Annotated in this window: 353 protein-coding genes, 5 tRNA genes and 1 pseudogene (1 of these 359 cut by a window edge); 186 read left to right on the forward strand and 173 right to left on the reverse strand. The window is 59.6% G+C overall.

The genetic code is table 11. The annotated features are described in order from the left end of the window. Together SE16_RS13155 and SE16_RS13160 are read left to right on the forward strand one after the other, a co-directional pair. Window positions 1–159, forward strand: the 3' end of a protein-coding gene (locus SE16_RS13155) for an antibiotic biosynthesis monooxygenase family protein (RefSeq protein WP_054492878.1). It extends 162 nt beyond the left edge of the window; only the last 159 of its 321 coding nucleotides appear in the window; the start codon falls outside the window, past its left edge; it ends in the stop codon at window positions 157–159. Window positions 160–165: 6 nt separating this feature from the next. Next, on the forward strand, window positions 166–1,554 hold the full coding sequence (locus tag SE16_RS13160; protein ID WP_054492879.1) for a cytochrome-c peroxidase: 1,389 nt from the start codon (window positions 166–168) through the stop codon (window positions 1,552–1,554). A 72-nt stretch (window positions 1,555–1,626) separates the two neighbouring features. On the opposite strand, the gene rpsT is transcribed toward SE16_RS13160, so the two are convergent. Together rpsT and SE16_RS13170 are read right to left on the reverse strand one after the other, a co-directional pair. Beyond that, window positions 1,627–1,899 (reverse strand): 30S ribosomal protein S20, encoded by a 273-nt coding sequence (rpsT, locus tag SE16_RS13165; protein ID WP_054492880.1) that lies wholly within the window; start codon window positions 1,897–1,899, stop codon window positions 1,627–1,629. 120 nt (window positions 1,900–2,019) lie between these two features. Continuing rightward, complete coding sequence (locus tag SE16_RS13170; protein ID WP_161804552.1) at window positions 2,020–2,727, reverse strand: response regulator transcription factor; 708 nt, start codon at window positions 2,725–2,727, stop codon at window positions 2,020–2,022. Window positions 2,728–2,958: 231 nt separating this feature from the next. On the opposite strand from SE16_RS13170, the gene SE16_RS13175 reads away from it, so the two are divergent. The 10 genes from SE16_RS13175 to SE16_RS13220 all read left to right on the forward strand — a co-directional run bounded on the left by SE16_RS13175 (window position 2,959) and on the right by SE16_RS13220 (window position 17,491). Further along, entirely contained in the window at window positions 2,959–3,735 is a 777-nt protein-coding gene (locus tag SE16_RS13175) for a polyprenol monophosphomannose synthase (protein WP_082374213.1), read from the forward strand. Beyond that, window positions 3,732–7,838, forward strand: a complete 4,107-nt coding sequence (locus tag SE16_RS13180) for a flippase (protein ID WP_082374214.1) — start codon at window positions 3,732–3,734, stop codon at window positions 7,836–7,838. Before SE16_RS13175 ends, SE16_RS13180 begins: the two co-directional genes overlap by 4 nt. A 59-nt stretch (window positions 7,839–7,897) precedes the next feature. Beyond that, the gene (locus SE16_RS13185) at window positions 7,898–8,134 is read left to right on the forward strand and encodes a hypothetical protein (RefSeq protein WP_054492884.1); all 237 of its coding nucleotides are present in this window, start codon (window positions 7,898–7,900) and stop codon (window positions 8,132–8,134) included. Continuing rightward, window positions 8,115–8,570: a hypothetical protein gene (locus tag SE16_RS13190; RefSeq protein ID WP_054492885.1), complete on the forward strand. Its 456-nt coding sequence runs from the start codon at window positions 8,115–8,117 to the stop codon at window positions 8,568–8,570. Before SE16_RS13185 ends, SE16_RS13190 begins: the two co-directional genes overlap by 20 nt. A 3-nt stretch (window positions 8,571–8,573) precedes the next feature. After that, window positions 8,574–9,380 (forward strand): HAD-IIA family hydrolase, encoded by an 807-nt coding sequence (locus tag SE16_RS13195; RefSeq protein ID WP_054492886.1) that lies wholly within the window; start codon window positions 8,574–8,576, stop codon window positions 9,378–9,380. A gap of 258 nt (window positions 9,381–9,638) precedes the next feature. Further along, window positions 9,639–11,690 (forward strand): hypothetical protein, encoded by a 2,052-nt coding sequence (locus SE16_RS13200; RefSeq protein WP_152918091.1) that lies wholly within the window; start codon window positions 9,639–9,641, stop codon window positions 11,688–11,690. Window positions 11,691–11,828: 138 nt separating this feature from the next. Further along, entirely contained in the window at window positions 11,829–12,329 is a 501-nt protein-coding gene (locus SE16_RS13205) for a MarR family winged helix-turn-helix transcriptional regulator (protein ID WP_054492888.1), read from the forward strand. Window positions 12,330–12,332: 3 nt separating this feature from the next. Further along, the gene (locus SE16_RS13210) at window positions 12,333–14,576 is read left to right on the forward strand and encodes an ABC transporter ATP-binding protein (RefSeq protein WP_054492889.1); all 2,244 of its coding nucleotides are present in this window, start codon (window positions 12,333–12,335) and stop codon (window positions 14,574–14,576) included. Next, window positions 14,573–16,441: an ABC transporter ATP-binding protein gene (locus SE16_RS13215; RefSeq protein WP_054492890.1), complete on the forward strand. Its 1,869-nt coding sequence runs from the start codon at window positions 14,573–14,575 to the stop codon at window positions 16,439–16,441. Before SE16_RS13210 ends, SE16_RS13215 begins: the two co-directional genes overlap by 4 nt. A gap of 147 nt (window positions 16,442–16,588) precedes the next feature. After that, complete coding sequence (locus tag SE16_RS13220) at window positions 16,589–17,491, forward strand: DUF1295 domain-containing protein (RefSeq protein WP_054492891.1); 903 nt, start codon at window positions 16,589–16,591, stop codon at window positions 17,489–17,491. Window positions 17,492–17,542: 51 nt separating this feature from the next. Here the strand turns inward: SE16_RS13220 and SE16_RS13225 are convergent. The 6 genes from SE16_RS13225 to SE16_RS13245 all read right to left on the reverse strand — a co-directional run bounded on the left by SE16_RS13225 (window position 17,543) and on the right by SE16_RS13245 (window position 24,094). Next, window positions 17,543–17,615, reverse strand: a tRNA-Arg gene (locus tag SE16_RS13225). A 56-nt stretch (window positions 17,616–17,671) separates the two neighbouring features. Beyond that, window positions 17,672–21,817 carry a carboxypeptidase regulatory-like domain-containing protein gene (locus tag SE16_RS13230; RefSeq protein ID WP_054492892.1) on the reverse strand — a complete coding sequence of 1,382 codons (4,146 nt, stop codon included), beginning with the start codon at window positions 21,815–21,817 and terminating at the stop codon, window positions 17,672–17,674. Window positions 21,818–21,986: 169 nt separating this feature from the next. Next, window positions 21,987–22,151 carry an SCP2 sterol-binding domain-containing protein gene (locus tag SE16_RS16060; protein WP_161804553.1) on the reverse strand — a complete coding sequence of 55 codons (165 nt, stop codon included), beginning with the start codon at window positions 22,149–22,151 and terminating at the stop codon, window positions 21,987–21,989. Window positions 22,152–22,168: 17 nt separating this feature from the next. Then, window positions 22,169–22,312 carry a hypothetical protein gene (locus SE16_RS16065; protein WP_160316979.1) on the reverse strand — a complete coding sequence of 48 codons (144 nt, stop codon included), beginning with the start codon at window positions 22,310–22,312 and terminating at the stop codon, window positions 22,169–22,171. A 96-nt stretch (window positions 22,313–22,408) separates the two neighbouring features. Then, entirely contained in the window at window positions 22,409–23,413 is a 1,005-nt protein-coding gene (locus SE16_RS13240) for a PrsW family intramembrane metalloprotease (protein ID WP_054492894.1), read from the reverse strand. 18 nt (window positions 23,414–23,431) lie between these two features. Beyond that, the gene (locus tag SE16_RS13245; protein WP_054492895.1) at window positions 23,432–24,094 is read right to left on the reverse strand and encodes a PHP domain-containing protein; all 663 of its coding nucleotides are present in this window, start codon (window positions 24,092–24,094) and stop codon (window positions 23,432–23,434) included. Window positions 24,095–24,309: 215 nt separating this feature from the next. Between SE16_RS13245 and SE16_RS13250 the strand changes: the two genes are divergently transcribed. The 3 genes from SE16_RS13250 to SE16_RS13260 all read left to right on the forward strand — a co-directional run bounded on the left by SE16_RS13250 (window position 24,310) and on the right by SE16_RS13260 (window position 26,318). Continuing rightward, window positions 24,310–25,392, forward strand: coding sequence for a glycosyltransferase family 2 protein (locus SE16_RS13250; protein WP_082374216.1), 1,083 nt, complete (start codon window positions 24,310–24,312; stop codon window positions 25,390–25,392). Then, window positions 25,334–25,867: a GNAT family N-acetyltransferase gene (locus tag SE16_RS13255; RefSeq protein ID WP_152918092.1), complete on the forward strand. Its 534-nt coding sequence runs from the start codon at window positions 25,334–25,336 to the stop codon at window positions 25,865–25,867. Before SE16_RS13250 ends, SE16_RS13255 begins: the two co-directional genes overlap by 59 nt. Window positions 25,868–26,054: 187 nt before the next feature. Further along, window positions 26,055–26,318: a stage V sporulation protein S gene (locus SE16_RS13260; RefSeq protein ID WP_054492897.1), complete on the forward strand. Its 264-nt coding sequence runs from the start codon at window positions 26,055–26,057 to the stop codon at window positions 26,316–26,318. A gap of 74 nt (window positions 26,319–26,392) precedes the next feature. On the opposite strand, the gene mgtE is transcribed toward SE16_RS13260, so the two are convergent. Both mgtE and SE16_RS15850 read right to left on the reverse strand, forming a co-directional pair. Further along, the gene (mgtE, locus tag SE16_RS13265) at window positions 26,393–27,748 is read right to left on the reverse strand and encodes a magnesium transporter (protein WP_054492898.1); all 1,356 of its coding nucleotides are present in this window, start codon (window positions 27,746–27,748) and stop codon (window positions 26,393–26,395) included. Between the two features lie 130 nt (window positions 27,749–27,878). Further along, window positions 27,879–28,706 (reverse strand): hypothetical protein, encoded by an 828-nt coding sequence (locus SE16_RS15850; protein ID WP_152918093.1) that lies wholly within the window; start codon window positions 28,704–28,706, stop codon window positions 27,879–27,881. Between the two features lie 36 nt (window positions 28,707–28,742). Between SE16_RS15850 and SE16_RS13270 the strand changes: the two genes are divergently transcribed. The 6 genes from SE16_RS13270 (at window position 28,743) to SE16_RS13295 (ending at window position 35,597) form a co-directional block, all read left to right on the forward strand. Further along, window positions 28,743–29,459 (forward strand): HAD family hydrolase, encoded by a 717-nt coding sequence (locus SE16_RS13270; RefSeq protein WP_054492899.1) that lies wholly within the window; start codon window positions 28,743–28,745, stop codon window positions 29,457–29,459. Window positions 29,460–29,466: 7 nt separating this feature from the next. Then, window positions 29,467–30,225, forward strand: coding sequence for an energy-coupling factor transporter transmembrane component T family protein (locus SE16_RS13275; RefSeq protein ID WP_054492900.1), 759 nt, complete (start codon window positions 29,467–29,469; stop codon window positions 30,223–30,225). A gap of 94 nt (window positions 30,226–30,319) precedes the next feature. Beyond that, window positions 30,320–31,837 carry a DUF4139 domain-containing protein gene (locus tag SE16_RS13280; RefSeq protein ID WP_054492901.1) on the forward strand — a complete coding sequence of 506 codons (1,518 nt, stop codon included), beginning with the start codon at window positions 30,320–30,322 and terminating at the stop codon, window positions 31,835–31,837. Between the two features lie 137 nt (window positions 31,838–31,974). After that, window positions 31,975–32,907 carry a DUF1385 domain-containing protein gene (locus SE16_RS13285; RefSeq protein ID WP_054492911.1) on the forward strand — a complete coding sequence of 311 codons (933 nt, stop codon included), beginning with the start codon at window positions 31,975–31,977 and terminating at the stop codon, window positions 32,905–32,907. A 23-nt stretch (window positions 32,908–32,930) separates the two neighbouring features. Next, window positions 32,931–34,178, forward strand: a complete 1,248-nt coding sequence (gene icd / locus SE16_RS13290) for an isocitrate dehydrogenase (NADP(+)) (protein ID WP_054492902.1) — start codon at window positions 32,931–32,933, stop codon at window positions 34,176–34,178. A gap of 135 nt (window positions 34,179–34,313) precedes the next feature. Beyond that, window positions 34,314–35,597, forward strand: a complete 1,284-nt coding sequence (locus SE16_RS13295; RefSeq protein WP_407922992.1) for an MFS transporter — start codon at window positions 34,314–34,316, stop codon at window positions 35,595–35,597. 62 nt (window positions 35,598–35,659) lie between these two features. Here the strand turns inward: SE16_RS13295 and SE16_RS13300 are convergent, their stop codons facing one another. From SE16_RS13300 to SE16_RS13310, 3 genes are all read right to left on the reverse strand, one after another. Continuing rightward, window positions 35,660–37,042: a cytochrome P450 gene (locus tag SE16_RS13300; RefSeq protein WP_054492904.1), complete on the reverse strand. Its 1,383-nt coding sequence runs from the start codon at window positions 37,040–37,042 to the stop codon at window positions 35,660–35,662. Window positions 37,043–37,331: 289 nt separating this feature from the next. After that, window positions 37,332–38,696, reverse strand: coding sequence for a cytochrome P450 (locus SE16_RS13305; protein ID WP_054492905.1), 1,365 nt, complete (start codon window positions 38,694–38,696; stop codon window positions 37,332–37,334). Then, the gene (locus SE16_RS13310) at window positions 38,693–39,787 is read right to left on the reverse strand and encodes a sulfotransferase family protein (RefSeq protein ID WP_054492906.1); all 1,095 of its coding nucleotides are present in this window, start codon (window positions 39,785–39,787) and stop codon (window positions 38,693–38,695) included. Before SE16_RS13310 ends, SE16_RS13305 begins: the two co-directional genes overlap by 4 nt. 138 nt (window positions 39,788–39,925) lie before the next feature. Here SE16_RS13310 and SE16_RS13315 point away from each other — a divergent pair, with 138 nt between their 5' ends. From SE16_RS13315 to paaD, 5 genes are read left to right on the forward strand one after another with little or no spacing between them, the layout of a single operon-like run. Then, the gene (locus SE16_RS13315) at window positions 39,926–40,525 is read left to right on the forward strand and encodes a TetR/AcrR family transcriptional regulator (protein ID WP_054492907.1); all 600 of its coding nucleotides are present in this window, start codon (window positions 39,926–39,928) and stop codon (window positions 40,523–40,525) included. Window positions 40,526–40,546: 21 nt separating this feature from the next. Continuing rightward, window positions 40,547–41,536, forward strand: a complete 990-nt coding sequence (paaA, locus tag SE16_RS13320) for a 1,2-phenylacetyl-CoA epoxidase subunit PaaA (RefSeq protein WP_054492908.1) — start codon at window positions 40,547–40,549, stop codon at window positions 41,534–41,536. A gap of 14 nt (window positions 41,537–41,550) precedes the next feature. After that, a complete protein-coding gene (gene paaB / locus SE16_RS13325) occupies window positions 41,551–41,934 on the forward strand; it encodes a 1,2-phenylacetyl-CoA epoxidase subunit B (protein ID WP_235472358.1) in 384 nt (127 codons plus the stop codon). After that, the gene (gene paaC, locus SE16_RS13330) at window positions 41,927–42,721 is read left to right on the forward strand and encodes a 1,2-phenylacetyl-CoA epoxidase subunit PaaC (RefSeq protein ID WP_200907257.1); all 795 of its coding nucleotides are present in this window, start codon (window positions 41,927–41,929) and stop codon (window positions 42,719–42,721) included. The genes paaB and paaC overlap by 8 nt, the downstream gene beginning before the upstream one ends. A gap of 39 nt (window positions 42,722–42,760) precedes the next feature. Continuing rightward, complete coding sequence (gene paaD, locus SE16_RS13335) at window positions 42,761–43,237, forward strand: 1,2-phenylacetyl-CoA epoxidase subunit PaaD (protein ID WP_054492910.1); 477 nt, start codon at window positions 42,761–42,763, stop codon at window positions 43,235–43,237. Window positions 43,238–43,423: 186 nt separating this feature from the next. On the opposite strand, the gene SE16_RS13340 is transcribed toward paaD, so the two are convergent. From SE16_RS13340 to SE16_RS13385, 10 genes are all read right to left on the reverse strand, one after another. Then, window positions 43,424–44,257: a class I SAM-dependent methyltransferase gene (locus SE16_RS13340; protein WP_060687723.1), complete on the reverse strand. Its 834-nt coding sequence runs from the start codon at window positions 44,255–44,257 to the stop codon at window positions 43,424–43,426. A 101-nt stretch (window positions 44,258–44,358) separates the two neighbouring features. Continuing rightward, window positions 44,359–44,811 carry a hypothetical protein gene (locus SE16_RS13345; RefSeq protein ID WP_054492079.1) on the reverse strand — a complete coding sequence of 151 codons (453 nt, stop codon included), beginning with the start codon at window positions 44,809–44,811 and terminating at the stop codon, window positions 44,359–44,361. Between the two features lie 19 nt (window positions 44,812–44,830). Continuing rightward, window positions 44,831–45,361: a pantetheine-phosphate adenylyltransferase gene (gene coaD / locus SE16_RS13350; RefSeq protein ID WP_054492080.1), complete on the reverse strand. Its 531-nt coding sequence runs from the start codon at window positions 45,359–45,361 to the stop codon at window positions 44,831–44,833. Beyond that, window positions 45,358–45,963 carry a 16S rRNA (guanine(966)-N(2))-methyltransferase RsmD gene (gene rsmD, locus SE16_RS13355; protein WP_054492081.1) on the reverse strand — a complete coding sequence of 202 codons (606 nt, stop codon included), beginning with the start codon at window positions 45,961–45,963 and terminating at the stop codon, window positions 45,358–45,360. The genes coaD and rsmD overlap by 4 nt, the downstream gene beginning before the upstream one ends. A gap of 11 nt (window positions 45,964–45,974) precedes the next feature. After that, window positions 45,975–48,524 (reverse strand): ATP-dependent DNA helicase RecG, encoded by a 2,550-nt coding sequence (gene recG, locus SE16_RS13360; protein WP_082373992.1) that lies wholly within the window; start codon window positions 48,522–48,524, stop codon window positions 45,975–45,977. Window positions 48,525–48,545: 21 nt separating this feature from the next. Then, complete coding sequence (locus SE16_RS13365) at window positions 48,546–49,400, reverse strand: DegV family protein (protein ID WP_054492083.1); 855 nt, start codon at window positions 49,398–49,400, stop codon at window positions 48,546–48,548. Window positions 49,401–49,405: 5 nt separating this feature from the next. Then, window positions 49,406–50,248: a DegV family protein gene (locus SE16_RS13370; protein ID WP_054492084.1), complete on the reverse strand. Its 843-nt coding sequence runs from the start codon at window positions 50,246–50,248 to the stop codon at window positions 49,406–49,408. Window positions 50,249–50,275: 27 nt separating this feature from the next. After that, window positions 50,276–51,166, reverse strand: a complete 891-nt coding sequence (locus SE16_RS13375) for a DegV family protein (protein WP_054492085.1) — start codon at window positions 51,164–51,166, stop codon at window positions 50,276–50,278. Window positions 51,167–51,254: 88 nt separating this feature from the next. Next, the gene (locus SE16_RS13380; RefSeq protein ID WP_054492086.1) at window positions 51,255–52,952 is read right to left on the reverse strand and encodes a DAK2 domain-containing protein; all 1,698 of its coding nucleotides are present in this window, start codon (window positions 52,950–52,952) and stop codon (window positions 51,255–51,257) included. A 19-nt stretch (window positions 52,953–52,971) separates the two neighbouring features. Continuing rightward, on the reverse strand, window positions 52,972–53,352 hold the full coding sequence (locus SE16_RS13385) for an Asp23/Gls24 family envelope stress response protein (RefSeq protein WP_054492087.1): 381 nt from the start codon (window positions 53,350–53,352) through the stop codon (window positions 52,972–52,974). Window positions 53,353–53,472: 120 nt separating this feature from the next. On the opposite strand from SE16_RS13385, the gene rpmB reads away from it, so the two are divergent. Continuing rightward, window positions 53,473–53,667: a 50S ribosomal protein L28 gene (gene rpmB, locus SE16_RS16640; RefSeq protein ID WP_054492088.1), complete on the forward strand. Its 195-nt coding sequence runs from the start codon at window positions 53,473–53,475 to the stop codon at window positions 53,665–53,667. An 86-nt stretch (window positions 53,668–53,753) separates the two neighbouring features. On the opposite strand, the gene rpe is transcribed toward rpmB, so the two are convergent. Together rpe and rlmN are read right to left on the reverse strand one after the other, a co-directional pair. After that, the gene (rpe, locus tag SE16_RS13395) at window positions 53,754–54,437 is read right to left on the reverse strand and encodes a ribulose-phosphate 3-epimerase (protein WP_054492089.1); all 684 of its coding nucleotides are present in this window, start codon (window positions 54,435–54,437) and stop codon (window positions 53,754–53,756) included. Window positions 54,438–54,463: 26 nt separating this feature from the next. Further along, window positions 54,464–55,609 (reverse strand): 23S rRNA (adenine(2503)-C(2))-methyltransferase RlmN, encoded by a 1,146-nt coding sequence (gene rlmN, locus SE16_RS13400; RefSeq protein WP_054492090.1) that lies wholly within the window; start codon window positions 55,607–55,609, stop codon window positions 54,464–54,466. 267 nt (window positions 55,610–55,876) lie between these two features. On the opposite strand from rlmN, the gene SE16_RS13405 reads away from it, so the two are divergent. From SE16_RS13405 to SE16_RS13425, 5 genes are all read left to right on the forward strand, one after another. After that, window positions 55,877–57,016, forward strand: a complete 1,140-nt coding sequence (locus tag SE16_RS13405; RefSeq protein ID WP_054492091.1) for a glycosyltransferase family 4 protein — start codon at window positions 55,877–55,879, stop codon at window positions 57,014–57,016. Between the two features lie 6 nt (window positions 57,017–57,022). Beyond that, window positions 57,023–58,264, forward strand: coding sequence for a glycosyltransferase (locus tag SE16_RS13410; RefSeq protein ID WP_054492092.1), 1,242 nt, complete (start codon window positions 57,023–57,025; stop codon window positions 58,262–58,264). Beyond that, complete coding sequence (locus SE16_RS13415; RefSeq protein ID WP_054492093.1) at window positions 58,261–59,421, forward strand: glycosyltransferase family 9 protein; 1,161 nt, start codon at window positions 58,261–58,263, stop codon at window positions 59,419–59,421. The genes SE16_RS13410 and SE16_RS13415 overlap by 4 nt, the downstream gene beginning before the upstream one ends. Before the next feature lie 59 nt (window positions 59,422–59,480). After that, window positions 59,481–60,995: a gluconokinase gene (locus SE16_RS13420; RefSeq protein WP_060687725.1), complete on the forward strand. Its 1,515-nt coding sequence runs from the start codon at window positions 59,481–59,483 to the stop codon at window positions 60,993–60,995. A 61-nt stretch (window positions 60,996–61,056) separates the two neighbouring features. Further along, window positions 61,057–61,542, forward strand: coding sequence for a MarR family winged helix-turn-helix transcriptional regulator (locus SE16_RS13425; RefSeq protein WP_054494431.1), 486 nt, complete (start codon window positions 61,057–61,059; stop codon window positions 61,540–61,542). A gap of 47 nt (window positions 61,543–61,589) precedes the next feature. On the opposite strand, the gene pth is transcribed toward SE16_RS13425, so the two are convergent. Further along, a complete protein-coding gene (pth, locus tag SE16_RS13430) occupies window positions 61,590–62,159 on the reverse strand; it encodes an aminoacyl-tRNA hydrolase (RefSeq protein ID WP_054494430.1) in 570 nt (189 codons plus the stop codon). After that, complete coding sequence (locus SE16_RS13435) at window positions 62,159–62,908, reverse strand: hypothetical protein (RefSeq protein WP_060687727.1); 750 nt, start codon at window positions 62,906–62,908, stop codon at window positions 62,159–62,161. Before SE16_RS13435 ends, pth begins: the two co-directional genes overlap by 1 nt. A gap of 228 nt (window positions 62,909–63,136) precedes the next feature. Here SE16_RS13435 and SE16_RS13440 point away from each other — a divergent pair, with 228 nt between their 5' ends. From SE16_RS13440 to SE16_RS13450, 3 genes are read left to right on the forward strand one after another with little or no spacing between them, the layout of a single operon-like run. Next, complete coding sequence (locus SE16_RS13440; protein WP_152918246.1) at window positions 63,137–64,420, forward strand: hypothetical protein; 1,284 nt, start codon at window positions 63,137–63,139, stop codon at window positions 64,418–64,420. Further along, window positions 64,417–65,079 carry an NUDIX hydrolase gene (locus tag SE16_RS13445; RefSeq protein WP_054494427.1) on the forward strand — a complete coding sequence of 221 codons (663 nt, stop codon included), beginning with the start codon at window positions 64,417–64,419 and terminating at the stop codon, window positions 65,077–65,079. Before SE16_RS13440 ends, SE16_RS13445 begins: the two co-directional genes overlap by 4 nt. 14 nt (window positions 65,080–65,093) lie before the next feature. Further along, entirely contained in the window at window positions 65,094–65,720 is a 627-nt protein-coding gene (locus SE16_RS13450; protein WP_054494426.1) for a hypothetical protein, read from the forward strand. A gap of 27 nt (window positions 65,721–65,747) precedes the next feature. Here SE16_RS13450 and SE16_RS13455 read toward each other — a convergent pair whose 3' ends face one another. Both SE16_RS13455 and SE16_RS13460 read right to left on the reverse strand, forming a co-directional pair. After that, window positions 65,748–67,298 carry a M1 family metallopeptidase gene (locus SE16_RS13455; protein WP_054494425.1) on the reverse strand — a complete coding sequence of 517 codons (1,551 nt, stop codon included), beginning with the start codon at window positions 67,296–67,298 and terminating at the stop codon, window positions 65,748–65,750. A 71-nt stretch (window positions 67,299–67,369) separates the two neighbouring features. Next, window positions 67,370–67,441, reverse strand: a tRNA-Arg gene (locus SE16_RS13460). A 146-nt stretch (window positions 67,442–67,587) separates the two neighbouring features. On the opposite strand from SE16_RS13460, the gene SE16_RS13465 reads away from it, so the two are divergent. The 4 genes from SE16_RS13465 to SE16_RS13480 all read left to right on the forward strand — a co-directional run bounded on the left by SE16_RS13465 (window position 67,588) and on the right by SE16_RS13480 (window position 70,585). Continuing rightward, window positions 67,588–68,244 (forward strand): RNA polymerase sigma factor, encoded by a 657-nt coding sequence (locus SE16_RS13465; RefSeq protein ID WP_054494424.1) that lies wholly within the window; start codon window positions 67,588–67,590, stop codon window positions 68,242–68,244. 72 nt (window positions 68,245–68,316) lie between these two features. Further along, on the forward strand, window positions 68,317–68,844 hold the full coding sequence (locus SE16_RS13470; RefSeq protein ID WP_054494423.1) for an anti-sigma factor family protein: 528 nt from the start codon (window positions 68,317–68,319) through the stop codon (window positions 68,842–68,844). Window positions 68,845–68,861: 17 nt separating this feature from the next. After that, window positions 68,862–70,085: a bactofilin family protein gene (locus SE16_RS13475; RefSeq protein ID WP_054494422.1), complete on the forward strand. Its 1,224-nt coding sequence runs from the start codon at window positions 68,862–68,864 to the stop codon at window positions 70,083–70,085. 200 nt (window positions 70,086–70,285) lie between these two features. Further along, window positions 70,286–70,585, forward strand: a complete 300-nt coding sequence (locus SE16_RS13480) for a type II toxin-antitoxin system Phd/YefM family antitoxin (RefSeq protein WP_054494421.1) — start codon at window positions 70,286–70,288, stop codon at window positions 70,583–70,585. A gap of 68 nt (window positions 70,586–70,653) precedes the next feature. On the opposite strand, the gene SE16_RS13485 is transcribed toward SE16_RS13480, so the two are convergent. Continuing rightward, window positions 70,654–72,798: a Tex family protein gene (locus SE16_RS13485; protein ID WP_054494420.1), complete on the reverse strand. Its 2,145-nt coding sequence runs from the start codon at window positions 72,796–72,798 to the stop codon at window positions 70,654–70,656. Window positions 72,799–73,048: 250 nt separating this feature from the next. Between SE16_RS13485 and SE16_RS13490 the strand changes: the two genes are divergently transcribed. Next, on the forward strand, window positions 73,049–74,254 hold the full coding sequence (locus SE16_RS13490) for a response regulator (protein WP_054494419.1): 1,206 nt from the start codon (window positions 73,049–73,051) through the stop codon (window positions 74,252–74,254). 71 nt (window positions 74,255–74,325) lie between these two features. Here SE16_RS13490 and SE16_RS13495 read toward each other — a convergent pair whose 3' ends face one another. From SE16_RS13495 to SE16_RS13515, 5 genes are all read right to left on the reverse strand, one after another. Beyond that, a complete protein-coding gene (locus SE16_RS13495) occupies window positions 74,326–74,733 on the reverse strand; it encodes a DUF4332 domain-containing protein (protein ID WP_054494418.1) in 408 nt (135 codons plus the stop codon). 3 nt (window positions 74,734–74,736) lie between these two features. Further along, complete coding sequence (locus tag SE16_RS13500) at window positions 74,737–74,979, reverse strand: hypothetical protein (protein WP_054494417.1); 243 nt, start codon at window positions 74,977–74,979, stop codon at window positions 74,737–74,739. 131 nt (window positions 74,980–75,110) lie between these two features. Continuing rightward, window positions 75,111–76,817, reverse strand: a complete 1,707-nt coding sequence (locus tag SE16_RS13505; RefSeq protein ID WP_054494416.1) for an Rqc2 family fibronectin-binding protein — start codon at window positions 76,815–76,817, stop codon at window positions 75,111–75,113. 10 nt (window positions 76,818–76,827) lie between these two features. Beyond that, window positions 76,828–77,406, reverse strand: coding sequence for a hypothetical protein (locus SE16_RS16070; RefSeq protein WP_054494414.1), 579 nt, complete (start codon window positions 77,404–77,406; stop codon window positions 76,828–76,830). Beyond that, entirely contained in the window at window positions 77,403–79,661 is a 2,259-nt protein-coding gene (locus SE16_RS13515) for a xanthine dehydrogenase family protein molybdopterin-binding subunit (RefSeq protein ID WP_060687729.1), read from the reverse strand. The genes SE16_RS16070 and SE16_RS13515 overlap by 4 nt, the downstream gene beginning before the upstream one ends. Window positions 79,662–79,838: 177 nt before the next feature. On the opposite strand from SE16_RS13515, the gene SE16_RS15525 reads away from it, so the two are divergent. The 12 genes from SE16_RS15525 (at window position 79,839) to SE16_RS13575 (ending at window position 96,087) form a co-directional block, all read left to right on the forward strand. Further along, the gene (locus tag SE16_RS15525; protein WP_054494412.1) at window positions 79,839–80,447 is read left to right on the forward strand and encodes a DUF1405 domain-containing protein; all 609 of its coding nucleotides are present in this window, start codon (window positions 79,839–79,841) and stop codon (window positions 80,445–80,447) included. Window positions 80,448–80,583: 136 nt separating this feature from the next. Then, the gene (plsY, locus tag SE16_RS13525) at window positions 80,584–81,186 is read left to right on the forward strand and encodes a glycerol-3-phosphate 1-O-acyltransferase PlsY (protein WP_160317071.1); all 603 of its coding nucleotides are present in this window, start codon (window positions 80,584–80,586) and stop codon (window positions 81,184–81,186) included. A gap of 40 nt (window positions 81,187–81,226) precedes the next feature. After that, complete coding sequence (dhaR, locus tag SE16_RS13530; protein WP_054494408.1) at window positions 81,227–83,209, forward strand: dihydroxyacetone kinase operon transcriptional regulator DhaR; 1,983 nt, start codon at window positions 81,227–81,229, stop codon at window positions 83,207–83,209. A gap of 280 nt (window positions 83,210–83,489) precedes the next feature. Further along, window positions 83,490–84,203 (forward strand): MIP/aquaporin family protein, encoded by a 714-nt coding sequence (locus SE16_RS13535; RefSeq protein ID WP_054494406.1) that lies wholly within the window; start codon window positions 83,490–83,492, stop codon window positions 84,201–84,203. Window positions 84,204–84,274: 71 nt separating this feature from the next. Then, on the forward strand, window positions 84,275–85,381 hold the full coding sequence (dhaK, locus tag SE16_RS13540; protein WP_054494404.1) for a dihydroxyacetone kinase subunit DhaK: 1,107 nt from the start codon (window positions 84,275–84,277) through the stop codon (window positions 85,379–85,381). A 14-nt stretch (window positions 85,382–85,395) separates the two neighbouring features. Further along, window positions 85,396–86,034: a dihydroxyacetone kinase subunit DhaL gene (dhaL, locus tag SE16_RS13545; RefSeq protein ID WP_054494402.1), complete on the forward strand. Its 639-nt coding sequence runs from the start codon at window positions 85,396–85,398 to the stop codon at window positions 86,032–86,034. A gap of 44 nt (window positions 86,035–86,078) precedes the next feature. Beyond that, a complete protein-coding gene (gene glpK / locus SE16_RS13550) occupies window positions 86,079–87,596 on the forward strand; it encodes a glycerol kinase GlpK (RefSeq protein WP_060687731.1) in 1,518 nt (505 codons plus the stop codon). 133 nt (window positions 87,597–87,729) lie between these two features. Further along, entirely contained in the window at window positions 87,730–89,349 is a 1,620-nt protein-coding gene (glpA, locus tag SE16_RS13555; protein WP_054494432.1) for an anaerobic glycerol-3-phosphate dehydrogenase subunit GlpA, read from the forward strand. After that, the gene (glpB, locus tag SE16_RS13560) at window positions 89,342–90,673 is read left to right on the forward strand and encodes a glycerol-3-phosphate dehydrogenase subunit GlpB (protein WP_082374512.1); all 1,332 of its coding nucleotides are present in this window, start codon (window positions 89,342–89,344) and stop codon (window positions 90,671–90,673) included. Before glpA ends, glpB begins: the two co-directional genes overlap by 8 nt. A 7-nt stretch (window positions 90,674–90,680) precedes the next feature. Next, window positions 90,681–91,928, forward strand: coding sequence for an anaerobic glycerol-3-phosphate dehydrogenase subunit C (locus SE16_RS13565; RefSeq protein ID WP_054494396.1), 1,248 nt, complete (start codon window positions 90,681–90,683; stop codon window positions 91,926–91,928). Window positions 91,929–91,937: 9 nt separating this feature from the next. Continuing rightward, complete coding sequence (gene ptsP / locus SE16_RS13570) at window positions 91,938–94,436, forward strand: phosphoenolpyruvate--protein phosphotransferase (RefSeq protein ID WP_054494395.1); 2,499 nt, start codon at window positions 91,938–91,940, stop codon at window positions 94,434–94,436. A 91-nt stretch (window positions 94,437–94,527) separates the two neighbouring features. Beyond that, window positions 94,528–96,087: a 4-coumarate--CoA ligase family protein gene (locus tag SE16_RS13575; protein ID WP_200907524.1), complete on the forward strand. Its 1,560-nt coding sequence runs from the start codon at window positions 94,528–94,530 to the stop codon at window positions 96,085–96,087. 62 nt (window positions 96,088–96,149) lie between these two features. Here SE16_RS13575 and SE16_RS13580 read toward each other — a convergent pair whose 3' ends face one another. The 6 genes from SE16_RS13580 to SE16_RS13605 all read right to left on the reverse strand — a co-directional run bounded on the left by SE16_RS13580 (window position 96,150) and on the right by SE16_RS13605 (window position 102,116). Continuing rightward, window positions 96,150–97,361, reverse strand: a complete 1,212-nt coding sequence (locus tag SE16_RS13580) for an extracellular solute-binding protein (protein WP_082374509.1) — start codon at window positions 97,359–97,361, stop codon at window positions 96,150–96,152. A 178-nt stretch (window positions 97,362–97,539) separates the two neighbouring features. Continuing rightward, on the reverse strand, window positions 97,540–98,943 hold the full coding sequence (locus SE16_RS13585) for a ferredoxin--NADP reductase domain-containing protein (RefSeq protein WP_054494390.1): 1,404 nt from the start codon (window positions 98,941–98,943) through the stop codon (window positions 97,540–97,542). Between the two features lie 41 nt (window positions 98,944–98,984). Continuing rightward, window positions 98,985–99,446: a CBS domain-containing protein gene (locus SE16_RS13590; RefSeq protein WP_054494388.1), complete on the reverse strand. Its 462-nt coding sequence runs from the start codon at window positions 99,444–99,446 to the stop codon at window positions 98,985–98,987. A gap of 56 nt (window positions 99,447–99,502) precedes the next feature. Then, a complete protein-coding gene (locus SE16_RS13595; RefSeq protein ID WP_054494386.1) occupies window positions 99,503–99,949 on the reverse strand; it encodes a CBS domain-containing protein in 447 nt (148 codons plus the stop codon). A 9-nt stretch (window positions 99,950–99,958) separates the two neighbouring features. Further along, window positions 99,959–101,836 carry a bifunctional homocysteine S-methyltransferase/methylenetetrahydrofolate reductase gene (locus tag SE16_RS13600; RefSeq protein ID WP_054494384.1) on the reverse strand — a complete coding sequence of 626 codons (1,878 nt, stop codon included), beginning with the start codon at window positions 101,834–101,836 and terminating at the stop codon, window positions 99,959–99,961. Window positions 101,837–102,032: 196 nt separating this feature from the next. Further along, window positions 102,033–102,116, reverse strand: a tRNA-Leu gene (locus SE16_RS13605). A 112-nt stretch (window positions 102,117–102,228) separates the two neighbouring features. Between SE16_RS13605 and SE16_RS16745 the strand changes: the two genes are divergently transcribed. Both SE16_RS16745 and SE16_RS13615 read left to right on the forward strand, forming a co-directional pair. Then, the gene (locus tag SE16_RS16745; RefSeq protein WP_082374506.1) at window positions 102,229–102,522 is read left to right on the forward strand and encodes a CsbD family protein; all 294 of its coding nucleotides are present in this window, start codon (window positions 102,229–102,231) and stop codon (window positions 102,520–102,522) included. 157 nt (window positions 102,523–102,679) lie between these two features. After that, window positions 102,680–105,451, forward strand: a complete 2,772-nt coding sequence (locus tag SE16_RS13615; protein WP_054494382.1) for an EAL domain-containing protein — start codon at window positions 102,680–102,682, stop codon at window positions 105,449–105,451. A gap of 54 nt (window positions 105,452–105,505) precedes the next feature. On the opposite strand, the gene SE16_RS13620 is transcribed toward SE16_RS13615, so the two are convergent. From SE16_RS13620 to miaB, 11 genes are all read right to left on the reverse strand, one after another. Beyond that, complete coding sequence (locus tag SE16_RS13620; protein WP_060687733.1) at window positions 105,506–106,528, reverse strand: branched-chain amino acid ABC transporter permease; 1,023 nt, start codon at window positions 106,526–106,528, stop codon at window positions 105,506–105,508. 31 nt (window positions 106,529–106,559) lie between these two features. Further along, window positions 106,560–108,038, reverse strand: a complete 1,479-nt coding sequence (locus tag SE16_RS13625) for a branched-chain amino acid ABC transporter permease (RefSeq protein WP_060687735.1) — start codon at window positions 108,036–108,038, stop codon at window positions 106,560–106,562. Between the two features lie 22 nt (window positions 108,039–108,060). Continuing rightward, a complete protein-coding gene (locus SE16_RS13630) occupies window positions 108,061–108,756 on the reverse strand; it encodes an ABC transporter ATP-binding protein (RefSeq protein ID WP_054493649.1) in 696 nt (231 codons plus the stop codon). Between the two features lie 23 nt (window positions 108,757–108,779). After that, on the reverse strand, window positions 108,780–109,544 hold the full coding sequence (locus tag SE16_RS13635; protein ID WP_054493648.1) for an ABC transporter ATP-binding protein: 765 nt from the start codon (window positions 109,542–109,544) through the stop codon (window positions 108,780–108,782). Window positions 109,545–109,594: 50 nt separating this feature from the next. Further along, window positions 109,595–110,944, reverse strand: a complete 1,350-nt coding sequence (locus SE16_RS13640) for a substrate-binding domain-containing protein (RefSeq protein ID WP_060687737.1) — start codon at window positions 110,942–110,944, stop codon at window positions 109,595–109,597. An 86-nt stretch (window positions 110,945–111,030) separates the two neighbouring features. Next, window positions 111,031–112,089, reverse strand: coding sequence for an alpha/beta hydrolase (locus tag SE16_RS13645; RefSeq protein WP_054492734.1), 1,059 nt, complete (start codon window positions 112,087–112,089; stop codon window positions 111,031–111,033). A gap of 21 nt (window positions 112,090–112,110) precedes the next feature. Next, window positions 112,111–112,872 carry a 3-hydroxybutyrate dehydrogenase gene (locus SE16_RS13650; protein ID WP_054492733.1) on the reverse strand — a complete coding sequence of 254 codons (762 nt, stop codon included), beginning with the start codon at window positions 112,870–112,872 and terminating at the stop codon, window positions 112,111–112,113. 59 nt (window positions 112,873–112,931) lie between these two features. Beyond that, window positions 112,932–114,473: an acyl-CoA synthetase gene (locus SE16_RS13655; RefSeq protein WP_054492732.1), complete on the reverse strand. Its 1,542-nt coding sequence runs from the start codon at window positions 114,471–114,473 to the stop codon at window positions 112,932–112,934. A 48-nt stretch (window positions 114,474–114,521) separates the two neighbouring features. Continuing rightward, window positions 114,522–115,262, reverse strand: coding sequence for a beta-ketoacyl-ACP reductase (locus tag SE16_RS13660; RefSeq protein ID WP_054492731.1), 741 nt, complete (start codon window positions 115,260–115,262; stop codon window positions 114,522–114,524). Window positions 115,263–115,285: 23 nt separating this feature from the next. After that, the gene (locus tag SE16_RS13665) at window positions 115,286–116,293 is read right to left on the reverse strand and encodes a 3-oxoacyl-ACP synthase (protein WP_200907242.1); all 1,008 of its coding nucleotides are present in this window, start codon (window positions 116,291–116,293) and stop codon (window positions 115,286–115,288) included. 180 nt (window positions 116,294–116,473) lie between these two features. Next, the gene (gene miaB, locus SE16_RS13670; RefSeq protein WP_060687739.1) at window positions 116,474–117,856 is read right to left on the reverse strand and encodes a tRNA (N6-isopentenyl adenosine(37)-C2)-methylthiotransferase MiaB; all 1,383 of its coding nucleotides are present in this window, start codon (window positions 117,854–117,856) and stop codon (window positions 116,474–116,476) included. 217 nt (window positions 117,857–118,073) lie between these two features. Here miaB and SE16_RS13675 point away from each other — a divergent pair, with 217 nt between their 5' ends. Together SE16_RS13675 and SE16_RS13680 are read left to right on the forward strand one after the other, a co-directional pair. Beyond that, the gene (locus SE16_RS13675; protein WP_054492729.1) at window positions 118,074–118,934 is read left to right on the forward strand and encodes a bifunctional 5,10-methylenetetrahydrofolate dehydrogenase/5,10-methenyltetrahydrofolate cyclohydrolase; all 861 of its coding nucleotides are present in this window, start codon (window positions 118,074–118,076) and stop codon (window positions 118,932–118,934) included. 7 nt (window positions 118,935–118,941) lie between these two features. After that, on the forward strand, window positions 118,942–119,583 hold the full coding sequence (locus tag SE16_RS13680) for a lysophospholipid acyltransferase family protein (protein ID WP_054492728.1): 642 nt from the start codon (window positions 118,942–118,944) through the stop codon (window positions 119,581–119,583). Window positions 119,584–119,621: 38 nt separating this feature from the next. Here SE16_RS13680 and SE16_RS13685 read toward each other — a convergent pair whose 3' ends face one another. Continuing rightward, window positions 119,622–120,827: an MFS transporter gene (locus SE16_RS13685; protein ID WP_054492727.1), complete on the reverse strand. Its 1,206-nt coding sequence runs from the start codon at window positions 120,825–120,827 to the stop codon at window positions 119,622–119,624. Window positions 120,828–120,980: 153 nt separating this feature from the next. On the opposite strand from SE16_RS13685, the gene SE16_RS13690 reads away from it, so the two are divergent. The 7 genes from SE16_RS13690 to SE16_RS13720 all read left to right on the forward strand — a co-directional run bounded on the left by SE16_RS13690 (window position 120,981) and on the right by SE16_RS13720 (window position 127,636). Continuing rightward, entirely contained in the window at window positions 120,981–121,838 is an 858-nt protein-coding gene (locus SE16_RS13690) for a phosphatase PAP2 family protein (RefSeq protein WP_054492726.1), read from the forward strand. A gap of 155 nt (window positions 121,839–121,993) precedes the next feature. Next, entirely contained in the window at window positions 121,994–123,160 is a 1,167-nt protein-coding gene (locus tag SE16_RS13695; RefSeq protein ID WP_054492725.1) for a COG1470 family protein, read from the forward strand. 18 nt (window positions 123,161–123,178) lie between these two features. After that, complete coding sequence (locus SE16_RS13700) at window positions 123,179–124,138, forward strand: ABC transporter ATP-binding protein (protein ID WP_054492724.1); 960 nt, start codon at window positions 123,179–123,181, stop codon at window positions 124,136–124,138. Further along, window positions 124,122–125,102, forward strand: coding sequence for an ABC transporter permease (locus tag SE16_RS13705; protein ID WP_054492723.1), 981 nt, complete (start codon window positions 124,122–124,124; stop codon window positions 125,100–125,102). Before SE16_RS13700 ends, SE16_RS13705 begins: the two co-directional genes overlap by 17 nt. 130 nt (window positions 125,103–125,232) lie before the next feature. Next, a complete protein-coding gene (locus SE16_RS13710) occupies window positions 125,233–126,288 on the forward strand; it encodes a M42 family metallopeptidase (protein ID WP_054492722.1) in 1,056 nt (351 codons plus the stop codon). 95 nt (window positions 126,289–126,383) lie between these two features. Beyond that, on the forward strand, window positions 126,384–127,082 hold the full coding sequence (locus SE16_RS13715; RefSeq protein WP_054492721.1) for a YqjF family protein: 699 nt from the start codon (window positions 126,384–126,386) through the stop codon (window positions 127,080–127,082). Between the two features lie 62 nt (window positions 127,083–127,144). Next, window positions 127,145–127,636 carry a TspO/MBR family protein gene (locus tag SE16_RS13720; RefSeq protein ID WP_054492720.1) on the forward strand — a complete coding sequence of 164 codons (492 nt, stop codon included), beginning with the start codon at window positions 127,145–127,147 and terminating at the stop codon, window positions 127,634–127,636. 164 nt (window positions 127,637–127,800) lie between these two features. Here the strand turns inward: SE16_RS13720 and SE16_RS13725 are convergent, their stop codons facing one another. The 16 genes from SE16_RS13725 to pgmB all read right to left on the reverse strand — a co-directional run bounded on the left by SE16_RS13725 (window position 127,801) and on the right by pgmB (window position 147,106). Next, on the reverse strand, window positions 127,801–128,355 hold the full coding sequence (locus tag SE16_RS13725) for a restriction endonuclease (protein WP_060687741.1): 555 nt from the start codon (window positions 128,353–128,355) through the stop codon (window positions 127,801–127,803). Beyond that, window positions 128,352–129,023, reverse strand: a complete 672-nt coding sequence (locus tag SE16_RS13730; protein ID WP_054491696.1) for a pseudouridine synthase — start codon at window positions 129,021–129,023, stop codon at window positions 128,352–128,354. Before SE16_RS13730 ends, SE16_RS13725 begins: the two co-directional genes overlap by 4 nt. Before the next feature lie 3 nt (window positions 129,024–129,026). Then, complete coding sequence (locus tag SE16_RS13735; protein WP_054491697.1) at window positions 129,027–130,004, reverse strand: SDR family NAD(P)-dependent oxidoreductase; 978 nt, start codon at window positions 130,002–130,004, stop codon at window positions 129,027–129,029. Between the two features lie 80 nt (window positions 130,005–130,084). After that, window positions 130,085–132,064, reverse strand: a complete 1,980-nt coding sequence (gene cysN, locus SE16_RS13740) for a sulfate adenylyltransferase subunit CysN (RefSeq protein ID WP_082373806.1) — start codon at window positions 132,062–132,064, stop codon at window positions 130,085–130,087. A 50-nt stretch (window positions 132,065–132,114) separates the two neighbouring features. Then, on the reverse strand, window positions 132,115–133,026 hold the full coding sequence (gene cysD / locus SE16_RS13745) for a sulfate adenylyltransferase subunit CysD (RefSeq protein ID WP_054491698.1): 912 nt from the start codon (window positions 133,024–133,026) through the stop codon (window positions 132,115–132,117). A gap of 84 nt (window positions 133,027–133,110) precedes the next feature. Then, entirely contained in the window at window positions 133,111–134,433 is a 1,323-nt protein-coding gene (locus SE16_RS13750) for a nucleotide sugar dehydrogenase (protein ID WP_054491699.1), read from the reverse strand. Beyond that, entirely contained in the window at window positions 134,430–134,900 is a 471-nt protein-coding gene (locus SE16_RS13755) for a low molecular weight protein arginine phosphatase (protein WP_054491700.1), read from the reverse strand. Before SE16_RS13755 ends, SE16_RS13750 begins: the two co-directional genes overlap by 4 nt. A gap of 1 nt (window position 134,901) precedes the next feature. Then, window positions 134,902–136,974, reverse strand: a complete 2,073-nt coding sequence (locus SE16_RS13760; RefSeq protein ID WP_161804554.1) for a C25 family cysteine peptidase — start codon at window positions 136,972–136,974, stop codon at window positions 134,902–134,904. Window positions 136,975–137,082: 108 nt separating this feature from the next. After that, on the reverse strand, window positions 137,083–138,228 hold the full coding sequence (locus SE16_RS16420; protein WP_060687743.1) for a hypothetical protein: 1,146 nt from the start codon (window positions 138,226–138,228) through the stop codon (window positions 137,083–137,085). A 13-nt stretch (window positions 138,229–138,241) separates the two neighbouring features. Further along, complete coding sequence (locus tag SE16_RS16075; protein WP_054492713.1) at window positions 138,242–138,517, reverse strand: PqqD family protein; 276 nt, start codon at window positions 138,515–138,517, stop codon at window positions 138,242–138,244. A 37-nt stretch (window positions 138,518–138,554) separates the two neighbouring features. Next, entirely contained in the window at window positions 138,555–139,052 is a 498-nt protein-coding gene (locus tag SE16_RS13775; RefSeq protein ID WP_054492714.1) for a S24/S26 family peptidase, read from the reverse strand. Continuing rightward, window positions 139,049–142,327, reverse strand: coding sequence for a C25 family cysteine peptidase (locus SE16_RS13780; protein WP_054492715.1), 3,279 nt, complete (start codon window positions 142,325–142,327; stop codon window positions 139,049–139,051). The genes SE16_RS13775 and SE16_RS13780 overlap by 4 nt, the downstream gene beginning before the upstream one ends. A 120-nt stretch (window positions 142,328–142,447) precedes the next feature. Then, on the reverse strand, window positions 142,448–142,594 hold the full coding sequence (locus SE16_RS16080) for a hypothetical protein (protein ID WP_160316964.1): 147 nt from the start codon (window positions 142,592–142,594) through the stop codon (window positions 142,448–142,450). Between the two features lie 148 nt (window positions 142,595–142,742). After that, entirely contained in the window at window positions 142,743–144,569 is a 1,827-nt protein-coding gene (locus tag SE16_RS13785) for an ABC transporter ATP-binding protein (protein ID WP_060687745.1), read from the reverse strand. Window positions 144,570–144,607: 38 nt separating this feature from the next. Beyond that, on the reverse strand, window positions 144,608–146,386 hold the full coding sequence (locus SE16_RS13790) for an ABC transporter ATP-binding protein (RefSeq protein ID WP_060687748.1): 1,779 nt from the start codon (window positions 146,384–146,386) through the stop codon (window positions 144,608–144,610). A 57-nt stretch (window positions 146,387–146,443) separates the two neighbouring features. After that, window positions 146,444–147,106: a beta-phosphoglucomutase gene (gene pgmB, locus SE16_RS13795; protein WP_060687750.1), complete on the reverse strand. Its 663-nt coding sequence runs from the start codon at window positions 147,104–147,106 to the stop codon at window positions 146,444–146,446. A gap of 137 nt (window positions 147,107–147,243) precedes the next feature. Here pgmB and recA point away from each other — a divergent pair, with 137 nt between their 5' ends. From recA to rny, 3 genes are all read left to right on the forward strand, one after another. Next, window positions 147,244–148,302 carry a recombinase RecA gene (gene recA / locus SE16_RS13800; protein ID WP_054492719.1) on the forward strand — a complete coding sequence of 353 codons (1,059 nt, stop codon included), beginning with the start codon at window positions 147,244–147,246 and terminating at the stop codon, window positions 148,300–148,302. A gap of 91 nt (window positions 148,303–148,393) precedes the next feature. Beyond that, entirely contained in the window at window positions 148,394–149,071 is a 678-nt protein-coding gene (locus SE16_RS13805) for a regulatory protein RecX (protein ID WP_054492718.1), read from the forward strand. Between the two features lie 5 nt (window positions 149,072–149,076). Then, window positions 149,077–150,642: a ribonuclease Y gene (gene rny / locus SE16_RS13810; RefSeq protein ID WP_054492717.1), complete on the forward strand. Its 1,566-nt coding sequence runs from the start codon at window positions 149,077–149,079 to the stop codon at window positions 150,640–150,642. Between the two features lie 67 nt (window positions 150,643–150,709). Here rny and fusA read toward each other — a convergent pair whose 3' ends face one another. Beyond that, window positions 150,710–152,785: an elongation factor G gene (gene fusA, locus SE16_RS13815; RefSeq protein WP_054492716.1), complete on the reverse strand. Its 2,076-nt coding sequence runs from the start codon at window positions 152,783–152,785 to the stop codon at window positions 150,710–150,712. A gap of 284 nt (window positions 152,786–153,069) precedes the next feature. Between fusA and SE16_RS13820 the strand changes: the two genes are divergently transcribed. Next, window positions 153,070–155,349, forward strand: coding sequence for a transglutaminase TgpA family protein (locus tag SE16_RS13820; protein WP_060687752.1), 2,280 nt, complete (start codon window positions 153,070–153,072; stop codon window positions 155,347–155,349). 14 nt (window positions 155,350–155,363) lie between these two features. On the opposite strand, the gene SE16_RS13825 is transcribed toward SE16_RS13820, so the two are convergent. After that, the gene (locus SE16_RS13825; RefSeq protein WP_060687754.1) at window positions 155,364–155,864 is read right to left on the reverse strand and encodes a tetratricopeptide repeat protein; all 501 of its coding nucleotides are present in this window, start codon (window positions 155,862–155,864) and stop codon (window positions 155,364–155,366) included. Window positions 155,865–155,931: 67 nt separating this feature from the next. Next, window positions 155,932–157,185 (reverse strand): Glu/Leu/Phe/Val family dehydrogenase, encoded by a 1,254-nt coding sequence (locus tag SE16_RS13830; protein ID WP_054493807.1) that lies wholly within the window; start codon window positions 157,183–157,185, stop codon window positions 155,932–155,934. Between the two features lie 191 nt (window positions 157,186–157,376). Here SE16_RS13830 and deoC point away from each other — a divergent pair, with 191 nt between their 5' ends. The 8 genes from deoC to SE16_RS13870 all read left to right on the forward strand — a co-directional run bounded on the left by deoC (window position 157,377) and on the right by SE16_RS13870 (window position 164,435). Continuing rightward, entirely contained in the window at window positions 157,377–158,204 is an 828-nt protein-coding gene (gene deoC, locus SE16_RS13835) for a deoxyribose-phosphate aldolase (RefSeq protein ID WP_236693750.1), read from the forward strand. A gap of 32 nt (window positions 158,205–158,236) precedes the next feature. Further along, window positions 158,237–159,541: a peptidase MA family metallohydrolase gene (locus SE16_RS13840; RefSeq protein WP_054493808.1), complete on the forward strand. Its 1,305-nt coding sequence runs from the start codon at window positions 158,237–158,239 to the stop codon at window positions 159,539–159,541. Window positions 159,542–159,556: 15 nt separating this feature from the next. After that, window positions 159,557–160,249 carry an MBL fold metallo-hydrolase gene (locus SE16_RS13845; protein WP_054493809.1) on the forward strand — a complete coding sequence of 231 codons (693 nt, stop codon included), beginning with the start codon at window positions 159,557–159,559 and terminating at the stop codon, window positions 160,247–160,249. 21 nt (window positions 160,250–160,270) lie between these two features. Further along, a complete protein-coding gene (locus SE16_RS13850; protein WP_054493810.1) occupies window positions 160,271–160,720 on the forward strand; it encodes a hypothetical protein in 450 nt (149 codons plus the stop codon). A 101-nt stretch (window positions 160,721–160,821) separates the two neighbouring features. Then, window positions 160,822–160,894: transfer RNA gene (locus SE16_RS13855), tRNA-Glu, on the forward strand. Between the two features lie 185 nt (window positions 160,895–161,079). Beyond that, window positions 161,080–161,928: an LPXTG cell wall anchor domain-containing protein gene (locus SE16_RS13860; protein ID WP_054493811.1), complete on the forward strand. Its 849-nt coding sequence runs from the start codon at window positions 161,080–161,082 to the stop codon at window positions 161,926–161,928. A 123-nt stretch (window positions 161,929–162,051) separates the two neighbouring features. Then, window positions 162,052–163,335: a tRNA (N(6)-L-threonylcarbamoyladenosine(37)-C(2))-methylthiotransferase MtaB gene (gene mtaB / locus SE16_RS13865; RefSeq protein WP_054493812.1), complete on the forward strand. Its 1,284-nt coding sequence runs from the start codon at window positions 162,052–162,054 to the stop codon at window positions 163,333–163,335. Between the two features lie 173 nt (window positions 163,336–163,508). Continuing rightward, window positions 163,509–164,435, forward strand: a complete 927-nt coding sequence (locus tag SE16_RS13870) for an MBL fold metallo-hydrolase (RefSeq protein ID WP_054493813.1) — start codon at window positions 163,509–163,511, stop codon at window positions 164,433–164,435. A 63-nt stretch (window positions 164,436–164,498) separates the two neighbouring features. Here SE16_RS13870 and SE16_RS13875 read toward each other — a convergent pair whose 3' ends face one another. The 7 genes from SE16_RS13875 to SE16_RS13905 all read right to left on the reverse strand — a co-directional run bounded on the left by SE16_RS13875 (window position 164,499) and on the right by SE16_RS13905 (window position 172,427). Beyond that, a complete protein-coding gene (locus SE16_RS13875) occupies window positions 164,499–165,932 on the reverse strand; it encodes a B12-binding domain-containing radical SAM protein (RefSeq protein ID WP_054493814.1) in 1,434 nt (477 codons plus the stop codon). A gap of 176 nt (window positions 165,933–166,108) precedes the next feature. Further along, complete coding sequence (gene erpA / locus SE16_RS13880) at window positions 166,109–166,543, reverse strand: iron-sulfur cluster insertion protein ErpA (protein ID WP_054493815.1); 435 nt, start codon at window positions 166,541–166,543, stop codon at window positions 166,109–166,111. Window positions 166,544–166,672: 129 nt separating this feature from the next. Further along, window positions 166,673–167,692, reverse strand: a complete 1,020-nt coding sequence (gene moaA / locus SE16_RS13885; protein WP_054493816.1) for a GTP 3',8-cyclase MoaA — start codon at window positions 167,690–167,692, stop codon at window positions 166,673–166,675. A gap of 63 nt (window positions 167,693–167,755) precedes the next feature. Further along, window positions 167,756–168,661 (reverse strand): PSP1 domain-containing protein, encoded by a 906-nt coding sequence (locus SE16_RS13890; RefSeq protein WP_161804555.1) that lies wholly within the window; start codon window positions 168,659–168,661, stop codon window positions 167,756–167,758. A 289-nt stretch (window positions 168,662–168,950) separates the two neighbouring features. Then, a complete protein-coding gene (locus SE16_RS13895) occupies window positions 168,951–171,041 on the reverse strand; it encodes a (Fe-S)-binding protein (RefSeq protein WP_054493818.1) in 2,091 nt (696 codons plus the stop codon). 110 nt (window positions 171,042–171,151) lie between these two features. Further along, complete coding sequence (locus SE16_RS13900) at window positions 171,152–171,841, reverse strand: site-2 protease family protein (RefSeq protein ID WP_054493819.1); 690 nt, start codon at window positions 171,839–171,841, stop codon at window positions 171,152–171,154. A 1-nt stretch (window position 171,842) separates the two neighbouring features. Further along, complete coding sequence (locus SE16_RS13905; RefSeq protein ID WP_160317027.1) at window positions 171,843–172,427, reverse strand: NUDIX domain-containing protein; 585 nt, start codon at window positions 172,425–172,427, stop codon at window positions 171,843–171,845. Between the two features lie 110 nt (window positions 172,428–172,537). Here SE16_RS13905 and SE16_RS13910 point away from each other — a divergent pair, with 110 nt between their 5' ends. After that, window positions 172,538–173,527, forward strand: coding sequence for a DUF368 domain-containing protein (locus SE16_RS13910; RefSeq protein WP_054493821.1), 990 nt, complete (start codon window positions 172,538–172,540; stop codon window positions 173,525–173,527). Here SE16_RS13910 and SE16_RS13915 read toward each other — a convergent pair. The 8 genes from SE16_RS13915 to SE16_RS13950 form a co-directional block, all read right to left on the reverse strand. After that, window positions 173,507–174,037 carry a hypothetical protein gene (locus tag SE16_RS13915; RefSeq protein WP_054493822.1) on the reverse strand — a complete coding sequence of 177 codons (531 nt, stop codon included), beginning with the start codon at window positions 174,035–174,037 and terminating at the stop codon, window positions 173,507–173,509. The genes SE16_RS13910 and SE16_RS13915 overlap by 21 nt on opposite strands. Beyond that, entirely contained in the window at window positions 174,034–174,450 is a 417-nt protein-coding gene (locus tag SE16_RS13920; protein ID WP_054493823.1) for a secondary thiamine-phosphate synthase enzyme YjbQ, read from the reverse strand. The genes SE16_RS13915 and SE16_RS13920 overlap by 4 nt, the downstream gene beginning before the upstream one ends. After that, window positions 174,447–175,115, reverse strand: a complete 669-nt coding sequence (locus tag SE16_RS13925; RefSeq protein WP_054493824.1) for a lysophospholipid acyltransferase family protein — start codon at window positions 175,113–175,115, stop codon at window positions 174,447–174,449. Before SE16_RS13925 ends, SE16_RS13920 begins: the two co-directional genes overlap by 4 nt. Then, a complete protein-coding gene (locus SE16_RS13930; protein WP_054493825.1) occupies window positions 175,112–175,591 on the reverse strand; it encodes a helix-turn-helix domain-containing protein in 480 nt (159 codons plus the stop codon). Before SE16_RS13930 ends, SE16_RS13925 begins: the two co-directional genes overlap by 4 nt. Before the next feature lie 8 nt (window positions 175,592–175,599). Next, window positions 175,600–177,084, reverse strand: a complete 1,485-nt coding sequence (locus tag SE16_RS13935) for an O-antigen ligase family protein (protein WP_054493826.1) — start codon at window positions 177,082–177,084, stop codon at window positions 175,600–175,602. A gap of 2 nt (window positions 177,085–177,086) precedes the next feature. After that, the gene (locus tag SE16_RS13940; protein WP_054493827.1) at window positions 177,087–178,298 is read right to left on the reverse strand and encodes an MFS transporter; all 1,212 of its coding nucleotides are present in this window, start codon (window positions 178,296–178,298) and stop codon (window positions 177,087–177,089) included. Further along, window positions 178,298–178,762 carry a GNAT family N-acetyltransferase gene (locus SE16_RS13945; RefSeq protein ID WP_082374401.1) on the reverse strand — a complete coding sequence of 155 codons (465 nt, stop codon included), beginning with the start codon at window positions 178,760–178,762 and terminating at the stop codon, window positions 178,298–178,300. Before SE16_RS13945 ends, SE16_RS13940 begins: the two co-directional genes overlap by 1 nt. A 105-nt stretch (window positions 178,763–178,867) precedes the next feature. Next, window positions 178,868–180,829 (reverse strand): tRNA uridine-5-carboxymethylaminomethyl modification enzyme MnmG/GidA, encoded by a 1,962-nt coding sequence (locus SE16_RS13950; RefSeq protein WP_054493829.1) that lies wholly within the window; start codon window positions 180,827–180,829, stop codon window positions 178,868–178,870. A 247-nt stretch (window positions 180,830–181,076) separates the two neighbouring features. Between SE16_RS13950 and SE16_RS13955 the strand changes: the two genes are divergently transcribed. From SE16_RS13955 to SE16_RS14030, 16 genes are all read left to right on the forward strand, one after another. Further along, window positions 181,077–182,312, forward strand: coding sequence for a phosphatase PAP2 family protein (locus SE16_RS13955; protein ID WP_054493830.1), 1,236 nt, complete (start codon window positions 181,077–181,079; stop codon window positions 182,310–182,312). Window positions 182,313–182,415: 103 nt separating this feature from the next. Continuing rightward, window positions 182,416–182,586 carry a twin-arginine translocase TatA/TatE family subunit gene (gene tatA, locus SE16_RS13960; protein ID WP_060687757.1) on the forward strand — a complete coding sequence of 57 codons (171 nt, stop codon included), beginning with the start codon at window positions 182,416–182,418 and terminating at the stop codon, window positions 182,584–182,586. Window positions 182,587–182,841: 255 nt separating this feature from the next. Further along, complete coding sequence (tig, locus tag SE16_RS13965) at window positions 182,842–184,365, forward strand: trigger factor (protein WP_054493831.1); 1,524 nt, start codon at window positions 182,842–182,844, stop codon at window positions 184,363–184,365. A 162-nt stretch (window positions 184,366–184,527) separates the two neighbouring features. Then, window positions 184,528–185,172, forward strand: coding sequence for an ATP-dependent Clp protease proteolytic subunit (locus tag SE16_RS13970; RefSeq protein WP_054493832.1), 645 nt, complete (start codon window positions 184,528–184,530; stop codon window positions 185,170–185,172). Continuing rightward, a complete protein-coding gene (gene clpX, locus SE16_RS13975; protein ID WP_054493833.1) occupies window positions 185,156–186,454 on the forward strand; it encodes an ATP-dependent Clp protease ATP-binding subunit ClpX in 1,299 nt (432 codons plus the stop codon). The genes SE16_RS13970 and clpX overlap by 17 nt, the downstream gene beginning before the upstream one ends. 188 nt (window positions 186,455–186,642) lie before the next feature. Continuing rightward, complete coding sequence (locus tag SE16_RS13980) at window positions 186,643–187,587, forward strand: substrate-binding domain-containing protein (RefSeq protein ID WP_054493834.1); 945 nt, start codon at window positions 186,643–186,645, stop codon at window positions 187,585–187,587. Then, a complete protein-coding gene (locus SE16_RS13985) occupies window positions 187,584–189,569 on the forward strand; it encodes an ATP-binding protein (protein WP_060687759.1) in 1,986 nt (661 codons plus the stop codon). Before SE16_RS13980 ends, SE16_RS13985 begins: the two co-directional genes overlap by 4 nt. Further along, window positions 189,544–190,197, forward strand: a complete 654-nt coding sequence (locus SE16_RS13990) for a response regulator (RefSeq protein WP_054493835.1) — start codon at window positions 189,544–189,546, stop codon at window positions 190,195–190,197. Before SE16_RS13985 ends, SE16_RS13990 begins: the two co-directional genes overlap by 26 nt. 199 nt (window positions 190,198–190,396) lie before the next feature. Next, complete coding sequence (locus SE16_RS13995) at window positions 190,397–191,359, forward strand: 4Fe-4S dicluster domain-containing protein (RefSeq protein WP_200907416.1); 963 nt, start codon at window positions 190,397–190,399, stop codon at window positions 191,357–191,359. Window positions 191,360–191,387: 28 nt separating this feature from the next. Next, the gene (nrfD, locus tag SE16_RS14000) at window positions 191,388–192,950 is read left to right on the forward strand and encodes an NrfD/PsrC family molybdoenzyme membrane anchor subunit (RefSeq protein ID WP_054493836.1); all 1,563 of its coding nucleotides are present in this window, start codon (window positions 191,388–191,390) and stop codon (window positions 192,948–192,950) included. 44 nt (window positions 192,951–192,994) lie between these two features. Then, entirely contained in the window at window positions 192,995–196,102 is a 3,108-nt protein-coding gene (locus SE16_RS14005; RefSeq protein WP_200907417.1) for a molybdopterin-dependent oxidoreductase, read from the forward strand. Window positions 196,103–196,181: 79 nt separating this feature from the next. Further along, window positions 196,182–196,562, forward strand: coding sequence for a c-type cytochrome (locus SE16_RS14010; RefSeq protein ID WP_054493838.1), 381 nt, complete (start codon window positions 196,182–196,184; stop codon window positions 196,560–196,562). Between the two features lie 128 nt (window positions 196,563–196,690). Further along, a complete protein-coding gene (locus SE16_RS14015) occupies window positions 196,691–198,058 on the forward strand; it encodes an alpha/beta hydrolase family protein (protein ID WP_054493839.1) in 1,368 nt (455 codons plus the stop codon). A 35-nt stretch (window positions 198,059–198,093) separates the two neighbouring features. Continuing rightward, on the forward strand, window positions 198,094–199,083 hold the full coding sequence (locus tag SE16_RS14020) for a metal ABC transporter substrate-binding protein (RefSeq protein WP_054493840.1): 990 nt from the start codon (window positions 198,094–198,096) through the stop codon (window positions 199,081–199,083). 5 nt (window positions 199,084–199,088) lie between these two features. Continuing rightward, window positions 199,089–199,907 carry a metal ABC transporter ATP-binding protein gene (locus SE16_RS14025; RefSeq protein ID WP_054493841.1) on the forward strand — a complete coding sequence of 273 codons (819 nt, stop codon included), beginning with the start codon at window positions 199,089–199,091 and terminating at the stop codon, window positions 199,905–199,907. A gap of 2 nt (window positions 199,908–199,909) precedes the next feature. Next, window positions 199,910–200,755 (forward strand): metal ABC transporter permease, encoded by an 846-nt coding sequence (locus SE16_RS14030; RefSeq protein WP_200907418.1) that lies wholly within the window; start codon window positions 199,910–199,912, stop codon window positions 200,753–200,755. A gap of 8 nt (window positions 200,756–200,763) precedes the next feature. On the opposite strand, the gene SE16_RS14035 is transcribed toward SE16_RS14030, so the two are convergent. The 9 genes from SE16_RS14035 to metG form a co-directional block, all read right to left on the reverse strand. Beyond that, window positions 200,764–201,903 carry a hypothetical protein gene (locus tag SE16_RS14035; RefSeq protein WP_054493842.1) on the reverse strand — a complete coding sequence of 380 codons (1,140 nt, stop codon included), beginning with the start codon at window positions 201,901–201,903 and terminating at the stop codon, window positions 200,764–200,766. 74 nt (window positions 201,904–201,977) lie between these two features. Further along, a complete protein-coding gene (gene jag, locus SE16_RS14040) occupies window positions 201,978–202,823 on the reverse strand; it encodes an RNA-binding cell elongation regulator Jag/EloR (protein ID WP_054493843.1) in 846 nt (281 codons plus the stop codon). Then, window positions 202,786–203,664, reverse strand: a complete 879-nt coding sequence (locus tag SE16_RS14045) for a YidC/Oxa1 family membrane protein insertase (RefSeq protein ID WP_054493844.1) — start codon at window positions 203,662–203,664, stop codon at window positions 202,786–202,788. The genes jag and SE16_RS14045 overlap by 38 nt, the downstream gene beginning before the upstream one ends. A 30-nt stretch (window positions 203,665–203,694) precedes the next feature. Then, complete coding sequence (yidD, locus tag SE16_RS15555) at window positions 203,695–203,904, reverse strand: membrane protein insertion efficiency factor YidD (protein WP_082374396.1); 210 nt, start codon at window positions 203,902–203,904, stop codon at window positions 203,695–203,697. After that, window positions 203,901–204,251 (reverse strand): ribonuclease P protein component, encoded by a 351-nt coding sequence (gene rnpA, locus SE16_RS14050; RefSeq protein WP_160317029.1) that lies wholly within the window; start codon window positions 204,249–204,251, stop codon window positions 203,901–203,903. Before rnpA ends, yidD begins: the two co-directional genes overlap by 4 nt. 61 nt (window positions 204,252–204,312) lie before the next feature. Continuing rightward, window positions 204,313–204,471, reverse strand: a complete 159-nt coding sequence (gene rpmH, locus SE16_RS14055) for a 50S ribosomal protein L34 (protein ID WP_054493846.1) — start codon at window positions 204,469–204,471, stop codon at window positions 204,313–204,315. A 171-nt stretch (window positions 204,472–204,642) separates the two neighbouring features. Then, entirely contained in the window at window positions 204,643–204,942 is a 300-nt protein-coding gene (locus tag SE16_RS14060) for a hypothetical protein (protein WP_054493847.1), read from the reverse strand. 20 nt (window positions 204,943–204,962) lie between these two features. Beyond that, the gene (locus SE16_RS14065; RefSeq protein ID WP_054493848.1) at window positions 204,963–206,273 is read right to left on the reverse strand and encodes a DUF2142 domain-containing protein; all 1,311 of its coding nucleotides are present in this window, start codon (window positions 206,271–206,273) and stop codon (window positions 204,963–204,965) included. Window positions 206,274–206,301: 28 nt separating this feature from the next. Further along, window positions 206,302–208,041: a methionine--tRNA ligase gene (gene metG / locus SE16_RS14070; protein WP_054493849.1), complete on the reverse strand. Its 1,740-nt coding sequence runs from the start codon at window positions 208,039–208,041 to the stop codon at window positions 206,302–206,304. 263 nt (window positions 208,042–208,304) lie between these two features. On the opposite strand from metG, the gene SE16_RS14075 reads away from it, so the two are divergent. Genes SE16_RS14075 through SE16_RS14085 form a run of 3 tightly spaced genes read left to right on the forward strand, consistent with a single transcriptional unit; the run spans window position 208,305 to window position 210,476 of the window. After that, window positions 208,305–209,204 (forward strand): DUF4388 domain-containing protein, encoded by a 900-nt coding sequence (locus tag SE16_RS14075; protein ID WP_054493850.1) that lies wholly within the window; start codon window positions 208,305–208,307, stop codon window positions 209,202–209,204. Window positions 209,205–209,258: 54 nt separating this feature from the next. Further along, on the forward strand, window positions 209,259–209,828 hold the full coding sequence (locus tag SE16_RS14080; RefSeq protein WP_054493851.1) for a GTP-binding protein: 570 nt from the start codon (window positions 209,259–209,261) through the stop codon (window positions 209,826–209,828). 18 nt (window positions 209,829–209,846) lie between these two features. Then, the gene (locus tag SE16_RS14085) at window positions 209,847–210,476 is read left to right on the forward strand and encodes a V4R domain-containing protein (protein WP_054493852.1); all 630 of its coding nucleotides are present in this window, start codon (window positions 209,847–209,849) and stop codon (window positions 210,474–210,476) included. 65 nt (window positions 210,477–210,541) lie between these two features. Here the strand turns inward: SE16_RS14085 and dsrP are convergent, their stop codons facing one another. From dsrP to SE16_RS14115, 6 genes are all read right to left on the reverse strand, one after another. Then, entirely contained in the window at window positions 210,542–211,753 is a 1,212-nt protein-coding gene (gene dsrP / locus SE16_RS14090) for a sulfate reduction electron transfer complex DsrMKJOP subunit DsrP (protein ID WP_054493853.1), read from the reverse strand. 74 nt (window positions 211,754–211,827) lie between these two features. After that, complete coding sequence (locus SE16_RS14095) at window positions 211,828–213,060, reverse strand: 4Fe-4S dicluster domain-containing protein (protein ID WP_200907419.1); 1,233 nt, start codon at window positions 213,058–213,060, stop codon at window positions 211,828–211,830. Beyond that, window positions 213,057–213,710 carry a hypothetical protein gene (locus SE16_RS14100; protein WP_054493854.1) on the reverse strand — a complete coding sequence of 218 codons (654 nt, stop codon included), beginning with the start codon at window positions 213,708–213,710 and terminating at the stop codon, window positions 213,057–213,059. Before SE16_RS14100 ends, SE16_RS14095 begins: the two co-directional genes overlap by 4 nt. Then, entirely contained in the window at window positions 213,707–214,444 is a 738-nt protein-coding gene (locus SE16_RS14105) for a nitrate reductase cytochrome c-type subunit (RefSeq protein WP_054493855.1), read from the reverse strand. Before SE16_RS14105 ends, SE16_RS14100 begins: the two co-directional genes overlap by 4 nt. Further along, a complete protein-coding gene (locus SE16_RS14110; RefSeq protein WP_082374405.1) occupies window positions 214,441–216,777 on the reverse strand; it encodes a molybdopterin-dependent oxidoreductase in 2,337 nt (778 codons plus the stop codon). Before SE16_RS14110 ends, SE16_RS14105 begins: the two co-directional genes overlap by 4 nt. Window positions 216,778–216,790: 13 nt before the next feature. Next, complete coding sequence (locus SE16_RS14115) at window positions 216,791–217,024, reverse strand: hypothetical protein (protein WP_054493857.1); 234 nt, start codon at window positions 217,022–217,024, stop codon at window positions 216,791–216,793. 468 nt (window positions 217,025–217,492) lie between these two features. On the opposite strand from SE16_RS14115, the gene ppdK reads away from it, so the two are divergent. The 3 genes from ppdK (at window position 217,493) to SE16_RS14130 (ending at window position 224,976) form a co-directional block, all read left to right on the forward strand. Then, window positions 217,493–220,228, forward strand: coding sequence for a pyruvate, phosphate dikinase (ppdK, locus tag SE16_RS14120; RefSeq protein ID WP_082374399.1), 2,736 nt, complete (start codon window positions 217,493–217,495; stop codon window positions 220,226–220,228). Window positions 220,229–220,323: 95 nt separating this feature from the next. Further along, window positions 220,324–223,899: a pyruvate:ferredoxin (flavodoxin) oxidoreductase gene (nifJ, locus tag SE16_RS14125; protein ID WP_054493858.1), complete on the forward strand. Its 3,576-nt coding sequence runs from the start codon at window positions 220,324–220,326 to the stop codon at window positions 223,897–223,899. 60 nt (window positions 223,900–223,959) lie between these two features. Further along, window positions 223,960–224,976 carry a dihydroorotate dehydrogenase-like protein gene (locus tag SE16_RS14130; protein WP_054493859.1) on the forward strand — a complete coding sequence of 339 codons (1,017 nt, stop codon included), beginning with the start codon at window positions 223,960–223,962 and terminating at the stop codon, window positions 224,974–224,976. Window positions 224,977–224,987: 11 nt separating this feature from the next. Here SE16_RS14130 and SE16_RS14135 read toward each other — a convergent pair whose 3' ends face one another. Both SE16_RS14135 and SE16_RS14140 read right to left on the reverse strand, forming a co-directional pair. Beyond that, entirely contained in the window at window positions 224,988–225,338 is a 351-nt protein-coding gene (locus SE16_RS14135) for a nucleotide pyrophosphohydrolase (RefSeq protein WP_054493860.1), read from the reverse strand. Window positions 225,339–225,350: 12 nt separating this feature from the next. Then, window positions 225,351–226,070 carry a CBS domain-containing protein gene (locus SE16_RS14140; RefSeq protein ID WP_054493861.1) on the reverse strand — a complete coding sequence of 240 codons (720 nt, stop codon included), beginning with the start codon at window positions 226,068–226,070 and terminating at the stop codon, window positions 225,351–225,353. Between the two features lie 88 nt (window positions 226,071–226,158). On the opposite strand from SE16_RS14140, the gene SE16_RS14145 reads away from it, so the two are divergent. From SE16_RS14145 to SE16_RS15560, 3 genes are all read left to right on the forward strand, one after another. Continuing rightward, window positions 226,159–226,680 carry a hypothetical protein gene (locus tag SE16_RS14145; protein ID WP_060687760.1) on the forward strand — a complete coding sequence of 174 codons (522 nt, stop codon included), beginning with the start codon at window positions 226,159–226,161 and terminating at the stop codon, window positions 226,678–226,680. Between the two features lie 107 nt (window positions 226,681–226,787). Beyond that, window positions 226,788–229,805, forward strand: coding sequence for a molybdopterin-dependent oxidoreductase (locus SE16_RS14150; protein WP_060687762.1), 3,018 nt, complete (start codon window positions 226,788–226,790; stop codon window positions 229,803–229,805). A gap of 42 nt (window positions 229,806–229,847) precedes the next feature. Further along, the gene (locus SE16_RS15560) at window positions 229,848–231,293 is read left to right on the forward strand and encodes an FAD binding domain-containing protein (RefSeq protein WP_082374379.1); all 1,446 of its coding nucleotides are present in this window, start codon (window positions 229,848–229,850) and stop codon (window positions 231,291–231,293) included. 62 nt (window positions 231,294–231,355) lie between these two features. Here SE16_RS15560 and yqeB read toward each other — a convergent pair whose 3' ends face one another. From yqeB to aroH, 14 genes are all read right to left on the reverse strand, one after another. Continuing rightward, window positions 231,356–232,183, reverse strand: a complete 828-nt coding sequence (gene yqeB / locus SE16_RS14160; RefSeq protein WP_060687765.1) for a selenium-dependent molybdenum cofactor biosynthesis protein YqeB — start codon at window positions 232,181–232,183, stop codon at window positions 231,356–231,358. Between the two features lie 3 nt (window positions 232,184–232,186). Then, window positions 232,187–232,567 carry a VanZ family protein gene (locus SE16_RS14165; protein ID WP_054492221.1) on the reverse strand — a complete coding sequence of 127 codons (381 nt, stop codon included), beginning with the start codon at window positions 232,565–232,567 and terminating at the stop codon, window positions 232,187–232,189. After that, the gene (locus SE16_RS14170; protein WP_054492220.1) at window positions 232,564–233,835 is read right to left on the reverse strand and encodes a GlmU family protein; all 1,272 of its coding nucleotides are present in this window, start codon (window positions 233,833–233,835) and stop codon (window positions 232,564–232,566) included. The genes SE16_RS14165 and SE16_RS14170 overlap by 4 nt, the downstream gene beginning before the upstream one ends. Before the next feature lie 29 nt (window positions 233,836–233,864). Then, a complete protein-coding gene (locus tag SE16_RS14175) occupies window positions 233,865–235,364 on the reverse strand; it encodes a phosphohexomutase domain-containing protein (protein ID WP_054492219.1) in 1,500 nt (499 codons plus the stop codon). A gap of 28 nt (window positions 235,365–235,392) precedes the next feature. Further along, window positions 235,393–236,664, reverse strand: a complete 1,272-nt coding sequence (locus SE16_RS14180) for a gluconeogenesis factor YvcK family protein (RefSeq protein WP_054492218.1) — start codon at window positions 236,662–236,664, stop codon at window positions 235,393–235,395. A gap of 3 nt (window positions 236,665–236,667) precedes the next feature. Then, complete coding sequence (gene glmS / locus SE16_RS14185; RefSeq protein ID WP_054492217.1) at window positions 236,668–238,530, reverse strand: glutamine--fructose-6-phosphate transaminase (isomerizing); 1,863 nt, start codon at window positions 238,528–238,530, stop codon at window positions 236,668–236,670. A 161-nt stretch (window positions 238,531–238,691) separates the two neighbouring features. Beyond that, window positions 238,692–239,393 (reverse strand): lysophospholipid acyltransferase family protein, encoded by a 702-nt coding sequence (locus SE16_RS14190; RefSeq protein WP_054492215.1) that lies wholly within the window; start codon window positions 239,391–239,393, stop codon window positions 238,692–238,694. An 18-nt stretch (window positions 239,394–239,411) separates the two neighbouring features. After that, entirely contained in the window at window positions 239,412–240,209 is a 798-nt protein-coding gene (locus SE16_RS14195; RefSeq protein ID WP_054492213.1) for a lamin tail domain-containing protein, read from the reverse strand. Window positions 240,210–240,217: 8 nt separating this feature from the next. Continuing rightward, window positions 240,218–241,414, reverse strand: a complete 1,197-nt coding sequence (gene cysS / locus SE16_RS14200; RefSeq protein ID WP_054492212.1) for a cysteine--tRNA ligase — start codon at window positions 241,412–241,414, stop codon at window positions 240,218–240,220. Between the two features lie 93 nt (window positions 241,415–241,507). Continuing rightward, window positions 241,508–242,368 carry a shikimate dehydrogenase gene (locus SE16_RS14205; RefSeq protein WP_054492210.1) on the reverse strand — a complete coding sequence of 287 codons (861 nt, stop codon included), beginning with the start codon at window positions 242,366–242,368 and terminating at the stop codon, window positions 241,508–241,510. After that, window positions 242,365–243,696 carry a 3-phosphoshikimate 1-carboxyvinyltransferase gene (gene aroA / locus SE16_RS14210; protein WP_054492223.1) on the reverse strand — a complete coding sequence of 444 codons (1,332 nt, stop codon included), beginning with the start codon at window positions 243,694–243,696 and terminating at the stop codon, window positions 242,365–242,367. Before aroA ends, SE16_RS14205 begins: the two co-directional genes overlap by 4 nt. A gap of 23 nt (window positions 243,697–243,719) precedes the next feature. Beyond that, complete coding sequence (locus SE16_RS14215; protein ID WP_054492209.1) at window positions 243,720–244,586, reverse strand: prephenate dehydrogenase; 867 nt, start codon at window positions 244,584–244,586, stop codon at window positions 243,720–243,722. A 60-nt stretch (window positions 244,587–244,646) separates the two neighbouring features. Beyond that, window positions 244,647–245,696 carry a 3-deoxy-7-phosphoheptulonate synthase gene (aroF, locus tag SE16_RS14220; protein ID WP_054492207.1) on the reverse strand — a complete coding sequence of 350 codons (1,050 nt, stop codon included), beginning with the start codon at window positions 245,694–245,696 and terminating at the stop codon, window positions 244,647–244,649. After that, on the reverse strand, window positions 245,693–247,063 hold the full coding sequence (gene aroH / locus SE16_RS15565; protein WP_082374042.1) for a chorismate mutase: 1,371 nt from the start codon (window positions 247,061–247,063) through the stop codon (window positions 245,693–245,695). The genes aroF and aroH overlap by 4 nt, the downstream gene beginning before the upstream one ends. Before the next feature lie 769 nt (window positions 247,064–247,832). On the opposite strand from aroH, the gene SE16_RS14230 reads away from it, so the two are divergent. The 4 genes from SE16_RS14230 to SE16_RS14245 all read left to right on the forward strand — a co-directional run bounded on the left by SE16_RS14230 (window position 247,833) and on the right by SE16_RS14245 (window position 251,080). Next, window positions 247,833–248,999 (forward strand): DEAD/DEAH box helicase, encoded by a 1,167-nt coding sequence (locus SE16_RS14230; protein ID WP_054492205.1) that lies wholly within the window; start codon window positions 247,833–247,835, stop codon window positions 248,997–248,999. 105 nt (window positions 249,000–249,104) lie between these two features. Then, entirely contained in the window at window positions 249,105–250,115 is a 1,011-nt protein-coding gene (locus tag SE16_RS14235; protein ID WP_054492203.1) for an AIR synthase related protein, read from the forward strand. Between the two features lie 7 nt (window positions 250,116–250,122). Then, window positions 250,123–250,479: a ribosomal protein L7/L12 gene (locus tag SE16_RS14240; RefSeq protein WP_054492201.1), complete on the forward strand. Its 357-nt coding sequence runs from the start codon at window positions 250,123–250,125 to the stop codon at window positions 250,477–250,479. 10 nt (window positions 250,480–250,489) lie between these two features. Beyond that, window positions 250,490–251,080, forward strand: coding sequence for a sulfite oxidase-like oxidoreductase (locus SE16_RS14245; protein ID WP_054492200.1), 591 nt, complete (start codon window positions 250,490–250,492; stop codon window positions 251,078–251,080). A gap of 37 nt (window positions 251,081–251,117) precedes the next feature. Here SE16_RS14245 and rlmB read toward each other — a convergent pair whose 3' ends face one another. From rlmB to SE16_RS14265, 4 genes are all read right to left on the reverse strand, one after another. After that, a complete protein-coding gene (rlmB, locus tag SE16_RS14250; protein WP_054492198.1) occupies window positions 251,118–251,858 on the reverse strand; it encodes a 23S rRNA (guanosine(2251)-2'-O)-methyltransferase RlmB in 741 nt (246 codons plus the stop codon). Window positions 251,859–251,942: 84 nt separating this feature from the next. Continuing rightward, window positions 251,943–253,370, reverse strand: a complete 1,428-nt coding sequence (cysS, locus tag SE16_RS14255; protein ID WP_054492197.1) for a cysteine--tRNA ligase — start codon at window positions 253,368–253,370, stop codon at window positions 251,943–251,945. A gap of 3 nt (window positions 253,371–253,373) precedes the next feature. After that, window positions 253,374–254,066, reverse strand: coding sequence for a cytidylate kinase-like family protein (locus SE16_RS14260; protein ID WP_054492195.1), 693 nt, complete (start codon window positions 254,064–254,066; stop codon window positions 253,374–253,376). 12 nt (window positions 254,067–254,078) lie between these two features. After that, window positions 254,079–255,125 carry a PIN/TRAM domain-containing protein gene (locus tag SE16_RS14265; protein ID WP_054492193.1) on the reverse strand — a complete coding sequence of 349 codons (1,047 nt, stop codon included), beginning with the start codon at window positions 255,123–255,125 and terminating at the stop codon, window positions 254,079–254,081. 724 nt (window positions 255,126–255,849) lie between these two features. On the opposite strand from SE16_RS14265, the gene rho reads away from it, so the two are divergent. The 5 genes from rho (at window position 255,850) to SE16_RS14290 (ending at window position 260,346) form a co-directional block, all read left to right on the forward strand. Then, window positions 255,850–257,073, forward strand: coding sequence for a transcription termination factor Rho (rho, locus tag SE16_RS14270; RefSeq protein ID WP_054492222.1), 1,224 nt, complete (start codon window positions 255,850–255,852; stop codon window positions 257,071–257,073). A gap of 147 nt (window positions 257,074–257,220) precedes the next feature. Beyond that, window positions 257,221–258,390, forward strand: a complete 1,170-nt coding sequence (locus SE16_RS14275) for a peptidoglycan DD-metalloendopeptidase family protein (RefSeq protein ID WP_054492191.1) — start codon at window positions 257,221–257,223, stop codon at window positions 258,388–258,390. 72 nt (window positions 258,391–258,462) lie between these two features. Beyond that, a complete protein-coding gene (xseA, locus tag SE16_RS14280; protein ID WP_054492189.1) occupies window positions 258,463–259,695 on the forward strand; it encodes an exodeoxyribonuclease VII large subunit in 1,233 nt (410 codons plus the stop codon). Next, on the forward strand, window positions 259,670–259,894 hold the full coding sequence (xseB, locus tag SE16_RS14285; protein ID WP_054492188.1) for an exodeoxyribonuclease VII small subunit: 225 nt from the start codon (window positions 259,670–259,672) through the stop codon (window positions 259,892–259,894). The genes xseA and xseB overlap by 26 nt, the downstream gene beginning before the upstream one ends. A gap of 5 nt (window positions 259,895–259,899) precedes the next feature. Then, window positions 259,900–260,346 (forward strand): divergent PAP2 family protein, encoded by a 447-nt coding sequence (locus SE16_RS14290; protein WP_054492185.1) that lies wholly within the window; start codon window positions 259,900–259,902, stop codon window positions 260,344–260,346. Window positions 260,347–260,413: 67 nt separating this feature from the next. Here the strand turns inward: SE16_RS14290 and SE16_RS14295 are convergent, their stop codons facing one another. The 4 genes from SE16_RS14295 to SE16_RS16085 all read right to left on the reverse strand — a co-directional run bounded on the left by SE16_RS14295 (window position 260,414) and on the right by SE16_RS16085 (window position 262,398). After that, window positions 260,414–260,608: a hypothetical protein gene (locus tag SE16_RS14295; protein ID WP_054492183.1), complete on the reverse strand. Its 195-nt coding sequence runs from the start codon at window positions 260,606–260,608 to the stop codon at window positions 260,414–260,416. A 39-nt stretch (window positions 260,609–260,647) separates the two neighbouring features. Next, on the reverse strand, window positions 260,648–261,370 hold the full coding sequence (locus SE16_RS14300; protein WP_054492181.1) for an SPFH domain-containing protein: 723 nt from the start codon (window positions 261,368–261,370) through the stop codon (window positions 260,648–260,650). Window positions 261,371–261,731: 361 nt separating this feature from the next. After that, window positions 261,732–262,199, reverse strand: coding sequence for a PaaI family thioesterase (locus tag SE16_RS14305; protein WP_054492179.1), 468 nt, complete (start codon window positions 262,197–262,199; stop codon window positions 261,732–261,734). Continuing rightward, entirely contained in the window at window positions 262,192–262,398 is a 207-nt protein-coding gene (locus SE16_RS16085) for a hypothetical protein (RefSeq protein WP_161804558.1), read from the reverse strand. Before SE16_RS16085 ends, SE16_RS14305 begins: the two co-directional genes overlap by 8 nt. Between SE16_RS16085 and SE16_RS14310 the strand changes: the two genes are divergently transcribed. From SE16_RS14310 to SE16_RS14320, 3 genes are all read left to right on the forward strand, one after another. Then, a complete protein-coding gene (locus SE16_RS14310; RefSeq protein WP_054492178.1) occupies window positions 262,397–263,794 on the forward strand; it encodes a class II fumarate hydratase in 1,398 nt (465 codons plus the stop codon). The genes SE16_RS16085 and SE16_RS14310 overlap by 2 nt on opposite strands. A 139-nt stretch (window positions 263,795–263,933) precedes the next feature. Then, on the forward strand, window positions 263,934–264,872 hold the full coding sequence (locus SE16_RS14315) for a homoserine kinase (protein ID WP_060687767.1): 939 nt from the start codon (window positions 263,934–263,936) through the stop codon (window positions 264,870–264,872). A gap of 85 nt (window positions 264,873–264,957) precedes the next feature. Then, on the forward strand, window positions 264,958–265,614 hold the full coding sequence (locus SE16_RS14320) for a YdcF family protein (protein ID WP_054492176.1): 657 nt from the start codon (window positions 264,958–264,960) through the stop codon (window positions 265,612–265,614). 53 nt (window positions 265,615–265,667) lie between these two features. On the opposite strand, the gene ftsH is transcribed toward SE16_RS14320, so the two are convergent. Next, window positions 265,668–267,563 carry an ATP-dependent zinc metalloprotease FtsH gene (gene ftsH / locus SE16_RS14325; protein ID WP_082374033.1) on the reverse strand — a complete coding sequence of 632 codons (1,896 nt, stop codon included), beginning with the start codon at window positions 267,561–267,563 and terminating at the stop codon, window positions 265,668–265,670. A gap of 371 nt (window positions 267,564–267,934) precedes the next feature. Here ftsH and SE16_RS14330 point away from each other — a divergent pair, with 371 nt between their 5' ends. The 8 genes and pseudogenes from SE16_RS14330 to SE16_RS16535 all read left to right on the forward strand — a co-directional run. Further along, complete coding sequence (locus tag SE16_RS14330; RefSeq protein ID WP_054492174.1) at window positions 267,935–268,612, forward strand: HD domain-containing protein; 678 nt, start codon at window positions 267,935–267,937, stop codon at window positions 268,610–268,612. A 57-nt stretch (window positions 268,613–268,669) separates the two neighbouring features. After that, complete coding sequence (gene pckA, locus SE16_RS14335; RefSeq protein ID WP_054492172.1) at window positions 268,670–270,286, forward strand: phosphoenolpyruvate carboxykinase (ATP); 1,617 nt, start codon at window positions 268,670–268,672, stop codon at window positions 270,284–270,286. Window positions 270,287–270,385: 99 nt separating this feature from the next. Further along, complete coding sequence (locus tag SE16_RS14340) at window positions 270,386–271,687, forward strand: MgtC/SapB family protein (protein ID WP_054492170.1); 1,302 nt, start codon at window positions 270,386–270,388, stop codon at window positions 271,685–271,687. An 89-nt stretch (window positions 271,688–271,776) separates the two neighbouring features. Further along, window positions 271,777–272,532: a fumarylacetoacetate hydrolase family protein gene (locus SE16_RS14345; RefSeq protein ID WP_054492168.1), complete on the forward strand. Its 756-nt coding sequence runs from the start codon at window positions 271,777–271,779 to the stop codon at window positions 272,530–272,532. Window positions 272,533–272,613: 81 nt separating this feature from the next. Next, window positions 272,614–273,534 (forward strand): ornithine carbamoyltransferase, encoded by a 921-nt coding sequence (argF, locus tag SE16_RS14350; RefSeq protein WP_054492166.1) that lies wholly within the window; start codon window positions 272,614–272,616, stop codon window positions 273,532–273,534. 77 nt (window positions 273,535–273,611) lie between these two features. Next, entirely contained in the window at window positions 273,612–275,807 is a 2,196-nt protein-coding gene (locus SE16_RS14355; protein WP_054492165.1) for a tetratricopeptide repeat protein, read from the forward strand. Between the two features lie 20 nt (window positions 275,808–275,827). Beyond that, complete coding sequence (gene cdaA, locus SE16_RS14360; protein ID WP_082374029.1) at window positions 275,828–276,721, forward strand: diadenylate cyclase CdaA; 894 nt, start codon at window positions 275,828–275,830, stop codon at window positions 276,719–276,721. Between the two features lie 93 nt (window positions 276,722–276,814). Then, window positions 276,815–277,993: pseudogene (locus SE16_RS16535) on the forward strand (CdaR family protein); the annotation flags it as partial. Window positions 277,994–278,329: 336 nt separating this feature from the next. On the opposite strand, the gene SE16_RS16540 reads toward SE16_RS16535, so the two are convergent. Next, window positions 278,330–279,241 carry a sigma-70 family RNA polymerase sigma factor gene (locus SE16_RS16540; protein WP_082374027.1) on the reverse strand — a complete coding sequence of 304 codons (912 nt, stop codon included), beginning with the start codon at window positions 279,239–279,241 and terminating at the stop codon, window positions 278,330–278,332. Window positions 279,242–279,510: 269 nt separating this feature from the next. Here SE16_RS16540 and SE16_RS14375 point away from each other — a divergent pair, with 269 nt between their 5' ends. Beyond that, on the forward strand, window positions 279,511–280,062 hold the full coding sequence (locus SE16_RS14375; RefSeq protein ID WP_054492160.1) for a DUF3592 domain-containing protein: 552 nt from the start codon (window positions 279,511–279,513) through the stop codon (window positions 280,060–280,062). Between the two features lie 169 nt (window positions 280,063–280,231). Continuing rightward, window positions 280,232–280,987 carry a DUF2726 domain-containing protein gene (locus SE16_RS14380; protein WP_054492158.1) on the forward strand — a complete coding sequence of 252 codons (756 nt, stop codon included), beginning with the start codon at window positions 280,232–280,234 and terminating at the stop codon, window positions 280,985–280,987. A 90-nt stretch (window positions 280,988–281,077) separates the two neighbouring features. Here the strand turns inward: SE16_RS14380 and SE16_RS14385 are convergent, their stop codons facing one another. Next, on the reverse strand, window positions 281,078–282,280 hold the full coding sequence (locus tag SE16_RS14385; RefSeq protein ID WP_054492156.1) for an acetyl-CoA C-acetyltransferase: 1,203 nt from the start codon (window positions 282,278–282,280) through the stop codon (window positions 281,078–281,080). Window positions 282,281–282,449: 169 nt separating this feature from the next. Here SE16_RS14385 and SE16_RS14390 point away from each other — a divergent pair, with 169 nt between their 5' ends. Continuing rightward, window positions 282,450–285,818: an NB-ARC domain-containing protein gene (locus SE16_RS14390; RefSeq protein ID WP_082382025.1), complete on the forward strand. Its 3,369-nt coding sequence runs from the start codon at window positions 282,450–282,452 to the stop codon at window positions 285,816–285,818. 8 nt (window positions 285,819–285,826) lie between these two features. Here SE16_RS14390 and SE16_RS14395 read toward each other — a convergent pair whose 3' ends face one another. The 4 genes from SE16_RS14395 to SE16_RS14410 are packed head-to-tail and all read right to left on the reverse strand — an operon-like array spanning window position 285,827 to window position 289,803. After that, window positions 285,827–286,930 carry a metal ABC transporter permease gene (locus tag SE16_RS14395; RefSeq protein ID WP_054493146.1) on the reverse strand — a complete coding sequence of 368 codons (1,104 nt, stop codon included), beginning with the start codon at window positions 286,928–286,930 and terminating at the stop codon, window positions 285,827–285,829. Next, a complete protein-coding gene (locus SE16_RS14400) occupies window positions 286,927–288,057 on the reverse strand; it encodes a metal ABC transporter permease (RefSeq protein ID WP_060687768.1) in 1,131 nt (376 codons plus the stop codon). The genes SE16_RS14395 and SE16_RS14400 overlap by 4 nt, the downstream gene beginning before the upstream one ends. Then, window positions 288,054–288,842: a metal ABC transporter ATP-binding protein gene (locus tag SE16_RS14405; RefSeq protein WP_054493939.1), complete on the reverse strand. Its 789-nt coding sequence runs from the start codon at window positions 288,840–288,842 to the stop codon at window positions 288,054–288,056. The genes SE16_RS14400 and SE16_RS14405 overlap by 4 nt, the downstream gene beginning before the upstream one ends. Beyond that, window positions 288,820–289,803 (reverse strand): metal ABC transporter solute-binding protein, Zn/Mn family, encoded by a 984-nt coding sequence (locus SE16_RS14410; RefSeq protein ID WP_054493938.1) that lies wholly within the window; start codon window positions 289,801–289,803, stop codon window positions 288,820–288,822. Before SE16_RS14410 ends, SE16_RS14405 begins: the two co-directional genes overlap by 23 nt. 223 nt (window positions 289,804–290,026) lie before the next feature. Here SE16_RS14410 and SE16_RS14415 point away from each other — a divergent pair, with 223 nt between their 5' ends. The 5 genes from SE16_RS14415 (at window position 290,027) to SE16_RS14435 (ending at window position 297,168) form a co-directional block, all read left to right on the forward strand. Then, the gene (locus SE16_RS14415) at window positions 290,027–290,284 is read left to right on the forward strand and encodes a DUF2442 domain-containing protein (RefSeq protein ID WP_054493937.1); all 258 of its coding nucleotides are present in this window, start codon (window positions 290,027–290,029) and stop codon (window positions 290,282–290,284) included. Between the two features lie 90 nt (window positions 290,285–290,374). After that, complete coding sequence (locus SE16_RS14420) at window positions 290,375–291,556, forward strand: M24 family metallopeptidase (RefSeq protein ID WP_054493936.1); 1,182 nt, start codon at window positions 290,375–290,377, stop codon at window positions 291,554–291,556. Between the two features lie 142 nt (window positions 291,557–291,698). Further along, window positions 291,699–293,486, forward strand: a complete 1,788-nt coding sequence (locus SE16_RS14425; protein ID WP_200907437.1) for a S9 family peptidase — start codon at window positions 291,699–291,701, stop codon at window positions 293,484–293,486. 38 nt (window positions 293,487–293,524) lie between these two features. Further along, entirely contained in the window at window positions 293,525–294,415 is an 891-nt protein-coding gene (locus SE16_RS14430) for a dimethylarginine dimethylaminohydrolase family protein (protein ID WP_054493934.1), read from the forward strand. 107 nt (window positions 294,416–294,522) lie between these two features. Continuing rightward, the gene (locus SE16_RS14435; protein WP_054493933.1) at window positions 294,523–297,168 is read left to right on the forward strand and encodes an N-acetylmuramoyl-L-alanine amidase; all 2,646 of its coding nucleotides are present in this window, start codon (window positions 294,523–294,525) and stop codon (window positions 297,166–297,168) included. A gap of 88 nt (window positions 297,169–297,256) precedes the next feature. Here the strand turns inward: SE16_RS14435 and SE16_RS14440 are convergent, their stop codons facing one another. Next, the gene (locus SE16_RS14440) at window positions 297,257–298,780 is read right to left on the reverse strand and encodes a YifB family Mg chelatase-like AAA ATPase (protein WP_060687770.1); all 1,524 of its coding nucleotides are present in this window, start codon (window positions 298,778–298,780) and stop codon (window positions 297,257–297,259) included. Window positions 298,781–298,905: 125 nt separating this feature from the next. On the opposite strand from SE16_RS14440, the gene SE16_RS14445 reads away from it, so the two are divergent. After that, window positions 298,906–299,274 carry a hypothetical protein gene (locus tag SE16_RS14445; RefSeq protein ID WP_152918202.1) on the forward strand — a complete coding sequence of 123 codons (369 nt, stop codon included), beginning with the start codon at window positions 298,906–298,908 and terminating at the stop codon, window positions 299,272–299,274. 72 nt (window positions 299,275–299,346) lie between these two features. On the opposite strand, the gene SE16_RS14450 is transcribed toward SE16_RS14445, so the two are convergent. Further along, window positions 299,347–300,075: a metal-dependent hydrolase gene (locus tag SE16_RS14450; protein ID WP_054493931.1), complete on the reverse strand. Its 729-nt coding sequence runs from the start codon at window positions 300,073–300,075 to the stop codon at window positions 299,347–299,349. Window positions 300,076–300,158: 83 nt separating this feature from the next. After that, window positions 300,159–300,929, reverse strand: a complete 771-nt coding sequence (lexA, locus tag SE16_RS14455; RefSeq protein WP_060687772.1) for a transcriptional repressor LexA — start codon at window positions 300,927–300,929, stop codon at window positions 300,159–300,161. A 173-nt stretch (window positions 300,930–301,102) separates the two neighbouring features. On the opposite strand from lexA, the gene SE16_RS14460 reads away from it, so the two are divergent. From SE16_RS14460 to SE16_RS14490, 7 genes are all read left to right on the forward strand, one after another. Further along, window positions 301,103–301,885, forward strand: coding sequence for an enoyl-CoA hydratase/isomerase family protein (locus SE16_RS14460; protein ID WP_054493681.1), 783 nt, complete (start codon window positions 301,103–301,105; stop codon window positions 301,883–301,885). Between the two features lie 49 nt (window positions 301,886–301,934). Next, window positions 301,935–303,527: a murein biosynthesis integral membrane protein MurJ gene (gene murJ, locus SE16_RS14465; RefSeq protein ID WP_054493680.1), complete on the forward strand. Its 1,593-nt coding sequence runs from the start codon at window positions 301,935–301,937 to the stop codon at window positions 303,525–303,527. 86 nt (window positions 303,528–303,613) lie between these two features. Next, complete coding sequence (locus tag SE16_RS14470) at window positions 303,614–304,942, forward strand: extracellular solute-binding protein (RefSeq protein WP_161804559.1); 1,329 nt, start codon at window positions 303,614–303,616, stop codon at window positions 304,940–304,942. A gap of 31 nt (window positions 304,943–304,973) precedes the next feature. Further along, on the forward strand, window positions 304,974–305,801 hold the full coding sequence (locus SE16_RS14475) for an inositol monophosphatase family protein (protein WP_054493678.1): 828 nt from the start codon (window positions 304,974–304,976) through the stop codon (window positions 305,799–305,801). Continuing rightward, window positions 305,798–307,591 (forward strand): alkaline phosphatase family protein, encoded by a 1,794-nt coding sequence (locus tag SE16_RS14480; protein ID WP_060687774.1) that lies wholly within the window; start codon window positions 305,798–305,800, stop codon window positions 307,589–307,591. The genes SE16_RS14475 and SE16_RS14480 overlap by 4 nt, the downstream gene beginning before the upstream one ends. 75 nt (window positions 307,592–307,666) lie before the next feature. Then, window positions 307,667–309,364, forward strand: a complete 1,698-nt coding sequence (locus SE16_RS14485; protein ID WP_060687776.1) for a patatin-like phospholipase family protein — start codon at window positions 307,667–307,669, stop codon at window positions 309,362–309,364. A 48-nt stretch (window positions 309,365–309,412) separates the two neighbouring features. Beyond that, window positions 309,413–310,768, forward strand: a complete 1,356-nt coding sequence (locus SE16_RS14490) for a glycerate kinase type-2 family protein (RefSeq protein ID WP_060687779.1) — start codon at window positions 309,413–309,415, stop codon at window positions 310,766–310,768. A 29-nt stretch (window positions 310,769–310,797) separates the two neighbouring features. On the opposite strand, the gene SE16_RS14495 is transcribed toward SE16_RS14490, so the two are convergent. Continuing rightward, a complete protein-coding gene (locus SE16_RS14495; RefSeq protein WP_060687781.1) occupies window positions 310,798–312,120 on the reverse strand; it encodes a hypothetical protein in 1,323 nt (440 codons plus the stop codon). Between the two features lie 305 nt (window positions 312,121–312,425). After that, entirely contained in the window at window positions 312,426–313,748 is a 1,323-nt protein-coding gene (locus tag SE16_RS14500; protein WP_152968836.1) for a hypothetical protein, read from the reverse strand. Between the two features lie 392 nt (window positions 313,749–314,140). Here SE16_RS14500 and SE16_RS16090 point away from each other — a divergent pair, with 392 nt between their 5' ends. The 9 genes from SE16_RS16090 to SE16_RS14545 all read left to right on the forward strand — a co-directional run bounded on the left by SE16_RS16090 (window position 314,141) and on the right by SE16_RS14545 (window position 322,267). Then, window positions 314,141–314,740, forward strand: a complete 600-nt coding sequence (locus tag SE16_RS16090) for a helix-turn-helix transcriptional regulator (RefSeq protein WP_161804560.1) — start codon at window positions 314,141–314,143, stop codon at window positions 314,738–314,740. Window positions 314,741–314,804: 64 nt separating this feature from the next. Further along, window positions 314,805–317,528: a P-loop NTPase fold protein gene (locus tag SE16_RS15580; protein ID WP_161804561.1), complete on the forward strand. Its 2,724-nt coding sequence runs from the start codon at window positions 314,805–314,807 to the stop codon at window positions 317,526–317,528. Beyond that, entirely contained in the window at window positions 317,525–317,992 is a 468-nt protein-coding gene (locus SE16_RS14515) for a V4R domain-containing protein (RefSeq protein ID WP_054492847.1), read from the forward strand. Before SE16_RS15580 ends, SE16_RS14515 begins: the two co-directional genes overlap by 4 nt. Window positions 317,993–318,094: 102 nt before the next feature. Beyond that, the gene (gene npdG / locus SE16_RS14520; protein ID WP_054492848.1) at window positions 318,095–318,778 is read left to right on the forward strand and encodes an NADPH-dependent F420 reductase; all 684 of its coding nucleotides are present in this window, start codon (window positions 318,095–318,097) and stop codon (window positions 318,776–318,778) included. A gap of 3 nt (window positions 318,779–318,781) precedes the next feature. Further along, window positions 318,782–319,555, forward strand: coding sequence for a coenzyme F420-0:L-glutamate ligase (gene cofE / locus SE16_RS14525; RefSeq protein WP_054492849.1), 774 nt, complete (start codon window positions 318,782–318,784; stop codon window positions 319,553–319,555). Between the two features lie 35 nt (window positions 319,556–319,590). Then, window positions 319,591–320,214 carry a nitroreductase family protein gene (locus SE16_RS14530; protein ID WP_160316975.1) on the forward strand — a complete coding sequence of 208 codons (624 nt, stop codon included), beginning with the start codon at window positions 319,591–319,593 and terminating at the stop codon, window positions 320,212–320,214. 33 nt (window positions 320,215–320,247) lie between these two features. After that, a complete protein-coding gene (gene cofD / locus SE16_RS14535) occupies window positions 320,248–321,192 on the forward strand; it encodes a 2-phospho-L-lactate transferase (protein WP_054492851.1) in 945 nt (314 codons plus the stop codon). Continuing rightward, window positions 321,185–321,799: a 2-phospho-L-lactate guanylyltransferase gene (cofC, locus tag SE16_RS14540; protein ID WP_054492852.1), complete on the forward strand. Its 615-nt coding sequence runs from the start codon at window positions 321,185–321,187 to the stop codon at window positions 321,797–321,799. Before cofD ends, cofC begins: the two co-directional genes overlap by 8 nt. A gap of 48 nt (window positions 321,800–321,847) precedes the next feature. Further along, the gene (locus tag SE16_RS14545) at window positions 321,848–322,267 is read left to right on the forward strand and encodes an OsmC family protein (protein WP_054492853.1); all 420 of its coding nucleotides are present in this window, start codon (window positions 321,848–321,850) and stop codon (window positions 322,265–322,267) included. A gap of 66 nt (window positions 322,268–322,333) precedes the next feature. Here SE16_RS14545 and SE16_RS14550 read toward each other — a convergent pair whose 3' ends face one another. From SE16_RS14550 to SE16_RS14575, 6 genes are all read right to left on the reverse strand, one after another. Further along, window positions 322,334–323,281 (reverse strand): ABC transporter permease, encoded by a 948-nt coding sequence (locus SE16_RS14550; protein WP_054492855.1) that lies wholly within the window; start codon window positions 323,279–323,281, stop codon window positions 322,334–322,336. 3 nt (window positions 323,282–323,284) lie between these two features. After that, the gene (locus SE16_RS14555) at window positions 323,285–324,358 is read right to left on the reverse strand and encodes an ABC transporter permease (RefSeq protein ID WP_060687787.1); all 1,074 of its coding nucleotides are present in this window, start codon (window positions 324,356–324,358) and stop codon (window positions 323,285–323,287) included. A gap of 45 nt (window positions 324,359–324,403) precedes the next feature. Beyond that, entirely contained in the window at window positions 324,404–325,960 is a 1,557-nt protein-coding gene (locus SE16_RS14560) for an ABC transporter ATP-binding protein (RefSeq protein WP_054493108.1), read from the reverse strand. Continuing rightward, window positions 325,947–326,519 carry an RNA 2'-phosphotransferase gene (locus tag SE16_RS14565; RefSeq protein WP_054493107.1) on the reverse strand — a complete coding sequence of 191 codons (573 nt, stop codon included), beginning with the start codon at window positions 326,517–326,519 and terminating at the stop codon, window positions 325,947–325,949. Before SE16_RS14565 ends, SE16_RS14560 begins: the two co-directional genes overlap by 14 nt. Window positions 326,520–326,585: 66 nt before the next feature. Continuing rightward, the gene (locus SE16_RS14570; RefSeq protein WP_082374251.1) at window positions 326,586–327,884 is read right to left on the reverse strand and encodes a BMP family ABC transporter substrate-binding protein; all 1,299 of its coding nucleotides are present in this window, start codon (window positions 327,882–327,884) and stop codon (window positions 326,586–326,588) included. 66 nt (window positions 327,885–327,950) lie between these two features. Continuing rightward, window positions 327,951–329,321, reverse strand: a complete 1,371-nt coding sequence (locus SE16_RS14575; RefSeq protein ID WP_054493106.1) for an 8-oxoguanine deaminase — start codon at window positions 329,319–329,321, stop codon at window positions 327,951–327,953. 182 nt (window positions 329,322–329,503) lie between these two features. On the opposite strand from SE16_RS14575, the gene SE16_RS14580 reads away from it, so the two are divergent. From SE16_RS14580 to SE16_RS14615, 8 genes are read left to right on the forward strand one after another with little or no spacing between them, the layout of a single operon-like run. Beyond that, window positions 329,504–330,394, forward strand: a complete 891-nt coding sequence (locus SE16_RS14580; RefSeq protein ID WP_082374250.1) for a deoxynucleoside kinase — start codon at window positions 329,504–329,506, stop codon at window positions 330,392–330,394. A gap of 3 nt (window positions 330,395–330,397) precedes the next feature. Next, on the forward strand, window positions 330,398–331,054 hold the full coding sequence (locus tag SE16_RS14585; protein WP_054493105.1) for a deoxynucleoside kinase: 657 nt from the start codon (window positions 330,398–330,400) through the stop codon (window positions 331,052–331,054). Between the two features lie 27 nt (window positions 331,055–331,081). Then, window positions 331,082–331,801 (forward strand): esterase family protein, encoded by a 720-nt coding sequence (locus SE16_RS14590; RefSeq protein ID WP_054493104.1) that lies wholly within the window; start codon window positions 331,082–331,084, stop codon window positions 331,799–331,801. Continuing rightward, on the forward strand, window positions 331,794–332,645 hold the full coding sequence (locus tag SE16_RS14595) for an aminotransferase class IV (protein WP_054493103.1): 852 nt from the start codon (window positions 331,794–331,796) through the stop codon (window positions 332,643–332,645). Before SE16_RS14590 ends, SE16_RS14595 begins: the two co-directional genes overlap by 8 nt. Before the next feature lie 33 nt (window positions 332,646–332,678). After that, window positions 332,679–333,626 carry an ATP-grasp domain-containing protein gene (locus tag SE16_RS14600; RefSeq protein ID WP_054493102.1) on the forward strand — a complete coding sequence of 316 codons (948 nt, stop codon included), beginning with the start codon at window positions 332,679–332,681 and terminating at the stop codon, window positions 333,624–333,626. 9 nt (window positions 333,627–333,635) lie between these two features. Continuing rightward, window positions 333,636–334,997, forward strand: a complete 1,362-nt coding sequence (locus SE16_RS14605) for a circularly permuted type 2 ATP-grasp protein (RefSeq protein ID WP_054493101.1) — start codon at window positions 333,636–333,638, stop codon at window positions 334,995–334,997. A 27-nt stretch (window positions 334,998–335,024) separates the two neighbouring features. Further along, window positions 335,025–336,167, forward strand: a complete 1,143-nt coding sequence (locus tag SE16_RS14610; RefSeq protein WP_054493100.1) for a carboxylate-amine ligase — start codon at window positions 335,025–335,027, stop codon at window positions 336,165–336,167. A gap of 43 nt (window positions 336,168–336,210) precedes the next feature. Then, window positions 336,211–338,139: an AAA family ATPase gene (locus tag SE16_RS14615; protein WP_060687789.1), complete on the forward strand. Its 1,929-nt coding sequence runs from the start codon at window positions 336,211–336,213 to the stop codon at window positions 338,137–338,139. 69 nt (window positions 338,140–338,208) lie between these two features. Here SE16_RS14615 and mreB read toward each other — a convergent pair whose 3' ends face one another. The 10 genes from mreB to SE16_RS14665 all read right to left on the reverse strand — a co-directional run bounded on the left by mreB (window position 338,209) and on the right by SE16_RS14665 (window position 347,867). Continuing rightward, complete coding sequence (gene mreB / locus SE16_RS14620; RefSeq protein ID WP_054493778.1) at window positions 338,209–339,204, reverse strand: rod shape-determining protein; 996 nt, start codon at window positions 339,202–339,204, stop codon at window positions 338,209–338,211. 126 nt (window positions 339,205–339,330) lie between these two features. Continuing rightward, window positions 339,331–339,780 (reverse strand): ATP synthase F1 subunit epsilon, encoded by a 450-nt coding sequence (gene atpC, locus SE16_RS14625; RefSeq protein WP_200907406.1) that lies wholly within the window; start codon window positions 339,778–339,780, stop codon window positions 339,331–339,333. 14 nt (window positions 339,781–339,794) lie between these two features. Further along, window positions 339,795–341,198 carry a F0F1 ATP synthase subunit beta gene (gene atpD, locus SE16_RS14630; protein WP_054493779.1) on the reverse strand — a complete coding sequence of 468 codons (1,404 nt, stop codon included), beginning with the start codon at window positions 341,196–341,198 and terminating at the stop codon, window positions 339,795–339,797. Window positions 341,199–341,272: 74 nt separating this feature from the next. Further along, entirely contained in the window at window positions 341,273–342,148 is an 876-nt protein-coding gene (gene atpG / locus SE16_RS14635; protein WP_054493780.1) for an ATP synthase F1 subunit gamma, read from the reverse strand. 131 nt (window positions 342,149–342,279) lie between these two features. After that, window positions 342,280–343,833, reverse strand: coding sequence for a F0F1 ATP synthase subunit alpha (gene atpA / locus SE16_RS14640; RefSeq protein ID WP_054493781.1), 1,554 nt, complete (start codon window positions 343,831–343,833; stop codon window positions 342,280–342,282). Between the two features lie 52 nt (window positions 343,834–343,885). Next, window positions 343,886–344,410, reverse strand: a complete 525-nt coding sequence (gene atpH, locus SE16_RS14645) for an ATP synthase F1 subunit delta (protein ID WP_054493782.1) — start codon at window positions 344,408–344,410, stop codon at window positions 343,886–343,888. Further along, window positions 344,407–344,901 carry a F0F1 ATP synthase subunit B gene (gene atpF / locus SE16_RS14650; RefSeq protein WP_054493783.1) on the reverse strand — a complete coding sequence of 165 codons (495 nt, stop codon included), beginning with the start codon at window positions 344,899–344,901 and terminating at the stop codon, window positions 344,407–344,409. The genes atpH and atpF overlap by 4 nt, the downstream gene beginning before the upstream one ends. 106 nt (window positions 344,902–345,007) lie before the next feature. Then, a complete protein-coding gene (atpE, locus tag SE16_RS14655) occupies window positions 345,008–345,226 on the reverse strand; it encodes an ATP synthase F0 subunit C (protein WP_054493784.1) in 219 nt (72 codons plus the stop codon). A 93-nt stretch (window positions 345,227–345,319) separates the two neighbouring features. Further along, on the reverse strand, window positions 345,320–346,315 hold the full coding sequence (gene atpB / locus SE16_RS14660) for a F0F1 ATP synthase subunit A (protein ID WP_152918190.1): 996 nt from the start codon (window positions 346,313–346,315) through the stop codon (window positions 345,320–345,322). Between the two features lie 175 nt (window positions 346,316–346,490). Further along, window positions 346,491–347,867, reverse strand: coding sequence for an RsmB/NOP family class I SAM-dependent RNA methyltransferase (locus SE16_RS14665; protein ID WP_054493786.1), 1,377 nt, complete (start codon window positions 347,865–347,867; stop codon window positions 346,491–346,493). A gap of 631 nt (window positions 347,868–348,498) precedes the next feature. Here SE16_RS14665 and lysW point away from each other — a divergent pair. Genes lysW through SE16_RS14710 form a run of 9 tightly spaced genes read left to right on the forward strand, consistent with a single transcriptional unit; the run spans window position 348,499 to window position 356,790 of the window. Next, window positions 348,499–348,681, forward strand: coding sequence for a lysine biosynthesis protein LysW (gene lysW / locus SE16_RS14670; protein WP_054493787.1), 183 nt, complete (start codon window positions 348,499–348,501; stop codon window positions 348,679–348,681). Window positions 348,682–348,731: 50 nt separating this feature from the next. After that, window positions 348,732–349,622: a lysine biosynthesis protein LysX gene (gene lysX / locus SE16_RS14675; protein WP_054493788.1), complete on the forward strand. Its 891-nt coding sequence runs from the start codon at window positions 348,732–348,734 to the stop codon at window positions 349,620–349,622. Continuing rightward, on the forward strand, window positions 349,619–350,650 hold the full coding sequence (gene argC, locus SE16_RS14680; protein ID WP_054493789.1) for an N-acetyl-gamma-glutamyl-phosphate reductase: 1,032 nt from the start codon (window positions 349,619–349,621) through the stop codon (window positions 350,648–350,650). Before lysX ends, argC begins: the two co-directional genes overlap by 4 nt. Window positions 350,651–350,675: 25 nt before the next feature. Then, complete coding sequence (locus SE16_RS14685; RefSeq protein ID WP_082374384.1) at window positions 350,676–351,560, forward strand: [LysW]-aminoadipate kinase; 885 nt, start codon at window positions 350,676–350,678, stop codon at window positions 351,558–351,560. After that, the gene (locus SE16_RS14690; protein ID WP_054493790.1) at window positions 351,523–352,704 is read left to right on the forward strand and encodes an aspartate aminotransferase family protein; all 1,182 of its coding nucleotides are present in this window, start codon (window positions 351,523–351,525) and stop codon (window positions 352,702–352,704) included. The genes SE16_RS14685 and SE16_RS14690 overlap by 38 nt, the downstream gene beginning before the upstream one ends. Beyond that, entirely contained in the window at window positions 352,701–353,744 is a 1,044-nt protein-coding gene (locus SE16_RS14695) for a [LysW]-lysine hydrolase (RefSeq protein ID WP_054493791.1), read from the forward strand. Before SE16_RS14690 ends, SE16_RS14695 begins: the two co-directional genes overlap by 4 nt. A gap of 21 nt (window positions 353,745–353,765) precedes the next feature. Further along, window positions 353,766–354,950: a homocitrate synthase gene (gene lysS, locus SE16_RS14700; RefSeq protein WP_054493792.1), complete on the forward strand. Its 1,185-nt coding sequence runs from the start codon at window positions 353,766–353,768 to the stop codon at window positions 354,948–354,950. A gap of 1 nt (window position 354,951) precedes the next feature. After that, entirely contained in the window at window positions 354,952–356,283 is a 1,332-nt protein-coding gene (locus tag SE16_RS14705; RefSeq protein WP_054493793.1) for a 3-isopropylmalate dehydratase large subunit, read from the forward strand. 12 nt (window positions 356,284–356,295) lie between these two features. Next, the gene (locus SE16_RS14710; RefSeq protein WP_054493794.1) at window positions 356,296–356,790 is read left to right on the forward strand and encodes a LeuD/DmdB family oxidoreductase small subunit; all 495 of its coding nucleotides are present in this window, start codon (window positions 356,296–356,298) and stop codon (window positions 356,788–356,790) included. 52 nt (window positions 356,791–356,842) lie between these two features. On the opposite strand, the gene SE16_RS14715 is transcribed toward SE16_RS14710, so the two are convergent. Beyond that, window positions 356,843–357,511, reverse strand: coding sequence for a redox-sensing transcriptional repressor Rex (locus SE16_RS14715; protein WP_054493795.1), 669 nt, complete (start codon window positions 357,509–357,511; stop codon window positions 356,843–356,845). A gap of 632 nt (window positions 357,512–358,143) precedes the next feature. On the opposite strand from SE16_RS14715, the gene SE16_RS14720 reads away from it, so the two are divergent. Next, the gene (locus tag SE16_RS14720) at window positions 358,144–360,405 is read left to right on the forward strand and encodes a putative bifunctional diguanylate cyclase/phosphodiesterase (protein WP_082382032.1); all 2,262 of its coding nucleotides are present in this window, start codon (window positions 358,144–358,146) and stop codon (window positions 360,403–360,405) included. A 135-nt stretch (window positions 360,406–360,540) separates the two neighbouring features. Beyond that, a tRNA-Cys gene (locus SE16_RS14725) sits at window positions 360,541–360,611 on the forward strand. A 54-nt stretch (window positions 360,612–360,665) separates the two neighbouring features. Here the strand turns inward: SE16_RS14725 and SE16_RS14730 are convergent. After that, the gene (locus tag SE16_RS14730; RefSeq protein WP_054493797.1) at window positions 360,666–362,129 is read right to left on the reverse strand and encodes a glycoside hydrolase family 13 protein; all 1,464 of its coding nucleotides are present in this window, start codon (window positions 362,127–362,129) and stop codon (window positions 360,666–360,668) included. A gap of 255 nt (window positions 362,130–362,384) precedes the next feature. Between SE16_RS14730 and SE16_RS14735 the strand changes: the two genes are divergently transcribed. From SE16_RS14735 to SE16_RS15860, 5 genes are all read left to right on the forward strand, one after another. After that, window positions 362,385–362,699, forward strand: a complete 315-nt coding sequence (locus SE16_RS14735) for an ArsR/SmtB family transcription factor (protein ID WP_200907409.1) — start codon at window positions 362,385–362,387, stop codon at window positions 362,697–362,699. Window positions 362,700–362,710: 11 nt separating this feature from the next. Then, window positions 362,711–365,029, forward strand: a complete 2,319-nt coding sequence (locus tag SE16_RS14740) for a heavy metal translocating P-type ATPase (RefSeq protein ID WP_152918191.1) — start codon at window positions 362,711–362,713, stop codon at window positions 365,027–365,029. 134 nt (window positions 365,030–365,163) lie between these two features. Continuing rightward, window positions 365,164–366,240, forward strand: coding sequence for a histidinol-phosphate transaminase (gene hisC / locus SE16_RS14745; protein WP_054493798.1), 1,077 nt, complete (start codon window positions 365,164–365,166; stop codon window positions 366,238–366,240). Window positions 366,241–366,356: 116 nt separating this feature from the next. Beyond that, window positions 366,357–366,707, forward strand: coding sequence for a hypothetical protein (locus tag SE16_RS14750; RefSeq protein ID WP_054493799.1), 351 nt, complete (start codon window positions 366,357–366,359; stop codon window positions 366,705–366,707). Window positions 366,708–366,796: 89 nt separating this feature from the next. Beyond that, window positions 366,797–367,009 (forward strand): hypothetical protein, encoded by a 213-nt coding sequence (locus tag SE16_RS15860; RefSeq protein ID WP_152918192.1) that lies wholly within the window; start codon window positions 366,797–366,799, stop codon window positions 367,007–367,009. Window positions 367,010–367,075: 66 nt separating this feature from the next. Here SE16_RS15860 and SE16_RS14755 read toward each other — a convergent pair whose 3' ends face one another. From SE16_RS14755 to SE16_RS16095, 12 genes are all read right to left on the reverse strand, one after another. After that, complete coding sequence (locus SE16_RS14755; RefSeq protein WP_054493800.1) at window positions 367,076–367,663, reverse strand: class I SAM-dependent methyltransferase; 588 nt, start codon at window positions 367,661–367,663, stop codon at window positions 367,076–367,078. Then, window positions 367,663–368,448: a thioredoxin gene (gene trxA, locus SE16_RS16650; RefSeq protein ID WP_082374383.1), complete on the reverse strand. Its 786-nt coding sequence runs from the start codon at window positions 368,446–368,448 to the stop codon at window positions 367,663–367,665. The genes SE16_RS14755 and trxA overlap by 1 nt, the downstream gene beginning before the upstream one ends. 75 nt (window positions 368,449–368,523) lie before the next feature. Further along, window positions 368,524–369,066, reverse strand: a complete 543-nt coding sequence (locus tag SE16_RS14765) for a TlpA family protein disulfide reductase (RefSeq protein ID WP_054493801.1) — start codon at window positions 369,064–369,066, stop codon at window positions 368,524–368,526. 52 nt (window positions 369,067–369,118) lie between these two features. Continuing rightward, on the reverse strand, window positions 369,119–369,739 hold the full coding sequence (locus SE16_RS14770; RefSeq protein WP_060687792.1) for an RNA methyltransferase: 621 nt from the start codon (window positions 369,737–369,739) through the stop codon (window positions 369,119–369,121). A 103-nt stretch (window positions 369,740–369,842) separates the two neighbouring features. Continuing rightward, the gene (locus SE16_RS14775) at window positions 369,843–370,133 is read right to left on the reverse strand and encodes an isoamylase early set domain-containing protein (RefSeq protein WP_054493392.1); all 291 of its coding nucleotides are present in this window, start codon (window positions 370,131–370,133) and stop codon (window positions 369,843–369,845) included. A gap of 116 nt (window positions 370,134–370,249) precedes the next feature. Next, complete coding sequence (locus SE16_RS14780; RefSeq protein WP_054493394.1) at window positions 370,250–370,957, reverse strand: ABC transporter ATP-binding protein; 708 nt, start codon at window positions 370,955–370,957, stop codon at window positions 370,250–370,252. A gap of 36 nt (window positions 370,958–370,993) precedes the next feature. Then, the gene (locus SE16_RS14785; RefSeq protein ID WP_054493391.1) at window positions 370,994–371,803 is read right to left on the reverse strand and encodes an ABC transporter ATP-binding protein; all 810 of its coding nucleotides are present in this window, start codon (window positions 371,801–371,803) and stop codon (window positions 370,994–370,996) included. A gap of 36 nt (window positions 371,804–371,839) precedes the next feature. Beyond that, window positions 371,840–372,979: a branched-chain amino acid ABC transporter permease gene (locus SE16_RS14790; protein ID WP_060687794.1), complete on the reverse strand. Its 1,140-nt coding sequence runs from the start codon at window positions 372,977–372,979 to the stop codon at window positions 371,840–371,842. Window positions 372,980–373,021: 42 nt separating this feature from the next. Continuing rightward, a complete protein-coding gene (locus SE16_RS14795) occupies window positions 373,022–373,957 on the reverse strand; it encodes a branched-chain amino acid ABC transporter permease (RefSeq protein WP_054493389.1) in 936 nt (311 codons plus the stop codon). Window positions 373,958–374,045: 88 nt separating this feature from the next. Beyond that, window positions 374,046–375,359, reverse strand: coding sequence for a branched-chain amino acid ABC transporter substrate-binding protein (locus tag SE16_RS14800; protein ID WP_054493388.1), 1,314 nt, complete (start codon window positions 375,357–375,359; stop codon window positions 374,046–374,048). 254 nt (window positions 375,360–375,613) lie between these two features. Next, window positions 375,614–376,594, reverse strand: coding sequence for a uroporphyrinogen decarboxylase family protein (locus SE16_RS14805; protein ID WP_082374306.1), 981 nt, complete (start codon window positions 376,592–376,594; stop codon window positions 375,614–375,616). A gap of 3 nt (window positions 376,595–376,597) precedes the next feature. Next, the gene (locus tag SE16_RS16095) at window positions 376,598–376,822 is read right to left on the reverse strand and encodes a ferredoxin (RefSeq protein WP_054493386.1); all 225 of its coding nucleotides are present in this window, start codon (window positions 376,820–376,822) and stop codon (window positions 376,598–376,600) included. A gap of 142 nt (window positions 376,823–376,964) precedes the next feature. Between SE16_RS16095 and SE16_RS14815 the strand changes: the two genes are divergently transcribed. The 7 genes from SE16_RS14815 to metH all read left to right on the forward strand — a co-directional run bounded on the left by SE16_RS14815 (window position 376,965) and on the right by metH (window position 383,725). Continuing rightward, window positions 376,965–377,357, forward strand: a complete 393-nt coding sequence (locus tag SE16_RS14815) for a DUF1648 domain-containing protein (protein ID WP_054493385.1) — start codon at window positions 376,965–376,967, stop codon at window positions 377,355–377,357. A gap of 19 nt (window positions 377,358–377,376) precedes the next feature. Further along, entirely contained in the window at window positions 377,377–377,811 is a 435-nt protein-coding gene (locus SE16_RS14820; RefSeq protein WP_082374304.1) for an acyl-CoA thioesterase, read from the forward strand. Then, window positions 377,798–378,775: a uroporphyrinogen decarboxylase family protein gene (locus SE16_RS14825; RefSeq protein ID WP_054493384.1), complete on the forward strand. Its 978-nt coding sequence runs from the start codon at window positions 377,798–377,800 to the stop codon at window positions 378,773–378,775. Before SE16_RS14820 ends, SE16_RS14825 begins: the two co-directional genes overlap by 14 nt. A 144-nt stretch (window positions 378,776–378,919) precedes the next feature. Then, entirely contained in the window at window positions 378,920–379,231 is a 312-nt protein-coding gene (gene rpsP, locus SE16_RS14830) for a 30S ribosomal protein S16 (RefSeq protein ID WP_054493383.1), read from the forward strand. 13 nt (window positions 379,232–379,244) lie between these two features. Continuing rightward, a complete protein-coding gene (locus tag SE16_RS14835) occupies window positions 379,245–379,472 on the forward strand; it encodes a KH domain-containing protein (protein ID WP_054493393.1) in 228 nt (75 codons plus the stop codon). A 3-nt stretch (window positions 379,473–379,475) separates the two neighbouring features. Further along, complete coding sequence (gene rimM, locus SE16_RS14840) at window positions 379,476–379,988, forward strand: ribosome maturation factor RimM (protein ID WP_054493382.1); 513 nt, start codon at window positions 379,476–379,478, stop codon at window positions 379,986–379,988. Between the two features lie 206 nt (window positions 379,989–380,194). Next, window positions 380,195–383,725: a methionine synthase gene (gene metH, locus SE16_RS14845; protein ID WP_060687796.1), complete on the forward strand. Its 3,531-nt coding sequence runs from the start codon at window positions 380,195–380,197 to the stop codon at window positions 383,723–383,725. 68 nt (window positions 383,726–383,793) lie between these two features. Here metH and SE16_RS14850 read toward each other — a convergent pair whose 3' ends face one another. Together SE16_RS14850 and SE16_RS14855 are read right to left on the reverse strand one after the other, a co-directional pair. Beyond that, window positions 383,794–385,230, reverse strand: coding sequence for an MFS transporter (locus SE16_RS14850; RefSeq protein ID WP_054493381.1), 1,437 nt, complete (start codon window positions 385,228–385,230; stop codon window positions 383,794–383,796). A 135-nt stretch (window positions 385,231–385,365) separates the two neighbouring features. Then, on the reverse strand, window positions 385,366–385,851 hold the full coding sequence (locus tag SE16_RS14855) for a molybdopterin-dependent oxidoreductase (protein WP_054493380.1): 486 nt from the start codon (window positions 385,849–385,851) through the stop codon (window positions 385,366–385,368). Between the two features lie 109 nt (window positions 385,852–385,960). Between SE16_RS14855 and SE16_RS14860 the strand changes: the two genes are divergently transcribed. The 3 genes from SE16_RS14860 to SE16_RS16100 all read left to right on the forward strand — a co-directional run bounded on the left by SE16_RS14860 (window position 385,961) and on the right by SE16_RS16100 (window position 390,058). Beyond that, on the forward strand, window positions 385,961–387,220 hold the full coding sequence (locus SE16_RS14860) for a DUF190 domain-containing protein (RefSeq protein ID WP_054493379.1): 1,260 nt from the start codon (window positions 385,961–385,963) through the stop codon (window positions 387,218–387,220). A gap of 203 nt (window positions 387,221–387,423) precedes the next feature. Next, window positions 387,424–389,880, forward strand: a complete 2,457-nt coding sequence (locus SE16_RS14865) for a polysaccharide deacetylase family protein (RefSeq protein WP_054493378.1) — start codon at window positions 387,424–387,426, stop codon at window positions 389,878–389,880. Window positions 389,881–389,920: 40 nt separating this feature from the next. Then, the gene (locus SE16_RS16100; RefSeq protein ID WP_160317004.1) at window positions 389,921–390,058 is read left to right on the forward strand and encodes a hypothetical protein; all 138 of its coding nucleotides are present in this window, start codon (window positions 389,921–389,923) and stop codon (window positions 390,056–390,058) included. Between the two features lie 162 nt (window positions 390,059–390,220). Here the strand turns inward: SE16_RS16100 and SE16_RS14870 are convergent, their stop codons facing one another. The 3 genes from SE16_RS14870 to SE16_RS14880 all read right to left on the reverse strand — a co-directional run bounded on the left by SE16_RS14870 (window position 390,221) and on the right by SE16_RS14880 (window position 396,433). Then, window positions 390,221–391,996: a Rossmann-fold NAD(P)-binding domain-containing protein gene (locus tag SE16_RS14870; protein ID WP_054493377.1), complete on the reverse strand. Its 1,776-nt coding sequence runs from the start codon at window positions 391,994–391,996 to the stop codon at window positions 390,221–390,223. A gap of 91 nt (window positions 391,997–392,087) precedes the next feature. Beyond that, window positions 392,088–395,276: a clostripain-related cysteine peptidase gene (locus SE16_RS14875; RefSeq protein WP_054493376.1), complete on the reverse strand. Its 3,189-nt coding sequence runs from the start codon at window positions 395,274–395,276 to the stop codon at window positions 392,088–392,090. Window positions 395,277–395,308: 32 nt separating this feature from the next. Beyond that, the gene (locus tag SE16_RS14880) at window positions 395,309–396,433 is read right to left on the reverse strand and encodes an aminopeptidase (protein WP_054493375.1); all 1,125 of its coding nucleotides are present in this window, start codon (window positions 396,431–396,433) and stop codon (window positions 395,309–395,311) included. 122 nt (window positions 396,434–396,555) lie between these two features. Between SE16_RS14880 and SE16_RS14885 the strand changes: the two genes are divergently transcribed. The 6 genes from SE16_RS14885 to SE16_RS14910 all read left to right on the forward strand — a co-directional run. Further along, complete coding sequence (locus SE16_RS14885; protein ID WP_054493374.1) at window positions 396,556–396,903, forward strand: winged helix-turn-helix domain-containing protein; 348 nt, start codon at window positions 396,556–396,558, stop codon at window positions 396,901–396,903. Continuing rightward, entirely contained in the window at window positions 396,900–397,262 is a 363-nt protein-coding gene (locus SE16_RS14890) for an ASCH domain-containing protein (RefSeq protein WP_054493373.1), read from the forward strand. Before SE16_RS14885 ends, SE16_RS14890 begins: the two co-directional genes overlap by 4 nt. Further along, window positions 397,259–398,101: a metallophosphoesterase family protein gene (locus SE16_RS14895; RefSeq protein ID WP_054493372.1), complete on the forward strand. Its 843-nt coding sequence runs from the start codon at window positions 397,259–397,261 to the stop codon at window positions 398,099–398,101. Before SE16_RS14890 ends, SE16_RS14895 begins: the two co-directional genes overlap by 4 nt. A gap of 10 nt (window positions 398,102–398,111) precedes the next feature. After that, window positions 398,112–398,600 carry a hypothetical protein gene (locus tag SE16_RS14900; protein WP_054493371.1) on the forward strand — a complete coding sequence of 163 codons (489 nt, stop codon included), beginning with the start codon at window positions 398,112–398,114 and terminating at the stop codon, window positions 398,598–398,600. A gap of 10 nt (window positions 398,601–398,610) precedes the next feature. Then, window positions 398,611–398,985 carry a fluoride efflux transporter CrcB gene (crcB, locus tag SE16_RS14905; protein WP_054493370.1) on the forward strand — a complete coding sequence of 125 codons (375 nt, stop codon included), beginning with the start codon at window positions 398,611–398,613 and terminating at the stop codon, window positions 398,983–398,985. 175 nt (window positions 398,986–399,160) lie between these two features. Continuing rightward, window positions 399,161–399,366 (forward strand): hypothetical protein (locus SE16_RS14910; RefSeq protein ID WP_152968838.1); only part of this gene is annotated, 206 nt, incomplete at its 3' end.

Below are 399,366 nucleotides of genomic sequence, written 5' to 3' on the forward strand. Positions count from 1 at the left end.
TTTTGGGAATCGCTGGACGCTTTCAAAGCCTGGACCGAATCAGAAGCGTTTCAGAAGGGGCACGCCCGTTCCGGTACGTTGCCCAAAGAGGCGTTCACTGCTCCAAGCAAGTTGGAAATTCACGAAGTCTTTCTGGACACGGAAAGCGAGGAGGGCTAAGCATTCATGCTGGTGCGCCACAAAGCCTGGTTGGCCGGGAGCCTCTTCCTCCTTGCGCTGGTGGGGCTCATCTCCGTCGGGTTTCAACCCGCCCAAGCGAGCGACCCGCTCGACCGCCTCTTGCGGAGCCGCCTGCTCGAACACAATATCACTGTGCCAGAGCCAGGCGCACCCGCTTCACCCGCGCAAGTTGAATTGGGGCGTATGCTCTACTTCGACAAACTGTTGAGCGGCAATCGGGATACTTCGTGCGCTACCTGCCACCACCCCGCGCTGGCCACAAGCGACGCTCGCCCGCTCTCGGTGGGGACAGCCGGCGTGGGGCTGGGACCCGACCGCCAACGTGGACAAGAACGCCCCCACATTCCGCGCAACGCTCCCGATGTTTTCAACCGTGGCTCAGCACTCTGGACGACGATGTTTTGGGATATGCGCATCGAGCAAATGCCTGACGGGCGTCTTCTCACCCCAGCCGGCGCTTTTCTCCCCGAAGGTATTGATGATGTGCTCGCCGCACAAGCCCTCTTCCCGCCCACAGCCGAACATGAAATGCGTGGCATGCCCGGCGATCGTGACCTGTTCGGACACCCCAACGAACTCGCCGAGATTCCCGCGCAAGACTTCCCGGCTATCTGGAACGCGATTGTGGCACGCTTGCAACGCACACCGCCCTACCGCCCCTTGTTTGAAGACGCGTATCCCGGCACACGCTTCGAGGAGATAACGATTGCCCATGTCGCCAACGCCATCGCCGCTTTTGAACGCGAGGCGTTTACCTTGCTGAACAGCCCATGGGACCGCTATCTGCGCGGCGACGATAGCGCCCTTTCACCCGCCGCCAAACGCGGCGCCCTGCTCTTTTACGGCGAACTGGGGTGCAGTGCATGCCATAGCGGCCCGCTGATGACCGACCAGCAAGCCCACAATATCGCCGTGCCGCAATTGGGACCCGGCAAAGGGGCAAGCGCGCCCTTTGATTTTGGGCGCGAACTGGTGAGCGGTTCCCCCACTGACCGCTACGCCTTCCGCACGCCCCCTTTGCGCAACGTCGCCGTCACCGGTCCATACATGCACAACGGGGCTTTCCGCACGCTGGAAGCCGCCGTGCGCCACCACCTCAATCCGGCTGAATCACTGCGCACCTACACGCCTTCGGCGCACCTTCCTGCAGACCTGGTCGCCACGTATCAGGACGACCCCGCTGTACAAGAAGCGCTCCTCGACACACTCGACCGCAACCTGCACCCCACCACCATCAGCGATGACGAATTCGCCGACCTGCTCGCGTTCTTGCACGCGCTCACCGACCCCGCTGTGTACACCCTTGCGCAAGAAATACCGACGTGGGTTCCAAGCGGGCTACCGGTTGCCGAGATAGAAGCCCGCACCCCGTGAAGAAAAAGCCGCCCAAAGCAAAAACGCCCCGCATCATGCGAGGCGTTTTTGCTTTCCGGCTGCGGCAATCGCTTAGGAAGCCGAGCGAGCGCGGTTGAGCATGTTCATCAAGCGCGACTTGCGGCGTGCCGCGTTGTTGGGATGAATAACCCCCTTGCTCGCGGCTTTATCCAGCGCCTTGTAGGCCTTCCGCACCCACATTTCGGCTTCTTCCAAGTTCCCTTCTTGAATCGCCAGGCGCGCACGTTTGATGAACGAACGTGCATTCCCTTTGAAAAAGCGATTGCGCAAGCGGCGCTTTTCGTTCTGGCGAATGCGCTTCTTCGCCGATTTCGTATTAGCCACGCGCCTTCCCTCCTTAACTGTCGTCTCTCTCTTGAACCCTTACAGGGTGAATTGGCATGAATGGCGGCTGCTTATAATACGCATTCTGGTATGTTTGTCCAATTCGCTTTTGGAAGAACGCTACATTGCGCCGCGGTCTTCAAAAACATACCCCTTGCCACGCACGGTGTGCAGGTAGCGCGGTCGGTTTGGGTTTGCTTCCAGTTTTTTGCGTAACCAGCGAATGTGCACATAGAGCGTGCCGTATTTTTTCTTGCGCAATGCGGGGTCTTCATCATCGGGGTCAATGTTCACGTAATCTTCATCCCACTCCCATACACGGTGCGCCAACTCCCCTAGCGTAAAGAGGCGCCCCGGATGTCGCATAAGCAATTCAAGCAGCAAGAACTCTTTTGGGCGCAAATGGAAGGCGCCTCGCGGGGTTTCCAGCACCGCCAACCGGCGATCCAAGCGCACATCTCCAATTTCAAGCCAGCGGGTCTCATCAAAAGCCTTCTCAATCGCATCCAGAAGGCGCTCATTTTCAAATGGGCGAATCACTTCGTCAGCCACATGGAACGCTTCGCGAAAAGAGTCCATTTGGGGAATGTCGGATTCGCTGCCAATCAGGACCAGCGGCACACGGATTCTCCGCTGGATGGCGTGGCATGTTTCGAGCATTTCTGTGTTGGTATGCGCCAAATCCACCAGCAAGACATCGGGCGACATATACCGCGCCTGCCGCACCAGGCGCCGCCGATTGCGTTCGGCGACCACCTCATAGCCGACATCACGCAACAAGGCCGCCAGTGTGTCTAAAATGGTTTTGCGAGTCGCGAGAATAAACACACAACGCGGTTGCGTTTGCTTGCGCTTCGATTTGTCCATGTCAACCCCTTTGAGCATAACCCTTCTTTGCACGCGGGACGAGTTGCCCTTCATTTTCCTGCTGGTGTAAACATCTAAACGTTTTTTAGTGAATGATTTGCTGACATATCCAGATGATGGCAATTGACCAGCCTTGCACACCTGCTATAATCGCGCGCCGGAAAAATCCCGTGCAATGGGAGGTTTTTTATTTTGCGAGTTTGTATCGTTGTACCAACATATAATGAAAGCGACAACATCAAGCAACTCATCGAAGCGTTGTTCGCGCTTCCGCTAGATGACCTGCACATCGTCATCGTGGACGATAACTCGCCAGACGGGACAGCCGAGATTGCACGTGCCCTTGCGAACCAACACGAAGGGCGCATCCACGTCATTGTCCGCAATGGCAAGCAAGGCTTGGGCAGCGCCTACAAAATGGGCTTTGCCTACGCCCTTTCGCTCGGCGCTGACGCCGTCGTGCAGATGGACGCCGATTTTTCCCACTCTCCCGAATACATCCCGCAGATGATTGCGCTGCTCGACACCTACGACGTTGTTGTTGGGTCGCGCTATGTGGAAGGCGGGCGCGTGGATGAGCGTTGGTCCTGGTGGCGGTATTTTCTTTCGTGGTGGGCGAACCAAATCTACACGCGGGCGATTTTGCGTTTGCGCGTGAAAGATATGACGGCGGGCTTCAAAGCATTCCGACGCCACGTCCTCGAACAGATTGATTTCTCGCGCGTGGTCAGCAACGGCTACATCTTTCAGGTGGAAGTCGCCTACTTGTGTGAAAAGATGGGCTTCCGCGTTCACGAGATTCCCATCTACTTTGAAGACCGCCGCATTGGGAAAAGCAAACTGAGCGTACCCGTCAAAATCGAAGCCGCTTTGCGTGTCTGGCAAATCCGCTGGCGGCATCGCCATGTTCGCCCCATCGCGCACTCACACCCGCCGATTTACTCCACCGCATCACAACAAGAACCATGAGGTGGCAAGCCGTGTTCGATCGCCGTTGGCGTCATCTGGTTCGCCGGTTTGCTCCGGCGTTGTTTTTCTTTTTACTCCCCATGGCGCTCTTCTGGCAGGTGACACTGGGCGGGAAAAGCCTGGTTCCCTTTGACAATCTGTATCAGTTTGCCCCGTGGCATGCCTACGCCGACCAAATGGGCGTGGGATTGCCGCACAACGAATTGCTGAGCGACCTTCTGCTGGAAAATTACGCCTGGAAGCGCTATTTCCGCACCTCGTTCGAGACGCGCCAGTTGCCGCTCTGGAACCCACACATTTTCAGCGGCATGCCCTTCCTCGCCGATGGGCAGCATAGCATGCTCTACCCGCTTTCGGTGCTCTTCCTCATCATGCCGGTGTGGGCGGCATATGGCTGGTTTACGGTCATCACGCTGGCGCTCGCCGGGCTGAACATGTACATCTTCTTGCGTGTGCTTGGGTTGCGTCGAAGCGCCGCACTGCTGGGCGGGCTGGTCTTTCAAGGAAGCGCTTTTCTCACCATCAGCGTGGTCTTCCAGATGATTATCGCCGCGGCCACGTGGCTCCCGCTGCTGCTGGCGATGATTCACAAACTGTTTGAAAAAGCCCGCCAGGGCATTACCGACCCCACAGCCTACATTCCCTGGGTGTTCATTGGCAGCGTCGCGGTGGGGCTTTCGGCGCTCGCCGGGCATCCCGAAATGTTCTACTACAACGTGCTGGTGGGCGCCCTCTACGGCGTCTGGCATCTGGTCGGGTTGTGGCGCGACCAACGCAGCGCGCATCCATGGCGCATGGTGAACCTTGTGGCGTTCTGGGGCGTCGCGCTGGCATGTGTGGGGGCGCTGTTAGGAGCGGCGCAACTTGTCCCCCTGTATGAATTGGTACGCGCCAACTTCCGCGAAGGCAGCGCCACACTTGCCGAAGTGCGCAGTTGGGCATACCCACCCCGCCAATTGATGGCGTTCCTCATCCCCGATTTCTGGGGCAACCCTGCACGCCACCAGGTGTTCGATATTGTGGCGCGCACATGGCGCCCCATCATCACCCAAAACGTCATGGGGCAAACGCTCAACTACGTCGCCTGGACGCAAGGCTTGCCCACGTGGAAGAACTACGTCGAAGGGGCGGCGTATCTCGGCGTTTTCCCACTCCTGCTGGCAAGCCTGGGGGCGTGGTGGGGACGCCGTCGGCGCACGCCGCTTTTCTTTACCGTGCTGATTGTGGTCAGCATGCTCTTCATCTTTGGCACGCCTTTCTACGCCGTGCTCTACTACGGCTTGCCCGGCTGGAAGCAACTGCACACCCCCTTCCGCTGGGTGTACCCGTACACGGTTGCCGTCAGCGTGCTCGCGGCGTATGGCTGGCACGCTCTCTGCACCGAAAGCCAGCACTTGCACACCGCGGCGCGCTGGCTGGGGCGGCTGGCGCTCGCGGGGGCGCTTGGCGGGCTGGCGCTGTTGGGGCTCATGCTCATGGTGCCCACGCCTTTCGTGCGGCTTGCCGAGCGCGTCATGCAGGCGAGCGAATTGACACGCGTGGCGTTCGGCGGGGACCCGGCGCTGTTGGTGAGTTATCAATGGCGCAATTTTGCCTGGTTCGGCGTCTTCCTGGCGGGAAGTGGGCTGGCGTTGCTGGCGCTGCTGCGTCGTCATCGTTTTGCTCCCCATCTCGCGCTGGCGGTGGTTTTTGCCGACCTCTTCATTGCTGCCTGGGGGTTCAATCCCGCCACCTCACCCGATTTGATTCACTTCACCCCACCTGAGATTGCCTGGCTGACCGAGCAATTCGACCCTACAACGCCCTGGCGTCTCACCTCGCTGGATGGCGAGGGACCACCCGTTTTCATCGCCAACACGCCCTGGTTCTACGGCTTGCACGACGTTCGCGGCTACGATTCCATCATCATCAAGCATTATGTCGAGTTCATGGAGCAAGTCGAAGGGCAAGGTCAACTGCTCTACAACCGCATCTCGCCGCTCTTTTGGGAAGGCTCATTGGATAGCGCCTTGCTCGACCTGCTGAATGTGCGCTATGTGCTCACCCTGCAATCGGTGGAGCGCCCCGGTTGGCGGCTAGCCTACGAAGGCGCGGTACGCATTTACGAGAACGAAGACGTGTTGCCGCGTGCGTTCATCTTGCCGGCGGCGCAAGCCGAAGTGCGCACACATGAAGAGATCATCGCCAACTTAAAATCGCTTGACCCGCGCCGCGAGGTGTGGCTGGAAGCGACCGACGACGCCCGCCCTGCGCTCGCTGAAACGAACGCTACGCGCATGGACGCCGTCCCCGCGTCCATCCTGCGCTACACCGAAAACGAAATCGAAATGGCAGTTGAAACCGAAGCGCCGGCGGTGCTGGTGCTCGCCGACGTGTGGTTTCCCGGCTGGCGGGCGTTCGTGCGCCCCGCGGAAGGCGGCGAAGAGCGCGAAATCCCCATCTGGCGCGCCAACGGGGCGCTGCGGGCGGTGGAAGTGCCCGCCGGGGCATGGGTGGTGCGCTGGAAATACAGCCCCAACTCGGTGAAAGTGGGCTTTTTCGGCAGTTTCCTGGGCACCGTTTTGCTGGTGCTTGCCGCAGCCTACTGGTTGTGGGGGCGCATCTACCAGGAACAACCCGACGAGCACGCCGTGCGGCGCGTCGCCAAGAACAGCCTGGCGCCCATGGCGCTCCAACTCCTCAATAAAGTCGTAGATACTGTTTTCGCCGCCTTCACCGCGCGCATCCTGGGACCGGCGGGCTTGGGGGCGTATGCCTTCGCCATCGCCATCATCTGGTACTTTATCATCTTCTCGAACTTCGGGCTGGGTACGCTGCTCACGCGCGAAGTGGCAAAAGACCGTGAAGCCGCCGACCGCTATCTGGCAAGCACTATTTGGGCGCGTTTGGGGCTGTTCGCGCTCTCCGCCCCTGTGCTCTTCGCCATCATCTGGGTGTGGGAAACGCAATTTGGCTTGAGCCGCACCACCAGTTGGGCGATTGTCCTGCTGGCGATTGGATTGATTCCCAGCAACCTCGCCGACGCACTCACAGCGGTTTTTCGCGCCTTTGAGAAGTTTGAAATTCCGGCGCTCATCTCCACCATCACCACCATTTTGAAAGTGAGCATCGGAGCGGGCGCACTGCTGGCGGGCTACGGTGTCATCGGGTTGGCGGCGACTTCCATCATCACCAACATCATCACGCTGGGCTTGCTGGCGTTCTTGCTCATTCGCCAGGGGCTGGTCTCGCGCCCGCGGCTGACGTTTGATTGGTCGTTCCAGCGCACAATGCTGAGCACAGCCTTCCCACTCATGTTGAACGACTTTCTGAGCACGGCATTTTTCCGCATGGACGTGGCAATTCTCCAACCGATGAAGGGCGACACGGTTGTAGGGTGGTATAACGTCGGCTACAAATTCATTGACGGGCTGAACATCATCCCCAGTTCGTTCACCCTCGCCATCTTTCCCGTCATGGCGCGCTACGCCGAAGGCGCGCGCGACGCCCTTTTGCGTACAACGGTGCTTTCCCTGCGCTGGCTGGTCATGCTGGCATTGCCTATCTGCATCCTGACAGTGCGCTACGCGGACGGCATCATCCTCGCCTTCGGTGGTCCCGAATACCTGCCCCACTCAGCGACCGCCTTGCGCCTGCTCATCTGGTTCTTGCCATTCAGTTTCATCAACTCGGTTGTGCACTACGTCTTGATTGCCGTGAACCAACAGCGCTATCTCACGCGCGCGTTCGTCATAGGGGTTGGCTTCAACCTCGTGGCGAACCTTGCCCTTATTCCGCGCTTCTCCTATCAAGCCGCCGCCGTCAACACTGTGTTGAGCGAAATCGCTTTGCTGCTCCCCTTCTACTACCTGTTGCGTCAACACGTGGGCGCAATTCCGTGGCGGCATATTTTCGGCGCGCCGCTGCTGGCGTCGGCGCTCATGGCGTTGCCGCTCTGGGTGGGGGGCTTGCCGTTTTACGCCGCCATTCCACTCGCAGGCGTTGTGTACCTGGTGGGGTTGTTCAGCCTCAAAGCCTTCACCCCCGACGATTGGGGGGTGCTCATGCGCTTGTTGCCCGCACGCTTCACGCCTTACGTGGAACGGCTGCAAGCCCTTTCGTAAGCGGCTTGCTTCATTCAAAGGGCGTTCTATAATCGCCCCAGGAAGGAAAGGAGACGTCTATGCGTGCCTGGTCGCAATTGGACTTACCCACCAAAATCGGGATTGCAACGGCGCTTGCCGCTATGGCGCTGAGCCTTCTGGGCATTGCGCGCAACCCCGAGATTGACTTCAATGTGCGCACCTTTTTTGTGGCAACGGTCATCGCCGGTAGCACGTGGGGCTTTATCGCCTGGGGGATTGCGGTTGCCATCATGGACATTGAAGAAGAGGAGACCAATGAACACGACGCCGCCTAGGACGTCCCAGCGCGCCCGCCGCACGTTTGTGTGGTATGGCGTCGGGGGACTGGTGCTCGGCACGCTCTTCTGCCTGCTGACATGGCTCCTCAGCGCGCCAACATCGTGGCTGGCGTTCTTGTCTCCGGAGCGTCTTGGTTCGCCCTGGCCTACGCGCATTTTGCTGTTTGGCTTGGGGCTGATTGTGGTCAGCGAAATCCCCATGATGCTCTGGGTACTCATCCGCATGGCAAAGGAACGTCAGGTGCGCTTCCTCACCAACCTGACTCACGCCACGTACACGGCTTTCCCCGGCGTGTACGCCTTGATGGGCGGCCTGTTGACCGGGCAACGCTGGTGGGCATGGCCGATGCTCTTCATCTGTGTGTTTCGTTTCACCGTCAGCACATTAGCCGTTCCTCAACATCTGCACATTCAGACCAACATCGAGGCATAACACATGGGACATCTTGGCGCTGTCAAAGGGTATCTGCTGGACATGGACGGCGTGCTCTATCGGGGCAACACAGTGCGCCCCGGCGCACGCGAATGGATTGCATACTTGCATGAGCACAACATCCCCTACTTGTGTGTGACGAACAACGCCACACGCACCTCCGCCGAATACGAAGCCAAACTGGCGCGGCTTGGGATTCCCATCACCGCGGAGCGTATTTTGGGCTCGGCGGAAACCACCGCCGCCTGGTTGCAACGCCAGGCGCCCGGTGCAACTGTGTATGCTATCGGTACCGAAGGGTTGCGCTCAGAACTTCGGCGGCACGCCTTGCAGGTGGTGGACGGCGTTCCCCCCTCTGAGGTGAATGCCGTTGTGGTTGGGCTTGACCCAACACTCACGTATGAGAAGTTGAAAATCGCCACGCTTGCCATCAACGCGGGCGCGACATTCATCGGCACCAACCCGGACGCCACCTACCCCAGCGAAGAAGGGCTTGCCCCAGGATGCGGCGCAATTTTGGCGGCGGTGGAACGCGCGACCGGGCAACGCCCCATCATCATCGGCAAACCCGAGCCAATCATCTTCCGCGAAGCCCTGCGCCGATTGGGGCTACAAGCCGAAGAGGTGGCTATGGTCGGCGACCGCCTTGACACCGACATCGAAGGCGGCCACCGCATGGGCATGACCACGATTCTCATTCTGGGGGGCGTGACCAGTGAAGAGGAGTTGGAAATCACTCCCATCTTGCCCGATTACGTCTTCGCCGATTTAGGCGAGTTGCTGCGTGCTGTGCAAGAAGGGCGCGCGTAAGCACCAAAACGTCGGCATAGCAGACCGCCCCCGCCATGTGCGGGGGCGGTTTTGCGTCGAAGGGACTTTTGTTTGAGAAGCATGTGCTTTTGAGCATACCGCCAGCCTCGCTTTAATTTGCACATTCTTACAAACTTCCCTGTACACCTCCGTCCAACGCCAGAAAAGCACTGTTGGATGCCGTTTAGAGTTGTGCAGTGTTGGAATGGCGCCACAACCTGCTCGTCCCCCAATCAGATGTGTTGAAAGGAGTCTCGTATGGCTGCAAAGAAATCCCGCCGACGGAAGCAGACATCCCCCGCAACTGAGATGAAAATGTTGCCCATTGGCAATATCCGCGCCAAACGGCTTGCGATGGCGTACCCTATCGACCACAAAGAGGTTTTGGACAAACAAGTGGAAGACCTGTCCAAGATCTTGCCCCCCTTCGTTGACTGGCGCTGGAAACAAGTATGCGGGCAAGTCGTCAAACGCGATCCGGCCACGGGTGAACTTCATCCTGTTCCATTCGCCACTGTTCATGTCTACGATACCGACTGCTCATTCTACTTGTACGCCCCTTCGGGGTGGCCTTGGGTATGGCTCTACCCCTTCAACTGTCACCAGGAAGAAATTGCAACTGTGCAAACGGATGCTTGTGGCAACTTCTGCGTCTGGATTCCTCGTTGGGAAATTGACACCATCCTGCGCTGGCGGCGTGAACGTTTTTGCGTCCCTTGGCTTGTTCGCCCCACCATCAAAGACTTGTTGCCCAATTTCGAACAGCCCATCCCTCGCCGTCCGCCCTTCCCACCAACACCTAGACCCCTTCCCGACCCACTCCCCATCCTCGAAGAAGCCAAAGCATCGCTGGAACGCCTTGGTGCAACCGAAGCCATTCAACGCTTGGAAAAGGTGGCCGCCAATATGGGAGCAGGCGCGCCAACGCATTTGTACCAGCAAACGCTCAACGCGCCATTGTTCCCCGAGCCACTCGCTCCACCAATGCCCGCTGCCATTCCTGAGGAAGCCTATCGGTACATGAAAAAGGGCGGCACCGTTTCCCTCACCCACGCCGAAAACGCCGACCGGCCAGACGACCTTCTTGCACTACGTGCAAATTTCATCGGACCGTTCATGCGCTGCTACGACATCTTTTTACCAGAATGGACCAAGATTGTTGATGTGCCCGACATCACCTTCAAAGTGACGCAAGACGTTGATAACGATGGCGATGAAGAGGTGATTTACAGCGAAACCCTCTTCGATGTACGCTGGGACAGTAGCGATCTGGATGCTCCTGTGACGTTAGAAGCCAACGCTATGGCAATTGCGGCGGATATTTGCGACGCCCCTGAGATTGAATGTACAGATATTGGCATTCTCATGGTAGGGCTGATGAGCCTGCACACAGATTACCATGACCCAAACACGGGCTACGCCAAGCGCCCCAATCGCCCCCATCCCACAGGAACATGGGCAAGCCTGCCTCCCGGTGCTACGGAAATTGCCACTGCACCCTACCAGGGGACTTTGCAACTGTATGGATGCAACCATCACAAAGGTGCCGATTTCTACCGACTCCTCTACTCCATTGATAACGGAGCCACCTGGGTACCTTTCACCGGACATACGTGGAAAGTGTGGCGTTGGAGTGGCGGACTTGTCCACCTTACCGTTGCCCCTGATACGGCCGGATGGTACGACATTCTTTCCGATACCGATGGGTGGATGCCCGCCCATTTACTCCTCAATTGGCCTACAACGGCATACGCCAACGGGCGCTACCTCGTCAAAATGGAATTTGGGAATGCAAGCAAAAACGTCATTCACACCACCCAGCCTATTGCATTCCGCATTGACAACAGCAAGCCCGCGGTCAGCGTGCAGGTTGAATATAAGCGCGCCAGTGATACTTCCTGGCATTCTCTGCCTACAATCTGCCCCGTCATTTATCGCACAGGCATGGAGCAGGTGGACTTCCGCGTCACGTTCACGACCACCGCGCAACACCTGCTCAAAGCACGTATCGGTGCGGGTGGTTGTGGGGCTGGTGGCATTACATTGACTTCGCCAACTCCCGCCGGATGGGAAGTTGAAAGCAACACCATCTTGCGCCATTGGCACCAACACAGCGCCGATAATGCCTTCTCGTTTACATTGGAATATCAACTTGCGGCTGGTAGCGCAGCAGGAACCTACCAATTCTTCAGCACAGCATGGGAACGCTCATTCAATCCCGCCGGTGGTGACAGTGGGTTGGCCAACGATTGGCTCTATGACACCAGTCATATCTGGACGCATGTACCCATTCATTTTTCCGTCTTCTAGCAGCAGAAGACGGCTCCCCCGCCGCCCCCGCCATGTGCGGGGGCGGTTTTGCATGTGCCCCGCTTTCACACACACGATTTGCCTGATTGCCACATTTGGATATAACTAGCACACCTAACTATTGCGGGGTGCTAATAAATGTCAGCAAACAACTTTTTGCCACACGATGAACCGTCGGCTGAAGAACTCGCCGCCCACCTCATCAACATCGTGCCGCCCATTATGCATGCCGTCAGCATCGAAATGCGGCGCGAAGCCACGGTGGGCTTCCAAATGGCGCACTACCGCCTGTTGCGGCTCATTGCACAAGCGCCGCGCACCGTGAGCGAACTGGCAGCCAGCCAATCCGTCTCGGTGCCCACCATGTCGCGCTCCGTCTCCGTGTTGGTGGAGCGTGGTCTGGTGCGTCGTGTCGAAGACCCGCACGACCGCCGCCGCACGCTGCTCGAAATCACTGACGAAGGCGAAGCGCTTTTTGAGCGACTGCGTCGGCAGTTGCAACAACGCCTGGCGGAACAATTGGAAACACTCACGCCCCAAGAACGTCGGCTCGCCCTTGCGGGGCTTGAAGTGCTGGAAAAAGCCTTGCTCCTCTCCACAGAAAACAAATCTCCAACTACTGCAACAAAGGAAGCGTGAACCATGCGACGTCTCTTGCGCTACTTTCGCCCGTTTGTCTGGTCAATCGTTGCCGCTATCGTTCTGCTCTTCATCCAGGCCAACGCCGACCTCGCCCTGCCCGACTACATGTCGCGCATCGTCAACGTTGGGCTGCAACAAGGCGGCATTGAACGCGCACTTCCCGAAGCCATGCGCGCCACGACATGGCAACACCTGGCGCTCTTCATGCCCCAAGAGAGCCAAAACACCGTTCTGGCGCACTACACACGCCTGGAACCCACCTCGCCGGACGCCGCCGCCTACGTGGAACGCTACCCGGCGCTCGCCGAAGAAGCCATCTACATCTTGAACCCTGTTGACGATGCGACACGCGACGAACTTGAAGCGCTGTTGAGCCGCCCCCTGCTCATGGTGGCGGGTTTGCAGATGCTGGCCGAAAACCCCGAGCAAGCCGCGGCGCTCTTCCCCAGCAGTGGCGGCTTCGACCTGAGCAAGTTACCGCCGGGCACAGACATTTTCGCGCTGGTGGCGCGCATGCCCGAAGACCAGCGGCTGGCGCTGCTGGATGCGATTGACACGCGCTTTGAGACGCTCGGCGGAGAACGGGGTATTGTGCAAGCAGCCACCCGCGCTGTTCGCGCCGAATATGAAGCGCTCGGTATGGACGTCGGCGCCATTCAGAACCGTTACATCATTCGCGTCGGCGGCTTGATGCTGCTCGTCGCGGCGATTTCGGCAATTGCCACCATCGTTGTGGGCTTGCTCGCCGCTCGCGTCGCCGCCGGGCTGGCGCGCGATTTACGCCACTACCTCTACGAGCGCGTGATGCGCTTCTCCGGCGCGGAATTCAACCAATTCTCAACTGCTTCGCTGATTACGCGCGCCACCAACGATATCACTCAAATTCAAACCGCCGTCGCCATTCTGATTCGGCTGGTCTTCTACGCGCCGCTCATCGGTATCGGCGGCATTATCCGCGCGCTGGATAAAAGCCCATCCATGTGGTGGACGATTGCGCTGGCGGTCTTGCTTCTGCTGGGGTTGATTGGCACGGTCTTCGCCATCGCTATCCCCAAATTCAAACTCATGCAGGAGTTGATTGACCGGCTGAACCTGGTCGCGCGCGAAAACCTGGTGGGGATGATGGTGGTGCGCGCGTTCAACCGTGAAGCGTTTGAAGAAGAACGCTTCGACCGCGCCAACCGCGACCTGACGCAAACTACGCTCTTCATCAACCGCGTGTTTGTGGTCGTCTTCCCCGCGATGATGCTCCTGCTCAATGGCTCGATGATTCTGATTCTCTGGGTGGGCGCTCATCAGGTGGCGCAAGCCAGCATGCAAGTGGGCGATATGATGGCGTTCATGCAGTACGCCATGCAAATTGTGTTCGCCTTCATGATGCTCTCAATGGTCTTCATCCTCTTCCCACGCGCCGATGTTTCGGCGAACCGTGTGGCGGACGTGCTGGAAACGCCCATCACCATTCTCGACCCGCCCAATCCCAAACCGTTCCCCGAACCGTTTGAGCCAAGTATCGAATTCGACCATGTGTCGTTCCGCTATCCGGGCGCTGAGGAAGACGTGCTGCACGAGATTTCATTCCGTATCGAGCCGGGGCAAACAGTGGGCATTATGGGCACCACCGGTTCGGGCAAATCCACCGTGGTCAACCTCATTCCGCGCTTTTTTGACGTGACGGATGGCGCGATTCGCGTCAGTGGCGTGGACATTCGCGAAGTCTCGCTCCGCGAGTTGCGCGACAAAATTGGCTACGTGCCGCAAAAGAGCAACCTGTTCAAGGGAACGATCGAGAGCAACTTACGCTTTGCCGATGAGAACGCCGACGAAGAGACGCTCATCAAAGCCCTGCGCATTGCCCAAGCCGACTTTGTCTTTGAATTGCCGAACGGGTTGCAAACAGAGGTGGCGCAGGGTGGCGTGAACTTCTCCGGCGGGCAACGGCAGCGCCTGACGATTGCGCGCGCGCTGGTGAAACGCGCCCCTATCTACATTTTCGACGACAGCTTCTCGGCGCTTGACTACAAAACCGATGCCCGTTTGCGTGCCGCATTGCTCCGCGAACTGAGCGACAGCACAGTCATCATCGTCTCGCAGCGCGTCGCCACTGTGAAAAACGCCGACCAAATTCTGGTCTTCGACGCCGGGCGCTTGATTGGACGCGGCACGCATGAGGAACTGATGCAAACGTGTGACGTCTATCGCGAAATTGCCGAATCGCAGTTGAAACAGGAGGCGCTGCAATGAGCCAGGTTCGCAAAGAAGAGACCCGCACCGCACCACCCGCGCCGCGCGGTCCGATGGGGCACATGGCCGGTATGGCGCCTGTCGCCAAACCGCGCGATTTTGGCGGCACCCTGCGCAAGCTTGCCACCTACCTGACGCCCTACCGCTGGAAAATCATGGTGGTGTTTGTGCTCGCCATCGGCTCCACCGCATTCGCGATTGTTGGGCCCAAAATTCTAGGGCGCGCCACCACTGAGCTCTTTGAAGGCATTCTAGCGCAACTGGCGGGTACAGGCACCGTTCCCTTCGACACGATTGGGCGCATTCTGCTCATCGCGTTGGGGCTTTACATCTTCTCAGCCATTCTGAGTTATCTGCAAGGCTGGCTCATGACCGACGTCGCCGTCAAGGTGACGTACCAGCTGCGTCGCGAGCTGATGGAAAAAATCAATCGCCTGCCCTTCCGCTATTTTGACGGCACGACCCACGGCGAAACGCTTTCACTGCTCACCAACGACGTTGACACCATCAACCAGACGCTCAACCAAAGCCTGACGCAAATCATCACATCGTTCGTGACCGTTGTAGGCGTGCTGGGCATGATGCTTTCGATTTCATGGCAAATGACGATTGTGGCGCTGCTCATCGTGCCGCTTTCGATGGTGGTGGTGATGCTCATCATTCGCCAGTCGCAAAAATTCTTCCGCCAGCAGCAGGATTATTTGGGGCATGTCAATGGGCAGGTGGAAGAGACGTTCAGCGGGCATGTCATCGTCAAAGCGTTCAATGGAGAAGAAAAGAGCATTCGCGCGTTCGATACGTATAACGAAACGCTTTATGGCGCGGCGTGGAAAGCGCAATTTTTCTCCAGCATTATGATGCCGGTGATGCGCCTCATCAGCAATCTGGGATACGTGGGTGTGGTGGTGCTGGGGGGCTGGCTCGCTATTCGCCGCACCATCACCGTGGGTGATATTCAGGCATTCATCCAGTACGTGCAATCGTTCACGCAACCCATTACCCAGCTGGCCAACGCCTCGAATGTTCTGCAAGGAACTATCGCCGCTGCCGAGCGTGTCTTTGAGTTTCTCGAATTGGAAGAAGAAGAGCCGGACACGGAGTCGCCGGTGCAGATCGAAACGGTTCGCGGCGAAGTGGAATTCCGCAATGTGGTCTTTGGGTATGAACCTGGGAAGCCGGTCATCAAGGGCTTTTCGGCGCATATCCAGCCGGGGCAAAAAGTGGCGATTGTGGGACCAACCGGTGCGGGGAAAACCACGCTGGTGAAGCTGCTGATGCGCTTCTACGACGTGGACGAAGGCGCTATTTTGATTGACGGGCATGACATTCGCACCTTCCGCCGCGCCGATTTGCGCCGCCTGTTCGGGATGGTGTTGCAAGACACATGGTTGTTCAGCGGCACCATCATGGAAAACATCCGCTACGGGCGCCCGGATGCCACCGATGAGGAAGTCATCGCCGCCGCGCAAGCCGCCCACGCCGACCATTTCATCCGCACGCTACCGGGGGGGTATCACTTCGAGCTGAACGAGGAAGTGACAAATATCTCGCAAGGGCAAAAGCAGTTGATTACGATTGCGCGCGCCATTCTTGCCGACCCACCGATGCTCATCCTTGACGAGGCGACCAGTTCGGTGGATACGCACACTGAGCTGCTCATTCAGCAAGCAATGGACCGTCTGATGGAAGGACGCACCAGTTTTGTGATTGCGCACCGCCTGTCAACCATTCGCAACGCCGATTTGATTCTGGTGATGCGCGATGGGAACATTGTGGAACAAGGGACGCACGAGGAATTGCTCCGCCAAGGCGGTTTTTATGCCGAGTTGTACAACAGCCAGTTTGAATCCGTGGCGGCAGCGTAAGCCGCCGGTGCGCTGTTTTCCGCCTGCGTTCATCTTTTCGGCAAGCCCGCTGGTGACGATCAACAGCCAGCGGGCTTGTTGATGGAGACAATTCGGCTATTGTGGTGTACGTGCAAAGAGATGCTTGTTCACAATGAGGTTTGTTGAATGAATCAAGAAAATGCAATGCAAACATGGGGGGCTTTTGCCCTTGTTTTGTTGGCCGCGAGTGGGCTGGCATGGGCAGGAAGCCAGGGCGGCGCGTTGGTGTATGGCATGACGCTATTTGCGCTGGCCGTTGCGTTTGCGTTTGTCATCAATTGGCTGGCATTCATCCCCGCCTGGCGGCAGCGCACCGAAAAATTTTTCGACTTGATGGGGGGAATCACCTTCATCAGCACGATCGCTCTCGCCCTGCTTCTCACACCCCAGCGCGACGCACGCGCCTGGCTTCTCGCCGCGATGGTCAGTGTGTGGGCGCTCCGCTTGAGCCTGTTTCTTTTCTGGCGTATCCGCAAAACGGGTGAAGATGCCCGTTTTCGCGAGTTGAAGGCATCCTTTGCACGCTTTTTACTCACGTGGACGCTTCAGGGGCTGTGGGCGGCGGTCACACTTGCGCCGGCGCTCGCGGCTATCACCGCACCACGCGGCAACGGGTTGGACGGTTGGGCGTGGTGCGGCCTGGTGGTGTGGGGAGTGGGGTTTTTGATCGAAGCGGTGGCGGATTGGCAAAAGAGCCGCTTCAAAGCCAACCCCGCACATGCGGACGCCTTCATTCAAGAAGGGCTTTGGGCGTGGTCGCGCCATCCGAACTACTTTGGCGAAATCGTTCTGTGGATTGGCGTTACGTTGGTGACACTGCCCACACTGGACGGTTGGCGCTGGCTCACGCTTGTTTCACCGCTGTTTGTCATCCTTCTGCTCACACGGGTCAGCGGCATTCCCCTGCTCGAAGCCCGCGCCGATGCAAAATGGGGTGGGCAAGCCGACTACGAAGCCTATAAAGCTCGCACTCCCGTGCTGATACCACGTCCCCCAAAGTCAAAACCACGCAACAATTCACATTCATAACCGCCAATAAAAAGCCGCAGGCCACTCTTGCAGCCTGCGGTGCGGTTGAAACGCGCCCGGAGGGATTCGAACCCCCGACCTACGGATTCGAAGTCCGTTGCTCTCTCCTCTGAGCTACGGGCGCATAGCGGGGCGGATTGTAGCATAAGAGCCTATTTGTTTCAAAGTACGCTCCGCAGATTAACGCGCAACCAGCGGGAGATAAACGTTGTGCGATGCAACGGTCAACGTCACGGGCACCGGAGCAATCGCATATGGCGACGTGTTGTCCAGCCGCAGATACGCCGAGTATGTCGTAAAATCCAACCCCGTGGTGTCGAAGGTGAGCCACATGGTCACTTCTTCGTGCGGCGGCACAACAACCTGATTGGCGGAAAGCGTCAACCACGGTACCGCGTTCCACTCACAGGGCGACAATTCGCCCGACGTCACAATCAAGACCTCGTTATCATGCTGGTCGGCAATCGCCAGCGTGCCATCGCACAAGAGCGCCATCCCCGCCTGCCCAAAATCATCAAGCCCGGGCACATCAAAGCCGCCTAAAAGCGCGAAATCACGCGCAGCGTCGAGCACGTACACGTCAAAGCCCTCATCATCGTTCGCCAGCACAAACAGGTGTTGCGTGGTGGGGTTGATCGCCATCCCCGCCAGCGGTATGCCCACCGCCACCGAGCGCAACCGCCGCCCGGTCTCGTCGAATTGGTGAATCACACCATCGTTCCACGAGCCGCTGTAAAAAGTCGCTGTGCGCGGGTCATACGCCAGCCCACGCTGGCTTAGCCCCCACCCAGGACAAACACCTTCACCAACCTGCCCGGTCCGGGCATCAAGCGCCACGACACAATCATCGCCTTCAACCGCAACCTGCCACAAACGCCCCTCGAAGGGGTGCCACACCGCACCCGCCCGAAACCGTGCCGGCGCATGCGGCACACGCACTGTTGCTGTCAGTGGTTCTCCTGCCGCCGTGAACGCCTGCCATGTTGTACGCCCATCCTCGCTTGCAGAAACCCAGAGCGTCCCGCCAGGTTCTGCGGCCAGCCCCCATACACCATTCAAGCCGGTTGCCCACCGTTGGAGCACCTTGCCGCCACCAGACCACACAGGCGCATCCGGCGGGGGTGGAGCATACACATGCTCAGCCGTGCGATCCCCCAGATGTTTGGGAGAAATGCGCCGCATGGGGGGGGCGAATGTGTCGGCGGGTTCATTCAACGGTAAAGGCGCATTGATGCTGTTGATGGAGACTGTCAGCGTCAGCGCCCCCGTGTTGCCAATGGTGAGCGGGACAGCAACCTGCCTATCGCGGTCAAACACTAATGAAAATGCGGTTGGAGTGATGACCGGCCGTGGAGCGGGTAGCGCAAAATCCTGCCAAAGTGGAACGGCGTCCTGAATGGTGAGCGTGGTCTGTTGCGCGCCATAGCCGTTGTCACCCGTTGCCTGCACGGTATGCGTACCTTCCGGCAAAAAAAGCATGTAGAACCCATCCGCCAGCGCGGGGTCGGTTGTGGCTTCTGTTTGTACCGTCATGCTCACACCAGCCGAAACCTGGGCATCCACAATCGGCTCGCCGGTGTTAGCATCGTACACATGTCCCATGAGGAACGCCCCCGCTACAGGCTCGCACTTAGGCACACTGCCAATTTGCACCGCATCCACCTGCCACCACCACTCAAAATCCGCGTCGAAGTAGTGGAAACGGGCTTGCAAAGTGGTTGCGCCTGCCGTCCGGTCGCTCAGGTCCAGACTAACACGCCCGTTGACATTGCTACTACCGCTCTTATTCTCCCAGACGGTTTGCCACGCGCCGCCGTCCACACGAACATCCACACGCATGACTTCACTACTGTTCCGCTGGACATCCGTATTGAACGCCAGCATCACCCCATCCAGCCCCGCAATGTTGAGGACAGGCGTTCGTAATTCAGTGTCCTGGAAACTATTACGACCGTAAAAGTCGCTATCCACGATGGCAAACCCGCCAACGCTTCCCGTCAGGTTGCCGCGTCCACCTGGGTCATCGAAACGCCATACCGCCCCACCGCCGCGGTTATCGAGCACCTGCCAGCCCGTCGGCGTGGTCCCCGTCTCAAAGTGTTCATCCAGCACCAGCGTTTGCACCCGATGATAGCCCGGCGCGTTGCACGTTGTTTCATTCACCAGCAAGGCAAAATCTTCCTGCTGGGGGGCTGTCAGCGGTCCAACGGCGCGCCGTTCTGTGTTGTAGCCATCCACCCACGCATGGACTTCAAAAGTGTAGGCGATTTGTGCGGCTAAGGTCACGCTGTAAAAGCCGGTAGTGGGATTGGTCCACACAGCCCCCACAGGGGCTTGGGGAATGAGAATTTGGGCGTACAGCGGTTGCCCGGTGCGTGCATCGCGCACGGTGCCGCTCACCACGTAGGTGGGGGCGCTTGTGAGCGTGAAGGCAAGCGTGGTTGTGATACCATCGCTGACCACGACGTTGGTTTGCGTCACCGGCACGTACCCATACGCCGAAACCGTCACGGTATACGTGCCCGTGGGGACATTCTCCAACCGAAAGTGCCCATCGCTCTGCGATTCGGCCGAGAAGAACCCAATCTGAACGCGCGCCCCCACAACAGGCGTCCCATCTGCTTCACGCACAGTACCCGCCACGGAGCCCGTAGGTCCGGTTGTGCAGGTTGGAAAGCGAAACGCCCCAATGCGTGTACGCCAGTTGGACGTTCCCGGCGCTGCGTAGTACTCCTGCGTGTACCAGAACGTGCAATCATCCTGTGGGTCGAGCGTGAGCATGCTGTAATCCCCAAAACGCCCCGAGGACGACATTTGATAGCCGCCACCTTCGACCAACGAGGCTTCAGCAAGCGTCATCTCCCCCAGCGGGTCGCCCGCAAAACGCCCCGTGTAGCGCACCGAGGGGGATGTCGTCGGGCTGCTGACAGCGTACCCTAAAGCGATGTTCCCCTGCTTGTCCATGGCGATACTGCCCATCCAGCGGTGGGCGCTATCAGGTGCGAACGTACCTTGTTGGTAAATGTTCCACGTCCCGGCGACGTGCCGCAATTCATACCATCGAATCCCCGCATGGTCGCTTCCGTCGGCGTCCACCGTATGGTTGAGCACCATTGCGCCATAGGAACCGAACCAGCGATACGCCGCGCGATACATCAGACGGTCGGCAATCGCATCAAGCGGCACCCCGCCTGGTTGCGGAATGCAATTGCGGCTCCCGCCACATATGCTGGCGTCAAATGGCTGCGTATCCAGAATTTGATTGGGCGCTCCATCTACGCCAAAAGTGGCACTTTCAGGGGCGTTCCAGTCCACTGAGAGATGCCAGAGACTCAAACGATCGGTTGCCCATCCCCAGGCATCATCATCCATTTCGACAAAGACGGCGGGCGTGCCAGACGGCGGCGGGGGACCATCCAGATCAGCGGGCAACATGCCGCCAAAGTTGGGGTTGACATCGTACAAATCGAAGAAGACCATGCGCGCATTTTGCCCCTCAAGCATGCGCGCACGCTCCAAAGCCGCTACACCTTGCCCACGCCATGCCAGCGTCGAACCGTCAAACTGGTTCACGGTGAGCAAGTACGCATTAGGCCAAACCGCCAGTTTGGGGTAATCATTCATGGCATCGCCCATGTCGAAATCGTAGCGATACCATGCGCCGGTGGGGTCGGCTGTTTGTGAGACCGCCAGGCACTGGTGGAAGTTCGAGGGAAAATCGAGCGCAAATTGCCCCACAAGCCAGCGCTGCGCCAGATGGTCGAACAAGACAATCGGGTCGCCGTCGTTGTTGGTTTCACACAACCCGCCAAACCCCGCCCACAGGGTATTGCCCGCCACCGGTCCAATCAACAAAGTGGGGGTGAGCGTGCTCACATCCCAAATCGCGAACGCCGTGTTCACCCACTGCATGAAGAACTTGCGCCCCGTCGCAGCGTCATACCCAATCGCCCCGCTGGGGTCAGGCGGGAGAATGGTGGTGAGGTTGGCAATGCCATCGAAACTCATGAGCGGTTCCGGCATGGTGATGTCGGGCATAACCGTCTGGACAACGGGGTCGCGTTGTCGGGCGAAGGGCGTTGGTGCAGTGGCGCTTGGCTTCCGCAAGTGCAGGCGTTCCCACGTTGATGGGGCGATCATCGGCGCATCTTGCGCCAACGTGCCGAGAGGCGGCGACGTATCAAAACGCTCCGCATAGCGGACAACAGGCGCCAAGGTCGTGGATTGGGCATGCAAGGCGAGCGGGCGTTGCCACACGAACGGAATCAACACGCCCAGAAAACCAATCAGCACCACCAGGCTACGCTGCACTGCGGAACGAGGCATAAGCACACGCTTCCTCAATCTTGTGTCAGGTTTGGGATAGGCTTCATTGTATTGTCAGCCCAACAAGGCGCAAACTATTCTCCCATCCCACGGCGCGCGTCTCTTCAAAAAGAAGAAAAAAGGGCACCGCCGCAGCGGTGCCCTTGCTGAAAAGCCCAGTTCAGCTGGCTTAGCCGGGGAAATTGAACCATGATTGCGACGCCATCAGTGTCTGCAAATCACCCTCGGCTTTCAGTTTGCCGGTCATGAACGCCACGGCACCGTTGACATTTCCGCTCAAAATGCCTTTCCACGTTTCGCTATCCACCGTGACTTTCACATCGGCGTTGTCCACGGTGCCTTCTTCAACGGTCAACTCACCGTCTGAACACGCACCACATAATCGCCGGCTTCGTCCCCGGTAATGTGGAACTGCACGACCTTGTTGACACCTTGAATCTTGTCCTTGTTGACGTACTGGGGCATGGATTCAAAAATTTCCTTGATTGTGGGCATGGGGTTCCTCCCTTATTGTGTGTCAGTTGCCGGACGACGTGTTCATTATACCGTGCCTCACGCCCACTGCCAAATCATAACCAAACGTTTGTTTGGCTAGGCGGATTCGCTGTACAACGCTTCCTGGATATTCGCAATTTCCTGGCGCAACGCGGCAATCATCTCAGCATTGCCATTTTCATTCCCCAAAAGCCGAAACTGCCGCTTTTTGAACGCCAATTCTGCCGCGAGCAAGCAAATTTTATCAAGCAACCGCGCACGCTGGCGTTGCCCGTTGCGCATCAAATGATTGCGGGCTTGCATGCGGGCACGATAACTCGCCGCCGCTTCCACTTGCCGGGGCGTGAGCAAGCCGCTTTCCACTTCGTCTTGCAATTCTTGCCGAATGAGCCGTGCTTCCTCTCGCAACGCCCACCACACAAGCGCCAACCAGCCCAACACACCGCCCCACGCCACAAACAACGACCCCAAACAAATCAAAGACCCCGTGCTGTTGAGGAAGTTATGCAACATGTGAATGAAAATTGCGAGCGCCAACCCGCCCAGCGGCGCCAATGCGCGCGTTGCTTGTGAGGTGGCGTACCGCGCTAGCGCCAGCCCAAGCCCAAACATGGAACTATACAGGGCATGGTTCAGCCCAAAGACGAAGGCTCGCAGCACAATGGTGCCCAGAAAAGCCGCCCCACCTTGTGATGAGCTTCCCAAGAAGTAAAAGAAGTTCTCGGTCATCGCAAAGCCAAAGCCCACCAGAGCGCCATACAGCAACCCATCCATCAACCCATCAAATTCATGGCGGAAGAAGATGAAGATGAACACCAGGGGGATGGCTTTGAAGATTTCTTCTACAATTGGAGCAATCAGCGCCACGCTCAAGAAACCCGCATTGGGGGAAGAAAAGGCAAGCCGCAAAGGGACGTCAAACAACAATTCGGCAAACAAGGACAAAACAACTGCGGGGACCGCCCCCCACAAAAAAGTGACCGCCAACAACCATAACGGTTCTTTTTCGTGGTGATCAAGCGACCACGCCACATAGGCATAGAAAAGCATGGGGATCACCGCCGCCACAAATGAAACCAACGCAACGATCAGCAGCATCATAGATGGGGCCTCCTACGGTCAGGTTTGGCGTGGGGGGCGCACTTTGCGCAGAATTTTGGGCCATGTCGAGTACCATTTGACATGCCATCCACTTGGCCGCCCACCCCAACGCCCCCGACGCAGCGCATCAAGAAACGTTTGCGGTGAGGTGAAGGGGGGAATATCCACGTATCCGTTACCAATTTCACTGGGGTGATGGGCATCGCTCCCTGCGCTCAGCGGTTTGCCATACTCGGCTGCAATCGTCCGCGCCTGTGCGTTGTCATCCTGCCGCAGGCACCGCGCATTGAACCCTTCAATAATATCCACCTGGTCAATCACCCGCAACAACGCTTCACGCCCTATGGAAGATGAACCCCGCAACGTGTCGAGTGGGTGCGGTATCGCCACCAGCCCCCCCTGAGCGTGAATGCGCTCAATCGTCTCTTCCACAGACAAGCCGCGAGGGATTTCTTCCTCAATGAAGTACCCGATGACATCTCCCTCAGCAGTCGCGACTTCCTCACCGACAATCACCGGAAAAGGTGCGCGCTCCCGCATTTCAAGCGCCCCCCGGATGGTATTGTGGTCGGTAATCGCGATCCCATCCAGACCACGCCGTTGTACAGCGGCAATAATGGCCTCGTAGGTGCTCAGGCAATCCGGCGAGTGAAAGGTGTGCATGTGCAGGTCGAATTTCATGGTTCCTCGTGCGTGAGTTTGTCCTTGCTGACCGGTATGATATCGCAGTGTATCATATTCGCTTTTTGATGCCAACGCGGTGACCAATGGTCAAACATGGTTTCACACAAGCGTTTGCCGCAACATTGCAAGTACGAGTACAATGTGCGCCACACATGGCAGAACAAGCCGTCCGCGTGCGTCTGAGAAGACGAGCGCGTGAAGGAGGAAACCGAATGAAAGAAGAAAGCCCTACTCTCTCGGTTATTGTTCCAATTTATAATGAAGAGGTGGTGATTCCCGAGCTCTACCGCCGACTTACGAGCGTTTTAGAGCGCATTGGCGAATCATTTGAAGTTATCTGCGTGAATGACGGGAGTCGCGATAACTCATTAGCCCTTTTACACGACATTCACCGCCGTGATGCACGTTGGAAAGTCATTAGCTTTGCACGCAACTTTGGACACCAGGCCGCCATCACCGCCGGCCTTGATTATGCACGGGGACAAGCGGTTGTCATCATTGACGCCGACCTGCAAGACCCCCCCGAATTGATCGCTGACCTGCTCGCCAAATGGCGCGAAGGGTACGAGGTCGTGTACGCTGTGCGCACCGAGCGCGAAGGTGAAACGTGGTTCAAAGAGTTTACCGCCAAACTCTTCTACCGACTCATGCACGCTATTACCAATGTCGAAATTCCCATTGATACGGGCGATTTTCGCTTGATGGACCGCACCGTTGTGGAAACATTGCGCGCCATGCGCGAACGCCACCGCTTCATGCGCGGCATGGCGGCCTGGGTGGGTTTCCGCCAAATTGGCGTGCCGTACCGCCGCCATGCACGCTACGCCGGCGAAACCAAATACCCCCTTCGTAAAATGCTGCGCTTCGCGCTGGACGGCATCACCAGCTTTAGTTACTTTCCACTGCAACTTGCCACCTATTTTGGCTTTGCCATCGCCCTGCTCAGCGTCATCTTCATTGTTGTTGTGGTCGCAATGCGCCTCTCCGGCTTACATGCTTTTGAAGGGCAAGCCACAACGCTTATCGCCGTCCTCTTCCTGGGGAGCATTCAACTCATCTCGCTGGGGATTTTAGGCGAATATATCGGGCGCATCTACGAAGAAAGCAAAGGTCGGCCGCTCTACGTGGTCGCCCAAGCATGGGGGCTCGACCGGCCGATGATTTCGCTCATGCCGCCCCACTCGCACATCACGGACGTGAGCGCCTGGCACGATCAGACGCGCCACAGCACACCAGATGAAACTGACAAAATACCCGAACAGAATGTTCTTCCTAATTCGCGAAGCAACAGCTGAGGACATCCCAGCCATTCAACACGTGCATCGGTGCGCCTTCGCTCCCAGCACTACAGAAGCGAAGTTGGTGGCCGCGCTCTACGATGCTGGCGCTTGGGACGTATCGCTCGTAGCATTCGTGCAGGAACAGGTTGTCGGACACATTCTTTTTTCGCCTGTCACACTTACTCCACCTGCGCCCCATCGTGTGGGCGTTGGGCTTGCACCACTTGGCGTTCTGCCAGCGTGGCAAAAACGCGGTATTGGGAGCGCACTTGTTCGCGCGGGGTTGCAAGCAGTGCAACGCAACGGAGCAACCTTTGTCGTCGTTTTGGGCGCTCCGCAGTATTACACACGGTTCGGATTTGAATGCGCTTTATCCCATGGAGTACAGAATGAATTCGGGGCTGATGATGCATTCATGGTGATGTGGTTTGACGCCACCACACGAGGCACAGGCACCGTACACTATCACCCCGAGTTTGCCAAGATGTAAGAAAACAAATATTTTTGTGAGCACATTGGCACGATTCGGCGACACGCTCCCATTGACCTGTGCCTTGAAAGTCTGTACAATAGTACCACTGGCCTATCTGGCTGAGGGATGCGCAGCAGACCGGGTAAGGTACATGCCTGACCACCCGACGCCTCAATCGAACATCGCACAACGGAGGAGGATTCACATGGAAGTTTTGAAGGTCTCTGCTCGTTCGCGCTCAACAGCAGTCGCTGGTGCGATTGCGGGCGTCATCCGCGAAGGGAACGTGGCCGAAGTGCAAGCGATTGGCGCAGGTGCAGTCAATCAAGCCGTCAAAGCCGTCGCCATTGCGCGGACGTATCTTGAAGAAGATGGCATTGACATTGTCTGCATCCCCTCGTTTGTCGAAATTGATATTGATGGTCAGGAACGTACCGCCGTCAAACTCACGGTCCGCCGCGCTTCCTAACAGAAGAAATGCAACGCAGCATTGCAAACAAAAAGGCCCATCATTGCATGGAGATGGGCCTTTTGTGTATGTTCCTACATCAAAATCAAACGCGCAATGGTGAAATAAATCGCCAGCCCCGTCGCATCCACCGAGGTGCTAATAAACGGGCCTGAAATCACTGTGGGGTCAATTCCCAATCGGTCGGCCACTAACGGAATCATCGCCCCGATGATGGCCGCCCACACTGTAATGAAGGGCAACGATAACGCCACGACCCAGGCGATTTCATACCCTGTGTGCCACAATAACGCCCGTACAAATGCAATCCCCCCCAAAATCAACCCTATTGTAGAAGCGGTTGTCGCCTCGCGCAGAACCACATGAAAAATCTCGTGGAACTCCACTTCCCCCAACGCCAACGCCCGAATAACCGTCGCCACGGTTTGCGAACCAGCATTGCCCCCTGTCCCAATCAGCAGCGGAATGAAAATCGTCAGCGCAGTAAATTGCGTTGTAATGTCCTCGAACAAACGAATAACACTGCCAGTCAACGTGCCCCCCACAAAAAGCAGCATGAGCCACCCAATCCGCTTGCGAATCATGGTACGAATGGGTGTGGCAAAATAGGCGGTCCCCAGCGGCTCCGACCCACCCAAACGTTGAATATCCTCCGTCGCTTCCTCTTCCAACACGTCCACCAGGTCGTCAATCGTAATGACACCCACAAGGCGCTCTTCACTATCCACCACCGGCAAGGCAACAAAGTTGTACTTGGCTGCCAGGTCGGCGACAATTTCCTGGTCATCAAAAACATTCACACGCACCACATTGGGTGTCATGATTTCGCGAATCGTCTTCTCCGGCGCCGCCGTCACCAACGCCCGCAGCGGCACCACCCCCACAAGATGGTCGTCCTCGTCAACAACATAGAGATAGTAAACGGAGCCTAGCGTTTGCGCGGCATGGCGCAAATAATCCAGTGTTTCGGCGACAGTCCAGCGGCGGCGCAAACGCACAACATCCGCCGTCATCAAGCGCCCTGCACTGTTTTCGGGGTATGAAAGCCGCTCACGCACATCTTCGGCTTCTTCGGCTTCCATCAGGGCGATGACTTCTTCACGCAAGGCATCGGGCACATCTTCCAGCAAAGCCGCTGCATCATCATCCTGAATATCTTCGAGAATATCCGCCAGGCGCTCCGGCGAGATGTCATCCAGGATTTCACGCGCGCTGCTCTCTTCCATTTCCGCCAGCACTTCGCCGGCCACTTCGTCGGGGAGCAAGCGCAAAGCAAGCAAACGCTCCGACGGCTCAAGGTCTTCGAGCACTTCCGCAATATCGGCGGGGTGCCAGCGAAGCAAGTCAACCGATAAGGTGCGATATTTGCGTTCACGGAGTAATTGACGCACATGCGTCACGCGGGATGTTTCCATGCGCATCTCGGGCATATGACCCTCCTCAGGGGAACATTCACTGGGCGCAACGAAAGCATATCCTAAACGCTATGATGACAAAATAAAAGCCACGGCAACAAAAAAGGCGGGGATTGCTCCCCGCCGCTCACCGGCTTTGCACGCCTTACGGTTTTTGCACAGCCGGCAAAAACGCGCCAAACAGTGGCGGTGGTGTGTAAAACACGCGCATCCCACACAACTGCATAGTGCTTCCACTCACAACGGGGCGCCAGTTCAACACATAACTAAAACTTTCATAATCCACCGTGTCAGTGAAATAGGTAGTGGTGAACCCGAATCCAGACTCACCATTACTCGACACCGACCATTCCTGTTCGATATTCCCATACAAATCATACTTGGTCACCCACGCTGTTGAGTTGGATAGAGACGTGTCATTGTAGTACAATCGCACGCCCTGAATGGTAGAACCATAGGGAAGGTTCAAATTCGCATTGAAAACTTCAGCGGTAGAACCAGATGAGTGGTAAATGCATCCACCGCTCCGTGAATATCCGACACTACTCACGCGAGGGCGAAACACCAAGCCCGCGACACGATACGAACGCCATGTTACGCCCAGTAGACTATTGGGGTCATTGGTGTTATCTTCAAGCCCAACATGGGCTGTCTCGGGGCTATCAGGTGGGCTTGCCATTTCAGTCGTCACTGTCGTCGGGTCGGCATCACTGGCAGGCACACCTTTTTGATCAACCGTGGGGGCTGGTCCTTGCGCCACAACATGTGAATGCAACGCCAGCACGTACCCACCGCTCAAAAGAGCAACTGCCAATACGAAGGGGAATAACATCTTCTGAAAATCATGGGAGGGCTCCTTTCGCACACTGTGCATAGAACAAACCGCCGCAAGCAGACATCCATGGCTAAAAAGGGGAGATTTGTTGGATGCCATTCCACTAAATGCAAAAAGGCGTTGTTTTGTTTCTTTCAAAAAAACATGCGCTTGATTTACTAGAATTAAAAACCAATGAAACTGATTTTATTTGACATTGATAAAACTATCCTCGACGCCCACGGTGCAGGACGACGGGCGTTGGAACGCACCTTGCTCCACATTCTGGGGCATACTGCGGGGCTCGATCAGGTCGCGTTTGGTGGCAAAACCGACCCCATGATTGTGCGCGAAGCGTTGGCATTGGGGGGGCTTCCATCCGCTGACGTGCCCCACCTCTCACGCCAAATCCTGCGCCACTATCCGGGCGAACTCGCCCGCGAATTTGCCGCCACACCCGCCAACAGGCGCATCACGGTGCTGCCGGGAGCCCGCACACTGATTGAGACGCTTTCAAAGCGCGATGATGTGCTCCTGGGTTTGCTGACCGGAAATCTCGAAGCCTGTGCATGGCTCAAACTCCAGGTAGCCCATCTGCATACTTTCTTCACGTTTGGTGCATTTGGCGACGATGGCGAAACGCGCGACGATTTGCCCACGGTGGCCTTACAACGCGCCTGGGAAGAAAGCGAACACCATTTCAAAGCAGCCGATGTTATCCTCATTGGCGATACGCCGCGCGATGTGCGTTGCGCACACATCATTGGCGGGCGGAGCCTCGCCGTCGCCACAGGGCCGTTCAACGCCGAAGCGTTGCGCGCCGCGGGCGCGGACATTGTGCTGCCTTCACTTGCCGACACAGAACAGGTCATGCAAGCCCTCGGGCTTGCTGAGCCCCCCCAAGCGGAGTAAGGCGCCCATGTTCTTCGACCTGTACTGCCCCCAGCGCGGCTGGCTTCACAGACTCGACCCACGCACCAAATTTGGGGTCGCCCTGTTTGGCGCGACCCTCTACATCACCCAAAACGATGTGCGCCTGCTTGTCGCGTTGCTGGCGCTCCAGCATCTGCTCTTCCTCAGCGGCCGTATTCCCATGGCGCGCCTGCTCTGGGTTTGGCGGCAACTCGTGCGCTTGCTCCTCTTCATCATGCTCGTGTGGCCCTGGTTCGCCGGACGCGGTGGGCACGTTTGGGTAGAAATCGGCCCCTTGGCGCTGACATCCGCCGGCGTGGCGGACGCCGCCGCCATTGCCATCCGCATTGTCGGCATGTCATTGTGGGTCTTCTTCATTCTCTTCACCACGCGCCAATCGCACCTTGTCCAAGGGCTTGTACAACTCGGCCTGCCCTTTGAGTGGGGGCTCATTCTGGCGATTGCCCTGCGCTACATTCCCACCTTCTTCTTCACCATCCAACACATTCGCGACGCCCAAGCGGCGCGCGCCTGGGAGCCACGCGGTAATATCGTGGAACGCTTGCGCGGGATGATTCCGCTTCTGGTCGCCTTTATCGTCAACGTGGTACGCACAGGCGACACACTCGCCATGGCGCTCGCCACACGCGGCGTTGGGCGCGGCACACCGCGCACCAGCCGCATCCAACTGCGTATGCACCCACTCGATTGGAGCATGCTCAGCGTGAGCCTCATCCTCGCCATCACACTCACCCTTTTGGCCTGAAGATCGCCGCCGCGGGAACACTTCACCCACCTTTGACGTTCCATTGGCGCAATCGCTTGCCTGTCAACAAATACCCAGCAAGAAGGAGTGTTTTATGTCAACAAAAATCGTTTCACGTCTGGTCAGGCAATTGTTCCTGGTTGTGTTGGTCTTTGTCGGCGCATGCAGCCTCGTCAAAGAGACATCCCAACCCACGCCAACGACCACCACCAGCTCGCGCCGCGCACCGGAGACAGATTCCGCCGGCTTGATCCCCAGCGCTCAAGCCCAAAACGAAAACATGGCGCTCACCGTCTACAATCAGGATTTGGCGCTCGTGCGTGATGTGCGCTCGCTTTCGCTCAGCGCCGGCGTCAACGAAGTGCGGTTCGCCGATGTGGCCGAGCGAATTGACCCCACAAGTGTGCATGTGCGCTCCCTCACCGACCCCACGGGCACACGCATTCTGGAACAGAACTTCGATTATGACCTCGTCGGGAGCCAAAAGGTGCTCGAAAAATACATTGACCGCGCCATTGGACTGGTCACCGACGACGGGACAACCTACGAAGGCACGCTCTTGTCGGCGCAAAACGATATCGTCTTGCAAACGGAAACAGGCATCGTCGTGGTACGCCGCGACGCTATTCGCCAATTTGATTTTCCTGAACTCCCCGAAGGGCTGATTACACGCCCTTCGCTCGTCTGGCTGGTTGAGACCGAGCAAACGGGCGAACAGGACATCGAAGTCACGTACATGACCGGCGGCATTTCCTGGCGCGCCGATTATGTGGTGCAACTCAACGAAGACGACACCCAAGCCGACCTGAACGGCTGGGTGACGGTTGAAAACCAGAGCGGCGCCACGTATGAAAACGCCAAATTGAAACTGGTGGCGGGAGATGTGAACGTCGTCCAAGAGAAGTTAGGCGTCATGCGCGACGTCATGGCTGAAGAAATGGCCGTCGCAACGCCCCAGGTCGAAGAACGCCAACTCTTTGAGTACCATCTCTACGATGTCCAGCGCCCGGTCACCGTCCGCAACAACCAGACCAAGCAAATTGAATTTACCAGCGCCTCAGGCATCAACGTCGAAAAAATCTTCGTGTATGACGGCGCGCCCGGCTTTGGCTTCTACGGCTACGCCATCACCGACCCATCCTATGGGGCATCCTCAACCCCCGATGTGAACATCTACCTGGACATGGCAAATTCCGAAGAGAACGGGTTGGGCATTCCGCTTCCCGCAGGGCGCGTCCGTGTGTACAAAGCCGACGTGGACGGCACGTTGCAATTCATCGGTGAAGACGAAATTGACCACACGCCGCGCGATGAACAAGTGCGCCTGCGCTTGGGCAACGCATTCGACATCGTTGGCGAACGCCGCCAAACCAACTTCCGCAAACTGGGCGATGATGTGATTGAAGAATCGTTCGAGATTACCATTCGCAACCACAAGGACGAAGCCGTGGAAGTGCGGGTTGTTGAACACATGTTCCGCTGGAGCGAGTGGGAAATTACACGCGAAAGCGCCGAGCACACCAAACTCGACCAGGGGACGGTTGAATGGCGTGTGAATGTGCCGGCGAACGGCGAAGCAACCGTCACGTACACCGTGCGCTACGAATTCTAACCACACACGCGCGCAAAAAGGAGGGGCAACGCTGCGTGCCCCTCTTTTTGCTTTTTCAGCATGCTTTGACACCCACCTACCCATACAGTACAATCGGGCGCGCTTTGAAGAATCAACATACAGAAACCGAGTTCTCGATGTCATCAGAATTCAACTACGGCGGACAAGCGGTCATCGAAGGGGTCATGATGCGTGGCGCGCGCCATATGGCGGTAGCGGTGCGCGCACCCAACGGCCGCATTGAAATCCTGAGCGAACCGCTTACGTCCCCGATTTACACCAGCCGCTGGGGCAAACTGCCCTTTGTGCGCGGTGTCGCCCTTTTGTGGGACGCGCTCGGTCTGGGTACACGCGCGCTCATCTGGTCGGCGAATATCGCGCTTGAGGAGGAAGAAGAGGCACAGCAACTTGAAGGGGCCAGCGCCTGGGGAATGGTAGCGGTTTCACTCTTGTTGGGGATTGGCCTTTTCTTCGTCGTGCCCTTGCTCATCACCCATTGGCTGGACCAATTCATCACCTCGCCACTGGTCAGCAACCTTGTGGAGGGGCTGATTCGGCTTGCCATGCTGATTGGCTACATCGCCGCTATTGGGCGCATGGAAGATGTGCAACGTGTATTCGCCTATCACGGCGCAGAGCACAAAACCATCAACGCCTTTGAAGACGGCGCACCTCTGACACCCCAACATGTGCGCCCGTACAGCCTGCTCCACCCCCGTTGTGGAACCGGCTTCTTGCTGGTGGTAGTGGTTGTCAGCATTCTCGTGTTTGCCCTGCTGGGACGCCCTGCCTTGCCGGCGCGCCTTGCCTCGCGCATTGGACTGATTCCACTGATTGCCGGCATCAGCTACGAATTCATCCGTTGGAGCGCCCGGCACAGCACAAACCGCTGGGTGCGCCTGCTCATCTGGCCCAGCCTGATGCTGCAAAAACTCACAACCCGCGAGCCGGACGACAGCATGCTGGAAGTTGCGATTGCCGCGCTGCAAGACGTCCTCGCGCACGAAGGTGTGCACGAGGACGAAAGCCGTGACGCCGTATCGCCGCAAACCGTTCTGACCCAATCATAACATCACAGCAAAGAGGAGGCGCTATGGACTTCAAAACATTCACCGTTCCAAGTGAAGGCGAACGTATTACGTGGGAAGGCGACCGCCTGGTCGTCCCTGACAAACCCATCATCCCCTTCATCATGGGCGACGGCATCGGCACAGACGTGACGCCCGCCATGCAACGCATTCTGGATGCCGCCGTCGAAAAAGCCTACAACGGCGCGCGCAAAATCGTCTGGGTGGAAGTCTATGCCGGTGAACGCGCCCGCGACAAAACGGGCGAATGGCTGCCCGACGAAACGCTGAAAGCCTTTGAATACTTCTACGTCGGTATCAAGGGGCCGCTCACCACGCCCGTCGGCGGCGGTATTCGCAGCCTGAATGTCGCCATTCGCCAGCGGCTCGACCTGTACGCCAACGTGCGCCCGGTTTACTACATCCCCGGTTTGCCCAGCCCGGTGAAGCACCCCGAAAAGATGAACATGGTGCTCTTCCGCGAAGCCACCGAAGACGTGTACGCCGGGATTGAATGGCAAGCCGGCACGCCCGAAGCCGTGAAATTCCTCACGTTCTTGCGCGATGAAATGGGCGTGAACCTTGACAACATCGAAGCCACCGGCGTGGGCGTCAAGCCCATCAGCGAATTCAAGACCAAGCGGCTGGTGCGCCAAGCCATTCGCTACGCCCTGCAACGCAACCGCTCCAGCGTGACCCTGGTGCACAAAGGCAACATCATGAAATTCACTGAAGGCGCCTTCCGCGACTGGGGCTACGAACTGGCGCGCGAAGAATTTGGCGACCAGACCATCACCGAAGATGAGTTGTGGGAAAAATACAACGGGGAACGCCCGGCAGGCAAAGTTGTCATGAAAGACCGCATCGCCGACAACATGCTCCAACAGTTGCTCACCCGCACCGACGAATACGACGTGCTGGCGCTTCCCAACCTCAACGGTGACTACCTGAGCGACGCCGCCGCTGCACAAGTCGGCGGTTTGGGGATTGCCCACGGCGCTAACATTGGCGACCGCGTGGCGGTCTTTGAAGCCGTCCACGGGACAGCCCCCAAGTATGCCGGGCAAAACAAGGTCAACCCCACAGCGCTCACGCTCAGCGGCGTAATGATGCTGGAACACATGGGCTGGGACGAAGCCGCGCAATTGGTGCGCAAGGGGATTGCCGCCGCCATTCAAGACAAGGTGGTGACGTATGACCTCGCGCGCCAAATGGAAGGCGCGACCAAAGTCGGCACTGCCGAATTTGCCGACGCGGTCATCGAACGCATGTAAAAACCGCCGCACAGCAGAACGGGCACCCTGACAGGGTGCCCGTTTTTATTTTTGCGCAACATGGGTGGGAGCAGCCGCCCGACATTCATCTTCAATTTGGCGCATTTGCCACTCTTCATATGCTCTCGACGGTACATGCACCGAGCCCAGGAGTCATCTATGACCACACACGACCATACGGAGCCTATCGGCTATCTGGAACTTATTCGCGAAAACCGTAACTTTCGCGCCCTTTGGCTGGGGCAAATTGTCAGCCTGCTGGGGGATTGGTTCAACCTGATTGGTTCCGCCTCGCTCGTTGCCACGCTCACCCAATCGGGGTTTGCCGTAGGCGGTCTCTTCATCGTGCGCATGCTGGCGCCCTTCATCGTGAGCCCGGTGGCGGGGGTGGTCGCCGACCGCTATAACCGCAAGCAGGTGCTCATCATCACCGACCTGGCGCGCGCTGTGATCGTGCTGGGGTTCTTGCTGGTGCGCCGCCCTGAACATGTGTGGTTGCTGTACGCCCTCACCGCCCTGCAACTCAGCGTCAGCGGCTTTTTCTTTCCCACCCGCTCCGCCATTCTGCCGGACATCGTCCCACGCAACGGGCTGGGCGCCGCCAACGCCATCAGCTCCGCCACCTGGTCGGTCATGTTGTCGCTTGGCGCGGCGTTAGGGGGGCTGGTCGCCGGGCAATTTGGTATTTACACCGCCTTTGTGGTGGACGCGCTCACCTTTCTTCTGTCGGCGTTCTTCATTATGCAAGTGCGCTATACCAGCGTCCCCACGCTTGACGGCACCATGACGCTTGCCACCGCCATACGCGATTACATCGAAGGGCTGGCGTATCTGCGGCACCATTTCGATATTTTGATGATTGCCCTGCAAAAAACCTTCGTCGCGCTGGCTGTTTCAGGCGGGTTTCAAGTTGTGCAGGTTGTGATGGCGGAGCAGATTTACCCCATCGGCGAAGGCGGCAGCACCAGCTTGGGGCTCATGTACGCCGTCGTGGGGGTCGGCACGGGCGTTGGGCCCATTTTGGCACGCGCATTCACGGGCGACCGCGAATGGCCCTTGCGGTGGGCTATCCTCGTCTCCTACTTCCTCTCGGCGGTTGGATTGCTCCTCATTGCGCCGCTGGGCGCGTTTTGGGTGGTGCTTCTGGGCATGTTGTTGCGCGGCGTGGGGGGCGGCATTGGGTGGGTCTTCTCCACCCAGCTCCTGCTCGACCTGTTACCCGACCGTGTGCGCGGGCGTGTCTTTTCCACCGAGTTTGCCATGTTCACCCTCGCCAACGCCGTCGGCGCGGCTGTGGTGGGGCGTGCGCTAGACCTTTCGATCTCGCTCAGTCTGCTCATGCTGGCGATGGCGGGGCTTTCGATTGTGTCGGCGCTGGTCTGGGGCGCGTGGTTGTTGATGATGCGCCGCCGAGCATAAAAAAAGACCTGTCAGGCGCATACGGCTCGACCTGACAGGTCGCCATGTTGCGAGCAAAAGCGTTATCCATCGCGAAGACGCAACACCCGCAAGCGAAAATCTTTGCCTGGGTTGGGCAACGGTAGCGGCTTCACGCTGGCGGTAAAATCCGGTGGGTCCAGTGCCAGCTCAGCCGTGTGCAGAATGGTCGCGAACGTCATCATCAGCTGCAATTCCGCAAACCCCGCCCCCAGGCAGGTGTGCGTCCCCAGTGAGAACGGTGTAAACACCCCAGGACGGCGGTGCTCGGCGCGCTCCGGCGTATAGCGGTCAATGTCGAACACCTCAGGGTTGGGGAAAAATTCGGGGAGCATGTGCGTGACGCCCGTCGCAAACATCACTTCAACGCCGGCGGGAATGTCAACGCCTTCGATTTCAAACGGTTCAACCACAATGCGCGGCGTCACCGGCACCACGGGATACATGCGCATCGTTTCCAAGGCGAGCCCATACAGCGCCGAGCATGCTTTGAGCGTATGGCGGTCAATCGCGTCCAGCGGCATCGCAAACAATTTCTCGACATCTTCGCGGACACGTTCCAGAATGTGCGGATGCTTGAACGCGGCATACAACATAAAACTGAGCGTGCTCGCCAAAGTGTCGAGGCTGGAAAAGAAGACCCCCGCAAATGATTTCGCCAACGCCGACTCTGGAATAGGACGCCCATTCTCATCACGAAAAGCCAGCACATGCGCTGCAAAGCGTGATGGCAACGGCTCGCCACGCGCCAATCGCTCGCGTTCAACCGCTATCAAGCGGCGCATGTAAGCCCAGACGCGCCGCTTGGCTCGCACATACGGCGGCCATTTGGTGAAAATGGAGGGCACCAACGGGATAGAAGAGGTGCGAATTGCCATAGCGAAGACCAGACGCACATCTTCAAAAATTTCTTTGGAAGAATGCCCCAGCACAGCGTGCCCAACCTGCTCACACGCAATCCGTTGCACCTCATCCACCACGGGGATACTCGTTCCAGGTAGCCACCGCTCGCGAATATGCGCCTGCGTGAGCGCCACCATCTGCGGAATTTGTCTTTCGTACACCTCGCGCTTGTACCCCGGTGCATGGGCTTTCCGCAATTGCCGATGCCATGCCCCATCTTGCGCCAGCAAAAAGTATTCCGGCGCGCCCAATTCAGCCCCCATCTTCCATAAACTGCGACTGCTCAAACACCGGTCGCCGTCACGCGCCAAAAACTGATTGGCTTCCAACCCAGCCAACACCCAATACTCCCGATTCAACAACCGAATGCGATACACGGGACCATAGGTCTGGTAGTGCTGCACACAGAACCCCAGCACATCGCGTGCGAATGCCGGCAAATTCCCCAAGAGGGGCACCCCAGGGACAAGCGGGGGACGTGTACGTGCCACAGCCCGCGCAGGACGAACCGCCAAACGTGACATGGCATTGCTCCTTTCTCAGTTGATTGCACAGGTACGGGAAAAGTCGCCCATCCTTGGGCGCAAGAAGAGAGGGAACGTCTTTCAATCTATGCGCTATCAGAGTTGTACAAGAGCAAGAAAAGCGTAGAACAACAGAGGAGAGTGCCAAGCATTTTTATTTTAAAACCCTCAAAAACTATATTCCATTTCTTGAAATGTTCAAATAGGAACAAACGCCAATACCCGGCAGACTTTTGACACCACACAGCAAGCGGGGCGACGCACGGTTGCGGTACGTCGCCCTTGCGGCTTACGCCTTGATATCCAGCACACGCATTTTGAAATCGAAGCCGGGGGTTGGAAGCGGCGAAAACTTCATGCGCACCGTGGTATCGGGTGGGTCGAGCGCCAGTTGCGCCGTATGCAAAATGGTGGCAACAGTAATCATCAGCTGCGCTTCGGCAATGCCCGCCCCCAAACAGGTGTGCGGTCCCAGTGTGAAGGGGGCGAAAACGCCCGGTTGGCGATGCTCAGCGCGTTCAGGCGTGTAGCGGTCAATGTCGAACGTGTCCGGGTTCGGGAAGTATTCTTCCAGCATGTGCGGCAACGCATTCGCCACCAGAATATCCACCCCTTTGGGAATTTCGTAGCCGGCAAATTCAAATGTTTGCGCCACCACACGTGGCGTAATGGGCGCAACGGGAAACATGCGCAAGACTTCCAGCACAAAGCCGTAAAGCGCTTGTGCGTTTTTGAGCGTCTGGCGGTCAATCGTCTCCGGCGGCTGAGCCAATAAGGCTTCCGCATCCGCCAGCACTCGCTCCAACACCCCCGGAAACTTGTGCGCCGCGTAGAGCGCAAATGTCATCGTGCCGGCTACGGTGTCCATCCCCGCAAAATAGACGCTCACAATCGAAGCCTGCAACGCTTCTTCAGGCACGGGGTTGCCATGCTCATCACGAAACGCAAGCAAATCCGCCACCAAACGGCTCGAAGGCGCTTCTCCCCGCGCCACACGCGCCCGCTCCAATTCCAGCAATTTCGCCCCCAGACGCTGCACACGTTGTTTGGCGAAGAGATACCGCGGCCATTTCGTCAAAAACGACGGCGCCAGCGGAATAGTCGAGGTGCGAATCGCCATGTTGAGGTAATACCGGATATCCTCGAAAAATTCGGGGGGCGGTGGATACCCCAGGATGATTTCGCCCAACTGCGCCGTGATAATGCGTTGCATCTCGTGCATGACGGTGATACGACTACCGGGCTGCCATTCACGCACAAAGCGGCGTGTGATTTCAATCGCGCGCGGTATCTCCTGCTCATACACCCGCCGATTGTAGCCGGGGCTCAACAAGCGGCGCAGGGTGCGGTGCCATTCGCCATCCTGCGCAATCAAGAAGTAATCAGCATGCCCCAACTGTTCCCCCAAGGGGTAGAGGTTGCGACTACTCAAAACGGTGCCATCGGCACGCGCCAGAAACTGATTGGCTTCAACACCTGCTAAAACCCAGTATTCTTTTGTGAACAATTTCACTCGAAAAACAGGCCCGAATGCACGATACTGTGTGCGCAGAAAACCAAGCACATCGCCCAAGAAGGCAAAGGCGTTGCCCGCCACAGGAACGCCCGGCACACGTGGAACATCACGCGCAGCAGGAGTAGTTGTTGTATTCATGCGCTCACTCCTTCTGCTTGATAGCCCCAGCGGTCGAGCAAAAAGCCAAGGTGGCTTTCAACCAGGGTGCGGTCGCGCTCGCTGGGGGTGAATTGATTGGTTCGGTAATCGCCCAATTGGCGCAAGTAGGCTTCCCACTTCGGCACAACCGGTGTGGGGTCAAGTCCCAGGTGTGTGTAGATGGCGCGCAATGTTGGGATTGGTTCCGCCACCAGCCGCTCATACGGTACTTCGATGACGCGCGCGGGGTCAATCATGGGCATATCGCGATACCAGCGCTGCATCACCTGGGCGTAGGATTCCAGAATATGGCGTTCTATATCTTCATCGCTCACACGGTGCCACCAGGCCGGCGGCATGATTTTGCGGAACATGTGCCGCATCGAGCGAAACACGCGGTGCGGATTACGGTAAATGTGAATGAAGCGCGCCTGCGGGAACAGACGGAGCAAGTGCCCCGCACGCCCGGTATGCGTGGGTGCTTTCAACACGAGCGGTTTGCCGCCGTGCAGGTATGTGGCGGTTTTGAGCACGTACAACCAGGCTTCGCGCCATTCGTTGTACTCATGCAATGGTATCTCATCCAGCAATGTGTATTTGCGGAACAGACGCCCACTCCACCGTGGCACAACAAGCTGGTAAATGACGCTATGCACACTCACATTCGCCAACGCCACTTCATCTTCCTGCGGCGCATCCAGCCGCACGGCGACGTTGTCCATGGGGCGCGTTGCCGGCAACAGGCGCGGCAACAAGCGCTCAAAAGCGGGTCCCGCGGTGTTGATGAAGGTGGGAATGAGGGCTTGCAAGGTCGAAACGTAGCCGTAGCGTGGGTCGAGCGCCAGCAAGTTGTGCAGGTGGGTGGTGCCACTCCGCGCCTGCCCCACAATGAAAATCGGTTCGGGGTGAATGTCCGTGGCAAGGATGCGCGGCGCGTAACGCTGGCGTTCCCAAAGACGCAAAGGTTCGGTCAGCGCCGAAACGGCGAGCGATTGGGCGACACGCGGCCAATACCGTTTTTCGATGGTTGGCGATTGCTGCAAAAGCCGCACCCAATTTGCCAGGCGATTGAAGATGAGTGGCGAAGTCATATACACGCCTCAACCGGTTGATGGATTTGAGCAAGTTGTTGCTTCTGGATATACTGTTTCCTAACAAGTGTTTGTTAGGAAATGAGGAAGTATGAGCAGAAAACTTTTTTAAGAAACAGCAACGCAGGAGAGTATACAATGCCTTACGGAGAACGCAAAACCCAAATTATTGAGACAGCCGCACAATTATTCAGCGAACGAGGCTATCATGCCACCTCGGTTCGGGATATTGCCGCGGCGCTGGATTTGCAAGGCGGGAGTCTCTACGCGCACATTCAAAGCAAAGAAGAAGTGCTCTGGTTGATTGTGGAGCGTGCCGCGGAGCAGTTTTTTGAGGCGGTGCGCCCCTTAGCCGAAAGCGACCTGCCCCCCGATGAAAAATTGCGCCGCGCCGTACACGCCCATATCCGCGTCATCACCGACGACCTCGCCGCCGCCACGGTCTATTTCCACGAATGGCGCTTTCTGGAAGAAGAGCACCGCAACACGTTCCTGGAACAACGCCGCGAATATGAGCACCTCTGGCGGGAGATGGTGCGCGAAGGGATGGAGAAGGGCGTTCTGCGCAATGACGAAGACCCCAAGTACATGGCGATTCTGATTCTGTCCGCGATGAACTGGCTCTACCACTGGTATCGCCCGGACGGTCCGCTGTCCCCGGACGAAATCGCCGAGCGGTTCTGGCGTATGCTTCTCGAAGGCTTGCAAGCGCCTGTGTTTGAAGTCCCAACAGCATAAATGCGAAGGAGGGAGAGTGCCATGAGTAGCCCGCAAACCGACCCGCGCTATGAAGAAAAGTTAGCCGAATTTGAAGCCCGTATCGCCCGTGGCGAGAAAATCGAGCCGGACGACTGGATGCCCGATGAGTATCGCCGCCAGCTGATTCGCCTCATTCAGCAACACGCCAACAGTGAAGTGATTGGCGCCCTGCCTGAAGGGACGTGGATTCCATACGCCCCCACGTTCAAGCGCAAGAAGGCGCTGGTGGCGAAGGTGCAGGACGAAGTGGGGCATGGGCTGATGCTCTACCGCGCCGCTGAAACGCTGGGCAAGCCGCGCGAAGAGATGATCGAGGAGATGCTCTCAGGCAAGTCCAAGTGGTCGCTGGTGTTTGCCTATCCCGCCGAAACGTGGGCGGACGTGGCGATCATCGCCTGGTTGATTGACGGCGGGGCGATTGTCAATCAGACCATCATGGCAACGGGCTCATATGCGCCCTACTGCCGCGCCCTGAAACGCATCATCTACGAAGAATCATTCCACCTGAAACATGGGTTCGACATGGTGGTGACGCTCGCCGAGGGCACGAAACGCCAGCGCGATATGCTCCAAGACGCGCTCAACCGCTGGTGGGAACCCATCATCATGTTCTTCGGGCCGCCCGATACGCTCTCGAAGCATACACCCGTGTTGAAACGCTGGGGCGTCAAGCCGAAGACGAACGACGAGCAACGCCAGATCTTCTTGCGCAAGTTTGTGCCCCAAATCCTCGACCTGGGGCTCACCATTCCCGACCCCAATCTGCGCTACGATGAAGAAAACGACCGCTGGCTCTACACCGAACCGGACTGGGACAAGTTCTTTGACATCATCCGCGGCAATGGGCCGATGAGCAAGGAACGCCTGGCGGTACGCCGCCTGGCGCACGAAGAGGGGCGCTGGGTGCGCGAGGCGCTGGAAGCAACAGGCATCGCCCGCCAATTGCGCGAGGCGGCTGTTGCCGCGCCTTCATCGAGTGTGGTGGCGTAAGAAAGGAGTGAACCATGTCGCCCAAAACCTGGCACTTCAACCCATACCATCAACGCATTGACGAAGCCATGCAGTTGATGGACAAACCGCCCCACGCCGATACGGAGTGGATTTTGTTCGAGGTATTTGTGCGTGAAAAACGGGGCGAGCACCCCGTCCATGTGGGTGCACTCCACGCCCCCGACCCCGAAATGGCGATTATCCTCGCCAAAGAGCAGTATCTGCGCCGTGGTGAAGCCGTGCAGTTGTGGGTTGTGCCTTCAGCCTGCATCACCGCAACGCCCATCGAAGAAGCGGACATTTTCACGCACACGACCGACAAGAGCTACCGCGAAGCCTACGGCTACCGCGTCGCCGAACGTGTGCGCCAATTGCGCGGGGAGGAGAAAGATGAATGAGATGACACCGGCTTACAAAGCCGCACTCATCGAGTATCTCTACATGCTGGCAGATGATGAGCTCTTGCTGGGGCATCGCGCCTCAGAATGGACGGGCATTGGTCCCATTTTGGAAGCTGATATTGCCCTGTCGAGTATCGCCCAGGATGAGATGGGGCACGCCGAGGTGCTCTACGGGTTGCTGGAAGCGTTGGGCGAAGGTCATCCCGATGAGCTGGCGTTTGCGCGCGACCTGCCGTATTGGCGCAACGCCATTTTCAGCGAACTTCCCCGCGGCGATTGGGGGTTCACCATTGTGCGCCACTACTTGCACGACGTTGCCGAACAGGTGCGCTGGCAAGCGCTCGCCGCGTCGTCATACGCGCCGCTGGCGCAGGTGGCGCGCAAGTTGCTGGTGGAAGAAAAGTACCACCTGGTGCACAGCCAAACGTGGGTGCGGAAACTGGGGAACGCCACAGAGGAAAGCCATCGCCGCATGCAAGCCGCACTCGACCGCGCCTTTCCCTACGCGCTGGGGCTGTTTGAACCGACCGAACTGGAAGCGGTGCGCGTGAGCGAGGGGATTGCCCCCGCCGAAGCAGACCTGCAACAACAATGGTTGAACGAAGTCGTGCCTTTCCTGCAACAAGCGGGGTTGCACGTGCCCGCCGAAGAGACCGCCGAGGGCTGGCGTCCCACTGTCGAACCAGTGTACGGGGGGCGGCAAGGCACGCACACGGAATACATGGAACAGCTGCTGGACGCGATGCAGTTTGTCTATCGGCTGGAACCGGGGGCGAAATGGTAAGCCCCCATGCACGGTTGAGCCGCTCAAAAGGAGTTGCGCATGATCAATGAAGAGATGGTGTGGCAAGCCCTGAATGAGGTCAAAGACCCCGAAATTCCCGTGGTCTCCGTGGTGGAAATGGGACTTATCAACAGCGTGGAAATAGAGGGCAACCATGTGGTGGTCAATATGACGCCCACGTTTGCCGGGTGTCCGGCACTGCACATCATGCGTGACGAGATTTGCGCACGCCTGGCGGAACTGGGCGCGGAAGCCACCGTCAACTTTGTGTTTGATCCGCCATGGACATCGGACCGCATTCAGGAGAGTGCGCGCGAAAAGATGAAGACGATTGGACTGGCGCCGCCGGCGCGCCATGGCGGGCTGATAGAGGTGGACATGCTTGGGGTTGTTGCCTGCCCCTACTGCGGCTCGGACAACACCAATATGGAAAGCCCCTTCGGGACGACCATTTGCCGCGCCATTTACTACTGCCACAATTGCAAGCAATCGTTCGAGAAGTTCAAGGCGTTATAACGCTATCGCCAGCACCACGCCGCAAACAAAAAGCCCCCTATGGGGGCTTTTGCTTTTCTCCTGCTCTTCAATGCCACACCCGTATCCCCTGCGGATCGAATACGGCTGAAAGCATTCATGCCAAGCGCTATAAGCAAGTAATGTATAATGGTTTGAGTATCCCCCCGCACGGTGGCGCTCATGCGCCTATGGCTTGCACGCCCAGCCAATCACCGCATCCATCGGCAACACCAGCGTCCCATCACGGGCGCAATAGGTGCGCGCCTTTGCGCAGGCACACGCGCGCACTGCCGCATATTCGCGCGGCGTCAGTTGGTTCAGCAAGAGCGCCAGCCGCCCACTGTACGCGGTTTGCGTTTCCCAAAACGCTTCCACCGACGCAAACCGTCGCGGCAAGGGGATGTGCTCTTCCCCCAACGGCACAAACCCCGCCCGCCGAAACGCACCTGCCAACGCCCCCGGCGCACCAAACGAAAACCAAAGCGGTCCCTCATCGCGCAGCAGGTGTGGGGCTATCTGCTCGATACATTCCACGATGATACCCAACGGGCGCACACGTTCACGCGCCCCCCACACACTGACAACCACCCGCCCGCCGGGGCGCAGCAGGTCATACCAGGCGCGCAAAGCGCGGTCGGGGTGGGGGAAGTGGATCAGTCCAAAGCGGCACAAGAGCGCGTCGGCAGAGGCGGGGGGCAAGGCGGGTGCTTCGGCATCCATGACAGCGCAGGCGATGTTGTCAAGCGCGTGGTGGTCGGCTTGCTCGGCGGCGACCTGCACCATACCTTCGGCAATATCCGCGGCAATCACCAGCCCATCGGGACGCACGCGGCGCGCCATTTCAAGCGCCGTCCAGCCCGGACCGCACGCCATATCCACCACTACCTGTCCGGGGCGCACGTGCAAATGGGGAAACATGCGCTCGCTGACGGGGCGCAAGCCATCGCCCCGTGCCAGCCAAATGCGCGCACGTTCCGAATAGGCGGCGGCTTCATCTTGCTTGAATGTGGACGCTCCCATACGGCTTCCCTCTCGTTCTGAACGGTTTTCGCAGACAAAAACAAAAACTGTCAGGCTCGGCGAACCTGACAGTTGGGCACGCAATACTCACAAAGGACAATTCAGTGGTGTTTTTCTTGCAATTGCGCCAAACCGTTCTGCACCTGGCGGGAAAAACGTTGCAGATAAGCATCCAAATCCTGCAACACACTAACGGCGTACTCGTCCGCTCCCCGTTTGATGTCTTCGGCTTCGGCGCGCGCCGCCGCCAAAATCTGCTCGGCTTGCGCCTGCGCCTGGCGCACAATCTCTTCCTCCGCGACCAGTTGTTGTGCTTTCAAGCGGGCTTCGGCAATAATGCGCTCCGCCTCTTTGCGGGCTTCTTCCAAAACGCGGTCGCGTTCTTGCATCAGCCGCTGGGCTTCGTGCAGTTCGCGGGGAATCGAAACGCGCATTTTGTCGAGAATGTTGAGAAACTCATCCTCGTCAATTACCGCGTTCGTGGTAAACGGCACACGGTAGCCCCGCTCCAACAATGCTTCCAACTGGTCAACCAGGTACATGATGTCCGCCATGGCGGCTTCCTCCCCAACCTCAGGTGTTGCGAATCGAAACGACTTCGACGGAGTCATCGCCGTTATCCCCCAGCTCGCGAATGCGCGCATACAAACGCTCGGCAACATGGGGCGGCACAAACTCGCTCACATCGCCACCCAGCAACGCCACTTCTTTGACAATGCCACTGCTCAGGTAGGTGTGTTCGATATTGGTCATCAGACACACAAAATCAATGTCCGGTGCAAGTTGGCGGTTCATGAGCGCCATTTGAAACTCATGTTCAAAGTCGCTCACCACGCGCAAGCCCCGCACAATCGCATGTGCGCCAATCTGGCGCGCAAACTCCACCGTGAGGCCATCATACGCCACGACGGTGATGTTCGCAACATTTTTGAACGTTTGCTGCGCCATATCCACCCGCTCTTCGGCGCTGAACAACACCTTGCGGTTGGGGCGCGCATAGACGCCAACCACCACCTCGTCAAAGAGTTTGGCGGCGCGCATGGCAATGTCAATCTGCCCGTTGGTGATGGGGTCGAACGCCCCCGGATAGAAAACTTTGGTCACGGCTCGTGTTCCTCCTCTTCCGCACGCTGATCGTTCTCATCACGGGCTTCATAAATGGCAACCCGCGTGCGCCCATACTGGCGGTCGCGTAGCATGTGCAGGCGCCCCACGTGTTCGGGCAAATGCCCCAACTCACGCGGGTATTCCACCAGCACAATGGTACCCGGCTTGACAAACGGCGACACCGCCACCGCCGGCACCAGCCAGTTGTAATCCACTTCCTGGTAAGGGGGGGTGACGCTGATGAGGTCGAAAGGCTCGCTCGTTCCGAGTAAATGCGGTTTGGTGAGCACGTCCTCCACATTGCGGCGGTGCACCTGCGCCTGCTTGTCGAACCCCAGCGCCCGCAAATTCTGCCAGATAACCGCCACAGCGCGCGGGTCGCGTTCCACGAAATGGGCTTCCTCCATGCCGCGGCTCAGCGCTTCCATGCCCACAGCGCCCGTCCCCGAATAGAGGTCCAGCACGCGCCCATGCAAGGCGTCGAGATGCGTCAACATGCTGAAAACGGCTTCGCGCACGCGGTCCATCATGGGGCGCACATCCAACCCTTTGGGTGAAACCAGTTTGCGCCCTTTGGCGGTGCCTCCGATAATGCGCATGGTTCGCCCCCTCAACTCAGGTCGCCCTGAGCGTTCGCCCAGAAGCGTTCCATGTGTTTGCGCAACAAGGCGTGTTGCGGCGCGTCCAACGTGGGGTCGCGTTCGAGGATGGCTTGCGCCGCACGGCGCGCCAGGTCCAACGTGCGCGAATCGCCCAGGCGCGCCACGCGCAAATCGGGTAAGCCGCTCTGGCGTGTGCCGAAAAACTCACCGGGACCGCGCATTTTCAGGTCTTCCTCCGCCAGGCGGAAGCCGTCGTTCGTTTCAGCCATAATGCGCAACCGCGCTTCACCTTCAGCGGAGAGGTTTTCTTCGGCAACCAGGATACAATAACTCTGGTACTGCCCACGCCCGACACGCCCGCGGAATTGGTGCAACTGCGCCAGCCCAAAACGGTTGGCGCTTTCAATGAGCATGACGGTCGCGTTGGGCACGTCAATCCCCACTTCCACAACAGCCGTAGAAACGAGAATGTGAATCTCGCCGGCGTAGAACGCCCGCATGACCGCATCTTTTTCTTCGGCGCTCATGCGTCCGTGCAACAATCCCAACCGAAACTCAGGGAACACCTCGCGGCTAAGGCGGGCATGTTCTTCCACCGCCGCACGGGCTTCGATTTTCTCGCTTTCTTCCACCAGCGGGCAAATGATGAACGCCTGGCGGCCTTCGTTCACCTGTTTGCGGATAAACGTGTACGCCCGCTCGCGCTCGCTGGCACGAATAACGTAGGTTTTGATGGGCTGGCGTCCCTTGGGCAATTCATCAATGATGCTCAAATCAAGATCGCCGTAGATGGTCAACGCGAGACTGCGCGGAATGGGCGTGGCGCTCATCACAAGCATGTGCGGGTTATATCCTTTTTCGCGCAAGGTTGCCCGCTGGCGCACGCCAAAGCGGTGCTGTTCGTCCACAATCGCCAAGCCCAGGCGGTGAAAGTGCACATCGTCCTGAATGAGCGCATGCGTCCCCACAACGACATCCACCGCGCCGCTCGCCAGGTCTTCCAACACAGCGGCGCGTTCACCCGCCGAAAGGCTGCCGGTGAGCAACGCTACACGAATGGGACGCCCATCAGCCAGCAAAGGCGTTTCGGGGTTGAGCAATTTTTCAAGCGAGCGTGCATGTTGTTCGGCAAGGATTTCGGTCGGCGCCATAAGCGCCCCTTGAAACCCGTTCGCCACAGCGTTGAGGAGCGCCGCAGCCGCCACAACCGTTTTGCCGGCGCCGACATCACCTTGCAACAGGCGGCTCATTGCCGACGGTTGCGCCATATCGTCCAGAATTTCGCGCAAAGCGCGCTGCTGCGCCCCCGTCATCTCGAACGGGAGCGACGCCTGAAAACGCGCCAGCGCGGCTTCATCGGTGGGAATGGGAACACCCTGCACACTCTTCCATGCTGCGCGCTGTTGCAACACCCCCAATTGGATGATGAGGAGTTCATCGAACGCCAGGCGGCGGCGGCCTTCTTCAATGTCGCTCTGCGTCTTGGGGGCGTGTACCTGGCGCAAGGCTTTGTGGAGCGTCGGCAGGTTGAACTGCTGACGCACCCACGCCGGCACGGGGTCGGGCAGGTGCGGCAGGAAAGCGTCCAACGTTTGGCGAATCGTCGCACGCAGCCATTTGATGGGCACGCCCTGCGTGAGCGGATAGACGGGCACAATGCCGCCCGTGTGCAGTTGCTCGCTGTCCAGCGGCTCCCATTCGGGGCTTTCCATGACAAGGCGTCCCATGTATTGCCCCACACGTCCACTCAGGCGCACCGCACGGCCGGCGCGCAATTGGCGCGCCAGGTGGGGTTGGTTGAACCACGTCGCCTGAATGACGCCGGTGCCATCGCTAATCAGCGAGGTGATGATGAGCGTCCCGCGCCGTTTGCCTTGGCGCGTTTGGGTCTGTTCCACCGTGCCGGTGATGGTCGCTACATCGCCGTACATGAGTTCGCTGATGGTTTTGAGGCGGCTGAAATCATCGTAGCGGTGTGGCAAATGGTAGAGCAGGTCGCGCACGGTGTGGATGCCCAAACGCTGCAAATGTTTCGCCCATTTTGCCCCCACACGTGGCGCAGCGGTCACCGGTTCGTCAAAGCGGGCATCCGCCGCAAGTAAAGCGTCCGCGTCCACGGCGGTGGTTGCGGGCGCAGGCGCGGGTTTGGCTTTGGGGGCTGCCGAGGCAGCCGGCTTGGGCGCTTTCTGTTCAGGCGAAGGCGCAGACGGCGGCGGAGACGGCTCGGCAGGAGTTGGTTTGGTATGCGTTTCTTCGGTACGCGGTTGAGGTGGAGCGTCTTTCCGAGTGGAAGGCACCGGCGGCGCGGGGTATCCCAAACGGGTCAACACATCAGCGACCACGCGCGCCCGGTCCTCAGGAGAGAGCGCGCTGTAACTCCGAAGCGCCGTCACAATCTCATCCACACGCAACACGTCCTCGCCGCGCGCCGTTGCATGCGCTTCCTGAAACCAAAACGTCAAGAAACTATCAATGCCACCAATCACGGCGCTATTGGTATAGCCCCGCTGGACTTCCAATTGGAGAATTTTCACCAATTTGTCGTAAAGGTTTTTCATAGGTGTCGTCATCGTTTTCCGTCACTTCTCATCATCGTCTGATGGCATGGGCAGAAAAGCAACCCCCACCGCACCAGGGCCCGCATGAGCCCCAAGCACCGCCCCCGCTGTGGTCTGTACATATTCAGTATCGGGCGAGATGTGCGATTGCACGCACTGCGCCAGTTGGTCCGCCAAATCGGGGGCGTCGGTATGCAAAACCGCCACGCCAAAGTGGGGGCTTGATTCCGCCACCGCGGCGCACAGCCATTCTACAGCCTTGCGGCGGCTGCGCGTCCGCGCCATGAGTGTGACTTCGTTTTGCGCCACGCGCAAGATGGGTTTGATATTGAGCACACCCGCTACAAACTCGGCCAAGCGCCCCACGCGCCCACCACGCCGGGCAAATTCGAGCGTATCCAGCATGGCGAGGAGGGCGGCGCGGTCGGCCAGCGCTTGCACCTCTTGCGCCAGCGCATCCAGCGCGACGCCCTGACGGGCGCGGCGAGCGGCGTAAATCGCCAGCCAGCCCAGCGCCATCGAAGCGGTGCCGCTATCCACAAAGGCGGTGGGAATGGGGAGTTCGCGGGCATACAATTGGGAGGCGCTCAACAGCCCACTGAACCCGCTCCCGATATGCACAGCCAGAATGCCGTCTGCGCCGCGTGCAAGGGCTTCTTGATACACAGCCGCAAAATCATCACCGCGCGGGAGCGATGTCTTCGGGAGAAATGCACCTTCCCGTAAGATACGAAAGAGGTGGTCACTTGTCAGTTCCACCCCTTCCCGATACGACTGCTCGCCGACAATCACCTGTGCCGGAACAACCAGCAATCCCTCACGGTCGGCAATCTCCGGCGGAATATCGGCTGTGCTGTCTGTGAGCACCTGAATCATGGGCGTTATTTCGCCACCACAGCGCAGATACCGACGGCGCCCGGACCAACGTGGCCACCCATTGCCACGCCGGTTTGCGCAATCAAAATGTTCTGGCGCGGGTGGACGTCGGCCAGCATATCAGCCAGTTTTTCAGCCATTTCAGGCGCATGCGTATGCATCACGGCAATATCCTCAAAGGGCGCCAGCTCGCGCGCCATCGCGGCGAGACGTTCCAGAGCACGCCCACGTGTGCGCACTTTTTCCAGCGGCACCACCTTGCCGTCTTCAATCGCGAGAATAGGCTTCACATCCAGCACCGTTCCCAAAAACGCTTCGGCGGAACCAATACGCCCACCGTAGCGCACGTATTCCAGCGTTTCCAGGAAGCTGGGAATGCGCAAGCGCGGCAACATATCCAGGATAATTTCAACGATTTCATCGCGGTCGTCACCACGCATGGCGGCTTCGGCTGCGGCGATACACACCCACCCCAAGCACATCGACACGTTGCGCGAGTCAATCACCGTAATGCGGTCGGGCGCCAGTTCCTGCGCCGCCAACCGCGCGTTGTTGTAGGTGGTGCTAAACGCCGCCGAGACGTGAATGGAGATGATGTCGTCACCTTCATCAAGGATTTCCTGGTACACTTTCATGAAGTCGGCGGGAGAAGGCGCCGACGTTTTCGGCAGGTTGGGGGCTTCGGCTTCCATGCGCCGATAAAATTCCTCATGCGTAATGTCAATACCTTCGCGATAGGTATCTTCCCCGAAATGAATGTAGAGCGGTACAACCGTGATATCGAGTGCATCGGCGACGGGTTGCGGCAAATCCGCCGAGCTGTCGGTGACGATACGAATGTTGCTCATCCTTTAATCCCCCTTGACTCAAATTGATTACACATCCCACGGGTTGTCGGTCAACCCTTCGGAAACCATCACGCCCAGCGCGTCTGGCCCCACATGCACAGCCAAAACCGGCCCGTACTCGCGCACATCAAGCGAGACATCCGGGCGCTGATTGCGAATCAGCGTAATCAGGTGTTCGATTTCGTTTGGGTCGCCATGGTGGTGCAGGATGGTAATGTGTTCGATATACCCAAACTCGGCGACAAACTCCGCCAACTTTTCAATGGCTTTCTCGCGCGTGCGCACTTTTTCAAGCGGCTCAATTTGCCCTTCTTCAATCATCAGGATGGGCTTGATGTTGAGCATCGTCCCCAACAAGACCTGCGCAGGCCCGATTTGTCCACCACGTTGCAGAAAGTCCAGCGTTTCGACGAAAAAGACAATGTACACGTGATTGACAAGCCCGCGCAGCATGCGCACGGCCTCTTCAATCGAATAGCCGGCTTGGATCGCCTTGGCGGCCTCTTTCGCAAGCAACCCAAGCCCCACGCTGGTCAACCGCGAGTCCACAATGTGCACATTGGCACGCCCCACCATCTGCAACGCCGCTTGCTGAGCGACTTCGATGGTTTTACTCATCTCGCGCGAAATGTGAAGCGAGATGATATCCACCACCTCGTTCGGGTCGTCGGTCAAAGCATCAACCGCCTGTGTGTACACATCCACAAACTGCTGTACCGTCGGCGGCGACGTGTAGGGCGTCGGCATGGACGGGTCGCGCAGCATGTGAAAGAACGACTCGCGGTCTAAATCAACGCCATCCTGATACACCTTGTCGCCAATGTGAATATTCAACGGGACAACGTGAATCCCAAACTCCGCTTGTTCAGCAGGTGTCAAATCGGCTGTGCTGTCGGTGATAATCGCTATTTTGCTCATAAACCTTCAATCTTCCTTACATCCCTGCAATACTTGCATGATTTTGTCTTCATTGTGTGCTAAACGGCAAAATTGCCAAACGGCTGGCTTATTCCAGCGAGAAAAAGAAGTGGTAATTGGGTTGTCCACCATAGACCACTTCCATCTCCAACTCGGGGAACTCCGCCCGCAATGTTTCAATCACGCGGTGCGCTTCCTCTTCGGACAAATCCGCTCCATAGTAGAAGGTGGCAATCTCAAAGCGTGCAGGGTCGGCGGTTTTGAGCATCGAACGCACCACTTCCGTCAAATCTTTGGCGGCAACCACCAAACGCCCATCCAGAATGCCGATGAAGTCCCCTTCCTGCACTTCAACACCATCAATTTGCGTGGTGCGCACCGCGCGGGTCACTTCCCCACTGACGACATGTTCCGCCGCTTCCTGCATATTTTGCACGTTGCTTTCAACATCGCTCTTGAAATTGAACGCCATCATCGCGGCGATACCTTGCGGCACTGTGCGGGTTGGCACGACATACACCGTTTTCTCGCTCAATTCCGCCGCCTGCTGCGCCGCAAGGATGATATTCTTGTTGTTGGGCAACACAATGACTGTATCGCTTTCCACAGCATTGATGGCTTCCAGCAAATCCTGCGTGCTGGGGTTCATGGTTTGCCCACCAGGAACAATGGCGCTCACATTGAGGCTCTCAAAAACCTCGCGCAAACCATCCCCCGGCACAACCGCCACCGTCGCGATACCGGTTGCCGCTTCCGTACTCACGCGCTTGGTGGGCATAGGGGGCGTAGTCGGCGCATGCTCGGCTTGCTGTTTGAATTGTTCATACTGTAAGTCCATGTTTTCGACCACAATATCATCGAGCATGCCAAGGTTTGCCCCGTATTCCAACGCCGGACCGGGGTTGAGACAGTGCACATGCACCTTGACAACGTTGCTATCGCCGACCACCAGCGCACAATCCCCCATGCTGGTAATCACTTCACGGATGGCATCGACATCCAGGTTCTCACCCCGAATGAGGAACTGGATATCGTAGCCGTAGCGCCCGTCTGCCAGCGGTTCAGGCGGCGCATCCAATTCAGGCAAATGGTCGGGAATAGCGCTCGTTTCAGATGGTTGTTCCACAGGTTCTCCTTTCAAATAGCGCACCATCCCTTCAAAAAGGAAGACCAGCCCTTGCCCACCGCTATCCACAACACCGGCGTCTTTGAGCACTTGCAGCATCTCCGGTGTGCGGCGCAAGGCCTCTTGGGCAGCGTTCAATACATTTTCAAGCAACTGCACAATATCATCGGTCGCTGCGGCGCTCCGTTCGGCTTCCTCAGCCGCTTCACGCGCCACGGTGAGGATCGTCCCTTCGACGGGCTTCATCACGGCGCTGTACGCAGCCTTGCTCGCCATTTGGAAGGCAACGGCAATGTCCGCTGTGGTTGCTGTTTCCTTGCCTTCAAGCCCACGTGCAAACCCGCGCAGCAACTGCGAAAGAATCACCCCAGAATTGCCGCGCGCTCCCAGCAACGCCCCTTGCGCCACCACCTTCGCTACTTCATCCAGGCGCGTCGCCGGGCTCGCTTCCAGTTCCTTGAGCGCACTGCGCATGGTCAGGTTCATATTCGTTCCTGTATCCCCATCGGGAACAGGGAACACATTCAGCGCGTTGACTTTTTCCTTATTGCGGTTGAGCCACGCCGCCGCGGCTTTGACCAATTCACGCAACAAGCCGCCATCCAACACGGTCAAAGATTCATGCACACGCAGGCTCGAAGGAGTTTTGTTGTCAGCCACCGTTTCCGATCCTCCTCAATTATTCAGTCGCCTCAACCGGCCGCACTGATTGAATATGGACATTGATTTGTTTGACCGGTATCCCCACGGTATTTTCAACCGCAAAGCGCACGTTTTCCTTGATATTATTCGCTACTTCGGACAAGCGGAGACCATACGCAAGAACGACGTAAACGTCAACTATCACCCCGTCATCAAGGCTGTGGACAATCACGCCGCGCTTGGAATGATCGCGGCTCAGCATCTCCACCAATCCATCGCGCAGGCTGGGAAGCGCCATGCCCACCACGCCATAGGTTTGCAACACAGCCCGCGACGCCACACCGGCAATAGCAGTTGGCGAGATCGTGATGGTTCCCAGGTCGGTCTGGATTTGGATGGTATTCGCTTCTTTTGTCATTTGCCGCCACATGTCCTTTATGATATAGTTTGTTGGCAGCCCCGTGGTCTTGCCTCGGGGCGTTTGTCTGTCATCGGCGAGCCGTCTGGCTCAAAACTAAGTAGCAAAGAGGTGATACCAATGGCCAAATGCGAAGTTTGTGGAAAGGGTCCGGCGACTGGCCACAACGTCAGTCACGCGCACAATCGCACCAAGCGTCTGTTTGCTCCGAACATTCAGCAGAAGCGCGTGTTCATCAACGGGAAGTTTCAACGTGTGAAAATTTGCACGCGCTGCTTGCGCACGCTGACGCGCAAAGGTTCGATTTCGGCGTAAGTCGCCCGAACGCTGAGAACGGCTCCCGCACGGGGGCCGTTTTTCTTTGCTCCACTTCCGGCTTGTCAAGGTACATCCCCAATTCGTCATGAGACGCGCGCCAAGGCGTCTTCAGCACGTTGGCGCAGATGCTGAATGGCACCGGCGACGCCAAGCGGCGACGCATACACCGCCGAACCGGCAACAAGCCAGCGCGCGCCGGCTTCCACCACGCGCGGCGCAGTTTCGGCGTTGATGCCGCCGTCCACTTCAATGGGCACATCCGAGCGCCCCAGCGCGTCCAGCATGGTACGCAATCGGCGAATTTTTGGCAACATCGTTTCGATAAAGGCTTGCCCGCCAAACCCCGGATTGACGGTCATCACCAGCACCAGGTCCACATCAGGCAAAATGTATTCGACGGCTTCGGGGGGCGTTGCCGGATTGAGCGCCACGCCCGCCTTGATGCCCCGTTGGCGAATGTGCTGGATTGTCCGATGCAGATGCCGGTCGGCTTCGACGTGGACGGTGAGGATATCAGCCCCCGCCTCAATGAAAGCGTCCACATAGCGCGCCGGCTCTTCAATCATCAGGTGCACATCCAAAGGCAAGCGGATGCGCTGACGCAACGCTGCCACAACCGGAATGCCGACTGTGATATTGGGCACGAAATGCCCATCCATCACATCAATCTGGATAGCATCCGCACCGCCGCTTTCGGCGGCTTGGGCGGCTTCTCCCAACGCTGTGAAATCAGCGCTCAAGATTGAGGGAACAATCCAAATGCTCATGCGCCATCCTTTCGGTCTCGTCCGCCTCATGTATGCCGTCGGGCGGCGGCGCGCGCCGCTTCGGCATGGGTGGGATAGGCGTCAAGCGGTACGATACTGCGACCGCGACGTTCCACCTGGGCATAGAGTTGCCCACACCCGGCGGCAATATCAATGCCACGCCGCACCCGCACGGTCACGGGGACGTTATACGACGCTTGAAGCACGTCTGCAAATGCACGAACCCGCTCACGCGGGGAGCCTTGCCACGGCGAACCCGGTACCGCATTGAGCGGAATGAGGTTGACATGCGCCAGCATACCTTTCAGCAAACGCCCCAATTCGTGCGCCAGCGCCACATCGTCATTGATGCCGTCAATCATGGCATACTCGAACGTTACACGGCGGTTGGTTTTGCGAATGTACTCGCGCACGGCTTCCATAAGTTCGGCGATGGGATATTGCGCGTTGATGGGGAGCAACGCCGCGCGCAAATCATCACGGGGCGCATGCAACGAAATCGCCAGGTTGACCTGGAGCGGTTCTTCCGCCAGGCGGCGAATGGCGGGCACCAGCCCAACGGTGCTCAGGGTCATGCGACGCGCCCCAAACGCCATGCCTTCGCGATGATTGAGGATGCGAATGGCTTTCAGCGTCTCACGATAGTTGCTCAGCGGTTCGCCCATGCCCATGAAGACGATATTCGTCAACGCATGACCCTCAGTGGGGCGTTCCCCCGCGTCGCGCAAAACGCGCTCGATATGCACAATTTGCGCCACAATCTCGCCGGCGGCAAGGTTGCGTATCAACCCCATCTGCCCCGTGGCGCAAAACGCGCACGCATACGCGCATCCTACCTGCACGGAGATGCAGGCGGTGTTGCGCGTATCATATTCCATCAAAACCGCCTCAATATGTTCGCCATCGGGTAAACGCAACAACCACTTGCGCGTATGCCCATCTGTGGATTGCAACTGCGTGACCGGCGTCAAAATGTCGAAGTCAAACGTCTCCGCCAGTCGGCGGCGCAACGCCTTGGGGAGATTGGTCATGGCGTCTGCATCACGCGCCAAATGGCGATAGAGCCACTGCCATATCTGGCGAGCACGATACGCCGGCTCACCCCATTCAGCCAATACGTCGCGCCATTCTTCAAGTGTGAGAGTGTACGGGTTACGCAAAATGGTCTCCATGCTCCCTACTCATACAAAAAGCGCACCACTCAACGATGCGCTTGTGATACGTTCATTGTAGCACGGGCGACGGGCTTGGGTCAATTTGGCACAGGCGCCTGCCATTTGCATCACCCAAACAGTCCCCCTCTTGCTCACCCAAACGGACCATGCCTTTGAGCATGCGCATTAGACAAACACTCTGCTCTCGATATAATCTGCTCTTGTGAATGCACTCGCACTTCAACAAACTGGAAACTTTTTCGCCAAGAGGACAGCGTAGCACGCATGCGAATTGGAATTGATGCACGCATCCTGGCCTATCGGCGTGCGGGGATTGGGCAATACACCCTACGCCTCGTCGAACATCTTGCCAGGATTGACCGCAACAACGAGTACATCCTCTTGCAAAGTCGCAAGGACCCTTCCATCTACGTCTCTCAGCCGAATTTCAAACGCGCAACACTCTGGACACCCAGCCACCACCGTTTGGAACCATGGGCGCTTTCCCTTGAAACTGCGCGGCTGGGACTCGATTTGCTTCATTCACCGGATTTTATTCCGCCGTTTTGGCGTACCTACAAGTCGGTCATCACCATTCACGATTTGGGCTTCCTCATCTTTCCCCACTTTGTTCAGGAAGACGCCGCCCGCCACTATGGCAAAATTGACCGTGCGGCACGCCACGCCGACCATATCATCGCCGTCTCGCACAGCACCAAGCAAGACATCATGAAGTTGCTGGGGGTCCCGTCCGACCGTATCACGGTGATTCACGAAGCCGCCAACCCCATCTACCGCCCGATTCAGGACCGCGAGCAACTGGACGCCGTTCGCCGCAAGTACAATTTGCCCGAAACCTTTGTGCTCTTCGTCAGCACCATTGAACCACGCAAGAACCTGCCCACGCTCTTGAAAGCCCTGCACCGCCTGAAAAACGAGTATCGTACCGAACTGGTGCTGGCGGTTGCCGGCGAAAAAGGCTGGCTCTATGAAGACGTGTTCCAACTGGTGCATCGTCTCAAATTGGGCAAACAAGTGCGCTTTCTTGGGCGCGTCCCGCTGGAAGACCTGCCACTGCTCTACAATGCGGCGACCGTTCATGTGCACCCCAGTTATTACGAAGGCTTTGGGCTCACGCCGCTGGAAGCCATGGCATGCGGCACGCCCACCATCGTGAGCAACGTCTCCAGCCTGCCCGAAGTGGTGGGCGACGCCGGGTTGCGTGTGAACCCCGAAGATGATGAGGAACTTGCCGTTGCGATCTGGCGCGTGCTGAACGATTCCGCCCTGCGCGATATGTTGCGTGAAAAAGGCTTGAAACGCGCCCGCATGTTCTCATGGGAAAAAGCCGCCCGCGAGCATCTGCGTGTGTACATGCAGGTACTCGGCAAACCCTTGCCCGACACGCTTTCCACTGAGGAGTAGGCGTCTATGCGTCTGCTCTTCATGACGCCGCAACTGCCGTATCCCCCGCATCAAGGCGCAAGCCTGCGGAATTGGGCGTTCATCCGTGAATTGGCGCGCCGCCACGAAGTCCATCTGTTCACACTGCTTGCACCGGGGCAATCCATCGCCGACCACGCCACGCAAACCGTGCGCGACCATGTGGCGTCGCTGACGGCGTTGCCCCAGCCCACCCGCTCAACCGCACGGCGGCTCTGGCAACTGCTGGCATCCCCGCGCCCCGACCTGGCGCTACGGCTCTGGCATCCGCAGATTGCTTCCGCTTTGGCGCAGACGTTGAGCGAAGGCGCGTTCGACATCGTGCAAGTGGAAGGGCTGGAACTCATGGCGCTCTGTGAACCCTGGTTGGGGCAAGCCCGTGGTCCCCGCTGGGTGTACGACGCCCACAACGCCGAAGCCGACCTACAAGCCAGCGCCTGGCACGCCGACCGGCGCAATCCTCGCCGCTGGCACGCCGCCGCCTACTCGTTCATTCAGTGGCACAAATTGCGCCGCTACGAAGCCACCATGTTGCCCCGCTTCGACGGGCTTACCTGTGTGAGCAACGCCGACGCCGAGAGCCTCGCCGCGTTGAGTGGACGCCAGCCCCTCGTCGTTCCCAATGGTGTGGACACTGCGCGCTTTGCGCCGGGGCGCGTGGCGCCTCACGCCAGACTGCGCGACCACCCCGCCGTGGTGTTCACCGGCAAAATGGATTTTCGCCCGAACGTGGACGCTGTGCTCTGGTTCGCCCATGAGATTTGGCCACGCATTCGCGCGGCTGTTCCGCAAGCCCGTTTCTGGATTGTGGGGCAACGCCCCACGGCGGCGGTACAGGCGCTGGGCGAGATAGAGGGCATCCACGTCACGGGGGCTGTGCCCGATATTGAGCCGTACCTTGAAGGGGCGTCCGTCGTCATCGCGCCTTTGCGCATGGGGAGCGGCACACGGCTGAAGGTGTTGCAGGCGCTCAGCATGGCGCGCCCCATGGTGAGCACCACGCTCGGCTGCGCCGGGCTGGGTGTGCGGCACAATGAGCACCTTGCCATCGCCGATACCCCCGAGACCTTTGCGGCGCACACGATAGACCTGCTCACCAATCCCAACGCCGCCCGTGCCATGGCCGCCCGTGGGCGTGAATATGTGCGCGCGCATTACGATTGGCGCGTGCTGGTGCCCCGTTTGGAAACGCTCTACGAAACACTGCTCGAACACGCCCGCGCACCATGATACCCCTGCGCCCCCCCAACCTGCGCGCCACTGCGCGCCTGCTCCTGTTGCACGCCGCTGCACGTCTGGCGGCTCGCCGCCCCACACCACCACCGCCCGACACGCCGCGCCGACTCGTGCTCATCCGTCCCGACCATCTGGGCGACATTCTGTTCCTGACACCCGTTTTGCCGCTGTTGCGCGAAGCGTTGCCGCACACGCACATCACCGCGCTGGTGGGGCGTTGGGCGGCTCCACTGCTCACCGGTCATCCCGCGCTTGACGCTGTGGAAACGCTCGATTTTCCCTGGTTCGACCGCCAACCACGGCGCTCATTGTGGGACCCCTACGCGCGCCTCTTTCGCGCGGCACAGACGCTCGCCGGGCGCTTCGACACCGCCGTCATTCTGCGTTTCGACCATTGGTGGGGCGGCTGGTTGGCGGCACAAGCGGGTATCCCGCGCCGCATCGGCTACGCCACACCGGCGCTCGCACCGTTTCTGACCGACGCCGTTCCCTACACCGAGGGGCTTCACGAAGTGGTGCAGAACGCCCGCCTGCTGAACCGGTTTGGCGTTCCCGCCACGCTTTCGCCGCACATAGCCCCACTCTTCTTCCCGCTCGACGACGCCGCCCGTGCACGGGCGCGCACCCTTCCAACACCCCCCGGCAGTGGTCCACTGGTCGCCATTCACCCAGGCAGTGGCGCGCCCGTCAAGCGCTGGCGTCCGGAAAAATGGGGGGCGCTCGCCACCATGCTCCACACCCGCTACGGGGCGCGGTTCGTGCTGACGGGGGGACCCGCCGAGCGCGACCTTGCCGCGGCTGTAGCCGCACACACAGACGCCCCGCTCGTCAACCTTGCCGGGCAAACCGACCTGCCCACACTGGCGGCGCTCTTTGAACGCTGCGCCCTCGTGATTGGACCAGACAGCGGTCCATTGCACATTGCGGTTGCCGTGGGAACGCCCACCGTGCATCTCTACGGTCCCGTCAGCCCCGCCACCTTTGGTCCCTGGGGACCACCTGAGCGGCATCGCGTCGTCACACGCGCCCTCGCCTGCCAGTACTGCCACCGTCTCGATTGGCCTGAAGAGGTGCTTGCTGACCATCCCTGCGTCCACGGTATCTCCGTTGAAGCGGTGTTGGCGGCGGCGGAAACGTTATTGCGGGGCTAACAGCACGCCCCGCTTTTGCGTTATGTCAACAAAATCGACAAATGGGTGAGAAGCAGAGCATGGCAGAATCATTTTCCAGCACCATTTCCACCACAGCCGCCGAAGCCCCCTTCATCCTGAGCCTGGACATCGGCACATCTTCCGTGCGCGCCCTGCTCTTCGACCGCCACGCACGCCACATCGAAGGCACACTCGTGCGCGCCACCTACCCTCTTCGCACCGCCACAGACGGCACCGCCGAAACCGACGCCGACGCCGTTTTGAACGCTCTATGCCACTGCCTCGACACGCTCACCGCCCAACACGCCCACCTGCTAAAACATGTCGCCGCGGTCGGCGCATGCACACTTGCCGCCACCATCGTCGGGCTGGATGAGCACCAACGCCCCCTCACACCTCTCTTCATCTACGCCGACACACGCCCCGCTGCGGACGTTGAAACCCTGCGCCAGACCCTTCCGGAGCAAGAAACGTTCCAGCGCACCGGCTGCCCCTTCCACACCGCCTACTTTCCCGCGCGCTTGCTCTGGTTGCGCCGAACAGCCCCCCATCTCGCGGCACGGGTGCGCACCTGGGCGACGATTGACGCGTACCTGATGGCGCGTTTTTTTGGCGAACTGCGCGTTTCACTTTCCAACGCGTCATGGCTGGGGATACTCAACCGCCACACGCTCACATGGGACACCCCGCTCCTCGCCGCGCTCGACCTCGCGCCACATGCCTTGCCCACGCTGACTGACGCCGACAACCCGCTCCACGGCTTGCGCGAGCCGTGGGCGCAACGCTGGCCGCACCTGCGCAGTGTGCCCTGGCTGCCTCCCATAGGCGACGGCGCAGCGGCGAATATCGGCAGTGGTTGTACCTCGCCCGCCCATGTTGCGCTTACCGTAGGCACATCCTCCGCCCTGCGTTTCATGACCACCACCCCGCCCGAAACCCTGCCCTGGGGGCTCTGGTGCTACCGCGTCACGCGCCGCCATGCGCTGATTGGCGGGGCATTGAGCGAAGGCGGCAATATCCTTGATTGGGCGCGCCGCACGTTCGCCCTGAACAGCGCCGATGTGCAAAGCATCCTCGAAACCCGTCCCGCCGATGGCCACGGGCTCACCATCCTGCCGTTTTGGGCGGGGGAACGCAGCCCCGGCTGGCGCGCCGACGCCCGCGCCACCATCCACGGGCTAACCCTTGCCCACACCCCCGCCGACATCGTGCAAGCCATTCTCGAAGCCATCGCCTACCGCTGGGCGGCCATCTTCGACCGCTGCGCCCCCTTCCTTGCGCACAACGCCAGCGTGATTGGCAGCGGTGGCGCGCTTCAGCATCTGCCTGCATGGGCGGCAATAGCGGCAGACGTTCTCGAACGCCCCGTTGGGCTTCCACACCCCATCGAAACCTCGGCGCGCGGCGTCGCCCTGCTTGCGCTCGATACGCTGGGCGCGCTCACACTCGACGCAGCGCCTCCTCTCCCCCTCGCAAGGCGCTATCATCCGCGCCCAGAGCAGAGCGAACGCTACCGCCAAGCCCGCCAACGTCAATATCGGCTGGATGAGCAATTGCACGCCAGGGTTGTTTGACAGACCTTCGCCTTGCTTCTACATTTAGGCAGACAAACTATTTCACAGGGGGGAATCAACCGTGAACGAGTTAGAATTAGCCGCGAAGGTCATTGAAGTGGTGCCCTACCTTTCACGCAGCCTGAACGCCGCCGCACGTGAAGAGTTGGGCAACACGTTGACTTTACAGCAACTCCGTGTGCTGGCGTTTCTGCGCCGCCATCCAGGGTCGTCGTTGGGCGACCTTGCCCGCTGGCGTGATGTTTCCATGCCCACGATGAGCAAGATGATTCAAAGTTTGGTCGCCAGTGGGTATGTCAACCGCGAAACCAACGCCCAAAATCGGCGCACCCTCGTTCTGACGCTCACGCCCAAAGGTGAAGAAGTCTACCTCGCCATTTTGACGCGGCTCCAAAAGCGGCTTGCCGCCATGCTGGCTGATATTCCCCCCGAAACACGCGAACGCATCGCCGATAGCCTTGAAGTGCTAGCCGACGCCGTCGCCGATGTCGGCGAAGTGCGCCAACATTTGCCGCTCATGACGCGTCATGCCCCCTCGCAGGAATGAAAAAAGCGCCCCGCACATGGGGCGCTTTTCCATGTCGCACAGGCGCTTCAGGTGTTGAAGCGGTTCATGGCGGCTTGCAACCCTTCGCGCAGCCATGTTTCGATGGCGTCCGCCGCCCGTTCGCGCACTTCTTCCATGATGGTTTCTTCGTCAGGCGAAAAGTTTTGCAAGACATACGCCGCCGCATCCATGCGGCCGGGTGGGCGTCCAATCCCCACACGCAACCGCGGGAACACTTCCGTCCCCAAATGGTGGATGATGGACTGCATGCCGCGCTGCCCACCTGAGCCCCCTTTGGGGCGCAAACGCAAAGCCCCCTGCGGCAAATCCATGTCGTCGTACACCACCAACACCTGCTCAATCGGGATGTTGAAATAGCGCACCAACGCCCCTACGGCTTCGCCGCTGTTGTTCATGTAGGTGAGCGGCTTCGCCAGAATGACACGCCGCCCATCAATGCGCCCTTCGGCCACCAAAGCGCGGTGCATGGTGCGTGAAAATGAAAGCCCATGCCGCGCCGCCAGCCGGTCAAGCACCTGAAACCCAACGTTATGCCGATTGCGTGCATACTGCGGGCCGGGGTTCCCCAACCCAACAATCAGATACGGCGCCGCCATCAGAGCATTTGCCTCAACACGCGGCGAATCAGGAGCAGCGCGCCGACGAAGAGGAAAATGGTCAACGTCAATCCCGCCCCAAAGAGGCACGCCGAGCGAATTGCCGCAAGGCTAAACGCCGAGGTGACTTCGTCAATGTCCACGGGGGCGTTGGGCAAGGGCGCCGACGTGGGCGCAACCGCCACGGCTTCACGGGTGGCTTGCGGTGTGGCTGTGGGCGGTGCCTGAATGGTTGGCTGGCTGATGATGGGCGTTTGCGGGACAGGCGTCAACGTGGCCACCACGCCCGCCGGCACAGTCAACGTTGGTGGCGGTGTGGGCGTGCCTTCGGGGGTGGGTGTCGGCTCAGGGCCGCTGTTCTGCACGCTCACCGGTCGCACGATGATTTCCTCGTAGTTGCCATCGCGCCGCACCACGCGCAGACGCAAACTGTAAGTGCCGTCGGGCACCGTCGCCGTGTTCCACACCGCCAACTGCCCATTCACCACCGGCTGCTCACTCACCAGCAAAACCGACCAGGCTTCGTTGGGTGGATTGAGCCCCGGCGCGAAATGGACTTCGTACTTCCAAAAATCGGGATGGGTGGCGGTGCCTTGAATGCTCACCGTGCCGCGCAAAACAGCGTTGGGGCGCGGCGATGTCACTTCGATATTGGCTTGCAAGTTGGGTGCGGCGGTTGTGACACGGGTTGAAACGGCAAACACCGCCACCACCAACAGGCTCAAAAGCAAAAGTAGTCGCTTGTTCATAAGCGTCATCCTCATTCAACAGGTTGCCATCTCATGCACTCGTGTTCATCAAACGCGGTACGGCTCGTGTTTGGTGCACCGAGTATCAGGCAAAAGCGGGCGCAAGTGTAGCATGGGAGCGTAGAGCAAGCAAGGTTTTCAATCTTCATCGCATTCAACCATGTTCGCAAATCCCAATCTCGTGCTATACTTCGCGCTGGCAATTCAAGCAAGAGGTGGCTGTGTGCAATGAGAATTCACAAGAGACCGTGGCATGTCTTCGTTGTCAGTCTATTGGCGATTTGGATGTCGGTGTGGGGCACGGCATGCGCCTTCACGCGCCCGGTGTTGTACGATGTGACCGTCGCCCCTGCTGAAATCACGCCCAACGCCGATGGCGACAACGATGTGACCGTCATCACGTATCATATCGGCAAAACCGCGCTGGTGACGATTACGTTTGAGCGCACAGACGGCGAGAGCGCCGGGGAACGTTATGTCTGGCGTGAAAACGCCCTGCGCTCGCCGGGGCGCTACGAAGGGTGGTTTTCGGGCGTCGTCAACGACCGCATGATTCCCAACGGCACGTACCGCGTCATCATCGAAGCCACACCCGTTGACCGCGACGGGCGCCCGACCGGCGATACGGTGCGCGCCGAAGCATCGCTCGTCATTCGCGACGCCGACACGCAAATGCCCGAAATTCTCAATCTCGATGTGTCGCCGCGCGTTTTCACTCCCAACCGCGACGGGATTGATGACCGCGTGACCATTTCGTACTGGCTTGCCAAAGATGTGGACCGCCTCGAAGTCTATCTGCTTGGGCCGGACGGCGAGACCTATCCAGTTCCTGAGGACAAAATTCACGAACCCAAAGCGGCGGGTCCACACATTCACGATTATGACGGCGGGGTTGATTTGGGGGCTGAACCACCGCCAGACGGCGAGTATACCGTTGTTGTGGAAGCGCAAGACCGCGTGGGCAACCGCGTTGTGGCGACGGATACGCTGCGCATCGAGCAAGGCGGGGTGCCGCGTGTCGCCATCACACGCCACGATGTCATTTTCAACACCGACGCGGTGGTATTGGGCGAAACGATTTTCTTCACCACCACCGTCACCAATATCGGCAACGTCCCCGTGCGCACCCATGGTCCCGAACCAGGCACTATTTACACCACGCGCGAAAACTACAACAACAAAAACGAACCCATCAGCGATGGCTCCTTCCGCCTGGGGCTTGATTTTGAAGGCAATCTCACGCACAACGGGCGCGCCTACCCGTTCCGCTGGCAACTTGGGCGCGATGATGAACTCTACATTGACCCCATCACCGGCGAAAAATACCTCATGCCAGGGCAAACGGTCACGGTGTGGGGCGGGCTCACCATTCTGGACCTGCCGCCACGCGAAGAACCGGCGTTCTGGATTGGGCTTATTCATGAAAATGTAGAAGTCGTCGAGAACCGTATTGGCAACACGTACATTCGTATCAGCGCCCCCATCACCGAGACAGAGAGCCAAACACCATGACACCAACACTCGATTGGCAACTGATCGAACAACTGCAAGAGCGCCTGCGCCACCCACTGCCCGGTTTGCAAGCGCATCTGACCATGGCGCCCTCATCACGGGCGACACCTGAAAGCCTGCTGGTACAGGGGAAGCCCTGCCGTGAAGCAGCGGTGTTAGTGCTTCTTTTTCCTGTGGACGGTGCGCCGCATACACTGCTCACCGTGCGGCGCGCCCACCTCTCGCATCATGCGGGGCAAGTTTCATTTCCGGGTGGTCGGTGTGAAGAAGGCGAAACCTTTGCGCAAACTGCGCTGCGCGAAGCCCATGAGGAAATCGGCTTATCCGCCGAGAGCGTCAACCTGATTGGCACGCTCTCGCCGATTTACGTGCCACCTTCCAATTTTTGCGTTTATCCACAAGTGGCGCTCGCCGACACACCACCGCGCGTGCTCTCGGAAAGCGACGAAGTGCAATGTGTGCTGTTTGTGCCGCTGGCGCACTTTCTCACGCCTCGCCACATTGGCATCGAGCGCTGGAACTTGCGCGACGCGCCTGTGCATGTGCCGGTTTACTACGTTGAACCGTACAAAGTGTGGGGCGCAACCGCCATGATTTTGGCGGAACTCTTGACCATTCTCCGCGAACTCAGTTTGAAAACCAACCCAACGAATACGTAAGGAGCACGTCAGGCATGTTATTGGGGGCAGTATTCGGCCGTTTTTTACGCGACCTGTGGGATGAAGCCTTTTTGATTTTGCTGATGGGGATTGTCGGCGGTCTGCTTGGGATGACGGTGGTGCTCATTCCGCTGGTGCTCATGGCGCACGCCACACTGGCATGGCGCATCGTCAACGGTTATGCCGTCTCGTGGCGCGATTGGGTGAAGGGCGCACGCCAACACTGGATTTTTGGCTACACATGGGCGTTTATCGTGCTCGCCGTCACCATGGTGTTGCTCGTCAACTGGCAATTTTACGCCATCCGCGACGCCGCGTGGGCGCGCCTCATGCAAGGCATCATCGTTGGGGCGTTTTTCGTGGCGCTCGCCGTGCTCCCCATGGCGCCGCTCTTCTACGTCATCAACCAAACGCACCGCCTGGCGTGGCGCAATAGCGTGCTGTTGGGCATTCGCGCAATGGGGTCTATGCTTCTGCTTTGGCTGTTCGTGGGGCTCGTCTCACTGGTGGTGTATCTGTTCGTGCCCCCCTTCATCGCCATTGCCCCGCTGCTCTTCTTCCTCGCAGGCGGGCACATGATTCGCGCCGTGCTCGACGCGCAAGAAAACGCCTCGGCAACCGACACCACCCGGACGCCATAAGCACGCCCCGGTGGTGTCGGTCTCGCTCTATTGACGCACGCCCCATTCGCGGTAGAACGCATCCAGCGAACACGCGCACGCTTCTTCAAACGCATTCAACAATGCGTCGGGCGGCGCCAGGCGATATTGCCACTCGCGATAGTAGGTTTGCAACGCGGCGAAAAAGTGTTCATCGCCCAAACGCTCCCGCAACGCCTGGAAAAAGAGCGCCCCTTTGAGATAGACCACGACGCCATACGCTTCACCGCGCCCCTCAAACGCCGCCAAGGGCTGGGCAATCGGTTCCGCCCCTCGCGCTTCAAACTCTTCTACACGCTGTCGGTAAACGTCAAGCAGTTGCGTGTAAAAAGACGGGTCATGCACCTCGAAGTAGAGGAAGGATGAAAACGTGGTCAGCGCTTCATCTTGCCAGGGCGCCGCCAGCACATCGCTCCCCACCACAGCGTACCACCACTGATGAGCAACCTCGTGCGCCAGCGCCACCGGCAAAAAGCGCCGCCCGCCTTCCGTTTCGTACAGGTTCTGTGCGGCAATCGCCAAGCCCGGATATTCAACACCCGCCGCGGCTTGCATGGGCATTGCCGCGGCATCCAATTCGGCGTAGGGATAGGCGCCAAAACGCTCATCGAACAAGCGCAACGCGTCCACCGCCACACGCAACGCGCTTTCAGCCAGTTGCGTATCATCGGTGAAGCCCCAATGGTGAACGCGCACGCCATCTACCACTTGCTCGTGGTGCCGATACGCCGGCGACGCCAAAATCGTAAAATCGCGCGCAGGGCCACTCACCAGCACCTTCTTTGTTGGGGTTTCATCCAAAGCCACGCCTGTGCTCACAATCTGCCACTCCGGCGGGTGCTCAACCTGAACACGGTAGAGCGACGTCAGGCTGACAACGGCGTCCCCTTCGGCGTAAACCGGGCGCACATCCCACGCGCCATTGCGCCAGGCGGCAAGCATGGGATACCAGTTTGCAAGGGCGGCTATTGGTTCGCGGCGGCTCAGGTGGAAAATGCCGTAAATGTCGTCGGCGGGAAAATCAACAGGAAGCGTGCCGCGAAACGTCACATGCAACGTGTGCAGGGAGTCGGGCGCCAGCGGGGTATCAAGGGGAATACGCCACGCTGTTCCATCGTCCAATATCGCTTCTCCTGAACGGTTCACGCCATCCACCGCAACCGAGAGCAATTCCAGCGCGCCGCCGTAAATCACATCAGCGTTGGGATAGAGCCGCAACACAATATCCGCGAGCGGTGCGCCACTCCCGTTGAGAAACGTGATGACGCCTTTGCCCTCATAAGTCCCCTCTTCAATCGAGCGCAAATCCAGCCAGAGGTCATAGCAGGCTTGCAAAGGCAACTGCTCCCACGCAAGCGCCACACCTTCACGCATGGCGTGCTGCTGCTCGTCCACAGGACAGGCTGCCAGCAGCCCTGTCTGAGCGTGGGAGGTAGGTGTCGGCGTGGGTGTGTTGGTGGCAGTTGGCGTCGCTGTGGGTGTCGGCGTGGGTGGTGTTTGGCGGCAGGCTACGCTCAACCAGAGCAGCAGAAGCAGAGATGTAGCCACTGTTTTGCGCATGAGCATACTCCATGTGAGGTTTACGGGTTGGGGCGAACAAAAAAAGCCACCCAGCACGGTGGCTTCAACAGTACCCCCGGCAGGACTCGAACCTGCGCACCCGGCTCCGGAGGCCGGTGCTCTATCCACTGAGCTACGGGGGCGTATCCGCTGCTTAGTATATTCAAAAGCAGGGCTTGTTCAAATTTTCAGCCGTAGAGATTTGTCTTTCACGGCATTCGCGCGCAACCTACACATGCAGCGTTGCGTATGGCAAGCATGCAAACACAAGAGGAAAACAGGTGGGGCAATGTCCACACGTGAAACCATTGAGCAGGAACTGGCGTGGGTACAAGCCGCGTTGAATGGAGACGAAGCCGCATTTACGGCGCTCGTCGAAGCCTACGCGACGCCAGTGTACAACCTCTGCTATCGGATGCTGGGCGATGCGGCGGAAGCCGAAGACGCCGCTCAGGAAACGTTTGTTCGCCTCTACCGCCGACTGCACACATACGACCAAAGCCGCAAATTTTCTTCATGGGTGCTGGCTATTGCCTCGCACCACTGCATTGACCGCCTGCGCCGTCGGCGCTTGAAACAGGTTTCGATTGAGGAACTTCCACCCTGGCAACCACTGGTCTCGCGCCGGGCGCGCCCGGAAGAGGTTGTTGCCGAGCGCGACCGCGACGAACGCCTGCAAGCGCTGTTGATGGAGTTGCCGGAGGATTATCGGCTCCCGCTGGTGTTGCACTACTGGTACGGCTACTCCTACGAAGAAATTTGCGAGATAACCGGTTTGAGCCTGAGCGCGTTGAAAAGCCGCTTGCATCGCGCCCGCCATCGCCTGGCGAAACTGATGCGCGAAAAAAGCCCAGACCTGCTCCCGCCGCATGCTCGTACAAACGGCAAAGACCGCTCATCACAGCCGGTCAATTCGACGAAACGACAAAATGAAACGTATTCCTAAGATGATTGCGTTGGGGGAACGATGATGAGTGAGTTTACAACCAACACCATATCTTGTGATGAGGTGCAAATCATGATGTCGCACGCACTCGACCATGAATTGGGGGATGAACAATGGCAATTGTTGCGCGCGCACATTCGCGCTTGCCAGGAATGCATGGAGACGTGGCAGGCGTTGCGCCACCTGGATACGGTGCTGCGCGCGGCTCCGATAGCCACACCACCGCCCGGCTTTGCACAACGCGCCGCTGCGCATGCGTTCAACGCACAGCGACGCCGTGAACGCTTGTGGCTGTTGCTTGCCTTGATGGGCGGCACATTTGCGCTGGGCAGTTTCTTGTTGGCGATGGTTTTGCTCTCGTCGGGGACATGGCTGGGGCTGCTCACCATGCCCGATGTCTTTGTCGAAAGTGGACGCACGTTGATGGAAGGTGCGCAATTGCTGGGTGAAGGAATTCTCACCTTCCTCGTCCAGCTCAACCAAGTGATGTTTGACCAGTTCTTGTGGCTTACAACCAGCCTGAGCATTCTGGCATGTTTGACTTGGCTCATGCTTCTACGCATTGTGCAACGCACTTCCCCTGTTCTGGTCGAGGCGTAAAAGAAAGGAGGCTTGCAATGAAGCGCACATTTTGGATGTTGCTCGGGCTTTTGGCGATTGTCGCCACTCTAGCCGCCACCCCAGTCTGGGCGGATACGTGCGACCGCACAGAGGATGTTGCCCTGTTGGGGCAAAACATGACGATTGAAAGCGGTGAGACCTTCTGCGGCGATATCGCCATTATGGGCGGGTCGCTTGTCGTGGAACAAGACGCCAAAGTGCGCGGCGATATTGCCATTGCCGGCGGGTCGGCAACAGTGGATGGGACTGTAGACGGCGATATCGCCGTCTTTGGCGGGCAAGTGACGTTGGGCGAAACGGCGCTTGTCACGGGTGATGTCGCACTGGCAGGCGGCACGCTCAATCGTGAAGCCGGCGCACGGGTCGAAGGGCGGGTTGCCGAAGCAGGCGATTTCCCCGATTTGGGCTTCAACTTCACGCCCGGCACGTTCAACTTCCTGGAAGGTGGGGCTGTTCGGGCGCGTGGTCCCATGGAGATGGTGCTTGCCGCGATGTGGTGGGGTTTTCGCACCGTCATGAAGATTTTCATCCTGGGTGCCCTGGCGTTCTTGCTAGCGTTGCTTGCCCCCAACGCCCTGCGCAACGCCACACGCACCGCCGAACAAAGCCCGATTGAAAGTTTTGCAGTCGGCTGTCTGGGCATCCTCGCCATGGTTCTGCTCATCATTTTGTCAGCCATCACCATTATCGGCATCCCCGTGGCGCTCGTGCTGGTTGTGATTCTTGTCGCCGGCTTGCTCTACGGCCTCATCGTGACTGGAACCTTGCTCGGCGAGCGCTTGCTGAAAGGGTTGAACGTGACGGCTGTGCGCCTCACGACGGCGGCGGTTGTCGGGGTCGTGCTTATCGAGATTTTGCGCGCCCTGACAGACGTTGTGCCGCTCATGGGCGGGTTGCTCAGTTTCACCGTCTCGGTGCTCGTCATCAGCCTGGGGGCAGGCGCAGTGGTTTTGAGCCGCGGGGGGCAACAGGTGTATGGCGGCAAAGGCATCTCGGCTTTTTTGCCGGGCGATAGCGGCAACACGCCACCACCGCCAGCGACGCCGACGCCGACACCGCCAGCGCCACCAGCGCCACCAGCACCAACCGGTCCCGACCCTCTGGATGAACTCTTCGCAGACCTGGAAACAGAGGCAACAGACGAAGAGGCGGAAGAAGACAAACCGACTGACGACGAAGCGACAGACGACGATACCCCAACCTCACCTTCCGCTTCGTAAAGCGGTTCCCCTCTTATGGAAAGGCGGCCACATGGCCGCCTTTTTTGCTGGGCGCAAGTTTTCAATTTTTTGACGGGTAGAACAAAAATTGTACCAAAAAATGAGCAAAATTTTGCTTGACATTGTTCAAAGGCGCATGATACAATTTTGACACACGACCGACATGAAGGTTGCGCAGGCTCTGGACGAAAGGATGGGCAATGGCAACACGTATTGATTTAGTCGAAGATGTGCTTCCCATTTCAGAGTTGCGGCTGCGTGCCGCAGAAGTCATCAAAAAAATTCGCGAAACGCAACGCCCCCTCGTGATTACCCAGTACGGACGGGCGGTTGCCGTTTTGCTGGATGTGAACCAGTTTCAGACGCTGCAAGATACGCTGACCGAGATGGAAAACCAAATCGAAGCCCTGCATGCTCGCCTGGCTGAGCTGCAAAACGAGGCGAACGACGAAACAGATGATGAAGCCGCGGCAACCGACGTTGAAGCGGCTGCTTCCTGAGAAGTGGGAACAGATGAAAAAAGTGGCGACACATGTCGCCACTTTTTTGTTGCCCGACCGGCGCGTGTTCACAGCCGCATGCTCAACGCAATGCGCCCCCGCTCTTTATCCACGCTGAGCACGCGCACTTTCACCACATCGCCCACACGCACCACCTCATGGGGGTCGCGCACAAAACGGTCGGCCATTTCGGAAATGTGCACCAACCCATCCTGCTTGACGCCGATATCCACAAAAGCGCCAAACGCCACCACGTTGCGCACCGTGCCTTGCAACACCATGCCTTCGCGCAAATCGTCCATGCTCAGCACATCGCGGCGCAGAATAGGCGGCGGCAAATCGTCGCGCGGGTCGCGCCCTGGTTTGGCGAGCGCATCCAGAATGTCATGCAACGTCGGCTCGCCAACACCCAGTTGCGCAGCCAATTCAGGCACACGCGCTTTCAAATCAGCCAGCGGCAAGCGGCGCAATGTCTCGGATGTGATGCGTGTTTCACCAAAGGCGGCGAGCAATTGTTCCACCACCGCATAACTTTCGGGGTGAATGGCGGTGTTGTCGAGCGGATTGTCGCCGTCGGGAATGCGCAAGAAACCGGCGGCTTGCTCGAAGGCTTTGGGGCCCAGCCCTTTCACATCCAGCAACGCCTGGCGCGTGCGGAATGGTCCATGCGCATCGCGATGGGCGACGATGTTCGCCGCGGTGCGCTTCGTCAAACCGGCTACCCGTTCCAGCAGGGCGGGCGAGGCGGTATTCACATTCACGCCCACACTGTTGACGACAGATTCCACCACAGCGTCGAGCGCCTCGGCCAGCGCTTTCTGGTCCACATCATGCTGGTACAAGCCGACGCCAATGCTTTTGGGGTCAATCTTCACCAATTCGGCCAGGGGGTCTTGCAGGCGGCGTGCAATCGAGACCGCGCCGCGCAGGGAAACGTCCAGGTCGGGGAGTTCCTGGCGCGCCAATGGTGAAGCCGAATACACACTTGCGCCCGCTTCATTGACAATGGCATACGCCGTTTCGCCGCCCAGTTCCCCTAGCAGTTCGGCAACCAACGCTTCTGTTTCGCGGCTTGCTGTGCCGTTGCCAATCGCGATCGCACGCACCTGATACGTCTCAATCCACTGACGCAGCATCGCCTTGGCTTCTTCCCACTGCTTTTGCGGCTCATGCGGGTAGATCGTCCCCGTGGCCAGCACTTTGCCCGTCGGGTCACATACGGCGACTTTGCACCCAGTGCGGTAGCCTGGGTCTATGCCGAGGACCGTAGCGCCTTTGAGCGGCGGCTGTAAGAGCAGGTTGCGCAAATTTTCTTTGAACGTTGCGATTGCCACCGTGTCGGCGCTTTCGGTTAGCAAACGCCGCACTTCCCGTTCGACCGAGGGGGCAATCAGGCGGTAGAACCCATCTTCAACCGCCGCCTGAAATTCCGCCGCAAAAGGTGACGCCGCCCGTATGCCACTGAGCGCCGCAATCTCTTCCACCAGGCGGTCTGTATCCAACTCAAACGCCACACGCAAGACGCCCTCTTTTTCCCCTCGGTTGATGGCCAGCACCTGATAGGCTTGTAGCTCACGCACGGGGGCGCGAAAATCGTAGTAGAGCGCGTATTTGCGCTGGGGGTCAGCGGTTTCGTCGGCGCATTCGACGCGCAAGACGGCTTCTTTCTGCAAGCGTTCACGCACCAATTGGCGCACCGCCGCTGTTTCAGCCACCACTTCGGCGACGATATCGCGCGCCCCCGCCAAAGCGGCTTCAACGTCGGGCACTTCCTCGGAAAGGTACGCCATGGCGACTGTCTCCGGGTCGCCCGTGTCAGGTTGCGCCAAAATCACGTCGGCGAGCGGCTCCAAACCACGCTCGCGGGCGATAGTGGCGCGTGTGCGGCGTTTCGGCTTATACGGCAAATAGAGGTCTTCAACTTCCTGGAGCGTTTCGGCAGCTTCAATTGCGGCTCGCAAGTCTTCGGTCAACTTCCCCTGCTCGGCGATCGAAGCCAGCACAGTCTGTTTGCGGGCTTCGAGATTGCGCAGATAGTCAAGGCGCGCGGCAACAGCACGCAACTGCTCTTCATCGAGCAAGCCGGTCATCTCTTTTCGATAGCGCGCAATGAACGGAATGGTATTGCCTTCATCCAGCAAACGCACAGCGCCGGCAACCTGGGTTTCTCGTAAGCCGAGGTCGGTAGCGATACGTTGAATCAGCGTCTCCATACCCCTCAATTCCCATCTTGATTGGTTGGTGCAGAGTCAGCGCGCGGATTATACGCAGGCACACTATTTGCCCAAACGCATTTCCCCGAAAATGGAACATGGTTTCGTTTATTGGAGCAGAGAGCCCCATTCCACGTTTTTTATTTTGTTATATAAATTGTAAGATTTTACATTTAAAATGAGAGCATCCTATTCAAGCGAGCCCACTAGCCTGTAATCGCGCCAAATTGCAAAGACAGGAGTTGTTGTCATGACAGCTGAGCGAACAGTCCCCCTCATCCTTATTGTTGAAGACGACCCAGCGTCAGCGAAGTTGATTCGCTGGACATTGGTGCAAGAAGGCTACAACGTCATCATGAGCGAAAGTGGGCCTGACGCCCACGAAAAAGCGATCCAGTACGAACCCGACCTGGTCATCATTGACGTCATGCTGAAAGGCATTGATGGGCTTACATTGACACGCCAAATCCGGTCTACGCCCTCGATTATGCGCGTGCCTATCCTCATCGTCAGCGCCAAAGCGGACATCAGCGATAAAGTGGCCGGTTTTGAAGCCGGCGCAGACGATTACCTCGCCAAACCTTTCAGCCCCGAGGAACTGTTATTGCGTGTCAAGGCGCTGCTTGCCCGCGTGTATGGCACACGCATGGTCGAGCCGGACAAGCAACCTGAGAAAGAAGGGCGTGTTATCTGCTTCTTTGGTCCCAAGGGCGGCGTAGGCAAAACCACTTTGCTGGTCAACCTTGCCATCGCCCTACGCGAGCAATCGGGGCAAAGTGTTGTGGTGATGGACGCTGATTTCTACTTCGGGACCGTTGGGGTGCATTTGAACATTCCACCGACTGTTTCGATTATTGACATCATCCAAAGCCCCACCTTCACCCCTGAAACGATTGAATCAGCACTGATTACGCACAAGCAAAGTGGTGTGCGCGTGTTGCTCAATCCCTTTTTCCCCGAACAAGCCGAATTGGTACGTCCCGACCATGTGCAAGCCATCATCACGTATCTGACAACGGCGTATGATTACGTGCTGATTGATTGCCAATCGAGCTATGATGAACGCACACTAGTTGCGCTTGAAAACGCCCACGATATCATGCTTGTCATCACCCCCGAAGTTGGCACCATCAAAAACGCAAGCCGCTTCCTGGAACTTGTGGACAAGCTGGAAATGCCGCTTGAAAGCGTTCATCTGTTGCTCAATCGCGCCGACTCCAACGTGGGGGTCCAACCCCGAGAAATCGAGCGCTCGCTAGGGAAACCCATCGCCTTCCAGTTTGGGAGCGGCGGGCGGCCAGTGGCGTTGTCAGTCAATCGGGGGGTGCCGATTGTGTTGGACCGCCCCAAGCATCCATTTGCGCAACAAATTCGCCGCATGGCTGAAAAAATCATCACCCAAACGGTTGAACAAGCCACCGAGGGCGGGGGGCTGCGCCGTCTGTTGTGGCGGTAAGCCTATGCAGCAGGCATGCGAAAAACAAAGAGCGGCTCGTGTGAGCCGCTCTTTTGCTTGCCCCGTGGTGTTCAGTATTCCAGAACAGGCGCAAGCGACTTGGCTTGTTCAACCCACTTCTGCACCATATTGAGCGAGGGCACACGCCCGGCAAGACGCATTTCGGCGTTGAGTTTGACAATCGCCTCATGCAAGTTTTCGGGATTGCGGCGGGCGAGTTCTTTCACCGTATCCACGCCAGCGGCTTCCAGCAAATCGGAATAGACGCCCCCAATGCCACGCACACGCGCCAAATCGGCACGATTGGCCAATTCCAACACGATACTCGGGTCAACCCCCAGTTTCGCCGCCAAATCACGCCGTGCGGCCGGCGTTTTGACATGTTCCAACAAGTCGTCGCTGTTCTTGATGCCCAGCGCTTTCAGTTTCGTTTCGAGTTGCGGGTTCATGCCACGCAATTCACGCAGAGTGACGCCCATACCTTACTCCTTCGTCGTCTCTTCGTTACCGCCAAACAGGTTGCCCAGCCCCTTCATGAGAGACTGTGCATCACCCATATCAAAACCGCCACTTCCGCCGCCGCTGCCCAACAAAGCCTGCACCTGCCCGCGGAACGGTTCAGGCACACGCTCTTCCAGGTATTCCCAGACAACAGCGACAACTTTTTCAGCCACATCTTCGCTGAGGCCCGTTCGTTCGGCAATGAGTTTGCTCAATTCGTCCATGCAATACGCCTCCTTTCATACACATTCAGGTACACCTTTACCATACGCAATGAATATTACAGAAAAAATTACGAAACGGCGCGGTATGATGCCCGCGCCGTTTTTTTCAGCACACACGCACACCTTTCCACCTACATGTCCACCACCTCATCCGGCGGACGCGGCGCCGCCCAGACGGTTTGCTCGTTGCGATAGGTGACCAACCCCGGATGAGCCCCCGGCACACGGCGCACATAGCGCCGCTCGGTGTAATCCACCAATACCTCACTGCCCCCCTTGCGCGCCGGCGAATACCAGGCCGCCAGGCTTGCCACTCGTTCAATCACATCCTGCGGTACGGGACGCCCCGCATTTTTGAGAATGACATGCGCGCCAGGCATACCACGCACGTGAAACCACAAATCATCCCCTGAGGCACGCTTGAACGTCACTTCATCGTTCTGCCGCGCGTTGCGCCCCACATAGACGGGAAACCCGCCCACTTCAAAGCGCAGTGGTCGCCCGACCGGCGCACCTTTGCGCCGCCTGGAAGTTGTTTCAAAACCCGCTTCAATCAGCGCATCACGCACGGCGTCAATTTCCATGCGGTCTTCGGCCAATTCCAGGTCGGCCAAGAGTTGCTGCAAAAACGCCCGCTCGGTTTCAAATTGCGCAATGCGTTTTGGCACTTCTTCCGCCGCACGGCGCAGTTTTTCGTAGCGCTCAAAGTAGGCTTGCGCATTTTCAACCGGCGTTTTGGTGGGGTCGAGTGTGATGGTGCGCGGCTGGCCTTCGTAATCGGGCAGGGTTGCCTCGCGTGCGCCGCGCGGCACTTGCCACTGGTACGCCAGCAGCAGTTCGCCCGCTTCGCGCAGGCGGGTTATCTCTTCTTCGGGGACGATTTGCTCGCGCAATTGGTCAAGCGAGCGTTCCACACGCGCCAATGCGTCCTCAATGCGTGCGCGCACCTGCTGACGCGCGGCGGCGTAGGGGTCGGTATCCAGGCGGGCGCTGAAATAGCGCCACATGGCGGTGCTGATATCGTCCACCGGTTCACGGCGGGGCTGATGCCGCAGTTCGTAGGGGGCAAACGCCACCACCGTTCCCTCTTCATCCAATGCAACATGCGGCGCCCACGCCCCTGTTTCAGGCAAGCGGTACAACGCAGCCAGGGCGTCGAGAAGCGCCGCGGGTTCAACGTCATGCGGGGTTGCGTCGGCGGAACCGGTTGCGCGATAGACCGCTTCGCGTGCGGCTGTGGGGCTGACGCCCAAGAGCCAGCGCGGCAAGAGGCGCGCCACTTCTTCATCAGCGGGGGCGTTGGCGAGCAAGCGCGCCAAGGTATCCGGTGTGAGGTCGAGCGGCGCGATTTTGTCAGCGGGCGGGGGCGGCGGGACGTAGGGTTTGCCGGGCAATGTGACGCGGTAGCGGTTCATGTCAGGCCCAATGCGTTTGAGGGCGTCCAGCACGCGCCCGTCATGTACCAGCACAAGATTGCTGTACCGCCCCATGATTTCAGCAATCAGAACGCACGCCCCGGCCTCACCTTCAAAATGCAATTCCAGCACGCGCTCCCATTCGGGTTGGCGCACGTCAACCAGCCGCGCGCCACGCACCCACTTGCGCAACAACAAGAGCAGCGGGGTCTCCGTATCCAGCCCACGCCGCAATTTTTGCGGCACAAACAACATGCGGGCGTACTGTGGATGCGCCGAAAGCAAGAGATACGCGCGTCGCCCAGCGTACAATTCGAGTTCGATGCTCCATTCATCAGGGAACACCACTTGTTGCACACGCGCCCCTAAAAACGTATCGAGGTCGTCGCGCAAACAGGCGAGTGTGAGATAATCAACATGCATGGTCGCGCTCCTACGGCTTGATGAACCAGAGAACGGCGGCGGGAATGAGCACGCCGGCCAGCGCACCGGCGACCAGTTGGGCGGGCGTATGTTTGCGCCGTTCAAGGCGCGCCCAAGCCACCGGCACCAGGGCAAGGTAGCCCCACGCCCAGCCCAACCCAAACACATAGACCAAAACGGTCATGAAGCCGGCCACGCTCACCATGTGCAGGCTAATTTTCCAGACACTGGAAATGAGCAACATGCTCACGCCCAGACAGGCGTAAATCAGGGCGAACGCCCAGACCAGGCGGGGCGCCCCACCCATGCCGAGGAGAACGAGCGCCAGCAGGTCGCTGGCGAGGCTCACCGCAATGAAGCGTGGACGTTCGCGGCGGTCGCTCAGTTCCCAATCCGAAACCCAGCCGCGCCGACGCCCGATGATGAGATACGCGAGCGGTACGCCGTTCAAAAGAAGCATGGCGATGAGCGCCCACACGAGACCACGCGCCCCGCCCGCATGCCAGCCCACCAGTGGAAAAACCCAGAGCGAGAGCACGGAACTATCCGAGAGGATGGAGATGAGACGCGCCAGCGCTGCACGGTTCATGCGTCGCCCCCCTGCAACGCCCGCCAGACGCGTTGCGGTGTCATGGGCAAGTCGGAGAGGCGCACACCGGTCGCATGCGCTATGGCGTTCGCCACCGCCGCCGCCGTCGCCACCACGGGCGGCTCGCCGACACCACGCGCGCCAAATGGACCATGCTCCGAGGGGACTTCGACCAGAATGCACTCGATTGCTTCGGCAACATGGGGTGCACGCGGCACGCTGTAATCCATCCATGAGGCGGTCAGCACCTGCCCGTTTTCATCATAGGCAATCTGCTCGTGCAACGCCCAGCCAAGGCCTTGCACCGCGCCCCCCATCATCTGCCCTTCAATCAGCAAGGGGTTGATGGCACGCCCCACGTCTTGCGCGAGCACAAGCCGATGCACCCGCACCACGCCGGTGTCGGGGTCTACGCTCACCTCGGCAAGTTGGGCGCAGAAACCGGGCGCTTGTTCTGTGATGGCGGTACGCCCATGCCCCAACACGGGCGCATACCGCCCACCAAAACGCATGGTTTTGCCCGCAATCTCCGCCAGCGAGAGCGAACGCCCCGGCACGCCCCGCACATGCACCGCCCCGTCGCGCAATTCCAGGTCGCCGGGATCGGCTTCGAGTTCTTCGGCGGCAATGGCAAGCACCTGTTGTTTGGCTTCTTCCACCGCTTGCAACACGGCTGCGCCGACCGTGTAGGTGATTTTGCTTCCGCCGGTCGCCCCGGCATAGGGCGCAGTGAGCGTATCGCCCGTGACGATGCGGATTTTTTCAGGCGGCACGTCAAAAACTTCGGCGGCAATCAACGCAAAGGCGGTTGTCGAACCGGTCAGGTCCACTGAGCCGACGTTGATGGTGAGCGTACCATCACGCTGCAAAAGGCAGGTCGCCGCCGCCGGCTCTATGCCGCCGGGCCATCCGCCAACCGCCACGCCCACACCACGCCCTTCGGCGCGCGCCTGTTCGCGGTTCTGCCAGAGCGGATGCTCGCGGATGGCTTCCAGCACGTTGCGCAACCCAATGCGCGGCCAGGGACGCCCGCGAATGGTGGGGTCGCCTGTGGCGGATGCGTGGCGCAAGCGAAGTTCGATCGCGTCCACGCCCAGGCGTTGGGCGAGTTCGTCCATAGCGCTTTCGATGGCAAACGTGGCTTGGGGCGCACCCGGCGCGCGGTAGGCGTCGTTGGATGCCTTGAAGGTCAGCACTTCCACGCCTTCAATCTCGACGTTGGGGATTTGGTAATAACTGCCGAGCAAGAAAGCGGCAACCCCCACAGGTGTGCCGGGATAACAGCCACTATCAAACAGAAGATGCGCGCGCAATACGGTAATCGTACCGTCGCGGCGCGCCCCCAGTTGCACGTGGATGCGTGCCGCGGGCGCGGGCTTGGTTGCCAACAATTCTTCCATGCGCGTCAGTTTGAGCCGCACAGGGCGGCGCAATTTCTGCGCGGCAAACGCCACCAGCGGCTCGAACAGCAAGAATTTGCCGCCAAAACCGCCCCCCACTGGTGTTGGAATGACGCGCACGTCGCTTTCGGTCATGCCGAGAAGGTCGGCGACTTCGCTTTGCACAAAGAACGGCGCTTGCGTGCTCGTCCAAATGGTGATGCCTTCCGGTTCAGGACGCGCCACAACGGTTTGGGGTTCCAGGTAGTTTTGGTGCACGCGCGATGTGGTGTAGGTGCGTTCCACCACAACCTCAGCCTCGGCGAGCGCCTGTGCGGCGTCGCCCCGCGCAAAATGCACCCGGTTGGAGATGTTGCTCCGCGTCGGTTGCACGTCTTCCCCGCCGACGTCGGCGCCGTGCGCGGCGGCGGTTTCATCATCGCTTCCGGGGATACCCTCAGGCCAGACCAGCGGCGCATCGGGCGCCATGGCGGCTTCGGGGTCCACCACCGCCGGCAAGGGGTCGTAGTCCACAAAAACCAGGTCGGCGGCGTCTTGCGCTGTGGCTTCATCCTCGGCAACGACCAGCGCCACCGGCTGCCCCGCAAAAATCACCCGGTCGCGCGCCAGCAGCAAGCGGTGGCGAGACGTGGGCACGATGTCGGGCAAATCCTCCGCCGTCAAAACAGCCACCACGCCGGGCACGGCCCGCGCCTGGCTTGTGTCAATCGCCCGTATCGCGGCGTGCGGATAGGGGCTCAACACCAGGCGCGCATGCAACAAACCGGGCAACGCCACATCGCCCGCGTAGTTGACACGCCCGGCGGCTTTGCTTGCACCATCACGCAGGGGAACACGTTTGCCAATTGCCGTCATCGGTTGCCTCCATGCAACGTTCTCGGCTTCTTCACACAGTTAGCGAGGCTCATTATAAAAGAAAGCAGGGTTTGCAGAAAAACCGCTTTCCTCAGGCTCTCGTCCGGAACGGCGGTCTTGTCCAAATGGCAAGGCGTGCTATCTTTGCGCCATCAGACCAAAGGCGAGGGAGACACAATGCTGCCAACACTTTTGGGGAGTGTACGGCGTCTGCTGAGCGATAAACGCATTGAAACCGCGCTCATCGTCATCAACGTGCTGGGGTTTTTGATTGGCGCGATTTACTGGTACGGGCCGCAAATGCGTATCGTGCCGCCCTATTTGTGGCCCTGGCTGGTGGATTCGCCGCTCTCGGTTTTGGGCTTTGCCATCGCCCTACCCTGGATTCGACGCCGCCCGCATGACTGGGGCGCACAAATGGCTGCCACGTGGGCGGTGTTCAGCAATGTGAAATATGGGCTGTGGACGGTCTTGTTCTGGATTTTGTGGTGGCGTGGTCCCGGCTGGTTCACGCTGGAAAGCATTACCATGACCTTCACCCACAGCGCGATGGTGCTCATGGGGTTGAGTTTGCTGCTTTTCTACCGCCCCAAGCCCCTGCACGTCTTTTTGGCGGCGGGCTGGTTTGGGCTGAACGACTACCTGGACTATTGGCGCGGTATTGCGCCCACCGTGCCCGCCGGTGTGGATTTGCGCATTTTGCAGTGGGAACAAGTGCTGATGACCACCCTGCTCACCGTGGGGATGCTCTGGCTGGCGCGTTCAGCAAAGCCAAACGAGCGTTGACATGTCATCGGGCGAATTGTACAATCGCGCTGAGTACGCCCACACACCTTCAACTTCCTATCGTAACCCAAACACCAAGAGCGGGTTTTTGTCAATGGCAGACGGTATCACAATGTTGTGAAGGGGGGATTTGCTTGTGACGCTCATCATCGCCATTCTCATCGGCTATCTTGTTGGCTCTATTCCGAACGGTGTGCTGATTGGTCGCTACCTTTTTGGGGTTGACCCCCGCACAGTCGGCAGTGGCCGCACCGGCGGGACCAACGTCTATCGCGCCGCCGGTCCCAAAGCGGGCATTCTCACCGCGATTACGGACGCTTTCAAAGGCATTTTGGCGGTTTTGCTGGTGCGTATGCTCATCACCGACAATGAAATGGCCGCCCAACTGGCCGGCTTGTTCGCCGTGGTGGGGCACAACTGGTCTATCTTCCTCAAATTCAAAGGCGGCGCCGGCACCATGCCCAACCTAGGCGCAATGGCGACCCTTTCGGCGACGATGTTTGTCCCGGCGGGGTTGTTGGGGCTGATTTCGCTCTACGTCTGGCGCATGGCCTCGCTGGCGTCGCTGGTGGTCGCGTGGACGGGCTTGCTGGCGGCGCTTTTGTTCGCCCGCGAATACTGGTTGTACGCCATCGGGCAAGCGCTGGTCGTCACATGGGCGCTTCGTCCCAATATCAAACGCATTTTGAACGGAACAGAACGCCGCATCGGTGAACGCAACAAAACGCCCGTGAATTGATTCACGGGCGTTTTGCCATACCAACAGAAGGACGCACGCCATGCCCCCTCACCTCAGTCGCTTGAAAACATGTTGGCAACACTTTATCACCACCGGTACACTTGACGAAGCAGAGATTGCCGCGCTTTCGCACCCCATTTACCGCTCGTGGCAACGGTGCGCCCTGCGCCTCTCCCCCACGCGCCCGCCCCGCTTGCCGCAGGCGCGTACCGACGTGTTGGAACAGGTGCGGCTCGCGCTGTTTGAGATGCTGGCAACCGCCCGCCCCTGTCTGGAAGATGTGCTCCAATTCAGTGAAGGTTCGGGCTTTGTGCTGGTGTTGACCGACGGCACCGGTTGCGTGCTGGATGTCCTGGGCGAACCCGATGCGGTACGCGCCATGTCCACCTACCATCTCCGCCCCGGCGCGTATTGGAGCGAAGGCGCGGCGGGGACGAACGCCATCGCGCTGGCACTGCTCGATGCAATGCCCATCGAAGTGGTTGGACCGGCGCACTATCTGCAAGCCTTCCACACGCTGACAAGCGCCGCCGCGCCGATTCACGATGTGCGCGGGCATATCATCGGCACGGTTGCCATGGTGGGACCAGTAGACCGCTACAACGCTCATACGCTTGCCACCGTCATGGCAACCACCAAAGCCATCCACAACCAACTCCATACCGACTACTACCTGGCCACCGCGAACCGCCACCTGACGGAGTTGCAAAGCGTCTTCCGCGCCATTTCGGATGGTGTGATTTCGTGGAATCCCGATGGGCGCATCATGCACATCAACGAACGCGCCGGCGACCTTTTAGGCATTGCACCAGAACAAGCACGCGGGCGTTTTCTGCATGACGTGGTGCAACTCCCCCCGCTGGTGCAACAGGCGCAGCAGGAAGAACGCACCCTGCTGGACGCCGAAGTGACGCTTTGGGTTGGGCGTCGCAGTTTCGACGTCATGCTCTGCTTCCACCCCATTCGCCACGGGGCGCACTGCCTTGGCTATCTGGCAACCATTCGCCCCGCCCAGCGTGTACGCAACATGGTGCAACGCATCGTCAGCATGCCCACGACGCTCACCCTCGACGATATTCCCGCCCATGCGCCCGCCTCGCGCCGCCTGGTGCGCCTGGCACGCCAAGCCGCCCGCGGGCGCGCCCCCGTTCTGCTCTACGGGGAAAGCGGTGTCGGCAAAAGCCCACTCGCCGCCGCCATTCACAACAGCAGCCCGCGCGCCGATCACCCCTTCATCACAGTGCATTGCCGCGCCATCCCACACGAGTTGATGATTGCCGAATTTCTGGGCATTGACCAAAGCGCCGACCAGAGCCGCCCCAGCAAGTTTGAACTGGCGGACGGCGGCACGCTCCACCTGACGGATATCGAATACCTCTCGCTGGAAATGCAAAGCGCGCTCCTGCATGTCATTGACAGCGGCATGGTCATGCGGCTGGCGGGAACGCGCGCCATCCCTGTGGACGTGCGCATCATCGCCACCACCACCGCCGACCTCGACGCACTGGTCGGCGCAGGGCACTTTCACGCCGACTTGCTCTATCGCTTCAACGCATTCCGCATCTTTGTGCCCCCCCTGCGCGAACGCACAGAAGACCTGGAAACGCTCATCGAACGCACCGCCGCCCGTATCGGCCGCCAAGCCCAACGGCGTGTGCACATTACCCCCGAAGCGATGGAACTGCTTCGCCGCTACACGTGGCACGGCAACATCCGCGAACTCGAATCGGTCATGGAGCGCATCATCCTGACGAACGACCGCTCGGTCATACGCCCCGAAGACCTGCCGTCGAATATTCGCTTTGCCACGGCGCGGACATCGGCAAATGCCGCTTCCCCCGCTTTGCCGGTGCGCTCTCTCGACGACCTGGAACGTGAAGCCATTGAACGCGCCGGCTGGGCATGTCGCGGCAATGTCTCACGCATGGCGGCGCAACTCGGTATCAGCCGCACTACACTCTGGCGGCGCTTGAAACAGTACGGCATTGACCCCAACCGCTTCCGCGCACCTTCACGCTCATAACATCCGTTTCAATTTGAAACACCATCGCATCGAAAGCGTTTCAATCTGAAACACTTTTAGCAAAACGCTCGCATTTCTGCGCCACATTTCGTACACTGGAAAACGTGCCGGTTGTCTTGCCGTCCTCTTGTTCTCTCATGTGCCGCACACAATCCACCAGCCGCTCAAACGCGAAAGGGGGTGATGCCGCCCTGCCAACAACGGAGTTGTGAGTTGCACACACGCGTTGTGCCGCTTGTCCTTCTACTCGATCAACTGCGAAAAATGGAGGAGGGTTCTCATGAACGTCTATTTGGCCGAACTGATCGGCACCATGATTCTCATCATCCTCGGTGACGGCGTCGTGGCGAACGTGGTGCTCAACAAATCCAAAGGGCAAAATTCAGGCTGGATTGTCATTACCACAGGCTGGGGTTTGGCGGTCGCCGTCGCCGTCTATGCTGTGGGGTGGATTAGTGGTGCGCACATCAACCCCGCTGTGACGGTGGGGCTGGCCGCCATCGGGCAGTTTGATTGGGGCATGGTGCCCGGCTACATCATCGCGCAGATTGTGGGCGCGTTCCTCGGCGCGGTCATCGTCTGGCTGGCGTATTTGCCCCACTGGGAAGCGACCGAAGACCCCGGCGCGAAACTGGCTGTCTTCTCAACCGGTCCCGCCATCCGCAACACAGCCGCGAACTTCATCACAGAAGTCATCGGCACGGCGGTGCTGGTGGGCGGCGTGCTCTGGATTGGCAACGCCAACAACGGCATCGGCAACGGGCTCGGTCCGCTGTTGGTCGGTTTCCTCGTGTGGAGCATCGGTCTCTCGCTTGGTGGTCCCACCGGCTACGCCATCAACCCCGCCCGCGACCTTGGCCCACGCATTGCCCACCAACTGCTCCCCATTCCAGGCAAAGGCGATTCGGATTGGGCGTATGGCTGGATTCCGGTCGTCGCGCCCATTGTTGGCGGGGTGATTGGTGCGCTGTTCTACAACATTTTCTGGCCGTAATCGTGCGTCCATCCGCGCGCCTCTTCCCCCTATGAAGGGACGCGCCCCCAATCAACATCAGGAGGCCCCCCATGAAAAAACTCATCAACAAGGTCGAAAATGTGGTGCGTGAAAGCCTTGAAGGCATGGCGCTGGCGCACAGCGACCTGATTCGCGTCCACTTCGACCCCACCTTTGTGTATCGCGCGGACGCCCCCGTCGCCAACAAAGTCGCCGTCATCTCCGGCGGTGGGAGTGGGCACGAACCCATGCATGGCGGTTTCGTGGGCGTCGGCATGCTCGACGCGGCATGCCCCGGCGAAGTCTTCACATCCCCCACCCCCGACCAAATGCTGGAAGCCGCCCGCACGGTCAACAGCGGCGCAGGGGTGCTCTACATCGTCAAAAACTACACGGGCGACGTGATGAACTTTGAAATGGCGGCGGAGTTGGCCGCATCCGAGGGCATCCCTGTGCAAAATATCCTCATTGACGACGACGTTGCCGTGAAAGACAGCCTCTACACCGCCGGGCGGCGTGGTGTCGGCACAACGGTGCTTGCCGAAAAAATTGTGGGCGCCGCCGCAGAAGAAGGGCGCGACCTGAAAGCCCTCGCCGACCTCTGTCGGCGCGTCAACATCAATGGGCGCAGTATGGGCATGGCGCTCACATCCTGCACCGTGCCTGCCAAAGGCTCGCCCACGTTTGAACTGGGCGACGACGAAATGGAAATCGGTATCGGCATTCACGGCGAACCGGGGCGCGAGCGCATGAAGCTGAAAAGCGCCGATGAAATCACCGAAATGCTGGCGCTCGCCATCATCGAAGACGACGCCTACACCCGCACCGTCCGCGAATTCGACCTGGACAAGGGGACGTGGGTTGACGTCGAACTCACTGACCCGCCCTTCCAGCCGGGCGACAATGTGCTGGCGTTTGTCAACAGCATGGGCGGCACCCCTGTTTCTGAACTCTACATCGTGTACCGCAAGTTGCACGAAATCTGCGAGAAGAAGGGGCTGCGCATCGTCCGCAACCTTGTCGGCGCTTACATCACCTCGCTCGAAATGCAAGGCGTCTCCATCACGCTCTTGCGTATGGACGATGAGATGATTCGCCTGTGGGACGCCCCCGTCAACACCCCCGCCCTGCGCTGGGGTCCCGGAAGCACCGCCGCCCTGAGCAAACCGCTGGCGTAGAGAAGGAGCACACTATGACGTTGACCAAAACCGACGTACTCGCCTGGCTGAAACGTGTCGCCGAGGTCATTGCCGAAAACAAGGAGTACCTGACCCAACTCGACGCCGCCATTGGCGACGCCGACCACGGCATCAACATGGATCGCGGCTTCCAGCGGGTTATGAGCCAACTCCCCACGGTGGAAGACAAAGACATCGGCACCATCCTGAAAACCACCGGCATGGCGCTCCTCTCCAGCGTTGGGGGGGCTGGGGGACCACTCTACGGCACGTTCTTCATGCGCATGGGCATGGCTGTTGCCGGCAAAGAAGAACTTTCACCCGAAGAAGTCCTGACCATGCTCAAAGCCGGCCTGGATGGCGTTGTGCAACGCGGCAAAGCCGAAGTGGGCGACAAAACCATGGTTGACACGCTGACGCCCGCCATCCGCACGCTGGAAGACGCCCTCGCCGCCGGACACCAATTCGACGACGCGCTCGACCGCATGGTCGCCGCCGCCGAAGAAGGCATGAAAGCCACCATTCCGCTGGTGGCACGCAAAGGGCGCGCCAGCTATCTCGGTCAACGGAGCGCCGGGCATCAAGACCCTGGGGCAACATCGTCCTATCTCATCCTGGCGACGCTGCGCGACACGTTCAAATCACGCGAGTAAGCGGCAAATCCTACCAACCAGCACCATGACCAAAGGAGGTCAACATGAGTAAGTATGTCGGGGCAATTGACCAGGGCACAACCAGCACCCGCTTCATGGTCTTCGACCACAGCGGGCTGGAAGTTGCCAAGCACCAGCTCGAACACGAGCAAATCTACCCGCAGGCGGGCTGGGTTGAACACGACCCGCTGGAAATCTGGGCACGCACGCAGGACGTCATCAAGGGCGCCATGCAAAAAGCCGGCCTGGACGCCTCGCAACTGGTCGCTATCGGCGTGACCAACCAGCGCGAGACAACCGTTGTCTGGAACAAGCAGACCGGCAAGCCCTACTACAACGCCATCGTCTGGCAAGATACGCGCACCGACCGCATCTGCAACCAGCTGGAACGCGACGGGCTCGCCGACCTCTTCCGCCGCAAAACCGGCTTGCCCATCGCCACCTACTTCTCCGGTCCCAAAATCAAGTGGATTTTGGACAATGTGGAAGGCGTGCGCGAAGCCGCCGAACGTGGCGACGCCCTCTTTGGCAACATTGACACCTGGATTATCTGGAACCTCACCGGCGGTCCCAACGGCGGCAAACACATCACCGACGTGACCAACGCCAGCCGCACCATGCTCATGAACCTGGAAACACTCGACTGGGACGATGAACTTCTGCGCATTCTGGGTATCCCGCGCCAAATGCTGCCCGAAATCCGCCCATCGAGCGACCCCAGCATCTACGGCATGACTGCCGCGAATGGTCCGTTCGGCGCTGAAATCCCCGTTTGTGGCGACCTCGGCGACCAGCAAGCCGCCACGGTGGGGCAAACCTGCTTCGACGTGGGCGAAGCCAAGAACACCTACGGCACCGGCTGTTTCATGCTGCTCAACACCGGCACCGAAATTGTGCCCAGCAAGAGCGGCTTGCTCACCACCGTCTGCTACAAATTCGGCGACGAACCCGCCGTGTACGCGCTGGAAGGCTCCATCGCCATCACCGGCGCGCTCGTGCAATGGCTGCGCGACAACCTGGACTTCTTCGACTTCTCGCACCACATTGAAGACTACGCCCGCACTGTCGAGGATAACGGCGGCGTCTACTTCGTGCCCGCCTTCTCCGGCTTGTTCGCCCCCTACTGGCGCAGTGACGCCCGCGGCGTCATCGTCGGGCTGACCCGCTACGCCAACAAGGGGCACATCTGCCGCGCCGCGCTCGAAGCCACCGCCTACCAGACGCGCGAAGTGCTGGACGCCATGAAAGCCGACTCCGGCGTAGACCTGGCCGCGCTGAAAGTGGACGGGGGCATGGTTTACAACGAACTGCTCATGCAATTCCAGGCCGACATCCTCAACGTGCCGGTCGTGCGCCCGCAAGTCGCCGAAACCACCTCACTGGGGGCGGCGTATGCCGCCGGTCTGGCGGTTGGCTTCTGGTCGAACCTGGACGACTTGCGCCAAAACTGGCAAGTGGATAAAACCTGGACTCCCGCCATGGACGCCGAGAAACGCGAAAAACTCTATCGCGATTGGAAACGCGCCGTCGAGCGCACATTCGGGTGGGTTGAACAGGACTGAGCGGCGCAACTGTGGGGGAGCGCGCACCGTCGCTCCCCCACTCTCCACGACCCGACACCTGCGCCAAAAGGTCTTGGCTCGTGGAGAGTGAAGAGTGGCAATCAACCAACCAAAGGGACATGCCGAGGAAACCATGCGGACAGTTCAAACCGAAGTGCTTGTCATTGGGGGTGGCGCAACCGGCGCCGGCATCATTCGCGACCTCGCCATGCGCGGCTTCGACGCCATCCTTGTCGAAAAGCGCGACCTGACGCACGGCACTACCGGACGCTACCACGGGCTTTTGCACAGCGGCGGGCGCTACGCCGTCAAAGACCCCAAAGCGGCGGTCGAATGCATCGAAGAAAACCGCATTTTGCGGCGCATCATGCCCCACTGCCTGGAAGACACCGGCGGCTTTTTCGTCGTCACCCCGTGGGACGACCCCGACTTCGGCGACACCTTCATGGAAGGGTGCCGCAAGGCGGGCATTCCTGTGGAAGAAATCAGCGTCGCCCAAATGCTGCGCGAAGAACCGCTCCTCAACCCCAACATCTCGCGCTGTTTCCGCGTGCCCGACGCCGCCGCCGACTCATTCCTGGCAACGCGCCTCAACGCCGAATCGGCGCGCGAATACGGCGCACACATCTGGACGTACCACGAAGTGCGCGACCTGATGATGGACGGGCAACGCGTCATCGGCGCCGTCTGCCACGACCTGGTGCGCGATGAAGAAGTGCGCATCTACGCCGACATGGTGGTCAACGCCGCCGGGGCGTGGGCGGGCAAAATCGCCGCCATGGCGGGGCTGGACGTCCACATCACCCCCGGCAAAGGCGTCATGGTCGCCATCAACCACCGCGTGCTCAATACCGTCGTCAACCGGTGCAAAATGCCGTCCGACGGGGACATCATCGTCCCCATCCACACGGTCGCCGTCATTGGTACCACCGACGTCAAAGTCAGCGACCCCGAACACTTCGCCATCGAACCCTGGGAAATCGAACTCATGCTGGACGAGGGCGAAAAATTGGTGCCCGGCGTCAAAAACATGCGCATTTTGCGCGCCTGGGCGGGCGTGCGCCCACTCTACCAGGAAACCAAAGCGGTGGATACGCGCGACATCACTCGCGCCTACACCCTGCTGGACCACGAAACGCGCGACGGCGTCAGCGGCATCATCACCATGACCGGCGGGAAATGGACCACCTACCGCCAAATGGCGCAAGTGACCGTTGACCGTGTCTGCGAAAAATTCGGCGTCCAACGCGAATGCCGCACCCACCTTGAACCGCTGCCCGGTGCGGAAAAGCACGGCGGCTACCACTGGCTGGGCGCACGTTTCGCCGACGTGGAACGCCGCCAAGCCTACGGCGACCTCATCTGCGAATGCGAACTCGCCACCCGTGAAGACGTGGAACGCGCCATCGTCCAAGGCGACGCCAAAACCATTGACGATATTCGGCGCATGGTGCGGCTCGGTATGGGACCCTGCCAGGGCGGCTTCTGCACGTTCCGCGCCGTGGGGTTGCTGCACCGCCTGCGCCACCCCGACGTGGAAGACGCCAACGCCGCCCTGCGCGATTTTCTGCAAGAACGCTGGAAAGGGCTGTTGCCCATTCTCTGGGGGCAACAACTGCGCCAGGAGCGCCTGGATGAACTCATCTACCTGAGCGTGCTCAACGTTGACCACTTGCCGGGTCCCAAAGCCACACCTCTGGCGCCCGTCATGTACGACCCGCCAACCGGCGAAGAACCGCAAGCACGTGTCTGAAGAACCAATCAAACTGGATGAACGAAGCATGCCTATGAACAGCAACCCGGACGTGATTGTCATCGGAGCAGGTCTCAGTGGGCTTACCGCCGCCTGGCAACTGGCGCAACGCGGGCATCGCGTGCGCGTCGTCACCAAAGGCTGGGGCGCAACCCACTGGCACAGCGGCTGCATTGACGTGCTCGGCTACCATCCCATCGAATCCGATACACCCGTCGCAACACCACGCGACGCCGTCGCCGACCTCATCGCCGCCCAACCACACCACCCCTACGCACTGGTAGGGCTGGATGGGCTCGCCGCGGCACTCGACGCCTTCGCCACCCTCTGCCGTGACGCCGGTTACCCGCTCCACGGCACGCTTGACCGACAATGGCTTCTGCCCTCGGCGGTGGGGGCTTTTCGTCCTACCTGCCTCGCGCCTGAGACCATGATTGCCGGCGACCTGACGCGCCATGACACCGAACCAATGCTCATTGTCGGCTTCGAGCGCCTGAACGACTTTTACCCTGAATTGATTGCCGACAACCTCATCAAACAAGGGCACCTGGCGCGGGGCACACTTGTTGACACCCCCACCTTGCGCCGCCAAAAAATCGTCAACACGCTGGTACTCGCGCGGCTCTTCGAGCAAGCCGCCTTTCGCGCGGAATTCATCGCCGCCGTCAAGCCCAAACTGGGCAAGGCGCAACGCATCGGTGTTCCTGCTGTGCTGGGCTTTGAGAACGCCATCGCCATCAAAAACGAACTGGAAGCCGCCTTCGAGCGCCCCATTTTTGAGATTCCCACCGTGCCGCCCTCTGTGCCCGGCATGCGGTTGCACCGCATTCTGACGCGCGCGATTGAACGCGCAGGGGGCGACATTCGCACCGGCATGCAGGTCGTCGCCGCCGACGCCGAAGGCGACCGCGCCACCACCATTTGGAGCGAAGCCGCCGCGCGCCGAGTGCCGCACCACGCCGAGGTGTTCGTGCTGGCAACGGGGGGCATTCTGGGCGGGGGCATCACCACCACCTACACGGGCGACGTGCGCGAAGTGGTGTTTGGATTGCCCGTGAACGCGCCCACCGACCGCATGGCGTGGCTGCACCGCGATTTTCTGGACGCGCGCGGGCATCCCATCTTCCGCGCCGGTTTGCAGGTGGATACAGCCTTCCGCCCGCTTGCGGACGGCGCGCCGCGCTACGCCAACGTCCACGCCATCGGCACCACACTCGACGCCTGCGAACCCCTGCGCGAACGCTCGTTTGAAGGCATCGCCCTGGCAACCGGCTTTGCCGTTGCCCACCACGTCCAACTTGCCAACCATTCAACATCCGCCTGAGGCTGCTATGTTCGTCGAACAAACGCTCGACAACTGTATCAAGTGCAACATCTGTGTAACCGAATGCCCGGTGGCGGCGGTCACCGACAAATTCCCCGGTCCCAAGTACGAAGGACCGCAAGCCGCCCGCTTCCGCCAACCGAACCAACCGCTCACCGACGCATCGGTGGACTATTGCAGCGGCTGCCGCGTCTGCAACATGGTCTGCCCCACGGGCGTGCGCATCGCCGAAATCAACGCCCGCGCCCGCGCCGACATGGTGCGCAAAGGGGCGTTCGGCTGGCGCGCACGGCTGCGCAACAACTTGCTGGCGCGCTCCGAATTGCTGGGCAAAATCGGGCAACCGATTGCCCCGCTGGCAAACGCCCTTCTGCAAAATCCGTTGGGGCGCTTGGCGGCGGAACTCACGCTTGGCATCGCCCGCCATGCCCCCCTGCCCGCGTTCAGCCGCGAACGCTTTACCGCCTGGTATCGCGCGCATCAGGCGACAAGCGCCCCCAAGGGCAAGGTCGTGTACTTCCACGGCTGTTCAACAGAGTACTACGAGCCGCGTGTGGGACGCGCCGCTGTGCGTGTGCTGGAAGCCAACGGCTTTGAAGTCATCATCCCGCCCCAAAACTGTTGCGGCTTGCCACTCCTTTCCAACGGCGAATTCGACGCCGCCCGCGGCTACCACCGCCGCAACGTCAACTCGCTGGTCGAATACGCCCGCCAGGGCATTCCCATCGTGGGGACATCCACCAGTTGCACGCTGACGCTCAAAGAAGAAGCACCCGAACTGCTGGACGCCTTTGATGAAGAGAGCCGCCTGGTGGCGGAGCAGACGTTCGACCTGAGCGAATTTTTGCTGAACCTGCACGCACGCGGTGAACTCAACACCGAATTTCGCCCCATCACCTTGCGGGCGGTCTATCACCCACCATGCCAGTATCGCGCCCACCGCGTGGGACGCCCTTCACTCGAACTCCTGCGCCTCATTCCGGGGCTGGACATTGTGGAAAGCCAGGCCGCTTGTTGCGGCATCGCCGGCACATACGGCTTCAAAGCCGAAAAATACGAGATTGCCATGCAGGTAGGGCAACCACTGTTCGACCTGGTGCGTGCCACCGGCGGCCCCATCGCCATTTGCGACAGCGAAACGTGCCGCTGGCAAATCACGCACGGGAGCGGCGTGCCTTCTGTGCATCCCATCGAACTGCTGGCGCTGGCGTACGGCTACGAACCCGAAGGCGTGCTCAGTCAACTCAACTTGTGAGAAAACATCATGGTTGGCATTGTCATCGTTTCCCACAGTCCCACACTCGCCGAAGGTGTGCGCGAACTGGCGCAACAAATGAGCCCAACACCGGTGCCTATCGCTCTGGCTGCCGGCACGGGCGACCCGCAGCACCCTATCGGTACGAACCCCGAGGCGATTCTCAACGCTATCCGCGCCGTCTGGTCGCCGGACGGGGTTGTGGTGCTCATGGACCTGGGAAGCGCCATTCTCAGCGCCGAAAGTGCGCTCGATTTTCTCACTGAGGAAGAGCGGGCGCGTGTGCGGCTGGTTGCCGCGCCGTTGGTGGAAGGGGCGCTAAGCGCCGTCGCCACCGCCGGCACAGGTGCGCCGCTTGAACAGGTCGTTGCGGAAGCACGCCAGGCGCTTGCCCCCAAGCAAGCCCACCTGGGTGAAGAACCACCCGCCCAATCCGCCGAGGTCGGCGCTCCAGAAGCCGGCGATGAATTGCGCCTGGTCGTGCACAATCCGGCGGGGCTGCACGCCCGCCCGGCGGCGCGCCTTGTGGCGGAAGTCGCACGCTACGACGCCGACGTGCATGTGCGCAACATCACCCGCCAAAAAGGACCCGTCAGCGCCCGGAGCATCAACCAACTCGCCCTGCTTGACGTGCGCCAGGGCGATGAAATCGGCGTCCGCGCCACCGGTCCCGACGCACCGCGCGCGCTCAGCGCCGTGCGCGACCTGGTGGAACGCGCCTTCGATGAGCCGCTCACGCCGCTTTCTGAACCCGCCGCCGCCATCGAAAGCGCCCCGCGTGAAGTCGAAGCGGGCGCGGTCCTGCAAGGCATTCCCATCTCGCCCGGCATTGCCATCGGGAACGTGGCGCATTTTCACCGCGCGCCACTCCCCACCACCCCGCCGGATACACCCGCCGAAGCCCCCGATGCGGAGTGGGCGCGCCTGCAACAAGCCATCGCAGAGACACGCCACGCGCTGGATGAACTGGAAGCCCAAACCGCGGCGCAAGCCGGCGCTGAGGAAGCGGCGATTTTCGAGGCGCATAAACTCTTCCTGGACGACCCGGCGTTGCTGGAACGCGCGCGCGCGCTTGTCTTCGATGAACACCGTTCCGCCGAATATGCGTGGCATCGCGCGGTGAGTGAAGTCGCCGCCCAATATGCCGCGCTGGAAACGCCCTACCTGCAAGCCCGCCGCGCCGATGTGGAAGACGTAGGCGCGCAAGTCTTCGCCCATTTGACGAACGAGCCCGTCCACACAGACCTGCCGGCGGGGAGCATCCTGGTCGCCGCCGACCTGCTCCCGTCCGACGTGGCGCGTCTCTCGCCGGAACAGGTGCAAGGTGTTTGCCTGGCGCTTGGGGGGGCAACCGCCCACGCCGCCATTTTGATTCGGGGGTTGGGTATTCCAGCGGTGGCGGGGGTTGGCGCCGCCATCCTCAACGTGCCCGAAGGCACGCGCATCGCGCTGGACGGCTCACGCGGCACTGTCTGGATTGACCCCGATGAAGCCACCTTGCGCGACTTGGAAGCCCGCCGCGCCGCCTGGCTGGCGGAAGAAGCCGAAGCCCGCCGCGCCGCCGAACAAGAGGGCGCCACCCGCGACGGGGTGCGTATTGAAGTCGCCGCCAACGTGCGCCGCCTTGCCGACGCGGAAAGCGCCGTGCGATTTGGCGCAGAAGGGGTTGGGCTGCTGCGCACAGAGTTTCTGTTCATGGCGCGCCGCGAAGCCCCAAGCGAAGCGTTGCAAGTGCAAATGTACCAGGCGGTTGCCGAAGCGTTGCAGGGGCGTCCCGTCATCATCCGCACGCTGGATGTGGGAGGCGACAAGCCGCTGCCGTTTGTGGAAATGCCGCGCGAAGCCAACCCGTTTTTGGGACAGCGGGGCATCCGTTTTTCGCTTGCGCACCCCGATTTGTTCAAAACGCAATTGCGAGCCATTCTCCGCGCCGCCGCCACGCATCCCATCCACCTGATGTTCCCCATGGTCAGCACAGTGGACGAAGTGCGCCAGGCGCGGGCGCTGCTCGACGCCGCCCGCCGCGAAGCCATGGAAGCGGGGCACGACGTGGGCACGCCGCAGGTTGGCATCATGGTCGAAACGCCCTCTGCGGTCTGGCTCGCCGACCATCTGGCAACGCTGGTGGATTTTTTCAGCATCGGCACAAACGACCTGACGCAATATCTCTTCGCCGCCGACCGCACCAATCCACACGTTGCCGAACTGGCAGACCCCTTCCACCCTGCGGTTTTGCGTGCGATTACCCACACGGCGCGCGTTGCGGGCGAGCATGGTGTGTGGGTGGGGGTATGCGGCGAACTCGCCGGCGACCCGCTGGGCGCGGTTCTGCTGGTGGGGCTGGGTGTACGCGAGTTGAGCATGAACCCGCCCGCCATTCCGCGCGTCAAGCGGGCGCTGGGGCGCTTCACGCTTGCCGAAGCGCAACACCTGGCGCAACAGGCGCTCACCCTGGAAGACGGCAAGGCTGTGCGGGCGTGGGGGGCTGAACAGATGCGCAATTCGTGAACGTTGCACAGCCCCCATTCCACCTTGTCAGCACATTCAGCCTATCGTACAATGCCCCTTGCCCACATCAACCAAGCAAGGAGGCTTGTTCATGTTTCGCAGCCCGCTTCCAGATGTCACCATCCCCGTCGTCCCTCTGACCGATTTTGTGCTGGGTGATGCCGCTCGCTTTGGCGACAAACCCGCCCTCATTGATGGCCCCACCGGACGCACCATCACCTACACGCAACTGGCACAGGCTGTTGAACGGGTTGCCGCAGGGCTGGCGGCGCGAGGTTTGCGTAAAGGCGATGTGGTTGCCGTTTACAGCCCCAACCTGCCGGAATACGCGATTGCGTTTCATGGCACATTGCGCGCTGGTGGCATTGTCACCACGGCAAACCCGCTTTACACCGTGGAAGAACTGACGCACCAGCTCAACGATGCCGGCGCGACTTTTCTCATCACCATTCCCCCTTTGCTGGAAACAGCATTAGCCGCCGCCCAACAAAGCAACGTGCGCGAAGTCTTTGTGTTTGGCGAAGCCGAAGGCGCAACGCCCTTTGCAGCGCTCTTGCAAAGTGAAGGCGCCGCGCCCAACGTGGAGATTGACCCGCGCGAAGACGTGGCGGTGCTGCCCTATTCCAGCGGGACCACGGGGTTGCCCAAAGGCGTCATGCTGACGCACTACAACCTTGTTTCAAACTTATGTCAAATTGCTGCCCTGGAACCGCTGACGCCCGACGATGTGCTCATCGGCATTCTGCCCTTCTTCCACATCTACGGCATGATTGTGATTTTGAACAGCGCCCTCAACAACGGCGCAACGGTCGTCTCCATGCCACGCTTCGACCTTGTGCAATTCCTAGAACTGATGCAGAAGCACCGTGTCACCCGCGCCCATCTTGTGCCCCCTGTGGTGCTCGCCCTTGCCAAACACCCCATCGTTGACCAATACGACCTCTCCGCCCTGCGCATGATTATGAGCGGCGCGGCGCCGCTGGGTGAAGAACTCGCTGTAGCTGTCAGCGAACGGCTGGGCTGCAAAGTCAAACAAGCCTATGGCATGACGGAAGCCAGCCCCGCAACGCACATCACCCCCGACGACCGTATCAAACCCGCGGCGGTCGGTGTGCTAGTGCCCAACACCGAAGCGCGCATTGTTGACCCTGCCACCGGGCAAGATGTTGGCGTAGGAGAACGGGGCGAAATTTGGATTCGGGGACCGCAGGTCATGAAGGGGTATCTCAACCGCCCCGACGCGACCGCCGCGACTGTGGACGCCGAGGGGTGGCTCCACACGGGCGATGTGGGGTACGCCGATGAAGATGGGTACTTCTACATTGTTGACCGCGTGAAAGAACTCATCAAATACAAAGGGTATCAGGTTGCGCCGGCGGAACTGGAAGCCGTCTTGCTTTCACATCCAGCCGTTGCCGACGCCGCCGTTATCCCCGTGCCGGATGAAGAAGCCGGCGAAATTCCCAAAGCGTTTGTGGTGAAAAAAGCCGACGTGGATGCCGATGAATTGATGGCTTATGTGGCCGAGCATGTCGCACCGTACAAAAAAGTGCGCGAAATCGAGTTCGTCGAGAGCATTCCCAAATCAGCGTCGGGAAAGATTTTGCGGCGTGTGTTGGTGGAACAAGAACGCGCCCGTCGTGCACGCTGACGCCACGCACCACTAAAAAAACGGGGCGGCTCAACACCGCCCCGTTTTTGCTGCACAGCGTTTTACTTCGCCAACATCTCGTTCAGCCGCGCCACCGTCGGTTCGAGATGGCGCTTGATGAAGGGTTCGGGATCAGCTGTAGGGTGATTGAGGACATCATGCCAAACACGCATCAGCGCATCGGTAATGCGATCTTCGACAATGCCCAAAAGCGGCACTGTTGGGTATCCTCGCCCTACACGCACGGCGTCCGCCAAGCGTTGCAAGTAAGGGTCTTCGGTGAATGGTGCGCGTTCCAGCGATTCAGTCCGCACAGGTAAAACCAGCAACGTATCCGCCATGGCGGTCTGCACATCTGGGTTGGTGGCGGCACGCAAAAACTTCAACACCTCACTGCGCCGCAAACTATGCCGCCAAATCACCAGCAACGAACCACCCAGGAAAGGCCGCGCCGGCGGGTGCAGAATATCCAATTTGCCTTCCCATTCCTCCCGAGGCAGGTTTTGCAACGCGCCCCACATCCACATACCCGCAATCGTTGCAGCAATACGACGCTGGGTGAACAGTTCGGCATTCACCGCTACATCCGTCAATATCTGCCCCTTCACAGGCATAAACCGCGCCAAGCGATAAAAGGCTTTCAAACCTTCCAGAGCTGGGCCGTCGAGCAACGCCACACGTGAATAATCCGGCGAGAACAAATCGCCGCCGGCAGCCCACACCCATGAAATGGCCATCTGCAAATGCAAGAAGCGCGCATTCGACCCCATGGGGATAGCAAACGGTGTTGCCACGCCGTGCGCTTGCAAGGCGGTGAACGTCGCCTCCACCGATTCAAGAGAGGTAAATGCCTGTTCGGGGTCCACGCCCGCGGCTTCGAGCATATCACGCCACACAAACACAACGCGCACATCAGCAAAAAGCGGAACCGCCCACACATCAGCGGTGCCGGGCATTTGCGTCACTTCCCACATCCCCGGCACAAAAGTGCGCCCATACTGCAATGCGGTTGCCTCTTCCGGTTCCAGTGGGCGGATCGCATCCATAGCCACCAGCGCACTCAGCCAGGTTGAGCCAATTTCAGAGACATCTGGGCCACGGTTGTATGCCGCGTATTGCACCAGGCGGTTCCATCCTCGCTCCCAATCCAAAATTTCGATGTTCAAGCCATCGAGAACGGAGCGATCGCCATACATCGCCAATGCTTTGCGAAAATCCTCTTCCAAGGTTGAGGGATTCGCACCATGGAACATGAATGAGACTTCTAGAGGCATATCTCCCCCCAAACAGGCATCGTTGTCTCGAACAACATATTTGGGATGGCTTGCGCAAGTAGTATATCCCTTCTCACACTCTTTCACAATCAGACCAGAGGATTATGAAAGCGTTTTCAACATATCTCAAAAACCCTGGCAGGTCAAGTCAAACCTGCCAGGGTGTGCTGATAGCGGCTCATCCCGCCGTCATCTTTTCACGGCGGATGGCTTCAAGCATCTCTTCGACGCTGGTAAACTTCACGCGTGGGCGCCCCTGCGCCTTGCCACGCTCCACTTCCAGGCGGTCCAGAATCAACCAATCCTCCCACGAAACGAAGTCGGGCTGGCGCTCGCGCACAAATTGCTCGATGACATCCGGGTCTGTTGTTTCGGGCGCAAGCAACCGCCCTGCACGCGCATCTTCGATGATGTGTTCGCTCGTCGCGACTGCATCGGGTTTGTTGGTGCCAATGACACCTTGCGCCCCACGTTTGATCCAGCCTGTGCAGTACAGCCCGTACAGAGGCTGGTTGGTCTCGGGGTCGAGCACGCGGCCATCGGCGTTGAGGATCACGCCCCAGCGTTCATGGAAAGGCACATCGGGCAACGGCACGCCCCGATACCCAATCGCGCGGTACACCTCGGTCACAGGCAACTCTTCGTAGCGGTCGGTTGGGCGTGGGCGCAGCGTGCCGGCTTCGGTCGCGTACAGTTCGTTATGGACGAGTTTCATGGATTGGACGCCTGTTTCCTCATCGCCCAACAGTTCTGTGGGGGAAACCAGGAAGCGCAAAATCAGGCGGCGCGGTTTTCCTTCGGGTTGTTTGTGCGCCAATTCCTGAATCAATTCAACTTTGGCTTCCACATCCTTGTCGGGGTTCTCTTCCAATTCCTTGCGGCTCAATGGGTCCAGTTCGGCTTCTTCGGGCGGCACAATCACATCAATGTTGGGCAACGAAGTCAATTCGCGAATTTCAGGGTATGTGAATTTGGCTTGCGCGGGACCACGCCGCCCCAGCAAATAGACTTCGCGCACCTTGCTTTTACGCAACGCTTCGAGCGCATAATCGGCGATATCGGTTTTGGCGAGTTCATCGGGGTCTTTCAACAAAATGCGAGTCACGTCCACAGCCACGTTCCCGACGCCGACCACAGCAATACGCTCTTGTTCCAAATCAAAAGTCAGGTGGGCGTAGTCAGGATGACCATTGTACCAGGCGACAAATTCAGTAGCGGGATAACTCCGCGGCAAATCTTCACCAGGAATACCCATTTTGCGATCAACAGAAGCGCCTGTGGCGAAGAGAATGGCATGATAGAAGCGCTTCAAATCTGCAAGCATGATGTCTTTGCCATACGTCACATTTCCAAAGAAGCGAAAACGCGGATGGCTGGCGGTTTTACTAAAAACCTTGGTCACATTCTTGATTTTTTGGTGGTCGGGCGCCACGCCGTAGCGCACCAAGCCAAAAGGTGTGGGCAGATGTTCGTACATGTCCACCCAGACTTCCGGGTCGCTTTGAAGCAGCAAATGCCCAGCCGCATAAAACGCCGATGGACCCGAACCAATGATAGCCACACGGATGCTGTTTGTGCTCATGACGCTTCCTCCATGAAAAGGTGTTTTCCTTTGCGCTTTGTTCAGGATTCAGATTCATGCCGACGCCATTCAAAACGCTCCATAAGGCGCGTTTGCAATGTATCAATCTCGCCCAGGTATTGGTCGCGTTGGGCTTTCAAAACATCGCGAATGGAGAGAATACCAATGAGTTGACCATCTTCGACCACAGGGATATGCCGAAAATGTTTTTCGACCATCACATGCGCAATAATGCGCAAATCATCTTGTGGCAAAGCGGTAATGGGGTCAGGGGTCATCACTTCGCGGACAGGCAAATGCAATACCTCCGCGCCCTGCGTGGCGCAATGGCGCACCAGGTCGCGCTCGGTGAAAATGCCCACCACACGGTCGTCATCATCCACGACGACAACCGCACCAATGTTGTGCTCCGCCAGTATGCGTACAGCATCCAGCACACTGGTGTCGGGGTGAACCGTGATGGTTCCAAAACCTTTGGTTGATAAAAGATTGCGTACTGTCATTTCAAGCCTCCTTTGCTTGATTGGGCATCATTGCCCTTACTTGACGTTTTTGGCCTTCACTCACTCGTTTCAACCGGTTCCAGCAAGCGAATCAAATGGTCAATGAGGTCGGAACGCGTGAGAATGCCCACCAAAGCGCCGTCACGTTCCACCACAGGAAGCCCGCCGACACGCGCCACACGCATGAGTTTGGCGGCTTCAACAATCGGCTCATCTGCTTCGATGGTGATGAGCACCGTGCGCATGATTTCGCTCACGCGGTGCTCTTCAAAATGGCGTCGCACATCTTCGGGCATCACCTGCAAGAGCGGGGAATCAGCCGCCAGCCGCAAATCGCGGTCGCTGATAATCCCCACCAACTCGCCGCGCTCGGTTACGACAGGCAAGCGGCGGATGCCATGTTCAATCATCAATTGCAGGGCTGCGGCTAATGTGGCGTCAGGCGTGACGGTGATTGGGTCGGGCGTCATAATCTCGCGAACAGTCTGCGGCACCTTGCTCATCGCTCCCTCCTATTCTTCTTGCATGGCATTGGCATGGTTTCCACGATAGACGGCGCGGATAATCTGGGCGGCGATGTCATATTTGCGGAACGGCGGCATAATGTAGATACCATCCACCAAATCGCGCACGGCGTCAATCAATTCGAGTGCGATACGCACCCCCTCCTGGGGCTTGTTCTCGGCGGTTGCCATGCGTTCGAGCACATGTTCGGGAATGGTAATACCAGGCACTTCGTTATGCAGGAAGGCGGCATGCCGTTCGTTGTAGAGGGGTAATACGCCCATCAACACAGGAATTTCCACGGGACCGCCATAGGCTTCGATAAAGCGACGCGGTACGTCCGGGTCGTAGAAAGGCATGGTCAAGCAAAAATCCGCGCCGCTGGCTATTTTCTTGCGGAGCAGTTTCACCTCGCGTTCGAGGTTGGCGGCGCCAAAGTTCAACGCACAGCCAACAAGAAAGTGCGTCGGCGCTCCCAGGTCGTTGCCGCCAAAATCCCGCCCCTGGTTGAAGCCTTCTTTGATGAGTTTCATCAAGCCGGTGGGAACAATGTCGTAACTATCGGTAGCGTCCGGATAATCGCCAATCGCGGTGGGGTCGCCCATGACAACGAAGATGTTGCGCACACCCAGCGCATGCGCCGCCAGGAGATCGCCTTGCACGCGGAGCAAGTTGCGCCCCCGTGTTGGGAAGTGGAGCACGGTTTCAATACCCACACGGCTCTGGATGAGGCTGGCAACCGCCCAGGGGCTCATGCGCATACGCGCCAGCGGGCTATCGGCGACATTGAGGACTGTCGCGCCAGCGCCTTTGAGCATGGCGGCGGTGTTGAGCAAGTCGGTCAGGTCAACACCGCGCGGCGGTTCCAGTTCAACCGTGGTGACAAAATGTCCGCTGGCGAAGGCGCGCGCCAATGCCGTCGGGGCGGGGTTTTCGGCAATGTGGCGCACATGCACAGCCACCGGCTCACGCGGGCGCGCCGGGATGGGTTCGCCAGCCTGCCATGAATCGAGTGCGGCACGCATGGCGCGGATGTGGTCGGGTGTGGTGCCGCAGCAGCCCCCGATGAGGCGCACGCCCATTTCGGCGGCTTCGCGGGCGAAGTTGGCAAAGTATTCCGGTGTGGCGGGGTAGAGGATGCGCCCATCCATCTGCTCCGGCCACCCCGCGTTGGGGATAGCAGAGTAGGTGGCATGGGGATATTGCGCCTGCATGGTGCGAATAGCGGCGAGCACGCTCCGCGGTCCAATACCGCAATTCGCGCCCACGACGTCCGCGCCGTTGGCGAGCAATGCCGCCGCAACGTCCACAGGCGCATGCCCCAATTTGGTCACACCGTCGCGTCCAAACGTCATTTGGGCGATGACGGGGATGTCGGGGGCAATCTCCTTGGCGGCACGCAGGGCTTCCTGAATTTCGGCGAGACTGCTGAATGTTTCCAGGATAATACCATCCACGCCGGCTTCAATCAGCGCCTGGATTTGCTCGCGGAAGATAGCGCGGGCTTCCTGCGGCGAAAGGGCACCAAGGGGGGCAAGCATACGCCCAAGCGGTCCTACCGCCCCAAGGATGAAGGCGGGTTGGCGCAAGGCTTCACGGGCGGCTTGCGCAATCTGCACCGCCGCCCGGTTGATCTCCGCGACACGGTCTTGCAAGCCGTGTTCGGCCAGTTTGACGCGATTGGCGCCAAAGGTGTTGGTTTCCAGGACGTCAGCGCCAGCCAGCAGGTAGGCTTCGTGAATATCGCGCACCACCTGCGGGCGCTCGATGTTGGCGCTATCGAACCCTTGTTTGAACGAATAGCCGCGGCTGTAAAGTTGTGTTCCCATTGCCCCATCGGTCAACAAGGGACCCTGGGCAAGCCGCATCAACAAAGGATGTGTCATCGTTCCCTCCGTGTGGCCTCGCTGCCCACGGAATACCCCTAAGGAAGGAGTGTAGTCCGTGGGCGGGTTGTTGTGTAGTGACAATTGTCAAGTGGGGTGGCATCGTTGCGCATATTTTGGGTGATTATAGGAGAGGGAGGGAACACGGGCAACGTACGAGAGGGTACAGAGGAACCAAGACACGTTGAACGAAAGATGGGCCGGGTGGGATTCGAACCCACACGGGCAAAATGCCCAGGGGATTTTAAGTCCCCTGCGTCTACCGTTCCGCCACCGGCCCGTGGCGGGCTGCATTCTACACAAGTTGCCTTCTCTTGTCCAGACAATTATGGTTGTTGAATGAAAATGAGTATCATCTTTTATCCTCAATCAATATGGAAAGGAGGTGCGTGATGAACCGCACACAATTGCAAGGACGTTGGCGGCAAATTCGCGGGCGTGTACGCGAACGCTGGGGACACCTGACCAACGACGACCTGGATGTTATCGCAGGTCGCTGGGACCGCCTGGTAGGGACTGTACAAGAACGTTACGGGCTCACGCGTGAGCAAGCCGAACGCCAGGTGGACGAATTTCTGGCGAGTCTCGAAGATGCCAAAAGCCCCAGTGTGTGGGCACTCGTCGGCATTGCTCTTGTCGCTTTGCTTATCCTGGCCTTTGTGCTCTCTCGACGTGATGAGTGGTAAAGACGCCGGCGGAACACAAAAGCCGCCTGTCCAGGCGGCTTTTGTCAATCCATCCAATGATACCCTGTACTTTTGGATTATTGCTTTTCCACGCATTCTCCCATACTATGGAAACACGTGAGCCCGTCAGAAACTGAATTTACCCATGATGAGAAATATGACGTATCAACAAATGCCCTTCACCCCATTCCTCATCGCAGTCATTCTTCTTGACTTGACAGCGGTCATTTGGTTGTGGGTGCGCTACCGCAACCGTTGGAATGGCCGCATGAGTGCCATTCTCCTGCTTGAAGTCGCATTGTGGATGTTCGGCAATCTGTTGTTGATAAGCATTCCTGATGTACAGTCGCAATTATTGGCGCTCAAAATCATATACACAGCAGTCGTCTTTGTTCCCGCCACATGGCTTCTGTGGACCTATTCGTTCATCAGCCTTGAAGACGATTGGTCGCCCACAACGTATCTTTTTTTCTTTGGCAGTAGTCTTTTCTTTCTGGTGATGGCATGGACAAACGATGTGCACAATCTCTTCTGGCGCTCCCCACGGTTGGAGTCGTTCGATACCTATCTGATTCTCGTCATTGAGCGCGGTCCGCTCTTTTGGGTGTTCATTCTGTATGCCTTCGCATGCGTTTTCTACAGCCTCTACCTGTTAGGGCGATATTTCTACAAAACACGCTCGTTTTACAACTGGCAGATTACGTCGCTTATGGCGGCCATGTTTTTTCCCGCCCTGCTTGCCTTTGCAGATGCTGTGTACATCAAGAAACCCATTGATTTGTCCCCCATTTTCTTGGGCACCTTTACGCTTGGTTTGTTTGCCCTTTCTCTTTCAACGCGCGGTCGGCGCCTGGCGCCTATCGTGTATAACCGCATTCTCGAATACATGCCTGACGCCCTCATCGTTCTTGACGCCCAGCACTGCATTCGAGAACTGAGCAAAAGCGCCGAAAAACTTCTGCAAGGCGACCGGTCAACACTTCTCGGGCTTCCACTCTCCAGCGTCTGGACAGTCGAAACGCACTACCTGGAACGCCTGCTTGCCGATGAAGAAGTCTCTTTTGAACTCCAACTCCCAATTGATGAGCAGGTATGCACTTTCCACGTTCAAACCGGCCTCATTTACGCGCCGGAAGGCAATCTCTTCGCACGTCTCATCTTGTTTCGGGATATGACCGAGCACCATCAAATTCTTGAGCGGCTCCGCGAGAGCGAAGAGCGGTATGTGCTGGCGGCACGCGGCGCGTCCGCCGGCTTGTTCGATTGGGATTTGCGCACGAACACCATTTTCTACGCCCCCCGTTGGAAAACGATGCTCGGGTACACAGAAAGCGAAATCAGCGACTCGCCGAACGAGTGGTTTTGGCGCGTACACCCCGATGACCGCCCAGCATTGAAAACCGCTATCACCGAGCACCTGGCTGGTAAAACGGACTACATGGAAAGTGAATACCGTATCCGCCACAAAAGCGGTTCTTACCTGTGGATGTGGTGCCGCGCCCAAGCCTTGCGCACGCCCGAAGGGCAAGCCTATCGCCTGGCGGGGTCGCAAACCGATATCACAGAGCGTAAACGCATTGAAGAAGCGCTGCGGTTTGAAGCCGAACACGACCCCCTCACCCGCCTGCCCAACCGCAACAAGTTCATGCAACGCCTGCGCGAAGAGTTTGAACGCGCCCAGCAAAACCCCATGTACTCCTATGCGGTTGTCTTTATTGACCTCGACCGCTTCAAACTCATCAACGATACCATGGGGCATACGTTTGGCGATGAATTGCTCAAACTCGTTGCGCAACGGCTCCAGCACTATATCCAATGGGACATGATGCTGGCACGCTTTGGTGGCGATGAGTTCGTCGTCCTGATTACAGGGAGCGACGCCATCCAACGCGCCATGCATCTCGGTTCGGTACTGGTGCGGGCATTCCAACAACCTTTTACCTACCAGGGGCACACGTTCCACTTTACTTTGAGCATGGGGATTGCGCCTGCAACGCTCAGCGCCCCCGAAGATGTGCTCCGTAATGCTGACCTGGCGCTCTACCGCGCAAAAGAGCAGGGGGGTGGGCGGTTCGCCGTCTTCGATGAAACCCTCTTCCGCAATGCGACCATGCGCCTGCAATTGGAAAACGCGCTCCGTGAAGCGCTCGCCCACCAGGATTTGGAGATTTATTTTCAGCCCATCGTGCGGCTCTCCACGGGGCGGCTGGTCGGCTTCGAGGTGCTCGTACGCTGGCACCACCCCGAATACGGCTTCATCCCACCTTCACGCTTTATCCCCATAGCCGAAGAAATGGGATTGGTGAGTGAAATTGACCACTACGTGCTCTCGTCCGCGTTGGCGACGCTGGCACGCTGGCACCACCTTTACCCGTCCAGCCCTCCCATCTGGATTGCCGTCAACTTTTCGGGGCAAGAGTTCCAAACACCGGGCTTTGCTCGCTCAATCCGCAATCTTTTGCGCACCCATGGCGTGCGCCCCGAAGATTTGCACATTGAAATTACCGAGCGGGTTCTGCTCCAACGCACGCAAGAAGCCATAGAGGAGATTACCGCGTTAGAGCGGCTTGGTGTTCCGTTCTACATTGATGATTTTGGGACGGGCTACTCTTCACTCAGTTATCTGCACCGCTTCAACATCAGCGGTTTGAAGATTGACCGCTCATTTGTGCAAAACACCCCCCACTCACCATCCACACAAACGCTGGTGCGCGCCATTGTAGCAATGGCGCACGCTTTGGAGATAGCCGTTGTTGTTGAGGGTGTGGAAACAGTGGAACAGATGACACTGCTCCGTGCCATGGGGTGTGAATATGGGCAAGGGTATTTCTTCGGGCGACCACTCAAAGAGCAAGAAGCCGAGGAGTGGCTGGCGCAAGGTCGCCATACATTCCCCATAGACGAATCCACGGCGTCTAACGCCGGCTAGATTGGTGCCGTCAGCCCTTGCCGCGCCAAACACGCCCAGACGCCAACGCGCGCTTTACCCTTCACGTACCACCAAACGCCGCAAGCGCGCCCACCCCGCCCGACGTTGCGTCGCGCGTTGTCGCCATGTGCCTAAAAGCCCATAGGGGAAATAGAGCACGATGAGGACATACGCCAGCCCAAACACCAGCGGCCAACGGGGTCCGAAGAGACGGTTCAGCACATCCCCCAGAATTTCGAGCACGCCCGCGCCCAAAATTGGCCCCACCAGCGTCCCTACCCCGCCGATAATCACCATCAACAGCGCCTCAATGGTCATGTCAACGCTCAAAAAGCCGGGGTCGGCGAACCCTTGCCACAAGGCGTTGAACGCCCCCGCCAGCGCCGCCATCACGCCCGCCACGACCAACGCCACCAGTTTGTACGCCAGCGGGTTGAACCCCAACGCCGCAGCGCGGGATTCGTTTTCGCGCACGGCTTGCATGGCACGCCCGGTTGGCGAGTTGACCAACCGCCGCGCCAGCCAATACATCACCAGCAAGAACAGCAGCGCCGTCAAATAGAAACGGGTGAAATGGTCGGTGCGGCTCAGCCACCCCGTGAGCGGGATGCCGTGCAAACCATCCTTCGCGCCCGTATAGGCTGCAAAATCATTCGCCTGTGCCAGACGGTAGAAGCCTTCCGCCAACGCCAACGTCACCATCGTGAAGTAAATGCCCCGCACGCGCAGGGAAAGCACGCCCACCAAAAGCGCCTGCACAACAGCCAGCACCACCACCAGCACAAGCGCCCCCCAAATCGGCCACCCCAAATGCTTGACGGTGATGCCCAAGGCATACGCCCCCGTGCCGAAAAAGAGCGCATGCCCAAATGAAAGAATCCCCGTATAGCCCATCAACAGGTCATAACTGACCGCATACACCGCCAAAATAAACGTGTTGATGAGCACCAACTGCACCGTGACAGCCAATCCACTGTCCGTATCAGTACCGCCAAGCCACGCCAACACCCAGGGAAGCCCCGCCAGTGCCGCCACTACAAGCACCGCCGTAAGCGAAAATCGTTCGCGCCAGGGCATGCCCGCCACTCCCTTCGCCGGTCTTGTTTGTTCATTCATCAGATTCACCAAGTAAGCCGCTTGGGCGAATGAGCAACACAATCGCCATAATGATGACCGTCGAGGCTTCGGCGACGGTGGGCGAAAAGTACCAGGTGTGTCCCCCAGGCAAGGGATACCCAACCGCCCCCCAAAAGTCGAACATGGCACGCCCAAGCCCCACCAGCAACGCGCCTAACGCCGCGCCGCTGTAGCGTCCCATGCCGCCAATTACCACCGCAATCACCGCGGCAAGCAGGAACCGAAACCCCATGCCGGGGTCAAGCCCTTCGACGGGCGCCAGCACCACACCCCCCAACGCCGCCAGCGCCGACCCCAGCGCAAACACCAGCGTGAAGACGCGGCGCACATCAATCCCCAGCGCCTGCACCATGCTATCGTCTTCCACACCCGCACGAATAATCAACCCCAGGCGCGTTCGTTGCAGCAACAACCCCACCGCCAAAAAGGTCGCCAATGCAATCCCCACCACAAACAGGCGATAGGTGGGCACATTGCGCCCCAACACCTTTACCGCACTGCAATGCTCGCTCAGCCACGCCGCAAACGACGCCGAGGTACACCGTTCTGCAAAGAGGCTTGGCGCGGGCATAGGGGGATACGCCGCCTGCCCCCACACCAACTTCACCAACTCCGCCCCCACAAAAACCAACCCCAACGTGAGCAAAATCTGGTAAATCGGGCGGGCGTACAAAGGGCGAATCAGTCCCCATTCCAGCAGTGCGCCCAGCACAGCGCCCGTGCCCGCCCCCACCAGCAAGGCTATCACAAAGCGCACATCGGTGGGCAACGCCAGGATGCCCTGTTCAAGCGCTGTGCGCGCCGGCAACACCATCACCGCTGCCCCAAGCAGAACCCCCAGCGCCAGCCAGACACGCCGCCGCACGCCAGCCCGCACGTGCAAAGGCGGCAACAAAACGCCCAAGGTCGCGCCTGCCGCCACCAGCCACAGCACGCGCATGAGCATGCGCCCCAGCGGTTCTTGCGCTTCGGCGGTCGGCACAGCGCCCCCCACCGAGGTGCCCGCAAACGCCCGCAATGCTTCCAGTGGGATATGCCGCCACCCCAGCCAGAGAAAAAGCCCCAACGCCGCCAGCGCCAACCAACGCCGCCATCCAGTGGCGCGCCACGCAGCCCCCATCCCCACCGCCCACGCAACGCCAAACATCACCACCACCAGGGGCATGGTGTTGAGGAAGAGGCGCGGGTTCGCAAAAACCGTGTAGCCCGCATATGCGCCGAACATGAGAATGGTGCCGTGCGCAAAGTTGAGCACATCCATCAAGCCAAAAATCAGCGAAAACCCCGACGCCACCAGGAAGGTGATACTCGCCAAATACAACCCCGATTGAATGAGCGTCACCCACTGTTTGACGTTGGCGCTCCGCATGCCGTTGGCAACCACCAGCAGCAACACCAGCACAACGCCCACTGTCGCAGGCGATATGTTTCGTTTCGCAAAACGGTTCATACGCACCAAATGCCCCCTCTGCTCAGGATGCGCCCAAATAGCGCCGAATGGTCTCATGGTCGTGTGCCAGGTCGTGCATGCGTCCGGTTTGAACGCTTTTGCCGTCATCAATGATGACGTAGGTATCGGCCAACTTCTGCGCCATGAGGAAATTCTGCTCCACCAGCACAATCGTCATCTCGCCCCGCAGAGCCTGCAACGCCGCAATAATGCTCTCGATGATGACAGGTGCTAACCCCTCGCTCGGTTCATCCACCAACAACAAGCGGTTGTCGGGCACAAGCGCGCGGGCAATCGCCAACATTTGCTGTTGTCCCCCCGATAGTTGCCCGCCCCGCAAGCCAATTAGCCGCCGCAAATCGGGAAACAGTTCAAAAATGAAGTCGCTTTTGCGGGCAAGGTCGCCCTTGCGCCGCTCGGCGAGTTGCAGATTTTCCAGCACGGTCAGCCCGCGAAAAATGGCACGGTGTTCGGGCACGTAGCCAATGCCGCGCCGCGCGATGGCGTGCGGCGGTTCTCCCTGAATCTCCACCCCGTCGAACAGAATACGCCCGCGGCGGGGCGGTGTCAGCCCCATGATGCTTTTGAGCGTGGTGGTTTTGCCGGCGCCATTGCGCCCCAGCAACGCCACAATCGAGCCGTGCGGCACGCTGAACGAGACGCCTTCCAAAATATGAAACTGTCCGATGAACGTATGAATGTTTTCAACCTGCAACATGGTTCGCCTGCCTCGCTTGCCGCTCACTCTTCGTACAACTGCCCCAAATACGCCCGCTGGACACGTTCATCGGCGCGAATTTCCGCAGGTGCGCCTTCCGCCAACACGCGCCCTTGCACCATCACGGTAATCACATCGCTCGCCGCCATGACAACATGCATGTTGTGCTCCACCAGCACAATCGTTTTGTCGCCCACGGCGCGAATGCGCTCGATGAGCGCCATCAATTCGGGCACTTGCTCGCTTGCCATGCCCGCCGTTGGTTCATCCAGCAACAGCAAGCGCGGGTTGGGCGCCAGAATCATCGCCAATTCCAGTTTGCGTTTGTCGCCGTGCGCCAGCGTTCCCGCGGGAAGATGCGCCCGCTTTTGCAAGCCCACCATCGCCAGCACTTCCCACGCCCGCTCGATATACTCCGGAAAGGCGCGGTAATCGCGCCAAAAAGTGAAGTTGTGCTTGCCAACGGCTTGCGCGGCAAGCCGGACGTTCTCCAACACGGTGAGCGAAGGGAAAATGTTGGTAATCTGAAACGAGCGCCCAATCCCCAAATGCGCGATGCCATGCGCGGGGACGTTGGTAATGTCGCGCCCCTCGAAGAGAATGCGCCCGCTGGTTGGCGGGAGAACGCCGCTCATGAGGTTGAAAAGGGTGGTTTTGCCGGCGCCGTTGGGTCCGATGATGCTGTGCAACGTTCCACGCCGCACCTGCAACGAGACATCGTCCACCGCCACCAAGCCGCCAAATGTGCGGCGCAAGTGTTCTGTTTGCAGGATGATGCGCTCAGTCATGGGGGTGTCTCCTTGGGGGCGCGGCGCTTGACCACGCCCCCACTCGCGATTTATGGGCAGCGGTTCAACTCAGGCGGCACCTGGCACGGGGGCGCTGTTTCCTCCGGACCAAACTCGCGCACCAACTCGAAGAAGCGAAATTCGGGGTCGTCGGTGTTGACGAGGCGCACCAGATACATCGGTTGCAACATCACGTGGTCTTCGGGGCGCACAATGTACTCGCCCTTGGGACCCTGGAAACGCAACTGTTCCAGCACAGGAATGAGCGCCGCGGCACTTGTATCGCCGCCCGTGGCTTCCAGCCCCGCCACCAGCATTTGCGCCGCCGTAAAACCGCCCTCGGTAAAGAGGTCGGGCGGCACGCCAAACGCTTCTTTGTGGCGCTGGACAAGCCAATCGTTCACGGCGTTGTCGGGCAACGTGTAGTGATACACGGAGACACCAACCGCCCCAATCGCGTCGGTATAGCCCGCGGCAATGGTCTGGTTGTCGCCGAAGCCTGTCGCCACCGTCATCTCATCGAAAATGCCCAACTGCTGCATTTGCTGGAAGAGCGGCACAAACCCCGCGCCCGCCCAGGTCACGATGAGCACGTCGGCGCCCGAATCGAGCACCTGGTTGAGGTAGGTGGTGAAGTCGGTGGTATCTTGCGGGATGAAAATTGCGCCGAATTGCTGATCGTTATCGTTGATGACGAATTGCCCGCCCAGCGATTTCACCACGTTGTAGAAGCCCATTGCCGAGCCGTAGCCAAAAGCATAGTCGGGGGCGATTTGCACAAAGGTGTCGCCCAGTTCCACCAGCGCCGCCCCCATGGTCAGCGCGTCTTGCACGCTGGTGCGGCTGGTGCGGAAGGTAAATTCGTTGAAGTTTTCGCCGGTAATGGCGGGACTGGCGGCGGGGGTGACGATGAGAATCTTCTCGTTCTCCTTGGCGACTTCCATGACCGCCAGCGTCGCGCCGGATGAGACGGTGCCCACCAGCACGTCCACGCCCTCGGCGGAAATCAGTTCACGCGCCTGGCTAACGGCGGTTTCGGGGTCGGATGCGTTGTCTTTTACAATCACCTCAATCGGACGCCCAGCGACTTGCATGGTGCCGTTCGTGGCGTATTCCAGCCCCAGGCGAAACCCGTTTTCCTGCTGCGGACCATAAATTGCCAACGCGCCGCTCTGGTCGGTCAGCAACCCGATTTTGATCGGTTCGCCTGTTGTCGGTTCTTCCGCTGCGGGTTCGCTTGTCGGTTCGGCGGCGGCTTCGGTGGCTGTGGGTTCGGGGGCTTGCGTGGGCTCCTCGGCGACGGTTGTCGGGGGTGGTTCCGTAGCGGGTGGGGTCTCAGCGCCCCCGCCACACGCCGCCAACGCAACAACCAAAACAATGAGTGCGAGCAGACGTTTCATCACAATTCTCCTCCTTATGTCAACTCAAAAACGGTGTTTGCGGCTGAACAATAGCGAATGGCTCACATACGCGCCTCCTCTCTTCATCAAGATTCGTCAAGCCAGGCGAACCATGCCGCTTGAAACTCGTCCGGGCGTTCCAGGTAGGGCGAATGTCCCGCGTCCTCGATGACTACTTCGCGAAAACGCCCGCCCTGTTCAGCGTATCGCTGGAAAACCGCGCGCGTTTGCGAGACCATGGGTTGCGGCGGGTACACGTCTTCACCAGGCCAGCCGGGCACCAACCCCAATTTGCCCAGGTAGCCAATGTCGAACATGGATGCGTCGGAAACAATCTGGTCGTCGGCGCCGCGCACCCAGAGCAACGGCGGTTTGGGCGTGATGGCGACAATCCCGCTCAGGTTGCAGTAGATGGGCGCCATGGTGTTGTTGATGCCCCGCGTACCGGGCGCCACCCCAGGCCAATGCGCTGAGGGCGTGCTGTCGCCGGGGTAATGGTCGGGACCCACGGCGGTGGAGAGCATGGCATCAAGCAGGGCTTCTTCGCGCGGGTGGATGAAGGGCGCTTTCCCGTAGAAGGTGCGCAGGACGTTGCGCGGCGAGGCGGGGCTTTCGGTGGAACGGTCGCCCGCCGCCAGCCGCTGGACAAATTCGGGGTTGGCGACACCGGCACCGCTCCCCGCCCCGTCGGGCCAAATGCGTTCGCCTTCCAGCCCTTTTGTGCCGCCATAGCCGTAAGGCGAGACCGGGCACACAACCGTCAGGGTACGCACCCGCTCAGGGTGTTCGATGGTGTACTGCATGGCAACACCGCCCCCCATGCTGTGCCCAATCAGGTGGAACGTGTCGAGGTCGAGGGTGTCCACAAGGGCGCTCAAATCATCGCTGAAATCACGCAAGCCGCGCGTGGCGTCCACCGGCAGGCGCTCGCTTTCGCCGTAGCCGCGCTGGTCGTATGCCACGGCGCGGTACGTGGGCGGCAACGCCAGCATCAACTCTTCCCAGAAGGTTGCCGAAGAGACGTTGCCATGCACAAAAACCACCGGCTCGCCGTCGGCGGGACCACGCTCCAAAAGGTGGAAGCGGCCGCGCGGCGTTTCCACCATGCGGCAGGTGATACCGTCTAAATGCGGAATATGGGACATAAGGCGCTCCTTCCTCTTCTCTCAACGTGCTGTCCAACCCAGGTCAATGGTCAACGCCGAGCCGGTGATTGCCCCCGCGCGCTCACTGCACAGGTAGAGCACCAGGTCGGCGACTTCGGACGGTTCAATGAGCCGCTTGATTGCCGCGGGTTCCAGCATGACGTGCTGCACGACTTCATCTTCACTGATGCCGCGCGTGCGCGCCTGATCGGCAATCTGGTTTTCCACCAGCGGCGTGCGCACATACGCGGGGCAAATGGCGTTCACGGTGATCCCATGCGCGCCACCTTCCAGCGCGGCGGTGCGCGTCAATCCAATCAGCCCATGCTTGGCGGCGATGTAGGCGCTCTTGAAGGGGGACGCCACCAATCCGTGAATAGAGGCGATGTTGACGATACGCCCCCAACCGTTGGCTTTCATCGAGGGCCACACGTACTTGGTCAGCAAAAAGGGGGCGGTGAGCATGACGGCAAGCATGGTCTCCCAGGTCTCTTCGGGGAACGCTTCGATGGGGTCAATGTGCTGGAAGCCGGCATTGTTGACGAGAATGTCCACGCGGCCATAGGTCGCCAACGTCGCGTCAACCACCCGCCGACACGCCGCACGTTCCGCCAGATTGGCATGGACAAAGAGCCCGTGTAACCGCTCAGCGACCGCCCGCCCCGCTTCGGCGTTGATGTCGGTGATGACAACGTGATATCCCTCGCGCGCCAGGGCTTCGGCAATCGCCAGCCCAATGCCGCTTGCCGCGCCCGTCACAATGGCCACTCGCTCTTCACGCATACAAGCCCTCCTTTGGGTGTTGGTTGTTCACGACACACCCTTTTTCGTATCATGGGCGGCTACGGTGCGCCAAATCGGCGCACGAGCGCTTGCTTGTCCACCTTGCCCGCGCCCGTCTTGGGGAGTTCGTCCACGAAGACCACCGATTTGGGGACTTTGTAGCCCGCCAGCCGCTCGCGCAACCACGCCAGCAACGCCTCGGCGCTGAGCGATTGCCCCGCGCGGCATACCACCACCGCCCGCCCCACTTCGCCCCATTTGGGGTCGGGCACGGGAATGAGCGCCGCCTCGCTCACCGCGGGATGACCGAGCATGACGCTCTCGACTTCCGCGGGGTAAATGTTTTCGCCGCCGGAGATGATGACGTCCTTTTTGCGCCCGACGATGTAGGTGTAGCCCTCTTCATCGCAGTGCGCGAGGTCGCCCGTGTGCAACCAGCCGTCCACAATCGTGCTCGCCGTGGCGTCGGGGCGGTTCCAGTAGCCGGGGATGACATGCGGTCCTCGGATGAGCAGTTCGCCGACTTCGCCCGCTTCGCAGTCGCGCCCATCGTCGGCGACAATGCGCGTTTCTACGTGCATCAGCGGAAAGCCCACCGCGCCCACCTTGCGCTGCACATCTTCGGGGGGAAGCCAGAAATTGTTGGGTCCCGCTTCGGTCAGCCCGTAGCCGGTTTTGAACGCCACGCCCTTCTCGAAAAAGCGCTCGAAGACGGGGCGCGGACAGGGCGCGCCGCCCGAAATGATGAGCTTGGTCTTCTCAAAACTCGCTTCCGCCCAACGGGGGTGTTCCTGCAACATGATGAACATGGTCGGGACGCCGAAAAAAAGCGTCGCCTCGCCCGTCGTCAGGAAGTCAAACACCTGGTCGGCATCGAACCCCGTGCAGACGATGGAATGCCCCCCCACGTGTACCAGCGGGGTGGTGAAGACATTGAGCCCGCCCGTGTGAAAAAGCGGCGCGTTCAAAATCGCCGTGTCATCGGCGGTCAAGCCCCATGTGCTCACCGTGTTGACCGCGTTCCACGTCACCGTGCCATACGTCAGGATGGCGGCTTTGGGCAAGCCCGTGGTGCCCCCCGTGTAGCACAGCACCCAAGGGTCGTCCAATGTGCGCGGCGGGGGCGTCGGCGCCCGCGACGAGGCGCGCGCCAGCATGTTCCCCCATTGCGGATGGACGCCGCTCAGCGGTTCATCCAGCGCCACGCCCAGCACATGGGGCATATCGTCCAACACCGCCGCGGCTTTGGGCGCATTGGCGGCGTCATACAACAGCAGGGTTGGCTCGCCGTCACGCACCAGCGAGCGCAATTCGTGCGCCGTCAACCGCCAGTTGAGCGCCTGCAAAATCGCCCCCGTCTTCTGGCACGCAAAGAGCACGTCCAAATACTCCACGCGGTTCTGCGCCAGCACCGCCACACGCTCGCCTTGCCGAACGCCCAACGCCCGCAACGTGTTCGCCGCACGGTTGGCGCGGGTGTTCCACTCCGCGTAGGTCATCCGCTCGCCGGTTTCCGCAATGGTGAGCGCAGGACGATGGGGGGAAAACCGCGCCCGTTTCGCCAGCCAATCCGTTGCACCGAAAACCTGCTGGTGAGGCATAGTCCACCTTGCCTTTTGACTTGTTGGATCTCTGCTCATGTTGGCGGGTCAAATCACCGCGCCGCCGTCCACACTGAGCACATGACCGTTCACATACGACGCCTCGTCAGACGCCAGCCAGAGATACGCCGCCGCCACTTCGTCGGGCGTGCCCATGCGCCCCAGCGGCACACGTTCCAGCAATTTGGCGATGACTTTTTCGGGAATGCCGGCGGTCATGCGTGTTTCGATGAAGCCGGGGGCAACCGCGTTCACACGCACCCCTTTGCGCCCCAATTCACGCGCCCATACTTTCGTCATGCCAATCACGGCGCTTTTGCTGGCAACATAGTTGGTTTGCCCAAAGTTGCCGTACAGCGCCACAACCGACGAGGCGTTGAGAATCACGCCCGCCCCCTGCGCCACCATGTGCGGCGCGACGGCTTGCGTGCAATGGAAAACGCCCGTGATATTGACATCGAGCACCGCCTGAAAATCATCGGGGGAAAGTTTGAGCAGTTGCGCATCGCGGATAATGCCCGCGTTGTTCACCAGAATGTCAATGCGCCCCCAAGCGTCCAGCACGGTGCGCACCATCGCATCCACCGAGGCGCGGTCGCGCACGTTGACCACCACCGCCAGCGCCGTGCCCCCCTGCGCCGCAATCGCATCGGCGACACGTTGCGCCCCTTCGGCGTCCAGGTCGGCGACCGCCACGCGCGCCCCCTCAGCGGCAAAACGCAGCGCCGTCGCCCGCCCAATCCCATGCGCCGCCCCGGTGATGATGGCGGTTTTGTTCGCTAATCGCATCGTCCTTGCTCCTTTCGTTGTCGCTACCAGCGTATCGCCACGGCGCTCCACGTGTAGCCCGTCCCCGCCGCCGCCAACACAACCAACGCGCCTTCATGAAGCACCCCGCGCGCATGCGCCAGTTCCAGCGCCATAATCTGGTCAACCGATTGCATGTGCCCGTATTCGTCCAGATAAAGCGACTGGTCGGCGCGCAATCCCAGCGCATCGAGCAACGCTTCATGAAACGAACGCTTCATGTGCACCAGCGCCAGAAAATCAATATCTTGCACACGTGCGCCGCTTGCTTCCACCGCCTGCTGAATCACACGCAGGAAATTGGGCATGGAAACCTCGCCCAAGCGCCGCCCCATAAAATCAAGGTCGGGCACGTCGAGCGTGTGCAAGCCGCGCGCCACCGTCTCCTGGCTCGGCGGCATACGGCTGCCCCCCGCCGGCATAATCACGGCTTCGCTGAGCGTGCCATCGCTGATGACGGCGCTCCCCAGAATGGTGTGCCGCCGCCACTCACGTTCCAGCAAGAGCGCCCCCGCCCCAGCCCCAAAGTTGAACATGAAACGGGCGCGCGGGTTGGCGTAATCCACCAGGTCGTTTTCGCGCGACGCCGTCACCAACAAGACGCGGCGCAGGCGAGCATCATCGCGCATCAGGGCGCGCGCGGTTTTCAGCGCGATAGGTGTGCCCGCGCAGAGGGCGTAGAGTTCAAACGCGGCGGCGTTGGACGCGCCAATCAAGCGTTGCACATGGGTGGCGGCGTTCCAGACGAAATGCTCTTTGTATTCGCTCCCGTGGTAGAGAATGAGGTCTATGCTTTCAGGGGGAACGCCCGCCCGTTCCAGCGCGAGGCGGGCGGCGCGCGCCGCCATCGCGGCGCAGTGGTCATCTTCGCCCGCCACATGTTTGCGGCGCAACCCCATCTTGTGCGCCACAACGTCTTCGGGAATGCCCGTCCGGGCGGCGACATCAGCCGCCGTTTCGACATGAGGGGGAACATACGTTCCCCACGCACGCAAACCAACCGAGAAAGCCACAAGCATGCTCCTTTGCGAGACGGGTTGTCAGGGCGTGGTGATACGATGAGGATAGCAAAAAGCGGTTACAAATGAGTTACACAGCGGGCGAAAACGGCGAAAAAGGGGCGGAGAAAGGGGCGAAAAGCAAAAAGCCGCGTCGCGGTGGCGACGCGGCTTTGGTTCTGCACACGTGGGGCGCTAGGGCGTGAGAATGTTTTCCATATCGAGCACGGGCGTTTTGGGCGGCGCATCGGCGGGCACGCCCTGCATGCTGTACGGTCCCGTCCAGGTGATACGCACTTGCGCCAAATCGCCGCGCCGGTCGCGCTCATCTTCAAAGAAGACCAACTTGTTGGTGCGTGTACGCCCGCGCCACTTGCCCTTGTGCAAATCTTCAACCAGCACCTCAACCGTCTGGTCCAGGTAGGCGCTGTTGATTTCCGCCATAATGTCGTGCATCAGGTCATCCAGCATCTTGCGGCGGCGTTCTTTTTCTTCCCACGGCACATCATCTTCCCAGCGGGCGGCGGCGGTATGCGGCCGCGGGCTGAAACAGGCGATATGCGCCTTGTCCAGTTTCAATTCCGCCAGCAAGTTGTACGTATCCATGAATTGCTCTTCGGTCTCGCCGGGGAAGCCAACGATGATATCGGTGATGATACTCGCCCCCGGCACCAGTTCACGGATACGATCAATCAGGCGGCGGTAATCGTCCACCGTGTAGCCGCGGCGCATACGGCGCAGCACGTCATCGTTCCCCGCCTGCACCGGGACTTCGATATGCTCCATCACTTTGGGCAGTTCAGCCACCGTGCGGAGCAGTTCATCGGTCATGTAATTGGGGTGCGATGTCAGGAAACGGATACGTTCCAGCCCTTCAATGTCATGCAGCACGCGCAGCAAATCAGGCAGGCGCGGTCCATCGGGCACGTCATACCCGTAGCGGTCAACAATTTGCCCCAACAGCGTGACTTCCTTCACACCTTGCTCAACCAGACTGCGCACTTCTTGCACAATATCACCAATACGGCGGCTGCGTTCACGCCCGCGGCGGTAAGGGATAATGCAGAACGAGCAGACATGGTCGCACCCATAGATGATGGGCACATGCGCCGTCACCTGTTTGCCGCGCACATGAGCGGGCAACACAATCTCGCCATCTTGCATGGCGTTGAGCGCCTGGCGTTGCTTCACCTGCTCGTAGTAGGCGTCGTAATCCCACTCGCGCCCGTCGAGATACGCCAGCAATGGACCAGGCTCACTCGGCGGCATGAAGACGTCCACCCAAGGCCACGCTTTGCGCAAAGGCGCCGGGTTCTTCACGCCCACAAGGCACCCCATCAACCCCACAATGGGACCGCCTTCGCCGCGCGTTTTGAGCGGTTTGAGGGACCCCAGGCGACCATAAATTTTTTGCTCCGCCTGCTCGCGCACAACGCAGGTGTTGAGCACAATCACGTCGGCTTCTTCGACCTCGTCGGTCCACTCATAGCCGCGCTTCTCCAATTCCGACCCCAAGCGTTGGGAGTCGGCGACATTCATCTGACAACCGATTGTCCAAATGTGATATTTTTTGCCCATCGCGCACCACCTCTCGCGCACTCAACGTGAAAAAACGGGCTCGCGCCCGTGTTGTGGTCAAGGTATTGTATTCAATTCCTCGGATACTGTCCAACGCTCTATGCCCATCGCTGTGCCCATCGCTCGTCTCACACGTGCCGCTTGCAAAACCTGCGCAATTCAGGACAATGACCGATGGCATGCACACGATCACTCACACGAAGCAAAGGGGGCTCTTATGGCAAACATTTTGGACGGCAAAGCACTGGCTGCCCGTTTACGTGAAGAACTGATGACCGAAGCCCAGGCGTTCATCGAAGCGACCGGGCATGTTCCCACCATTGCCATGCTTCGCGCAGGCGATGACCCCGCGCTGCTTTCACACGCCCGTTCGGTACGGCGTTCGTTTGAAAAAGCGGGGTTTGGTTTCCAGGAACACGAACTGCCCGCCGATTGTTCGCAAGCCGATTTGAGCGCCAAACTGGCTGAACTCAACGCCGACCCGCATGTGCATGGTATTCTCATTCAAGAACCACTGCCCAACCACATTGATGAAGACGCGCTCATCCTGGCACTCGACCCGCGCAAAGACGTGGACGGTGTCCACCCGCTGAACGCGGGGCTGTTGCAACAGCAGCGTGGGCGCTACCACGTCTCTTCAACGCCGCTGGGGGGCATCGCCATTCTGGACGCCTACAACATTGACGTGAAGGGCAAGCGCGCGGTAGTGATTGGGCGGAGCAACATTGTAGGCAAACCGATGGCGCTCTTGCTCCTTCACCGCCATGCGACCGTCACCATTGCGCACAGCCGCACGCAAAATCTGGCGGCGCTTTGCCGCGAAGCGGATATCGTGTGCGCCGCTGTGGGACGGGCGGGGCTTGTCACGCGCGACTTCATCAAGCCCGGCGCGGTGGTGATTGATTTCGGCATCAACTTTGTGGACGGCAAACTCGTGGGCGATGTCGCGTTTGATGAAGTTGCCGAAGTCGCCGGCTGGATTACGCCCGTGCCCGGTGGTACGGGACCCGTGACGTCGGTCATGTTGCTTCGCAACACACTCAACGCGGCAAAATGGTTGTTGGAAACGTCGTCGTGAGGGAGATATGACCGAGGAGCAAACCACATTCCCACCTTTGCCGCCGGCGCTGGAAGCGGTCCATATCGGGCGCGGCTGGCAAAAGATGGCGCAACGCATCTTTCAAACGTTGGGCTGGCGCGTTGAAGGCACATTGCCGAACGAACCCAAGTTCGTGATTGCCGCCGCCCCGCACACAAGCAACTGGGACGGGGTGTTGCTGCTCTTAGCCGCCACGTCGCTGGGGGTGCGGCTCAACTGGATTGGCAAGCACACGCTCTTTCGCCCCCCGATTGGTTGGTTCATGCGGCGGCTGGGGGGCATTCCTGTGGACCGGCGCAAGCGGCAAAACCTTGTGGACCAGGTGGCGGCTGCGTTCGCCAAACGCACGCACATGATTCTGGTGATTGCCACCGAAGCCACACGCAAGGAAGTGCCCTACTGGCGCTCCGGCTTCTACTACATCGCTCTGAAAGCGGGCGTGCCCATTCTGCTTGCGGGCCCCGATTACCCAACCAAGCGCATTGTGCTAGGACCGCTCATCTGGCCCAGCGGCGACATTGATGCCGACATGGAAAAAATCGCCGCCTGGTTCAACGCCAAGGGCTTGCGCGGCATCAAAGGCAAGCCGATGAGCCCGGTGCGATTGCGCCCGCGCGATGACGCCTGACCCCACGCAGAACACAGCAACGGTCTGAGCCGCTCGGCTCAGACCGTTTTTTGTTGCAGGCGGCGCTGAACCGTTGCGACGAACACGCCCCACCCCGCCAGCGCCAGCAACGGCGTCACCATGTAGAGCGCGCGAACACCAAACCGTTCAACAAACATCCCGCCCGACGTCGCCCCAAACAGCGACCCCAGACCGTACACCGTTCCCATGAACAAAAATTGTGCCGTGGCGCGGCGCTCCGAGGGGATGAGTTCCGCCAGCAACCCCATGCTCCCCACCAGGAATGTGCCAAACGAAAGCCCATGCAACACCTGCACCGCAACCGCCCACCCCGGCGAGGGAGAGACCACGTAGAGGAACCAGCGCAGGGCAAACACCAGGAACGCCACTTGCAAAATACGCGCCGAACCAAAACGCTGTGTCAGCCGCGACGCGTAGAAGACCACGGGAATCTCGCTCAGAGAGCCAATTGCCCAGGCAACGCCCACCAGGGTTTCCGACGCCCCCATGCGGTTCAAAAAGAGGCTGTAAAAGTTGTTGGCGGCGCTCATGGCAATCCCCAACAACAGCAACGCCGCCAGCATAAAAGTGAAGGGCGGCTTGAGCACATCGCGCACGCCTTCACGCAACGAGGCTTTGGCGCGCTGTCCACGTTCGGGGTGAAAGGGCGTGGTGAAAAACGTCATCACCAACAAGCCTATCCCCAGCCAGAAGAACATTTCAAAGAACGTCCATTCCAGAATTTTGCCTGTGAGCAAGGTCGCCAGCGTCCAGCCAATGGAGCCCCAAACACGAATTTCACCAAACGAAGAACGCCCGTATGCGCGCACGCTCTCGATCGTCAACCCGTCCAGCAGGGGCACGGTCGCGCTGTTGAGCGCACCGTACACAATCACCACCACAAACACCAGCGCAAAAGAGTCCACGCGCGAAAGCGCGAACAAAGCCAGCGCCACGCCCAACAGAATGGCTTGCAACAAACGCCGCTCGCTGGACACATTATCCGCCAGCGTGCCCCACACCAGCGACATGGGAACCGAGACCGCCGTCACCACCGCCGCCAGCAAGCCGATTTGCTCATCGTTCAAGCCCAGGCGGGCGTAGTAGAGCGGCAGGAACGGGAAAATTGCCCCCAGCGCCATGAAATAGAAGAAGTACGCCGCCCCCAGCGACCAAAGGCGCGCCGGCGGCGTAGCCGGTTCACATTGACACGTTGTGGAAAGTGTGAGTGATGGATTCGACATAGAGCACCTCGCGTGTTCAAAAAGAAAAACAACCCGCCAGACGGGGGTTGCCGGTCGCCAACATGGCTTGTTTGAGATTTTGGCAGTGCGCGATAGACTACGCCGCGACATCATACCAACAACTGTTTGCCAGGCAAACTTGACGGAGGCACAATGCACGAATGGGGGTATCTCATCATTCAGGCGCTCCAAAACGCCCGCACACCCTGGCTTGATGCGTTGTTCAAAGCCCTGACGTGGACGGGCAATGAAGGGTTTTACCTCGTTTTCGTTCCCTTGCTCTACTGGGGCGTTCATCCGCGCTTTGGGTTTCGCTTTTTCCTCGTCTTTATGCTGACCGGCGCGGTCAACACGCTTGCCAAACTGGCGCTCATCCAACCCCGCCCCTCACCCGCGCGCGTGCTGCATCTTGTGGAAGCCGATGGGTTCGGTTTCCCCAGTGGGCACGCTCAAAACGCCGTCGTTGTGTGGGGGTGGCTGGCGGCGCAAAGCCGCCAACCGTGGGCGTACATTGCCGCCGCCGTCATGGCGATTCTGGTGGGCGTCTCGCGGGTCTATCTGGGGGTGCACTTTCCGCACGATGTGCTGGGAGGCTGGCTGTTGGGGCTGCTCGTCTTGCTGGTGGCGCTGCGTATCGAAGCCCCCCTGCAAGCGTGGCTGGCACAACGCTCCACCACGGCGCACCTCTGCCTGGCGCTCGCCCCTCTGGCGGTGCTGCTCTTCACCCGCGATACAACCCTCGTTCGCCAAACCGGCGTGCTTGTGGGAACGCTGGTCGGGTTCTGGGGGGAACGGCGCACCGTGCGCCTGGGTGCGCCGCCAACCGCCGCCGCGCTGCTCCTGCGTTTTGTGGTGGGCGGTCTCGGCGTGGCGCTGCTCTACACCGTACCGCGCGCGCTCCTGCCCGCTGAGTGGTGGGCGGCGGCACTGCGCTATGCGCTGTTGGGGCTCTGGCTGGCGTGGGGCGCGCCCATCCTCTTCGCACGCCTGGAACGGCGGCGCGGCGCATAAAAAACTTTGCCGCACAAAATTTCTAGCACTCACACTCCGCTTTTGCTTGCAAGCGCCAACGCTTTGTCTATAATCTCGCGCCGTGTGCAACCAGTTTGTTGCGTGTTCGTTCGTGTCCAACTCAACCATCAAGCGAACAAAGGGAGGGAGACGCAATGCGAACACTTCGCTGGCTGTTGGTTGCCGTGGTTGCGCTGACCTTTGGTGTGTTCCCCGTTTCGGCGCAAGAAGGTGTGACTGAAACCCCTGCGATTGACGTCTTCTCGCGCTACCCCGTGCAAGTGTTGGAAGCCGGTCAACGTGCTGATTTTGAACTGCGCTTCAACGTGACGGGTGTCGCGCAAACCATCTACCTCGACCTGGAAGGCTTGCCGGAAGGGTGGGACGCCACCTTCCAGGGCGGCGGCGATACCATCCAGGCGATCTATGTCCGCCCCGAAGATGAAGACCAGGTGGTGCGCCTACGCGTCGAAGTGCCCGACGGCGTGGAAGCCGGTTCCTATCCGCTGACGGTCATTGCGCGCGGCGACCGCGACACGGTGCGCGTGCCGCTGGAAATTCGCGTGAAAGAGCGTGTCCCCGCCAAACTCTCCTTCACGGTTGATTTGCCCGTTCTGCGCGGCACGCCAACCACCACGTTCCGCTACTCGGCGGAATTGAAGAACGAAGGTGATGAAGAAATCACCGCCAACCTGACCTACGAAGCGCCGCAAGGCTTCCTGGTCACCTTCAAACTGACCGGGCAAGAAACCACCAGCGTGCCGCTCGGTCCGAACGAATCGAAGCGCATCAGCATCGAAGTCAAGCCCTACACCGACGTGCCGGCCGGGCAATACCCCGTCAGTGTGGCGGCGGTAGCCGGTGAAAGCGTGGTGACGCTCGACCTGGTCGCCGACATCACGGGGCAACCCGAACTCTCGCTGACCACCGAAGACGGCCGCCTTTCGGCGAATGCGACCGCCGGCAAAGAAACGCCCGTCACGCTGGTGCTGCGCAACGACGGCACGGCGTCCGCGCTGAACGTGGAATTGAGCGCCTCGGCGCCGTCCAACTGGTCGGTGGAATTCGACCCCAAGACGATTGAAGAGTTGCCCGTGGGGCAAGAAGTCAAAGTCAACGCCACCATCAAACCCACCGAAAAGGCGGTGGCGGGGGACTACATTGTGACCATGCGCGCCCGCCCCGAAAACGGCAACACCGAATCGGCCGAATTCCGCATCACGGTAACGACTTCGACGCTCTGGGGCATTGTTGGTGTGGCGTTGATTGCGGTGGCTGTGGGTGTGGTGGCGCTGGCTGTGATGCGCTTTGGCCGCCGCTAATGGCGGAGGAGGTGCATCATGAGCAAGCAAAATGAATTCGTCATCGAAACACGCCATCTCACCAAAAAGTACGGCGATTTCGTCGCGGTCAACGACCTCAATTTGCGCGTGCGCCGTGGAGAAGTCTTTGGCGTGTTGGGGCCCAACGGGGCTGGCAAAACAACCACCATCCTCATGCTCCTGGGGCTGACCGACCCTACCGAGGGCGAGGTGCGCGTGCTCGGGCTGGACCCGACGCGCCGCCCGCTCTCGGTCAAATCGCGCGTGGGCTACCTGCCCGACCAGGTAGGCTTTTACGATGAACTGACCGCGCGCGAAAACCTGATTTACACCGCCAAGTTGAACGGGCTGCCGCGGCAAGAAGCCTATCGCCGCATCGAGGAGGCGCTGACGCAAGTGGGCTTGGCGCACGTCGCCGACCAGCGTGTGGGCACGTTCTCGCGCGGTATGCGCCAGCGCCTGGGCGTGGCTGAAATTTTGATGAAGCAGCCCCAACTCGTCATCATGGACGAACCGACCCAGGGGCTGGACCCCGAAGCCTCGCGCGAGTTTCTCGACTTCATCCGCCAGTTGAAGCAACAGGGCATCACCATTTTGCTCTCGTCGCACTTGCTCTATCAGGTGCAAGCGGTCTGCGACCGTGTGGGGCTTTTCCACCGCGGGCGCATGGCGCTGGAAGGCACGGTGCAAGAATTGGCGAAGAAAGTGCTCGGGAGCGGGTATCGCGTCTTTGTGGAAGCCAGCGGCAACCAGGAAGCCATCCAAAACGCGCTGGCGGCGCTCAAAGGCGCAAGCGAGGTGCGCGTGGTCGGCAACAACCGCTACGAAATCGCCGCCACGCAAGACCTGCGCCCCGAAGCCGCCAAAGCCGTCATCGAAGCGGGCGGCAAACTCTTCTCGCTGGCTGTTGAAGAGCCGAACCTGGAAGAGATTTACGCCCGCTACTTCAAGGAGGTGGAACATGGCGAAGCCGCATGAGCAAGCCATCCGCATCCGCGAGGGCTCTCCATGGACGGGGCTCTGGGCGGTGGTGGGCAAAGAAATGGCCGACCACCTGACGAGCGCCCGCATGCACATTCTCGAACTCATCATCCTGCTGACGGCGGCGGGCACCGTCTTTGCCGCGTCCGAAAACTTGCGCACCACGGTCGGGCAAGACCGCTTCCTGTTCCTGCGCCTCTTCACCACCGGGCGCGACCCTCTGCCGGCGCTGATTGGGTTTTTGGGCTTCCTCATTCCACTGATTGCGATTGCGCTGGCGTTTGACTCGGTGAATGGCGAATTCAACCGGCGCACCATGTCGCGCTTGCTGGCGCAACCCATCTACCGCGACGCCCTGCTCTTTGGGAAGTTCCTGGCGGGGCTTTTCACGCTCTCGCTGGTGCTGAGCGTCATCTGGCTGCTCATCATCGGCATGGGCATTTTGCGGCTGGGGTTGCCGCCCTCGACGGAGGAAGTGTTGCGCAGCCTGATTTACCTTATCGTCGCCATCTTTTACGGCGGCGTCTGGCTGGCGCTAGCCATGCTCTTCTCCATCATCTTCCGCCAGCCGGCGACAGCCGCGCTCGCTTCCATCGCCGTCTGGCTCTTCTTCATCGCGTTCTGGGGCTTCATCGCCAGTTCACTCGCGCTGGTCATCAGCCCGGTGCGCTACGGCTACCTGGAAGAATACGCCCGCCTGGCGCAAACCGAGTTGTATCTGGCGCGGCTTGCGCCCAACACGCTGTACAGCGAAGCCACCATCGGGATTTTGCAGCCCGAAACGCGCGTGCTAGGTGTCGTGCTGCCCACGCAACTCCAAGGTGCGATCCTGGGGTCGCCCTTGCCGCTGGGGCAAAGCATCATGCTCATCTGGCCGCAGTTGACGGGATTGATTGCCGCGACCATTCTGCTCTTCGCACTGGGCTATGTCATCTTTCAGCGCCAGGAAGTGCGCGCCTGAGCGACGCACCCACACACAGGGCGGCCACAGCGCCGCCCTTTTTTGTGCCATTTGCCGCTTTCGGTGAACACAATACCATACAAAACCGTTAGCCGTTCTAAGTTTTCAATCTCACAGAGTGGAGGCACGTATGGACGTCAAACTCAATGAAGAATTTTTGAAACGCCTGCTGGAAGCCATTGGTCCAAGCGGTTTTGAAGACGACGCCGCGCAGGTCTGGATGGAAGCGGCGCAGACCTTTGCCGACCGCGTCGAACGCGATACGCACGGCAACACCTACGCGACCATCAACCCCGGCGGTTCGCCCCGCCTGCTCCTCGCCGGCCACCTGGACGAAATCGGCCTCATTGTGAACTACATTGACGAAAAAGGGTATGTGTACGTGAAGGGGCTTGGCGGTTGGGACCCGCAAGTGCTGATTGGGCAACGGGTACGCTTCAAGGGGCTGCAAGGCGATGTGATTGGTGTTGTCGGGCGCAAAGCCATTCACCTGCTGAAAAGCGAAGAACGCAAAAAAGCCGTGGAATTGAAAGATTTGTGGATTGATATCGGCGCAAAAGATGGGGACGAAGCCAAGCAATACCTCGAAGTTGGCACCATTGGCGTCATCGAACAGCCGGTGGTGCAGGTGTTGAATGGGCGCGTGGTTTCGCGTGCGCTGGACAACCGCATCGGCGCGTTCACCGTGCTGGAAGCCCTGCGCCACATGAAAGCCAACGGGGTCACCGCCGAAGTGACAGCCGTTGCCACCGTGCAGGAAGAAATCGGCTTGAAAGGCGCGTTCACCTCGGCGTACCGCCTCAACCCCGACACGGCGCTGGTGGTGGACGTGACACACTGCACCGACCAACCGGGCATCAGCAAGAAAGAATCGGGCGAATCGCCGCTCGGTTCCGGCGCGAACCTGACGGTCGGTCCGCAAATTCACCCCAAAGTGTTGCGCCGCCTGCGCGACCTCGCCGAAGAGCACGCCGTGCCCTACACGCTCACCGCATCCACCCGCTACACCGGCACCGACACCGACGCCATCTTCATCACCCGCGAGGGCATTCCGGCGGCGCTGCTCTCCATCCCGAACCGCTACATGCACTCACCCAGCGAAATGGTGGACCTGCACGATGTCGAAGCCGTTGTGAAACTGATGACACTCTACGCCCTCAACCCCGTGACGGATTTAGTACGCTAATTGACGCGGTATTGAACGCCGTTCACAATCAAACCTGGTGGGGCTTTGCGCTCCGCCAGGTTTTTGCTTTTGAGAACCATTTGCGAGCGCATCTTATGCAACTCCCGTTGACGATGTATCAGGAATGGCACCAACTGCTGTTCGCCCATTGGCCTGTGCCGCCTGAGATGCTCCGCCCACACATTCCTGCGGCGCTCAGGCTCGAAACGTTTGACGGCGTGGCGTGGATTGGCGTCGTGCCGTTCCACATGCGCAACATTCATTTGCACGGCGGTATCCCGCTGATTGGGGCGCATGCTTTTGCCGAGTTGAACGTGCGCACCTACGTGCGGCACGGCGACCATGCGGGGGTCTGGTTCTTCAGTCTGGACGCCGCCAGCCGCCTGGCGGTATGGGGCGCGCGGCGCTTCTTCCACCTGCCCTACTTCTACGCCGACATGCACACCCACCGCGAAGGGGAAACCGTCGTCTATCGCAGTCAGCGCCGCGATGCACGCGGGCACCCCGCCCGCTTCGTTGCCACGTATGCCCCAAGCGGTGCACCATTCCAGGCGACGCCGGGAACGCTGGAACACTTTCTCACAGAACGCTACTGCCTTTTCGCCGCCGACAATCACGGGCGACTGTATCGGGGCGATATTCGCCACACACCCTGGCCGCTCCAACCCGCCACAGCCACCATCTCCGAAAACAGCATGTGGCTTCCCGAATGGCAACGCCCGACGCAAGCGCCCTTGTTGCACTACGCCGAGCAATTGCATGTGGAAATTCTGCCGCTGGTGCGCATTTCCTGATGACAAGGCGGCACGCCTGGCTATGATTGAAACCAACAACTTACTCAGAGGAGGAATCGCACATGTCTATCCAACGCTTGGGGTCATTGGTGCTTGCCTTGCTGGCGCCATTTACCGCAGCCGCACTCGGCGGCTTTGCCACCGCACGCAACGTGAAAACCTGGTATCCGACCTTGCGCAAACCCCGCTGGAACCCGCCCGCATGGCTCTTTGGTCCCGTCTGGACGCTTCTCTACACGGCAATGGGGATTGCTTCCTGGCTCGTCTGGCAAAAGCGCCCAAACGCTCCGGAAACCAAAACAGCATTGACGGTGTACGGTGCGCAGTTAGGCTTGAATGCGCTCTGGTCGGTGCTCTTCTTCGGTCTTCGACGCCCTGCATGGGCATTTGCGGAAATTGTGGCGCTCTGGCTCGCCATTGTCGAAACCATACGCCGCTTCTGGGCGATTGATTCTCGCGCAGGGGCTCTTTTGCTGCCCTATCTGGCATGGTCGAGTTTTGCCGCCATCCTCAACGCAACCATCTGGCGGCTCAACCGCACACGCTCCACATAGGCGCACACCTCGGTCAGCGCAAAATCTGTCAGCCGCATGACGCCTTCGCGCCACATGAGCCACATGTGCAGATAGGACGTTCTCATGCGGTCACGTTCTATCCAGATGGCGGGCGAGTATTCTGGAAACAAGTGCCCCGCCACCTTGTCCGCGCTACTCGCGCGCTACCCACCCATTCGCTCGCGGCTTTTCCAGGGCGACGGCAACTTGTTGGCTTGCAAGTACGCTTCTAACTCCTTGCCGTCCACAATCGCAATGGGGTAGCCGTTGCGGGTAAATTCGGCGGCTTCGCGGTGCAAGGCTTCGGAAACGCGCCCTGTGGTGAAAAAGAAGCCCTTGTCCGCTTGCTCGCGCACCATGACGCCATAAAATTCGCGCACCAGCGAGGCAGGGACAGCGCGCTTGTAGCGTTTGCACTGCGCAATCACGTAGCGCCCATCCTTCCAACCCCGAATGTCAACACCGCCATCGCCGCTTCCCCCAACCACTTCGGTTTGGTAGCCCCATGCTTCCATCAGGCGCGCGCACAAATGCTCGAACTCTTCGGGCGACATCTTGAAAACGCTTTGCGTGCGCGGTTTTGGGCGGCGCGAACGGCGTTTGCGTCCCCGCCGTCCCCAACGGCGGCGCAAGCGGTCCCACCAGCCCCGCAAACGCCACGCCCCCCATGCGCTCCCCGTGCCAACCAGCACCAACACCGCAATGTCCCACGCACTCATGACGAACGCCCCCGCTGTTGGCGTTGTTGGCGTCGTTTGCGGCGCGACCGCGAGGCGTTGCGCCGTTTGGCGGCTTCGGTGACATACTCGCGCAAGGTCTGCACTTCTTCGGGGGTCAGTTCACGCCACGCGCCGGGCGGCAAATCCCCCAATTCAAGCGGACCAATCGCCACGCGCACCAGGCGCAACGTGGGATACCCCACCGCCGCCGTCATGCGGCGCACCTGGCGTTTTTTGCCTTCGGTGATGGTGATTTTGAGCCACGACGTCGGCACGCTTTTGCGCTCGCGAATGGGTTTACGGCGCGGCCAGAGGTCGGGCGGTTCAGGCAACCGTTCCACCTGCGCGGGGCGCGTTTTGTAGCCCCCCTTGATGACCACGCCCCGCCGCAACTGGTCAAGCGCTTCATCAGTCGGTATCCCTTCCACCTGCACCAGGTAGGTTTTGCTGTGCCGATACCGTGGATGCGTGAGGCGATGGCTCAGTTTGCCGTCGTTGGTCAACAACATCAGCCCCTCGCTGTCATAATCGAGCCGCCCCGCAGCGTACACATCAGGCACGGGCACGTAATCCGCCAGCGTTTCGCGCCCGGCATTGTCGGGATCAGTGAAACTGGACAACACACCGTAGGGCTTGTTGAAGATGATGTAGCGCTTTTGCTCCGCCATGCCTCAAACACCCGTCTCAATCTGCGACGCCCAGTCTCGGTTTTCCTGATACCATCGCACCAAATTGGCGACCCCTTCCTCAAACGAGGTGTGCGGACGCCAACCGAGCAAACGTTCGGCTTTGGAGATGTCCGCCCATGTAGCGCGCACATCCGCCGGGTGCGCCTCGCGGTGCACCAGTTGCGCCGGTCGCCCCACCAGACGCTCCACCAGCCGAATGGCGTCCATAAGCACCACGGGGGTATCAGAACCGAGGTTGATAATCTCGTAGCCCAGTGGGCGCAAGGCGGCAATCGTGCCGCGTGCAATGTCGTCCACGTAGGTGAAATCGCGGGATTGCTGACCATCGCCAAAGACCACCACCGGCTTGCCCTCGGCAATCCACTGCACAAAGCGGAACAGGCTCATGTCGGGGCGTCCAGCGGGTCCATACACGGTAAAGTAGCGCAAAATGCTCACATCAATGCCGTAAAGGTAGTGGTAGGTGTACGCCATCACTTCGGCGGCTTTTTTGGAAGCCGCATAGGGCGAGAGCGGCGAGTTGGTATCGGCGTCCTCGCGATAGGGCATTGGGTTGTGCCGCCCATACAGGCTGGATGTGGACGCCAGCACAAATTTGCCCACGCCATGCTGGCGGCACAGTTCCAGCAAGTTCAGCGTCCCCGTGGCGTTCGTTTCCATGTACACCCACGGATTGCGTACCGACTGCCGCACGCCCGCCCGCGCCGCCAGATTGATGACGGCGTCGAAACGGTGCGCTTCAAAGAGGCTTTGTAGCGCGGCAAGGTCGCCAATATCGGTATGCGTGAAGGAAAAAGCGTTGTGCGGCTGCAATTGTTGGAGCCGCCACTGCTTCAAGCGCACGTCGTAGGCGTCGTTCAAATTGTCCACACCAACAACGGTGTGTCCTTCCGCCAGCAATCGCGCGGCGACATTGGCGCCAATGAAGCCAGCCGCGCCGGTGACAAGATATGTTCCCATGTTTCCCCCATGTTCAAAAGATAAGAAAACCTGCCAGGCCAAAAGCGACCTGACAGGTTTTGATTGAAATCAGCAAAATGTCAAGCCTGGGATGGCGTATCATCAGGCGGCGGCACAATCCCGACGCGCACCAATTCTTGCAAGATGGTTTCGACAATCTCGTCCACGCTTTGCAAGTCAGTTTCGACAACCAGTTCGGGCGAGCGCGGTTCTTCGTAGGGCGCATCCACGCCCGTGAAGTTCTTGATTTCGCCGCGCAGTGCCCGCGCATACAACCCCTTGGGGTCGCGCCGCTTGCACACCTCAACATCGCACTTCACATAGACCTCGAAGAAGCGCCCCGACGGAATGAGCGAGCGGGCAAATTCGCGGTCGCGCTCGTAGGGGGAGATGAAGGACGCCAGCACCACGTTGCCATGCTCAAACGCCAGGCGCGCCACTTCGGCGGCGCGGCGAATGTTTTCGGCGCGGTCTTCGGGCGTGAAGCCCAAATCGCCGTTCAAGCCGTGGCGCAGATTGTCGCCGTCAATGAAGAAGGTGTGCACGCCCATCTCGAACAGGCGGCGTTCCAGCGCTTTGGCCACGGTTGATTTGCCCGAACCGGACAACCCTGTGAACCAGAGCACAGCGGCTTTGTGGCCTTTCAGGCGTTCGCGCATTTCGCGCGTCAGTGCGCCGCTTTCCCACACCACATTTTGCGAGACGGGACGGCGCACCGTCACCGAGGGGCGTTCTTCTTCCACCAAATCGTCCACGTCGCGCGTCATATCGCGAATCATGCCGCCGGCAACCGTGCGATTGGTGAAGGGGTCAATGAGAATGAAAGAGCCGGTGGCGCGGTTTTTGTCGTACGGGTCGAAGAAGAGCGGTTGTGTGGTGGTGAGTTGCACACGCCCAATATCGTTCAGGTGCAACGTCTCGGCGTCCATGCGGTGCATCGTATCCACATCAATGCGGTAGTTCACGTTGGAAATCAACGCTTTGACCGTGCGCGTGGTGTGTTGCAACCAGTACGTGCGACGAGGGTCGAGCGGTTCTTCATCCATCCAGCAGATGATGGCGTCCAGACGGTTGGACTTTTGCGGCAAATTGTGCACGCGCACAATCATATCGCCGCGGCTGATGTCAATCTCATCTTCAAGTGTCAGCACCACCGAATCGCCCGCCACGGCTTCTTCCAGTTCTCCATCGAACGTGACGATGGACTTGACGCGCGTGGTCAACCCCGACGGCAAAATGGCCACTTCTTCACCGGGGCGAATACGCCCTGAGGCAATCTGCCCGGCAAAGCCGCGAAAGTCCTGGTTGGGGCGAATGACGTACTGCACGGGGAAGCGAAAATCCACAAGGTTGCGCGTGGCGCCCACGTTGACGGTTTCGAGATGGTGCAACAGCGTTGGACCATCGTACCAGGGCATGTTGGCGCTTTTGTGCACCACGTTGTCGCCATGAAGCGCCGAAATGGGGATGAACACGACATCTTGCACGCTGAGTTTGGCGGCAAATTCGTTGAATTCCGCCATGATGCGTTCGTACACATCACGCGAATAGTCCACCAGGTCCATCTTGTTGATGGCAATCACCAGGTGGGGAATGCGCAAGAGCGTCGAGATGAACGTGTGGCGCTTGGTCTGGGTGACAATGCCTTTGCGGGCATCCACCAGGATAATGGCGAGTTCAGCCGTCGAAGCGCCGGTGACCATGTTGCGCGTGTACTGAATGTGTCCAGGTGTGTCGGCGATGATGAATTTGCGCTTGGGCGTCGCGAAGTAGCGATACGCCACATCAATCGTGATACCCTGCTCACGCTCGGCACGCAAGCCGTCCATGAGCAGCGCCAGTTCCATAGAGGGGTCGCCGCGCGATTGGCTGGCGCGTCGGGCGTCGTCGAGTTGGTCTTCAAAAATTTGGCGCGTATCGTACAACAACCGCCCAATGAGCGTGCTCTTGCCATCGTCTACACTGCCCGCTGTTGAGAAGCGCAACAGTTCGACAACTTCGGTCGCCGCAGAAGGCGTTTCAAGGTCGGTTTTGGTTTCAGGCTGGTACTCAATCGTCATGGGTTTCCTCTTCTTTGCGTCCATTTTCCACTGTTGCCAAAGCGTTTTGGTCAGAAGTATCCCTGGCGCTTGCGGTCTTCCATGGCGGCTTCGGAGACCTTGTCGTCGGCGCGCGCGCCGCGTTCAGTCACCCGTGCGGTCGCCACTTCAAGGATGATGTCGTCAATGGTCGTGGCGTTCGACTCCACCGCCCCCGTACAGGTCATATCGCCAATCGTGCGGAAGCGCACCGTTTTTTCGGCCACTTCTTCGCCGGGCAACGGTTGCACAATATCCGACACCGCAAGCCAGACGCCCAATCGGTTGACCACTTTGCGCCGATGTGCGAAATAGAGGCTGGGCAATTCAATTCCCTCGCGTTTGATGTACATCCACACATCGAGTTCCGTCCAGTTGCTGAGGGGGAACACGCGAAAATGCTCGCCGGGCCCCTTGCGCCCATTGTAGAGCGTCCAGAGTTCGGGGCGCTGGTTCTTGGGGTCCCACTGCCCAAACTGGTCGCGGTGCGAGAAGAAGCGCTCTTTGGCGCGGGCTTTTTCCTCATCACGCCGTGCCCCACCGATAGCGGCGTCAAAGCGAAATTCGGCGATAGCGTCCAGCAGGGTGACGGTTTGCAAGGCGTTGCGCGACGCGTACGGTCCCGTCTCTTCTTTGACGCGCCCCTGGTCAATGCTGTCCTGCACATAGCGCACAATCAGGTGTGCGCCAATGTTCTCAACCAGGCGGTCGCGAAATTCAAGCGTTTCGGGGAAGTTATGTCCGGTGTCAATGTGCAACAGCGGAAACGGAATTTTGCCGGGGTAGAAAGCCTTGCGCGCCAAATGCACCAGCACAATCGAATCTTTGCCGCCCGAAAAGAGCAAGACCGGGCGTTCAAACTGCGCGGCAACTTCGCGCATCACGTAAATGGCTTCGGATTCGAGTTGCTGCAAATGCGTTCGGCGGTAACTTGTGGTCGGCATAGGGTTCCTCTTCTCGTTTTTTCTTTCGGGCTTATCAATGAAAAACGGGCTCCCATGTTTCAGGGTCGCCCGTCCTTGGCGCATCTACGCCACATGGCGCGTATCAATTAACACTCGTGCGCGGCGACGAATCATCGCCCAGTCGTAGGTGCTGTGGTCGGTCACAATGACCACACAATCAGCGGCATCCAACGCCGCGTCCAGGTCGGGTTCACACGTCAGGTCAATGCCGTCGTACAACACGCGCGGCACGTGTGGGTCATGGTACATGACGTGCGCCCCCTTGGCTTGCAACAAATGGATGATATCGAGAGCGGGAGATTCTCGCAAATCGCCCACGTCGCGCTTGTAGGCCACGCCAATGATGAGAATACGGCTTCCCCGCACCGGTTTGGCAACATCGTTCAACGCATCCTGCACCTTCTGCACCCAGTAGGCGGGCATTGAGGTGTTGATTTGCGTCGCCAGGTCAATGAAACGGGCGTGGTAGTTGAGCGTTTTCAGTTTCCAGGAAAGGTAGAGCGGGTCAATCGGCAAGCAGTGCCCGCCCAACCCGGGTCCGGGGGTGAATTTCATGAAGCCAAAGGGTTTTGTGGCGGCGGCTTCGATCACTTCCCACGCATCCAGCCCCAGTTTATCACACATCAGCAACACTTCATTGACCAGGGCGATGTTGACAGCGCGGAACGTGTTTTCGAGCAATTTCACCATTTCGGCGGTTTCGGTGTTGCTGACCGGCACAATCGTCTGGATGGCTTGCTCATACAACGTGCGCCCCACATCCAGGCAATCGGGCGTCACCCCACCCATGACCTTGGGGGTGTTTTCGATCGTCCAATCTTTGCGCCCCGGGTCTATGCGTTCAGGCGAAAAACAGACAAAGACATCGCGCCCTACCTGAAGCGTGGGCACATGCGCCGTCAACGCCGGCACCACAACTTCGGTGGTTGTCCCTGGGTAGGTGGTGCTTTCGAGCACGACGAGCATCCCAGGGTGCAAATAGGTTGCCACCTGTTCCACAGCAGCGGTGATGTAGGAGATGTCGGGGTCGCCGGTTTTGCTGAGCGGGGTAGGAACGCAGATGATCGCCGCCTGCACATCGCGCAGCACATCAAAGCGCGTTGTCGCCTGAAAACCGCCCCTCTGGGGCATGGACGCATGCCCGCCAGCCGGCACAGGTTGGCGCAAAAGGGCGCGCAGGTGCTCGTGGGGGATATCCTCGACGTAGGAAACGCCCTGTTGCAACAGCGCAACCCGTTCTTCGTTGACGTCAATGCCAATCACCTCAAAGCCGGCGCGGGCAAACGCCAGCGCCAGCGGCAATCCCACATAGCCCAAACCAATCACGGCCAGCGTTGCATCGCGCTGACGAAAACGGTTCATCAATGCTTGTTTGGTCGTGTTCATTGTGCATGCCCCTTTGCATGTTCAATGATGGCGGAAAGGCCGTTGCGGATAAACATGTCAATATCGCGTGCGGTTTCACGGTAGCGTTCAAGCGACTGCCCCACGGGGTCGGCAATCTCCACGGGGAAGCCCGACATCTCACTCAGCATGAAGGTTTTGTCGCGCGCTTCGGCAAATTCGACGAGCAAGGCTTCTTTGTGCCCGCTTGTCATCGTCAGCACCAGGTCGGCGCGCGCCAGCATCTCAGCCGTCACCTCGCGCGAACGGTGTTGGCTGATATCCAGACCATACTCGCGCATCACCTGCACACTCTTATCGGTGGCGGGAATACCGTTGCGCGCCTGCGTCCCCGCCGATTCAACACGCCAATCGGCATAGCCGGCGTCGGCGAGGTGCTTGCGCAGCAAGGCTTCCGCCATGGGTGAACGGCATTGGTTCGCGGTACAAATCACCAAAATCGTCGGCATCTTACCCTCCAGAAGCCGTAGCGGTTTCGTCAAAGAGACGCAACGCCGGATCGCCCAGCAACAAAAAGGTGTTGAGCACATCTTGGACGCCGGTTTGTACCACCGGCACGCCTTCACCTTCACTTGATTGCGGCACGGCGCTTTGCTGTGCCGCCAACAGAAGTTCGCCCAGGGTAGCATAGCGGCGTTCCGCCAAAAAGGTTGCCAATGGGTTGGAAAGGAATTGCTGGTCGCTCGGCAAGGTCAGGCTCGTAGGCGCAAGGGCGGCCACAATGCCGCCATCCGGTTGCCAGAGCAAGGTTTCCGTCAGGGATTCAACCTCAGGATGAATGAAGAAGCCCGTGAGACAGGTGAAGTTGAGGAAGACGGGCAAGGTGGCGTTGCGCAATTGTTGCGCATCGTCCACGTCGAAAATGTGGTCACGCCCCCATTGGGTGACGCTGCCATGCCCAAAGTAGGCGGTAATGAACGCGCCTTCGTTCAAGCGTTCGAGCAAGGGGGCGTCGGCATTGGGAGTGTCGGGCGGCGGCGTGTAGAGGTCGGTCTGGTAGGCGGTTTGTATCCGGTCGAGAAAGGCTTGCGCATCATTGGCGAAACTCGGCTCGCGCCCATCGGCAACAGCCAGAACACGCGGCGTGGTTGCCGCCACATGTGTTTCCTCAAAGCGGATGGTCTTCTCCACAAGCGTGCGCACTTGTTCAGGCGTGCGCGCCGGAATACGGCCGACGGCAATATCAGGCGCGGGGTCGTCATCCACATTGGCAAAGGGTACGTCCGTGGCGGTTTCTCCCCCGTACACCGTCCAGGTGAGGAAAGTCGGCAGACGGTTTGCCTCTGGTGGCGCGATATAGCCGCGCATGTCATATGTCGCATCGCCGACCAACACCAGGAAACGCGGCGCAGGCGACCAATGGTCAACAGCGTAGCGCACAAATTCGCGGATGGGTTCGGGTTCAGGCAAACCGTTGCCAAATTGGTCGTAGATGGCTTCAACCGGGACAGCCAACGGGGTGAGCCCCTGGGAACGGCGATGGTCGAGCAAGGGTTGGAGCGCATCGAGCAAATCCTGAGGTCCAACGGCCACGTAGTCGGCGCCGGTCAACGCGCGCAAGTCGGGTTGCACTGCCAGCGGTGTGATTCGCATGGGGGCGCGCGCCATTTCCAGAGTTGCCACCGCGTAGCGATGGTCGGCTTCCACGCGGAAGGTGAGGGTTTGCCCATCATGCTGCACGCCTTCCAGGCGAGACGGCGGCGCGGTGCTCAGGTCGAGCACCAGCGGGGTTCCGTCAACGCCTTCAACTTGCACCACACCCGCCTGGGTTGGGGTGAAGAGCAGCGGCGCTTCATTCAGCACAAACCGACGCGGGTACGCCAGCATGATGGTGTTCACATAGACAATGTCGGCGATGACGTCAAGGTCGCCGGGCAATTCCACGCGCACGCTGTTCTCACCAGTGCGCACCGTTCCCGCAGGAAGAGCGCCTCGGAGCGTGTAGGCACCCTTGCCGTCCCACGACGCTTCGGCCACAAGTGTATCGTTGATGAAGAGGCGCACATGATGGTCGGGCGACAAGGTGGGGGCGTCAGTCACCGCATGGAGTGTGAGTTCCGCCCAACCTTCAGCCTCCGGCACGACGGCGTCCGCCTGGAATGTGGTTTCAAGCGTGTTGGGAGCGGGCAAATACGCCCAAAACCAGTGGTCGCCTTCCTGGATTTCGGGTTCGTAGAGGGTGTTTTCTTCCAAAGAGAGCGTGTGCAGGTAGAAGGGCACCGACGCCCCGGCATCGGGAGCGGCATCCTGCGCGGGGAAGGTGAGAGGTGTGCCGTCGAACGTGAGCCGATAGACGTTTGCGGCGCTGTACCGGCTGGTTGATGGTTCTCCCCAGAAGTAGAGCCGTCCTTGTTCAAAAAGGGTCGGAATTTGCCCATCGGGGCTTTGCACGACTGCGCCCTGCGCGCCGTCGGCTATCTCCACCACGTAGAGGCCTTCTTCGGCGAGGAACAGTTTCTGCGGGGTTTGTGTCACCACGCCCGCAGAAGAGCCGGCAGATTCGGGCGCCGATGTGTTCGACACCGTATTCGTCTCGGTTGTTGAAGAATTGGCACGACAGGCAAGGCTGAACCAACTTGTCAACAAGACGATGAGCACAACAGAACGAACGTTTTTCAGCATAGATGTCTCTCACTCGCGTGGGTTGATGGAGCGTGCGACATATCGCCCAACAATGCCAAGCCCCAAAAGCGAAAAGACCAGTAGCGCGATACCGGCAAGGCGCAAGAAAGGCGTCCATGGGGACGAGGGGAGCGGGGGCGAAGCGCTGATAAGCGGACGCGCCGAGGGCGCATCACCAGCAGGCGGCGCGTCCACCGCCGGCATCGCAATCACCGTTTCGCCTTCGTCCGTCACGGCGCTGACGAGCAAGGTGGGCGTTGGAATAGGCGCCGGGTAGGCGGCTTCCAGTTGCTCGGTGGGCGGCGCGGTCGGTGTCGGGGTGGGTGAAGCGTTGGGCGCAGTGGACGCCCTCGGCGACGGCGTTGCGGTGGCGTCAACAGGCGCCCCAACCGCCCGCGAGGTTGGGCTTGGCACGGGTGTTCTGGTTTTGGTCGGCGTGCGGGTCGGCGTCGGCGTATGGGTGGGCGTGCTCCCCGGCGGCGGTGTATTCGTGACGGTTGGCGACGGTGTGGATGTCGGTGTGCGCGTGGGGGTTGGCGTATGCGTCGGTGTACTGTTGGGCTGTGGCGTATTGGTCTTGGTTGGGGTTGGCGTGCGCGTTGGCGTGCGCGTCGGTGTACGCGTCGCTGTCGGTGAGGGTGTGTGGGTCGGCGTGGGTGTGGCGCTGGGTGTTGGTGTCGGTGTCGGGGTGGCGGTGGGCGGCGGCGTAGGGGTCGGCGTCGCGCTGGGTGCAGGGGTGGGGCTTGGTGTGGGCGTCGGGGCGGCGCCGGGAATGACGAGAACCGGCGGCGAGTGGTAGGTGGACTGGTTCGAGGCGTTGATATCCTCAAGCCAGTAGTAATAGACCTGGCCGATTTGGATATCCGTGTCAGTCCATGCGTAGTACGCGCCGGTTTGCCCATCCCCCTGCGCTGGAATGAACGGGCTGACGCGGGTGCTGTCATCGGGGAAAGCCGTGTCCGACGTCGTGCGGTGCACAAAAAAGCCCACGTTATCGAACTCGGTGGCGGTTTCCCACTCGACCAGCACACTGCCGCCCTGGTCGGTGGCGCGGAAATACTGCAATGTGACCGCGCTCCACGTCTGCGCCACCAGCACAAAGCCCGCCAAGAGAATGAGCGCCGCACCTATGAAAAACTTGCCTGTTTGCCGCACGAATTGCGTCTCCTTATTCAAGCGTGATGAGATTGCGTTCCGCCAGCGATTGCAAAAATGCTATGGTATCTTGACGCGCCTGCTCAGGCGAAACGTTGAACGTGCGCACCACATGTTCGATAATATCCTGCACGCTTTTGCGGCCATCAATCTGGTTCCAAATGAATGCGCCAACATGGTTGACCACGTTGACTTTCCCACTGCGCGCATGCACGATCACGGCGTCTCCGTCGGCGTCGCGTGAAACGACGCCAGCCGCCACGGCGGGAACGCTTTCCAAAGAGAGCATAGTGCCTTCTCCTCCTTCTGAATTGCGAACTGTATTGCTAGAGGCGAGCGACGTAAACGCACACCATTCCAAGCGCACGCCACCCTTTTTGAACGAGCCAATGCAAAGGGGCGGGGCGTTGCAATCGCGCACATTGTAGAGCAAAGTAGCCAACTTGCCCAAGCGCCCAATGCCCCCACCGCGCGCGCGGGGTGCGCCAATCACGATAGACGCCATTGCGCTCATAGCCCACCACACGCCCAATGAGGCGCGGGGGGCGGGGAAACGTATCAGCCGCCATCAGGGCGTCGCCTTTTGTGAGCATGCGCCCCTGACGCCAGCCCAGAAAGCGGTGCGTGAGCAGGTCATCGCCCGTATCCAGCACAACGACGTCGCCAAAGCGCACGGTGGCGGGTGTGGCCGGTTCCACACGCACACGGTCGCCCACGCGCAAGGCGGGGCGCATGCTCCCGCTCACCACCGTCAGCGTGACCACATGGCCGTGCTGGAGCGTTTCGGCAACGAGTGTGATGAGATCGCGGCTTGTCTGCATCATCGGACAATCAGCGGCGCGAATACGCGATACAGCACGTTGGTGATGAGCGTGGCTTCGGCGTATTTGGATGTATCACCGCGCGATTGGGCTCGCACAATCACCGTATCCGAGACCGTTGCGGGCATGAGAGGCACACTCACGGTCACATTGAGCGTCGTCGTGACAGCCGGCGCGAGCGTGATACTCATCGGCGCAACTGTTGTCGGCCAGGTATTGCCGCTTACCGAAAGGTCAAAGGTATCCGTGAAGTGCCCCGCATTCGTCAAAACGAGTGTATACGCCACATTTTGCCCACCGCCAGTTGTCATCTCGGCACTTGCCGGCGAAAGCGCCACATCAAAGCCTGTGGGAATCTGCAACGCCGGGTCGCCATAAATCGTGAACGTGTCAATCAAATCGTAACTCCACCCACTGGCGTACAAGGCCAATTTGCCAACCAGCGCCGCCTGCCCCAGCGTCCATTCACCGTCGCGCCACATGGCGTCGAACATGGCTTCCTGCATGATGGCATGTCCGGTCGCCACGCCCAACCCCGTCGGCGAGAAGGTCGCCACCGCGCCGCCATTTGGGTTCTGAATAAAGGTCTGCGCCAAACTCATCTTGCCGGGGTAGAAGTAGTAGCCATCCAGGCAGTCCATTGAAAGCACAATCGGCAGCCGAGGCCCGTTTTGGAGCGCCTCCGCCGTCTCGACATCCATCAGGTATTCATGCGCCCATCTGTCAACAGAGGCATGCCCTACATACGAAAGAAATTGTGTACCCGAAACAGTCAATGTGCGCGTCAAATCTTCAGTCAATGCGGCACATTGACCACTGGCGCAGAGACCTTGCGCTTTGTATTCATCAAGGTAAAAGCGGTCAACCGCATACGAGGGATGTGTGGACGTAATGCGGGCAATGGCGCTTTCGCTAAACGCCACAAAATTGCCGGCGTCATCGTTATTGTCAGCCACGAAGGTGACGCGTTGCTGGTAGGGCTGCCAGCCAGCCTGTTCATACGCGATGGTCTTGCTCACAACCGCCCACGCCCCCACCGAATCGGAAACCACAATGCGCCCCACAAGCATATCGGGCAAAATATCATCGCCGACAACGGCAACAAGGCGGTTAGCGCTATCCACCTCGCCCTGCCAGGGGTCTGCCCATGTCATGTTGGGCGGCAAGAAATTGGTGGGGTGAGGATAGGCGTCAAACCCCTGCCCGTTCCAGTGCCCATACCCAAAGAGCACAACATACGTGGGCGGCGGGGCTTGCCAGTTTTCGTAGGCATACGCCAGGAAATTGCGAATCGCCGCCGGTCCCCAACGCCCATCATTGAATTCATTGTAAAGGTCTTCGACATCCACCACCTTCGTGCGTAACCCCTGCCCCGCACGATACGCCGCCAGCGCCTGCGCTTGCGTCATGAAAGCGCGGTGCGTAATGACAATGTAGTCTGCACCGTTGGTTGTGCTCTTCAAATCGGGCGGCTCGTAGTAGGAAACACGCAGCGGCTGTTTGTAGCCGGTGGGTCCTACGGCGGCAAAGCGTTGCGTCGGACCATGGTTGCGCTCAAACGCCACCTGATACCCATTGGACGTTGGCGCTTGTTGGGTGCTGGTAAGCAAAATGGGGGTTGTCGGGACAGTGATATCAAACACGCGGATATCGCTCCCCGAAAAGCCATCTACATGGTACTCCCAGGTGCCAACACCATTCCCATTGAAGAGCAACAGGTCGTTATTGGCTTGCAAGGCCTGGCGGTATGTCAGGACAATATCGTCAAAGTAAATCGTATCCGCGCCGGTTGTCAGTTGCGTAAAAACAGCCTGCACACTATTGACGCCATCCACCAACACGCTGCCCGGAATCTGCCCCTGTGCAGTGCCGCGATTACGGAACATCCATGTCGTGCTTATCGTTGGCGACGCCCCATTGACGGTATACGCCGCGCGGCGATTGCCCACCGTCGAATAGCCAATCGCAGAAGCCGACAACGTCGCCGAAAACGGCTCATCGGCAACGGCATGCAGCGTGAGCGTGTACGTGCGCGTCGCAACAGGTGTCCCAAAGGTGTTGATGGCGATTTTCTCGGCAAAGAATGTTTCTTGAGGCGTGGTATACCCACCGTCGGCAAAGTGCCACGACCAATAGACATTCGCGGCATCGAAAGTCGCCGTGGTTTCATGGCTGGTCACCACTTGCGCGGAACCGGACGGCGCAGCGTCGCTCGTGGTCATACGCAAGCCGGGGGTATCATCCACAAGCAGCCAATACGCATTCGTCGAGGTGTAATGCTCCTGATTGGTGATATCGCCGACATAGCGTTGGCCGTAGAAAAGAATGGCATCGCCGGGGTCGAACTGCCCGTCGGCTTCCCCTTCCACCAGAATCGCCACATCCTGGTCCTGGTGCACCATACGGAAGAAGTGCGGATCAACGCCCGTGGGGTCGAACCCCGCCGCCACCAGGTCGGCATAGGTCAGGCGGTAGAGACCGTCTTCATTCACTTCAATCTTGTAGCGTGGTCCCAACGAGGTTGTGGTTTGCGTCGCTGCCACAGGCGGTTGTGATGTGCGCCAGGCCTGTGCTTGTTCAGCGTTCAAGAGGCTGGCGGCCAGAATCTGGTCGAAAGGTGTATTTTGCACTGAGGCTGAGGATGTTTGCGCGGAAGAAACGCCGTCAAAGAGCACTTCCACTTCCAGCGAGCGATACCAGCGCAAGGTGTTCGCACGGGCATCATACTGCACAGGCGCAATTTCCAGGCGCGCCACGCGCTGAGAGCGTACCCAGGCTTCATCGCGCAACACCACAGGCAACGCCGGCCACAAGGGCTGCGCCGCCAGTATCGAGCGGGCAAGCGCGCCACGCGCCAACCGCCCTGGCGCCCATTCCGCTTCCTGGCGCGCCGGTTCGAGTGAGGGCAATGGCGGAGCGTCCAGGGCAATGGTTTCCACATCAGCCGCCCGCAGAATCACACGCGCGCTTCCTTCCGGCGGCAACCCGACGAGGTAAGCGAGGCGTGGCAAAGCCGGCATCCCCGGCTCATGCTTGATGTCCGCCCCATCCAGCATGACCTGCGTGAACGTTGACGCCCCTTCCTGCTGCAGCGTCAATTGCGGCTCCGGCACTTCCAGACGAACAATCAAGCGCGTTGCGTCAGGCGTCTGGACGTCAACAACAAGCGTCTGCGGGGGGCGCTGAAACGCCTCCGTCACAGGCAAAAACAAGGGTGCAAAGAGCATCAATCCCAGGAACCCAAGCGTGCAGAAAAAAAGCCAAAAACGAGTACGCATAAAGGCCTCACTTTCGATTATGCCAACATGCCAACGACCTTAGCAGGGTACCCGGCGGGGAAAAAGAAATGCTTCAGGGGTTTCCTGAAGCATTGAGATGGAAAACTGTAAGAGGCGCGGTTATTCACCCAAGCCAAACAAGTCCAATTCATCATCGGGTTTGCTGATAGGTGAACCAGCGCGCGTCGTCAGTTCCAATTCCTCGATAATTTGCGGGGGCTCGTAGGGGCGGCGTTCCTGCTGGCTCATTCTTTCATTGTGCGACATATGCTCCTCCTTCAGGGACAAAAGGGGTTTACTGGATAAGGACATTGCTTAGAATACACTATTACCACATAAAAGTCAAGGCTTTTGGGGGACTTTTTTTCCAAAAACTAGACTTTTGTTGGAAAGCCCGCATTTTCATCTAGGCATTTTATCCATCTTCTGCTTGCTCAAAGCGCTCACGGGCTTCTTCCACATATTCGAGACTCTGATGACGGAAGTAGGTGTTGTACAACTCAGCATAATGCCCACCTTGTGCCAGAAGCGCCTCATGGGTCCCTTCTTCGATAATCCGCCCTTTCTGCAAAACGATAATGCGGTCAGCGGCTTTGATCGTTGAGAGACGATGGGCAATAACGATAGCCGTTGTACGCGCCAACACAAGGTCCAACGCCTGCTGAATCTGCCACTCCGTGAAGGGGTCCACGCTCGCAGTGGCTTCATCCAAAATGAAAATGGCGGGGCGCTGAATGAGCACACGCATGAGCGCAACCAACTGGCGCTGCCCCATCGAGAGACGGCTTCCCCGTTCCCCAACTTCGGTCTGCAAGCCGTTCGGCAAGGTTTCCAACCATTCCCCGTTCCCAATGCGGTGCGCCATTTCCAGAATTTCGTCATCTGTGGCTTCGGGGCGCGCGTACCGGATATTGTCAGCCACTGTTCCACTAAACAGAAAAGGCACTTGCGAGACAATCCCCAATTGGCGACGGTACGCGTGCAAATCAAGGGTGCGAATATCCATGCCGTCAATGAGGATACGCCCCCCCTGGAATTCATAAAAACGCGCCACCAGTTTCGCAATCGAAGATTTGCCCGCGCCGGTATGCCCAACAAGCGCCACCGTTTCCCCAGGGCGGATATGCAAATTGAAGTGTTCCAGCACCGTCTCTTTTTCGGAATAGCGGAAGGTAACATCTTCCAGGCGAATGTCGCCTTTGAGCGGCGGGACGGGGCGGTTGTCGGTCTGAATGACGGCCGGCTCGGCTTCGATGAGCGAGAAAATGCGTTCGGCGGCGGACAACCCCGCTTGCACCTGCGCCGCAAACGCCGAAATGTTCATCACCGGAAACCAGAAATAATCAAGGCTTGTGATGAACAGATACCACGCTCCCGCCGTAATGACACCCGCCGCAACAGACATCCCCCCGGTGTACACCAGCAACGCCGTTCCAACACCCCCCAACGCATTCATCACGGGAAAAACCGACGCCAGCACAAAACCGCGCTTCACATTGACGCGGTACGACTGCTGGTTGGCGCGTTGAAACTCCTCGTAAATGGCGCGTTCCTGGCGAAAATTCTTCGCGACGGCAATGCCGCTAATCGTTTCCTTGATTGTTGCGTTGACGTTGGCGATGGCGCGCATCCCGGAACGTGTGACCCGCCGCGCCAGCCCGCGCAACCCCGTGGAAACGAGAAAGAGCACAGGCATAAAACCGAATAAAACCAGCGCCAACCGCCAGTTGATGAAGACGAGAATCGAACCCAGGATGAGCGCCTGCAAGACCTGCGCCAACACATCCGTGATGAGCACCGCCACTTCGCCAAAGTCTTTGCTGTCGGAGGTAATGCGCGACACGACGCGCCCCGTTGAATACCGATCGTAGAACGAAAGGTCGTGGTTGAGGACGGCGCGCATGGCGTCGGTGCGTAGTTGCAACACCGCATCGCCCACCACTTGTGTCACCAGGCGGCGGCGCGCCCAGTTGACGCCCCAATTCAGGAAACCCGCCACCGTCACCGCCATGCCCAGCACCAGAACAATCGCCGAAGTATCGCCCCCTTCCAGCACGCGAATACCACGCGAAATCAGCACGGGCACCGCCGCGCTGACAAGCGACAAGAAGGCAACCAAGACCGCCACCGTCACCACTTTGCGCACATGCGGGGCCAGATAGCGGCGAATGCCTGCAATCAATTCGCGGTCGCTATATTGTCGGTCGTATGATTCAATATCCAGGCTGGCAAAAAATCCCATACATCCCTCGACTATGCAGAATGTTTTGCAAACAGGCGTTATTCGTCACGCGCAAAAATGCGCCGATACGCTTCCGACGTCCGCAAGAGTTCTTCGTGCGTGCCGATGGCGCTGATTTCCCCTTTACGCAAGACGACAATCAAATCCGCCCATCGAATTTGCGAAAGGCGGTGCGTGATGAGAATCGTGGTACGCCCTTGCGACGCCGCGTAAATGGCGCGCTGAATTTTGTCCTCGGTGGCGCTGTCAATCGCGCTGGTCGAATCGTCCAGAATGAGAATGGCGGGATTGGTCAAAAAGGCGCGCGCCAATGCCAAACGTTGCCGTTGTCCCCCCGACAACGTCACACCGCGCTCGCCAATCACCGTGTCGTAGCCATCCTTGAACTGCATGATAAACTCATGTGCCTGCGCGGCTTTGGCCGCGGCGATGATTTCTTCCATCGTCGCGTCGGGCTTGCCAAAGGCAATGTTTTCGCGAATGGTGCGCGAGAAGAGGAAGATATCCTGCTCAATCATCGAAATCTGGCTGCGCAGGGCTTCCAGATTCCAATCGCGCACGTTGATACCATCCACCAGCACATCGCCCTGCGTCGCGTCGTAAATGCGGTTGATGAGTTTGACCAGCGTCGTTTTTCCCGCCCCCGTTTGCCCCACAATCGCTACCGTCTGCCCAGGCTGGACATGGAAGGTAATATCGCGCAAAACCGGCGCCTGGTGTTCGTCATACTGAAACCAGACATGCCGAAACTCAATCTCGCCGCGCATCTTGCCGGCGTAGCCATCCACGTTTTCGTCCAGATTGGTTTCGCGCGTGATGAGTTCCAAAATGCGGCGCGCCGCCGAATAGCCCGTCGAGGCTTGCGAATAGGCGAAGAGCGAAACGAAGGTGGGGAAGCCGAACAGGTTGAGCAACCCGACATACGTCACAATATCGCCAATCGCCAGCGCCCCCGCACGGTAGAGCCAGACCGCGTGAAAAAAGCCCAGCCCTTGCGCCAACCCCAACAGCAGCAAAGGCGTAAACCGCGCTTCAATCTCCCCCTGGCGCACGTAGGCATCGCGAAACCGGCGCGCCAGCGCTTCCAGCCGCGACAATTCGGCTTCTTCCTGTGCGGTCCCCTTCACCGTCTCAATCCCATCGAGCGCTTCCGCCAGCCGCGCGTTGAGCGCCCCAAACGCCTCGCGCACCTCTGTGGTGACGGGTTGCAACTGGCGCAGGTAGCGCACCACGGCGATGAAGTAGGCGACGATAAAGCCCAGCGGGACCAACACGAGGCTGGGATGATACCGTGGCGCAACCAGCACAGGCATAAACAGGAAGTTCGCGGAACCGAGAATGAGATTGAAGCCCGGGTTGAACATGAGGTTGATTTCGCGCACGTCGTTGGTGGCGCGCGCCATCGTGTCGCCCACGGGCTGCAAGTTGTGGAACGTCATGCTCTTGCCCAGCAGGCTCACATACAACTCGTTGCGAATATCGCGCTCCAACCGCTGCCCAATCAACTCAGCGCCAAAATTGCGCCCCAACTGCAAGATAGCGCGAATGCCCTGCGTGCTGACCAGCAAGACGCCCGTCTGCAAGAGCAACGCTTTGGGTTCAGCACCGCTCAAAATCCCATTGAAGGCACGCCCCACCAGCACGGGAACCGCCGCCGCCAGGGCGGCGTTCCCAAATGCGCCAATCATCGCCATCAAAATAAACACCCAGTGGCGGCGAGCATGTGAAAAAAGCCAACGCGCGGGCGACCGTTTGTCGGTCTCATAGGGCGTTGGAATATTGAATTCAGAAGCGTGTGAAAGCGTCGCGGTCGTCATCCGTTCTCCTCATCTTCCGGTCGGCTTACAGCCGGCAATGTTAGCATGGCGAACTATTTAGGCAAATTGACGCCGCTTCAACGCTTCCTGCAAACAATCGAGCGAGAGCGCCGCCGTATCCGGCACTACCACATGCGCCGCCCCCACCCGCTCGGCGGGTCCCACCCCCACCACGCCAAACCCGCCACGCAATGCGGCTTCTACGCCCGCCTGTGCGTCTTCCACCACCACAGAAGCCGCAGGCGACACATCAAGCGCCTGGGCAATCGCCAGGAACAGGTCGGGGGCGGGTTTGGCGCGCGCCACCGTGTTGCCATCGCCCACAAACGCAAACCGCTCCAACACTCCTAACTGCGCCAGCACACGCCGCGCGTTGCGGCTGGCGCTTCCCACCGCATAGGGAATTCCCGCGGCGTCCAAAGCATCCAACAACTGGGGAATGCCAGGCAACAGCGCCTCAGGCGTCAACGTTTCGAGATATTCAAGGTAGTAAGCGTTTTTGCGTGCCAGGATGGCATTGAACGTCGCCTCATCCACCTGTCGCTCGCCCAAAATCAGCCGCAAAGAATCCGCACGACGCCGCCCGCGCAACTGTTCATTCATCTGCCGTGTGAAGGGGATACCCTCTTCGTCGCACACCCGTTGCCAAGAGAGATAATGCCCCTCGGCGGTATCGGTCAATACGCCATCCAAATCGAAAATCACAGCCTGTACCTTCATTGTTTTCACCTCGCTTCCGCTTGATCAAACAGGATTGTACCACGGAGTGCAGTCTTCAAACATCAAAGACGCCCAAATGTTGCCCATTCAACACAAGTTAGGGGAACCTTTTGTCAGACGCTCCCGAAAACAGTATAATGCCAGAACAGCCACAACCCGATGAACCAAACGGGGTATGGATTGTGGACAACGGAAAGCGAAAAGCGCTCGAAAGCACACTGGAACAATTGAAAAAGCGCTTCGGTGACGGCGCCATCATGAAATTGGGGGAAGCGCCCGACCTGCAAGTGGAAGCCATCCCCACCGGCTCGATTGCGCTGGACCTTGCCTTGGGGATTGGCGGCATTCCACGGGGGCGCATCACCGAAATTTACGGTCCCGAATCGAGTGGGAAGACGACGCTTTGCCAGCACATCATCGCCGAAGCGCAAAAGATGGGCGGTGTCGCCGCCTTCATTGACGTGGAGCACGCTTTCGACCCCACCTACGCCGCCAAATGTGGCGTGGATGTCGAAAACCTCTACATCTCCCAGCCCGACACAGGCGAACAAGCGCTTGAAATTACCGAGGCGCTGGTGCGCAGTGGGGCTGTGGATGTCGTTGTCATTGACTCGGTGGCGGCGTTGGTGCCACGCGCTGAAATCGAAGGCGATATGGGCGACAGCCACATGGGCTTGCAAGCCCGCCTGATGAGCCAGGCACTGCGCAAACTGGCCGGCGCTATCAAGAAGTCCAACACGGCGGTCATCTTCACCAACCAGATTCGCATGAAAATCGGTGTGCTCTTCGGCAACCCGGAAACAACCACGGGTGGCAATGCGCTCAAATTCTACGCTTCGGTGCGCATGGATATTCGCCGCAAAGAGGTGATTAAGCAAGGCGGCGATATCATTGGCAACCGCGTGCTCGTCAAGGTGAAGAAAAACAAAGTGGCGCCCCCCTTCCGCGAAGCCCAATTCGACATCATGTACAACGAGGGCATCAGCCGCGCGGGAGATGTGCTTGACGTTGCGACCGAAATGGAGATTGTCACCAAGCGGGGCGCGTATTACAGTTACGGCGATATTCGCCTGGGACAAGGGCGCGAAAACGCCAAACAATTCTTGCGCGAGCATCCCGACATTCTGGACGAACTCGACCGCCGTATCCGCGAAGCAGCGGGATTGCCATTGCCGCCAGGCGCATCAACCGACTAAGCGCTTTCCGTTGTCTATAACCCAAAATATCGCCCCACGTTCATCGGCCGTGGCTGGATAGTCACGGCTTTTGTCGTTTTCAGGAAGGCTTATGCCCAAAATCACACGGCTCGAACGCCAAAAGCGCAACAAAGAGCGCGTGAATGTCTATCTGGATGGTGAATTTGCCTTTGGGCTTGCCATCCTGGAAGCGGCGCGCCTGCGTGTTGGGCAGGAATTGTCTGACGATGAGATTCGCACGCTCAAAGCGCGCGATACGTATCACAAGGCATTCGACCGTGTGTTGCGGCTGTTGGGACGCCGCGCCCGCACGGAGCGCGAAATTCGCGAGTATCTGCGCAAGCATGGCTATACCGATGAAGTTGTCGAAGAGGTTGTGCAACGCTTGCACGCTCTGAACTTGCTCGACGACGCGGCGTTTGCCCGCGAATGGATTGAAAATCGCACCCGCCATCGCCCCCGTGGGCGACAGGCGCTCATCAGCGAACTGCGGCGCAAGGGCGTCGCGCAGGAAACCATCGAAGCAGCGCTCGACGACGCCAGTCTGGATGAGCGAACACTGGCTATTGAAGCCGCTGAGCGCTACGTGATACGCTTGCAAACGATTGACGACTACGCCACGTTCGCGCGCAAACTGGGGTCGTATCTGGCGCGGCGTGGCTTCTCGTGGGAGGCGGCACGCCACGCCGTCAACCATTACTGGCAATTGCGCACGCAAGACAACGTGCGCCCCGACTTTGACAACGAACACTGGAACACGGAGGAGTAAACTTTATGGAAGGCGTCATACTCATTGGAGCCGCCCTACTCGCCGCGCTTGTCGGCGCCGTTGTAGGCGCATGGCTGGGCTACCGTGGCGGGCAAGAACGCGCCCTCAGGGAAACCGAAAAACAAGTCCAATCCATGCTCACGGAAGCGGAACAGCAAGCCCGCGCCATGGTGCAGGAAGCCAAAGCCGAAGCCCAGGAACTGCGCCTGCAAGCCAAAGAAGAAATCGTGCGCCTGCGCGATGAAGCCGAACGCGAATTCAAGCAACAGCGGCGCGAACTGCAACGCCTGGAACAGGAACTCCAACAGCGGCGCGAAAAACTCGACCGCCGGCAAGAGCAGTTGGAAAACCGCGCCCGCAACCTCGACCGCCGCGAACAAGCCCTCGAAAAGCGCGAAGAAGAAATCGAAGCCCTGGTGGCGGAACAACAAGCCGCGCTCGAACGTGTCGCCGAACTTTCACGCGAGGAAGCACGCCAACTCTTGTTGCAACAAGTTGAAGAAGAAGCGCGGCAGGATATGGCGCGCATTCTGCGCGAACGCGAAGCCGAAGCGCGCGAAATCGCCGAAAAGAAGGCGCGCGCCATCATCGTGACGGCGATTCAGCGCATGGCCACCGACGTCACCAACGACGTGGTTGTCTCCACCGTGGCGCTCCCCGACGACAGCATGAAAGGGCGCATCATCGGGCGTGGTGGGCGCAATATCCGCGCCATCGAAAACGCCACGGGGGTTGACCTGGTGGTGGACGATACACCCGAAGCCATCACCATCAGCAGTTTCGACCCCGTGCGCCGCGAAGTCGCACGCATTGCGCTGGAACGCCTGATTGCCGACGGGCGTATTCACCCCGCCCGTATCGAAAAGGTGGTGGCGGAAGCCCGCGCCGAAGTGGAACAAATCATCCGCGAAGCGGGCGAGCAAGCCGCCTACGAGGTCGGCGTCAGTGGCTTGCACCCCGAGTTGATTCGCCTGTTGGGGCAACTCAAATTCCGCACCAGTTACGGGCAAAACCAGTGGGCGCACGCCATCGAAGCCGCCCGCCTCGCCACCCTGCTGGCGCACGAACTGGGCGCCAATGTGGAATGGGCGAAGAAAGGCGCGCTCTTGCACGACATCGGGAAAGCCGTCACGCACGAAGTCGAAGGGCCGCACGCCCTTATCGGCGCTGAAATCGCCAAGCGGTGCGGTGTCCACCCGGTGGTGGTCAACGCAATCGCCAGCCACCACCACGAAGTGGAGCAAGAAACCATCGAAGCGGTCATCGTCGAAGTGGCGGACGCGATCAGCGGGGCGCGCATGGGCGCACGCCGCGAATCGCTGGAACAGTACATCAAGCGCATCAAAGCGCTGGAAGACGTTGCCAAGAGTTTCGACGGTGTGCAAGAAGCCTATGCCATTCAGGCGGGGCGCGAAATTCGCGTCATTGTGCGCCCCGACGACGTGGACGACTTGACCGCTATCCGCCTGAGCAAAGAGATTGCCCGCAATATCGAGGAAAGCATGGAATACCCTGGGCAAATCAAAGTGACTGTGATTCGCGAAACGCGCGCTGTGGACTACGCCAAATAAAGCCGCTTCTGCGCACACAAAAACGGGGCGACCGCGCGGTCGCCCCGTTTTGCTTCTGCATGCGCTCCTAGTGCGACGCCTCAGCGGCTTCTTTCTGCGCCTCGGCAATCACTTGTTGCGCCACGTAATCAGGCACGATTTCATAGTGGTCGGGTTCCATGGTGTAGAAACCGCGCCCTTGCGTCATCGAACGCAGGTCAATCGCGTAGCGCATCATTTCAGCCAGCGGCACCTGCGCCTTGATGATGGTCTTCCCACGTTCCTGCTCCATGCCCATAATGCGGGCGCGGCGCGTGTTGAGGTCGCTCATCACATCGCCCGTGTATTGGTCGGGCACGATAATCGTCACGTTGTAGATGGGTTCCAGCAACGCGGGCTTGGCGTTTTTGAACGCCAGTTTGAAGCATTCGCGCCCCGCAATCTGGAAGGCGATATCCTTCGAGTCCACGGGGTGCTCCTTCCCGTCATAGACAACGGCTTTCACGTCCACGATGGGGTAGCCCGCCAGCACCCCCTGTTCCATGACGGAGCGAATCCCCTTTTCAATCGAGGGCAGGAAGACGCTGGAAATGGCACCGCCAAAAATCTCACTCGCAAACTCAAATTCCTGACCGCGCGGGAGCGGCTCCACACGCATATGCACTTCGGCGAACTGGCCGGCGCCGCCTGTTTGCTTCTTGTGGCGGTACTGCGCCGTCGCCGTGGCGGTAATCGTTTCCTTGTAGGGCACTTTGGGCGCGCCCATTTCCACATGCACCCCAAACTTCTGTTCCAAACGCGCCCGCGCCACATCCAAATGCACGTCGCCCAAACCGCCCATCACCGTCTGCTTGGTGTCGGTGCGGCGTTCCCAACGCAACGTGGGGTCTTCTTCGGTGAGGCGGGTGAGCGCCTGGTTGAGTTTGTCCACGTCCGCCTGCGACTTGGGATAGACAGCCACAAAGTACACGGGACGCGGGAACTTGATGGGTTCCACTTCCAGCGGCGTCGAGCGGTCGCACAGCACATCGCCCGTCAGCGTTTCGCCCAACTTGGCAACCGAACCGATATCACCAGCCGGCAACTCTTTGACTTCGATTTGCTCCTTCCCACGCTGGACGTAAATGTGCCCAATGCGTTCTTCCGTGTTGGTGCGCGGGTTGTACAGGCGCATATCGGGTTTGAGCGTGCCGCTCAAGACACGGAAGAACGAAATTTTGCCGACGTAGGGGTCGGAAAGCGTCTTGAAGATGAAGACCGCCAGCGGCCCATTGGGGTCGGCGCTGAGCAAGACCTCTTCGCCCGTTTCTTTGTTGACCGCTTTTTCGGGCGGCGCTTCCACGGGCGAGGGCAACAAGTTGACGATGGCTTCCATCAGGCGTTCGACGCCCAAGGCTTCCACACTCGCGCCAAACAGCACCGGCACAATCGAACCGTTTTGCACACCCGCCTTCAAACCGCGTGCAATCTCATCAGGCGTCAATTCTTCGCCGTCGAGATACTTCATAATCAATTCATCGTCGGCCTCGGCGGCGGCTTCCATCAGGTTGAATTGGGCTTCTTCAACGGCGCTTTGCAACTCGGCGGGAATGTCGCGCACATCCCCTTTGCCGTAGTAGGCTTTGCCCGTCGTCAAATCTACCACACCTTCAAAGGAAGCCCCTTGCCCAATCGGAATTTGAATGGGGATGAAGCGCGCATCAAATGTATCGCGCAATTGTTGAAGGGTACGCTCCCAACGCGCCGTATCGCGGTCCATCTTGTTCACATAGACCAACCGCGGCAACGAGCGATCGTTGCAGTATTGCCACATCAACTCGGTGCCCACTTCCGGCCCCGAGGACGCATCCACCACCACCACAGCGGCATCCGCCACACGCAAGGCGCTGATGGCGTCTCCCGCGAAATCGAGGAAACCCGGTGTATCGAGCACATTCAACTTGTGGTCACGGTATTCGACAGGAATGACAGAGGTGTTGATGGAAATCTGGCGGGCACGTTCTTCGGGGTCAAAATCGGAGACGGTGTTGCCTTCTTCGGTGCGCCCCATACGGGTCAGCGCTCCCGTCAGGAAGAGCATCGCCTCAGCCGTCGTGGATTTGCCTGCGCCAACGTGCGACACAAACGCAACGTTGCGCAGGCGTTCTGGAGCGTACTTCTTCATGCCTTCCTCCTATCCGCTATGAAGTTTCTCAGGAATGCCATCGTTGGCATTCGTCAATCGCAAAACATCGAACGGCGGAAGTCGTACTGGCTGGCGTGTATTCTAGCACACGCCAACCTGTTCTGCAACGTGTGTCAACTCTGTTTTTTTGCGGAACAGGCACAATTTTGGTATGACGTTCATCACACATTGCACGGCATGCCCCTTCTTCCAGCGCGTTTTGGGCTTTGAGCACGCCCCACTACAATTGAACCACCACCCACGGAGAAGACGAGAGGGCGCACATGCGGACACGCTACCACCCACGCGAAGGTTGGCTGAGCATCGGGCTGTTGGGCGCGATGGTGCTTTTGACGGCACGCGCCTTGCAAGCCGCCCGCTGGAGCCCCAACCTCGATTTGCTGACCCCCACGGTGTTGGCGGCGTTTGTGGTGGGAATCCTGCTGGCGAAAAGCCGCTTGCCCGGTGTGCTGGCGTTCTTGCTTGCGCTTGTTGCCGGGGTGGGTGTTATCACGAGCCTGGCGTTTCGCTTCGTTCCCGACGAGGCGTTGACCGCCACTGAAAAAACCTTGCTGATTTGGGAGCGGGTGCAAGGCTGGGCGGAAACCGTGCTTGCCAGCGGGCGACCGGGGACGGATACCGCCATTTTTGTCATGACGCTGATGGCGATCCTCTGGCTGGTGACGTTTTTTGCGTGCTGGTCGTTCTTCCACAATCGAAGCCCGTGGGGCGTCCTGCTTCCGCTCGGCACGGTGGTACTCATCAACACCTACTACGGTCCCGAAGACCTGACGCTCTACCTGATTGTCTTCCTCTTGTTGGGCTATCTCTTCTTCGTGCGGCATCACCTGCTGGAACGCGAAACCGAATGGCAACAGCGCGGTATCCAGTATAGCAAAGACGTGCTCTTTGATTTTCTGCGCGATGGCACGGTCTTCGCCGTCGTCATGCTGGCACTGGCATGGTTAGGGCCCACCGCCGTGGAAAGCGAAACGCTGAATCCGGTGCTGGCACGGCTGACGCGCCCCTGGCTGGCGGCGCAAGAAACATGGAACCGCATGTTCGCCACGCTCAACTACCGCGGGAATAGCCGCAGCGGGGGCTGGTTTGGGCAAGAAATGGCATTCCGCGGACCACTCAACCGCTCAGACGACCTCATCATGTACGTGCAAGCCGAACGTGGGCGCTACTGGCGCGCCACCGTGTACGACACCTACACCGGGCTGGGGTGGGAAGCCTCGACACCGCGCACGATTGATTTGCCGGGTGAACACCCACGCATCCCCCTCATCGCCGACGCACAGGGGCGCATCGCCACCGATATCGCCGTGGAACTGATTCGCCCGGCGGGGCGCTTGCTCTTCTTGCCGCAGCAACCCGTGCAAGTTTCACTCCCCGCGCGCGCCGTCGTGGCGGGTCCCGCCGCATTGGAAGCCCAAAGCATCGAAGAAGTCCCCCCCACCGGTCTGGCGCAACTCTTCGCCAAATCGCCGCTGGTGACGGGCGACACCTACACCGCCGTTGCCGCCATCCCCGACCCCGACGAACAAAGTTTGCGCCAGGCGGGTACCGACTACCCTCCGGAGATTGCCGAACACTACACGCGCTTGCCGCCCACCGTTCCGCCCGAAGTGGCGCAACTGGCACGCGAATTGACTGAGGGGCTTGATACGCCCTACGACAAAGCCAAAGCCATCGAGCGCTACCTGCGCACCATCCCCTACGACGAGACCATTCCACCACCGCCGCCGGGTGAAGACGGCGTGTACTACTTCCTGTTTGACATTCGCGCTGGCTATTGCGACTACTACGCCTCGGCAATGGCGGTCATGTTGCGGTCGCTCGGCATTCCAGCGCGGATTGCACAGGGGTATTCGCAAGGTCGGCTCATCAATCCCGACGCACACGTGTACGAGGTGCGCGGGCTGAACGCCCATACCTGGGTGGAAGTCTATTTCCCCGGCTTCGGGTGGATTGAGTTTGAACCCACAGCGGCTGAACCGGTACTCAACCGCCCGCCGCGCCCACCGGAGATGAACGAACCCAACACAACCCTGGGGCAAAACGGGGAAGCGCAATCTCCCACCGAGCGGGAGAACCAACTCGATCGCCTGCGCGACATCGAAGGCCAGATTGCCGATGAACAAGGCGGAAGCGACCCCTTCGCCACCTTGCGCCGCCCGCCCGACTTGCGCACGCTCGCGGTTCCCATCGCCACAGCCGGGGGGCTGGCGCTCGTTCTGCTGGCGGGCTATTGGGCGCTTGCGCGCCGCTGGCAAAGACTCCCCGTCGTCGAACAAGCCTACGACCAACTGGTGCTCATCGGGCGCTTCCTGCGGCTACGCCCCCATGCGTGGCAAACACCACGCGAATATGTGCACGCCATTGGCGAACGCATTCCCACAGTGCGCGAACCGCTGACACGCCTCAGCATCTTCCTGAACAAAGCCCGGTTCGCGCCGCACCGCTACACCGAAGAAGACGAAGCGCACGCTTCCGCCACCTGGCGTGAAGCCCGCGACCGCCTGGTCGCCTGGCTTGTGCGCCGCCGCCCCCCAGCCTGAACGGCACGGCGGCTTCACGTGCCCAACAAGCCGCGCAACCGGTCAAAGAACGATTCGCGCGTATCGCCGTCGCGCAAGCGGCGAATGGTGCGCATGGCACGCCCAACCTGCAAGCGGTTCGCCTGGGCGCGATTCAGCCGTTGCGCGGTTTCCAGCGCTTCCAGCGCCTCATCATACCGCCGCAAGCGTGCGAGCAGACGCCCACGGTTGTAATGCGCGCCAAAATGCTCCGGCTCGAACCGCAAAACCGCCTCGAAGTCGTCCAGCGCATCGCCAAATTTGCCCATGATGACGCGTGTCACACCACGGTGAAAATGGCGCTCAGCGGTCGCCTCCAACGCCAACGCCTCGGTGAAGGAAACCTCCGCCTGGTGAAAAATCAACTTCTGAAATTGCACCATGCCCAGCATATGCCAGTGCTCCGCCGAGGGGGCTTCCTGCACCAAATGCTCCACTTCCTCCAAAGGCGGCAACTCGCGGTCGAAAATGTCATGATAGAGTTTCATCTTCAACATTCCACCACCTCCTCTTGATGAAAACGGGGGGCATGTGCCCCCCGTTGTGTTGTGTGGTCTGCCTCGTTTACGGGTAAATCCCTCGCATAACAGTGGCTTCCGCCACACGATTGATGGCAAGCACGGTTGCCGCAATGCGCAAATCCACGCCCTTGGCTTCCGCCATGTTCCACACGTCATCAAAGGCGCGCACCATAATGCGTTCCAGCCGCTTCAAGACTTCTTCTTCGTCCCAGAAGAACGACTGCAACCCTTGCACCCATTCAAAGTACGAGACCGTCACCCCACCGGCGTTGCACAGAATGTCGGGCACAACCAGGATACCCCGTTCGCGCAGAATTTCGTCGGCGCGCGGCGTCGTCGGCCCGTTGGCGCCTTCGGCCACAATCTTCGCCTTGATCTCGTGCGCGTTTTCCGAGGTAATCTGGTTTTCGAGCGCCGCCGGAATGAGCACTTCACATTCCAGCGTCAGCAACTCCTCGTTGGTGATGACGTCGCCGTCGGGCCACGTCGTCACGTTGCGCGTTTCCAGCACATGCCGAATCAGCGCGGGAATATCGAGCCCGTTTGGATTGTAGATACCGCCGTGCACGTCACTCACGGCAATCACTTTCGCGCCCTGTTCGTGCATGGCGAGCGCCGCATTCGAGCCGACGTTCCCGAACCCCTGCACGACCACCCGCGCCCCTTCAATGGGAATGCCCACACGGCGCATCGCCTCGCGCGTGACGTACATGACGCCCACGCCCGTTGCCTGGTTACGCCCCAGTGAGCCGCCGATCGAAAGCGGCTTCCCCGTGACGACAGCAGGCACCGAATGCCCGTGCAGAATGGAGTAGGTGTCCATGAGCCACGCCATGACCTGCGCGTTCGTCCCCACGTCGGGCGCGGGAATGTCCGAATCGGGACCAATCAGCATGGTGATTTCGGTGGTGTAGCGGCGCGTCAGGTTTTCCAGTTCGCGCTGGGACAACTGGTAGGGGTCCACCACAATGCCGCCTTTTGCGCCGCCGTAGGGAATGTTGACCACGGCGCATTTCCAGGTCATCCACATGGCCAGCGCGCGCACTTCATCCAGCGTCACATCCTGGTGGTAGCGAATGCCCCCCTTCGTGGGACCGCGCACTGTGTTGTGGTGCACACGGTAGCCGGTGATGATGCGCACAGAGCCATCGTCCATGCGCACAGGGAAGTTGACCGTCAACTCACGTTTGGGGTAGCGAAGAAACTCGGCGATGCTCGCCGGCACATCAAGATGGTGCAAGGCTTTGTCAAACTGCTCTTGAGCAACATGCCATGGATTACGTTGTTTTGAACTCACACAAACCTCCTCCTTGAGGTTATTGAATGATAGCGCAACCACGCGCTTCAAGGCGCTAGCATACTCGCGAGTTTCTTTTGAAGCAAGTACGGTCTAGAAAATCGGTTGCCAAACATGCTTGCCGCCCCCTTGTGGGCATGGTATCATCACACACACTCCACATCGAGCCAACAATACCTCAAAAGGATGTCATGATGAACGAACACGAGATGCAAACACTCATCGAACACACAACCCAACGCCTTCTCCTTGCCGCCGACAACATCGGCATTTCTCTTCCCGGCACACCACACTACACGCACATCGAACCCGACCTTGACACCTTACACGAGACCATCGCCGCCTACATTGACCACACCCTGCTCAAACCCGACGCCACGCGCGCCGAGATTGACGCGCTCTGTGAGGAAGCCCGCCAATACACCTTCGCCTCCGTCTGTGTGAACCCGTTTTGGGTAGCGTATTGCGCCGAACGCCTTGCCGATACACCGGTGAAGGTCTGCACAGTCATCGGCTTTCCGCTGGGGGCGAATTGTCCTGAAACCAAAGCCGCCGAAGCCGAACTGGCATGCGAACATGGGGCGAGCGAGTTGGACATGGTGCTCAACATCGGGGCGCTGAAAAGCAACGACCTTGAAGCCGTTGCGCGCGACATTGCCGCTGTTGTCAGCGCGGGGCATGCCCACAATGCACTGGTCAAAGTCATCATCGAAACCGCTCTTTTGACAGATGAGGAGAAAGTGCAGGCGTGCACCATCGCCAAACTCGTCGGCGCGGACTTTGTCAAAACCTCCACGGGCTTTTCCAAAGGCGGCGCCACCGTCCACGATGTGGCGCTCATGCGGCGCGTGGTGGGCACTGCGCTCGGCGTCAAAGCCTCCGGCGGCGTGCGCACCTTCGAGGACGCCGTCAAGATGATTGAAGCCGGCGCAACACGCATTGGCGCCAGCGCCGGCGTGCGTATCGTCAAAGAAGCCCGCGGCGATGATGTCTCATCAGCCGCCACCGGCAATTACTGACCTTTGCCAACCAACCCGCGAGGCGAAACGCCATGCGTCTCTCAAAGATTGCGCTCATCCTCTTGTTGGGCGTGGCAACGCTTCTCTCCGTTGCCATGCCCACGCGCGCCCAAACCGAATTACAAGCCACGCTGGAAACCGAGAACGATTTTCCCCGCGCCCTCATCTTCCGCGTGGAAGTGGACGCCCCCACCACGCTGACCGAGGCGCGGCTCTACTTTCGCCCCGAAGCCAGCGAATTTTGGAACAGCATTCCGGTGACCATCGAGCCGGGCGCCCACATTGAAGCCGAGTACGAGTGGTTTACCAAGAACCAGGTACTGCCGCCCAACCTCAAACTCGAATACTACTGGCGCTTCCGTGACGCTGAGGGCAACACCTACACGACCCAGCACGAATGGGTTGAGTATCTGGATATCCGTTTCGACTGGAAGCGGCTGGGCGATGAGAAAGTCACCATCATGTGGTACGACGGCGATGAGGCGTGGGGGCGCGCCATGTACGAAACAGCGCGCCAAGCCATTGACGCGCTGGAACAGGAACTCGGCGCCACCCTGGACCACCCTATCCGCATTGTCGCCTACGCCAACGGGAGCGACTTTCGCTCGGCGTTTCCTCCCCAGCAAGACTGGATCGGGGGGCAAGCCTTCCCCGACATGGGCATTACCGTGCAAATCATCGGCGCAGGCGAATACGACTGGATGCAGCGCGTGATTCCCCATGAAATTTCGCACCTCGTTTTTCACCAGGCGCTGAAAGACGCACTGGCAACACCACCCGCCTGGTTCAACGAAGGATTGGCGATGTACAACGAACCGGGCGACTTTGGCGAAGAAGAGCGAAGTCGCCTGCGCAACGCCGCCAAAAACGGCGAACTGCTGTCCCTGAGCCGCTTGCAGGGCAATTTCGGCGCCGACAGCCACGAAGTCAACCTGGCGTACATTCAAAGTTGGGGCATGGTGGACTTCCTCATCCGCGATTGCGGCAAAGATGGCTTGCGCCGCATTATCGCCGAGTTGAACAACGATGTGACCATGGATGAAGCCCTGCAACGCGCCTGCGGATACGACCAGGCGACACTGTACGAGCGCTGGCTACGCGAAGATTTGGGCGTTGAGCCGCCCACTTCTCCCGCCGGCGAGTCTGAACCTTCGCCCACGTCAACACCCAACCCGCCGCCAGAATCGGCGCCTTCATCCGAACCGGAACCGCCCACGGGGCTCATCTCCCCCCTTCTGCTGACGTGCATTTGGGGCGTCTGCTGTCTGAGCATTCTGGCGTTTCTTTCCTTCACACTGGCCATTTTCTTCTGGCGGCGTGGCCGCACGCAAGCATAAACCGAGGTGAAAGCGATGCAAGAAATCCTGGAAGGGGTTTGGTGGATACGCCGCCCCATGGTCAATGTGTATGTCGTGCAAACGCATGAAGGGCTTTGGCTGGTGGACGCCGGCACGCCCTGGGACGCCAAAGCGCTGCTTGCGGCGCTGCGCTCTCTGGGTGTTGAACGTGGCGACCTTCGCGCCATCCTGCTGACCCACGGCGATTTTGACCACGTGGGAAGCGCGGCGCACCTGCGCGACACCCTGCACGCGCCCATTTGGGTGCACCCCGCCGATGCCGAAGCCGTTGCCGGACGCGCGCCCATTCGCCGCCGTGTGGTAGGTGGGCTTGCCACCCGCCTGAGTATCGCGCTGAGCAGTCGGCTTGTACACGCCCCCCCCGTCGAACCCGACCGCACCCTGGCTGATGGTGAGGTCCTCGCTGAGGGCTGTTTGCACGTCATCCACACTCCTGGGCACACCGACGGGCACGTCTGCTTCTTTGACGAACGGCGGTGCCTGCTCTTCGGCGGCGACGTCGTGCGCACGTCGCGCCGACGCATGTACCGCCCCCCCTTCGTGCTAGCCGATGCCGATGCGCAACGCCAAACCTTGCGCAAACTCGCCACACTCAAATTCGACCGCGCCGTATTTGGACATGGTCCGCCCATCCTCAACGATGCCGACCATCTGTTGCGCGCTGAACTGACTGCGCTCGAACCCTAAACCTTGCGAGAGGATACCGCCATGGAGATTGTGCGTCTCATCCTTGACTATTTCACACTCAAACGCGAATTTGCCCTGCCGCCCAACATTGGCGCCAACATCCCCATGCCGTCCGACCTGACCGAGCCGCTTCCGTTGGTTTGGCAACTGGCGCTCTACCTGGCGCTTCTCGCCGGCATTATTGCCCAATCCTATCTGGACAGCTTGCGCCTGGGCGAAAAATGGACGCTCTCGCGCCAAACTGTCATCGTGGGCGGCATTCTCGCACTGCTGGCGTTTCCCGTCGTCTATCAAAGCGCCGGCCTGGACGCCAGCCAACCCACACTTGTGCAATTGGCGCTGGTCTTTGCCGCTGGATTGGGCTACCAGAGCGCTTTCATGGCACTGCTTGCCCCCGCTTCGACACAACGCCGTTCGTCTTCACGCCGCAAAACACGCCGCACCACCAGCAAAAAACGGTCATCCAAGTAATGCTGCCCGCCCATCAAAGAAAAGAGACGGGGCGCGGCAAAGAGATTTGGCAATTTGACAAATACACAAATCTCAATAGAATGTGCCCCGTCTTCTGGCGAGCCCCCATCGTCTAGAGGACTAGGACACCACCCTTTCAAGGTGGAGACAGGGGTTCGAATCCCCTTGGGGGCACACGAAACGCACCGGCTGAACCGGTGCGTTTTTGTTTTCTCCGCGAACGACGCCACTCTTTCAGCACGCACACCGCAACATGTTTTTCTTCCGTCTGAATACCTGCGCGTGATCCAATCGCTTGTCCCGCGGCGTATACTCATCGAACCACAACCAAAACCTCACATGACCAGAAGGAGGAGTATATGAAACGCTTGACGACATTGCTTGTACTGGTTGCTGTGTTCAGCTTGCTGGCACTTACGCCGGCACTGGCACAAACCACCCCCGCCGTCGAAGTCTCCGACCAGGTGACCGATGGAACAACGGTTGTCGTAGACCGTGTTGTCTCTGATGGGCAAGGCTGGATCGTCATTCACGAGGATGCCGACGGCAAGCCCGGTCCCATCATGGGCTTTGCCCAGGTGCAAGACGGCGAAAACACCAACGTGGCTGTGACGCTGACCACCCCCGCAACCGACGGCCAGAAACTCTGGGCGATGCTCCACACCGACGCCGGCGAATTGGGTACGTGGGAATTCCCCGATGGCCCCGACGCCCCCGTCAAAGTGGACGATGCGATTGTCATGGCGCCGTTCATGGTTGAACTGGTGGGCGTTGAAGTCTCCGACCAGACGACTGACGGCAACAGCGTTGTGGTGGACAAGGTTATTTCCAACGGGCAAGGCTGGATCGTCATTCACGAGGATGCCGACGGCAAGCCCGGTCCCATCATGGGCTTTGCCCAGGTGCAAGACGGTGAAAACACCAACGTGGCTGTGACGCTGACTACCCCCGCAACCGACGGCCAGAAACTCTGGGCGATGCTCCACACCGACGCCGGCGAATTGGGTACGTGGGAATTCCCCGATGGCCCCGACGCCCCCGTCAAAGTGGGTGATATGATTGTCATGAAGGCCTTCACCGTGAGCATGGCGCCCGCCACCCTACCCGAAACCGGCGGCGCGTCCAGCACACTGCCGCTCCTGCTCACCACGGCGGGACTGCTGATGCTTGTCGGCGCCTTTGCCTGGCGGCGTCTCGCCATTCGCTAACAGACCCGTTCCGACGTTCTTCTGCCAGCCGCAGGTGGGTTCATCGCCTGCGGCTTTGTTCTCTTCCTAATCCCTGCTACAATTTGCCGTCACCGGGCGAATCCAGCAGACAGGGTATGAAGTATGGCGAAAATCCATTTCAAAGTGCTTGGCTGCCGTCTGAACCAGGCTGAAGCCGAACGATTGGCGCAAGGCTTCATCATGGCCGGGCACGAAATTACCGAAAATGCAGAAGAAGCCGATATTTGCATTGTGAACACATGCACGGTCACCACTGCCGCCGGCGCCAAATCACGGCGCGCCGCCAAACCAATGCGCGCAGGGCAAAAAATCGTTGTAACGGGATGCCACAGTGAAGTCCGCCCACAGGATTTTCGCTACGCCGATCTCATCGTCTCGAACGCCGAGAAAGAGCAACTGGTGGCGCTGACGCTGGAACGGTTTGGCATGGACGGGGAAGCGCTGGGCATGGATTACCGCCCGGTCGGACGCCTGCACCTCTACCCGCTGGTGCTCGACCACACGCGCGCCTTCGTCAAAATTCAAGACGGTTGCAATCTCGCTTGCTCATTCTGCCTAACCACCATTGCCCGCGGCGACGCCCGCAGTCGTCCGGCGGATGAGATTATCGCCGAGGTGCGCACGCTTGCCGAAAAAGGATGCCAGGAAGCCGTACTGACCGGTGTGCACGCCGGCGCATACGGATACGACCTTGGCACTGACTTGGGGCATTTGCTCGAACGCCTGCTGACCGAGACCGATATCCCGCGTATTCGGCTTTCCTCGCTCGAACCGTGGAACTTCAAAACAGAATGGCTTGACCTGTGGGTGCGTTTTGGCGAACGGCTTTGCCGCCACCTGCACATGAGCCTTCAAAGTGGAAGCAACACGGTGTTGCGGCGCATGCGTCGCGCGTATCGCGCCGAAACGTTTGCCGCCAAAATTGAAGCCGCCCGCGCGGCGATGCCCGAAATGGCGATTACAACCGACATCATCGTCGGCTTCCCCGGTGAAACGGAAGAAGAACACCGCGAAAGCCTGGCTTTCGTGCGCGAGATGGCGTTTGCCGGGGCGCACATCTTCCCATTCAGCCCCCGTCCGGGGACGCGCGCGGCTACCATGCCGAACCAAATCCCCGGCCCGGTGAAACGCCAGCGCTACGAAGAGATGAAAGCCGTGACGGATGCGTCAGCGGCGGCTTTCCGCGCACGCATGATGGGGCGTGTGCTGCCCGTGCTCTGGGAGCAACGCGAAGCCGATGGCGCACTCTCCGGCCTGACCGACAACTACATCCGCGTCTATGCGCCGGTTGGCACAGCGTCGCCCAACACCATCACGCCCACGCGCCTGGTGCGCGAAGAAGGCGAGCGCGTGTGGGGGGAGATAGTATCTGTGGAACACGCCTAGCGCGCTTTTTCAGCCCTGACCCTTCTTGCAACCGGTCAGGGCTTTTGTTTCCTCGCGTCTAGCCCGCCCAAGGCAACGCCCCCCGTGCGCCATTTTGCAATTCCCCGCTTCACTTTCATACTAAACACACCCAAAACAGACCAGCCCTCAATCAACCCAGGCAAGGATGCACTATGAACATCATCACCATTGCCGATGATTTGCGTGTCATTCTGCGCGGATGGTTCAACGCCAACCACATTTTGCTCACTGGTCCTGAAACTGTGCTGATTGACACCGGTCATGCCCGCGACATTGCGCAAACCTTGCACCTGCTGAACGAAGCCGAGACGCCCGCCGAAACGCTCACCCGCATTCTCATCACCCACGCCCACCAAGACCACATCGGCGGCGCAGCAACCTTATGTCAACAAAGCGGCGCAACCCTTCTCGGTCATCGCTGGCTGCACTACGCCATCACCCAACGGCGAAGCGATTGGCTGGGGCCTGTGTGGCCGCAAGAAGCCCCGCTCCCCCCAATCCATCCCGTGCATGAAGGCGAAGACGTGAACCTTGGGCGGTACACCTTCCGCGTTCTGCACGTGCCAGGCCACGCCTTTGAGATGATTGCCCTCTACGAACCCACGTTGCGGGTGCTCATCTCCGCCGACGCCGCTCATGACGGCGATTTGGGCGTACTCGCGCCGGAGATGGAAGGGATTGGGTGTGTACCGCAGGCTGTCGAATCCGTCGAGAAACTGATGGCGCTCGACGTTGAGGTGATGATCCCCGGACATGGTGTGCCCATTATGGGGCGCGAACGAGTCGCCGATAGCCTCAAACGCACACGCCAGCGGCTGATGAGTTTCATCACCAATCCGGAAAAACGCATGCGCCACCTTGCGCGGCGCGTCTTCCTCTACCAAGTGCTCTTGCACCAGCCGGTTGACGTCGAAACCCTGCGCCGGCATTCGCTCAATGTACGATGGTTCACCGCCTACAGCGAACAACTGGGCACAACCCCGGACGCTTTTTTTGACACCCTGCTCGACACACTCATGGCACGCGGGTTGATTCTCCGCCGCCCGGATGGGTTGCTCGTATCGCCCATACCGGCGTAATCCCCCGGAAAAGCAAAAGCGCCACCATGCAGATGGTGGCGCTCTCTTGCCTTGTGATGATGTTTAGGCGCGTGTCAACTCAGGGCGCGATGGCACGCGTTCGCGCAACGATGAGTACACACGGCGCGCCTTGCGCACGTATTTGTGCGGGTCGGTGTACTTGTTCCACGCTTTGCGCACTGCACGGCGCACACGGTTCTTGAAAAGGCGCTTCTGGCTTTCATCACGCGCCCACATCAAAAATTCCAGGTCCAACCCCTTGATTTTGGCTTCGGTGGGGTTGCGGCGATACGAATCGTGGTCCATCACCAGGTGCAGGTTGTGAATTTCACCATACTTGAAGAGGTCAGACCCCGGATGCGGCGTGTAGAAAGACGGGCTGTAATAATCCGGGTCAATCTCCTTAATCATGCTGATGGTATCGAGCACTTCTTCTTCGGTTTCGGTGGGCAAGCCCAGCATGTAGTTCGCCCAAATCGTCAAGCCATACTTGCGGCAAATCTTCGCCGCCGCCAGGTTCTTTTCGCGCGTCGTCCCCTTGCGAATGAAGTTGAGCACGCGGTTGTTGCCGCTTTCAAAACCGATGAAGTACCCCTTCAAGCCCACGCTTGCCATCAGCGCCACCATGTCTTCGTGGTGGTAGATGATATCGGCGCGCGATTGGCAGAAGAAAGGTTGCGTAAAGCCCTCGGCGCGATACTTTTCGCAAAACTCCATCACCCATTCACGGTCTTCGGTGAGGCAGTCATCGTGGAACATGAACGAGGCGAAATTGTACTTGTCGCGCAACATCTTCAACTCGGCGATCACGTTATCCACCGAGCGGCGGCGCGTCCCTTTGCCGAACAAGAAATCTTCCATGGGCTTGCAGAAGTTGCATTTGTAGCGGCAGCCGCGCCCGGCGATGATCGTCACGAACGGAGCGGGCAACTCTTCCACAAAGGGAACTTCGGGCGAATCCAGGTCGTAGCCCCACTTGCGCCACTCTTCCAGGAAGAGGTCTCGGTCGGCAAAAGGCAATTTGTCAAGGTCGGGGTGAATACCAATCAGGCGGCGTGTTTGCGGGCGCGTGCCATTGTGGATGGAGCGCACCAGGTTGGTGAAGGTGATTTCACCTTCGGCCTGCACAATGTAGTCCACCAGCGGGTTTGCCAGCACTTCATCCGGCTCAGCCGTGGGGTGAGGACCACCCACCACGGTGATGGCTTCGGGCTTGACTTCCTTGATGATGGAGATGGCTTCCATCACCGGGTTGAAATCAACACTCATCATCGTCAGCCCGACCACATCGGGGTCGCGCTGTTCGAAGACTTCGCGGAAATGTTCCCAACCACGCAGGGCGCGCAGGTCAATCAAATCCACCGTGAACCCGGCGGCTTTGAGCGACGCCGACAAACTGGCAAGGCCGTGGCTAATCCAGCCCGAGTCCATGCCCTGCTTCAGGCTGTTGAAGCCCTTTCCGGCAATCCCGGCATAGACGAGTGTGACTTTGGTCATACTTTCCTCCTTTTGCCGTCTGGCAAAAACAAGCCGCTGGACACACAGCGGCGCTGGCTTTGGCACGTCTCTCGCGCACATTCAATGTTGAGTTGACGGGTCAAGAATAAAACAAAGCCGCACCAGTGTCAAGTATGACACGGTGCGGCTCATTGTTGCATTTTCACACCAACGGGTTAGGCGCCGCAGCCACAGCCGCCAGCCCCAGCAGCGCCCGTTGCGGAACTCGCGTCCGCCGTGCGGAAGGAATGCCCACACCCACAGGAAGCGACCGCGTTGGGGTTGTCAATGCGGAAACCGCCGCCCATCAGGCTTTCCACATAGTCAATCTGGGCGCCCCACAGGTACATGGCGCTGGTGGGGTCAACCACCACCTTCACATGTTCATTGATTTGCACGACGGTGTCATCTTCGCGCGGTTCTTTTTCAAACGCCATACCGTACTGGAAACCGGCGCAACCGCCGCCCGTCACGAACACACGCAGGGCATAGCCCTGAATGTTCTTCTGCTCTAACAACTGCTGGACAACGTTTGCCGCGGCTTCGGTCATCGTCACCAGCGGCGTTTCAGCAGCCTGGTTGTTTTGCACGTCTTGAATGGAAATCGTCATGCGAATCCTCCCTTATCAGTTGACAGCCTCTCTCGTTGCCGTCATTGTCGCTGGAAATCAATCGTCCGTTCGACTGGCAAACATTGTAGTCGAAAGCCTCCCGAAAATCAATTTGAGGGGCGGACGTGCTCAGCCACCAATCTGGCTCATGCCACGCGCTTGCGGGAAAACCCCACGGCGCAATTGATGTCCCACCGGCTTTGCCTGCACGGCGCGAATGAACAAGTCGCGCAACGCGTCCATGCCGCCCTCATGCAAGGCGCGGCGAAAGTCCAGTTCGTGGTCGGTGAGCAGGCAGAGCCGAATTTTGCCGTCGGCGGTCAGGCGCATGCGGTTGCAATCATCGCAATAGGGTTCGCTCACCGGATTGATGAAGCCAATCAGGCCGCGCGCCCCCGGAATGCGATACATCTTGGCTTCGCCCAGCAACCGCCCGTCGAAAAGGGGTTCCAATGCGCCAAAGCGTTCTTCAATCCGCGCTTGCACTTCGCTGTTGGGCACGTAATGTTGCAGCGCAAAGTTGGCTTGTGTGCCCAGCGGCATGGCTTCGATAAATCGCACGTGCCAATCGTGCTCAAGGGTAAGGGCGGCAAGGTCTGCTACATCTTCATCGTTATAGCCGCGAATGACCACAGCGTTCAGTTTGATGGGCAAAAGCCCCGCCCGCTCCGCGGCCTCGATACCCGCCCAGACCTTTTCGAGCGTGTTGAAGCGCATGAGGCGTTCCAGCGAAGCGGGGTTGAGGGTGTCAATGTGAATGTTGACGCGCGTCAAGCCCGCCTGTTTGAGCGGTTCGGCAAGTTCGGGCAAGCGAATGCCGTTGGTGGTCATCGCAATCGTGCGCAACCCCTCAATGCGTGCCAAACGCTCAACAATCTCAATCAGGTCGGGGCGCAAGGTTGGCTCGCCCCCCGTCAAGCGCACTTTGTCGAAGCCCACATCAACGGCGGCGCGCACAATCGTTTCGATTTCGGCGGGGGTCAGCAACTCCTGGCGAGGCAAAAAGCGCAAGCCATGCAAAGGCATGCAATAGACACAACGCAGATTGCAATGGTCAATCAACGAAACGCGCAAGTAGTTGATGCGACGCCCGTAAGAATCCACCAAGGCAGGTTTGGTTTGTACATTGGTTGCCACTGTGGCGGTCATCGTTGGCTCCTTTCTCTGCACATCATTGTGGCAGGGTGGTGCGTCGCATAGACAGACGTCTCGTCAGGCGTCCGCGTCTTTGTCCGCGTCGGCAGGCGCGGCGCACGCCCCGCCACAGGAACTCCCCGGCTCTCCACACCCCACTTCCGAGGGCGGTTTCCCCGATTTGCCCACCCAAAGGTTTTCAACGGGGATTTCAACACGCCCATGTTCTTCGGTTTGCAACGTGATGGTGCCCTTCAACATATTGCGGTCAACCACTTTGCCAGAATACTGCTCGGTCACCACCCATTTTCCCAGTTTGGGGAAACCTTTGGAGACATCTTTGTAAAACTCGTACTCATAAGCCAGACAACAGCGCAAGCGCCCACACATGCCTGCAATTTCGGTCGGCACCAGCGGCAGGTCTTGCGCCTTGGCCATTTTGATGGAAATGGGCTGAAACTCCGTCAAAAACGCACTGCAACAGCGCTTGTCCAGCCCACACGCGCCCGCCCCACCGAGAAACCGCGCCACATCACGCGGGCCAATCTGGCGAAATTCGACCATCACATCGAACTCAGCCTTCAAGCGGCGGCGCAACTCCTTCACGTTGACATCGCCTTCCGACCCGTAGAGGAATGTCAGACGCGAACCGTCAAAACTGTACTCGGCGCGCGCCAACTTCAGGCGAACGCCCAACTCAGTGGCGAGCATACGCGCCCGCTTGAGCGCCTGATTGGCAAGGTGCTCGTAATGTTTGCGCAACACCAGGTCGTGGCTTGTGGCGCGGCGCAAAATGGGCTTGTAGGTGCTTGGGTGCGCTGCTTCTTCCGGTGGGACGATTTTGGCCACTTGCCCAATTTCAACACCGCGGCTGGTTTCAACAATGACATACTCGCCCGGCGAAACAGCTTCACCTGTTGCATTGGTAAAGTGGTAGAGTTTCCCGACTTCGTGAAAACGCACACCCACAACTTGCTCGGTCATCGTTGTCTGCTGTTCTGTTGCCATCACCGTCATAGGTTGTTCCTCTCTCTCACCTGCGCTCATGATAGCCGCATTCCCTCGTTGTGGTCAAATAGCGTTCTGCACAAAATGCAGAACGCTTGTCATCTTGTTGATATCACAAATGTCAGGTTTTTCTGCATGATAGCGGAATGATACGCATGATTGGATTGTGTTCAACTTTGCGCCCTCGCTTTCCAAAATCTTCTTCATAAAGAAAAAGGCGCAACAGCATGATGCTGTGCGCCTTTCGGAGGGATTGAACAAAACGTTAGGCTTGTTCGCTCTCTTCCTCGCCGCTCTTTGTCGTATTCACCCCTACCGACTCGGCAAGCAGTTCAGCAACGTCGCGCAGGGCGAGTTGGTCTTCCAGCCCCATCACTTTGCTTCCGGAGTCGAACATGATCATGCAGAAGGGGCACGCCGACGCCACCGTGTTGGGGTTGACGGCGAGCGCATCTTCCAGGCGAATTTGCTCGATGCGCTTGTTGTTGTGCGTCTCCATCCAGACGCCGGCGCCGCCACCGCCACAGCAAAGCCCGCGTTCGCGGCTACGCTCCATCTCGCGCAATTCGACGCCCGGAATGCTGGCAAGGATTTCACGCGGCGCGTCGAAAATGCCGTTGTAGCGCCCCAGGTAGCAGGAATCGTGGAATGTGATGGTTTCGTTGAGCGGTTTTTCCGGTTTGAGCCGCCCTTCCTTGACCAAATCAGCGAGGAGCTGGCTGTGGTGGATGACTTCAAAGTCGCCCCCAAAGTCTTTGTATTCGTTGCCCATGGTGTTGAAGCAGTGTGGGCAAATGGTGATGATTTTCTTGAAGCGGAACTTTTTGAGCGTGCCGATGGTCTGTTCCGCCATCATCTGGTAGAGGTATTCGTTCCCCATGCGGCGCGCCGGGTCGCCGTTGCAGCTTTCGCGCGACCCCAGCACAGCAAAACTGACACCCGCTTTTTGCAACAGTTGGACGGTAGCGCGGGCGATTTTCTGGTTGCGGTTGTCGTAACTGGCGGCGCACCCCACCCAGAAGAGGTAATCCACTTCGGTCTCTTCCTCGATTTCGGGCACGTCAAGCCCTTCCGCCCACTTCATGCGGTCGCTGGGTGCATACCCCCACGGGTTGCCGGTGCGTTCCAGGTTGCGCAACGCAGTGCTCACGGTGTCAGGCATGCGCCCTTCGGTCATCACCAGGTAGCGGCGCATATCAACGATGGCGTCCACATGGTTGATGAAGACGGGGCATTCGTACACACACGCGCGGCACGTCGTGCACGCCCACAACGTCTCATCGCGAATCACCTCGCCAACCAGCGCCGCCCCCGGCTGAACAGTCGGGTTGGTGTAGCCGTTGGCAAACCCACCAATCGCGGAGTAGGGCATGCCGCCTTCGGCGAGCATTTGGTTGCGAATATCCATGACCAGATGCTTGGGGTTGAGCGCCGTGCCGCTATTCCAGGCGGGGCATGCCATCTGGCAGCGGCCACACTCGGTACAGGCGTCGAATTGCAACAGTTGCGTCCAGGTGAAATCAGCGAGCGCGCCCACGCCCCACGACTCGGCTTCTTCCATGTTGGGGATGGGGCGCAAGGCTTGCGGGCGATCGTCGGCGCGGGTGAAGATGGTGTTGAGCGGGCTTGTGAAAATGTGCGCGATGGGGGTGTAGGGCAAAATTCCCCAGAAGACTGCCACCAGCACCGAGTGGGTCATCCAGGTGGCAAGGTGCAAATGGCGCAATGCGGTTTCACTCAGGTTGAAAGCGCCCAATACCGCGCCAAAGACATATCCCACAGGCGACCAGGACGCCCAAGCCGGCGCCATAACCTGCAAGCGAATACCTTCAATAATGAAGCCGGTGAAGTTGATGAGGAAGAGCGAGACCAGGAAAACCGACCAGCCCCACTCATAACTAAGGCGCACCGAACCGTCAATGTAGCGCCGCTTGATCGCCATGCCCAACCCAACAAAGAAGAGCAAACCAAAAATGTCGAGGGTCACTTCGTAGAAGCGGTAGAGCCAGCCTTCCAGCAATTTAGCGTGCAGGAAGTGCTCGGCGATGTCGGCGTCAATGGTAGCGAGCACCGTCCCCAAGAAGAGCACCACAAACGACCAGAACATGAGGGCGTGCATGAGCCCGGGTTTGGTTTGGCGGGCAAGGCGCATTTGCCCCACTGCGCCGACAAGGAAATTCCAGAGCCGACGCGGCCAATTGTTCAAGCGTGGGTCGGGTTTCCCCTGGAAGTAGAGGCGAAAGCGGCGATACAAGCCGTAAATCAACGCCAAAACCCCCATGGCTTGTGAGGCATACATGAAAATCGCCGCCCACGTGGGAATGTTCCAAAGCGTTACGCGCACAGGTTCTTGCATCGTTGCCCCCTCAAAAATGTGTTGCCCTTTTGTGTGAAGAAGAACGAAGATGCTCCCATGATACACTCAAACGCCAAACCGACAAGAGACAACCAAACGCCCGTTGGGTTTTAGAGCATGCCGCAAAACGGGAAAGGCGGCGTATAGCCCACCAGCCACCACCACGATTGGCAGCCAATCGGCGCAATCAGGCGGGCGAGCAAGCCTGTTCCTGTAAAGCGGTCTATCAGAATGAGGGCGAAGAAGAGCCCCAGCAAGTAGAGTTCGATGCGTGCACTGAAAAAGAACCACCAATCGGGTAAAAAAGCGGCCAAAATACGCGCGCCGTCCAGCGGGCCAAAAGGAATGAGGTTGAAGACGGCGAGCGTCATGTTGAGCCAGAAGAACCAGGCGGCGAATTCCCCCCACGAAACAAGCAAAGGCCCAACCCGCATGGGCGTGTACGGCAGGAGTTTCAAATGCAGGGGCACAGCCACCAGCAACGCTAGCGCGAAATTGACCACCGGACCCGCCAACGCCACCAGCCCCATGCCCACCTTGGGCGAAAGCCGCTTGAAGCGGAACGGGTCCACCGGCACCGGTTTGCCCCACCCCAAGCCAACCGTCAACAGGAGCAGCGTCCCGATGGGGGAAAGGTGCGCCAGGGGGTTGAGCGTGAGCCGCCCCTGTTCTTTGGCGGTGGGGTCGCCCAACAGGTAGGCGACAAAGGCATGTGCTGTTTCATGCAAGGTGAAACTGACAAGAAAAGCGGTGAGCAAGTACAACAACAGTTCAGGGGCTTCCAAGCCAATCAGCAACATGTCAAGACTCCCTCGCCTCGTCGTCCACGTGGGCGCGCCCATGCCACCAATCGCGCAAGCGGCGCATGCGGTACGCGGCTTCGTCGGCATGGATGGGATACGTTGGCGCGGCACGCTCTTGCAAACGTGCCGCCACAACCGCCAGCGCATACGCCTGCGGTGGATGCAGGACAACGCCAGGCGCCGCGGGGTTGACCCAGCGGTACGCCAGGATTTCGCTCCGCTGAACGCGCACATCGCGCCCATTCACGCGGCAGAGCACCACAATCTCGATGCGCGCGCCGTCCCCGTCGGCGTAGAGCACATCCTCGATGACCGCGTCCAACCCCGTTTCTTCGCGCACTTCGCGCAAGATGGCGGTGAAAGGCGATTCGCCGCGCGCCAGCCAGCCGCCGGGCAATCCCCACGGGTGCCGCCCGTGGAAGCGGTGTTTGAGCAGAAGCACCTCGTTGGCTTCGTTCAGGCAGACGGCGCTGACGCCGACAATGAACTTGCCCGTCGCCAGCCAAATCAGCCAGCGCCGCAACGTGTCGGGGATATGCTTCCAAAATGGATAGAGCAGGTCTTGCCATGCAATCTGTTTCATGCGGCGGATTGTACCCCAAATTGCCAATCGCGCGACCCACAGCCCCTTGCTTTGGGCACGTTTCGTGCTATCGTCTCGCGCGGATGCAATCAAAGGAGGTGCAAGCAGAAATGGCACAGGCTGAAACAACATGGACACTGCAAACACGCCGGCGCACATGGCGCGAATACGCCCTGTTGGTGCTCAAAGGCATGCTCATGGGGTCCGCCGACGTGGTGCCCGGCGTCTCAGGCGGCACGATGGCGTTCATCCTCGGCATTTATGAGGAACTGGTGCTCAGCATTCGCGCGGCGGCACGCCCCCCATTTTGGCGCGCGTTGCTTCGTGGGCGTCTGCGTGAGGCGCTGGAAGCGGTGAACGCCCCCTTCCTGATCGCCGTCGGCAGTGGGATTGGGCTGGCGGTGTTGTCGCTGGCGCGCATTCTGGAATGGCTGTTGGAAAACAAGCCCGTTTATGTGTGGAGTTTCTTCTTCGGGCTGGTGCTGGCGTCGGTGGTCACGGTGAGCAGTCGCGTGCGCCGCTGGACGCCCACGCTGGGCGTGTTGCTGGTGGCGGGGGCGCTCTTTGCCTACTGGCTGGTGGGGGCGGTCCCCTTGCAGACGCCCAACGATTGGTGGTTCCTGATTTTGAGCGGGGCGCTTGCCATTTGCGCCATGATTTTGCCGGGCATTTCAGGGGCGTTCATTCTGGTGTTGCTGGGCAAATACCAATACGTCCTTAGCGCGGTCAACAACCGCGACATTGTGACGATTGGGCTGGTGGGGCTGGGCGCCGCCATTGGGATTGTGTCGTTTGCGCAAATTCTGGGCTGGCTTTTCAAACGCTACCACGATGCCACGGTGGCTGTGCTCATCGGGCTGATGGTAGGGAGTTTGCGCAAAATCTGGCCGTGGAAGGAAACGGTGGAATACATTACCGGCTCGCATGGGGAGATCATTCCCACGGTGCAGCGCAACATTGTGCCGCCCTTGACGGTGAACGGGGGCGTCAACGGTGAGGTGGTGGTTGCCGTGGTGTTGGCGTTGCTGGGGTTTGGAGCGGTGGTCTTTATCGAGCGCTACCTGGCAGGCGAGGAAACCTCAACGCGCACGGACGCGTAGCCAGGCGACGATTTCCCACACGAGGAGCGCAAACGTCAAAGCGATGGTGCTCCATTTGGCGGCGGTAAACAGCGCCGCCAGCCAGGCAAGCCCCCCCAGCGGGTTGGGATACGCCAGCGCCAGGATGGAGAGTGTGAGATTTTCCAGCACGTCGAACAACGCGCCACTCCACGCGAGGAGTGGCGCGTTTGCATGTCGCCCTGTGCGCGCCGTCAACGCCGAGAGAAGCCCGCCCAGCAACAACGCATAGACCAGCGGATACACCAGGTCAGCGGTGAAGTGCCCGACGACAAACGCCCACCGCCCCGCCGTATCGGTCGCCCCGAAGGCGGCTTGCACATCGTCAGGGGTGTACCAGAACCGCAAATCAAGCGTGGGGATGGCGGAGACGCTGGCGCGCGGCAAGACCACAAGCACCATGAGCCAGTAGAGCCCAAACAGCACCAACAAGGCGCGGCGTTCGCCCGCGCGCGCTGAAAGCCGCAGCACCCAAGCACGCACGGCGCTCATTCTCCCACAACCTGTACCACAATCTCGCGGCGACGGGGGCGGTTATCGAAATCCACGAAAATGATTTGCTGCCATGTGCCCAACCGCAAACGCCCGCCGATGAGCGGCACGCTCAAACTGGGACCCAACAGCGCCGCGCGCACGTGGCTATGCCCGTTGCCGTCGCCCCAGCGCAGGTTGTGGCGATAGTCGCGGTTTTGGGGCACCAGTTCTTCAAACGTGCGTTTCAAGTCGGCAATGGCGCCGCTTTCGTATTCAAGGGTGGTGATGCCACTGGTTGAACTGGGCGAGAAGATGCAGACGATGCCGTTGCTGATGCCACTCTGGGCAACAAGGTCGGCAACGGCGTCGGTGATATCGTGAATATCGGTATCGCCTTTTGTTTGCAGGTGCAGTGTACCGGTGAACGTCATTGGCTTCCTCCGCTTGTTTCTTCAACATCGGCATACACCCCGCGATACGCAGGCGGCAACAAAACCGCTAAGCGCCGCATAATCACATCGGTGGCTTCGGCGAGTTGCTGGCGCTTGGGACGCGCACGGTCGTATTCGAGGGTAAAAACGGGACCAAAGCGCACGTGGTATGTTGGGCGGCGCAGGTGCAACAGGTCTTGCGGGATGCGTTCCTGCCCCCAGACGCCCACCGGCAAGATGGGCGCGCCACTCTGCAACGCGAGGTACGCCGCCCCTTCGCGCCCACGTTGCAAGCCCCCCGTTTTACTGCGCGTGCCTTCGGGCGCCAGCCCCAAGATGCCCCCCGCGCGCAACACCTGCAAGGCGGCTTTGATCGCGTGGCGGTCAACTTCGCCGCGGTGCACGAAAATCACGTCCATGGTGCGCATAAGCCAGCCCAGCGGGTTGAGGGGATGCGCAAATTCGGCTTTGGCAAGCACCGCGATAGGTCCAATCTGAAGCGTCGCCGCCACCAAAGGCGCTTCAAACGCGCTGATGTGATTGACCACAATCAGCAAAGGGCCGCCCAGCGGCACATGTTCGACGCCGTGCACATGCCAGTTTCCCAGGCGAAACAAGAGGCGCAACACCCCCCGAATTTGCCAGTAGAGATTGATGCGCTTCATGGCGTCGCTTCGTCCTCGCGGTCTTCGGGAATGTTGCGGAAAATGGCTTCGAGAATGAGGTCGCGCTGACGCCGCAGGATTTCTTCCATAAGCAATTCGCCAATGTGCTCGGCGTCCGTCAGTTCAAGGCGGGCGCGGCGCTCTTCTTCGTCGAGTGCGACCCAGCGCTCCACCAGGTCGCGCAAGAGGGTGTCGAGGGCTTCGCGCCCAGCGCCAATTTGGAAGAGTTCTTCAAAAGCACGCAAGAGCAGCGCGTAGAGGTCTTCATCGCGCAAATAGCCCGCCGCATAGAGCAAAACGGGGTATTCCACCCCCAGCGGTCCCGCCATTTCGCGCAAAATGGGCGGCGATGGGGGGTTGCGCTGCCCGCTTTCGATTTGGGAGATGTAGGCGCTGGAAATGCCCGCTTCTTCGGCGAGGGCTTCTTGCGAAATGCCCGCCCGTTCGCGCAACGTTTTGAGGTAAAGTCCGAACATGGTCGTCCTCAATGTGTTGAAGGTTGTTTCACTGTTTCCTGCTCGTGCCACCCACTGCCGCGATTATCCACAAGCACCGCGACAATCGCAAGCAACAACGCCACCTGCACATACATGCCATGCACATAAAGGTTGTCGAAAAAGTTGTGGGCGCTCAGATGCACAAACGCCCCCAGCGCGCCAATCGCCATACCGCGCCACAGCCCCGTGGTCTGCCGCACGGCGCGCCAGGCAAGCCAGAGCGCCGCCGCCCAAAAGAGCAGATAGGCGCTCAGCCCCACCAATCCCGTTTCGGCGGCAACATTCAGGTAGATGTTGTGGGCATGCCCCAGCGGGTCATCCCACGGGGGGAGTTTGTACATGGGGTAGCGGGCGGCGTAGTTGCCAATCCCGCCCCCCAGCCAGGGAAAATCGGCGAACATGCCCACAGCGGCATACCAGTGCGCCAGGCGTTCCACAATGGCAAAGGTGCGGTCGTTCACCTCAATGGCGCGCACGTCAACCAGCCCAACGTAGGGCAAAAAGTCGGTCAGGCGTTCGCGGATTGGTAGCGGCACATACGCCCACCCGCCAAGCGCCAAAAAGAGCGCCCCGGCAACGCCCGCCAACAGGGTGCCCACAAACGCCCGGCGGCTGAGCAACATGCTGACCACCAGCACCGCCGCCGCCGCCCCAATCCACGCCCCGCGCGACAGACTGAAAAAGAGCGCCAACACCATGAGCGCCCCTGTGAGGGCGGCATAGCCCAGCACGACCGAGCGTACCAGAAGCGGAACGCCGTCATCGCGTTGGGGGAGTGCGCCCAACCCCGCCAGCAGAAGCCCATACGCCAGCGGCAAGGTCAAGCCGAGATAGCCCGCGTAGGGGTTGGGTTGTGCAAATGTGCCATAGGCGCGCAACCAGAGCCGCCCCGCCAGCGGGAAGAGAAAGCCCGGCGGTCCAACGCGGAAAACCGACTGGTAGATGCCCTGCGCCGCCGCCAGTGCGCCCGCCGTCAGCAACGCCAGCACGATGATGAGCAGGTCGCGCCGCCGCAATTCATGCCACGCAATCGTGTACAGCGCCGCGACTTCCAGCCATTTGACGAGTTCCTTTGCCGCCGCGCTGAGCGAAAAAGCGTTGACCAGCGACAACAACATGCTCCCCAGCAACAGCGCCAGCGGCAGACTCAGCGGGGGCGCGCGCACGATGATTTCGCGCCGCGCCAGCCCACGCGCCAACCACGCCGCGATGAAAAGCGCCAGCAAGGCTTCCAACCCACCCACCGTTGCCGGACCAACACGCACTTCGCGCAGGGGGAAGGGGACGAGGAAGGGGAGCGCGTAGAGCGCCCAGACGGGGCGCACCAACACCACCAGCGTGAAGCCCACCCCGCCGAGCAGGACGACGGCGGTGCTCAGCGGGAAGGTTGCCAGCACGTAGGCGGTTCCCAACAGCGCCGCCGCGCCGAGCACTCTTTCCAGGGATATGTTTGCCAGCCAAACGCGCTTCATCATTATTCACCGGCAACAGGTTGAGCGAGTTGCTGTTGCAACGCCGCCGCTTCCAACTCTCGACGACGCGGCATGAACAACGCACACGCCGCCCCCGCCAGCGCCACCAGCGCCAGCCATTCCAGCGCCGCATGCAAGCCGATGATGTCCGCCAGGCGTCCCGTCAGATATCCGCCCGCCGAACCGGCGCTGAACATGAAGCCCAACACCAGCCCCGACGCCAGCGCCATGCGGTTGGGCAACATGCTCTGCGCCATGAGCACCAGAATGCTGTGCGACGCCCCCAACAACAATCCCGCCATGCCCACCAGCACCGGCACAAGCGGGTGTGTGAGCGGCAATTGCAGATACACCCACAAAGGCAGGGCGCTCAACGCCAGGGAGAGCACCATCGTCCATTTTGCCGACCAGCGGTCGGCGAGGTAGCCGCCCAACACGCCGCCAATCGCCGCGCCTGCCATGAGAAACGAGAGCGTAAACCCGTATCGATCGGGGGAAATGCCCGCGTCGCCCATGAGTTTGGGCAAGAAGGTTTGCGTTGCCGCTTGGGGCCACATGCGGAACACCAGCAACAAGACGAATGCCGCCATCACAGGCCAGGCAAGGCGCAACGCCGACGTTGTTGCTGTCCGCTTGCGCGTCGCCGCCGCCGCGTCCGTATGCCGTGGCACAACCACGCGCCAAATCCAGAAACCGACGAGCAGCGCCGGCGCCCCCAACACCAACAACGTTGCGGAAAGCCCCACTTGCTTGAGCAACACCCCCGCCACCAAAGGACCACCCGCTAGCCCCAACTGCCCAAATAGGAAGAACAGGCTCGTCCCACTCGCCGCCATGTCTCCCGACGCCAGCCGCGCATTCATGGTGGCTTGCGGGTGGTACGCCGCCGACCCCAACCCGACCAGCAAGAGCACAACAAACGCCGCTTGTGGAGAAAGCAAGGCGGCGATGAGGTAAAAGCCCGCCATCCACCAGAGCCCGCCAGCCGCCAGCCAGCGGCTGCCCCAGCGGTCAGCAACGTAGCCAAACAATGGTTGGGTAAGCGAACCGCCGAACGAATAGACGAGCGCCGCCAAGCCCAATTGCTCGTTGCGCAATCCCAGTTGAATGGCAAGCGTTGCCAAAATGATGGGAATGGCGCTGTTGAGAACATCCACCATCATGTGCCCGATGGAAATCGCCAAAAAAAGCCGGTTTCGCAAAATATCACGCATTATTCACGCTCCGACGAACCATTTGCCAACGCCATTATCGCCAATCGTCCCCCCAGCAGGCGCACAACAAGGGACGACAGCAGAAATTTTATGTTGAGCGGAAACGGTACCCGCCACGGCGCAATCGGTTTGAACCCACACTGCGCATAAAACGGCACGAGCGAAGCGCCGCATTCCAGAAAGAGCGGCTTCGTTGCCCGCGCCGCCAAATGGCGCACCATCGCACGCCCCACGCCGCGCCCACGCCACGACGGTTCAACCACCAGGCTTCCCAGTTCTTGCGCACGCCAGAAGGGGCGCAACTGCCCACACGCAACGCATGTCCCGGTTTGCACATCTTCAGCCACGCAAAAATGGCGCCAATGCAGTTGGGTGGGGTCCAGCCGTTCACGCCGCACCATCGCGCGAATCACGGGCATATCGTCTGGTGTTGCGGCACGAACACGCACCCCTGGAACAAGCATGGTCGCCTCCGTTTTGTTGACGCCCATCATACACCTACCTGCGCCAAAATTGAAAGACCTGACGAGGCGTCCCCGTCAGGTCTTGTGTAGCGCCCTCATGTGCGGCTATTCCTCGTAAGCCGACGCCTTGCCCATCCGTTCCAGGTGCACCAGCAACACACTAATGTCAGCCGGATTGACACCATAGATACGCGCCGCCTGCCCAACAGTGCGCGGGCGGAAGCGGTCCAGTTTTTCGCGGGCTTCTTTGCGCAAGCCATGCAGTGAAAAGTAGTCAATATCATCAGGGATGATGCGGTCTTCCAGGCGGCGCATCCGTTCAACTTCCGCCAACTGCTTCTCAATGTAGCCCGCATATTTCGCCTGAATCTGGACTTGCTCGGCTTCGTCCTCGGTCAGCGGTTGCGGCGGCGGCGTCAATTTGGCGATCAAATCGTAGGTGGCTTCGGGGCGGCGCAAGAATTGCAACGCCTGCACGCCGTCATCAATCGGTTCAAACCCATGCGCCACCAGAATGTCGTTCACATCGCGCGGTTTGAGGAACGTGCGCTCCAAGCGCGCCAGTTCCTCGGCGACGCGATTGCGCTTGGCTTCCACCGCTTCGTACCGCTCACGCGAGACGAGACCGACACGGTAGCCGTGGTGCGTCAGGCGCAAATCGGCGTTGTCCTGGCGCAGCAGCAAGCGGAACTCGGCGCGCCCCGTCATCTGGCGGTAGGGTTCGGTGATTTCGCTGGTCACGAGGTCGTCAATCAGGACGCCGATATAGGCTTCATCGCGCCCAAGAATGAGCGGCGGTTTGCCTTGCACGTAGAGCGCGGCGTTGATGCCCGCGATAAGCCCCTGTGCGGCGGCTTCTTCATAGCCGGTGGTACCGTTGAGTTGTCCGGCATGGAAGAGCCCATCAACCAGTTTGGTTTCCAGGCTGGCTTTGAGTTGCATGGGCGGCACGTAATCATACTCGACAGCGTAGCCGATACGCATCAATTCGGCATGGCGCAAGGCGGGAATGGTGCGCACCATTGCCCACTGCACATCTTCGGGCAGGCTGGTGTTGCACCCTTGAATGTAAACTTCTCCCGTCAGCCATCCTTCGGGTTCAAGGAAAAGCCCATGCGCCTCTTTTTCGGCAAAGCGCACAATTTTATCTTCAATGCTGGGACAGTAGCGCGGTCCCACCCCCTCGATAACGCCGGTGAACATGGGCGCGCGGTCGAGGTTGGCGCGCACAATCTCGTGGAACTCAGGGTTGGTATAAACCAGATAGCAAGGCAATTGCGGCCGCCAGCGCATGGCTTCTTCCGCCTCAGGCGGGATGGGGTACACGGGGTTGGGCGGTCCCAAGCGTGTGATGATGTTTTCAGGCGGGAAAATGCCCGCATCGGGATAGGAGAACGAAAAGTAGAGCGGGCGCGTACTGCCCGGCTGCACCTTGGTTTTGCTGAAATCAATGGTGCGCGCGTCCACACGCGGCGGCGTGCCCGTCTTCAAACGCCCCAGTTGGAAACCGAGGCGGCGGTACGCGTCGCTCAGGCTGTGCGCCGCCCCTTCGCCGGCACGCCCGCCAGAGCGAATCACATCGCCCGTGATGAGACGCCCATGCAAAAACGTGCCCGTCGTCGCGACAACCGCGCCGGCTTCATACACACGCCCCAACGAGACCTTGACGCCCTTGATGCGTCCACCTTCCACAATCAAGTCATCCACGCGGTCCTGGCGCAAGTGCAAATTGGGGACGCGCTCCATTTCCATCTTCATGAGCCAGGAGTAGAGCCGCTTATCGGCTTGGGCGCGTAGCGCCTGCACGGCCGGCCCCTTGGACTCATTCAGCATGCGAATTTGAATGGCGCTGCGGTCAATCGCGCGCGCCATTTCGCCCCCCAGCGCGTCAATTTCACGCACGAGGTGGCCTTTGGCGGGGCCCCCAATGCTGGGGTTGCACGCCATGTAGGCGATTTGGTCCAGGTTCATGGTGAGCAACAAGGTTTTCATACCCATGCGGGCGGCTGCCAGTGCGGCCTCGCACCCGGCATGCCCACCACCAATCACAATCACGTCATAGTACATCTGCGCTTCTCCTGACTTCCTGCTTCTTCACATGCCAATAATGCGCTCACAGCGCACACATGGCGGGGATTTCGACGGAGCATTGTAGCACGGCTGAAACGAAGTTGAAAACGTTTGAAGAGAGATCAATTGTTTGCCGCCAAGAAATGTTTATACTCCCTTTCCACGACAAGTATGCAATCATCAGAGTCAAAGGAAGATGGCTTTGCACAACACAAAAGTATCCTCTCCATCACCCAATGTGGCAATGTGGGCGCGCACCTTGTTGACAACGTTGCTCCTCAGCCTGCTGACAGGGGGGCTACTCGGCTTTGTTGCCGTGCGCACCAATATCATTCTGGAAATTTTCATTATCGGCGCGGGGATACTCCTGGGGCTGGCATGTGCTATTGCATGGCCAAAGGAGATATCCGGGCGCGCCGCCTTTGCATTATTTGTCGTTTTCGGATGGATTTTGCTTTGGACGGCGAACATCATGTTGCGAACCGGCGGTTCTTTGGCGCTGGTCACGCCACCTCTGCTCCTGAAAGCCATGCCTCTCACGTTTCTTGACTTCATTTTTGAAGTCTACGCTGTCTTTGCGGCTTGCTGGGCATGGGACTTTTGGTTGCGGCGAAAAGGTCTTCGCCAGCCGTATCAACTGACAGAAAGCGAACGCCGGCAATACGATATTCTCCTCATGCAAATTCTCACCATTGGCATCATTGGGCTCGCGAGTATCATAACGCGCACATTTCCATCAATTGGGTTATTGAGCCTGTTGCTTATAGGTATGTTTGGCTTCTACCCACGCCACCGCGCCTTTCTTTTGGATTTTGCACCTATCCTGTTCATGCTTCTTAGTTATGACTCATTGCGCCTTTTTGCCGACGATTTGACCCCCAACGAATTGCATATTACCGACCTCATCGCTTGGGAACGCACACTTCTGGGTGGTCATATTGCTAACGTTGTCCTGCAAAACTGGCTGTGGGACCGTTCCTTTAGCCCGTTACTTGACAACATCGCATTGGCTTTTTATTACAGCCATTATATTCTCCCCATCATCCTCATGGTGATTGTCTGGCAACTCTACCCGCGTTTTTACTGGCCTTTGGTGGGCGGTATAGTCGTCCTGGCGTATATGGCTTTCATCACTTACATTCTTTTTCCTGCCGCGCCCCCCTGGTGGGCCGCCCATTTTGGGTATCTGGAAGGTGTCCGCGCTTTTCATTCCATTGACATCCTGCTGAATTCCCCCAACCCTGTTGCCGCGATGCCGTCACTCCATATGGCAATGCCTACCTATCTGGCGCTCTTTGGCACCATGCTCTGGCGAAAGCGAGGGCTTTGGCTTTGGATTTTTCCGCTCGGCGTTGCCTTCGCCACAATCTATCTTGGGCACCACTATGTCGTGGACTTGCTCGCCGGCATGGTGTACGCCTTCTTCGTCTTTGCAGGTGTGTATCTGTGGATACATCGCCATCGTCACCTCACAACCTGACAAATGTCCTGTGCACATTTTGACAAACGCGCCTTTGCCCCTCTCTTTCAGGGTGGTATAATGACCAACGGAAATACCCTGTAAGCAGAAAAAGGAGCGACACATGCCCAATCTAGGTGTGCCTGAACTACTGATTATCCTGGTCATCGTGGTGATTTTCTTCGGCGTCGGACGTTTGCCCGAACTGGGGGGGGCGCTGGGGCGCAGCATTCGCGAATTCCGCAAAGCCACTACGGAAGACGATACCCCCTCGACCGAAGAAAAAGAAGCCTGAGCCGTCTCCACCATTTTCACGAACCACAAACCATTTCACGATAAAATGGTTTGTGGTGTTGGCGTGAAAGGTCATCAAAAAGCCTGGCGAGTTGCGAATGACTTGCCAGGCTTTTGTTTGCCTGTTCTGTGTTGAAGCGGAGCGGGTGGGGGGTGGTGTTTGATCAAGCAAAGAGGTTTGCCTCTCACCATGCATACGCTATAATCCGTGTTTGGATTTTTGAGCCCAAAACTGCGTAGAGAAGGAGTAGACACCTTGAACATCGAACGCAAAGACCTGGAAAATGCACAGGTTGAATTGACCATCACTGTTGACGAGAAACGCGTCGAAGAAGCCAAAAAAGCCGCCGCCCGCAAACTGGCGCGCGAAGTAAAAATTCCCGGCTTCCGCCCAGGGAAAGCACCCTACCACATCGTCGTACAGCGGGTTGGCGAAGCCGCCGTGCTTGAAGAAGCACTGGAAACACTCGTCCCCAAAGTCGTCGAAGAAGCCATCGAGCAAGAAGGCATCGAACCGTGGAGTTATCGCTACATTGACCTCAACGTCGAAAGCCTTTCACCGCTCACCATCAAAGCCATCGTGCCGCTCCCGCCCAAAGTCGAATTGGGTGATTTGAGCAGCATCGAAATTGAGCAAGAAGACATCGAAGTCACCGAAGACGAAATTAACGCTGTGCTGGAAAACCTGCGCGAGCAGCGCGCCATGCTCATGCCCACCACCGGCCCCGCTGAATACGGCGACGTGGCGACGATTGACCTGGTGGGAACTTTGGTGAGCGGCGAAACCGTCCTCGAACTGAAAGGGCATGAAGTGGAATTGCAGCCCATGTTCGAGGAAGAGGAAGAAACTTCCGAAATCGCGGTGGCGGGCGAAGAAGAAAAGCCCCAGCCCAAGCCCGACATCATGCGCGAATTGAAGGGCATGGTCCTCAACCAGACCAAAGAATTCACGCTCACCTACCCTGAAGACTGGCCTGATGATCGCATCGCAGGGCGCACCGTCATGTACAAAGCGACCCTGCTGGATTTGAAGCGCCGCGTCCTTCCCGAACTGGATGACGAACTGGCGCAAGCCGTGGGCGACTTTGAAACCATTGAAGACCTGCGCAACCAGGTGCGCGAAAACCTCTACGAAGAAGCGCGTCAAGCGGCGCGTTCGCGGCTTGTGGAGCAAGTGCTCGACAAAGTGGCCGAAGTCAGCACCATCGTCTATCCGCCCGCCATGGTCGAAGCCGTCATTGACTCGCGGCTCCACGAACTGGAACACCAATTGCAGGTGTACGGGCTCAACCTCGAACAATACCTGCAACTGCTCAACAAGACGCTCGACGACCTGCGCGAAGAATACCGCGAAGCCGCCGAAAAAGACTTGCGCCGCGAACTCGTCCTGTACGAGTATGCCAAAGAACGCAATATCGAAATCGAACAGGACGAATATCAGAAAGAAGCCTCGATGGCGCTCACAAACCTGCTCCAAAGCGGCGCCGACCCCTCGGTTTTGCAAGATGAAAACCTGGCGCGTGAAATTGCCCGCGGGCTCTATCAGCGCAAAGCCCTGAACAAACTTGTCGCCGAAGTCACAGGGCAACCCGAAGAACCACTCTTCCCCAAAGAACTGGAAGAAGCCTGGGCGCGCGCCGAAGCAGAAGAAGCCGAAGGCGGCGAGGAAACCGAAGCCGATGAAGAAACCGCAAACGAAGCGGACGCCGAAAATGAAGCCGCCGAACAGCCCGAGGCCGAAGCAAGCGAAGACGAAACACCCGCTGAAAGCGACGCCTAACCGTCCATACGGCGGTCGAACCTGCCGCATGCACGCAAACGGAGCGCACAAGCGCTCCGTTTGCTTTGCCGGCGCCACACATTGCAACGTGTTTGTCTTCTGGTGCAAGAAGACCTACAATCAATCTGGTCTTGCCAACATCAACACGTACACGAAGGAACTATGAAGCCCAAAACACCACATCTGGACACAATCTTGAATGCGCTTGTTCCCATGGTCGTTGAATCAACCGGCCGTGGCGAACGCGCTTACGATATCTACTCGCTCTTGCTGCGCGAGCGTATCGTTTTCCTGGGCACGCCCATCAACGCCCAGGTCGCTAACCTGATTGTTGCCCAATTACTCTACCTGAACCGTGAAAACCCCGAACGCGAAATTCAACTCTACATCAACAGTCCGGGCGGCGAAATCTACAGCGGTCTCGCCATCATTGACACGATGAACCTGATTGACGCCCCCGTTTCCACCATTGCCGTGGGGCAAGCCGCCAGCATGGGCACAGTCATTCTGGCCGCGGGCGAAAAAGGCCGCCGCTACGCCCTGCCCAACGCCACCATCCACATGCACCAACCCCTCGGCGGCGCGCGTGGTCAAGCCAGCGACATCGCTATCCACGCCCAGGAAATCTTGCGCCTGCGTGAAAAACTCAACCGCTTCCTGGCGGAACGCACCGGGCAACCACTCGAACGTATCGAACAAGACACCAACCGCGACTTCTTCCTCTCCGCGGAAGAAGCCCGCGACTACGGATTGATTGACCAAGTTTTGCACATTGAGGAGGAGCGCACCGATGGCACCACGAAGTAAAAGCGGTCAAAGTTGCTCATTCTGCAACCGCGACCAAACCGAAGTCGGCCGCCTGATTGCCGGGCCGAACTCGGTTTACATTTGCGACGAATGCGTCGAACTTTGCCGTGAAATTCTCGAAGAGGAAACGCCGCCGCTGCGTTCGCGCCGCCCGGCGTTTGAGGTGGAACTGCAACGCCTGCTGCCGCCCAAGGAAATTGTGCGCCGTCTTGACCAATACGTTATCGGGCAAGATCGCGCCAAAAAGGTGCTGTCGGTGGCCGTGTACAACCACTACAAGCGCATCTATGCCTCGGTCATGCCCAACGATGACGGCGTCGAACTGCAAAAGTCGAACATTTTGCTCATCGGGCCTACCGGTTGCGGCAAAACCCTGTTGGCGCAAACCCTGGCGCGCATTCTCGATGTGCCCTTCTGCATCGCCGACGCCACCGCACTGACCGAAGCCGGCTACGTCGGTGAGGATGTCGAAAACATCTTGCTGCACCTCATCCAGGCCGCCGATTTCGACCTGGCGCGCGCCGAACGCGGCATCGTCTACATTGACGAGATTGACAAAATCGCGCGCAAATCGGGCGACAACCCCAGCATCACCCGCGACGTCAGCGGCGAAGGCGTGCAACAAGCACTCCTCAAAATCCTGGAAGGGACAATCGCCAATGTGCCGCCCCAAGGCGGGCGCAAACACCCCCACCAGGACTTCATCCAGATTGACACGACCAACATCCTCTTCATCGTTGGCGGGGCGTTCGACGGTCTGGAAGACATCATCGCCAAGCGCGTCAACACACGCGCCCAAATGGGCTTCCGTGTGCCCAACGCCGAAAGTCACCGCGAACTGGAAGGGCCTGAATTGTTGCAATACGTCATTGCCGACGACCTCGTCCACTACGGGCTTATTCCTGAATTTGTGGGGCGCTTGCCGGTGGTCACTAGTGTTGACCCGCTGGATGAAGAAACGCTGGTACGCATCCTCGTTGAACCCAAAAACGCCCTGGTGAAGCAGTACCAAAAACTCTTTGCCATGGACAACGTGGAACTCGTCTTCCATGAAGAAGCCCTGCGCGCCGCCGCCCGCAAAGCGCTCGAATATCGCACCGGCGCGCGTGCGTTGCGTACCGTCATCGAAAACGTCTTGCTCGACATCATGTATGAAATCCCGTCGCGCGGCGATATTGGGCGCATTGAAATTACGCCCGAAACAATCACCGAGGGTGCGCCCCCGTTGCTCTTCAATCGCTTGGGCGAACCCGTTTCACCCGAATTCGACCGCGCAGCGTAATGTGGTCTTGCTGAAGCCAACGCCCTCCAAACGGAGGGCGTTTTTCGTTTCCGCCACTCCCCAAGCCGCCTCCCTGTCCAGGTGGCGAGCCTGAACCCCCGTCGCGTGGCGAGTGTTTACACCCGCAAGGTGTGCTATCATGTAAGGCGCAAACCAACTTGAGAAAACACGTTGGAAAAGGGGGGAGCATGCGATATCTGCGATTAGCATGGGTGAGTAGCCTTCTCACGCTCTTGCTGCTTGCTTGTGGGCAAGAAACGTACCCGGTGGTGCGGCTCAGTGAAGCCACCGTCGAAGACGTGGTCGGTGCAGAAAACCCACAACCGCGTATGCCGCTGCGCGTGGCTATCGCCGCCGTTCTTTCGCCGGAAGCCACGTTTGAAACGTATCGCCCCCTGCTCGCCTACCTTTCCCAAGAACTCGATCGCCCCGTCGAACTGCTGCAACGCGGCACCTACGCCGAAGTGAACGAATTGGTGCGCACCGGGCAAGCCGACGTGGCGTTTGTGTGCGGCGGCGGCTACGTTGAAGGTGAACGCCTCGGCTACATGACCGTCCTGGCGGTGCCACAAGTGAACGCGCGCACCACGTACCAGGCAGTCATCATTGCCCGTGCAGACGCGCCCTATCAATCACTTGAAGACTTGCGCGGCACACGCTTCGCCTTCACAGACCCCCTCTCCAACAGCGGGCGCTTATACGTGCAGTATCGTCTCTGGGAAATGGGCGAAACCCCCGAAACGTTCTTCAAGCATGTGATTTTCACTTACGCACACGACAACTCGGTTCATGCGGTTGCCGAACACATTGTTGACGCCGCAAGCGTGGACTCGATCGTGCTGGAAACCATGTATGCGCAAGACCCCACCTTGCGCCAGCAGATTCGTGAAATTGAACGCTCGCCTAACTTTGGCATTCCCCCTGTGGTCGTCCACCCCAACCTGGACCCCGCCTTGCGGGACGCGTTGGAACAGGTGTTGCTCAACATGCACAACACGCCCGCAGGGCGCGCCGCCCTGCGCGCCATTGGCATTGAACGGTTTGTTCATGCACCGCCAAATTTGTATGATGATATTCGCCATATGGCGGCAACAGTACGCGGATGGACAGAAGCCAGAGGAAACGAACAATGAAATGGCGACGCTCGCCACGTGAATGGGTTCACTTCATTTGGAGCAGATTGCAAGCCCTGCCAATTCGCACCAAACTGGCCGGCATGGTCTGGCTGAGCACGTGTCTTTTTATCTTTGTCTTGACGGTCGAAATTCGCGCTATGACCGCCGCCAACCTCGAACGTGATTTGGAAGAACGCGGGATTGCCATTGCCCGCGCTCTGGCGGAAGACGCAACCGACTTACTCCTCACCCAAAACACCTTTGGCTTACACCAAAAAATCCGCACGACGCTTGAAACCAACCCCGACGTACGTTACGTCTTCATCCAGGACGCCAATGGGTTAGTACAAGCACACTCCTTCCCCAATCGTGTGCCGCCAAGTTTGCTTACGGTAAACCACCTGGAAGCCGGCCTTCCTCAACAGGTGCTTACCGTACAAAGTGAAGAAGGGCTGATAACCGACATCGCCGTTCCCATCCTCAACGGCGAACTGGGAACGGTGCGGCTGGGGATGAGCCACAACCGTATCCAACAGGAACTGGCACGTACAACCAACATCGTCGTTCTGCTCTCGTTGAGCGGCTTGGCCGCCGCATCGGTTGCCGTGTACGTCCTTGCCAGTATTTTGCTGACGCCTATTTCAAGGTTGGTTGACGCCACCGAACGCATGCGCGCCGGCGACCTCGACCAGCAAGTGCCTGTCCACTTTCCCGATGAAATCGGGCGCCTCACGACGGCGTTCAACCGCATGGCGCGCCAACTTGCCGCCGCCCGCCGCGATTTGGAACAACGCAACCGCCACCTGCAAGCCCTGAATGAATTTTCGCACTTGCTTTCCGCCCAAACCACGCTGGACGCCTTGCTGGAAACCGCCACACGCGAAGCCGCCCGCCTTCTGGGGTGCGAAAGCGCCTGGATTGTGCTGGCGCCTTCCGAAGACGCCCAAACCGCCCCCGGCATCCAGGCTGCGTGGGGTGTAAGCGACGCGTTCCGTGCGCATGAAATGCGCCCCCACGCCCAGCAGTGCCATTGTTTCGACGTACTCAGCGGGAAGGCGGATTGGCGGCATCCCGTCATGCGCCATGATTGCCCCCGCCTGCACCGCGCATTCGAGCAACGCACCAGCGAAATTGCGTTCGACCGTCATCTGAGCGTCCCCCTCGTCTCTCACGACCACCCGCTGGGCTTGCTCAACCTGGCGCTGCGCCCCACACAAACCTTTTCCGACGAACAGATTGCCCTTGCCGAAGCGCTTGGGCGTCAAATCGGCATTGCGCTGGACGCCGAATTACAGCGCCAGCGCGCCCTGCGCGAACTCGCCGAACGCGAAGCCCTGCGCGCACAACTTCTGGAACGTGTCCTTGCCGCCCAGGAAGAGGAACGCCGCCGCATCGCCCGCGAATTGCACGACGAAGCAGGGCAAGCGCTCACATCGCTCATGGTAGGGTTTGGCATCTTGCAACAAAACCTGGACGACCCCTACGCCGTTGCCGCCAACCTGGCAGACTTGAAACTCACGACCAACCGCATTCTCGAAAACCTTCACCGCCTGGCTATTGACCTGCGCCCCGCCAGTCTCGACCATGTGGGGCTGGTCGCCGCCTTGCGGCAATACGCCGACGTTTGCCGCCGCCAAAGCAACATCAGCATCGACTTTGAAGCCGTGGGGCTGGATGAACACCGGCGCTTTTCGCCCGAAGTCGAAACCGCTATCTATCGCATTGTTCAAGAAGCGCTGACAAACGCCATGCGGCACGCCCAAGCCACACATGTGGACATCATCCTCGAATGCCGCAATGGGCATCTCATTGCCATTGTAGAAGACGACGGCATTGGGTTCGACCCCACCACGATCAACACGCAAGAACGCCTGGGCGTGTTTGGCATGCGCGAACGCGCCGCCATGCTCGGCGGAACATTGACCATTGAAAGCCAGCCGGGCATAGGCACAACCATCCATGTGGAGGTTCCTTATGAACATTCGTATTCTCATCGCTGACGACCACGGCGTACTCCGCGCCGGCTTACGCGCCCTGCTGAATGCTGAAGAGGAAATCGAAGTGGTGGGTGAAGCCGCCGACGGTGTCGAAGCCGTGCGCCTGGTGGAAACACTGAAACCCGACATCGTCCTCATGGACATCAGCATGCCCGGCATGAACGGGCTGGAAGCCACACGCCTCATTCGGGAACGCGCTCCCGATACGCGCGTGCTCATTCTCAGCGTGCATGAAGATGAAACCTTGCTGCAAGAAGCCATTCGCGCCGGTGCAGCGGGCTACATCATCAAGCGCGCGGTGGAACTGGAATTGTTGAGCGCCATCCGCGCCGTCTGGCGTGGCGACATTTATGTTCACCCCTCGCTCACGGGCGCACTGTTGCGCGGGCTCAACCTTGGCGCATCCACATCCCCCCACGCGACCGATTCATCCATTGAGCGCTTGACCCCGCGCGAAAAAGAAGTCCTGCGGCTGATTGCTCTGGGCTACACCAACCAGCAAATTGCCGATGAATTGCACATCAGCGTGCGCACCGTCGAAACGCATCGCGCGAACATCACCAGCAAACTCGGCATGCGCAGCCGCGCCCGTCTGGTACGCTATGCCCGCGAGCATGGGCTGATTGATTAGCCCCCCTTCACCGCCCACCTCTTCCATCAGGTACCCCTCCACCTGTCCACCTGGCTAGGGGAAAAATCCGCACTTTTCCACGACCACAATCCGCATTTTTCACGCTACCGCCGGCCGGCGGTTTTTTCTACACTGGACTCTGCACGAAGACCCGCCGGCATTCCAAGCAACGGGGTATGCAAAGCAGGAGGGAAACCTGATGAGTGACCAAATGATACCCATCAACACCATTGACGTACAACCCGAAGACGTTTCGCCGGCGCCAGAAAACGAAGCGTTGGACGAAGAACGCCGCCGTTTTCTGGCCAAATTTTCCAGCGCCGTCTTTGCCGGGTTGATGGCGCCCGCCATCTTCAGCAAGGATTTTCCGAAATCGGCGGAAGTCCCGGTTCCGACCGAAACACCCCAAAAGTTCCCCACCAAGCCGTTGCGCAAACCCAACACCGACTATCTCGACCCCGAAGCCGGCGTCATTGACCGCATGTTGGTTGACTTGCGCCGTGCGCTTGAAAAACGCGAACGGGGCGAAAAAGTGCGCTTCGGCATGGCGGTGGACTTGCAAAAATGCACCGGCTGCCGCGCCTGTACAGTCGCGTGCAAAGCCGAAAACCAAACACCGCCGGAAGTCTCCTACAACGTCGTGCTCGAACAGGAAGTGGGGCAATTCCCCAATGTGCGCCGTGTCTTCATGTACAAGCCCTGCTTCCACTGTGAAAACCCGCCTTGCACGCCGGTTTGCCCGGTCGCGGCAACGTGGAAACGCGAAGAAGACGGCATCGTCGTCATTGACTACGATAAGTGCATCGGTTGCCGCTACTGCCTGACAGCCTGCCCCTATGGCGCACGCTTCATTGACCTGGGCAAAACCTACACCGACCCGCTCCAACCGTATGAACAAATGGCCTCGCCTGAGTACGGCGAAAACCGTGTGCGCGCAACCGGCAGTTCGCCTGTGGGCAACGCCCGCAAGTGCCACTTCTGCTTGCACCGCATCTATCAAGGCATGTTGCCGGCCTGCGCCGAAACCTGCATCGGGCGCGCCATTCACTTCGGCGACCTGGACGATCCCGAAAGCCTGGTGTCGGAACTCATCGCCAAACGTCCGTACATTCGCCTGAAAGAAGAATTGGGCACCGAACCAAATGTCTACTACTTGCTGTGAGCAAGGGCATAAAAGGGAGGCATGAATCATGGAAGGCCAACTCCGCTATCAAAGCCCGAACCGCTGGCTCACCCGCCTGGGCTGGGCAATCCTCTTCATCGTGACGGTCGTCGGTCTGGCGGCGGTCGTCATCCGTACCGTCGAAGGCCTGGGCGTTACCAACCTGAACTACATCGTCCCCTGGGGGCTCTGGGTTGCGTTCTACATTTACTTCATCGGGCTCTCAGCCGGGTCGTTCCTGCTCAGTACCGCCATCTACGTTTTCGGCTACAAGAAACTGGAACCTATCGGGCGGCTTGCCCTCTTTTCGGCGCTCATCGCCCTGATTGCCGGTCTCTTCTTCGTGTTGATTGACCTGGGGCACATGGAGCGCTTCTGGACCGTCTTTGTGAACCGCAACTGGTGGTCGGTTCTGGAAATCGAAATTCACTTCTACGTCCTCTACATCATCGTCATTCTGACCGAACTCTGGCTGCTCATGCGCCAGGATTTGATTCGCTGTGCGCAAAATGAAAGCGGCTGGCGCGCCACCATCTGCGGCTGGCTGACCCTGGGAAGCCGCGACCTTTCCGAAGCCTCTGCTCAGCGTGACCGCCGCTGGATGAAGATTTTGGGCATCTTCGGTATTCCGATTGCGATTGGCGTCCACGGTGGTACAGGGGCGCTCTTCGCCGTGGTGAAAGCCCGCCCCATGTGGTACGGGCCGCTCTTCCCCATCGTCTTCATCATCTCGGCGCTGGCATCCGGCGCGGCGTTGCTCACCTTCTTGCTGGCCTTCTTTGTGGGTCGCGCCCTTGATAAAGCCCAGCGCGATGACCTGGTGCTCACGTTGGGGAAAATCACGGCGGGCTTGCTCATTTTCGACTTGCTGCTCATCTGGTCCGAATTCTCGGTCGGCCTGTATGGCAACATCCCCGAAGACGTGGAAGTCCTGCGGCTGATTATGTTCGGTCCTTTCTGGTGGGTCTTCTGGCTGGTGCAAATTCTCTTCGGGGCGCTTGTGCCGCTCTTCTTCATCCTCTGGCCGCGCACCGGACGCGACCCACGCATGGTGGGGCTGGCGGGGTTGATGATTGTCATCGGCATCATCGGGGTGCGCCTGAACATCGTTATCCCCGCGCTCAACGTGCCGGTCATTCCCGGTTTCGACCGCGCCTACACCATGCTACCGGCGCCAACACAAACAACGCCGACGCTTTCGCCCGAACAGTTGAACCTGCTCACATGGCTGATCCTCATCGCCGCCGTCATCACAGTGGGGGTGATTGCCGCCCTGGCCTGGCTGCACCGTGAAGGTCGCCACGATCACCCCATGCGTGAAGGGCTGGTCGCGGGCGGCACCGCTGCGCTCTTCTTCCTCGTTCTGCTTGTGTTGGTGCGCTGGCTCGGTTCAAGCACAGCCCTGGGGCTTTCAACAGCCGACCTGACGCACACCCCGATTGGCGGCATTCTGGGACACAGCGAAATTCGCTCGTACTACGTTCCGACACTCAATGAATGGTTGAGCAGTCTGGGCTTGATTGGGCTCTCCATCTTCTTGGGTGTGCTGGGATACAAAATCCTGCCACTGGAAACCAGTGAAGGACACTAAATCGAATGGAGAAAGCGCAACCAAACGCGCATAAGGAGGCAACCATGGCCGAGATTACGCGACGCGACTTCTTGAAAACCAGCGCCCTCTTGGGTGGGGCGGCCGCTGTCACGCTCAGTGTGGATGAGGTCTTCGACCGCCTGCGCAACACACCCGACGGCTTGAACCGCCTGAGTGGGCAATTCGAATACCTGAACAACCAGCCCGAAAACATCATCTATTCAACCTGCTTGAACTGCCACACCGCCTGCACCATCAAGGGCAAAATCGTGGACGGCGTGCTCGTCAAGATTGACGGCAACCCGTATTCGGCGACCAACCGCATTCCAAACTTGCCGCTGGACGTGCCGCCCACCGAAGCCGCACACATCGAAGGGAAAGTCTGCCCCAAGGGGCAAGCCGGCGTGCAGGTGCTCTACGACCCTTACCGTGTGCGCAAAGTCCTGAAACGCGCCGGCAAGCGTGGCGAAAACAAGTGGGTGACGATCGAATGGGACCAATTCATTGATGAAGTGGTGAACGGGGGCGACCTGTTCGGTGAAGGGCCTGTGCCCGGCTTGAAAGACATCTGGAAACTGCGCGACCCCGAAGTGGCGAAAGCACTCGCCGAAGATACGCAGAAGGTGATGGACGGCGAAATGACCGTCGAGGAATTCAAGCAGAAGCACAAAGACCACCTCGACGTGCTCATTGACCCGGACCATCCCGATTTTGGGCCCATCAACAACCAGTTTGTCTTCCTCGGTGGGCGTGTGGAACACGGGCGCAAGGAATTCACCAAGCGCTGGGTGTACGAATCGTTCGGCTCGACCAACTACTACCTGCACACCACGATTTGCGAGCAATCGCACCACATTGCCTACGCGATGGTGACGGGCAAAACCCACATGAAGCCCGACATCATGAACAGCGAATTCATCATTTTCTTCGGTACCGGGGCATACGAAGCCAACTTTGGCCCGCCAGGAATGGCTGAAAAGGTCACAGAATCGCACGCCAACCGCAAGAACTTCAAGATGGCGGTGGTTGACCCGCGCCTGAACAAGACAGCCGCCCATGCCGACTGGTGGGTGCCCATCAAACCCGGCACCGACGCGGCGCTCGCCTTGGGGATGATTCGCTGGATTATCGAAAACGGCCGCTACGACAAGGCCTTCCTTGAAAACCCGAACCAGGCGGCCGCTGAAGCCGACAACGAAACATCCTGGACAGACGCCACCTGGCTGGTGCGTACCGATGAGATGGTCTTCCTGAAAGCGGAAGACGCGGGTCTGGAAGTGCCGGAAGGGGCTTCCCCCTATGTGGTGATGACCGAAAACGGCCCCGCCCTTGCCGATGAAGCCGAAGCCGGCCTGCTGGAAGGCGAATTCACCGTCAACGGTATCCCCGTCAAACCCGCCTTCCAATTGCTGAAAGAACGCGCCTTTGAAAAGACGCTGGACGAATACGCCGACATCTGCGGCATCAAGCCCGATTTGATTGCCGAGTTGGCAAAGGAATTCACCAGCCACGGCAAGAAGGCGGCCGCCGAGCTCTACCGCGGTCCGGTGCAGCACACCAATGGCTACTACAACGCGCAGGCCATCATCACGCTCAACCTGCTCATCGGCAACATTGACTGGAAGGGCGGCTTGATGAAAGGTGGCGGGCACTGGCACGAAGACGGTTCCAAGGGTGGCCCGTTCTCGCCGGACATGGTCATCAAGGCGCCGGGTGGCATTCACCACTTTGGCATCTACCTGACCCGTGAGCGCACCGCCTACGAAAAGAGCACGCTCTTCAAGGAACACGGCTATCCAGCCAAGCGGCTCTGGTATCCGTTCAGCAACGAAGTGTACCAGGAAGTCATTCCGTCGGCGTATATGGGCTACCCCTATCCCATCAAGGTGCTCTTCCTGCACAAGGGGACGCCCGTTCTCGCCACGCCCGCCGGCGACAAGCAGATTGAAATGTTGATGGACACCAAGAAGATTCCGCTCTTCATCGCCTGCGACGTGGTGATTGGCGAAACCACCATGTACGCCGACTACGTCCTGCCGGATTTGACGTACATGGAACGCTGGGGGACACCACACGTCTCGCCCGACATTCCGGTGAAGACGAGCAAGGTTCGCCAACCGATGGTGGCGCCGCTCACCGAAACGGTGGTGGTGGATGGCGAAGAAATGCCCATCAGCATGGAAGCCTTCCTCATCGCGGTTGGGAAGAAACTGGGCTTGCCGGGCATTGGGAAGGACGGCTTCGGCCCCGGCCTGGACTTCAACCGCCCCGAAGACTACTACCTGAAACTCGTTGCCAACATTGCCTGGGGCGACAAAGAAGATGGGTCGGACGCTGTGCCCGAAGCCAGCGATGAGGAACTGGAACTCTTCCGCAAAGCACGCCGTCATTTGCCGCCGTCGGTCTTCGACGAAGCCAAGTGGAAACGCGCCTTGGGCAACGATGAATCACTCTGGCGGCGCGTGGTCTATGTGCTCAACCGTGGTGGGCGTTTCGACCACCTCTCCAAAGCCTACGACGGCGATAAAGTGGCCGCGAAGTTCAAGAACGTGGCGCACTTCTACGTTGAAAAAGTGGCGAAAGGACGCCACCCGATGACCGGCGAACGCTTCGACGGTCTGCCCAAGTACGACGTGCCGCGTAACGGGTTGGGCGAGCCGGCGGTTGATGACGAGTATCCGTTGCACCTCATCACGTTCAAGGAAATCACCGGTGGGCAAAGCCGCACCATTGCCGCCTACTGGCTCAGCAGTGTCCTGCCCGAAAACCCGGTGCTGATGAACAAGCGCACCGCCAAAGAATTGGGGTTGAAAGATGGCGACCGCGTGCGCATCGTCAGCAAAAGCAACCCCGACGGCATCTGGAACCTGGGGCATGGTCAGGTGCGCCCCATGGAAGGCACCGTGCACACCGTCGAAGGCATGACGCCGGGCGTGGTGGCCGTTTCCTGGCACTACGGGCACTGGGCGTATGGTGCGAGCGACGTGGAAATTGACGGCAAGAAAGTGCCTGGCGACCCACGCCGTGGCACAGGGCTCTGCACCAACGCCGCCATCCGCGTGGACGACGCCACCGGCGACATGTGCCTGACCGACCCCATTGGTGCGAGCGCCTCGTTCTACGACACGCGCGTCAATGTGGTGAAGGTCTAACCACGTGCAAAAAGGGGCGGCTCATGTGGGCCGCCCCTTGCCTTTGCTGATGAAGGATGACATGCGAGGAGGTCTCATCATGAAACGTTATGCACCGCTCGGCATTCTGGTTGTGCTGATCCTTGTGGTTTGGTTCTGGGTCAGTCCACCACGCTTCTGGCTCAACATGACCAAGCGCGTTGCCCCCTCGCCGGAAGTGGGCGCACAACTCGTCGAAAAGTACGGATGCCGGGGGTGCCATACGATTGGCGGGCAAGGCGCCATTCTCGCCCCCAATCTCGACCAGGTGGTGCGCCGCAACAAGGAAGAAGACCCCGCGTTTGTAACCTTGCGGCTCTGGCTCCGCGATCCAACGGCTGTCAAACCCAATACCGCCATGCCCAACTTCAAACTATCGGACACTGAAATTGAGGCCATTTTGCAGTATTTGCAAACCCAAGCCGAACAAGCGGCTGAATAGCACCATCGGCTACCCTCCTCTCAGAAAGCGCTGCCCTGTATGGGTAGCGCTTTTGCATTTTCGCTTGTCATCCTCCCCTGACAGGCTAGAATTGCCCCCGCGCCAACCAACACGAAAGATATTCGCCCATGCGTCCTATCGAAACCGTCATCGTGATTCTCGTTATCGTTGCGCTTGCGCTCCCCAAACACTTTCATGCCTGGTGGCGCTGGCTGTGGGGAGCAACACTCCTCGCCCTTGCGCTCCATCTCTGGCAAGAAGGCTGGCGATGGCAACTTGTCCCGCTCTATCTTGTCATCCTTGCCATCCCCCTCGCCATCCGGTTCAGCGGCAAAGCACGCGCCGCCGCCACCGCCTTCTTGCTCCTTTTCGTCACAAGCAGCCTGCTTGCCGCGTGGGCGTTTCCCATTCCCACCATGCCCACCCCAAGCGGTCCCTACGCAGTCGGGACAACGACGCTCCACCTGGTTGACCCATCGCGCGAAGAACGCTATACCCCCGACATTCCCGACGACCCGCGCGAACTCATGGTGCAAATCTGGTATCCGGCGGAAGCCACCGCCCAGCCACCCGCCCCTTGGAATCCGGACATGGATATCCTCGCCCCCGAACTCGGCAAATGGACGGGGCTCCCCGGCTGGATGTACAGCCACCTGCGGCTGGTGCAAAGTCATGCCGTCGCCGACGCTCCCTTTGCCAAAGAGGCATCCCCCGCCCCGATTCTCTTCTATGTCCACGGTTGGGGAGGGTTCCGCACAATCCACGCCAATCTCATGGAAACACTCGCCAGCCACGGCTACATCGTCATTGCCGCCGACCACACCTATGGCGCAATGGTCACCCGCTTTCCCGATGGGCGCGTCGCTCTCAACTATCCCGACGCTCTGCCCGAAGGCGCACCCCGCGACCAATACTTGGCTGCGGCGCGCATTCTTGTGGGCGTTTTCGCCGACGATGTGCGCTTCATGCTCAACCAACTGGACACCTTCAACCAGACCCATCCCATTCTCAAAGACCACCTGGACACCAACCGCATCGGGCTTATCGGCCACTCCACCGGCGGCGGCGCTGTCGTGGAAGTTTGCCTGAGCGATGAGCGGTGCGACGCCCTGGTCGGATACGACGCCTGGGTCGAGCCGCTGCCGCGCGACATGCTCGCCGAAGGGCTCCACGTCCCCAGCATGTTCATGCGAAGCGAACCCTGGGTTGCAGGTAAGAACGCCCCCAACCTGGCGCTTCTGTACAATGCCAGCCAACCGCCAACATACATGCTGACCATCAAGGGGGCGCACCATCGTGACTTTACCATGCTGCCCTTGCTTTCACCCATCGCCGACGACCTGGGGTTGCGGGGACCTATCCCGGCTGAAGAAATGCTGGAATTGACCGACGCCTACACGCTCGCCATGTTCGATACCTATCTGCGCAACACACCTTCACCGCTCCTATCCGGTGAAGCCCATCCTTACCCCGACGTTCTTTTCGAGCAGCGCTAAACACAAAACAGCACTATGGTTTGGAGGACCTTCCCATGTTCAAACGTCTCTTGCTCATCGTCATCATGATGACGCTTGCCGCGTGTAGCGGCACCACCACGCGCGAAGAAGGCAAACTGCGCGTGGTGACAACCGTTTCGCCCATCACCAACATTGTGTACAACATCGGGGGCGACCGCATCGAACTCAGCGGTATTGTTCCCGAAGGCGTCAACTCCCACACGTTTGAACCCGCCCCATCCGACGCCCGCAAACTCGCCGAAGCCGACTTGATTTTTCTGAACGGGCTGAACCTGGAACTCCCGACCCTGCGCCTGGCGGAAGCCAACAAGCGCGATGACGCCAAAATTATCCTGCTGGGGGAACAAACCATCACCCCGGATGAATACGTCTATGATTTCTCCTTCCCCAAAGAAGCCGGCGACCCGAACCCGCACCTCTGGCCCAATCCCTGGTACGCCCTGCGGTACGCCGAGATTGTGAAAGATGAACTCAGCGCCGCCGATCCCGACAACAGCGATTACTACGAGCAAAACTTCCTCGCGTTCGAACAGCGTATCCGCGAACTGGACGCCGCCATTCGCGCCACCATCGAGACCATTCCCCCCGAAAATCGAAAATTGCTCACCTACCACGACTCCTGGGCGTACTTTGCGCCACTGTATGGTATGACCGTCATCGGCGCTATCCAGCCCGCGGACTTTGCCGAGCCCTCGGCGCGTGAAGTCGCCAAAATCATCGAACAAATTCGGCGCGAGCAGGTGCCGGCGATTTTCGGCTCGGAAGTTTTCCCCTCGCCGGTGCTTGAACAAATCGCCCGTGAAACCGGCGCAACCTATGTAGATGACCTGCGCGACGACGACCTGCCCGGCGACCCCGGCGATCCCAACCACTCTTACTTTGGGCTCATGGCGGAAAACATCCGCATTATGGCGGAAGCCCTGGGCGGCGACCCTACGCCTATCCTGGGGTTCGACACCAGCAACATACCCGGTCCCGACACAAACGTTGACCAGGCACGCTAAATCACATGGACCCTTTGCTGGAACTTCGCAACGTCACATTCGGATATGGTCGCATCCCAACTGTGCGCAACATCTCGCTCCACATCCACGAGGGGCAATTTGTCGCCATTGTGGGACCAAGCGGCGCGGGCAAAACCACCGTTCTCAAACTGGTGCTGGGGCTCCTCTCGCCACAGCAAGGGGAACGGTGGTGCGCCCGCCCCTCATTGCGCATCGGCTACGTGCCGCAAATCGAAACGGTGGACTGGTCGTTTCCCGTCACGGTTGAACAAGTCGTTCTCATGGGGGCGGTGCGACGCGCTCCCTTCTGGCCCTGGCCACGCCGCGGCGACCGTGAACAGGCGCAACGCATTCTTGACCAGTTAGGCATTGGCGCTCTGCGCACGCGCCACATCCGCGACCTCTCCGGCGGGCAACAACAACGTGTCTTCCTGGCTCGCGCCCTCATGGCTGAACCGGACATGCTTGTGCTGGATGAACCAACAGCGGGCGTGGACATGCAAACCGCGGAAAACATCCTGCATCTGCTCGCCGACCTCAACCAACAAGGGATGACGATTCTGCTCACCACCCACGATTTGAACACAGCCGCGGCGCATGTGCCCTGGATTGTTTGCCTCAACGAAACCATCATCGCCCAGGGACCACCGCATGCTGTCTTCACCGAAGAGATTTTGAACCGAACCTATCGCGCCGATATGATGGTGATTCACCATGAAGGGCTGCTCATTGTGCAACAACGCCCACACCCGCACACCCTGCACGACATTTTGCCCACACCGGTTCCCGGTCATCCACCAGAAGAAAGCCCTGGCGAGGAATAACCATGTTGGAGACACTCTGGCAACCATTCACCTTTGAATTCTTTCGCAACGGCTTCCTGGCGGCGGTACTCGTCGGCGCTTTATGCGGCTTGCTGGGCGTCTACATCATCTTGCGCGGCATGTCGTACATTGGGCACGGGCTGGCGCACGCGATTTTCGGGGGAGCGGTTGTCTCGTTCGTCTTGCAGTGGAACTTTTACCTGGGGGCGGGTGCCTGGGGTTTTCTGACGGCACTCCTCATCAACCAACTGGCGCGGCGCACCAAAGTCAGCGCCGACGCCGCCATTGGCGTTGTCACAACCGCGAGTTTTGCCGTTGGCGTGGCGCTCATCAGCCGCTACCGGCGCTTCACGCGCTCATTCGACGCGGCGCTTTTCGGCAATGTGCTGGGGGTGACAAGCGGCGACGTGTTGGTGGTGCTGGGGGTGACCCTGGCGGTGCTCTTTCTGGTGCTGCTCTTCTACAAGTACCTGCTTTTCACAACCTTCGATGAACCAGTAGCCCGCGTCTATGGCGTCCCCACCGGCTGGGTGGACACCCTTTTTGCGCTCATGTTGGCGGCGGCACTCATTGCATCCCTGCAAATCCTAGGCGTGACGTTGATTGCAGCAGCACTTGTTATTCCGGCCATCACAGCACGCCTGCTCACAGATAGTTTCGACCGCCTGATGCTGCTTTCCACGCTGATTGGTATGCTCACCGGTGCCGGCGGCATGTATCTTTCGTACTATGTGGACGTTGCCTCCGGTGCAAGCATTGTGATTTTACAAGCCACGATTTTCAGCATCGTGTTGCTGTATGGGGCATGGCGACAGCGCACCGACGTGCTGGAACATACGCATTTTTGAACCTTGCCTCATGTCTCCTCATCGTAGTACAACTCGGCTTTCAACTCGTCCTCTTCTTCCAGATTCCCACCGAGCGCCCCCGCCAGGACACCCAACGTGGCCATAAAAGCGGCATAACGCATGAGAAGAAGCCAATCCAGTGGACGAGACGCCCAACCGCTTACCACATCACGTGGAAGAAGCAGCAAAATGCCCCACATGAGTAAAAACAATACCGCCCACAAAAAAAGCATGCCGATGAGCAAAATGGAAAAGAGAACAAATTGCGTGCGCACAATCTGCTCACGCCAGCCCGTTTCGCGCGCTACATCGCTGACATTCTGACCAAGAAAAATAAAAAGCGCCGCAATCAAAATCGCCCCAAATGTGGCTATACTTTCTACCCACAATGACAAATTGACCCCCACCTCCCAGGCTTCTGCCGTCAACACCAAAAAGACCGTGGAAACAGCCGCAGCGGCTGTCAAACGTCCCATGCGAAAGGGAAAGCGCCACGGCGCGTACCCCAAAATATCAGCAAGCAAACTGGTTGGATTAGCGCGCAACGTGCGCCAATAGAACACAAGCCGCCCCCAGCGCACTCGTTCTTCTTCCAGGCGAGTATCCGCTGTTTCTTTCAAACGGTTCAGAATGGCAGCCCACTGCTCATTGGTAAAGGGTTCTGGTACAATCGCCAAAGGGTCTTCCGGCGGGCGCATTGGTCCATCACCATGGTCTAACCCCCAGATATGCCCCAACAAATGAAGCGCCAGCCCAACAATACGCTCCGCCAGCAGGGATGAATCCCCCAAACGTGCCGTTGAAAGCACCGCCACCTCCAACGCCGAAGATGGCACACCAATCACAAAAGGCCGGTGGCGCGGATGCAAATCATTCGGCACAAGCACGATGGCATAATCCCAACCATGATACAACTTTTCCTGCACACCAATCTCTAACAAATCGAGCGGCGGCAACGCCCCACGCGGCGGAAACGTGCGTCGTTCCCAAAAATGAATCTGCCATTCAAACTGCGGAAACTGATCGGCCAGCATTGCCTGCAAACGATGGCGAGCAGCCTCATACGCTGATAGCAGTTGAGGGTCTCGCACATCCGACGCGAGCACCCACCCAATGCTCACCATCTGGCGCACCATATCAGCAGACATTGTTCACTCCTTCTCCAGCACATCCACAAAAAAAACACCCGCACGAAGCGGGTGTTCGTCCGCAAGCCATCTTCTCAGCGCGGGAAAATCCCCACGCGGCGGTTGGGCTCCTGCCCACGGCTTTGCGTTGTCACCTTGGGGTGGTCGCGCAACGCCAGGTGAATAATGCGGCGCTCGTACGGCGTCATGGGTTTGAGGAAGAAAGGCCGCCCGGTACGCGCCACCTGTTCGGCTTTGCGCAACGCCAGTTCGCGCAATTTTTCAGCGCGGCGCTTCTTGTACCCTTCCACATCCACCACCAGGTTGACGCGCCCTTGCACATGATGCCCCACCATCAAGCGCAACAAATATTGAATATCGCGCAACGTGCTGCCATGACGCCCAATGATGATTCCCAGGTTATCGCCGACCACATCGAGCATCAGCGTGGGCTCTTCGGTTTCATCGGCGGCCTCGCTCCAATAGGCTTGCACGTCGGCAATCACATGCATGCGCGTCAACAATTCAACCAGCAATTCATGCGCCAGGTTGAGAATAGCCTCCTGCGTCCACTCGCCGGATGGGGGCACCGTCACCGTGAACGGCGCTTCATCCTCATCAAGGGCCACCGCCGAATGCGCAACGGCGTCAGCCTCGCCCACATCAGCCGGTTCATCAACGACGGCGTCTTCTACAGCAGGCGCAGCGGTTGATGGCGTCGGTTCTTCTTCCACTGGCTCAATCGGCAACAAAACCGTCACGCGTACAATGGCATCTTGCGCGCCAATTCCCAAAAAACCGCTCCGCGGCTCGCGCAACACTTCAACTTCTACTTCATCGCGGCTTTTGCCCAACCGCTGCAAGGCGTTTTCAACGGCCTGCTCTATGGTTTTTCCGCTCGCCTCAACGCTTCTTCCTCTTACGACGTTTCGCTGCTCCATTTTTATCTCGCCCCTTTTCCTCAGTTTGCACGCTTTCGCTGCTGCCGTTCGGGTTCACCACAGAAGAAGCAACCGCGTCGGTATCATTCGCCGACAACGACGCCACCGAAACCGATTGCCCCCCACCGAACAGCCAGGCAAAGCGTGTCTCGTTGTTGATAATCCATTGCTGCAACATTTGGAAGAGGTTGGACGTCACCCAGTAGAGCGACAGCCCGCTCGGCACTTGCAACGCGAAAAACCCGAACATGAGCGGCATCATGTACATCATCTGCTGCATCATGGCCTGGTTCGGGTCGCGGGCGCCGTCATTATTGCTGGGCGGCGTCATCATGCGCTGGACAATCAACTGGGTCATCACCAGCACCACAGGCAAGAGCAAATACTGCACGGTTTGCGGTCCCCAGTTTGCCGTGTTGGTCAACCAGTCCAAACCGCGCGGTTCCGCCAAACTGGGAATGAACAACCAACCGCCCTGCAAGAGTCCCTCATCCGCCAGGTGCAAAATAGCCCGATAGAGCCCAATCCAGATGGGGAACTGCAACAGCATGGGCAAACAGCCCGACAACGGGCTCACGCCGGCTTCCTGATACAGACGCATCATTTCCTGCGTCTGCTTTTCGCGGTCTTTCTTGTACTTTTCTTGAATTTCTTTGATTTTGGGCTGCAATTCCTGCATCGCCCGCGATGAACGCAACTGTTTGAGCGTCAGCGGGAACGTCAGCAGGCGAATGAGGATTGTAAAGAGGACGATTGCCAGCCCATAACTTCCTACAATGTTGTGAAGAAAAACAAGGGCGTCAACAATGAGTTGGACGAATGCACCCCACAAACTACCCAAGGAAAGCCTCCTCTTCTCTCAGAATCACCCTCACGGAACGGGGTCGTAGCCACCGGGATGAAACGGGTGGCAACGCAAAATGCGCCTGATACCGAGCCACATGCCTTTTATCACGCCATATTTCTCAATGGCCTCGTATGTGTAATGCGAGCATGTCGGCTGAAAACGGCACGTGGGTCCCGTGAGCGGCGAGATATAGCGTTGATAAAACCGGATAAGCCCTAGCGCAAGACGTTTCATACCGCTTCCTCAAAGAGGCCGGCACGCACAAACACATCATGCACGGCTCGCCTCAATGTTTCAAAATCCGCTGTGGTGGCCGCTGTACGCGGAATAAGCACCACATCAAACCCATTGCGCACATGCCCGGTTTGCCACAAATGGCGCACAATCTCACGCAAGCGGCGTTTCAAACGATTGCGCTGCACGGCTTTACCCATGCGCTTGCTTACCACAAAACCAAACCGCGAATGTGGTAAACCGTTGGGCGCAACCAGCAACACCACCCACCGATTGCGGTAGGCTTGGCCATGCCGCCGGACATGCTCGAAATCGGCACTGGCACGTAAACGATACTTGCGCTGCACGGTTCTGGCAAACAATGAAGCGCGGAGACATGGTCTGTCTCCGCGCCTCATTCCTTCGTCGTTAGAACCAGCGGCGCGGGATCTTCACCGTCAACTGGTGGCGCCCCTTGCGGCGGCGGTTCTTCAACACGCGGCGGCCGCCCGGCGTGCGCATACGGGCACGAAAACCATGAACACGCATGCGGCGGCGACGTTTGCGAATCAATGTTCGTTTCGGCATGGGTATCCTCCTCGATTCAGTCTCCCCGCCCTGCCGGCGGTCTGACAGATGACTCTCGACACAAAGCAAGAGGATCGAGACATTCGACCCTCTTGCAAACATGGCAGGTCTTCATTCGGCCGTTCATTATACGTGTTTCAGACGTTTCGCCAAACATTCGTATTGGTTCCACTATGCCTCAGGGGGGTGTTGCGCCGCTTCCCACTCTTCACGCGAAATGAATTCGCCGCCTTGAATCCGCTGAGATTGTACCCGACGCCGGTTGTCAAAACGCAGTTCCACTTCCATGCGCTGAAAACAACGTGTGTCCACCAACCCCTTGCGCACAAAATAGCCGCCCCGCTCAAAATCCTGCGACAAATCATGTTCCAAATCAATGCGCGACCGCACAAAAGCGCCACAGCGGTGGCATTTGGCATAGACGTACAGTTCCTGCGGTTGAGGGGTAAAGAATTTTTTGAAGAATGTCATGCGTTCCTCCACCTGTCCACTCAACCCAAGCCGGGCAGAATAACCCACGCGCTCCATACTGCAAGCCACCACAGCCACCACAGCACAAGCCCAAGCGCAAGCCACTGATACCGTGGCGCAATCCATTCACGCCACCCCAGCACGGTGAACAGCGCCACAGCCGGCAACGCTGGGAAAAGATAACGCCCCTGGTGCTGGACAAACGTCAGGTTGTACCAGAGGAAACCACCCACAGTGAGGCTCATCCATGCCAATAACACCCAGACACTCTCTGGAAAAGCCGGGCGCGGCACGCCAAAACGCGCGTACAACAGAAGCCCCACCACTGCGAGCAGCGTAAGCGCCCACAACAATGAATAGACATTGGACGGCAACGGTGCCGCCATCCACCCAAATTGCCCCCAAAACGAGTGGAACGTGGTGAAAACCAGCCGTTTGAGCGTCCGCGCCACGCCCAATTCAGCCACCCACTCGGCAGTGCGCGGTTGCCCCACCACAATCGCATCATGGCGCGCCAAGCCGGTAATGTCCCCGTTCCCATAGACCACCGCATTACGCACGAACCAGGGCGCCGCCAGCACCAAAGCACTCACCAATACGAGCCCCAATGATTCATAGCGCACACGCCGGTCATGCCGCCGATACGCCCAGAAGAGCGCTCCCACCACAAGCGGAAGCGCCACATAAGCGGTCGTCTTTGTCAACAGCGCACACGCCAGCAAGAGACCCTGCGCCACCCACGCACGGCGTTGCACCACAGGCGCACGCAACACACGCAGCGCATACCAGACATTGGCCGTCAGCACCAACTCTGCCAAGCCATCGTTATTCACGACCGAAAGCATAGCCACATGCATGGGGAGCGTGGCGCTCAAGCCCGCCGCCGCCAATGGGATAAGCGGCTCGGATGGAAAAACCAGCACCGCCAGACGCCACGTCATGAAAATGACGCCCAGCCCCAAAAAGGCCGAAAAGAGGCGCACAGCATACAACGGGTTCACCCCCACCCAGACCGCCAGGCGATAGACCGGGGCAGCCAGGGCGTAGTACAGCGGCGGCTGATGGGCTTCGTAGCAAATGGAATCAATGGGCTTGTCGGGGGGGAAATGCGTCGCTTTGAGTTCATCAAGATAGGCCTGATCGTAGCAATCGGCCGTCAACACAGGCGGCAAGCCGGTTTCAGCCACATGCCGCACATAGTTGAAATGTGCCGGCTCGTCCGGTGCTTGCCAGGGTGGTGTCCGCCAGACAAAAAGAAGGGCGGTTGTGGCATACATCACCACAACCAGCCCAATCCCCCAGCGCCATATGCGCGATTCAATCTCCTTCATTCGCATAAGGCTTTGCCTATTCTGTTGGTTATCCCAAGCGGCTCAATTCTTCCTGAACGATACTTTCATCCAGTTTCTTGAACAACACATCAAGACGTTGCAAAGGACGCCCGGCTTCCAGTTCAGTCGGCTGCCAATGCACGCGCCCCGAAGCGGAGCGATAGCGCAACACCTTGTAGGCGCGTTCGCCTTCTTGCACGGTTTCGATGACAGGTTCGCCGAACAACGGCTCCGCGTAGCCCAACGCTGCATGGACCTTTTCACTGCTGAATGGAAGTACCGGCGCAAACAACACCTTCAACCAATCAATCGCCTGCAACGCCACGTAAATTGTTGTTGCAGCGGCCTGCTTATCTTCCTTGATTTGGAACCAGGGGGCTTTGTCGTCCAGATACTTGTTGACCTCACGCGCCAAAGCCATCGTCAACCGCAAGGCGTCGCGCAGTTGCACACGCTCATACGCCTCGCCAACCTCATCAAAACCGGCGCGAATGGTCTCCAACAGCGCCGTATCACGGGCGTCAAGGTCGCCAGGCGTGGGGATAACGCCTTTCCAGCGCTTCGACGCAAAACTGACCACCCGGTTGACCAGGTTCCCCCAGGCCGCTACCAATTCGTTATTGTTGCGCTCGACAAACCCTTCCCACCGAAAATCGCTATCGCGCGTCTCAGGCGCAATCGCTGTGAGATAATAGCGAATGGGGTCCGGGTCATAGCGGCTCAACATATCCCGCAGCCAAATCGCCCAGTTGCGGCTGGTGCTGAACTGGCGTCCTTCCAAGTTCAAAAATTCGTTGGCGGGAATATCGTAAGGCAAGCGCAGTTGTTCATCATACCCCATCAACTCCGCAGGCCAGATGATGGCGTGGAACGGGATATTGTCCTTGCCAATGAAGTAATAACTCCGCGCTTCGGGGGTGTACCAATATCGCTTCCACGCATCTGGCTCTCCTTGCAGGTGCGCCAACTGCACCGCCCCCGACAAGTAGCCAATCACCGCCTCAAACCAGACATACATCACCTTGTCTTCGTAGCCTTCAATCGGCAACGGAATCCCCCACGCAATATCACGCGAAACGGGACGACGCTGCAACCCTTCGCGCAAAAAATTCAGCGCGAAATTGCGCACATTGGGACGCCAATGCGTTTGGGCTTCCACATACGCTTTCAACTTGTCCTCAAAAGCGGGCAAATCCAGGAAGAAATGTTCGCTCTCAATGGGGCGCGGCGTATTACCGCACAATTTACAGCGCGGGTCAATCAATTCGGTCGCATCGAGTGTATGACCGCACTGGTCGCACTGGTCGCCACGTGCGTTTTCAAAGCCACAGTGGGGGCATGTCCCTTCAACAAAGCGGTCGGGCAGGGGCATGGCGTCGGTATCACAGTAGAGCTGCACCATAACATCCTTGACAATGTAGCCCCGCTCGTAGAGCCGCTTGAAAATATCCTGGGCAATTCGCGCATGATTCGCCGTGTCCGTATGCGTAAAGAGGTCATACGTAATGCCCAGTTGCACAAAATCTTCCAAAAAGCGTTCATGATAAAATTCAAAAACTTCGCGCGGCGACCGTCCCAGCTCCTGGGCTTTGAGCATAATCGGCGTTCCGTGCGAATCTGAACCACTCACCATCACGACATCATTCCCGCGCAAGCGGTGATAGCGCGTGAAAATATCAGCGGGCAAATAACACCCGGCAATATGCCCCAAATGCAAATCACCATTGGCATACGGCCATGCCGTAAACACAATAATCGGGTCGCTCATATCGTCTCGCACTCCATGTTCAAGTTGTTGCATCATCGGAGAGTATAGCAGTATTTGGCGCTTTTGCACACGCACACAACCAATACTGGACTTCTTTCCTATTTCCAAACAACAGATATGTATGATATGGTATACATACAGGTTGCCGTGCCCTTTCAAGATATTTTCAATTCTGTTGACGGAGCAGGCACACACCTGTATAATCCGCACGAATAAACGGAGTTCCTTGCCTACCCCAAGCAACGGTATTTCTGGAAACACATATGGCACTTAAAGGACAACTACAAGATATTCGCCTAACGCAATTTCTCAACCTCGTCAAACTTGCACGCAAGACGGGGTGCCTCTCGCTGCGCAGCCCACAAGGCAACGCTGTTTTGTATTTCCGCGAAGGAAAACTGATTCATGCCGCACTCACCAAAGATGCACGTGAAGAACCCGGCGGCGATCTCTACACGCTTCTGGTGCGCAGCGGAAAAGTGCAAGCCCACCAAATTGACGCCATCTTCCCCAACGGCGCAAGTGCCGACGACAAGCAACTTGGTATGCGCCTCATCAATGCGGGGCTGGTCTCGCGCAACGATATTTTGCGCGTTGTGCGCAAGAACATGCTCGATGTTGTGTATGAAACCCTCACGTGGGAAGAAGGCGCGTTTGAATTTCATCCGAACGCCGCCCCAGCCCCCGAACGGCTCGCTGTGCCTATCACACTGGATAACATCATCCTCGAAGGTGACCGCCATCGTGAAGAGATGGTGGAACTGAAAGAGGAATTGCCTAGCCTTGACATCATCTTGCGCTTTGCCGAAGGGCCCCGCGCCAATCTGGTGAATATCAATTTGAGCCCAGAAGAGTGGCGCGTGATTTCATTCATCAACCCCCGTCATTCGGTTGCTGACATTGCACGCTACAGCGGCTTGAGCGAGTTTGAAACACGCCGTATTGTCCACAAACTGCTCAAAAACGGCTTGGTCGAAGTCGCCGGCAAAGCCGAGGCAAGCCCTGCCGGCAATAGCCGTTCCGGCACACGACACACTCGGCCAACCACAAGCCGCCCACAGAGTCGCGCCCAAACGGCAGCGCGCCCTGCTATGAAAGCCAAGCGACCTGATGTTGAGAAAAGCGTGGTCAATCGTCTGATTAAGTTTATTCGCGGTCTGTAGACCGTTATTCAGATTTATGTCAACCCAACGGTATTATTAAAAGGTTCAAGGCTTATGCAAACAGTCAAAATGGTCATCACAGGTCCTTTCGCTGCTGGAAAAACGGAGTTTATCCAAACCATCAGCGAAATTGCTGTTGTTGCCACCGAGCGCAAAATTAGCGACTTCACAAGCGCCATCAAAGAAAATACCACGGTGGCAATGGATTTTGGTCGTATTACTGTGGATGATGACCTGGTGCTCTACTTGTTCGGGACACCGGGTCAAAAGCGCTTTGACTTCATGTGGGAGATTTTGTCCGAAGGGATGCTCGGGTTCATTGTGCTTGTGGATAGCACCCGCAGTGAAACCTTCAAGGAAGCACGGCAAATCATTGACATTTTCCGCACGTTCTCGAACACGCCTTTTGTAGTTGCCGCCAACAAGCAAGATTTGGAAGACGCCTGGCCTCCCGAAGACTTGCGCATCATGCTTGATCTAGAGCCTCACATCAAGGTGTTGCCCTGTGTGGCCACCGACCGCGAAAGCGTCAAAACTGTTTTGCTGGAACTCCTCTACTCAATCCTTGAAACTTACGAAGACGACGAAGAAGAACAATTCGAAGCCGATACCGAAACGAACTAATCTTACGGAGTAGTAACAATGACGACACGCGAAGACCGTGATCTGCCGAATGCAACGTTGTACGTCCTCTTCAAAGCCATTGAAGAGGTCATGGGTGAAAAGGGCTTTCACGCGATGCTGAATGCATCAGGTCTGCAACACTACATTCAGAACCCACCGCCGAACAATCTGGACCGTGACGTCCACTTTTCAGACTATGCGCGTCTGCAAAAAGCCGTTATTGACTTCTACGGTCCACGCGGGGCACGTGCCGTGCTCTCCCAAATTGGGCGTGTGCTCTTCCGTTACACGCTCGAACAGCAGCCGGCGATTCTGGGGTTGGCAGGCCTCGCGCTGAAAATGCTGCCCGAACAAGCCAAAGCCAAAACCATCATCAACCGTATTGCCGCTGCTTCCGCTGAACGCACCAATATGCCCTCGCGCGTGGAAGAAGACGATGAAGCCTGGTATCTCATTATTGAAGAATGCCCGTGTGCTTTCCGTGAGAAGACGCCAACGGGCCCAAGTTGTTTCACGTCCGTAGGTACGATTGCCGAAGCATTGCGCTGGGCAACTGGCAAGCATTATCTGGTTACCGAAATAGAATGTATCAACCAAGGTGATGCCACTTGCACCTACCGCATCGCCAAGAAGCCGCAATCCGACTAATCGTGAACGTGAACGAACAAAAAAGCCCCCGCTTGTGCGGGGGCTTTTGCATGGCGAGCACGGTCTCACTTTTGGAGAGATTGATACCGCACTTCAACACCTACCGCCACTTTGGCCAAAATCGTAAATACCCATGCGCCTAACGCCCAGATACCGATGGTGATCACCCATTCTACCCACGTCGGTGAGTATTCTGTGAAAATACGCCCCCACGGCTCAGGCACAAACCCCGGTACAATCAGCCCCATACCTTTCTCAATCCAAATACCGATAAACAGCAAGACAGAACAGAGATAAAGAATCGGCTTGCGCTGGCGAAGTTGAGGGACTGTTAAAATGAGCGTGGCCAGACCAGTCATTGCAAGAGAGGTCCACATCCAGGGCACCAGCGCATTGTGCCCATCAAGCCCAAAGAACAGGTAGATAGCGCTTTTGCTATGCTCGGTGGGCCAATAAAATTCTTTGAACATTTCAGAGACGAGCATAATCAAGTTGACCTGTGCCGCCCCTGTCACAACCAGGCTTAATTTATTGATTGTGCTCTCCGTAATAGTGTACGGTGTGGTTCGCCGGATAATACTCAAAATGAGAATCATCAACGCCGGCCCCGCCGCAAAAGCGGAGGCAAGGAAACGCGGCCCCAGCAAAGATGAGTTCCAAAATGGGCGCGCAGGCAAACCGGCATACAAGAACGCTGTCACCAGGTGAATCCCCACAGCCCAGAAGAGTGAAAGCACAACGCCAGGTAAATAAACCTTGGGGTTGGGTTTGCGTCCCTGGTAATGGTTCCAGAGGATGTAAAATGGAATGGTCAGGTTAATGAACAAGTACCCATTCAATACGATAACATCCCATGTGAGCATCGAACGTGGCCAGTTGAAAATCCCTATCACCGGAATCATGTGCCACAAGCGCGCGGGTCCGCCCATGTCCACAATGACGAACGCCAGGCACATGACCAGCGCCGCCACAGCCATGCCTTCGCCAAACAGGACCGCCCGCACAAAATCGGTATCGCGGAAGACATACGTCGGCAGGACAAGCATCAACGCCGCCGCAGCGACGCCCACCAGGAACGTAAAGTTCGAGATATAGATTCCCCAGCTGGCATAGTCATACATACCGGTAACGATAAGCCCCTCACGCAGCTGGATGGTGTAGGCATACGCCCCCAGCAACATCAAGAACGTGAGAAAGCCCATCCAGATATGATAGCGCAGACTGCCCGCTGTGACGTTATCAATCGCATCCCGAACAAATGAGATGAATGTGCGCATCGTTCTGACTCCTCAATGCTCAGCAATTCGCCCAATCAGCGAGTTTGGATGAGTGTAAGCGTGTACGTTTCCCATCAATCCATGTAGTACCAGAACTTTGGCTCCGTCCCCAAGTCTTCTTTCAAACGAAAGACCTTTTTGTTCTCCAAAATCCAGCGAATTTCACTGTTGGGGTCGAGTAGGTTGCCAAACACCCGCGCCCCTGTCGGGCAGGCTTCCACACAAGCAGGCAAACGCCCCTGGCGTGTCCGCTGAATGCAGAACGTACACTTCTCCATCACACCCTTCTTGCGCAGACGATTGCCCAGATAGTGTTGATTGAGATTGATTTCATCCACCGGTACATGGGGCGTCTTCCAGTTGAAGCGGCGCCCATCATAGGGACATGCCGCCTGGCAATAGCGGCAGCCAATGCACCAATCATAATCTACGACAACAATGCCATCTTCCTCTTTCCATGTTGCCTGAACCGGGCAGACTTCCACACAAGGCGGGTTATCGCAATGGAAGCATTGTGTCCCAATGTAGAAGTGCCCTTCCGCCGGCACGTCATGGTAGAAACTATCGTTCGCCCGCTCCATACTGAATTCGCCGCCGGGAATTTCGTGGATGCGGATATAGCGCATATCGGTGCTACGATCCTGGTTATTTTCGAGCACGCAGGCTTTGACGCATTCCAGATAGCCGCGGCATTTGGAAATGTTGAACGCATAGCCATACAGCACGTTTTTCCGCGGTCCTTGGGTCGAGATGGTGGGGCGTTTCCCGGTTTCAAGCTCAGCCAGTCGCTCCAGGCGTTCGATGGTTTGCCGTTTTTCCTCTTCAGTCATCAAGCGGTAATTGCGCTTGAAATATTCTTCCAGTTTCAAATTCGCGATTTCGCGCTTTGTTTCATCACGCTGGCCGAAGGGAAGCAAAGGCGAACACGCTGTTTGCAAAAAACCAAACCCCAATACCATCCCCATCGCCAGCAATTTGACGGCGGTACGCCGATCCACCTGGCGGCTGAGCAACTGCTCCAAACGCGATTGCGTCGGCGGCTCTTCAGGTGGGAGATGCAGACCCGCCGCCGCCTCGGCTTCATCACCAAGGTTGAACATGCGTTTCAATTCGCTCCACGTGTACGAGCGCCCCTCTTCCTGGGGAATGTGTTCGAGAGGGACATCCTGCACCTCGTACTTGGAAAACATGCGTTGCACCAAATCACGCACGCCAATCTGCTCAGCACTGCGATGCTCATGAGCACCTTCCATTTGGGCGCACTGTTCAGCCAATTCACGCAAGTGATTGTGTTGTTGTGCGCTCATGGTGTTTCAACTCCTTCATACACTTTTGGTGGTATCGCCGGCCAGCGAATATCCCATTCCGGTTCGTGCGGGTTGTGGCAGTCGGTGCATGTCTGCATCACACGCGGCGGCGCCCACCCGCCAACCTGTTTCCCATGCGCTCCGCCGACCCAATCCTCAAATTGGGAAGCGTGGCATTGGGCACAGAGTTGATAACTTTGGTCAAAATCAACTATTTGCCCGGTCAAGGTATGCAGAGCATCCACATTTTCTTCGACGTTGTGGCATGTTTCACAGGTCATGACCTGCTCACTGGCATGGTCAAGCGTGATTTCCCAGTGTTTCAAGCGCCCTTCCGCCTCACTCTGCGCCCGAAGTGTGGCCAGGTTTTCCGTATGACAGCGCGAGCAAGGGAAGAGGGTCAAATCCTCTTTGCGCGTGAGGACATACACTTCTTCTTCCAACGCTTCATGGTCGGCCGGAAGTTGCAACAGCTGATACTGTTCGGTTTCGAGCAGGGGCGCACGGCTCACATCAACATGCACCGGCTCCTCTGCGGCATGTACCACCTCTTCCAACGACGATTCACGCAAAGGCGGGCGTTCCGGCGCACACGCACCGGCAAACAGGAGAAGCCAAAGCCCGCCCAGATACCAGAATAACCGCTTCATGGGCGCACCTCCTCCCGCATCCATTCGTCATCGGTGCGCAAGGGCACGTGGCACTGCAAACAGTTGTCGCGTTCCAGATGGTCGGTACGAATTTCAGGCGGCGCCGAGGGTCCAATGTGGCACGCGGCGCAATTTTCACGCATGGCCGGCACAATTTCGTGCGGGACAGGTGGTGGTGCGCCATCATACGCTTCGTTGCCCAATGCGGGCGGCGGCGCCGGTTCGTAGGTATTCTCGCGGAAGAGCGTTTCTTCCAATACAGGAACGTGGCATTGGGTACAGTTGAGCAATTCGGGGTGTGGCGCCACCGGCGCATACGCTTCCATTGGCGGCACATAGCCCCCCGTTTCGTGGCATTGCAAGCACGTGTTGCTGCCATACGCCATGGCATCTTCAACAGGATGGGGAACCCAAGGCGGCGCTCCATCATACGCCCGGCGCGCATAGTACGTGTCAAGCGTGCGCACTTTCCCCATCACGGGGTCTTGCGTGGTGTACGCTTGCATTTCATCGAGGTAGAACAGGCTTCCTGCTTCCACATGCTGCGGTTCCGGACGGGCGGGTTGCGCTTCTGCCGCTTCATTGACGTCCAATTCAGCCGAGACCTGCCCCGCCAACCAACTGGTTCCCAGCACATAGGCAGTAGCAGCCATGAGCACAACCGCTAGCCCGATGAAAATCAGGCGGTATCCGGTGCGCAGCCAGGGTTGTTGGTTCGCTTTCGGTTCGCTCATGAGACTACCCTCTCAATGCGTACTGCGCACTTCTTGTAGTCGGGCTCTTTTGAAATCGGGCAGAAAGCGTCAATGGTGACTTCGTTGATGAGCATGGATTCGTCAAAGAAAGGCACAAACACATGTCCACGCTGTGGAATACCGCGGAAATTGATAGCCGCCGGCAATACAATTTCACCACGCCGACTGATGACACGTACGAAGTCGCCCGTCCGAATACCAAGTTCCTTGGCGTCATCGGGGTGCAATTCCACGTAGGCGTGGGGCATCGCGCGGTGCAAAACCGGAATGCGGCGCGTCATGCTCCCGGTATGCCAGTGTTCCAGCACACGCCCGGTGCTCAGCCAGAAGGGGTATTCGTCATCCGGCGATTCAGCCGGCGGCTCGTATGGGCGGAAGATGAGCCATGCTTTGCCATCGGGCTTGCCGTAGAAGTAGAAATCATTGGAATGCTCGGCGGCCAGCGGGTCGTACTTGGCGTTGTACCGCCACAGGGTCTCTTTTCCATTCACAAACGGCCACATCACCCCAGGGCGGCGCTTCAACTCTTCATACGGCGCCATTTCGTGCTTGGGGCCAGCGTGGAAACGGCGATACTCGTTCCAAATCGCCTCGATATGGTCTTCTTCGCTCCACGGGAACCATTTTTCATACCCCAGGCGACGCGCAACTTCAATCAGTTGCCAGGTATCGCTCATCGCTTCGCCCGGCGGTTCCACCATCTTGTTCCAATGCTGAGTACGCCGCTCGGAATTGCCGAAAAAGCCCTCGCGCTCAATCCACATGGCCGATGGAAGGACGACATCCGCCACATCAGTTGTTGGCGTGAAGTAAACATCAGAGACGACGACAAAGCGATCGTCTTTGAGGGCGCCGTCGCGGTAGCGGCGCAATTTGGGCAACGAGACCATGGGGTTGGTCACCTGAATCCAGATGAAGCGAATATCGCCGCGATCGAGGGCGCGGAACATTTCAACGGTGTGGTAGGTCGGCTTATCGGGAATGTTTTCGAGGGGCACATTCCAAATTTCAGCGGCTTGTTTGCGCGCCTTCTCACTCGTCACCGGTCCACCAGGCAAACGCTGTGTGAGCGTCCCCACTTCGCGCACCGTACCACACGCACTGGGCTGCCCGGTCAGCGAGAACGGGCTGTTGCCGGGCTCGGCAATCTTGCCCACCAGCAAGTGAATGTTGTAGATGAGGTTGTTCATCCACGTACCGCGCACATGCTGGTTGACCCCCATGCACCAGAACGAAGTCACTTTCTTGTTGGGGTCGCCATAGAGCGCCGCGAGGTACTTGATGTCTTCCACAGAAACGCCTGACAGTTTCGAGACCTCTTCCGGGGAATACGCTTGCAAATACTCCACAAATTCATCATACGTGATATCGGTCAATTCATCGCTAAACGCAAAGTGGTCTTCCAACCCATAGCCAATGTTCGTCTTCCCCTTCTTGAACACCACATGCTTGCGCACAAACTCTTCTTTCACCCAACCATTGCGTACAATCTCGTAGCAAATGGCGTTGGCAATCGCCAGGTCGGTTTGTGGATTGAAGAGAATGGACTTATCAGCGGCAACGCTTGTGCGGGTTGTGCGTGTCGCCAGGTCAATAATCTTGACATGGGGGCGCAAGCGGCGTTGTTCCAGCATGCGCGAAAAGAGGACGGGGTGCATTTCAGCCATATTGTTGCCCCAGAGCACGAACACATCGGCATGGTCAATGTCGGCATAGTTCCCCATCGGTTCGTCCAGCCCGAACGAGGTGAGAAAGCCCGCGACGGCGCTCGCCATGCACAAACGGGCGTTGGCTTCAACATTGTTCGTGCCAATCAGCCCCTTGAAAAGTTTGACCGCAACATACCCATCGGGGATTGTCCATTGCCCAGACCCATAAATGGCCACTGAATCTTTGCCATGCTTTTCGATGGTTTCTTTCATCTTCTGGGCAACGATATCAAGCGCCTCTTGCACCGGCACCGGCTCCAACTTCCCATTGCGGCGCACATAGGCGGTTTTCAGGCGATCTTCACCATACAACGCTAAAATGGAATGGTATCCTTTGACGCAGGCCAGCCCCTTGTTCACCGGCGAGTTCGGGTCGCCTTTGACAGCCACGGCTTTGCCATTGCGCACACCAATCAGCAAGCCACAGCCGACACCGCAAAAGCGGCACGGGGCTTTATCCCACACAATATCATCCTGAAACCCATCCGACGCCGTCTCTTCCGGCATGAACGGACGCGCAAAGGTCACGTTCGGGGCTAAACTGGCGGCGGCGGTGGCAGCAGCGGCGGCTGCCATGCGTTTGAGAAAATCGCGACGTGTCATCATGAGACGCTCCTCACTCCTCATCTCGATATGCTGCAACAAGTGCCAAACATTGCAGGTGTTCCAGCGCCAAGAGACGCTGTTCCAATGCTTTCTCAGCGGCTTCATGTGGTGTATCGGTGACTAAAATGAAAAGGTCGTGGCTCGTTGAGGGAATGACTTCACACTCCGACATGGCTTGCAGAGTGCGTTGCAAGTCAGCGGCACGATTGGCAACAGGATAGACCAGATAACTTTTGATGGGCATGCAATCCTCCTCAGTTGCGCACGTGGGAACAGTGCCCCCATGATAGACACAATGAAACTTTTTCGCCCGCATCATCCGGCGCGTTTTTGCCCTGACCAGATGACCAGGCTTCCTCATTTCACACCGACACAAGCCATCATCCCTTCCAGAGAGCCACCTTCTTTGCGCTAGCGCAAAGAGCAACAACAACCTGCCGGATATCATCTTGGCGATATGACATTGCACACCAATGGGGAGTAGATTGCTCAACATTGCAAGCATCCATCTCAGACGCCAACGGCGCCGCTTGCCCCACTCCTCCGCAGGTTTTCCTGTTCGGTATATGCCGTGCTTTTCTCCTTTTCCATCACACCTTCCACATGACACCTCACTTTCAAAGGACGACAATTGCCACTACACGCGCCCTTCACGACGTGCTACCTTTCTTGATGATGGGCAAAGGGTTTCGCGTCACATGGAGGTGCGCACATGATTCAAGCCTCAACCACCAACAACCAACCTGCAACCCCCGACGCCCAACGCTGGGTTTACTGCTTTGACGAACTCGACCTAGTTGAAGCCCGTGTTGGGAACGACTGGGACGCTGTCCGTGGGCTTTTGGGGGGCAAAGGCGCCAACCTGGCTGAAATGACACGGCTGGGTATCCCCGTTCCCCCCGGCTTCACCATCACAACCCAGGCGTGTATCGCCTATCTGGAAGGGGGCGAGCGCCTACCCGATGGATTGTGGGAGCAAGTCCTGGAAGCCCTTCACCGTGTGGAAGCCAAAATGGGGCGACGTTTTGGCGACCCCGAAAACCCGCTCCTTGTCTCGTGCCGATCAGGGGCAAAGTTTTCCATGCCCGGCATGATGGATACCGTGCTCAACATCGGGCTCAACGATACCACCATGTTGGCAATGGCGCGGCTCACCAACGACGAACGCTTTGCCCACGACATCTACCGTCGCCTGCTCCAAATGTTCGGCAACGTGGTGCTGGGGATTCCTGATGAGCGCTTTGAAGCCGTCATTGACGACGCCCGCCGCAAAGCCGGCGTCCGCTATGACAGCGAATTGCAGGCGAGCGATTGGAAACCCGTCATCGAAGCCTTCAAAGCCATCATTCGGCAGGAAACGGGGCGCGACTTCCCGCAAGACCCCTTCGAGCAACTGCGCCTCGCCATCGAAGCCGTCTTCAAATCGTGGAATGGGAAGCGCGCGGTGGACTACCGCAACGCCACAGGGATTCCCCACACACTCGGCACCGCCGTCAACGTGCAAAGCATGGTCTTCGGCAACCTGGGAGAAGATTCCGGGACGGGTGTGGTGTTCAGCCGCAACCCCGCCACGGGTGAAAACGAACTCTACGGCGATTACCTGAACAACGCCCAGGGTGAAGACGTCGTAGCCGGTATTCGCACGGTGAAACCTATCGCCACGCTGGCGCACGAAATGCCCGCCATCTACGAGCAACTGTACGAAATCGCCAAGCGGTTGGAACGCCACTTCCGCGACGTGCAGGACATCGAGTTTACCATCGAAAAGGGCAAACTCTGGATTTTGCAAACGCGCGACGGCAAACGCACCGCCCGCGCCGCCATTCGGTTCGCCGTGGATTTCGTCAACGAAGGCTTGATTGAACCACGCGAAGCCGTCTTGCGCGTCTCCCCGCAACAGGTGGAACGATTCCTGCACCCGCGCTTTGAGCAACACGTGCGCCAAAAAGCCATCAAGGCGGGGCGCTTGCTCGCCAAAGGTGTCAACGCATCACCGGGGGCGGCTGTCGGCATGGCGGCGTTCGACGCCGACACCGCCGAGGCGTGGGGCAAAGCCGGGAAACCCGTCATCATGGTGCGCCCCGAAACCAAACCCGACGACGTGCACGGCATGATTGCGTCCAAAGGCATTCTCACCGCGCTGGGCGGCAATTCCAGCCACGCCGCCATCGTTGCGCGGCAATTCGGCATTCCCGCCGTGGTGGGCTGCCACGAATTGCAGATTGACACCGAAAAGCGCCTTTTCCGCGTCGGCGCGATTGAAGTGCGTGAAGGCGATTGGCTTTCGATTGATGGCAGCACCGGCGAGGTCTTCCTGGGGCAACTCCCCACCGTCATGCCCGATTTGCACGACCCCTATCTCACCACACTGCTGGGCTGGGCGGACGAATTCCGCACATTGGGGGTTTGGGCAAACGCCGACCTGCCGAAAGACGCCCAACGCGCCCGCGATTTCGGCGCGGAAGGCATTGGGCTGGCACGCACCGAGCACATGTTCCTGGGTGAAGACCGCCTGCCCATCGTCCAGCGCATGATTCTGGCTGAAACCGACGAGGAGCGCGCCGCCGCCCTCGCCGAACTTCTGCCCATCCAGCGCGCCGATTTCGAGGGGCTGTTCCGCGTCATGGACGGCTTGCCCGTCATCATTCGCCTGATTGACCCGCCGCTCCATGAATTCTTGCCGCGCTACGAAACCCTGCTCGTCGAAATCGAACGCCTGCGGCTGACCGACCCCACATCGCCCGCACTGCGCGAAAAAGAGCGCCTGCTCCACGCCGTCGAACGGTTGCGCGAAGCGAACCCCATGCTCGGCTTGCGGGGTGTGCGGCTCGGCATCGTTTTCCCCGACGTGATGAAAATGCAGGTGCGCGCCATGTTTGAAGCCGCATGCGCCTGCGCGCTGGAAGGCGTACAGGTGCGGCTCGAAGTGATGATTCCGCTGGTGGCGCATGTCAACGAACTGCGCCGCATGCGCGACATCCTGGAAACCGAGGCGCAAGCCGTCATGAACGAAAAAGGCGTGCGCATTCCCTATGCCTTCGGTACGATGATCGAAGTCCCGCGCGCCGCCCTGACCGCCGACGCAATCGCCGAAGTCGCCGAGTTTTTCTCCTTCGGCACCAACGACCTTACCCAAATGACCTACGGGTTGAGCCGCGACGACGCCGAAGGGGCGTTCCTGCTCGACTATCTGGAACAAGGCATCTTGCCCGCCAACCCCTTCCAAACGCTGGACGTGGAAGGCGTGGGGCAACTCATGCGGTTGGCGGTTGAAAAAGGGCGCACCACACGCCCCGACCTGAGCGTCGGCATCTGTGGCGAACACGGCGGCGACCCCGCCAGCATCGCCTTCTGCCACGCCATCGGGTTGAACTATGTCAGTTGTTCGCCGTACCGCGTGCCAGTGGCGCGGCTTGCCGCCGCCCACGCCGCCCTGAAACAAGCCTGAACTGCCATTCCTGGGAGGCGGGGTGCGCTCCGCCTCTCAGTCTGTCCTTACAAGAAAGAAAACCGTTGGAAAAAATAGAGCGAAGGAGGTGTCCAATGTCAGCAGAACAGACATATGTGACGATAGATGGCAACGAGGCAGCCGCCTATGTCGCCTATCGCACCAACGAAGTGATTGCCATCTATCCCATCACGCCCGCTTCCCCCATGGGTGAACTCGCCGACATGTGGAGCGCGCAGGGGAAGCCCAACATCTGGGGCAGTGTGCCGCGCATCATCGAAATGCAATCCGAAGGGGGCGCGGCGGGGGCTGTGCACGGCTCGTTGCAAGCCGGCGCCCTGACCACCACGTTTACCGCCAGTCAGGGCTTGCTGCTCATGATTCCCAACATGTACAAAATCGCCGGCGAACTGACCAGCACGGTCTTCCACATCGCCGCCCGCTCAATCGCCACGCACGCGCTCTCCATCTTTGGCGACCACAGCGACGTGATGGCGGCGCGCGCCACGGGCTGGGCAATGCTCTTTGCCGGTTCGGTGCAAGAAGCCCACGACTTCGCGCTGATTGCCCAAGCCAGCACACTCGCCGCACGGGTGCCCTTCCTGCACATCATTGACGGCTTCCGTACATCGCACGAAATCAACAAAATCGCCAAACTGCCCGACGCCGTCATCCGCGCGATGATTGACGATGACCTGGTACGCGCCCACCGCGCACGCGCCCTCTCGCCGGACCGTCCCTTCATTCGCGGCACGGCGCAAAACCCGGACGTCTTCTTCCAATCGCGCGAAGCCGCCAACCCCTACTACCTCGCCACGCCGCGCATCGTGCAAGAAACGATGGACCGCTTTGCCGAACTGACCGGGCGGCGCTACAACCTCTTTGACTACGTTGGCGCACCAGACGCCGAGCGCGTCGTCGTGCTCATGGGGTCTGCCACCCAAACCGCCGAAGAAACCGTGGAGCACCTGCTGGCGCAGGGCGAAAAAGTCGGCGTGCTCAAAGTGCGGCTCTTCCGCCCCTTCAGCGCCGAACACTTCATCAAAGCCTTGCCGCCCACCGTGCGCGCCATCGCCGTGCTCGACCGCACAAAAGAACCCGGCAGCGCCGGCGAACCGCTCTACCAGGACGTGGTGACGGCGTTCACCGAAGCCTACGCGGCGGGGCAGTGGCAGGGCGAACACATGCCGCGCATCGTCGGCGGGCGCTATGGGCTTTCGTCCAAAGAATTCGACCCCGCCATGCTCATCAGCGTGTTTGAAGAACTGAAACAGCCCAAGCCCAAAAACCACTTCACAGTCGGCATCATTGACGACGTGACGCACACCAGCCTGCCGTGGGACGCCTCGCTCGACATCGAACGCGACGACGTGGTGCGCGCCGTCTTCTGGGGGCTTGGCTCCGACGGGACGGTCAGCGCCAACAAGAACTCCATCAAAATCATCGGCGAAACCACGCCCTTCTACGCGCAAGGCTATTTCGTGTACGACTCGAAGAAGGCGGGCGCGCGCACCATCTCGCACCTGCGCTTCGGTCCACGCCCCATCAAGAGCGCTTACCTCATCAAAAAAGCCAACTTCGTCGCCGTCCACCAATTCGGCTTCTTGCAGCGCTTCAACGTGCTGGAACCCGCCCAGGAAGGGGCGACCCTGCTGCTCAACGCGCCGTTTGGACCCGATGAAGTGTGGGATCGCCTGCCGCGCGAAGTGCAAGAGACCATCATCAAGAAACGCCTCAAACTCTACGTCATTGACGCCTACAAACTCGCGCGCGAATTGGGGCTGGGTGTGCGCATCAACACCATCATGCAAACCTGCTTCTTTGCGCTGAGCAACGTCATTCCGCTGGAAGAAGCCGTCGCCAAAATCAAGGAGTACATCCGCAAGACCTACGGCAAACGGGGCGAAATCATCGTGCGCAAGAACTTCGCCGCAGTGGACGCCGCGCTGGAACATCTGCACGAAGTGCCCGTGCCGCAAACCATCACCAGCGCCATCGAAATGCTGCCGCCTGTGCCCGCCAACGCGCCCGAATTTGTGCGCAAAGTGACGGCGAAGATGATTGCAGGCGAAGGCGACTGGCTCCCCGTGAGCGCCCTGCCGGCGGACGGCACATACCCAAGCGGTACGACGCGCTGGGAAAAACGCAACATCGCGCTGGAAGTGCCCGTGTGGGAACCGGACATCTGCATCCAGTGCGGGAAGTGTGTGCTCGCCTGCCCGCACCAGGTCATCCGCGCCAAAGTGGTGGACGAAAGCGCCCTCGCCGACGCGCCCGAAGGCTTCAAGTACACCGACGCCCGCTGGCGCGAACTGTCCGGCATGAAGTACACCCTGCAAGTGGCGGTGGAAGACTGCACGGGGTGCGCGCTCTGCGTCGCCGTCTGCCCCGCCAAGGACAAGAGCGCTGTGGGGCGCAAAGCCATCAACATGGCGCCGCAACTCCCCCTGCGCGAGGAAGGGCGCAAACATTGGGACTTCTTCCTGCAATTGCCCGAACCGCCGCGCAACGATGGGCTTTCGTTCAACAACGTCAAAAACACGCAGTTGCTGGAACCGCTCTTCGAGTTCTCGGGGGCGTGCGCCGGCTGTGGTGAAACGCCCTACCTCGGGCTGCTCACCCGCCTCTTTGGCGACCGCATCTTGGTGGCAAACGCGACGGGCTGCTCCAGCATCTACGGCGGCAACCTGCCCACCACGCCCTGGGCGTTCAACAAAGAAGGGCGCGGACCGGCTTGGAGCAACTCACTCTTCGAGGATAACGCCGAATTTGGGCTGGGTATGCGCCTCGCGCTGGACAAGCAAGCCGAATACGCCCGCGAATTGGTGCAACGCCTGCGCGACATCATCGGGCACGACCTCGCCGACGCCATTCTCAACGCCGACCAATCGGACGACGCCGGCATTCAGGCGCAACGCGAGCGGGTGGCGCAGATGAAAGCCCGCTTGAAGAACCTGGACGACGAAGACGCCTGGAACTTGCTCGAAGTCGCCGACGCATTGGTGCGCAAGAGCGTCTGGATTGTGGGCGGCGACGGCTGGGCTTACGACATCGGCTACGGCGGGCTGGACCACGTGCTCGCCAGCGGGCAGAACGTCAACATCCTGGTGCTCGACACCGAAGTCTATTCCAACACGGGTGGGCAATCCTCAAAAGCCACGCCGCTCGGCGCGGTGGCCAAATTCGCCGCAGGCGGCAAGCGCACGCCCAAGAAAGACCTCGGCTTGATGGCCATGTCCTACGGCAACGTCTATGTCGCGCAAGTGGCGATGGGGGCGAACGACAAGCAAACCATTCAAGCGTTCCTGGAAGCCGAATCCTACGAGGGACCGTCGCTGATTATCGCCTACTCGCACTGCATCGCCCACGGCATTGACATGTCCAAAGGCTTTGAACAGCAGAAACTGGCCGCCGAAGCCGCCTACTGGCCGCTTTACCGCTACGACCCGCGGCGCAAAGCCGAAGGCAAGAACCCCTTGCAACTCGATTCCAAGCCACCCAAGCGCCCGCTCAAAGAGTACGTGCTCAACGAAAACCGCTACCGCATCCTTGAAAAGGGCGCGCCCGAAACGTTCGAGCACCTGCTCGAAGAAGCGCAAGAATGGGTCATCGAACGGTGGCATCACCTGGAAGAACTGGCGAAAGAAGAACCTGTGCAAGCCCAAGCCTAACCACTCTGGCGGGGGCGGTCGCGTCGCCGCCCCCGCACAGTCCATCAAGGAGGATGAACAATGCCTGACCTGACAACAACCTATCTCGGCATGAAACTGGCACACCCCATCGTCCCGTCTGCATCGCCGCTCTCACGCTCGCTCGACGGCATCAAGCGCATGGCGGAAGCCGGCGCTTCGGCGATTGTCATGTACTCCCTCTTTGAGGAACAAATCACACTTGAAAGCCAGCACCTGGACCACTACCTCGTGTACGGCAGTGAAAGTTATGCCGAAGCGTTGAGTTATTTTCCCGACATCCACGACTACAACGTCGGTCCCGATGAATACCTGGAACTGATTCGCCGCGCCAAAGAAGCCGTGGACATTCCCATCATCGGCAGCCTCAACGGCGTTTCAACCGGAGGATGGATTGAGTACGCCCGCTACATTCAGCAAGCCGGCGCCGACGCCATTGAACTCAACCTCTACTACATCCCCACCAACCCCGACCTGACCAGCGCCGAAGTGGAGCAAATGTACCTTGACGTGGTGGAACACGTGCGCCAAAACGTGCGCATCCCCATCGCCGTCAAGGTCAGTCCCTATTTCAGCGCCTTCGCCAACATGGCAAAACGGTTTGCCAAGGCGGGCGCAAACGGGCTTGTGCTCTTCAACCGCTTCTACCAACCCGATTTCAACCTGGAAACGCTGGACGTTGAACCGCGGTTGGTGCTCAGCAGCCCGCACGAAATACGCCTGCCCCTGCACTGGACGGCGATTTTGTACGGGCGCGTCAACGTGGATTTGGCGATCACCAGCGGGGTGCACACGCACGAAGAAGTGCTCAAAGGCGTCATGGCAGGCGCCAACGTCACCATGATGGCGTCCGCCCTGCTCAAAAACGGGGTGGAATACCTCGGCACGGTGCTGGAAAACGTGCGCCGCTGGATGGAAGAGCACGAATACGAATCCATCGAACAAATGCGCGGCAGCATGAGCCAGATGAACATCGCCGAACCGGCGGCGTTTGAACGCGCCAACTACATGAAAGTCCTCGATTCGTGGCGCGACGACCCCACGGGCATGCTGCTCTAAACGCCACCCGCTCAGCCAGTTGAAGGCGGTTCCCATCCAGGCGGGAACCGCTTTTCATTGCGCGCCACTTTGGCACGCACGGCACTGCTCACATCAATGCCGCACACATTCGCAAAGTGCAGCGCGTAAATCAGCACATCCGCCAATTCCTCGGCAATCTCGGCGCGCGCTTCCTCATCTTCCACCAATCGGCGGCTTTCTGCGCCAGAACACCATTGAAAATGCTCCATCAACTCGGCGGCTTCAATGGCAATGCTCATCGCCAGATTTTTGGGCGTGTGGTGGCGTTCCCAACGGCGCGCCGCCACAAACTCGCGGAGCAACGCCCGCAATTCGGCAATCGTGGTGGTGGTGTCGCTCATCGTCCCCCTCGTTCAAATGTGCGGCAACAAATCCGACGTCGTCAGAATGCCCAGCAACTTGCCGTCCGGCGTCCCCGTGTCGGTAATCAGCACCGCCTGCACGTAGCGTCCTTCCAGCATGCGCAACACATCTTCCAGCGGCGTCTCTTCACGCGCAAACTGCACCACCTCGCGCTTGTCGGCGTTCATCACATCCGCCACCCGCAAATGGCGCAAATCGGCTTTCGTGCCCAACATGGTGAGCAAATCACGCGCCGACAACAAGCCAACATAGCGCCCATTTTCCACCACCGGCAAATGCCCAATGTTGTATTTGAGCATAATGTTGCGGGCGTCTTCCACCGGCATGTTGGGGTGCGCCACACGTGGGTTGCGCGTCATCACATCGCCCGCGCGGTTGCCCTGCTCCTTGCAGACCTGCTTCACAAAGTCCACAATCTCGTGCGCCAACGGCGGGCTGATGAGCAACCCACTGCGGTGCGCCAGGCAGTTGCGAATATCGGCGTAGCGTCGCCCCTGCGCGATGGTCTCTTCACGCAACACACGCCGCTTTCCCAAAAAATCCATGTACTCGTTCATGCCGCCGTGCTTGCCGCGCCACCCGTGTGTGCGCGCCAGTTCGTACAGCAAATCCTCAAAAATTTTCAGGGCTTCCATTCCCGCCCCGTGGGGGTCTTCGTTCAACCGTTCTTCAACAACCGCCAGTTGGGCGCGAAAGGCTGAAACACTCATGGCACGCTCTCCTCATTGATTGACACAACCGCGCTCGCCAACCATACTACCACTGCATGCAGTTGGAAACCAACCCCGCGTCTCACCTATGCGCACCATGTACCTGCTCGAAAAAACCTACCTTGATGAGGGCGTCCCGCTGGAAACGGTGCTGCGCGTCGCCTGCATGGCACTCGCCCCTTGGGCGGTGCGCTACGAAGCCCGCCTCATCATGCCGCGCGTTTCCGATACGCCCACGCTTCGCCGAGGGACGCTGCCGACGGCGGTGGATGAACGACGTGCGGCGCTCGATACCTTGCTCACCTGGCTCACCACCAATACAGCCGTGGAAGACCTGTTCGCTCTCTCCTTGTGGGAAGCAGACCAGGCGCGCCCCTTCTTCCAGTACCCCGACACGCCGGACGTCTGGTCGTTGTGGCTCACACTAGCCCAATGGCACGCCCTGCAAACCGCATGCCAGAGCGCCCATCTCCCCACCGACCTTTTCTTCGACGCCGACCAGGTCATCTGTACGCCTGTGGAAGGCAACACACTGCTGGCGCGTCTGGCGCGGCGGCTTGGCTTTCAAAAGTGCTACACGCCCCGCCAGTGGAAACGTCGGCAGACCTAGGCGAACGTGGGCGACAGCACACATTGCCACACAGCCACACCAACGGTACAATGCCGCTACGAACCCACTGAGGAAACCCGCAACAGAATGCCGCGAGGAGGCGACACATGCGCATTACCCTGACCATCAACGGCGAGGTCAAAACGTTCGACGTTGCCCCGCACGAACGGTTGCTGTGGGTGCTCCGCCGCAATGGGTATTTTGGCGTCAAACATGGCTGTGAAACAGGCGAATGCGGTGCGTGCGCTGTCTTGCTGGACGGTCGCCCCGTGCCCTCGTGTGTGCTGTTCGCCGCCCAAGCCGACGGACACACCATCACCACCATCGAAGCCCTGGGCACACGCGACAACCTGCACGCCCTGCAACGCGCCTTCGCCGAAGTCGGCGCGATTCAGTGCGGCTACTGCACGCCCGGCATGCTCCTCGCGGCAAAAGCCCTGCTCGACCAAACCCTCACCCCCAGCGAAGCCGACGTGCGCGACGCTCTGAGCGGGGTGCTTTGTCGCTGTACGGGGTACGTGAAACCCGTGCAAGCGGTGTTGCTCGCCGCCGCCCGCCTGCGCGGCGAAGACCCACCCGCGCCGCCCCGTCTGCATGGGCAGCATGAATTGCCCACCTTCGACGAGGTGTTTGGCACACCGCACGCCCCCTCGCCCGCCCCATCCGCTCCCGCCGGTGGCGGCGGCGCCGACGTGCAAACGCGCACGCGCACACGCCCCTTCGTCATCACCGCCCCCGACGACCGCTGGCGCGTGGTCGGCAAGCCCGAAATCAAGGTGGACGCCATCAAACTCGCGTTGGGGAAACCCGCCTTCACGGACGATATCGAACTGCGCGGCATGCTCCACGCCAAAATTCTGCATTCCCCTGTCGCCCACGCCCGCATCAAGCGCATTGACGTGAGCAAGGCGCGCGCGTTGCCCGGCGTGCACGCTGTGCTGACCTACAAAGACATTCCGCGCGTGGTCTATTCCACCGCCGGGCAATCCGACCCCATCCCTGGTCCGCTGGACATGTTCAGCCTGGATGAAAAAGTGCGCCACGTGGGCGATCGCGTTGCGTTCGTCGCCGCCGAGACGCCCGAAATTGCCGAAGAAGCCCTGCGGCTCATCGAAGTGGAATACGAACCGTTGCCCGCCATCCTCGACCCCCGCGACGCCCTGCGCGACGACGCGCCCATCATTCACGATGAACCGGAGTATGTGCCCTTTGAAGGCTCAGACCCCCAACGCAACATCGCCGCCGCCATTCGGATTGACATCGGCAACGTGGATGAAGGGTTCGCCGAAGCCGATTTTGTGTTTGAGGAAGAGTACGTCGTCCCGAAGGTGCAACAAGCCAGCATCGAGCCGCATGTGGTGGTCACCTGGTGGGACGAAGACGACCGGCTGGTCATTCGCACATCCACACAAGTGCCCTTCCATGTGCGCCGCATTCTTGCGCCGGTGCTGGGGCTTCCGCCCAAACGCATCCGCGTCATCAAACCGCGCATTGGCGGCGGGTTTGGCGGCAAGCAGGAAGTGCTCATCGAAGACGTCGCCGCCCATCTCACCATCGCCACCGGTCGCCCCGTGCGGCTGGAATACACACGCGAAGAAGAATTCATCGCCGCCCGTTCACGCCACCCCATGCGGGTGCGCATGAAAACCGGCGTCATGCGCGACGGCACAATCGTCGCCAACGAAATGTACCTGCTCTCCGATACGGGCGCATACGGCTGTCATGCGCTCACCGTCGCCGGCAACACCGGGCACAAAGCCATGGCGCTCTACCCCGGCAAATGGCGCGAACATCCCGACGGCTACAAATACGCCAACATTCGCTTCTACGCCGACATCGTTTACACCAACACGCCCCCATCGGGTGCGTACCGCGGCTACGGTGTGCCGCAAGGCTTCTTGCCGCTGGAAGTGCACATGCAGCGCATCGCCCACGCGCTCGGGCTCGACCCCATCGAATTCCGGCTGAAAAACGCGCTCAAAGCGGGCGATGAACACCCATTCAGCCGCGCATGGAGCGAAGGGCGCGAACCCCGCCCCGAAATCATCAACACATGCGGCTTGCGCGAATGCGTGGAAGTGGGCACGCGCATGATTGACTGGCACGCCAAATACGGCAACCCCGATTGGCACACCGTGCCCGGCAAGCCCTACCTGCGGCGCGGCATCGGGCTGGCGCTCGTCATGCAGGGCACCGCCATCCCCTACCTCGACATGGGCGCCGCCAGCATCAAAATGAACGATGACGGCTCGTTCAACCTACTCGTCGGCGCAACCGACCTCGGCACCGGTTCCGACACGGTGCTGGCGCAAATGGCCGCCGAAGTGCTCGGCTGTCCGGTGGAAGATATCCTCGTCTATTCGAGCGATACGGACTTCACGCCTTTCGACAAGGGCGCGTATGCTTCCAGCACCACCTACATCTCCGGCTACGCGGTCGTCAAAGCCGCCGAACACGCCGCCCGCCAGATCAAACGTGTCGCCGCACGGCTCATCAACCGCATGGGCGAACCTGAAATCACCCCCGACGACATCGAACTGCGCGACCGCGCCGCCTGGGCGCCCGACGGTCGCCATGTCTCGCTCGCCGACATCGCCCTGAACGCCCTGCACCACGAAGACCAGCACCAAATCATGGGCATCGCCTCGTATGTGTCGCCCGAATCACCGCCCCCCTTCGCCGCCCAATTCGCCGAAGTGACCGTGGACACCGAAACCGGCGTTGTCCACGTGGACCGTCTGCTCATGGTGGTGGACGCCGGGCGCATCGTCAACCCGGCGACGGCGTCCGGGCAGGTGGAAGGCGGCATGACCCAGGCGCTCGGCTACGCCGTTTGCGAAGAAATGACCTACGACGCGCAAGGTGTGCCGCGCGAACGCAGTTTTGGCGATTACCACATCTTCACCGCGGATGAAATGCCCGTGCTGGAAGTCGCCTTTGTTGAAACGTTCGAGCCGTCGCACCCCTTCGGCGTCAAAGCCGTCGCCGAAATTCCCATGGACGGCGTCGCGCCGGCGGTTGTGAACGCCATCCATGACGCGGTCGGCATCTGGCTGAACGAAATTCCCGCCACACCCGACCGTGTGCTGGCGGCGCTGAAACAACAACGCGCGGCGAATTCCTGACCCGTGAACCATTGACAACCCACCTTTGATGAGAGGCGAACAATGCGGCTCTACAAACAGTATGACGCACCCCGCACACTCGATGAAGCCCTGGCACTGCTTGCCGAACACGCGCCCCGCGCGCGCATCATCGCCGGCGGCACCGACTTGCTGGTTGAATTGGAACGCCGCCAGCGCGACCTGGACGCGGTGATTGACCTGACGCGCATTCCGGGGCTGGACACGATTGACATTGACAACGAGGGGCGCATTCACCTGGGACCACTCGTCACGCACAATCAGGTGGCGAACAGCCGCTTGATCATCAAGCGGGCGTTTCCGCTGGCGCAAGCCGCCTGGCAAGTCGGCGCGCCGCAAATTCGCAATCGGGGCACGGTGGCGGGCAATCTCATCACGGCGTCGCCGGCGAACGACACCATCACCCCGCTCATGGCGTTGGACGCAGAGGTCACCCTGCAAAGCGCCGCACGCGGCAAGCGCACCATTCCCCTGCGCGAGTTCTACACCGGCGTGCGCCAAACCGTCATGCACCCTGACGAAATCATGGTGGACATCGCCTTCCCCGCGCTGCTGCCCAATCAGCATGGCGCGTTCGCCAAACTCGGCTTGCGCCGCGCCCAAGCCATCTCTGTGGTCAACGTCGCCATCGTCATCACCGCCGACCGCAACGCGAGCGGCGGCATTTGCCCCCCCATCTTCGACGCACGTATCACACTTGGCGCAGTAGCACCGACCATCATTCGCGCGCCAGAAGCCGAACAAGCCCTCATCGGGCCCGACCTGAGCGATGAGCACCTGGCACACGTCGCCCAACTCGCCGCCGAAGCCGCCAGCCCCATTGACGACATCCGCGCACCAGCCGCCTATCGCCGCCACGCCGTGCGCGTGCTCACTCTGCGCCTGCTCAAAGCCCTGCGCGATGGCACAGCCACCCGCGATTTTCCCACACGGCGCGCCAACCTCTGGACACAGCCGGGGCATCCACTCAGCCCACTCCCACCAGAACCGCCGGGCGAGGAAATTGTCGCCACCGTCAACGGGCGGCGGGTGGTGTTGTACAACACACGCGGCAAAACGTTGCTCCACGCCCTCCGCGACGCCGGGCTAACAGGCACAAAAGAAGGGTGCGGCGAGGGCGAATGCGGCGCGTGCACCGTCATGCTCGACGGTGCAGCGGTCATGAGTTGTCTTGTTCCCGCGGAACGGGCGCACGGCGCGACCATTCTCACGGTTGAAGGCATCGCCGAAGGCGAGACATTGCACCCCATTCAGCGCGCCTTCGTCACCCACGACGCGGTGCAGTGCGGCTACTGCACGCCCGGTTTTATCGTCAGCGCGTACGCCCTGTTGCAAGAAAACCCCACCCCCGCGCCTGATGAAATCCGCCAGGCGATCAGCGGCAACCTCTGCCGCTGCACAGGCTACTACAAAATTGTGGAAGCCATCGAAGCCGTCGCCAGGGGGCTGGACGCCCCTTCGACGGCGTAAAAGTCAGCAGAACGCAAAAAGCCCGCCACAAAGCGGGCTTTTTTCTTTCACCGCACAACGCCTTACGTTGCCGTCCGCTGTGTGTTCAGCCAGGTGAGCACCGCTTCAAGGACACCGCCGCCCACAGCAAGCGCCTTGTCCGAAATGGTGAAACAATGTTCGCGCACGCCGCGCGGGTCAATGTCCCCAATTTTGAGCCCGGCGGGGACCGGCGTGCCGTCGGCAATCAAGCCGCGCACCACGCCCGGAAACGGCGCATGCACCGCTTCGCCATCCACCAGCGCGACCGCCTGCCCTGCCTGCACCATGTCGCCAATCTCCACAAGCGCTTGCACCGTTCCCGCCACAGGCGCGCGCAACACCCGCTCGCGCCCATAGCCCTGCACCAGCCCCGGCGTGCCTGTGTCGGGCAGAGCCTGCCCCCGCCAGTACACACGCCCCAGGAAGTGCCCGCGCGCCGTTTCCACCACCGCATGGCAATCCTCGCTGGCGGTAAAGCCGGGTCCCAACGCCACCACCAGCGGCGCGTCGGTTTGATGCGTGCCCAGGTTGCGCTTCGCCATACGGGCGTCCACCAGCACGGTGGGGCGCACATGCGGAAGGGTCGCCCCTTCGGGGTCCACCAGCACGGGCACCACACCCTCGCGCGCCAGGCGCACCGCGGTTGCCGCCGAGTCAACACGCCGGGCGTGCAGGTCTTCCACCGTAATCTCCCCTTGCAGAACAGCGGTCGCTACGGCAACCGTTCGGCGCACCACGAGCGGGCGCGGCAATTCGAGCACCACCACCGGAAAGCCGGCGCGCACCAACCGCGCCACGGCTCCCGTCGCCAGGTCGCCGCCCCCGCGCAGGAGCACCAGCGTATCAGCAAACAAACGGGCAGGCGCCATCGTTCACCATTCCCCTTGCCACATGCGCTTCTGCTTGCGATAGTGCACAAACAACGCGACGCCAACCCCCAACGCATCCGCCAGCAGGTCAAGCACCGAGGGCGTGCGATTGGGGACAAACGATTGGTGCCATTCGTCGCTCACGCCATACGCGACACAGAGCAGGAACGTCGCCCAGGCGGCTTGTTGAAACGTCAGCCCTTCCGCACGCCAGGCGCGAAACGTCAGCCAGCCCAGAACCGCATACACCAGCACATGCGCCACGTAATCGTCAACCGCATCCAACCAACCGGGGGCGTGCACCGGCACCGACGATTGGCTGGACAGGTAGAAGATGACGCCCATCCAGGCGAGCACCGGTCCCCATGTGCGCACGCGGTTCATGCTTCTTGCTCCACAACCGCCGCATAGCGGCGTTCTTCTCGCGTTGCGGCGAAAATGTACGTCAGCAAATCGGCTTCGGCTTGCGTGAGGGTTTTGTTGCGCCGCGCCATCACCCGCGCGGCGGTTTCCAGCGCCTGCTCCAGGCGGTATTCCACCAGGCGGCTCCCCGTTCCCCATGAAAAACTCGGCACGAATTTGGGGGGCATGGTCGCGCCGTAGAGGTTGCACGCCACGCCGAACACACTGCCCGTGTTGATGAGCAAGCCAATGCCGGTTTTGGTGTGGTCGCCGATGAAACAGCCCACAAACTGCTGACCGGTATCCACAAAGCGCCCGCTCGCCCAGACACGCACGCGGCTGTAATTGTTCTTCAAGTCGCTGTTGGTGGTATGCGCGCCCAGATTGCACCACTCCCCAATGACGCTATGCCCCAAAAAGCCGTCGTGCTGCTTGTTGCTGTACGCCTGGAAAATACTCGTTTCGACTTCGCCCCCGACTTTGCAGACCGGTCCAATGGTCGTGCCTTCGTAGATTTTCGCGCCAATCTTCACCCGCGAGCGCGCCCCCACCACGGCCGGCCCTTCAATAACGGCATTTGCCATCACCTGCGCGCCCGCTTCGATGATGATGGGACCATGCGTCGCATCCAGCACAACCTGCGGTGCGATGGTTGCGCCTTCGGCAACAAAAATGCGCTCAGGCGCCACAAGCACAGCGCGCTCGTGCACAGCGCCCAACAGCGTGCCCAGCGGGTAGAACGCGGCATCCGCCTCTATCTGCGCCGCATTGTGCACCACCAAATCCCAGGGCCACGCCAGCATCTCGGCGGCAATCGGCGTGGTGGGAAGATCGCCAAGCGGGTTGGGGTCGGCGTGCAAATCTTCACCCAGCGTCACCGCCGAAAGGGCGCGCAAGCGGTCAGCGCGCAGGCGCGCCGCCACAACGACGCCTTCTTCATCCACCCACACATGCTCGTCGCCGTCCAGCGGAATGCGTTGCGCCACATCGGGCGGCGGCAACCAGCGCCCATTGATGAGGAGCACCATGCCACTTGTAGGGTGCAAGTTGACGGGTAAGCCGGTGCGTTCAGCAAGCGCCAGGGTCAAATGCGGGCGGGCGTACAGCCGGGTGGCGGGACGTCCGTAGAGCCGCTCAAATTTTTCGCGAATGGTGAAGACGCCACAACGCAACTCATAGACGGGGCGCGTCCAGGTCAGCGGCTTGAAATGCCGCGCGATTGCATCCTCGAAGAAAGCCAGTTCGGTCATTGTGCACGTCCTGTCCTCGTGGGTTGTTCTCAGTCGCCGCGCCATTCCCCCATCAGGCGCACAATCGGTTCGGTGTTGGAGGGGCGCAGGCTCAACCAGACATCGCCTCCATCCAGTTTGACGCCGTCTGTCAGGTCGAGGGTGGGCGCGGTTGTCGCAAGGCGTTGCACCAGCGTGCGGCTTTCGGCATCGGCGAGGGTGGTCGCAAAGCGGCGGCGGTCGGGGAGGACGCCTTCCACGCGCACGCCCTCATCATCCGCCGCGAGTGTGAGCGAACCGTCCCGACTGGCGAGGTAAACGTGCCCGTCGGAGCATTCCACGTGGGGCGGTGTCTGTTGCCAGGCGGCAAAGAGCGCGCGCACATCATCAGCGGCAATGCCGCGCGGCTCAATTTTGCGCTTGACCATACGCCATGCGGGAATCTGCGCCACCAACGCCGAAAGCGGTTCGCCTGTTTGCGCCAGCAGGCTCAGGATGAGCGCCGCCGCCGCCATACCATCACGCGCGAGGTGCACATCGGGCACGATAATGCCCCCGCTGCCCTCACCGCCCAACACCGCCTCGTGCGCCACAACGCCGTTCACCACGTTCATCTCGCCCACCGCGGTACGCACGACGCGCGCGTTGGGCAAGACATCTTCCAGCGCGTGGGTGGTCACCACATTCGTGACGACAACGCCGTCGCGGCGGTTCATCAACCGCTCGCGGGCGCAGAGCACCACCGTAAACTCTTCGCTAATGGGGTCGCCCCGTTCGTCCACCAGCGCCAGGCGGTCGCCGTCGGGGTCAGCCGCCAGCCCGACATCGCATTGGGCGTTGCGCACCAACGCCGCCAATGTGCCCAGGTGTTGGGGAAGCGGTTCCGGTGGGCGGGCAAAGAAGCCGTGTTGCTCGGTATGGCAGGCGATGACTTCACACCCCAGGGCGCGGAGCATATCGCCCCAGCGCGCAGCGCCGCCGTTGCAGGCATCCAGCGCCACCCGCAAGCGCGCCCCGCGAATGGCTTCGACCGGCACAGCGTTGAGCACGGCTTGCATGTGGCGGCGGTGCGCTTCGTCGTGCCAGGGGCGCACATGGGGAATCTGCGTCAGCGGTAGCCAGACCCAGCCGGCGCGTTCCACAATCTCGTGCAGTCGCGCCCAGACATCCAGCGGAATGAAGCGCCCTTCGCCGTCCACGAATTTCAGCCCATTCCAGGGCAAGGGGTTGTGGCTCGCCGTCACCATGACACCGGCGGCAACCGTGGCATGGTGCGAAACGGTAAATTGCACGGTCGGCGTCAGGCTCAACCCCAGGTCGAGCACGGCGCACCCACTGCTGAGCAAACCGCCGCGTACCAGGTCGGCAATCATGGGGCTGGAACGCCGCCCGTCGTAGCCCAACGCCACAAGCGGGGTTCGCATGGGGCTGTTTTCGCGCACCCACGCGCCAAAGGCACGGGCATACGCCAGCACCACGTCGGGCGTCAGGTTGTCGGCTTCATCACCAATCGTGCCGCGTAAACCGGAAATGCCGAATTTGAGCGCCATACTGTTTCCCGTTGCTTGGTTGTCGTGTTCACACCAGTTCTTTGCGCATGATTTGCGCCAGCACGGCTTTCAAGCGGTGCGGGTCGTGGCGGGCAATCGCCATTTCGCGCATGCGAATATCGCCCGTTTCGGGGTCGCGGTAGGGAATGAGTTGCGGAGTTTCGGTAATCAAGGGGGCTGTGATCAGCACAGCACCTTCTACCAGCACGGTTTGCTCGCCTGTATCGGCAAACACCAGGCGGCTGATACCGGTCTCTTCATCACGCAGGCGTACCGGCTCCGCCCCTTCAAGGCGATATTTTTCGAGCACCTCTTCACTAATCGGCGCATCGTTGGCAATCACGTAATCCACGGTAATCTGCGCCAATTGGCGCAGCGTGGCAAGGTAGTCTTTCACCGAAAAGCCGTCTGTTTTGCCCGGTTCGGTCATAATGTTCGCCACAAATACCCGTTTCGCGCCACTGTGGTGGACGGCGCGGCGAATTTCGGGCAGGGTGAGCGTCGGCAAAATGTCGGTGTAGAGCCGCCCCGGCGCAATCACTACCAATTCGGCGTCTTGAATGGCTTTCAGCGCATCCGGGTTGACGTCGGGGGGGTAGTTGCTCAGCACATCGGCGGTCAAATTGCCGCGTGTTTCTTCCCAGACTTTGATACGGCGCACGTTGCGCGAGTAGAAAATGCGGCGAATGGCTTTTTCGCGTACATCATGCTGATTGATAGCGGTAGCGCCTTCCAGCAGGGTGCCGTCTTCCAATTCCGCCCAGAGGCTGACATGCTCACCTGTGGGGTAGAGCACTTGCTTGCCGCTCAGCCCCAATTCGTCGCGCAAGAGCGAGACAATACGCCCCCCTTCGTGAGAGGTGAGGATGACGGTCACATTCACAGGCTCATCCATGAGCAAGAAAGCGCGCACCACGGGAATCAGCCCCGTGCCGCTTCCAATCACCGCCACACGACGCCCCACCGCCTGGCGCTTGCGTTCGTAGAACAGGTCGGTCAAGCCGATATCCTCGTTCGCGTGCTCCGGCGCAAGGGTTGCCGCCATCTCATGGCTCAACGAGCGCCAGGCGTAGTAGGTGGCGGCACTGCCGGAAATCATCAAGAGAATGCCGCGCAACCAATCAGGTCCCCACGCAAACGCCTGCTTGACGCGACGGGGCACAGGCACAAAACGGCTCATGCTGTCCACAAGAAACTTGGCGCCCAATGTTGCCAGGGCAATGCCCTGCACCATCAGCGCCAAACGACGCTTGAAGCCGTATCCGGGTTTGAGGTATTCCGTCCAATTGTGTCGCTGCATAGGTCACTCCACCGTTACGCTTTTGGCAAGGTTGCGAGGCTGGTCAATATCCCGCCCCAACGCACGGGCGGCGTAGTAGGCAATCAACTGCACCTGCACGGCGGCGGGCAAGACATGCAGGTAATCGTTGCTGCGTGGAATGGTGAGCACATTTTCTTCGCCGAGGAGTTGCGTCACACGCTCATCCCCCTCGGGCACAATGCCAATGCACCAAGCATCACGCGCCAACACTTCCTGCATATTTGAGACCATCTTGTCATAGACGCTGCTTTGGGTTGCCAGCGCCACGACCGGCACGCCGCTTTCGAGCAATGCCAGCGTGCCGTGCTTCAATTCACCGGCAGGATACCCCTGCGCATGAATGTAGGAAATCTCTTTGAGTTTGAGCGCGCCCTCGCGTGCCAGCGGTTCATCCATGTTGCGCCCGATGAAGAAAGCAACCGGCTTTTCAGCAATGCGCTCGGCAATAGCGCGGGTTTTGTCCGCCGTTTCCAGCACGCGCTCAATATCCCGGGCGCTACGCCACAACCCTTGACGCAGTTCACGCACAACCTGCTGTGCCGACGGCGAGAGGTGGCGGTATTGCGCCATGTACAACAACAAGAGATAGACGCCCACAATCTGCCCGATGAACGCTTTGGTCGAAGCCACCGCCACTTCGGGACCGGCACGCGTATAGAGCACGCCATCCGCCAGACGCGCCACGCTGCTTCCCACAACGTTGGTAATCGCGAGGACACGCGCGCCTTGTTCCTTGCCTTCACGCATACTGGCAATGGTGTCCGCCGTTTCGCCCGACTGGCTGATAGCAATCACCCACTCGTTTTTGCCCAAAATAGGCTGACGATAGCGAAACTCAGACCCCACATCCACATTCACGGGGATACGCAAAATCTGCTCGAACGCATACTTGGCAATGACGCCGGCATGATAGGCGGTCCCACAGGCGACGAACGTCAGGCGTTCCACACGGCGCACATCGTCGGGGGTGATATTGAGTTCGGGGATTTCGATGGGCAAGCGGCTATCTTCCGGCACGCGCCCCAGGAGCGTATCGGTCACAGTTTGGGGCTGTTCGTGCATTTCTTTGAGCATGAAATGCTCATAGCCGCCTTTTTGCGCCACTTCTGGCGACCAATCCACCACAATGACACGGCGGTCATAGAGCCGCTGCGGCGTGGTTGATTCACGGTAGCGCGTGATAATCACATCGTCCTTGGTGACGGTGGCAATTTCGCCGTCTTCGAGCACGTAGATTTTGTTGGTGTAATGCAAAAGCGCAGGAATATCGCTGGCAATATGGTTTTCGCCACGACCCAAGCCGATGATGAGCGGCGGGCTATCCATCTTGGCGGCCACAATGCGGTCTTCTTCGTCTTTGTGCACCACCAACACCGCCATCGAACCCACCATGCGTTGCATGGCAAGCGCCACGGCGGTGGTAATATTGCCGTCGTAATACTCCTCAATGAGGTGGGCAATCACTTCGGTATCTGTATCGGAACGAAACTCATGCCCTTTGGCGATCAGTTCCTGTTTCAGTTCCCAAAAGTTTTCAACGATACCATTCTGCACAACAGCAATGCGCCCGGAACAATCCAGGTGGGGGTGCGCGTTGCGTGTGCTTGGCGGGCCGTGCGTTGCCCAGCGCGTATGCCCGATCCCCACATGTCCATGGGCTTTTTCAAGGTCAAGGCGCGCTTCCAGTTCTTCGACTTTGCCCTTGCATTTCTCAACGTAGAAATGCCCATTTTCGGAAACAGCAATGCCCGCCGAGTCATAGCCGCGATACGTCAGCATGCGCAACTTATCCATCAGAATCGGCAAGGCTTCTTTTTCGCCAATATAGCCCACAATTCCACACATAACGTCCTCCAAATCTTCACTTTCTCGCAAAACGCGAGATTGTAGCCAAAGCCCTTCCAAGGGGAAACATACCACCCCACAGCATAGCGACAATGTAAGGTGTTTCCAAACCTTGCGCCAAAACAGAACCGCGATGGGGGCTCCCATCGCGGTGAACAGACTCATGCAGGCGTCATGGCCTCTTCCACCGTCAGCACATCGCCCGCTATCGGTTCGCAATTCGCATACACGCCGCGATACTGCGGGGGAAGCAATTGCGCCAGGCGACACATCGCCGCATCGGTGAGTTTCTGCAACACATCGCGCGGTGGTCGCCGTTGTTCGCTCCGCAGCCAGAACGGACGCCCCACGCGAATATAGACATCGGGACGCCGCAACCGAGGCCACGCTTTGCGCCACTGCTCTTGCCCCCAAATGGCAACCGGCACCACAGGCACATTGGCTTGCACCGCCAGGAGCGCCAGCCCTTCTTTCCCGCGCAACAGGCTATGCGTAGGGCTGCGTGTTCCCTCCGGGGCGAGGTAGAGCACCTGCCCATCACGCAAGACGCGCAACGCCTGCTTGAGCGCCCGAATATCCCCCGCCCCACGTCGAATCGGGAACGCTCCATACCAGCGCACAATCTGCCCGATAATGGGCTTCTCAAAGTTTTCGACTTTCGACATCATCACTACTTCGCGCGGGATGTACGTGCCAATCAACGGGGGATCGAGAAAAGACATGTGGTTGCTTATGAGAATAAACGCGCCCTTCTGTGGAATATGGTGCAGACCTTCCACGTGCACCCGCAACAAGAGACGAAAGATCACATGGCGCAAAAGCCAGTTCGCAATATGGTAGAAGCGGGGGAGATAGCGTTGCATGGCCTTCCTCACGTTGGTTTATGGTTCATACACGAAAATGTCAACCAACTCGCCCTGCGGTGTGCGCAGGTAGGCAACATCGCCGCTATTGTTCCAAATGGGATCGCGGCTGCCCCAATAGAGTGCGCCATTCTGCATTGCGCCTTGCCCTGAATAAATCCGCACATGGTCGCCGGGGGCAAGTGTGTAAGCGGGCAAAATATATTCATTGTTGCTCTCGTCCGAGAGCCGAAATCCTTGCAGGTTGATGGGCTGCGAACCATTGTTTTCGAGTTCGACCCATTCGCCATTCACGTTTTGGTTGTCATTGCCGGGCGCATCGGCGTTCAGGTCCACAATGCGCACCGTGATATGCTCATCACTCGGCTGCCAGAGTCCGCGCCGATACTCGCGCGCCTCCTGTTCGGCGGCGCGCAATTCGGCTTCATACGCCACATTGGGCGGCACCGTGTAAACCTGGGCAAACCCTTGCCGCACAATTTCGAGGTTGACGAACGTCCCATCGGCGAGGAAAAGGTAGGCCAGGCGTCGCCCGTACTGGTCGAACGCATCTACATCGTTTTCCAGGCGTACCGGCTCATGCAAAACCAACGACGCCACAAAATCGCGCGCCTCTTCATAAAAAGGCTGCCCACGTTCAGGCGTGTTGATACCAATCAAGCGCACGGTTTCTTCTGTATCGAGCACGACGGTATCGCCATCAATCACCTTGGAGACGCGCGGCCAATCGGCTGTATCGGTATCGGTGCTGGGCGTTGCCGCACATGCAACGCCCAACACGCCCCACAGCATCACGAACACCAAACGAATGAGCATGTGCCGCTTCATGCGAGCCGCAACCCTAACACACCCGCCATGCGATGCAAGGCTTCTTGCGCCAGGCGCACATCGCGCCCATGGTGCGCCGCTTCGCGAATGGCGCGCCCCACTTCGAGCATGGTTTCCACCGCCACGGGGGTGTTGAGGTCGTCGTCAAGGGCGGCGGTGAAGCGTTGTTCATCATCGGATACGTCCAGCGGTTCGCCCGACCCTGAGGGCGCGTGGGCGGCTTCGGTGAGCATATTCGCCCACGCCTGGGCTTCTTCCTGCTCGGCGCGGTTCCACTCCCAGGCTTCGCGGTAGTGGTGGCGAATCAGGTTGAGGCGAATCGCGTCGGGCGAGAAGCCTTCTTCCAGCAAATTGCGCACCAACACGAGGTTGCCCAGCGACTTGGACATCTTCTCGCCATCTTTGCGCACCATGGCAATGTGCATCCAATAGCGCACGAAGGGGCGTTGCCCCGTAAATTTTTCGCTCTGGGCAATCTCACATTCATGATGGGGGAAGAGCAAATCAGCGCCGCCCCCGTGAATGTCAATCGTCGCGCCCAAAAACTTCATGCTCATGGCTGAACATTCAATGTGCCAGCCAGGGCGTCCAGGTCCCCAGGGGCTATCCCACGTCGGTTCGCCCGGCTGTGCCGCCTGCCAGAGCACAAAATCGAGCGGGTCGTCTTTGTTGGGGTCGTTGGGGTTGTTGCCCCGCTCATTGGCAATCGCCAGCATCTCGTCGTAATCGAGGCGGCTCAATTTACCAAATTCGGGGTCGGCATGCACGCGGAAGTAAACATTGCCGTTGCGCTCGTAGGCAAAGCCACGCCGCAACAAATCTTCCACAATGCGAATAATTTCGGGAATGGTTTCGGTGGCTTTGGGGTAAAAATCAGGCATGCGCACATTCAAATCGTGCAAATCGCGCAGAAAGGCTTCGGTGTGTATGCGCCCCAGTTCATCCCACGCCATTCCCACTTCGGCGGCTTTGCGCAAAATGTCGTCGTCAATGTCGGTGACGTTTTGGGTATAGCGCACGGTGTAGCCTTTGGCTTCCAGGTGGCGAATCAGCACGTCGAACGAAATGTAGGTGAAGGCGTGTCCGAGGTGGGTTGTGTCATACGGTGTCACGCCACACACGTAGAGCGTGACGGTTTTGCCAAACACGTGAAATGGTTCTTTGCGCTGCGTCATTGAGTTGTAGAGTTTCATGGCTGCTTCCTCATATCGCCTTGTTTTTTTGTATCGCCAACATCTGTATCGTACCAAGTCATGCAATTTTGGCGAATATGAGCAGCATGAAACTCAGCCGTTCGCGAGCGTCGCCTCCAACGCTGACCGCATCACATCCAGCGGTGCGGCTTGCCCCGTCCACAACTCGAACGCCGCTGCCCCCTGGTGCAAGAGCATGCCCACGCCGTCAATGGTGCGCGCCCCGACTTCAGCGGCAAGCCGCAACAGACGGGTTTGGCGGGGCACATACACCAAATCATTGACCGTCAGGTGGGGCAACAAGCGCACACCGTCGGGGAGCGGTACGGCGTTGGTGTGGGGGTGCATGCCAACGCTGGTGGCGTTCACCAACAACGTTGCTGCTTCCAGGGCGGTTTGCACCGCCTCACGTTCAAATGGCAGAACACGCGACACACCGCGCCCCACGGCTTGCATCGTTTCTGCCAGCGCCTCCGCACGCGCCTGTGTGCGGTTCGTCAACCAGACCGTGGCGCCCGCCTGCAACAAGGCGTACACCACCGCCCGCGCCGCGCCGCCTGCTCCCACCACCAGCGCACATTGCCCCGTCGGGTCAACGCCCGCTTCGCGCAAGGCGCGCAAGAAGCCCGTGGCGTCGGTGTTTTCACCAATCAAGCGCCCGTCTCGGTTGATGATGGTATTGACCGCGCCGACGGTGTGGGCGGTGGGCGTCATCTCGTCCAAAAAGGGCACCACGGCTTGCTTGTGCGGTACGGTGATATTGCATCCGGCGAAGCGCAGCGCGCGAATGCCCCGCACAGCGTCGCCCACATCGTCGGGGGCGACGGGCAGAAGCAGGTAGTGCCAATTGAGCCCCAAGGCGCGAAAGGCGGCGTTGTGCATGGCGGGCGAGCGGCTATGCGCCACAGGCCACCCCATCAAACCGACGTAGGTGGGAAGCGCGTGCTCGTTCATGCCTGCGTCTCTTCCACTTCGCCCAGCAGGGTTTCGACAAAGCGGGGGAAACTGTCCGCCATCACATCAGCACCCTGCAACGTGGTTGGACCATCGGCGATGAGTGCCGCCACGGTGAGCGCCATCGCCAGACGGTGGTCGCCGTGGCTTTCGACGGTTGCGCCCCGCAATGGGGTGGGACCACGCACCACAAACCCATCGTCCAGCGGTTCAATGTCCGCGCCCATCTTGCGCAGTTCCCGCGCGACGTTGCCAATGCGGTCGGTCTCTTTGACGCGCAGTTCGGCGGCATCGCGCACGATGGTTTCGCCTTCCGCCTGGGTGGCGGCTACCGCAATGATGGGGAATTCATCAATGGCGCGCACCACAAGGTCGCCGGCAATGGTGGTGCCGTGCAACGGCTGGTGATGAACAATCAGGTCGGCGGTCGGTTCAATGGCGTCTTCGCGCACGTTGTCAAGCGCCCAGGTGGCGCCCATACGTTGCAAAATATCGAGAATGCCCGTGCGTGTCGGGTTGATCCCCACGTCAACGAGCCGAAGCGTGCTGTTTGGGACGAGGAGCGCCGCCACGATGAGAAAAGCGGCGGATGAAATATCGGCGGGGACCACAAACGCGCCACCATCGGGAGCCGTGAGGGGACGCAGCGGCGCTTGCGGCGCCTGGACACGCACGGTGTTCGCTTCAAGCGTCAGCGGTGCGCCCATGGCGTGTAACATGCGCTCGGTGTGGTCGCGCGCCGGACCGGGCTGGGTAATGACGGTCTCCCCCTCGGCGTACAACCCCGCCAGCATGAGCGCACTCTTCACCTGGGCGCTGGCGATGGGCATCTCGTAGGTGATGGCGCGTAAAGGCGCGCCACGAATCGCCAGCGGCGCAAGGTTGCCGCCGTCGCGCCCATCAATTGCCGCCCCCATACGGCGCAGAGGGTCGGCAACGCGCCGCATGGGACGTCGGCGCAAGGCGTCGCGCCCTGTGAGCACGCTGAAAAAGGATTGCCCCGCCAGCAATCCGCACAACAGGCGCATTGTTGTGCCCGAACCGTCGCAATCGAGCACGTTTTCAGGTTCACGCAAGCCGTGCAGCCCCACGCCATGCACACGCACGCGCGTGGGGGTGGCGGGGTCGTGTTCGATAGGCACCCCCAACGCGCGCATCACATGCAGGGTGGCGTAGCAGTCCGCAGCCGGCAACCAGCCCACCACGTCGGATGTTCCTTCGGCCAGCGCCCCCAGGATGAGCGCGCGGTGGGAGATGGATTTATCGCCAGGAACGCGGCGCGTCCCTGTGAGCGGGTGTGTGAGTGGGTGAATCGTCAAGTTCTGCATGGTTTTGTGCATCTCTTCCTGGTTCAAGGGTGTTGGTTTTCCGCCCATGCACGGCGCAAAGCGGCGAGCGCTTCCAAACGGGCGCGTAAGGCGGCTTCGTCTTCCACCGCCAGCAAGGCGCTCAGCGTGCGCAATGCGTGCATGGCGTTTTCGATGGCGTTCAACACCGCCTCGCGGTTCGTCAGCAGAATGTCGAGCATCATGGTGCTGTTGCTTGCCGCCAGGCGGCTGGTATCGCGAAAGCCCGATGAAGCCAATTGGGCGGGAGCGGTGTCTTCCGTTTCGAGGGCGGCGGCGACAAGCGCCACACTCATCAAATAGGGGAGATGGCTGACCAACGCCACAGCGGTATCGTGTTGGGCGGCGTCGAGCCAAAGGGGGCGCGCGCCCAGTGCGCGGGCAATGGTTTCTGCGGTGGCGCGGGCGACAGCATCCGTGCGGTCGGTGGCACAGAGGGCAAAGGGGGCGTTTTCAAACAATGCGGCTTCGGCGTGGCGCAAGCCGGCGACTTCTTTGCCACACATGGGGTGCCCCCCCACCGCCCGCACATGCCGCGGCAAGGTGTTCATCCGCGCGACAATATCACGCTTGGTACTGCCCAAATCAAGCACGAGCGTACCGGGGCGCAGGCACGGCGCAATCTCATCCAGCAACTGCAAAATAGCCCGCACGGGCGCCGCCAGCACCACAACGTCGGCATCGCGTACCGCATCGTGTGGGTCGCTGGCGGCCTGTTCAATCACGCCGTCCGTCACCGCGCGCACCATGACGTCGCGCTGGGGGTCGTATCCGATAATGAACGACGCCAACCCAGCACGACGGGCGGCCAATGCAAATGAGCCGCCCATCAAGCCAAGTCCCAAAATGGCCAGTTGCGTGATCGGTGTCATGGGGTCAACGTGTCTTGGTCAGCCGTCCGCTCACGTTTACTCACCACCGGTTTTTCGCCCTCACGCCGCAATGTGCGCCGCTTCATCCCGCGAACGCAACAGCCGCCGCCCGATGGCGTGGGTAATCCGTTCCACGTCGTCCATCAGGCGCGCAAAGTTCTCAGGGGTGAGCGACTGCCCACCATCAGACCAGGCGTGTGCGGGGTCGGGGTGAACTTCGATAATCAACCCATCTGCCCCAGTCGCCACCGCCCCGCGGGCGACAGGCGTGACGTACTGCCATTTGCCCACACCGTGGCTGGGGTCGGCAATGACGGGCAAGTGGGTGAGTTCTTTCAACACGGCAATGGCATTCAGGTCGAACGTGTTACGGGTCATTTTTTCGTAGGTGCGAATGCCACGCTCGCAAAGCATCACCTGGTAGTTGCCCTCGCTGAGAATGTACTCCGCTGCGAGCAACCACTCTTCGATAGTAGCGCTCAACCCGCGTTTGAGCAACACGGGCTTGTTGGTGCGCCCCACGGCTTTCAGCAAGGGGTAGTTCTGCATGTTGCGTGCGCCAATCTGCAAGATATCGGCATACTCGCACACGAGGTCAAGGTCTTCGACACCCATCACCTCGGTAATAATCGGCAAACCGGTTTCCTCACGGGCTTCGGCAAGGTATTTCAGCCCCTCTTCGCCCAACCCCTGGAAACTGTACGGCGACGTGCGCGGCTTGAATGCGCCCCCACGCAACACCGTTGCACCAGCCGCTTTGACGGCATGCGCCGTCTCCAAAATTTGTTCGCGTGATTCAACCGAGCAGGGTCCAGCCATGACGACGACGGCATCGCCGCCAATTTTCACGCCATTGACGTCAATAATGGTGTTTTTTTGTTGGAAATCACGGCTGGCGAGTTTGTAGGGGCGCAAAACACGCATGGCTTCCTCCACTCCTGGTAAAGCCGTCCATTGTTGCGGGTCGAGATGGCGTTCATCGCCGATAACGCCAATGATGGTGCGCTCTTCACCGCGCGAAATGTGGGCACGCATGCCTTGTTCTTCAATAAGGTTGAGCACTTCACCGATTTCAGCGGCGGTTGCATGGGCTTTCATGACGATAATCATACAGTTCCTCCTTTTTTGGTTGATGTGGTTGAAAACGTCTGTTGCATTGAGAGTGTTTTTGCGTACTGCAAACAGCCATCCAGCACCGTTGGGACCGCCTCTACGGTGCATGGCGTCAGTCCATACTCCGCCAGTGTCTGTTCGAGGCTCTGCCCGACCAGTGGGTGCAAGTCCAGCGCCTCACCACTCACAAACACCGGCAATGCCTCGCGCACGTCCAGACGCTGCACACCACGCCAAAGTTGGCGGGCGATGTGCGCCCCCATGCGCTGCAACAGGGTTTGCGCTGTCGCATCGCCTTCTTCCGCCGCCGCCCGCACCATCGGCGCCAAAGCCGCCAATTCATCGGGCGTGTGGGATTGCGTGAGCCAATCAGCGAATGCGTGGCGGTCATCAATTCGCAGGGCGGCGCACAGGTGATTGGCAAGTGGGCTTGGCGTATCGGTGTACAAAGCATCGAGGGCGGCATCGCAGGCGTGGCGCACCAATGAGGGGAGCAGGTCAGGCCAATCAGCGGATGGGGGGAGAGACAGCGGGATGTCGTGTCCCGAAAGCCAGGCGTGCGCATCAAGTGCGAAGTCGGCCAGCGCGACAAGGGCATGGGGCGGCGCTCCGAGCGCTTGATGGCGGGCGGCGGGTCGTGTGAGCAGCGCGAGCCGCGGCGCTTGCCACCCGTAGCGGTCGCCCAACATGGTGAGCAGGAGATCGCTCGGCGGCTGTTCCAGCGCCAACACCACGGCGCTCACCAATGAGGGATGAATGGGGCGGGGGCGGGCTTCCATGAGTGTGGCATCAATCGCATCGAACAGCCGCGACGCGACCAAGTCGCCCTGCGCCATCCAGAGAGATTGCGAGGAACGGTGTCGGCTCAAGACCGTGCCTTGTTCGTCCTCCAGGCGGCACGTATAGCCCAAACGGTGGGCGTCGAAGACCAGCCGCAAGGGCCCCAACGGAGCAGGCTCCAGGGCGTCATCGGGCAGCGGCGGCAACGGCACAGTCGCTTCAATGGCGCGGTCGGGGCGCAGGTGGCGGGCGTCGCGCAGGTAAATGTGGCGGATTTCATGCTGTTTGCGGGTTGTGTTCCACTGGATGAGAACGCGGATACACTTGGGAACAGCGCCCGGCACGTCCATTTCATGCGTGCAAAGCAGCGCCGCATCGTGCCAGCCCATCTGGCGCAAGGCAAGCGCCGGGAATGTGGCGTTCAAATCGCGCGTGGTGCTCAAAATCACACACGCCACATCTTCTTGCCGAATGCCATTTGCCAGAATCATTCGCTGCAACAACTCGCGTGTTGCTTCGAGAATGGCCTCTTTGGTATTGGCAGAAGCGGTTGTCGCGCCGCGCACCCCTCGACAGACTTTCATGGCTTTGCTCCTCTGGTGATTGGGCAAACAAAAAAGCGTGGAGCCGGCTGCTCCACGCTTGTGATCCCGATGTGAAGGGGTCAGGTCAGAGAATGCGGCGCGTCGCAGCCGGGCGCTTTCCAGCGCCAGCCAAAATAAAAGTAAAAGTACGCGCCGCCGAACACACCATCATACCCAGCCATTGGGCTGTGCATCGTGCGAGATGTTTGGTTGGTGATGATGGCGTGGTTCCACATAAAGCCTGACACTCACGTTTTCCTTCGCAGGTGTGCGTACTATACCAAAGCCATGCAGCAAAGTCAATAGCGGAAAAAACGAATTCGCCCAAATGGGTAAGCGCCAGACACCCAAAAGCCCCCGCCGGAGCGAGGGCTTCGGTTGGGCGGCATCACCGTTGGCGGCCTAGCGGCTCACCTCCGGTGATGCCCACGTGCACCGACAAGAACTATAATCCATGGGCATCACCTCCTTTTCTAAAAGATAGCAAGCGGTACGAGATGAATCGGAATAATACGGAAGTGATGCGTACCGGTGCACGGTGCAGGCATTATGGCACACATGCAGGGCAATTGTCAACAAGGTGGGAAAAACGCTTGAAAAACCGATTTCGTGAATTTTTGAACAACGCCCACACATATTTGCCTTTTTTCTCTTTTGCCCTATCATCTGATGAATTGCCGCTCAGAAAGCAGGCAAGAATCAATCAACAGCGTTTCATCGAGTCGAGTTGCACGTGCCCTTGGCTCTGTGAAGCCCAAAGGAGCATTGTGTGACTTTTCAGCAGTTTTCGTTCGATTCCCGTATTCAGCGTGGTATTTCCGCCGCAGGGTTTCATACCCCAACCCCCATTCAAGCCGAAGCCATCCCGCACATTCTGAAACAGCGTGATGTGCTTGGACTGGCGCAAACAGGCACCGGCAAAACCGCCGCGTTTGTGCTGCCCATTTTGCAGCGCCTGCACGCCACCGCCAACCGCCGTCCGCGCGCCTTGGTGCTTGCCCCCACCCGCGAACTCGCCGAGCAAATTGAAGGTGTTTTCCGCACGTTGGGGCGCTATACCAAGGTGCGCAGCCTGAGCATTTATGGCGGTGTCAGCAAACGCCGTCAGGCGGCTATTTTGCGCCGTGGAGTGGATGTGATTGTGGCATGCCCCGGTCGCTTGCTCGATCATATGCGCGATGGCGCGATTGACTTCCGCCAGATTGAGACGCTCGTGCTGGACGAAGCCGACCGCATGTGCGATATGGGCTTCCTGCCCGATATTCACGCCATCATCAAGCAATTGCCTGCACAGCGCCAAACGTTGCTCTTTTCGGCAACGATGCCGCGCGATATTCGCATGCTGGTCAAAACATTCATGCAGAACCCTGTGACCGTGCAGGTGGGGGAAACAGCCCCCGTCGCCTCGGTTTCACACGCCCTGTACACCGTCCACCCGCGCGCCAAAGCCGATTTGCTCTTGGCGTGGTTGCAGCGCACCACTCGCGGTCGCGTGCTCGTGTTCACCCGCACCAAGCGGGGCGCGCGCGACCTGACGCACACGCTACGCCGCCAGGGGCACGCCGCCGCTGCGCTGGAAGGTGATATGTCGCAACGTCAGCGCCAACGCGCGATTGACGGGTTCCGCCGTGGGCACCACGATATTCTCGTCGCGACGGATGTCGCCGCGCGGGGTATTGACGTCCCCGGTATCACGCACGTCATCAACTTCGATGTCCCCGACACAGTGGACGCCTACACCCACCGCATTGGGCGCACCGGACGCGCCGACCAAACAGGCGAAGCCATCTCGTTTGTGTCGCGCCATGACCGTTCGCTGGTGCACAGCCTTGAAAAAACGTTGGGCGAGCGCATTGAACGCCGCTGGATGGAAGGGGCGCAGTTCGACAGCCCGCCAGCCTCACGCCCGCGCGGCAAGCGCCGCCGCACCGCCTAACCCTGTCTGCACAACAAAACGCCCGACTACGGTCGGGCGTTTTTTGCTGTTTTCTGCATGCGCATTTTGGCTATAATGCCCCCACACCAATGATGCGAGGTGAGCATGACATTCCCAACCGGCAAACTACCACCCGAAGTGCTCTCCCGTCTGTTACAGCACCGCGCCGCCGCCGACCCCAACGTGCTGATTGGGCCCGGTATTGGGCTGGATGCGGCGGCTATCGCCGTGGATGATGCCGTCATTGTCGCTAAAAGCGACCCCATCACGTTCGCCACGGAAGAAATTGGCTTTTACGCGGTCAATGTCAACGCCAATGATGTCGCGTGCATGGGCGCAGAGCCGCGATGGTTTCTGGCGACGCTCTTGCTTCCCGAAGCGCAAACAGACGAAGCCTTGGTGGAACGCATTTTCATGCAGTTGCACCACGCCTGTGATGCCCTTGGCATTACACTCATCGGCGGGCACACCGAAATCACCTATGGGCTTGACCGCCCCATCATCGCCGGGCACATGCTGGGGCTGACCAGACGCGAGCGCCTGGTTGACGCGCGCCACGCTCAACCCGGCGACGCAGTGTTGCTTGTGCGTGGGTTTCCCATCGAAGGCGCCGCCATCATCGCCCACGAAAAAGCCGAGGCATTGCGCGCACTCGGCTTTGACGAAACCACCATCGCCGCCGCACGCAACTTCCTGCACGATCCGGGCATCAGCGTGGTGGCTGCGGCACGCCTCGCACTGGACACAGCGCCGGTCCATGCGCTACACGACCCCACCGAGGGGGGTGTGGCCACCGGATTGTGGGAACTTGCCGAAGCCGCGCGTGCGGGCATTCTCGTTCAGGAGGAGGCTTTGCAACCGCTGCCACTCGCCGCCGCATTGTGCGCCGCCTTCGGGCTTGACCCGCTAGGCACGATTGCCAGCGGCGCCCTTCTGCTTGTTGCGCCCCCTGACGCCGTAGAAACACACCTGGCGGCGTTTGCCGCTGCCAACATTCCGGCTGCGGTGGTCGGCGAACTGCGCCCGATTGAAGAAGGGCGTTGGCTGGTCAAAAACGGCGAACGGCGTCCCCTGCCTCGGTTCGACGCCGACGAAATCACACGTTTGTTTACGTGAGGCGCCTATGGATTTCAGCACAGCCTTTACCGTTTTGGTGCTCGTTTTCATGCTTGTTGGTGGCACGTTTCTCATCATCATGTGGGCGCGCGAGGAAAGCGAAAAGAGCGCCACGCCCCCGTTCTTTGAACGCGCGCAACCGGGCGCGTATCGCGTGGTACTCGAATCACCAGGGCGGCGCAAATCCGCCGTCATGCGGCTGGTACGCCAGGCGCGCCCCAACGTCTCACTCAAAGAGGCGTTGACCGCTGTCGAACACCCGCCGGCGGTGATTGCTGAAAACATCAGCAAACCGGACGCCGAGGCGCTGGTGGCTTTGTTGGCTGAAAAAGGCGCGCAAGCGCGCATCGAGATGAGGGAATGAAGGAGGGCGTATGTTCGAGCGATTCAAGAAACTGCCCGACGATTGGCGCGAGCGGCTGCCCCCTGGACAACATCTCACGCAAAAATGGCCAGTACTCCATTACGGCGCCATCCCCCACATTGACCTGGAGACGTGGCGTTTACGGCTGTTTGGTGAAGTGGAAGAAGAGGTTGAACTCACATGGGATGAGTTCATGGCGCTTCCCCAAACCACGCGCACCAACGACATTCATTGCGTGACGGGGTGGAGCCGCTTGGACAACACCTGGACGGGGGTCGCCATTCCCGATTTGATGAGACTGGTGCGTTTGAAGCCCACCGCTACGCATGTGATGGTGCATGCTTATGGCGGCTATACCACCAACATGCCGCTGGATGAATTCCTGCGCGAAGATGTTCTGCTGGCGCACAGCCACGATGGGCAACCATTGACGCCGGAACACGGCTGGCCGCTCCGACTGGTTGTGCCCCATCTCTACTTCTGGAAAAGCGCTAAATGGGTGCGGGGCATCGAATTTATGGCCGGCGACCGTCCCGGGTTCTGGGAGCGCTATGGGTATCACAACCACGGCGACCCGTGGAAAGAAGAGCGCTTTGGCTGACAACGAGAGGCGCGGGTATCTTCCGCGCCTCTTTATGTTATGTTGCCGCCAGCCGCTGGCGCACCACCTCGTAGATGACAATCCCCGCCGCCACACTCGCATTGAGCGATTGAATACGCCCCCGCATGGGAATACGCACCAGAAAATCGCACGCCTCGCGCACACGGCGGCTCAGCCCACGCCCTTCTGCGCCAATCACCACCCCAAGCGGTCCCGTCAAGACCGCTTCGGTGTGCGTTTGCGGCGCGTCCATATCAAGCCCAACCCACCAGAGCCCTGCTTCTTTGAGCGCTTGCATCGCATCGTACAGGTTCCCCACACGAGCGATAGGCAAGTACTGGACTGCGCCAGCTGACGTTTTGTACACCGTGGACGTGATACCGGCGGCGCGCCGTTCGGGCAGCAGAATGCCGTGAACGCCGGCGGCTTCGGCTGTGCGAATGATGGCGCCGACGTTGTGCACATCTTCCAAATGGTCGAGCAGCACGACAAACGGCGGCTCATGGCGTTCAGCGGCGCGCGCCAGAATGTCTTCCACCGTGGCGTAGCGAAACGGCGCTACACGCGCCACCACGCCCTGATGGTTCCCCTGCGCGAGTTTATCAAGCCGCTGACGCGGCACGAAACGCACGGGAATACCGCGCTGTTCAGCCAGCGCAAGCAGGTCGCGCAAGTGGGTGCGTGTTTTAGGCGTGTCGAGCACCCACAACGTCTCTACTTCCGCCTCACTGCGCAACAATTCGCGCACAGGGTGGCGACCATAGACAATGTCGCTCATGATAGTGACTCCTGTTTACAAAAGATGACGCTGACGTAAAGAAAGCCCCCATGTTGGGGGCTTTTCAATGGCTTGCACACCCTTTTACGACTTGGCGCGCCACTTCGTCCCTTCGGGCGTATCTTCCAGCGCAATGCCTTGCTCCGCCAAGCGGTCGCGAATCAGGTCGGCGAGCGCCCATTCGCGCTTCTTGCGCAATTCACTGCGCACCTCAATCAGCAGTTCCACCAGCGGCGCAACGTCAGTTGCCGCCGCACCGCCACGCCGCGTTTCCTCCGTCAGGCGGAAGCCCAGCACTTCCAGCAATTCGCGCAATGTCGCCTGGGCTTCGGTAAAGCCGGGGCCAATCTCGCGGGCGTCGCGGGCGGCGTTGATGGCGCGCGCAAGGTCGAACAGCGCCCCCAGCGCCTGCGCCGTGTTGAAGTCATCGCTCATTGCGGCGTCAAACGCGGCATGGGTTTCGCGGGCTTTCGCCGCCAGGGCGGCATCGTTCGCGCCCGGCAACGTGTTGGCGGGCGGGTGTTCCAACGCGGCGTAGAAGCGTTCCAGCCCACGCTGTGCCGCGGCAAAACTTTCATCGGTATAGGTCACAGGGCGGCGGTAGTGGCTGGACAACACAAACAGGCGGAACGCATTCGGGTCATAGCGCTCCAAAATTTCATTCAAGGTAATCAGGTTGCCCAGGCTCTTGCTCATCTTCTCGCCGCCCAACTGCAACAAGCCGTTGTGCAACCAATACTTCACGAAGGGCGTTTTCCCCGTGTAGCATTCACTTTGCGCGATTTCGTTTTCATGGTGGGGGAAAATAAGGTCTGCCCCGCCACCGTGAATATCAATTTGCTCACCCAGGTAGTGCAGGCTCATCGCCGAGCATTCAATGTGCCATCCGGGACGCCCCGGTCCCCACGGGCTTTCCCAAGACGGCTCGCCCGGCTTAGCGGCTTTCCACAAGGCAAAGTCGAGCGGGTTTTCCTTGCGTTCGTCCACTTCCACACGTGCGCCCGCCTTCAAATCTTCCAGGCGGCGACCGCTCAACTTGCCGTAATCGTCATCTTTGGCGACACGGAAATAGACATCGCCATCCACGACGTAGGCGTAACCTTTCTCGATCAGCCCTTCGATGAGTTCGATAATCTCGGCAATCTCGCGGCTGGCGTAGGGATAGACATGCGCCCGCTTTACATTGAGCGCATCCATTTGTTGCAGGAATTCCTCAATGTAGCGGTTGGTCAGTTCCTGCCATGAAATGCCGAGTTCGGCGGAGCGCTTGATGATTTTATCTTCCACATCGGTGAAGTTCTGCACGTGGCGCACACGATAACCGCGATATTCCAGGTAGCGGCGAATCATGTCGAAGACGATATAACTCATGCCATGCCCGATATGCGCGCTATCATACACCGTGGGACCACAGACATACATGCGCACATAGGGCGGTTCAAAAGGCTCAAAAGGTTCTTTTTCACGAGTAAGGGTGTTATACACAACGAGTTGCGGTTTGGATTCAGTCATGGGTCATCCCTGCGTTTGGCGCGATTGTTTGTTGACAGTCTCATGCCAGCCGAGCGCAATGAGGCGCACGGCGGTGGCTATTGTAATCGATTCTGTATTGAGCACCATATCATACAACAAAGGGTCTTGCCAATCGGCATGATAAAACCGGCGCAGATATTCGGCGCGTGCTTCATCGCTGGCGCGCACTTGCTTGGCAACCACAGCCCGCGGCTGCCCCAACTGCTTGCGCACCCGCTCGACACGCAGCGGAAACGGTGCAGTGACACGCACATGAAACGCATCATCACGCCCCGCCAGCACAATTTGCGCGCCTCGTCCCACAATCACCACATGCCCTTCATCAGCAATCGCACGAATGACCTCGCCAATGAGGCGCACATATTCTTCGACGGTAGGGGCAAGCGGCGCCATCAGTGGCGCAAACAAACCGCCAATCGGCGGCGGCGATTCCACAGGGTCGGATGAGGGCGGCACAGCAGGGTCAAGGTGGAGCAAGGCAAGCAATTTTTCCACGAAGGGGCGGCGTGTATCTGCCGCCAACTCATCAAGTGCACTCTGGGGCACATTGCTGGCGCGTGCAGCGCGGTAGATACGCTCGCGATCCACATACCGCCACCCCAGCGCGGCCGCCAGGCGCTGCCCGATATGGCTCCCCAGGCTGCCCCATTCGCGCGAAATCGTAATCACGCTCATACGCCATCACGTTCAGGGATTGGGTTGTGTATGCGGTTCGGGAACTTGGGCAAAAATCATGCGTCCGGCCACCGTTTGCAACATGCGGGTGACGACCACATCAACCGTCTGGCCAATGAAGTCACGCCCATTTTCGACCACCACCATCGTGCCATCATCGAGATAGCCAACCCCCTGGCCGGGCTCTTTTCCTTCCTGAATAAGCGTGACGGTAATCGTCTCACCGGGAATCACCACCGGGCGCAATGCGTTGGCAAGTTCGTTGATATTGAGCACACGCACGCCCTGCACCGCCGCGACACGATTGAGGTTGTAATCGTTGGTGATGATAGCCGCCCCCAACCGTTGCGCCAGCGCCACAAGTTTGCTGTCCACTTCGGTCAAATCGGGGACATCCTCATCGGTAATTTCAATCGGCACCGATGATTCTTGCATCATCTTGTTCAACATCTCCAACCCACGCCGCCCACGCTTGCGGCGCAAAGGGTCGGGCGAATCGGCGATATGCTGCAACTCATTGAGCACGAACCGCGGCACAAGCAATGTGGCATCAATAAATCCTGTGCGCGTAATATCAGCAATACGCCCGTCAATAATCACGCTGGTATCGAGCAGAACGTAGCGTTTGCCACGATCGCCCAAAAAGCGGGTGCGCACTGTCGCCGCCAAATCGCGCTCGCGCATAATCATCACCGCCACGCCCACGTAGCCGAAAAGAACAGCGACCACCACAGGCAGGAAGTTACCCAAAGGCGGCGGCAACAGCGAAAGCGGCAAAGAGAGCAAAGCGGCAATGATCAACCCAACAACAAGACCAATGGTGCCATAAAGAAAGTACGAGGCGGGCACTTGTTTGATTTTCGCACGCAACCACCGAAAGGGGCGGGTGGTGAAATAGGGGGTCACAAGCAAGCCCAGCCCAAACCCCACCAACGTGAAGACAAGCACCGCCCGCACATCTTCCGACTGCCCAATCCGCGACAGATTGAGCGCAACAATCAGCCCCAGAACAGCGCTGACCAGAGCGCCTACCAGGCGTATGTAAAATTCGATACTCATCGGGAAAGTCCTCCAAGGCGGATAAATGCTGGATGATAGCGGCATAGTAGCACAGCGCAGAAAGATGGTCAATGCTTCTCAAGGCGAAAGGCATCGCCACGTTGTTTGACGTTCTGTCAGAATTCTTTTATACTTTCGGAGATTGAAAAATTCCCCCCCGTGATGTTTCCACAAGAAGTATGTTGGAGTGCCTAACGGTATCTCCAAATCCGGGGTAGGATTTTGTCTCCAGATACTTTGCAAACAATTCAAGAATCAAAAATGAGAACCTATCTTCCCAGAAGATACTGCGGCATGGTTTGATCTCTTGCCATGCGTCTGGAAAGAAAGGGAACAAGGAGTTGAACCAATGCCACGCAAAAAGAAAACACAGGAAGAAACAGAAGCGACAGCGTCGGCAGAATCTCCCGTGGAAACGGTAGAAACCCCTGAAACACCTGCTCAAGAACCTGAACCTGTGGAAATAGCAAGCCAAACCTCTGCTGAAACCGACCAAACACCTGCAACAGATTCCGAAACAGATGTGTCGGCTGCTGAATCGGCAACGTCAGCCCAACCGAGCAGTGAGAATGCTGAACCCATTGAATTTGATGAGGCTGCAGAGCAAGCGGACGAGACAGAGACACTCCCCCGATATCAACCGCGGCCTCCCTACGCAAGCGACCTCGATGTGGATGTACCGCCCTCGCCGCTCTTCTCGCTTGACATCGCCGATTTGGAACAGATGACGCTCTCCGAATTGCGCGAGTTAGCGCGTGAAGTGGGGTTGAGCGGTTTCAGTCGGCTGAAAAAAGATGAGTTGATTTTCCGCCTCCTGCAAGCCAAAGCCGAAGCCAAAGGCTACATGCTCGGCGGGGGGATTCTCGAAATCACGTCAGACGGGATCGGTTTCTTGCGAAGCGAACGCATGAAACCAGGCCCCAAGGATGTGTATGTCTCACAAAGCCAGATTCGGCGTTTTGGCTTGCGCACCGGCGACATGGTGACCGGCCAAGTCCGCCCGCCCAAAGAGACAGAGAAGTACTACGGGCTGCTGCGCGTCGAAGCGGTCAACGGGCTAGACCCCGAAGCCGCCAAGCGCCGCCCTCACTTCGACCGGCTGACGCCAATCTTCCCCAATGAGCAAATCAAACTCGAAACCAAGCCGCATATCCTCTCCACCCGCGTGCTTGACCTTATCGCGCCCATTGGCCGTGGGCAACGTGGGTTGATTGTTTCGCCCCCCAAAGCGGGGAAGACGACGCTGCTCAAAGATATCGCCAACGGCATGGCCGCGAACTACAACGACCTGCATCTCATGGTGGTGCTCATCGGTGAACGCCCCGAAGAAGTCACCGATATGGACCGCTCTGTGGAAGCCGAAGTGGTTGCCAGCACCTTCGACGACCCCGTGGAAGACCATGTGCGCGTCGCCGAAATGGCGTTGGAACGCGCCAAGCGTCTTGTAGAAGGCGGCCGCGATGTGGTCATCCTGCTGGACTCGATTACACGCCTGACCCGCGCCTACAACCTCGTCGTCCCACCCAGTGGGCGCACGCTTTCCGGTGGTATTGATCCGGCGGCGCTCTATCCGCCCAAGCGCTTCTTTGGCGCCGCACGCAACATTGAAGAAGGCGGCAGCCTCACGATTATCGCTACCGCCCTGGTGGACACGGGAAGCCGCATGGACGATGTCATTTACGAAGAATTCAAAGGCACCGGCAACATGGAAGTCCATCTCAACCGCCGCCTCGCCGAACGCCGCATCTTCCCAGCCATTGATATCGAACGTTCGGGCACCCGCCGCGAAGAATTGCTCCTCGACCAGGATACGCTTCAACGCGTCTGGCTGGTGCGCCGTATGGTCTCTACCTTGGGCAACCTGGAAGGCGTCGAGGCGTTGCTTGACCGTATGCGCAAAACGCGCAGCAACGAACAATTCCTGGCAACCCTGCATCTTGACATCTAAAGCCATCACCCAAAACCACCCAGGGGCGTCGTCCAAAGGCGACGCCCTTTTTGTTTTTCCATCAGCGCTTGTTTGGCGAGCCCCACGCTCTCTCTATAATATCGCGCCGATAGATGTAGACTTGTTCAGCAAGCACGCAGGAAACTTATGGACGAACATACCGACGAATACGCAATCGAGAAACGTCGCTCTTCAACAGACGAGACATCTATTGAAGCCGTTGACGCTCTGCTGACCGTTCCCCGCCTGGCGCAGTGGGAACGCCGTATCCGCGTCCTGGCACGGTGGGGGCGTCAAAAATTGCACGACGAACCCCTCCTGGGACGCCTGACCAGCCATGCGACCGTCCTGAGCATCATCGCGCTTATCCTCATCTTTAGCCAGTGGAGCATGGTGGTGCCCACATTTGCCATGCCGACGATTTTCGCCGAAGAAGAGCGCCCAACCGCGCTCGGCTATCGCCCGCTTCCCCAAGCCGTCACCCTGACAGAACCCCCCGCTTTCTCGTTCACATGGGGGCCTATTCGCGAAGAAAACTCGCCAGAAGAAAAACCGGCGATTGAACGCACCGAGCCGGTGGTGTACATCGTGCGTGCGGGGGATACGCCCATCAGCATTGCTGAACGTTTCGGGCTTTCACCGGAAACCATCGTTTGGGCGAACACCGAATTGGAAGAAAATCCCGCCCTGTTGCGGATTGGGCAACAACTCATTATCCCACCTGTTGATGGCGTGCTCCATACCGTCAAAGCCGGTGATACACTTGAAAGCATCGCTCGCAAGTATGAAGTATCGGTTGATGACATCATCAATTGGGAGCCCAACCACCTGACGCGCGACTCCCAACTCGTTGTCGGGCAACAAATCATGGTGCCGGGTGGGGTCAAACCCTTCACACGTCCACGGGTGGCTTTGACCGGGCAAATGGTCGCCCCGCCGTCGAACTTTACCGGCGCAACGGGGCGCTTCATCTGGCCAGCGACCGGGGTGATTACACAATACTCGTGGAGTGGGCACGTTGCGCTTGATATCGCAAACCTCACCGGGACACCGATTTATGCAGCAGACGCAGGTGTTGTCATCTACGTGGGATGGGACAACACGGGGTATGGCAACATGATTCTGATTGACCACGGTAACGGTTTCCGCACGCGCTACGCCCACCTGAGCGCCTTCAATGTTTCAGCAGGGCAGCAGGTAAGCAAAGGGGCACTGATTGGGCGTATGGGAAGCACCGGGCGAAGCACAGGCCCCCACCTGCACTTTGAAATCATCTACAATGGTGTGCGTCAAAACCCCTTGGCCTATTTGCCCTAACGCTCCATTTGTTGCACGCTCAGCCGCCGGCTTTCTCCCGGCGGCTTCTCTTTGTTGCATACGGAGGCGACTATGCAATGGACACCCTGGTCGGTGAGTGAACTGACAACCTACATCAGCACGCTTTTCGACGAAGACGAGTTCCTCCAAAACGTGCTGGTACGTGGTGAAGTCTCAAATTGGTCGCGGGCGTCATCCGGGCATTGCTACTTCACGATCAAAGACGCTGACGCCCAACTGAAATGCGTCATGTGGAAAACGGCCGCCGCCCGCTTGCTTTTCGACCCGATGGATGGCGATGAAGTGATTGTGTGGGGGCGGGTTGGGGTCTATGCCACACGCGGCCTCTATCAACTTTACGCCGAAGGGTTGCAACCTGTGGGGCAAGGCGCGCTCTACGCACAATTCGACGCGCTCAAACGCCGTCTTGAAGCCGAAGGGCTGTTTGACGCCGCGCGCAAACGCCCCCTGCCGCGCTATCCGCGCCGTATCGGTGTGGTGACTTCGTTGCAAGCCGCCGCCCTGCGCGATATTTTGAACGTCTTGCGCCGCCGCTACCCACTTGCTGAAATCATCATCAGCCCCACGCTCGTGCAGGGGGACGAAGCGCCGCCACAAATCGTAGAAGCCTTACGTCGCCTCTACCGTGAGGATGTGGATGTGATTCTCCTCGCACGTGGCGGTGGTTCCATCGAAGAACTCTGGGCGTTCAATGATGAGCGCGTGGTGCGTACCGTCGCTGAAAGCCCTGTCCCGCTGATTACCGGCGTCGGGCACGAAACCGACTTCACCCTTGTGGATTTCGCCGCCGACTGTCGCGCGCCCACCCCATCCGCCGCCGCTGAGATGGCGACGCCCAACTCCGAGGACGTGCTGGCGGATGTGCAACGCATACGGCAAGCGCTCACAACGCTTGTCAGGCAACGCCTCACCCACTGGCAACGGGATGTTGAGCACGCATGGCAACGTCTGGACAGCCTCACACCTGAACATCATGTTCAACGCCTGCATAACGAGGTCGCCGCCCACCGCCGCCGCCTCGCCGACCTGACGCAAAATCGCTTGCACCTTCTGCACATGCAATTACAGAGCGCACACGCCCAATTGCGCGCACTTGACCCGCACGCGGTCTTACAACGGGGCTACGCCATGGTGCGCAATGAACGCACCGGGCGCTTTGTGCATTCCATTCACGATGTTCTGCCAGGCGACCAGTTGCAAATTCACGTCGCTGATGGCACCATTCACGCGATCATCCCGCCGAAGGAGGAAACAGACCATGACGGAGACGCCGCGCACCTTTGAAGAAGCCTTTGCCGCGCTTCAAGAAGTGCTGGCACTGCTCGAAGCCGGCACGCCCACACTTGACGAAACAGTGGCCTTGTACGAAAAAGGCGTTCAACTGGCTCACCTTTGCGAGAAATTCTTGCAAGAAGCCGAACTGCGCATTCGCACACTCGACCCACAAAATGAAACACTTTCATCTTTGGAAGAAGGTGAATAGCCTCCATGCGAGCACTCTTGCAAAACGATGTGTTGCTAGCCGCCCTTTTTGGTTGGCTGATGGCGCAAATTCTCAAAGTGTTCACCCACCGCGCCATTGCCGGGCGTTGGGATTTGGGCGTGGCGTGGAGTACGGGGGGCATGCCCAGCACACACAGCGCCATCGTCGCCGGCCTGGCGACGAGTGTCGCCTTGCAACACGGGCTCGCTGATACCCGTTTCGCCATTACCGTTGTGTTTGCCGGCATCGTCATGTACGACGCCGCCGGCATCCGCCGTGCGGCTGGGCTTCACGCCCGCATTCTCAACCAGATTCTCGCCGAACTGTTTGAGGGGCATCCGCTCAGCCAGGCGCAATTGCGTGAACTGTTGGGGCACACGCCGCTTCAGGTGCTGGTCGGCGCGATTGTGGGTATTGCCAGCGCATGGGTGTATTGGCTTTGGCTGCGCTAACAATTGGCGTCGTGCACGCCGCCGGAGAGGGGGCAAGCGGCGCACGTGCACGACGCCATGGGGGGGGCTACCAGAACAGCATCAACATCAAAACCAGGAACAATGTGAGCAACGCCGCCGACAAGAACGCCACCCAAATCGCCACCATGTCAATGATATGCCGCGCATGCACCAGCACCACGCGCCACGCCACCACATTCACCATCGCCAGCACGATGTACACCACCACGAACAAGAGCAACAGAATATGGACACCATTCATCGTCCACCCCCTTTCTCACGCCGGCTTCCGCACGCGCCTTCACGAATGCCGCTCATGCCCCGGCACGATACCCTGCTCAAGCGCCGAAAGCAGCAGCATGGCGGTTGTCCACACCGGCGACGATTCTTGCCCATGAGGTACCACTTCAATCAATGACTGCACTTGCTGACGCAGGGCATCCGCCTGCCACGGCGCCACCAAGCGACGCACAGACGCCCCCACCACTGCCTCATCCAAGCGATAGTCCAGAATCAACACCGCGTTGTCGCCCACTTCAAACCCGAATGGCGCTGTTGTGGCTTGCAAAATCTGCGTGATACGCTGCTTGAAGCGCATCACCCCTTCTTTGGTGTACCAGTCGTGTATCGTCAACTCCGTCGCCGCCAGAATCACAGCATCACGGGCGTACTCGGTGAAGAGTGCGTTTTGCGCGTCGAAGGGCAAGCGCAACAAATTGGGGGTAAGACGTTCGAGATTGAGGCGATACGTCACACGCAGGCTCAACGTGATGGGAATGTAGAGGCGATCAAACAACCTGACATCGAAGCGCACCGGGCGATAGGCGTTTTTCACCAACCGCTCAATTTTCTCACCCGGCTGCAGTATCGTGAAGTGTCCATCGTACACAAAGCGCCGAATATACCCAAAACGGGTAATCACGGCATGGAATCCTTGCGGTGGGCGATAGATACGCGCCTTCAAAATAGCGAAGATGATCATCCCCACCAGCAACAACATGGCGGTGGCAAAGATGAATAACATAACCTCCTCCCTTCGTTCCAACACAATTCGACAAACGAAGCCAAGTGGTCGAGGACGTTCCCAAGAGTGCGAACACGCATGACGTTGAACACGACGTTGCGCATACTCCATCTCCTTTCTTGCTAACATTGTTGTTACTAAGTAAAATTTTTGTTGCATTTTGTATACCACATTTTCCGTGCAAAATCAAGCCCCTTTGGCTTAAATAAGTTGCTTTTTTTGAAATTTCCCTGCCAGGAAGACCTTAAAGGTCAGGCCCTGCCGGTTTTCCGGCACATCCCGCGCTCTTTCTGCTTCGGGCAATCAAAAAGCCACCCGCATGGGTGGCTGATGATTGGACGCGCCCTCCTCAAAAGGCATTTCACGTTGCCGGCTTGTAATAATTCGTCACGCGGCAGACCGAGAGCAACTTTTCACTTTCAACATGCCAAATCTCCACTTCATGCACAATAAACGAACGCGAACGCCGCAACACCCGCCCCACTACACGCACCGTTCCCTCACTCGCCGAACGCAAATGCGAGCCGTTGATCTCAATGCCCACAGGCACGCGCTCGCGCAAATCCGTGCGCCAAAAGGCGTGTGCGCTCGCGGCTGTCTCCGCCAGCAACAAACTCACGCCGCCATGCAACAACCCCACCGGCTGGCGCGCATTGTCCGTAATCGGCATTTGCATGACAATCTCGTCGTCGCTCACCGCCTCAAAGGTCGCCCCCAGCGGACCAATGGCTGTAAATTCGCGCGTCTTGTTCATCGCCGCCAACCACTCTTCCGGCGTGATAGTCTCGACATTCACCTGTTGAATAAACGCCAACACCTCTTCACGCATGAATCGCCTCCTTGTTGTTGGTCGCTTCATCAGGCGGCACCTGATACCACACATTCAGCGGAACACCAAACCTGACATCTGGCACATGGTTGTACTGCCTTTCACCAATTGTCAAAGCATGTGCAGCGCATATACTCGGCAGAGGGCTTTGTTGTACCATCCCAATTTCCAAAAGAAGAGCAAAGGAGCGAAAAGCCATGACGGAATATCGCATTGAACGCGATTCGCTTGGTGAAGTTCGTGTTCCAGCCAACGCCCTCTACGGGGCGCAAACGCAACGCGCTGTTGAAAACTTCCCGATTAGCGGCATCCGCTTCCCGCGTGTCTTCATTCGCGCCCTCGGTCTTATCAAAGGCGCTGCCGCCGCCGTCAACTACGACCTCGGCTTGCTAGATGAAGAACGCGCCAAAGCCATCCAACAAGCCGCCCAGGAAGTTGCCGAAGGGCGCTGGGATGAACACTTCCCCATTGACATCTTCCAAACGGGGTCTGGTACATCCACCAACATGAACGCCAACGAAGTCATCGCCAATCGTGCCACGCAAATTCTGGGGCACGAGATGGGCAGCAAATACGTGCACCCCAACGACCACGTGAACATGGGGCAATCGTCCAACGACGTTATTCCCACCGCCATCCATGTCAGCGCCTACCTCGAAGTGCATGAAATCTTGCTTCCTGGTTTGCGCCACTTGCAAAGCACGCTCGAAAAACGGGCGGCTGAACTCGACGACGTGGTCAAAACGGGGCGCACCCACCTCATGGACGCCATGCCGGTGCGCATGAGCCAGGAAATCGGCGGCTGGGCGTACCAAGTTCAGCAATCCATCGAGCGCATCGAACAATGCCTGCCGCGCCTCGCCAAACTCGCCATCGGCGGTACCGCCGTCGGCACCGGCATCAACGCCCACCCCGAATTTGGGGCGCGTGTGGCGGCAAAACTCGCCGAAATGACCGGTTTGCCCTTCGTCGAAACCGACAACCACTTCGCCGCCCAATCAGCCATGGACACCGCTACTGAACTCAGCAGCCATCTCAAAACCGCCGCCACGGCGCTCATGAAAATCGCCAACGACCTGCGCTGGATGAACAGCGGCCCCATCGCCGGCCTGGCGGAAATCACCCTGCCCGCCTTGCAACCGGGTTCCAGCATCATGCCGGGCAAAATCAACCCCGTGATTCCCGAAGCGATGATGATGGTCGCCGCGCAAGTCATCGGCAACGACATCACAATCGCCATCGGCAATGAGCGCGGCAACTTCCAGTTGAACGTTATGCTGCCGGTCATCGCGCACAACCTGTTGCAATCCATCACCATCCTGGGCAACGCGGCGCGCGTGCTCGCCGACAAAGCCGTGGCGGGCTTCACCGTCAACCGTGAGCGTATCACCAGCCTGGTTGACCGCAACCCCATTCTGGTGACGGCGCTCAACCCCGTCATCGGCTACGACCTCGCCGCCAAGATTGCCAAGAAAGCCTACGCCGAAGGGCGCAGTTTGAAGGAAGTGGCGCTCGAAATGACCGACCTGACGCCCGAGCAACTTGAAGAAATCCTCGACCCGCGTAAACTGACCGAAGGTGGCATTCACAAGTAAGCCGAACGCCGTGAAGCAACGAAGCGGGGGCGTGTTCTCAACGTCCCCGTTTTTTGTTTGTCGGCGCCGCCGAAACAAGCCATAACCCGTCCACCAAATCATCGTTATGTCAAGTGAAAAGAAGTTGAAGGAGTGCGCCATGCCTGAGCGCGTGACAGTCTTTGCCCCCGCCACAATCGCCAATGTGGGACCTGGTTTTGACGTGCTGGGCATTGCCGTGCAGGGGCTCGGCGATACCGTCACGGCCACACGCCGCACAACACCGGGTGTGGTCATCGAAGCCATCGAAGGCGACAACGGCCGCTTGCCGCGCGACGCGCACCGCAACACCGCCGGCGTCGCCGCCCAAGCCGTGCTCCGCCTGGCGCAGCGTGAGGCGACCGGCGTGGCGCTCACCATTCGCAAAGGGCTGCCGCTTGGCAGTGGTCTTGGGTCCAGCGCAGCCAGCGCCGCAGCCGCTGCCTGGGCAACCAACCTGCTGTTGGGCGAACCCCTCTCGCGCCATGAGGTGTTGCTGGCGTGCCTGGAAGCCGAAGCCGCTGTGAGCGGCTGGCATGCCGACAACGTCGGTCCCGCGCTGTTTGGAGGCGCGTTCATTGTGCGCACCTATGAACCGCTTGACGTGGTGACGCTGCCGCTCCCGGACTCGCTGGTCATCGTCCTCGTCACCCCCGACTACGAACTCCCAACCGCGGAAGCCCGCACCGTTGTGCCGCAAACCATTTCACTGGCGCAACACATCGTCAACAGCGGCAACCTTGCGGCGCTCATCGCCGGCCTCTGCCGCGGCGACGCCACGCTTGTGGGACGCGCCGTCAACGACGTGATTGTCGAACCATCGCGCGCCCACCTCATACCGGGCTTTGGCGCCGTCAAAGCCGCGGCGCTCGCGGCGGGCGCGTTTGGGTGCTCCATCAGCGGCGCGGGACCAACGCTGTTTGCCTTCACCGATACGATTCAGCAGGGAGCCACCATTGCCGCCGCCATGCAAGCCGCATTTGCCGAACATGGCATTTCCAGCCGGGCGCTGGTTACAAACGGCTGCAACGAAGGCGCCTGTGTGGTCGAACGCCCATAAGGCGGAGTTCACCATGAATTTGATGCCCGCCTCTCCTTCGGGTATGATGCCCGCCAGACCAATCCGAGCCTTCTGAGAGAGAGGTATGCGCACACTCATTCGCCGCATTTGGAACGTGTTTGCCATCCTGGGTATGACAGTCACGCTCTATTTTCTTCTGCTCATTGTGCTCATCTATCTGCAAGCCCGCCATGACGAATTGCGCCCCGCCGATGCGATTGTCGTCCTCGGCACAGCGCAGTATAACGGCAAACCGTCCCCGGTATTGAGCGCCCGCCTCGACCACGCCGCCGACCTCTACCATCGCGGTATTGCGCCCATCATCATCACCACGGGCGGGCATGGTCCCGACCCGCTCTACACGGAAGCCGGTGTTGGCAAAGTCTATCTCATCGAACAGGGTATCCCCGAAAGCGCAATCCTGACCGAAGAGCGCGGAGAAACCAGTTGGGAAAGCATGGTCGAAGTCCAACGCCTGGCAAACGCCCACCAGATACGCCGGATTGTGCTCGTCAGCGACCCCTTCCACGTCCTGCGGCTCAAACTCATGGCGCGCCACCTTGGGCTCGAAGCGGTGGGCTCCCCCACACGCACCTCTCCCATCTCCGACCAGCCGCTTGTGGAGTTTGCCTACGTTGTGCGCGAAGCCCTGGGCATTACACACCACGAAATGCAACAACTCTTGCTTTCGCTCACCACGTGGTCGCCAAAAGCACCTTCCGCCGATTTTTCTCACCAATGAGGAACACAAAAGGCGCGGCAAAAGCCGCGCCTTTTCGCCCTCAGCCTCTCTCGCTACGCTTCAGCGTCCTCTTGCGCCTCTTCATCTGAACCCTGCGGCGCTTCTTCTTCGTCCAACGCCAGGTCGGTCATGCTGGTGCGCACCATCAACTCTTCAAACTCTTCGCGTTCCAGCGTTTCCACTTCCAGCAAACGCTGCGCCACCGCTTCCAATTGGTCGCGGTGTTCGCGCAACACCTGCAACGCCCGCTCGTAGGCTTCGGTCACCAGCCGCTTCACCTCGGCGTCAATTTCGCGCGCCACTTTTTCGCTGTAATTGCGATGCTCGGTAATCTCACGCCCCAAAAAGACCATCTCTTCGCGTTCGCCATACTGCAACGGTCCCAAACGCTCGCTCATGCCGTAGCGTGTGACCATCGCGCGCGCCAGCTCCGTCACCTGTTTGAGGTCGTTGCTCGCGCCCGTCGAGACATCGCCAAACACGATTTCCTCAGCGGCACGCCCCCCCAACATACTCGCCATGCGGTCCAAAAATTGCGAATAACTGTACAACGTGCGCTCTTCTTCGGGCATGTACCACGTATACCCGCCTGCACGCCCACGTGGAATAATCGTAATCTTGTGCACCTGGTCGGCGTGCGGCATGTGGTACATCACAACCGCATGTCCCGCTTCGTGATACGCCGTCAGGCGGCGCTCTTCCTCACTCAGCAAGCGGCTGCGGCGCTCCGGTCCCATGACGACGCGCTCAATCGCCTCGTTGAACTCCGCCATGCCAATCACACGTTTCTTGCGCCGCGCCGCCAAAATCGCCGCTTCGTTCACCAGGTTCTCCAAATCCGCCCCTGTGAAGCCCGGCGTCCCGCGCGCGATAGCGTCCAAATCCACATCAGACGCCAGGGGCTTCCCGCGCACATGCACGCCCAGAATGGCACGGCGACCGCGCACATCGGGGCGGTCCAGCACAACGCGGCGGTCGAAACGACCGGGGCGCAACAACGCCGGGTCGAGAATGTCGGGGCGGTTGGTGGCGGCAATCACAATCACATTGGTGTCGGTGTCGAAGCCGTCCATCTCCACCAGAATCTGGTTGAGCGTCTGCTCACGCTCATCATGGCTTCCGCCCAAGCCGGCGCCACGCTGGCGGCCAACCGCGTCAATCTCGTCAATGAAAATGATGCAGGGGCTGTTGCGCTTCGCCTGCTCAAACAGGTCACGCACGCGGCTTGCGCCAACGCCCACGAACATTTCCACGAACTCACTCCCGGAGATGCTGAAGAAAGGCACACCGGCCTCGCCAGCGACGGCGCGCGCCATCAACGTCTTGCCGGTCCCCGGCGGCCCGACCATCAGCACACCTTTGGGAATACGCGCCCCCAACGCAGCAAACTTGGACGGCTCACGCAAGAACTCCACAACCTCTTTCAACTCTTCCTTGGCTTCGTCCGCCCCGGCAACATCATTGAACGTCACCGTCGGCTTGTCGCCCGTGAACATGCGCGCACGGCTTTTGCCAAAGGACATCGCCTGATTGTTCGAGCCCTGTGCCTGGCGCAGCATGAAAATCAACAAGCCACCAAAAAGCAACAACGGCAGGGCACTGCTCAGCAAGAACCCCAAACCGCGCAACTGGGAATCATCTTGAACAATGAAGGCTTCCAGCGATTGCAACTCTTCCTCAGTCACACCAAGGTTTTTCAGCGCCTCAACCGCCGTCACATTGCTTCCCTTGCGCGTGATCAAGCGCGTACCGTCATACCGTTCAGCCGTAATGGTATCGCCGCGCACCGTAATATCGCGGATGCGCCCCGCCTTGATTTCCAGCGCCAACTGCTGGATACTGTCGGGCGACTGCGTGGAACGCGCCGTCCCAAAGTTCATGAAGACGGCAATACCTATCACGATGATGAGCAACCAGAACAATCCGCTCCGTAAAAACTTGGAATTCATACTCCCTCGCACAACCTTCGACTTGGTCAGTTTTCTTGGAAAAGAAGTATAGCACGCCCCCCTTTGGACACAAAGGGAACTTTCCAACGCCGCCCCGCGCGCCGCATTGCAATACGCACGCACATCCCACCGCCTGCCTGATGACACCCCTCAAACATGACAACATTCACTTGTGAAAAATATCACAACCCTGTATGGTGTATGCGAACGAACACGATGATGTGCCCCGTGCAAAGCCGCACAGCCCCACTTAGCCAAGCAAACACTTGTTCGTATTGTGAAGCAAAGAACAATCCCGATTGACAGATGCACTCATGCGGCTTACAATCGCGCCATCAAACAACATGGCGCAATGGTGCGGAGAGAGTTTTATGAAAGTGGAACGGAGACAGATTACCCTTGACGAGGTGCGGCGTGACCCACAGGTGCAAGCCTACATTCACCAGGCGAATGAGAACCTGAAAGCCCTGGGCTATACCGAACACGGCACACGCCACGCCTCGCTGGTCGCCCACATTGCGGGCAACATTCTTGAACACCTCGGGTATCCGCGCCGCACGGTCGAACTCGCCGAAATCGCCGCCTATCTTCACGACATCGGGAACGTCGTCCATCGCGAACACCATGCCATGAGTGGGGCGCTCATCGCGCAGGATATGCTGGCGCGGCTGGGCATGCCGTGGGACGAAATCGCGCTGATTATCAACGCGATTGGCAACCACGAAGAGGAGCGCGGTTTTACGTCCACACCCATCAGCGCCGCGCTGGTCATCGCCGACAAAGCCGATGTGCACCGGAGCCGCGTCCAGCAACCCGACCCCGCCAAGCACGATATTCACGACCGTGTGAACTTCGCCGTCAACCATTCGTTCGTCCGTGTGGATGCGGAAAAGCGCACGATTGCCCTGGAATTGACGATTGACACCACCATCGCTTCCGTCATGGAGTACTTTGAGATTTTTCTGAGCCGTATGTTGATGTGCCGCCAGGCGGCGGAGACGTTGGACTGCCGTTTTGAACTTATCGTCAATGATGTGCGTCTTTACTAAACAATCCAACTCCAAAAAAGCATTTTGATTTCAATCAACGTATAAAGGAGGCTTCGTATGGCAACCCTTGAAAAGCAACGTGAAGGCGTCGCCAGTCAGTACGGTTTGGAAGAACACGGGCTGGAACTCGCCCCGTCCATTTATTGGAACTTGCCGCCCGCCCGCCTGTATGAAGAAGCGCTGAAACGGGGAGAAGGCGTGTTGGCGGCGCCGGGCACGTTCACGGCGATTACGGCGCCCCACACTGGCCGCTCGCCCAAGGATCGCTTTGTGGTGCGCGAACCGTCGACCGAGCAGGAAATTTGGTGGGGGAATGTCAACGTCCCCATCGAACCGCACTTCTTCGATGCGCTCTACGCCGACATCACGGCATATTTGCGCGAGCGCGACCTGTTTGTGCGCGACATGTACGCCGGCGCCGACCCCGAATATCGCATCAATGTGCGCCTCATCTCCGAATCGGCGTGGCACAACCTGTTTGCCCACAACATGTTCGTGCGCCCCACCATCCACGAACTGCCCAACATCAAGCCGGATTGGACGATTTTGCACGCGCCCCACTTCAAAGCCGACCCGGCGCGCCACGGCACACGCACAGAAACGGCCATTGTGCTGAACTTTGCGCGCAAAATGGTCTTGATCGCGGGTACGAAGTACGCCGGTGAAATCAAGAAGTCCATCTTCGCGGTGATGAACTTCTGGCTGCCGAGCGTGGGAGTGTTGCCCATGCACTGCTCGGCGAACCTGGGCGAAAACGGCGATACGGCGCTCTTCTTCGGCTTGTCGGGCACGGGCAAAACCACGCTTTCGTCGGATCCCACGCGCTATCTCATCGGCGACGATGAACACGGTTGGTCGCCCAAGGGCGTTTTCAACTTTGAAGGTGGGTGCTACGCCAAGGTGATTCGCCTTTCGCCCACGGGTGAACCGGAAATTTACGCCGCGACTCTGCAATATGGCTCGATTATGGAAAACGTGGTGCTCGACCCCATCACGCGCGAACCGCTTTTTGACGACGACAGCATCACCGAAAACACGCGCAGTTCCTACCCGCTCACAGCGGTACCCAAGCATGTGCCCGGCGGGCAAGGGCGTCATCCCGAACACATCTTCTTCCTCTCCGCGGACGCCTTTGGCGTGTTGCCGCCCATCGCCCGCCTGACACCTGAACAAGCGATGTACTACTTCATCTCAGGCTACACCGCCAAAGTGGCCGGCACTGAACGGGGCATTACCGAGCCACAAGCCACTTTCAGCGAATGCTTTGGCGCGCCCTTCCTGCCGCGCAACCCAACCGTGTACGCCAAAATGCTGGGCGAGTTGATGACCAAGCACAACGCCAAGGTGTGGCTGGTCAACACAGGTTGGACGGGCGGTCCCTACGGCGTGGGGCGGCGCATGAAACTGGACTACACCCGCGCGATGGTGCGCGCCGCGTTGAACAACCGCCTGAACGATGTGGAAACCGTGGAAGACCCCATTTTCGGGTTGCACATCCCTGTGAGCGTGCCGGATGTCCCCGATGAGGTGCTGGTGCCGCGCAACACCTGGGCGGACAAAGAAGCCTACGACGCCAAAGCCCGCGAGTTGGCGCGCCTCTTCCGCGAAAACTTCAAGAAGTACGAAGCCGAGGTGGACGAAGCGGTACTTGCGGCAGGTCCCAAGTCCGCATAAAATAGTCGCTCGCTTGCAGGACGGCTCACACACCGCCGGGTGAACGCATCGCCCGGCGGTTTTCTCTCTTCATTTGTAGATGTTTGAGGACGTTGCGGCATGGTTCAGGAGTGGCTGGCACTCATCCCGAATATTGATTTGTGGTCGCGCTTTGCGCTGGCGCTGGCGTTGGGGGCGCTGGTGGGCTTGGAGCGCGAGTATGCCCAGCAACACGTCGCTCCTGCGCCGGCTTCATTCGCCGGCATTCGCACCTTCCCCCTCATCGCTCTGCTGGGCGCGCTGAGCGCTTTCACCGCCGACTTGTTCGACATGCCCTCGTTCTTTGCCGTGGGGTTTGGGGGGCTGGCGGTGCTGGTGGGCGTATCGTATGTGCGCCGCCTGGGCGATGAACGTGGTGAAGGCATCACAACCGAAGTCGCTATCTTGCTGACCTTCCTTTTTGGCGGGTTGACATACCGCGAGCAGGGTGAAATTGCCAGCGCCCTCACCGTGATCATGACCATGCTCCTTTCACTGCGGCGCAGCCTGCACGACCTGGCACGCAACCTGACCCGCGACGACTTGCTGGCCACCTTGCAATTTGCCCTCATCACCGTGGTGATTTTGCCCTTGTTGCCCAATCGGGCGCTTGACCCTTTCGGCGTGCTCAACCCCTACCGCATTTGGCTGCTCGTGGTCTTCATCTCCGGGTTGAGTTTCGGCGGCTACGTCGCCATCAAACTGTTCGGCGCGGGGCGGGCGCTCTGGCTGATGGGGTTGCTGGGGGGCATCGTTTCCAGCACTGCCACCACGCTGACTTTTGCCGGGCGCAGCCATGACAACCCGGCGCTTTCGCCGGCGTTTGCCAGCGCCATTTTGCTGGCTTCGACCGTGGTTTTCCCGCGCACACTGATTTTGCTGGCGCTCATCGCCCCTGAGTTGTTTTGGTTGAGCCTGCCTTTTTTGGGGAGTTTGTTTATCGTTGGCTTGCTCACCAGTTTTGCGCTCATGTTCTGGTATCGTCCCGGCAAAGAAGAGCGCCAACTGCAATTGCAAAACCCGCTGAACCTGATAGACGCCGTCAAATTTGCCGCCATGTTCACGGCGGTGCTCTTTCTTGTTGATGTCAGCGAGACCTATTTTGGCAATGCGGGGTTGTACATCACCAGCATCATCGCCGGCTTCACCAGCACCAGCGCCACGGTGCTTTCACTGGCAAACCTGGCGTCGCTGGGGAACATTCCAGCCAGCACCGCCCTCATTGCCATTCTGCTCGCCATCCTCTCCAACATTCTCTCGAAAGCCTTTTTGGCGGCTTCATTGGGGGCGCGTGCCATGCGCCGCCCGGTGTTGCTGGGGTTTGGCATCTTCTTCATCGCCAACGTCATCGCGCTGGCGAGCGCGCTCAGCCTTGCCCGCTAACCCTTGCGATTTGCGCCCCTCATCACCTTGCTGAGAATAAGCGCGGACCAGACGTCTTTTCTATCAACCAACGCCCGGAGGCTCGCATTATGCGCATTGCACGCATTCACCATCCCCAGTTCACCGGTTATGCTCTTGTGGAAGGCGAAGAGGTGCGCCCCATCCTTGGCGACCTTTTCGGCGCGTGGGCACCCGCCGCCGTCACCTTCTCGCTCGAAAGCGTGCGCCTGCTGGCGCCCGTGCAACCCAGCAAAATCATCTGCGTGGGGCGCAACTACGCCGCCCACGCCGCAGAACATGGCGCCGAAGTGCCCAAAGAGCCGCTCTTCTTCATGAAACCGCCCAGCGCCGTCATCGGTCCCGACGACGCCATTCACCTGCCCCCGCTGAGCGAGCAAGTGGAGCACGAAGCCGAACTCGCTGTGGTGATTGGGCGGCGCGCTCGCCATCTCACGCGCGAAAACGCCATGTCGGTGGTGTTTGGCTACACCTGCGCCAACGACGTCACCGCCCGCGACTTGCAACGGCGCGACGGACAATGGACGCGCGCCAAGGGATTCGACACGTTCGCCCCATTGGGTCCCTGGATTGAGACCGACCTCGACCCAACCACCTGCGAGGTGGTCTGCCGCGTCAATGGCGCTGTACGCCAACACGGCTACACGCGCGACATGGTCTTTGACATTCCCCACCTGCTGGTTGCCATCACTGCCGTGATGACGCTGGAGCCGGGCGATGTGCTGCTCACAGGCACGCCCGAAGGCGTCAGCCCCATCACAGCGGGTGATGTGGTTGAAGTGGAAGTGAGCGGCATTGGTCTGCTGCGCAACCGCGTGCAAGCGTGAACATGCATGCAAAACCTGTTGTCGCACAACCAAAGTTATGCTACTCTTGAGATGACTTCGCACACATGGAGGCAATCATCTATGCGGCACTTTCTGGACATTTCGAGCCTGACACGCGACGAATTTTTCCATCTGCTCACCCTTTCACGTCGTCTCAAAGAAGAATACAAAACGTACGGCGCGAACCCGCCCATTTTGCAGGGCAAAATTCTGGGCATGATTTTCCAGAAGCCCAGCCTGCGCACGCGCGTTTCCTTTGACGTTGCCATGCTGCACCTGGGCGGGCAGGCGCTTTACCTGAGCCCGAACGAAATCCAGTTGGGGAAGCGCGAAAGCGTGCCCGATGTGGCGCGCGTCATGGGGCGCTATGTGCACGCCATCATGGCGCGTGTGTTCGCCCATAGCGATGTGGAAACGCTTGCCGCTTACGCCGGCGTGCCCGTCATCAACGGGCTGTCGGATTACAGCCACCCGTGCCAGGCGCTCGCCGACTACCTGACCATGTGGGAACGCTGGGGAACATTTGAAGGCAAAACACTCGCCTGGGTGGGGGACGGCAACAACGTGCTGCACTCATTGCTCCATGCCGCCCCGCTGGCAGGGGTGCGCGTCCAAATCGCCACGCCCGAAGGCTACGAACCCGACGCCGCCACAGTTGAAAACGCCCGCGCCGCCGGCGTGGACGTGCTGTTGACGCACGACCCGCGCGAAGCCGTGCGCGGTGCAGACGCCATCTACACCGACGTCTGGACCAGCATGGGGCAAGAAGCCGAATACGCCGAGCGCGTCAAGGTCTTTACCCCCTACCAGGTCAACAGCGACCTGGTAGCCGCCAGCGGCAATCCCGATGTGATTGTCATGCACTGCTTGCCGGCGCACCGCGGTGAAGAAATCACCGACGACGTCGCCGACGGTCCCCACTCCGTGTTGTGGGACCAAGCCGAAAACCGCCTGCACGCCCAAAAGGGCTTGCTGGTCTGGTTGCTGACCGAAGTCAACTGAACGCCCGCAGGGTGGGGAACACGCTATTCCCCACCCTGTTGCCATAGTCCGCACCAATGAAACAGGCGAGGGACACAGTGAGTGAAATCGAGCGCTACCAACAACTACTAGACGAAGCCAATAGCCTCTTGTGGGAAGGGAAGCCATCCACAGCCGCGGAACGGTGCCGCCAGGCGATTGAACTACGCCCCGACGACCCCACCGCCTGGATGCACCTTGGCTATGCGCTCTTTGAAGCCAACCGCCTTGATGAAGCGCTCGATGCCTATGTGCGCGCCGAGGCGTTGCGCCCCGGCGACGTTGCCGCTATGACGAAAATCGCCGAAATCCAGGCCGCATTGGGGCGCACACCGCAAGCCGTGCAAGCCTTCCTCAAACTCGCCGACCGCTACATGGAACTGCGGCAGCCGGCGCAAGCCGTGCGCACCTGGCAACTCGTCTTGCGCTACGATCCTCACAACGAGCGTGCCTTGCGCAACCTGGCGGAAGCCTATCGGCGCGGCAACCGCCCCAACCTGGCGGCGCGCGCCCTCGTCACCCTCGCCAAGCATTTCATTCAGGCAAAGTATACCGAACAAGCCATCCAGGTGCTGGAAGAAGCACTGAACCTCACCCCCGAGGACGACGAAGCGCGGCGCATGCTTGCCAAACTGCGCGGCGAAACCATTGAGGAACCCGCACCCGCTGAGGGAATCGAGCATCTTCCCTCGCCCACAGAAGAAGCCGCCCAACGGGCGCTGGAACGCATGGCGGAAGCCTTCTTTGAACAAGCCGAGAAGGGCGAAAGCGAAGATCTTTCGCTGGAATTGAAGCGCGCACGCGCCATTGACCTGCAAACGCGCGGCTTGCTTCGCGAAGCGTTGCAACTCTACACTGAAATTCTGCAAGAAAGCGAGCCCGAACCCGAACTGCTCTACAATATCGGTATTCTGCACTTGGAATTGTTGCACTACAACGAAGCCATCGAGTTTTTGTCGCAAGCGAGCCGCACACCGGAATACGCTGTGCCGGCCAATATCGCCCTGGGGCAAGCCTACCAGCGCATGGGGCAATACGCCGAAGCCCGCGAGCACTACATGAAAGCGGTCAAACTGGTGGACTTGCAAGCGATTGACCGCGACCAGGCGGATGAGATGATTCAACTCTACGAAGGGCTGGCTGAGAGCGCCGAAGCGATTGGCGACCGCGCCGAAGCCGAAAAAATTACCCGTGCGCTTTCGGAGTTTCTCAGCCAAAAAGGATGGGAAGACAAACTGCGCGAAGTGCGCCTGCGCCTGGGCGACCTGATGGGCGAAGAATTTGCCATTGACGCGATTATTGACAGCGAGCGCTCATCCGAAGTGGTGGACGCGATCAACCGTATTGAGCAATACGCCAAAGAAGGACGCTTGCGCGCCGCACTGGATGAATACTACTTTGCGCTGAGCGTTGCGCCCTATTCGCTTGTGTTGCACATGCAAATGGCCGATGTCTTGCTCAAAGCCGGACGTATTGAGCAGGGCGTCGCCAAATTGCTGACTATCGCCGATGTCCAAATTGTGCAGGGCAACCCGCGCCAGGCGATGAAGACGTTGGAACGTGTGCTCGAATACGCCCCGCTCGCCACCTCGGTGCGCTCCGACTTGATTGATTTGCAAATCAGCCATGGTGAAATTGACGCCGCACTGGAAAACTACCTGGCGCTTGCGGACGCCTATTACAGCCTGGCGCAAGGTGATTTGGCGGTTGACCGCCTGCAAGAAGCGCTACGCATTGCGCCGCGCGGCAGCGACCCCACCGAATGGCAAAAACGCATCTACCGCAAAATCGCGCATATCCATAGCCAGCGGCTCAATTGGGCCAAAGCCGCCGCCGCTCTGGAAGCCCTCATCGAGATTGACCCGACCGACACCGAAGCCGCCGCCGAATTGACAGACCTCTACTACCGCCTTGGGCATGAGGAACAAGCGCGTACCGTCTTGCGCGACGTCACGGGCATGCTCAGCCGCACAGGCAAAACCGAAACAGCGCTGCTCATCTGGCAGCGCACGCTGCAACAACGCCCCGAAGACATTGAACTGCGCATTGCCATGGGGGAAGAATTGCTGGCGGCTGGGAAAACCGAAGAAGCCGCCAAAGTGTGGGAAGAAACGTTGGAACCGCTCGTCAAATCGGGGCAGCGCGCCAAAGCCGCCGCGCTCCTGCGCCGCATGATTGGGCTCAAAACCAGCGACGAACAACGATATCGCAAAATGTTGGCTGCGCTCATGCGCCAAATGCGTCATAGAGACTAACCAGGTCATCCATTGCGTCTATGGAATCACTTCAAGATGTCTGGCTCACATTGCAACGCCTCAATCCGGCCACGAACCCCTTGGCGCTGGCCGACATTCTCATGGTCTCGCTCATCATCTACGCCTTGCTCTACTTCATGCGCGGCACCCCTGTGGTGCAACTCATCCGCGGCATCCTTGTGCTGGTCGTCATCCTCTTTTTCCTGTCCAGTTTCACCCAACTGACGGCGCTACGCTGGCTGATTCGCAACGCCACCCCCGCCCTCTTTTTTGCCATCCCCGTCATCTTCCAGCCTGAAATTCGGCGCGGGCTGGAACGCCTGGGGCGTGGGAGTTTCTTCTTTGGGCGCTACTACGGGCAAAAGCCGACGATGGCGGGCGTTGTGCAAGAAGTGGCACAAGCCGCCAAACGCTTGAGCGAGCGCCGCTACGGCGCTCTCATCGTCTTCGAGCGTTCAGTACCACTCCAGGATATCATCGAAACCGGTATGCCCATTGACTCCGCCGTGACGGCGGAATTGCTGATTACCATTTTCTATCCGGGCACCCCCTTGCATGACGGCGCCGTCATCATTCGCGACCAGCGTATCGTCGCCGCGGCCTGCGTGCTCCCCCTCGCCGCCGAAGTGCCCGACCCGCAAATGGGCACACGCCACCGCGCCGCGCTGGGCGTCACCGAACAAACCGACGCCCTGGCGGTCGTTGTCTCCGAAGAAACGGGGCAAATTTCGCTGGCATACAGTGGGCGCATCATTCGCAATTTGGATGAGGGGCGGCTCACACGCCTCTTGTTGGCGTTCTATGAACCACGCAAGCGCGAGCCGACTGGCACCAAACCCAAACGCGAGCCGCCACAAGAGGTACAACAGCAACACTCTGAGGAAACGGTCTCAGAAGAGCCTGACGAGTCATAGGAAACACCAGGCACGATGAGCAACGCATACAAAACGGCGCTGTCCAACCTGTCTTCATTCATTCTCTCACTCATTCTCGGCATCATCATCTGGATGGTGGCCGTCAGCAGTGAAAACCCGATTGTGGAAAACACGTTTCCACCAAGCGGCGGTATCCCCGTGCAAATTCGCAATGTGCCGCCTGGCCTTGTCCCCTTGCTCGACAGCCAGCCGACCGTGACCCTGCTCCTGCGTGCGCCCAGCGACGTTTGGGCGGAAATTGACGCGAGCCAGTTTGAAGCCTGGGTGGACCTCAGCGGGCTGGGTCCCGGTTTGCACAGCGTGCCGGTGCAGGTTGCGCAAGCCCAGCCGCGCAATCGGCAAATCCGCATTTTGCGCGCACGTCCGGCGGAAATTCCCATCAAACTGGATCAAATCGAAGAGCGCCCCTATCCCGTTGAGGTTGAAATCACCGACCGCAATCTCATTCCGCTGAGTTATGAGGTTTTGCCGCCTCAGGTTGAGCCGATGACCGTGACCGTGCGTGGTCCCAGCACAAAACTGGATACGATTGACCGTGTGATTGCGCCCGTCACCATTGGGTCGGCACGCGCCACGTTTGAAACCCAAGCCACCCTGCAATTGCTCGACCGGGAAGGCAAAATCATTCAACAGGGCAATACGTCAAGCGATATTCGCATTGTCCAACCGCTGGATGGGCGCGTGCGTGTCATCGTGCCGATTCAGATTCGCCAGGGCTACCGTGAATTGCCAGTGCAGCCGCAAATTGTCGGTGAAGTCGCCCCCGGCTACTGGATTAGCGATATTGACGTGACACCGAAGACGCTGAGCGTGGTCGGCTTGCCCTCGGTTGTTGAAGCGCTGAGTTCGACCCTCAAAACAGAGCCGGTTGACGTGAGCGGTCTGCGTGACGGCATCTTCACCAAGCCGGTGCGCATTTTGCTGCCGGAAAGCGTTTCGCCGTTAGAAGGCGATGGCACCGTTGAAGTCACAGTCCGCGTGGAAGCGATTCGCAGCAGCAAGCGCTTTGCGGTGAAGCCCGAAGTGGTCGGGCTCGCCCCAGGGCTGGAAATCAAGCGCATTGCCCCTGAGACAATCGAGGTTCTGGTGGAAGGTCCTATCAGCGCCCTAGAGACGTTGACCCCCGACGAGGTGAAAGCCACGCTCGACCTGACCAATTTGCGCGAAGGGGTGCAACTGGTTCAGCCGCGCATTCGCATCACAGCGCCGGTGGCGGGGTTGCAAGTCGCATCCCATTTGCCGGAGCAAGTGGAAGTGACCATCGGTGTGCAAACGAGTATCCTGGCAATAGAGCGCCCCGTGACCGTTGAAGGCTTGCGCTCCTCGCTGGAAGCCTTCGTGACACCCTCAACGGTCAGCATCACGCTGGAAGGACCCACCTTTGACTTGCAAACGTTGCGAGAAGAGAGCATCGTTGCCAGTGTGAACGTCAGCAACCTGGGCATAGGCGTCCATGTGCTGACGCCCACCATCAACGCTCCCCCTCAATTCACTGTGCAAGCGGTCGAACCGCCAACCGTCACGGTACGCATTGAGCGCAAAACGTCATCTTCTCTCACGCCGCCTCTGGAAAACAGCCGCCACGGATTAGGCCACGTAGGCATACAAACCTTGCCGCTGCGCCAAACTGTGCAATACGCGCAAGGCTTGCTTCTCGATTTGGCGAATGCGCTCTTTCGTCAAGCCCAGGCGATCGGCGATCGCTTGCAACGTGTGGGGCTCTTCGCCATCCAGCCCATAGCGTAAGCGCAATATCAACGCTTCCCGCGGCGAAACGTAATCGAGCAGGGCGTTCACCAGCATGCGCCGTTCGTACTCTTCGAGTTCGCCTTCGGGCGAGAGCGCATCCACCGCTACACGTTCGCTCCATGAGGGGCCATCTTCGTCGTCGCGGTCGTCAGATAATTCGACAACCGGCCGAGCAACACTCAGCGTCTCTTGAACCGAGCGCACCGGTACTCCCATCTCCTGCGCCAGTTCCTCCACGCTCGGATTGCGTCCCCACCGCTGCGGCGCTTCGCTCATCAAGCGTTTCAGGTGGGCAATGCGGGCGCTCTGGTGCCCCGGCAACCGCAACGGATGGCGATTCGCCGCCACAAAGCGCGAAACACGATGGCGAATCCAGTACGTCGCATAGGTGCTCAAGCGTGTGCCGTGCGCCGCATCAAAGCGGTCAATGGCTTCAATCAAGCCCAGGTTGCCTTCCTGAACCAGGTCGGGCAAGGCGATACCGCTTTGTACATAGCGGCGGGCAATGTTGATGACGAGGAAAACGTTGCTTTCGATGAGCCGCTGCCGCGCTTCGCGCCCTCGTTCGGCCGCTTCATGCAACGCTTCAGACGTTTCCCCCGCTTCCAAACGGGCTTGCGCTTCGCGCCCCGCCAGCATGTCAGCAATCAGACGGGCTTCATCGTCATGCGGCAGTAAAGAGGCGGCGTTGATTTCTTCCATGTACAAGCCAAATTCATCAATCTGGTCATCGGAGCGATAGACTGTCATGAGCAGGCTCCTTTCAAGAGAGAGTTGCTTTTCAACACAAGTGAGCGAAGTATAGCATATTGAAAATTGTTTGTCAAGGTTTTTTCCAGTAAAATTTGGACAAATAGCAATCAATGTTGCCTATTTGCCTCAAAGACACCTCTCTTGCTATTCTTGCGGAGAAGCCCGCCAAAGAATGGCATAGACCACGCGCGCGCCGGCCGGTTGCTTTTTTCTCTGGTGCGCCCGTACAGGTACGCTACACGTGCAGTGTCTGAGGGAAAACACTTGTGCCACCTTTCAACACACATGCACAAAACCAGAGAGGCTGTTTCCTGCAAGGTATCCGCTGGCTCTACCTGTTCTTTGCCCTGCTGATATTTGTCGTGATGAGTTACCTGACCTTCGGTTTTGTGAAATCGTATCGCGACCAGGTACGCGCATCGCGCACGTTCCAACCTGTCCCGGCTCGTGTGCTGGAAAGCAAAGTCAAGCGCATCTCGGGCGACAAGGGCAGCGATAGTTTTCTCCCTTACGTGCGCTATACCTACGAAGTGGATGGGAAACGCTATGAATCGGATACCTTCTTCTTCACGGGGTGGGGCTACAACGATTATCTCGAAGCGAAAAAGAAAGTGGACAATTACCCTGTCGGCGCCACAGTAACGGCGTACTATGACCCGAACGCGCCGGAGATCACCGTTCTTGACAATTCTTTCCCCACCAATGCGTCTTTTGCGTTTGCCATATTTGGCGTTTTTTGGAGTATCGCTATCGTGGTTTTCCTGTACGCCATCTGGCCGGTCGTGCGCGGAGAGAAGCCTGCTTCACGCGAGGAATGAGCGTGTGGCCACACCGGGGCCGACCGGCAAACGTTCACAGCGGCAAGCGGGGGAATTCCCCACCGCGCTTGCGTGTTCCATGGTCAGCGACGCTTTCCCGCGCCGTATACGCTTCTCCGCTCCAATCGTACGCTCGATTGCTTGAAAACCAACACACAAGGAGGCCGAAATGAGCGACGCATCGGAGAAACAAGGTTGTTTGGGCATGTTGTTCCCCTTCTTGCGCCCCAAGGCGGCGCCCGAGGAACACCTGCCATACCGCTTACGGGACGACTTTCTTTCACCCGCGGAATTTTCTTTCTACAAGGTGCTGGCGGCAACGCTCGGCCCGCGCTTCATTATTCAATCAAAGGTGCGCTTGGCGGACATTTTCTTTGTGTCTGGACGAAACAATGAATACATGACGTATTTCAACAAAATTTCCCAGCGCCATGTGGATTTTCTGGTGTGCGACGCCGACACGATGAAACCGCTCCTGGGCATCGAGTTGGACGACGCCAGTCATCGGCGGGAAAAAAGGCAAAAGCGCGATGCGTTTGTGGAAAAGGTTTTCCAGGCAGCCCAATTGCCGCTTCTGCGTTTCCCTGTGCGGCGGGAATACAACACGCGCGAGATTGCCGCGCAAGTTGCACCGTTTTTGAAGGATCTTGCGCCGCACGCGCCTGAACCAGCCGCCACAGCGAGCACGTCGCGCAGTCAGCCTGTGCCAACCGCCAAGGTGAGCACGTCGCGCAGTCAGCCTATGCCAACCGCCAAGGCGAGCACGCCCTCTCCCGAGGGAGCGCCCCTCTGCCCCAAGTGCGGAATTCCAATGGTGTTGAGAACGGCAACGCAAGGGCTGCTGAAAGGCAAGCAGTTCTATGGGTGCGCCAATTACCCGCGTTGCCGCGAAATCAAACCTGTGCCCAATCAGGCGGCAGGCTAAACGACGCTTGCAGGCGAGGAAGAGAGACTAAAAGACCGGTCAGGCCTTCACCTGACCGGTCTTTGCCATTGCGGCACGGCGGGGACCGACTTATGCGCCCAGGTACTCAACAATAGCGGCGATGCCCTGCCCACCGCCAATGCACATTGTCGCCAGCCCGTACCGTCCACCACGCTCACGCAGTTCATAGAGCGCCGTCAGCGTCACACGCGCTCCCGTTGCACCCAGCGGGTGCCCAATGCTGATACCGCCCCCATTGGGGTTGGTCTTCTCACGGTCTAACCCCAATTCACGCTCGACGGCGAGGTATTGCGTGGCAAACGCCTCGTTGACTTCGACCACGTCCATCTGGTCGAGCGTCAGGCCGGCGCGTTCAAGCGCCATCTTGGACGCGGGCACAGGCCCCATGCCCATGTAGGCGGGGTCAACGCCGGCGGTGCCCCAACTCACCAGCCGCCCCAACGGTTTCAGCCCATGCGCCTGCGCCGCTTCCCAGGTGGTGAGCACGAGCATGCAGGCGGCGTCGTTCATGCCGCTGGCGTTCCCCGCCGTCACGCGGCCGTTTTCGCGGAAGCGGGCGGGCAAGCGCGCCAACTTTTCAAGCGACGTATCGGGGCGAATGTGCTCGTCGTGTTCCACCAGCACGGGACGCCCCTTGCGGTCACGTACTTCCACCGGCACAATCTCCTTCGCCAAACGCCCCGACTCGCGCGCGGCGGCGGCGCGCTGATGGCTGAGCAGGGCGAATTCGTCGGCTTCTTCGCGCGTGATACCATACTTCTCGGCGACGTTTTCGGCGGTATCGGCCATTGCGCAGCCGCAGTAGTAATCGGTGAGCGCCGCCCAGAGCATATCTTCAACCTGCGCGGCGTCGAGTTTCCAGCCTTCGCGCACACCGCGCAAGGCGTAGGGCGACATGCTCATGTTCTCAGCGCCCCCAGCCAGCACAAAAGTGGCTTCTCCCAGCATGAGGGCTTTCGCCCCCTGCACAATCGCCTCCTGCCCGGAGCCGCACAAGCGGTTGACGGTGAGCGCCGGTGTTTCAATCGGCACGCCGGCTTTCAAGCCCACATGCCGCGCAATGTAGGCGGTGTCACGGGCGCTTTGGATGACGTTGCCCACGAAGACCGCATCAATCGCATCGGCGGGGACGCCGCTCCGTTCAAGGGCGGCGCGTGCGGCAATAGCGCCCAAATCGGTGGGGGTTATGCTGCGCAGTGAACCGAGGAATGTGCCCACGGGGGTACGCGCCCCATCAAGAATCACGATATCTTTGGGATTGAGCGACGGCATTGTCCGAGCCTCCTTTTTTGAATTGGCGTTTGGTGCGGGGCGATTATAGCCCGAGGCGGCAAATTGCAGAATAGCCCACCAGCGCCCACCGGCAATGGTTTTCTTCACGCAATACAACCGTTTTGTTATACTTGTGAGGGAGTCAGTGAAGAAAAAGGAGTACTTGGTGATGAACGACGCACGCCTGCGCCAGGTCTTGGAGCGTTTGCAAAGCGGAACCCTCTCACCGGACGACCTCAATGTCCTGCGCGAGGCACTCCGCACCGGCCATCTGCGTATCGCCACTGGTGAGCGCGCTGTGGACATCGGCGGCAGCGCGGACGGCGCGGTCATCGTGACCGGCGACAACAACATCGTGCGGCTGGACGCCCACCGCCGCGCGCACCTGGAGCGCCTGCTGGCCGCGCCCATCCACAACGTGCCGTCCCTGCCCGACCACTACATCCCGCGTGAGGAATTTCTGCCCCCCCTGCGGGAAGCCCTGCTGCGCAGCGACGCCACCCCTCTGGGCATCATCGGCGTGCAGGGCATGGGCGGCATCGGCAAGAGCGTGCTGGCCGCCGCCCTGGCGCGCGACCTGCAGGTGCAGGCCGCCTTCCCCGACGGCGTCATCTGGCTGGAGATGGGGCGCGAGCCGGAACTCACCGCCCGCCAGGAGGACCTTTACCTGATCCTGACAGGCGAACGCGAAAACTTCAAAGACCCCGCCCAGGGGCGTCTCTTCCTGGCCCCCGCCTTGCAGGAGAAGGCCTGCCTGGTCATCCTGGACGATGTTTGGGAACTGCCCCACGCGGAAGCCTTCCCTCTGGACCTGGAAGGGATGCGAGCGCGTTTCCTGCTCACCACCCGCAACGCGGAGATCTTGCAGGCCCTGCAGGCGCAGCCCTTCACCCTGGACGTGCTGACCGAAGAACAGGCCCTGGCCCTGTTGGCCGCCTGGGCCGGGCAGCAGGTGGAAGACCTGCCCCCCGCCGCCCGCGAAGTGGCCACGGAATGCGGCTACCTGCCTCTGGCCATGGCCATGGTGGGCGCCTTCGTGCGCCAAAATCCCGAAAGTTGGGAACGCGCCCTGCGCCGCCTGCGCAAGGCTGACCTGGAGAAACTCCGCCGCCTTTTCCCCGGCTACGAACACCCCACCCTGCTGGCGGCCCTGGAAGTGAGCGTGGCGGCGCTGCCAAAATGGGCGCACGACCGCTACCTGGACCTGGCCGTCTTCCCCGAGGATGAGGCCATCCCCCTGGACGTGCTGGCCGCCTTCTGGGAACCCCGCGACCTGGATGAAGACGATGTGCTCGACCTGGCCGAGACCTTTGTGAACCGCTCCCTGGCCCGCTGGGAAGAACAAGGCCGCGCCCTGCGCCTGCACGACCTGCAGCACGACTACCTGCGCGCCGTGCAGAAAGAGCACCTGCCAGACCTGCACCGCCGCTTCCTGCTGGCCTGCGCCCAAAGTTTGCTGGGCGTTCAGGCCGAGGCATTGGCGGGCCTGCCCTGGCACCGGCTGCCCAACGAGCCCCGCTACCTCTGGCGGCGATTAGTGTACCACCTGCTGGAAATTCCGGACTGGGACGCGCTCTACCGCCTGCTGACCGACTTTGACTATCTGGAAGCCCGCTGCCGAGCCGACTCGGTCTTCGACCTGGAAGCCGATTACCGCCTGGCCCTGGCCCGCTGGCCCCAGGCGGAGGCCAAACGCCGCGAGGTGCTGGCCACCTTTGAAGAGCGCCTGCGCCTGGAAGACCACCGCATCGCCATGGCCCCCGAATGGCTCTTCCCGGCCTTTTACAACCACCTCACTTGGTTGGACGCGCCCGACGGCCCCCTGCACGCCCTGTGCGAGGCCGCGGCCGGAAAGCGCCGGAACTGGCTGCGCTCGGTGCAGGACCCGCGGCCCCAGCCCCCGCCCTGGCTCCGCTCCCTCGAAGGCCACACCAGACCTGTGCGGGCCGTGGCGGTCAGCCCCGACGGCCGCACCATCGTCAGCGGCTCCTCCGACCACACCGTCAAGGTCTGGGACGCCCACTCCGGCCAACTCATCCGCTCCCTCGAAGGCCACACCAGACCTGTGCGGGCCGTGGCGGTCAGCCCCGACGGCCGCACCATCGTCAGCGGCTCCTCCGACCACACCGTCAAGGTCTGGGACGCCCACTCCGGCCAACTCATCCGCTCCCTCGAAGGCCACACCTGGTCAGTGAACGCCGTGGCGGTCAGCCCCGACGGCCGCACCATCGTCAGCGGCTCCTGGGATCACACGGTGAAGGTCTGGGACGCCCACTCCGGCCAACTCATCCGCTCCCTCGAAGGCCACACCGATGCCGTGCAGGCCGTGGCGGTCAGCCCCGACGGCCGCACCATCGTCAGCGGCTCCTGGGATCACACGGTCAAGGTCTGGGACGCCCACTCCGGCCAACTCATCCGCTCCCTCGAAGGCCACACCAGACCTGTGCGGGCCGTGGCGGTCAGCCCCGACGGCCGCACCATCGTCAGCGGCTCCTGGGATCACACGGTGAAGGTCTGGGACGCCCAATCCGGCCAACTCATCCGCTCCCTCGAAGGCCACACCGATGCCGTGCAGGCCGTGGCCGTCAGCCCCGACGGCCGCACCATCGTCAGCGGCTCCGATGACCGCACCGTCAAGGTCTGGGACGCCCAATCCGGCCAACTGCTGCGCTCCCTGGAAGGCCACACCAATTGGGTGCTGGCCGTGGCGGTCAGCCCCGACGGCCGCACGGTCGTCAGCGGCTCCGACGACTGCACCGTCAAGGTCTGGGACGCCCACTCCGGCCAACTCCTCCGCTCCCTGGAAGGCCACACGGATGAGGTGAACGCCGTGGCGGTCAGCCCCGACGGCCGCACCATCGTCAGCGGCTCCTGGGATCACACGGTCAAGGTCTGGGACGCCCACTCCGGCCAACTCATCCGCTCCCTCGAAGGCCACACCAGACCTGTGCGGGCCGTGGCGGTCAGCCCCGACGGCCGCACCATCGTCAGCGGCTCCTGGGATCACACGGTGAAGGTCTGGGACGCCCAATCCGGCCAACTCATCCGCTCCCTCGAAGGCCACACCGATGCCGTGCAGGCCGTGGCCGTCAGCCCCGACGGCCGCACCATCGTCAGCGGCTCCGATGACCGCACCGTCAAGGTCTGGGACGCCCAATCCGGCCAACTGCTGCGCTCCCTGGAAGGCCACACCAATTGGGTGCTGGCCGTGGCGGTCAGCCCCGACGGCCGCACGGTCGTCAGCGGCTCCGACGACTGCACCGTCAAGGTCTGGGACGCCCACTCCGGCCAACTCCTCCGCTCCCTGGAAGGCCACACGGATGAGGTGAACGCCGTGGCGGTCAGCCCCGACGGCCGCACCATCGTCAGCGGCTCATCCGACCGCACGCTGCGCGCCTGGGACCTGGAACGCGGCGAATCCCGCGTGCTCTTCTGGAACGACGCGTCGATCCCCTCCCTCGCCATCTCGCCCGACGGCCGCACCCTGGCCTGCGGGGACGGTCAAGGGCGGGTGTGGATTTTCGAATGGGTGCGCTAACGCCGGCGCTACCTCGCCTGCACACGGCGCGCCCGCTCGCGCCCTTGCGCCGTCAGCGCCAAATGCCCGTTTTGGCGCACCACCAGCCCATCACGCAACGCCGCCTGGACAGACCGCTCCGCAAACGCCGGTGACCAGCCCAGTTCGCTCACCAGGTGCGCCAGCGTGTTTTCGGTGGCTTCGTCGGGGGTGCCCTCGTGGCGGCTCAGGTGTACCAGCAGCATATCCACGGCAAACCGCGCTCGGCGGCGGCGGCGCTGGAGCCAGCGCGCCACCACGCCCCGCTGCGGCGCCCCCACCAGCGCCAGCAGGAAACAGAACCCCGCCATCGCCGCCATCGAGCCGGCGATACTGCTGTCGAGCCAGCGCGCCAGCCAGTAGCCCCCCACCGCCGAAAGCGCACCAATGCCCGCCGCCAACCCCAGCATGACCGAGAGCCGGTCGGTGAGCAGGTACGCCGCCGCCGGCGGTGCAATCATCAACGCCACCACCAGCACCGAGCCGACATGGTCAAACGCGCCCACCGCCGTCACCGAGACGACGCTCATCAAGCCGTAGTGGATGAGGGTGGGCGAAAACCCCAGCGCCGCCGCCAGGCCGGGGTCGAAGGTGGCGAGTTTGAGTTCCTTGTAGAAAAGCAGCAGCAACAGAACGTTGAGCACCAAAATAGCCCCCATCGCCACCAATCCTCGCGGCAGGTCGAATCCGAAGAGTTCCATGCGGTTGAAAGGCGCAAACGCCAGTTCCCCCAACAAGACCGCGTCGGTATCCAGGTGGACGTTGTTGGCGTAGCGGTTGATGAGAATCACCCCCACACTGAACAGCGCCGGAAAAACCAGCCCGATGGCGGCGTCCGCCTTCACCAGGCGCGTGTTCAGCAAAGTTTCCACCAACCAGACGGTGAACAGACCGCTCAGCGCCGCCATCCCAATCACCACGGGGTGCGTGGTTTGCTCAACGAGGAAGAACCCCAGCACAATGCCCAGCAAAATGCTGTGGCTAATGGCGTCGCTCATCATTGCCATGCGGCGCAAGACCAGAAACGTCCCCGGAAGAGCGCAGGCCACCGCTACAATCACCGCCACAAGTTGAATTTCCAGTACCGGGTTCATGCTTCCCGCTCCTCTTGCCCTCGTTGTTGCACCACATCGCGCCCGCGCGCCGTCAACGCCCAGCGTTGCCCATTCGCCCGTTGCACCAAGCCTTCCTGTTCCAGCACATCCAGCGTGGGGCGCACATCACGCCCGCCCAGCGCCGCCCGGATAGCCGCTTCCTCGTGTGGGTGGTCAAACGTGGGGTGATGCGCCGCCATGCTCGCCATCGCCGCCAGCACCGCCCGGCGGTGCACCTGCCGCCGCTGTTGCCGCCGCCGCCACCACTGCGCCACCATCCCCCGATGCGGGGCAAATGTGAGCGAAACCAGCACCAACACCGTCGCCACCACCACAATGGTGGGCCCTGTTGGCAAATTGGGCACGAAACTGCTGACCAGCGCCCCCACAACGCCGATGAACGCGCCAAACAGGCCGCCGAGCGTCACCATCAGCCCCAGTTTGTCGGTCCATTGGCGGGCCGCCGCTCCGGGCGCAACCAGCATGGCGCTCATCAGCACCACACCCACCATCTGCAACCCCACCACCACCGCCAGCACAATGAGCGTGGTCAACAGCACATCCAGGCGGCGCGTGGGAAACCCCAGCGTCGCGGCATAGGCGGGGTCGAAACTGAGGAGTTTGAACTCCTTCCAGAAAAGCGCCACACACAACAGCCCCAGCATGCCCACCAGCGCCATCGTCGCCACATCTTCCATCACCAGCGCCGCCGCCCGCCCGAAGAGGAACTTGTCCAGCCCGCTCTGGCTGGCGGGTCCCGTGCGCTGAACCCAGGTGAGCAACATCAACCCCACACCGAAAAAGACGGCCAGCACAATCCCCAGCGCGCTGTCTTCCTTGATGCGCGTTTCATGCGTGACGAACAGCACAAAGAGCACCCCCACCCAGCCGGCAATCAGCGCCCCCAGCATGAGCACGGGCATGGCTTTACTGCCGGTGAGGATGAACACCAGCACCACGCCGGGCAACGCCGCGTGGCTCATGGCGTCCCCCAACAGGGCTTGCCGCCGCAAAACGGCAAAGCAACTCAGCACACCGCTCACGACGCCGAACACCGCCGCCCCCAGCAAGACGGTGCGAATGGTGTAATCGCCCACGACCAGCGCCAAAACATCCCCCCAATTCATGTGCCCGCTCCTTCGTGCGTGTTTTCTTCTTCCAGCGCGAAGGAAAGCCACTCCATGCGCCCGCCATACGTGCGGCGCAGATTTTCGGGCGTAAAGACCTCATCCACTGGCCCCGAAGCAATGGCGCGCACATTCAGCAGCAAAGCCCAGTCAAAATACTCGCGCACGGTTTCAAGGTCGTGATGGACCACCACAACCGTGCGCCCGGCGGCGCGCAGTTCGCGCAGAACATTGACGATGGCTTTTTCCGTCGTGGCGTCCACGCCCTGAAACGGCTCATCCATGAGGTAGATTCGCGCATCCTGCACCAGGGCGCGCGCCAGAAAAACGCGCTGTTGTTGCCCCCCCGACAACTGGCTGATTTGCCGCCCGGCAAACGCTTCCATGCCCACTTTGCGCAAGGCGTCCATCGCCAACTCGCGGTCGCGCCGTCCGGGCCGCCGAATCCAGCCCAAATGTCCGTAGCGCCCCATCATCACCACATCGAGCACGTTGGTGGGGAAATCCCAATCCACGCTCCCCCGTTGCGGCACATACGCCACCAGGCGGCGCTGTTCGCGGTAGGGTTTGCCGTAAATCAGCACGCGCCCGGCGGCGGGCTCAACCAGCCCCAAAATTGTTTTGATGAGCGTGCTCTTGCCCGCGCCGTTGGGGCCCACAATCGCCATCAGCACGCCTTCGGGCACGGCGAGGTCAACATCCCAGAGCACAGGCTCTTCGGCATACGCCACGGTCAAGTCTTCAACAAGAATCGGACACGTTTCAGGGTGTTGAATGTTCAACATAGGGTGCTCCTGTGGTTCTGTTGCCAAGTAAACCGTCCACAATCGTGTCAATGTTATGCTTCATCATGCCTTCATACGTTCCCGCAGGCGTATCGGGGTCGCCCAGAGAATCCGAAAAGAGTTCGCCGCCGATAACGACGGTATGCCCACGCGCCTGCGCCCCCGACACAATCGCCTCGATGACATCGGGCGGCACACTGCTTTCCACGAAGATGGCGCGGATACGGCGCGACACCACCAGGTCAATCGTGCGGCGAATGTCGGCAATCCCCGCCTCGGAGGTGGTGCTAATCCCCTGCGGCGCAAACACCTCAAAGCCATAGGCGCGCCCGAAGTACTGAAACGCATCATGCGCCGTCACCAGAACGCGCTGCTCAGGCGGCACCTCTTCGGCACGCGCCCGAATGTAGGCATCCAGCGCATCCAGCCGCTGCAAATAGGCGTCCGCCCGCGTGCGGTAGGTCTCGGCCTGCGCGGGGTCAACGTCAACAAGCGTATCCCGAATACGCTCGACGACGTAGCGCCACAACTGCACATCCATCCAGATATGCGGGTCGGGTTGATCGGGGTACTGCGGCGACGCCAACAGCAACTCACGCGGGACGGCTTCGCCAACCGCCACGGTGGGGGTGTATTTGTTCATCTGCTCGAAAATGTCCACCATACGCGCTTCCAGGTGCAAACCGTTGTAGAAAATCACATCCGCGCTCAAAATGCGATGGACATCCCCCTCACTGGCTTTGTAGAGGTGGGGGTCAACGCCCGGCCCCATCAGCGCCACAACCTGCACGGCGTCCCCCCCAACCTGGCGCACCGCGTCGGCAATCATGCCGGTTGTCGCCACCACACGCAGCCGCCCATCATCCACAAACACAGCAGCGCGCGACGGCGTGCACGCCCCCAGGAAGACCAGCACCACAAGCACCAGACTGAACATGACCCATCGTTGCCGCCGAGGCATAGATGACGCTCCCTTTCAAGAATTTTTAGCCTTGGCTAAAAATGTATCAGGGGCGGAAAATTTAGTCAAATCTAAAACACAGCCCGACGGTTGGCGTCCAGACGCCTCTTTTTGAATTTCCAACCGCCCACTGTTAGGCGCGTGGAGTCTCTTGGGGTATAATCAAGCCAAAGGATCTTTGGAGGCACGCCCGTCAGAGGCGTCATTTTAGGAGAAAGGTATCATGCCGCGACTACTGGAAGTAAAGCCTTTGAAAGGCTATCGGTTATGGCTGAAGTATGAGGATGGGATAGAAGGCGTTGTAGACCTTTCCGACCTGGTAGGAAAGGGTGTGTTTGCGTTGTGGGAAGATGAGGAACGTTTTCAGCAAGTGCAGATAGGAGACGGGGGAGAGTTGGTATGGAGTGACGAGGTAGACGTATGCCCCGACGCGCTCTATCTTCAGATAACCGGAAAACAGCCTGAAATTGCCCCCTCTTGACGAACACCGCGTGTAGCGAACCGGTTTCGCCAACCGCTCACGCAATAGTTTGGCATGCCACCACAGGCAACCGAAAAAGTGAGGCTTCTCATGCGCATCTCCTCGCAGGAATACGACCTTCGTTGCGAAACCCTAACCGCCGCCTTGCGCGCCGAAGGCTGGCGCGGCGCGGTGCTCTTCGACCGCGATTACATTCTCTACTACACAGGGTTTGCCTTCATCCCGACGGAGCGCCCCATCGCGCTGGTGCTGAACACAGCCGGCGAACGGGTGTTGCTGGTGCCGCGCCTGGAACGTGAGCATGCCGAAGCCTACGCGCATGTGCACAATGTGGAAGCCTATACCGAATACCCCGACACCACCCACCCCATGGTCTATCTCGTCAACATCATCGACGCATTGGGCATCGCGGGGGCGCTTGCCGCCGACCACGACGGCTACCCCTGGATATTGGGGTATCGCGGTCCATCGCTCAGCGAATTGACCGGCGTTGCACCGGCGAATGTGCGCCCGCTGGTCGAAGCGCAAATGATGATCAAAAGCCCGGCCGAAATCGCGCTGATTCGCGAAAGCGTGAAGTGGGCGAATCTGGCGCATACCCTGTTGCAACGCTACACGCGCGTGGGCGCAACGGAAACGGAAGTGAGCCAGCGTGCCAGCGACGAAGCCACGCGCGCCATGCTCGACGCCATCGGCCCCATCTATCGCGCCCAAAGCGCCTTTGGGCATGGCGCACACGCCGGCTACCGTGGGCAAATCGGGCGGCAATCAGCCATCCCCCACGCGCTTGCCAACAACCTCACGTTTCAACCGGGGGACGTGCTGGTGACGGGGGCGTCCGCCCCGGTGTGGGGATATCTCTCCGAACTGGAACGCACCATGATTGTGGGCACACCATCCGACGAGCAAAAACGCTTTTTCGATACCATGTGCGCCCTGCAAGAAATGGCGTTGCACGCCATGCGCCCCGGCGTCACCTGCGCCGAGGTGGACCGCACGGTGCGCGCCGCCTACGAGCAATTGGGCATTGCCGACACCTGGCGGCATCACACCGGGCACGCGATTGGCTTGCGCTACCACGAAGGGCCGTTCCTGGACGTGGGCGACAACACGGTCTTGCAACCCGGCATGGTCTTCACGGTTGAACCGGGGGTGTACGTGCCCGGATTGGGCGGCTTCCGCCACTCTGACACGGTGCTCATCACCGAAGAGGGAATCGAAGTGCTGACCTACTATCCCCGCGACCTGGACGCGCTGACCATTCCCGCCTGACTGCGACACCCCGCCCGCCTCGGTCTGTTCACGTGCGCCCGCAAGGGCGCTTTTTTTCTGCGCAAAGCGTCGCGGGCTTTGCCAAACCACGCACAAACCATATGCTCTTCGCGAGCCAACCAACCACACAACGAGGTGGATGATGAGCATTCCGTTTGAACGTTTCTTGCACGTGCGGCACGCCTACGGCGGCACACTCAGCCCCCAGGGGCGGCTGGCGTTCCTTTCCAACATGACAGGCGTTGCGCAAGTCTGGCGGCTCGACGCCCCTTGCCGCTGGCCTGAACAACTGACCTTTGCCAACGAGCGCGTGACGTCTGTGCATTACAATCCGGTGCGCCCCTTGCTCGCCTTTTTGCGCGACCGCGGCGGCAATGAAATGGAGCAAATTTTCGTGATGGACGATGAGGGGGCGCATGAACGCATGCTCACCAACGCTCCCGACCGCAAGCACATCTTCGGCGGTTGGTCGCCCGATGGAAGCGCGCTCGCATGGAGCGCCAACACCCGCCACATCACCGATTTTGATGTGTACATCCACGACCTTGAAGGGGGCGAAACGCGCCGCGTATACGAGGGGGCGGGCTGGCATTACGCCGCCGCCTGGCTTCCCGACGGGCGGCATCTGCTCATCGGGCATCTAACCAGCAACATGAACAACGACCTCTATTTGCTCGACCTGCACACCGGCGACGCCCTGCATCTGACGCCGCACACAGGGGACGCCCGCTACTACGCCCCCCGCCCCACGCCTGACGGGCGCGGCTTCTTCCTGCTCTGCGACGAAGGGCGTGAATTCCTCAACCTGGCGTTCTACGATTTGGGGACGCGCACCCTGCGCTTTCTGGAAGAACACCCCTGGGACCGCACCGCGCTCGACCTGAGCCACGACGGCGCCTGGCTCGCCATGGTCTCGAATGAAGACGGCATCAGTGTCGTACACGTGGGACCACCCGGCGGACCCTACCAGCGCGTGGAAACACTCGATATGCCTATCGTGGGGAACGTCTCTTTCGCGCCCAACGCCCACACCTTCACGCTCACCGTGCAAAACTATGCTCGCCCCATGGACGTTTGGGTCGCCGACGCCGTCAGCGCCACCGCCACACGTTGGAGCAACAGCAGCCGCGCGGGTTTGGATGATGAAGCGTTTACGCCGCCCGAACGGGTGCACTATCGCAGTTTCGACGGGCTGACCATTCCGGCGTTCTACTTCCGTCCACGCCACGCCCAACCGCCCTACCCCGTCGTCATCTACATTCACGGGGGACCCGAAAGCCAGTTCGTGCCCTCGTTCAACCCGGTCATCCAATACCTGGCGAACGAAGGCTACGCCATTCTCGCGCCGAACGTGCGCGGCAGTACAGGCTACGGGCGCACCTACACCCACCTGGACGATGTGCGCAAACGCATGGACGCCGTCGCCGATTTGAAAGCCGCCTACGAGTGGCTGGTTGAAGAAGGCAACGCCGACCCCAACCGCATCGCACTCATGGGGGGCAGTTATGGCGGCTTCATGGTGCTTGCCGGCCTGACCACCTACCCCGACCTGTGGGCGGCCGGCGTGGACATCGTCGGGATTGCCAACTTCGTCACCTTTCTCGAAAATACAGGTCCCTGGCGGCGCAAACTGCGCGAAAGCGAATACGGCTCGCTGGAACACGACCGTGAATTTCTCGAAGCCATTTCACCCATCAACCATGTTGACCGTATTCGCGCGCCGCTCATGGTCATTCACGGGGCGAACGACCCCCGCGTACCTTTGAGCGAAGCCGAGCAAATCGTGAACGCCTTGCGCGCCCGCAACGTGCCCGTCGAGTACCTGGTCTATCAGGATGAAGGGCATGGGCTGGCACGCTTGAACAACCGTCTCGACGCGTACCCGCGCATTGCGGCATTCCTGGACCGTTATGTCAAACAAAAAGCATAACAGCAATCGTTTCGACGGAGCGACAAAGGAGTCGAACAATGATGAAGCCATCATCTTCACACCGCCACACGGCTGTTAACCATTTCCAAGTATTTGCCGATTCCGAAGTGGGGGAATTGCAGCGTGTCTTGCTGGGACCCATTGACCACTGGTACATGACCCCGCCCATCAACGAAAACGAACGCTACTTCTACAAGTACGATCCCCCCCGTCTTGACCGCATGAAAGCGCAACAAGCGGCGTTTGTGGACGTCCTGGAACGTGAAGGCATCGCGATCGAGTGGGTGCCGCCGCGCAAGGATTCCCCGCAACAGGTCTTCACGCGCGACGTGGCGTTCGTCATCCACGATACGCTGGTCGTTTCGGCGCTGAAAGAACCGATACGCCGCCATGAAACCAAAGCGCTCAACGCCCTGCTCGCGCGCGTTGAAAGCCCCATTCTGCATGTCAACGCCGGCGTACTCGAAGGGGGCGACATCATGCTCGACGGCGATACCATCTACGTGGGGCTGAGCATTCGCACCGATACAAGCGGGCTGGCGTGGGTGCAGGAGCACTTCGGCACACGCTACGAAGTGCGCGGCGTGCGGCTGCGCCCGCCGTTCCTGCATCTGGACGTTGTTTTCAACCGTGTTGGCGAACGTTTGGCGCTCATCTACCCTGACGCCATCGAAGCGTCGGCGCTCGAATATCTGCAAAAGCGCTACACCTGTTTCGCCGTCACCGAAGATGAACAATTTCATCTCGGCACGAACGTGGTCTCCCTTTCACCCGACACGGTTGTTTCCGACCCCCGCCACGAACGCATCAACACATGGCTTCGCGAGCAAGGTATTCGCGTCATCGAAGTGGCGTATGACGAGATTGCGAAACTGGGCGGGGCGTTTCGGTGCAGTACATGCCCGTTGATACGCGCGCCGATACGCTGACACTCTGTGAATGTTTTTTCAAAAAGTTGCTATGACAAAACGAGCCGCCGTTCATACATCTGCCTTACACTGGCGCTATCCAACAACACGGCAGGAGGCATGTACGTATGCGGTGGCGCTCGCTTCTCACACTCACTGTTTTGGTTCTGGCTTTTGGGTTCGTCCGTGGGTTTCCAACAACCGCCCGCTCAGCCACATCCACGCTCGTAGGAACATGGCGTCTCGACCCCGCCACGCTCGTCGGCGGTGAAGTCGAGGGCTTTCGCTTTCAAGGCAAAGGGCTGCAACTCGTGCAGCCCTTTGATGGTGTTGGGCGCTTCATAACACCGCCCATCGAAGCCGATTTTGAATTTGTAGGGCTCGGCTTGACGTGGGAAACCCCTCTGCCTGAGGGTGTTGAAACGAGCGTGCTGGTACGCACCAGCATGGACGGGAAGACGTGGAGCGAGTGGGAAGAACTCTCCAGCGACGGGCTGGACGCCCCCGACGGTGCGCCCAACACGGGCACCAATTTTTATGTGGGCAAAGGGCGCTGGTTCCAGTTGCAAATCGAAGCCCGCGGCACCTCTCCCATGGCGCTCTTCGACGGTTTGGCGGTCACCTACCTGGACACGCGCAACGGTCCCCTGGCGGCGGACATGGCGTGGCCGTCCGCCGCCGAGACCACCGAGCCGGTGGTCATCTCACGCGCCGAATGGGGCGCGGATGAATCCTTGCGGTTCGACGCCAACGGCAATGAAATCTGGCCCCGCGAGTACATCATCCCGCGCAAAGTCTTCATCCACCACACCGCCGGCTCCAACAACATCCCCGACCCCGCCGCCGCGGTGCGTGCGGTCTACTACTTCCACGCCGTCACGCGCGGCTGGGGCGACATCGGCTACAACTTTGTGGTGGACCAGCAAGGGCGTATCTACCAGGGGCGCTACGGCGGCGAGATTGACCGCCACATCGTAGTTGGTGGGCATACGCTCGGCTACAATTACAGCAGCATGGGCATCTCGGTGCTGGGAAATTTTGAGAGCAGTGCGGGCGGCATTGCCCTGCCCGCGGCGGCGGAAGCGGCGATTGAATCCTTCGTGGCGGCGCGCTGCCAGCGCTACGGCATAGACCCCCTCGCCGGCGGCTCTATCGCAGGCACCTGGTTCCCCTACGGCGTGCTGGGGCACCGCGACGCCGGCACAACCAGTTGTCCGGGCGATTTGGCGTATGCGCGGCTGGACGATATGCGCGCGACCATGTCAACCTACATCCACGCCATGCCGCCCGAACTCTACTTCAGCCGCCCTGTGGACGGTGAAATGCTCACCACGCGGCTGGACATGGAAGTGATTGCCAGCCCCACCATCACCAAAATCAGCATGTTGCTCAACGGCACAGTTGTGGACGAAGACGATACGCGCCCCTTCAACTTCACACTCGACCCCGCCGTCTGGCCTGCGGGCACATACACGCTGACCATGCGCGGCACCACCAGCGATGGGCAAACGGTTGAAGAAACGCGCACATTCACGTTTGGCGCACCCGCACCGCCAACGGTCGCCCCGCCCACCTGCACCAATCTGCTCGCCAACGGCACGATGGAAGAAGACACGGGCTGGACCTTCACCACAACCAACGATACCATCCTAACAGGGAGCGCGTCCTACGCCGGTGTGCCGCATTCGGGCGCACGCAGCATCTTCACGGGGCTGCCGTCCGGTATGCTGACGTTTGCGGCGCGCTATTCGTCCGCCCGCCAAACCATCACACTGCCCACGCAAACACCCATCACCCTGCGCGTCTGGTATCGTCCCTTCCACGAAGCATCACCCGGCAACGATCACCAGTACATCGCCATCATCAAAGCCGATGGCACATTCGTGCCGCTGTTGGACACGTTGCAAAACACGCAAACATGGGCACTCTTCACCGCCGACCTGAGCGCCTACGCGGGGCAAACCGTCACCATCTACCTGGGCACGATGAACGACGGGTACGGCGGCGTGACCCAAACCTATTTTGACGACGTGGAACTCTGCGCCGGTGGAACACCGACACCCACGCCGACTCCCACCCACACCGCAACGCCACTGCCCACGGCGACGCCGACCCCGACGCCAATCCAGACACCGACAGCCACACCGACCAACATGGTGCCGCAAGCCTTTCTGCCGCTGATTGTGCGGTCAAAACCGCCTACACCAACACCCACGCCGACACCCACGCCATCCCCCACGGTGGTGCAACCCACACCGCTCCCGACCGCCACACCCACACCCACCGTTGCGCCTACCGCCACGCCGGTGGCGTGCAAGAACCTGATTGTCAACGGAACCATGGAAAGCGAGAGCGGCTGGGCGTTGACCAACAACGAAACGCCTTCGCAATACACCAGCGTGGCGCACAGTGGGCAACGCGGCATCCTGACGGGCGCGTTGGCGGGCACGTATGTGCCGGGCGTGCGGTATTCTTCGGCGCGCCAAACGGTCACTCTGCCGGCTGGGCAACCCGCCACATTGCGCGTCTGGTATCGCCCCGAATACGAACCCAACCCCGGCAACGATCGCCAGTACGTCGCCATCATCAAGGCCGATGGCACCTTCGTGCCGCTGTTGAGCACGCTGCAAAATGCGCGTACCTGGCTCTTCTTTGAAAGCGACATCAGCGCCTACGCCGGGCAAACCATCACCATCTATCTGGGCACAGTCAACGACGGTGTTGGCGGCGTCACTCGCACCTACTTCGACGACGTGGAATTGTGCGCGCCCTAACCAGCACGCATAGCCACCAACACAAAGCCCTGCCAGGTGAGCGCCATCTGGCAGGGCTTTTTTCGGCAAGCGAACGTCGCGCGCGGTCTCAATCACGCCCGCGATACTGCAACGCCTCAGCAAGGTGAACGGTCTCGATGACATCACTGTCGGCGAGGTCGGCAATGGTGCGCGCCACTTTGAGCACACGATGATAGGCGCGCGCACTCAAATTCATCTGGCGCATGGCCATTTTCAACAGCTGTTGCCCATCGGGCTTGAGCTGGGCGTAGAGCCGCAACTCGGCGGGTCCCATGTCGGCATTGCAATGCACATGCGGCAAATGCTCAAACCGCGCCTGCTGCGCCCGCCGTGCGGCTTCGACACGCTCGCGCACATCACGGCTGGGCTCGCCCAAACGCGCATCGGCGAGTTTTTCATACTCCACACGTGGCACTTCCACGCGAATATCGAAGCGGTCGAGAAGCGGGCCCGAAATGCGCTTCTGGTAGCGGATGATGGCGTGCGGTGAACAGGTGCATTCGTGCGTGGGATCGCTGAAATAGCCGCAGGGGCAGGGGTTCATGGCGGCGACCAGCATGAAGTTGGCGGGAAACGTAAGCGCCCCCTGAGCGCGGCTGATGGTGACCTGTTTGTCTTCCAGCGGCTGGCGCAACGTTTCCAGATTGCGCGCGCCAAATTCGGGCAATTCATCCAGGAACAAGACGCCATGATGGGCAAGGCTAATCTCGCCGGGGCGCGGCCAACGTCCACCCCCCACCAGCCCGGCGTGGCTGATGGTGTGGTGAGGCGCACGAAACGGGCGCTGGCGCACAAGCGGGGCGTCGCCGGGGAGGGCGTCGGCAACGCTGTAAATGGCGGTGACCGCCAAGGCTTCGTCGAGCGTCATGCGTGGCAAAATGCCCTGCAAGGCACGCGCTAGCATCGTCTTGCCGGCGCCCGGCGGGCCACTCATGAGGACGTTATGACCACCCGCCGCGGCCACTTCCAGCGCCCGCTTGGCATGTTCTTGCCCCTTGATGTGGCAAAAATCAACGTAGTGCGGGTCATCACCCTGCACAGTCAAATTGGCGACCACCGGCGGACGGCGCGGAATACGTTTGACGCCATGAAAATGCTGCACAAGCGTCGGCACGTCAGGCACGCCATACACTTCAATTTCAGGAATGAGCGCGGCTTCATCCACATCACACGCGGGCACAAACAACCGCTTGAACCCCTCACGGCGCGCGGCGGCGGCAATCGGCAAAATACCGCTCACATGCCGCACATCACCATTCAGCGACAGTTCCCCAACAAACAGCGCATCGTCCACATCGGCGCTCACCTGCCCCGTTGCCAACAACAACCCCACCGCGATGGGCAAGTCGTAGGCGGGACCCTCCTTGCGCAAATCGGCGGGGGCGAGGTTGATCGTCAGGCGGCGGCGCGTGAAAGCACACCCACTGTTGAGCAAGGCGGCGCGCACACGCTCTTTGGCTTCGCGCACAGCCGCATCGGGCAGCCCCACAATCGTCACAATGCCGGCTTGCCCATGCGAGACATCCACTTCCACGCGAATGGGCAGCCCTTCCAGACCATTCAACGCACAGGTGTAGACGGTGGCTAACACGGGGAAACTCCTTTCAAATTACGGGGGTTGTTCAGAGAAGTTGTGTGAACCGATTTCAGTCGAAACGTGTATTTAGAAGTGAAGTATGCTATACTCCTGAAAACATTTTTGCAAAATCAAAGCCTATGCGTTCTTATGATCCACTTGACCAATTGATACGCGACTCATTACACGCGGTGTATGGCGACGAGCATCTCTCGAATCGTCCTTACGAGCGCTTGATGGCGCGTCTGCGGAAAGAAACCTTGCCCCGCGTGCCGGCGCCCGTCCTCGTCTTTGCAGGCGCTATCGTACTTGTAGTGCTCTTAATGCCGCCTGAGTTCCCATCATCGCCAACGGCGCACTGGACACCGCCGCCATCCGCCGACCCGGCTGTGCAAGTCTATACCCAACAGACCAAACCAGGCGCGCGCATCCCTTTGGCGTGGCTGATTGATGAACCGAACGGTATCGCCGTGGAAACGCCGAGAGCGGAATGGGGTAAGACGCAGTAAACGCGGCGCTCTTCAAATGCGTATCAGGTGTTGAGAAAGAGGCGGCTGGGGAATTCCCCAGCCGCGTTTGTGTTATTCGAGGGTTTCGCCCGGTTGCAAAGCGAAAATTTGCAAGCCGTCAATGTCTTTGGTCAACTCGGCCAGGGCGTCGGGTGTGCCCGTCAGCAAGGGGAACGTGCCGAAATGCATGGGCACCACCGCTTTGGCGTTCAGCAAGCGGATGGCTTTGTTGGCTTCTTTGGGCGACATCGTAAAGTGGTCGCCAATGGGCAGCAAGCAGAGGTCGGGCTGGTAGAGTTCGCCAATCAGCGCCATATCGCTAAACACGGCCGTATCGCCCGCGTGGTAAATGCGGTAGCCGTTTTCCAATTCGATGACGTAGCCGGCGGCTTCACCACCGTAGATGATTTTGCCGTCGTCCAGAATGCCGCAGGAGTGGACGGCGTGCGTCATCGTCACCTTGATACCACCCACATCAACCGTACCGCCCTTGTTCATGGGAATGCAGTTGTCTTGGGGCACGCCTTTGGATTGCAACCAATTGATGAGTTCAAAAATCCCGACCACCGTACAACCGGTTTGTTTGGCAATGGGCACGGCATCGCCAATGTGGTCGAAATGCCCATGCGTGCAGAGCATCACATCGAGTGAATCAATGCCGCCGTTTTTGTAGGTGTCGGGACAAGCGGGGTTGCCGTCCACCCAGGGGTCAACCAAAATGCGCTTTCCACCGGGACTTTCAATGAGGAATGTTGCGTGACCAAGCCAGGTGAGTTTCACACCAGCATTGAGACGCCCCATGGTCTCCCTCCTTGCAGATTGTTCGTGGACATTTGCGGATACGGCATGCACAGTATACCGAAGAGAATTCTCACCCGCAAGCGTTATCGGTAAACACGCAATAATGCCACGACACGCCCGGCAATCTGCACCTTGTCGGCGGGGAGTTCCAGAGGCGTGTAGCGCGGGTTAGCGGGAATGAGGCGCACCCAGGGGCGCGGTGCATGTTCGAGGGTCTCGTCGGGGTCGGGCTGGGCGACGTCGTCCACAGCAGTGGGCGCAAGGGCGGGCGCAGGCGGGGCAATGCGCTCAAAATACTTCAACGTGGCTTCGTTTTCTTCGGGCAACCATGCCGCCACCATTTCGCCATTGTGCGGCTCGTCCACCGGTTCCAGCACCACAATATCGCCATCCGCCACCAGTGCGTCAATCATGGAATCCCCTTTGACCCGTAGCGCAAAGAGCCGATTGGGGTCGTAGCGCGGCAAAAGGTCTGCCTGAATCGGCACACGCTCCTCGATAGCCTGTTCCGGCGGCATCTCATCCGGCTGAGGAATGGGCAAACCGGCGGCAATCTCCCCCACCAGCGGCACATACACAAAGCCCTCAGCCGCTTCGGGCGCAACCCCCAGCCATTCCAGCGCCTTTTCCGTGAGACGAATGGCGCGCGATTTTTCCTGCGAACGCTCAATGTAGCCCAGTTCTTCCAGGCGGCGCAGGTTGTAATCCACAACCGAGGTGGAGGAGATATCGCACTGCTTCCCAATCTCGCGAATGCTGGGCGCAAACCCGTTGGCTTGTTGAAAGTCGTACACGAAGCGCAGAATGGCGGTTTGCCGCTCGCTGGGCGTCTGGCGCGCGCGCCGTGGTGTCATGGTGCAACTCCTCTGGTTTCATACAGAACAAATGTTCGCTTTGCGAAAAAGGATACTGCAAACCCCAGGCGTTGTCAATTTGAGCGCCCGATACCTGCACAAAAACTTTGAAATTTGGCGGCTTTGGTGTATCGTGCAGGCGTGCGTGCGCAACCCAATCGGAGGCAAGGACGATGAGCGAAAAATTGCTTGTACACCGTGAGGGACACATTACCACCCTCACCATCAATCGCCCGGAGATTCGGAATGCGGTTGACCCGGAAACGATGATTGCCATCCGCGAAGCCGTGGAAGCCTGTGAAGACGACGGCACGCGCGTCATCGTATTGACCGGGGCGGGCGGCGCGTTTTCCAGCGGCGCCGATATCAAGGCGGCGCTCAGCATGGGCATCACGCCCGATAAAGCCTACCAGGCACTGACTGAAGCCTACGCCCCCGCCATCCAAGCCATTCACCGCAGCCGTTGCCCCGTCATTGCCGCTGTTGATGGGATTGCCGCCGGCATCGGCTTAGACCTGGCGCTGGTCTGCGACCTGCGTCTGGCGTCGGAACGGGCGGCGTTCGCCGAACTCTTCATCAACGTGGGGCTGGTGCCCGACGGCGGCGGCACGTACACCTTGCCGCGCCTGGTGGGCATGGGGCGCGCCCTGGAACTCATCTTCACCGGCGAACGCATTGACGCCCACCGCGCCTACGAGATTGGGCTGGTCAACCGCGTCTATCCGACCGACACGTTTGCCGATGACGTCCACGCGTTTGCCGCCATGCTCGCTGAAAAATCGCCGCTGGCGCTGGCGCGCGCCAAACGCGCCGTGCGTGAATCGCTCAACGCCACGCTGGAAGAAGCCATGGCGCGTGAAGCGCAATTCCAGTATGAAATTTTCAACAGCGAAGACGGGTTCGAGGGGTTCATCGCTTTTCTGGAAAAACGAAAACCCCGCTGGAAAGGGCGCTAAGCCGCCCATGCCATGCACCCAACGCCTTGTTGCTGAACGCTGAACACCTATGAACGACACCACAGCCCCATCCACCGGACAACGGGTTGCCCGAGCCGCCATCATCCTCATGGCGGCTTTTCTTGCGAGCCGCGCGCTGGGCTTACTGCGCCAAATGGTCATCGCGCAACAATTCGCCACCGCGCCGGAACTCTCCGCCTACTTCGCCGCCTTTCGCATTCCCGACCTGCTCTTCAACCTGATTGCCGGCGGGGCGCTGGGGTCGGCGTTTATTCCCACGCTCGCCACCTACCTGGCGCGCAAAGACCAACGTGCCACCTGGCGGCTTGTCAGCGCCGTCGCCAATTGGATTATGCTCATCATCGGCGCAACAACCACCGTCGCGGCGGTGTTTGCGCCCTGGATTGTCGCCACGTTCCTGCTGCGCGGCTTCCCCCCCGACCTGCAATTGCTCACCGTGCGCCTCATGCGCATCATGCTGCTTTCGACGGTCGTCTTCAGCCTCAGCGGGCTGGTCATGGCGACGCTCTACGCCCACGAGCAGTTTTTTCTGCCGGCGATTGCCCCCTCGCTCTACAACCTGGGCATCATCTTCGGCGCGCTGGTGCTGGCGCCGCGCATGGGCATCGTTGGTCTGGCGTGGGGCGTTGTGCTGGGGGCGCTGGCGCATTTGTTGGTGCAACTTCCGGCGTTGTGGCGCTTGCACGCCCGCTACACCCCAACATTGGGCTGGCACGACCCGGTTGTCGTGCCGGGTGTGCGCGAAACCGCGCGACTGATGGCGCCCCGCGTGCTTGGGCAAGCCACCGTGCAACTCAACTTCGTGGTCACAACCGCCCTGGCGAGTTTCCTCGACCCCGAAGCCATTTCCGCGCTCAATTACGCCTGGCTCATCCTGCTCTTGCCGCAAGGCATTTTCGCCCAAGCCGTCGCGACCGCCGCCTTTCCCACCTTTGCCGCGCAGGTCGCACGCCACGAAACCGACGCCATGCGGCGCACACTCACGCATCTCTTGCGCGGCGTGCTCTTCCTCACCTTGCCCGCCGCCGTCGGCTTGTTCGTGCTGGCGACGCCCATTGTGGCGCTCTTGCTCCAACGGGGCGCATTCGACGCCCGCAGTACCGCTGTGGTGGCGTGGGCGCTCCTCTTTTACGCCCCCGGTCTTGTCGGGCATTCGCTCTTTGAAATGCTTACGCGCGCCTTCTACGCCCTGCACGACACGCTCACCCCCGTCCTGGTGGGGACGGTCGCCATGCTCGCGAACGTCCTGCTCAGCGTCGTGCTCATGCGCATCATTGGCGACCCCGCCGACCTCACCCGCGGTCCCCACGCGGGCTTGGCGCTGGCGAACACACTCGCCACCACCGCCGAAGCGCTCGCCCTGCTCTGGCTTTTGCGCCGCCGCATGGGGGGCATCGAGGGGCGCCGCCTGCTTCAAACCACCGTGCGGCTAAGCCTCGCCGCCGTGGGAATGGGCGGGCTACTCTGGTTCGCCCTGCGCACGCCGCCGCTCGTCAACCTTCCCGCCGCTTGGCAAGCCCTTGTGGGCATCCCCTTGGGGGCGCTGGTCTATCTCGCTTTCGCCTACCTGCTCGACGCCGAGGACGTGCGCGCCATTCGGCGCATGTTGTGGCGGCGTTGACGAAAGCGCACTTTCAGCCACAATACCCTGCGGGGGAAATACGAGGGGGGGGAACACGAGTGAACGCGAAACCAGAACACTTCCCTTTGAAAACATACGGGCTGGTTCTACTCAGCCTGTTTCTGCTCACGTTGAGCGCCTGCAATTGGCGCTTGGGCACACCGAGCGAGTCCGCGGCGGAACCATCGCCGGCTATGAGCATCCAATCCGTGCCGTCCGTCACACCCGAACCGGAAATCGCCGAGGTGTCGGCGATTGACCCCACGGGGCGCACCATCACCCTGTGGCACGCCTTGCCGCCCCGCGAAACCGAGGCGTTGCAAACCATCGTGCACTCTTTCAACACCACCAACCCGTGGGCGATCCAGGTGGAACTCAACGCAGCGACGGATACGCTGGCGCTGGAACAGCGCATCCTCGCCACCATTCAAACCAACGAGCATGCCGAATTGGTCATCGGGGCGGACCACCTGCTCGATGAACTCCAGGAAGCCGACATGCTGACGCCCATCCGCCCCTTCCTTAATAACCCGCGGTGGGCGCTCTCGGAAGAAGACCAAAACGCGTTGTACCTCAACGCCTTCCCCAACAACAGCCTGACTACGCCCGGCGGCGCCTTGCATGTGCCGCTCAACATTGATGTGATGGTGCTGGCGTATAACCGCGAGATGATGAGCCGCCTGGACATCGAAACGCCGCCCGCCACCTGGGCGGAACTTGAAGCCCAATGCCTTGCCTTTGTGGAACAAATGCAGCGCCCCTGTCTGGTGCTCCAACCCAACGCCCGCACGTTGGTCGCTATTGGTTGGACATTTGGCGTGGATTTGCTCAACGTGGAACAGGTGCAAACCGACGATGACACATTGCAAACGTTTCTGGGCTTTCTCTTCTCGTTGGGCGAGCGGGGCATGCTCAACGTCGTGACCGACCAAAACCCCTTCGACCGAGTGGCACAAGGCGAAACGTTGTTCGCGCTTGTCGGCACAGCACAACTCGGCGATGAAGAAGAAGACGGCATCTGGTCGGCGACGGTGCTCCCCACACTGGTTGACGCGCCGCCGCTGCCTGCATGGGGACCCACCATCACGCTGCTGAATACGACGCCCGAACAGACACTCGCCGGCTGGCTCTTTGTGCGCTGGTATCTCACCACGCCGACCGCCCAGCAAGAGTTTGCGGCACGCACGCACCTGTTGCCCGTCCATCAAGAAGCGGTTGAAGCGTTGAAGAACGATGAGCGCGTGCCCCCCGGCGTGCGGCGCGCCCTGCTCGCACTCCCCGAAACGCGCTCACTGCACACCACGACCACGTGGGAGCAGTTTGAACCGGTGTTTTCCAATATCGCCATTGGCATTTTCACCCAAAGCATGATTCCCAACGAAGCCTTGGGCATTCTCCGCGAACGCATTCGCTAAATCAAGCAACCCAACACGCAGGACGCGAACCATGACCGAACCGTTGCCCATCAACCCACTGTTGGCGCTCGCTGTGGCGCGTGATACCGCGCGCGAAGCCGGTCGCCTCATTCAATCGTACGCCCGTGGTGAACTTCAAGTGCAGACCAAAGGGGGCGACGCGCGCGACCTCGTCACGATTGCCGACACCACCGCCGATGAGATGATTCAGTACAACCTTTCCAAAGCCTTCCCCGATTTTCGCATTTTTAGTGAAGAAACCTACACGCCGGGCGACCTCATCCAAACCGACATCCCCACCTGGCTGGTTGACCCCCTCGACGGGACCAGCAATTTCACCTACGGCTTGCCGCACTACGCCGTCAGCATCGCGCTCTGGTGGCAGGGCGAACCGTGGGTGGGGGTTGTGTACGACGTGCGCCGCGACATCATGTTCTACGGCACACGCGGGGGCGGCGCGTGGGCGAACGACCGCCGCCTGGTTGTCAGTGATCGCCCGCTCGAACGCGCCATCATCTGCGCCGATTGGGCGCGCGAACCGGTGCGCCGCCGCGCCGTAGCGCACGCCTTCGCCGATTTGGTGCAGGTTTGCCACACCGCGCGCAGTTTCGGCAGCGCCGCCCTCAACTTCTGCTACGTCGCCGCGGGCTGGCTCGACGCCTACTTCAACCTGGGGCTCTACCCGTGGGACGTGGGCGCAGGCGGGCTTCTGGTGCGCGAAGCCGGCGGCATGCTGACCGATGAAACCGGCGCCCCCTGGACGACGGCGCACCGTGGCGCAGTCGCCACCAACGGGCACATCCACGAGGCGATTTTGCACACGCTCGCACGTCATCTGACCGACGACCACACGCCATGAAGCGCCTGCCAGGTCTGCTGTTGCTGCTTTTCCTGCTGGCGGCATGCGCGGGGCAAACAGCCGCCCCCATCACGCCCACGCCCTTGCCCACCCCCGCCGCCCGCATCGCCCCCACAGCGCCGACGGCACCCCGCGCCCTCTTCATCGCCCTGCCCGGTTTGACGCCCGAAGACATGCCCATGTGGCGCGCCGCCGCCCCCACGCTCGACACACTCGCCGAGCGCTTCATCGCCGCCCCCGCCGCGCCCATTCAGCCGCCGCTCCCCGCGCCCAGCCTTGCCAGCCTGGCCACAGGCGCTTTGCCCGCCGAGCATTCGGCGCTCAACCGCTTTCTCGACGTGGGTGTCCTGAGTACCTCAACGCTCTGGCATATGGCCGAAGAAGAAGGCAAGCAAGCCGCAGTGATTGGCTGGCCGCATCAATTCGACCCACCCATGCCCACCATTTGGGTGGCGCAAACCGCCAAATTCTCCGACCCCGCGTGGGAGACCGTGCCGCTCGCCGCCGCACCGCCGTGGGACGGCGCACCGCCCACCTTCACACCGGCGCGCGAAGCCACACTCACCCTGCAACGCAACGGGCGCGACACCGCCACGCTCTTCCTGCTGGCGCTCGACACCAGCGACGACGACACCGCCGCATTCGATACCGTCCTGGTGGACACCGACCGCCATGTAGGACCCGAAACCGCACGTCTCACACGCAACGCGCCATGGAGCGGTTTGCTGGTTGCCGACAACACCGGCGTTGACCTCAAACTGGCCGCGCTCGACGCCGAGCACCTGACCATCTACGTCAGTGAAGGCGTCCGCTTCGAGGCCTCTTCACCGGCGCTCGCCGACGCCCTGCTTTCGCAATTCGGCTTCTACCCCCCCAACGCCGACCAGGACGCCTACCTGCAAGGCCATCTCACCGCCGACGACGTGCTCCACATGGCGGAGCGCCAAACCACTTGGCTGGCGCAGGTGAGCGCCTTTGTGTGGGCTGAAATGCAACCCGACCTGCTGATGAGCGTGTGGCCGCTCTTTCAGCAAACCGAACCGCTCTTCCTGCTGGTCAATCCCGAACAATACGCTTGGTCGCCTGAGAACGCCGCCGCCCTGCAAGCCCGCCGCGAACATGCCGCCGCCACGCTGGAAAACGCACTGCGCACGCTTGTGCCGCACGTGGATTTGAGCACCAGCACCCTGGCGCTGGCTTCGCCCCACGGCTACGCCCCCGTACACACCCAACTCAACCTGACCGCCCTGCTCACCACGTGGGGCTTCCTTGCCCGCCTGGACGACGGCAGCCCCGATTGGTCACACATGCGGCTGACGTTCGCCTACGAAGACGGGCATGCCTGGTTCTGGCCGCTGTTTGGCACCGAAGACCCCGCCGCTTTTCGCGCGACACTGCGCTCGCGCTTCAACGCCCTGAGCGACCCCCGCACCGGTGAATCGCCCGTTGCGCTCATGCTCTCCGATGAATCGCTCGTCCAAACGGCGCTCTGGCGTCCTTCAACGCGCGAGGGGCTCTTCGTCCAACTCAAACCCGGCTACCGCTTTGTGCTTACACGTTCACCCAACCTGTTTGAACCTTCCCCCGTGTACGGCGCCGCCGGCTACATGCCCGATACAGCGCGCATGCAGGGCTGGGTGCTCTTCGCCGGATTGCCGGCGCAAGACAAACTCGCCGGCGACACCGACACCGACCCGCGCGTGATAGACATTCCCGCCACGGTTGCCGCGTTGCTGGGGCTTCCCTGGCCACCAGACCGACACGGGCAACCCTGGAATGTTAAAAACTGAATACGTGTTTATTGAAATGCTTGCTTTGCTTTTTAAAATTGCATCCTTGCACAACTTCTTCTACAATCTCAAACCATGAGCGCTGAACATACCCTTCTCAAACGCATACAAGCCCTGCGTGAGATTCCCCTCTTTCGGGAATTGCCCGAAGAGGTTGTGGCTTCACTGGCGGCGCGCATGCAGCGGCGGCGCTATCCTCAGGGGGCTGTTGTTTTTCGCCAGGGCGACATTGGCGACGCCATGTATATCGTCGAAACCGGGCAGGTCGCCGTGCTCTCCGAAGAAACCGGCGAAGTGCTCGCCTATCTCGGACCGGGGAGTTTCGTCGGCGAAATCGCCCTTCTGCTGGAACAACCACGCTCCGCCACCTTGCGTGTGATTATTGACGCTGAACTGCTGAGCCTGCACAAACAAGATTTCGACGCCTTGCTGGCGGAGCATCCGCACCTTGCGCTCCACATGACGCGCGAAATCGGGCAACGCCTGGTGCGCACCAGCCACCAATCAGCGCCCCCCCGCAAAAAACCCGTCACCGCCATTTGGGGGATTGACGAACAGGCGCTGGCGCAATTCGCCGAAGCCGTCGCCCACTACGCCGGCGCTTCCGCCGCGTTGGTCACGCTGCCGAGTACGCGCAACATTCCTCGCCTGCCGGAATACTACACCAAAACCGCCGACAAGCCGGTGGCGGTGTTGGTTTCGCTCAACATTGACGACTATGAACCGCAAACCTTCACCGACGCCGTCAGCCGCCTGTTGGAAGAGTATGGGCACGTCTTGCTGCTTTTGCCCGACCAATGGACCCCGGTTGCCCAAAAGTCCGTCCAACTTGCCGACCACGTGGTGTCCATCGGGGGCGCACCAACCTGGCTCACGCTGCACGGCAACCGTGATTTGGCAATCATCACCAACGACAAAAGGGACATTCTCCACACCGCCCGCGTCGTCACCGAGCGGCAGGTGGGGGTCGCGCTGTCGAGCGGCGGCAGTAAAACACTTGCCCACATTGGGGTGTTGCGTGTGTTAGAGCGCGAGGGTGTCCCCATTGATATGCTTGCCGGCACCAGCGGCGGCGCGTTTGTCGCGGCGTTCTACGCCCTGGGCTACACACCGGACGAACTCGCCGAGTTCGTCAAAACGTTGCCCAAAGTCAACACGTGGCGCAACTGGGACATCAATCTCCCCCCGACAAGCGGGCTCATCAAAGGGCACAAAGCCTACCAACTGCTGGAAGCCTGGTTTGAAGGCAAAACCTTCACCGATACACGCATACCGCTCTACATCGTTGCGGCGGATTTGGCAACGGGGGAAGAAATTATCTTCGAGCGCGGCTCGCTTGCCCACGCCGTGCGCGCCAGTGTGAGTATTCCCGTCATTGCCGACCCCTGGCGCTATCAGGAGCGTTTCTTTGTGGACGGCGCTGTCGTCAATCCGCTTCCTGTGAGCGTTCTGCGTGAGCGGGGCGCCAATATCGTCATCGGTTCGAGCGTTGTGCACACCGAGACCGACCCCGACTTGCCCTCGTTCGAGAAGAAACCTAACTTGCTGCAAACGATTTCGCGGCTCATCAACACTGTGGAACGCAAAATCATCACCAAGCAGATTGAAATGGCGGACGTCTTCATTCATCCGCACGTCTTCGCCGACCACAGCCTCGATTTCAGCCAAGTGGACCGACTGGTGGAACTGGGCGAGCAAGCCGCCGAAGCCGAGTTGGAAACCATTCGCACGGCTTTGCAACGCGAGCACATTTTGCCGCCGCCGCAAATCTAGCACGCCATACCGCCCCCGCCATCAAACATGAAGAGCACGCGGAAGCGCATGATGGACGCACGAACACTCTTGCCGCACCTCATCACAGCCGCCCTCGACGCCGTAGAACCACGGCGGGCTGTGCACCGCGTTCTTCACCGTGATGGGAAGCACCTCACTGTTGGCGCACAGACGTACACGATCGAAGCGCCCACACGGCTTTTTGTGGTTGGCATGGGGAAAGCCGCCGCCCGTATGGCGCTTGCAGTGCACGAAACAGCGGGCGACCTCATCACCGATGGGCTAGTCATCACCAAATATGGGCACGCCACCGCTCCCGCGATTGGGCGCATTCGTGTGCGTGAAGCCGCCCACCCCGTCCCTGATGAAGCCGGTGTTGCCGCCACCAACGCCATGTTGAGCCTGCTTGCCGACACCCGCCCCGATGACCTTGTGCTGGTGCTGGTTTCGGGCGGCGGTTCAGCATTGTTGGTCGCCCCCGCCCCTGGATTGCACCTCGCCGACCTGCAACAAACCACCGACCTGTTGCTCGCCTCAGGCGCCACCATTCACGAACTCAACACGGTACGCAAGCACCTCTCAGCGGTGAAAGGGGGGCAACTGGCGCGCCATGCCGCCCCCGCGCATGTGGAAACGCTTATCATCAGCGACGTTGTCGGCGACGACCTGGACGTCATCGCCAGCGGTCCCACCGTCCCCGACCCCACCACGTTCGCCGACGCCAAAGCCGTTTTGGAACGCTACGACCTGTGGGAGCGCGTGCCCCCCGCTGTGCGCCACCACCTGAACGCGGGCTGTGCCGGTCATCTTCCAGAAACGCCCAAACCGGGCGACCCTCTCTTCGAGCGCGTGCGCAATCACCTCATCGCCCGCAACGCCGACGCAGCGCAAGCCGCCGCCGAGGAAGCAGGGCGTGCAGGCTGGCATGCCGAAGTGCTCACCACTTTCTTGCAGGGCGAAGCACGCGAAGTTGGGCGCGTTGTCGCCGCACTGGGGCAACAGATTGCCCGGTACGATACGCCTTTGCCCACGCCCGCTTGCCTGATATTGGGGGGCGAAACGACGGTTACGGTACGGGGCAATGGGATAGGCGGACGAAATCAGGAGTTGGCGTTAGCCGCGGCGCTTGCTATTGAAGGATGGGAGCGCCTGCTGATTGCCACATTTGCCACCGACGGCGGCGATGGTCCAACAGAAGCCGCCGGGGGCGTGGTGGACGGCGCAACAGCGCAAGCCATACGCACCGCCGGTATAGACCCACGCCGTGCGCTCGACAACAACGATAGTTATCATGCGCTCCACACCGCTCACGCGCTCATCGTCACCGGCCCCACGGGAACGAACGTCACCGACCTAGTGTTTGTCCTCGTAGACCGCTCGCCAACACAAAAACACCCCCGCTGACCGGGGGCGTTTTCTCCTTCCACACGGATTCACGACGACGGCATCGGCGCCCACTTGACCCATACCCACCAGAGCGGTAGCCCATATTTGTCACGCGGGTAACCAGGGCTGTCTTCTCCTTCGCTCCAGACCAGCCACTTTTCATTGCACTTATAATCACCAATAAACCGAGGCGTGTACAGCCGGTAATATCGCTCCGTTTTCAGGTTGTAGAGCCGCAAACTCTCGCCACCCGCTTCAACCGCCTTCCACAACAACCAATCACCACACATTTGGACCGTCTCAGGCACCAATGTCTCGAAATGCACTTTATACTCCCGCTGGTCCTTCCAGTTGTACAAGCGCAACCGCGACGACGCAACCCAGTTGTTGGCATCCTTCCACACAAGCCAATCCCCAAAAAACCGTGGCATGCTCCCGTAAGGCAGATGAACCGGAAAATCCCGCGGCACCCACTTCCCTTCCGCATCCCGCTCAAACATTTGCAACGTACTCCCACCTCCCTCGCTATCCGGAAAATTCTTCTGCCCCACCAGAATATCTCCCTCTACCGCAACAACCCACCACAAAAAGGGACCATAATAGTCACAATGTGTCTCTACAATCTGTTGCTCCCAACTCTCTACCTCAACCGTCATCAGATACACAGGCCCACAATTAGCCTCTTCATCATCCACGTAATACGCCAACGCCACTGTACGCCCATCAAAATCATACGCCGGCCCCGGCCAACTCGACCTGTCCGACACCGCCAACACGTCATACACCTCGCCCGTCTCTTCACGTAGAACACGCACAACCCACGGAAACTCCTCCTCGAACATCCCAACATCATACAACAGCACCCATCCATTCCGCGCCTTGCCGAACGCAATCTCGCTGGTCTCAAAAAGCGGAGCCACTATCTCCTGCTCCAATTCCCCCGTTTGAATGTTGTACCGTGAAACCCCGCCATGCCCCGGATTGCCTGGTGTAAAATACACCACATCGCCGCTCAACTGCACATACATGGGGGCTGTATCCGAAAACGTCAACTGCCCAGCAATCTCCGCGGGAAACTTCTCCCACAACCCCACACTCACATCGTCAATCGTCACAGGTGTGGGCGTCGCCGGCGGAACGGTTGGCGTGGGAAGCGCCGTCGGGCTTGGAGGAACCGCCTCCGTTGGCGTCAACGCCGCCGTTGGGCTAAGCGTGACCGCCACAGAGGACGACGCCACTTCACCGCCGCGTGCCGCCCCCGTATCCGCCGCTGGTGCGCCTTCACTACTCACCGCCGCCTGGCACCCTATACCCACCAGGCTGACCAGCACCCACACAAGCACCCAGACATACCTCACTTGTCGCTGCATACATCGCTCCTTCTCGTTGACTGATAGACTCAGCGATAGTGCCTTCGCCCGGCCAGTGTAGCCCTTCCATCCCCTTCTGTCTATCCTCTTTTCCGAGGATTTTTTGAGGATTTTTTCTCCTCTCCCCCTCAGTATCTGGGGCATACGCCCGCCTTGGCATGGTTGACAGACCACACCGCTCACGCGCTCATCGTCACCGGCCCCACGGGAACGAACGTCACCGACCTAGTGTTTGTCCTCGTAGACCGCTCGCCAACACAAAAACACCCCCGCTGACCGGGGGCGTTTTCTCCTTCCACACGGATTCACGACGACGGCATCGGCGCCCACTTGACCCATACCCACCAGAGCGGTAGCCCATATTTGTCACGCGGGTAACCAGGGCTGTCTTCTCCTTCGCTCCAGACCAGCCACTTTTCATTGCACTTATAATCACCAATAAACCGAGGCGTGTACAGCCGGTAATATCGCTCCGTTTTCAGGTTGTAGAGCCGCAAACTCTCGCCACCCGCTTCAACCGCCTTCCACAACAACCAATCACCACACATTTGGACCGTCTCAGGCACCAATGTCTCGAAATGCACTTTATACTCCCGCTGGTCCTTCCAGTTGTACAAGCGCAACCGCGACGACGCAACCCAGTTGTTGGCATCCTTCCACACAAGCCAATCCCCAAAAAACCGTGGCATGCTCCCGTAAGGCAGATGAACCGGAAAATCCCGCGGCACCCACTTCCCTTCCGCATCCCGCTCAAACATTTGCAACGTACTCCCACCTCCCTCGCTATCCGGAAAATTCTTCTGCCCCACCAGAATATCTCCCTCTACCGCAACAACCCACCACAAAAAGGGACCATAATAGTCACAATGTGTCTCTACAATCTGTTGCTCCCAACTCTCTACCTCAACCGTCATCAGATACACAGGCCCACAATTAGCCTCTTCATCATCCACGTAATACGCCAACGCCACTGTACGCCCATCAAAATCATACGCCGGCCCCGGCCAACTCGACCTGTCCGACACCGCCAACACGTCATACACCTCGCCCGTCTCTTCACGTAGAACACGCACAACCCACGGAAACTCCTCCTCGAACATCCCAACATCATACAACAGCACCCATCCATTCCGCGCCTTGCCGAACGCAATCTCGCTGGTCTCAAAAAGCGGAGCCACTATCTCCTGCTCCAATTCCCCCGTTTGAATGTTGTACCGTGAAACCCCGCCATGCCCCGGATTGCCTGGTGTAAAATACACCACATCGCCGCTCAACTGCACATACATGGGGGCTGTATCCGAAAACGTCAACTGCCCAGCAATCTCCGCGGGAAACTTCTCCCACAACCCCACACTCACATCGTCAATCGTCACAGGTGTGGGCGTCGCCGGCGGAACGGTTGGCGTGGGAAGCGCCGTCGGGCTTGGAGGAACCGCCTCCGTTGGCGTCAACGCCGCCGTTGGGCTAAGCGTGACCGCCACAGAGGACGACGCCACTTCACCGCCGCGTGTCGCCCCCGTATCCGCCACTGGTGCGCCTTCACTACTCACCGCCGCCTGGCACCCTATACCCACCAGGCTGACCAGCACCCACACAAGCACCCAGACATACCTCACTTGTCGCTGCATACATCGCTCCTTCTCGTCGACTGATAGACTCAGCGATAGTGCCTTCGCCCGGCCAGTGTAGCCCTTCCATCCCCCTCTGTCTATCCTCTTTTCCGAGGATTTTTCGAGGATTTTTTCTCCTCTCCCCCCCAGTATCTGGAGCATACGCCCGCCTTGGCATGGTTGACAGACCGTTCAATAGCGATATACTTCGCGCCGCAAGTGATAAAATTCACACACATCAACACCTATTGATTTTCGGCTTTCCACACTCGCGTGTACGACGCGCTCCGCTGGAACCAACCTCAATTCAACCACATACAAGGAGTGTAGCCATGCACCTCATTCTGCTTGCCACAACCCCCGAAGCGGAAAACCAGGCGCTTCACCTGCTTGAGCGCTCTTCCCATGAGATGACACTCGTGGCCACACATTGCCTCTCACCGCATCGCCCTTTGCCCAACGCCTCGGCCCACACGATCATTCTCGCTTTCGATCACAACTCCCCAGCCCATTCACTCGATATCAGCGCCATCAAAACACATTTCAACGCCCCTCTGCTCCTGGTCGCCGCCCCGCTTGCCATTGTGCCCGACGCACTTCGCCAGGGCGCCAACGGCTGCTTTACCACCTGGCCCCACCCCCACGAACTCTGTGCCGCACTCACCCTGATCACCAATGGGCACACTTTTCTCGACCGTCACGCCGCCGCTCTGCTGAACTTGCCTTTTGCGCCTTCCCTCACTGCGCCGCCCGAATTTTCCCCCTTCGCGCAGCTGACCAAGCGCGAACAACAGGTGCTCGCCATCCTGGGACACGGCGCAAGCAATCAGGAAATCGCGCGGGTTTTGGGCATTTCCATCACAACCGTCCGCACCCATCTCAAGCACCTCTACCGCAAGTTAGGCGCGCGCAATCGCAGCGAGTTGATCCACATGGCGATGATGTGTCACGAAGTGTTTTTTCGTCTGTTCGTGGTGAGGGAGGGTCGAAGAAGTGGTTTAAATCTTTGACTTCCTTTTATATCTACATATAATGATTAAATAAAAACAACCTGCAACCATGGGGGCAGTGGTTATGTCCGATAACTGGTTTGAAAGAGGATTTACTGCTGAAGAGATAGTGGAAGTGGGAGACAAAAAGATAGGAGAGTATGTAGAAACTATTAAAAATAAAAGTATAAATCTTAGTAAACAAAAAGATTGGCTTAAAAAATATGTTTTAGTGTTGTATATTTATTTTTCAAGCAACGAAGAAAGTGTTGAGAAATTTATTGCAGGATTTGAATTCGAAACATATCTTGAGGATTGCAGAAATTTTTATAGAAAAAAAGAGCATGATTTACCTGAATATAAAAGGAAGTTTATTTCAGATATATTAGAAAAAATAGATAATAGTATATTAGAAAAAATAGATAATAGAATAGATAAACTAAAAAGAAAAAAATCTAATCAATCTCCAAAGACAAATGCATCCCTAGAGACTGGTGCACCCCTAGAGACTAATGCATCCCTAGAGACTGATGCATCCCTAGAGACTGATGCATCCCTAGAGACTGATGCATCCCTAGAGACTAATGCATCCCTAGAGACTGATGCATCCCTAGAGACTAATGCATCCCTAGAGACTGATGCATCCCTAGAGACTAATGCATCCCTAGAGACTAATGCATCCCTAGAGACTAATGCATCCCTAGAGACTAATGCATCCCTAGAGACTAATGCATCCCTAGAGACTGATGCATCCCTAGAGACTAATGCATCCCTAGAGACTGATGCATCCCTAGAGACTAATGCATCCCTAGAGACTAATGCATCCCTAGAGACTAATGCATCCCTAGGCGAAGGTGATGTTTGGGAGGAATGGGTTACGTTTTGGAAGGAAAACAAAATGGAACGGAAGGAGAGAATTATTTTTTTAATAAAGCTTATTAATAAGATTCCAACAGAAAATATCGAAAAAAATATTATCTCTTTAAGAACATATCAGGTTCTTACTCTTCAAATAATCTACCATGCTATTACATCTAAACCTAAACTAACCCAAAATGATATTAAGGAAATAGAAGTTAAAGCAAAAAATAAAATTGATAAAATTTGCAAAGATTTTATCGAATTTCAAATCAAATATGAAAAAAACCTAGATTTGCATCTAGGTAACAGACTTCATGCTGACACATATTCGTTGCATGACACATTGGGATTTGAGGATTATAAAAAGGCGCTAAGAGATTTCATTTTAGATGAAGGCACCAAGGGTCCCTTTGTGATAGCTATTAATGGACCTTGGGGATCTGGCAAAACATCTTTTATGCGTCAATTGCAAAGGGACTTGGAAGAAAAAGACGCGCAAAGGGACTTGAAAGAGAAAGACGCTATCACCGTCTGGTTTGATGCCTGGAAACATAACTCAAAGGAGTCAGTTTGGGCAGCTCTGGCATTAGAAGTGGAATCTGAAATCTACAAGGGATTAGGATTATGTCCATATTACGAGAAAGTTATTTGTCATTCTTTAAAAACTAACAAATATAAGCTAATTTCAGATTTTTTTATACTTTTATTTATAACGCTTTTAGCTTGCGATATATATTTTATTTATACCAATATACCTGATATAATTAGTGATAATTATACAACATATTTTTATATATTACTTTATTCATTTTTAATAGTTTTAGGCGCTAATTTGCTTTCGCAGGATCCAATTTCGAATTATTTTGAATTAACCAAAAGTTTTTATCAAAAGATAAAATTATACACAAAAAACAAATACGAAGACCATCTAGAATTTGTAAATGTATTTAACAAGGATTTTAATAACATAGTTGATTTACTTAAAAAAGTTAAGGGGACAGAAAAGAGTAAAATTGTTATTTTCATTGATGATCTTGATCGATGCAAACCTGAAAATATTATTCAAACACTTGAAGCTATTAATCAAATCCTGTACAACGAAAATTGTATTTTTATATTAGGTATTGATGAAGAAAAAATAAAGAAACAAATTGAGATTCAACATGAAAAAATAATCCAAAAAGATCCAAGTTTCGTAAATGAATACCTTGAGAAAATCATACAAATCAGCATTCAAATCCCGAAGCCAAAAGATATAGAACTATACATCGAAACTCTTCTGATTACTTCAAACACCAGTCAAGAACCTAGTGAAAACAATAGTCAAGAACCAGAACCAACGCCTGTCCAAGAACCTAGTGAAAACAATAGTCAAGAACCAGAACCAACGCCTGGTCAAAAGCCTAGTGAAAACAATAGTCAAGAACCAGAACCAACGCCTGGTCAAAAGCCTAGTGAAAACAATAGTCAAGAACCAGAACCAACGCCTGGTCAAAAGCCTAGTGAAAACAATAGTCAAGAACCAGAACCAACGCCTGGTCAAAAGCCTAGTGAAAACAATAGTCAAGAACCAGAACCAACGCCTGGTCAAAAGCCTAGTGAAAACAACGAAAAACAATATACTTTATCAACATTCCTGGAAACCCATAAAGAACTTATCTCAAAAATCTGCCAAGATCCTGACATCATAAACAGTAACCCAAGACGCATCAAAAAATTCATCAACTATCTACGTCTCACTATTGCGTTAGCACGTCAAACACAAAAATTCACACCTAAAGATAAGAAAATACCTCCAATAATCCTAGCCACAGCCTACATTATAAAAGAATTTCAACCCGACAAATACTTTGAAGACTTTGATGAACAACAAATACAGGAATTCAACCACTATATAGAAAAGTTTTGCTACCTAAAAACCCAACCAACCAAGGAGCATTCCCCATGAGCACCACAATCAACGAACAACAAATCCGCGACCTCATTCAATCCCACTCCGTCCTGCTCGCCCGCGATGGGCTGGCTACCCTTTACGAAAACATCTTCAAAATGGCCGGCTTTGGGCTGGGCGGCATTCTCTACAATGCCGGCAAGAAAGCCGGTGAGCAAGGTGTGGCTATTCTGCAAAACGAACTGGGACTGAGCGGCGAAGATTTGCTCCGGGCGGCGCTGATTGGCTTCAACCATTCCGGCTGGGGGCAAGCCGAACTGGAACGCACAGACGGAACCTTGCGCGTCCATGTGTACAATTCCGCACTCGCCGGCACAATGCAAAGCAAAAAGCCCGTCTGCCACCCCATCGCCGGCTACATGGCGGGCTTCCTCGAAGCGGCGCTGGGGCGCTCCGTGAAGGTGCGCGAAACCGCCTGCGTCGCTAGCGGGAGCGACCACTGCATTTTTGAAGTGGACTGATGGCGCAACGCACACCAGAAGGGCGAGGCATTGCCTCGCCTTTTCTTTTGGGTACAATCGTGCCCACCTGCGTTGCCAACCAATCCCACAGGAGTACCAACCATGTCAATGCCAACGATTGCCATCATTGGCGGCACCGGCGCCGAAGGATCGGGGCTTGCCATGCGCTGGGTTGCCGCCGGCTACACCGTCATCATCGGTTCGCGCTCGGCTGAAAAAGCCCACACCCGCGCCGAAGAACTGCGCGCCGCCCTCGGCGAGCGCGCCCGCGGCACATTGCGCGGCTTGCCCAACACCGAAGCCGCCGCCGCCGGCGATATCGTGGTGCTCACCGTCCCGTACAGCGCCCACAAGTCCACCCTCGAAGGCATTCGCGAGCAGGTGCAGGGCAAAATCGTGGTGGATTGCACCGTCCCCCTGCAACCGCCCCACGTCACGCGCGTCTTCATCCCCGAAGGCGGCTCCGCCGCGCAGCAAGCGCAAGCCCTGCTGGGGGAAAACGTGCGCGTGGTCGCCGCCTTCCAAAACGTCTCAGCGCACAAACTCCAAGACCTCGACGCCGACGTCAACTGTGACGTGCTGGTCTGCGGCGACGACCCCGACGCCCGCGAAACCGTCATCCAACTGGCGCACGCCGCCGGCATGGTCGGGCTGCATGCGGGACCGCTCCAAAACGCCGTCGTTGTCGAAGGGCTGACGCCCATCCTCATCGGCATCAACAAGCGCTACAAATCCAAAGGCGCGGGCATCCGCATCACCAACATCCCGCGCCCCGACGAGGCATAACCCATGCCCGCGCACATCACCATCACCGCCCTGGACGGCTTCCCACTGGTGCAACCGGGCGACGACTTGCCCGCCCTCATCCTGGACGCGCTCGCCGCCAACAGCCTCACCCTGCAAGACGGCGACGTGCTTGTGGTGGCGCACAAGGTGGTCTCCAAAGCCGAAGGGCGGCTCATCCGCCTGGCGGACGTTGTACCATCGCCCGAAGCCGACGCGCTGGCGCGTGAAACCGGCAAAGACCCCCGCTTTCTGGAACTGGTTTTGCGCGAATCGCGCGAGATTGTGCGCACACGCCCCGGCCTGGTGATTGCCGAGCATCGCCACGGCTGGATTTGCGCCAACGCCGCGATTGACCGGAGCAACGTCCAGCAGGGCGACGACGGCGACGACTACGTGCTTCTGCTTCCCAAAGACCCCGACGCTTCCGCCCGCATGATTCGCCAACGCCTGCAAGAAGCCACCGGCGCAACCATCGCCGTCATCATCAACGACACCCACGGGCGACCCTTCCGCATCGGGGCAATGGGCGTCGCGATCGGCGTCGCCGGGCTGGCACCGGTAAGCGACCTGCGCGGCGAAAAAGACCTCTTCGGCTACACCATGCAGACCAGCGAAATCGCCACCGCCGACGAACTGGCGGCGGCCGCCAGCCTGTTGCAAGGGCAAACCGCACAAGGGCGCCCGGTAGTGCTCATCCGCGGGGCACACTACCAACCAGACGAACAGGCCACCGCCCGCCAACTGGTGCGCCCCCGCGAACTCGACCTGTTCCGCTAAACGCCATGCCGGAGCACAGCACCGAAGGAACACGCATGAACGAAGACCGTCTGAACACGTTTGAAGCGCTGGCCTGCTCACGGCGCAGTATTCGCCGTTATCGCGACGAACCCGTCCCGCGCGCCCTCATCGAACGCTTGCTCGCCATCGCCGGGCGCGCGCCTTCCGCCCATAACCGCCAACCCTGGCGCTGGGCGGTCATCACCGGCGACATGCGCCGTCGCCTCGCCGACGCCATGGCGGTTCCCTTCCGCCGCGATTTGCTCGCCGACGGGGTGCCCGTGGATGAAGCCGAGCGCATCGTCGCCCGTTCGCGCGCCCGCATCAGCACCGCACCGGTGCTCATCCTCGCCTGCCTGACCATGGAAGACATGGACACCTACCCCGACGAACACCGCCGGCGCAATGAGTGGCTCATGGCGGCGCAAAGCGTCGCGCTTGCCTGCCAGAACCTGCTGCTTGCCGCACACGCCGCGGGGCTGGGGGCGTGCTGGCTCTGCGCGCCGCTCTTCTGCCCCCAAACCGTGCGCGACACTCTGCATCTGCCGGAAACGTGGGAACCCCAAGCCCTCATCACGCTGGGGTGGCCGGCAAACACCGGTCGCGACCGACCGCGCCACCCTGTCAGCACTTTGACACGCTGGTACGATGAGGCGTAGAATGCCAGCCCAACCAACGCATGGGAGAAGCCAATGAGCACGGAGACCTGCCACATTGTCGCGCTTGCCGGTGGCGTCGGCGGCGCAAAACTCGCCGACGGGTTGTATCACCACTGTGGTGAGCGTCTCACCATCATTGGCAACGTCGCCGACGACCTCGAACTCTGGGGCTTGCGCATCTGCCCCGACCTGGACACTGTCATGTACACGCTGGCGGGCGTCGCCAACCCCACCACGGGCTGGGGCGTCAAAGATGACACGTTCGCCATGCTGGACATGCTCGCCGCCTATGGAGAATCGCCCTGGTTCAAACTGGGCGACAAAGACACCGCCACGCACATCTTGCGCTCGCATTGGTTGCGTCAAGGCATGCGGTTGACCGAAATCACCCAACGGCTCACGGGCGCCCTGGGTATCGAAGCCACCCTTCTGCCGGTGACCGACGACGACGTGCGTACCATCGTCCATACCGACGAAGGGGTTTTGGATTTTCAAACGTACTTTGTGGCGCGGCGGTGCGAACCGGTGCTGCAAAGCATCATGTTCCGCGGTATCGAACGCGCCACCCTCACGCCCGAAGTCAAAAGCGCGCTGAAAGAAGCCGACATCGTCATCATCTGCCCATCCAACCCCTTCGTCAGCATTGACCCCATTCTGGCGGTGGAAAACCTGCGCGCACGTCTCTGGGCGCAAGCCGTTCCCATCGTGGCGGTTTCTCCCATCATTGGCGGCGAAGCGGTGAAAGGTCCCGCCGCCAAAATGTTCCGCGAACTGGAGCAAGAACCCTCGGCGCTCGCCGTGGCGCACCACTACGCCGGCTTGGTGAGCCATTTCGTGCTGGATGAACGCGACGCCGACCAGCGCGACGCCATCGAAGCGCTGGGCATGCATGTCATCGTCACCGACACGCTCATGCAAACACGCGAAGACCGCCAGCGCCTGGCGCAACAGATTTTGGAGCGCATGGAGTATGTCTGACCTCTGGGTGATTGTGCCCGCCAAGCGAGCCGCGCTCGCCAAATCGCGGCTCGCCGACGTGCTGGACGAACGCCGCCGCGCGCGCCTTGTCAGCCGCTTGCTGCACCACGTGCTGGCAACCGTCCAGCTTGCCGCGCCGTCGGCGGGCATTGCCGGCGGCATCGTCGTCAGCCGCGAAGCCCAATGGCTGGCGCTCGCACGCCGCTACGGCTTTCTGCCGCTGGTTGAATCCGCCCACGGGCTGAACGCCGCCGTCCAACAAGGGGTGCACGCCGCCATCCGCCGCGGCGCCGGGGCGGTGCTCATCCTGCCGCTCGACCTGCCGCGCCTCACGCCATCCGACGTGGTGGCGTGCGCCCGCGCCGGGCGGCATGCGCCGGCGGTCGTCATCGCCCCCGACCACGCCAACCTGGGCACGAACGCCCTGCTCATTCGCCCCCCCGCGCTCATTCGCCCCATGTTTGAAGGCGCGAGCGCCCTGCGCCATCTGCAACAGGCCGCACAGCGGGGCGTGCGCGCGCGTCTGGTGCGCCGCCCCGGTCTCATGCACGATTTGGACACCCCCGCCGACTGGCGCAACATTGCACACCTTTTCGCGCATCTCTGACTTTCGCTATACTTCCCTTGCCAACCAACCCCAAAAAAGGAGGCGCATATGCCCACACGAACCGCTTCTGCCGAATGGCAAGGTACGCTCAAAGATGGTCGCGGCACGCTGAAACTGCCCGCCGCCGGGTATGAAGGACCGTTCACCTACGCCTCGCGCTTTGAGCAAGGCGAAGGCACCAACCCCGAGGAACTGATTGGCGCGGCACACGCCGGCTGTTTCTCCATGTTCCTGTCGGCGTTGCTCACCAAAGCCGGCTACACGCCCAACAGCATTCGCACCAGCGCCACCGTCCACCTGACGGATGGTCCGACCATCAGCCTTATCGAACTGGATTGCGAAGCCGACGTACCCGGACTGAGTGAGGAAGAATTCCAGACCTTTGCGGCGCAAGCCAAAGAAGGTTGCCCCGTCTCCAAAGCATTGGCGGGGCCTGACATTCGGCTGACGGCGCGGCTGGTCTCATAACCCAAGGCGCACACACCAAAAACGGCGGAGCCACGTGCTCCGCCGTTTTCATTCGCCCAACCGCCGCTATGTGCGCTCTTCACGCACATAGGGCACGCCCAGCGCCGCCGGCGCGCCCAAACGCCGCCGCGCCGCCTCGCGGGCGCTGATGACCAAAACCGCAATCGTGAACAGATACGGCAGCATGTTGGCGAAATAGCCCGTTGCCGGATTGCGCAAAAAGAAGGCGAAACTCTGCAAATCGAGCGGCAGGCGCTTGATTGCGCCGAACAGATACGACCCCACCGCCGCACGCACGGGGTCCCAGCCGGCGAAAATCACCAGCCCGACCGCAATCCACCCTTGCCCGGCGGTCATGCCATCCACCCACAGGGGCGTAATCGCCAGGCTGAGCGCCGCCCCCGCCAGACCGGCGAGCATGCCGCCCAGCACGGTGTAGGCGTAGCGCAGGCGGTAGACGTTCACCCCCATCACGTCCGCCGCCGCGGGGTATTCGCCCACCGCGCGCAATTCCAGCCCAGGGCGCGTGCGGTACATGTAGAACCACGCCAGCGGCACCAGCACAAACCCCAGGTACACAATCACGTTGTGCTGGAAGAAAATCGGCCCCAGCAGCGGAATGTCCGCCAACAGCGGCACATCCCACGCGGGCAACCGCGGCGCTTGGCGCACTTCCACTAGCGGCGCACCCAGCACCGCGCTCAGCCCCGTCCCCAGAAACGTGAGCGCCAGGCCGCTCACCACCTGGTCGGCGCGCAAGGTGATGACCACGAACGCATGCAACAACGCCAGCAAGCCCCCCATGGCAATCGCCACCAGCACCCCCAACCACGGGTTGCCCGTGGCGTGCGCCACTCCAAAAGCGCTCATCGCGCCCATGAGCATCATGCCTTCCACGCCCAGGTTGAGCACGCCGGAGCGCTCGGCGAAAATTTCGCCAATCGTGGCAAAGAGCATCGGCGTGCCCGAACGCACACCAGCCGCCAGAATGTTCACCAGCAATGCCAGTTCCATGGTTCACTCCTGCTCAATCCGAATCGTGTAGCGCAAGAGCATATCGCCACCCACCACCACAAAGAGGATGACGCCCTGCAACATCTGCGCAATCCCCGCCGGCTGGATTTCGGCCGCCCCGACCAGCAAGCCGCCGAACAGGTACGCCACCAGCACAATCGCCAGCGGGTGCAACCGCGCCAACCACGCGATGATGATGGCGGTGAAGCCGTAGCCGGGCGAGAAGCGTTCTTGCAAACGGTGAACCACCCCCGCCACTTCGCTGAATCCCGCCAGCCCAGCCAGCCCACCGCTCAACAGCATCACCAGCAGAATGTTGCGGCGAATGTGCATGCCGGCATAGCGGGCGGCGCGCGGGTTGTCGCCGATAATGCTCACTTCAAAGCCCCATTTGCTTTGCCGCCACACCACCCACAGGATGAGCGCCAGCACCAGCGCCAGCACAATCCCCAAATGCGCGGTCAGCCCACGAAACGCGGGCACGGCGGCGGCATAGTCGGTCAGGCGGGGCAGCCAGGCGCTTTTGGGGAACTGCGGCGTCAGTCCAAAACCGCGCTGGCTCCACGGTCCGTAGATGAAGTAGTTGTTCCAGAAAATCGCCACGTAGTTGAGCATCAGCGTTGTGATGATTTCGTTGACGTTGAGCCAGGCTTTGAGCAAACCGGGCAGCGCCGCCCACAACGCGCCCCCCACAAAGCCCGCCACCCCCATCGCCGCCAGCATGAGCGGCTGAGGCGTGTCCGGTGGAAGCCAGTGGAGCGCGACGCCGCTGGCAAAAAACGCCCCCAAAAAGAGTTGCCCCTCGGCGCCAATGTTCCACAACCCCATGCGGAACGCCGCCGAGACGCCCAACCCCGCCAGAATGAGCGGCGTGGCTTTGATTGTCGTATCCGACCAGCCGTAGCGGCTCCCGAACGCTGTTTCCGCCATACGCCGATAGACCAACCAGGGGTTTGCCCCCGCCATCTGCAAGAGCAAAGCCCCCACCAACAACGCCGCCCCTATCAGAATGATGGGCGACGCCCACGTCAGCCAAGCCGGTTGTTCAATGCGTCGTTCGATCCGAATGCGTGGCATAGCCTCAACCCATTCGCTCCACTCTCAACGCCATCAGTCGCCAGGTCAAGCGTTGGGCGGTTGTTCGCCCGCCATCAACAAGCCAACCGTCTCCAAGTCGGCTTGGTCGGCGGGCATGACACCCATCACCCGCCCTTCGTACAACACGGCGATGGTATCCGCCAGCGAGAAAATCTCGTCCAGGTCTTCGGAAATGAGCAGGATGGCCGTCCCCTGATTGCGGGCTTCCAGCAAAATGCGGTGGACGGTCTCGGTCGCGCCGATATCCAGCCCGCGCGACGGGTAGGCGGCGATAATCACCTGCGGGTGTCCCGAAATCTCACGCGCGAGGATGACTTTTTGCAAATTGCCGCCGCTCAACTTGCGCACGGGGGTTTCGACCGACGGCGTGGCAATCTGGAAGCGCGCCACCAATTCACGCGCCATCGCCCGCATACGCGCGCGGTCAATGAAGACGCCGCGCCCAATCGGCGGGCGGCGATAGGCTTTCAACGCCAGGTTTTCGGCGACGCTGTGGTTGGGGGCGCTCCCCATCCCACGCCGGTCTTCGGGGACATACGCCACGCCGGCTTCAATCGTCACCAGCGGGTGCGCATTCGTCACATCACGCCCGCCGATCTCAATCGTGCCGGCTTCGACGAGGCGCATGCCGTAGATGACTTCGGCGAGTTCGGTTTGCCCATTCCCCGCCACGCCCGCAATGCCCACAATCTCGCCCGCGTGCACCGTCAGCGACACGTGGTCCAGCGCGATGAGGCCGCGGTCGTTGCGCGCCACCACATCGCGCAACACCAGGCGCGGTTCGCCGGGGGTGGCGGGCGTTTTCTGCACCTGGAAGAGGATATCACGCCCCACCATCAGCCGCGCCAGTTCGTTCTTGGTCACGTCGGCGGCGTTGACGGTCGCCACGTTCTTGCCGTCCCGCAACACGGTAATGCGGTCGGCGATTGAGAGCACTTCATCCAGTTTGTGGCTGATGAAAATGATGGTTTCCCCGCGCGCGACCATCCGGCGCAACGTCTGGAAGAGTTGCTCCACTTCCTGCGGCGTCAACACCGCCGTGGGTTCGTCCAGAATGAGAATTTTGGCGCCGCGATAGAGCATCTTGATGATTTCGACGCGCTGTTGTTCCCCCACAGAAAGTTGCCAGACACGCGCCGAGGGGTCTACCGGCAAGCCGTACTGCTCGCCAATGCGGCGCACTTCGCTTTCAATGCGCTCCGGGTGCAGAATGAACCCCGCTTCGCGCAAGCCCAGCATCACATTTTCGGCGACGGTGTGCGATTCAACCAGCATGAAGTGCTGATGGACCATGCCAATGCCCGCCGCAATCGCATCGCGCGGTGAATGGAAGACCACGCGCCGACCGTCAATCCAAATCTCGCCTTCATCGGGCTGGTACAAGCCCGATAGAATGCTCATCAAGGTGGACTTGCCCGCGCCGTTTTCTCCCAGCAGGGCGTGAATTTCACCCCAACGCACCTGAAAATCCACATGGTCGTTGGCTATCACACCGGGGAAGCGCTTGACAATGCCGCGCATATCCACGGCAAGCGGGCGCTCGTTCGGTTCGGTTGGGTGTACGTGTTCAGGTCTGCTCATCGTCATCCACCAATTGCAAATAGTCAGGCGGAACACGCTCAGTCAGCCAAATGGTGGGGGCTGGATGATAGAAGCGCCAGCCATCCGCCGCCATACGGGCGGCATCCACCGCCAGGACCACCACATCGCGCCCATGCCGCGCCCCGACGCGCCGCGCCGTCGCCACATCGTCCGAAAGGTGCACGTGGGTGCGCTGTTGAGGCAACAACCCCGTGCGCAAAATGGCGTTCAGCCGTGGGCGCACCGTGCCATGAAAGAGCCGCGCAGGCGGCGCAACCGGTTCCAACCCCAGTTCCACAGGGATGGAGTGCCCATACGTTGCGCGAATGCGCCGCCCATCGGCGCTGAACTCAAAGCGACGCTTGGGCGACGTTGCCACGACCTCTTCCAGCATGTCGCGCGTGAACCTGCGCCCGTGCGCTTGCGCCGCCTGTATCAGCGCCTCCACATCCACCCAGCCCGCGGGGTCCAGGGAGCGCCCCAGCACCTCCGGACGATGCCGAAGCACCAGGCTAAGAAACTTGCTCAGGTTTCGGCGTTGCGCGTTTCTGTTCGGCATGGGGTGATACAGCGAACGCGGGGGTCTTTCAAGAGACCCCCGCGCCATAGACGGGTTGCTGTTGGTTTATTCGCCGCCGCCCGGAATTTCCGCATCGGGCACAAAGCCTTCGGCGAGCCAGTTCATGCAGATGGTGCACGGCTCGCGGTCCAAGCCGTTGGCTTCGATTGTGGCGGCGTCCAGCCCTTCAAGGTCTTCTTGCGTCAAGGTCACCCCTTCAGGCACGACGAGGTTGCCCTTGTTGTCGTAGATGGGACCCGTGAAAATGTCGAAGCGGGTCATTTCGCCCTTCAGCATCTTATCCAGCGTTTCACGCACCAGCGGAATCACGTCTTCGGGCACGCCCGGCTGCGGCGTTTGCCCTTCCATGAAGCCATAGAGCCCCACAATGCCGCTGTCCGCGTCAAAGTAGTAGTCGTCGGGCTTCCAAGTGCCCTCCATCATCTGCTTGACGAAATCGGCATAGACGGGACCCCAGTTCCAATAGGGGACGGTGAGGCAGTGTTCGGGTGCGGCATCGCACGCGTTGCGGCTGTCGTAGGCAATGCCCCACAACCCACGCGCGCCCGCCGCCTGCACAGGGCCGGGCGTATCCGCGCCGGTGATAATCACCGACGCGCCCGCATCGAGCATTGATTCGGCGGCTTCACGCTCTTTGTCGGGGTCGAACCAGGTGAAAATCCAGCGCACATCGAGCACACATTCGGGGCATGTTTCGCGCATGCCCAACGCAATGGCGTTGCCCAGGCGAATCACCTCGGCGATGGGGAACGGCGCAACATAGCCCACACGGTTCGAGCCGTCGGCTTTGGCGCGCGCACCGGCAATCATGCCCGCCAGATACTTCATGTCTTCCATCGCGCCAAAAAGGTTGGCAAAGTTCGTGTCGTTCTTCTTGAAGCCCGAAACGTGCACGAAATAGACATCAGGAAACTCTTCGGCAACGGCTTCGGTGGCGTCCATATAGCCAAACGAGGTGGTGAAGATGGCGTTGAAGCCTTTGCGCGCCAACTGGCGAATGACACGCTCCGCGTCCGCCCCTTCGGGCACGCTTTCCAGATACGCCGTGTGTACCGCATCGCCCAACGCTTCTTCAATGTAGAGCCGCCCTTCGTTGTGGGCATACGTCCACCCACCATCACCGATGGGACCCACATAGACGAACGCCACGTTGAATTTGCCTTCCACCGGTTCGGGGATTTGAATGCCGCCCGTTTCCTCACCAGAGGGTTGTTGGGCTTGTTCTTCGGTGGTGGTTTCCCCACCTGTTTCGGCGGCTTCTTCGGTACCGCCACCGCCACACGCCGCCAGCGCCAACAGCGCCAACAGCAGGAATAATGGAATCAGTACGGATTTGCGTCGCATGGTTCTCCTCCTTGCACACTTCTGTTGAACAGAACAAACACTCTGGTATCGTTGTCTGCGATGGCCTCACACATCGGCAACCAGCGCACGCGCTATCTGGTTATGCCGATGAACAAGCGCTCCCAGGTCCCAGCCCAGCAACTCGCCGTGGTCAACGAGCAAACGCCCGTTGACCATCGCCATGTCCACCTTGCGCGGGTAGCAGAAGACCAACGCCGCCACGGGGTCGTGGGGTGCTGCGCCGGCATAGTCGATCCTGTGCAGGCGAATGCCCACAATGTCCGCCGCCTTGCCAGGCGCGAGCACGCCAATGTCATCGCGCCGCAAGACTTCGGCGCCGCCACGCGTCGCCAACGCGAGCGCTTCGCGCGCGGTCAGCGCATCGGGTTCGCCCAGCACACGCTGCAACAACATTGCTTGCCGCGCTTCGGCGAGCATATGGCTGCTATCGTTGGACGCCGAGCCATCCACACCCAGCCCCACGGGCACGCCCGCATCAAGCATGGTGCGGATGGGCGCAATCCCGCTTGCCAGGCGCATGTTGCTGGTGGGGCAATGCGCCGCACCGGTGCGCGTCTTCGCCATCATGTCAATTTCGGCGCCGTCCACATGCACGGCATGCGCCCACCAGACATCATCCCCCACCCAGCCCAATTCTTCGGCGTATTCCGCCGGACGCTTGCCAAACTGTTCAATGCAAAAACGCTCTTCATCCAGCGTTTCGGCAAGGTGTGTGTGCGCCAGCACGCCATAACTGCGCGCCAGGGCAATGCTTTCGCGCATCAAATCGGGTGTCACGCTGAACGGCGAACAGGGCGCCACCCCCACGCGACACATCGAGTAGGGCGCGGGGTCGTGGTACATCTCAATCGCACGAATGGTATCGCGAATGATGGCGTCTTCGTCTTCCGTGACGCGGTCGGGGGGCAATCCGCCCTGACTTTCGCCCAGGCTCATGCTGCCCCGCGTGGGATGAAAGCGCACGCCCAATTCTTGCGCGGCGCGGATTTCGTCATCAATGGTGCAATCGTTGGGGTAAATGTAGAGGTGGTCAGCGACGGTGGTACAGCCGCTGAGCAAGAGTTCCGCCAAGCCAACCAGGGCGCTCACGTAAATGGCTTCGCCCGTGAGGTTCGCCCAGATGGGATAGAGGGTCTTCAACCAGTTGAAGAGGTTGGCGTTTTGGGCGGCGGGCACAGCGCGCGTGAGGGTCTGGTACAAGTGATGGTGTGTGTTGACCATCCCCGGCATGAGCACCATGCCGCGCGCATCGTAGAGGGTGTCAATCTGCCCATCATAGCGCTTCAGCAACTCGTCGGTCGTGCCAACCGCTTCAATCACTTGATCGCGCACGAAAATGGCGCCATCGTGCCACTCGCGCTCTTCGTCGTCCATCGTCACAACAACATCGGCATGGGCGAATAACCAGGTCGGCATTGGGCACCCCGTGGCATGTCTGCTTGGCTCGTCACGTCCAGTATAGCATCAGCCGCCCAAATTGGCGAGACATCGCCACATCCTGCACGTCTGCCAATCAGGCAACCGCGCTTGTCAATTTGTCCCCCTCGCGATATGCTACCCGCTCGCACACCAACACTCAATCGTCACGAGGGGAAGCCGTGAGCCAACCGTTGTACATTGCCATCGAAGGCGTCATCGGCGTGGGCAAAACCACGCTGGCGCGCCTCTTGCAACCACATCTCAACGCCGATTTGGTGCTGGAAGTTTTCGAGGAAAACCCCTTCCTCGCACCTTTCTATGCCGACCCTGAGCGCTACGCGTTCCAGACGCAGATTTTCTTCCTGCTGAGCCGCTACCGTCAACAGCAAACACTGCGCGAACAGGTGGGGCGCGCGCGCATCGTCAGCGATTACCTGTTCGACAAAGACCGCCTTTTTGCCCGCCTGAACCTGCAAGGCGATGAACTGCACACGTATGAAACGCTCTACGAGGCGCTGAGCGAACGCATTCCGCGCCCCGACCTGGTGGTCTATCTGCGGGCGTCGGTGGATACGCTTATGGCGCGCATTGCCGCCCGCGACCGCCCCTACGAGCGCAACATGCCGCGTTCGTACATCGCGGCGCTCCACCGCGTGTATGATGAATTCTTCCAGACCTATGACGCCACCCCGTTGCTCGTCATCGAAACCGACGACTTGAACGTGGTCGCCAACCCGCGCGACCTGCACACCATTTTGCAGCGCGTGCGCACCATGCTGGAACTGCACGCTTTTCAACCCGCGTTGCCCGCCATGGGGCAAGTGGCGTCGCACACCAGGCTGGAACCCGCCGCCGAGGCGGCATGGGAAGCGGACGAACCCACGCGCGACCCCTTCGACCGCTATGTGGCGCTGCAAGCCGCCATGGGCACGCTGGCGACGCTGTTGCAAGCCCACAAACATGGCTACGCCGACCGCGAAGCGCTACGGCACGCCCTGGCGCGCAGCGCCGAACACCTGCACGAACTCGCCCGCGATTTGGGGCTGGACATCTCACGAAAGGACGTGTGAACCATGCAACCAACCAACGCACCAACACGCAAGTATTTTCTGGCGGTGGCGGGCAACATCGGCGTGGGCAAAAGCACGCTCACCGCGCGCCTGGCGGAACGCCTGCACATGGAACCCTTCTTTGAAGCCGTCGCCGACAACCCGTATCTGGCGGACTTTTACGCCGACATGCCCCGCTGGGCGTTCCATAGCCAGATTTTCTTTTTGAGCCGCCGCCTGCAACACCACCGCCAAATTCTCGACCACCCCACCTCGGCGATTCAAGACCGGTGCGTGTACGAGGACGCCGAGATTTTTGCCCGCAATCTCTACGAACAAGGCGCGATGAGCGCCCGCGACTATCAGGCGTACCACGAACTGTATCAGGCGGTGGTGGCGTTTATGCCGCCGCCGACGTTGATTGTCTATTTGCGCGCTTCGGTGGATACGTTGCTGGAACGCATCAAGCGCCGCGGGCGTGAATTTGAGCGCGCCATCAGCCGCGACTATCTGGAACGGCTCAACTTGCTTTACGAAGAGTGGATTGCCACCTTCACCCACTGCCCGGTGCTCACCATTGACGCCGACGCCATTGACTTTGTCGCGGAACCCAAGCATATTGAAACCATTGCCACAGCCATTGAAGAGGCGTTGGGCGTGAAAACCCCCAACCAGGTCTAGCAGCCACCAGAAGAAGGAGCAGCACCCGTGAACCGCGAATATCACAAATGGTACAGCCCCCACCTCAACCGCGAGATGGAATTGCTGGTTTTCGGTCATGCCGGCGCGCGCGTGCTGGTCTTTCCCACATCCATGGGGCGTTTTTTTGAATGGGAAGACCGCGGCATGATTGCCGCCCTGCACCACCACATTAGCCAGGGCTGGTTTCAACTCTACTGCGTGGATAGCGTGGACACAGAATCCTGGTACTGCAAAGGCTGCCACCCCGCCGACCGTGTACGGCGGCATATCCAATACGAGCAGTACATCATGAACGAGGTGCTGCCTTTCAGCCTGAGCAAGAACCAGCATCCTTTCCTCATCACAACGGGCGCCAGTTTTGGCGCGTATCACGCCGTCAACATCGCCTTTCGCCACCCCGAACGCTTTGACCGCGTGATTGGCATGAGCGGCATCTATGACATTCGCAACTGGCTGGACGGCTACTACGACGACAACGTCTATTTCAACAACCCTGTGGATTACATCCCCAACGAACATGAACCGCACCGCCTGGCGGCGTTGAAGCATCTGGACATCATCCTTGCCGTGGGTGAACACGACCCCAACATCGAGCACAACCGCTATTTTTCGCATCTGCTCTGGCAAAAAGATATCTGGCACGCGTTCCGCGTCTGGGAAGGCTGGGCGCACGATTGGCCCTGGTGGCAACAAATGATTGTGCGTTATATCGGCGGCCATGATTGACGTTTGGCGCTGGCACAACAACACGCTTGCCCCTGTACGGCTGGCGTCTCCCGCCGCCACGCTCAACGACGCCACGCGCCAACTTCCGCATGGCGCGTACACCACTTTCCGCACCTACCACAACCGCGCCTGCGTCATCGGCCTGCGCGACCATCTGCAACGTCTTGCGACATCCGCCCGCGCGCTGGGGTGGCGCGGCGCGTGGGATGAAACGGCGCTCCGCACCGCCCTGGTGCAGGCGCTCGCCGCTTTCCAGGCGCCCGAAGCCCGTGTGCGCCTTGTGCTCGACACCACCCGCTGCCCCGGCGACCTCTACATCGTGCTGGAACCACTGCACCCTCTGCCCCGCGAGGTGTACGAGCAAGGCGTCGCCACCATCACACACCACCTGGTACGCCACGCCCCCAACACCAAAACCACCGATTTCCTCGCGCAGCAAGAACTGTTGCGCCGCACAATGCCCCCTGGCGTGTTCGAAGTGTTGCTTACAGACGCAGAAGGTTGTATTTTAGAAGGGAGTTCGAGCAATTTTTTCGCCGTCGCCGATGGGCTGCTCATCACCGCACCCGATGAGACGGTGCTGAAAGGCATCACCCGTTCGCGTGTGCTAGCGCTGGCGCAAGAAGAAGGTGTGCCCGTTCACTTTGCGCCGGTCTGCCCGCCATTCGAGCGCCTGGATGAAGCCTTCATCACCAGCAGTTCGCGCGGCGTTGTGCCGGTGGTGCGCATTGACGACACCATCATCGGCGGCGGCGTACCGGGACGTCTCACCCACCGCCTGCACACGGCTTACAACGCCTACATCGCGCGGTGGTGCGAGCCAATTGCACCGAACCCACGTTGAAAACCAAACCCATACCGAAAAGAGAGGTCGCCTATGCCCGAACCCAAACGCATCGGCTTGCTGGTCGGCGCTGAATGGTCCTGGCCCCCCGCGTTCATTCACGAAGTCAACAGCCGCAACGTCGGCGTTGTCGCCGAAATGGCCAAACTGGACGCCGTCAAAATGGATGAGCCCGTTCCCTACGACGTGCTGATTGACCGCATCTCCCATGAAGTGCCCATGTACCGCACCTACATGAAGTACGCCGCGCTCAACGGGTGCGCCGTCATCAACAACCCCTTCAACTGGTCGGCTGACGATAAATTTTTCGACGCCGCGCTGGCGACCAAATTGGGCGTTGCCAGCCCCAAAACCGTGTTGCTCCCCAACAAGGAGTACATTCCCGGCGTCACCAGCAAGACGCTGCGCAACCTGAAATACCCCATTGACTGGGAAGGCGTCATCGAGTACGTCGGTTTGCCCTGCGTGTTGAAGGACGCCCACGGCGGCGGCTGGAAAGAAGTGTATGTGGTGCACTCTCTGGAAGAACTCATCGCCCGCTACGACCAGAGCGGATTGCTCACCATGATTGTGCAGGAATTTATCGAGTGGGACGCCTATGTGCGCTGTATGTGCATCGGGCGCGAATTCGTCTTGCCCATGCGCTACGACCCGCGCGAACGCATGTACTACGTGGACGACGAATACCCCTCGCCCGCCGTTCGCCAACGTTGCATCGAAGACGCCTTGAAACTGGTGCGGGCGCTCGGCTACGACATGAACACCGTCGAATTTGCCATCCGCGACGGCGTGCCCTACGCCATTGACTTCATGAACCCCGCACCCGACATGGACATTTTCTCGCTCACGCCCAAATACTTCGACATTGTGGTCACCAAAATGGCCGACCTGGCGATCGAAAAAGCGCTCAGCCGCCGTGACCATCGGCGCGAATTTTACTGGTACAACGAAGTGCGCCGTGTTGAACGTCAAGGCAAGTGAGGCGGAACCATGCATCCGATTGAGACCATCATCCAAGCCTATCACGACATCTGCGAGCGCGAGCCGCGCCTGGTGGAAGAAAGCGCCGCTATCTTGCAGGCGGAACAGCCCAAGCGCCGCCTGCTCTTTGGCGACCGCCCGCTCTGCAACGTCTTGCGCCCGCACTTCCTCACACATGAGCAATACACCTACATCCGCCGACGCATCGGGCTGGTCGCCGACGCTTTGCGCAATGCATTCGAGGCGCTCATGAGCAACCCCACCTTGCGCGCCGAACTCTTCCTCTCACCGCTGGAAGAAGAAGTCATCCACTACGATTTTGGCTACGCCACCCCGGTGCCCACATCGCGCATGGATACGTTCCTGAGCCACGACGGCACGTTCCATTTCGTGGAATACAACGCCGAAACGCCCGCCGGTTCAGGCTACGAAGCCGAACTGAGCCGCCTGTTTCTGGAACTGCCCATCATGCAGCGCTTCATGGAAACGTACACGGTCGAAATTCTGCCCTATCGCCGCCCCCTGCTCGATACATTGCTCACGCTCTACGAGCAAGCGGGCTTCACCGAGTCCCCCACCATTGCCGTGGTGGACTGGGAAGGCGTCGCGACGCGCCCCGAACACGAAATTTTACGCGAGTATTTTGAACGCCACGGCTACCCCACAGTCTGGGTTGACCCGCGCCACTTCGAGTACGACGGCACAACGCTCCGCGCCGAAGGGCGTCCCGTGCACATCGTGTACAAGCGCGTGCTCACCAGCGAACTGCTGAACCGCCTAGGGCTGGAGACGCCGCTTGTGCGCGCCGTGCGCGACCGCAATGTGCTCATCGTCAACCCGTTCCGCTGCAAACTTCTGCACAAAAAAGCCATCTTCGCCATCCTCACCGATGAGCGCTTCGCCCACCTCTACACGCCCGAACAACACGCCGCCATTCGCGCCCACGTGCCCTGGACGCGCATTGTCCGCGAGCGCACCACCTACCTGGACGGCAAGCCCATTGATTTGCTGGACTACATCACCCACCACCGCGACCAATTCGTGCTGAAACCCAACGACGAATACGGCGGCAGTGGCGTTGTCATCGGTTGGGATGTCTCACAAGCAGAATGGGAAAACGCCCTGCAACGCGCCCTGAACGAACCGACTATCGTGCAGCGGCGCGTCAAGGTCGCCCAAGAACCGTTCCCCGCGCTGATTGAAGGGCAACTGCACATTGCCAATCGGTTGGTTGACCTTGACCCGTACATTTACAACGGCTACGATGTGCAAGCCTGCCTCACGCGCCTTTCCGCCACATCGCTCCTCAACGTGACAGCAGGCACAGGCAGCGTTGTACCCACCATGCTGGTTGCGCCGCAAACCGCTTGATGAGTGTTCGGATGAGGAGGAGGCTGTATGCCCATCAAACCGCCCACGCTCACCGTCGGCATTGAAGAAGAATACCAGATTATTGACCCCGAAACGCGCGAGCTCAAAAGCTACATCACCCAATTGCTGGAAGGCTCGCGGCTCTACCTGCTCGAACGGGACATCAAGCCCGAACTGCACCAGAGCATGGTCGAAATCGGCACTGTTGTCTGCAACACCATCCAGGAAGCCCGCAACGACCTGGTGCAACTCCGCTGCATGATTGACGACCTGGCGCGCGCCAAAGGCCTGCGTATCGCCGCCGCAGGCACGCACCCCTTCTCATCCTGGCGCTTGCAAGAAATCACCCCCTACGAACGCTACCTCGGCGTGCTCGAAGACATGCAAGACCTCGCGCGTGAACTGCTCATCTTCGGCATGCACGTGCACATCGGCGTGGGCGACCCCGAATTTGCCATTGACGCCATGAACGTGTTGCGCTACATGCTCCCCCACGTGCTGGCGCTTTCAACGTCATCTCCGTTCTGGGAAGGGCGCAACACAGGGTTGAAAAGTTATCGCAGCGTGGTGTTCAAACGCTTCCCCCGCACTGGTTTGCCCGCCATGTTCAACAGCTACGCCGATTTCAAAAATTATGTTGATGTGCTCGTGCGCACCAACTGCATTCCCGACGGCTCAAAAATCTGGTGGGACTTGCGCCCCCATCACAAATACCCCACGCTCGAATTCCGTATCTGCGACCTCTGCACCAACATTGACGACGCCATCTGTTGCGCGGCTCTTTTCCAGGCGCTCGTCCTCAAACATTACAAAATGCGCCGCGACAACATCACTTTCCGCAAATACCCCATCGCCATGATTGAGGAAAACAAATGGCGCGCCGTGCGCTACGGCATCAACGGCAAATTGATTGACTTCGGGCGGCAGGAAGAATTGCCCGCCAAACAACTCATCTACGAACTGGTAGAATTCGTGGACGACGTGCTGGACGAATTGGGCACACGTAAAGAAGTCGAACACGCTTTTACCATTCTGGAACGCGGTACGAGCGCCGACCAGCAAATCGCCGTGTATGAACGCACAGGCGACGTGCGCGCTGTGGTGGACTGGCTCATCGAAGAAACCATGCGTGGGTGCCGCCTGCCCGACGGTTCACCCAACATCATCTAACCCAACCCAGACCGAAGAAGCGAGAGCAGACGCAACCAGAGGCATGCCAACAAACAAACACCCTCTCCAAAACACACTCGCACCGTTCATCAGCCGCTGGCGCGAAGATGAAGAAGCGCGGGCGGACCTGCTGGCGCGTGAACGGGCGCGCGTGGCGCAAATCCAGGCTGGCTTTGAGCGTTTGCGCACCCATCCCCCCGCCTTCGACACCCAGGACCTGGAAACCCTGCTCGCTGCGCTGGACGCGGCACAACTCATCTACCGCCAAATCGTCGAAGCCAACGATATCGAAGTCGTCATCCCCCTCTTGCTCGACCTGCTCGAAGGCGATGGTCCAGCCCACGAACGGGTGCGCCGTGTTGGTCGCGCCCTGCGCTACGCCGGTCCAACCGTGCTCAACGAATTGCTGGGCTGGTGGCATGTCGAAAAACTCGCGCCCCCCACCCGCGCTGTGCGGCGTCTGCTCACCTTCCTGCACGCCTACGCCACCATCGAGCAAAAACATCTCTTCCGCCATCTGCACGCCCTGGCGGACGCCTACGCCGACGCCATCGAAACCCGCCTCGCGCCCGACATCCCCCTCGGCGCGGAAGTGGCGGCGTTTTGCGCGTGGCTCGTGCCCCATTTGCGCACCGCCCCCCCGCCGCCCGAAGAACCAGCGTCTGCACCACTGCACGCCATTCGTGAATTTGGCGCAACATACACCATCACCCCCACCGCCCTGCCCGACGCGCCACTCACGCCCCCCGCGCCGCATACCCTGGCCGAACATGAAGCGCACATTCGCTCCTTGCTGGTCTTGCCCCCCGACACTATCCGCCGCGCGGTGGCGCACCTGCTGGCCGGGCGACATCTCATTCTGACAGGCGCACCCGGCACGGGCAAAAGCCATCTGGCGCTCCTGCTGGCGGAACTGTTCGGCTACTACCCCATGCTCGTCACAGCCACCGCCGAATGGAGCACCTTCGACGTGGTGGGGGGATTGCTGCCAACCACCGATGCAGAAGGGCGCATGCGCCCCGAAGTGCGCCCTGGCTATGTGTACGAAGCCCTGCGGCAAAACTGGCTCCTCGACGAGCACGACGCGCTTGTGTACGACGCCGAAGGACGCCCCTTGCGCCGCTTCACCGTCATCGAAGGGCGCGAATGGCGCGGCGTCTGGCTGGTGATTGACGAACTGAACCGCGCCGACATTGACAAAGCCTTTGGCGATCTCTTCACCGCGCTGGAAACCGGGCGGCTGCGTGTGCCCTCACTCGGCGAAGAACGCACGCAACTTGTGCCCATCCCGCGCGATTTTCGTATCATCGCCACCATGAACACCCGCGACCGCCATCTGCTCTTCACGCTGAGCGACGCACTCAAACGGCGTTTTGCTTTCCTGCACCTCACGCCCCCCACCTTCGAGCAACGCGATGAAGAACAACACATCGTCCTGCGCCGCACCCAAACCGACCTCACCATGCGCGGACTTCCCACGCATACCGCGCTCTTGCGCGCCGCCTTGCAACACCTGCATGCCGCCGTGCGCCTGGTGCGGGCGTATGAACCGCTTGGCACTGCGTATCTGCTGGCGGCACTGCGCTACGTGGGCGCGGCTGTGCACATCGCCCCACTCGACCCCAACCAGCTCGCCCGCGAAGCCTTCGAGGCGGAAATCATCCCCCATCTTGAAAGTCTGCCCCAAATGGCGTACCACGTCATCACAGACGTGCTGGCGGGACACGCCACAGACATCTTTGTCTGGCTCACGCAACGCGCCGAAGAACCGCTCCACGCCCAGGAAGCCGCAGACGTCGCACAACGTCTGGCGGATTTCCTCGCTCAGGAACATCCCCCCGCCACTGACGACACCCGTCGCTGGGCGCACGCCGTGCATGCTCTCGCCCATGGCCGACCATCGGCACGTGCCGAAGCGCATGCGCTTGCGGCACACATGCAACAGTGGGCGGCATACTTGCCGAGGTTGTGAAAAACAAAAAACCTGCCAGGCGTCCAGGTGCCTGGCAGGTTGCCTTCTCGCCACAAGCGGCAAGGGCGTTTACAATTCCGGCTGATACTGCAAAATATCGGGACGCTCCAGCGCACGCCCCGCCCCAATCGCCACACACGCCATCGCATTTTCAGCTACATAGCAGGGTACACCCGTGCGCTGAGTCAGCAACCGGTCGAGGTTGCGCAACAACGCCCCGCCGCCCGTCAACACGATACCGCGATCAATGATATCGCTAATCAACTCGGGCGGCGTCTTTTCCAGCACATTCTTCACCACACGCACAATCTCTTCCAGCGGTTCGGAAATGGCTTCGGTAATCTCATCCGATGAAATTTCCAGCGTCTTGGGCAAACCGGCAACCTGGTCGCGCCCGCGAATCTCCATCGTCAACGGCTCATCCAGCGGCAACGCACTCCCAATCTGAATTTTGAGTTGCTCCGCCGTTTGGTCGCCGATGATGAGGTTGTATTTGCGGCGAATGTAGTTGACAATCGCTTCATCAATTTTCACACCGCCAACACGCACACTGCTACTCACCACAATCCCTTTGACGGAAATCACGGCGGCTTCACTCGTCCCACCGCCAATATCAAGCACCATGTTGCCGGTTGGGGTATCAATGGGCAAGCCCGCGCCAAGCGCCGCCGCCACAGGCTCGTAAATCAGATGGGCTTCGCTCGCGCCCGCTTTCAAGGCCGCATCACGCACCGCGCGGCTCTCCACACTCGTCACGCCAACGGGAATGCTCACCACCACCTGCGGCTTGACAAAACGCCCCGAAACCTTGCCGATGAAGTATTCGAGCATCTTGCGGGTGACGGTGTAATCCGCGATCACGCCGCCCTTGAGCGGACGCACAACCTCGATGGTCTCCGGTGTTCGCCCCAACATTTGGCGGGCGCGCTCACCAATTTCCACAATATGCTGGTCTTTGATACGGATTGCCACCACACTTGGCTCTTGGAGCACAACACCGCGCCCCTTCACATAGACCAACACCGAAACAGTTCCCAGGTCAATCCCTATTTGCCGTGCAAACATAGCCTCAACACCTTTCATCTGCCGCCACGCGGACTTCACGCGGCAGTCCATTTACAAGCGGAAACGGGTGCCCACCGTCCGGCAACGTGGGACACCCGTTGTACACCTCATCTGTGCGAATAGGTTTTACTCTTCGTAGGTTGTGGGTACGCCACGCTGCTGGCGTCGGCGGCGCACCACTTTCAAGCGCACCTGGTGGCGCATCAGCGCCAGGCGGATGTCCGCCAGGCTGGGTCCTTCCTCGGGCGGGTTGCGCAACAATTCCTCAGCCCGTCGGCGGGCGGCTTCCGCACGTTCGATATCAATTTCGTCAACGTGCTCCGCGGTGTCAGCCAACACAATCACCTTATCGGGCAACACCTCGGCAAACCCGCCGCCAATCGCAAAGGGTTCCTCAATGCCACCGGCACGCCGAATAATCAATTCCCCCGGGCGCAAAGCCGTCAGGGTTGGCGTATGGCGCGGCAAAACGCCCATATCGCCTTCCACACCCGGCAACAACACCATTTCGACGTCGTCCGCCGAGTAGACTTTGCGCTCGATGGTTACAATGTCCAGGCTCATTTGAGCAGCCATAGGTATCACCCCGCTTAGATGGCGCCCATCTTGCGCGCCTTTTCGACCGCCTCATCAATCGTACCGACCATGTAGAAGGCCTGTTCCGGCAGGTGGTCGTGCTTGCCTTCCAGAATTTCCTTGAAGCCACGCACCGTTTCATGCAGCGGCACGTACACCCCCGGAATACCGGTGAACGTTTCCGCCACCTTGAAGGGCTGCGTGAGGAAGCGCTGAATCTTGCGCGCACGCGCCACCGTCAGGCGGTCTTCATCGCTCAATTCTTCCACACCCAGAATGGCGATCACGTCCGACAAGTCCTTGTAGCGCTGCAACGTGCGCTGGACTTCGCGCGCCACCTGGTAGTGTTCCTCGCCCACAATCACCGGGTCGAGAATGCGGCTGGTGGACGCCAGCGGGTCCACGGCGGGGTAAAGACCTTGCGCCGCCAACGAGCGTTCCAGCGAGATAGTCGCGTCCAGGTGGGCGAACGTCACCACCGGCGCGGGGTCCGAGTAGTCGTCGGCGGGCACGTACACAGCCTGCAACGAGGTAATCGAGCCTTTCTTGGTGGACGTAATGCGTTCCTGCAATTCGCCCATTTCCGTGCCCAACGTGGGCTGATACCCCACAGCGCTGGGCATACGCCCAAGCAACGCCGACACTTCCGAACCGCTCATCACGAAGCGGAAGATGTTGTCAATGAAGACCAGAATGTCGCGGCCTTCATCGCGGAAGTATTCGGCCATCGTCAAGCCGGTCAGCGCCACACGCAGGCGCACCCCCGGCGGCTCGTTCATCTGCCCGAAGACGAGCGCCACCTGGTCGAGCACGCCCGAGTCTTTCAACTCGTGCCAGAGGTCGTTCCCCTCGCGGCTGCGCTCACCCACGCCGATGAAGACCGAGTACCCCGAGTGCACTTTCCCGATGGTGTCAATCAACTCGGTGATAATCACGGTCTTCCCGACGCCGGCGCCACCGAAAATACCGGTCTTCCCACCCTTGGTGAAGGGCGCAATCAGGTCAATCACCTTGATACCGGTTTCGAGCACTTCGGTCGAGGTCGATTGTTCCTCGAACGAAGGCGCAGGGCGGTGAATGGGCCAGTATTCCTCAGCGTTGACGGGACCGAGGTTGTCAATCGCTTCACCCAAGACGTTGAAAATGCGCCCCAGCGTCGCTTTCCCGACGGGCACTTTGATGGGCGCACCCGTGTTCACAGCGCGCGCACCACGGCGCAACCCGTCGGTCGCGCCCATGGCGACACAGCGCACGCGGTCGCCGCCCAGGTGCTGCTGCACCTCGACGACGAGTTTTTCACCATTTTCCATATCAACTTCAATTGCGTTGTAGAGTTCAGGCAGCCCATCCGGCGGAAACTGCACGTCCACCACCGGACCGACGACCTGAACGACCTTGCCCACGGATTGTTCGGCCATTGGTTTTACTCCTTCTCCTTTGCCGTTTCGCACCTCTCAGGTGTTTCCGGCGACTCACTCTTCGATTAGCCGTTTCAGGCTTCGGCCTCCTGTGCCTGGCGAAGCGCCTCAGCACCACCGGCAATATCGAGAATTTCAGCGGTAATCGAAGCCTGGCGGGCTTTGTTGTAGGTCAGCGTCAAATCATCCACCAGGGCTTCGGCGTTTTCCGTCGCGTTGCGCATGGCCACCATACGCGCCGAGTGTTCCGAGGCCTGCGATTCCAACACCGCCTGATAGACCAGCAACGAGACTTGCGACGGCAGCAACTCGCTCAACACAGCCATCGGCGACGGTTCAATCAGGAAATCAGCAGGCAGTTTCGCCTCAGGAACCGGCTCAATCGGCAACAACTGCCGCACCACAGGCACCTGCCGCATCGTGTTGACAAAGTCGGCGTAGCAGATGAAGACCTGATCGAACGTCCCATCCAGAAACGCATCGATTGCGACACGCGCAATTGGCGTAATAGCCGTGACCGGCGGCGTATCAGGCGGCGCCGGAAAATCAGCGTAAATCGGCGGCCCATACTTGCGCATAAAGTCGCGACCTTTGCGCCCCACCGTAATCAACTCAACGGGTGCTTCGGCTTCTTGAATGAAGCGGTTCGCCGCACGCAAGATGTTGGAAATCAAGGCGCCGGCAAGCCCGCGATCGGGTGTGATGAGAATCAACCCGATTTTCTTGACGGGGCGCTGCACCATCAAGGGGTGTTGCGCCTCGCCACCGGCGGGCTGGGCTGCCAGATACCCCAACACTTCGCGCGACTTTTCCGCATAGGGGCGGGAGGCCAGCACACGGTCTTGGGCGCGGCGCATTTTGGAAGCCGAGACGGCTTCCATCGCGCGCGTCACCTGACCGATGTTCTTGACACTCCGAATTCGTCGCTTGATTTCACGTAACGTTGACACGTACGCACTCCTTTATCATTCCTGTGCAGCGCCTGTTCTCACACAACCCTGCTTGACAAACACCCACTCAGCACGCTGCAACGTCGTATCGGCCGACCCCATGTCAAACGGGGCCGGCCGTGGCATGGTTATCAGGCAACCGGCGCCGTCTTCTTGAATTCTTCGATGGCGCGTTTGAGCATTTCTTCGGCTTCCGCGGTCAGGTCGTTGGTTTCGTCAATAATCCGCTGGAAGTCCGGATAGTTGGCGTCGAGGAAGCGGTAGAACTGCTGTTCCCACTCCGCCACTTTGTCCACCGGCACGTCGTCCACATAGCCGTTCGTACCGGCATAGATGATCGCCACCTGGCGGTAGAGCGGCACCGGCTGGTATTGCGGCTGTTTCAGAATTTCCTGCAAGCGGCGGCCACGCTCAATTTGCTGGCGTGTGGCTTCGTCCAGGTCGGAACCGAACTGGGCGAACGCCGCCAACTCGCGGAACTGCGCCATTTCCAGGCGCAACTTCCCGGCGACCTTCTTCATCGCCTTCGTCTGCGCCGCCGACCCCACACGGCTCACGGAGATACCGGCGTTGATGGCGGGACGAATACCGGCGTAGAAGAGGTCGCTTTCCAGGTAAATCTGCCCGTCGGTAATCGAAATCACGTTCGTGGGCACGTATGCCGACACGTCACCCAACAGCGTTTCGATGATGGGCAACGCGGTCAGCGAGCCGCCACCGTACTCTTTGGCGAGTTTCGCCGAGCGTTCCAGCAGGCGGCTGTGCAGGTAGAACACGTCGCCAGGGTACGCTTCGCGGCCCGGCGGGCGGCGCATCAGCAACGAAACCTGGCGGTACGCCCACGCGTGCTTGCTCAAGTCGTCATAGACGATGAGCGCTTCGTTGACGCGGCGGCCGTTGATTTCGACGCCGTTTTCCATCACTTCTTCGCCCATGGCGGTACCGGCGTAGGGTGCGATGTACTGCATCGCCGCCGGGTCGGAAGCCGACGCCACCACGACGATCGTGTATTCCATCGCCCCGTACTTTTCAAGCGTCGCCACCAACTGGGCGATAGCCGACCGCTTCTGACCAATCGCCACGTAGATACAGACGAGGTCTTTGCCTTTCTGGTTGATAATCGTGTCAATGGCAATCGCCGTCTTCCCCGTCTGGCGGTCGCCAATGATCAACTCACGCTGACCACGCCCGATGGGAATCATCGAGTCAATGGCCTTGATACCGGTCTGCACCGGCGCGTTCACCGACTGGCGCACCACCACGTTGGGCGCAATACGTTCCACGGGGCGGAACTTATCGGTGTTGATGGGCCCCTTCCCGTCAATGGGGCGCCCCAAGGCGTCCACCACACGCCCAAGCAAGGCTTGCCCCACAGGCACAGAAATAATGCGCCCCGTCGTGCGAACCTGGTCGCCTTCTTCAATCTTCAGGTAATCACCAAGGATGATGATACCGACCGAGTCCTCTTCGAGGTTGAACGCCACACCGTAAATCGGCTCAGCGTGGTTTTCGGTGGGCGGGAATTCCACCAATTCCTGCGCCATCACTGCGGACAAACCGCTGGCGCGGGCGATCCCGTCACCCACCTGCAACACCTCACCGACGTTGACGTCTTCGATTGGCGCCTCGAAGGACTCAATCTGCTGCTTGAGAAACTGCGTAATTTCTTCGACTTTCAAGGTCATTCGTATGTCCTCCTCGTGTCTGGCCCCTCGTTCGTTTGAGGCCGACGCGCTCTTATCCAACTAACCGTTCACGCAGTGCGTTGAGGCGCCCGGCCACCGTTGCATCGATGAGATGGTCACCGATACGGACGCGGACACCGCCCAAAACCGCGGGATCCACCTTGTACTCAAAGACAAGCCCCTCACCATACTGTGCGGTGAGTTTCTCTTCCAGTTTCGCCTTTTCTTCGGGAGAGAGTTCGACAGCCGTCGTAATTTCGGCTGTGCGCACATGCGCCCCCGTCTGCTCCAGGATGTCATCCAGCGTGGCGACAATGGCATCAAGCAAATTCAGGTCGTTATTGCGCACCAACAGGCGCACAAAATTCGCCACTTCCGGCTTCAAATCCTTGGGCAGAACCGCCGAAAGGCGCTTTTCACGTTCGGCGGGCGGCTTACCAGCGTCTTCGAGTTCGGTGAGCAACTCCGGGTTTTCTTCCAGCAGGCGCCGCACCTTCTGGATACCGGTCAGCCAATCTTCGAGCGCGGTTTGCAAAATGGCCTGCGCGTAGATTTTGGCTGTTTTTTGTGCGCTCACTTCAGATCACCTGCCTCTGCAATAAACTTCTCGACGAGCTCACGCTGCTTGGATTCATCCAACGCAGCACCGATGACCTTCTGCGCGATGCTGAGCGACAGTTGCGCCACTTCGTCGCGCAGTTGGGCCAGCATTTGCTGGCGTTCGTAAGCGATTTCTTCTTGTGCGCGCTTCTTCAACTGCTCGGCTTCCTGGCGTGCTTCCGCCAGAATTTCAGCGCGCTGACGTTCAGCGGCTTCGCGCGCACGTTCGATGATTTCTTGCGCTTCACGGCGGGCTTTCGCCAGTTCTTCTTCGTATGCTTTCTGGCTCGCCACCACTTCAGCGCGCGCCTTTTCCGCCGCTTGCAAACTTTCGCGGATTTTTTCGCGGCGCTGATCGAGCATATTCAAGATAGGACGATACAGGAACATGCGCAGCAGAACCAGAATGACAACAAAGTTCACAACCTGCGCAATCCAGAAATTCAGATTAAGACCAAGGGCTTCCAATTTTGCCTCCTTACCTTAACGTATTTGCCTGTGCGGTCGAAAGGGCGGGCAACTCACTTCGTGCGCCACCCGCCCTGTTTGTTCCGCAATTCAGGCTCCCTCGCGATTAGACGAACTTGAGCACCAAAGCAACCACGAGCGCGTAAATCGCGATGGCTTCGGCGAAGGCAATACCCAGAATCATGTTGGTACGAATTTCGTTGGCAGCTTCGGGGTTGCGCCCAATGGCTTGCAGCGCCCCCATCACCAGCAGACCGACGCCGATGCCGGGACCAATCGCGCCCAAGCCAATCGCCAAACCAGCCGAAAGAAATTGCAGATCCATTGTCAATCCTCCTTAAAACGTGATTGTCTGTTTTGTTGCACAGTTGACACTTTTTTCCGCTCCGTCAGAACGACAGATGCGGTTGTATCCGAATTAGTGATGTTCGTCGTGCGCTTCCACCGCCGACGCGAAGAAAACCAGCGTCAGCATGGCGAACACAAACGCCTGAATGAACCCAACGAAGAGCTCCAACCCGAAGAAAGGCACCGGCAAGAGCCACGGGACCAGGAACGCCATGATGAAGAGCAGCACCTGCCCGGCAAAGATGTTCCCGAAAAGACGGAAGGCGAAGGAGATGATCTTGGCGAACTCTGAGACGGTTTCAATAAGCCCCACCAGGAAGCCCATGATACCGCCTTTGAAGTTCAGGAATTTCGAGAAGTAGCTCATACCCAACGCCTGAACACCGTAGTACTGCACCAGCACCATTGAGATGACAGCCAGCGCAAGAGTGAAGTTCAGGTCCGTAGCCGAAGCGCGCAAGAAGGGCACCAGCACACCATACGGGCGACCATCTTCGGTGGTCGGCAATTCATGGTGCTCTTCACCCTTTGCCTCTTCACCATGGCCTTCTTCGCCATGCGCCTCTTCGCCGTGATGTTCCACAATAACTTCTTCGTTCGTCACGACGTAGAAAGGCCCGAGTTTTTCCAGAACATACCCTTTGTTGCCATGCGGGGCTTCAACCACACCCACGCTATCCACGCCGGGCACCAATTCCCACCAGTTCGCCACAATCACCAAGAGGAAAATCGTCATGATGATGGGGAACCACTGGCGAGCACGGTCGCCGGCAATGTCTTCCGTAATGCTATAAAACCCTTCAATCACCCATTCGGCAAAGTTTTGCAGACCGTCGGGGATATCCTTCATGTTGCGCGTCGCCAACACGGCAAACAAAATGAGCGTAATGTCAGCCAAAATCGTGTGAATGAGTGTGTTGGGGACGCGGAAACCGAGGATTGGCACCCCTTCGGCGGGCAACTGAATACCCGGAAGCGGAACGGGGAAGTACATTTTGCTAATCACCATAGCGCCCAGAACGAGCACTACGGCAACCAGCACCTTCGGATTCAGTAACCTTTTCACCGCTTTGTGTCCTCCTTCGTCTATCGCCAGAAATCAGTCGTGGGGATACAGAGCAGGGTGGACCTGCTCAGACGGCGCGCATTATAACACGCTCCCTATTGCTTGGCAAGTCCATTTTTTCACAAATGAAATTTTGCACAAGTGCGTGGTCGCCCGCATTTTTCGCTGATGAACCCTACCAGCGCAACCCTTTGGGGTAGTGGTTTTTGAGCAGACGCCCCACCTGCTTGCCCCATCCCAACGCATAGCCGTCAACGGCAACGAGCGTCCAACCGGGTTCGCCAGAACGGTTGATGGTTTCGCCACGCAAGTACGCCTGCGCTTCTTCGGCGTTCAAGTTGGCAACCCGCCGCACCGCCTGCGGCGCAAGGTGCAACGCCAACGCATGCGCCGGCTCGAAACGCCCTCGACGCGCCACCCCAACACGCAAACCGGCACGCACCACGGTGACGCCACGCCATTCACGCGCATCAACCGGAAGCAGGTGCCACGCATCGCCAAATGCCGCCCACCCTGTTTCGGGCAGTTCGGTGCGCATGGTCTCACGCCAGAACGCCTCTACATGGCGGCGCACCTGTCCCGACAAGCGCGAACGCGGTTCACGCCACGCCCACGGCGCTTCTTCTCCCCGACGACGCAACAATGCCGCAAAATGCCCCTCACCCGGCGCACGGTGGGGCCACAAACGGACGCACCGCTCTAAAGGAAGCCCCGCCGCCTCTTCGGGCGCAACCCAATCGGGGCGACCGGGAGCGCTCCCCGGCCACGCCGGCGGTTCAACCAATTCAAAGTCGGGGTGTGTGCGGAGAAAGCGGGCAATCACGGCTTCGTTTTCTTCGGGGGCAAAAGTGCAGGTGGCGTACACTAACCGCCCCCCCGGACGCACCAGCCGCGCCGCGTCATCCAGCAGGTGCTGTTGCCGCACGGCGCACCCCAACACGTGCGTTGCGCTCCAATGCGTCGCTGCTTCCGGATTTTTGCGGAACATGCCCTCACCGGAGCAAGGCGCATCAACCAGTACGGCATCGAAACGCTCCGCCCACACCTCAGCCAACCGCGCGGGGGCTTCATTCGTCACCAAGGCGTTGGCCACGCCAAAGCGCTCCATGTTTTCCACCAACGCCGCCACACGCCCACGCACAACTTCATTCGCCACCAACAGCCCCCGCCCTTGCATGCGTGTCGCGATAAACGTCGCCTTGCCGCCCGGCGCCGCTGCAATATCGAGCACCGCTTCGCCGGGTTGGGGGTTCAGCAGCGCCACCGGCATCATCGCGCTGGGGTCTTGCAGGTAGTAGCAGCCAGCGGCATGGTAGGCGTGCCGCCCAAGCGCCACGTCGCCGGCACGCACGACGTAGCCCTCCGGCGCCCACGCCAGCGGTTCCGCCTGAATGGCGAGCGCCGACAGAACCTCCGCCCCACATTTGAGTGTGTTCAGGCGCACGCCCACCATCGGCGGCGCCTGCAACGCCTCGAAAAAGTCCGTCGCTTCCTCTCCCAACAAACGCCGCATGCGTTCGACAAACTCAGTCGGCAAGATTGGCTCAGCCATACCTTCACTCCCTGCCCCTTTGAACAGCCGCATACGATACAGCATGCGCCCTCTCGCTCCAAACCGACGGCACCAGGTGGGGCATCCCCTCCCACCCATACGGGTAGTTTTGCCCCGCAGGGGCTTGACAGTCGCCCATCGCTTTGCCTATACTGGGGCGCGGAAATGAGGTTGTACCTTTCATCACAAATCAAGAGGAAAAACCCGTATGCGTTTCGTGTGCGTCGCCAAACAGCAGAAGAAAGCCAAAAAACCGGGCACCCTCCGGTCTGGCTGCTTCTGCGTGCAAACGTAAGCGACGCACGACATCCGAAACGCCCACGAAGCAAGCAACGCAACGCGGCGGCCAGACCGAACAGGTGGCCGCCGTTTTTGTTTGTCTCAACACACAACCAAACCCGGACCAGACCCATGCCTGACATGCTGCTAACCCAACCGACGCACAACATCCGCAAAAAGAAATGCAAGAAAGCGAAACCCTCTCCTTTGCGGGGGTCTGGTTGGGGCTGCACGCCGGGCATATCGTAAGCCACACCACCATGCGCACAAAGCGCCAGACCTCCGCGGGGGTCTGGCGCTTTTGTTGTTTCACACAGTCAACCAACACATCTCAAAAAGAGGAGGAAACACCATGACCACAACTGTTCGCACAGCCGAATGCCCTGAATGCGCCGCTGTTGTCCCGCTGGCGGAAGAAGTGTTCCTGCACGAAATCGTCGTATGCCCTGAATGCGGTGTGGAATTGGAAGTGGTCGGACTGGAGCCCCCCACGCTCGACCTCGCGCCGGAAGTGGAAGAGGACTGGGGCGAATAAATCACCGGGGGCGTTCCAGCCCCCGCCATGACACCATGAGGAGGAACAGCATGAACCATTTTGCACATCCCCACATCGGCATTCTGGTTGGGCGCATGCGTGTGGAAGAAAAGTTGCTTGTGCAAGAAATTGAGCGCCGCGGCCTGACATACGAACTGATTTATGACAACGAACTCATCCTCGACACCGCGCGCGCCGATGAGTGGCGCCGCTTCGACGTCATCCTGGAACGGTGCGTCAGCCACTCCCGCGCCCTGACGGCGCTGGCGTTCTTTGAAGCCATTGGCGTGCCCACGGTGAACACGCACGCCGTCGCCGAAATCTGCGGCGACAAGATTCGCACCTCACTGGCGCTTGACCGCGCCGGCGTGCCACAGCCCCGCTGGCGCGTCGCCTTCACGCCCGAATCGGCGCTCCGAGCGATTGAAGAAATGGGCTACCCCGTAGTGCTCAAGCCCGCCACCGGTTCATGGGGGCGCTTGATGGCGCGTGTGAACGACCGCTACACCGCCGAGGCGATTCTGGAACACAAGAGCACCCTGGGCGGCGTGCAACATTCCATCTTCTACATTCAAGAATACGTCGAAAAGCCCGGTCGCGACATCCGCGCGTTCGTCGTGGGCGATGAAACGATTTGCGCCATCGAACGCCGTTCCGACCACTGGATTACCAACACCGCCCGCGGCGGTTCCGCCGGCAACTTCCCCGTGACGCCCGAACTGCACGAGTTGTGTGTGCGCGCCGCCCGCGCCGTGGGAGGCGGCGTGGTCGCTATTGACGTGTTCGAGAGTGCGCGCGGGTTGTTGGTGAACGAAGTGAACTACACCATGGAATTCCGCAACTCCATCGCACCCACAGGGGTGAACATTCCAGCCCGCATGATTGACTACGTGGTGCAGGTGGCGCGCAGGCAAACCGAACCGCTGGGGGTGAGCGCATGACCATGCGAGCGGCGATTGTTGGCGCTTCCGGCTACGTGGGCGGCGAACTCCTGCGCCTCTTGCTGCATCATCCTCACGTGCAGGTTGTCGCCGCAACGTCTGAACGCTTTGCGGGGCGCTACGTGCACAGCGTGCACCCCAACCTGCGCGGTCGTACCGCGCTCCAATTTTCATCTATCGCAGACCTGCCCGAAACCGACGTGCTCTTTCTCTGCCTGCCGCACGGGCAAGCCGCGCGCCGCATGGACGAATTCGCACGCCTCGCGTCCATCGTGGTGGATTGCTCCGCCGACTTCCGCCTGCGCGACCCCGACTGGCACGCCCGCTGGTACGACGCCGAAACCCGCGCCGACGAGTGGCGGGCGCGGTTCGTGTACGGCTTGCCCGAACTCACGCGCGACGCCTTGCACGGCGCTCGCTACATCAGCGGCGTGGGGTGCAACGCCACGGCGGTCAATCTGGCGCTGTTGCCGCTGGCGCGTGCAGGGTTGATTGAACGTGTGGTGGCGGACGTCAAAGTCGGGTCCAGCGAAGCAGGCGCACGCGCCACCGACGCTTCCCACCACCCGGAACGCGCCGGCGCTGTGCGTTCGTTCGCCCCGGTTGGGCATCGCCATCAGGCGGAAATTGTGCAGGCGCTGAACATTCCCGCCGAAGCGCTCTTCTTCTCGGCAACCGCCGTTGAAATGGTGCGCGGGGTGCTCGCCACCTGCCACGTCTTTTTGAATGCCGACCTGACCGACCGCGACCTCTGGCGGCTCTACCGCGCCGCCTACGCCAACGAGCCCTTCATCCGCCTGGTGAAGAGCCGCACTGGTTTGTACCGCTACCCCGAACCCAAAATCGTCGCCGGCACCAACTATTGCGACATCGGTTGGGAACTGGACGACCACGGACGCCGCCTCGTCGTGATCAGCGCGATTGACAATCTGATGAAGGGCGCCGCGGGGAGCGCCGTGCAATCGCTCAACGTGGCGTGCGGCTGGGACGAGTGCGCCGGGCTGGATTTTGTGGGCTTACACCCGTAAACGAAAACGAGAGGGAACGATGACCATGCAAGAGCAATCTGTATTGGTGGTGAAGGTAGGCGGCGGTGAAGGCAACCGCATCGAGCCGGTGCTGGACGACCTCGCCGACCTCTGGCATGCGGGGCGGCGCTGGGTGCTGGTGCATGGCGGTTCGGCACGCACCAACGAAGTCGCGACGGCGCTGGGGCATCCGCCGCAATTCATCACATCGCCGTCGGGCTTCACCAGCCGCCGAACCGACCGCCAAACCGCGCTCATTTTCACCATGGTGTACGCCGGCGAGATGAACAAGACCATTGTGGAAGGGCTGCACGCCCGCGGGGTGAACGCCGTCGGGCTGTCGGGGGCGGATGGGCGCGTGCTGGAAGGTGAACGCAAGAAAGCCATTCGTGCGGTTGTCAATGGGCGGCGGCTCATCATACGCGACGACTACACAGGCACCATCACGCGCGTGAACAGCAGCCTGCTGCACCTCCTGCTGAACGCCGGCTACGCGCCGGTGCTCTGCCCCCCCGCCATCAGCCAGGAGCACGAACTCATCAACGTGGACGGCGACCGCGCCGCTGCGGCACTCGCCGCCGCCCTGAGCGCCAAGACGTTGGTGCTCCTCACCGGTGCGCCCGGCTTGCTCCGCTTCCCCGACGACCCCGCCTCGCGCATTGCCACGCTCCCGTTGGCGGCGCTGGACGACGCCATGAACACCTACGCCCAAGGGCGCATGCGTATCAAACTGCTGGCGGCGCGCGAGGCGCTGGAAGGTGGTGTGCAGCGCGTGATAATCGCCGCCAGCAACGCCGCGCATCCCGTGCGGCAGGCCTTGGCAGGCGACGGGACGGTCATCAGCCGATGGGGACGGCAAGAGGAGGAAACGCATGAGCATTCAGCCACCGCAAACGAACACCGCGCTTGAGACCGAAGAGCGCCTTGGAAGCGGCGCTTACGCCCTGCGCAGGTTGACGCTGGTGCGTGGTGAAGGGGCGCGCGTCTGGGACGCCGCAGGCAACGAATACATTGACTGCATCGCCGGACACGGCGCCGCCGTGCTGGGGCACGCGCACCCCGCCGTCACGGACGCCCTCACCCGGCAAGCGGCGCAGTTGATTGCCTGCCCCGGCACGTTCGCCAACGAAACACGCGCCCGCCTGCTGGAACGCCTGCACACCGTGAGCGGTTTCGCCCGTTTCTTCCTCTGCAACAGCGGGGCGGAAGCGGTTGAAGGGGCGCTCAAAGCCGCACGGCTTTTCACCGGACGCGCCGGCATCGTCGCCATGCACCGTGCCTTTCACGGGCGCACCATGGGGGCGCTTTCGGCGACCGCCGCGCCCAAGTATCGTGAACCGTTCGAGCCGCTTGTGCCCCATGTGGCGCACATCCCCTTTGGCGACGTTGCCGCCGCCGACGCCGCCATCACCGACGAAACCGCCGCCGTCATTCTGGAACCGGTGCAAGGCGAAGGGGGCGTGCACCCCGCGACCGCCGAGTATCTGCACGCGGTGCGCCAACTGTGCGATGAACGGGGCGCACTGCTCATCTTCGACGAGGTGCAAACCGGCTTCGGGCGCACGGGGGCGTGGTTTGCGTTCGAGCATTTTGGTGTGCGTCCTGACATCATCGCCCTGGCAAAAGGCATCGCCAACGGCGTGCCGCTTGGGGCGGTGGGCTTTGCCGCGCATCTGCCCCCCTTGCCAACGGGGAGCCACGGTTCGACCTTTGGCGGCAACCCGCTTTCCGCGGCGGCGGCGCTGGCGACACTGGAAACGCTGGAACGCGAACGCCTGCCGGAGCGCGCCGCGCGGCTGGGCGCGTGGGCGCTGGATGAGTGGCGGCGCTGTCTCAACGGGCATCGCCAGGTGCGCGAAGTGCGCGGGTTGGGGCTCATGCTGGGCATCGAACTGCGTTCGCGCGTGACGCCCCTGCTCAAGCGCCTGCAAGCACGGGGGATTTTGGCGTTGCCGGCTGGTCCGACGGTGTTGCGTCTGCTCCCCCCGCTCACCATCAGCGAAGGCGAGTGGGCAACCGTCATCGAAACCGTGCTGGATGAGGTGCGCCAATGACCGGCATTGAATTGCTTGAAGAACTGGTACGCATTCCCAGCGTGAGCGGTGAAGAGAAAAACGCTGTGCGCTGGCTGGTGGCGGCTATGCAGGCGCTGGGCTTCCAAGCCTTTCGCGACGACGCCGGCAATGCTGTGGGCGTGCGTGGGCACGGACCCCGCCAACTCGTGCTCCTGGGGCACATTGACACCGTGCCCGGCGGTCCACCGGTGGAGCGCCGCAACGGGCGGCTCTACGGGCGCGGCACGGTGGACGCCAAAGGACCGCTCGCCGCCTTTGTGACGGCGGGGGCGGCGGTCCAGGTGCCCGATGAGTGGCAACTGGTTGTGATTGGCGCGGTGGAAGAAGAAAGCGCCACCAGCAAGGGCGCACGCTACGCCGCCACCTGCTACCAGCCCGAAGCCTGCGTGATTGGCGAACCCAGCGGGTGGGACGCCATCACACTGGGCTACAAGGGGCGGTTGCTGGCGGATATCGAAGTGCGCCGCGCCACAGCCCACACCGCGGGACCAGAGCAGCGCGCGCCCGAAGTGGCTGTTGACTACTGGAACGCCGTTTGTGCGGCACTCGACACGCTGCCCACAGAGCAAGAAGGGGCGTTCTGGCGCGTCCAACCGTCGCTCCGACGCATCAACTCGGCGCAAGAAGGCAACGCCGACGTGGTACGCATGACGCTGGGCTTCCGCCTGCCGCCGACGGTCCGCCCCGCCGACATTGAGCGGCTGTTGCACGACCTGGCGCCGGAGGGCGTGCATGTGCAGACCTACGGCGCGGAAGAAGCCTACATCGCCGAACGCACAACGCCGCTGGCGCGCGCGTTCCAGCGCGCGATTGCCGCCGCGGGCGCACGCCCGCGCTTCAAACTGAAAACCGGCACCAGCGACATGAACGTGGTGGGACCCGTCTGGCGCTGTCCTATCCTCGCCTACGGTCCCGGCGACTCATCACTCGACCATACGCCACACGAGCACATCGACATTGCCGAGTTCGAGCGTGGCGTTGCCGTCCTCACCAACGCTTTGCAAACCATCATGGGGTGAGCCCCACAAGGAGGGTTGAATATGACCATTCAAAATTTTGCCATCATCGAAAGCACCCTGCGTGAAGGCGAACAATTTGTCAACGCCTTTTTCACCACCGAGCAGAAAATCCGCATCGCCACATTGCTGGACGCTTTCGGCGTCGAATACCTGGAACTGACATCGCCATGCGCCTCACCCCAAAGCGAAGCCGACATTCGCGCTATCGTGCGGCTGGGATTGAAGGCGAAAATTCTCACGCACACGCGCTGCACGCTGGAAGACGCCCGCCGCGCCGTAGATACGGGCGTGGACGGTGTGGACGTGGTCATCGGCACGTCGTCGTATCTGCGCCAGTTCAGCCACGGCAAGAGCATCGAGGAAATCATTGATATGGCGAGCGAAGTGGTTTCCTATTTGAAGGAACAAGGCGTTGAAGTGCGTTTCAGCACCGAAGACAGTTTCCGCTCCGACCCCGCCGACCTGTTCCGTGTGTACGAAGCCGTGGACAAACTGGGCGTCAACCGCGTGGGCATTGCCGACACCGTCGGCGTGGCGACGCCTTTGCAGGTGTACAACCTGGTGCGCGAGTTGCGCTCGCGGGTTTCGTGCGACATCGAGTTTCACGGGCACAACGATAGCGGGTGCGCCATCGCCAACGCCTACATGGCGCTGGAAGCCGGCGCCACGCACGTGGATACCAGCGTGCTGGGCATTGGCGAACGCAACGGCATCACGCCGCTGGGCGGGCTGATTGCGCGGCTCTACTCGCTCAACCCCGACCTGGTGCGCCGCAAGTACAACCTGCCGCTGCTGCGCGAAATTGACCGCGTGGTGGCGGAACTGGTGGGCGTGGATATTCCCTTCAACAACTACATCACCGGCTTTGCCGCTTTCACCCACAAGGCGGGCATTCACGCCAAAGCCATTTTGAACAATCCGAGCACGTATGAAATTCTGCGCCCCGAAGATTTTGGCATGACACGCTACATCCACATCGCCCACCGCCTGACGGGCTGGAATGCTGTGCGCCACCGCGCCGAGCAATTGGGGCTGAACCTGGACGACGCCACCATCAAGCGGCTGACGGCGCACATCAAGGCGCTTGCCGATGAGCGCGCCCTGACGCTTGACGACGTAGACCGCCTGCTTTACCAGTGGGCGAATGGTGAACCGCTGGACGAACCGGCGCTGACCGCCGGCATTCGCGAAGTGCAGGAGGCGTGAAATGGGCGCGACATTCGTGCAAAAGGTGCTTGCCCGCGCCGCCGGGCGCAGCGAAGCCCGTGTGGGCGAGGTGTTGGACGTGCGCCCCGACCGCATTCTGAGCCACGACAACACCGCCGCCATCATCGCCAAGTGGCGCACACTGGGGCAATCGCGCCTGCCCCACCCCGAACGGCTCGCCATCACGCTCGACCACGCCGCGCCGCCCCCCACGGTGCGCCATGCGCAGAACCACGCCACCATTCGCGCCTTTGTCGCCGAACAGGGTATCCGCCACTTTTTTGAGGTGGGGCGTGGTATCTGCCACCAGGTGCTGAGCGAAGAGGCGCTGGTGCTCCCCGGCGACGTGATTTTGGGGGCTGATTCGCACACGGTGCATTTCGGCTGGCTGGGGGCGTTTGGCGCGGGTGTCGGGCGGAGTGAAGTGGCGGCGCTCTGGGCGTTGGGGCGCATCTGGTTGCGTGTTCCACCGACGATCCGTTTCGTGTTGCGTGGGCGGCTCGCACCGGATGTCTCCGCCAAGGATTTGGCGCTGCACATTATCGGGCGCTTCGGTGCAGACGGCGGGCTTTACCGTGCGGTGGAATTCGGCGGCGATGGATTGGCAACGCTCTCGCTGGACGACCGCATGACGCTCGCCAACATGATGGCGGAGTTTGGCGTGAAAAACGCCTACCTGCCGCCCGATGAGCACGTGTTCGACTGGCTGGCGGAACGCCTTGCCCGCCGTGAGGGCATTTCCCGCGAAGCAGCCTACGACCGCATCACCGCCCGCGCTCTCTACCCCGACCCGACCGCCGAGTACGAGGCGGTGCATGTCATCCGTCTGGACGAGGTGGAACCGGTGGTGGCGTGCCCCCACACAGTGGACAACGTAGTGCCGCTTTCGGCTGTCGCCGGGCGGCGCATTCACATGGCGTTTCTGGGCACCTGCACCAACGGACGGCTGAGCGACATCGCCACAGCCGCCGAGATTGTGCGCGGCAAACGCATTGCGCCGGGGGTGCGCTTTCTTGTCATTCCCGCCTCGTCGGAAGTGCTGCAAGAAGCGCTGGCGCGCGGCTACATCGCCGACCTGGTCGCCGCAGGCGCTACAATTGGCACACCGGGGTGTGGTCCCTGCATGGGGAACCATTTGGGCGTGCTTGCGCCGGGTGAAGTCTGCATCAGCAGCGCGAACCGCAACTTTCGCGGGCGCATGGGCACGCCGGAGGCGGAGATTTATCTTGCCAGCCCCGCCGTCGTCGCGGCGAGTGCGCTGGCGGGCGTGATTGCTCGCCCTTCCCCCGAACCTGTTGCCGTGCAACAAGCGGCACCATCCGCACACGTCTAACAAGGAGGCAACATGATTATCCGTGGGCGCGTCTGGAAGTATGGCGATAACGTCAATACGGACGTGATTTTTCCCGGCAAGTACACCTACACCATCCAAGACCCCGCCGAAATGGCGCGGCATGCGCTGGAAGACCTGGACCCCACGTTTACAACGCACGTGCAACCGGGGGACATTGTGGTTGGTGGGCGCAACTGGGGGTGTGGTTCCAGCCGCGAGCAAGCCGTCACGGCGCTGAAAGCCGCCGGTGTGGGGGCGATCGTGGCGGCGTCGTTTGCCCGCATCTACTACCGCAACGCCATCAACAACGCATTGCCTGCCATCATCTGCCCCGAAGCCGTTGAGGCGCTGCAACATGGTGAAACCGCCGAGATTGACTTGGAAAGGGGCGTTATTCAGTGCGCCGCGGGAGCGTTCACGTTTCCCCCCCTGCCCGAAGCGGTGCTTGGCATTTTTCAGGCGGGCGGGCTTTTGGCGTATGTTCGACAACAACTCTCCGTGGAATAAACAAGAAGCGGCGCACAGAGCATGTGCGCCGCTTCTTATTCATCAGCCTGCTTTATGAGCCGACTACCGTCTCCACTTCATTTGGTTCGAGGTAATAGGTCATGCTTTGCAACGCCAGCACCGGGTCAATGTATTCAACGCGCACGCCTTCAGGCACACTCAGCGTAATGGGCGCGTAGTTCAGAATGGCGCGCACGCCCCCTTCGATGAGGCGATTGGCTACATCTTGCGCCGCTTCAGCCGGCACAGCAATAATGCCAATGCGAATCCCCAGTTCGGCGATACGCTCAGTCAACACATCCATGCTTTCAATCACCAGGCCGCCAATGCGTTGCCCAATTTTGGCGGGGTCGGCGTCAAAAACCGCCACAACTTGAAATCCACGATTGGCAAACCCTTTGTAATTTGCCAGCGCGTGCCCCAAATCACCAGCCCCAACAACCGCCATTGGCCATACGCGATCCACTTTGAGAATACGCCGCAACTGGTCGCGCAGGTACTCAACATCATAGCCGGTGCCTTGCTTGCCAAACTCGCCAAAGTGAGAGAGGTCTTTGCGAATTTGCGCCGAACTGATACCCAAACGCTCGCCCAATTCCTGCGACGATGTAATGCGCTTGCCTTGTCGAGCCATCAAATCGAGAGCACGCAAATAGACGGGAAGACGGTGGATGACGATATCGGGGATAACCTTCTCAACAGGACCGTTCTTCTGGGTCATTGACAAGCCTCACTTCAACAATATGAATCTCTTGTCTTCGTTTGTGAAAGTCTGCACGCACTTGTGCAGTATAGCACAAACAAAAGGCATGAGCAATCAGACTTGTCCATAAGAACAGACCGGAAGGCGGTGGCTGTGGAACATCACGTTCCACTGGTCAACATAAGAGGAGACCGATTGAAGCGCGAACGATGGTTCACACTTGTGCGCGGTTTTCAAAAAAGGTGCTCAGAAGGTACCCTTATTTTACAAATATTTTCAGCACTTCGCTACCGCAATTTTGCGTATTTTTTGCACAAAATTGTCCAAAAAAGCGGGGGGTGTGGGGAGAGTGGTGCGGTTGGGGCTTCCTTTATCTCTTATAGTTGGGGGGTAATACTCATTGCCAGAAAAAGGAACTTCCCAGCAATATGGCTGTTGAGGCAATGGCTGATGTGAAAAAAAGTAAAACGAGGCCAACTTAGAAGATTGGTTGCCCCGAGAATCAGACTTTATTCAACCTCAATGAAAAGTTTCATTTTCAAACCAGAATAGTAAAACTTTGTTTTGAATTTTCATTTTGAAAGCATGATTTTCTTTGATATGATGCTATAAGGTAGGTCATAGAGGCAAAACTTTGATTGAAACGGCTTATGAGTATCCTTCAACGTATAACAAGCACATGGCGTAGGTTGATTGAGCCATCAGCTTCCATCACGGACCCTGAGCGGCGTCTCAAATCGCGCTTTCTTATTCGCACCTTGGCTATCCTCTTTCCTATTGGTTTTTTCTTTACATTTTTGCCATTGTTGATTCTCCCCCAGGCGAACTGGTTGCGTGATACAGACATTCTATTTGTGCTCCCTGCGCTTGCCTTGTTGGCTTTCGCGTATGGATGGGCGCATCGTGGTGAGCATGAAAAGAGTGTTTGGTGGTTAAGCCTTGTGGGAAGCATCATTATTTTTATCATTGCGGTGCAAGATGGTGATGTAGAAGATTTGGTTTACTTTCTTTTGGTGCTCTTCCTGGCGAGCATGTTCTTGCCGCCGCGCTGGTTGTGGAGTGTGTTTATTGGTCAAGTCATTTTGGTGTTTTGGGCGCCATTTGTTTCTCCTGTACCTGTAGATTTAGTGGAGTTTGTGACATCCGAAGTCGCTTTTCTGGTAGTTGGATTTGCCTTGATACTTTTATTGAACACGTATCGTGAGCAATTGGAAACATTGCACCAGCGCTTATTGCGCCAGCGCGAACGGCAGTACCGCGAGCTTTTTGAAATACTTTTCGAAGGCATGGTTATCGTGCGCGATGGTGTGATAGAACATGTCACAGAAAGTTTTGCTACATTTGTGGGGCGGCGGCGGGAGACATTGATAGGGCGGCCATTGTTGACACTTTTTCCGCCAGAATCACATGCCATTATCAAGCATATTTTGGCGGAGAAAAAAAGCCCCCATGCGCATGAAGTGGTCGCTTGGAATGCAGAGAACCAGCATGTGTATTTGGAAGTGGTGGGGAAAGTTTTTTACTTCGACGAGACACCTGTGCATATTCTGGCGTTTCGGGATATTACGCATCGTAAGCACATGGAACAGGAATTGCAATATCGCGCCCATCATGATGTATTGACAGGACTTCCCAATCGGGCGGCTTTACTGGCGCGGTTGCAACAGATGATTGATGAACACCAAAATGCGAAGAACAACAGCGGGGCATTTGCCTTGCTCTTTCTTGATCTGGACCGTTTTAAGCTCATCAATGATAGCCTAGGACATGCCGTTGGTGATCAAGTTTTGCGGGAAGTGGCGATACGTTTGCAATCTGCGCGACGTGAGGATGACATTGTCGCGCGGCTTGGCGGGGATGAGTTTGTCTTGGTATTGACGGATGTCCACAGCCCCCATGAGGCGGAACAAGTCGCAAAACGTCTGCTTGATGTGCTCCGTCAACCCATTCGCGTGAACGACCATGAATTGTATGTAGATGCGAGTATTGGTATCGCCATGGATATAGGCGATTACACCAGCGCCATGACGCTTTTACAGGATGCTGACATTGCCATGTACCACGCCAAAGCCGAAGGGCGTGGCACATATCGCTTTTTTAAGACGGCAATGCGCGAGGAGCTCCAGCGAACACACGCCATGAAAATGGAGTTGCGCCGAGCCATTCAACACCAACAATTCGTGCCTTTCTACCAACCTATTTTCAATTTACAACAGAACCGCGTTGTGGGCATGGAAGTGTTTATGCGATGGCAACACCCAGAACGTGGGGTGATTTCTCCTGAGACGTTTTTGCCTCTGCTTGAAGAGATGGGCGCTCTTTATACGGTCAGTTTGAGTGTATACGAACAGGCCTTTCGCGATTTTTCTCAATGGAAGCGAACAATTCTGCATGAGACCGCCGCCTGGCTTCATGTGAATGTAGATACTTTGCAGTTGATGCAATCAGAGTTTGTCCAGGATCTGCTTACACGCATCGAAGCGCATGGTCTGTCTCCTTCGGACATTGCTGTGCAGGTGCATGAACCCGTGTTGTTAAGCCGTTCGGTCATGGTTGAAAAAACCTTGCAGATGCTCCAGCGTGCAGGTGTGCATTTGGTAATTGACGATTTTGGAACGGGGTACTCGTCGCTCACACTGTTGCACCATGTAAAACCCGCTGCAGTGATGTTAGATCGCACCCTTATCGAGTGGCTTGATAGTGTTGAATATGTGCGTGTGCTAAAAGGGTTGGTCAATTTGATGCACGCCATGCAGGTGACGATTGGTATTGAAGGCATAGAAACCGAAGCACAGTTACACCGCTTGCACCAGCTGGCCTTTGAATGGGGGCAAGGATATGCTTTGGGGCGTCCGATGTCGAGTGCAGCGGCAATGCGCTGGTGGCACTCTCCACCAGTTGGCGCGGAGTAGGAAGGTTTTTTCTTCAGTACTGCTCAGACCACCCGTTGAACATGTGATTGACTTGCGTTTTCAAGTGCGCAACACAAACGAACCTCTTTCCCAATTTGCCCCATTCGGCAACCTCATTATACTTACACACGGCAAGGCGACGTAGCCAAGGGGTAAGGCAGCGGTCTGCAAAACCGCGATCGCCGGTTCGAATCCGGCCGTCGCCTCTGCAAAGCCAAACGCCCGCTCATGTGAGCGGGCGTTTTCGCGTTCCAGCGCCTTTACGCGGTGTACCAGACAATCCCATCACACGGCGGCACAACCACTTCCAGGTGCCCATTGTCCAACGTATCCACCCCACTCCCGCCGTAGATGCGCGTCAACGCCACATGCTCTTTGCCGCACAACGCCCCCACATTCAGCGTGATGCGCCGTGTGCCATCAGCACGGTTGACCACCACCAGCGCCGTCTCATCACCCTGACACCGTGCAAAGGCATAGACATCGTCGTCGGCATAGAGACGATGATACGAACCCGTGCGCAGTGCTATGTGCCCCTTGCGCATGGCAATCAGGCGCTTGTAGAAGTCCCGCAACTCGTGGTTCCAGAGATGCGGGCGGTCCCATGGAAACGTGGCGCGTGCTTCACGGTCGGGACGGCCGCCTTCCATGCCGATTTCGCTGCCGTAGTAGATGCAGGGCGCCCCCGGAAACGTAAATTGCAACAGCGCCGCCAGTTTGACACGGCGCACATCGCCATTGGCAACCGTCAATAAACGGGCGGTATCGTGACTGTCGAGCAAATTCATTTGTGCGCATTGAATTTCCCACGGATAGAGCGCCAGCAACTCGTCAATGCGCTCGGCATACTCTCGCGCCGTGATCGGCTCATCCACAGGCGGACGGCGGTCGAAAACGGCGTCGTGGTTGACGTGCTCGCCAATCACATAGCGAATTACCCACGTGGCATAGAGGTAGTTCATCACCGCGTCGAATTGGTCGCCTTGCAACCACTCTTGCGCTTCAGCCCAAATTTCACCGACGATATAGGCTTCTGGATTGGCGGCTTTCACCACCCGCCGAAACCCTTGCCAAAAACCGGGCGTCTTGATTTCAAACGGCACATCCAGCCGCCAGCCGTCAGCCCCCTGCTCAATCCAGTAGCGCGCCACCTGGTAAATGTAGGCTTGCACTTCGGGATTGTCGTGGTTGAGCGTGGGCATGTGGTGCAGGTTCCACCACGCCCAGTAGCCGGGGGGACGGCTGGTGTCGTAGGCGTTGGGCGGCCACTCCAAAATACGATACCAATCACGATAGGGCGAGGCTTCACCATTTTCGAGAATGTCGGCAAAAGGCTGGAAACTGCGCGCCGTGTGGTTGAAGACGCCATCAATCACAATGCGAATCCCCGCACGGTGGGCTTCATCCAGAAAGGTGCGGAAAGCCTCGTTGCCGCCCAGCAGGGGGTCTACCTGCAAGTAGTCATGCGTGTTGTAGCGGTGGTTGCTGGTGGAAGCAAAAATAGGGCAGAGATAAAGAGCGGTAATCCCCAAATCACACAGATAATCAAGATGCTCGACAATGCCCAACAAATCACCGCCTTTGTAGCCATGCTCGGTCGGGGGTGTGTCCCATGGCTCAATGTGCGCCGGCTTGGGCAGACGCGCACTCCGCGCGAAGCGGTCGGGGAAAATCTGGTAGAAGATCGCGTGCTTGACCCATTCGGGTGTTTTAGCAGTTGTCATGGGTGGCTCCTTTCCTGCTTGCACGTGTTACTTGCATACTTGGGAACGTTCTCAGCATATCACATGACATGCGTGTGTCAATCAGACGCCACACGAAACGCCTTGTGGTTCGAGCAGACAGTCGGCAATGTGCCGATGCGTGCAGCAAAGGGCGACCACCGGTTTCTTGACAAGAGGCGCGAAGTGCGATATCTTTATTGCGCTTATATATGAACAATCGCTCATATTTTCATGTATCGAATAGGAGATTCAACCATGATGACGCCAATTGCTTGCGACCTCGATGAGGCGACCGCCGTTGCCCTTGCCGACCTGTTTAAAGCCCTGGCCGACCCGACGCGCGTGCGGTTGATTGCATGTTTGTTGGAAGGCGAAATGTGCGTCCATGAACTCACCGATGCCGTCGGACCAAGCCAGAGCGCTGTTTCGCACCAACTGCGGCTTTTGCGCGCCATGCGCCTGGTCAACACCCGCCGCGAGGGACGCCACGTCTATTACAGCCTTGCCGACGACCATGTGGCGACGTTGTTGCAGGTGGGGCTGGAACACGTCCAGGAAAGCACAACCTGAGGGCGATGCATATGGTCGAAAAGGTTAAACTCCCGTCTCGCGATATTCTTCCCAACAATGCAACCTGCACGCATTGTGTCAACACACTGGCTGACGCCCTGCGTGACGAGCAGGGCGTCCTGAACGTCCATCAAGATGGCGTGCACACGATTTGCGTGCACTACGATACAGACGTCACCACCGCCGACACCATTACGCGCACGGCACGCCTGCGTGGTGCAGACGTGCAAAGCCGCTATCGGCAGGTGCGTTTGGCGGTTGACGGGCTGGATTGCGGCAGTTGCGCCCAGACGCTTGAAGAAAGTTTGCGCCGCCTGCCGGGGGTTGTCCAGGCGCGTGCGTCCGTAGCAACCGGCGACGTTTTCATCGAATGGGATACCGCCTACGTCGACGAGGACGAGATTACCGCCGTGCTGCACGATTTGGGGCATATTGTGCGCGAACCCACTTCAGAAGAGGAGACGCCCACAACTCCGCCAGCCTGGTGTCTTCATGCGCCGCTTCTCTTCGGGGTGGGCGCTTTTGTGGGGGGGCTTTTGCTCTCGTGGAGACATACGACGCCTTGGGAGAGTGTGGCGTTTGCGCTCGCCATGCTTGCGGCAGGAGCGCCAATTGCCCGTCGGGGCGTTCAGGCGTTTCGCCGTAGTCGGCGGTTGACGATTGACGCCCTGATGACCATTGCGGCCATTGGCGCCGCTCTTCTGGGTGAATGGGGCGAAGGCGCCGCCGTGGTGGTGCTGTTTGCCATTGGTGAATGGCTGGAACACTTCGCCATGGAACGCGCGCGCCACTCTGTGCGCAGTTTGATGGAACTTGTCCCCGATACCGCCCATCGCCTTCTTCCCGATGGAACAACCGAAACGGTGCCGGCGCGCGCCTTGCGTGTGGGGGATACGATTCTTGTTCGCCCTGGTGAGCGCATTCCCGCCGATGGCGTTGTCGTCGCGGGGCAATCCGCCGTCAATCAGGCGCCTGTGACGGGCGAAAGTATGCCTGTTTTCAAAACCGTGGGCGACCCCGTGTTTTCTGGGACAGTCAATGGCGAAGGTGTCATCGAGGTGCGCATTACCCGCCCCGCCGACCAGAGCACGATTGCGCGCATTGTGGCGCTCGTGCAGGACGCCCAAAGCCGCAAAGCCGAAAGCGAGCGCATGGTAGACCGCTTTGCTGCACGCTACACCCCCGCCGTGGTCGTCGGCGCAATTGTGCTCGCCATTGTGTTGCTGCTTGTTGGGCTTCCCCCGCGCGAAGCAATGTTGCGGGCGCTTGTGCTCCTGGTGATTTCATGCCCCTGTGCGCTTGTCATCAGTACGCCCGTGAGTGTGCTCAGCGCCATCAGCGGTGCGGCGCGGCATGGCGTGCTCATCAAGGGGGGGCGCGCGCTGGAAGCGTTGGGGCGCGTGCGCGTCGTTGCCATTGACAAAACGGGAACGCTGACGCGCGGCGAACCGCGCGTGACCAATATCATTCCCCTGGAAGGCGACCGCGAAACGCTCTTGCGGCTTGCCGCCGCTGTGGAAGCCCGTAGCGAGCACCCCTTGGCGCGTGCTGTTGTCGCGGCTGCTGAGGAGGAAGGGCTTGCCGTCCCGCCAGCGCAAGCGGTACGCACGTTGACAGGACGCGGCATCACCGGTGTTGTGAACGGGCGCACCGTGCGCATTGGCACGCGCGATCTCTTTGAGCACATTCCCGATATTGCTGTTGACCATCTCCATCGGCTTGAAAACGAAGCCAAAACCACCATGCTCGTCGCGCAAGATGAGCGCATCCTCGGCATCATCGCCGTCGCCGATACCATTCGCGCTGAAGCCAAAGAAGCCGTCGCCGCCCTGCATCGCCTTGGTATCGAGCGGGTGGTGCTCCTGACAGGCGACAACGAGACCACCGCCCGCGCTGTCGCCGCGCAAGTGGGCATCGATGACGTGCGCGCCGGGTTGTTGCCTGAGGAGAAATCCGCGGCTGTGGAAGCCCTGCACGCCCAGTACGGCGCGGTCGCCATGGTGGGCGACGGCATCAACGACGCGCCGGCGCTCGCCACCGCCGATGTGGGGATTGCCATGGGCGCCGCTGGTACACATCAAGCCATCGAAACCGCCGATGTGGCGCTGATGAGCGACGACTTGCGCAAAATCGCCTATGCCCTGCGGCTGGGGCGGGCGGCACGGCGCACCATTGCCGCCAACATTCTGTTCAGCGTGGGCATCAAACTGCTCTTCATGGCGCTTGCCATCCCCGGCTGGACCACGCTCTGGCTGGCGGTGCTCGCCGATGACGGCGCCAGTTTGCTGGTCACCGCCAACGGGTTGCGCTTGCGCCGTGTGCGCGGCTGATTGCCGCATGCGGAAGATTTTCCCCGCGCCTCGCTGGTCCTTTCAACCGGCGAGGCGCATTTGACATCGCTTCTCACCTGTGGCACACCCTCGCCGGTGTCAAAAGCCAACCAATCCAGAAGAGGACACACCCCATGAAGCGTTTTATCAAACCCGACATCCTGGCAATGCAGGCGTACACCCTCAAACCCTACACGTACCGCCACAAAATGAACCAGAACGAAAACCCGTTCGGCTATCCCGAAGACCTCAAAGCCATTGTGCTGGAACGGGTGGCGCAAGCCGATTGGGCGCGCTATCCCTCGTTCACGCTTGATACGCTGCGCGAGGCGCTTGCCGCCCACAACGGCGTTCGCCGTGAGATGGTGTTGGTGGGCAATGGCTCGAATGAGTTGATTTACGTGACGTTGGCGGCGACACTCCGCACCGGCGACCACGTTGTGATTCCCGTGCCGACGTTCAGCGTGTATGGCTTGCTGGCGCGTGTTTTCGGCGCACACGTGCATGAAATCCCCATGCCGCCCGAAACCAACTTTGCCCTGCCTGTGGACGCCGTCATCGAGACGGCGCAACGCCACCAGGCGCGGGTAGTCGTGCTCTGCACACCGAATAACCCCACCGGCACCGCCTATGCCCCCGCTGATGTTGAGCGTGTGGCGGCGGAAAGCGGCGCACTGGTGCTGATTGACGAGGCCTACCGCGAATTTGCCGACCAGGACTTCACCCCACTGCTGGAACGCTACGACAATGTCGTGCTCTTGCGCACATTCAGCAAAGCGATGGCCATGGGGGGGCTGCGCGTGGGGTACGCCATCACCAACGAAGCCCTGGCGCGTGAATTGCACAAGGCGCAATTGCCCTACGCGCTCAACCTGTTCAGTGAAACCGCCGCCCTGGTGGCGATTGAGCATTTTGAAAGCCACTTCCGCCCCCTCATCGAGCGGCTGAAAGCCGAGCGGGAACGACTGATTCCCGCGCTGAATGCGCTCCCCGGTCTCCATGCCTATCCCAGCGCCGCCAATTTTGTGCTGGCGCGCTTTGACCGCCCCGCGCGCGAGATTTTTGAGGCACTTCTCAATCGTGCCGGCATCCTCATCCGCGATGTCAGCGGCTACCCACTTTTGGCGGGACACCTGCGTATCAGCCTGGGAACGCCTGAAGAAAACGACTTGTTGGTGCAAACGCTGGCGGAGATATTGGGTGCTGCGTGAACCAGGGCGAGTTTGTTGAAAAAACGGGGAACAGATCCCGCTTTTTTGACGCACATAGTTGTTTGAGTAAAATAACCGCTCTTCGGCATGAGGTATGTGTGCAAGAGAGGTGCGACATGCGTGTCAGCAAACCATTTTATCTTGCCTTGGTGTTGTTCCTGGTCTTCTTTGCGCCGCTTTTCTTCTATCCAGCCGAAGCCCAAGGCGGCGTGACGGTGACGATCACAAATGAAGTCAGCGGCAACAACAACACAGGCCGCACGGCCGCGGCAGCGCTCAACGACCAATGGATTGCCGACACACAATCGGTGTGTGGGTTGGGGATTTGGAAACACGCACCGACGGTGGCGGCACACCTGCGCTCCTGCGATACAAGCCAAGCGGCGGCTCTGTTGTCGAAGTTCAGATTCCGACCAGCACCACGGATCAAAGTGTGTGTCCGACCAATGGTGCGTGCGGGAACGTAACGACACGCTGGATTGGCTTGCGGGCAACAAGCGGCACAACAATTGAATGGGTGCTCTTGATCGTGGGGGATGATAGTTCACAAGGTGGTGTGAGTGAACACATCAGTTGGGTTGGCGCAACAGTCGCCCTTGCACCAAGCGGCAGTGGGTGTACTGCGGGAAGCGGCGGTCCCACAGCCGTGCACCTCACGGCATTCACCGCAGCGCCATCGGCAGCACGCACACCCTTTTTGCCCTTTGTCGCCGGCGTCTTCGGGCTGACGGCGGTCGCGCTTCATCGTGCGCGCAAACGCACCAGGTAGCCTTCCCGCTCAACATCAAAACGGCTGGGGAAGTTCCCCAGCCGTTTGCGTTTGCCAGGTTGCCAATCAACGTGGGCGGGCTTCCAGCAGCACCACCAACGAACCCGCGAATCTCTCTTGCCGCACAATCTCGAAGCCCGCTTCTTGCACGAGTCTGGGCGTGTCGCGGTTGAGGTGGCAACTCCCATTCATGCCGAACCACAACGGTTCAAACATGTCTGTGAACGTGCGTGCCAGCGGATGCGTGCCGCGCACATGTTCGAGCAAGCGCAAACGCCCGCCGGGTTTCAGCACGCGGCGGACTTCATGCAAGCCTTGTTGTGCATCGGGGACGGAGCAGAAAACAAGCGCCCCCACAACCGCATCAAAGGCGGCGTCAGGGAAGGGGAGCGCCTGCACATCACCCTGCACCAACCATTGCCGCGCGCGACGACGCGCGGGCGCATAGCGCAACATCTCCCACGTGAGGTCAAGCGCCACAACATCGGTGTTGGGCGGGTAGTGGGGCAGGTTGAGCCCCGTCCCCACCCCCACATCAAGCACACGCCCGTGCACATCACCCACCAACTGGCGACGCCAGGCGCGCAAGCGCCACGCTTCCACAGGCGCCAAAAACCAATCGTAGAGCGGTCCCAATTGCTCAAACAGCCCCATTAGCGCACTCCTGCCAGCACGGCGTCCAACCGTTGGCGGAGCGCCGGCAACGATTGCACGCCCACAATGCGGTCAACCGGTTGCCCATTGCGGAAAATGATGAGCGTCGGAATCCCGCGAATTTGGAACTGCATGGGCGTGCGCGGATTTTCGTCCACGTTGAGTTTCCCCACCTTGACGCGCCCCGCATACTCGCGCGCCAGCGACTCGATAGCGGGCGCAATCATGTGGCACGGACCGCACCACTCCGCCCAGAAGTCCACCAGCGCCACGCCCGATGAGATGAAATCAGCGAACGTGGCATCGGTCAGGACGACGGGTTTGCCGTCCGCATGCGCCGCACGTGGCTCAGGACGCGGCTGACGCGGTGGCGGCGGCGGCGTGCGTTGGGCGGTCGCGTGCAGGGGCACGCTAGCCCCGCTCAGCGTTTGTGTCGGCGTTGCCGAGCGTTCGCCCACGAGATAGGCTGCCCATTCGCGCAATGCGCTTTCAGTGGGCGCGCCTTCGCCCCGCTGAACAACACGCCCATCCTTCACCAGCAGCAACGTCGGCAGATGACGCACCTGTTCGCGCTGCGCGGCTTGGGGCGCATCTTCCACATTCAGTTTCACCACGAGCAGTTTGCCGGCGTACTCGCGCGCCAGCCGGTTCAACACAGGGTCCAGTTGCTCACACGGCGGGCATTCGCGCCGCCAGAAAACGGCGACCACAGGCACTTTCGCTTGATAGACGGCACGGTCATAGGTCATATCGTTGGCGTGAATGGGTGCATCGAAAATCGCCATGTTTCCCTCCTGATACTCTCATCCAGTATTTTCAAGCGAAAGTGTAGCAGCCGCTTGTTAGAAAAATGTTGGCGCTTACTGGACAAGGCTCCAATGCGCCTCAATCATCTCTTTGGTGACTTGCCCCGTCCAGACCATTTGAATGACACCGTCGGCATCCACCAGCCAGGATGTGGGCAACCCCAAGAGACGGTAGGCTTTTTCGGTGCTGGCGTCTTTGCTGATGTAAATCGGGTAGGTAATCGTCGGTTCAAATGTTTGCAAAAATTGCTCGACTACGGCGGGTCCTTCTTCCACATCAACACCAATAATGGTGTAGCCTTCTTCGTGGAGCGCCTGAAACTCCGGCATTTCTTTTTTGCACGGTGGACACCACGTCGCCCAGAAGTTGATGAGCCGCGGTTCGCCTGCGCCCAGCGTGTCGAGCGTGACGGCTTCGCCATCGAGTGTGTAGACCGTGGTGGCGGGGACGGTCGTGCCCACAAGCGGGTGCCCGCCGCCGTTTTGAGCCAGGACGGGGTCGCGCGGGGTGTTGGTTTGGCTTGTGCACGCCAACCCCAGGAGACTGACAACAACCAACCCGACCAAGAGCGTGGTGCGATGCAACAGGTTCTGCATGGTTCTTCCTTCGCCTCCTTCCCCCAATGCTCAGGGGGTGTATTTTGGCCTGTTAGGGCATACCCAGCAAATGCCAGAGGGCAATCGCCGCCGCCACTTCAACGTTGAGCGAGCGCTTGACGCCCTGCATAGGCACATAGACCACTTGCTCGCAGAGCGGAAACAGGTCATGCCCAACGCCGCTCACTTCGTTGCCAACCACCAACGCCAGCGGCTTGTCCGGCGGCTGCAACCCACGAAGCGAGCGGGCGGTAGGCGTCTGTTCAAGCGCCCAAATCGTCCAGCCGCTTTGCCGCAAGGTGTGCAACACCTCCGCCGTGTTCGGGGCATACGACCACGGGACGCTGGTTTCGGCGCCCAGCGCTGTTTTGCGGACGTTGGCTTGTTCGGGCGTGGGGGTAATGCCGCACAGGTAGAGATGCGCCACGCCCAGCCCGTCGGCGGTGCGAAATAGCGCCCCCACGTTCCACGCCGAGCGCAGGTTGTCGAGCACGAGCGCCACTGTGCGCGGGGGCAACGGTTCCGTCGGGGGCGGGGCATGGGGAGCGGTATCCCACGCCGCCAGGCGGATAGTCGGCGCGCCACAGCGGGGGCACGTTTCGCGATGTGGTTGGCGTTCATGCCAGGGATAGCGCAGGTTGCATTGTCGGCAATGGCGAATTTCGGCTTGCATGGTTGCCTCTGGCTGTTCTCTGTTCACGGGGGAGCATACGCAAGCGTGCGAAAATGCAAAAAGCCGCCCGTAGGCGGCTTGCGATATGCAATTGTGGGGGTGGCTACACGCGCACGACGGCGTTTTGCGAACCGAACGTGTTGGGCGTGAACTCGTCGGCGGTCGGGTCGTCGTACCAGCGCTCGCCGTCGAGCAAGAAGCGGTACTGATAGGCGCGCCCGCTTTCCAGCGACACCGTGACGGAAAAGCGACCGTCTTTGCGGCGCGTCAGTTCAAGCGGCTGCCACTCGTTGAAGTCGGCGAGGAGCACGGCGTGCGATGCGGCGGCGTCGGCGGGGACTTCAAACGTGACGCGGCACTTTGCGCCGGTTTTGGAGTAGGTTTTTCGGGGCATACGAAACCTCCTTGACATGTTGACAACAAAAAACGGTGCAGTCCGTCGGCGGGTGGACTGCACCGTTGCGGCGGCGAGTATAGGGAAATGAGCACGTTTGGCAATTCTGCCGCCGTCTATTCCTCGCCCAGATAGGCTTTACGCACCATTTCGCTGGCGGCTAACTCCTGTGCGGGACCTTCGAGCACGATTTGCCCGGTTTGCAACACATAGCCCCGATGCGCCACTTCCAGCGCCATGAGGGCGTTCTGTTCGACAAGCAAAATGGTGGTTCCCTGCTTGTTGATTTCGACAATCGTCTCGAAGATGGTTTCCACCAACACAGGCGCCAGCCCCATGCTCGGCTCGTCGAGCAGGAGCAATTTGGGGCGCGCCATGAGCGCCCGCCCAATGGCGAGCATTTGCTGCTCACCCCCCGAAAGGGTCCCGCCTTGCTGGTTGCGGCGTTCTTTCAGACGTGGGAACAACTCAAACACCCGTTCCAGGTCTTCGGCGATTCCCTGGGGGTCGTTGCGCGTGTACGCACCCATTTCCAGGTTTTCGAGCACGGTCAGGCGGGGGAAGATGCGCCGCCCTTCGGGCGATTGCGCCACACCCAATTTCACGATTTCGTAGGCGGGCGTGTGCGAGATGTCGCGCCCTTCGAGGATGACTTGCCCCTCGCGCGGATGCAAGATGCCGCTGATAGTGCGAATGGTGGTCGTTTTCCCCGCACCGTTCGAGCCAATCAGCGTGACGATTTCGCCACGGTCTACCGTGAGCGAAATGCCTTTGAGCGCGTGGATAGCGCCGTAGTAGGAATGCACATTGCGCAGTTCGAGCATGTGCTCGCGTGTGCCATTGTGTGCCATGTTGCCTCCTTAGCCTTCGCCCTCTTCGTCCGCGTGCGCCTGGGCAAATGCTTCCGCCGCCCGCCGCCCCAGGTAGGCTTCAATCACGCGCGGGTTGCGCTGGATGTCGCGGGGTGAGCCTTCGGCAATCTTCTTCCCGTAGTCCAGCACGGTCACACGATCGGAAATGCCCATCACAACCTTCATATCGTGCTCGATGAGCAGAATGCTCAGCCCCAAATCGTCGCGCAACTGCTGGATGAAGCGCGTCATCTGCAAGGTTTCGTTGGGGTTCATGCCCGCGGTTGGTTCGTCCAGCAAGAGCAGTTTGGGTTCGGTCGCCAGCGCGCGCGCAATTTCCAGGCGGCGCTGATCGCCATAGGGCAGGTTGCGGGCGGCTTCGTTGGCGCGGTCACGCAAGCCCACGTATTCGAGCAGTTCGAGCGCTTTGCGGTGGGCTTGGCGCTCTTCTTGCACCATCGAAGGCAAGCGCAAGATGGCGTGATACCAGGTTTGGCGCATGCGGCAGTTCATGCCCACCAGCACATTGTCGAGCGCGGACATGTTCGCAAAGAGGCGAATGTTCTGAAACGTGCGCGCGATGCCCATCGCCGTCACCTGGTTGGGGCGCTTGCCTGTGATGTCCTTGCCATCGAAGAAGATGCGCCCTTCGGTCGGGCGGTAGAAGCCCGTAATCATGTTGAAAAAGGTGGTTTTACCGGCACCGTTGGGGCCAATTACGCTCGCAATCATGCCGGGTTCCATCTCAAAATCTACGCTATCCACGGCGGTCAACCCGCCAAAGCGTTTGGTAATTCCCCGTGCTTCCAAAAGCGCCATGGTCTCTCTCCTCTTTCACCCGAACAGGCGCCCGCCTCAGCCTTCGGCGCCTGCTTCTTCCCATTCGTGTTCGTGGAGTTCGGCTTTGCGTGCTTCAGATGGGAACAACCCTTCGGGACGCCAGACCATGATGAGAATCAAGCCGACGCCAAAGAGCACCCAGCGCCATTCGCGCAGGTCAATGGCGGTCAGCCACGACCAGCCCAATGCTTTCGCCAGCGAGGCTTGCCATTGGGGAATCCAGATGGCGATGAGCACCCGGTCGAGGATAGTGAGCATGAGTCCACCGACCAGCACGCCGTACACGTTGCCCATCCCGCTCAGAATGACGATGATGAGCAGGAAGATGGAGACCTGGAAGCGGAACAGTTCGGGGAAAATGGCTTGAATCATCGAGGCATAAATGGCGCCTGCAAACCCCGAAAACGACGCCCCCAGCGCAAACGCCAGCAGTTTCGTGCGGATGGGGTCAACCCCCATGGCGTCGGCGGCGATTTCATCTTCACGAATCGCCATCCAGGCGCGTCCCAAACGCGAGTTTTCCAACCGCCGCTCGGCGATGATGACCAGCACGCCGAGAATGACAACGAGATACCACCAATGCAGCGGGTCGAATCCGAATTCAAAACCGAAGATGCTGGGACGACCAACAGGGTTCAGCCCTTGTGGACCGTTTGTCAGGTTCAAGTGTTCAACCAGGTAGATATTCGTGAAAGGAATGCGAATGGTGAGGTCGTCCAGGTTGCGGATGACGGTCGGCACGATTTCGCCGAACGCCAGCGTGACAATGGCGAGGTAGTCGCCGCGCAAGCGCAGCGTCGGCGCGCCGATAATCATACCGCAGATGGCGGCCACCACAGCGCAAATCCAGATGACCACCCAGAACGACCATTCCAGCCCCAGGTTGGGCCAGGTGAAAATGCCCATCGTGTACGCCCCAATGGCGAAAAAGGCGGCGTACCCCAGGTCGAGCAAGCCGGCAAAACCGACTACGATGTTCAAACCCAGCGCCAAAATGACGAAAATCAAGCCGGCTACGAGTGAGCCGAGCAATTCCAGCCCTAAGGCGCGGTCAATAAACGGGTATGTCAGGAAGATGACACCCCCGAGCGTGCCAAGAATCAGTTGGCGTTGCCGTCGGTCTTCGGGTAGAAATGCCAGAAGTTTCTGCACCATAAGTCCCCCACAAATCAGCGTCGCCGTTATGAACCAGCCCGATTAGACTTTTTCCTGCGTGGCTTGCCCAAGCAAACCGGCTGGGCGGAACACAAGCACCAAGACCAGAATGGCAAACACCACGGCGCGCGTCCATTCGGACGGCAAGTAGAGGTCGCTCAGCGCCTTGAAGATGCCGATGAAGTAGCCGCCCAACACAGCGCCGGCGATGTTGCCAATGCCCCCCAACACGGCGGCGGTGAACGCCATCAAGCCGGCTTCAAACCCCATGAGGTAGCGCCCGGTGTTGAGGTACAACCCGAACACCATGCCGGCGGCGCCGGCCAGCGCCCCCCCGATGAAGAAGGTGCTCATGATGACACGCTCAACATTGATGCCCATCATCGCGGCGGCTTCACGGTCTTGGGCGGTGGCGCGCATGGCTTTGCCCAACTTGGTGCGCCGCACAAAGACCGAAAGCAAAACCATCAGCGGGATGGTGACGACCAGCAACATGAGGTCGGTCGTCGAAAAGCCGATGATGGTCTCAATGCCCAGCCATTCGCGCAGAATGTCCACGCGGGGCACATAGGGCGGGTAGAAAATCTGGCTGGGTCCCTTCCAGATGGCAAACAGGTTTTCCAAAGCGAACGAAGCACCCACAGCGGTAATCAACGGCGCCAGGCGGGGCGCGTTGCGCAATGGGCGGTAGGCGATGCGGTCAATGAAGACGTTGAGCAGCCCCGCGGCGAGCATGGTCAACAGCATGACGGGGACCAAAATGTAAATGATTTGGGGCACAGAAAGCGGATATTCAAGGTTCAAAAACTGCAAGATGGTGAGCGAAAAGAGAAACCCAAAAGCGAAAATGTCGCCATGGGCGAAGTTGATGAGTTCGAGAATGCCGTACACCATGGTGTACCCCAGCGCAATCAGCGCCAGATACGACCCGATTGTGATGCCAATCACCAGTTGGTTCGCAAGCAGTTCAATGTTCATGGTGTTCTTCCAACCCCCTCGATGCTATCCCCCAACATGAAAAAGGGGTGTGGGCGCTCCGCAGAGCGCACCACACCCGTTGCAGGCATTATGGGCACGAGTCGGCCATTTCAGGGCTAATGGCGCCTTCAAACTTGAATTCGCCGTTTTCAACCGAGTAGGACGCCATCTGCACCAGCGTTGTGTCCCCATTTTCATCGAACGAGAAGACGCCGGTAATCCCTTCAAAGTCCTTGGTGTTGCGCATAGCGTCCAGCACGCTTGCGCGGGTGACTTCACCGCTCGCCGCGGCGCGTTCGATGCTGTCCAGAATGACTTGCATCGCCTGGTAGGCGTATGTTGACCACGGGCTGGGTTCTTCGCCGTATTCAGCGATGAAGTCGTTGTAGAACTTCTTCCCGGATTCGGTTTCCAGCAAGTTGGGCGCCAAACCGGGGAAAGTGAGCAGGACGTTGCCGTCCACCACCTGCGCGCCACCGGCTTGCTCAGCCAGCGCGGGATTCACCAAGCCGTCGGGCCCCATGAACTTGACGCCCTGGTCGAAGAGCCCCAGCGTGGCCATTTGCTGGATGATTTGCGGACCGCCGGAGTCAATCACGAAGCCGCCGTACACCAGGTCGGGCTGGGCGTCTTTCACTTTGGCAAGCAGCGCGCGGAAGTCAATATCGGTGGATTCGACGCCGTCGCGGCCCACGATTTCAAGTCCAATCTTCTGGGCTTGTTGCTCGAACGCGTCCGCAACCCCCTTGCCGTAGAGTTGGCGGTCGTCGAGGATGTACACTTTCTTGAAGCCCAAGCATTTCGCCCACGATGCCGCCGAGTAGCCTTGCAGGTCGTCGGTGGCGTTCGTGCGGAAGTAGGTCGGGCGGTTGTCGGCGGGGTAGTAAATGTCGGGTTCGCCTTCCGCCCAGGGCTTCGTCAGACCGGGGTAGGTGTTGGCGGGGGTAATCTGTGCAATGCCAGCCTTGTTGGTGATGGGAATGGAAACCTTTGCCGCACCAGAGTTATACGTGGCGAAGTAGACCATACAGAGCGGGTCGTTGACGCATTTCTGGGCGTTTTCGGCTTCGATCGTGCCGTCCCACGAGCCTGTGGTGGGCGAAGCGTCATCCAGGTTGACGATTTCGACGGTGTAGCCGCCGGGACCTTCACCGCCGTGCGCATCGAGGTAGTGCTTCAAGGCGAGGTCGGCCGCACGCTTCATGGATTGCCCTTCGGGGAGCATGGGACCTTGCAGAGGCCAGGAGGTGTACACACGCACGACTTTGCCTTCGGTGGTGGCGGCTTGTTCACCACCGCTTTCGCCGGTGCTTTCTTCGCCGCTTTGACCGCCACCGCATGCAGCGAGTGCCAGCAGAACAAACAAGAGTGACAGCAGGGACAACAACTTGCGAGTGTTCATGGCTTTTCTCCTCCATCTGGTTCACTCAGCACTCTGAACGACTCCGCACAACGTCACGACGGTGTGACACAGGCACTCACGCTTTTGGCTGCTCTCACCTCCCTTCTTTGGTTGTCAAACCTGCCAGCAGGAACGCTTGCGAGTATACGAAAGCAGAGACCGCCTGTCAATCACTTTCGCGCGGTGCACGCCCCCAATGAAACACCCGATGGCATGGCACCATCGGGTGTGAGGTGGCGTTCCAGGCGCGGTGGTCAGGTATTGCGGCACGCCTCCACAGCCGCGCGAATGTTGCCATAGGGCGTTGTCACAGGGATGACGCACCCCGCCCCGATAACCAGCCCGCGCCCGTCCACCTGGTCGCGGGCGTCCAGCACTTCGGCGCGCACCTGTTCGGGCGTACCCAACAGAAGGGTTTCCCACTGGCGCAAGCCGCCTACCAGCGCCCCCGAAAACCGCGCACGCGCTTCGGCAAGCGTGGGAGGCGTATGGCGGTCATGCCAGTTGATGGCTTGCACCGGATACGCCGCCAGCAAATCCCACATCACGGCGTCGCCGTGGGCGTGCAGCAGGTTGAACCACCCGCGCGACGCCGCCGCCAGAATGCGACGGTCGAACGGTTCACCAAAGCGGCGGTATTCCGCTTCACTCAGCAAATGATAACTTGCCGGTTGTACCGCCAGGAAAATGCCCGCCGCGCCTGTTTCCAACGCCGCCGCGACAAAATCCTCGTACACGCGCGTCACCACGTCGAGCGCGTGGAGCACACGGTCGGGGTGCTGGCGCAAGTCGGCAATGTAGGCATTCCCGCGCAAATAGCGGATGACGGTCAGCGGGCTGAAAACCGTGGCGATGAACGGCGTATCGGGGGGCAACGCCCGCCCAATCAATTCCAGGGCGCGCAATTGTTCCCCCAACATGCCTTTGCGCACGTCCAGCACTTCCAGCGTTTCGTAGTCTTCGGGACGTTGAATACGCCGCCGCACATAGGTGCGCGTGCCTTCCTGATTGCCCTCCCAACGGGTTTCCACGCCCCAATCAAAGGTGCAGTAGTTGCTGGAAGGGCTAACCTTGACGAAGTCAAAATCCCACGTTTGTTGAAAATGCAAGGTCGCCGCCGCCAGTGTGTCGGCGCGCTGGTCGTCCACCGGAAAATGACGCCAGAACGCAATCGGCAAGCGGTCTGGGCGTTCACCAGCCAAAACGGTTTCCAGGCGTGTGCGTTTGTCCATCATGGCTCACTGGGGATAGACTTGGTCGCCGTTTTCATCATACAGGATAATCGCCAGCGCTGGGCACGAGTCGGCCACTTCCCACAACAGGGCTTCATCGGCTTGCGCGGCGGCTTCCTCATTCACCACCGCCTTGTTTTCGGCATCCAGGCTGAAAATGTGCGGCGCAATCAACGTGCATTCCGCTGCACCAATGCAGGCTGAACGGTCCACTTTCACACGAATTTTCATTGCTTCTACTCCTTTGGCTCCTCGGTTGAATTGCCGCCCATACGATGAGGCTTTGCGCATATCGCCCCACTTTGGGCTTTCGCGTTTCACAGTATAATCGCCCTCACACAACGCCGAAAATGCACGCTTGTTTGAGAAGCACATGAGCACACCATCGCTACCGTTTCAGCACAAATTGCCGGCACGCTTGCGCCATCTGTGGGAGACACTCTACGCTGACCGCGCGGCTTTCTACACGATTGGGCTGGCGGTCTTTCTGCACCTTGTGCTCTGGTTTCTTGTGGTGATTGGCTATTTCCAACTGCCGCCGATCATCCCCCTGCACTTCGACGCCTTTGGGCAACCCGACCGTATCGAACCCCGCTCGCACATTTTCTTCTTGCCCATCATTGCGTTTGGGCTGCTGTTGGTGAACGGGGTTGGCGGTCTTCTCTTGCGGCAATGGGTGGACGAATTCGCCGCCTACCTGCTGTGGGGGGGGACAGTGGTGTTGCAACTGCTCTTCCTGATTGCCGTTCTCTCCGTCATTCTGTGAACCACCAAGGAGTGCCAGCATGCCTGTCTACGTCCACGAGACTTCTTTCCGTGTCCGATACGCCGAAACCGACCAGATGGGCATTGTCCACCACACCGCTTACATCGTCTGGTTTGAAGAAGGGCGCAGTGATTTTCTGCGTGCGTACAACATGCCGTACAGCCGCATGGAGCGCGAAGGCATTGTCCTGCCTGTGACGGAGTGCTACGCACGCTATGTCTCTCCCGCCCGCTACGATGAAGTCGTCACTGTGCGCACCTGGATTCAAGAATTCAAATCGCGCAAAATTGTTTTTGCGTATGAAGTCATCGGCCAAGATGGGCGTTTGTGCGCCGAAGGCTATACAGCACACATCTGTATTGACCCCGAGGGGCGCGTCCAGCGCTTCCCCAAAACCTTGCGCGAAGCAGCACAACATCCCCCGCATGAGGTGAACCAACATGAACGCGCGTGAACGTGTCTGGGCAACGCTCCATGGCGAACCAACCGACCGCCCCGCGTTCAGCCTGTGGCGGCACTTTCACGATGAAGACGAAACGCCTGAGGGGCTGGCGGCGGCGACGATTGAATTTGCCGTGCGCTGGGAAGTAGATTTCGTGAAGCACACCCCCATGGGCATGTACGCCGTGGAAGATTGGGGCACCCCTATCCGCCGCTTCAACGACCCGCACCGCGCCCCCGAACGCATCCGCCCGGCGTTCACCACACCCGACGGCTGGCGGGCGCTCCCCCCGCTTGACGTACAGCGCGGCGCACTGGGGCGTGAACTGCGCGGCTTGCGCTTGGTGCGCGGCGGTTTGCCGCCCGATATCCCCATCTTGATGACTATTTTCAGCCCGCTGACGGTGGCGTATAAAATGGTAGGCGACCTGCTCTTTGAGCACATCGCCCAGGACGCCGACGCCGTCAAAACCGGGTTGCGCACCATCGCCGAGACCATGGCGCGCTACACCGAAGCCTGCCTTGCCGCTGGGGCGGACGGCGTTTTCTTCGCCACCCAACTGGCCAGCGCCGACATCCTGCCCCGTGCCACCTATGCCGAACTGGGCGAACCGTTCGACCGCCTCGTCCTCGACGCTTGCCCAGAGCACACCATTCGTGTCCTGCACCTGCACGGCGTCAACACCTTTTTTGAACTGGCGAACACCTACCCCGTGCATGGCGTCTCCTGGCACGACCACGAAACCGCCCCATCACTGGCGGACGCCCGCGAACAGACCGAGCGCGCATTCGTCACGGGGCTGGATCGCCGCATCTTTTTGGAACCCGCCGACGTGGTCGCCGAACACGCCCGCGCCGCCCTCGCCATCACAGGGGGCTACAAGCACATCCTTGCCCCCTCGTGCGTCATTCCCACACAGGTGGACGACGCCGCGCTTGCCGCCGTTGTGGACGTTGTCCACACGTTCCGCGCATAAGGGGGGGCTATTTGCCCCAAATGGCGCTTTTCGATATAATGCCCAATCGCGAGGCTCGCCTTCGGGCGGGCTTGTTTGTGTCGAATTGTTGAAAACCCACGTGTTGAAACAGACGCGAGAGCCAAAAAGGAGCAAGAAGCGGTTATGGTACGCATTCGTCTGCGCCGCATGGGCGCCCGAAACCAACCGAGTTATCGCATTGTGGTGGCTGATCAGCGCTCGCCGCGTGACGGTCGCTTTATCGAAACCCTTGGCTATTACAACCCGCTGAGCGAACCCGAAACCGTGAAGTACGACAAGGCGCGCGCTGTGTACTGGCTGAGCCAGGGCGCGAAGCCGTCCGAAGCCGTTGACCGCTGGTTCAAGCGCGACGGCATCTACGAAGCGCTGAAACGCTACCGCGAAGGGACGCCGCTGGAAGAACTCTTCCCGGCGGAAGCCGAAGTCAATGCCTGATTCGGACAGTAGCATGGAAGAACTGGTCGAATTCATCGCCAAAAACCTGGTAGACCATCCTGAACAAGTGCGCGTGACGAGCGAAAAGCGCGGTCGTCGCGTGCGCATCACGCTTTCGGTCGCCCCCGACGACATGGGGCGCGTGATTGGTCGCCAGGGGCGCGTGGCCGAAGCCATCCGCAACGTGGTGCACGTCGTCGCGCAAAAACGGGGCTTGTTTGTGGATGTGGATATTCGCTAGCCTATGGCGGATGATTTTTTGACGTTAGGGCGTATTGTCGCACCACACGGCATACGCGGCGAGGTCAAAGTCCGTATTCTGACTGATGATATCGAGTTTGTTTTTGACCTGGAAGAGGTCTATCTCGGACAGCAGACGCCGCAACCCTATGCCGTGAAGGGGGTGCGCTTGCACAAAGGCATGTTGCTGCTCATGCTGGAAGGGGTGAGCACACGCAACGATGCCGAAGCCCTGCGCGGCGAGTACGTTGTCATCCCGCGAGAATGGGCGCCGCCGTTGGGAGAAGATGAATACTACGTGCACCAACTCATCGGCTTGCGCGCCATGACGACCGAAGGCGAGGAATTGGGGCGCGTTGCCGATGTGATGTTCACCAACGGCGCGAATGATGTGTATGTTATTCGCGGTGAGCGCTACGGTGAAGTACTGATTCCCGCCATTCGCCAGGTCGTCAAGGAGATTGACCTGGAAAAAGGCGAAATGCTCATCGAACTCATGGATGGGCTTTTGGAGTGACAAACCAGAAGGCACGAGGGGGCGTGCCTTTTGTGGGGGACAAGGGGCACGGAAAAATGCCACGGTGGCAACGCCGTGGCATTTTTCTTTTGGCTGAGTGGCTTTCTTGCAGTAGGATATCGCCCATCTGAAGGCACATTGCTGTGTACAACGTGCAGAACGAGTGTGTAGAAGACGCTTTGTCGAGAGAAGAACGGAGAGAGGCCATGCGCGAAAACCGAGCCCAGCGGTATCTTGACGCCCTGCGCACACGTGTCCTCGTGTATGACGGCGCCATGGGAACTTCGCTGCAAAAAATGAATCTCACCGCCGACGATTTTGGCGGGGCTGCCTACGAAGGGTGCAACGACTATCTGGTTATCACGCGCCCCGATGTGGTGGAACGTGTCCACCGCTCATACTTGGATGTTGGCGCGGATGTCATCGAAACCGATACGTTCCGCTCCAATCGTATCACGTTGAAAGAGTACAACCTGCACGAGCAGGTGCTCGAGATCAACCGCGCGGCGGCGGCGCTGGCGCGGCGGCTTGCCGATGAGTACAGCACGCCGGAGAAGCCGCGTTTTGTGGCGGGTTCAATCGGACCCAGTGGCATGTTGCCGTCGGCAAACGACCCTGTGCTGAGCAATATCACCTATGGCGAATTGGTGGATGTGTTCCGCGAGCAAGCCGTGGGCTTGCTGCTGGGTGGTGTGGATGTGTTGCTCATCGAAACCAGTCAGGACATTCTGGAAGTCAAAGCCGCCATTGAAGGGCTGAAGCGTGCCATGCAGGAAACGGGTATTCGTGCCGCGATTCAGGCGCAGGTGACGCTTGACACCACGGGGCGCATGCTCTTGGGAACCGACATTAGCGCGGCGCTCGCGATTCTCGAACCGTTGGGGATTGACGCCATCGGGCTGAACTGTTCCACCGGCCCAGATTACATGCGCGAACCGATTCGCTACCTCACCAGCCACACGCATTTGCCCGTTTCCGCCATTCCCAATGCAGGCTTGCCGCTCAACGTGGATGGCGAGGCGGTGTACCCCATGCAACCTGAACCAATGGCGGAAATGTTGCTCCAATTTGTGAATGAGTTTGGGTGCAACATCATCGGCGGTTGTTGCGGCACCACGCCCGAGCATATTCGCCTGCTGGTTGAAGGCGTGCAGGGCGTCAATCCGTGGGCGCGTCGCCCGGCTGAGATTGACACCACGCCGCGTGTCGCCAGCGCGATGCGCGCCACCGACATCAAGCAGATACCCGCCCCCACGTTGGTGGGCGAACGGGTGAACAGCCAAGGAAGCCGCAAGGTCAAGCGCCTGCTGCTTGAAGAGAACTACGATGCCCTGCTGGAAATCGCGCACGAACAGGTGGAAGGCGGCGCGCACATGCTCGATGTCTGTGTGGCGCTCACTGAACGCACCGACGAAGCCGAACAGATGCGGCGGCTGGTGAAACTGCTCAGCCAGAGTGTTGACGTGCCCCTGATGATTGACTCCACCGAAGCCGACGTCATCCGTGTAGCGCTCGAAACCTATCCGGGACGCGCCATTGTGAACTCCATCAACATGGAGAACGGGCGCCAGCGGATTGAAGAGGTGCTGCCTTTGGTGAAGCAACACGGCGCGGCGGTGGTGGCGCTCACCATTGACGAGGAAGGCATGGCGCATACCGCCGAACGCAAATTCCAGATTGCCAAGCGCATGTACGACATTGCCACACAGGAATACGGCTTGCCGCCCGAAGCCCTGATTTTCGACGTGCTGACGTTTCCCATCACCACAGGGCAAGCCGAACTGCGCCGCGCCGCCATTGAAACCCTCGAAGGCATTCGGCGTATCAAAGCCGAACTGCCGGGCGTGTTCACCCTGCTGGGCGTGAGCAACGTCTCGTTTGGGCTCAAGCCTGCCGCGCGCGCCGTTCTCAACAGCGTCTTCCTGCACCACGCCGTCGAAGCCGGGCTTGATATGGCGATTGTCAACCCCAAGCATATCACGCCCTACTTTGAAATTCCCGAAGAACAGCGCACCCTCATGGATGATTTGATTTTCGACCGCCGCGAGGATGCGCTCGCCCGCGTCATTCAGTTCTTTGAGGAAAACGAAATTGCCGTCTCAGGCGATGAGCGCGTTGACCCCACCGAGGGCATGAGTGTGGAAGAAAAACTCTACTGGTACATTGTGCACCGCAAAAAAGAAGGTGTGGAAGACCTGGTAGATGAAGCCGTCCAGCGCCACGACCCCGTGTGGGTGCTCAACAATGTCATGTTGCCGGCGATGAAAGAGGTGGGCGACAAATTTGGCGCGGGTGAACTCATTTTGCCCTTTGTGCTGCAAAGCGCCGAGGTGATGAAAAAAGCCGTCGCGCGGTTGGAAACCTATCTGGAACGCAAAGAGGGCACAAGCAAAGGCACGGTCGTGCTGGCGACCGTCTTTGGCGATGTGCATGATATCGGCAAAAACCTGGTCGGCACGATTTTGAGCAACAACGGCTATACGGTGGTTGATTTGGGCAAACAAGTGCCTGTCAACACGATTATTGACGCCGCCGTGGAACATAACGCGGTTGCCATTGGGCTGAGCGCCCTGCTGGTGAGTACCAGCAAGCAAATGCCCATTTGTGTGCAAGAATTGCACAAGCGGGGGCTTTCCTTCCCGGTGCTGGTGGGGGGCGCGGCTATCAACCGCCGCTTTGGCTATCGGATCATGTTCATGGACGATGGATCTGTGTACGAGCCGGGCGTTTTTTACTGCAAAGACGCCTTCGAGGGGCTTGCCGTGGTGGACAAGTTGACGGGCGACCCCGAAGAACGCGCGGCATTTGTTGCCGAGGTAAAAGCCAAAGCGCGCCGCACGCTTGAACGCGGCGTCGTTGCGGCAACGCCCGCGCCTGCTGAAGCGCCCGCCGAACGGACTGTGCCCCCCGCTCCCGATGTGCCCACACCGCCTTTCTGGGGCACCCGTTTGGTTGCGCGTGATGAAATTGATGTGCGCGAAGTGGTTTCCTGCTTCGACCTGGATACGCTCTACCGCTTGCATTGGGGTGGGCGTGGCAAACGGGGTGAGGAATGGGATGAACTCGTGGCGACGGTCTTTGAGCCTACCTTGCAGCGCCTGACGGATGAACTCATCGAAACGGGGTGGCTTTCGTTTGGCGCACTGTACGGCTATTTCCCCGTCGCCGCCGACGGCGATACGCTCATCGTCTTCGACCCTGAAGACCACACGCGCGAGGTGGCGCGCCTGACCTTCCCGCGCCAGTCTGATCGTCAGCGGCTCTGCCTGGCGGACTACTTTGTGCCTGTGCGTGAAGGGCGCGATGTGGCGGCGCTCCAACTCGTCACCGCGGGGCCAGAAGCAACACGGCGCATGGAGGCGCTGCAAGCCGAGGGGAAGTACACCGAGGCATACTTCATCAACGGTTTTGCCGACCAGTTGGCGGAAGGGCTGGCGGAATGGACACACCGCCGTATCCGCCGCGAATTGGGGCTTGATGAGGGGCGTGGCTTGCGCTACTCCTGGGGATATCCCGCCTGCCCCGACCTGAGCCAGCATGAGGACGTGATGCGCTTGCTGGGGGGTGAACGCCTGGGCGTGCGGCTCTCCAGCGGCTACCAACTCATCCCTGAGCAGAGTACAGCCGCTATTGTGGTGCACCATCCCGAAGCAATCTACTTCTCGACGGGCATAGAGCGCCGCCAACAGGAAGAAGCGATTCGCGAAGTGTTGGGGGATCTGCATTTGGATGAGTGAAGGTGCCTGCGCACACAAAAAGGCGGGGAATGTTCCCCGCCTTTTGCGTTGCTTATGGACATTTCCCGTCAAGAGCGCATCGGCTTGGGCGTCTTTTCAGCATGTTCCTTCTCTGTAGGCGATGCTTCTGCTTGCGCTTCCGCGGTTTGCGCGGCTGGGGCGGTGGATTGAGGCGCTTCATCAAAATCGAGGACGAGCGTTTCAAAATTGCGCACCGTGGGGATGATGAACGCACTCAACGCTACTGCAGTCGCGCACAAGCCGGTGACAACGAAGAGCAAGGCAATCCCCGCGGCGCTATCGGCGCCGACAAGAGCGCGCACAAAGTCCGCGAATGCGCCTGTCCCATTGTCAATGAACGGTTGGAAGACCTTTTCAGCCAGCAAGGGACCGACAATGTACGCCAATGCAACAGGCGCTTGCACCAGCAAGAATTCAGCACTGAACACGCGCCCCTGCACAGCGGGCGGCACTTTGGATTGCACGAGCGCCCGCCGTATGGCATACCCGATGGGCAACCCAAACGCGGCAATAAAGGTGCTCACCAGCCACATGGGAAGCGAGCGCCCCAGCCCCACGGTCGTATTCCCCAACAAGAACGAAAACGCCAGCGGGAGAAACGCGGCACGCACGCGGTTCTGCTTGGGTCCCCCCCAACGCACCATCAACATGCCGCCGAGCACAAACCCCAACGCATAGGCGGACATCCCCGCGGCATAGGCGAACTCGCTGTTATTACTGCGTGCCAGGTAGTAGGCGTTGAGAATGGAAAATCCCGCCGCGTTGAAGAAATTCATCCCCGCCAAAATCAATGTGATGTCGCGAATGGGGGGATTGTTCCAGATGTATTTCAACCCAAACACAAGTTCATCTACAAAGCGCTTTTGGAAGGTTTGCTCCTTGCCTTCCACGTCGGGGATATGAATGAAGGGCAGAACGCTCACAGCGAAGAGGAACGTCAGCGCGTCAATCAGCAGAATGACCAGCAAGCCAAATTGCGCCAATAATGCCGCGGCGATAAACGGGGCGATAATGCGCGACGCCTGTTGCGACGTGTTCCGCAACCCATTGAAACGGGCGTAGTGCTCTTTGGGCACCATCACCGTGACAGTGGTCGTAAACGCCGGCATCTGGAAGGCGTCGAACAGGCTCAGGAGCAACGTCATGAGGTAGAGATGTTGGACACGCAAGTTCCCCGTCAGGTAGAGCCCAATCAGGGCAAACGTCACCAGGCCAGAAGCAAAGTCGCTCAGCGCCAGCACCCATTTACGATTCCAGCGGTCAACCAGCGCCCCGCCGACAAGCCCCAACACGAGCGAAGGGAGCAACGCCATCAGGAGTAATGTGCTCAGGATGAGTGGGCGCCCGGTTTCCTGCCACGCCCAATAGACCACACCAAAGCGGGTCAGCGATGATCCAATTAGCGAGATAAATTGTCCAAACCAGAGCAGGAGAAAACCTTGGATACCGGTGAGTTGGGGGAGTTTGCGTTCGGTTGTTTGCATATCCTCTGTGCTCCTTGTGCCTTGCAGAACGAGCAAAAGAGAACAACTATTGAAGAGGTTTGAGGAAAAAGCACCCTGAGCATATTCTATTTTGCAAATAAAGCAAATTCGCTCAAAAAACGTGCGCCAGTTTGCTTACAGTGAGACGAACCGCACCGTCGCCACCCACTTCACCTGGCGCAAAGCATCATCACGTTCACCGGGCACAATCAAACGCACAAGCCCCGCTCGCCGTGAAAGCGGTTCTCCATTGCAGGCATACGCCAGCACAACGGGACCGATGGGCGCGTTGGGGGCGGCTTCTTCTCGTGTGATGCGTGTGCCGAACCCATCTGCGCTTACAATCTCGGCTTCGCGCCATGTGGGGGCAATGCCAAGTGCGCTACAGAGGTCGGGCAACGTCACCCCCGTAAAATCAAAGGGACCTGACGTCCCATGCCCTGTACTCACAATGAAGCAGTGATGCGCCGTCGTAGCAGGCCACTGCCGAAGCATCTCAGGCGTCACCAAAAACGTCTCTCCATGTGGCGCAACAACCGTGATGGTGGGGTCGTCATGCGGCGGCTCAGGATTTGGTTCGTGTGCGTGTGGGCGTAATGGGTCGTGCTCGTGGTTCTGCATAGGTCATCCGCTGTACAACTCTGTGAACGTTGACAGATTGCTATGACGCTTCAATAATGCCCTCAAACCTCTGGCGCGCCAAACATGAAACAACAATGGAGCGGCATCTATGCGCTTTCAAACGCCCACGCAACGCCTGACCATCTACATTGGTGAAAGCGACCAATGGAAAGGACGCCCACTCTGGCAAGCCATCCTCTACCGTCTGCGTGAAGAAGGGGTTGCCGGCGCCACGGTCCTGCGCGGCATGGCGGGATTTGGTGCACATAGCCGAATCCACACAGCCTCGCTGGTACGCCTCTCCGCCGATTTGCCTGTTGTGATCGAAGTCATTGATGAAGAAGAACGCCTGCAACGCCTGATTCCTCTTCTCTCATCCATGGTGCGAGAGGGGCTGATAACGCTTGAACCTGTGCAGGTGGTCAAATACGCCCATCGGCGTTTCCCCGCGCTGGACAACAACGTGCGTGTGGCTGATATCATGAGCCGCGACGTCCACAGCGTGCGGCTGACCACCCCCTTGCACGAAGTCGCCGATTTGCTTCTGCGCCATTCCTTCCGCGCCGTGCCCGTGCTCGACGAGTCGGACCGTGTTGTGGGCATCATCTCGGATGGCGACCTGCTTCGGCGTGGTGGGTTGGCGATTTCGGCGGGGCAAATTGTGAGCCAGGAAACCTTGCAAGCGGCGCTTGAAGAAGTCGCCGCCTCGCAGCGCACCGCCGCCGACTGCATGACAACCCCCGTTGAAACGATTACCGCCGACGCGCCGGCGATTGAAGCCGCGGCACGCATGGCGCATCGCGGTTTGAAGCGGTTGCCCGTGGTGGACGACCAAGGGCGTTTGGTGGGCATGGTGAGCCGCATTGATGTGCTCCGCGCCATGACGGACGCCCTTCCTGCTGAGGAGCACCCACCTGTGCCTATCCGCGCTACCGATCTCATCAGCGCCGCCATCACGCAGGATGTGCCGCGCCTGCCCCCCGACGCGCCATTGAGTGAGGTGGCACGGGCGGTGGTGACCAGCCCCGTGCGTCAGGTCATCGTTGTGGATGATGAGAACCGCCCCTTGGGGGTGATTACCGACGGCGCGCTCATTCGCTGGGCGGAACAGCGCCAGCATGGGGGGCTGGTGCGCGCTTTGCTGCGCTACTTCGTCCCCCAAGAGTCCTTGTCGCTGGATGATTCCACGCACGCGCAAGACCTGATGCAACCCGTCGCGACGATTTCCGCCAATATGCCTGTGGGGACAGTGCTGCACCGCATGGTCGCCGAGGGAGTGAAGCGGTTGGTGGTTGTGGATGAGGATGGGCGCATGCTGGGCATTGCCGACCGGCAACAGTTGCTGAACGCCTTGCTGGGCGCGGTGTAAATTCGCCTCACCGAATTGCTCCAGCATGCCCTCTTCTCTTGGGTGCCGCCCGCTCCTTGCCGATACTGACAGGAACAGCCTGTCGGAAAAGCGGGGGCACGTGTGGTTTTGGACACGCTATGCCCACAACACAACAACCGCCTGACAGGGAACCCTGCCGCCCACTATGAGCCCACCTGGTCAGAAGAAAAGGAGAATGAGCTATGCAACGCTCAACATTTCCAGCCCCAGCATGCATGCGCTTGCTCCTGACGACGCTTTGCATCACCGCCTGGCTCCTTAGCGCCTGCACAACCAACGAACGCAGCACACGCCCTTCTCCACCGCCCCGCTCCCCAACGCAACCGCCCGTTGCAGCCTCACCGACCACCGCATCTACGAACATCGTTCCCGCCACCGCTCCGCCCACCGCCACGCCTGAACCCGCCACTCAGAACACTCTCGCAGCCGCACCACCCCCGCTCACCTATCCCATCGGCCTGGAAGGGGAAATCGCCAACATCCCCGCCGCCCGCGCCAACACCTACGACTGGTCGCAATACGCCGACTACGCCAACGCCGTGATGGATCTGTACGCCGCCGTGGGCGGTCGCGTGGCACGTATCAACATCGCCCAAACGCGCGCCGCATCCATGCCCGACATCGAACGCTATGGCTACGACGCGCTGGACGCCCTGATCGCCGCCTATCAACGCCACGGCGTGCGCTTGACACTGACCGTTGGCTATCAGCGAGAGATGCAAGGCGGGAAAGGGGTTGATCTTTCGCAGCCCTGGCTGTGGACGAACGACGCCGAGCGCGCCCGCTACGAAGCCTACCTGCGGGATATCCTAGAACGCTACGACGGCGATGGCGTGGACGACGCTCCCGGCCTGCTCTATCCCATCACCATCTGGCAAATCCACAACGAACTGGAAGCCCAGTGGGCCTCCGCCGTGGAGCTGGGCGTGACCACCTGGGCCACCCCGGACGATTACGCCACCCTGCTGCAATTCACCGCCCCCATCATTCGCGAAGAAATCCCCAACGCGGTCATCGTGGCCTCACACTACCCCTGGCCTGGACGCGATTCGGCCGACTTCAACGGCGACGGCCAGCCGGAACGCTACATGGAGCGCGTGGCTGAACTGGGCGGCTACCAGGGGATTGACGCGGTCGAAATCCACGACTTCACCGGCGACTTGAAGCACCTGGTCGAAGGGCTGACCTACGCCCACGAAGCCAGCGGCCTGCCGGTGTGGGCGGGGCAGGTGCTGGCGCTCAACGTGCCTACCAACGCCCAACCCGACGCCAGCCTGGAAACCCAGGCGCAGAAGGTGGTCAAACTGCTGGTTGGTGCGCTGGCAGTGGGCGCCGAGCAGGCGCACTGGTGGGGCTTGCAAAACGCGCGCGAGGAATCGGTTGCAAACGGCGGCGTGGTGCCGGTGTTCGCCTACTCCGGCCTGTACGGCCCCTGCCCCGGCGAGACGATGGGCGTCGGTCAGGTATGCGCCAACCCGCCGCTCTACCCTGCCGGTGTCAACTTCCACCTGCTGGCGGACGCCTTCCTCGGCTACCAGGGGCTGACACTCATCGAACCGCTCACGCTGGGCGTAGTGCCCGGCAAAGCGGATTCCAGCCGCCTGGTGGTGCGTGTGGAACGCGAGGGCGCTGCCCCCTTCGTCATCGCCTGGGATGACGCCGGCAGCGCGCTGAACGTGGATAACCTGTTCCCCGGCGCGGGGAGCGTGCAAGTGACGCACTTCGTCACCCAGGAAGGCGCCGAACCCACAACGGAGACCGGCGTCACGGGGGCAATCCAACTCTCCGCCACGCCGGTGATGATAACCCCAGCCGAGGATAGCGCGTCAATCAACGGCGGTTCCACCTCACCAGCCACGCCCGCCCCCACGCCGACCACGGTTGCAGCCGGTGGGCATGGTCCCAAAGGCGCGTTCATCGCCTTTCATCTGGAAGTCAGCCGCGGGCCGCGCATCAAACAACTCTGGCCGCTGCTGGAACAGTTCATGGCCCTGGCCGACCGGTACAACGTGAAAATCACCCTCCAGTTCGCCTGGCCCTGGGCGGATTATGTCTACAAGAGCGGCCTACTGGAGACCGTCCACGCCTGGGAGGCGAACGGCCACGAGATTGCTCTGCACCACCACGGCCCGACGCACAAATTCTTCGACGGCTACACAAACGCCCCCGACGCGGTGCGCACCGACGGCTGGTACGCCACCAACTACGGCTATCTGGGCAACATGGACGACCTGATGGCATTCATGGCCCCGCTCTCGCAGCGCGGCATTACGTCGGCGGGCATGTCCGATGAGGAGACCGACTGGCCCGCGGGCGTGCTCTACTACGCCACCGATTCCGGCGATTCGCCCTCCAAGGAGGACCTGCTCAGCCGCCCCGTCGAAACCACGCACAACGGGTATCCGGTGGTGGAAATCTACAACGCCGGCTATGAAATTGACCACCTGGGCGCCGCATCCACCAACTTGGCGGACGTGGAACACGCCCTGCAAACCGCCGCCCCGGACGAATACCTGGGGCTGGTGCTCAACGACAACACCCTCGAAGCCCACTTTGATACGATCGAGCCGCTCTTCCAATTGCTGCAACAGTACGGCGTGCAGGTGGAAACGGTCAGCACATTGATGGGCGAAAGGTAGTCTGCAAAACAGGTCTCGGAGGTCTGGGAAAGGAGCAACCATGAAACATCCGCTTGCTGTCATTTGTCTCTTCCTGCTCACCACTCTGGCCTGTGGGGAATCGGCAACCATCCCCCCCGTCCCAGCCACTCCCACGCCGGAAACCACCCCCGCAGCGCGGGAAGTCCCAAATGGTTGACTGAGAACCTGTTTGGGGAATGTGCGTGTATGTGGAAGAATACTCTTGCACAGAGACAGAGAGAGAACCGGGCAGAGAAAAGAGGACACGGGAACATCCACCGTGTCCTCTCTGTCTTCTTCCTCTACACTAAGGTGAGCCTCTCAAACTGCGCCCCCGTCTCTACTCCTTCATCCGTCGCCCGCCCTCTTCGTTCGAGAAAATCCACGCAGCAATCTCGCCAATGTTGATACGGTCCTCGAACGTCCACGTCGCCGGGTCGAACATAGGGCGGTCGTAGCGCGAACTGGAGTCAAAATCGGGGGGCGGTACAGCAGCCGCCTCATCAAGCAAGCGCTGCATCCGTTCAACCCACCGCGCCATGTTCTGCACACGCAAGTCCACCCACTCGCTCTCCGCCCAGCGTTCGATGGTTTCGGGCGTCACTTGCCAGCGGTAACGCTCCCAACGGTGCTCCGGACGGCGACGGTTCGCCGCCAACAGTGTGCGCCCATCGGGCATGAGAATCGGAATGCCAATCGAAAGCAGCGCCTGGCGCAAACGCGCATCCTCACGCACCAGCGCCGCCAGCTCGTCCGAAAGCGCCTGCGGGTCGCTTTGCGCCACCGCCGACACAGTGCCGCGCACCCGCTTGAGCATATAAGCTTCATACAGCAACTTGGAAAGCTTGGGCGGTCCCAAAATCTCAAACGCCACGCTGTCCACACCATGCTCCGCCTCTAAGCGCTGCGCCAGCGCAATGGCACGCTGCCGCAACACCCCCGCACGATACGACGGTCCCAGCACCGCGCCGTCCAGCGCGTTGATCACATCGCGCCCTGTGTTGACGCCCTCCAATTCGCGCACCACGGTCACGGCAATATCCTCCGGCGTTACGGCTTCCATCTGCCCCAACGCCGTCAATGCGGTGTATTCGGCAAGCGAGAAGTAGCCATTTTCCCCCGTGTCAATGAAGACCGATTCAAGCAGACCGCCAACCTCACGCCCGGCGGGAATGTTTTCGAGCACAAATTCCTGCCCTTCTTCAAGCCGAATCCCCTCATCGGGCGGGCAATCATAGAGCGGGAAGGGACGCCCACGCTTCTGAATGGGACCATAGCCGATTTGCTTCCACGTAATCGCCGCCGTCGGCTTCACTTCTTTCACCACAGGCCCCCCAGGCGTGCGCGCCATCAGGAAGAGCAACAAGGTGTGCGCCCCCGCCATCGCCGTCTTGCTGAGCAGGACGCGTGAGGGCTTTTCTTCACCGTGGGTGTAGGGAATGTTCAACCCCATACCGCCGGTGCCGCTTGTCCCCACTTTGATATACGCGCGTGTGCCAGCGCGGCGCATCGCTTCGTGCAAAATTTGCACATGGCGCACCAATTGCGGCACATAAATGCTCGCCAGCAAGCGTTCCACCGCGTCCACGTATTCGCCATTTTGCTCGGCGGGCTTCTCCTTGCCCATCGCCCACAACTGCGTGGCGCGGTCGTAAATGTCCAGCACCTCGGCGGCACTGGTGTAAATGTCCTGATACGCCAGCGCCGTCGCGGTATTGATACAGTCTATAATGGCGTCGGGCACAATACCGGGCGCGTACTCACTCGTCCCCATCACCAACTGCGCCAGGAACGATTCTTGCACAATCGTCTCATTCAATTCGCCTAGCACATCTTCAAACACCCAATGGCGATACTTGGGAGATTTCAGCACCTCGCGGCGGGGCATATCTTTCATCGCCGCGCGCACAAACACGTTCCCCCACGCGGGAATCAATTCGACATCGCTTTCGGGGAATTCATCGCGGAGACGCTGGACGGCTTTGCGGGCTTCATCTTCCAGCAGGGAACTGACAATCAGACGTTGCGGACGGCGGGGAATCAATTCGCGGCACACGGCCATCCCAACGAGGCCGTAGCCACCCAACACCAAAATTGTGCGACCTTGAATCTCCATTGGTTCTTGCCTCCTCTTCGAGGTATGAATTTGTCAGGCTGGTGTCGCCAGTCTAGCACATCTCGCACAATGAGGGGAAGCGCCCCCCATTTCAGAGCCGAAACGCGGCATCGCCGTAAAAGAGATAACTGCCCCACGTGACATCCGTCCAGCGGCGTTGCTCGAACACGGCACGCCGCGCCTTGTGCAAGGCTTGCCCCAGCGCGTCGCCTTGCAACACATGCGTGTAGAACGCCCGCGCCATTTCCTCGGCGTCTGTATCACTCACGCGCCAGGCGGTGGCAACCACATTGCGGCTCCCCGTGGCGATGAACGCCGCCGCCAGCCCCGCCGCCATACGGTGCGCTTCTCGCCAAGTCAACGTTTCCGCCTGCCCACTTTCGCACGCATTCAAAAAGACCACCGCCGGGCGCGTCGGCAATTGCAGAATGTTTTGCGCGGTGATACGCTCCTGCCCCTCGGCGTCCAGGAAGAGCGCGCTCAATTCCGGGCGTTCTGCGTTGAAAGCCGCATGCCCCGCAAAATGCAACACATGATATCCGCCCATCTCGCCCAGCAAGTCAATCGCCTGCGTGCCTTCCCACAAGCGCACATCCAGCCGCGGGTGCGCCGACAATAACTCGTAGAGACGCTGCCCCTCGGCTTGCGCCGCGGGCAAATCCCCCGTGGGGTTGGCAACAATCAGCACGCGCACTTTGCCCGCAGAAGGCGGCGGCAAAATCGCCCCAGCGACGCGCTCCGTCACCAACCGCCGCGTCACCACCGAGTGCAGCAGCAAAGGCGTTTCGCCGCGCGGGAACAATTCCCATGGAATTTGCGCGGTAAACGCATCCAGGCGCAGCGTCAGCACGGTATCATCGGGCAACGCATCCAGCGCCCCGCGCAGTTCAGAAGGAATCAATTGGTCGCGGATGGTGCGCAGGCGCTTCAAGGTGGTCTCATGCACATCGCCGGGGCTGTGCGGCAAAATGCGCACGGCGTTTTCAATAGTCTGCAAGAAACGTTCCACCTGCGAGGGGTCGAACGGCAGGGTGTAGCGCGGTTCACTGGCCAGCGGCTCAGGACCGGTATACGAAAACTCCAACGACGTGCCATCGGGGTGCCGCAAAATGCTCAAATAGGCCTGTTTCCACGCTGGGCGGCTCGTTGTCGTCGGTTGAGGCGCGCCCTCAGAGCCATACAAGCGCGTAATCCAGCGCTTTCGCGCTGCACTTTGGGCGTCTTTCGCCGAAAGCGTCTCACGCGTCTCAACCACCATCGGCACAGGCGTATCGCCCCAACCGTAGGTCAGCGCCTGCTGCAAGGTCTGGTACTTCTCCGCGTCATACTCAACTATGTAGAGCGTTTTGATCGAGGCGGACGCCCCAAACGTTGCCAGTGTGTCCAGCACACCGCGCACGAACTCCCGCGCGGCAATGCCCACAGGCAAACCGCCGCCCCCCGCACCATGCACAATGCTGGCAACCTCTTCGACACCCAGCAAAATCGCCGTCTGCGCAACGACACGCCCCACCGCCTGCACAATTTGCAAACGCTCCTGCTCCGAGACGGCAAACTCTTCAAGCGTCCCCAGCCCGGCCACCAACACCACATCGGCGGGCAAACGCCCCAGCGTGGGCACGGGGAAAACAGTCGCCCGCGCGCCCGTCAGGCTGCCTTGCTGAACCAGCGCGGAAATGACGCCGCCCAACCTATCATCCACATAGCCGGCTGCGCCCCCCACAGCCGCGCCCTGCACATGGTTGACGACCAGCGCCGTCGCGGGGGCGTCCGTAATCGAGCCGTGCGCCACCACCAGTTTGAGCGGTTGCGCGGGCGTGGCTGGTTCAACAGGCGGTTGCTCCGTATCCGCCGAGGGCGTCGCATCTGTTGCGTGCCCGGTCTCTGTCGGTTCGGTGGGGGTGAACGTCAAGCCGCGGTCAGCCCGCCATGTCGGCGGCTGCACACCCAAATCGAAAGCGCGCCGCACAGCGGCAAAATGTTCCAAGAACTCGTCCCACAACGCTTCGCGGCTGAAATCAAGCGCGCCGTACAAGTCGCGCAAGGCGACATCATCCACTCCCCGCTCAGGGAAATAGACCGAGACGCCGCTCACCGCCAGCGGTTCGGGGGCGTTCCCCCCGCGGCGCACAAGCGCCTGGTTGGCTAACACGAGGTTGCCCTGTGGGTGCAACAGGTTGCGTATCTGCGCCAGCACCGAGCGCGCGCCAGGCGGCAGATGAGGTTGTTGCGCGAGCGCCGCGGCAAACGTCCCCACGTCCACGTAATCGGGGCGGTTGTAGAAGCGGTGCGCCTGCTGGCGCGCGTTGAGCACAGCCCGGAAGACGGGCGCTTCATGCAACGAGGCAAGCAACGCTTGCGCCAGCGCGTTCCAGGCGTTCACCAGGGCGGGCAAGCGCGCCGTCGCCACCGCCGATTGGGTGATTTCATGCTGAAAACGGCTATACACGCCCAGGTTGTAGGTCTCCACGTAGTCGCGCACGAGCGCACGCGCCACCTGTTCGGGCGTTGCGCCCGGCAGCGCCTGCACCAGCCGGTTGTAAGGCCAACCGTAGGCGGGTTCCAGCGCCTGCGAGGCGACAACCAGGCGCGCCTGCTCGCGCACCTGGTACTGCACTTCGAGCATCGCCATCAAACAGGCGTCGAAGCCCAGCAAGTCAATGGCGGGGAGACCGGCGTCCGCCAGCGCCTGTTGGAGCGCCTGTTGCAGTTCGCGGTTGTCGAGGAAATCGAGCGATGAGTCATCGTAGAGCACGCCGCGCTGCGAAGGGGTGGCGGCGGCGGTGCTGAGGTGTTCCAGCGTCGAGGTGAAGAGCGCCCGCCGAAACGCAGGCACGTTGAAGACGGCACGCATCGCAGGTTCTTCCCGCGCCGCTTCATCCAGCCGCGCACGAAAGCGGGCGTACACATCGGTATCGTCCCACCCATTGCCATGGTTCCACAGCACAAGCGCATAGTGCCGCGCGGGATACGTCTGCACCGCCCAGACGATGAAATCGCGCAAGGTGGCGGGGTCGCCCGTGTTGGTTTCATCCAACGTCTGCACACGGTCGCTCGCCAGGTCGGCGGCGGGCGAAAGATGGTAGCGGTGCGTCCCCTGCTCGCGCGTATCGAATTGCACGACCACGTGCACACGGTCGCGGGCGTCGGGGGAAAGGCGGCGCAAGCCGTCTTTCAGTTCCTGCACATCCAAATAGCCAAACGCATCCAGCGGGTCGGCGAGCAAAATGCCATTGTCGCCCGCCATATACAGCATCAACGTCCAATCAGCCTGGCTCATAGGCACCCCTTCGGCGGCTGTTCTTTGACGGTTCAGACAATGCCATCCTCAAACATCACGAAACGCCCGTTCTTCTGGAAGAGTTCGCCGTCCACGTACACTTCACTGTCGCGGCGCAGTTCACAAACCAAATCCCAGTGAATGGCGGACTGGTTCTTGCCCCCCGTTTCGGGATAACTGCGCCCCAGCGCCATGTGAATGGTGCCGCCAATTTTTTCATCAAAGAGCGTATTGCGCATGACGTGCTGAATGTTGTAGTTCGTGCCAAAGGCAAATTCACCCAGATACCGCGCACCTTCATCTGTGTTCAGCATTTCCAGCAAAAACGCTTCGTTGTGCGTCGCCGACGCCTCAACCACGCGCCCCTGTTCAAAGCGCAAACGAGCGCCGCGCACTTCACGCCCGGCATAGACGGCGGGCAATTCAAACGTCACCACGCCTTCGACGCGCTCTTCAACCGGTCCTGTGAAAATTTCGCCGCCTGGGAAGTTCTTTTTGCCGTCATCGTTGAGCCAGATACGCCCTTCCACACCCACGCGCAAATCGGTGCCCGGCCCCTTCACGTGAATTTCCCGCGCCTGGCTGAGCACTTCGATGAGTTGCTGTTGGCGCGCCGCCATTTGTTGCCAGCGTGCCACGGGGTCGGGTTCGTTGAGGAAACAGGCGTCGAAGACGAAATCAAACAGGTCAAGCAAACCCATTTCGGCGTCCTGGGCGTAGGCGGGGGTGGGGAAAAGCGTCAACGTCCAAAGCAGGTCGTCGGTGGCGGCGCGGCGCATATACGTTTCCATCCAGGGCTGGCGGGCGCGTTGCAAGCGCACCATCTTCTTCGGGTCCACCTTCGTCAACGCGCGCGTATTTTGCCCGCTCATAATCGAATAGAGAATGTCGGCGCGCTCGATTTCGGCCATTTCAATGTCGGAGAGGGCGTCCAGCACGTTGTCGGCGGCATGGCGAAAGAAGATTTCTTCCAACACCGGCGGCGCCAGGCGCAGGTGCGGCAACCCGCCACGTTCCAAAATGGCGCGGCACAACTCGACAACCAGCGGTTCCGCCAACGTCGTCCCTCGAATGAGCACATGCGCGCCTTCACGCACCGGCGCTGTGTAGGTCGTCATCACCTCAGCCCATTTACGAATACGGCTGTCGTTGTACATGCTCCTGCTCCTTTGCTGAAAAGTGGTTATGTGGTTTGGCGCTTCACGCGGTTTGTGAAGCATACCACGTACTTCTATAATGTCGAACGCAAAAACGCAAATAGGAACGGGGCAAACTATCCATGCGCGTGCGGTTCAACGTTTGGATTGAAGACGAAAAAGGCGACGCCATCCTGACATTGTGGCGTATCCGCCTGCTGGAAGCCGTCCGTGAAACGGGGTCAATCAATGCGGCGGCGCAAAAAATGGGCGTGCAATTTCGCACCGCGTGGAACAAAATTCACGAGATGGAAGAAGGGCTAGGCACCAAACTAGTGGAAAGCCAGACCGGCGGCGCGGGCGGCGGTGGAACGACGCTGACGCCCGAAGCCGAAACGCTGGTGGAGCGCTTCCACCGCCTCACAGAAGGGCTACCGGAATTGCTGGAAGAACGGTTCAAGACGCTGTTTGAACACGAAAACGCACGATGAGCCGCACAAAAGTCCTTTGGGTTCGCGAGCCAGCCTTGCAAGCCATTCTGAGCGGGCGCAAACGGGTCGAAGTCCGCGTGGGGTATCCGAATATCCGCCGCTTGCAACGAGGGGACGTGTTGTTGCTGAATGAGCGCTATCCGTACCGCATTCGCGATATCCGCGTCTATCCTTCACACGAGGCGCTTTTGGCGCATGAAGACCCCCACACGATTGCGCCCCATCTGCGCCCCGAAGAGGTGTTGCCCGCCTTGCGCGCGCTCTATCCGCCCGAAAAAGAAGCCCTGGGCGTCTACGCCCTTGAAATTGAGCCCATCGAACCGTCAACCAATTCGCAAACCGACGAAGCGACACAATGAAACTTGCCATCCTTTCGGATATTCACGGAAACCAACCCGCGCTCGAAGCGGTGCTTGAAGATTTGCAGCGGGAAGATCCCGACTACGTTGTGGTCGCTGGCGACCTGGTCAATCGTGGTCCCCACAACGCCGAGGTGGTGGACATGGTGCGCGCCCACCCGGAGTGGCGCGTCATCCAAGGCAATCACGATGAGTTGGTCGCCGACTGGGTCCTGGGGCGCGCCAGCGAAAACCTGTACAACGACCCCGCCTACACACCGCTGAACTGGGTTGCCGAGCAACTGGGCAATGAGCGCGTGGCGTATCTCGACCAGTTGCCTTTTGAGCATGTTGTCGAACTTCCCAACACCGCGCCGGTGCTGGTGGTACACGGAAGCCCGCGCCACAACCGCGAAGGGTTGCGCCCCTCGCTCGATGATGAGACGCTGGCGACCATTCTTGAAGGCGTCGATGCGCCCGTGGTGGTGGGGGCGCACACCCACGTCCCCATGGCGCGCCGTGTCGGGCGCTGGCTGGTGCTCAACAGCGGCGCGGTGGGTACGCCCTTCAACGCCGACCCCCGCGCGCAGTACCTCTTGCTGGAATGGCGCAATGGGACCTGGGCACCCCGCTTCCGCCAGATTGAATACGACCGCCAACCCGTGCTGGAAGCCTTTGAGCGCACAGGCTATCTTGACAAGGGGTTTATTGTCCATATCTTCCGGTACGAATTCCTGACAGCCCGCAGCCATCTTTACTATTACGATTTTTGGTGCCGCGAGCGTGGGCTTCCCATGAACATGGAAAGTTGGCAGCAGTATGTCGCCGAATGGGAAGCGCGCCAGATTGCGGCTTCATGAGGAGCAGAGGATGACGACGAAACGCGAGACCGTTTTGAACGCACTCCGCGACGCTCGCCGCGACCTCATCGCGGCTATGCAAGGTGTCGATATGCAAGCCGTGCTCGATGAAAACGGCGGTCGTTTGCACGATTGGCTTGCCTACATTGCGGCATGGGACCGCGAAGTCCTGGCGGCGGTGCAAGCGCTCATCGAAAACGACCAGGGCTATCGCACGGCTGATTTTGATACGTGGGAAACGTGGAGCAGCCGCGAAGTGGCCCGCCGCGCCACCTGGCCTGAAGAACAAGTGCGCATGGACTTCGGCATGGTGCGCCTCGAACTCATTTCCCTGCTCTCGCAAATGGAACCCAATTTCTTCGAGCAGGAACTTGAAACGCCCTGGGACCGCACCCGTACCACAATCGCCCACCTGCTTGAAGCGGTGAGCATCGCCCACGATCGCGAGTTGACAGCGCTCCTGCACGAATACAAGCGCACCACCAACAACGAAGCGTGAGGCGTCTGCCATGCAATATCTGCTGATTGGCATCGGGGGATTTCTGGGGGCAAACACGCGCTACCTGCTGGGGCGCTGGCTCGACGCACGCTACGGCGGGGCGTTCCCGTTGGGCACTTTCATCATCAACATTTCGGGCAGTTTCTTGCTGGCGCTTTTCATGACACTCACCACCGAGCGCATCCCACTCGACCCACGCTGGCGCTTTTTGCTCGCCGTGGGGTTCTTCGGCTCTTATACCACGTTTTCAACATTCAGTGTGGAAACGTTTCGCCTGCTGGAAAGCGGCGCGTGGCTGCTGGCAATGGGGAACGCGCTGGGCAGTGTCGGGTTTGGCTTGCTGGGAGCGTGGGTAGGCGTGCTCACCGCCCGCACGCTCTGGTGAGCCCGCTCCGGGCAGACCGCGCCAGGTTTTGGCAAAAAACCTGGCGCTTTTTGTATGGTAGCCCCCCTCACAATTGCAAAACCGCATCTTGACACACCCGCCCACCTGTGATACACTCCCCGCAACCTTTGTTAGAACATCTGTTCTATCTCTCAGCGCCAGGGGGGAACGTGCCATGACCACCTTCTCGACCAATCTCAGCCAAATCACCAGCGCCGCCCTCGCCGGCCGCCAGGCCGACCTGCGCGCCGCTATCCGCCAGACCCTCGCGCAGGTCAACGCCCTGGTCCGCGACATCCAAACGCCCGCCTGCTCGCCCGACGACCTCCTCGCCTTCCAGCGCCGCGCCCGCCGCGCCCGCCACCGCATCCAGACGCTCGC

The sequence above is a fragment of the Ardenticatena maritima genome, assembly GCF_001306175.1.
Lineage (GTDB): Bacteria > Chloroflexota > Anaerolineae > Ardenticatenales > Ardenticatenaceae > Ardenticatena > Ardenticatena maritima.

Excerpts from the sequence above, each read along its gene's own strand:
- SE16_RS13160 (WP_054492879.1), top strand. The coding sequence starts at position 166 with ATGCTGGTGCGCCACAAAGCCTGGTTGGCCGGGAGCCTCTTCCTCCTT.
- SE16_RS13180 (WP_082374214.1), top strand. The coding sequence starts at position 3,732 with ATGAGGTGGCAAGCCGTGTTCGATCGCCGTTGGCGTCATCTGGTTCGC.
- SE16_RS13185 (WP_054492884.1), top strand. The coding sequence starts at position 7,898 with ATGCGTGCCTGGTCGCAATTGGACTTACCCACCAAAATCGGGATTGCA.
- SE16_RS13190 (WP_054492885.1), top strand. The coding sequence starts at position 8,115 with ATGAACACGACGCCGCCTAGGACGTCCCAGCGCGCCCGCCGCACGTTT.
- SE16_RS13195 (WP_054492886.1), top strand. The coding sequence starts at position 8,574 with ATGGGACATCTTGGCGCTGTCAAAGGGTATCTGCTGGACATGGACGGC.
- SE16_RS13200 (WP_152918091.1), top strand. The coding sequence starts at position 9,639 with ATGGCTGCAAAGAAATCCCGCCGACGGAAGCAGACATCCCCCGCAACT.
- SE16_RS13205 (WP_054492888.1), top strand. The coding sequence starts at position 11,829 with ATGTCAGCAAACAACTTTTTGCCACACGATGAACCGTCGGCTGAAGAA.
- SE16_RS13210 (WP_054492889.1), top strand. The coding sequence starts at position 12,333 with ATGCGACGTCTCTTGCGCTACTTTCGCCCGTTTGTCTGGTCAATCGTT.
- SE16_RS13215 (WP_054492890.1), top strand. The coding sequence starts at position 14,573 with ATGAGCCAGGTTCGCAAAGAAGAGACCCGCACCGCACCACCCGCGCCG.
- SE16_RS13220 (WP_054492891.1), top strand. The coding sequence starts at position 16,589 with ATGAATCAAGAAAATGCAATGCAAACATGGGGGGCTTTTGCCCTTGTT.
- SE16_RS13230 (WP_054492892.1), bottom strand. The coding sequence starts at position 21,817 with ATGCCTCGTTCCGCAGTGCAGCGTAGCCTGGTGGTGCTGATTGGTTTT.
- SE16_RS16065 (WP_160316979.1), bottom strand. The coding sequence starts at position 22,312 with ATGCCCACAATCAAGGAAATTTTTGAATCCATGCCCCAGTACGTCAAC.
- SE16_RS13240 (WP_054492894.1), bottom strand. The coding sequence starts at position 23,413 with ATGATGCTGCTGATCGTTGCGTTGGTTTCATTTGTGGCGGCGGTGATC.
- SE16_RS13245 (WP_054492895.1), bottom strand. The coding sequence starts at position 24,094 with ATGAAATTCGACCTGCACATGCACACCTTTCACTCGCCGGATTGCCTG.
- SE16_RS13250 (WP_082374216.1), top strand. The coding sequence starts at position 24,310 with ATGAAAGAAGAAAGCCCTACTCTCTCGGTTATTGTTCCAATTTATAAT.
- SE16_RS13255 (WP_152918092.1), top strand. The coding sequence starts at position 25,334 with ATGAAACTGACAAAATACCCGAACAGAATGTTCTTCCTAATTCGCGAA.
- SE16_RS13260 (WP_054492897.1), top strand. The coding sequence starts at position 26,055 with ATGGAAGTTTTGAAGGTCTCTGCTCGTTCGCGCTCAACAGCAGTCGCT.
- mgtE (WP_054492898.1), bottom strand. The coding sequence starts at position 27,748 with ATGCCCGAGATGCGCATGGAAACATCCCGCGTGACGCATGTGCGTCAA.
- SE16_RS13270 (WP_054492899.1), top strand. The coding sequence starts at position 28,743 with ATGAAACTGATTTTATTTGACATTGATAAAACTATCCTCGACGCCCAC.
- SE16_RS13275 (WP_054492900.1), top strand. The coding sequence starts at position 29,467 with ATGTTCTTCGACCTGTACTGCCCCCAGCGCGGCTGGCTTCACAGACTC.
- SE16_RS13280 (WP_054492901.1), top strand. The coding sequence starts at position 30,320 with ATGTCAACAAAAATCGTTTCACGTCTGGTCAGGCAATTGTTCCTGGTT.
- SE16_RS13285 (WP_054492911.1), top strand. The coding sequence starts at position 31,975 with ATGTCATCAGAATTCAACTACGGCGGACAAGCGGTCATCGAAGGGGTC.
- icd (WP_054492902.1), top strand. The coding sequence starts at position 32,931 with ATGGACTTCAAAACATTCACCGTTCCAAGTGAAGGCGAACGTATTACG.
- SE16_RS13295 (WP_407922992.1), top strand. The coding sequence starts at position 34,314 with ATGCACCGAGCCCAGGAGTCATCTATGACCACACACGACCATACGGAG.
- SE16_RS13300 (WP_054492904.1), bottom strand. The coding sequence starts at position 37,042 with ATGTCACGTTTGGCGGTTCGTCCTGCGCGGGCTGTGGCACGTACACGT.
- SE16_RS13305 (WP_054492905.1), bottom strand. The coding sequence starts at position 38,696 with ATGAATACAACAACTACTCCTGCTGCGCGTGATGTTCCACGTGTGCCG.
- SE16_RS13310 (WP_054492906.1), bottom strand. The coding sequence starts at position 39,787 with ATGACTTCGCCACTCATCTTCAATCGCCTGGCAAATTGGGTGCGGCTT.
- SE16_RS13315 (WP_054492907.1), top strand. The coding sequence starts at position 39,926 with ATGCCTTACGGAGAACGCAAAACCCAAATTATTGAGACAGCCGCACAA.
- paaA (WP_054492908.1), top strand. The coding sequence starts at position 40,547 with ATGAGTAGCCCGCAAACCGACCCGCGCTATGAAGAAAAGTTAGCCGAA.
- paaB (WP_235472358.1), top strand. The coding sequence starts at position 41,551 with ATGTCGCCCAAAACCTGGCACTTCAACCCATACCATCAACGCATTGAC.
- paaC (WP_200907257.1), top strand. The coding sequence starts at position 41,927 with ATGAATGAGATGACACCGGCTTACAAAGCCGCACTCATCGAGTATCTC.
- paaD (WP_054492910.1), top strand. The coding sequence starts at position 42,761 with ATGATCAATGAAGAGATGGTGTGGCAAGCCCTGAATGAGGTCAAAGAC.
- SE16_RS13340 (WP_060687723.1), bottom strand. The coding sequence starts at position 44,257 with ATGGGAGCGTCCACATTCAAGCAAGATGAAGCCGCCGCCTATTCGGAA.
- SE16_RS13345 (WP_054492079.1), bottom strand. The coding sequence starts at position 44,811 with ATGGCGGACATCATGTACCTGGTTGACCAGTTGGAAGCATTGTTGGAG.
- rsmD (WP_054492081.1), bottom strand. The coding sequence starts at position 45,963 with ATGCGCATTATCGGAGGCACCGCCAAAGGGCGCAAACTGGTTTCACCC.
- recG (WP_082373992.1), bottom strand. The coding sequence starts at position 48,524 with ATGAAAAACCTTTACGACAAATTGGTGAAAATTCTCCAATTGGAAGTC.
- SE16_RS13365 (WP_054492083.1), bottom strand. The coding sequence starts at position 49,400 with ATGATTCAGGTGCTCACAGACAGCACAGCCGATATTCCGCCGGAGATT.
- SE16_RS13370 (WP_054492084.1), bottom strand. The coding sequence starts at position 50,248 with ATGAGCAACATTCGTATCGTCACCGACAGCTCGGCGGATTTGCCGCAA.
- SE16_RS13375 (WP_054492085.1), bottom strand. The coding sequence starts at position 51,166 with ATGAGCAAAATAGCGATTATCACCGACAGCACAGCCGATTTGACACCT.
- SE16_RS13385 (WP_054492087.1), bottom strand. The coding sequence starts at position 53,352 with ATGACAAAAGAAGCGAATACCATCCAAATCCAGACCGACCTGGGAACC.
- rpmB (WP_054492088.1), top strand. The coding sequence starts at position 53,473 with ATGGCCAAATGCGAAGTTTGTGGAAAGGGTCCGGCGACTGGCCACAAC.
- rpe (WP_054492089.1), bottom strand. The coding sequence starts at position 54,437 with ATGAGCATTTGGATTGTTCCCTCAATCTTGAGCGCTGATTTCACAGCG.
- rlmN (WP_054492090.1), bottom strand. The coding sequence starts at position 55,609 with ATGGAGACCATTTTGCGTAACCCGTACACTCTCACACTTGAAGAATGG.
- SE16_RS13405 (WP_054492091.1), top strand. The coding sequence starts at position 55,877 with ATGCGAATTGGAATTGATGCACGCATCCTGGCCTATCGGCGTGCGGGG.
- SE16_RS13410 (WP_054492092.1), top strand. The coding sequence starts at position 57,023 with ATGCGTCTGCTCTTCATGACGCCGCAACTGCCGTATCCCCCGCATCAA.
- SE16_RS13415 (WP_054492093.1), top strand. The coding sequence starts at position 58,261 with ATGATACCCCTGCGCCCCCCCAACCTGCGCGCCACTGCGCGCCTGCTC.
- SE16_RS13420 (WP_060687725.1), top strand. The coding sequence starts at position 59,481 with ATGGCAGAATCATTTTCCAGCACCATTTCCACCACAGCCGCCGAAGCC.
- pth (WP_054494430.1), bottom strand. The coding sequence starts at position 62,159 with ATGGCGGCGCCGTATCTGATTGTTGGGTTGGGGAACCCCGGCCCGCAG.
- SE16_RS13435 (WP_060687727.1), bottom strand. The coding sequence starts at position 62,908 with ATGAACAAGCGACTACTTTTGCTTTTGAGCCTGTTGGTGGTGGCGGTG.
- SE16_RS13440 (WP_152918246.1), top strand. The coding sequence starts at position 63,137 with ATGAGAATTCACAAGAGACCGTGGCATGTCTTCGTTGTCAGTCTATTG.
- SE16_RS13445 (WP_054494427.1), top strand. The coding sequence starts at position 64,417 with ATGACACCAACACTCGATTGGCAACTGATCGAACAACTGCAAGAGCGC.
- SE16_RS13450 (WP_054494426.1), top strand. The coding sequence starts at position 65,094 with ATGTTATTGGGGGCAGTATTCGGCCGTTTTTTACGCGACCTGTGGGAT.
- SE16_RS13455 (WP_054494425.1), bottom strand. The coding sequence starts at position 67,298 with ATGCGCAAAACAGTGGCTACATCTCTGCTTCTGCTGCTCTGGTTGAGC.
- SE16_RS13465 (WP_054494424.1), top strand. The coding sequence starts at position 67,588 with ATGTCCACACGTGAAACCATTGAGCAGGAACTGGCGTGGGTACAAGCC.
- SE16_RS13470 (WP_054494423.1), top strand. The coding sequence starts at position 68,317 with ATGATGTCGCACGCACTCGACCATGAATTGGGGGATGAACAATGGCAA.
- SE16_RS13475 (WP_054494422.1), top strand. The coding sequence starts at position 68,862 with ATGAAGCGCACATTTTGGATGTTGCTCGGGCTTTTGGCGATTGTCGCC.
- SE16_RS13480 (WP_054494421.1), top strand. The coding sequence starts at position 70,286 with ATGGCAACACGTATTGATTTAGTCGAAGATGTGCTTCCCATTTCAGAG.
- SE16_RS13485 (WP_054494420.1), bottom strand. The coding sequence starts at position 72,798 with ATGGAGACGCTGATTCAACGTATCGCTACCGACCTCGGCTTACGAGAA.
- SE16_RS13490 (WP_054494419.1), top strand. The coding sequence starts at position 73,049 with ATGACAGCTGAGCGAACAGTCCCCCTCATCCTTATTGTTGAAGACGAC.
- SE16_RS13495 (WP_054494418.1), bottom strand. The coding sequence starts at position 74,733 with ATGGGCGTCACTCTGCGTGAATTGCGTGGCATGAACCCGCAACTCGAA.
- SE16_RS13500 (WP_054494417.1), bottom strand. The coding sequence starts at position 74,979 with ATGGACGAATTGAGCAAACTCATTGCCGAACGAACGGGCCTCAGCGAA.
- SE16_RS13505 (WP_054494416.1), bottom strand. The coding sequence starts at position 76,817 with ATGCATGTTGATTATCTCACACTCGCCTGTTTGCGCGACGACCTCGAT.
- SE16_RS16070 (WP_054494414.1), bottom strand. The coding sequence starts at position 77,406 with ATGAACCGTGCAGCGCTGGCGCGTCTCATCTCCATCCTCTCGGATAGT.
- SE16_RS13515 (WP_060687729.1), bottom strand. The coding sequence starts at position 79,661 with ATGACGGCAATTGGCAAACGTGTTCCCCTGCGTGATGGTGCAAGCAAA.
- SE16_RS15525 (WP_054494412.1), top strand. The coding sequence starts at position 79,839 with ATGCTGCCAACACTTTTGGGGAGTGTACGGCGTCTGCTGAGCGATAAA.
- dhaR (WP_054494408.1), top strand. The coding sequence starts at position 81,227 with ATGCCCCCTCACCTCAGTCGCTTGAAAACATGTTGGCAACACTTTATC.
- SE16_RS13535 (WP_054494406.1), top strand. The coding sequence starts at position 83,490 with ATGAACGTCTATTTGGCCGAACTGATCGGCACCATGATTCTCATCATC.
- dhaK (WP_054494404.1), top strand. The coding sequence starts at position 84,275 with ATGAAAAAACTCATCAACAAGGTCGAAAATGTGGTGCGTGAAAGCCTT.
- dhaL (WP_054494402.1), top strand. The coding sequence starts at position 85,396 with ATGACGTTGACCAAAACCGACGTACTCGCCTGGCTGAAACGTGTCGCC.
- glpK (WP_060687731.1), top strand. The coding sequence starts at position 86,079 with ATGAGTAAGTATGTCGGGGCAATTGACCAGGGCACAACCAGCACCCGC.
- glpA (WP_054494432.1), top strand. The coding sequence starts at position 87,730 with ATGCGGACAGTTCAAACCGAAGTGCTTGTCATTGGGGGTGGCGCAACC.
- SE16_RS13565 (WP_054494396.1), top strand. The coding sequence starts at position 90,681 with ATGTTCGTCGAACAAACGCTCGACAACTGTATCAAGTGCAACATCTGT.
- ptsP (WP_054494395.1), top strand. The coding sequence starts at position 91,938 with ATGGTTGGCATTGTCATCGTTTCCCACAGTCCCACACTCGCCGAAGGT.
- SE16_RS13575 (WP_200907524.1), top strand. The coding sequence starts at position 94,528 with ATGTTTCGCAGCCCGCTTCCAGATGTCACCATCCCCGTCGTCCCTCTG.
- SE16_RS13580 (WP_082374509.1), bottom strand. The coding sequence starts at position 97,361 with ATGCCTCTAGAAGTCTCATTCATGTTCCATGGTGCGAATCCCTCAACC.
- SE16_RS13585 (WP_054494390.1), bottom strand. The coding sequence starts at position 98,943 with ATGAGCACAAACAGCATCCGTGTGGCTATCATTGGTTCGGGTCCATCG.
- SE16_RS13590 (WP_054494388.1), bottom strand. The coding sequence starts at position 99,446 with ATGACAGTACGCAATCTTTTATCAACCAAAGGTTTTGGAACCATCACG.
- SE16_RS13595 (WP_054494386.1), bottom strand. The coding sequence starts at position 99,949 with ATGAGCAAGGTGCCGCAGACTGTTCGCGAGATTATGACGCCCGACCCA.
- SE16_RS13600 (WP_054494384.1), bottom strand. The coding sequence starts at position 101,836 with ATGACACATCCTTTGTTGATGCGGCTTGCCCAGGGTCCCTTGTTGACC.
- SE16_RS16745 (WP_082374506.1), top strand. The coding sequence starts at position 102,229 with ATGAACCGCACACAATTGCAAGGACGTTGGCGGCAAATTCGCGGGCGT.
- SE16_RS13615 (WP_054494382.1), top strand. The coding sequence starts at position 102,680 with ATGACGTATCAACAAATGCCCTTCACCCCATTCCTCATCGCAGTCATT.
- SE16_RS13620 (WP_060687733.1), bottom strand. The coding sequence starts at position 106,528 with ATGCCCTGGCGCGAACGATTTTCGCTTACGGCGGTGCTTGTAGTGGCG.
- SE16_RS13625 (WP_060687735.1), bottom strand. The coding sequence starts at position 108,038 with ATGAACCGTTTTGCGAAACGAAACATATCGCCTGCGACAGTGGGCGTT.
- SE16_RS13630 (WP_054493649.1), bottom strand. The coding sequence starts at position 108,756 with ATGTTGCAGGTTGAAAACATTCATACGTTCATCGGACAGTTTCATATT.
- SE16_RS13635 (WP_054493648.1), bottom strand. The coding sequence starts at position 109,544 with ATGACTGAGCGCATCATCCTGCAAACAGAACACTTGCGCCGCACATTT.
- SE16_RS13640 (WP_060687737.1), bottom strand. The coding sequence starts at position 110,944 with ATGAAACGTCTGCTCGCACTCATTGTTTTGGTTGTTGCGTTGGCGGCG.
- SE16_RS13645 (WP_054492734.1), bottom strand. The coding sequence starts at position 112,089 with ATGTCCCATATTCCGCATTTAGACGGTATCACCTGCCGCATGGTGGAA.
- SE16_RS13650 (WP_054492733.1), bottom strand. The coding sequence starts at position 112,872 with ATGCGTGAAGAGCGAGTGGCCATTGTGACGGGCGCGGCAAGCGGCATT.
- SE16_RS13655 (WP_054492732.1), bottom strand. The coding sequence starts at position 114,473 with ATGCCTCACCAGCAGGTTTTCGGTGCAACGGATTGGCTGGCGAAACGG.
- SE16_RS13660 (WP_054492731.1), bottom strand. The coding sequence starts at position 115,262 with ATGCGATTAGCGAACAAAACCGCCATCATCACCGGGGCGGCGCATGGG.
- miaB (WP_060687739.1), bottom strand. The coding sequence starts at position 117,856 with ATGGGCAAAAAATATCACATTTGGACAATCGGTTGTCAGATGAATGTC.
- SE16_RS13675 (WP_054492729.1), top strand. The coding sequence starts at position 118,074 with ATGGCAAACATTTTGGACGGCAAAGCACTGGCTGCCCGTTTACGTGAA.
- SE16_RS13680 (WP_054492728.1), top strand. The coding sequence starts at position 118,942 with ATGACCGAGGAGCAAACCACATTCCCACCTTTGCCGCCGGCGCTGGAA.
- SE16_RS13685 (WP_054492727.1), bottom strand. The coding sequence starts at position 120,827 with ATGTCGAATCCATCACTCACACTTTCCACAACGTGTCAATGTGAACCG.
- SE16_RS13690 (WP_054492726.1), top strand. The coding sequence starts at position 120,981 with ATGCACGAATGGGGGTATCTCATCATTCAGGCGCTCCAAAACGCCCGC.
- SE16_RS13695 (WP_054492725.1), top strand. The coding sequence starts at position 121,994 with ATGCGAACACTTCGCTGGCTGTTGGTTGCCGTGGTTGCGCTGACCTTT.
- SE16_RS13700 (WP_054492724.1), top strand. The coding sequence starts at position 123,179 with ATGAGCAAGCAAAATGAATTCGTCATCGAAACACGCCATCTCACCAAA.
- SE16_RS13705 (WP_054492723.1), top strand. The coding sequence starts at position 124,122 with ATGGCGAAGCCGCATGAGCAAGCCATCCGCATCCGCGAGGGCTCTCCA.
- SE16_RS13710 (WP_054492722.1), top strand. The coding sequence starts at position 125,233 with ATGGACGTCAAACTCAATGAAGAATTTTTGAAACGCCTGCTGGAAGCC.
- SE16_RS13715 (WP_054492721.1), top strand. The coding sequence starts at position 126,384 with ATGCAACTCCCGTTGACGATGTATCAGGAATGGCACCAACTGCTGTTC.
- SE16_RS13720 (WP_054492720.1), top strand. The coding sequence starts at position 127,145 with ATGTCTATCCAACGCTTGGGGTCATTGGTGCTTGCCTTGCTGGCGCCA.
- SE16_RS13725 (WP_060687741.1), bottom strand. The coding sequence starts at position 128,355 with ATGAGTGCGTGGGACATTGCGGTGTTGGTGCTGGTTGGCACGGGGAGC.
- SE16_RS13730 (WP_054491696.1), bottom strand. The coding sequence starts at position 129,023 with ATGGCGGAGCAAAAGCGCTACATCATCTTCAACAAGCCCTACGGTGTG.
- SE16_RS13735 (WP_054491697.1), bottom strand. The coding sequence starts at position 130,004 with ATGGGAACATATCTTGTCACCGGCGCGGCTGGCTTCATTGGCGCCAAT.
- cysN (WP_082373806.1), bottom strand. The coding sequence starts at position 132,064 with ATGACGATTGAGTACCAGCCTGAAACCAAAACCGACCTTGAAACGCCT.
- cysD (WP_054491698.1), bottom strand. The coding sequence starts at position 133,026 with ATGCCGACCACAAGTTACCGCCGAACGCATTTGCAGCAACTCGAATCC.
- SE16_RS13750 (WP_054491699.1), bottom strand. The coding sequence starts at position 134,433 with ATGAACACGACCAAACAAGCATTGATGAACCGTTTTCGTCAGCGCGAT.
- SE16_RS13755 (WP_054491700.1), bottom strand. The coding sequence starts at position 134,900 with ATGCCGACGATTTTGGTGATTTGTACCGCGAACCAATGCCGTTCACCC.
- SE16_RS16075 (WP_054492713.1), bottom strand. The coding sequence starts at position 138,517 with ATGCTCTCTTTGGAAAGCGTTCCCGCCGTGGCGGCTGGCGTCGTTTCA.
- SE16_RS13775 (WP_054492714.1), bottom strand. The coding sequence starts at position 139,052 with ATGATGCAGACAAGCCGCGATCTCATCACACTCGTTGCCGAAACGCTC.
- SE16_RS13780 (WP_054492715.1), bottom strand. The coding sequence starts at position 142,327 with ATGCGTACTCGTTTTTGGCTTTTTTTCTGCACGCTTGGGTTCCTGGGA.
- SE16_RS16080 (WP_160316964.1), bottom strand. The coding sequence starts at position 142,594 with ATGTCGCACAATGAAAGAATGAGCCAGCAGGAACGCCGCCCCTACGAG.
- SE16_RS13785 (WP_060687745.1), bottom strand. The coding sequence starts at position 144,569 with ATGGGATTTTTTGCCAGCCTGGATATTGAATCATACGACCGACAATAT.
- SE16_RS13790 (WP_060687748.1), bottom strand. The coding sequence starts at position 146,386 with ATGACGACCGCGACGCTTTCACACGCTTCTGAATTCAATATTCCAACG.
- pgmB (WP_060687750.1), bottom strand. The coding sequence starts at position 147,106 with ATGAAGGTACAGGCTGTGATTTTCGATTTGGATGGCGTATTGACCGAT.
- recA (WP_054492719.1), top strand. The coding sequence starts at position 147,244 with ATGCCAGAACAGCCACAACCCGATGAACCAAACGGGGTATGGATTGTG.
- SE16_RS13805 (WP_054492718.1), top strand. The coding sequence starts at position 148,394 with ATGCCCAAAATCACACGGCTCGAACGCCAAAAGCGCAACAAAGAGCGC.
- rny (WP_054492717.1), top strand. The coding sequence starts at position 149,077 with ATGGAAGGCGTCATACTCATTGGAGCCGCCCTACTCGCCGCGCTTGTC.
- fusA (WP_054492716.1), bottom strand. The coding sequence starts at position 152,785 with ATGAAGAAGTACGCTCCAGAACGCCTGCGCAACGTTGCGTTTGTGTCG.
- SE16_RS13820 (WP_060687752.1), top strand. The coding sequence starts at position 153,070 with ATGCGGACACGCTACCACCCACGCGAAGGTTGGCTGAGCATCGGGCTG.
- SE16_RS13825 (WP_060687754.1), bottom strand. The coding sequence starts at position 155,864 with ATGTTGAAGATGAAACTCTATCATGACATTTTCGACCGCGAGTTGCCG.
- deoC (WP_236693750.1), top strand. The coding sequence starts at position 157,377 with ATGATGAACGAACACGAGATGCAAACACTCATCGAACACACAACCCAA.
- SE16_RS13840 (WP_054493808.1), top strand. The coding sequence starts at position 158,237 with ATGCGTCTCTCAAAGATTGCGCTCATCCTCTTGTTGGGCGTGGCAACG.
- SE16_RS13845 (WP_054493809.1), top strand. The coding sequence starts at position 159,557 with ATGCAAGAAATCCTGGAAGGGGTTTGGTGGATACGCCGCCCCATGGTC.
- SE16_RS13850 (WP_054493810.1), top strand. The coding sequence starts at position 160,271 with ATGGAGATTGTGCGTCTCATCCTTGACTATTTCACACTCAAACGCGAA.
- SE16_RS13860 (WP_054493811.1), top strand. The coding sequence starts at position 161,080 with ATGAAACGCTTGACGACATTGCTTGTACTGGTTGCTGTGTTCAGCTTG.
- mtaB (WP_054493812.1), top strand. The coding sequence starts at position 162,052 with ATGGCGAAAATCCATTTCAAAGTGCTTGGCTGCCGTCTGAACCAGGCT.
- SE16_RS13870 (WP_054493813.1), top strand. The coding sequence starts at position 163,509 with ATGAACATCATCACCATTGCCGATGATTTGCGTGTCATTCTGCGCGGA.
- SE16_RS13875 (WP_054493814.1), bottom strand. The coding sequence starts at position 165,932 with ATGACCAAAGTCACACTCGTCTATGCCGGGATTGCCGGAAAGGGCTTC.
- erpA (WP_054493815.1), bottom strand. The coding sequence starts at position 166,543 with ATGACGATTTCCATTCAAGACGTGCAAAACAACCAGGCTGCTGAAACG.
- moaA (WP_054493816.1), bottom strand. The coding sequence starts at position 167,692 with ATGACCGCCACAGTGGCAACCAATGTACAAACCAAACCTGCCTTGGTG.
- SE16_RS13890 (WP_161804555.1), bottom strand. The coding sequence starts at position 168,661 with ATGACCGAGCAAGTTGTGGGTGTGCGTTTTCACGAAGTCGGGAAACTC.
- SE16_RS13895 (WP_054493818.1), bottom strand. The coding sequence starts at position 171,041 with ATGCAAGAACCTGTGCGCGTAACGCTTTGGAACATTCCCACGTGGGCG.
- SE16_RS13900 (WP_054493819.1), bottom strand. The coding sequence starts at position 171,841 with ATGTTGCTGATTGGCTTGGAAGCCCCTGAACTGTTGTTGTACTTGCTC.
- SE16_RS13905 (WP_160317027.1), bottom strand. The coding sequence starts at position 172,427 with ATGAAACAGATTGCATGGCAAGACCTGCTCTATCCATTTTGGAAGCAT.
- SE16_RS13910 (WP_054493821.1), top strand. The coding sequence starts at position 172,538 with ATGGCACAGGCTGAAACAACATGGACACTGCAAACACGCCGGCGCACA.
- SE16_RS13915 (WP_054493822.1), bottom strand. The coding sequence starts at position 174,037 with ATGAGCGCCGTGCGTGCTTGGGTGCTGCGGCTTTCAGCGCGCGCGGGC.
- SE16_RS13920 (WP_054493823.1), bottom strand. The coding sequence starts at position 174,450 with ATGACGTTCACCGGTACACTGCACCTGCAAACAAAAGGCGATACCGAT.
- SE16_RS13925 (WP_054493824.1), bottom strand. The coding sequence starts at position 175,115 with ATGAAGCGCATCAATCTCTACTGGCAAATTCGGGGGGTGTTGCGCCTC.
- SE16_RS13930 (WP_054493825.1), bottom strand. The coding sequence starts at position 175,591 with ATGTTCGGACTTTACCTCAAAACGTTGCGCGAACGGGCGGGCATTTCG.
- SE16_RS13935 (WP_054493826.1), bottom strand. The coding sequence starts at position 177,084 with ATGAAGCGCGTTTGGCTGGCAAACATATCCCTGGAAAGAGTGCTCGGC.
- SE16_RS13940 (WP_054493827.1), bottom strand. The coding sequence starts at position 178,298 with ATGCGTGATATTTTGCGAAACCGGCTTTTTTTGGCGATTTCCATCGGG.
- SE16_RS13945 (WP_082374401.1), bottom strand. The coding sequence starts at position 178,762 with ATGCTTGTTCCAGGGGTGCGTGTTCGTGCCGCAACACCAGACGATATG.
- SE16_RS13950 (WP_054493829.1), bottom strand. The coding sequence starts at position 180,829 with ATGTACTATGACGTGATTGTGATTGGTGGTGGGCATGCCGGGTGCGAG.
- SE16_RS13955 (WP_054493830.1), top strand. The coding sequence starts at position 181,077 with ATGTGGGCGCGCACCTTGTTGACAACGTTGCTCCTCAGCCTGCTGACA.
- tatA (WP_060687757.1), top strand. The coding sequence starts at position 182,416 with ATGCCCAATCTAGGTGTGCCTGAACTACTGATTATCCTGGTCATCGTG.
- SE16_RS13970 (WP_054493832.1), top strand. The coding sequence starts at position 184,528 with ATGAAGCCCAAAACACCACATCTGGACACAATCTTGAATGCGCTTGTT.
- clpX (WP_054493833.1), top strand. The coding sequence starts at position 185,156 with ATGGCACCACGAAGTAAAAGCGGTCAAAGTTGCTCATTCTGCAACCGC.
- SE16_RS13980 (WP_054493834.1), top strand. The coding sequence starts at position 186,643 with ATGCGATATCTGCGATTAGCATGGGTGAGTAGCCTTCTCACGCTCTTG.
- SE16_RS13985 (WP_060687759.1), top strand. The coding sequence starts at position 187,584 with ATGAAATGGCGACGCTCGCCACGTGAATGGGTTCACTTCATTTGGAGC.
- SE16_RS13990 (WP_054493835.1), top strand. The coding sequence starts at position 189,544 with ATGAACATTCGTATTCTCATCGCTGACGACCACGGCGTACTCCGCGCC.
- SE16_RS13995 (WP_200907416.1), top strand. The coding sequence starts at position 190,397 with ATGAGTGACCAAATGATACCCATCAACACCATTGACGTACAACCCGAA.
- nrfD (WP_054493836.1), top strand. The coding sequence starts at position 191,388 with ATGGAAGGCCAACTCCGCTATCAAAGCCCGAACCGCTGGCTCACCCGC.
- SE16_RS14005 (WP_200907417.1), top strand. The coding sequence starts at position 192,995 with ATGGCCGAGATTACGCGACGCGACTTCTTGAAAACCAGCGCCCTCTTG.
- SE16_RS14010 (WP_054493838.1), top strand. The coding sequence starts at position 196,182 with ATGAAACGTTATGCACCGCTCGGCATTCTGGTTGTGCTGATCCTTGTG.
- SE16_RS14015 (WP_054493839.1), top strand. The coding sequence starts at position 196,691 with ATGCGTCCTATCGAAACCGTCATCGTGATTCTCGTTATCGTTGCGCTT.
- SE16_RS14020 (WP_054493840.1), top strand. The coding sequence starts at position 198,094 with ATGTTCAAACGTCTCTTGCTCATCGTCATCATGATGACGCTTGCCGCG.
- SE16_RS14025 (WP_054493841.1), top strand. The coding sequence starts at position 199,089 with ATGGACCCTTTGCTGGAACTTCGCAACGTCACATTCGGATATGGTCGC.
- SE16_RS14030 (WP_200907418.1), top strand. The coding sequence starts at position 199,910 with ATGTTGGAGACACTCTGGCAACCATTCACCTTTGAATTCTTTCGCAAC.
- SE16_RS14035 (WP_054493842.1), bottom strand. The coding sequence starts at position 201,903 with ATGTCTGCTGATATGGTGCGCCAGATGGTGAGCATTGGGTGGGTGCTC.
- jag (WP_054493843.1), bottom strand. The coding sequence starts at position 202,823 with ATGGAGCAGCGAAACGTCGTAAGAGGAAGAAGCGTTGAGGCGAGCGGA.
- yidD (WP_082374396.1), bottom strand. The coding sequence starts at position 203,904 with ATGAAACGTCTTGCGCTAGGGCTTATCCGGTTTTATCAACGCTATATC.
- rpmH (WP_054493846.1), bottom strand. The coding sequence starts at position 204,471 with ATGCCGAAACGAACATTGATTCGCAAACGTCGCCGCCGCATGCGTGTT.
- SE16_RS14060 (WP_054493847.1), bottom strand. The coding sequence starts at position 204,942 with ATGACATTCTTCAAAAAATTCTTTACCCCTCAACCGCAGGAACTGTAC.
- SE16_RS14065 (WP_054493848.1), bottom strand. The coding sequence starts at position 206,273 with ATGAAGGAGATTGAATCGCGCATATGGCGCTGGGGGATTGGGCTGGTT.
- metG (WP_054493849.1), bottom strand. The coding sequence starts at position 208,041 with ATGAGCGACCCGATTATTGTGTTTACGGCATGGCCGTATGCCAATGGT.
- SE16_RS14075 (WP_054493850.1), top strand. The coding sequence starts at position 208,305 with ATGGCACTTAAAGGACAACTACAAGATATTCGCCTAACGCAATTTCTC.
- SE16_RS14080 (WP_054493851.1), top strand. The coding sequence starts at position 209,259 with ATGCAAACAGTCAAAATGGTCATCACAGGTCCTTTCGCTGCTGGAAAA.
- SE16_RS14085 (WP_054493852.1), top strand. The coding sequence starts at position 209,847 with ATGACGACACGCGAAGACCGTGATCTGCCGAATGCAACGTTGTACGTC.
- dsrP (WP_054493853.1), bottom strand. The coding sequence starts at position 211,753 with ATGCGCACATTCATCTCATTTGTTCGGGATGCGATTGATAACGTCACA.
- SE16_RS14095 (WP_200907419.1), bottom strand. The coding sequence starts at position 213,060 with ATGAGCGCACAACAACACAATCACTTGCGTGAATTGGCTGAACAGTGC.
- SE16_RS14100 (WP_054493854.1), bottom strand. The coding sequence starts at position 213,710 with ATGAAGCGGTTATTCTGGTATCTGGGCGGGCTTTGGCTTCTCCTGTTT.
- SE16_RS14105 (WP_054493855.1), bottom strand. The coding sequence starts at position 214,444 with ATGAGCGAACCGAAAGCGAACCAACAACCCTGGCTGCGCACCGGATAC.
- SE16_RS14110 (WP_082374405.1), bottom strand. The coding sequence starts at position 216,777 with ATGACACGTCGCGATTTTCTCAAACGCATGGCAGCCGCCGCTGCTGCC.
- SE16_RS14115 (WP_054493857.1), bottom strand. The coding sequence starts at position 217,024 with ATGCCCATCAAAAGTTATCTGGTCTATCCTGTTGCCAATCGTGCCGCT.
- ppdK (WP_082374399.1), top strand. The coding sequence starts at position 217,493 with ATGATTCAAGCCTCAACCACCAACAACCAACCTGCAACCCCCGACGCC.
- nifJ (WP_054493858.1), top strand. The coding sequence starts at position 220,324 with ATGTCAGCAGAACAGACATATGTGACGATAGATGGCAACGAGGCAGCC.
- SE16_RS14130 (WP_054493859.1), top strand. The coding sequence starts at position 223,960 with ATGCCTGACCTGACAACAACCTATCTCGGCATGAAACTGGCACACCCC.
- SE16_RS14135 (WP_054493860.1), bottom strand. The coding sequence starts at position 225,338 with ATGAGCGACACCACCACCACGATTGCCGAATTGCGGGCGTTGCTCCGC.
- SE16_RS14140 (WP_054493861.1), bottom strand. The coding sequence starts at position 226,070 with ATGAGTGTTTCAGCCTTTCGCGCCCAACTGGCGGTTGTTGAAGAACGG.
- SE16_RS14145 (WP_060687760.1), top strand. The coding sequence starts at position 226,159 with ATGCGCACCATGTACCTGCTCGAAAAAACCTACCTTGATGAGGGCGTC.
- SE16_RS14150 (WP_060687762.1), top strand. The coding sequence starts at position 226,788 with ATGCGCATTACCCTGACCATCAACGGCGAGGTCAAAACGTTCGACGTT.
- SE16_RS15560 (WP_082374379.1), top strand. The coding sequence starts at position 229,848 with ATGCGGCTCTACAAACAGTATGACGCACCCCGCACACTCGATGAAGCC.
- yqeB (WP_060687765.1), bottom strand. The coding sequence starts at position 232,183 with ATGGCGCCTGCCCGTTTGTTTGCTGATACGCTGGTGCTCCTGCGCGGG.
- SE16_RS14165 (WP_054492221.1), bottom strand. The coding sequence starts at position 232,567 with ATGAACCGCGTGCGCACATGGGGACCGGTGCTCGCCTGGATGGGCGTC.
- SE16_RS14170 (WP_054492220.1), bottom strand. The coding sequence starts at position 233,835 with ATGACCGAACTGGCTTTCTTCGAGGATGCAATCGCGCGGCATTTCAAG.
- SE16_RS14175 (WP_054492219.1), bottom strand. The coding sequence starts at position 235,364 with ATGGCGCTCAAATTCGGCATTTCCGGTTTACGCGGCACGATTGGTGAT.
- SE16_RS14180 (WP_054492218.1), bottom strand. The coding sequence starts at position 236,664 with ATGCAGCGACACAATTGGACGGAATACCTCAAACCCGGATACGGCTTC.
- glmS (WP_054492217.1), bottom strand. The coding sequence starts at position 238,530 with ATGTGTGGAATTGTGGGCTATATTGGCGAAAAAGAAGCCTTGCCGATT.
- SE16_RS14190 (WP_054492215.1), bottom strand. The coding sequence starts at position 239,393 with ATGCAACGCTATCTCCCCCGCTTCTACCATATTGCGAACTGGCTTTTG.
- SE16_RS14195 (WP_054492213.1), bottom strand. The coding sequence starts at position 240,209 with ATGCTCATTCGTTTGGTGTTCGTGATGCTGTGGGGCGTGTTGGGCGTT.
- cysS (WP_054492212.1), bottom strand. The coding sequence starts at position 241,414 with ATGAAACTCTACAACTCAATGACGCAGCGCAAAGAACCATTTCACGTG.
- SE16_RS14205 (WP_054492210.1), bottom strand. The coding sequence starts at position 242,368 with ATGAACGAGCACGCGCTTCCCACCTACGTCGGTTTGATGGGGTGGCCT.
- aroA (WP_054492223.1), bottom strand. The coding sequence starts at position 243,696 with ATGCAGAACTTGACGATTCACCCACTCACACACCCGCTCACAGGGACG.
- SE16_RS14215 (WP_054492209.1), bottom strand. The coding sequence starts at position 244,586 with ATGACACCGATCACGCAACTGGCCATTTTGGGACTTGGCTTGATGGGC.
- aroF (WP_054492207.1), bottom strand. The coding sequence starts at position 245,696 with ATGATTATCGTCATGAAAGCCCATGCAACCGCCGCTGAAATCGGTGAA.
- aroH (WP_082374042.1), bottom strand. The coding sequence starts at position 247,063 with ATGAAAGTCTGTCGAGGGGTGCGCGGCGCGACAACCGCTTCTGCCAAT.
- SE16_RS14235 (WP_054492203.1), top strand. The coding sequence starts at position 249,105 with ATGACATTCCCAACCGGCAAACTACCACCCGAAGTGCTCTCCCGTCTG.
- SE16_RS14240 (WP_054492201.1), top strand. The coding sequence starts at position 250,123 with ATGGATTTCAGCACAGCCTTTACCGTTTTGGTGCTCGTTTTCATGCTT.
- SE16_RS14245 (WP_054492200.1), top strand. The coding sequence starts at position 250,490 with ATGTTCGAGCGATTCAAGAAACTGCCCGACGATTGGCGCGAGCGGCTG.
- rlmB (WP_054492198.1), bottom strand. The coding sequence starts at position 251,858 with ATGAGCGACATTGTCTATGGTCGCCACCCTGTGCGCGAATTGTTGCGC.
- cysS (WP_054492197.1), bottom strand. The coding sequence starts at position 253,370 with ATGACTGAATCCAAACCGCAACTCGTTGTGTATAACACCCTTACTCGT.
- SE16_RS14260 (WP_054492195.1), bottom strand. The coding sequence starts at position 254,066 with ATGAGCGTGATTACGATTTCGCGCGAATGGGGCAGCCTGGGGAGCCAT.
- SE16_RS14265 (WP_054492193.1), bottom strand. The coding sequence starts at position 255,125 with ATGAGTATCGAATTTTACATACGCCTGGTAGGCGCTCTGGTCAGCGCT.
- rho (WP_054492222.1), top strand. The coding sequence starts at position 255,850 with ATGACGCTCTCCGAATTGCGCGAGTTAGCGCGTGAAGTGGGGTTGAGC.
- SE16_RS14275 (WP_054492191.1), top strand. The coding sequence starts at position 257,221 with ATGGACGAACATACCGACGAATACGCAATCGAGAAACGTCGCTCTTCA.
- xseA (WP_054492189.1), top strand. The coding sequence starts at position 258,463 with ATGCAATGGACACCCTGGTCGGTGAGTGAACTGACAACCTACATCAGC.
- xseB (WP_054492188.1), top strand. The coding sequence starts at position 259,670 with ATGACGGAGACGCCGCGCACCTTTGAAGAAGCCTTTGCCGCGCTTCAA.
- SE16_RS14290 (WP_054492185.1), top strand. The coding sequence starts at position 259,900 with ATGCGAGCACTCTTGCAAAACGATGTGTTGCTAGCCGCCCTTTTTGGT.
- SE16_RS14295 (WP_054492183.1), bottom strand. The coding sequence starts at position 260,608 with ATGAATGGTGTCCATATTCTGTTGCTCTTGTTCGTGGTGGTGTACATC.
- SE16_RS14300 (WP_054492181.1), bottom strand. The coding sequence starts at position 261,370 with ATGTTATTCATCTTTGCCACCGCCATGTTGTTGCTGGTGGGGATGATC.
- SE16_RS14305 (WP_054492179.1), bottom strand. The coding sequence starts at position 262,199 with ATGCGTGAAGAGGTGTTGGCGTTTATTCAACAGGTGAATGTCGAGACT.
- SE16_RS14310 (WP_054492178.1), top strand. The coding sequence starts at position 262,397 with ATGACGGAATATCGCATTGAACGCGATTCGCTTGGTGAAGTTCGTGTT.
- SE16_RS16085 (WP_161804558.1), bottom strand. The coding sequence starts at position 262,398 with ATGGCTTTTCGCTCCTTTGCTCTTCTTTTGGAAATTGGGATGGTACAA.
- SE16_RS14315 (WP_060687767.1), top strand. The coding sequence starts at position 263,934 with ATGCCTGAGCGCGTGACAGTCTTTGCCCCCGCCACAATCGCCAATGTG.
- SE16_RS14320 (WP_054492176.1), top strand. The coding sequence starts at position 264,958 with ATGCGCACACTCATTCGCCGCATTTGGAACGTGTTTGCCATCCTGGGT.
- ftsH (WP_082374033.1), bottom strand. The coding sequence starts at position 267,563 with ATGAATTCCAAGTTTTTACGGAGCGGATTGTTCTGGTTGCTCATCATC.
- SE16_RS14330 (WP_054492174.1), top strand. The coding sequence starts at position 267,935 with ATGAAAGTGGAACGGAGACAGATTACCCTTGACGAGGTGCGGCGTGAC.
- pckA (WP_054492172.1), top strand. The coding sequence starts at position 268,670 with ATGGCAACCCTTGAAAAGCAACGTGAAGGCGTCGCCAGTCAGTACGGT.
- SE16_RS14340 (WP_054492170.1), top strand. The coding sequence starts at position 270,386 with ATGGTTCAGGAGTGGCTGGCACTCATCCCGAATATTGATTTGTGGTCG.
- SE16_RS14345 (WP_054492168.1), top strand. The coding sequence starts at position 271,777 with ATGCGCATTGCACGCATTCACCATCCCCAGTTCACCGGTTATGCTCTT.
- argF (WP_054492166.1), top strand. The coding sequence starts at position 272,614 with ATGCGGCACTTTCTGGACATTTCGAGCCTGACACGCGACGAATTTTTC.
- cdaA (WP_082374029.1), top strand. The coding sequence starts at position 275,828 with ATGGAATCACTTCAAGATGTCTGGCTCACATTGCAACGCCTCAATCCG.
- SE16_RS16540 (WP_082374027.1), bottom strand. The coding sequence starts at position 279,241 with ATGACAGTCTATCGCTCCGATGACCAGATTGATGAATTTGGCTTGTAC.
- SE16_RS14380 (WP_054492158.1), top strand. The coding sequence starts at position 280,232 with ATGAGCGACGCATCGGAGAAACAAGGTTGTTTGGGCATGTTGTTCCCC.
- SE16_RS14385 (WP_054492156.1), bottom strand. The coding sequence starts at position 282,280 with ATGCCGTCGCTCAATCCCAAAGATATCGTGATTCTTGATGGGGCGCGT.
- SE16_RS14390 (WP_082382025.1), top strand. The coding sequence starts at position 282,450 with ATGAACGACGCACGCCTGCGCCAGGTCTTGGAGCGTTTGCAAAGCGGA.
- SE16_RS14395 (WP_054493146.1), bottom strand. The coding sequence starts at position 286,930 with ATGAACCCGGTACTGGAAATTCAACTTGTGGCGGTGATTGTAGCGGTG.
- SE16_RS14400 (WP_060687768.1), bottom strand. The coding sequence starts at position 288,057 with ATGAATTGGGGGGATGTTTTGGCGCTGGTCGTGGGCGATTACACCATT.
- SE16_RS14405 (WP_054493939.1), bottom strand. The coding sequence starts at position 288,842 with ATGTTGAACATTCAACACCCTGAAACGTGTCCGATTCTTGTTGAAGAC.
- SE16_RS14410 (WP_054493938.1), bottom strand. The coding sequence starts at position 289,803 with ATGCCTCGGCGGCAACGATGGGTCATGTTCAGTCTGGTGCTTGTGGTG.
- SE16_RS14415 (WP_054493937.1), top strand. The coding sequence starts at position 290,027 with ATGCCGCGACTACTGGAAGTAAAGCCTTTGAAAGGCTATCGGTTATGG.
- SE16_RS14420 (WP_054493936.1), top strand. The coding sequence starts at position 290,375 with ATGCGCATCTCCTCGCAGGAATACGACCTTCGTTGCGAAACCCTAACC.
- SE16_RS14425 (WP_200907437.1), top strand. The coding sequence starts at position 291,699 with ATGAGCATTCCGTTTGAACGTTTCTTGCACGTGCGGCACGCCTACGGC.
- SE16_RS14430 (WP_054493934.1), top strand. The coding sequence starts at position 293,525 with ATGATGAAGCCATCATCTTCACACCGCCACACGGCTGTTAACCATTTC.
- SE16_RS14435 (WP_054493933.1), top strand. The coding sequence starts at position 294,523 with ATGCGGTGGCGCTCGCTTCTCACACTCACTGTTTTGGTTCTGGCTTTT.
- SE16_RS14445 (WP_152918202.1), top strand. The coding sequence starts at position 298,906 with ATGCGTTCTTATGATCCACTTGACCAATTGATACGCGACTCATTACAC.
- SE16_RS14450 (WP_054493931.1), bottom strand. The coding sequence starts at position 300,075 with ATGGGGCGTCTCAATGCTGGTGTGAAACTCACCTGGCTTGGTCACGCA.
- lexA (WP_060687772.1), bottom strand. The coding sequence starts at position 300,929 with ATGACACCACGGCGCGCGCGCCAGACGCCCAGCGAGCGGCAAACCGCC.
- SE16_RS14460 (WP_054493681.1), top strand. The coding sequence starts at position 301,103 with ATGAGCGAAAAATTGCTTGTACACCGTGAGGGACACATTACCACCCTC.
- murJ (WP_054493680.1), top strand. The coding sequence starts at position 301,935 with ATGAACGACACCACAGCCCCATCCACCGGACAACGGGTTGCCCGAGCC.
- SE16_RS14475 (WP_054493678.1), top strand. The coding sequence starts at position 304,974 with ATGACCGAACCGTTGCCCATCAACCCACTGTTGGCGCTCGCTGTGGCG.
- SE16_RS14480 (WP_060687774.1), top strand. The coding sequence starts at position 305,798 with ATGAAGCGCCTGCCAGGTCTGCTGTTGCTGCTTTTCCTGCTGGCGGCA.
- SE16_RS14485 (WP_060687776.1), top strand. The coding sequence starts at position 307,667 with ATGAGCGCTGAACATACCCTTCTCAAACGCATACAAGCCCTGCGTGAG.
- SE16_RS14490 (WP_060687779.1), top strand. The coding sequence starts at position 309,413 with ATGATGGACGCACGAACACTCTTGCCGCACCTCATCACAGCCGCCCTC.
- SE16_RS14495 (WP_060687781.1), bottom strand. The coding sequence starts at position 312,120 with ATGCAGCGACAAGTGAGGTATGTCTGGGTGCTTGTGTGGGTGCTGGTC.
- SE16_RS14500 (WP_152968836.1), bottom strand. The coding sequence starts at position 313,748 with ATGCAGCGACAAGTGAGGTATGTCTGGGTGCTTGTGTGGGTGCTGGTC.
- SE16_RS16090 (WP_161804560.1), top strand. The coding sequence starts at position 314,141 with ATGACACTCGTGGCCACACATTGCCTCTCACCGCATCGCCCTTTGCCC.
- SE16_RS15580 (WP_161804561.1), top strand. The coding sequence starts at position 314,805 with ATGTCCGATAACTGGTTTGAAAGAGGATTTACTGCTGAAGAGATAGTG.
- SE16_RS14515 (WP_054492847.1), top strand. The coding sequence starts at position 317,525 with ATGAGCACCACAATCAACGAACAACAAATCCGCGACCTCATTCAATCC.
- npdG (WP_054492848.1), top strand. The coding sequence starts at position 318,095 with ATGTCAATGCCAACGATTGCCATCATTGGCGGCACCGGCGCCGAAGGA.
- cofE (WP_054492849.1), top strand. The coding sequence starts at position 318,782 with ATGCCCGCGCACATCACCATCACCGCCCTGGACGGCTTCCCACTGGTG.
- SE16_RS14530 (WP_160316975.1), top strand. The coding sequence starts at position 319,591 with ATGAACGAAGACCGTCTGAACACGTTTGAAGCGCTGGCCTGCTCACGG.
- cofD (WP_054492851.1), top strand. The coding sequence starts at position 320,248 with ATGAGCACGGAGACCTGCCACATTGTCGCGCTTGCCGGTGGCGTCGGC.
- cofC (WP_054492852.1), top strand. The coding sequence starts at position 321,185 with ATGTCTGACCTCTGGGTGATTGTGCCCGCCAAGCGAGCCGCGCTCGCC.
- SE16_RS14545 (WP_054492853.1), top strand. The coding sequence starts at position 321,848 with ATGCCCACACGAACCGCTTCTGCCGAATGGCAAGGTACGCTCAAAGAT.
- SE16_RS14550 (WP_054492855.1), bottom strand. The coding sequence starts at position 323,281 with ATGGAACTGGCATTGCTGGTGAACATTCTGGCGGCTGGTGTGCGTTCG.
- SE16_RS14555 (WP_060687787.1), bottom strand. The coding sequence starts at position 324,358 with ATGCCACGCATTCGGATCGAACGACGCATTGAACAACCGGCTTGGCTG.
- SE16_RS14560 (WP_054493108.1), bottom strand. The coding sequence starts at position 325,960 with ATGAGCAGACCTGAACACGTACACCCAACCGAACCGAACGAGCGCCCG.
- SE16_RS14565 (WP_054493107.1), bottom strand. The coding sequence starts at position 326,519 with ATGCCGAACAGAAACGCGCAACGCCGAAACCTGAGCAAGTTTCTTAGC.
- SE16_RS14570 (WP_082374251.1), bottom strand. The coding sequence starts at position 327,884 with ATGCGACGCAAATCCGTACTGATTCCATTATTCCTGCTGTTGGCGCTG.
- SE16_RS14575 (WP_054493106.1), bottom strand. The coding sequence starts at position 329,321 with ATGCCGACCTGGTTATTCGCCCATGCCGATGTTGTTGTGACGATGGAC.
- SE16_RS14585 (WP_054493105.1), top strand. The coding sequence starts at position 330,398 with ATGCAACCAACCAACGCACCAACACGCAAGTATTTTCTGGCGGTGGCG.
- SE16_RS14595 (WP_054493103.1), top strand. The coding sequence starts at position 331,794 with ATGATTGACGTTTGGCGCTGGCACAACAACACGCTTGCCCCTGTACGG.
- SE16_RS14600 (WP_054493102.1), top strand. The coding sequence starts at position 332,679 with ATGCCCGAACCCAAACGCATCGGCTTGCTGGTCGGCGCTGAATGGTCC.
- SE16_RS14605 (WP_054493101.1), top strand. The coding sequence starts at position 333,636 with ATGCATCCGATTGAGACCATCATCCAAGCCTATCACGACATCTGCGAG.
- SE16_RS14610 (WP_054493100.1), top strand. The coding sequence starts at position 335,025 with ATGCCCATCAAACCGCCCACGCTCACCGTCGGCATTGAAGAAGAATAC.
- SE16_RS14615 (WP_060687789.1), top strand. The coding sequence starts at position 336,211 with ATGCCAACAAACAAACACCCTCTCCAAAACACACTCGCACCGTTCATC.
- mreB (WP_054493778.1), bottom strand. The coding sequence starts at position 339,204 with ATGTTTGCACGGCAAATAGGGATTGACCTGGGAACTGTTTCGGTGTTG.
- atpC (WP_200907406.1), bottom strand. The coding sequence starts at position 339,780 with ATGGCTGCTCAAATGAGCCTGGACATTGTAACCATCGAGCGCAAAGTC.
- atpD (WP_054493779.1), bottom strand. The coding sequence starts at position 341,198 with ATGGCCGAACAATCCGTGGGCAAGGTCGTTCAGGTCGTCGGTCCGGTG.
- atpA (WP_054493781.1), bottom strand. The coding sequence starts at position 343,833 with ATGACCTTGAAAGTCGAAGAAATTACGCAGTTTCTCAAGCAGCAGATT.
- atpE (WP_054493784.1), bottom strand. The coding sequence starts at position 345,226 with ATGGATCTGCAATTTCTTTCGGCTGGTTTGGCGATTGGCTTGGGCGCG.
- SE16_RS14665 (WP_054493786.1), bottom strand. The coding sequence starts at position 347,867 with ATGGCTGAGCCAATCTTGCCGACTGAGTTTGTCGAACGCATGCGGCGT.
- lysW (WP_054493787.1), top strand. The coding sequence starts at position 348,499 with ATGACCACAACTGTTCGCACAGCCGAATGCCCTGAATGCGCCGCTGTT.
- lysX (WP_054493788.1), top strand. The coding sequence starts at position 348,732 with ATGAACCATTTTGCACATCCCCACATCGGCATTCTGGTTGGGCGCATG.
- argC (WP_054493789.1), top strand. The coding sequence starts at position 349,619 with ATGACCATGCGAGCGGCGATTGTTGGCGCTTCCGGCTACGTGGGCGGC.
- SE16_RS14685 (WP_082374384.1), top strand. The coding sequence starts at position 350,676 with ATGCAAGAGCAATCTGTATTGGTGGTGAAGGTAGGCGGCGGTGAAGGC.
- SE16_RS14690 (WP_054493790.1), top strand. The coding sequence starts at position 351,523 with ATGAGCATTCAGCCACCGCAAACGAACACCGCGCTTGAGACCGAAGAG.
- SE16_RS14695 (WP_054493791.1), top strand. The coding sequence starts at position 352,701 with ATGACCGGCATTGAATTGCTTGAAGAACTGGTACGCATTCCCAGCGTG.
- lysS (WP_054493792.1), top strand. The coding sequence starts at position 353,766 with ATGACCATTCAAAATTTTGCCATCATCGAAAGCACCCTGCGTGAAGGC.
- SE16_RS14705 (WP_054493793.1), top strand. The coding sequence starts at position 354,952 with ATGGGCGCGACATTCGTGCAAAAGGTGCTTGCCCGCGCCGCCGGGCGC.
- SE16_RS14710 (WP_054493794.1), top strand. The coding sequence starts at position 356,296 with ATGATTATCCGTGGGCGCGTCTGGAAGTATGGCGATAACGTCAATACG.
- SE16_RS14715 (WP_054493795.1), bottom strand. The coding sequence starts at position 357,511 with ATGACCCAGAAGAACGGTCCTGTTGAGAAGGTTATCCCCGATATCGTC.
- SE16_RS14720 (WP_082382032.1), top strand. The coding sequence starts at position 358,144 with ATGAGTATCCTTCAACGTATAACAAGCACATGGCGTAGGTTGATTGAG.
- SE16_RS14730 (WP_054493797.1), bottom strand. The coding sequence starts at position 362,129 with ATGACAACTGCTAAAACACCCGAATGGGTCAAGCACGCGATCTTCTAC.
- SE16_RS14735 (WP_200907409.1), top strand. The coding sequence starts at position 362,385 with ATGATGACGCCAATTGCTTGCGACCTCGATGAGGCGACCGCCGTTGCC.
- SE16_RS14740 (WP_152918191.1), top strand. The coding sequence starts at position 362,711 with ATGGTCGAAAAGGTTAAACTCCCGTCTCGCGATATTCTTCCCAACAAT.
- hisC (WP_054493798.1), top strand. The coding sequence starts at position 365,164 with ATGAAGCGTTTTATCAAACCCGACATCCTGGCAATGCAGGCGTACACC.
- SE16_RS14750 (WP_054493799.1), top strand. The coding sequence starts at position 366,357 with ATGCGTGTCAGCAAACCATTTTATCTTGCCTTGGTGTTGTTCCTGGTC.
- SE16_RS14755 (WP_054493800.1), bottom strand. The coding sequence starts at position 367,663 with ATGGGGCTGTTTGAGCAATTGGGACCGCTCTACGATTGGTTTTTGGCG.
- trxA (WP_082374383.1), bottom strand. The coding sequence starts at position 368,448 with ATGGCGATTTTCGATGCACCCATTCACGCCAACGATATGACCTATGAC.
- SE16_RS14765 (WP_054493801.1), bottom strand. The coding sequence starts at position 369,066 with ATGCAGAACCTGTTGCATCGCACCACGCTCTTGGTCGGGTTGGTTGTT.
- SE16_RS14770 (WP_060687792.1), bottom strand. The coding sequence starts at position 369,739 with ATGCAAGCCGAAATTCGCCATTGCCGACAATGCAACCTGCGCTATCCC.
- SE16_RS14775 (WP_054493392.1), bottom strand. The coding sequence starts at position 370,133 with ATGCCCCGAAAAACCTACTCCAAAACCGGCGCAAAGTGCCGCGTCACG.
- SE16_RS14780 (WP_054493394.1), bottom strand. The coding sequence starts at position 370,957 with ATGCTCGAACTGCGCAATGTGCATTCCTACTACGGCGCTATCCACGCG.
- SE16_RS14785 (WP_054493391.1), bottom strand. The coding sequence starts at position 371,803 with ATGGCGCTTTTGGAAGCACGGGGAATTACCAAACGCTTTGGCGGGTTG.
- SE16_RS14790 (WP_060687794.1), bottom strand. The coding sequence starts at position 372,979 with ATGGTGCAGAAACTTCTGGCATTTCTACCCGAAGACCGACGGCAACGC.
- SE16_RS14795 (WP_054493389.1), bottom strand. The coding sequence starts at position 373,957 with ATGAACATTGAACTGCTTGCGAACCAACTGGTGATTGGCATCACAATC.
- SE16_RS14800 (WP_054493388.1), bottom strand. The coding sequence starts at position 375,359 with ATGAACACTCGCAAGTTGTTGTCCCTGCTGTCACTCTTGTTTGTTCTG.
- SE16_RS14805 (WP_082374306.1), bottom strand. The coding sequence starts at position 376,594 with ATGATGGACAAACGCACACGCCTGGAAACCGTTTTGGCTGGTGAACGC.
- SE16_RS16095 (WP_054493386.1), bottom strand. The coding sequence starts at position 376,822 with ATGAAAATTCGTGTGAAAGTGGACCGTTCAGCCTGCATTGGTGCAGCG.
- SE16_RS14815 (WP_054493385.1), top strand. The coding sequence starts at position 376,965 with ATGAGCACACCATCGCTACCGTTTCAGCACAAATTGCCGGCACGCTTG.
- SE16_RS14820 (WP_082374304.1), top strand. The coding sequence starts at position 377,377 with ATGCCTGTCTACGTCCACGAGACTTCTTTCCGTGTCCGATACGCCGAA.
- SE16_RS14825 (WP_054493384.1), top strand. The coding sequence starts at position 377,798 with ATGAACGCGCGTGAACGTGTCTGGGCAACGCTCCATGGCGAACCAACC.
- rpsP (WP_054493383.1), top strand. The coding sequence starts at position 378,920 with ATGGTACGCATTCGTCTGCGCCGCATGGGCGCCCGAAACCAACCGAGT.
- SE16_RS14835 (WP_054493393.1), top strand. The coding sequence starts at position 379,245 with ATGGAAGAACTGGTCGAATTCATCGCCAAAAACCTGGTAGACCATCCT.
- rimM (WP_054493382.1), top strand. The coding sequence starts at position 379,476 with ATGGCGGATGATTTTTTGACGTTAGGGCGTATTGTCGCACCACACGGC.
- metH (WP_060687796.1), top strand. The coding sequence starts at position 380,195 with ATGCGCGAAAACCGAGCCCAGCGGTATCTTGACGCCCTGCGCACACGT.
- SE16_RS14850 (WP_054493381.1), bottom strand. The coding sequence starts at position 385,230 with ATGCAAACAACCGAACGCAAACTCCCCCAACTCACCGGTATCCAAGGT.
- SE16_RS14855 (WP_054493380.1), bottom strand. The coding sequence starts at position 385,851 with ATGCAGAACCACGAGCACGACCCATTACGCCCACACGCACACGAACCA.
- SE16_RS14860 (WP_054493379.1), top strand. The coding sequence starts at position 385,961 with ATGCGCTTTCAAACGCCCACGCAACGCCTGACCATCTACATTGGTGAA.
- SE16_RS14865 (WP_054493378.1), top strand. The coding sequence starts at position 387,424 with ATGCAACGCTCAACATTTCCAGCCCCAGCATGCATGCGCTTGCTCCTG.
- SE16_RS16100 (WP_160317004.1), top strand. The coding sequence starts at position 389,921 with ATGAAACATCCGCTTGCTGTCATTTGTCTCTTCCTGCTCACCACTCTG.
- SE16_RS14870 (WP_054493377.1), bottom strand. The coding sequence starts at position 391,996 with ATGGAGATTCAAGGTCGCACAATTTTGGTGTTGGGTGGCTACGGCCTC.
- SE16_RS14875 (WP_054493376.1), bottom strand. The coding sequence starts at position 395,276 with ATGAGCCAGGCTGATTGGACGTTGATGCTGTATATGGCGGGCGACAAT.
- SE16_RS14880 (WP_054493375.1), bottom strand. The coding sequence starts at position 396,433 with ATGTACAACGACAGCCGTATTCGTAAATGGGCTGAGGTGATGACGACC.
- SE16_RS14885 (WP_054493374.1), top strand. The coding sequence starts at position 396,556 with ATGCGCGTGCGGTTCAACGTTTGGATTGAAGACGAAAAAGGCGACGCC.
- SE16_RS14890 (WP_054493373.1), top strand. The coding sequence starts at position 396,900 with ATGAGCCGCACAAAAGTCCTTTGGGTTCGCGAGCCAGCCTTGCAAGCC.
- SE16_RS14895 (WP_054493372.1), top strand. The coding sequence starts at position 397,259 with ATGAAACTTGCCATCCTTTCGGATATTCACGGAAACCAACCCGCGCTC.
- SE16_RS14900 (WP_054493371.1), top strand. The coding sequence starts at position 398,112 with ATGACGACGAAACGCGAGACCGTTTTGAACGCACTCCGCGACGCTCGC.
- crcB (WP_054493370.1), top strand. The coding sequence starts at position 398,611 with ATGCAATATCTGCTGATTGGCATCGGGGGATTTCTGGGGGCAAACACG.